Raw genomic sequence first — 326,311 nt, forward strand, 5'->3', positions numbered from 1 at the left:
CCCTTTGTTAAGAATACATCTATAAAGAAAGGAGAGAAGAAAAATGTATCCTGAAAATCTTAAATATTCAAAAGAACATGAATGGGTAAAATTAGAAGGAAATATTGCAATTGTTGGTATCTCTTTTTATGCTCAAGAAGAACTTGGTGATATTGTTTACGTAGATCTACCAGAAATAGGTAAAACTGTAAAACAAAATGATGTATTAGCTGTAATTGAATCTGTAAAATCTGCTTCCGATGTATATTCACCCATATCAGGTAAGGTAATAGAAGTAAATGAAAAACTTAAAGAAAAACCAGAAATAATAAATGAAGATCCCTACAATGACGGCTGGATCGCAAAATTGGAAATTAGTGATCCTAAGGAATTAGACACACTAATGAATGCAGAGGAGTATAAAAAATTTATAGGAGCTTAAATATGGCTTATATCCCCCATACTTCAAAAGAAATTTTAGAGATGCTAAAAGCCATAGGAGTAAGTAGTACTGAGGAGTTATTCAACGATATACCAGATGATATTAAGAAAAAAGCGAAAGAGAATTTTATTTTGCCTCCCCCAATATCAGAAATAGATCTTATCAACGAGATACAAAATTTAGCTCAAAAAAATAAAGGCGAAAAATTTATATCCTTCTTAGGGGGTGGTGCTTATAAACACTATATACCCCCCTTTGTTAAAATAGTAGCTCAATTTCCCAACTTCTATACTTCCTATACTCCATATCAGCCTGAAATTAGTCAGGGAGTTTTACAATCCATATTTGAATATCAAAGTCTTATATGCGATCTTACTCAGATGGATGTAGCTAATGCTTCCCTTTATGAAGCAGGCTCAGGTATTTGTGAAGCAGTTCTCATGGGAGTAAGGATAAATGGTAAAAAGGAAGTTTTAGTATCCGAAGGGTTACATCCAGAATATTTAGAGACACTTTATACATATTTAGGGGCTCAAGAAATTAACATTGTAAAGATTCCACTTAATAAAAATGGTGAAACAGATATTGATTTTCTAAAAGAAAAAGTATCCAATAATACTTCCTCTGTAATTATTCAAAACCCTAATTTTTTTGGAGTTATAGAAAAGGAATTAGAAGAAATAGAAAAAATAACCCACCAACATGATTCTTTACTAATACTTTCCATATATCCTATATCCTTAGGAATTTTAAAAGCTCCAGGAGAGTACAATGTGGATATTGTAGTCGGAGAAGGCCAATCCTTAGGTATACCATTAGGCTTTGGTGGGCCATATTTAGGTATCTTGGCTACAAAAAGAGAATATATAAGGCAAATGCCTGGGAGAATTGTAGGAGAGACAAGGGATATAAATAATAAGAGAGGATTTGTAAATACTCTTCAAACCCGTGAACAACATATAAGAAGAGCAAAAGCCACATCTAATATATGCACAAACGAAGCTCTCACAGCAATAATGGCTGCAGTATATATGTCTCTTTTAGGCAAGAAGGGTATTAGAAAAATTGCCGAAATTTGTTTCTCTAGAACTCATTATTTAAAGGATTTTTTAACTAAAGAAGGTTTTGAATTAACCTATCCTAATTCCTATAATTTTAACGAATTTGTTTTAAAAACTCCAATAGATAGTAATATAGTTATAGATGCACTCAAGAAAAAAAATATTATAGCAGGAATTCCTCTTAAAAGGTTCTATCCTGAAAGAGAAAAAGAAATCCTCATTGCAGTTACTGAGATGAATTCATTAGATGATATTAGCTTTTTAGTAACTTCTTTAAAGGAGGTCATATATAAAAATTGAATAAAGAAATACCTCTCCTAAAAGATTTACATGATAATAACAGACCTACAATCAATCTTCCAGATCCTTTAGAAGATTATCTTCCAGAGAGGATCTTACCTGAAAAATTAATAAGAAAAGACATACCTATTCCTCAAATAAGTGAGCCAGAAGTAGTGAGACATTTTACCAATCTTTCTCAAAGAGGTTATGGGGTTGATACAGGTTTCTACCCTTTAGGTTCATGTACCATGAAATATAATCCCAAAATAAATGAAGAAATAGCAAGCTTTCCATTATTTGCTAATTTACATCCCTATACTCCAGAAGATTTATCCCAGGGAAGTTTAGAAATTATCTATAAACTTGGAGAATATCTATCTAATATAACAGGCATGGATAAATTTACTTTTCAACCTTCTGCAGGAGCTCATGGAGAACTTACAGCATTGTTAATTATTAAAGCATATTTTAAAGACAAAGGAGAGAAAAGAAAAATTGTATTAGCTCCAGATTCAGCCCATGGAACAAATCCTGCAAGTGCAACAATGGCAGGATTTGAAACTATAGAAATACCATCTGATGAAAGAGGACTTGTAAATCCTAATATATTAGCAAAATATCTAAATAAAGATGTGGCTGTTTTAATGCTAACTAATCCAAACACTCTTGGTCTTTTTGAAAAAGATATATTGAAGATTTCCCAAATGGTACATGAGACAGGAGCTCTTTTATATTATGATGGAGCAAATTTAAATGGTATCATGGGATATGCAAGACCTGGTGATATGGGATTTGATGCTGTCCATATAAACCTTCATAAAACTTTTTCCACTCCCCATGGAGGTGGAGGCCCAGGAGCAGGTCCTGTAGGTGTAAAATCATTTTTAAAAGATTATTTACCAAAACCAACAGTAGAATTTGATGGAGAAAGGTATTATCTTAATTATGATATCAAAAAAAGTATAGGAAGAGTAAGAACGTTTTATGGAAATTTTTTAGTACTTCTAAAAGCTTATTGCTATATTAGACTTCTTGGATCTGAAGGTTTGAAGAATGTTACCGAAATAGCTGTATTAAATGCCAATTATTTAAAAGAAAAATTAAAAGATCTTTTCCATCTACCTTACCCTGATCTCTGTAAGCATGAATTTGTTCTCTCTGGTAAAAAACAAAAAGAAAAAGGAATTAAAGTACTTGATATAGCTAAAAGACTACTTGATTATGGAGTACATTCTCCTACAATATATTTCCCTCTTATAGTAGAAGAAGCTTTAATGATTGAGCCTACAGAAACTGAAACCAAATATACCTTAGATCAATTTGTAGAAATTTTAAAAACTATTATTAAAGAGAGTGAGGAAAATCCTGATATATTAAAATCAGCCCCTCATAATACACCTGTAGGTAGATTAGATGAAGTATATGCAGCTAAAATGCTAAAGGTAAACTGGAGATGATATCAGTAAAACCTATTAGAACCCTTCCACTAAGTATCACAGGGGAATGGTGTGCTTTGCAATGTGATCATTGTAAGGCTCACTTTTTAAAAAATATGACAAATATAGATCATCTTTCAAAAAAGCTTGAGTTAAATTATTTTAAAAGTATTTTGGTTAGTGGCGGATATAATAAAAAAGGCTATCTTCCCCTCTCAAAATCCTCTATAAATCTTATGAAAAAATTAAAAGAATCAGGATATAAACTAAACTTTCATATGGGTCTTATAGATGAAAAAACAATTAAACATTTAATATCACTACCAGATATGGTTTCATATGATTTGATGTTAGATGACTTTGTTATTAAAAATATTTTTCATCTTAAGGATAAGAATAGTAACGATTTTAAAGAAGAATACTTTATGATAAAAGAATATTTTCCAATAAGTCCTCATATCTTAATGGGAGCTAATTATGGAAAGATAGAAAAAGAATATGAAGAAATAGATTTTTTATCTAAAGATCCTACTCCTGAGAAAATTATATTCATTGTGATTACTCCCATTCAAAACACGTCTTTCCAAGAAATATCTTTACCTTCTATAAAAGAAGTTGAAGAACTTTGGAATTATGCTAAGAAAAAATTACCTAATACTAAGTTTTATCTTGGATGTGTACGCCCAAATGGTAATTATAGATATGAATTAGACTCTCTAGCCATAGACCTTAACTTTCATGCTATTGTTAATCCTCACCCTGAAGCTATAAAATCCCAGAATAATATAAAAATCTTTGAAGAATGCTGTGCCCTATTATGAGATTTGGAATTTCTTCGGGTAGTTTGGAAGTACTTAAAAGAAAATATATAAAAGAAGATTCACCAACAACTTTATATCTTATGACACTACAAAAATGTCTCAATAATTGTGCCTTCTGCACTCAAGCAAGAGGAAGTCACGTTAATGTTTTTATGCTTTCAAGAATTACATGGCCTTTCATAGAAATAGAAGATTTAATAAACCTATTAGAGGAATATAATCCTTTTAAAAGATTATGTTTTCAAGTGACAAATCATCTAAGTTGGGAAAAAGAATTAGTTGAAACAATAAAACTATTTAAAATCTTCAATTTACCTATTTCTATTTCTGCCCCCTTCAATAACATATCTCATATAGAAAAATTCTTCGAATTAGAAATTGATAGAATAAACATATCTATTGATGCGGTAGGAAAAGATCTTTTTAGAAAAATAAAATATGGAGAATTTGAAGAAAGATTAGAGTTTATTAAAGAAGCAAGTATAAAGTTTCCTTCCCAAATCACATCTCATATAATTGTAGGATTAGGAGAAGAGGAAAAGGAGTTAGTTTACATTATAGATAAGTTATCAAAATGGAAGGTAACAGTAGCTTTATTTGCATTTACACCTTTAAGTGGAACTCGTCTTGAAAACATGAACCCTCCTAATTATTACAAATACAGAAAAATACAACTTATCACTTTTCTTTTACAGAGAAATTTAATCTCTTTTGATGAATTGTCATTTGATAAAAATGACAATTTATTAATTACGGAGGATATTTTATCATTAGCAGAGCCTTTTTTTGAAATAATTTTTAAAACGACCGGATGCCCTAATTGCAATAGACCTTATTATAATGAAAGCCCAAGAATAGTACCTTATAACTTCCCAAGAAATTTAAAAGATATAGAGATTGAAGAGATAAAATATCTACTAAGAAATGGAAGGGCAAGAATTAATTTATAAAACGTTAAAAATAGTACGTGATTATGCCAAAGCTAATCATTTAAAAATCTATATAGTAGGTGGTTTTGTAAGGGATTACCTTATTGGAAAAGAATTAAAGGACGTAGACTTTTTAGTTTACCCTTTAAATTATAATTTTTTATTTGATCTAACTAACCTTTTTAACGGTAAACTTATCAAATTAGATGAGGAGCGAGAGTATTACAGAATAATTATAAATAATAATGATGGAGACATCATTTTAGATTTTACCCCCATATATGAAAACAATTTACTATTAGAACTTCTAAGGCGTGATTTTACTATAAATTCTATTGCATTAAATCTTTTCAGCTTTAAAATAATTGATCCTTTAAATGGCTTAAAAGATTTAGAAAGAGGAATACTAAGAATATCTTCACCTAACTCCTTTAAGGAAGATCCTTTAAGGATTCTAAGAGCTTTTAGATTTTTAGGATATGGTTTTAAAATAGAAAAAAATACTTATAAGAAGATTATAGAAGATAGAGAAAAATTAAAATCAGTGAAAGCAGAAAGGATACACGACGAAATTTACAAAATACTAATTTCGTCATTCTCAAGTTATCTATGGATTAAAATGGTAGAAACAAAAGTTTTAGAGGTTATTTTACCAGAGCTTTTTGTATTAAAAGATATTCCATGGAGTAATCCCCACCATGAAGATCCATTGAGGCATTCTATAACTTCTTTATCTGTTCTTGAAGATTTAATATACAATATAGAATCTATTTTTCCAGACTCATATCAACAAATCTTAGCATACTTAAATGAAAAATTCTTTTCAAACTATACAAAGCTTGAAACTCTAAAATTAGCAGTATTACTTCATGATATAGGTAAATCTGAAACTTTTTCTATCGATGAAGCCTCTTTAGTTCATTACTATGGACATTCACAAAAAGGAGTTGAACTTTTAGATAATATAGGAGAAAGATTGAAGTTAAGTAAAAAAGAAATAATTTTTTTAAAAAAACTTATTGGGACTCATATGTACCCTTTAAGCTTCATACAAAATCCAGTATCAGACCCTATTTATAAACTCATTTTAAGAGTAAAAGATGATGTGCCTGCTTTGATACTACTCTTTATGGCTGATCAAATATCTATTAAAGGTAAAATAGAAAACTTGAATTGGTATAGGAAAATATTAAATGAATTTTTCAAAATAAAAAATATTCCTAAACCCTTATTAACAGGTAATGAAATCATGGAAATATTTAATCTAACCCCGTCTCCCCTAATAGGTAAATTAAAAGAAAAGCTTATAGAAGCACAGATGAATAATAAAATATCTACAAGAGATGAAGCCATAAGATACCTTAAAGAAATATTGAAAAATGAAACCAATAGCTAAAAAAATAATTGAATATACTATGAAAGATCTTTTTTATAAATTAAATTTTCCTTTTGAGTGGGGAAGAGAAAGTTTATATCAATTATATTTTTATGAAAAAGGAGAAGAACGAATAATAGAAGAAAGTTTCAAAAATTATAAAATCTTTCAGAAATGGATGAATTCACATAACATTATTCTCTCTGATTTTATAGAAAAACTAAAAAGCATTAGAGATATAAGGAGTGATTTTTTAAGCTTTAAACGTTCTTCTCTTAAAGATTTAATTAGAGATTTATACAATATTATAGACGATATCAGAATATTTATTGAAAAAAATAGCATACCTTTACCTCAAGATATCTATATACCAGATATTAACATATTAGGTCCTGAAAATTTTACATGGGAAGTTCTCTCTTTTTATATCAAGTCTATAAGGTTTATTACATTCTCTATCAATTTTTTTAATTATCCCCAAATATCTGAAGAAATAATTCTTTATAACAACAGAAGATATTTTCCCGAACATTCTTACAAGTTAATAGATGAAAAAGTATATCTTCAAGACTTAATTCTATCTTGGTCGGGAATACCTTCTCAAAACTATATAAAAGAATTTTATCTTCCAAAAGATATAAAGTTAGAAGATGGACTTGAATATTTTACAATAAAAAACAAAATATTTATCTTTCATAAATAATCAATTCCAATTTCTTTAACCAAAATTCCCCACTTGCATCCTTCTCAAGAATTATCTCTATAATATTTGTTTGACCTACTATCCAGTACTTTGTAACATCAAAAGAAGGAGTAATATAATATTCACTGCCAAAATCAAAACCTGAAATCACATTTTTTGAGTTTACATATATGGAAATAGGAGCCCATGTTTCTTCAGTCATAAAAGAAGAACTCATACCTGTAATCTTTAAAACTACTCTTTTGGGATTAAAAAGAGGAGTTACTGGAGTATATAACTTCAACTGTCCTTCTGCCCTTAACATAGCCAAATGATATTCCCCATTACTTCTTTCTAATACTACTCCTTTTCCCATCTCAAAAACTAAATTTCCCTTGGGAGGATTTTTAGAGAAATCAATGGTAAAACTTTGTTTTGCAAGTCCTATATTTAGTAAAAATAAAAGCATTATAAAAAGAGACATATATCTTTTCATGCTTAAACCTCCTTTTATTCTTCTTTTTTAGCTCTTGGATGAGCCTTTGTGTAAATATTTCTTATCTGTTCTGAAGTAAGATGAGTATAAATCTGAGTTGTAGAAATTCTTACATGACCCAGAAGCTCTTGTACATACCTAAGATCAGCTCCTCCTTCTAAAAGGTGTGTGGCAAAGGTATGTCTTAAAATATGAGGAGAAACCTTTTTTTCTAAAAATTTAGTATATCTTTTCAAAATTAACCTTACTCCACGATCTGTAATTCTTTCTCCTTTAGCATTTAGAAAAAATGCCTTTTCAGGTTTCTTCAATAGTTTAGACCTTACATGATCATTATAAAGCTGTAATATCTTTAAAGTATTTTCTTCAATTATCACTACTCTTTCTTTAGCCCTTTTTCCAAAAACTCTTATCTCTCCATAATTCCAATTAATATCTTCCTCATTTATACCTACAAGCTCACTTACTCTTATCCCTGTAGCATATAGAGTCTCTAAAATAGCTCTATCTCTTATACCCAAAAGATTATCTAAGGATGGAGCATCGAGAAGTTTATATACCTCATCAATAGATAAAAACTGAGGCAATCTTTTCTCTATTTTAGGTATAGGAATGAAAACAGTAAGATCTTCTTTAATTTTATCATAGGTAAGAAGATATTCAAAAAAACTTCTTAAAGAAGTTAATTTTCTTGCAATAGTACTCTTCTTATAGTTTTTTTGAGCAATATTTTGTATGTAAGACCTGATCACTCTTTTATTCGTAAAATCCAAATCTCTCTCTTTACAATAATTATAGAAATCCAAAAGATCAATATTATAACCTCTCAAAGTATTTGGAGAATAATTACGTTCAAATCTCAAATAATTAAGATATCCTTCTATTTCTTTTTTTAAATCCAATTTTGTCATTTCTATATATTGATCGCAAACCTCCTTATCATATCCTCAAGATCCCTTAATGCTCTCTCGGCATATAATCTATTTCTCATCTTCCTATCTTTAACAGGCATATCTAAGGGAGTCAAAATTCCAAAATTAGCATTCATAGGCTGAAAATTCTTTACAGGTACTTTAGTAGTCACATAACCAATAAGAGCCCCTATCATTGTAGTATGAGGTAATATTATAAGTGGTTTTCCTTTATATAAACGAGCTGCATTTATTCCAGCTATTATTCCCATACTCGCAGATTCCATATATCCTTCTACACCAATAACCTGACCAGCAAAAAATATTCTCTCGTCTTTAGCAAATTGTAAGGTTGGTTTTAAAAATTTAGGGGCATAGAAATAGGTATTTCTATGCATTACCCCATATCTTGCAAATTCAGCATTTTCAAGTCCAGGAATTAATCTAAAAACCCTCCTTTGCTCTTGAAATTTAAGTCTTGTCTGAAAACCCACCATGCTATAAAGGGTTTTTTGTATATTTTCTGGTCTCAATTGAACCACAGCATAAGGCTCTTTGCCTGTTTTTGGATCTGGAAGACCAACAGGTTTCATAGGACCATAACGTAATGTATCTATACCTCTTCTTGCCAAAATTTCTATAGGAAGACATCCCTCAAAATATTTTTCTTCACCAGGGAAATGTGATTCCACTACATCGGCATTTATCAATTCATTCACAAACCTTTTATATTCTTCCTCATTCATAGGACAGTTTAAATATGCCTCTTCCCCTTTACCATATCTTGAAGCACTATAAACCTTCTCAAAATTTATACTATCAGCATAAATAATAGGTGATACTGCATCATAAAAATACAGAGAATCCGTATCTAATATTTCAGTTAAATATTGAGCAAAATCAGAAGAAGTTAGAGGTCCCGTAGCCACAATAACAACTCCATCAGAAGGAATTTTTTTGACTTCCTCTCTTATTATAGTTACATAAGGATTTTCCATTAATATCTGTTGCACCTTTTTAGCAAAGAGTTCTCGATCAACGGCCAAAGCAACACCGGCTGGAACCTTCGTTTCTTCAGCAACTTTAAGAACTAAGGAATCAAGCCTCCTCATTTCCTCTTTTAAAAGTCCTGAGGCATTTGTAATCTCTGTAGATTTAAAGGAATTACTACAGACAAGTTCAGCTAAATATTCCGTTTTATGAACAGGAGTCATAACTTGTGGTCTCATTTCGTATATCTCTACAGGAATTTTTCTTTTAGCAAGTTGCCAAGCAGCCTCAGCTCCTGCAAGTCCTCCACCTATGATTTTGACTTTTTCCATTTTCTATTCCTCCCTTTCTTCCATAATATGTAGTTACAATCATTATTACTACATTTTTTAAATCTGTTGCTCTCTAAAAGAGTACTACCACATATTGGACACTTTTCGTGAGTAGGCTCATAGGGCGATGCAAAAGTACATTTAGGATAATTTAAGCATCCCCAAAAAGTCTTTCCTTTTTTAGATCTTTTTTTAACAACAGTACCTCCACAGAGAGGACATTTGCCTTTTGCTTCATCATATATTGGTTTCGTATACTTGCAGTCTGGATATCGTGAACAAGCATAATATTTACCATTTTTATTTTCTCTAAGTTGCAAATCACTTTCACAAATGGGACATTTTTCATCAGTTTTTTCAGCAATTTGTACCCTATCTGAATTTTTATAAACTTCCTCTAACTCTTCTTTAAATTTTGGATAAAACCTCTTCAAAACATCTATGGCTTCGACTTTTCCTGTCTCAATTTTATCTAGATCTTCTTCCATCTTTGCTGTAAATTTCACATCAATTAGATTAGGGAATTTCTCGACTAAAAACTCATTAACAACTTTTCCTAAGGTAGTAGGTACTAAAAATCTGTCCTTAACAACCACATATTCTCTTTCTTTTAACGTTTCTATGATAGTAGCATAGGTGCTTGGCCTTCCTACTCCAAATCTTTCTAAGGTTCTCACCAAAGTAGCCTCAGAATATCGAGATGGAGGTTTTGTAAAATGCTGTTCCGGATATAGATTAAGAAGATTTAAAAGATTACCTTTTTCTGGAATATATTCTACTTGTTTATCAGTTTCAGATTCTTCCTCCTCTTCATGATAAACTGACATAAAACCAGGAAATTTAAGTTTCCTTCCTTTTGACAAAAATAGATACTTATTTCCTTCCACATATATTTCTACCACATCATAGATAGCTGGAGCCATTTGACTTGCGATAAATCTTTCCCATATAAGTTTATAAAGCTTAAATTGATCTTCTGAAAGATAAGGCCTCACCATTTCTGGTAATCTAAAGACTGAAGTTGGCCTTATAGCCTCATGAGCATCTTGAACACCAAGTTTCTTCTTCGTCTTTTTCTCCCCTCCGATAAATTCTTTTCCAAAATTCTCTTCTATATATTTAATAGCCTCCATTCTTGCTTCAGGAGCTATTCTTGTAGAATCGGTTCGCATATAAGTTATAAGTCCTATTCTCTCTTCTCCAATATCTATACCCTCATAAAGAGTTTGAGCAATTTTCATAGTCTTTCCAACAGGAAAGGCATATCTTCTTGAGGCCTCTTGTTGTAAAGTACTTGTTATAAAAGGTTGAGGCGAGGACTTTTTCTCTTCCTTTTTAATTACATCTTTTACTATATAATTTATTCCTTTTAACTCTTCTAATATCTTATTCACTTCTTCTTCATTTTTTAAATTGACTTCTTTACCTTCATATGATATGAGTCTTCCATATATTTTCTTATTTGTTTTATCTGAAAACTCTCCCCATATATACCAATATTCTTGGGGTATAAATTGCTCAATCTCCTTTTCTCTTTCACAAATAAGCCTCAGAGCTACTGATTGTACTCTCCCGGCAGAAAGTCCTCTTTTAACCTTTTTCCATAAAAGAGGACTAAGTTCATACCCAACTAATCTATCCAAAATTCTTCTTGCTTGTTGGGCTTCTACTTTACTGATATCAAGATCCCTTGGATTATTTATTGCTTCTTGTACTACCCTTGGAGTTATCTCATGAAATTCTACTCTTGAGAATTTATCTTTTGGAATATTTAATACATTAACAAGGTGCCATGCAATAGCTTCTCCTTCTCTATCAGGGTCTGTAGCTAAGTAAAAATGATCTGCTTCTTTTAATAGTTCCTTTAGATTCTTAACAACTTCTTTTCTTGAAGGGATGATTACATATTTAGGCTTAAAATTATCCTTTATGTCTACCCCAAGTTCCTTCTCGGGTAGATCTCTTACATGACCATAAGAAGCAACTACTTTGAATTCTTTACCAAGTATTTTTTCAATTGTTTTTGCTTTAGCTGGAGATTCAACTATTACAATCTTTTTGTTTTTCACTATAAATTATCACTCCTTCTCCCATATCTATTCCCTGGAAATTCTTCTACAAGGCCTTTGGCTTGTAAAGAAACTATTATAAACATTAATCTTGATATATCCATGTTTAATTTGATCATTAAATCCTCAATAAATATAGGATTAAAATTTAAAAATTGCAATACCTTTTTTTCATCTTCTGTTAAAATAACATCTCTTTTAGGTTTATAAATAAAAGGTATGTGAAATTCTTCTAATATATCTATTATATCTAACACCATTTTTGCTCCTTCTTGAATTAACTTATTTGTTCCTTTACTTCTTTCATCTATTATTCTCCCTGGAACAGCAAAAACCTCTCTCCCTTCATTCAATGCAAAACTTGCTGTTATTAGAGCCCCACTTTTCTCTCCTGCTTCTATTACAAATACCCCCTCAGATATTCCGCTAATAATCCTATTTCTTTGTGGAAAGGTATATCTTGTAGGTCTTGTACCTAAAGGATACTCACTTATTAAGGCTCCATTTTCTATTATTCTTTCTGCTAAAATTCTATTTCCAGAAGGATATATAAAATCTAAAGAACTACCAAGAATCCCATATGTTCTTCCTCCACCCTCTAAAGCTCCTTTATGAGCATATGTATCTATCCCATAAGCAAGACCACTTACTATTATAAATCCATATTTTACTAATTCTCTTGAGAAATACTCAGAGATTTTAATTCCATATTGGGTGGGTCTTCTTGTTCCTACAATAGCTATATATCTTTTACCAATAATATTTCCTCTATATGTGAGAAATAACGGAGGATTTTTTATCTCTTTGAGTAAAGGTGGATATTCTTCGTCCCATAAAGTTGTAAGTTTATAGTCTTTTTTAACAAGTTTTTCCCACAAGTCTTCCCAAGAAATCTTTCTTTTAAAAATTATAAATTCTTGGATCAAGGAAGAATACGAGAATCTTTCAAGAATTTCCTTATCTGATAAAAGGAAAAGTTCTGGTGGCGAAATAAAATCTATCCATTCCCTCCATCTTCTATATAAAGGAGGAAAATAACTTAAAGAATATATAAATGGTTTATCCTTGGGATTATAATTATACATTAATTATCAAAATATTAGGGGGACTAAATAATCCCCCCTAATATTTCTTTTAAAGAATAAAGTAAAGAATAAATAATACAGCCAATATTATTAACACTGGATTTAATTTTTTAATTTTCCCTGTAAGAAGGTTTAATATTACATAAGAAAGAATACCAAATATTAACCCATTCGCTACCGAATAGGTAAAAGGCATAGCCACTATAGTAATAAAAGCAGGAAGAGCTTCCCCTATTTCCTTTAAATTGACTTTTAATATAGGTTCCATCATAAGGAAACCGACAATAACTAAGGCAGGAGCAGTAGCGGAAGATGGTATAATCCCAGCAAGAGGCCAAAAAATTACAGATAAGAGGAAAAGCAATCCTACTACTAATGAAACAGCTCCTGTTTTACCTCCTTCTGCTATTCCTGCTGCAGATTCAATATATGTAGTTATAGTTGAGGTTCCACACAATGCTCCAGCTACAGTTCCTACCGCATCAGAAACTAAAGCTCTATCAGAACCCTCAAAACTTCCATCCTCCCTAAGCATATTAAGCTTAGCTGCAAGTCCCGAAATAGTACCTACAGTATCAAACATATCTACAAAAGTAAATGTAAAGATTATAGAAAATAATCCCCATTTTAGAGCCCCTAAAATATCTAATGCTAAAAAGGTTTTAGAAAACTCTTCCCAATTAGGAAGGGCTATTATATTTCCTGTAAAATAGGTGATAGGTTGACCATTGGAACCTTTTACAAAAATGCCTATAAATGTAGTAATTAATATCCCTAATAATATATTTCCTTTAACGTTCAATGCCATAAGTAAAGCAATAATAATAATCCCAAAAATAGAAAGCAAGGTTTCTGGAGATCCTAAATTGCCTAAGGATATTAAAGTAGCATCATTCTTTACTACAATCCCTGCAGATTTTAATCCTATAAGAGCTATAAAAAGTCCTATACCTACTGAGGTTGCCATCTTAATATTAAGTGGTATAGCTTGTACAATCCATCTTCTTACTGGAAGAATCGATAAAATTAAAAAAATGATCCCATCTATAAATACTGCTCCTAATGCAACTTGCCAAGGAAGACCTATTCCTTTACATACAGAATAAGCAAAATATGCATTAAGTCCCATACCAGGAGCCAAAGCAAAAGGAAGTTTTGCATACAATCCCATAGTCAAAGTAGCAATTCCAGCCCCAATAGCGGTTGCCATCAAAACAGCACCTTTTGGCATTCCTGCATCTCCTAATATGTTGGGGTTTACAAACAAAATATAAGCCATGGTAATAAAAGTAGTAAGCCCTGCAATGATCTCGTTAGACCAATTAGTCTTAAATTTCTCAAAGCCAAAATATCTCTCCAAAGCTTTAATCAATACAAAAACCCCCTTTCATTAATTTTAAAGATTGGAAACAAAATCCTCTAAACCTCGAAAGGTTAGAGCCTCAATCAAATGACTTTCTTTAATCTCTTCACTACTTTCTAAATCTGCTATAGTTCTTGAAACCTTTATAATTCTATCAATAGATCTCATAGATAATTTCATTCTTTCAGCTGTATTTAATAATAAATCCCTAATTCTTGGATTTAGGCTAACATATTTTTTGATAAGTTTTGGAGTTAATTGGGAATTTAAATATATTTTCTCGGATTTATATCTTTCATATTGAATCTCTCTTGCTTTTTTTACTCTTTCTCTAATCCTTTCTGATGATTCCTCAAGATTATCATTAAAGATCTTTTCTTTCTCTACTCTATTCACATAAACCCTTATATCAATTCTGTCTAAAAGTGGACCTGATACCTTACTCCAATATTTTTTTACATCATAAGGAGTACAAGTACATTCTTTCTCTTTATCACCAAAATATCCACATTTACAAGGATTCATACCAGCCACTAAAACAAATTGAGCTGGATATGTAACAGTATACTTAGATCTTGAAATTACAATCTTCCCCTCTTCTAATGGCTGTCTTAATCCCTCCAAAACATCTCTTCTAAATTCTGGTAGTTCATCTAAAAATAAGATTCCTTTATGGGCAAGAGTAATTTCCCCGATTTGAGGAGAGACCCCTCCCCCTAAAAGTCCAGCATAAGATATAGTATGATGAGGATTCCTAAAAGGCCGTTTTTGTATTAAAGAATCTTCTACTAATAAACCTGCAGCACTATATATTTGAGTAACTTCAAAAGCCTCTTCATAAGTCAATGGGGGAAAAATGGAAGAAAAGGCCTTTGCCAAAAGAGTCTTACCTGTACCCGGTGGACCTACTAAAAGAACATTATGTCCACCAGATGCCGCTACTTCTAATGCTCTTTTAGGTAAATAATGCCCTTTTATAAAAGAGAAATCTTCTTCATAAACTGGATTATATTCAGGATATTGAAATTTAACAGGAGATAAATTTATTTCCCCTAAAAGAAATCTCACAATTTGGGAAAGATGAGAAACATGATAAATTTCAATCCCATCTATTAAACTACATTCAAATTCATTTTCCTTTGGTACAAATACTTTATTGTATCCATTATTTTTCAAACCATATACAATAGATAAAATCCCTTTTCCTTTTCTTATCCTTCCATCAAAAGCAAGTTCACCTAAGAAAGCAGTCTTTTCATTATCAAAGTGAAAATTCATAAATGTGGAAAGGATTCCTATAGCAATTGGTAAATCAAATAAGGGTGTATCTTTTTTTAAATCCGCAGGGGCTAAATTTATAGTCACTCTTTTTAAAGGAAATTCAAAACCAGAATTTTTTAATGCAGATCTTACCCTCTCCTTAGATTCTTGCACTTCTTGTTCAGCCAATCCTACTATGTTAAAGCTTGGAACTCCAGAAGTAATATCTACCTCAATTTCAATATCATAACATTTCAATCCCCATAAAGTAGCAGATTTAACCTTAGAAAGCATTTGTTATATGCTCCCATTTATCTACTTTCCCTAAAGGAGAAATATAAATACTTATAACATCAAACCTTACACCTTTCATTTTCTGAAATCTATTCTTAAATTTTGCCATAAAAACTTCAGCTATCATCCTTATCCTCTCTTGTTTTTTCAAATCTACTGCTTCAATAGGTAAACCATACTTATTTGATCTTCTTGTTTTAACCTCCACAAAAACTAAAATTCCATTTCTTTCAGCTACAATATCTATCTCTCCTAAAGACATTCTTAAATTTCTATATAATATAGAATATCCTTCCTTCTCTAAAAGATTTACAGCAAAATCTTCTCCTAATTTTCCAATATCTTGATTACTCACAAAAGTCTAAATCTCCTTCTGTGGATATCAAGCACTCCTAACGATTTTATCTTTTCTCTATGTTCCTTAGTTGCATAACCTTTATGTTTTCCAAATCCATAATCAGGATATTTTTCATCAAGAGTCCTCATATATCTATCTCTCAAGACCTTAGCCACGATAGAAGCAGAAGCCACATTCAAACAATACCTATCTCCTTTAATCACCGTTTCTTGTGGTATATCTAAATCTGGAATACTAATATTACCATCTACTAAGATATACTCAGGCTTTACCCTAAGGCTGTCTATAGCTCTTTTCATTGCAAGAAGAGTGGCTTTCAAAATGCCAAACCTTTCTATCTCTTCCACATTAGCAAAACCGTAACTCCAACAAACAGCCTCTTCTTTAATCTTTTCAAAAAGAATTTCCCTTTCTTCTGGCTTTAACATTTTGGAATCTTTAACGGTAATATTAGAAAAAGGAGGTAAGATTACAGCTCCAGCATATACAGGACCTGCTAGGGCTCCCCTACCTGCCTCATCTACTCCCGCTATATATTTGAAATAACTCCAAAGTCTTCTCTCTATGTCTCCTATTTCACCAACCCTATTCTTTGGGGTGGCCATAAAAGTAACACCGCTTTTCCCACTAAATTTTTCTTAGGTACAAATCCCCAATATCTACTATCCACACTCACAGGCCTGTTATCCCCTAATACAAAATAACTATCCTTTGGTACTTGTATTGGTCCATAATTATCACTACTTTTATTTTTTACATAATATTCATCTAAAGCTCTACCATTCACATATACTATTCCATTTTTTATCTCTATGGTATCCCCAGGAAGACCTATTAACCTTTTTACATACTCCTTAGTAGGATCTTGGGGGTATTTAAAAACTATAACCTCTCCCCTTCTTGGCTCTCTAAAATAATAAGGGATTCTTATAACCAAAACTGCTTCTTTTTCATTTAAAGTAGGTATCATAGAACCAGTAGGAATATAAGATATCTGCAATATAAATGTCTTTATTAAAAAGGCTAATATAAAAGCAAATATAATAGTTTCAAGAAGATCGTACCATTCATGCTTCTTCAATTCTTGTCTCTTACTAAGTATAAGATTCCAAAATTCCAGTAATTTATCCTTCATTTTCTACCCTCTCAGCAATCTTGGCACTCTTACCTTTTCTTTCTCTTAAGTAATAAAGCTTAGCTCTTCTAACCTTTCCTCTCTTTACTACTTCAATCTTTTCCACAAAAGGTGAATGAATTGGAAAAATTCTTTCCACACCTATTCCTTGTACAACCTTTCTTACAGTAATAGTTTCTCTAATACCACCATGCTTTTTAGCAATAACAACCCCTTCATACACCTGAATTCTTTCTTTATCTCCTTCTACAATACGATAATGAACCCTAACAGTATCACCAGGCCATATTTGTGGTAAATCCTTTTTCATAAATTCTTTTTCAAGATTTTGAATTATAAGATCCATTTTTTACCTCCTCTCTTAGTTCTCTTTTAATTTCTTCTAACAATGAAAAATCTTCTTCAGAAAGTCTTGTTTTCTGGAGTAAATCAGGCCTTCTAAGTAGTGTTCTTCTTAAGGCTTCTTTTCTTCTCCATCTCCTAATCTTTTCATGATCCCCAGATAACAATACTTCTGGTACTTTTAAGCCTTCAAAGTCTCTGGGATGAGTATAATGAGGATATTCCAAAATTCCCCATTGAAATGATTCTTCTCTTAAAGAATTAGGATCTCCTATAGCCCCAGGAATAAGTCTTACTACTGCATCAACTATAACCATAGCAGGAATTTCTCCACCACTTAAAACATAGTCTCCTATGGAAACTTCCCTGGTTATTATAGTTTTTACTCTTTCATCTATGCCTTCATATCTTCCACATATGATTATTAGATGACTTTTTTGTGCAAATTCTTCTGCCAATTTTTGATTAAAAAGATCTCCTGATGGCGAAAGAAGTATTACTTCTGAATCCTCTTTCTTTAAGGCTCTCACAGCTCTAAATATAGGCTCTGGTTTCATTACCATTCCAGAGCCACCACCATAAGGGTAATCATCAACTGATCTATGCTTATCAGTAGTATAATCCCTTAAATTGTGGATAGAAATATCCACCAACCCTTTTTCCTTGGCTCTTTTTATTATGCTTACATTAAAAGGGCCTTCAAACATCTCTGGAAATATGGTAATAATATCGATCTTTATCATAACTAATACTCTTGCATTTTTTTAATAATAATTTTTCCTTCCTTTAGATCTACTTTTACTACTACATCCTTAATAGCAGGAATACAAATCTCTTCTTCTCCCTCCACCACGAAAACATCATTGCTTCCTGTTTCTAAAATCTCCCTCACAGTTCCCAAATATTTTCCTTCCAATTCATATACAGGAAGCCCCATTATTTGGTAAGAATAAAAATAACCTTCTGGAAGAACCGGTAAATCTTCTTCTTCTAATAGAAGCCAGTTTCCTTTTAGTTTTTCTGCATCTGTTCTATTTGTTATTTCAGTAAAATAAACAACAAACCCTTTGTTATGTTTTCTTATATATTCCAATGATAGTTCCTTCTTTACAATAAGGGTATCTCCCCAAGACAAATATATCCTTTGTCCCTTCTTTAAATCTAAAAGATAGTCGTAGAAGGGCCATATCTTTAATCCACCTTTTATTCCAAAAGGCTCTCCTATCTTAGCTATTCTTACCAAACGAGAAGCCATCCCTCATTGTAGTACTTCTATGACCACCTTTTTACCCTTCTTAAGACCCGCTACTCTTATTATCGTCTGTAAAGCCTTAACAGTTTGTCCCTGCTTTCCAATAACTCTACCCCTATCCTCTGGGGCTACTTTTACTTCAAGTATTACTGACTTAGTTCCTTCTACTTCTCTGACCTCAACCTCTTCAGGTTTCTGAACAATAGCTTTAACAATATACTCTAATAACTCTTTCATTAACAAAAGCCCCCTTTATGCAGAACTTTTAACAGTTCTCTTTAAGGCAAGGAACTTATCCCAAACACCATACTTCTTGAGCAAACTAAGAACAGTATCGGTAGGTTGAGCTCCTTGACTTAGCCAATATAATATTCTTTCTTCTTTTAACTGTACAGTGGCTGGATCAGTCTTAGGATCATAATATCCTAAGATCTCTAAATGTTTACCATCTCTTGGTTCTCTACTATCCATAGCCACTATTCGATATGCTGGACTATTTTTTGCTCCAATCCTTGTTAAACGAATCTTTACCAAAATTCTTCACCTCCTTCTTAGATTTATTTTATCTTAAAAATGGAAAGAAAGATTTTTTACCTTTATTTAATTGTTTTATCAAATCTAAAGTTTGAAAATACTGTTTTAATAATCTATTTACATCTTGTACTGTAGTACCACTACCTTTGGCAATTCTTAATCTTCTACTTCCATTTATTATGGAAGGATTTCTTCTCTCTTCTGGAGTCATCGATTCTATTATAGCAAGAAATTTTTTAATTTCCTTTTCTCCTACTTCTGGTTTAATTTTATCTTTTGGTACATAAGGTAACATATCTAAAATCTGATCAAATGATCCTACTTTTTTGAGTTCTTTAAGTTGTATATAGAAATCTTCAAGATCAAATTTTGACTTTTTAAGCTTTTCTTCTAATTTTGCCATTTTTTCCATTTCAATATTTTTTTCTATACGCTCAACTAAGGATGTGAGGTCGCCCATTCCAAGGATTCTTGACGCAAATCTATCAGGATAGAAATATTCTAAATCTTCAACCTTTTCTCCTACTCCAATAAACTTTATAGGTTTACCTGTTACAGCTTTTATAGATAAAGCTGCACCACCTCTTGCATCACCATCTAATTTAGTAAGAATTACACCTGTAATTGGTAAAAGTTCATTAAATTTTTCTGCTATATTCACAGCATCCTGCCCTGTCATCCCATCTACTACTAAGAGAATCTCTGAGGGTTCAAAGTTTTTATTTAAATCCCCTAATTCCTTCATCATCTCCTCATCAATATGTAGCCTACCAGTAGTATCTACAATCATCACGTCTGCCAATCTTTCTTGTGAAAATTTTATCGCTCCTTCAATTACTTCTTGTGGGGTTTTACCATCTATATAAACCGGTACCTTTATTTTTTCCCCTAAAACCTGTAGCTGTTTTCCAGCTGCTGGTCTAAAAGTATCTGCGCCTACAAGTACCACTCTTCTTTGTTCCTGCAAAAGCCTATATGCAAGCTTTGCAGCTGTAGTAGTCTTACCAGATCCTTGAAGTCCTACTAAGAAAATAATCCCTGGTTTTCTACCCCCAAGATTAATATTAGCCCTATCTCCTCCAAGAATGTTTATTAATTCATAATAAAGAATTTTGATAATTTGCTCAGCAGGTGTAACACTTCTAAAAACTTCTTCCTGTAATGCTTTAGCCTTTACATTATTAAGAAGCTCTTTAACTACTTTGTAATGAGCATCTGCCTCTAAGAGAGCTTGTCTTATCTCTCTTAGAGCCTCTTCAATATCTTTCTCTGAGAGCCTTCCTTTTCCTCTCAGTCTTCTAAAAATATCCTGCAATCTACCTGTTAAATTCTCAAACATCTTTATCTTTCTTCCCCATAAATTTAAATTTTCACACTTAGCATACTATAGACAATATAGAATTTATTGTCAATAATCTCTATTTTTCCCAAAAATCTGGAATCTTTTTCCATCTTTCTTTCACGAAATGAGCTGCCATTTTAGGTTGTCTTTGCCTAGTAAATATTCCTTTCCTATTACCAAGAACCCTTCTTACTTCTTGTTTTGTCATAAAATCAGCAAAATTCCAAATATGCTCACCTATTACAAAGTCTAATCTATCTAAGGTTTCCATAAAGCGCCTTAACATCTCCCATTGGTATTCTTCAGTAAACATTAAAGGAGGATCACTATGAAATCCAGTAATAGTATCAGCACCAAATTCTGAAAGTATAATAGGTTTTCCAAATTTATCATACCAATTTTTCAATTCTTTTTCTAATTGATATTCTATAATATCTAAATTTCCAGAATCAGTATACCAGGAATAATAGCGATTAACACAAATAATATCCACATATTTACTTACTTTTGTATCTTTATAAGAAGTACTTTCCACAATTGTTACCGGTCTTGTTGGATCAAGCTTTTTTATCTCCTCTATAACCTTTCTAAAATATTCCTCAGATTCTTCCTCAAAAGTTGCAGCTTCGTTTGCCACACTCCACATAACAACAGAAGGATGATTTTTATCCCTATCTATCATTTCTTTTATGACTTGCAGATGGTGTTCTAAAGTCCTTTCATCAATTCGCCCTTTCCTAAAAACCTTATTCTCTGGATTCCATAAATTCATACCAACTGCAGGTGCTTCCTCTATAACCGCTATACCATACTTATCAGCTAAAAAAAGCACTTCGTCGCTGTAGGGATAATGTGATGTTCTAAAAGAATTAGCACCTATCCATTTCAATAAATTGAAATCTTTTATATTTATTACGTGGTCTAACCCTTTTCCTCTTATATCAGAATCCTCATGTTTACCAAAACCCTTAAAATAAAAAGGTTTATTATTAATTAGAAATCTTTTGCCATCAATCCTTATAGTTCTTATTCCTATATCTAATCTATAGCAATCTATAAGTTTCTTATCTAAAAAAATTTTCACTTCAAGTGTATATAAATAAGGATTTCCTGGTTCCCATAAATTAGCATTTCTAACCTCTAACATACCATTAAAAGAATTAGATGAAGCTACTAAATTTCCATTTACATCCCTTAAATTTATTATGATATTATCTATTTCTCCCTCTAAACTTACTTTGTATTTTACCAATCCGTCCTTTCCTTTAATATCTGTTTCTAACTTTATATCTTTTATATAAGTCATCGGGGTTGTATATAACAAAACAGGCCTATGAATCCCCGAATAATTAAAGAAATCAAAATAGTATTCCAATACTTTACATTCTTTTGGATGCATCTCATCATTTATTATTTTCAACTCTCCAGGTGGAAGAATATCCCAGCTTAAAGTATTATCAACAGATATTAGTATCTCATTTTCTCCTCCATATTTTAGTAGAGATGAAATTTCACCCTCAAAAGGCAAAAATCCACCTTTGTGCTCCATAACTTTTACATTATTTACATACACTTCTGAAAAATGGGTTGCAGATCCTATTCTTAGGAAGACCCTATTTTCTCTCCAACTAATCGGTATAAAAGTCCTCTTTCTATACCAAACCTTCCCAACATAATCTCTAAGAGTTATATCTTGAGTTACATCATTGTAACTTGCAGGAACAGGCATGAGAATAAAACTATCTTCCCCATCACGCTTAAAATCCCAAATCCCTGAAAGGTCCTTTACTTCTCTTGTCTCCGTTTCTATAGGATAAAGCATTAAATCTCCCTCCATAAATATTAAAATCTATTTTAAAATTATACCAAAAATTTAAAAGTTTTAAGTTTTTTATGTTAAAATATCATTAACATTTTTCAAGAAAGGAGGGTATAAAATATGGAAAACAAAGAAATTTATTCTTATGAAACATTACAAAATATGAGCGACCTTCTAAAAATATTAGCTCATCCTATAAGAATCAAATTATTACTTCTGCTTTCTAAAGAACCTAATACTGTCTCTGAACTACTTAAGATTTTAGATTTAAGACAACCTAATCTTTCTCAACATCTTACTTTATTAAAAAGGATCAAAATATTGAAGACAAAGAGAGAAGGTAAGTCTGTATATTACTATATAGCTCATCCAGAAATCCAGGATATTATAAGGAAAGTAAAAGAGTTATCAGAAAAAATAGCAAAATAAGGAGGAAAAGATGGGAACAATCTTCAATGCTATTGCTGTAATAATTGGGGGAACCATAGGAACAATTTTTAAAGAGAGAATTCCTTCAAGTTTACAGAAGTTACTTATGGATGTATTAGGATTAATATGTTTACCTTTAGGTATGGAGATGGCTATAAAAGGAGAAAAATTTTTAGCATTGGTTTTTAGTATAGTAATAGGAGGTATAATAGGTGAATTAATAGGAATTCATGAGGGTTTAGAAAAATTTTCAAATATGATAGAAAGAAGGTTTACAAAAGAGAAAAATACATTTGCAAAGGGATTTCTGACTGCAACACTTCTCTATTGTATAGGACCCATGACCATAATGGGATCATTACAAGATGGATTAGGACAATCTCCTCAAATTCTCTATACTAAGTCCCTACTAGATGGAACTGCTTCCATAGCTTTAGCTTCAGCCTTAGGTCTAGGTGTTATATTTTCAGCCATATCTGTATTAGTAGTCCAAGGGAGTATCACTTTATTCGCAAAATTCATCAGTACATTTTTCACAGACATAATAGTACAAGAAATGACAGCAGTAGGTGGAGTATTAATATTAGGTATTGCATTAAATCTGTTAAATATTAAGCAAATTAAAGTTGCTAATTTATTACCTGCCCTATTTCTTATTCCAATTTTTATACATATTTTTCCTTAAAATCCTAATTCTTCATTTACTAATACAATTGAAAAAGGTGTTTTAGCTGGAGGAGCTTCGATAATAGTAGTAATTCTACATATTTTTTTAGGGTGATTACAATCAATGCAATAACCCTCTTCTGCACAAGGAAGTTCAAGTTTTAATCTTTTTGCATTAAGGGGTGTTACTACGTTCTTAATTCTCCATATAGCGGTTTCCAGATTAATAACTAACTTATTCTTACCTACTACTACAATTACTTTTTTAGGACCAAAAATTTGTGCTGCTATCCTATTTCCAATTGCTTCCATATTTACAATCTCCCCTGAAAAAGTCAAAGCATTAACACTGGAAAGGAAAATATCAGATAACAACTCTTGTCTTCTTATTTCTAAATCCTCCTCAGGAGATAATCCTTCCTTCCAATGATGAATAACCTTGTTACCTCTTCTCTCTAACTCTTCAATAACCCCTATTTCTCTAATAGTAACACTCCCACCTACTCCTACTTTAGCATTTTCAGGTATCATTTTAAGAACTAAATCTCTTGCTTCATGTCTATCATTTACTAAAAAAACTTCAAAACCCCTTTCTTTTAAAAGATTTGCTGTTCTTTTAAGTTGTTTCTCTTCTAACCATCCCTTAAGATCCCCCATAGATAAACCTCCTTACTCCCATTCTATAGTTGCTGGCGGTTTATCCGTTAAATCATAAACCACCCTATTAATACCTTTCACCTCATTAGTAATTCTTCTTGATATCTTACCAAGTATATCATAAGGTACTTCTACAAAATTAGCTGTCATCCCATCTTCACTCTCTACAATCCTTAAAGCTATAACATACTCATAAGATCTAAAATCTCCTTTAACTCCCACTGTTCTAATAGGTAGAAGTACAGCAAATGATTGCCAAATTTTTTCATATTCACTCCACTTTTGTAACTCTTCCTGTAATATATTTTCAGCCATTCTAAGAATCTCTAATTTATCCTTTGTTACCTCTCCTAAGATTCTTACAGCAAGCCCTGGGCCTGGAAATGGTTGTCGCTTAATAATAAAATCAGGGATATTTAAAATCTCAGCAATTTTTCGTACCTCATCTTTAAAAAGATATCTAAAGGGTTCTATTAATTCAAATTTTAAATTTTCAGGAAGGCCCCCCACATTATGATGTGTCTTTATCTTAGCAGCCATACCTGTAGATGAAGCAGCACTTTCTATAACATCAGGATATAGAGTTCCCTGAGCCAGATATTTAAAAGGACCTCTTTTCTTTGCTTCCTCAAGAAAGACTTCTATAAACTCATGTCCAATAATTTTTCTCTTCTCTTCAGGATCTGTTACTCCTTTTAATCTATTTAAAAATCTATCTTCCGCATTAACGACTATTAAATTCACTCCTAAGGATCTCAACGCATTACTTACCTCTTCTTTTTCACCTTTCCTCAATAAACCATGATCCACAAAAATAGCAGTTAACTTATCTCCTATAGCTTTCTGTAATAATACCGCCAAAGTTGAAGAATCTACTCCTCCACTGACAGCGAGCAAAACTCTATCTTCTCCCACTCTCTCTTTTATCTCCTTGATCTTTTCTTCAACAAACCTTCCTAAATCCCAATTTTTCTTAGCCTTGCAAATTTCAAAAGCAAAATTCTCCAATACCTTTTTCCCATTTTCTGTATGGGTAACTTCTGGATGAAACTGCACCGCAAATAGAGGATTTGTTTGGGACTGAGCTGCAGCAATATAATTATTTTCAGAATAAGCCAAAACCTCAAAAGAAGGTGGTAATTCTTTCACCACATCATAATGACTCATCCATACCTTTTCCTCTTCAGCTAACCCTTTAAATAATAATGAGTTTTTAACAATTCTTATTTTAGTTAAACCAAATTCACCTTTTTCGCCTTTTTCTACCTTCCCACCAAGAATTTGAGCCATTAATTGAAAGCCAAAACATATGCCCAATACAGGAATCTTTTCAGAAAAAATATCCATATCAAAATTTAAGTTAAAATCGTATACACTGTTAGGTCCTCCTGAAAGTACTATACCTTCTACATCTTTGTTTTTTAGTTCTGAAAATTTCACTGTTGGCGGAAAGATCTCTGAATATACTCCCATTTCTCTAAATCTACGGGCTATAAGCTGAGTATATTGAGAGCCAAAATCTATAACACCGATCATAGATTACCAAACTCCCTTTCTAAAATTTTTTCAATCTCTGAAATAACAACTCTCAATGGTATACCCTCTTTTTCGGCGATTTTTCGGCAATCCTCATACTCAGGATATGTTTTTTCAATATCTCCATATTTAGAAAATTTAACCCTAACTTTACCCCAAGGTGTAACTATCTCTTTAATCTCCCTTATCATAAATCTCTTATCTACATAATATTTTCTTATTCCTAAAGTGGTTGTCTCTCTAAAAATAATTTCAGATAATTTTCCTTCATATATAGGATTTGCTATGACTGTAAGTAGAACTCCAGGCCTACCCTTTTTCATATATACAGGAGTTAAGAAAACATCAAGAGCCCCTTCATTAAACAACTTTTCAGTTAAATATCCATAAATCTGTGGATTCATATCATCAATATTAGTCTCCAAAACTATATTTTTTTCATCCAATACCATATTTTCGTCCTTTTCTCCTAAAACTACTCTAAGAAGATTAGGAAACTGAAAATCCTTTTTTCCGCATCCGTATCCTATTTTCTCAATTTTCATCTCAGGCATATTATCAAAAGATTTTGCAACAGTAGTTATAATAGCAGCTCCTGTTGGTGTCACTAATTCCCCTTCTCTCCCATCAGTATAAACAGGAACACCTTTAAGGATCTCCAAGGTTGCAGGGGCTGGAACAGGAATTTTTCCATGCTCTGTATCAACAAAACCTCCGCCTAAGGGAAGAGAAGAAGAATAAATTTCATCCACATTTAAAATTTCTATAGCAATCAAAGATCCTAAAACATCTATAATAGTATCTAAAGCTCCCACTTCATGAAAATGTACTTCTTCTATGGATTTATTATGAATTTTTGATTCTGCCTCAGCAATTTTATAGAAAATTTTTTTAGCTTTCTCTTTGATATCCGAGGATAGACTACTTTTTTTCACAATATCAATTAAATCCCGAAGATGTCTATGGGTTTTAGTATCTTTTATCCTTATGTTTACATCTGTACCATAAAGTGCTCCTTTTTTCTTCTTTGTTACTTCAATTTCATAATCTTCAATAGGAATCTTTTTAAGCTCACTTTTCCATAATTCTTCATCTAATCCCAAATCCAAAAGGGCTCCTAAAATCATATCTCCACTTATTCCTGAAAAACAATCAAAATATAATATCTTCATTTTTTCTCCTCCACCATCAAATTTATCATATTTGCTAAATATCCTGCACCAAATCCGTTATCAATATTAACCACCGCTATCCCAGGAACACAACTATTTAACATAGTAAGCAAAGCTGAAAGGCCATTAAAATTAGCGCCATATCCTACACTGGTAGGTACAGCTATTATAGGTCTTGCTACTAATCCTCCTACCACAGAAGGGAGTGCTCCTTCCATTCCTGCCACTACAACAATAACATTTGCTTTATGAAATTCAGCTAGTCTATCAAATAATCTATGAATTCCAGCTACCCCTACATCATAAATTCTCTCAACATTACTTCCCATTATCTCACATGTTACTGCTGCTTCCTCAGCCACAGGAAGATCAGCAGTTCCTGCACAAGAAACAATAACTTTGCCTTTCCTCTCTATTTCTTCCCTCAATACTGCAACAATCCTTGCTTTTTCAAAATAAATAGCATCTTCAATCTTGCTCTTTACCTTATCAAAAATCTCTTTACTTGCCCTTGTAGCGATAACCCTATTATTCACTTTTACTAATCTTTCCATTATTTCCATGACTTGCTCAGGAGTCTTTCTTTCTGCGAATACAACTTCAGGAAATCCTCTAATAAGAGCTCTTAAGTGATCGATTTTAGCAAACTGTACATCTTCGTAAGGTAGAATTTTTAATCTATCCATAGCATCCTCAACAGATAATTCTCCTCTCTTTACCTTGTCTAATATTTCTCTAACTTTCTCTTTCATTCTCTGTCTCCTTAGATAAGAATTTTTAAGTAATATTTATACATTAATTTCTTCTTTTTTAAAAGGGTTTAGTGATAAAATAATAATTAATAAAAAAAGATGGGGGTGTTGAGTATGGCAGAGGATCGTAAATGCAAAAATTGTAAATTCTATCAACCCAATCCTAATGATCCATCTCGTGGCACTTGCTTTGGTATACCTGTAAAAGCTGAAAACTGCTGTCCTCAATTTATAGCTAAGTCTTAAATTCCACTCTTTCTAAATATAATTCTGAATTCCTTATCAGATGTTTAATAAACTCTGGGGAAATTAGATACAAGATAATTGAATAAGGTCTATAGTTAAGGTAATGTAATGATTTTTTAAAAATTAGGAGGCTCCTTATAAGAACACCAAAAAGAAATAGGATTTTATACTCAATAAAATCCCTTAACTCAAAAAGCTCACGAGGAGCCTCCAACTTCTTTTCTTTTATTCTTTTAATAACTTCTTTTCGTTCATTTGAAAGATTGTAGAGCATCAATAAGAAACTTTCAGGAAATGTGAAATTTTTAAATATTCCATCATATCCTTTGGACTCTAACTTTTTAACTAATTTAATACTTCTTCCTAAATCAACCGAATACCCCTTCTCATATAATATAAAACTGGCAAGATGAAAATACTCTCCTAATTCTAAACCTTTTATAATCTCCAAAAATTTTGAAACTTGTTCAACCTTATTTCTCCAAATCTTAGAAAATTCTTTAGAATTAATAACTTTCTTGCCTAAATATATCTCTATAAATTTAGGAACTTGTATATCTAAATCCATTTTATCTAAATTATCTAAAAGATTAAGCCTTACCCTAATAAGATGACTATCAGGAATACTTTTTAGATAAGAATTCAATTCTCCTAAAAAATAATCTACCATTGGAGCATATTTTGATCCCTCCTCAGGAACCGCTAACACTCTGGGATGCTTTCTCATTTCTGCCATAAATGGACCTGCCTTACCAATAAGAGCAAATCCATAAGGAAACTTACCAGAATCATATAAAGTTTTGAGAAAAGTTTCTGCACTATCAAGATTTTCCTTAGACACCAGAACAAAAGATTTACAATGAGGAGAAGATAATCTAATATAAGGCTTGTCTTGATTAATTATTTCTAAATTACATCTTATTAATACCTTCCTATTACCCTGGAAATTAAAGATCTCTAAAAAATATGGCAGTTGTAAAGTATTTTCTCTCATTACTACTCTTTTCAGAGGTAACCTTGCCTTATTTAGAGCTGAATTGTAGGCGTTAGAAAATATAATAGGATATTTCAATAATAAATCAAAGAAATAATAGAAGCTTTTATTTTTTAAATCTTCATACGATGCAATTTTAAGTATATCTGATGTTCTCTGAAAATTAAAATTATAATCTTCTGATATATCCTTAATTATCTTTTCTGCAAGCCTTATTTGAAAATCAGCTATTGATACGTTTTGCTCCTCTAAGATCTCCTTGGCCCAGTTATATATTTTTCTTGCTCTCTTTAAAATTCCTTTCCTTTCTTCCCTATTTTTTACTTGTTTTAAAGTTCCTCTTAATCCTAAGATAAAAAGAGTTTTCAAATATCTTAATAGCTCATCATCAAAATATATACTTGAAAGACTTATTTCTTCAGGATAACGAGGTACAATTCCATACCATCCTATGGATTTTGAAAACAAATAATATATTTCTGCCTTAGGATTCCTTTGGAAATATGAAGTTAATGTCTCTTTATTTGCCATTATTCCAGATCCTGTAAAAACAGAATAATTTTCATAGTCTAAAGAAAAACCAAAGTCAGCCAAGCTTTTTGAAAAATTGTCATCTCGCTTTATTATATCCCTAAATTTCCCCCAATCCTTTGCCAACCACAATAGTTTGAAATTTAAATCATTATATTCAGAAGGCTCAATTGGAACCCCATACAAAAGGCCATAAGATATATCTTGATTTATATATACCGCTCCCGTCAATTTTCCTGCATAATCCTCAGTAAGAGTATATCTTCCTGGATCTTTATAAAAAGGAATCAGTCTATAATCCCCTGTACCAAGTTTCTCATCATGTATAAAAGGAACAAAAGGTAAATTCTCTTTTAAATTATTATAAATTACTAAATCAGTAATAAGAGCATCCCATAATAAATTTTGATCACCCTTATAAACCCACTTTATTCCTAAATCAATAAGCTTTTTAGATAAATCTGATGTACAGTTAATCCTAAGAATATAGAAATTTTCATCTTCTCTTATTATTTCTCTACAAACCACTCCCATCTTAAATCCCTATATGTCTAAATTTCTCACAAATTTTGCTTTCTGCTCAATGAAATTTCTTCTCTCCTCTACATTATTTCCCATTAGGATAGAAAAAAGTCTTTCTGCTTCTAATGCATCCTCTATGGTAACCTGCAAAAGAATTCTTTTTTGAGGATCCATAGTGGTTTCTCTTAATTGATCTGGGTCCATTTCCCCCAAACCTTTGTATCTCTGTATATATACATTATCAGGATAGTCCCATTTCTTCAAAATCTCCTCCTTTTCCTCTTCGGAATAAGCATATCTTTCTTCTTTACCTTTTCTTAAAAGGTATAATGGTGGTTGAGCTATATAAACATATCCTCCCTCAATCAGAGGCCTAAAATGCCTATAAAAGAATGTAAGTAAAAGAGTTCTTATATGAGCCCCATCCACATCAGCATCAGTCATAATAATAATTTTATGATATCTAAGTTTAGATAAATCGAAATCTTGACCTATACCTGTTCCTAAGGATGCAATTATAGTCTTTATCTCTTCACTAGACAGAATTTTGGTAAGATGCTGAGCTTTCTCCACATTTAGTATTTTACCCCTTAGAGGCAAAATAGCTTGATATCTTCTATCTCTTGCTTGTTTTGCAGAACCTCCTGCTGATTCTCCCTCAACTATAAAGAGTTCACACTTCGTGGGATCTTTTTCAGAACAATCTGCTAATTTTCCAGGGAGTAAGGTAGACTCCAGTAGACTCTTTCTTCTAACAAGCTCTCTTGCCTTTCTTGCTGCCTGTCTTGCCCTATAAGCCTCAATAATCTTACCAATTATTAATTTTCCAATATCCGAATTTTTACTAAAGTACTCTGTTAACTCTTCCTCTACAACCTTTTCTACAAATTTTTTAACCTCTGAATTACCAAGTTTTGTCTTAGTTTGCCCTTCAAATTGAGGATTAGGAACCTTAGTACTTATAATAGCAGTTAATCCTTCCCTTACATCTTCACCAGATAATGATTCAGCCTCCTTCCAAAGTCCCCAACTTCTAGCAAAACTGTTTACTACTTTTGTCAGAGCTGAACGAAACCCTGTTACATGAGTTCCACCCTCAATAGTATGTATATTGTTCACGTAAGACAATATTAATTCGTCATATCCAGTATTGTATTGGAGAACTACTTCTATAACTAAATTCTCCTCTTCTCTCTTAAAATAAAAGGGTTCATGTAATACTTCTTTACCCTTTGAGAGATATTCCATAAATTGTATTAAACCGCCCTCATATTTATATACGTTACTCTTACTGGTGTTTTCATCTTTTAATTCGATAGTAACACCAGGATTTAGAAAGGCTAACTCTCTCAATCTATTTGCAATAATTTCATAATCAAATTTCGTAGTCTCAAAAATCTCAGGATCTGGATAAAAAAGTATCTTTGTTCCTGTTTTATCAGTGCTACCTTTTTCTATCACAGGGGTAACAGGCTTTCCTTTCTCATAAGCCTGATAATATAATTTACCATCTCTCATTACCTCTACTTCTAATCTCCTTGAAAGAGCATTAACAACAGAAAGTCCAACCCCATGTAGTCCACCACTTATCTTATAAATAGAATTAGAGAACTTCCCCCCTGCATGAAGTGTAGTTAAAACAATCTCTAAAGCAGGTTTTTTTGCTTGAGGATGTAAGTCTACTGGAATACCTCTTCCATTATCCAACACTACAACCCCACCATCTTTACGCAATTCTACATATATATAATCACAATATCCTGCCATAACTTCATCAATACTGTTATCTACTAATTCAAAAACAAGATGATGGAGTCCTCTTACTCCCACATCTCCTATATACATACCTGGTCTTTTCCTTACTGCCTCTGTACCTTCCAATATTTGAATACTGTCTGCAGTGTATTTATCCTTTTTTGTTACGGTCATCTTTTATACCTCCTTTTTGCATAATGGCTAAGCTTCTATAATAATTTCTAAGAATTTCTCTTAACTCCTCATCTTTTACTTCCTCAACTATTTTAGCAATTCTTTCTTCTTCACGCAAAGAAAGTATAGGTTTTTGACTAATAGTAGTTTTTCTCTTTGCTTTAAAATTCCTACCTTTATCAATGAAGACGATATCTTTTATAATATTTGGAATAACAAGTTTATTATTTATTTTTTCTATTAATTTGTTCTTAAAAAGCATAAGTTCTTGTACCCATACACTGCTATCTACATATACATAGAGAATCCCATTTTTCACATATGCTGGTCTAGTATGAGATGATAAGGTCTCACCTACCACTTCTTCCCATTTCTCCATGGCTAAATATTCACATAATTTCTTTTCTAAATTGAGTCTTATAAAGACTTCCCAAAGCTTTGAATATAAAGAATCACTCATTATAGAATACTTCTCCGTTTTTCACTAAAAAATGTGGATAATCCTTTAAAAAATCTATTCTCATTGGCAAACTCATAAAAATCTGAAACATACTTATACCGTTCCAAACAAGTTTCTGTTTTTCTTCATCTAAATCTCCAAAAAGATCATCTATAATAAGAATTGGCTTTTCTCTTCTGAATTCGGAAAGAAGTTTTATAGTAGCTAATTTAAAGATTATAAAGGCAAGTTTTCTTTCACCAGCAGATGCATATTTTCTCATATCATATCTAAGAGAATCTTTCTTTATGTAAAATCTAAGATCATCTCTGTGAGGTCCCACCAATGTGTAACCTTTTTTATTCTCATCCTCAAATGATTCCTTTAGCTTTAGTTCAAAATTTTCCATTAAACTTTCTTCATTCATATTTTCTAAATTAACAATTGAGTAGTATTCTATTTCCAAAAAGTCTCTTCCCAAAAAATCAAGAGAAATATTATGAATAAGTTGTCTTAATTTATTAATTATCTTCAATCTTTCTACCAGTATATAAGTTCCACTTTTTACTAAGGAACCGTTCCATATCTCTACATTACCACCACTTTTTAACGTAAGATTTCTCTGATATAAAACCTTATAATACTCAGAAAGTGATTTATGATATTTGTAAGAAAGAGTCGAAATAAATCTATCCAAAATATATCTTCTTTCAGATGGGCCTTCTTTGAAACCTTCAATCTCTTCTTGTGAAAAAACAACCGCAGGAAATAGAAATATCATATCTTTTTGCTTCTTTAATAATTTTTGGTTTATCTTAATTTTTTTATCTGCCTTAGATAAGGCTGTTTCTAAAATCAATTTTTGATTTTGCCATAATACATTACCCTTTATATAAAAGCTTTCCTCATTCCAATTTATTAATTCCTTTTCATATGGTGTTCTAAAGGATTTTCCTGTAAAAAGAAAATAAATACTCTCCAGGAGATTAGTCTTTCCCTGAGCATTCTCCCCATAAAATATGTTTTTATCGAAAAATCTTAATTGTACATTTTTAAGATTTCTAAAGTTTACTACCCTCAAATCCTCTAAAAACACTAATCATCCCCTATTAATAAATATTTTTCTCCCCCTACTTCTACTACGTCCCCTTTCTTAAGTTTTCTTCCTCTATGAAGTTCTATCTCACCATTTACCTTTACTACACCAGAAAGGATTAGATTTTTAGCCTGTCCACCTGTATCCACAATCTTAGCCCACTTCAAAAATTGACCTAAGGTGATAGTATCTGTGTAAATTTTTATCTCTTTCATAATCTTACTGGCATTAATATATACATATAATTTTCATCTTCTGGAGAAGTTATCAATGCTGGTCCTAAATCAGTTGTAAATTTCATTATTATCTCATCCACACTCATATTATCTAAGGGATCCATCAAATATTCCACATTAAAACCAATCTCCAAACTTCCATTTATATCAATCTCTGCAGGAAGTACTTCTTTAGCAAACCCTCTTTCAGAAGGTAAAGTAGATACAACTACCTCATTGGAATTAATAGTAATTTTCACAGTATTTGTCTGATCAATTTCAGCAAAAACTTCCATTCTTTCTAAAAGATCAAGAAAATCTTTTCTATTTGCCTTAAAGGATGCTGTAAAATCAGTGGGAATTATTTTATCATAAGCAGGAAATTGTCCTTGTAGCAGTCTGGAAATAAAATATATCTCCCCACAATTAAAAACCACTTGACTATCAAGGCTTGCCATGTTTACCCTATCATCCTTAGCCTTTGTTAGAATCTTATGCCATTCTTTTAAACTTTTAGCTGGAATTATGGTAGGTGGAAAATCATTATCTACGTATAATGTTTTTAATGCTAATCTATGCCCATCTACTGCTACCACATTAAGTTTTCCATCTTTCCCCTCAAAAAGAACACCTGTAAGAACCTGTTTAATCTCATCTTCAGCTGCAGCAAAAATAGTTTCTTTAATAGCTCTTCCAAGCTCTATTCTATCTAAGGATATGTTATATTTATCTCCTATATCGCCTATTTCTACTTTTGGAAATTCTTCAGTACTTTCACCCTGTATCTCTATATCTGAATAACCCGCATGAATTATTGCTCTATTTCTCTCATTTACATGAATTTCTAAGGTAACATCGGGAAGTTTTCCCACAACTTCAATAAAAATACTAGCTGGAAGACATACTTCTCCGGGCTCCTCAACTATTACAGGCATACTTAGAGCAAGACCTATCTCAAGATTATTTCCTTGAAGATATAAAGTATCATTTTCAGCCTTCATATAAACATAAGTTAATATAGGGACAGTAGTTTTTGTGGCTACAGCACTTTTAACAAACAGTAAAGATTGATATAAATCTTCTCTTTGAGTTATAAATTTCATCCTTCCTTCCTCCTTTTCATGAATTATTCTATATAAAACAATTATACCTTGAGGCCTAAAAAATAAAAAGTTACATTTGACAAAATTATAATTCCGACTTAAAATGTATATGTTGAGTGAATCACTAAACATTTATGGAGAGGAGAAATGATGTTTAAAGTATCAGCAAAAATTGAATATGGGTTAAGAGCTATGATTCTTCTTGGCCTAAATTACAATATTGGAAGACTTTCTTTATCTGAGATAGCAAATAGCGAAAAAATTTCCAAAGAATTTTTAGCCCAGTTGATGTTAGATTTAAGAAAAGCAAATTTAGTAGAAAGTTACAAAGGTATAACAGGAGGATATTCGTTAACAAGACATCCCAGAGAAATAACATTAAAAGAAATATTAGAAGCTTTAGTAGGACCAATTCAAATTATAGAGTGTATACATGAAAACAACTTATGTGATAAACAAAATCTTTGTGTGACAAAAAATATTTGGGAATTCATAGAGATTAAAATTTTAGATTTATTCAACAATATTACCTTACAAGATTTAATTACAGGAAATATAAGAAAGGAGGCAAATATTTCATTATGACAGAAATGTTAAGAGTGGAGAATTTAAGGGTAGAAATCAAAGAGGAAACAATTCTAGAGAGATTAAATTTTTCCTTAGAGGAAGGTGTACATGTTCTCTTAGGACCTAATGGTACTGGTAAATCAACCCTTCTCGGTGCCATTATGGGCCTTCATAAGTATAAGTTATCAGGAAAGATTTACTTTTATGGTGAAGATATTACTGATTTAACTCCCGATCAAAGATTTAATAAAGGAATTTTTCTTGCATATCAACTTCCACCCGCTGTAAGAGGAGTAAGATTAAAGGATATATTAAAGAAAATCTTAGATATAGATCCCAAAAAAGACTTACCAGTTGAGATTTATAACTATCTAAAATCTTTAGATTTAGATGAGAGTTTCTTGGAAAGAGAAATCAATTATGGCTTCTCAGGAGGAGAAAGGAAAAAAAGTGAAATACTTCAACTACTTCTGGCAAAACCAAAACTAGCCTTATTAGATGAGCCTGATTCTGGAGTAGATATAGATTCCTTAAAGCTTATTGGTGAAGCTCTAAGAAAAATAGCTAAAGAAAGTAATTTACTGATAGTAACCCATAATCTAAAGATCTTAGATTATGTAGTGCCTGATTCTGTAATTGTCTTATTAGATGGTAAATTTGTGTATAAAGATGGTTTAGAAATAATCCATCAAATTGAAGAAAGAGGATATGATTATGTAAGGAGGTTGGTCTATGCTCAAAACTTATCTTAAAGAAATTAGAGAAAAAGCTTTTAAAGCTAAAGATAAGCCTGCTATTTTAGGACCAGATATAGATTTAGAACCCTATATGAGAACAATAGAAGAAACTCCAATAAGTGATCTGGAAAAACTACCGGATGAAATAAAAGAGAACATCTTATATTCTGGCATAACCCCCTCAGAAAATGATAGAGCGGGTACCTACTTTCAAATTAACCATAGTGTGGTTTATGAGAAATTACAAGAAATATATAAAGGAAAACTTGAAATAATGTCTATCCAAGAAGCTCTTGAGAAATATGATTGGTTGGAAAATTATTATAGTAGATTAATTCCGCCAGACACAGATAAGTACACTGCTTGGGCAGAAATAAAACCTACAGGAGGCTACTTTATCAGAGTATTTAAAGGTCAAAAAGTAGAACATCCTGTTCAATCCTGTCTATATATAAAGGAAGGGAATATAAGTCAAAATGTCCATAATATAATTATTGTAGAAGAAGGTGCAGAAATATTTGTAACTACAGGTTGTCTTACACATCTTAAGGATCAACCAGGAATCCATATAGGTATCTCAGAATTTTATGTAAAAAAAGGTGGAAAACTTTACTTTACAATGATACATAACTGGTCAGAAGAATTTCATGTAAGACCAAGAACTGCTGTATTAGTTGAAGAGGGAGGTGTCTTTATAAATAATTACGTAACCTTAAAACCTGTTAAATCAATCCAAAGCTACCCAACTGTATATGTGAGAAAAGGAGCTATTGCTCGTCTCTATAGTATCATCTATGGGAGAAAAGATTCTTACATAGATCTCGGAGGAAGATTGGTTTTTGAAGAGGAAGATGCCAAGGGAGAAATTGTCTCAAGAATCATAGCAAATGACTCATCCAAGATATATAGTAGAAGTGAAATTATTGGCAAGGCAAAAGGGACAAAAGGATTCTTAGATTGTAGAGGAATACTACTTAGTAAGTCCTCTCAAATAGTAGCTGTACCTATCTTAGACGCTCAACATCCAGAAAGTGAATTGTCTCATGAAGCAGCCATAGGTCCAATTAATGAAGAAGAAATAGAATACCTTACAACAAGAGGTTTTGATAAAGATGAGGCCATGTCAACTATAACAAGAGGATTTTTAAGTTTAGAAATACCAGGGCTTCCAAAGGTAGCCAAAGAACAAATTAATTATGCTGTAGCCCAATTAGAAAAAGCTGGGTTATAATATGTTTAAATGGAAGAAAGTTTTAAAGAAATCCTTAGAGAAAAGGTAAAGAATATAGGTATTGAGCTTTCTCCCTCTCAAGAGGAGAATTTTTTTCTGTACTATAAAGTGTTAAAGGATTGGAATAGAAAGATAAACTTAACTTCTCTTGAGGGGGAGGAAGAGATTATCTTAAAACATTTTGTAGATTCCCTTACATGTATTATACCAATAAAAGATGAAAAAATAGAAAGGATTATTGATATAGGAACTGGGGCAGGATTTCCCGGCATTCCAATCAAAATTATTATCCCTACCCTTTATATCACCCTTCTCGAATCCCAAAAAAAGAAAGTTTCTTTTTTGGAAGAACTTATTAAGATATTAAATCTTGATAAAGTTGAAATTATATGGGACCGAGCAGAAAAATTAGGAAAGAATCCTCAATACAGAGAAACTTATGATTTGGCATTAGCAAGAGGAGTAGCAAAACCCAATATTGTTTTGGAATATGCTTTACCTTTTGTAAAAATCTCTGGATTATTTCTCGGTCAAGCCACCGAAAAAAATATAAATGAATGGTATATGGCTAAGAATGTAATATCAATCCTTGGTGGAAACCTGGAAAAGGAAATCTCAATTTCTATAGATTCCACCATTTCTCGAAAGCTATTAATTATTAGAAAAATCTCTCCAACTCCTGATAAATTTCCACGAAGGCCTGGAATCCCTGAAAAAAAACCACTAATTTAGAAAATGGGAGGAACAAAAATGACCATTGAGATTAAAGAGGTAAAAAGTAAAAAGGATAAAAAAGACTTTATAATGTTTCCATTTAAACTTTATAAGAATGATCCTCTTTGGGTGCCACCTTTAATCTATGAGATGAAAAGAATTATAGAAAGCCCTGGAAGCTTGTTATTTCAAAGTGGGCCTCATACTTTTTTTAATGCATATAAATCTGGGGAAATAGTTGGAAGAATTGCGGTAGGTATCGATGAAAAAATGAATAAGTGGAGAAATAAAAAGGAGGGTTATGTTACCCTTTTTGAATGTATAAATGATAAAGAAGTAGCCTTTTCTCTATTAAATAAAGCAGAAGAATGGTTAAAAGAAAGAGAAATGGAAGATATGGTTGGTCCTGTATCTCCTACAAATGGAGATGATTATAGAGGAATGTTAGTTGAAAATTTTGAGGATCCACCAGTTATATACACAACTTATAATCCCCCATATTATGTAGACTTCTTTGAAAGCTATGGTTTTAAAAGAGAACATACATTTGTAGCTTATAAATATGATTTAAATAAATTACCCTTAGACGACCATATAAAGGTAATTGAATATGCTAAGAAAAAATATAACTTTTACACTAGGCCTGCAGATTATTCAAGAATTCCTGAAGAAGCAAAAACTTTACAAAAAATAATAGAAAGATCGCTTACACCCTTAGAATATGATTATCTTATACCTCCTTCTGAAGAAGAGATGTTAATTCTGGCAAAAGATTTAGTAAAATTTATTCCATCAGAATTCGTACAATTAGCATTTTCTAATGAAAACCCAGTTGGTTTTGCTGTTGCGATACCAGATTATAATCAAATATTAAAGAAGCTTAATGGTAGGCTTTTTCCGATTGGGTGGTTAAAATTCCTTATGTATAAAAATAAAATAAATAAAGCAAGAGTATTCTTACTTTTTGTAATTCCTGAGTACCAATCAAAAGGTGTTCCCGCAGCTCTTTTTATTGAGCTCCTCAGACATGCAAGAAAAAGAAGTTATACTTTTGCAGAGGGTTCTACCATAAATACTAATAACACTAAAATGTGCAGAGAGGCAGAAGGTGTTGGTGGAATTTTATATAAAAAGTTTGTAATATTTAAAAAGAAAATACAGTAAAAGGAGGTGAAAAAGAAAAGCTTTTTGATAAGAATATTGACATTATTAAGATTTTTCTTATACTTATATAGAACTTATAAAATTTAAGAAAGGGAGTAATAGAAATGGAAAACAAAAAGAATCTTACTATAGAAGAATGTGAAGCCTTGGCAGATGTATTTAAATCTTTATCAAGCCATGTAAGAATTCATATCTTATGTGCGTTAAAAGATGGAGAAAAAAGTGCAGGAGAAATAGCAAAAATTATAAATGCATCCTTCGCTAATACATCACAAAATCTTAAAGATCTCTATAACTTAGGTCTTTTAAAGAAAAGACGCGTAGGTCAATTCGTTTATTATTCTTTAGCAGATGACTCAGTATTGGAACTTTTAAATTTAGTTTATAAACTCAGATTTCGTGCAGTAAAAAGCTAAAAAAGGAGGGGAGAATTTCTCTCCCCTCCTTAAAAATTCATCTCTTAGAACTTTATAGATCCAGATAAACTAAGGGCTTGTGGCATTGTAAGATCCTGAGGATCAAAGGCAACTCCTAAATCCGCTTGAAGAAGAAGCAAATTCAAACCGAAACCTGCTGTATAAAGTTGTGGATTAAATTGAGTATCTAAAATAGCTCCTCCTCTTAATATAGCAACCATCATTATAGGCTGTTCAAAACCAATCCTGTATAATGTAGGAGAAAGATTGCTATCAAGATCTGCTCCAACCGCAATTCTTGTGCTAAGAACTGGTACTTTTACAAATACACCCGCCTTAAGAGACATAGGTGGAAGGGCTACCTCAATAGGATTAGTAGTTTCAGAATATGGTGTGTATTCGTTATAATTGCCATTACTATCATAATATCCTTCCTCATATCCATTAGTTTCTTTACCTTCAAGAGGCACACTATATACATCCTTTGCAAAAATTCCAGCCGCTAAGAATGGAGAAAACCTCATATAAGCACCAAGGTCAATAGAAATATATTTTTCATCTATAGAATTATATACTTTTTTATGAAAATCATTCTCATTGGGCTGATTTGAACCTTCAGCTAATAATACTCCACTCTGAGTTATTTTTACACTTTCATTGTAATGGTAATACATAGTATTATTTAATCTTATATTAGTACCGAGATTTAGTTTCAAGCCTAATAAATCTATGGCAGGTATAGCAATGGTTAAGGCACCATTAAGATTTGGAGTGGCAGTTACATCAACATTTACATAAGCTTGTAGATCTTGAGAAGGATCATCTGAGGTATATTTGTAGAAATTAAAGTTCACATCACTATCTCCAAATAGTGTGATTCCTATTTTACTTATACCAAGATGTAGATATCCTGCAAAAGAAAGATAGGTATTAATATCACCATTTGGAGGTTCTGTATTACTATTTAATGTGTTGTAAAGATCTATAAAAGATTGCACATTAGAAATAGGTGCTAATCCAAGACCTGCTTTAAGAGTTAGCCTTGAATATTCACCTATTAGAGCTGGATTATATATGGCAGAGGTTGGCGAATCAGCAAGAGCTGTCATAGCACCTGCCACACCCATAGCCCTTGGATCATAAAGTAGATCCTTAAGATTATAACTTGTAGTCACTCCGTAAGATACTGTAAAAAGAAAGATTAGAATCAAAAAGGAGCTCAAAATTAACTTACTTTTCATGTTCCTCTCACCTCTCTTAAAGATTTCTTTCAACTACATTGTATCACTTAAATAATAACTAATAAAGTGATTAAAATCACACTTTTATATATGGTATAATGGAAATAAAGATAAATAAAAAAATGTCTATATCTCTGGAGGATAAAAACCATGGAGAGAAAAAGAATATTTACACAAAGAGATGATCCTTTTGGTGGGGAAATATTTAGAATTGTTGACTGTTTCTATAGAGAAAGTTCTCGATTCTCTATGCAATGGGGAGCATGGGTGCCAAGAGTAGACGTATATGAAACCAATGATAAAGTAGTAGTCCTAGTAGAGATTGCAGGAGTGAAAATTCAAGACATTGATATTACCTTTCATGAAGGTAAATTAATCCTAAGAGGCACAAGACAGGAAAACTATATATCAGAGCCTGAGATATACCACAGAATGGAGATAAACTTCGGACCTTTTGAAAGGGTAATACCTTTACCCGTAGAAGTTGATGCTCAAAATGCTGAGGCATCATATAATGATGGGTTTTTGGAGATTGTTCTTCCCAAAAAGTAAAGAAAGGAGGGATGTAAAAATGGAAGAAAAAGAAATGAACCAAATGCCAGATATCCCAGAAGAACTACCAATTCTTCCACTAAGAGAAACAGTAGTATATCCTCAAATGCTTATTCCACTTGTTGTGGGAAGAGAAAAGAGCATTAAATTAGTAGAAGATGCCCTTGCTGGTAATAAAATAATTGGAATGTGCATGCAGAAAACTCCTGTGGAAGAACCAACACCGGATGATATTCATAGGATTGGTACTGTAGGAATAATAGTAAGAAGCTTAAGATTTCCTGACAATACTCTTAGACTATTTGTACAGGGATTACAAAGAATAAGAATAATAGAATTTACACAGACAGAACCATATTTTAAAGCTAAGGTAGAGGTAATAGAAGAAAAGGTAGAAAAAACTGTTGAAATAGAAGGATTAATGAGAAATCTTTTAAATCTATTCCAAAAGATGGCGTCTTTAATACCACAATTTCCAGAAGAACTAATAATTAATGCAATGAATATACAGGAACCAGGTAAATTAGCAGATTTTATAGCCTTTAATACTAATCTAAATATTAACGAGAAGCAAGAAATATTAGAAACTATTGATATAAAGGAAAGATTACAAAAAGTAACCTATTATCTTACAAGGGAGTTAGAGATCCTTGAGATTGCAAATAAAATCCAAAACGAAGTCAAAAATGAAATAGAAAAAAGCCAAAAAGAATATTTCTTAAGACAACAAATGAAAGCAATACAAAAAGAGCTTGGTGAGATTGATCCTAGAGAGATGGAAATAAATGAATTAAGACAAAAACTTCAAGAAGCAAAACTCCCTCCCGAAGCAATGAAAGAAGCAGAAAGAGAGTTAGAAAGACTTGCTTTAATGCCACCCGGCTCTGCCGAATATACTGTTACAAGGACCTATTTAGATTGGCTAATTAGCTTGCCATGGGCAAAGTCTACAGAAGATAACCTTGATATAAAAAGAGCTGAAGAAATTTTAAACGAAGACCATTATGACTTAGAGAAGGTTAAAGAAAGAATCTTAGAATACTTAGCTGTTAGGAAGTTAAAAAGTGACATGAAAGGTCCAATATTATGTTTTGTAGGACCCCCAGGTGTTGGTAAGACATCCCTTGGAAAATCCATAGCAAGAGCTCTTGGAAGAAAGTTTGTAAGAATATCATTGGGTGGTATAAGGGATGAAGCTGAAATAAGAGGACACAGAAGAACCTATGTAGGAGCATTGCCGGGAAGAATTATTCAAGGAATGAGAAAGGCTGAGTCTAATAACCCTATATTTATGCTTGATGAGATAGACAAATTAGGGGCAGATTTTAGAGGTGATCCAGCAGCAGCATTATTAGAGGTTCTTGACCCAGAACAAAATAACTCTTTTGTAGACAATTACTTAGGAGTACCTTTTGACCTTTCTAAGGTTATGTTTATAGCAACGGCAAACGTACTATACACTATACCTCCAGCTTTACTTGATAGAATGGAAGTACTAGAAATTCCTGGATATACAGAATACCAAAAACTTGGAATAGCAAAAGGTTTCTTAATTCCAAGACAATTAAAGGAACATGGGTTAGAAAATTACCAAATTGAATTTACTGATGAAGCCATAAAAAAAATTATAAGAGAATATACACGAGAGGCAGGGGTAAGAAATTTAGAAAGAGAAATTGCTTCTATTATTAGAAAGATTGCAAAAGGTATTGCAGAAGGAAGTATTACTGATAAGGTAATTGTTGATAAGGAAGATATACCTAAATACTTAGGTCCAGAGAAATATACCTTTGGTATGAAAGGAGAAAAGGATGAGGTAGGAGTAGCTACTGGTCTTGCATGGACAGAAGCAGGTGGTGATATTCTTTTTGTTGAAGCTTTAGTAGTTGAAGGGAAAGGAAATCTTATACTTACTGGTAAACTTGGAGAAGTAATGCAGGAGTCAGCAAAAACAGCCCTTTCTTATGTGAGATCAAAGTTAAAAGATCTAAATGTAAGTTACGAAATTCTTGAAAAATCAGATATCCATGTACATGTACCATCAGGTGCTATTCCTAAGGATGGCCCATCAGCGGGTGTAACAATAGCAACAGCTATAGCTTCAGCTCTTACCAAGAGACCTGTCAAAAAAGATATTGGAATGACAGGAGAAATCACTTTGCGTGGCAAAGTTCTTCCGGTAGGTGGAATACGAGAAAAGGTTCTTGCAGCTCACAGGGCAGGTCTTACAGCAGTAATAATGCCTAAGGAAAATCAAAAAGACTTGGAAGAAATACCAGAAGAAGTTAAAAATGAGCTAACTTTTTACTTTGTGGAACATGCTGATGAGGTCTTAAATCTTGCTCTTTTGGGGGTGAAGGAATATGCTGAGCAAAGAGATCCTGAAAGAACTGGGTAATCTTAATTTTTATCCGTATTTGATAACAACTCTTTACATAAATGTATCCCCCTTGATAAACCCCAAGGGGGAATATAAGATAATATGGAAAGATTTAAAAAAATCAGTTTTAGATAATCTAAATAATCAAAATTTAGAGGTAGAGATCAAAAAGTCAGTATTTTCAGATTTAGAAAAAATAGAGACTATCTTAGATCAGGGCTCTTTTGGTTCTGCCAATACCATTATATTAATGAGCTGTAGTGCCAAAGATTGGGAATATTATATACCTCTTTATCCTCCCCTTAAGAATAAATTAGTAGTAGATAAAGACCCCTATACAAAACCCCTATCCCATCTTATAGTTGCCAATAGACCTTATTATTTAGTAATTTTGTCAAAAGGAGATGCCAGAGTTTTCAAATATTTTTTGGGAGAAATTCATGAGGAAGGAGAGATAAGAGAAGAAATACCAAAAAAACATAAACAAGGAGGATGGGAAGCATCTGATTGGCAAAGATGGCATGAAACACATGTTATATGGTATTTTAAAGAAGTAGCTGAGTTTTTAGACAAAATAATAAATACAAATGAAAAGATAATAATAGGAAGTACTTCTCCTAAAAATATCTCTGAATTTCTAGAACTTCTTCCTAAAAGGCTCCATAATTCAATAATTGGAGAAATATCTTTAGAATTGGACTCTCCAATAAAGGATATTCTTGAGAAGACACATGGACTTATTAAGGACTATGAAGAAAAAGAGGCTAAAGACTTAGTAGAAAGTCTAATTGTGGCCAATGCAAAAGGAAAGGAAGCAGTCATGGGATTAGAAAATGTTGCCCACGAGGTATATCAGAAGAGAGTACAGAAAATATTAGTAGAAGAAAATTATGAACAAGAAGGATATGAATGCCCATCATGTTATTTTAGAAGTACTTATTTAGAAACTTGTCCTTATTGTAATATAAAGATGATCAAAAGATCAGATATAGTAGATGAAATTGTAGAAGATGCAATTATAGAAGGGGCAGAATTAAAATATATTGAAAATAAAGAACTTGCAAAAAAGATAAATAACATAGGTGCTTTCTTGAGATATTAAAAAAGAGGGGAGAAAGATTCTCCCCTCTTTATATTATCTTCTTGATTCTTAAATTTTATAGCCTCTCTGCTACATATCCTGTTAAGTCTGCTAGTCTGCAAGCATAACCCCACTCATTATCATACCAAGCAAAAACCTTTACCATATTCTTACCAATTACAATTGTAGATGGTAGATCTACTACTGTAGAATAAGTGGTTCCTTTGAAATCCATTGAAACAAGCTCCTCATCAGTGACTCCAAGAATTCCCTTCATCCTTCCTTCCGCTGCCTTTCTAAATGCATCATTCACTTCTTCTACTGTCACATCTTTTTGTAATACACATACCAAATCAGTTACAGATACAGTTGGAGTTGGCACTCTCAATGCTACCCCATGCATCTTTCCATCAAGTTCAGGGATGACTCTACCAATAGCTTTTGCTGCACCTGTAGATGTAGGAATAATATTTAATGCTGCAGCTCTTGCTCTCCTAAGATCTTTATGAGGAAGGTCTAAAATTCTTTGATCATTTGTATAGGAATGTACAGTAGTCATAAGACCTTTCTCAATACCAAAGTTATCTAATAAAACTTTTGCAACTGGAGCTAAACTGTTGGTGGTACAAGAAGCATTAGAAATAATATGATGCTTTGAAGGATCATATTTTTCCTCATTAACACCCATAACTATTGTTATATCTTCGCCTTTTGCAGGGGCAGAGATAATTACTTTCTTTGCTCCACCAGAGGTAATATGTACTTTTGCCTTATCAGCATCAGTAAAAAGTCCTGTTGATTCTATAACCACATCAACTCCTAAATCTTTCCAAGGAAGATTTGCTGGATCCTTTTCAGCAAAAACCCTTATCTCTTTTCCATCTATAATTATGGACTTATCTGTATATTTTACATCACCCTTATAGGTTCCATAGTTGGAATCATATTTAAATAGATGAGCTAAAGTTTTTGTATCAGTAATATCATTAACAGCCACCACTTCAACCTTATCAGGATACCTTTCTAAAAGTGCTTTAAGTACTTGTCTCCCAATTCTCCCAAAACCATTAATACCTACTTTAACAGCCATAAAAACACCTCCTAAATCGTTAAATTTTTCTTTATTTCATCCTCTTCATTATACCATTTACTTTTTACAAAAATTGTTAAAATGTTTTTAAAACTAAATATTGAAACTTAATATTTTACCAGGAATATAAACTACTTTCTTAATCTCTTTATTATCCAAATACTTTTTAACATTTTCTCTTTGTAATGCTAAATTCATAACTTCTTCTTGAGTTGCATCAGCACTTACATCTATTCGGTCTCTTACCTTTCCATTAATTTGAATAACTACGGTTACAATTTCCTCCTTTATTAACTCTGGATCATAAGAAGGCCAGGGTTGCATATGAATACTATATTCATTTCCTAACTCTTTCCACAGCTCTTCAGTGATATGGGGAACAAAGGGTGAAAGAAGTAACAATGAAGTCCTTACTGCTTCTTCAAAGGCAGGAGTCCTTCCATAAACCCTCTTGTGCTCTGTGAGAAGATTAGTTAATTCCATAATAGATGCAATAGCAGTATTAAATTTAAAATTCTCTATATCCTCCGTAACCTTCTTAATAGTCTTATGTAACTTTCTTCTTACAAGCTTTTCTTCCTCATCATCAATTTTTTGTTCATTTGCACTTTCTAAAACTAATCTCCAAAACCTATTCAAGAACCTATTTGCTCCTTCTACTCCTTCATCGCTCCACTCAATATCCACTTCAGGAGGAGCAACAAACAATATAAATAAACGGGCTGTATCAGCACCATAATTCTCCACCATATAATCTACAGAAACAATATTCCCTAAGGATTTAGACATTATCTGTCCATCTTTATAAACCATTCCTTGAGTAAAAAGTCTCTTAAATGGTTCTTTTACTGGGCTATATCCTGCATCATAAAGAACCTTCGTTATAAATCGAGAATAAAGTAAATGTAATACAGCATGTTCTATACCACCTGTATATTGATCAACAGGCATCCAATACTCTGCCTTTTCTCTTGAGAATGGCTCTTTATCATTGAGTGGGTCAGTATAACGAAAATAATACCATGAAGAATCAACAAATGTGGCAAGAGTATCGGTTTCCCTCTTTGCATGACTTCCACATTTTGGACACTTTGTATTTACAAATTCAGGAACTTTCGCTAAAGGACTTTCACCCGTTCCTGTGGGCTCAAAATCAGAAAGATCAGGAAGCTCTACTGGCAAATCCTCGTAAGGCACAGGTACTATTCCACAATTGGGGCAATAAATAATGGGAATAGGGGCTCCCCAGTATCTTTGACGAGATATTAACCAATCTCTTAATCTATATTGTACTTTTTTCTTTCCAATCCCTAAATTTTCAAACTTCTCAACAATAATTTTCCAAAATTCTGAACTTTTTAAACCATTGTATTCCTCTGAATTAATCATTATTCCTTCTTCTTCATAGGGAAGCGGAGGTTCTTTGCCAATTTCCGGAGTAATTACAGGGATTATTGGAAGATTATATTTTACTGCAAATTCATAATCTCGGGAGTCATGGGCAGGTACAGCCATTATTGCCCCTGTTCCGTAGGTTGCAAGTACATAATCAGCCACATATATCGGTACAGGTTTTTTATTAAGAGGATGTATTGCATAACTTCCTGTGAATACTCCAGTTTTATCCTTTTCTGAAACAATCCTTTCTAACTCACTTTTATTTTTAGCAATTTTTACATATTCTCTCACTTCATCTAAATATTCCTTTTTAGTTATTTTTTCTACCAATGGATGCTCTGGAGCTAGTACTACAAAAGTTACTCCATAGATAGTGTCAGGTCTTGTAGTATAAACATATATCTTCTCATCAGAATCCTGAATATCAAAGTAGAATTCAAGTCCTTCAGATTTACCTATCCAGTTCTTTTGCATTAGTTTAACTTTCTCTGGCCAATACTCCAGAGTATCTAAATCATTCAATAAATCTTCAGCATAAGCAGTAATTTTAAAGAACCATTGTTCAAATTCTCTCTTCTCAACCTCTGATTTACATCTCCAACATTTACCATCAATTACTTCCTCATTAGCAAGTACTGTCTTACAAGTAGGGCACCAGTTAGCAGGAGCTTTTTTTCTATATGCAAGTCCTCTTTCATAAAGTTTTAAAAAGATCCACTGAGTCCACTTATAATAGTCTGGAGCACAAGCTGTAACCTCCCTATCCCAATCATAAACCACACCCATTTTGAAAAGCTGTTCTTTCATCCTTGCTATATTTCTATAAGTCCATTCCTTTGGATGTACCTTATGCTTTATAGCTGCATTCTCTGCAGGCTGACCAAAAGCATCCCAACCCATAGGATTTAAAACATTGTAACCACGCATAGTATAGTATCTTGCTACCACATCACCAATAGTATAATTTCTCATATGTCCCATATGTAGATCTCCAGATGGATACGGGAACATAACCAAAGTATAGTACTTTGGTTTATCCTTTCTTTCAGTTACATGATACAATTTGTCCTCTTGCCATTTTCTCTGCCATTTAGGTTCTATTTCCTGTGGATTATACCTCTTCATTTTTTAAATCCCTCTCTCCTTTTACAAATTTTTCTTTATCTCCAATTATATAAAAGTAAATCTTTGAGGACAATAATTAAACTAATAAAATTAGGAAGACTTCCTTCTTAGAAATCCTATCTTCATTGTTAAAATTCTATCAGTAGAAAATATTTTTGCTGCAATTACTATAAGGGCTATAAAAACAACTACCATATATAATATCCCAAAAAATACAATATTATAATTTCCAAGTAAAATTTCCCTTGATGCAATAAAAGGATGACTAAAAGGTATAGCCATTATAATAAGCCTTACTGGCAAAGAAAGATTATTGATATCAGAAAAGAGAGAAACAAAATAAGGTACAATAACCAAAAAAACTAAAGGTAAAGACATACTTTGAGCACTTTTTAAATCTTCAGCTAAAACCCCTAAAATGGTAGACAAGGCTAAGCCACAAAGAATTGCTAAAAACAATGAAATTCCAAACAAGGTATAACCGTAAGGTGTAAAGCTCACACCTAATTTTTGAATAATATCAGATGTACTACTTACATCCACATTTCCACTTATTCCACCCATAAAAGATCTATATCCATACATATAAATTAAAGATGAAATTATTCCAACTATACCAGCTCCCATCATTTTAGCAATCACTATATGTTTTCTACCTATAGGTACTGTAAGGAGAGTCTCAAGGGTTTTATCCTGCTTCTCCATAGCTATAGCAGAAAGAACCATCTGGGATGTATACATGATTACTATCATTAGAATAATAGGAATAAATATTGATTGAGAATAAACTGAGTTAAGAACTTCTGATGTAGTACCTTCTGCAATCCTGTCTTTAACAATAACAAACTCTTTTTTCTTTATAGGGTTTTTCAAATTATCAGGATCTATCCCTGGAAATTTAGCTCTAATAAATTGGTCAGACATATACCTATTCATTGCGTTAATAACCTGATCCAAAACGGCAGATCCCACATTACTGCCCAATGAGAAACTCCTTATGAAAGAATATATCTCAATCTCTACTGGTTTAAATCTGGACACTAATGATCCAAAATTCTCAGGAATCAAAATAAAAAAATTTATTTTTTCTCTTCTTGCAAAATCAAAAGCTAAATCTTTATCTTCCTTTGAAAGAACTTCATTTAATAACTTAACCTTGAAATTTGCCAAAGAAAGATTACTCAAAAGTTCCCTTGATATTTCTGATTTATCAAGATCCAATACATAAATGTTTCTTGTCTCAACAGCCTTCTTAATTTCACTTTTTGTAATACTACCCATAAAATTAAAAAGTAATATTGTAAATATAAGAGATATTATTAATTGAAAAGTTACAAGTTCCTTTATTTCCTTTCTCAAAAGATTTAAAAATTTATTCATTGTACCACCCTCCTAAATACTTCCTCTAAATTTTTAGCATTGTATTTTTCCTTCAACTCTTCTGATCCACCTATCTCTAATATTTTTCCCTTGTCAATAAGAGCAACTCTATCAGAAAGAAACTCTATCTCCAACATATTATGAGAAGAAAGCAAAACAGATGTCCCTTCTTTAACATATTCTCTTATAATCTCTCTTATTTCTAAAGCATTAATAACATCTAAACCAGATGTAGGCTCATCCAAGATCGCTAGAGTAGGCTTCGTCATGAGAGCTCTTGCAAGCAAAAGTTTTCTAGTCATTCCTTTACTGTATGTTCCAACTTTATCATTTAATCTATCTCCAAGTCCACTTATTTCTTTTGCTCTATTTAAAAATTCTTCTAATTCTCTTTGATCCTTAGCATAAAAAGTTGCCATAAATTTTAAATAATCAATACCTTTCATATTCTTGTAAGCTCCCGCCTCCTCTGGTAGATAACTAATATTTTCCCTTACAAAATCAGGATTTTTTCTTAAATCTTTACCCATAAATGTGACTTTTCCATCTGATGGAGTAAGAAGAGTTGCGATTATTCTTAGAGTAGTTGTTTTACCAGCACCATTTGGTCCTATCAAAGCAAAAATCTCACCCTTTTTAACCTCAAAACTAATACCTTTAAGGGCTTCTAACTTACCATAAACCTTTCTAAGATTCTCTACTTGGAGAATATTGTCCAAAAATATCACCCCCAAACTAAATTTGTTTACTATGGGAATTATATCAATCAAATTTTAAAAAATCTATTAAAAATACGTTAATACACATCTCACTTGCAAAAATTTTTCATTTAGAATACAATTTTTACTAGAACTAAGCTGTTAGCATAAGGAGAGACTTCAAATGAATTTTAAAGAAAATTTGAAAAATAAAGGCATAAGATTGAGCAAACCAAGACTTATGGTCCTTGAGTTTTTTGAACAAAACAAAAAAGGACATTTTTCTATTTATGAAATTTATGAAGAATTAAAAAACCAAAATAAAAAAATATCTTTCACCTCTGTCTATAGGAGTTGTAAACTTTTAGAGCGTTTAGGATATATAAGGCCTATAAGCTTTGAAGAAAGACATATTCATTATGAAAGTAATTTAAATCCTCATATACATTTCCAATGTGTATCATGTGGGAAAGTAGAGGAAAAGGAATTAACAAATCCCTCGGAGATATCTAAGATAATAAAAACAGAAGATGATAATTTTATAGTTACATCAATAAAGATTCAAGCATTAGGAGTATGTGAAGAGTGCCAAAAGAAACAAAGGAGGGAATTATGATCAAAAAACTTATAGAATTAGAAAAGGGAGAAAAAGGAAAAGTAGTTAGTATTATAGGTGGCAAAGGAAAAATTTTAAGACTTGCAGAATTGGGAGTAATCCCAGGAGAAGAAATTGTTCTTTTTCAAAAATCTCTAGGACCTGTGATAGTAAAAGTCAAGGATACTAATTTAGCTTTAGGTAGAGGTTTAGCAGAAAGTATTCTTGTAGAGGTAGAGAACCATGAAAAAGAAAATTAAAGTAGGTTTAACTGGTAATCCCAATGTAGGAAAAAGTACTGTATTTAATCAACTTACAGGATTAAATCAACATACAGGTAACTGGCCAGGGAAAACAGTAGAGAAAAAGATCGGATATATAGAAAAAGAAGATTATCTAATAGAGGTGGTAGATCTTCCAGGAACTTATAGTCTTACTGCTCAATCCCTAGAAGAACTTATAGCAAGGGAATTTATAGTAGAAGAAAAGCCTGATATCTTAGTACTGGTTTTAGATGCTTCCCTTTTGGAAAGGAATTTATATTTGTTGTCTCAAATTTTAGAATTACACAATAATGTAATTATTGCTCTTAATATGATGGATATTTTAGAAAGCAAAAAATATAAATTAGATGTAAAAAAGTTTGAAGAAAAGTTAGGACTACCTGTGATTCCCATGGTAGCAAGTAAGGGTAAAGGCTTAAATGAACTTATAGAAAAGGTTATTGAGATTTATGAGAAAGATAATATTCAACCTACAAAAGTAAAATATTCAAAATTAGAAGAGACTATCAAAAGAATAGAAGATCTGTTACCTGACAAAATTCAAGAATACCCAAAAAGATGGGTAGCAGTAAAATTATTAGAAAATGATCCAATTATGATAGATTTATGTAAAAAGAATTTAAAAGATTGGGAAAAAATTCAAAAAATCATAGAAGAAAGAGAAGATAACCCTATAAGAGTTGCAACTGCAAGATATGAATGGATTAAAGAAATGTTAAAGGAAGTTATAGAAAAACCCAAAAAACAAGCAATTCTCTGGACTGATAAAATAGATGAATATGTTACTCATCCCATTTGGGGATTTGTTATAGCCCTTTTTATAGTAGTAACAATTTTCTATCTTACTTTCTCCATAAATAATATAATATCTATTCCTTTGGAAAATCTACTTGACATTATAGGAGAAAAGATATCAATCCTTTTGACTTTTTTACCAGAATTTCTAAGAAACTTGATAACTAAAGGCATTTGGCAAGGTATTGCAACTATTCTTTCTTTTACCCCTTTAATTACTATATTCTTCTTGTTTTTAGCTCTTTTAGAAGATACAGGCTATCTTGCAAGACTTGCTTTCATAACTGATAGAATAATGCATAGTTTAGGACTTCATGGTAAATCTTTCCTTCCATTAGTGATAAGCTTTGGTTGTAATGTACCTGGAGTAATGGCCACAAGAACCCTTGAAGATGAAAAAGACCGGATACTTTTAATAATTATTGATTCCTTTATCCCTTGTGTACCAAGAATATTAGTTGCCTCATTCTTCCTTGGAATATTCTTTCCCCAATATGCCTTTTTACTTCTATTAACGCTTTATATTATTAGTTTCACTTCCATATATATAAGTGGCAAATTACTAAGGAAAAAGGTACTTAAAACTTCCATGAATCCTCTTCTTATGGAACTACCAATATATAAAATTCCAAGCCCTAAAATAGTATTTTTATATATATGGGATAAACTAAAATCTTTTTTCATAAGAGCAGGAACTGTTATGGCTTTACTTTCAGGACTAACTTGGATTCTTACCAACATTCCCTCTGGAAATATAGAGAACTCATTATTCTCTCAAATAGGCAAATTATTTTTACCTTTAGTCTATCCCTTAGGTTTCAATTGGCAACTTACTACAGCCCTTCTTTCAGGATTTGTAGCTAAAGAAGCTTCACTTTCCACTTTAAGTGCTATCTATGGTCAAAGTGGAAATGAACTTGGTAATATATTGTTAAGAGAATTAAATCCCATAACAGCTTATAGTTTTGTAGTATTTCAACTCTTATATATACCATGTGCAGCCACAGCTGCTACAATCTATAAAGAAACAAATTCCATAAAATGGACAGTATTTGCTGTTTTTTACTCTTTTATCTATGCCTATATCTTCACTTTTATTCTCCATCATATATTAGTATTCTTATCAAGCATTTTATGATAGAAAAAGTGCTCGAATACATTAAAGACAAAAGAATTATAAATATTGACAAGCTGAAGAAGGATCTTCATTTATCTGATGAAGAATGGGAATTGATCCTTCTTCAGCTTAAAGATCTTGGTTATATAAAAAAGGAATCTTTATCAGAGAGTATAAAATGTTCCTCCTGTCCCTTTGCTAAATCTTGCTCTCAAGGATGTCTTCAATCTGGGATCTTATATTTTGTAAAACCTCATAAGGATTAGGACTCTGAGTAATAGGACGTCCAATAACCAAATAATCAGCTCCTTTCTCTATTGCTTCTCTTGGAGTCATTATTCTTTGCTGATCATCAGTTTTCTCCTTTGTAAGCCTTATTCCTGGTGTAACAATAAGCATAGGACGCCTAAAGTTTTTCCTAAGTAATTCTATCTCCCAAGGGGAAGCTATAACGCCATCAAGACCTGTCTCTTGTGCAAGTTGAGCTAAAAATAATACCTGTTCTGGTAAAGATCTGGATATTCCCCAACTTCTCCTAAGGGTTTCTTCATTGAAACTGGTTAATACAGTTACACCAAGAAGATAAGGATATTGTGTTTTATTACTCTCCTTAAATTGAGATACAACTTTAACTGATTCTTTTAACATATTTTCTCCACCAAGAATATGAAGAGTTATCATAAAAGGATCCAATGTAAGAAGTCTTTCAATAGTTCTTACGACCGTGTTAGGAATATCAAATAACTTTAAATCAATAAAAACATTAGTACCCATCTCTTTCAAGGCCTTTACCACATGAGGACCCGCTACGGAAAAAAGTTCAAGCCCAACCTTAAAATTTCTTACATGTGGTACCAAATTTTCAGCTATTTCTAAGGCTTTTTTCTCTTCAGGAAAATCAAGAGCTACAATAATAGGATCAAATTTCTTAATCATTTAATCAACCTCCCTATTAAAATGATGAGCTATTCCTATAACATCCTGAATTCTCTCATACTTAAAATAATCTTTAGCCTCTTTAACCAGCTTACTCCCAATCCATGGGTCTCTAAAATTAGCACTCCCTATCTCAACCAAAGAAGCTCCTGAAAAAAGATACTCTAAAACATCCGAGAAATTTACTATTCCTCCACATCCTACTATAGGAAGCAATTTTAACTCGTAGATTTCCCAAATATGCCTCAAAACCAATGGTTTAACAGCAGGTCCAGAATATCCAGCAAAAACACGTTTAAAAACAGGACTTCTTTTTTTTGTATCTATCGCAAGCCCTAAGAAAGTATTAAAAGCTACAACAGCTTCGCCACCTGAGTCTTTTACTACCCTTACTATATCCAAAATATTTGGAGCCTGAGGGGTTAATTTAACCCAAACAGGCTTGTTAATTATCTCCACAACCTTTTTTGTTATAACCTTTACCATATCTATATCAATTCCGAAGAGCATACCACCACCATCTACATTAGGGCAAGAAAGATTTAATTCCAAAACTGAGAAATTATAATCTCTAAGTTCTTTAGCAATCTGATAATATTCTTGTTCCCTTTCCCCTGCTATACTTATGATTACATGAGTATCCAATCTTTCTAAGTAGGGCATTTCTTCTTCGATAAATTTTTCTAATCCAGGATTTTCAAGTCCTATAGAATTTAATATTCCGGCATAACATTCCCATATCCTCGGTGTAGGATTTCCTTCTCTTGGTTTTAATGTAATACTTTTTGTTACAATACCACCTAAAATATTTACATCATAAAACTTTGCTATTTCTCTTCCAAAACCACATGTACCTGATGCAAGTAGAATTGGATTCTTAAAAATTATGCTACCAACTTTAATTTTTAAATTATCCACCGAATTCAACCTCCGATCCTACAATGATAGGTCCATCCCTACATACATGAAAATTGCGACTTCTTCCTTTCAAAAAACAAGATAAACATATTCCTACTCCACATCCCATTCTTTCTTCAAAAGAAATATAAAGCTTATCCTTTTGATCTACTAAATGATATAAACTTTCGAGCATTGGATAGGGACCACAAGCAATTATCTTGTCAAATTCTAATAAGGAGGGTAAAAATTCTAATATCTTTCCTTTATTACCTACACTTCCATCCTCGGTAGAAATCACAAAATTATAGCTATATTTTTGGATATCTCTATAAATTTTCTCTTCCACATACGAAGAAAAACCAATGTAGGAATAGAAAATCACATTTTCCTTAAAAAAATTAACAAGAAAATTCAATGGTGCTATGCCTACCCCTCCTCCAACAATAAGAACCTTCTCTCCTTGATTTAAAGAAGGAAAAGAATTTCCAAGAGGTAAAAGCATAGAAATTTTTTCACCAATCTTCTTTTTTGATAAAATCTCTGTTCCTCTTCCTATTTTCTGATAAAGAAAATATATAAAATTATCTTCCACATTATAAAAACTCATAGGTCTTCTTAAAAAAGGATCATAACTTTCCTCAACTTGCAACATTGCAAATTGGCCAGGTAAAATTTCAAAGGTATCTTTTGGAAGTCTTACTTTCAAAAGATAAATCCTTTCCGCTACTTTCTCATTTTCTACTATTTCTCCTACTATCTCTTTCATCTAAATATCTTCCCTTCCCTATATACTAACCTTCCCTCTACAAAGGTCATAATAGGCCATCCTTTCAATCTCCATCCATGAAAAGGAGTATTCTTGCCTTTAGAAAAAAACTTATCTTTATCAACTTCTTTCTCTGCTTCTATATCAATTATTGTAAGATTAGCTGGCACTCCTTCTTCTAAAGGAATAAATGGTAGATTAAGAATTTTTGCTGGATTATATGACATCTTCTTAAAGATTTTTAATAATGGAATTTTTCTTTGATGAAATCCATAGGTAACCATAAGAGGAATAGCTGTTTCAATACCACTGATTCCAAACTCTGCCAAATTGTACTCTATCATTTTCTCATCTATATGATGTGGGGCATGATCTGTAGCAATAACATCTATAATATCTGACTCTAATGCTTCCCAAAGCACTTCCTGATCTTTCTCTGTTCTTAAAGGAGGATTCATTTTAGTATTTGTATCATATCCACTTTCTTTAACATAATCCTCGGTAAGAACTAAATGATGAGGAGTAACCTCACATGTTACATTTATACCTTTTTCCTTTCCCCATCTGATCATTTCAACACTTTGCCAACAAGATATGTGGGCCAAATGTAATTTTCCCTCTGTCAATGATGCAAGAAAAATATCTCTTGCTACTATACTAGCCTCTGCTACCCATGGCATCCCTTTTAATCCAAGGACTATAGCAGTTTTTCCCCAATTCATACTGCCTTCGGAGGTTAAGTTAGTATCTTCCGCATGTTCTATGATAGGAACATCAAAGGCCTTTGCATATTCTAAAGCACATCTTAATACTTCACTATTCAATACACATTTTCCATCATCTGAAAAAGCTTTAGCACCTGCTAAAAACATATCTCCTATCTCTGAAATCTCTATACCTTCTCTCCCTTTAGTTATAGTTCCAATTGGATATATTCTTGCTAAACCTATAATATTAGATTTTTCATATATATACCTCACAATCATTCTGTTATCTATAGGGGGATTTGTATTAGGCATACAAGCCACAGCAGTAAATCCACCAGCTACAGCTGCCATTGAACCTGTCTCCAGTGTTTCTTTCCATTCATAACCTGGTTCTCTAAAATGTACATGCATATCTATTAAAGTAGGCACAACAACTTTATTCTTACCATCCACAATTTCCACATTTTGGCCCAAATTTAACTCTTTTCCAATACCTCTAATATAACCGTCTTCTATGTATAGATCTCCAATCTCCTCTTTATTTTTATCTGTATGTAACAAAATAGCATTCTTAATTAATATTTTCATCTGATCTACCTCCCAACATAAGGTAAAGAAGCGCCATTCTTACAGCTACACCATTCGTTACCTGTTCATTAATCAAAGATAACGTACTATCAGCAACTTCTGAAGATATCTCTACACCCCTATTCATAGGACCAGGATGCATAATTAAAACATCTTTTTTAGCCTTTTTTAAACGCTCTTCTGTAACTCCAAATAAAGCATGATATTCCCTTAAGCTTGGGAAAAGCCCTTTCTTTTGCCTTTCTAACTGAAGTCTTAAAATATATACAATATCGGCATCTTCAATAGCCTCATCTAAATTATATGTGACTTTAGCATTTAAATAATGAATATCCTTAGGAATTAAAGTAGGAGGGCCACATACTATAACAGAGCTTCCCAGCTTACTCCAAGCATATATATTAGATCTTGCAACTCTACTATGGAATATATCCCCAACTATAGCTATCTTTAATCCATCAACTCTATTCTTTTTTTCATAAACGGTAAAAACATCCAAGAGAGCCTGGGTGGGATGTTCATGCATTCCATCACCTGCATTTATAACTTTTGACTTTATGTTTTTAGCAATAAAAAGGGGTACCCCAGAAGAACTATGTCTAATAACAAATAATTCTACCCCCATAGCCTCTATAGTCTTAACAGTATCAAGAAGAGTTTCACCTTTCTGTATACTACTTGTAGATGTTGCAATACTTATAGTATCAGCACTTAAATATTTTGCAGCAAGTTCAAAAGAGGAACGAGTTCTTGTACTTGGTTCATAAAAAAGAGTACATATGGTTCTTCCTCTCAAAGTTGGTACTTTTTTAATCCTTCTATTCAATATATCTTTCATAGACTTTGCTGTTTCAATAATTAGTTCAATCTCCTCCTTTTTAAGTTCTTCAATACCTATTAAATCTTTTCTATCCCACATTATTATTCCTCCTTCCATTCTCCAATTACAACTTCATCTACCCCATCTATCTCTTCCAATCTAACCTCAATTTGTTCTTTTCGAGAGGTAGGTACGTTTTTTCCAACATAATCAGCTCTAATAGGAAGTTCTCTATGACCTCTATCAACTAAAACAGAAAGTTGTACTGTTCTTGGTCTACCTATATCCATAAGAGCATCTAAAGCAGATCTTACCGTCCTTCCTGTGTAAAGTACATCATCCACTAAAATCACATCTTTACCTTCAATGGAAAAATTAATTTCCGTTTTACCCACCTTTGGTTGATCCAATCTTAAATTCAGATCATCTCTATATAAGGTAATATCTAAACTACCAACAGGAACTTCTTTTCTCTCTATCTCAGCAAGAAATTTTTGTAACCTTTTAGCTAATGGTACACCTCTTCTTCTTATTCCGATAAGTACTACGTTATCTACGCCTTTATTCCTTTCTACAATTTCATGAGCGATTCTTTTAAGAGCTCGCTGTATAGCTTCCTTATCCATTATTCGTGCCTTTTCCTGAAAATACATATATGTTTGAACCCCCTTTCTTTTATATGAGATAAAAAAACGGACATACCCACATTTTTATTATGGATATGTCCGCTTTATAATCATTTATTTTTAATATTTTTTTTCAATTTTCCTCCCTTTTTAGCCTCACTGGGCTAAATTAAAGGACCAATGTATTATAAAAAATAAAAGACTAAGTGTCAATTAAAACTAATGATTTATAAATTCCTCAACAATCTCTTTTTTACATGTATTTTGTAAGATTTTCAGTTCATTAAATCTCTTATACAAACAAGAAAAAATAATAGCTATTGACTCATGTACACCATAAGTAGGATCTGGATCTGTTGCTTCATGTATTGATATCTTTAATTTATGGTCATTAAGATAAAGAGAGATAAAAAACCTTTGTTTTAGGGAACCTTCTACTACGACAGTATCAATCAATATTTCATTTTTCCTTGAATAGAAACTTATATAATTAATTATCTTGTTATCCTTTTCATATATACCTTTAGGAAGAATGTTTATAACTTCTTCTATTTTAAGATCTTTTTTTAATTCCATAATTATATAAGGCATAATAATCTCCTCCTTCTTTAACTTCAAAAGAGGATAAAAATCCTTAATCCATAACGGCATCTCTATTGTTTCCAATTTTTTATAGCCTATATAATAGATGGGAAGCCCAATAGATATCCATTTTCTTGCATATTTCGTTTTATAATATTCAGGAAAATCGCTTATTATGCTTTTTTCCCATAAAGGTTTAAAAATTCCTATTTTTTCAAAAATATCTACAGTATAATTAGCATAATCTAAACTATCTGTCGCCATAATAAAATGCCCTTCTATTTCTAACCTATCTCCTAAGAGATAAATAAAAGCATCGTTTATAATTCTTCTTTCTTTATGGGATTTTTTTGGCCAAGGATCAGGAAAATTCATATAGACAGCCTTTAAAGATTGGGAGTTAAATAGTTTGCAGAGAGCTTTAGCTCCTTCTATTCTTACAATTCTCAGATTTTCTAAATTGGCTTTATTTACTTTCCTTTCAGCTTTTTTAAGAATTTCTTTGGATACATCTATACCAATAACGTTAATATGTGGATTATTTTGAGCAAGCCATATAGAAAACTCCCCATTCCCCATTCCAATTTCCAAGTAGAGAGGAGCTCTCTTTCCAAATATACTTTCCCAATCTGGAAAAAATCCTAAATCTTTCTCTTTTAATAATAAACTCTCCATATTAAATGTTATGATATACTAATTTATAATTTGTGAAAAGGAGGTTAAAATGAAAGAAAAAAGAGAGCCGATAGTATTAGAGAATTTCGGACAAAAAATTTTTGGAGTCCTTCATATACCCGAAAAAACACCTGCTCCTTTTGTGCTCTTTTGTCATGGTTTTACAGGTACAAAAGTAGAACCTCATAGAATTTTTGTAAATACAGCAGAAGCTCTTTCAAAAGAGGGAATTGGTGTATTGAGAATTGATTTTCGTGGTTCTGGAGACAGTGAGGGTTCTTTCAAAGATATGACTGTGGAAGGTGAAGTCTCAGATGCTCTCATAGCTCTTGATTTTCTTAGACAAAATAATTTAGTAGACAAGGAAAGAATAGGTATATTAGGTCTATCTATGGGTGGAGCAGTGGCCAGTATCGCTTCTGGAAGAAGTTCTATTGTAAAATCCTGTGTTTTGTGGTCCGCTGTATGTCATTTTGATATATTCTTTAACAGATCCCCAGAAGAAATGCAAAAAATTAAAGATTACGGGGATTTTATCGATCTTGGAGGAAATTCTGTAGGTAAAAAATTTTTAGCTGAAATAGTAGGAATAAAACCATTAGAAGAATTAAAAAAAAGAATATTGCCTGTATTAATTATTCATGGAAGTAGTGATCCTGTAGTACCAGTACAACATGCCTATGATTATTACGAAGGAATTAAGAAAACTCATAAAGCCAAACTAGAAATAATAGAAGGGGCAGATCATACTTTTAACTCCATTGAATGGGAAAGAAAAGTCATAGACAGTACCTTAAAATGGTTTAAAGAGACATTATAAAAAGGTAGATATAATTTCTTCTTTTATTTCCTTAAAAACCAGATCTCTAGTTTCAGGAGTAAGATAATATGTTTTACCATATTTCTTAAATGCAGTTATAAAGTCCCTATGTAAAGATGCAATTATATTTTGATCACTATTTAAGATTTCAAAAATCTTATCTCTAAATTTACGAGATAAAAACTCCATTTTCCCTATTTCATCTATAATAAATATATCTCCTTTTTGACTAAATATATCCTCTATTATTTTCTCAAAACAATCTATATCTACAAAGTATTTCCCAAACCTATAAAGAGTAACATTATATACAGATGCAAAATTGACTCTCTCATTTGTTTTCAGTAAAATCATATCAAATCCAATTCTAAATTTTCCATCTCTAACCTCTTCCGTAACAAAACCACAAGTACTTATATTCCTTTCCCTACAAAAGGCATCAACCCTCTTAAGTAAAGTAGTCTTTCCAACTCCAGGCTGTCCTGTCACAAAAATTTTCATCCTTGATTCACCATTGAATCTCATAAGTTTTTGTATTATAACATAAAAGAGTTAAATGTATATTACAATAGATCTTGGAACCACAAATTTAAAAATAATTTTGTGGAACCATAAAGGAAAAATAGAAAAAAAGACAATTTTTCCTACTCCAATCTCATCTGACTATACAATTGATCCCTTAAAGATCATCCATCACCTCAATGATTTCTTCTCTAATTTAGAAAGAAAATACAAAAAGGATATACAGGGTATAGCTGTTGGAGGAATGGGCGAAGCAGGTTTACTTATAGATAAATATGGAAATCCATTAACTCCAATCTTTTCATGGTTAAATGATAAGGGAAAAGAAGAAATAAAAATCCTCGAAAGTATTGGCAAAAAAGATGTATTTTATATCACTGGACTTAAAGTTCATCATAAATATTCATTGGCAAAGATTTTATGGCTTCAAAAAAAGGAAAAAGATATTTGGATGAAAGCATACAAATGGATAAATGCTGTGGACTTTATTAACTTTTATTTAAGTAAAAAATTAGTTACAGATTATTCTCTTGCTAGCAGAATGCTTCTCTTTGACATAAATAAAAAAACTTGGTCTGAAGAAATTTTAGGATTATGTAACATATCACCTGAAAAATTACCTGATATTAAACCTACAGGATCTATAATTGGTGAAATTGATATCTTTATTAAAAATAAATTCTCATTAAATACATTTCCCATTATATTAGGCGGGCATGATCATCCCATAGGAAGCCTTATTTATAATCTTCAAAACTCAATATTTGATTCCTGGGGAACAGCTGAGGCCTTTATACTACACACTGAAAAACCTTTACTAAAAGAAGCAGTAAGAGAATTAGGGTTCTCGGTGGGATGCATAAAAAACTTCTATTATTTAATAGCAGGAATACACTTTTCGGGAGGAATATTAAAATGGTTAAAAGATAATATGAAATGGAAATTAATCATTGAAGAATACACTCCAACTAATGTCCTATTTTTTCCATTCTTGTTAGGTAAAGATTCAAGAAAATATAAGGAAAACATTAAGGCAATTTTTTATGGGATAGATTTAAATACTCAGATAAAAGACCTTATCAAGGCAGTATGGGAAGGAGTTTTTTATGAAAGTAGATATATATTAGAAAACATTGAAAATTTGGAAATACCAATAGAGAGAATCTATTTAAGTGGAGGTATGAGTAGATTTAAAAAAATCATTAAATTAAAAGCAAATATATTAAACAAACCTATATATATTTCAAAAGAAAAGGAATCTACCTCAAAAGGTTTAGCACTTCTTATTGCTGAAAATTCAAATGTGGAAAATACAAAAAATTTTAAGGATTCTCCCTTTGATATTATATCACCAACATCTTCAAAGATTTTTGAGGATAATTATATAAGATACAAAAAAATCAGGGGGCTCCTGGGAGTATAGCCAGAAGCCCCTCTCTTTAGATTATTTCAAACCTTCAAGAATTGCATTAATTGTTGCTTCAAACTTAGGTTTTAATGATTTTATAGACTTGGCAGGATTTGCTGGGTCAATCTGATCCATAAGCTCATTGAATCCAGGAATACCGGCAGCAGGATTAATAACTGTTCTTGTAGATGCGTCTATAAGTAAGTCATAAATCTCTTTTCCACCAACTCTCTCTATTTGATCTTTTACTATTAATTCCTTCTCTTTGTCTGTTGGCATTAGCATCCATATTAAGTATAATGCTGCAAGTTCTGGATCCTTAGAAGAAGAAGCAATAGCCCATGCTGCATCATCACCTTCATCAGCACTTTTCTTCTTACTATCAGGCCCCTTTGGGAATGGAACTATTCCAAGCTTCTTACCAAGGGCATTCCTCATATTAGTTAAATCCCATGGACCCCAATAATCCATACAGGTTATCCCTTTTTGAAATCTTCCTTGTGGATCTGTCCACCAGTCAGCAGGTCTCATCTTATATTTTGCATCCATATCATACAAGGCTTGGAATGCTCTATATGCCTTAGGATCATCTAAATTAAATACAGGCCTACCACCTATATACTTTATAGGTAAAACATCGTTAGTCCATAAGAAAGGATGATAAGTTCTCCAACTTGCATAGGCATACTGATCTATTTTTCCATCACCATTGGTATCTTGTGTAAGTTGCTTCCCTAATTCAAAGAAGGTATCCCATGTCCATTTACCCTGCTTATACAACTCTAATGGATCTGGTAACCCTGCCATCTCAAATTTCTCTTTATTATAGTAAAGAATATATGGAAATACATTATCATTATATATATTTGTTACTGCATAAATTTGTCCTCTCCATGTGAAATAATCTAAAATATTTTTCCTAAAACCTACAGCGTTCCAAAGATTTTTATCCTTAAAATTAATATACCTATCAAGAGGAAGAAGCATCTTCTTCATCATCCAAGTAGGTTTCTGTCTACTATCTATGTATACAATATCGGCTCCAGATCCAGACAAAATAGCAGCAGTTTGTTTTTCCACCTTGGTTTCCCATGTTACATATACAATTTTCACCTTTGCTCCAGTTATTTTTTCAAACTCTTCCCTTGATTGTTTAGGAGATCTTACACCAGGGATGTCACTTTTTTCCACCTCAGGCCAATGTTGCCAAACATAAATAGTTTTACCTCTATACTTTTGTGTATCAATATTCAATGTATAATTCCCAACTTTTACTGTATATACTCTTTGCCCAAAGCCCGGGACAAAAGTCACAAAAGAAAAGAAAACTATAAAGAACAAAATAAACAGAGATTTTTTACTCATTCTTTAACCTCCCCTTTAATAAATTTAAATTAAAAGATATTTAAGTTTAAAAAGTTTTAATTCTTTCCGTATACCCCCTTTCTTTTGTAAATAGTTTCCATCGTGTTTGTTTACATAGTACATCATTTTGAAAATAATAACTAACATTATATTGACCTGAAATAGCAAAAATTTGCTCTCATAATACTGGTACAGTAGTATCCAATATCACACCTTCTGGGAAAAATTCAAAAATTATTTTTAGATTTGTTCCACTCTGAAGATTTTCAAAAACTTGCTTTCTTATAACCACTTGTGATTCAACAACATTAAAGTCATCCCAACCTCTAAGATAAGGAGTCCATGAATCTCTAATAGGTCTACCAGTTTTGGCATCAAAAATCTTTATCGCACATAATTTTGTACCATTAAAATTAATAAGAAATTTTGCATCCATTGGCACTCCACTAATAATATTAAATGGTTTATCTAATAAAACTGGGTCTTTGTATTGAATAATCTCTAAAGGATAGTCTACTCCTTTTGTGAATTTAAACATGAGAATTCCATTTCTTCCATATACACCAGGTTTAATTATTGTTTTTATTAAACTGGATTTCAGTAAAACTTGATCATTCTTAAGCAAAATATAATCTTTATTTAAATCTAATTTCCTTTCCCCTAAATATATACCTTCCAATTTATTCTCATTCAATTCTAAAGAGATTACTATATCTTTAATCTCTTGTTTCTCTTTTAAATAAAGTATCCCAGGATTTAAAAAGGCATTAGGATTCCCCATTGAAGCATTAATAATGATTTTCACAAGTACTTCATCCCTCCACATCCTATTTCTCCTATCATAATTATCAAAACCATTATCCCAATAAAAGGTTGCCATCTTATATTTTTTAGCTGTTCTTATAAGGTTATCAATAAAATACCACTCTGCTGGTTTATTCCCATTAGATACTCCAAACTCACCAATTATAAAAGCATGATTTGGAAATTTTTCTCTAACAATACGAATATCATTATCCATCTGTGCTTTATCTTTATTGCTTCCCCATGTTTTCCTTCCCCACCAATTAGCCACAAAATCCCATGGCGAATAATAATGGATACCAATGATTATATTTTCATCCTTTGGAGGTATTAGGTATTTCTCAGCCTTATATGTATCTGTCAAGAGTGGAGGTATTACTAATAATCTTTTATCATTAAATCCTCCTGAATTTCTTATAAGTTTTAGAATTCTTTCATTTACTTCATTTTGAATTTTTCCAGCCTCTTCTTCGGAGAACCCCTCATAAGTAGGTTCATTTATTATCTCAAAAATCAGTTTCTCTGAATAATCCTTAAATCTTTTAGCTATCTGCTCCCACAATTTCTCTAATTTTCTCATTGTTTCTTCCTTATCCTGCTTCATTTCCTTACTTAACCATCTCCAAGAATCATGATGAACATTTATTATTACAAAAAGATCCCTTTCAAGAGCCATATTCACAACCTCTTCTACCCTGTTCATCCAAGCCTCATCCACATTATAATCAGGAGCAGGCCCCATATGATCAACCCATGTAACAGGAATTCTCACACTTTTAAATCCTGTTTTCTTAATATCATCAAAGATGTATCCTTCAGTTTTAGGATTTCCCCAAGAAGTTTCATCAGGTATGGCATCCAGAGAATTTCCAAGATTCCATCCAGGATCCATTTCTTCTACTGCTTTATGAGGATCAATATAACTAAAACTTCCCTTATATGAACTTGAATATCCTTGATTACAAAAGATTATTAAGAAGAATAGTAAATTTAGCAAAACTATTACCCCAGTAATTTTCATAATACATCACCTTATTTTACAAATTTGATGTCATCCACATACAAAATAGTCTTTCCAGACGGAACCCCAGAAACCTCTATGCTCATCCCCCATATTCTTTTTAGATCTACAGTAACGAAAGACTTTAAAGGAATTGAAATTTTTGTCCAAGAAGTAGGCACTCCACCTGAAATGGTATATTTTTCAGAATAAACCTCTTTTCCTCCTTTTTCACTTGGTGCTTCTGCAAGAGTTATTAAAAGATTGTAATTCTCAGTTTTCTCAGATTTAATATAAAACTCTAAAGTTTTATATTGAGATAGATCAAATATTTTATCTTTATTATCAAAATTCCACTTTGCAAAATTAATTCCCATCCCAGCCCACCAGCTTTCCCAAACAAAGCTGATTTTAATACTTCTCTTACCAGAATATGCAATACCCTCTAATTCTTCAGCCTTACAACCTTCAGGAGCAACCCAAAAACCCAACGAAGACAAATTAGAATTGTCACTCTCTCCATCGTAGATTAATAATACATTACCTATTTGAGAAAAAATCAATGTTACGACCATTAAAAAAAGAATAGAAATCTTTAAGAATCTCTTCATATAAATACCCCCTTTTAATTTTTTTTAACCAATTATTCCTGTTCTTTCCACACTCTCAACAAAAAACCTTTGGGTAAATATATAGAATATTAGCATAGGTAACATAACTAATACAGCTCCAGCATACTGCGGTGGCAATATTAGTAAAGGATCAAATATTTGTGTACCACCAGTAATAATGGATCTTATATTTGCTAAGTTTAAAGAAAGAGTATACTTATCAAAATCACCAATAAAAACAGATGGCTCAAAAACATCATTCCAATGCCAAACCACCGAAAATAAGAAAACAGTCACTATTGCTGGTATAGAATTAGGAATAAAAATTCTAAGATAGGTTTGAAAAGGAGAAGCACCATCCACATAAGCTGCCTCTTCTAACTCCTTAGACATACCTCTGAAAAACTGTCTAAAAATATATATAAATAGACCACTTCTTAAACCACCACCTAAGATGGTAGGAAGAATAATAGGATAATAGGAATTTAATAGATTTAGAGGTTCACCCCTTATTAATCCGATAATATTTAAGATGTCAAACCTTTGATAAAACACATATAAAGGAATAAGCAAAACCTGGGGTGGAACTATAAGGGTAAATATAATAAGTGCAAATATAATTTCCCTTTCTTTAAATTTAAATCTGGCAAGTCCGTATCCTATCATGGAACAAGCAATAACGTTAAAAATAGCAGGAATAATAGAAATAATAAGACTATTTTTAAAAGCATTAAAATAATTTAAAGATTTAAATGCCAATATAAAATTTTCAAGAGTTGGATGCTTTGGAATCCATACTACAGTAGGATCAATAAGATCTTCTCTACTTTTAAGTGCTGTACTAAACATAAAAAGAACCGGTCTTAATAATACGTAAGAAAGACCTATAAAAAGTAAGATTTTTAAAATATTATATGTCCAGACACTTATTTTATGCTTCCATATAAGAATTAATTCTTCTTTTTTATATTGTTTAAACATATATTTTCCTCCTTACTCATTCATGTAAAATACCCGTTTAGATATAATCCAAATTAAAATAAGTAAAATAGCACCTACAATCAAGAAATAGAGCCATGCAATAGCTGCACTATAACCGTGATTTAATTGTCTAAAGGCCACTTCAAGAATATATCTAAGCACATCATTACTATAATCAGTGAAAGAATCTATAACCGTATATATGACATTCACAAGAATAATAGGAGAAATCATAGGTAATGTAATCTTCCAAAATACTTCCCAAGAAGTTGCTCCTTCTACTTGGGCTACCTCATATAACGATGAAGGAATAGATTGTAATCCAGCTAAAAATATAAGTATCTGCACACCTGATTTCCAAATAATTTCATATATCCTATCAATGGCATTAATAACGGGCATTAAAAATGGAATATTACCTGTTATCCTTACTAAAAACATTCTAAAATCTATACCTCTCAAAAAGGGTGAGTTAGACATAGCCATTCCTGCTTGGGCACCAATATTAAATTGCTCCAAAGAATTAGATTCAAAAACATAAAGTAATGCTCCCGACATAACGACAACAGGTAAGAAAAAAATAGCTCTTACTATAGTTCTTCCTTTAAATCTTTGGTTCAAAAGTATAGCAATAAATAAAGAAAACATTATTATTAAAGGAATATTTACCACAATATTTCCAATTTCAGTGGTCAGATATCTTATAAAATTAGGATCTTCCCTTAAAGCCTTTATAAAATTACTCAATCCCACAAAAGTCAATTTATATCCTTCTGGAGAAACATCTAATTGACTAAAGGCAAAAATTATAGATTGAATAAAAGGCCATGCAAAAAAGATCACAAATCCAACAAGCCATGGGTAAACAAATAATCTACCTATTCTTGCTTGTCTTTGAGCCAAAGTTTTAAATCTTTTTTGTTTTTTCATAGATTATTTCCCCCTTATTTCTTTCCTAAGGAGAATAAAAAGTCTTCTCCTCTAACCATTTTACCTTTATATAGATAAGATGCTTTATTATAATTAACTACTATTTCAGCCCCATTCTCATACTCAACTCGATAAACCCCATCTGTAAGCTTATTATGGGACTTTATAGGAACATCATATATATTCAGATACAAATCCTTAACTTTATTGTATTCTTCTACTGCCTGTTCAATCCAATCCTTATAATTGGAACTTAACATTTCGTTATAAAAACTCTTTTTAAAATATGATGAATCTTTATAAATGAACATATAATATGGTATAGCACCATACTCTACCATTCTTAAAAATTCTTTCTTTTGACTCTCTCTTAAATTTCCTGGTCTTCCACTAAAAGGAATATATCCATGAATAATCATTGGATAAAAAGGAATAGCTTCTGATTCTATTGAAAAATTACTACAATCAAGAGAAACATCAAGAAGCATAGAAGTATAAGGAAGAATATAAAGATTACCAGAGGTAAATATAAAGTTATATTTATCTATATTACTAGATAAAGCCTCTCTCCACAATGAAATTACCTCTTCTCTGGAGAGCAATCTTGGAAATTTATTTTGAGAATAGACATACTCTCCCATCTTCTCGATTAAAGCATTATTTATTCCATATTTAGATATACCCTTCAAGAAATTATTTAGATAACTTGGAACCTTACTTGGAAGCACAATAAACCATGGATCATAATCTCTATTCTTCTTCTTAATAACAGGATCCCATTTATATAGAAAAGCAAGACCATTATTTAAATATCTATTTCCATCTCTTGAAGGTGAAAAACCATTACCAGATTCGTGTATTTCTATAATTTCTGCAGTTAAATATAAAGGTATATTGTTCTTCTTACAATAATCTAAAAGCCTTCTTAATCCATTGTCTCCTCCAATTCTTGCTTCTACTTTTACTCCATTTGTGATTTTACTCATATATCCCCCTGATTGATACCCTTTCAAAATAAGGTTTATATTATCAATACCTTTAGATTTTAATTCCTGTAATATCTTAATAGTCTCATCAAAAGTGGTAAGTGGAAAAAGATCAACAACAGGAATTCCAGCCTTAGTAGTTTTTATTTTTATGCTATTAATAATTGTCAAATTAAAAGGTACTTTATCTACTTTTACAGATTTTTTATAAAGATATCCATTATTGAGAAGATAATTCCTATACGTTCTTGCCATTAAAGAATAATCAACATCTTTACCGGTAAAAAGATAATAATTTATAACAATATCACTCTTAAGAGTATAAGGAGAAAACTTACTTACCAATACATCTACCACTTCTCCTGGCTGTCCTGTTGATGCCTCCCTTTCATAAAGTAAGAACTTATGAATCCTACGATAATTAAAGATTGGATAAACCCTATAATATGAAGTAGCATTACCCGCCATATAACAAGCCAAACTTGCATCAGCATCCCCACTCTCAATAATTCCCAAGATTCCTAAATCGTTTCTTTTCACTCCATATATAGGTAAATTTATATTCTCTGTTTTTGGAGGCATATTATATAAAGGGAGTCCATAATCTAAACCATATATTGGAATTTCAAATCCTCTCTCATTTCCAGCCTTATGATCAAATCTTACTAAAGCTCCAGAACCATCAGGCAGAACAAAATAACCATTATCTCTTTTTTCACCATATATAAAATAAGGTAAAACCCAAATTCTATTTAACTTTAAATCTCCTTCTTCCTTTACAGAATCCATAGGTACTCTAACTTTTAATCCATACGAGGTCAAATAAAACTCTATAGAAATAGATAAGCCCTGAGTAGAAAATTCATAATCAAATCTTATTCCATCCTTAATATTCTTCACTTTATAGTTTCCTCTCATAACTCCTAAAGCATAGGTATTATAAACAGTAATTTTCCCTTCTTGATCTGCCATCTCTACCACTAAATGAGACGGAATACTAAACTTAGTAACCCCCATAGAAGGATCGTTTTCCCAATTTTCTGGAAATTGTCTAAAAATTTTTCCTGTTTTATTCTCCTTAATCATAACTTCAGCTGTTTGTCTATTAAGCAACATAGAGAATTTCTCATTTTGAGCTACAACTTTTAAACCATTATCTTGGCTATATAGAGGGATAATTAATAAAAGGATTATTATAACTACAAAAAAATTACTGTATTTCAAGAAGTATCTTTTCATCTTTTCACCTCTTAACCAATCATATATTTAATTTCTAAATAAACTGTATAGACAAATCTAATAAATTGTTGAAAAGTAGCAAAGAAAACCATACCTATAAACATAGCAAATATTATTCCACCTAAGGTTACTAAAGACGTTCCTATAGCTTTACTTAGGGTATATTCTTGGAGTTCCATCATGCCAGAAAGAATGATCCATATTGACCAAAGAGTTCCTATAGTACCTATGAAATAGTAAAATGCTGCCTCATCTAAGGTAAAAACATGACTCAATAAAGTTTGAGGCAAAATCAAAAGAGCCAGTGGGAAAATACCATATACTGTCATAATAAAAATCTCTCTCATTTTTGCCTTTCCTTCCATTATGGTGGTAACCGCCCAATTTATAATCACCCATACTAAAATAGGAATTAACACTCTGCCTATCTCCCAGAGAATATTCAATTCTTCAGGTCGATATGGATTAAAATGAAAAGCAGTCATTAACCTTTGTATTATAAAAGAGAGAATTATAAAAATTAATAAGATAAGAGCTCCTCTAAAAGCTTTAGGTTTCCTTCTTAACTCGTAGAATCCATCAAAAGGATGCCTAATCACATAAAAAACATACATTACAGTATAAAAAAGTTCATGATTTCTGAGAAAATTATGATAATGACTTCTAATAGTATTTCCCAAAAATCTGTTTATCAAATATAAAGCTAAGATCAACAAAAGTATAGTGTTCATTATTAATGTAAAATTCCTTCTCATATACTCTATTCTGTATCCTCTTAAGGCTTTTGAATATCCTGTAGGATAAAAACCAAGTCTAAAACTTTCCATTGCTTCTTTATATTTTTCTTCATGGAGATAGTTTTTGCCTATACCAATATAAGCAAGATCATAATTGGCATCCATCTTAACAACTTTGTCCCATATATTAGCAGCTTTTCCATAATAACCTTGAACATAATAAGAATTCGCTTTTAATACTAAATCTCCAAAAGTGGTAGGTTTAAAAGTAGTTATTGTACCCTTATTCTCATCTAAAACAAAAACTTTTCCTTTATCTATATCTATAGCGGTTGGATATTGGAAGGTCCCCTTTTGATTTCCAATATCACCAAAAACAAAAAGATAATCACCAAGATTGTTATAAACAAAAACCCTACCTACTCTACCATCCAAAACATAAAGATTCTCAGAATCATCTACAGCAATATCCACAATTTCTCCTCTAACAGTAAAACCAAAATATAGATCACCATACATACCGCCCGTGCGACCTTCCTGTTTAATAATATTGTCTCCTAAGGCATTTAATCTTTTAATTTGGTCATACCAAGCCCTTACACATCCATATATAAATCCATCTTTATCAGCTGTTACATTTCTATACTCAATCGGAATAAAAAGTACAAGTTGAGATCTTTGTTCTCTTGTAAGTACTCTTCTCCAGAAAAGTTCTACTGGATTTACCTCAACCCTATTACTTCCAAAAAATCTTTCAAAATTTCCATTTGGACTAAACTGTATTAAACCTTCAACCACATTCTCTGCTACCACATATATTCTTCCCAATTTATCCACAGCCACTTTTTTAGGAATATATACAAAATCCTTATGTATAACCTCTCCCACAGGTTTGCCTACAATTTTAAAAAGAGAACCATCTGGATTTAAAATCACAATTCTCGCATTCTGAGAGTCTGCTATATATAGTTTGCCCTCATCGGTTAAAAATAAACCTGTCGGTGCTTTAAATCCTTCTCTTTTACCATTATTGATAAAACCATCAATAATTTTCTTAAGTTTAAAATCTTTATCTATAACAACAATTCTATTATTTCCTGTATCTGCCACATATATATCTCCATTCCTTTTATCTACGAAAAGATCTTCTGGTGAAGAAAAATCTTTGTCTAATCCTATAGTTTCACCCGTATAGATCTTTTCCGGCTCATAAGCAGGTAAAGAAGGAACTGGCCTACGTCGCTCATTATAAATATAAGTGTGATAAGGTATACCTGCGTAAGTTACAGAAATAATCAGAAAAAGAAAAACTATTAATCTAATGAAAAATCTTCTTTCTTTTCTCATAAACAATTACTCCTTAATACCTGCAGATTTCATAGTTTCTACTACATTGCTTTGGGTCACTATAAAAATAATTAAAGAAGGTAACATCATAAGAATAGCAGCAGCTGCTGCCGCTCCGGCTCTTACAAAGCCTCCTTGTTGAATATAGGTAAGTGCTAAGGAAAAAGGCTTCATAGCCTCATTATGTATATATAATGAAGGAGTGTATGTATCATTCCATGTATCTCTAAAAGCAAATAATATAAGAGTAAGCCATGCAGGCTTCACATTAGGCATAACCACATACCACCATATCTTAAACTCATTTGCCCCATCAATCCTAGCAGATTCAATATAGGAATCTGGAATCTGTTCCATAAACTGTTTCATCAAGAACAAACCTAAGGTAGCCCCTATATAGGGGAGAATAAGAGAAAAATATGTATCTAAAAGTCGCAATTTAGCCATTATAATAAACCTTGGAATATTGGTAACATAACCTGAAAACATTAAAGAAAATATCACAAGATTGAACAAAAACTTACTTCCTGGAAATTTATGTTTAGCCAAAGGGTAGGCAGCCATAGAAGCAATAAGCACATGTCCTAATGTGCTCATAAAACTGATAAAAATACTATTAAAAAGATATCTTGAAAAAGGCACAAAAGAATTACTCATGAGATAAAAGAGATCAGAAAAATTCTTTAAGGTTGGTCTTCTAACAAATAATCTGGGTGGAAAAAGAAATAATTCATCTAATGGTTTAAAAGCATTCATTATAGAATATACAAGGGGTAGAGCCATAAATACTGCCACAATTCCAAGTACAATTATTAGTATCAAATTTCCCCACCAAGATCTATTAATTCTTGATTTCATTTTAAAAGTAAAACCTCCTTATGAATATTAATCAGGCCTAATTAATTTTCTAACTCCTTGGTTAATACTCACTGTTATTAAGAATAAAATTACTGCTATTGCTGATGCATATCCCATTTCATATCTAATACTTCCATAATCCCACATATGAAGAACTATAGTATGAGCCGAATATAAAGGACTTGGAAAGCCAATCAATTGAGCAGATATGTCAGCCACAGCAAAGGACGCAGTAACTTGCATTATAGCCCCGAAAATAAGTTGAGGTTTCATAGAAGGTAAAGTTATATACCACAATTCTTGCCATCTATTTCTGATCCCATCTACTGCTCCTGCCTCATACAGACTTCTGTCTATAGTTTGAAATCCTGCAATAAAGGCTAAAAAGCTTGTCCCCAAACTCATCCAAAGTTGAATCACCATAAGCACGTATAGATTAATACGAGAATCCTGTAACCAATATATTGGTTCCTTTATTATGCCTAAATTCATTAGAATACCATTTAGCAATCCATATACATCACCAGAAAAGATGTAAGTCCATATGAAGAAAATTGCAGAAGATAGAGCAGGAGCATAAAAAAGTAAAGTTAAAAAAGCTCTAATTTTTGGGGGTAGTTCATTTATAAGCCAAGCAAAAAATAAGCAAGCAAGATAACTCAATGGTCCAGTAATTAAAGCAAACTTAAAGGTATTTTGTAAAGCAATTAGAAAAACGTCATCCTCTAAAAAGAGTCTTTTGTAGTTATTCCATCCAACGAATCTAGGCATCTGTATTACATTATAATTGGTAAAACTAAGGATAGCTCCTACAATAACAGGAATTACAGTGAAAGTAAAAAATAATATAAAATAAGGAAGAACTAAATAATAAGATTCTTTATTCTTTTTAATTTCCTTCCATAAATCTTTAAATTTTCCTCTCATTTTAAATTCTCCTTCTAATTATTCTTTTGCTAATTCAAGTCCAAACTCTTCTCGTTTTCTATCAATTTCCTTATTAATCTCTTTAGTATATTTCTCTATGGCTTCTCTTGGTATCTCTCCAAGCATAACTACTTCCCTAAAAGCATTATCTAAATGTCTATATGTATAGTAGCTACCAGGAACATTAGGAATCTCCTTAAGATATTTCCATTGCTCAGAAAGGACCTTATAGTCTGAAGAAGGCCATGGTAAATAACTCATAGCTTCTACATTAGCAGTGTTATATCTTGCACCTGCCCCTAAAACAGCTTCTAATTCCCTACCAAACCTTGCTTGTACATCAGATGATAACCACCACTTAACAAATTCCCATGCCTCAAGGATTTTTTTGGATTGAGCAAATATTAATACTGCGTTACCACCACCAGCAACACTTCTATCTATACTACCATCTGATTTTCTTCTTCCTGGAACAGGTGCTATTCCCCATAATCCACTTATTTCCGGAGCTGCTACTTTAAATTGATTATACATAGTATAAGGACCAATACCTAAGGGCATCTCTCCTGTTCTAAATCTGTTAAAGAAATCATAATAAAGCGGTATTCCATAGAGAACATATAAATTTGTCCACTCTCTAAATGCATCTACACCTTCCTCATTATTTAGTACACACCTTTTACCATCTTCTGTATAATATTTTCCTCCCCTTTGTAGAAGCAACATGTTGAAAATATCAAAACTTGTACCACCTGTTCCTGCAGCAAATTGTAAATTATAACTCTGAAGCTTTGCGATAGTTTTGTAAAGCTCATCCCATGTATCTGGAATCTCAATGTTTAGACGACCAAGGATATCTGCCCTATAAAACATTATTGGAAAATCTTGAGTCATTGGCAAACCGTATACTTTTCCTCCGAAACCATATGGAACAAGAGCATACTTAGCAAATCTACTTTTTACTTCTTCAAAACCGGGTAATTTTGAAACATCTACCAATGCCCCACGTATTCCATAATCTACAGCAAGACCTCGAGATACATTAAGAGCCACATCTGGAGGATTCTCTTTTGATGCAACCGAGAAAAGTAGTGCAGCCTCAGTAGTTATAATATTAATGTTTACACCTATTCCTGTTTTTGGAGTAAACTCAGTATCTATTAACATCTTCAAGGTTTCAGCTTGATCTCTACCCATTTGTACCCACACATTAATAGCCTTATCCTTTTCATATACAGTACCAATTAAGTTATAATCTTCAATAAAAGATATGAAAAACTTTTTAGTTGCATCAATAACCCTTTCAAATATATTGGGATTTATCCTTGGTACTTGTGCATCTTGTGAGGCTATTACAATATAATCAATATCTAATGGCTGTTCTCTAATTGTAAGAACCCACGCAGATAATGAAGATAAGTTATCTCTATATCTTTGCAATCTTTGAGCAATTGTTTCTGGCTCTCTTGCCATTCCTTCCAATTGAATTGCCACAGTTTCCAAGGTAGCTGCTTCACTTGCCTTTTCACCACCAATTTTCCTTATCTTTTCTGCATTTTCTCTCAATAATTTTGCATTTTTAAGGAGAGTATCTATAAGATCAGGAATATTTTGCTCTAACAGATAATCCCTGTAAGGGTCTGGATTAGGAGAAGTAATCATAACAATTTTTGTATATAATTGAGATAAATCAATAGAACATTGAAGTACATTTCTTATTATATCTGCAATGCTTTCATAAGTAACTTTAAGACGCAGGGTATGTTCACCCTTTTTTAAATAAAATAAATACGGATCTTTATCATTTCCCAAATATGAAAATTGCCAGTGAGTATTATATTTAAACTTAATATTTTTAACCTCTTCAAAAGGAATTTTTCCATCTATATAAAGAGTTCTTTCTGATGGTATTCCTGGATTAGCATTCTGTCTATATTTAATTCCTATTTTATATAAACCATCTTCAGGTACATTAAACTTCCACTCAATCCACTGACCTGCAGATCTCCAATTATATCCCCCTATGATATTTAATACTTTTCTTCTAGAATCATAAGGTTCGTTAAGGGGATTAGACCTATCAGAGATTGGATAAAGAGTAGGCTCCGATTTTAAGGTAGCATTTTCACCTTGTACCTTTATAAAAATACCGCTTAGTTTCTTATCTTCCCTATTTTTTTGTGAAACTTCTTCATATTTTAGTTTTTTTTCTTCGTTAAAAATCTTTATATAATCAATAACCATAGGTTCTTTCACTGATACAAATCTTATAGTATGTTTTCCTGGTGAAAAATAAAAAAGGAAAGGATCAGCATATAAACCATCAGGATCCTCTAAAATCTTTTCTACCCAAATAGGATTTTCCACCTGTATAGGTCTAAGTTCATTACCCCTGTTGTCTTTTAAAGCAGGTCCTCCATCTTTCCATATTCTTTCAAATCTCAAAATCCTGGCTTCATTAAAAGGTCTTTTTCTATCAATAAGAAGTTCTCTTTCAATACTTGAATTTTTACCTTTTATAGGGAAATATTTAACTGCTATGTTATATAAACCTTCCTCTTTTATATTAAAAGTCCACTCTATATATCCATTCTCTCCAGTAAGTATAACTGGATGTTTGTCAGAGGTTAGATCAGTTAAGACTTTTAAATTTAAATCTTTAGAAAAACTAGAATATTTCACACCAGGAATAATAATAACTGATTTAGGTCTTGGTTTATCTACATATTTCGATATGTAAGTTTCATAAGAATTTTCTCTACTTATAAGTTCAAAAATAACATTTAATTTATAATTCTGATTTTGAGCAAAAGAAAATGAAAGCAAGAAATTAACAATAAATATGAAGGTAACCACTTTCAGAAAAGTTTTCATCACCTTTTCCAATTTACATTCCTCCACTTTTTTGTAAACAATTTTATATCTTTTTGGGAGAGAAGACAAGTATTTTATTGTCTTCTCTCCCTAAGACTAAACTACTTCAACCCTTCTAAAATAGCATCAATAGCAGCTTGGAATTTAGGTTTCAAGGCCTTTATAGATTTAGCAGGATTAGCCACATCAATTTGATTAATTAGATCCCAAAAACCAGGAATTCCAGATATAGGATCAATAACTGCTCTCGTAGAAGCATCTAAAAGCAAATCATAAATCTCCTTTCCGCCAACCCTTTCTATCTGATCTTTCACTATTAATTCCTTCTCTCTGTCTGTTGGCATTAGCATCCATATTAAGTATAGGGCTGCAAGCTCTGGATATTTAGAAGAAGAAGCAATAGCCCATGCGCCACCATCTGCCATATCTGCACTCTTTTTCTTACTATTAGGTCCCTTTGGGAATGGAACTATTCCAAGCTTTTTACCAAGAGCATTTCTCATTCCACTAAGTTCCCATGGACCCCAATAATCCATACAAGTTATCCCCTTTTGAAATCTTCCCTGTGGATCTGTCCACCAGTCAGCAGGTCTCATCTTATATTTTGCATCCATTTCATATATAGCTTGAAATGCCCTATATGCCTTTTGATCATCCATTGCAAAAACAGGCCTTCCTCCAATATATTTCACAACTTCCACATCATTAGTAAAAAGGAATGGTTGTATAACTGCCCATGTAGCATAAGCATACTGATCTATTTTTCCATCACCATTGGTGTCTTGTGTAAGTTGCTTCCCTGCATTAAAAAAAGCCTCCCATGTCCATTTACCCTGCTTATATAACTCTAATGGATCTGGTAACCCTGCCATCTCAAATTTCTCTTTGTTATAATAAAGAATAAAAGGGAATACGTTGTCACTATATATATTTGCTACTGCATAAACTTGCCCTCTCCATGTGAAGAAGTCTACAGTACTTTTCCTAAAACCTACAGCATTCCAAAGATTTTTGTCTTTAAAGTCAATATATCTATTAAGAGGAAGGAGCATCTTCTTCATCATCCAAGTAGGTTTTTCACCTGCACCAATATACACTACATCTGCTCCTGCTCCCGACAATATGGCTGCACTTAATTTAGGTGTGTAGTTTTCCCATGTCGTATATACGATCTGTACTTTAGCACCAGTTATTTTTTCAAATTCTTCTCTTACTTGCTTTGCTGATCGAATACCTGGAATACTACTTTTTTCTTCTTCTGGCCAAAATTGCCAGACATAAATAGTCTTACCCCTGTACTTTTGCGTATCAATATTTAATGTATAATTCCCAACCTTTACTGTATATACCTTTTGACCAAAAGACGGAACTATAGCAGTTACAGATAAAAACATAAAAATTAAACAAAAGAGAAAAAATTTTTTCATGGCTTAAACCTCCCACCTAAAAAAATCATACCTTTCAAGTTAATTTTATCTTTAATAAAATTTTACCTTCTACTACAATTTTGGTAAAAAATAAAAATATTTTGCTTTATATTAAAATTCCATTAAAAACATGAATGGATTAATTATAGATTGAAAATTAAATGTTTATAATGATTTTGAGTATTTATAAATACCTTTATAAATTTAATAATTTTGCTTTCTAAATTTGAGGGGCGTTATCTGCATATATCTCTTGAATACCTTAATAAAATAACTTATGTTATTAAAACCACATTCTAAAGCTATTTCAGATACGCTCAAATCAGTGTTTCTAAGTAATTCTATAGCTTTCTCTACTCTTACTTTATTTATATATTCCACCGGACTCATTTTAAGATTATCTTTAAATAATCTACAAAGATAAAATTTACTCATATCTACTTCTTTACTTAACTCTTCCAATGTAAGATCTTTGTTATAATTTTTGTTTATATAATTTAATACATCTTTTATCCTCTCTAATTTATAACCTAATCTACCATCAGTTTTAATAGGTTGTACATAATATCTAAAAAGTCTTCCAAAAATATTAAAAAGCAAGCCTTTAATAAAAAGTTCATAGCCATAGGGTTTTTCTATAAAAACTTCAATAATATCTTCCACATCTCTTCTTATTTTGTCATCGTTTATCAAATTTGGTATATATATTTTTTTATTAACAAGAGGCATAAAGTACTCATATTTACAATAATCTGGTTCCTCCGAATAAAGAATTCCAAGATCAAATACAATTGCATATCCTATTGTTCTTCTTATAAGTTCCTCTCCAGAATGAATTGCACCACCATTGACAAAGAGATACTCTCCTTCCTTTATTTTATACTCATAGCTATCAATATAAAATCTACCTATACCTTTTTTTATATAAAGTATTTCAAATTCATTATGCCAATGAGGATCTATCTTACCATTTTTATAGACAAATATATCCTCATGTACAAAAAGATGAAAATCTGGTGTTCCATGGTCAATGTCTTCTATTAAATCTGCTTTCCTATGACCCATATCTACCTCATTACATTTAATTAAAATTCTTATTATTTATTATAGACTATAAGCACAAATTCGGTTAAAATTTCATTTTAGTATGGGAGAAATATATCTGATAAGACACGGAGAAACAGATTGGAATAGGGATGGAAGATTTCAGGGAAGAACAGATGTTCCCTTAAATGAAAAGGGCAAAAAACAAGCCCAAATATTGTCTGAATATTTAATTAGGGAAAATATTGATTTTATTTATTCAAGTCCCTTAAAAAGAGCTTATGAAACAGCTCTTCCTCTATCGCAAAAGTTAAATAAGGAGATTATCATAAGAAAAAATTGGATAGAGTTTGATTTTGGTGAATGGGAAGGACTTACTGTAAAAGAAGTACATGAAAAATATCCTATAGAGAGAGATTTATGGTTATATCATACTGAGAGAGGAAGAATTCCTAAAGGTGAAAGTTTTAAAAATGCCTATGAAAGATTAAAATTAGAAAAAGAATTTATCTTAGAAGAGCATCAAGAACATAAAATAGCAATATTTACTCATGGAGCAATAATAAGAGCAGCTTTATATGTTTTTTTAGAAATTCCTTACTTAGGTTTTGGAAGAGTTACTGTTAGCTCTTGCTCAGTCACTCATTTTAAAATAAATAAAGGCAAATTTATTCTTACTAGGTTAAACTATTTATTCCCACACGAAATCTTTGAGATTTAGGTTCTAAAGATTTTTAAATGGCGGAGAGGGAGGGATTCGAACCCTCGGTACGGGTTTTTGCCCGTACAACCGCTTAGCAGGCGGCTGCCTTAAACCGACTCGGCCACCTCTCCAAGCATTGAAGATTATACCATAGGGTATTAACAAAAAGCAATATTAATGAAAAGCCCTTAATTTGAGTTAACTATCTTTGAAGTTCCTTAATTATTTTATCTAAATTTACTCCTTGTGAACTAAGAATTTTACTAGCAAAAGATGTATTTTCTTTTAATATTCCTAAAAGTAAATGCTCAGAATCTATAGCATCATCACCAAATTTTTTTGCAAAATCCTGAGCATAATCTAAAATTTTTGACAATCTTGGGCTTATCGGATACATTTCATACTTTTCAGTTTTGAGATTCTTAATTTCTTTTTCTAGTTCTGTTTTTATTCTCTTTAAATCTACTCCTACCCTTTTAAGAATTCCACCAACGATGCTATTTTCTTCTTTTATTAATCCTAAAAGTAAATGCTCTACATCAACACAAGGAGAACTATAAGCTAATGCAATCTCTTGAGCATAAATCAAAAATTTATCAGCCCTAATTTTAAAAGTCTTCATAAAATTTCCCTCCCTCTACCCATCACCATTTTAGATATTTTACAATATCTAAAAACTACTTACAAGATATAAAGTATCAAAAAGAAAATACTTAAATCTTATTTAACAAATTTGAGTATCCTATACAAAAACTATTAATGATATAATAAGAATATGAAGAACAGAGATGTAGCTCAAATATTAGATGAGATAGCCACCCTTTTAGAGATAAAGGGAGAAAATAGATATAAAGTTGCAGCTTATCAAGAGGCTGCAAGAAGAATAGAGAATTTACCAGAAGACATAGAAAAATTATTTAAAGAAGGGAAATTGTATCAAATAAAGGGGATTGGAGAAAGTATTGGGCAAAAGATAAAAGAATATTTAACTACAGGAAAAGTAACTTATTTAGAAGAATTACGAAAAGAAATACCTCCAGAAATCCTTGAACTTCTAAAAATACCAGGAATCGGTCCCAAACTCGCTTATAGACTTTACACAGAACTTGGAATAAAAGATTTAGAATCCTTAGAGAAGGCAGCAAAAGAAGGTAAAATAAGGCTGTTACCAAGACTTGGACCAAAAGTTGAGCAAAATATATTAGAAGCCATAAAAGAATACAAAGAGAAACAGCAAGTATCAGAAAGAATACCTTTAGGAGTAGCCTTACCCTTAGTGGAAGAAATCGTAAATTACCTATCTCAATATCCCTTTGTAACAGACATAGTACCAGCAGGAAGTATAAGAAGAAGAAAAGAAACCATAGGAGACATTGATATTCTTATAACCACTAATGATATGGAAAAAGTAAACCAAGTTTTAAAAAGTTTACCTATATTAAGAAACATACTTGCAGCCGGAACAACTAAAACAAGTATCATTGTAGAACCCGGAATCCAAGTAGATTTTAGAGTTGTAGACAAAGGCTCCTTTGGATCTGCCCTCCAATATTTCACAGGATCTAAAGCTCATAATATAAAACTAAGAGAAATAGCTATAAAGAAGGGATTAAAAATCAATGAATATGGAGTTTTTAGAATTAGCGATAACAAAAAGTTATGTGGAGAAAAAGAAGAGGAAATTTACGAGTTATTAGGTCTACAGTTTATACCCCCTGAACTCAGAGAAGATCAAGGCGAGATAGAATCAGCAATGGAAGGTAAACTACCAGAGTTAATTGAGGAAAAAGATATTTTAGGAGATATGCATGTACATACAGACTGGAGTGATGGAGCAAATACCTTGGAAGAAATGGTAGAGACAGCATATAGATTAGGATACAAATATGTAGTAATATCAGATCATAGTCAAGCACTTGGAGTTGCAGGTGGCTTAACTCCAGAACAAATTGAAAAGCAGAGACAAAGAATCAATGAATTAAATAGAAAATATAAGGATTTTAAAATTTTACATAGTATCGAAGCTAACATATTAAGCGATGGTAGCATAGATTTACCAGAGGAAGTTTTAAAGAACTTTGATCTTGTCATTGCAGGATTACATTCTGGCTTTAAACAGCCAAAAGAGAAAATAACTGAGAGATTGATTTCTGCTATCAAAAATCCATGGGTAGATATAATAAGCCATCCTACAGGAAGATTAATAAATAAGAGACCAGCCTATGAAGTGGATTTTCCTGCTATTCTTTATTGGGCTAAAGAAACAGGTACCGTACTAGAAATAAATGCTCAACCCGATAGACTTGATTTATGCGATATAGATGCTAGGATAGCTCGTGAGAAATATGGCATTTATTTATCTATAGGAACAGATAGTCATGATATTCGTAGTTATTCACTTATAAATTATGGAATCTATGTAGCAAGAAGGGCTTGGCTTAAAAAAGAAGATGTTATAAATACATATCCTTGGGAAGAAGCAAAACTTAAACTTAAAAGATATAAAGAGAAAAGATGAAAATAAGAAGAAAAGGAAAACTCTCCGAAGGCGAATGGGTTATCCTTTGGGAAAGTAAAAGACGGTATCTTATTCAATTAGAAAAAGACAAGACCTTCCATTACCACAAGGGTTATGTACGACATAATGACATAATAGGACTCGAAGAAGGAAGTATCATAAAATCATCCCATGGTGGAAATCTATTAGTTTTAAGACCAACCTATGCAGACTATATCCTTGAAATGCCAAGAGGTGCCCAAATTATATATCCTAAGGATATAGGCACTATATTAGTATGGGGAGACATCTATCCTGGAGCAAGAGTATTAGAGGCTGGTATAGGATCTGGAGCTCTTACCATAGCACTTTTACAAGCAGTAGGAGAAACAGGAGTAGTTATATCCTACGAGATAAGAGAGGATTTTGCAAAGAGAGCACTTATAAATATAGAAAATTTCTTAGGAAGAAGAGATAATCATATATTAAGATTAAAGGATATATATCAAGAAATAGACGAAGAAGATAAAGATATAGATAGAGTTATTCTTGATCTCCCAGAACCATGGAGAGCTATTAAACATATTGATAAAGTTTTAAGACCAGGTGGAATACTTGTAATTTATACACCTACCATATTACAAGTTCAAAAAACAGTAGAATGCTTAGAAAGCTTTAAATCTTTCACCCTTATTGAAACAATAGAAACCCTTCTTAGACCATGGCAGATAGAGAGTCTATCTGTAAGACCTTATCATAGAATGGTAGCACATACTGCTTTTCTAACTATAGCAAGGAAAGTACTTATAAAAGAAGAGAATATATTTCAGAAGGCTTTGCCTTCTGTAGAAACTGAAGAAAATTTTGAACCAAATTGGTAAATATTTCCCTTTCTTCTTTTTCTAAATATGGTAATTTTTCTTGCATCCTCTTATAACCTTCAATAAACTCATCTTTTCCGAAAAGCAAAATAATATGTCGACCAAACCTTGACCACTTGATAAACTCTAAGTCTGTGAGAGGAGGTTTTAGAAATACCAAATATTTATATATTTTGTTTGGTATCTTGTTAGGATAAAAATATACATCTCTTCCTTCAAAAGATCTAATATCTTTATCTCTTGTTTTAGAAAACCTTGCATCGGTAAAAGAAGGCGTATATACCTTATTAGGTAAACGAAGATTTTTTATTCCTAAAAGATCTGAAAGCATTAATCTTTTTTCCTCATTTTTAAGGTAAGAAATAAAAATAATAGGATTTTTTAAATTCTTAACAGTTTCTAAAAATTTTTGAAAAACTTGTTCCTTCAAAAATAACTCTGAATCATCCCATAATAAAATAGTATCTTTGTTAATTTGAATTGATTCTAAACTCCATGGAGAACACAAATTTAATTCCCCAAAATTTTCATTCCAATTAGGAGATACTATGATATAATCTCTTTCTCTTTTCTTTATCTCATCTATAAGATTTAACACTTCAAATATATTATCAACAAAATATAATATATACTTAATTTTGTCTCTTTTAATACTCTTTAAGGATTCTTCAGATTCTTTCCACTCCTCAAGATAGAAATTAAAATATTCTCTCCCTTGATACCCTTCTTTCTCTATTTTTAAAACAATATCTACTGTCTTAGGAATATCCTTAAAAGTCTCTTCTCCTATACTGAGGGAAAAGATGGGAGTCGAAAAAACTCTTCCTGTTATATCTCCTATCTTTATTTTATATCTTGCACCATTACCCATCTTTTCAAAATTTGTAAAAGTTGTAGAATTTATCTTAAATCTTGGCTCCTCATTACCAGGACCAAAAGGCGGTAATAAATCAAGCTCAGAAAGAAATTTGGATAAAAATTCTTTGCTGACTTTATCTAAAGATATTTCAGCATCTATTTTTACTTTAGGTGTAAAATCCAAGTCTTTCCAAAGATTGTTTGCAGTATTTATTGCCTCTGATTTAAAATCCACATAATCTTTATTTAGAATAGAAAAACCAACTGCACCTTTATGCCCACCATAATTTATTAAGTATGAAGATAGCTTAGATATATAATCAAACAAATCTACCTCTTCCACTCCTCTACCTGAGAAGACAATCATTTCACCCTCTTTTCTTCCAAGAAAGAATGGAAGGTTATATTCCTCACTTAACATTGAGGCAACAACCCCTATAACTCCTCCTACCTCTTTTCCCCAATTTTCACTATACAAAAAAACTACACGATTTTTCTCTAAATCCTCATACTTTACTAATTCTTTTGCCATCTCATAGACTCTTTCTACTTCCTCTTTTCGTTTCCTATTAAATTCATCAAGCTTATCTGCCAAAGACTCTGCTTCATCTGCATCTTCGGTTAGAAAAAGTCTTACTGCTTCCTCTACTTCCTTAAATCTTCCTACTGCATTTATTCTGGGAGTAATGCTAAAGATTATATCTTTAGTACTTATCAGGGTATTGCGATCCAAGCCAGCCTTCCTAATTAGAGCTCTCAAACCTAAAATATCCGAATTTAAGATCTTTTCTAATCCATATTTCACAAGTATTCTGTTTTCATCCTTTAATTCCATCATATCTCCCAGGGTGCCTAAGGTTACAAGTTCTAATACACCTTTTTCATTATAAATATTTTTACCTATAGCATCCCCTAAAACCTTTAAAAACTTAAATGCTACTCCTACACCCGCCATATATGGGTATGGATAATTATTTAAATAAGGATCAAAAACCAATAAAGCATCTGGAATACATGTTTCATCTGGAATATGGTGATCCGTCACAATTACCTCAATACCATTCTTTCTTAAATAATCTATTTCTTTTTTATTCTTAATACCACAATCTGCAGTCAATATAAGCCTTACAAATTCATTTTGAGTTAAAGCTCTCTTAATACTTTTTTCTTTAAGTCCATATCCCTCTTCTAATCTATGAGGAATATAATAAGAAACATTAAAACCCCAATTGGATAATACACTATAAAGAATAGTTGTAGCTGTAATACCATCAACATCATAATCTCCAAAGATAAGAATTTTGCCATTTATTTCCCGAAGCTTTAATAAATATTTAATAGCCTTTTCAAAATCTGAAAAAAAGAAAGAAGGATCATATAAGTCTTCCATTTTGGGGTAAAGAAACTTTTTTGCTTTGTTTACCTCATTAATTCCTCTATTTATAAGAAGACGGGCAAGAAGAGATGAAACTCCAAGTTTTCTTGCAAGATCCTCTTCCTGCCCTTTATTTTCTTCAAAAAGAAGAATCCATTTTCTCATCATCTATGAACTATGTATATCTTTCCACTCACAAAGTAAAGATGTAGCTATGTATATAGTACTATAAGTACCTATTATTATTCCAAAATACAAAGCAATTATAAAAGATCTTAAAACTGATCCACCCCATATAAGAAAAGGTGTTATTGCTAATAAAGTAGTTAAAACTGTATATATAGTCCTTGCAAGGGTTTGATTAACACTTCTGTTAGCAAGAGATGTAAAACTTTCTTTTGGATTTTGCTTCATATTTTCCCTTATCCTATCGAATATTATTATATTATCATTAATAGCATAACCTAAAAGAGTTAATATAGCTGCTATAAAGGATGGACTAACTTCCCATTGGAAAATAGAAAATAGAGAGATAGTAGCCAAAAGAACAAAAGCTTCACTTATAATAGCAGAAATTGCAAAATCAAATCTAAATCTTATAGTTATATACACAAGCATTATGATTATTGCTAAAATAGATGCAAGAATAGCCTTTTCTCTGAGTTCTTTGCTTATAGTTGGCTCAATAGTAGTTAGTTCTCTACCCTCATATTTCCCCAAAACTTTCTCAATCTCTGAAGAAAGTTTTTTAACATCTTCTTCATTTAAAAATTTCGTTCTTATCCAAATCTCTTTACCCTCCGATCCTGTCTGTACTGTGGCTTTGTCATAAAGGCTTTTCGCTATATTTCTTATCTTTGAAATCTGATCAGAAGATAGAGGAGAAGACAATTTATAATAAATAACACTTCCGCTTTGAAAATCAATACTATAATTCAACCCCTTTGTAAAAAAGAACACCATTCCAACTATTATAAAAATGAGAGACATGATAAGAAAAAATCTTCTCACTTTTTTCCCCAAAAAATTTATTTCCCTTTTCACGATTTTTCCTCCCTTCCCTAAAATCCAAGTAACTTTGATGCTTTTTTAAATATAGGAAGCGATAACAAATTCTCAAGAAGAGTTCTTGTCACTACAATAGATGTAAACATACTAAGAGCCACACCTAATGACAATGTTACTGCAAATCCTCTTATAGGTCCTGTCCCAAAATAGAAAAGTATTAATGCTGCAAGGATAGTGGTAACATTACTATCAATAATAGCCCTTAAGGCATTCCTAAAGCCAGAATCTAAAGCTGCTATAGGAGTTTTACCCTTTGCATATTCTTCTCTCATTCTTGCAAAAATTAAACAATTAGCATCTACAGCCATACCTATAGAGAGAATAATACCTGCAATACCTGGTAAAGTTAAAGTGGCATTTAAAAGCTTAAGAGCAGCAAGATCTAATACTATATAGACTAAAAGAGCAATATCTGCTACAAGTCCCATCATTCTAAAAACAAGAATCATAAACAAGATAACAAGGATTCCACCTATAATTCCATTCCTATAAGCAGACTCCATAGTATCCTTTCCTAAGGTTGGATCGATAGTTCTATTTTCAATAACCTTTACAGGTACAGGTAAAGCTCCAGCCCTAAGAAGTATTGCAAGTTTTTGTGCCTCATCAAAAGTAAATCTTCCTGTTATCACTCCCACTCCTTCAGTTATAGGCTCTTTTATTACAGGATTGGATATTACCTTACCATCAAGTACAATAAAAACCTGCTTTCCTACATTTTTAGCAGTAAAATCTGCGAATATCTTAGCACCCTCAGGGTTCATCTCTACCCTGACCATAGGTTGTCCAACTTGATCAAATTCCACTTTTGCACTCTTTAACGCAGAACCAGTCAGTATAGTATTTCCTTTTTCATCTTTGAATTCAAGTAAAGCAGTCTGACCAATAATTTCCAGTGCTCTTTCTGGATCTTTTATACCAGGAAGCTCTACTACAATCTTATCTGTACCCTCTTTATAGATAGAAGGTTCTGTAACTCCTAATTGATCTATACGATTTCTAATGACCTCGATAGTTCTTCTCACAGCATCATCTGTAATCTCAACTCCTTCTGCCTTTTGACATTGTAATGTAACCCTAATACCGCCCCTAATATCTAATCCAAATCTAAATGGAAAAGTAAGGAGAATCCAGATGGCTACACCCAAAAGAAGTACAATAAAAGCTGTTTTATATTCTGTCCTTATATTCATTATTTCATATCTCCCCTTTCTCTGCTAATCTTTTAAAGGATAAGCAACTCCATCAAGCAGCATCTCAAAAACTATACCTTTTGCAAAAGAAACTTGTATTGTCCTTTTCTGTTTGTTTATAGCTACTATCTGCCCTATCAATCCCCCTTTTGTTACTATTTTATCCCCTACTTTTAGAGAATTTAACATTTCTTCTCTCTTTTTAGCTTCTTTTTTTTGGGGAATTACAAGGATAAAGTAAAAAATAGCTAAGAAAACTCCCCAAACAACTATTAAACCTAATAAATTAACAGCTTGTTCCATATATCCTCCTTCTCCAATCTATTTTCTTTATCAGAGATCAAATACTTATAAAGAAATTCTCTTTTGAACTCACCAAACCTCCCTTCCTGTATACTTTTTCTTATTTCTTCCATAAGTCTAAATAGAAATCTTAAATTATGAATTGTGAGAAGTCTATAAGAAAGGGTCTCATGCTGTAAAAATAAATGTCTTATATAAGCCTTGGTAAATTTTTTACATGAATAACAATCACAATCTTCCTCCAAAGGTGTAAAATCCTCTTTATATTTTGCATTTTTAACATTTTTTCTTCCCTCTTTTGTATAAAAAACACCATGTCTTGCAAGCCTCGTAGGTAAAACACAATCAAACATATCTACTCCCATGGAAACTCCAATTATCAAATCCTCTGGAGCCCCAACTCCCATAAGGTATCTTGGTTTATCTTTGGGAAGTAAATCTAAGGTATACCCCATTATCTCATACATGGCTTCCTTAGGCTCACCTACACTTATACCCCCGATAGCTATACCTTTTAAATCAAATTCTAAAAGCTTTTCAACAGCCTCTTTTCTAAGTTCTTTGTAAAAACCACCTTGTACAATACCAAAAAGAATCTGATTAGAATTCCCTATCTTTTCTTTATAGTCTATAGTTCTTTTTAGCCAGGAAATAGTAGTTTTTAATGCATCTTTAGTTTCCCAGTATGAAGCACCATATCCTAAACATATATCAAGAGGCATTATAATATCTGAACCTAAAGCTTCCTGTATATCCATAACAAGTTCTGGAGTAAAAAAATATTGAGTACCATCAATATGAGAATTAAAGTAAACACCTTCTTCGTCTATTTTCCTTAATCTGGCAAGGCTAAAAACTTGATAACCCCCACTATCAGTTAATATTGGCCTATCCCATCCCATAAAAACATGAAGCCCCCCAGCTTTTTCTATCAATTCGTGACCAGGTCTCAAAAACAAATGATAAGTATTAGAAAGAATTATTTCAGCTCCTAACTCTTTTACTTCTTCTGGAGTAACAGTTTTTATAGCACCTTGCGTACCAACAGGCATAAAAACAGGAGTATTAATCTCTCCATGGTAGGTTCTTAATTTTCCTAATCTTGCTTTTGTTATGTTATCATCTAATATTTTCTCAAAAATCATATTTATATCTCCTAATATATAAACATGGCATCCCCAAAACTATAAAATCTTAATCTTTCATCTATAGCTTTCTGATATGCCTTTTTCATAAGATCATACCCCATAAATGCTGCAACAAGCATAAGAAGAGTAGATTTTGGAAGATGAAAATTGGTTATAAGGCCCTCAAGAATTCTAAATTCAAAACCAGGATATATAAACAAGGAAACCAAACCCTTTCCAGATTCTACTCTCCCAGATCTTCCTTGAGCTTCAAGAACCCTCGTTACTGTAGTACCAACAGCGATAACTCTTCTTCCTTCTTCCTTTGCTTTGTTTATCCTATAGGCTACATCCTCTGATAACTCAAAATATTCAGGTTCTAATTTATGTTGGGTAATATCTTCAACCACTACGGGTTTAAAGGTACCAAGCCCTACATGAAGAGTGACATATAATATCTCTACTCCCATGTTTTTCAAATTTTCCAAAAGTTCAGGTGTAAAATGTAATCCAGCTGTTGGAGCAGCAACAGCACCCTCTTTTTCAGCATAAACAGTCTGATAACGATTTGGATCTTTTATTGGCTTTTTAATGTATGGAGGTAAAGGTACTTCTCCGATCTCTGGAAGAATGCTTTCTATATTATCCTGTGAAAAGCGTAAAACAAAGATTCCTTCCATATTTCTTTCAATTACCTCAGCATAAATATCCTTTTCAAAAAATATCTTTGAACCAATTTTGGCTCTTTTTCCAGGCTTTATTAATGCCTCATATTCCTTATCAGCTGTTTTCTTTAAAAGGAGTATTTCAATCTTAGCACCAGTTTCCTTTTTTCCATATATCCTTGCAGGAACGACTTTTGTATTATTAAGTACTAATACATCTCCTTTTTTTAAAAAATTCTTTATATCTCTAAAAATATGGATAGAGATATCTCCTGTACTCCTATCTACCACCATAAGTTTAGAAGAATCCCTTGGTTCAGCCGGCTCTTGAGCAATAAGTTCTTCAGGAAGATAATAATCATAATCTGACAATTTCAATACCATTTAACAACATCCACTCCTTGATAATAGTATTTTAAAATCTCTCTATAATTATAACCTTTTTCTGCCAAAAATTTTGCGCCTTTCTGAGAAAGACCTACCCCATGTCCATTCCCTCTACCCACAATTAAGATTTGACCGCAACTATTCAAGGAAAAATTAAATAAAGTACTTGGTAGATTAAATAAATATCTAAAAGTCGTACCTTTAACATAATATACTCCGTAGTCATCCTTAAAAATTATATTATATACTCTATTTGATGGCGTTTTCTCTACTTCTATAGAAAATTCATTACTCAAAGAAATTCCTAAAGATCTTATTTTGACCAAAAGATCTCCTAAAGTTACCTCTCTTGTCCATGCGTCTAATAAAAGTTCATCCACGTCTTTAACACTTTGCAAATATGGTAAATCTTGTCCCCAAACATATTTACAAGCTTCGGTACAACCACCTGAAGATGAATGGAAAAAAGCTTTTATAGGAGTACCATTATATACAATTACCTCTCCCTTGGTGTCCATTACTGCTTTTGTAGATTTCTCATTCTCTTTTTTCATCCCTTTATAGACTTGACAATGAGTAGTATTGCAAAGATCAAATTCTCCATGTCTACCTATATTAGCTAAAGCATAAGTTCGTGAAGCAACTGCTTGTGCTTTTAAAGCTTCCAAGGGATAGTAAGCAGGCATCTCTGATGGTACTACTGACAACAAATAATCTTCCGTATTTATCACATTTATTAACCATCCACTTTTTGATATCTCCATATATCCACGATAAAAATCGTTATTATAATTTAAATAATACCCATCCGGGTAGATTTTAATTGGCAAAGTAGCTGTAAGTATACCATTTTCTGCTTCTATAATAGCACTACCATCCTTAACTATAATCTTTATAATCCCCTTACCTTCAACCTTAATGTTAAGATAATCTGTAATAATCTCACCTATATTTGAGAAGAAAACCTCACCATCAATCTTTTCAATACCAATTCTTAAAGTTGGAACCTCTTGAGAATAGGATAAACTAAAAAGGGATAAAGAAAAAAGAATAAACAATAGTAAAAGTATCCTCATTTTAACATAACTTTACTTTTTGAGTCTCAATATGATATTTATGATTATGGTAAGGAAAAGACTCAAAAGAATAGAGGTAGTCAATGGAAAATAAAAAACAAAATTCTTCCTCTCTATTCTAATATCTCCAGGAAGTTTACCTAATAAAGGAATTTTATCTACAAAGAGAAAAACTAATCCTAAAATTATAAGTAAAATTCCCAAAAAAATAAGTACTTTACCCATAAAGTCCACAGTTACATACCCCCTATAATCTTTTGAAATTTATGCATTGTTTTAAAGGTAATCTCGTTTCTTGTTATAAGCTCACCATCATAACTAATTATAAGTTCACTATCTGATTTTATTGTTACTTCTTTACTCCTATAAAATTTTACATGAGGATTAATGGTATGTTTTCCTATATATACAAGAGGAAAAGTAGCAATCAACTCCGCAGTATGAATCTTTTGAGCAATAGCTATATCAAGAAAACCATCATCCACCTTAGAATTAGGAAGTAATTTCATACCACCACCATAATACATCGTATTTCCCAAAGCCACCAACGTAATTCTACCTTTCCAAGTTATAGAGTCAAAAAAAATCTCGCACTCTGGATATTTGAACCCCTTTAATGTGGTAAAAACAGAAATAACATACCCTTTAAATCCTGTCAAATTCAGCTTATTCGAATTATAATTTACATCTCCTACAAAACCAGTTCCTACTATACCCACAAAATATCTTCCATCTAATACTCCAATATCCACTTCTCTTATATTCTGGGATTTTAAAAGTTTTATAGATTTTTCTATATTTCTTGGGATACCATAGGATATAGCTATATCATTACCTCTTCCAAGAGGGATTATTCCTAAAATTCCTCTACCCTTAAGCCCATTAACCACCTCATTTATAGTACCATCACCCCCAGCTGCAACTACCACATCTACTCCTTTATCCAATGCCTTCTCCACCTGTTCAAAAGTTTTTTTACCACCAATAGTATATTCTATTGAATAATCTAATCCCTCTCTATCTAAAATATCTATAAGTCTTGGATATATTTTTTCAGCCTTTCCTCTATTAGAAGTAGGATTAAACAAAATATGATATTTCATTTTTTTCCTTCCCTCCAATATCTGTCTTTTTCACTATATATACATCCGCAATATTTCTGTCTATAAAGACCATACTCCTTAGAAAGCTTGACTCCCTCACTATATCCCACTCTAAAATCTTTATAATAAAATTCTAAACCAAATTCCTTTGCTAAAAGATAGCCTATATCTTTTATTAAATCATGTTTTTGATAAGGGCTTACCAATAAAGTGGTAGAAAAGAGCTTATATCCAAGTTCTTTTGCTTTTTGGGCTGTCCTTTTAAGCCTCATGTAATAACAAACAGGGCATCTATTATCTTCTCTATAAACTACTTGTCTTATAAATTCCTCTAAAGCGTAATCATCCTCATACACTACTTGTAAATTCTGACTTTCTGCAAAGGATCTAAGAGTAGAAAGTCTGAGAGAATATTCGGTATAAGGATGAATATTGGGATTATACCAAAAACCAGTAATTTCATAACCTTCCTCTCTAAGAACTTTCAAAGGATAAGTAAGACAAGGAGCACAACATATATGAAGAAATATTCTTTTATCCTCCATCAGAGCACCTCATTAAATGAGAAAGTCCAAGGGGAGTTATTATTCTTCCTCTTGGTGTCCTTTGAATAAAACCTATTCTTAAAAGATATGGCTCATAAACTACCTCAATAGTTTCAGGAGACTCATTAAGAACAGCAGCTAAGGTTTTTATACCTACAGGTCCACCAGAAAACTTATCTCTAAGGGTAAAAAGGATCTTTCTATCTAAATCATCTAAACCCTTATCATCTATCCCCATAAGGTCAAGAATTTTTTTCACTTCTTCTTTATCTATAATTCCCATTTCCTCCACTTCTATATAATCTCTTATTCTTTTTAAAAGACGATTTGCAATTCTTGGTACTCCTCTTGATCTTTTAGCAACCTCATGTACGCCTTCCTCAGAAAGCTCTATACCAAGTAATTTTTGAGACCTCTTAATAATTTCTACCATCTCATCATGAGAATAATAATCAAGAGAGGCAATAAAACCAAAGCGATCCCTCAAAGGATTACTAAGAAGCGCAGGTCTTGTAGTAGCACCTACTAAGGTAAAAGGAGGAAGCTTAAAATTAAGTACTCTTGCTCCAGGTCCCTTGCCAGCAATAAAACTTATACTTCTATCTTCCATGGCAGAATACAATATCTCTTCCAAAGATGAAGATAATCTATGGATTTCATCTATAAAAACAATTCCATTTTCTGGAGCATTTGTCAAAAGAGCTACAAGATCCCCTATTTTTTGTAAAGAAGGAGCCGAAATAGCTTTTATTGAAACCTTTTGCTCTTCTGCTAAAATAAAAGCAAGAGTAGTTTTACCAACACCAGGAGGACCTACAAATAGTATATGATCTATAGGTTCTTTTCTTTTTTTAGCACCGTTTATTATCAAACTAAGTCTTTCTTTTATCTTTTTTTGTCCAATAAACTCAGAAAGATTTTTAGGTCTTAAAATATTATCTAAGAGAGGTTCCCTCTGAGTTAAAGAAGAGGCTGGAATCTTTCTCATTTTCATAATTCCTTAGATAATCTTTGTAGAGCAAATTTAATAATCTCTTCTATATTCTCAAAATCTTTAAATTTTTTTCTAATCTCTTTCATAACCTCATTAACCTCTTCTTTATTATAACCTAAGTTATATAAAGCTTTCCTTATAGTACTTTCCTCCTTTTTCTCCTTGGGCAATAACCCATTCTTTTCCAAGAATATTTTTTGAGCCACTTTTTTGCCAATTCCCGGAACTCTTAGTAGAGAATTTATATCTTCATTTTCTAAGATTTCATTAAATTCCTCTGGAGAGAAATAATTTACAATCCTTAATGCTATTTTCTCCCCTACCCCTTTTATACGTTTAAGATCTTCAAAAAGATCTCTTTTATTCTCATCCAAAAAACCAAAGATCTTAATCTCTTCCTTATCGATACTTTCAGAGATATAAATCTTTACTTTTTGACCTATATTATTACCCAAAAGGATCAGGTCCTTTTCTCCCAAAATAATCCTAAAACTAAAAAAATCCAAACTCACTACCACAAAATTATCATATATCTTATCTAATTTCCCTTCTATTGAATGAAAAAATGACAATTAAATATTCTCCCCTCTGCTATAAATATATGCTAATGCAATAGCTAAAGCATCAGCAGTATCATCTGGTTTAGGAATATCTTTCAAATTTAAGACTTCTTTGACCATATATTGGATTTGGCTTTTGGATGCCCTTCCATATCCAACTATTGATAATTTAACCTCTAAAGGACTAAACATAAATATCTCTTTTTGGTGTTGGTAAACAGCAAGCAAAATTATACCTTGGGATTGCCCAATACTTATAGCAGTTTTTACATTTTTATTAAAAAATATATTCTCCATCACAACAATGTCAGGATCATAACTCTCTAATAGAGCTGAGATTTGATCATATAAATAATTTAATCTCCTTCCTAAACTCCAATTAGAAGGAGTTATTAGAGCCCCATAATCTATAACATTAATATAGTCTTCTTCCTTATTTAAAATGCCAAAACCAGTTATAGCTGTTCCAGGATCAAGTCCTAAAACTTTCATCTAAGATAGAGCTTGTAAGATCTCGTCAGGTATATCAAAATTAGCATAAGTCTTTTGTACATCATCATGATCCTCAAGCTCTTCCATAAGCTTAAGAAGTTTTTCTGCATCTGGACCTTCTACTGGAACTAAATTCTTCGGAACTTTTGTTACTTCAGCTTGAGTTATTACATATCCTTTTTCTTGTAATTTAGCTTTAACTTCAGAAAAGTTTTGGGGGTCTGTTATTATTTCAACACTATCACTACTTATTTGAACATCTTCTGCGCCAGCTTCTAAAGCATCACTAATTAATTGATCCTCATCCTTAACACATTCCTTATCAATAAAAATGCTACCTTTATCTTCAAATATCCATGCCACACATCCTGCCTCTCCTAAACTTCCACCGTGTTTCGTAAATATTCTTCTTATTTCCGAAGCAGTTCTATTTTTATTGTCTGTAACTACTTCTACCATTATAGCTACACCGCCTGGTCCATATCCTTCATAGGTAACCTCTTCATATGTTACACCAGGAATCTCTCCTGTACCTCTCTTTATAGCCCTTTCAATATTCTCCTTTGGCATATTAGCTTCTCTTGCTCTCTCAATTGCAGCTCTTAAACGGGGGTTAGTTTCTGGATTTCCTCCGCCTTGTTTAGCTGCAATAATAATCTCCTTACTTAAAGCTGAAAAAAGTTTTCCTTTTTTAGCATCTGCTGCAGCTTTTCTGTGTTTAATATTTGCCCACTTAGAATGTCCTGACATAATCTTCGCCTCCTTAGTTTAAAGACTTGAATATTAGTGTTTTCAATGGCATTCTACAATATTTTATAAAGTTTGACAAGAATCATAATTTTCGATAAACTTTCATACCATGGATATAAAATTGATATTAACAGATATAGAAGGATGTATAACCAAAGATAAAGGATATCCCTTAGACTTAGATGGGCTAAAATGGATTAGAGACCATCTTAAACTTCTTCCTCCTATATCTTTAAACACAGGAAGATCAAAACCATATATAGAAGCAATGCTTCAAGCAATAGGCCAATTTGAGGATTCTATAGGAGAAAATGGATGCATTATATATCTAATTGATAAAGATGATATAATTTTGCATCCCAAAATAAAAGAAGAATTTTTAAGACAGAGAGAAGAACTCAAAAAATTTTTAAAAGAGAAATTAAAAGGCTATGGACATATAGAGCCAGGTAAAGAAGTTTGTGTATCCATATTTCCAGAAAAAGATATTCCTGTACCAGAATTAGCAAAAATGTCTCAAGAATTAATCGAAACAAATTTTCCAAACTTTCAATTAGTTTATTCCTCTGTTGCAGTAGATATTACTCCTAAAGGAATAGATAAAGGAGCAGGAATGGATCTCCTTTTGGAAATAAAAGGATTAGACTATGATGAGGTATTAGGTATAGGAGATAGTTTAGGAGATCTCCCCTTTTTAAGTAAATTAAAATATAAAGCAACACCATATAATGGACATCCACAATTAAAAGAAATAGCAAATTATGTGGCAAAAGAAGAAGATATTTTAGGTCTAATAGAGATTTTTAAATACTTTTTCCTTTAAAGATTTCCATAAAAATATCTGGAAGAAAATCTATAATATCTGACGAAATCATACCGTAATTTCCTCTATTTCTCTTCCAAAAATTAACAGAAAATCCATGAATATAGTTCCCTAAAATACATGCATTATTCTCACTAAGGCCTTGGGCTAAAAGACTTGCTAAAATACCAGTAAGAACATCACCAGATCCTGCAGTAGCAAGTAAAGAATCTGCAAAAGGATTTACATAAATTTGTCCTTCTTTGGTAAAGGTTAAAGAATAAGGACCTTTAAGTATTAAGTTTATTTTGTGTTTTCTTACAAAGTCTTCACCAATCAAGAATCTATTTTTCTGTATATAACCAACGGGAAGATTTAAAATTTTTGACATCTCTCCATAATGAGGTGTAATAATTATCTTTTTTCCTTTTATCTCTTCCAAAATATCCTTGATATATACTAAAGCATCAGCATCTACCACTATAGGAATATCTACTTTCGTAATAAGTCCTTTAACAAAAAGACTAGTGTCTGAATATAATCCGATACCAGGTCCTAAACCTATAGCATCAATTTCATAGCTATTTATAAACTCAATAATATAATCTAAATTTTCCGAAGAAATATAACCATCAATTTCTTTAAGAGGAATATATATTATTTCGGGATATAAAGCCCTGTAAATCATATGAATACTTTCTGGTACAGAAAGATAGACCATACCTGCCCCACTTCTTAAAGCGGATAAAGCAGAAAGAATCGGTGCTCCTGTATATTTCAAAGATCCCCCAATAATTAATACTTTTCCTTTTTTTCCTTTATAAACCATCTTAGTATGAACAGGAATTAACTTTTGTACCATATTTTCATCCACAAGCTCCATATTACTTTTTACTATAGAATCCAAAAACATATCCCCAAAGTTAAGTCTACCTACTACTAAATTTCCAATATACTCTATAGCAGGATATTCAAAAAATCCCTTTTTAGGATAAAACATAGTTAAAGTATATGAGGACTTTATAGCAGAACCCCTAATTTCACCAGTATCAGAGTCAATTCCAGAAGGGACATCTATAGAAATTACAAATTTTTTTAATTCATTTATATATTCGAAAATATTTTTAAGATTATCTTCGATATCTCTTTTTAACCCAATTCCAAATATTCCATCTACAATAATATCAAACAAGCTTAGATCTTTATAATTAGCCTTTAAATCTAATATAAGAACATCATTTATAAGACTCAGTTGAATTTTTAAAAGATCTGATATTTTTTTATCCCAAAAATAAGAAAACACGTATACATTTTTCACACCATAATTTAGAAGGTGCCTAACTAAAGCAACACCATCTCCCCCATTATTCCCAGGACCACAAAGAATAGCCATATTCTTGCTTTTTAAATCTGGGATATTATCTTTTAAGAAATTAAAAAGAAAGATCGAGGCATTCTCCATCAACATAAGAGTTGGAATCTTATATTGCTCTTCTAAAATTTTCTCCAAATTTCTTATATCTTCAGAATTTACAATTTTCATATTCTACCTCTCAAGAGTTATTATAACTCTATTAGGTAAGCAAACAATGCTTTCTCCCGTTTTATTTATAAATCCTTGTTTTATGCATATTTTATCAGGGCAAGGGGATGAGATCATATGTACTCCTTTTCCTTCTATATATTCAAAAATACTATCTCCTAAGGGGCCTTTTACTTTATATTTATCACCACTTTTAAGTTTTGTTAGGGGTATTCTTAATACTTCTCTATTTTCTACTTGTATAACTAAAAATTTGGTTTCGCCTTTCGGTAGAAATAAATATATAATACTTATAATAGAAGAAATTAAAAGAATAAAAATTAACAAATTTGCTTTTTTCATATTCATCATAAAAATTATACCACATCATCATATCACAAAGAGCACTTCAGAAATTTTATTTCTTTGATATAATTTATAATCATGGTAAAGCTAAATAATTTTCAGAATAAAAATATCAAGCTACCAACACCTATTTGTAAAGGTCATTTATCCATAGAAGAAGCATTACTTTTAAGAAGGTCGGTAAGAACATATAAAGAGAACCCCATTAATTTACAAGATTTATCTCAAATATTATGGTCTGCCCAAGGAATAACAGAAAAGAATTACAAATTTAGGACATGTCCTTCTGCAGGTGCTACTTTTCCATTAGAAATATATGTCTTTGCTTATAAAGTTCATGATTTAGATATAGGAATTTACAAGTATATTCCTGAGAGCCATGAATTAAATCTCCATTTAAAAGGTGATAAGAGAGAAGATCTTTTTATCGCATGTTTAAGACAAGAATGGATTAGGAGAGCCCCAGTTATTATCATAATATCAGCTAATTACTATAAAACCACTGCAAGATATGGGGAAAGAGGAATAAGATATGTATTTATGGAAGCAGGACATTGTGCCCAAAATATTTATTTACAATGTGTATCTCTGAACTTGGGAACTGTAGCAGTAGGAGCCTTTAATGATGAAGATGTAAAAAGAATAATACATCTTCCTAAAAATGAGTTTCCTCTATATTTACTGCCTATTGGAAAGATTTAGTAAACATAGTTGATAAAATAAGCTAAGATGTGTTAGACTTATCCAAAAAGAGTATTAGGAGGGTGAATAATAATGAATAAATTTATGATTAAAGAGATTAGAGAAAGTTTTCAAATTATTAAGGGATACAAGGAAAGGGTAGAAGAATTTAAAAATATATCCGACGAACTCAAGAAGTATAATTTTAATCATGTGGTCTTCGTAGCAAGAGGTTCATCTGATAACGCTGCTATATGGGGAAAATATTATATAGAGTCTCATATAGGAATACCTGTTTCATTATGTGCCCCTTCCCTCTTCACCATCTACAAAAGACCCCCAAACCTAAAAAATTCCTTAGTTATAGCCATATCTCAATCGGGAGAAAGTGATGATATATGTGAAGTAATAAGAACCGCTAATGAACAAGGTACATTAACTATTGGAATAACAAATAATCCAGAAGGCAAATTAGCAAAACTTGCCAAAATCAATATATTTACCAATGCTGGACAAGAAAAAAGTGTGGCAGCCACAAAAACATATCTATCTCAACTTGTTTCTCTGTATTTTCTTATAAATTCTATAAAGGGTAGAATTTATATGGATGAATTTGATAAAATATTAAAGGCTATGGATACAATTTTGGGTATGGAAGAGAAAATAAAAGAAGAGGTAAAACCCTTTAAATATATGGAACATTGCGCTGTGTTAGGAAGAGGTTTTAACCTTTCCACAGCATTAGAAACAGCATTAAAATTCAAGGAGACTTCCTATATTATAGCCCAACCATATTCTTCCGCTGATTTTATGCACGGCCCCTTAGCTCTCGCCACTGAAGGTTTTCCTGTATTCTTCTTTGCCCCAAAGGGGGAGAGCTTAAACCATTCCTTAGAAATACTATCTATATTAAAAGAAAAGGGTACCGACATATATTTATTCAGTAACGAACCTAATCTTCATAAAGATTACCAAGGCTTCTTTATTGACTGTGATATTCCTGAAGATGTGTCTCCTATATTGTTAATATATCCAGCTCAATTCTTTGCTTATTATTTAGCTGAATTAAAAGGTAGAGATCCGGATAATCCAAGAAATATAAGAAAGGTGACCATAACACGGTAGATATGATAAAAATAGTTATTGATCTAATTAACAATCCAATTTTCATTATTCCTTTCCTCGTAGTAATAATTACTCAAGGGCTGAAGGGTATTATAAAAATTATTCAAGAAAAAAAGTTTTTATGGATAGCCTTCTTTGAGTGGGGAGGAATGCCAAGTTCTCACTCAGCCCTTGTTGTATCTTTATCATTAATAATAGGTATAAAGGAAGGTTTTAATTCTACCATTTTTATATTATCTATGTTCTTAGCTGGAATAGTAATTGCAGATGCAATCGGAGTAAGACTTGCTACAGAAGAGCAAGCAAAAGTAATAAATAAGATAATTCAAAGGGAGTTAAAAGATCCAGAATTAAAAGAGATAAATCTGAAAGAATCTATTGGACATACCCCTATAGAAGCTATAGTCGGAGGAATAATTGGTTTAATCTTAGGACATCTTCTATATTACGGGATATTTCATAGATGAAAATAGGATTCTTTAGTGATACCTATAAACCTCAAAAGAACGGTGTAGCTACCGCCCTATTTTTTCAGAAGAAAACCTTAGAAGAAGAAGGTCATGAAGTACATCTATTTATTCCTTATATACCTAAAATCTTACCAGAAAAACATGTCTATCAGCTTTTTTCTATTACTTTTCCATTTCAAAAAGAACATAGAATAGCAACTCCTTTTTCTGCAAATTATGATCTATATCTTAACAATCTTAAATTGGATGTAATTCATACCCATACTCCTTTTTCCTTAGGAATTTTTGGAGCTTATGAAGCTAAAAAAAGAAAAATCCCCCTTATACATACCTACCACACCTTGCTTACTGAATACGCCTACTACATATGGGATCATTTTCCAGATATGGTCAAAAAACATATAATAACTGAGGAAAGAGCAAAAGATATAGCAATATGGATTAGTAGATCTTATTGCAACCTCTGTGATACTGTAATCGCCCCTTCCACAAAGATTAAAAAACTACTTATTGATTTTGGAGTTAAGAAACCTATAGAAATAATTCCTAATGGTTTAGATTTGAGGAATTTTCATCCCATTGATAAAAAAGTAGCAAGAGATAGATTACATCTTCCTACTGATGCATATATTTTACTATTTGTGGGAAGGTTAGGAAAAGAAAAGAACATAGAATTTTTATTGAAAGTTATGAATAAATTAAAAAATTATCCCAAAATCTACCTTCTCATTGTAGGAGATAACCCTGACAAGAGAGTAATAAATAATCTAAAAGAAGAAGCTAAAAACCTTAATATTGAAGATAGGGTAATATTTACTGGCTATCTTGATTACGATAAAGTAATAGAGGCCTACTATTCTTCAGATATATTTGTCTTCTCGTCTTTGTCCGAGACCCAAGGTTTAGTAGTGTTAGAAGCTCTTACAGCTGGGCTTCCTGTAATTGCTTTAGAAGATGAGGCTATTGCAGATTTTGTAAAAGATGAAACAAATGGTTTTCTAATACCCTTCAAAACTTCTAACATAGAGGAAAGTATTATCTTATTTTCAAATAAAGTTATAGAATTATTAGAAAACTATAACTTATATAAAAAATTATCAGAAAATGCCATAAGTAGTGCCCAAAATTTCAGTGTTCAAAAGATTAATAAAAAACTCCTTGACTTGTATAACAACCTTATCAAAGAATATAATATTTAAAAATGCCTGAATTTATTTCTCTTTTTATAGAAGAGTTAAACAGAAAAAAAGAAAAAATAAATAATCTTTTTTTCAAAAAAGATATAAAAGATAGGTCTTTTTTTGTAAACTTTGTAGAAACTCTATGGCATAAAATACCAGAAAATTTACAAAGTAATGGTCATAAAATCTTTGCTATTGATGCCTCACAAAGAACCCTATCCTTTTCTCTTGGTCCGTATCTTCTTTTAACTCAAGGTTTAGCTATAGGTACTGAAGGTTATGAGAAAGCTACCATCTCATTAGATCCAATACCCGCATCAATTTCTGAAAATCAATTGGCATGGATACGGGATTTAATAATGCAAAAAATAGAAACTGAACTTGCCCTTAAAATTATAGAAGAAATTAAACCCCCCTTCATCTTATTTATTGATGGCTCTATCATCTCACGACTTTCATATCTATTAAGATATATAAATCTTATAGAGGAAGAGCCTTACAAAGACTTGGCTCTTAATGTTTTAAATACCACCATAGAACTCATTCTAAAATCCAAAAATAAAAATATAGAATTAATATCTATATCAAAATCAAGTAGAAACACCTTTTTCTTTCAAATTTTATCAATAGACCATCCTGAATTAAAAGAAGAACTTCCCTACACCCCTATTGACGCAGAATTTTTAAATATCCTTTCCTGGGAGCCAGGATATAGTACTCCCCTACTAATAGGAGCAGAAATGGGACTTGGTCATAATCAAATAGAGCTCATAGAGAAAGATCCTAATCTTCAAACCTTGCTAAAAGATATACCAGCTTTTATTACTTTCTATGTAAGACTCATTCCAAGAGACCAAATTTTAAGAATTGATATACCAAACTACTTAATAGAGGATTCAACCACACTTTTAGAAGTAAACTTTCATTGGGAAAAAGATGTAAATATAGATAATATCCTTGCTATACTTAGAGAAAATTGTATAAACTCTCAAATATATCAAACTCCTTTGTATTTAGTAGATAACATTGTCAGAATTAAAAAAACCCCCGATTTAGAAAGGTATATAATGATTCTTAAAAAAGAATTTCCTGACATCTTAGAATTAGATACATCTCAAAGGAGGTTTTTCTAAATAATCATGGACTTAAAATGTGTAGGATACTTGGTGGGTGAAAGTTTTTGCGATAGTTTTCAATTTATTACTAATGAAGAATTAGCCCCTAAAAGATTGGAATATGTCATAATTAAAGGAACTGCTGCATCGGATGAAGAGGTAGACGTATTAGCTCAAGTAGAAAGTCTAAAGGCTTTTTCAGATATATTAACAGAAGATCAGGAATATGATGCAACCACAAGACTTTTAGAATTAAATTACAAAATACCACTAAAGCTCATTGCTACAGCCAGAGTTTTAGGCTATTTAGATATTGATGATAATATTCAGCTTCCAAGATCAGTTTCCTTACCAGGTTCTCCGGTTTTTTTAGCTCCTGATGATCTTCTTAGAAGATTCTTCACTCATAAAAAGGCCACCGCTATAGAAATTGGAACCTTACTTTATAGGCCTAATGTCAAAGTAACTCTTGATCCCAATGGACTTAGGAGACATCTGGCCATAATTGCTCAAACAGGAGCAGGTAAATCTTATCTTACAGGATTACTTTTAGAGAAACTTGTAAAACTTGGTGCTACTATTTTAGTATTTGATCCTAATAGTGACTATGTCTTACTAAGAAGGAAAAGAAATAATTTAAAAGAATTTTCATCTATTGCCCAACAAGTTAACATTTATAGAATACCTCAAGTAAAAGGGAGATTTACGGATGATATCATTGGGGGTGTAATACCCTATTCAATCAGATTTAGTGAGTTAGAAAACGAACAAATAGCAGAAATATTAGGAATCTCAGAATATAGTAACATAAGAGATGCAGTTGAAACAGCTATAGAGGAACTTAGAAAAGAAGGTGTTGATTTTACCCCAAAGGAACTTTATGAAAAATTACAATCTATGGCAGGTATAGACGAGGAAGAGGAAAAAGAAGAAATATTAGATTTTGACGACTATGAAAAAAAATATGTAAAAAAAATAGAGAAAAAGAATAAAAAATACTCTGAAGAAACAATGATTGGAGCAAGAAAAGCATTAAAATATGTAAAATGGATAAAAGATTATCCAATATGGGGATTTAAAGATATAAAGATTGAGGAAATTCTAAAACCTGCTCAGATATCTGTCATAGATTTGGCAGGTATAGAGAAGAACCTACAAGATTTAGTAGTAAGTAAATTGTTAAATGATATATGGACTAAAGCAAAATCAGAAGGACTTACATATCCCTTATTTATTGTATTAGAAGAAGCCCATAATTTAGTGCCAAAAGAGAAAGCAGAGAAATTAAGAAGTGCTAAGATAATAAATTCAATTGCAGCGGAAGGACGAAAATTTAAAGTATTTCTTATTGTGGTCACACAAAGGCCCTATAAAATAAGCAGTAATACTTTATCCCAATGTGGAAGCCAGATAATAATGAGATTAACCAATCCTACAGATCAAAACGCAGTAAAAGAAGCATCAGAAGCTCTTTCAGAAAACTTATTTAATGATCTTCCTGGATTAAACATTGGAGAAGCTATTATCTTAGGAAGATTAACCCGTATTCCTGTAATGGTAAAGATTGGGGAAAGAGAAACTGCAGAAGGAGGTTTTGATATAGACATAGATGAAGAATTTGAAAAAGCTCTAAAAGATGCTCAAAATAGAGATATATTCGAAGATATTATAACCGATCTCCCTGATATTGGGAGTGAAATCTAAACATGATAAAAATTCTTATAACTGCTGATAACCATTTAGGTAAATACTACAAAAAGTTAGTACCAGAAAGACTAAACGAAAGAAGAAGAAAGATAAGAGAAGCATTTAAAAAAACAGTAGATTATGCCATTGAAGAAAAGGTAGATATATTTATACAAGCTGGAGATTTATTTGATTCTACAAATCCCAGGAATCAAGATTTGGCCTTTGTTGCTCGAGAGTTTTCAAGATTAAAAAGAAACTATATTCAAATTTATACTATTGGTGGAAACCACGATGCTCCAAATATGATAGATAGTGATGCCTTTCCCATGAAAATTTATGAAGAAGTAGGTTTAATAAAATCTTTTTTATCTCAATCTAATATTAACGTAGATATATTTGAGAAGGATCAGAAATTAATTATATCTGGTTTATCCCATGATCCAAGAAAAAAGGGAAGAATTGATCCCTTAGAAAATATAAAATTATCAGATTCTATACCTCAAGATAATAATATATGGAAAATCCTAATTCTCCATTACTCCTTTGAAAAATATGCTCATCCAAAATCTTCTGAGCCTCAAGTATCACTACATACTTTATATAGCCTCCCCTTTAATATTTATATATTGGGACACCTCCATGAGAAGAATATTTATAAATTTGGAGATAAAATACTAATAATACCAGGAAGTACTGAAAGATTTGATTTTGGAGAAATAGATCTTACTCCAGGTTTTTACCTATTAAAAATAGAAGGAAAAAAGATTGACATAATTCACGAAAAAATAGAACCACAACCTATGAAAATCATGGAAATAAAACTTTCAGAAATTACAGAAAAAGATTATACCAATGCTATTATTGAAAAAATATTAAGAGAATCTCAAAAAGATCTTATGTTAAAATGCAAAATTGTAGGAGAAATTCCTATATCTATATATAGTTCCATAAATTTTAGCAAGATACTAGACGAAGGACTTAAAGCTAATTTCTTATTTGACTTAGATACGCAAAATTTGAGAATAAAAGGGAAAGAGATATCAATAATACCATCAGAAGATTTCAGTTTTGAAAAGAATCTGTCTAAAATAACAGAAAAATACTTGGAAGAAAACAAAGAAGATCAAGAAGCTATAATAGAAGCAGTTAAATGGATAAGAGAAGAGTTAAAAATTAGAGGAGAGTTCTTATGATAAAACTTGTGAGCTTAAAACTTAGAAATTTTAAACAATATGAAATAGCATCTCTAAATTTTCCAGATCAGGGAAGAATACTTATAAAAGGGAGGAATGAGGCAGGAAAAAGTAGTATATTTGAGGCAATTTATTTTGCACTTTTTGGGGAAGGACTCGAGCACAATAATAGTGATCTTATAAGATTTGGAACTAACGAAACAACAGTAGAGCTTACTGTAAAAACTAATGATAAATTAATAACCATAAGAAGAGTCCTTCCTCTTAATAAAAACCAAGACGCCTCTTTGGTTATAAAAAATATAAATGAGCAAACTACAAAACAAGAAATAGTAAAAGGACCAAGAATTGTAAACAGTAGAATAGTTAAAGAAATAGGTCTTGATGGAGATATATTATTAAACACATGTCTTGTAGCACAAAAAAAATTAGATGCCTTAGAAACTTTAAAGGCTGGAGACAGAAGAGAAATAATATCCAAATTATTTAACTTGGATTATCTTTTGAATATTTCTGAGAAGGCAAAACAGATCAAAAATGAACTTGAGAAACAAAAACCCCAATATGAACTTTTGAAGAAAGCAGCTGAGGCTAAAAGAGTTTTACCAGAAATTGAAGAGGAATTAGATAAAATCCATATAGAAATAGGAAGGATTGAAAAAATCGAAAAATCTAAAAATATATACAATTTGGAATTAACTTTAAATAATCTTAAAGAAGAAATTAGAGACTTGGAACAAAATCTTGAAAACCTAAAAAATAAAGTAGAAACCTTAGAATTCTTAAGAGAAGAAAAAAGAAAAATAGAAGAAATAACAAGCATTAAAGAAAAACTTCAAATATTAGAAAATCAGAGAGAAAAGCTTCAAAAAGAAATAACTAATTTAGAAGAAAGAATAACTAAAGAAAAGGAACTTTCAACTCAACTTGAAGGGCTTAATAATGTTATTAAGATAAAGCAAGAAATTGAAAAATTAGAAAAAGTATTAAGTGATGGAAATAATTTAATATCAAACCTTCAAGAAAAATTCACAAAATATAAGGAATTAGAAAACAAAACATCAAAAGAAAAAGAATTACAGGAGGAGAAAGATAAGCTCCAAAAAGAAGAGAGAAACTCACTTCTTAAGAAAAATCTGTTAGAATTAAGAATTAAGAAACTAAGAGATATATTAGGAAAAATACAAGAAATACCTCAAATAGAAGATACATATAAAAGGGCTTTAGAATATCATCAACAAAAGAATAAGGTTTATGAATTAATTTATAAAGTACAAAAAACTAAAAAATACTTTGTTACCTCATCATTCATTACACTACTATCTTTAACATTAGCTATCCTTTTATCAAAAATATTTTTTATCACTACAGGAATATTAACCATTTTATCCATCTACTTTTATCAGAATTATGCAAAGATCAATAAAGAGTTTACCAAAGAAAAAAATCTTCAAGAATATATTGAGAAAGACATTCCTCTCGAACTCAAAGAAAAGAATCAAGAAGAGTTAGCCTTAATATTAAATAAAATTAAAGAGAAAAAAACATATAAAAAGGAACAAATAGAAAGATTAGAAGAAAAACTTAAAATGAAACTTAATCAAACCAATAATTTAATTACAGAAATAGTACAAAAGAAAGCTCACATAGAAAGTGAACTTAAAAATATTGATTCTTACAAAAATGAAATCCATAAATTATCCTTAGAATTCCAAGAAAAATTAAAAGAAAGTAACTTGGACAAAATAGAAGAGAAGTTAAAAAAGTTATCAGACACCCTTAAAAAGAAGGAAGAAGAATTAATCTCCTTAAGAGAAAAGGATACTATGCCTGAAAAGGAACTATCTTATCTCATTTCTCAAAAAGGCTCTATAGAAAACGAGCTTGAAAATATAAGGAGATTAAAAGAGGAATTAGAAAGGAAAAAAAGAGACCACAAAAATATTGAAAACGAAATATCAAAAGAACAGGCAAATTTAGAAGCAAAGATAAACGAATTAAGAAGAAGTGATGATAAGTATATGTCAGAAATAGAAGAATTAATAAGACAGCTGGAAAATGATAGAGTAAAAGAAGAATATGAAAAAATTGCTCAAGAACTAAACAAGAAAAAGGGCGAAAAAAACTCTATAGAGAAAAATTATCAGGATCTAATAACTGAATTTTCCAAAAGATTTGTAGAGGATTGGAGAAACTACATAAATGAAGTATTTGATGAAAATTTAAAAGAGAAATTAATAATAAAAGAAAAAGAACTCCTTCAACAAAAAGGTGAAAAAGAAGGAATACTAAAAGAATATGAGCTAAAAACAGGAAGTAAAAGAGAAGATTTAGACCCAGAAAGGATAAATCAAGAATATATTAAATTAGAAAAAGAAATTATTAAAATGAACTATGCAATGAAGATTGCAGATACCACAAGAGAAACTATATTAAAAGCAATTAGACCAAGAACAGAATCCTTCATGCAAAAAATATTACCCATTTTAACCTCAGATAGATATCATTATGTAGAGATTGGGGACGATTACAAATTAAAAGTTTACACAAGTTTCAAAAAGGAACCCTTAGAAAAAAACATTTTTAGCGGAGGAACACAAGATCAACTTTCCTTAGCTTTAAGACTTGCTTTTGCTATGGCCACGTTACCTCAAGATAAGGGTATACAGCCCAAATTTATATTCTTAGATGAACCTCTTGGATCTTTTGATGAGGACAGAGCAAAAGGCTTATTATACCTTCTCACTGAAGGAGAAGTAGCAGAGCATTTTGATCAAATCTTTCTTATAACACATGTTCCTATCGATGAATCTATTTTTGATGAAATCTACTATGTAGAAAATGGTAAAATAACAAAAGTACAGGAAAACATTACTCAATCTTTAGATTACGAAGATAATTCTTAAATTGTTCTCCTAAATCTTCTCTCTGAAGAGCAAGTTCTACTGAAGCCTTTAAAAAACCAAGTTTACTTCCAGTATCATATCTCTTTCCCTTAAATTCATAAGCATATATAGCTTCCTTCTCTAATAATAATTTAAGTCCATCAGTAAGTTGTATCTCTCCCCCCCTTCCTGGCCTTACCTTCTCAAGCATATTAAAGATTTCAGGAGTTAATATGTATCTCCCAACAATAGCTAAATTAGAAGGAGCTTCTTCCACGGAGGGTTTCTCTACCAGATCTGTTACTTGATAAATCCCTTCTTCAATCTCTCTTCCAGAAATAATACCATAGTTTTTAACCTCATTCCTTGGCACCCTTTCCACTGCAACAATAGAACACTTATATCTCTCGTAAATCTCTATCATTTGCTTTATACATGGAATATTACTGACTATTAAATCATCACTCAAAATAACAGCAAAAGGTTCATCTTTCACTAATGCCTTTGTTACAAGCACAGCATGACCAAGACCCAAAGGTTCCTTCTGTCTTATATAATAAACTGTACCAAGCTCTGATATTTCCCTAACTTGTCTTAAAAGATCTAAATCACCTTTCTTTTGAAGAAAATATTCCAACTCAAAAGATATATCAAAATGATCCTCAATAGCCCTTTTATTCCTACCAGTTACTATTATGATTTCTTCAATTCCTGAATTTACAGCCTCTTCTACAGCATATTGTATTATAGGTTTATCAACTACTGGAAGCATCTCTTTAGGCTGAGCCTTTGTAGCAGGTAAAAATCTGGTACCAAGACCAGCAGCAGGAAAAACAGCTTTCTTAATACTCATCTTTGAGTTCCTCCTCTAATTTTCAGGAATTTTAACTATAACTAAAGTTAAACTCTCATTTTCTACTCTAAGCTGATGACAAATCCCAGCAGGAATTATTAAGACATCACCATCTTTTATATTTATCTCCTCTGGTTCTATAATTTCACATTTTCTTATTTCTCCTTCCTCAATCTCTGTACCCCCACTATATTTATCACTTAATAATACTTTCCCTCTCCCTTTAAATACGATATACATATCATTGACTCTTTTATGAACCTCTGTATCACTTATAAAAGTTGGAGAAAAGTTTAAAAACCTAACCATAAAATTACCTTTTTTATAATCTTCCAAATTCCCTTCAGAAAGTGAAAATTTTCTAAACATATCATTCCTCCCCAAAAAGTTTAACAAACCTCTAATTATTCTATACATTAAAGATTATTTAAGCAACTTTTTTTAATTACAATTTTGTGCTAAAATTAAATGGAAAAGCTGATAAAAATCGCAAAGGTGCTTTGGACGAAAGGGGCCAAAGCACCTTTTTTAGTTTTTAGTGAAAGATAAATATTTAAACAAGGAGGCGTATAAAATATGAAGGATACAGAAATAAAGATAGTAGATACAACATTGAGAGATGGAGAACAAACAGCTGGAGTAGTATTCTCAAAAGCTGAAAAACTCCAAATAGCAAGAATGCTTGACGAAATAGGAGTACATCAGATCGAGGCTGGTATCCCTGTCATGGGAGGAGATGAGGAGGAAGCAATAAAGGCTATAGTAAAGGCTGGCCTCAAAGCCAGTATTATGGGATGGAATAGAGCTGTTATAAGTGATATTGAGGCATCATTGAGATGTGGTGTGGATGCAGTAGCTATTTCTATTTCTACTTCCGATATCCATATAAAATATAAACTTAAAAAGACAAGAGAATGGGTTTTGGAAAATATGGTTAAAGCTACAGAATTTGCCAAGAAACATGGAGTATATATATCGGTAAACGCAGAAGATGCCTCAAGAACAGACTTAGAATTCCTACTCCAGTTTGCAAAAGCAGCCAAAGAAGCAGGCGCAGACAGATTGCGATTTTGTGATACTGTTGGAATAATGGAACCTTTCACAATATACGAGATTGTTAAGACCATTATAGAAAAGGTAGGAATTCCTGTAGAAATGCATACCCATAATGATTTTGGTATGGCTACTGCCAATGCTTTAGCAGGAGTAAGAGCTGGGGCAACCTATGTAGGCGTAACTGTAAATGGACTTGGTGAAAGAGCTGGAAATGCAGCATTGGAAGAAGTGGTCATGGCCTTGAAGTATATTTATAACATAGATGTAGGAATTAAAACTTATAAATTGAAAGAATTATGTGAGTATGTAGCAAAAGCTTCTGCAAGAGAATTACCTGTAAATAAAGCTATAGTAGGTAAAAATATATTTGCTCATGAATCTGGCATACATGCAGATGGTGTAATTAAATATCCTAAAACATATGAAGTATTCTCTCCAGAAGAGGTAGGAGGAGAAAGACAGATAGTAATTGGTAAACATTCAGGTACTCATGCTCTTATAAGAAAATTCCAAGAATATGGAATCACTTTATCTGAAGAGGATGCCCAAGAATTACTTAAAAAGGTAAGAGCTCTTGCTGTAGAACTTAAAAGACCTTTATTTGATAAAGAATTAATGTATCTTTATAATGACTATCTAAAAGAAAAATTAGAAAAAGAAGGAGTGTAAAGATGGGAAAAACCATAGTAGAAAAAATTTTTTCTAAGCATGCTGGTAAAGATGTTAGAGCAGGAGATATTGTTATTGCTAAATTAGATGCTTTAATGGGACAAGATGGCACATCCCCATTAGCAATAAAAGTCTTTGAGGAATTAGGAGGAACAAGAGTTGTAAATGCAGAAAAAGTACTTATTGTTATGGACCACTCTGTTCCTCCCCCTAACGAAGGAGTGGCTAACCTTCACAAGTTAATGAGAGAATTTGCAGAAAAATATGGAACTCAGATTACGGAATTTGGAGAAGGGGTATGTCACCAAGTTTTTATGGAAAGAGGTTTAGCTATTCCAGGAAGTCTGGTAATTGGGGCGGACTCCCATACATGCACTTATGGGGCATTAAACTGCTTTTCCACTGGGGTAGGATCCAGTGAGCTTGCAGCAGCAATGTATACGGGTAAATTGTGGTTTAAAGTTCCAAATACTGTTAAAATCAATCTCAATGGCAAACTTCCTAAGTGGGTTGTTTCAAAGGATATCATATTATACTTAGTAGGATACTTTAAAGCTGATGGATTAACATACAAAGCAATTGAATTTGATGGAGAAACTATTAGAGACCTTTCTATAGATGGAAGAGCTACAATAACTAATATGGTCGTAGAAATGGGTGCAAAAGCTGGTATTATGCCATTTGATGAAAAAACAAGGGAATTTTTTAAAAACATAGGAATGGATATAAATAGTGGTATTGAAGCAGACAAAGACGCAGAATATGAGGCTGTTTATAATTTTGATATTTCTAATTTAGAGCCACAAGTAGCCTTACCCCATACTGTGGACAATGTATATCCCATATCTCAAATAGAGAAAATAAAAATTCATGAAGCTTTTATAGGAACATGTACTAATGGTAGATTGGAAGATTTAAGATATGCAGCTCAGATATTAAAGGGGAAAAAGGTAGATAAAAATGTTAAACTTATAATCACTCCAGCATCTAAGCGAATATATACGCAAGCCTTAAAAGAAGGACTTATTGAAATATTTTTAAATGCAGGAGCTATAGTTACAAATCCTGGTTGTGGTCCATGTGTAGGAACACATCAAGGAGTACCAGCTGATGGAGAGAATGTTATATCTACTGCAAATAGAAATTTTAAAGGAAGAATGGGAAACAATAAAGCCTTAATTTACCTTGCATCTCCTTTAACAGTAGCTGCCTCAGCGATAAAGGGAGAAATTACTGATCCTCGTGAATTTTTAAATTAGGAGGAAAGAATAAAAATGATATTAAAAGGTAAAGCTCATAAATTCGGAGACGATATAAATACTGATTATATTATATCTGGAAAATACAAATTTAAATCCTTAGACTTTAATGAGATGTCAAAACATCTCTTTGAAGATTTAGATCCAGAATTTTATAAAAAGATAAACCCAGGGGATATAATAGTGGCTGGAAAGAATTTCGGATGTGGCTCCTCAAGAGAACAAGCCCCTTTAGTTATAAAATATGCAGGAATAAGTTTAGTAATTGCCAAAAGTTTTGCAAGAATATTTTACAGGAATTCAATTAATATTGGTCTTCCCCTCATAGAAGCTAATACTGATGAAATAGATAATGGAGATGAACTAGAGGTAGATTTATTTCAGGGAAAAATTTATAATAAGACTAAAAACATAACCATATTATCTAAGAGTACATTTCCAGATATCATGGTAAAAATATTACAAGCAGGAGGATTAGTAGAGTACCTTAAAAAAGAGGGAGATTTTAAAATATAAATGCAGAATTTTTCTTTTTATCTACCTGTAAAGATTAAATTCGGTATAGGACTCTGGGAAAGAATTCCCGAAGAGTCCTATGCTTTGGGAGCCAAAAAGATACTCTTAGTAACTGGTAGAAAGCATCTAAAAAATACAGGAATTTTAGATAAATTACTTCATCTTTTTAATAATTATCAAGTAGAAGTAATCGTTTTTGATGATGTACCTCCAGAACCACCATATTATGTAGTAGATAATGGTGCTGAGATTGCAAAATCAAAAGAAGTAGATTTAATTGTAGGAATAGGAGGTGGAAGTGTCTTAGATGTTGCAAAAGCTATAGCTTTAAAGATAAATCTTCCAGGTTCTATATGGGACTATATAGGTGAAAAAAGTGAAAAAATCTCTACACAAAGTATACCATGTATATTAGTCCCTACTACAGCGGGTACAGCAAGCGAAGTAACTAAGGTATCAGTACTTATTAACCCAGACACTAAAGAAAAACTAAGTATAAGGCATGATAGTTTATATGGAAAAATTGCTATTGTGGATCCTTTACTTACTTTATCCATGCCAAGAGAAAATACTATCTATAGTGGCTTAGATGCCTTTATTCATTCATTAGAATCTTTTTTATCACTAAATAGCAACATTTTAACTGATCCCATTTCCATTAATTCTCTTAAAATTGTTTATAAATATTTGCCAAGAGTAATTGAAAATTTAGAAAGAATAGACTTAAGGGAAAAATTACTTTATGCAAGCACTATTAGTGGAGTGGCTTTCTCTCAAACAGGACTTGGAGGCATTCATGCCTTAGCCCATCCTATAGGAGTATATGCTAATATACCTCATGGTCTTGCATGTGCTCTCGTTACCCTTCCAATGCTAGAATATAATTTGGATATTTTACCAAGAGAGAAAATCTCAACCCTTGGCAGAGCTGTAGGGGTCTATTCTTTGAGATCTGCAAAGGAGAAAATTTTGAAAAAAATAGAAGAATTTTTAAAAACTTTAGATATAAAATTAGGGCTCAGAAATTACGGAATATCAAAGGAACAGCTATCAATTATTGCTAAAGAAGCTCCAAAGACAGGCTCTTACAAAACGAATCCTCGAGCCCTAAACTATGAAGTAATCTTAGAAATTCTCAAAAAAGCTTGGTAAATCCTATTTTAAGCTAACTATATCTAAATCAGGTTTAAATTTTACTATTGAATTAGAAGGGAAATACCCTCTTACAGAAGCATTAGGATAAACTAGTACTTTTTTACCTAATATGGTGCCAGGATTTAAAACAGAATTACAACCTGTCTCACTCTCATCTCCTACAATTGCTCCCAATTTCCTTAATCCGGTATCATAAACTTCACCATTTACACTTATTCTTACTGTAGAGGAAGGTCCCATCTTTAAATTAGATATTTTTGTCCCAGCCCCTAAATTAACCTTATGACCTAAAATACTATCACCAACATAATTGAAATGAGGGGCTTTTGCACCATTTAGTAATATGCTATTTTTAACCTCTGTACAATGCCCCACTACACAATTATCCCCTATATAAACATTTCCTCGTATATATGCACCTTGTCTTATCTCACAATTTTTTCCTATATAGGCAGGACCCTTTATATATACAAATGGTTCTACGACTGTACCTTCACCTATATATACTGGACCCTCTATGAAAACTCCTCCCTGAATAATACCCTCTATATCTGGCTTTATATACTTTTCAAGAAAAGTTTTTAGATTTTTTAAGGCTTCCCAAACATATTCAACATTTTTAAAGAGATCTTCCTCTATTCCATCAATTTCAAAAAAATCTTCTGGTGCCCACATAGACATATCCTCCTTTACCATCTTAATATATTCATAACTTCTATAATATCTGATGGCTTAGATGCAAGAAAATGAACACCATTAACCAACTTACTTTCTTTAATTTTACTACATAAATCTACACAAAGTTCAATACCAATATTTTTTATGTTATCTTTTCTCTCAAATTTTTCTAAAATATACCTTGGTATTTTTATGCCTGGCACATTATTTATCATATAGTCAATCATCTCCAAGGATTTAAAAATAGTAACTCCAACGATTATCTTTACCCCACTACCTACCTTTTCTCTTACCCTTTCCATTATTGATAGATCAAATACCAATTGGGTTTGAAAAAACTCAGCTCCTGCTAAAATTTTCTTTTTCATCTTTAAAATCTCAATATCTAAAGGAGTAAGATTAGGATTAAAGACTGCTCCCAAGAAAAAATTAGGACTTTTATTTAATTTTTTTCCTGCAAAATCTTCCCCTGATTCTAACATCTTTGCTATCTTTAATATATTTACTGCGTCTAAATCAAACACAGGTTTAGCACTTTTAGATATACCAGTGGTTGTATAATCCCCCGTTAAAACTAAAACATTTTTTATACCAAGGGTATACGCACTTAATAGCTCACCCGAAATGGCAACCCTATTCCTATCCCTGGCTGTAATTTGAAAGATAGGCTCTATTCCCTCTTTTAACAACAAATAGCTTCCTACTAAAGAGGTGATTCTAACACCTACATTTTGGAAATCAGTAACATTTACTGCATCTACTCTATCTTTTAACATTAAAGTCTTGCTAACAAAAGAAGAAACATCCACTCCTCTCGGAGGACTGACTTCTGCTGTAATTATGAATTTTCCCGATTTTAATTTTTCCTCAAAATTCATTCTTGTAAAAGTATTTTACTAAAATCTTTTGGTGGAACAATCTTGAGGAAATCTTCTTCAGATATTCTATTTGTTCTAAACAAAATTACCCAAGGACATAATCTCTCGTAAACCTCACATATCCCATCTTCTGCTCCACCACAAGGTCCATTTCTCATCTTTTTAGGACATAACTTTTCCATACAAAGATTCCCTGTATAATAAATCCAACATTCTCCACAAGCAGAACATAATCTTGCAAAACTACCCAATGATCTACCAGGTTCGATCTTCAGGGTATTAGTAGCTGGGATAACAGGTTTCTTAATATAATTTGGTAATATTTGAGGTAATCCCCCACAAGTAAATGTCAAAATATTATCAGCTCTACTTATATCAATCCCAATCTCATCTATTATCCTCTTTAAACTACCCACATTACACTTATCCTTAGTAAGATCATAAACTCTCACTATATCTATTTCTAACTCAGACAAATAAGAAAATATCTCTTTATTCTTTTTCTCAATACTTTCAAAACCACAATTATCACAAGAGAAAATAAATATTTTTTCTCCTGATATTAAATTTTTTATTTCTTCTATCTTTTTAATTTCGATCTTCATTCTTTTCTATAGCCTTTAATAAATTTAACGCCAATATTCTCGTGGTTATTACCCCTACTCCACCTGGAACAGGAGTTATAGCTTCAACCTTATTCTTTACGCTCTCAAAATCAACATCACCTACTAATTTTCCATCTAACACATTAGTTCCTATATCAATTACAATCCCATTCTCTTTTACCATATCATCTGTAATTATACCAGGTTTACCTACAGCTACCATCAAGATATCTGCCATCTTAGTATAAAACTTTAGATCTATTGTTTTTGAGTGACATATTGTTACAGTTGCATTTCTTTGCAAAAGAAGAAGGGATAAAGGTCTTCCCACAGAAATACTTCTACCTACAACTACTACATTTTTACCCTCTATAGGAATATTATAAAAGTCAAGAAGTTCGATAACCGCCTGTGGTGTACAAGGAAAAAATGTATCTTCACCAGCCATCAATTTACCTAAGTTCTCATAAGTTATTCCTTCCACATCTTTTGAAGGCGGAATATACTGGAAAGCCTTCAATTTTTCTAAATTTTGAGAAAGAGGTCTGAGAAGCAAAATCCCATGAATATCTTTATTTATACCAAGCAAATTTATTTCGTTAATAAAATTATCTATAGAGATATTTTCATCAAGATTTATATTATTTATTTTTATTCCAAATTTTTTAAAGATCTTTTCTATACTATTTGCATAAGCCTCTGCTTCAGGATTATTACCCACTCTAACTACACAAAGAGTTGGAGTAATTCCCTTTTCTATATATTTTCTTACCTTTTCTATAATTTTTCCTTCCAAATTTTCTGCCACACTCTTTCCATATAAAATCTTCGCCATTTTACCCTCCTAAATCACTCCCTTAATATCCCCATTATCATCAATATCCATTTTACAAGCTGATGGTATCTTAGGTAATCCTGGCATTGTCATTATATTTCCAGTATATACAACTATAAATCCTGCCCCTCCAGAAATCTTTATTCTTTGCACATTTATTACAAAATTCTCTGGCTTTCCAATAAGCTTAGGATTATCTGAGAGAGAAAATTGGGTTTTTGCCATACAAACAGGTAATCTTTTAAATCCCCATTTTTCTATTTTTTTAAGATCTTCTTTTGCCTCGTCTAAAAACACAACATCTTTTGCTCCATAGACATTTACTGCAATCTTACGGATTTTATCCTCATAAGGTTCATCAAGATCATAAAGAAAAGCAAAGTTATTTGGATCATTTTCAATAGCAAAAAGAACTTCTTTTGCTAATTCTAATCCACCTTTTCCACCCTTTTCATATACTTCAGAAACAGCAACCCTTATACCTTTTTCCTTTAACATCTTCATTACAAAATTTATCTCTTTTTCTGTATCTGTAGGAAACCTGTTTATCGCTACAACAACTGGCAAACCAAATACTTCCTTGACAATATAAACATGGTGGAGAAGATTAGGAAGTCCTTTTTCTAAAGCATCTATATTTTCCTTATCCCAATCTTTTTTTAATCCACCATGATACTTCAAAGCTCTTATTGTTGCAACTAAAACTACCACATTGGGTTTTATATCACCTATTCTACATTTTATATTAAAAAACTTTTCAGCTCCCAGATCCGCCCCAAAACCAGCCTCAGTAACCACAAAATCAGCAAGCCTCAAGGCCATCTCCGTAGATATAAGAGAATTACAACCATGAGCAATATTAGCAAAAGGACCCCCATGTACAAAGGCAGGAGATCCTTCTAAGGTTTGTACCAAATTGGGAGATAAGGCATCTTTTAAAAGTACTGCCATAGATTTATGAGCTTCTAAATCCCTACTAAAAACAGGATCTCCTTTTTTGTTTATACCAACAACAATATTGCTAAGTCTCTCCTTTAGTTCCTGAATATCTCTTGAAAGAGAAAGAATAGCCATAACCTCAGAAGCAGCAGTTATATCAAATCCATCTTCCCTTGGTATGCCATTGCCTTTTCCTCCAAGTCCACTTACTATAAATCTTAGTTGGCGATCATTCATATCTAAACATCTTTTCCAGAAAATTTGATTAATGTCTATTCCAAGTCCATTTCCTTGATATATGTGATTATCTAACATAGCAGACAACAAATTATTAGCAGAAGTTACTGCATGAATATCACCTGTGAAATGTAAATTTATATTTTCCTCTGGAATAACCTTGGCCTTACCACCCCCAACAGCTCCCCCCTTAACTCCAAAAATAGGACCCATAGAAGGCTCTCTTATACATATAATGGTTTTATAAGATAAAAAATTTAAAGCATCACCAAGTCCTATAGTTGTTGTGGTTTTTCCCTCACCTAAAGGGGTAGGATTCATAGCACTTACAAGAATCAATTTCCCCTTTTCTTTATCTTTAAGTCTACTTAAAACCCTCCAATTAACTTTTCCTATATACCATCCATAAGGCAAGATATCTTTTTCGGAAAGTCCCAATTCTGATACAAGATCAAAAATCTTCTTCACTCTATACCTCCAAGATTCAGGTCTATAGTAATTATTTCTCCCCAGACCTTATCTCCATCTATATAAAGATAACCTATAGTATTTTTATCAGTAAAAAATCTATCTGTTGGAGATCCTGGATTGAAAAAGAAAATTTTATCATCCCATTCCATAAGAGCATGATGAGTATGCCCAAAGACAATAACATTAATATTCTCTAAATCTTCTTCAAAAACCTTCTTGACCCTGTCTTTAATTCCCCATGGAGCACCGCTACCATGAGTGATTCCAACCTTTACTCTTTCAAGAGTAATAATCCTTTTAGAAGGTAAAACTTTTTTCACTTCCCATGAATCCATATTTCCATGTACACCAATAACATCAGCTATTTTTTTAAGTTCAGGAAGAAAGAAAAGCTCTTCCCAATCACCAGCATGCAATATAAGATCAACTCCTACTAATTTTTCTAAAATAATTTTAGGAAGATACGGAAAACGAGAAGGAAGATGTGTATCAGAAATTACTCCAATTTTTAACATTCGTTCCTCCAACGTTAGAGAAACATTTTTAAAATATATAATAAAAAATTGGCGGGGAGGGTGGGACTCGAACCCACATGGCCGCGAAGGCCTTACCGGTTTTCAAGACCGGCCCCTTAGCCAATTCGGACACCTCCCCGATGTCCAAGAAAATTATACCATAAAAATTTTTAATTTTGTTTAAAATCTTGTGATATAATCTAAGAAAAAGGAAGGAAATTTTATAAAATGGATGTTAAAAAAGCAATTCAAGAAAGAAGATCTTTAAGATCATTAGAACCTTTTGAAGTTACCGAAGAATTAATTTTAGATCTTGCTGAATCTGCATCCCTTGCACCTTCATGTTTTAATAATCAACCATGGAGATTTATATTTACATATGACAAAGAACTCTTAAAAGAACTATATACTGCTCTAACACCAAGAAATAATTGGGCTTTTGTATCATCATTAATAGTAACTGTATTTACAAAATATGAATTAGATTGCCAAATAAAAGGGAGAGATTATGCTCTATTTGATACTGGAATAGCAGTAGGCTTTATGTTATTAAGGGCAACTGAGCTCGAAATGATAGCTCATCCAATAGCAGGTTATGATGAAGAAAAGGTTAAAAAGATTTTAAACATACCTGAGGATATGCAAGTAATAGCCCTTATTATATTTGGGAAAAAAGCTGAAAAGCCAAGTACTTTATTATCTGATGAACAAAAAGAAAGAGAATTAAAAAGACCAGAAAGGCTTCCTATAGAAAAATTTGTATTTATAAATAAATATACAGAAAAATGAAAATATCGTGTTCTACAGCAGCTTTTATTGATCCATCCTCATCTACAGAACAAAAATTAAAAGATTCTATAGAAGCTATCAACAATATAGTTAAACATGGCTATGATGGTATAGAACTTTTTATACCAAATGTATTCTCTGATGAACAAAAAGAAATCCTATTCCAAGAAGCTTCAAAAATAAAAGGAAAAATACTTACGATTCATGCCCCTAAAAATACTCTTCATCGACCCTTAAAAGAAATTTTTACTCCTTTAACTAAATTAATCAAAAAGGCATCAGATTTAGAGGTAAATTATATAGTTTTACATCCACCATTCCAAAAAAACTTCAAATCCTTAATAAGAACAATATTCTACATTTTGGACAATATTTTACTTTTTGCTAAAAGAAACAATGTTACACTTACAATAGAAAATGTACCATACCTTTTAGATCCTCCAGAGTTTTTTAAAAACATTTGTGAAAAATATAAGGATGGTTTTGGAATAACCATTGATATAGAATATCTTTATTCCACTCCCTATTCCTTAGACAAATACCCTAAAGACCTTCTCTACAAATATCTGAAGAATATTCATATAAGAGATTATGATGGAAAAAGTTTTGACGAAGAAGGAAATAGAAGATACCTAAAACTTGGTGAAGGCTTTATAAACTTCAAAGAACTCTTCGAAAAACTTTTTGAGATAAACTATGACAGTATCCTAACAGTAGAGACTGTATTTAACGATAAGATAGAAGATCTAATCTATAGTAAAGAATTTATAATTAAACATCTACCTCAGAAATCATTAGCTTCTGGATAAGAACCAAGTATTTTAAAATCTAAACATTCTTCCTTTATCTTATCCAATGCTCCCTTTACTTTATCATCTTCAACATGTCCCTGAAAATCAACAAAAAATCTATACTCAAAAGGTTTAGAAGGTACTGGTCTTGATTGAATTAAAGTCATATTTAATCCAAAATCATGAAGAGGCCGTAAAGCCCTATAAAGAGCTCCCGCTTGATGTTTCACTGAAAAAATTATGGAGGTTTTATCCTTACCTGTCGGTTTTGGAATATTTTTACCAAGCACTAAGAATCTCGTCTTATTATTCCATGCATCTTGTATATTTTCAGCCATTATATTTAAGCCAAAAATTTCAGCTGCAAAATTACTTGCTATTGCTGCACTATTTTTTTCTTTTAACACTAACATGGCAGCATAACTAGTACTAGAAGTTGGTATTTCTTCTACATCAGGTAAATTTTGCCTCATCCATCTCCTACATTGGGCTAATGCTTGAGGATGAGAATAAACTCTTTTAATCTTTTTAATATCCTTCTCTGTGGATAATAAGGAATGTCTAATGTCCAAATATACCTCACCTATTACCTTATTTGTAGTAATTGCTAAAAAATCCATAGTAACCCCTACTGTTCCTTCTAAAGAATTCTCAATAGGTACTACTCCAAAATCTGATCCTTCCTCTAAAACCTTAAAAATATCTTCCACAGAAGGTAAAGGAACAAATCTAACTCCTTCCCCAAAAAATTTAACAGCAGCCTGATGTGTAAAACTTCCTTCAGGGCCAAGATAGACTACAGTTAAATCTTTTTCAAGACTCCTCAAATAACTCATTATACTTTTAAAAATTCCATAAACCGCCTCTGGAGGTAGAGGCCCCTCATTTTCCTTTATAAGTCTTTCCAATATTTCCTTTTCCCTTTTAGGGTCAAAAACAGGATAGTCTTTTTCTTTTTTCCAGTTTTTAATTTCTAACACTATCTTTGCTCTCTCATTTAAAAGATTCAAAATCTTTTTGTCAATCTCATCTATCAATCCCCTTAATTCATTTAATTTTTCCATAACTAACCTCTTTTAAATCTATAAATTTTTATAAATTCTATAAGATAAAATCTTATTAGGTCAATATCTATTGTAATCTTGAGAAAAGTTTTGATTAAAAATTTTTTAATGATATAATAAAAACGTTAACGTAATCTTTTTAAAAAGGGGTGATAAAGCATTAAACCAGAAAAACAAAGAAAAAGAGGATTCTTCAAGGAATTTAACATTCTTATTGCCCTTATTGTACTTTGTGTATTTATAACCATTCTCAACCCAAAATTTATAACTCCCTTTAACTTACAAGTAATAGCAAGACAAGTAGCAATATATGGTCTTTTAGCTATAGGTGAAACTCTTATTATTATTGGAGGAGGTATTGATCTTTCTGTAGGGTCTTTGGTAGCTTTAACTGGAGTTTTAGTAGCTCTTTTCATGAAAAATGGAATTGATATGTACATTTCCATATTATTAGTTCTTCTATTTTCCTCTACAATAGGTTTATGGCATGGATTTTTTGTTACTAAGCTTAATGTACCACCTTTCATAATAACTCTGGGAACATTAACAGCTGCAAGAGGACTTGCTTCAGTAATAACAAAGGGTTGGCCTATAATAGGCCTTCCAGAAAAGTTCTTTTTTATAGGTCAAGGTGAAATTTTAGGAATACCCTTTCCATTAATAATTCTTATTTTTTTCACTCTTCTTTCCTTTTTCATCACTAAATATACTGTTCTCGGAAGAAATTTATATGCCATTGGCGGAAATATTGAAGCGGCAAGACTTTCTGGAATAGATGTGGATAAAATTAGAATATATACTTACATCTTTGGATCCTTTCTTGCAGGAGTAACAGGAATAATAATTGCATCAAGACTAAGTCAGGGACAGGCAGGAGTAGGTGGAGGATATGAACTAAGTGCTATTGCTGCAGCTGTTATAGGTGGAACATCCTTATCAGGCGGTGAAGGTACTATTCTTGGTACGATTATAGGTGCCACCATAATGTCAGTTATTTACAATGGACTAATTCTATTGGAGATATCTTCTTATTGGCATGATGTGGTAATGGGACTTGTCATTGTTACAGCAGTAACCTTAGATATCTGGAGGAAAAAGAAAAAGCCATAAGTTGGAAAGGAGGTGAAAATTTTTCTTAATTTGTTAATCTAAACAAAATTTCTGAACCTTAAATTAAAAAAATTAACAGGGGGGAATAAAAAAATGCGTAAATTACTTGTTATCTTATTGATTTTAGTATTTCCTTTCATATTCTCTACTGGATTTTCAAAAGATATACATGTAGCGGTTATAGGAAAATCTGTACATCCCTATTGGGCAGAAGTAGAATTAGGGGTAAAGAAAGCTGCCCAAGATTTAGGAGTTAAAGCCACATTCTTTGTACCTCAAAAAGAAGATATTCCAGCACAGATTTCTCAAATGGAATCTTTCATTGCTATGGGAGTAAGTGGTATAGCTATAGCACCATCCGATCCTACAGCCATTGCCCCTACTATTGAAAAGGCTATGGCAAAAGGTATTCCAGTAATAACCTTAGATACTGATGCTCCTCAAAGCAAGAGACTAATATACATTGGAACTGATAACTACTCAGCTGGAAAAATTGCTGGTTTGGTAATGTCTGATCTTTTAGGAGTACGTGGCGGAAAAGTAGCAATAGGTACAGGATCACTTACTGCTATGAATTCCTTAGAAAGAATGAGAGGATTCATGGATGGTATAGCTAATAACAAAAGAATTACAGTAGTTACAAAACCTGCACTCTGTGACTTTGAGGATACAGGAAGAGCAGTAACTCTTGCTGAACAAGCCTTACTTACCTACCCAGATCTGAGAGGTTTCTTCGGGGTATATGCATTTAATGGGCCAGCTGCAGCAAAAGCTGTAAAATCAGCTGGAAAAGTAGGCCAAGTAATCATAGTATGTTTTGATACCACAGCTGAGCATATGCAACTTATAAAAGAAGGAGTTATTGCTGCAACCGTAGGACAGAGACCATATATGATGGGTTATAAGAGTGTAGAGGTACTTACTAAGATGGCTCAAAAGGGTGTAGATGCAACCCTTAAAGAATTACCTGCTAATAGAATTATTGACACTGGAGTTGATGTGGTAGCAGGAGATAAATATGTAAAGAGCATAAAGAGCGTACAAGCTCTTACAGTAGAACAATATAGAAAGAAGCTCCAAGAGTTAGGAATTCCTGTACAAGGCTGGTAAATTTATTAAAGGAGAGGGGTTTTATTACCCCTCTCCTTTAAAATAAAATGGAGGTGTAGATTATAAAATGAACCAAGAGATATTGATAGAGATGAGAAATATATATAAAAGTTTTCCAGGAGTTCAAGCCCTGTCAGATGTCAACATAACAGTATATAAAGGAGAAATTTTAGCAATTGTAGGTGAAAATGGAGCAGGAAAGTCTACCCTAATGAAGATTCTTGCTGGTATATATCAAAAGGATAGTGGTAAAATAATATTTAAAGGTAAAGAAATTAATCCTCAAACACCTCACGAAGCCCAAAGTCTTGGAATATCTATGATACATCAAGAATTTAATTTAGCACCCAATTTAGATATTGCAACCAACATCTTTTTGGGAAAAGAACCCAAAAAGGGGAAATTAATAAAAATTTTTGATTATAAAAAAGCATTCTATGAATCCCAAAAATTATTAGAAATAATAGGTTTAGATTTACCTTCTGATACATTAGTAAGGAATCTTACAGTTGCCCAACAACAAATTGTAGAAATCGCTAAAGCTCTTGCATCAAAATCAGAGATAATAATTATGGATGAACCTACATCAGCATTAGCAGGAAAAGAAGTAGAAAAACTATTTGAAATTGCAAGGAATCTTAAGAATCAAGGAGTTTCCATCATATTTATAACCCATCGTTTAGAAGAAGTCTTCCAAATTGCTGAAAGAATAATTGTTTTAAGAGATGGGAAAAAGGTAGGAGAATTGCCTGCAGACAAAGAAAGATATAATGAAGTTATAAGATTAATGGTAGGAAGAGACCTAAGAGTTATTCCAAAACCTGAAACTGAAAAAGGAGATATAGTATTAGAGGTAAAGAACCTTTCATCAAATAAAATCCACAATATATCTTTTTATTTAAAAAAGGGTGAAGTTTTAGGTATTGCTGGACTTGTAGGAGCAGGAAGAACAGAGATTGTCAGAGCAATTTTTGGAGCAGATCCAAAAACCAAAGGGGAGATATATTTAGAAGGTAAAAAAGTAGATATTAGGACTCCTAAAGATGCGGTAAAATTGGGTATAGGATTAGTGCCAGAGGATAGAAAGTTACAAGGACTTATTTTAAATATGGCTATATATGAGAATATATCTCTTGCTTCCTTACCCTTTTTATTCCCAAACTATATTATAAAGGCAGAAAAAGAATATAAATTAGCAAATCACTTTGTAGAAAAGTTAAAGATTAGAACCCCAAGTATTTTTCAAAAGGTATTAAATCTATCAGGAGGAAACCAACAAAAGGTTGTTTTATCAAAGTGGCTTGCCTTAAATCCTAAGGTCTTAATATTGGACGAACCAACAAGAGGTATAGATGTAGGAGCAAAAGCAGAAATACACTCTTTAATTGGTGAATTAGCAAAACAAGGTATTGGAATTATACTTATTTCTTCAGAACTTCCAGAGATCTTAGCTTTATCTGATAGAGTATTGATAATTTCAAAGGGGAGAATAACAGCAGAATTACCTAAGGAAAATATATCTCAAGAAACTATAATGCAATATGCAGTAATTTAACATCTCTAAAAAATAGGATAAAATAATTGCAAAATATATACTTAAAGGAGGAAATTGTATGTCCTATATTGTATTAATAACAGGAGCGTCAAAAGGTTTAGGTTATTCGTTATCTGAGCTTTATCTTTCAAAGGGTGATTATGTAATTGCTACCTATCGAAAGAATTTAGAAAACTTAGAGAAGATCAAAGATAACCCTAATCTCCTATTATACAAAATGGATGTAGCAGATGAAAATTCTGTAAAAGATGCTTTTGAATTTATAAAAGGCAAAGTTCCCCATATTGATATATTAATTAACAATGCAGCAGTCTATTTGGAAGACAAAACAAAAACAATCGAAAATGTAGATATAGAAAAAGCCATACAAACACTGAATATAAATTCTATAGGCCCCTTAAGAGTATTAAAATACTTCTTCTCTTTAGTTGAAAGAGGGAACAAGAAATTAATAATTAATGTATCTTCTGAAGCGGGTAGCATATCAAATTGTTGGAGAGATAGAGAATATGCCTATTGTATGTCAAAATCAGCCTTAAATATGCTTTCTGCTATATTACAAAATTATAGCAGAAACAAAGGTATAAAAGTGCTTGCAATTCATCCTGGATGGATGAGAACCGATATGGGTGGTCCTAATGCTGATATTCCCCCAGAAGAAGCAGCAGAAGGAATTTATAATTTATCTATGAAAGAATGGGACATTAATGATAAAAACATCTATATGGATTATAATGGAAATCTTATGACGTGGTAGATTTATGAATTATACTTTGTGGGAGGGACTTAAATTAGTCCCTCCCTTTTTTTACAATATTTGAAATGTTTTTAAGCTATTTTCAAAAAGAGGCAAGTATTTATCAAAAGTATCCTTAAGAGCAGAGAAGGTAAAAACATAGAATTTATGATCTTTAATAAAGTAAACTTGCTTTTGTTTTATAGCTATATCTCCTACCACCTTAATTAGATAAACTAATTCATATCCTTCAAATCCCGCCACATCCCTTTTACCCTCACTTTGGAATTCTATTTCCCCTAATTCCTCTGAAACATAGCTTAATTCTTTTTTGATTGATGATATTAACTCATCGTTTATAACAGCTTCCTCATCTTCTGGAATATTTAGTATGTTAATATTAAAGTTAACTCTAAAACCCAAATCAGCAGGACCAACAAAAATAGCAGCCAAATTATAAGGAGCACCATCCTTAAATTCCCAATCTATAGGTGGAATTATTGAAAATCCATATTTTTCATTTATATACCTTTCTGTATCTGCTAAAATAAGATTGATGTTAATAGTAAGCAAAACTAAAGAGACTATTAAAAATCTAAAAATTCTTTTATAAAACATTAGCTTAAATTCCCCCCATTTTTAAAAATTTACAATTTCCCAAAAAGCCTTCTTAGGATTGTGATTCTTATCAAAAAGAAGTGGATAATCTTCTCTCCCTCTTACAGGCCAAAAGAAAAGCCATGTATAATCATCAGCGACTCCCCAAAAAGTAACTCCTGTAACTTTTCCTTTGTATTTTCTTAATATTGCAAAAGCTTCTTTATAAAGTTGAGCTTGTCTTTCAAGTCTATCCTCAGGAGGAACTTTAAAGTTATTATTTTCATTTCTATCATAATAAATCGATATATCGAATTCTGTAATCTGCACTTCTACACCAAGCTCTAAAAATCTCTTTATTGAATCTTCAAGCATCTTAGGAGTCGGCCAACTCAAAGTCCAATGTCCTTGAATACCAATACCATGAATTGGTACCCCTTTTTCTTTCAATCTTTTCACCAATTGATATGCTTTCTCTCTCTTTACCGGATCCTCCAAATTGTAATCGTTATAGAACAACTTTGCATTCGGATCTACCTCATGTGCCCATATAAAAGCTTTTTCTATAACTTCTTCTCCACAAATATCGTACCATGGGGCTTTCCTTAAAAATTCATACGGATTATCTGATAATGCTTCATTTACCACATCCCAAGCATAAACCTTTCCCTTATAATGGCCTACTACTTCCCTTATATGTTCCTTTAATCTTTCTAATATTTCCTCTTTAGTACCTGTTCCTCCCTCTTTTCCAGCAAAAACCCATGGTGGAGTCTGATTGTGCCAAACCAAAGTATGTCCCCTTACTTTCATACCATTTTTCATGGCAAATTCTACAATTTCATCAGCAGGATCAAAATTATAAACATAAGGTCTAGGATGAATAACTTCCCATTTCATCTGGTTTTCAGGAGTCAAACTGTTGAAATGCTTTTTAAGAAGTTCTTCATAATTATAAATATTTAAATTACTTACAGCAGCACCAATTAAAAAATAATCTTTATAAACTTCCTTAAGCGATGGTATCTCCATAGCTTTCACCTCCCTTAAAGGGGTCATTATAGAAAGTACTAAAAGAAACAAAACAAAAATTTTTAAACTGAACCTCATAAGAATTAACCTCCTTTCTGTTTTTTCATTGAATTTTTTATATTTTCAAGCTTTAAATATAGATCTTTCAATTCTTTCTCAAAGAAGAATACCAAGAGAAAAAGCAAAATACCACATGGATACCAGAAAATAGAAGAAATTGATAAAGAAAAATCAAGTTTCGAAAATTTAATAAGATCTATAGCTCTTTCAGGAGGAACATTTATACTTACATTGGCTAAGACTCCTCCTATATATCTTCCAATTCCAGTACCTACCGAATCTGTCAGATTAAAAATGGAAAAAATTGAAGTTCTATTTTCTGGTACATTAACATTCATAAGCATCATCTTTACATTAGGTCCTGTTAAAGAAGAAAAGAAACTTGCCAAGGTCCCCAAAAGGGCAAAATTCAAAAAAGCTTTTGAGGGTATATAAGCAAAGACAATATATGCAAGAGTTGCTCCAAGGATAGTACTTACACTACAAAATAAAGGAGTATACTTAGGTCTCTTTTTATAAAGAGCTCCACCTATAAAACCTCCCAAAAGAATTCCTAAAAGATTTCCTAAACCAAATAAGAAGTATATAAAGGTAGCCTGCCCCTGCGATAAATCTCTTTTTCCTACGAGGAAAGCTATAAGAAAATAAGGAATAGCTCCCCATGGTATAGTACCTGCTATACCCTGCAAAAAAAGAAGAAGATTGGTTTTTATTTTAACAAGATTTGCGTAGTCTCTAATATTTATCGTCCTTGGATAAACATAACCTGCCTTAATTAAATCTTCTATACCCTTTTCAGAATATCCTCTTTCTACATTAGGAATGAAAAATAAATAAAGTAAAGCAAGAATCCAGTTTGGTACTGATACAACTATAAAAGGTAATCTGAAATTTCCTGTATATTCATATACAAGGCTTGAAAGAATTACCCCAATAAGAACTCCCAATGATAGCGAAGAAGCAACAATAGAGGTTGCTTTACCTCTTTCTTCCTCTTTATACAGATCGCTAACAATAGAGAAAGCAAGTGGAAAAACCACACCTACACCTATACCCGTGAGAACTCTTAATATAAAAAATTGAGTCCAATTTTGGGCAAAAGCAGTTAAAAAACATGGTATTTCTCCTATGAGAATCCCAGTCACAAAAAGTATCTTTCTATTTATTTTGTCTCCAAAATATCCCCAAAAAAGTGATATGAAAGCTCCAAAAATAGTAAAAACAAGACCTAATTCTCCAAGATGGTTAAAATTTACATTAAACTCTTTCATAATCTGATCCATAAAAGGAGACATCACCAACTGATCAGCATTTAGAAAAACCATCATTAAAACTATTAAGGATAAGGCAAATCCTCTAACCCCCTTTTTCACAATAAATTACCCCCTCTTATACTTTTTGATTAATTCTTAAATCAACCACCATAAATGGAATAACAATTCCATTATCATCAAACTTTTTCTTTATTCTAATACTTAATGAGTTTGCAGCGTTGAAATAATTATCTCTATCTACCCAAAAATATATTGTATATGTAACACCAGAACTACCATATTCTTTAAATGCAACAATATTTGTTACAGAAGGATCTTTTACTACTAATGGTTCCTCCTCTAAGGCTTCTTTTATTAACCCAATAACTTTATTAAGATCCGAAGAATAATCAACAGTTACATCAAAACTTATTCTGCGATAAGGGCCTGGCCAATATTTAGTAACCATTCCAGACCATACTTTTCTATTAGGTATGTAAACCATCTTTCCATCAAAGGTTTTTAATCTGGTATGATTCATCTCCACAATATCTACCATTCCACTTATTCCATCAATTTCTACCGCCTCTCCTTCAAATACTTTTCTTGTAACTAGAACAAGTATTCCAGAAAGGAAATTAGTAAGAGGTTCTTGAAAGGCGAGTCCTAAAACAACACCTGATATACCAAGACCGGCAAGATACGGAGTTAAATTAATATTCCATATAGACAAAACAATTGCTAACCCAAAACCATATAAAAGAAAACCAATAATCATGGAAACTGTTTTAGGGGCCTTTATCTCTTTTCCTGTCCTTGAAACAACCCTATCTATGCCTTTCATGATAAATCTATGTCCAAAGAATGTTATAAATAATATTAATATGGAAAAGAAAACGTTTAAATATATGTTACCTAAATTCATTTTCTATACTAACCTCCAGCTAAACGCAAAATCTTTAAATATTATATCATCAGAATAATTTTATCTCAATTAATGGAATTATGGAGTAAAAAATGAGTTTGATTAAAAAATAAAGAGGGGGAGGAAAAACTCCTCTCCCCATCATTTTTTTACACAGAAAACTCTTTATATGAGCTTTTAGGAGCCCCACAAACAGGACATTTCTCTGGTGGCTCACCTTCTACAGTATGTCCACAGACTGGGCATATATAAATTTTTTCTGCTGTATAATCTTCATTTTTCTCCACTAATTCCTTTGCCTTTTTATACATTTCAGCATGTATCTTTTCTGCTTCCCAAGCAAATCTAGTGCTTCTTTCTGCCCCTTTTTCGTTTTGGAACAAAGCTGTATTGTTATACACTGGGTACATTTCTTCTATTTCAAAAGTTTCCCCTTCTATACATTGCATAACATTTTCTGCCATCTGTCCACTTATAAGCCCAAGTTCTCTATAATGGTTTCTTGCATGGATATACTCTGCATAGGCTATTGCTTTAAAAAGATTTGCAAGCTTAACTAAACCCTTCTTCTCAGCCTCTTCAGCAAAAATCATATACTTCATATGAGCCATACTTTCTCCTGCAAAAGCCTCATGAAGAAATTTTTCGGTCATCTTTCTCATATTTTTAACCCCCTTTATCTATTTCTTTATTTATAATTATAACAATTTTTTTTCTAATTCTCAAAACTTACTTTAACTATTTTTTTCTTATTCTGATCTCAAAAGCTCTTTTTGGATTTTCTATTAGAAACTTGTTTATTATCTCCTGAGAAATATTTCTCTTGATTAACTCAGGTATCAGTTTGTAAAAAATATCAGTATAACCTCTTATTTTTTGTCTTCCCCCATTCTTTTCTCCTACAGCATACCAACCTGCATCATGAGAGAGAAGTATCCTATCTTCAAATCCTTCTTTTATAACCCTTTCTATCAGCCTAACATGGTAATCAATAGGTCTTGCCCCAATTGAATCGTACTCAAGCCATATTCCTCTTTTTAATAACATTAAATGTACATCAAAATCCTCTATATTATCAGCATGTACTATTATAAGAGAAGAGAGATCTATACCCACTTTCTTAATAATATCTGTAACTTCAATGGCACAAACAGCTTCTCCAGTATGACATGCTATAGTAAGTCCTGTTTCAAGATGTGTTATAGCAGTAGCTATTATAAGTTTTTTATCTAAATCGCTGAGAGGTCCAGGATTTACTGCAGTCTTAATAAATCCTGGTTTTATATCCGTATCTTCAATACCTTCTTTCCACTCTTTAATAAACATTTCTGCTATTTTTTCTGCAGTTTCCCCATAATATTTTTTTGGAACATGTTTTCCATTACCTGCCCCATAAAATCCCGTATTTGTAACAATATTTAAACCTGAAAGTTCAGAAAGAATTTTTAATGTTTTAACATCTCTTCCTACATATTTAGGGGTGCATTCAAAAAAAGTTTTAACACCCAAATTCTTTATTTCTAATAAATAAGGCAACATGGTATTGATAATATCGGACCTTATAGAATTTGTTATCTCTATCTGATCTTCTGCAGAAGAAAAATCTACAAGAAGGTGTTCATGTACTAAAGTGAGCCCTAAACTTTCCCCATCTATAGCACCCTTTACAGTCATAATCATAAAAATTTACCTCCTTAAAAGATTTACTCCCTTAGTTTAGTATAACAGAAGATTAGTTTTAGATCTTTATTTAAAAATTTTAAAAAGATATAATTTAAATATGAGAAAGTTCATTAAGCCTAAAATAGTTTTAAGTTCATGTCTAAATTTAGAACCCGTAAGGTATAATGGAGAAATCATTAAAGATCCCTTTGTTATAAAACTTAGAGAATATTGTGAGATAATTTCTGTATGTCCTGAAGTATCCATTGGCCTCGGAGTTCCAAGAGACAAGATCATAGTTTATAAAGAAAAAGACAATTACGGTATTTATCAACCCAGCAAAGATTTAGATTTAACTCAAGATATGTTAAGTTTTACATATAATCTTTTATCAAATCTTCCACAAGTTGATGGCTTTTTATTAAAAAGTAAATCACCTTCTTGTGGAGTTTCCAATACACTTGTATATGCAGATAAACATGGTAAGGAATTTTACTTCAAAGGGAAAGGAATATTTGCTCAACTAATATTAGAAAAATTACCAAATCTACCTATAGAAGATGAAGGAAGGTTAAGAAATAGAGAAATAAGAGAAAAATATTTGATAAGAATTTTTAGTCTATCTGAATTGAGAAATCTTGAAAATCAACTAAAAAATATATCCCAACTTATAGATTTTCATCAAAGATATAAATATCTATTAATGGCCTTTTCACAAAAACATTCGAAAATTATGGGAAACTTAATAGGAAATTTTAATAAAGAAAAACCGTTGGAAGATATTAAAAAAACGTATTCTAATCTATTTAAAGAGGCCTTATCCTCAGCATTAAAGAGGGGAAATCAAGCCAATGTCTTACTCCATATTTTTGGACATTTTTCTAAAAAATTAAAAGAAGGAGAAAAATCTCATTTTCTCTCTTTAATTGAAAAATACAGAATGGGAAAGATAGAAATAAAGGTACTTCGTGAAATAATCAAATCCTGGGCTTATAGATTTGACGATCAATATATTATGAATCAAACTTATTTAGAACCTTATCCTGAAGATCTTGAAGAATCTTAATAAATACTAAGGGGGACAGTCTTATGAAAAATCAAGGTTGGCTTCTTAAAGAAATAAAAAGGTTAGAACTCATTGAAACACCTTATCCGTCAATAAAGGATGATGAAGTATTATTAGAAGTAATCTATGCAGGAATTTGTGGATCTGATCTTCATGCCTACCTGGGAGAACATCCCTTTGTAAAACCAGGCATTGTTTTAGGCCACGAATTTGTTGGAAAAGTAATTGATAAAGGAGAAAAAGTTAAAAATATGAATTTAGGAGATTATGTTGTAATTGAACCAAGTCTAACATGTGGGAATTGTTACAATTGTGTTCATGGAAGATATAATATTTGTAAAAATTTGGATGTAATTGGATGTACAAAAACTAACGGTGGATTCCAAAGATACATATCAATTCCCTCTCACAAGGTATATTCAATAAACGATATTCCTTTAAAAAGGGCTGTCTTAACAGAACCTTTAGCAGTAGCTGTTCATGGGGTTAGAAGATCGAGTTTCAAACCAGGAGATGAAGTATTAGTTATAGGTAGTGGTCCTATCGGTCTTCTTACTACCATATTTCTATATCTATCATTGCCTAAAAAGATAGTAGTTGTAGATCCTATTGATAAAAGATTAAAACTTGTAAAAGATTTATGCCCCAACATTATACCTATAAAGCCAGATGAGTTAACAAATTCCCTCTTTACCCAAGAAGGCCCTGACGTGACCTTTGAATGTGTAGGTATAGATCAAACAATAAATATGGCTATTGAAAATGCAAAAAAAGGAACAGATATAATCCTTATTGGTGTTCCTAAGGAGATATCTTTAGCTAAGCTTATTTATATCCAAGACAGAGAACTAAACTTAAAAGGCTCTCTTATGTATACAAAAGACGATTACCTAATTGCTATAGATTTACTAAGGAAAAATCAAGTAGATTACGAAAGATTAATCTCCCATATCTACCCATTTGAGGAGGTAAATAAAGCTTTTGAAGATATCATTAATGAGAAAGAAAAATATCTAAAGGTAATAATTGAAATAGCAAAATAAAGTCAAAATTTTAAAAAAAATTGTAAATAATTTACTCAAGCATTATTCTAATATTTCACACGTTTTTCTCTTGCATTTGTTACAAAAAATATGTAATTATTTACAAATTTTTTACTATTTGATATACTTTTTAAAGAAAGTTAAAACGAAGGGGGTACATAAATATATGAAAAAACTAAAACTCCTAAACACATTACTTCTATTTTTAATCTTTATAAGTCTAATTTCTGGCTGTACTAAAACAACTGATATTTACAATAATACATTAACAGAAGATAATACCGTAATAATAACTAAAGAAAATATAAATAAGGCACCCAGTACATCTGGCATAAAGGGGGTTAATAATCCCCACATTTGGTTTGATTCACAAGCATATTCCGCCCTTGATACCATAAAAAGCTATGGTTTTAATACAGTTAGAATTGTTTGGCAAACAAATGGATCAGCCTCAAGATTGAAACAGATAATTGATAGATGTAAAAGCTTAGGTCTTAAACCCATTCCTGAATTGCATGATGTTACAGGTAGTACATCTACTAGTGACTTAGATAGAATGGTATCTTGGTGGATAAATAATAAATCATATATCGCCAGTGATGTCTGGATAAATATTGCAAATGAGTGGGGACCAAGAAACAGTACTATTTGGAGAGATGCTTACAAAAACGCTGTAAGTAGAATGAGAAATGCTGGAATAAATAATGTATTAGTAATCGACTCGGGTGGATGGGGACAAGATGACCAAGATATTTTAAACTATGCCTTAGAGGTACTAAATTCTGATCCATTAAAGAATATTGTCTTTAGCATACACATGTATGGAGAATGGAATGATAATAGCAAAATTTATAATTTTTTGTCTACTTGTAAGAACCGTGGTATTCCTATCATTGTAGGTGAATTTGGATATAACTACAATAACGGTAACAACAATCTTGGATGTAAAGTTGATGCTTTATACCTAATGCAAACCTGTAGAAATCTTGGAATAGGCTTTATTGCATGGTCATGGACAGGCAATAACAGTGAAAATGCATGGCTTGATATGACTTCCCCTTCAGATTGGAAGACTCTAACTTATTGGGGCAAAATGGTAGTGTACGAAAAAGACCCAAATGCTGGAAATTCGTCAGTATTATATAATTTTGAAGGTAGTACTCAAAATTGGACAGGTACAAATGTAGTTGGAGGACCATGGTCCGTAAATGAATGGGCCTACAATGGAAGTTATTCTTTAAAAGCTGATGTAGACTTAGGTACAGGTAAGCAATTTTACCTTTGTATAATTTCAAATCATAATTTTTCTGGAAAATCAAAACTTAAAGCAGTAGTAAGACATGCAGCCTGGGGTGATCAAGGAACAGGCATGCAAGCCAAATTATATATAAAGGTGGGAAGTAATTGGAAATGGTATGATGGAGGCACTGTTAATATTAGCTCAAATACATCAGGGACTGTATTAACTTTAAATCTATCGGGAATTTCAGGACTAAATGACGTAAGAGAATTAGGAGTTCAATTTTTATCTGGCAGTGGATCATCAGGAAGATCTGCTATTTACCTTGATTATTTAACTATCGAGTAAAATAACTTCATTTTGTGGTATAATTACTAAAAATTGAAGATAGGGTTTCCAGGGGAGCTGAGGGGAAAAGCTCGGCTGAGAGGAGGTCTATAATCCCGACCTCGACCCTTAGAACCTGACCCGGGTAATACCGGCGGAGGGAGTGAAAATTATTGGAATTTAAAGGACCGCTTGGTAATATCCGGGCGGTCCTTTAAGTTTTATATGGAGGTGAAATTTATATGTTAGTAAACGATATAGAAATAAAGTACAAGGGAAACATTAAAGGACTTCTTTTAAAACTTAAATACCCTTTAGAAAAAATAGCCGTTCTTGTTAACGGAGAAATTATTAAAAAAGAAGATTGGGAAAAATATTATCTTAAAGATGAAGATTATGTGGAAATAGTATCCTTAGTAGGAGGGGGTTAAGAAGAATATGCAGTTTGAAATTGGTGGAAAAATAATAAACAATAGGTTATTTGTGGGAACTGGAAAATTACCAGATTATAGCATTATCAAAAATATGTATGAAGAACTCAAAATAGAAGTATTTGTCGTAGCAGTGAGAAGAATAAATACAGATATAAATAAAGGCAACTCTATATTAGATTTTATCCCAAGAGATGCTACCATCATGATAAATACCTCTGGGGCAAGAAATCATAAAGAAGCTGTAAAAATAGCTCTTATCGGTAGAGAAATTACAGGATCAAACTGGATTAAGATCGAAATCACAGGAGAAATGAAATATCTTCTGCCCGATAATGAAGAGACAATTAAAGCATCAGAAATTTTAGTAAAAGAAGGCTTCAAAGTATTTCCATATATATCACCTGATCTTATAATTGCCAAAAAACTTGAAGAAAAGGGAGTTTCAGCAGTAATGCCTTTAGGATCTCCCATAGGTAGTAATAAGGGCATTGATTCAGAAATACTAATTAAAGCAATAATTAATGAAATTTCTATTCCTGTAATAATAGATGCAGGAATTGGTAAACCTTCTCACGCCGCAAAAGCTATGGAGTTAGGAGCTGATGCTGTACTTATAAATACAGCCATAGCTACTTCAAAAGATCCCTTAAATATGGCAAGGGCTTTTAATTACGCTGTAAAAGCTGGAAGATTGGCATATGAAATAGGACTTCCAGAAGAAAAAGATTACGCAAGTGCAAGCTCTCCACTTTATGATCTCATTAAAAGTTTGGATTAATAGGTGAGCCAATGTTAGAAAAAGTTCTAAATTGGGCTGATAATTTTTTAGAACAAATTAGAAAAGAAAAGAAAAAGTATGATATAAGGAAAATTTTAAAAAAGGAAGAAATAAACGAAGAAGAACTTTATATTCTACTATCTGATACAGACGACAATAATCTTGTACTTATGGCAGAAAAGTCAAAAAAACTTACAGAAAGATACTATGGAAAAGTTATCACTCTATTTACCCCTCTTTACCTTTCTAATTATTGTCTTTCATCATGTAAATATTGTGGTTTTTCTATAGAAAACAAAATAAAAAGAATAAAATTAAAAAAAGAAGAATTAATCGAAGAATATAAACACATAAAAAATTTTGGAATTGATAGTATTTTATTATTAACAGGATGTGATAGAATCAATACACCTTTTGAATATATACTCTCTGCTGTAGAAGAAGCAAAAAATTACTTTTCTGAAATCATAATAGAGGTATATCCAATGGATGAAGAAGAATATAAAATCCTTGTTAATAGAGGTCTAACAGGAGTAACACAATATCAAGAGACATATAACTTAAAAATATATGAAGAATTACATCCTTATGGCCCTAAAAAAGATTTCTGGTACCGAATAAAAACTCAAGAAAGAGCAATAAAAGCAGGAGTTTTTGAAGTTACCTTAGGTATTCTACTTGGGCTAAATAATCCCATTGAAGATACATTCAAAATGCTACTTCATGCTAAATATCTCATGCAAAAATATCCTAAGGCAGAAATAAATATCTCTTTTCCAAGATATCGCCCTGCTGGAACAAATTTTGTTCCCCAATATATTGTGAATTCAAAGACCCTATTACGTCTCATTTTTACCTCTCGAATTTATTTACCTCCAATCGGAATCACCATTTCAACTCGTGAATCTCCAAAACTTAGAGATCTTATTATAGGTTATGGCGTTACAAAAATGTCGGCAGGTTCTAAAACATCCGTCGGTGGATACGCAAAAGATAGAGAATCAGAAACACAATTTGAGGTAGAAGATAAAAGAAGCATAAAAGAAATAATTGAGATAATTAAAAGCAAAGGATATAGGCCAGAATTTACAAATTGGATTAAAGGAGGCATAGCATGAATGACTTTAGAGACATGCTTATAAATTATTTTACTCAAGAAGAATTAAATAAAATTCGTAAGACAAAAATAGTAATAGCAGGTTGTGGGGGATTAGGCTCAAATGCTGCTATAACTCTCACAAGAACAGGTTTTGAAAATTTTATTCTCATAGATCATGATAAAGTAGAAACATCAAATTTAAATAGGCAAGCCTATTTCTACAATCAAATAGGTAAACCAAAAGTTATTGCTCTTAAAGAAAATATTCTTTCTATAAATTCTCATTGTAACATTATCACTTTTGAGGTGAAGATCACATCTGAGAATGTAATAGATCTATTATCTCAAGGAGACATCATTTTAGAAGCAGTAGACACTGCAGAAACAAAAGCCCTATTAATTAACACTGCTGTTAGTTTAGGTAAAAAGATCGTCTCAGCTATAGGAGTTTGTGGATTTGGTGACATTGAGAAAATAAAGATTAAAAAATTTAAAAACATAACCCTTATTGGAGATTTTCAAAGTGATAATAAAAACTTTCAACCTTATGCTCCTAAAGTAATTGCTATTTCAAGTATGCAATGTGATGAAATTTTAAGGATGGTGCTATATGAAATCTAAGAAATTAGATCTACTAAAGAATTACAATCTTTACTGCATTACAGCCGAAAATTTATCTTTAGGTAGAAACAATATAGAAGTAGTAAAAGAAATGCTATCTTCAGGTGTAAAAATCATACAATACAGAGAAAAGAAAAAAACATTAAAAGAAAAATATAAGGAAGCATTAATTTTAAGAGAACTTACTCTACAATATAATGCCATTTTAATAGTTAATGATCACTTGGACCTTGCAAAAATTGTTGGGGCAGATGGGGTACATATTGGTCAAGACGATTATCCTATAGAAGTAGCAAGGGAATTATTAGGAGAAGAATTTATTATAGGAGTTACTACCCATAATAAAGAACAAGCCAAAAAAGCTGAAAAAGAGGGGGCTGATTATATTGGTCTTGGACCAATTTTTGAAAGTTTTACAAAAGAAAACCCCCATCCTCCAATTGGATTAGAGATTCTAAAATGGGCTACCGCAAATATAAAAATTCCAGTAGTAGCGATAGGAGGTATTAAAGAAAGTAATTTAAAACAAGTTTTTGAAAATGGAGGAAAATGTATAGCTATGGTAAGTGAGATTGTAGCTTCAGCTGATATTAAAGAAAAAATAAAAAATCTCATGAAGATAATGGAGGTTTACAAAAATGGAACAAACAATTCTTGAAAAACTAAGAATAAATCAAGTCCCTCAAGAAATAGAAATAGCATATAAAAATGAAGAATTTCCATCTATAGAAGAGTTTATTAGAAAAACAAAAGAAGGGAAAATTGTAGTTCCAGCTAATAAAAAAAGAAAAAGAAATAAATATTATGCTATAGGAGATGGCTGTAGCATAAAAATAAACGCTAATATTGGAGTAACATCGGACTTTTCAAGTTTTGATCTGGAATTAAAGAAGGCTGAAATTTGTGAAAAATATAATGTGGAATCGGTAATGGATCTTTCTTGTGGCAAATATGCAAAATCCTTTAGAGAAAAATTAGTAAGAGAATTCAGTTTTTTGGTAGGGAGTGTACCAGTTTATGATATAGCAGTCCGTGCAAAGAATTTTATTAAAACAAAGCCAAAAGATTTTCTTGAGGTTTTAGAAGAACATGCAGACTCAGGAGTAGATTTTGTAACTATACATGCAGGAATAAACTTAAGATTGGCAAAAGAATTAGAAAAATCACAAAGAATTTTAAATATAGTATCCCGCGGAGGTTCTATGATATATAAATGGATGATAGAAAATCAATCTGAAAATCCTTACTATGAATACTTTGATGAAGTACTAAAGATACTAAAAAAATACGATGTAACCATAAGCATAGGTGACGCATTTAGGCCAGGATGTATTTTTGATTCAGGTAATAATTTACAGTTTGAGGAAATATTAGAAGTAAGTAAATTAGCCAAAATAGCCCATGATTATGGTGTACAAGTAATCATTGAGGGTCCTGGTCATATGAAAGCAGATGAAATACCCTATACCATAAAGACCATAAAAAAGATATGTCATGATTTTCCTTTGTATGTCCTTGGACCTCTAACCACTGATATTGCAGCAGGATATGATCACATATCAGGAAGCATGGGAGCATTAATTGCAGGTTTAAATGGAGCTGATTTTATATGTTATGTAACACCAGCAGAGCATCTAAGATTACCAAATATAGAAGACGTGAAAGAAGGAATCATCGCCTTTAAAATAGCAGCTCATAGTGTTAACTTGGTGAAAGGATTTAAAAAGAGTATAGAAAGGGATTATACTATGGCTTTAGCAAGAAAAAATTTAGATTGGGAAAAAATCATAAATACATCTATAGATCCTGATAAAGCAAAAGAATATAGAAAGGATTTATCAATAACCACATGTACTATGTGTGGTGATCTTTGTGCAATCAAGAATAGCTCATAAAAAGAAGATTCTCATAATATCTGGGTATGATCCAACAGGTGGAGCAGGTATTTTATTGGATACAAAAACTATTCATCTTCTTAATGGTTATGCTTTAGGAGTACCCACATGCCTTACTATTCAAGATACTCAAAGAGTATATAAAGTTTACGAAATAGATTCCAAATATTTTATAAAATCTCTCGAGTACTTAATAAATGATGTGAAAGAGATTGATGCAGTAAAAATAGGAGCTTTGTACTCAGAGAAAATTATTAATACTGTGATAGATATTATAATAAAATATAGATTAACTAATATTGTTCTTGATCCAATAATTAAACCAACAAAAGGTACCAAACTACTAAAGAAAAATAGTTTACAAAAATTAGTTCAACTAATGTCCTTATGTACTATAATAACCCCAAATATTCCCGAAGCAGAGGCACTTTTAAACATCAAGATAGAGACTTTAGAAGATATTAAAACAACCATTTTCAATTTAAATAAACAATTTAATATAAAAAATATTGTATTGAAAGGCGGACATCTTCCCATAAATAACAAGGTATATGACATTCTTTATACAAAGGATAAATATATCTTTTACCCCAAAATTCTTAGACAAAACCTAAATGTACATGGTACAGGTTGTGTTTTCTCTTCAATCTTTGCTTATTATTTATCTAAAGAAAAAAATATAGAAGATGCCTTTTATAATACTGAATATACATTTGATAAGATCATAAACAATATAATACAAATAGGTCACGGACAAAAGGTATTTAATATATAGATTTTACCACTCCATCCTTATTACTTCTTCTCTAATTCCTGAATCCTTTACCTCCATTAAAATAAAGTGAGGTTATCTTCATATAAATTGCATGAAACGCAAGACCTTCCCGCACCTATTTCAGAAATTATATATATCATATGAAAAGGGAAGAAAATTACTGTATTCATATTCCTTATCGCTACTCTACCCAAGAATATCCTAACCCCAAATTATATAAAATCAAGCTTTATCTCCAATAATAGCAAAATTAAAGGGAAAAACTATACTAAAACCTTACTTTCCTAATTATTTAACCCTTAAACTACCATAGCAAATTTTTCCACATTTCTTGGATTTAATAGTTTAATTTCATCTAAGACTTTTTGCAATAATACTTTTAATTCAATTTCTCCAATTTTCTTTCTCATTTCATCAAAAATTAGGTCAATTCCGTCCTTAATGAATCCTACTATTTCTTCTTCTGAATATTTTTCCTTTTCTCTATTAAAATAAGCAAAGTTTGGTATATCCCCTTCAATTATATGGGAAAACATAAATCTGACATCCAAAAAAGAACTATCAATGTAGTTCCTATAAATTTTTATTAACTCATTATCTAAATCTTTCTCTTTCATTTCTCTTAAAAACCTTCTCCAGAATATATAAAAGGAATGAATTAAATCTAACTTTTTATCTTCTGATATGTCAATTATATGTTTATCTGTGATTAAGTCCACAATTATAGATTGCGTCTCTATTTTATCAAGTAAAGAATAATGAAATACTTGTTTTAAGGATCTCTCCCCATTAAAAAATAATGAAACTATCAACTCATTAGAATTTAGTTTTCTATTAGCAGGAACATATATATTATCACCTTTCTCACCCAATAAAATGGAAAATTGTTCCAATTTTTTCCTGTCAGATGGCATCTTTATCTGCTTGTTTAAAACTTCAAAAGCCTCCCTAAAAAATACCTCTATCTTACTCTCAGGAAACTTCACAATATTTCTATAAAAGTAATGCCAAGAAATCTTCTCTGAAGACGTTATATCTTCTACGATAAAAGCAAGCTCTTCTTGCATATCTGAAATAAAATCTTTAATAACCTTTCTAAGAGTCCTTTCATTTATCCCTATTTTGTTTCCTTCTTCTAAGAGATATCTCCAACGTCTCCAAAAAGTATACAGAAGGAAGACCCTACTATCCTCTTCAGGATATATTAACTTTTTCTCTTTTATAAGCTTTTTAATTATCTCTAAGCTCCTATACTCTCCTAAGGGAGAATTCAAAAGCACCTCTCTAACATTTAAGATACCATCAAAAGATGAAGCCACCACTTCTTCTTCTAAAGCTAAACCATCTACTCTTACTGGTAATAGCATAAAGTCACCAAGATAATTTACTAAGTCTATATAAACTGACACATTAATAAGCACTTCTAAAGGATCTAAATTTAAAAGCTTTTGGGAAATTTTTTCTTCAGGATGAAAAACAAAATCCCCCTTATCCCATAATACAATACCTAACAAGGCATCATATCCTTCAATAAACCCTGATCTTACATCTACAATCTTTCCATTTTCTATAAAGATTTCTGCTTTTTTAATTCCATTATCTATTTCCAATTTACCCGTTTTTTTCCCTATAGATATAGTCTGTAGAATCTCCCATAAAGGAATACTTTGTAAATTACCTTTAAGTCCCACAAATTTTCCCTCCTTCTAAAATTTTCTTTCTCCCTCTACCCCCCTCCCAGAGATTTTTATAACATTCTTATCTTATTATTCCCATTTTTTTCTTTCTATATTGATCAAATATAATAGCAGCAATTATAATTGCACCAATAGCTGATGGTTGCCAATAGGCTGGAAAACCTAAAAGTACCATTCCAGTTCTCAAAACTTGCATTATTGCTGCACCAATAATTACTCCTAAAACAGTACCCTCACCTCCAGTAAGAGAAGCTCCTCCTATAACAGCTGCAGCAATAACATCTAACTCATAACCACTAGCTGCAGTAGGTGCTGCCACACCTAACCTTGCAGTCATTAATATTCCACCAATTGCCGTTAGAATTCCACATAGAGTATAAACGAGTATTTTCACTCTTCCTGTATTAATACCAGAAAGCCTTGCTGCTTGCTCATTTCCACCCACTGCATAGATTCTGTATCCCCATGAGGTCCTATTAAGAAAAATTGAGGTTATTATACCTAAAATTATCATAAAAACAACAGGAAGAGGAATACCAACACCTAAAAAGGGTATATCATACTGACCTAAAATATTAAAACTCCTTGGTAAATCTCTAACAGGCCATCCTCCAGTAATCCCATAACAGAATCCCCTTGCTATATTCATGGTACCCAGGGTTGCTATAAATGGAGGCAAATTTGTTTTACTTATAAGGAGACCATTAATAAAACCAATAAATGCTCCTATCAATATACCTCCTATAATCGATAGAAATACACCAAAATTAGCCTTTAGCATCATTGCAGTTATTAAACCAGACATAGCCATAACCGATCCAACCGATAAATCGATACCACCAGTTATAATAACCATTAAAATTCCAAAACCACTTATCGCAATCCATGAAAAGGCACGCAATATATTAAAAATATTTGTTGAAGTTAAGAAGGTTTCAGTAGTTAAACTTAAAAAAAGACATAAAACAAAAAGAATGATTAATATGCCAATCTCTTGCATTCTTATCGTTTTTAATATCCCTCTTTTATCTTTAGAGGCTTCCTTCATTGTAATACCTCCCTCCGATATAGAAAATTAGTAACTACCAGATGCATAAGCCATTATTTTTTCCTGTGTTGCTTCACTTCTTGGTAGCTCTGCTACAATCTTTCCCTCACTCATAACAAGAATTCTATCACTCATAGCAAGAATCTCTGGAATCTCTGAAGATATCATAATAATTCCTATTCCAGTTTTAGCAAGCTGACTCATTATTGCGTGAATTTCAGCTTTTGCACCTACATCTATACCCCTTGTTGGTTCATCTAATATCAATACCTTAGGATTTGATGCGAGCCATTTTGCAAGAACAACTTTTTGTTGATTTCCACCTGACAGATATAAAACTTTTTCAAAAATACTTGGAGTTTTAATATTCAATCTCTTTACGAAATTTTCTGCTATCTCGGTAAGTTTATTCTTATCTATAAAACCCAAAAATTTCAAGATCTTCCTAATGATTGTAACTCCAATATTTTCTCTTACAGACATCTTTAATATCAAACCTTGATTTTGTCTATCTTCTGGAACTAAGCCAATACCATGTTTTACCGCGTCTTCCGGTGATTGAATCTCAACTTTTTCTCCATTTAAGTATATTTCACCTGAAATCTTAGGATCTGCACCAAAAATTAATCTTACGAGTTCCGTTCTACCAGAACCCACCAATCCTGCTATACCAAGAATTTCACCCTCATATAGAGTAAAACTTACATCCTTTATTATCTCACTTTTTAAGTTCTTAACGTCAAGAAGAGGTTTACCTTTAGAAACCTCTTCCTTTTTAAACATATCTCCAAGGGGCCTGTTTACCATAAGATATATGACTTTATCAAAAGTAGCCTCATCCCTACTCATTAATCCAACCATTTTTCCATCTCTGAGGATTGTTATTCTATCTGCTATTTTAAATATTTCTTCTAGCCTATGAGAGATAAATATAATAGCAATACCGTGCTCTTTCAGCTGTCTAATAATTTCAAATAGTTTTTCAACTTCCTCAGGACCTAAAGCAGAGGTTGGTTCGTCCATAATGATTATCTTTGCATCAAGAGATAGAGCCTTAGCTATTTCTACCATTTGTCTTTGAGCCACCGAAAGATTTTTTACCAATTCCTTAGGATCAATATTAGCTCCTACTCTATCAAGAATCTCTTTTGCTCTCTTTTCCATTTCCTTCTTATCTACAAAACCTAATTTCCCTAATATTCCTTTTCTTTTAATTTCTCTTCCCAAAAAGATATTCTGAGCTACAGTTTGATTCGGGGTGACATTTAATTCCTGATATATAGTACTGATACCCAAAAGTTGAGCATGATATGGATCCTGAATTTCTACCCTTTTTCCATCTACATAAATCCTTCCTGCATCCTTTCTATAAGCACCACTAAGGATTTTCATTAATGTAGATTTTCCGGCACCATTTTCCCCAACAAGAGCCATAACCTCACCACTATAAGCCTCAAAATCTACCCTATCTAATGCTTGAACTCCTGGAAATGTTTTAGATATTCCTTCCATTCTAAGTATTGGTTCCAAATTTTGTCACCTCCTCTAAACCAATAGGGGGTACAAAGAATATCTTTGTACCCCCACTCTTTATTAATCTAAAAAACTAACTCACTTTTTATTAAAATGCAGGTGGAAGTGGAGTTTTGAAATCTTTCAATAGCCATGCTCTTATCATCGCATCTACATTCTTTTTAGTAACAATATCAAAACCAGTATCTATCCATTCAGGGAATTTTTCGTTATTTACAACTTTTCTATAAAGGATATCTATAGCATCATAACCCCATCCCCAATATTTTTGACCAACAAGACCTACAAGATATCCCTCTTTCAAAAGTTGTAACTCTACTGGTAATGTGTCAAAAGCAACAGTAAATACTTTCTTTGCCTTTGCAGCTTTTTCCCAAAGTGGCATAGATCCTCTCTCTGCAAAGAGAGGCCAAAGTCCTACAAAGAACCATCCCTTTAACTTAGGATATTTCTGCATAGTCTCTTCTACTACTTGAACTCCCCTATTAATGTCATCATAACATGCTACAGTAGTTACTATCTTAATCTTAGGATATTTCTTTATTTCATCTCTAAATCCTCTCATTCTCTCTTCCAAATTAAGAGCACCAGGTACTCCAGTAAGCATCGCCACATCCCCACTTGTTCCCATAGCTTTAACTAATAATTTTGCTGCCCATTTTCCACCCTCATAATTGTTTACACCAAGGTAAGTAAATCTCTTACTCTCTGGCGAATCAGCATCAAAGGTCATAACAGGTATACCTGCTTCTACCGCTTTATTAATGACATCTATTAATGCTGTGGGATCATTACAAGAAATAGCTATTCCATCCACTTTCCTTGCTACAACATCTTCCACTACTCTTGCTTGTTCTGTAGCATCAGATGCTACAGAAGCCACATAAAGAATTTCTACCTTATATGGCCCCTTCTTTGAAAGTTCCTCTGCTCTCTTGAAAGCACCATCTCTTCCAAGTTCAAAAACCGGATTGTTTAATGCCTTTGGAATCCATGCAAAAACAAGTTTTTTAGGAGTTTGAGCCGTTGTAGCCATTAAAAGAAATACAAAAACAATAAACACAATCATCAACAACCTCTTCATATAAAGCACCCCCTATTAATAATATTTTGTGAACAAAATTTACAAAAGGAAAACGTTTACCCTACATTAGATTTTTATCTACCCTCTTATATCCTCTCTCATCCCCTTCCCATATAATTATTTTCAGAAAACATTATAACATCAGTCTAATAATTTTTCAATTTTAAATTAAAAATTATGCTATATTTCAGTCGATATAGTAAAGAATAGGCAATTTGATAAGACTTCATTTTGGTACTTCATTTTATAAACATCATGCGTTAATTTTTCCTGTTATACCTTTAGTAGATTTATTAAGAACTACAGTTTTTAAAATATACTCTCTTTTTCCATAAAAGAATTTACCTCCCCTACCATCAGGGATAATTCAACTAATGTTTTGTGTCATTTATATCCTTTTTATGCTATATTTATTAAAAAAATCGTGAGGTGATAATATGCCTATAATATACGATGAGAATAACAAAATCTTTCATCTAATTTCTGGAAATTCCAGTTATATAATGAAAAATTTTAAGAACAAATATTTAGTCCACTTATATTGGGGAAAAAAATTAAATCATTCAGACTTCTCTGAAGCTTTTATAACTTCTCCCTTTGGAGCAAATCCTGATCCTAATGATAAAACTTACACTTTAGATAGAATGCTATTAGAATATCCAGCCTATGGAAATTCAGATTTTAGACATCCTGCATATCAAATAGAACAAGAAGATGGATCAAGAATTACAAACCTTATATTTAAAGATTACAAGATTTATAAAGGAAAACCAAAGCTCCAAGGACTACCAGCAACTTATGTGGAAGACGAAAATGAAGCAGAAACCCTTGAAATAGAGCTCATAGATGATCTTATTAATCTAAGAGTTATTCTCCTATATACAGCATTTAGAGACTACAATGTTATTACAAGAAGTGCTAAGTTTATAAATGATGGGAATCAAAAATTAAAAATATTAAGAGCTTTAAGTACTTGTGTAGATTTTGATCACTGTAAGTTTGACCTTTTACATCTTTGGGGATCATGGGCAAGAGAAAGATATATAGAAAGAACTCCTTTAATGCAGGGTATAAAGACCATTGAAAGTTCACGAGGAGAAAGCTCTCACCAACATAATCCATTTATTGCTCTACTTTCTAAAGACGCAGATGAAAAACACGGAGACGTATATGGCTTTAGTCTAGTATATAGTGGAAACTTTTCAGCTAATATAGAAGTAGATCAATTTAATACTACAAGAGTAACCATGGGGATAAATCCATTTGAATTTACTTGGATATTAAAAAAAGGAGAGACCTTTCAAACACCAGAAGTAGTAATGGTCTATTCTTCTGAAGGTTTGGGAGAAATGTCAAGAACCTATCATAGGCTATATCGTAAAAGACTTTGTAGAGGTGAATATAGAGACAAAAGAAGACCTATTCTTGTGAATACATGGGAAGCAGTTTATTTCAATATTAATGAAGATAAACTCTTAGCTCTTGCTCAAAAGGCAAAAGAGTTAGGAATAGAACTTTTTGTCTTAGATGATGGATGGTTTGGCAAAAGGGATGATGACACTAGCTCTCTTGGGGATTGGTATGTGGATAGAAGAAAATTACCAAACGGGCTTGATGGTCTTAGTAAAAAATTAAATGAAATGGGGTTAAAATTTGGACTATGGTTTGAACCAGAAATGGTTTCACCAAACAGTGAGCTTTATAAAAAACATCCTGATTGGTGCATACAAGTCCAAGGAAGGACATTATCTCAATGTAGAAATCAGTATGTTCTCGACATAACACGAGAAGAAGTAAGAAAGGAAATTCTTAAAATGATGAAGGAAATTATAAGAAACACCCCTATTGAATATATAAAATGGGATATGAATAGACCTCTAACAGAAGTAGGCTCTCTTGCCCTTCCTCCAGAAAAACAAAAAGAAGTATTTCATAGATATGTTTTAGCATTATACGAAATGATGGAAGAGTTAACAGCAGAATTTCCACATATTCTTTTTGAAGGTTGTTCAGGTGGAGGAGGAAGATTTGATCCTGGAATCCTATATTATATGCCTCAAATATGGACTAGTGATAATACTGATGCTATAGAAAGATTAAAGATTCAGTGGGGAACAAGTATTGTGTATCCTGCATCCACTATGGGTGCCCACGTGTCTGCGGTACCTAATCACCAAGTTGGGAGAATTACACCTCTTAAGACAAGAGGATATGTAGCAATGTCAGGTGTTTTTGGATATGAAATGGACCTTACTAAATTAACAAAGGAAGAGGAAGAAATAATAAAAGATCAAATAGAATTCTATAAAAAGATATGGCATATAGTTTTTGAAGGAGATCTATATAGATTAATAAGCCCATTCGAAGAAAATGCTGCGTCTTGGATGTTTGTTACTCCGGATAAAAAAGAGGCCTTTGTAATATATGTAAATATCTTAGCTTTTCCTAATCCACCCTTTTTAAAGCTCAAATTGGACGGACTTGATCCTAACAAAATATATAAAATAGAGGGAACCAATAGAGAATTTTATGGTGATGAATTAATGAATATAGGAATTAATATACCCCCAATGAAAGATTTTGAATCTTTTGCATTCATACTAAAATCAAAAGAATAAAGGAGGATAAACCTAATATGAAAGTAATATTTAGAAGAGAAAATGAAATAAAAGAAATAAAAGGAAATTACAAAGTAAATGAAATACTTAAAATTTTAAATATAAATCCAGAAACCGTCATTGTAGTAAAGGGAGATGAAATTGTTACACCTGACAAATTAATAAAAGATGATGAAGAAATAGAAATCATACCCGTTATATCTGGAGGAAGTATATAATGAAATGCATAAAATGCAAAAATGAAGCAAACATATACATAAGGCGCCATAATAGTGCCTTCTGTAAAGATCATTTTATTGAATATGTATTTCATCAAACAGAAAAGGCAATAAAGCAATATAAAATGTTTACCCAAGAGGAAAAAATTTTAGTTGCCGTCTCAGGAGGAAAGGATAGTTTAGCTTTATGGGATATTCTTATATCCTTAGGATATAAAGCAGATGGCATGTATATAGATCTTGGTATCGGCGAATATTCTGAAAAATCTAAAGAAAAGGTTAAAAAATACGCCAATACCAAAGATCAAAAATTACATATAATTTCTCTAAAAGAGATTTATGGGATCGGAATTGAAGAAATAGCCAAAAGAAATAAAAAAGTCCCCTGCTCTACTTGTGGAGTAATTAAAAGATATATAATGAATTTAACTGCAAGAGAATTAGGTTATAGTGTAATAACCACTGGCCATAATTTAGATGATGAGGCTGCTACACTTCTTGGTAATATCCTACACTGGCAAATAGATTATTTAGAGGTCCAAGAACCTATTCATAAAGAGGAGAAATATTTTGTAAGAAAAGTAAAACCTCTATACAGACTAACAGAAATGGAAACATCTTCGTACTGCTTAATAAAAAAGATAGATTACATAATAGATGAATGCCCTATGTCTTATGATGCAAGATCTCTTATGTTTAAAGAAGTCCTTAATATATTAGAAAACAAATCTCCTGGGACAAAAGAACATTTTTATTATGGATTTTTAGAAAAGGGTATTAAATATATCAAAAGCCAAGAAAAAAAATTAGAATTAAAAAATTGTCAAATCTGTGGAGAACCTACAACTAAGGATATATGTGTATTCTGTAAGCAAATGGAAAAAGCCCACCTAAATTCCTTAGATATAAAAAATGCCATAAAAAGGATTAAATTACAACAATAGTTATTTCATTAAGTATACTATTATTCCTAATATAGCCTTTCATATCTAAGGATAAGTTATCCTTTAATTTAATAGCTAATATCAAATAAAAAATATCCTTCAACATATGATTAATATCATCCAGAGAGGGCTCTACCCCCTTCTCTGGATGGGAATGATAAACTCCTAACATTTTTAAGCCATTTTTCTCAATATCTCTAAATACATAAAGCTCATCTAAGGGATCTATTAAATAGCTATTATAAGGTGATAAAGAAGCATTCTTGACTTTATAAACCTTCTCAATGATAAATTTTTCCTCCTTTGTATTTCCCCCAAAAATACCACAAGCTTCTTTTGGATACTCATCAATAGCATGATTAATTACAAACTTTAACTGATCTTTTTTTAAGATTATTCTCATCTATTTACCCATTGCAGTCAAAACATTAGGACAATAAGGATCAGGCTTTCTCAAATCCCCATTAATTATCCAAGATCTCGCATAACAGCCACCCCCACAAAAATCCAATATCTCACAATTGTAACAATAATTAGTTCTCTCCTTAAGTTCTTTATATAAAGGATTCTTTAATATATCATTGATTGCCTCTTTCAATGATTTTGTCCTAATTTCTGCTATAGGAATATCAATAACATCACAAATTAATATATCTCCTGTAGGTGCAAGATCAATAAAATCAAAAGCATGACATTTATCCACATAAATATTTTGAGGAAGGTCTAAAAGTTTAAGAAAAGGGGCACACCAAATATTTATTTTATAGTTTTCTTCCATTGCTTTAACGGATAATTCCTTTATGCTCTCTAATATTCTTGAGGAATCAAGATAAATATGAGATTTCTTAGCCTCACCTGAAGGGATAACAGGAATAATACAGAGTTCCTTAGCAAGATTTTTCTTTGCAAAATCTACCATGTTAGGTAAATCTTTATAATTAAATGTGGAAACCGAAAAAATTATGGAATAAGGTATATCCAAATTGTTAAGTATTTCTAATTTTTTTAATAAAATATCAAAGGTTCCTTTTCCCCTCAATTTTTCATAAATTTCTTTATCACTTCCATCAACAGACACATAAAGATAGACATCATTTTCTTTTATAAATTTCGCTTTTTCATAGTCTAAAAGAAGGAGATTTGTATTTATGGAGACATTTAAATCTAAGTTCTTAGCCTCAACAATGTAATCAAATAATTCGGGGATTAAGAGAGTCTCTCCTCCTGTAAAATCAATATGAGTAAAATTTAATTTTTTTGCTTCTCCTATTAATTTTAATACTCTTTCTTTTGATATTTTTTTCTCCCAATTTCTAGCATGTACATAACAATGTGGACAATTCAAATTACATTTAATATCTAAAATCCAAATTATTTCAGTAAAGAAGATATCAACCTCCCTTTTTAAGATTTAAATTATTTTATTTTTTGAGTATTTAAAGTTTACAATCTTAAAAAAAATTTGTCAAAAAATTGGAATCAATTTTTAAAAAATGAATTTTTAAAAGAACTATAAATCTCAGCTTAAATAAATATTAAGAAAACAATAATGTAACTAATACCATGACCATTTGACATAGAAAATTAATTTGTGATAATCTTTATCCCAAGAAGCGTAGGGTAGGTAAAAAGCCCGGGCGAGTGTAAACAATACGCTCTCCGGGCTTCTAAAATTTATCTTTATTAACACATGTTAATGAGGAGGAAAACATGAATAAAAAATTGAAATTTATTATAATCTTTTTATTTGTTACCCTTTTATTTTTATTTTATGCCCATGGATATAATTTACCTTGGTACAAAAATGCAACTTTTTATGAGATTTTCGTTAGATCTTTTGCAGATAGTGATGGTGATAAAGTGGGAGATTTAAAAGGATTAACTAATAAATTAGATTATCTAAAAGAACTTAATATAGATGGCATATGGTTAATGCCCATATTTATGTCTGTAAGTTATCATGGATACGATGTAACTGACTTTTATGACATTCATCCAGCATATGGAAATATGGAAGATTTTGAAGAATTAATTAAAGAAGCCCATAGAAAAAAGATAAAAATAATTCTTGATTTAGTTGTAAATCACACCTCATCCCGACATCCTTGGTTCATAAGTGCATCAAACTCTTATACTTCCCTATACAGAGATTATTATATTTGGAACAATACAAAACCAACTCAGAACTCCAATTTTTGGTATTATAAAAATACGGGTTATTACTATGCCTTCTTTTGGTCTGAAATGCCTGATCTAAACTTTGATAATACAAAGGTTAGAGAAGAAATCAAAAAGATAGCTAAATATTGGCTCGAAAAAGGTGTAGATGGATTTAGACTTGACGCTGTAAAGCATATATATGATGACGATAATAAAAACATATTATGGTGGAAAGAGTTTTATGATTATTTAAAAAAAATCAAACCAGATGTATATCTTGTGGGAGAAGTCTGGGACAACGAATATGTAATAGCAGAATATTATAAGTCACTTCCTTCGCTTTTTAACTTTCCCCTTTCAGACAAAATTATGAGTTCAGTAGCAAATCAAAGAGATTTAGGAATATGCGATTTTTTAGATATGGAAAGAGAAATGTTTAAAGAAAATTATTCCGATTTTACTGATGCTACCTTCTTAAGAAATCATGATCAGGTTAGAGTAAGAACATCTTTTGGGGGGAGTATTGATAAAAGTCTACTTGCAGGTTCCATATACCTAACTCTTCCTGGAACTCCCTTTATATATTATGGTGAAGAAATAGGGATGGAAGGAGCAAAACCAGACGAATACATAAGAGAACCTTTTAAATGGACAGATCAAATGAATTCCAAAGAACAAACCTACTGGATAAAGCCTAAATATAATATTCCTAACAATGGCATATCCTATACTACAGAAAAAGAGGATAAGAATAGTATATTAAACCATTATAAACTACTCCTTAAACTAAGGAAAGAATATAAAGCTTTATCCTTGGGAGAAATGAAAAAAATTAATCTAAATGATAAAAGTTTATTGGCATACCTAAGAGAAATAGATAATGAAGAAATATTAGTAATACATAATCTTAATAGGGTAGAAAAGATGATAAGTCTAAACTTTACTTTTAAGAATATTCTCTATTCAAGAAACACTAACATAAAAGATAATAAAATAATATTAGGTCCCTTTAGCAGTATCATAATCGAAGTTCAATAATTTTTCCCAGATTTTACTATCTACCATATAACCTGCTTTTTCATAAGCAATTAAGGCAGCTCCTACCGCTGGAGGTATTCTAAGAGGTACAACCTTACTTTTTTCTGCGAACATTTTCATCTTGGAATGAATATACTCAGGAAGCCAACTTGCTCCCTTATATATACTTCCGGCTAAAACAACTGGTGTTTCATCTTCTAATAAATCTAATTTTTGCATCAAATTATAAGCAGAAATTACAGTTTCATCTACTATTTTCTCTACAATTCTCCTTGCCACTTTATCTCCCTTTCTCACACACTCAAAAAGTAAAGGAGCAAGTCCTAAAACCTTATGATATTCCTCAGAGTTATAATATAATCTTTTGGCAAGTTCATTATAGTCCTTTGCAGAAAAATACTTCAGTACTTCACTTTCAAGGAGGGTTTTCTCCCCTCTACCATCATAAGATCTAAAAGCGTAGAATAACATCTCTTGTACTACAGATGAAGCACCTCCCCAATCTCCAAAAACATAGCCTTCCCCAAAATATCTATATGATCTTCCATCCTTTGATCTTCCATATCCATTATTGCCAGTACCCATTATTATGATTACACCCCAGAACTCCATATTCCCAGCCCTTAAAGCAATGGGGGCATCATTTTCAATAACTAAATCCTTAGCTATGTTTAAGGATCTTGCATCTTTCTCCAACATCTCAAAATCCTCTGGGAAATCTGCACCTGCAAGCCCAAAACATGCAAAATCAAATATAATATCCCCTATTTTTTCTTTAGCCTTATCTATAGCTAACATCCAATTTTTCTTTGCCCTTTCAATACCTATACCCTCATAATTTCCAGGGCCAGATCTACCAAAGCCTACAATTTCTCCTTTTTCATTTAAAATAATAGCCTCTGTTTTTGTACCTCCAGCATCTAAACCAAGAAAGTATCTCATATATTACTCCTTAACTTAATTTTGGGAAATATTCTTTATTTTCCTCTATTAATCTATTAAGAACTTTTTCCGCAAGAGTAAATGAAGAGATTAATGGATGTTGTGCAAGAGCAAAAACAGCCTTTTTATACGAACCTTCCATAGCAGACTCTATTGTCAATCTCTCATATACTTTTACAGCCTGTATGATTCCTTTTACTTCGAGAGGTAAATTACCTATAATATACCTTTGAAACATATCATGTTTTACGTAAACCGGTATCTCCACCACTGAATCATCCGGAAGATCTCTTATAGCCCCATTATTCATAACGTTTATTATCTGAAACCCATCTTTCATACCTAAAAGATGCATAATCAGATTAACAGCAGATATTGAATAATATGCTCCCCCTCTTTTGGAAAGTTCCACTGGTTTATTATCTACCTTAGGGTCACTATATATTTTTAATAACTCTTCTTCTACTTTCATCACTTCTTCTGCTCTTTTTGGTTTATGTTTTAACTCTTCAACTTTTTCCTCTCTAAAAAAGTAATATCTGAGATAATAATTGGGGAATAAACCTAAAATGTCTATAATTCTTTTTTCCTCTTCCGACAATTTTTCTTTTGCCTTATCTAATAAATATTGAGTTTTATCTTCTCCCTTTATAAATATTCTTCTTACAAAACTCAAATGATTAAGACCAAAATAGTCTAAAAAGACCTCTTCTAAGCTTACACCTGATAAATCAGCAAAAAATTTTTGAAAATTTATAGGCACATTACATAAACCTATAGCCTTTACTTTAGTATATCTGAGAAGCATTTCTGTGATTATTCCGGAAGGATTAGTAAAATTAATAAACCAAGCATTAGGAGCATATCTTTCTACCTTTTTTGCTATATCATAAACCACTGGTATAGTTCTAAGAGCATTTGCAAATCCGCCTGCCCCAGTAGTCTCTTGTCCTAAAAGATTAAATTCTAAAGGAATAGTTTCATCTAAGAGTCGCGATTTATTACCTCCAACCCTTATTTGATTTATTATAAAATCAGCTCCCTCTAAATTTTCTTCCAAATTTGTACTTTTTAAAAATTCTATTTCAGCTCCAGCTTTTCTGGCCATCCTTAATAGAAAATCATATACAATATTTAATCTTTCGGTATTAATATCAATAAGAACAATTTTTAAAGGATGAACCTCTTGCCAAATATTTAAAAACCCTTCAATTAATTCTGGAGCATATGTACTACCTCCACCAATAACTACTACTTTCATTTTGGAATACCTCCAAGAATTATTTTGTTTCTTCTAATTATAACATACTTTATGGTTTTGTAAACCATGTTTACTATTTTATTACATTCTTTACATAAATTTTTTTACTATTTTATCAAACATATCATTAGGATCTCTCTTCTTTTTATATAGAGGTTCGCCTTGTAATTGAGGAATAACCTCTTCAAAGGTTGGTCTCTCTTTTTTATAAATAACTCCTATAGGTATCCTTTCACTCCATTCAAGAGATTTCTCAAAAGCCAAGTGTATATCTGAAGGATCATAATCTGGACCAAGTTTATATACTCTTTCTTTATACCATTGAAAAGTATTTACCTTATTAAAAGTTACACATGGTTGAAGAATATCTAATAGAGCAAACCCATTGTGAAGTATAGCAAGTTTCATCATTTCTGTAAGATGATCTGGATCTCCAGAAAAGGACCTTGCTGCAAAAGATGCACCACTTGCAATAGCTAAGGATATGGGATTCAAGGACGGATAAGGTACCCCCAACGGCTGAACCTTAGTCTTCATTCCCATATCGCTTGTGGGTGATGCCTGACCTTTTGTTAGACCGTATATTTGGTTATTATGTACAAAAACTTTTATATTTAAATTTCTTCTCATATTATGAATCAAATGATTACCTCCTTCTCCATAGGTATTTCCATCTCCTGATTCACATATCACAAGAAGCTCTTTATTAGCTATCTTAGCTCCACAGGCTACTGGTATATCTCTTCCATGAAGTCCATTAAAGAGGTTGCATTTAAAATAGTGAGGCGCTTTTGCAGCTTGACCAATACCAGAAACCATTAGTAATCTATAAGGTGGAATCCCAAGTTCTGCCAATGCTCTTTTTATACAATTCAAAATAGACCAGTTTCCACATCCTGGACACCATGCAGGTATTTGATTATTATCAAAGTCCTCTATTCTCATCCCATTATCTCCCTCACTCCCTCCATAATTTCTTCTACAAAAAATGGCATACCATTATATTTAACAATACCTCTATCTACTTTTATGCATAATTCTTTTCTTATTAAAGCAGCTAATTGTCCTTCATAATTTCCTTCTATGGTATATAGTTTTTTATCTTTAAAATCATTAAGAATTTTTGTTGGTAAAGGGTAGACATCAGAAAAATGTAAATGTCCTATCTCATATCCTTCCTTCAACAAATTAGAAATAGCTTCTCTTATTACCCCGTATGTTGATCCCCAACCGATAAAAACTACCTTGGACTTATCTACACCAAAATAAACAGGTTCTTCCACATCTCTCATAATAGCTAATTTCTTTCTCAACCTCTTTTCTACCATCTTTTTTCTTATATTTAAATCTTCTGTAATATGTCCCTCTTCATCATGTTCATCACTATCAGTAATCACAAAACCCTCAAATTCTCCTGGGATAGCCAAAGGAGAAATTCCATCCTCAGTAATCTTATGCCTTAAATAGTTTTTATCTCCCAATATCCTATAATTCTTAATCCCAGGAACATGAAGACCATCTATAACAGCCTTAGAATCAATAAGATACTGATCAGTAAGAATAATAGATGGCACCTGATATTTTTCAGCTATCTCAAAAGCCTTTATAGTTTTATAATAAGCATCCTTCTGATCTCTTGGTGCAGTGACATATTTGGGAAATTCTCCATGACCCGCATGAATAACAAAATTAAGATCAGCTTGTTCTGTTCTTGTAGGAAGACCTGTAGCTGGTCCAGGACGTTGAGCTACATGAATAACCACAGGAGTTTCTGTCATACCAGCCAAGCTCAAGCCCTCCACCATTAAAGCAAATCCTCCTCCAGAGGTGGTTACCATAGATCTTGCTCCTGCAAAAAAACCTCCAACTGCCATATTTATTGCAGCGATTTCATCTTCAGCTTGTTCTACTACAATATCAAAATCAATTTCATGTTCTGCTAAAAAATTCATTACTGCAGTACCTGGAGTCATAGGATAAGAAGCAAGGAATTTACAACCTGCTACAATAGCACCAAATCCTACAGCCTCTCCTCCATTTATTATTAATCTTCCTTCTCTTTCTCTTTTTGGAAATTCTCCACATCTTCTATTTATATTCAATGCATAAATATATCCTGCCTCTAATGCTTTAATGTTCATATCTATGTATTCATCTTTAAAGGATTCAGAAATCACTTTTTTCATCTCTTCTAAGTCACCAGATACTAATCCCAAAAGAACCCCACAAATAACAGTATTTTCTACTAACTTCGTCTTAGCCACCTCTTGGGCAATTTTTCTAACTGGGACTTTATACATCCCATCAAAACTAAAATCTCCTTTTATATTTTCATCACAAATAATATGTCCACCTTTTTTAACATGTCCCTTATGAAGCTCAATAGTTTCACTATTTAAGGCAACAAGAATATCTATTTTCTCACTATCTATAGCATAAATAGGATTATCCGAAATTCTTATTAAGCTATAATTATGGCCACCTCTTATGCGGGATTGATAACTTTCAATAGTAAAAATAAAATAGCCTATTCGGTAAAAAAATTTAGAAAGGATATTAGATATGGTTTGTATTCCTTGGCCAGCCTCTCCCCCTATTAATATTTTACAATCCATTTTTTCTCTACCCCTTTTTTGTAATTATTATAACTTATTTTAAACCTCTTTAAAATACCCTAAAAACCCTAATATACCAGCTCCTATTAACAGACTATCTCTACCTAATTTTGATGAATAAAAGAAAATCTTACCCCTCAAATTATTAAATATATGTTTTTCTACTTTTTCTTTTAAAATTTTTGTGATCATATCAAGAATATTTTGATTTATAAACATATTACCAGAAATACATACAGCTTCAGGAGCCAAAAGATGTATAGCATTTGCTAACGAAATCCCTAAATAATTAAAAGTTCTCTCCAGAATTTCATTTTCCCTTTTATACAAAAATTCCTTCAGAACGTTTTCAAAATCGTTCTCATAACCAAAATCCTTAACTATTTTAGAAAGGGAGGCATAAATTTCCAAACAACCAGAATTACCACACCAACACTTCTCACCATTTTCTTTAATAGTAGTATGACCAATTTCACCTTCGATACCCTGAAAACCTTCCAAGATCTCTCCTTTATAAAATATTCCAAGTCCAATACCTTTCTCTAATAATAGATAAAAAAATGTATTATATCTACCAGCATCCCCATACCAATTTTCAGCTATTAATCCCACATTAGTATCCTTTTCTATATATATAGGTTTCTTATAATATTTTTCTAAAAATGATATAATCTCGAAATTTTCCCAATTTAAACTTACAGAAAGAATAACCTTTCCATTTTCCCTATCAATTATTCCTGGTACTGAGAGAAAAATAGCAATTATTTTTTCACTGTATTTCCTATAAAGAGGATCTATAAGCTTTAATAAATCTTCTTTAGCATCTATCTTGTATGATATACTCTCCTCAATTTCTCCTTTTGCATTAAAAATAGCAGATCTTCCTTCCATACCACTAAGATCTACTGAAAGTACCTTCAAATCTGGATTAATAATTAACTTAGTAGGCCTTCTTCCTCTCTCTGTCTCCACTTTTCCTACTTCTATTATTATTTTCTTTTTAATAAGATCATCTACTATCTCTGAAATAGCAGTCTTTGTAAGATTAGATATTCGAGCAAGTTCAGCTCGTGATCTTGGTCCTGTTCTCATTAATATTTCAAGAATAAGATTTTTGTTATATGTTCCTATATATTCAGGAGTTCTCCCTTTCTTCATACTACTTCTCTCCTTTTTGTTAAACTTAATATTAAATTCATTAAAATTTTAACATAAAAAATTTTTTTTCCAATTGTGATATAATATCCTACTAAAAACCAAAAAGGTGGTGTCAATTAAAATGAAAAAGATAGTTATTTTTATCATACTATCAATAATAACTCTTTTAAACAGCATTTATGGAATTCAAACCATATCAGTATCCATTCCTCCCATAGGTAGCATCTTAAGATATATTGCAGGTGAAAAATGGAGGATAGAAGTACTTTTACCCCAAAATACAAATCCTCATCTTTTTGAGCCAACCCCAAACACCATGAAAGCCATAGAAAACTCTAAACTTATAATAATAAATGGGGGAGATGTAGATCTATGGGCAATGAAACTTATTAATACTAAACAAAAAGATCTTCTCATAATAGCGGATAGGATTAAAAACAAAGACGATAACCCCCATTATTGGCTTGATCCTCTCATGGTAAAAGAGATAGCACAAGCCATTTACGAAAAATTAAGAAGCATTGATCCCCAAAATCAAGCTTATTATCAAAATAATTTAAAAATTGTGGAGAAGAATATCCAAGAAATTGATAATTATATAAGGAGAAGTCTATCTCCCTATAAGAAAAGGGAGATCATAGCATATCATCCTTCTTGGTATTACTTTTATAAAAGATATGATATCAAAGTATTGAGCTATATAGAGGAAGGAGAGGGAAAAGAGCCATCCTTGAAGAAGATTCAAGAGATCATAAATATTATTAAAAAACATAAGATTAAATATATTGTAAAAGAACCTTTTATTAATCCACCAGTGATAAGAACAATACAAAAAGAAACAGGAGTAAAAGTAGTAGACATGGATCCTATAGGTTTCAATAAAGATTATTTTTCCTTAATAAAAGAAAATACTAATATTTTGAGAAGTATATTTTATGAACAAAATCATTGAAATAAAGAATCTAACTTTTTATTACAATAATGATAAGATATTAGACAACATAAATTTAGAGGTAGATGAAGGAGAATTTTTGGGTATTATAGGCCCTAATGGGGCTGGAAAATCTACCCTTTTAAAACTAATAGTTGGCATATTAAAACCTCAACAGGGTAAAATAATTTTATTTGGAAAAGAAATAGATAATATCACTTATGAAAAAAAATTTGTTGGATATGTACCTCAAAAACCTGATATAGAAAAGTATCTACCATTAAAAGTAAAAGATATTGTTGCCTTTGGAAGAAGAATCGTTAGAGATTGGAAAGCACTTAACAAAGAAGACCATGAAATAATTAATAAAATAATGGAAAAGTTAGAGATCAAAGAATATGCAGATAAAATATTTAGTGAACTTTCGGGTGGACAACAACAAAGAGTATTAATTGCAAGAGCCTTAGTTCAAAACCCCAAAATTCTCCTTTTAGATGAACCAACAGTAGGTGTGGATATAAAAACTCAATATAACTTTTATAGAATTCTTGAAGAGCTAAAAAATCAAAAGATCTCTATTATTTTAGTAACCCACGATATCGGAGCTATCACTAATAAGGTGGATAAACTTGCATGTCTAAATAGAAAGTTGTATATTCATGGATGCCCTGAAGAAATTAAAATACACGGGGCATTAAGAGAAATATATGGTGAAGAATTTATATATTTAACTCATAAGGAGGATTAATTTTGGATATTTTTCAATATTCTTTTATGCAAAAAAGTATTTTAGCTGGTATATTTATAAGTATAATTTCAAGTATTATAGGCATCTATATTCTCTTAAGAGGGATAACCTTCATGGGGGCAGGAATAAGTCATGCGGTATTTGGGGGGTTAGCTTTTGGTTATCTACTCAATATAAACATGACTTTAACATCTATAATATTTACTATAATAATATTATTAAGTATGCCATATATAACTAAAAAATCAAAATTAAAAGCAGACGTACCAATAGGTATTTACTTTTCCTCCTCTATGGCTTTAGGAGCATTGCTTTTAAGTTTTCATAAAGGTTACACAACTAATCTTTTTAGTTTCCTTTTTGGAAGTATTCTCTCTATAGGAGACCAGGATCTTTTTCTAACAATTACATTTACAATTTTTCTTTTGTTCTTTTCTTATAAAAATTATTGGAAGATTTTATTTATTATCTTCGATGAAGAATCTGCCAAAGCCTCTGGAATAAACACATCCCGTTTAGAAACCTATATATTAATCCTCACTGGTATAGCCATTGTACTTATAAGTAAACTTGTTGGCATCATCTTATCTTCAGCTTTAATTATTATTCCTGTAGCTACTTTAATACCTTTTATAAAAGACATAAAAAAATTAGCAATCTATACCATATTATTTACCTTTTTAAATATCTTATTGGGATTAATAATTTCCTACCACTTTGATACACCTTCTGGCTCCACTATCGTTATGCTTGGAACTCTTGTTTTCTTTATCTCCCTATTTTTTTCAAAAAAATAAAATTACCTATAAGTTTCTTCTTCCGCCTTCTCAAATATTTTTTTAAGCAAAGTCTCTTCTATTACCTCTGCTGCAGCTCCTATAGGTCCTGTTAAACCACCTAATTTAGTAGTAATAATCTCTGGTATAGGAGGAAAGGCATGAAGATTTACTACTCTCTTTACAGGATCCAAAAGAAGCTCCTCTGCTTTGGAAAGTCCTCCAGCAATAATAACAATTTCAGGATTTAGTATATTTATAAGATTAGCAATACCTATGCCTAAATAAGTTCCAAGCTCTTCAAAAATATTAAGAACAAATCTATCTCCAGATTTCCCAGCCTCAATAATCTCATCTAAAATCTCATCTCTACTCTTATTTTCCAAATTCACCTTCGTATATGCATTCTTGCGAATACCTTCTAATATTTTTTCATAGAGCACCTGCGTTGAAACATAACTCTCTAAACATCCATAACTTCCACATTTACATTTATTTCCATTTTTCTCTATAATTGTATGTCCAAACTCCCCAGCTCTATCATCAGGTCCCCTATAAATTTTACCATCAAGCACTAAGCCTGCACTCACACCACTTCCTACCCTTACACATATGAGATTATCCTTACCAATACCAGCACCATACCAAAGCTCTCCATAAGTGACAGCTTTTACTATATGTTCAATAAAAATAGGTACTCCCTCTATGTATTTAGAAAGATATTCCTTTATTTTTACATTTCTCCATCCAAGATTCGGCGAAAACAAACACACTCCTTCCTTTCTATTTATTGTACCAGGTACAGCTAACCCAACTCCAATAATATCCTCCTTATTTACTCCATCAATCAAAGAACGATATATATTAACTACTCCATTCAAAACCATATCTACATCATTGTTATATAAGACAATACTCTCTTTTCTCAAAACTCTCCCAGAAAGAGCCATTAATATGCCTGTAATCTTATCCTTCTCTATCTCTATTCCTATAGGATAATAACCTACCTCATTAAGAGTAAGTTCTATAGGACGCCTGCCAACTTTTGTTACCTGGGCAGGACTTTCCTTTATTATCCCCACACTTATTAGATTTTCCACAATACTAGATACTGCAGAAGGACTTAATTTTGTAATCTTAGAAATGTCATAACGAGATATAGGCCCCATTCTTCTTATGGTATCAAGTACCAAAGATATATTAGCAATTCTCATACTTTTTATATTTACAGGTTTCAACTTCTATTGACCTCCAATCAAAAATTTTTTTTACCATAAAAAATTATATTATTTTTTATAAATTAAAGTCAATAAAATAAATACAATTCAAGAATTATAAGAGGATAATAAAAGAATATCTTTTTACATCTGTATTATTTAACCTAAGCGTAAAAATTATCCATTGTGATAATATATAAGGAAGAAAGGAGGTAAAAAATGGAAGAAAAGATTTTATTGAAACTTCAGAGAAACGAAATAACCGAACACAATATATATAAAATTCTTTCAAAAGGGTTAAAAGATAAAAAAAATAGGGAAATACTTTTAAAAATTTCTCAAGATGAGTTTGCCCACTACAACGTACTAAGGAAAATAACCCAAAAAGATTTAAATCCTAATAAATTTAAGCTTTACTTGTATCTCTTTCTTACAAAGATTTTTGGTTTTACCTTTGTACTCAAACTTATGGAAAAAGGAGAGGATAAAGCAATAGAAAGCTATAGAAAAATTATTAATAAGTATCCACAAATTAATGAAATCCTTGATGATGAAAAAGAACATGAACAGAAATTATTAAATACCTTAGATGAAGAGAGATTAAACTATATTGGATCAATGGTTCTTGGATTGTCAGATGCCTTAGTGGAACTTACAGGTACCTTAGCAGGTTTAACCTTTGCCTTCCAAAATACAAAGCTTATATCCATATCTGGATTAATAACAGGAATCTCAGCTGCATTATCAATGGCAGGATCAGAGTATCTCTCTTCGAAAGCAGAATCTTCTGAAAGAAATCCTTTGAAATCTGCAATAACCACTGGAATAACATATATTATGACAGTTTTAATTCTAATCCTTCCCTACTTAATAACACAAAATTATATCCTTGCTTTAATTTTAACTCTTCTTTTTGCAGTCATTTTAGTTGTAATCTTCAATTTTTATATATCAGTTGCAAAGGACTATGAGTTTAATAAAAGATTTTTAGAAATGACAATTATTATCTTTTCTGTATCCTTTATAAGTTTCTTAATAGGGGTTTTTGTCAAAAAGGTTTTAGGAATCAATATAGATTAAGAAGGGGAAGCTATAAGCTTCCCCTTAAGATAAAACCCCTACTTTTCTCCCACATCTATTTGCCACACAATATTTTTCCTTAAAATGGTTTATAAATTCATCCTTAAAATATCTAATTGCAGAAACCACAGGAAGATGTACCGATTGTCCTAATGGACAGAAGGATGTATCCTTCATTACAAGACTAATATTTACCATTTCATCTATATCCTCTTTAGAACCCTCTAAATTAGCAAACCTATTTATTATTTCTACCAATCTCTTAGTACCAACTCTACAAGGAGTACACCTACCACAAGATTCATGCTCAAAAAATCTTAAAATACTCTTCAACATATCTACAATACATGCTGTTTCATTCATAACTAATATAGCCCCAGATCCAAGGACTGCTTTATATTCTTTTAAGTTTTCAAAATCCATCTTAACATCAAGCATTTCCTCTCCTAAAAAGGCACCAGCTGCTCCCCCTACTAATGCACACTTAAACTTTTTCCCATCCTTTATCCCGCCACCATATTGGAAAATTATCTCTCTCAAAGGAGTACCCATCTCTACTTCTATAAGGCCTGCATTTATCACATCTCCTAAAATGGTATAGACCTTAGTGCCTGGACATTTTTCTGTTCCAAATTGCCTAAACCATTCAGCTCCATTTCTTACAATATCAGGAATATTAGCCAATGTTTCCACATTGTTCACTACAGTTGGCTTATTTCTCAATCCCTGAGAAACAGGATAAGGAGGCTTTATTCTTGGTACTCCTCTTTTACCCTCCAAAGATTCTATTAAAGCTGTTTCTTCTCCACAGATATAAGCACCTGCTCCCTTCCTCACCTCTATATCAAAGGAAAAATTACTACCAAGAATATTATCTCCAAGAAGTCCATAATCTTTTGCTGTTTGGATAGCTTTCTGCATACGATCTATGGACAATTTATATTCCCCTCTAATATAAATATATCCCTTCTTAGCTCCTACCGCATAACCAGCAATAGTCATGGCTTCAACTATTCTATAAGGATCACCTTCTAAAATTAATCTATCTTTGAAGGTTCCCGGCTCTCCTTCATCAGCATTACATATAACATATTTTTCATCTGCAGGAATTTTATAAGTAAATTCCCATTTCAAACCTGTGGGAAAACCTGCTCCTCCTCTACCTCTAAGTCCTGAATCTTTAACCACTTTTATTACATCTTCAGGTTTCATTTCAAAAATAGCCTTAGTTAGGCCATCAAATCCATCAGAAGCTATATATTCTTCTATACTCTCGGGATTTATCACTCCACTATTTTTAAGTACAATCCTTACTTGTCTCTTGGTTAACCCAACCTCTTCCTTTACTACTACTGATGGGGTAGTAATTTCTTCTATCATAAGTCTTTTTAAAGGTCTTCCTTTTACAAAATGTTCCTCTACCAATTCTGGAATATCTTCCGGTTTTACATTGCCATAATAAACTCCTTCAGGATAAACCACCATTACTACACCTTTCCCAATAATTCCAAGAGGACCTGTTTCAATTACTCCTACTTCCTTATCAATACCCCTTTTTCTTAATTCATTTATCAAAGCTTCTTCTACAGCTTTTGCTCCTGCCAACAAAGTGTTTGCATCTATGGATATCAAAACATGACTTCTTACTATACTCATAAATTCCCCCTCTTTTCCTCCAAGATTTTATCAATCTTCTCAAAGGTAAGATTTCCATAAACATCATCATTAATCATCATAGCAGGAGCTACCGCACATACCCCAAGACAGCTTGTAAGTTCCAAAGTAAAAAGTCTATCAGGAGTAGTTTCTCCAACCTTTATCTTCAATTTTCTTTCTAAATATTCTAAAAGGGACTCAGATCCAACTAAATGACATGGGGGTGAATCGCACAATCTTATCACATATCTTCCCCTTGGTTTTAAACTAAACATGGAGTAAAAAGATGCCACACCTTCCACATAGCTCACAGGAAGATCTAAATATTCTGCACATAGTTTTATATCTTCTGGAGTTAAATAATTATAAGGGTTGCTATCTTGAAGGGCATGGAGAATCTCAATAATATAATCCGGATTTTTGGGAAAACTTTTAAGAATCTCCTCTTTTGTCTTCATATTTTACAACCCCCAAATTTTATGTTTCCTTTTAAATAGTGTAAAATATAACGATTTAATCTGTCAATAATTTTCCTCTATCATTTCCTCTTTTATAACCTCTATCATAATTTCGGCTATTTGAGGATCAAACTGTTTTCCCTTATTTTTCTCTATCTCTAAAATAGCCTCCTCAAAAGTCATCGCTCTTTTATAAGGTCTTTCACTGGTCATAGCATCAAAAGCATCAGATGTTGCAATAATTCTCGACTCCAATGGAATTTCATATGAGGATAATCCATCAGGATATCCTAACCCATCCCACCTCTCATGATGATATCTAACAATTTCTGCTAAATCTCTAAATTCATCTACCTGTTTTAATATCTCCTCACTTTTAATAGGATGGATTTTTACAATTTCAAATTCCTCCTGCGTTAATCTTCCATTTTTATTTAAAATACTTTGAGGACTATAAATTTTACCTATATCATGTAATAATGATGCCCAATATATCTTCTTAATTCTTTCCGGAGATAAAGCAAGCTTTTCTGCAACCTTTACAGCATATTTAGCAACCCTTTCAGAATGCCCCTGAGTATACTTATCATAGTATTCAAGAGTCTTAATAAGAAGAGTTACCATTTTGCTTAAATAAACTTCTCTTTCACTAATATGTACTCTTATACCATAAAATGCTGAAATAATATTTCCAAACTTTTCAAGTATTTCCACATCCTTTTCATCAAAGGAATATATACTTTCCTTTGGAATAACACAAGCCAAATAACCATATATTTTTTCTTGCCATTTAAGAGGGTATAAAAGCATCTCTTTCATATTTATATCCTTTAAAAAACTTGGCTCTCTTACTAATGTAATATTTTGTATATTCAAAATGTTATTACTTTCTTCTTTTGAAATTAATAATCCTTCCAAATTATTATCATATCCATTCATGGCTAAAATCCTTAAAGAATCCATATGTCTATAAAAAAATACACCATAAGTATCTTTACCCAAGATTTTAACAATAATCTGTAATACTCTCTTCACAAAGTCATAATCCTTCAAATCTATGCTTGAAATATAAGATACATTTCTTATAAAGAATTCAAATTTGTCAATTTGTTCTCTGAGTTTATCATGAACTCTTTTCAATTCTTTTGTAGCTTCTCTTACTCTAATAGAGAGAATTCTATTATACGAAAGAACAATGATTAATATGGAAAGTCCAATAATCACAATATATAGAACAATTTTAGGAAGAATTGAAGGAACTTCTTCTTTAAATGAATATTTTTCTAATAATCTATCCATATCTTCTTGCGGTATTTTAGACAATCCCTCATTAATAACAGATACAATATGGGCTTTATTTTTAAGAGAAGCCACATAAAGATAGTTTGTATATATTACAGGCCCTTTAAAAAATTCATAAATCAAATCATATTTGGTCAAATAATAGAAAGCAGGTGGATCATCCATGATAAATACTTTTATTTCATCCTTTTTAGCAGAAAGTATTATATCAGAATAATTACTATAAAACTTAAAATTAACCTGCGGATTCTGTAAGAGAAAAATCTCTATTAAAGCATCGCCTCTTTTTGCCCCCACAATAAAGGGTGTAACATCCTTTGGATAATTTATTTTTGGTATACTTTTATGATAATAAATACTTGATGTAACCTTAAAAATCGGTTTAGAAAAAATTAAATACTTTTCTCTTTCAGGCGTTTTAAATATGGTATCTATAGCATCAACTTTTCCTTCAAAAAGTATATTTTGGGCTTTACTCCATTCTTCTGGAATAAGCTCTATTTTTATTCCTGTCTTCTCACTCCATATCTTCCAAAATTCTACTGATATTCCTACTAGATTTCCTTTCTCATCGATGTATGTAAAGGGAGGATAATCTTTATCTGTAATAATTTTTATAGAATTATTAGAAGATATAGGGGGTGCAATAAGACAAAATATTAATAATGTAAGAAGACATCTAAAAAATTTTAACTTCATATTAATCTTAATTTTATCATGTTTTATGCTATAATTTTACCATAAAAATATGAATTTACTGCTAATATCTATAGCTCCAGGAATTGCCATCTCTTGGTATGTGTATCATAAAGATAGATGGAATAAAGAACCATCAAAAACTATAATTTATGCATTTATATTAGGAGCCCTCGTATCTTTTCCATCTGCATTTTTAGAAGTTGTTATAGATTTACTTAATTTATTTAAACCACACAGAGATTTAGCCTCCCTTTTTATATATACATTTTTCGGAATTGCACTTATAGAAGAAGGAGCAAAGTACTACGTCATTTATAAATTTATCTATCCCAAAGAAGAATTTGATGAACCCTTTGATGGTATTGTTTATTCGGTAATGGTTGGTATGGGATTTGCCACAGTAGAAAACATATTCTACGTCCTACCGGAAGGATATGTGGTAGGTTTTACAAGAGCTTTTTTGGCTGTACCTGCCCATTTTGTTATGGCTCTTTTTATGGGATATGCATTTGGACTTGCAAAGTTTGGTGTTAAGCCTGAAAAACATCTAACACAAGCATTATTCTACCCAGTTTTTTGGCACGCACTTTACGACTTTTTAATTTTGACAAATATATGGTATCTTTCCATCCTTATTCTACCAATTGTATATATAGTGGGAAGGTGGATATGGAAAAGAGGACAAACGCTGATTATAAATGAAAAAGGGGAGGAAAGTAAATATGATTAAAGCAATACTCTTTGATCTTGATGGCACCTTACTATATAGTGATTTAGAATTATTTACCAAACATTATTTCTCTATGTTAAGAGAAGAATTTAAGAAAATAGGAGATGCAGATTCTTTATTTAAAAGTTTAAATATTGCGGTAACGAAAATGATGCAAAATAGAGGACCTAAATCTAATAACGAGGTATTTTGGGAAGAATTCGAAAAATTAGTAAGCATAGATAGAAATATTATGGAAGATTTCTTTTATAACTTTTATATTGAAAAATTTCCAAAATTAAAAGATACGGTAAAAGCCAGACCAAATCCATACGCAAAAGAAGTTATTGAGAAAGCATTTGATTTAGGTCTCAAAGTAGTAATAGCCACTAATGCAGTTTTTCCACTCATAGCCATAAGGGAGAGATTAAGATGGGCAGAAATAGATAATTTTAATTATGACTTGATAACCTCTATGGAAATTATGCATGCTTGCAAACCATTTCCTGAATACTATAAGGAAATCTTGGAAAAAATAGGAGAAAAGCCAGAAAAAACCATAATGGTTGGAAATGATTTACAAGAAGATCTTTCTGCCAGCTCCTTAGGTATTATTACTTTTCTAACCAAGGATGGACAAATATTAAACGGAGATAAACCAACGTATACTCCTGACATTATAGGAAAAATGGAGGATCTTTTAGAGATTCTTCCTCTACTTTCTAAATAAGGCCTTTTGTTTTATAATATTTTTGTATTTGTTTTCTCACAAAATAAGGGAGGTGACAATTTTGTTAAGCAAGATATTAATCATTCTATTTGGTATTATCTGTATTGGATTAGGCCTATGGGGGCTCATAGTTTGGTGGTCCTATTTTCTGAAGGCTTTAATGGCTGGGGTACCAATATTTTTAATTTTCTTAGGAATAATTTTGCTTATCTTTGGATATACAGAATTAAAAACTATACTTTCGGAAAAAAGAGAGAAAAAAGAATAATATATTAAAAAGAGGGGGACTTAATGCCCCCTCTTTTTTTTACTAATAACCAGCTTCTTTATCTACCACATTGATCATCCTTTCTACATTAGGATACTCTTTCAGATTCTTCAAAAAAATCTCCACTACCCTTTCATCATAATAAGGAGTCATTCCTGCAATATGCGGTGTTATAATTACATTCTCCATATCCCATAATGGGCTATCATTAGGTAAAGGTTCATTATAAAATACATCAAGTAGTGCACATTGTATTTTATTTTCCTGTAAAGCCTTTATTAAAGCCTTTTCATCTACTGTTCTACCTCTTCCCACATTAACAAAAATAACATTATTTTTCATTTTATTAAATTCTTCTTCAGAAATAAAATTTTCTGTTTCCTTAGTAAGAGGCAGTACTATCACAATAATATCTGAATCGTTCAAAAGCTTATCTAAATCTTGAAAAGTCAATAACTCATCAGGTTGTATTTTTATATTCTCTTTTTTCTTTTTAAGCCCTATAACCCTTATATCAAAACATTTAGCAATTCTTCCTATCTCTTGTCCTATATTACCGTAACCTATTATACCCATAGTTTTTCCAGTAAGTTCATCACACCACTCTATCTCATCTTTATTCCACCTTTTCTCTATTTTTCCTTTTATTGCCACATTTATCCTACGAGTCCATGAAAGAATTAAACCAAAAACATGTTCAGCAATAGATTTCGGATGAACTCCACTAGCAGAAGTCAAGATTACATCAGAGTTAATAATATCATCATAAAGCATATGATCCACACCCGCAGATGTTAATTGTATCCACTTTAAACTTTTAGCTTTCTTGAACTCTTCTTTGTTTAATCCCCAACCCAAAAATATATCCGCCTCTTCAATATTATCAGTTATTTCAACATTTTGACTAAGAGCTAAGATTTTATTAATATACTCTTTTTTTAATGGATACCTAACATAAATTTTCATAGAAACCTCCTTTGAAAAAGAATATCATTTTATGATATAATCTTACCACTATGGACTTATACCTTTATAATACTTTAACAAAGAAAAAAGAAAAGTTTGAACCAATAAATCCACCCTATGTGGGAATGTATACTTGTGGCCCTACAGTTTATAACTACGCCCACATAGGAAACTTAAGAACCTATATTTTTGAGGACATTTTAAAAAGAGTATTAATTTATAATGGATATATAGTTACTCATGTAATGAATATAACTGATGTGGGACATCTTACTTCTGATGCTGATGAGGGAGAAGATAAGATTGAAAAGGAAGCAAAAAAGGAAAGAAGAAGTGCATGGGAAATTGCAGAGTTTTACACCGAGGCTTTCAAAAGAGATTTGAAAAAATTAAATATTTTGGAACCAACTATCTGGTGTAAGGCAACAGATCATATACCTGACTTTATAGAACTTATAAAAATCCTTGAACAAAAAGGCTACACCTACAGGACATCTGATGGAATATATTTTGATACCTCAAAGGTGCCTGACTATGGTAAATTAGCAGGACAAGATTTAGAAGAGCTTCTACCAGGAGCAAGGGTGGAATTTAACCCTGAAAAAAGAAATCCTACTGATTTTGCTCTATGGAAATTCTCTCCTAAGGATGTAAAAAGGCAGATGGAATGGGATTCTCCATGGGGAGTAGGTTTTCCTGGATGGCATATTGAATGCTCAGTTATGTCTACAAAATATTTAGGACAACCCTTTGATATCCACTGTGGTGGTGTGGATCATATTCCTATTCATCATACAAATGAAATAGCCCAGTCTGAAGCTGCATATGAAAAGCCGATGGCTAAATATTGGTTGCACGGAGAATTCCTCATTATGGGAGAAAAGAAAATGGCAAAATCCGAAGGAAATTTTCTTACATTATCAGATCTGGAAGAAAAGAGTTATCATTCATTAGCATATAGATATTTTTGTCTTACCGCTCATTATAGAAGTCCATTAAGATTTACATGGTCAGCTATTGAAGGAGCACAAAGAGCTTTAAATAGACTTTATGAAAATATGAAAAGATATCCCAAGATAAAAGCTGATTTTGATAAAGAGTATGAAGAAAGATTTCATCAAGCCATAAATGATGATTTAGATATGCCAAAAGCACTTGCCATTTTATGGGAACTTGTGAAAGATGATAAAATAGCACCCGAGGTTAAGAGAGCTACAATTATTCAATTTGATAAAGTATTCGGATTATCCTTAGATAACCCTCCAGAAGTTAAAATTGAAGTACCTGAAGAAATTTGGCAACTTTTAGAAGAAAGAGAAAAAGCGAGAAAGGAAAAAAATTGGGAAAAAGCTGACAAAATTAGGGAAGAAATAAAACAAAGAGGTTATATAATAGAGGATACACCCCAAGGACCAAGAATCAAAAAAGCCACAATCCTTAATAAATAATTTTTATTTCTTTTCTTTATCTTTATACATTCTTTCATCAGCAATCTTTATTAATTCATCTAAGGACTTGCTATCTTCAGGGTAAGAGGCTATACCAAAGCTAAACCCTAAACTAATGCCATCAATATTTGAAAATCTTTCTTTAAAATCACAAAGGGTTCTCTTCATTATTTTCTCTGCCATTTCTCTTGTTGTATTTATAAGAATAATACAAAACTCATCTCCTCCAAACCTTATAATTACATCCCCAGATCTAAAATTCTTTTTAAAAAATTCTACTACTTCTTTTAGTATTTGATCCCCTACATCATGACCAAATTTATCATTAACATCCTTAAAATTGTCTATATCAACAAAGACAAGAGAAAAATAAATATTTTTATCCACTAATTCTTTGAAAATAACATCTAAATATCTTCTGTTGTAGGTTTGAGTTAAAACATCCAAATAAGCTATCTCTTTCATAATATCTCTTTCTATTAACAACTTTTCTTCTCTTATCTTGATCTTATCTATCATATTTTTAAAAGCTCTCATAAAATCGCCAATTTCGTCTTTTCTATGAATATCAAAATCCACATCATAATTTCCTCTTTCTATTTCCCTTGCTATTAGTACTAACTTCTCAAAAGGTCTCATTATATAGGAAATTAGAAATTGGGAAATCAAAAGAGATGATATTAATATAAAAAGAGTAAATGATATAAGCATTATTAAAGATGATCTATATATTAAATATATAATCTTGCTCTCTTTTTCTATATGAACCAATATGTTTTCACTTAAAGGAATCTCAATATGATAGGATGGATACTCATAATAATTTCTTAACTTTTCTTCTCTAACATCTCCTATATTTAAAATCGTTATTTTAGCATCTAAAAAATTCTCCCATTCTCTAATTATCTCTTCATCTATAGGTTTTGCAAACAACAAATAGGCATCATAAAAATATCTTTTATCATCGCTCATTACTGGACCTACAGCACATAGAAATACCTTTTCTCTATAAGAATAGAAGAAAACTTCTACCTCTTTTATTTTCTCTTTTAGAAAATCTTTTGGGATATTACGGAATGAAGAAGTGATAATTTCTCCATCTTTTGTAAAAAGAATCACATCATATTTAAGGGTTTTCTTAACCCATGGATTAATATTTGCCTCTAAAAACTCCTTGTCTCTTCTCTTAACTCCTTTTTCTCCCAAATCCATCCAATAAATATAATCTGATAGATTAACAATTAAAATACTCTTTTCTTTTTCCAATAATTTACTAAATAAGCTTTGAGTATTTCTAACTTCTTTGTTTATATTTTCTCTGAAAACGTTTTTTACAAGGAGTATACCCCCGAGAATAAAAACAAAGGAAATAAAAATATTAGTAATCACTAAAATCAAAGTTATTTTGGTTCTTAGACTTATCTTTTCTTGACCTCCTTTTCCATATTGAATAGATTATATCATAAGTTTTTGCTAAAATATTCATGAAGGAGAGGTGGCCGAGTGGACGAAGGCGCTCGCCTCGAAAGCGAGTAGGCTGACAAAGCCTCGTGGGTTCGAATCCCACCCTCTCCGCCATATTTTTTTAATTACCATTAAAACGATTGCCTAAATAGATCTCTTATTGTAAAATATTTTAAAAACTAATAATAAGGAGGTATAAATTATGCCCTTTGTAGATCATCGTTCTCAAAAGATTAGGAGGAATAAAGAGGAACTTCTTAAACATCTTCAAACCTTCAAATTAGATCTTAAATTTTCAGTGGGTATCTGGTACTTCACTCCTGGAGGTGGCAGATTCCATGAACCTTACGTAGAACAAAAAAGTATTCCAGAAAGAATAGAAATGGCTGCTGAAATGGCTAAATATGGAGTGAAGGGAATAGAAGCTCACTATCCTGCAGAAGTCAATGAAGAGAATCTTCATCTTTATAAAAAACTCGAAAAAGAAGCTGGAATAAGACTTGTTGCTGTTCCTTTAAGCCTTTTTTACGATAAAATATTTGAATTTGGCTCTCTTTCTAATCCTTATGAAAAATATCGTAAGGTAGCCTATGAAAGATTAGTAAACGGTTTAAAATTGGTAAAAGAAGCTAACGCAGATATTTGTATAATATGGCCTGGAATTGATGGATATACTTATTCTTATGGACACCTTTACTATCATATGTGGGATACCTTTGAAGAATTAGTAGCCCAAGCTATGGACGAAGTACCAGGAGTACAAGTTGCTATTGAACCAAAACCTTATGAACCAGCACCAAACAATATATACAGAACTACTGCTGATGGAATATTAGCTGCGAGAGACATAGAGTCAAGACTCAAAAACCCCGAAAATCTCAAACTAATAAATGAAGGACATGCATTAGTAGGCTTAAATCCAGAGGTGGGTCATGTCAGAATGGGATTTGAGGATCTTCCTTATGCTTATGCCAGAGTTGCAAGAGAAGGTAGACTATTCCACACTCACTGGAACAGCCAACCTCTCGGAAACTATGACCAAGACCTAAATGTGGGAGTAGTTGACTGGGATTCTACAGAAGCATTACTTTATACACTAAAGATGATAGGTTATCAAGGATATTTTGGAATTGATATAAATCCTGAAAGAATGTCTGTACAAAAAGCAATAGAAATCAATACAAAAGTCCTCAACATTATGAATGAGAGAATTGAAAGACTACCTCACGAAAGAATCATTGAGTGCTATTTTGATCCAGAAAATCACAGAGGAGAATTAGAGTTAATCTTAGCAGAAAACCACAAATAAGAAGATCTTCATTAAGAGGGGGAGAAATATATCTCCCTCTCTTTTTTAACCTTTTTTAACTTATGGTCAAAAAATTATAAAATAACTCATAATTTAAAATTTTTTGGTAAAAAAATCCTCATATCTCAGTTTTTTCCCCTTTGAACTATATATTGAGTTGTGATATAAATATAACCACAATATTTAGTGGGGGTATAGAAATGAGATGTCCATTTTGTAATTATGAAAATACTTCTGTTATTGATACCAGAGAAATAGAAGATCAAAGAGTAATAAGAAGAAGAAGAGTATGTCCAAGATGTAAGGGAAGATTCACCACCTACGAAAGAATAGAAGAAAAACCTATTATGGTAATCAAAAAAGATGGTAGAAGAGAACCTTTCGATAGAAATAAGCTTTTAGCAGGTTTACAAAGAGCAGTAGTTAAAAGAAATATTGATAGCGAAAAATTAGAAGCTATTATTGATGAAATTATAGGGGATATAAAGAAACAAGGAGTAAGTGAAATTTCCTCAAAGGAAATAGGAAAAATGGTATTAGAAAAATTAAAAGATTTAGATGCAGTTGCATATGTAAGATTTGCTTCTGTATATCAAGAGTTTAGTTCCTTAGAAGAATTTGCAAAACTTCTTTCTCAGATGAAAAAAGCATAAACTAAGCAAGGAGGTATGAAAAATGATTAGTAATCTGAATGATCTTATAAAAGAATACTTAAACAGAGAAGACTGGAGAGTAAACGAAAATTCAAATATGGGATATTCTCTCCAAGGCTTAAACTATTATCTTTATTCTTCTCTTATAGCAAGATATTGGTTAGAAGAAATCTATCCTCAAGAGATAGCAAGGGCTCATCAAAATGGAGATTTTCATATACATGACCTTGGATCTCTTTCAGTATATTGTGTGGGTTGGGATTTAGAAGATCTACTTTTAAAAGGATTTGGAGGGGTAGAAGGAAAAGTTGCCAGTAAACCAGCCAAACATTTCAGAACCGCTTTAGGACAAATTGTAAATTTCATGTTTACACTACAAGGTGAAGCAGCAGGAGCTATTGCCTTTTCAAATTTCGATACACTGCTGGCTCCATTTATAGCTTACGATAATCTTACTTATAAAGAAGTAAAACAAGCTATGCAAGAATTTGTTTTCAATCTTAATATTCCTACTCGAACGGGATTTCAAACTCCGTTTACTAATTTAAGTTTTGATTTAGTAGTACCAGATGATTTAAAAGATAAAAAAGTAATAATAGGAGGAGAAAGAAAAGAAGCCACATATGGAGAATTTCAAAGAGAAATGGACCTTTTAAATGAAGCTTTTGCAGAAGTAATGATAGAGGGTGACGCAAATGGAAGAATCTTTACCTTCCCTATACCAACTTATAGCATAACAAAAGATTTTCCATGGGAAAAGTCAAACTTAACTAAAATTTGGGAAATGACAGCTAAATATGGTACTCCTTACTTCTCAAACTTTGTTAACTCAGAAATGGATCCTTCAGATGTAAGATCTATGTGCTGTAGATTAAGATTAGACAATTCTCTGGTAAGACAAAGAGCTTTAAGTTTTTCTTTAAATGTAAATAATAAAAATGTGGATGAGTTGAAACATAGAGGCGGCGGATTATTTGGAGCAAATCCTCTTACAGGAAGTATTGGTGTGGTAACAATAAATATGCCCAGACTTGGTTATTTATCTAAGAATGAAGAAGAATTTTTTGAAAGACTATATTATCTAATGGATCTTGCAAAAGAAAGCCTTGAAATAAAAAGGAATGTAATAGAAGATCTCACACATAAAAATTTATATCCTTATTCCAAATATTATCTTTCTGGAGTTTATGAGTTAACAGGACAATATTGGGGAAATCATTTTGCCACCATCGGACTTATAGGTATGCATGAGGCATGTGTAAATTTACTTGGAGAAGGTATAGATACATCAGCTGGAAGGGAATTTGCCATAAAAGTTCTTAAATTTATGAGAGAGAAACTTTTAGAATATCAAAAAGAAACTAATAATCTTTACAACTTAGAAGCTACTCCTGGAGAAGGTACATCCTACAGATTAGCAAGAATAGATAAGTCAAAATATCCAGACATTTATACCTCGGGAGATAAAGAACCCTTCTATACCAATTCTACTCAACTTCCTGTTGATTATTCAGCAGATCCTTTTGAAGTGTTGGAACATCAAGATGAGCTCCAAAGTCTCTATACAGGTGGTACTGTATTGCATATATTCTTAGGTGAAGCATTGGAAGATATAGAAATGGTAAAAGAGGCAGTAAAACTTATCACAAATAACTATAGATTGCCATATTTCACATTAACTCCCACCTTTAGCATATGTCCTGAACATGGTTATCTTAGAGGAAATTACGAAAAATGCCCTACTTGTGGAAAAGAAACAGAAATTTATTCAAGAGTAGTAGGATATTACAGACCTGTTAAAAGTTGGAATAAAGGAAAACAAGAAGAGTTTAAATTAAGAAAAACCTTCACGTTGACATTAAAGGAGAGGAGAAAACATGAAAATCTCAGGTTACCTGGGATTTAGTCTCGTAGATTATCCTGGTAAACCAAGCTTTGTTATATTTACTCAGGGTTGTAACTTTCGTTGCCCCTTCTGTCACAATCCTGAGCTTATATCTACAAGGAAAAAAGGTATTTATTCTGAAGATTTTATAATAGAGGAAATTGATAGGAGAAAAAAAATAATAAAGGGGATTGTAATAACAGGAGGGGAGCCTACACTAAATGAGGATCTTCCCTCCTTTTTATTTAAATTAAAAAGAAAAAGATATTCCATAAAATTAGATACAAATGGATCAAATCCTAAAATGCTTATAGAACTAATCAAAGGCAAATTAGTTGATTATGTGGCTATGGACTTTAAAACATCACCCTCAAAATATGCTATGGCAATAGGACTTTCAGAAGAATTAGTTCAAAAATATTTAAATAAGATAAAAGAATCTTTAAGAATATTAAAAGAAAGTAACATTAACTTCGAGATTAGAACCACTGTAGTACCAAACATTGTAGAAAAAGAAGATATTATAGAGATAAAAAATATTATTGAAGATGTGCCTTACTATTTACAAACCTTCAAACCTGAAAAAACTTTAGATCATAATTACAGAAAACTATCTCCTTACTCCAAAGAATATTTAAAGGAGCTCAGTATATTGTCAAAAGGAAATTTAAGATAAATTTTTTAATCTACTATTTTTAATCTCTTTTAGAATTAAAAGCCCAAGAATAGAAGAAATTAATCCCTGCAAGAAATTAATCCTATATCCACCCAGATCAATAGTCATTCCAGAAGTAAAATATGCCAAAACCTGTGCCATAGAAATCATAAGAGTATTAACACCCACAAAACTTCCTGCTTTTCCCTTAGGTATATATTCAAGAACAAGACTATAAGGAATAACCATTAAAGACCCTAAACTAATGCCATAAATTATAGATGCAATAAAAGCATGAAAAATCCTGTAGGTTTGAGAAAATATAAAACTGCTCAATCCAAAAAGAAATAAAGAAAAAACAGAAAGTTTTTCTTTAGAATACTTATCAGCAAGGAAACCAGATACAAACGTAGAAATGGCAGTTAAAATTCCAAAAATAGCAAGTACTACCATATAATCATTAATAGAAGCTGAAAGAGCATCTTGAAAGAATAAAAGAATAAATGAACTAACCGACGAAACACCATACCAAATTGAAAATTGAAGAAAAAATAATAAAAACCATAATCTTCCTTTAAAGAATTCTAAATCTAATTTTAGATTTTCTTTTTTACTATCACCTGGTTTTTCAGGTAAAAATAATAGAAAAAATGCAGAAACTAACGTCCCATATTTAAGGAGTTTAAATACTAAATTAGATGCATGGGCAATTACCACGATGAATATATATAAACCTTGAAAAAATTGAGATGTAAAATTTATTATACCTGTTGCACGAGCATATGTATCTTTAGCTATCAGATCAGGAATTAGAGCTTGATAAATGGAAAAACCAGAATAAAAAAACATAAAAGAGAAAGTTATATAAAGATACAAACTGGATATGTCTTTTACTTTTTCAAGGCCACAAACAGAAAAAAGAAATAAAATTAGAAAAAATATTATTAAAATTTTTCTTCCTTTAAGAAAATTCCTAAGTTTATCTGATAAATATCCAATTAATGGGGGTACAACTATCCCTATAAAGCTTCCAAGAGAAAGCAAAATACCAATCTCTGTCTTTGATGAAACAAATTTATTTACAAAAAATACTAATGAAAAACTCCTAAAAGCTTGGAAAAAAGAAAAACTAATACCTCCCAAGCTAATAAGAGCAATAATCCTTATAAATAAACCTACATTTATTATTTTCACAATAATGTAATTTTACCATTTCTTGCTGTTAAAAAAAATTATTTTATATATGTCTCATTTAATAAATTAGCAACAGCAAGTTTTACCTGTTGAGAAGAAAATCTCTCAACGTTCTTAAGCACGTTATTAATTACCTCCTCTATTTCTTCCCTAGAAAGTACTTTAATTGCAAAATCATACACTACCTTAAGAGCTTCTCTTAAAAACGCTCTTAATTCATCTTCTTGCGATTTGGCTACATTTTTATAAAAATAGGGGAAATTAGGCTTAGCTTCAAAAGTTAGATGAGAGAAAAGATGCTTTACATCTGAAAGACTTTCATATATGAACTTATCCCAATCTTTTTTAAATTCCTCAGCCTTTCCCTTCTTTTCTAAATTTATAAGTATATCTTGCCAGAAATTAAAGAAATAATTCAAAAAATCAAGTTTTAAATTATCTCCTAAAGGTAGAACTAATTTTTTATCAATTACTGATTTTACAAGTTGTAATTTTCTTAGTTCACCAAAAGGTAAAATATCAAGCATTTCTCTTAAAACTCTCTTACCATCAAAAGACCAAAGAACAATATTTTCTTCAATAATTTCACTATGTTTTATAGGTACATACACCTTCTCCATATAAGGTTCTAATTCTTGGCTAAGAAACAAGATTTTTCCCGTATCAATAACATTGTTAATCTCAAGCTTTCTATAACTTTCTATAAAATGGAAAACATCCTTTATTACTGAAAAAAATTCAGAATTTGGAATATCCCTAATTAAAGGAAATATATTAAACCATTCTACTTTTCTATCACGAGTTAGAATTTCAAAAGTAAGTTTATAGGCAGATGGCATTCTATTTAATGTATCTGTCCATTTTTTACGAAAATCTCTTTCATTTTCCTTTTCAAGAGTATAAATAAAATATCTCCAGAAAGTATAAACCCAAAACAGATTTAAGTTTTCGTCTATTCTTAAAAGATTTCTATTTTTTCTAAGCTTTTCAATAATTCTTAAAGTCCTTGCTTCACCATAAGGAGAGTTCAAAATAATTTCCTTTGCAGGTCTAAGTCCATCAAATAACATTCCTACATACTTTTCTTCTTCATTGAGGTTAGTAATATTAATAAGTAGAAAGATAAGATCACCTAAATATTCAATAAGATCAATATCCTTGGACACATCTACAAGTATATGGAGAGGATCTAAACTTAAGTTTGCTTTAGGAGCTTTTTCATCTTGAAAGAAAGTAAAATTTCCTTCTTTCCATAAAGCAAGTCCTAATATAGCATCATTATCTTCACAGTTATCTGCTTTAATATGCTTAATTCTACCTTCTTCAAAATAGACATCAGTCTTTTTAGTACCATGCGTTAACTGTAGTCTTCCTGTTTTTCTACTAAAGGATAAAATCTCAAGAACTTCCCATAATGAAACGCTTTTCAAATCTCCATTTAAACTCATATTCCTCTCCTCTTCCCTTATTTTTTTAAAGGGGAAAGCATTCTCAGCTTTCCCCTATATATTATAACATAGTTTTAAGATAAATTTAAAATTTCCCTTTTTATAAATTATTTAATAACCTTTGCTACCAATTCGAATAATTTAGGAGTAATTCTAAAGGCACTCTTCCCTTCTACAATCACAAGGTCATCAATATAAAAATCGAGAGAAGTATTTGATGGAGCCTCCACATATAAGCTAAGATCAAGAATAGAAACATTAGCAGGAATCTCGTAAGTACCAGAAAGCTCTACCCATTTTCCATTAGGTACGTTATTTTCATGCTTTATCCAATCATATTGAGTGTTAGAATCGGTATCATATTTTCTCTGCATAGTAAGGCCTAAATACTGACTTGATCCAGATTTTTGCATTACCCATACAGATATGCTATAAACCTTACCTGGCTTTAATATATCCTTCAACTGAATCTGAGCGCCATGCCATCCTGCACTTCTTCCAGAGACATATAAACTATACTTACCTGTATGTGCCTCTTTATCGGTTACTAAGATCTTCACATTATCCCCTCTTGCTGTCCATCCTTCTTCTTTGGAACTTTCAAAAGTTGTGATAATTAAAGCGTTAGGAATATTTGGTACTGAAGCAACCTCTTTCTTAATCTCTTCTAAAATTTGATTTTGTTCTGTGTTAGACATAGGAGCCTTAGCACAGCCAGCAATAAAAAACAATACTATCAATAAAGAACAGATACTAAAGACCCTTTTCATACTCGGTACCTCCCTTGTTTATAAATTTTTAGAAATGGTGGAAATTGTTTTTCCTCTCTCCTACTTTACCATTAAACCATCTATGTAATAGGACAAAGATTGATCTGGCGATTCAACATAAAGTAAAAGTTCTATTGCATCAGTAGGTACATTATAAGAACCTGAAAGCTCTACCCATGTCTCATTAGGTACATTCTTTTGCCAGACAATAGTATCATAGTTTGTACTTCCATCATTATTCGTTCTTTGCATAGTCAAAGTTATTTTTTGCTCTGATCCAGAATTTTGATAAACCCATACCTTTATACTATAAGTATTACCAGGTTGCAAATACTGTACTCCATCTTGAGAAAGTAAAGGTATTTGAGCTCCATGCCAATTACTGCTTCTACCAGATACGAATAAAGAATAATTTCCATATTTTGCCACATCAGAATTTATATTTATAGATACCCCTGATCCCCTTGGTTGCCAAGATTGAATGGTTTCGTCCTCAAAACTTGTGCTAACAATTGGAACTTCAATTTGAAACTCATTCGATATCCTATTACCCTTATCATTATAAGCTTTTATTCTATAAGAATATACACTATTACGGGAAACACTATCATCAATATAAGAGGTCGTGTTAGGTTCTAATTGCGCTATTGATTCATATTGACCACTACTTGTTTTTCTTTCTACTATAAACCCATCTTCATTATTAGAATTATCCTTCCATACAAGTTTAACTCTTACCTCAGTTAATATGGGATCTACTAATTCAGCAATTAAATTAGAAGGTGCTTCAGGTAGTCCCTCTAATGATGTCTTTGGAGTACAGCCCCCAATTAGAATAAAGATACAGAATAATAAACAAAGGACCAATAACTTTTTAAACATTACTTTGCACCTCCCCTTTATTTAAAAAAGTTTGTATAAACGTTTTAGAAAAATATAAAAAGGGGGAGAAGGGATATAATTCCCTTCTCCCTCAAAATTCTATTGTTTAAAGAAAAATTGTTCTGGGAATGAGTTAAGTTCAGATCTATAAGGATCATCCCATAGTATTCCAGATGGGACATTTCTTAAATTGTTCTTTACTATTACAAGCTGAGGCAATCCTCCCACTGTTCCAATAATCCAAATATTCTTTCTATGTAAAGCTATGATTTGCTTTATTATTGTATCTCTCTTTCTTGCATCCACAGTTCTATTAAATTCATCCCATAGATCATATATTTTTCTAATATCTCCAGAAGGTTCTTCTCCTTCTTGTCCTTTAGTCCAATACCATCTGGCATAAAGAGGTGCCCAAGGACCATCTGTCCATGTTCCAAGTAATCTTCCTGCATTTATAGCCACATTACTCATACGATCCATAACCCAAACACCAATTTCTATATCACCTGAATTACAATTTGTGGTATATAAACTTCTATCAACCTGTTTAACTATAGTTTTTATACCTATAGCCTCCCAATAGCTCTTAATAAGCTCCATTGTGCTCATATTAGCACTTCCTGGATATGTAGTAAAACTTACTATTAGCTCAATTGGTTTTCCATCTGGACCTAATCTAAATCCATCTTTCCCAACTTTTAAGCCCATTGCATCTAACAATATTTTAGCTCTCCCAGGATCATATTGAGCATAAGCTTTTGCCCAAGTCTCATCATAATATGCAGCTCCAGGTGGAATAGCTGCTTGCATTGGTACTCCTAAACCAAAGTAAAGAATCTTATTAATTTCTTCTCTGTTAATAGCAAGAGATAAAGCTTGTCTAAATCTTACATCTTGGAATAGTTTTCTCTTTACAGGATCTTTTATATTTTGATTTAGATATATAGCAGGATCTGCCCCTGTACCAGTCCTCCAAACAAGTACCCTGTAATTTCCTTTATCTTTATTTTGCATGAATAAAGTATAATTGGGAAGCCTCATATGTCTTGCTTGAAAGTCTATCTCTCCAGCTATAGCCTTCATATTTATCATTTCTGCATCACTAACAAGGTAGTGTACTACTCTATCAATATATGGTAATTGGTTCCCTTCGGTATCTACTACTGGATAATAAGGGTTTCTTTCCATAACGAATACTGGCTCATTAGGACTCTTGCTCACAATCTTCCAAGGTGACATGGTAGGTAAATCTGGATTCTGTATATAATCAATCATAAATTGGAATAGCTCATACCATTTATTAAAACCTTTTTGTTTGGCCATAGCCTCCAACTTGTCTTTTGGTGTATATTTAGGATGAAATTGAGAGAGATAATGCTTTGGTGCATAAAAGCTAAAAGATCCTTTTGAATTATCAATAAACCATCCTTGGGTTGGGAAGGTATAAATAAACATCGGATTTGGATTTTTAAATTCTATTCTAAAAGTATAATCATCAACCTTAACAAATTTTGCTCTAACCCCATCCTGTACAAAAGCAGATGGGAATGTAGGAGTAAGCTCCTCATTACCTATTACATCTTCATACCAGAAAATTACATCATCAGTTGTAAGTGGATGGCCATCTGACCATTTTAATCCTTCTCTTAACTTAAAAGTAAATATCCTACCATCCTTAGAAATAGTATATTTCTCTACAAGCCATGGAAGAATCGTCTTACTATCAGAAGCCCATCTCATTAAATTGTTAGCATCATAGCATATTTTAGCAATACCCCATCTATCACCAGGTCCTGTCCAAGCTCTTCTTAGAGTACCTCCATATCTACCAACTTCTTCAAGAGGTTTTACAACAATTGGATTTTTTGGTAATCTTTGCTCTACTGGTGGAAGTTTTCCTTCTTTTACAAGAGCCGAAAGCATAGGTGATTCATTGTATTTCTTTTGTCCTACAATAGTATTTCCGAAGATTAACAAGAATATTAACAAGAGAGATAATATTTTTATGGATCTCATCTTTTAACCCCCTCTCATCTATACAATTGGAATACCCTTCAAGTCAAGTTCTTTAGCAAAATGACAAGCCACGTAATGTTCATTACCTATATCAATTAAATCTGGCATCACCTCCTTACATATTTCCTTAGCATAATTACACCTTGGATGAAAATAACATCCAGAAGGAGGGTTTGAAGCATCAGGTACTTCTCCCTTTAATAAAATTCTACGAGTTCGCATCTTCGGATCAGGTTTCGGAACAGCAGAAAGTAAAGCTTCTGTATATGGATGTCTTGGTTTTTCAAAGATTTCCTCTGTCCTTGCCAATTCTACAATCTTACCTACATACATAACAGCCACCCTATCACAAATATGTTCTACTACTCCTAAATCATGAGATATAAAAAGATAGGTTAAATGAAATTCTTCTTGTAAATCTTTAAGAAGATTCAACACTTGGGCCTGAATTGAAACATCAAGAGCAGAAACTGGTTCATCACAAACCACTAATTTAGGATTAAGAGCCAAAGCCCTTGCAATACTTATTCTTTGTCTCTGTCCACCAGAAAAAGCATGAGGATATCTTCTCATATATTCAGGTCTTAATCCAACTTTCCTCATTAAATCTGCTACCCGTTCCTCTAACTCCTTACCCTTTGCAATCCCATTTACAAGAAGCGGCTCTCCAATAATCTCTTTAACAGTCATTCTTGGGTTCAAAGATCTAAAAGGATCCTGAAAGACCATCTGCATATATTTTCTAACTTTATTTAATTCATTATTGGGTAGCTTAGCCACATTAATAGATATTCCATCAACATGAAGAATAACATCTCCTCCTGTTGGGTCATATGCCCTCAATATTACTTTACCAGTCGTAGTTTTTCCACAACCAGACTCACCAACAAGCCCTAAGGTTTCTCCCTCCCTTACAAAAAAGCTAATATCATCTACAGCTTTAACCGTTGCAATCTGTTTTTTAAAGAAGCCTTTTGTCACAGGAAAATATTTCTTCAAATTTTTTACTTCCAAAAGGATACCATTCATGACTTTTCTACCTCTCCATAAAGTAAACAGCTCACTTTATGTCCTGGTTTTACTTCTTTTAATTCTGGAACTCTTACATTACATAAACCATTTACAAATTGTGGACATCTTGGATGAAATGTACAACCAGTTGGCATATTGTAAGGATCAGGAACAATTCCTTTTATAGCTTTTAATCTTCCCCTAACTTTCTTTCCTATTTTAGGAATAGATTCCAATAAGGCTTTCGTGTAAGGATGTAAGGGGTCATAGAATATATCTTCCACCGAACCACTCTCCACTATCTTTCCAAGATACATTACTATAACCTCTTCTGCCATTTCTGCTATAACTCCTAAGTTATGGGTTATCATCATAACTGCCATGCCAAATTGTTTCTGTAATTCCTTCATAAGCTCTAATATTTGAGCTTGAATTGTCACATCTAAGTTAGTTGTAGGTTCATCCGCTATCAATAATCTTGGTCTACAAGATAAAGCCATAGCAATCATTGCCCTTTGTAACATTCCACCACTGAATTGATGAGGATATTCATCTATTCTCAATTCTGGTCTTGGAATTCCTGCAATCCTCATTAACTCAATTGCTGCTTCTCTCGCAGACTTTTTGTCAAGCTTTTGATGTAACATAATAGCCTCTATAATCTGTTCCCCCACAGTATGTACAGGAGAAAAAGAGGCTCCAGGTTCTTGGAATATCATAGCAATCTCTTTCCCTCTTATACTTCTAATTTCGTTTCCCTTAGGATCTAACTTTACCAGATCAATAATTTCTCCATCTCTATATAAAAAGATTTCTCCTTGAATTTTACTTCTTGGACCAGTTAACTTTAATATGGAAAGGGCGGTAACGCTTTTACCACAACCCGATTCTCCAACAATCCCAAGAGTTTTTCCTTGCTTAATATCAAAGCTAATTCCATCAACTGCCTTTACCACTCCCTCTTCTAACACAAAATACGTTCTTAAATCTTTTACTTCCAATAATTTATCCATCATTTATTCCTCCTTATCTCGCATAAGGATCTGCCGCATCCCTCAAACCATCTCCTACAAAATTAAAAGAAAGAACAACTAATATTACAAACAAAACAGGAAGGAGTAACCAAGGAGCCAATGCCACAGTTCTAAAGTTTTGAGCATCCTGTATTAAAACCCCCCAACTAAGAGCAGGTGGTCTTATACCTAAGCCCAAGAAACTAAGAGATGTCTCTCCAATAATCATGCTAGGTATTGACAGGGTTAAAGAAGCTATAATATGGCTTAAGAAAGATGGTAATAAGTGTCTAAATATAACTCTTCTTTCACTGGCTCCAGCTAATTTTGCAGCTGTAACAAAATCTTCCTCTCTTAAAGACAAAAACTTACTTCTTACCTCACGAGCAAGACCCGTCCAACCAATAAAAGAAAGTATTATGGATATTGCAAAATAAACCTTTACAGGAGACCAATTAGCAGGTACAGCTGCGGAAAGTGCCATCCATAGAGGTAATGTTGGTATACTTCTTAAAATTTCTATAACTCTTTGAATAAGCAAGTCAAAAGGACCACCAAAATATCCTGAAATACCCCCAATCACTATTCCAAAAATAAAACTTAAAAAAATACCTACAAGACCCACAGTGGTAGAAATTCTCGTACCATATATTACCCTAGAAAATACATCTCTGCCTAAGCTATCAGTACCAAATAAAAATATGTGTCCATCTCCCTCTACTCCAAATAGATGAATATTACTTTTAAATAAACCTAATACTTTATACTCATGGCCCCTAACAAAAAATTTAATAGGATACTTTTTGGATTTATCTTCTGTATAGATCCTTTTTAAGGTATTAGGATCAACCTCCATTTTATATGCATATACAAAAGGCCTCAAATGAAAGCCAGTTTCATCAATAAAATGAATTTTTTGAGGTGGTGCAAGTACATAACGAACATCGTATTTGTAGGGATCACTTGGAGCAAAAAATTCACAAAAGACTGCAATTATATAAAAGATTATTAATATTATACCTCCTAAAATAGCCAATTTGTTTCTTTTGAATCTCCACCACATAAGTTTCCATTGAGAAGCCACATAAATTTTTTCCTCCTTCTCTATATAACTTTCTTCTATTATTTCTTCTCTCTTTTCCATCTTTGACATATTATCCCTCCTATTCATACCTTACCCTTGGATCTACCCATGCAAGAAGAATATCTGAGATCAATGTACCCAATAAGGTTAAACAACTTAACATAAGGAGGAATGCACCAGCTAAATACATATCCTGATTTCTTAAAGATTCTAAGAGCAAAGGTCCTGATGTAGGTAAATTTAATACGATAGCTGTAATCTCAGCTCCTGAAACCAAAAACGGAAGTGACCAACCAACAGTACTTATAAAAGGAATTAAAGCTATTCTAAGAGGATATTTAAATACTACTTTCCATTCTTGAAGTCCTTTTGCTCTTGCTGTTAATACATATGGCTTATTCAATTCATCTAAAAGATTAGCTCTTAGAGTTCTTATCATTCCTGCTGTGTTTGCAAGTCCAATAATCACTACTGGAACCCATATATGTTTCAACATATCTAAAAATTTTGCTAAACTCCAAGGAGCTTCTAAATATTCAGGAGAAAAAAGTCCTGTAAGATTTTGTCCAAAATAAGCATAAGCTACCCATAGCAATATTAAAGCAACCATAAAAGCAGGTACAGAAAGACCAATATATCCTAAAAAGGTAAATAAATAATCTCCAAAAGAGTATTGGTGAGTGGCAGAGTAGGTACCAATTAAAAATCCTACAACCCATATAAAGATAAGTGTAAATAAAGAAATAACGAAGGTTATTGCAAGCCTTTCTCCTATGAGTTCACTTACTGGTCTATTATATAAAAGAGATCTACCAAAATCCCCATGTAACACATTCCATATCCATAATAAATATTGCTCCCATATGGGTTTATCAAGACCATATTGTTTTTTTAAAGCTTCAATTGTTTCAAGATTTACAGACTCACCACTTGTAGCAAGTTGAGCTATATAAGAAGTAAGAAAATCCCCTGGAGGAAGTTGTATCACTATAAAAACAATTATAGATATAAAGAACAAAGTTAATATCATATATAGAAGTCTTTTGATGATATATTCTTTCACTTCTTTTCCCCCTTTAATCTATTCCAAGGATAATTTTTTGGTCCCCTAAAAATTATTATCTACTTTATAAGAAAACGCTTTGCAATCGTTTGCTTATAATATAAATTAAATTTTATTTTATGTCAATATTAAAGAAAGGTTTCATAAAAAAACTAATAAATGGTTCCAGTTTTATATTTCTTCTTGAAAGAATTCTTAAAAAAATTTAGAATAAAACAAACTGATTACAAAAAAATAAAAAATTTAAAGGAGAGAAGGAAGCATATGAGAAGACAAGAAAAAAAATCTCCAACAATGAAAGATGTGGCTAAATTAGCGGGAGTTTCCATTAGTACTGTTTCTCATGTGATAAATAAAACAAGATATGTAGAAAAAGAAACAAGAGAAAGAGTATATGAAGCTATAAAAACCTTAGGATATAGACCTAACATTTTAGCTAGTAGTTTACGAAAAAAAATAACTAATACCATAGGATTAATAATATCTAATATTACAAACCTATTCTATCCAGAGGTTGTTAGGGGCGTAGAGGATTATCTCACAAAATTTAACTATAATCTAATATTATGTAACTCTGATGAAGATGTAGAAAAGGAAAAAAACTATATAGAAGTGCTATTTAGTAGAAGAGTAGATGGATTAATAATTACTCCAAGTAAAAGTAGTGAAACAAGAGAAAATCTGGATTTATTTAGGGAAAAAAATATACCAATTGTTTTAGTAGATAGGAAAATAGAAGGATTAGATGAAGATGTGGTTTTAGTAGATAATGTGAAAGGTACTTATGATGCTATAAATTATTTAATAAGTTTAGGACATAAGAGAATTGGTATAATTACAGGACCATTAGACACTACAACAGGGTATGAAAGATTGGAGGGATATCTTAAAGCTTTAGAAGATAATAATATTAAAAAAGATAACAATTTAATTTATGAAGGAGACTTTAAAGAAAAGGGAGGTTATGAAGGAACAAGCTATCTTTTAAACTTAAAAAATCCACCAACAGCTATTTTCTCAAGTAATAACTTAATGGTGTTAGGATCACTAAAAAGGATTACTGAAATAGGAGTAAAAATTCCTTCTGATCTATCATTAATATCTTTTGATGATATGGAATGGTTCCCATATTTTTCACCCCCCTTAACAGCTGTATATCAACCAGCATATGAACTTGGTGAAACAGCTGTAAAACTTTTATTTGAAAGGCTTAAAAGAGGCAGAAAAAAGAAAAAAGAGGTTATACTACCCACCAAATTAGTAATAAGAGAATCATGTGCTCCCCCTAAAAAAATATGATTAAAATATATAATGCTTATTTAGATATTGAAACCACAGGGCTAAATCCTGCATCATCTTATATTACAGTTGTAGGTATACTTTTGGAAAACGATTATGAAGAATATTTTCACCAACTAATAGGTCCTGAAATAACAGCTTATAATATCATAATTTTATTGGAAAAAGCTCATACATTGTATACTTATAATGGATCTCGTTTTGATTTACCTTTCATAAAGGAAAAATTAGGTCTTGATCTTGAAGAACATATATACCATCAGGATTTAATGTATTCATGCTGGAAAAGGGGTTTATACGGAGGCTTAAAAAGAATTGAGGAAAAATTAGGTATCACAAGAAAATTAAAAAATATAGATAGTAAGATGGCTGTAATCTTATGGAATCATTATATAGAATATGGAGACATCTACGCTTTAAGATTATTATTAGAATACAATCGTGAAGATGTGATAAACCTTAAAATATTGAAGGAAAAATTACTACCATTAAATTTGTAATTTCCAACACTGGAAATCCTCAGCATATATATCATCAAAAAAGGAATAAGTCAAGGCCCTACAACCTATACAATCAGCCTTAGAACATAAACGGCACTTTCCCTTTAATTTATTTCTACTAAAATTATCCCTAAATTTTACAATCTTTTCATAAATTATACTGAAATCATCATATAAAGCATTTCCCAAAATCAAAGGTAATCTCCTACAAGGGTAAATGTCTCCATTCGGCATAATAGCACATGACTCTCCTAAATTGCACAAGGCTCCCCAGATAGTATTTTTCTCAAAATCAACATAAAAAGCTTTATAGGGTAAGAGATCTTCAACTTCACCATCACTCCAAAATGAAATTCTTTCTACTACATCATACCATTCCTTATAAGAAAGAACCATTTCTTTAATCTTATTTCCTTCGCCTAACGGAATAAATCTTTCAAGTATAAAGCCCTTTGCTCCTACTTTTTCTGCAAGCCTGTACATCAGATCCAATTCTTTGTAATTATATTTTGCTAGAGTGAACATTAACAGAAAAGGATATGAGATATTTTCAAGATTACTTATAACTCTTTTAAAAACCCCTTCTCCTCTTATAAGGTCATTAGTTTTTTCTGTCGCTCCTTCCAAAGAAACTTTTAAGTATTTTAATCTTTTAAACTTTTTAAGATGATTTTCATCCTTAAAATTTACACCATTAGTTATTATATTAACATCCTTAATTACCTGAATCTTTTCAATTTCTTCTAAAAGAGGAATTAAATGGGGGAATAAAAAAGGTTCACCACCCGTTAAATTGATGCTAACAGTCTCAAAGTTTTGCTTCTCAAAGTAATTCACCAAATTATAAAGGATCTTTTTAATATCATCAAAAGACTTATCTTTTCTATTATCATAACTATCTTGATAACAATGCTTACATCTAAGATTACAAAGATCTGTTAAATGCCATTGGAAAGAAAATTCTTTACCCATAAATAAATCTCTATATTTTGATATAATATGTATAAAAGGAGGTGATTTCTGATGGCTGAATGTAAAATACAGAATAATTTAAATAAATGTAATTGTACTTACGAGCCTTGCCCAAGAAAAGGTATTTGTTGTGAGTGTTTAGCATATCACAGAAGTCATGGAGAGCTTCCAGCATGTTATTTTCCTCCCGAAGTAGAAAGAACTTATGACAGATCTATAAGAAGATTCATTTCTTTGTATAAATAGGGAGGATTTAATCCTCCCTTTCTCCTTTTGGGTCAATATGAACCACAACATCTGAATTTTCAATATTTTTCTTTATAGAATCTTGAACCCTCAAAGCAATTTCATGAGCTTCTTTTGCGGTAAGATTATTTTCTACCTCGATATGTATAGTTATTACCTTTTGATTTTTATAATCATGCACTAATATATCGTGATAGTTTAAAACACCTGGTATAGAACATACAATACTTTCTATTTTCTTTATAAACTCCAATTTAGGGGCTTCTCCTATAAGAAAATTAGTAGAAGATTTAATCAAATCAAAACCAACTAAAAAAATTAATAACGAAACAATCAATCCTAAAATACCATCTAAGATATACCATTCAAACATTGCAAAGACAAGACTAAGAGCCACAAGAATAGTAGCAATAGCATCACTTCGGTGATGCCATGCATCAGCAATTAGGGTTGATGAATCAATCTTTTCTCCAAGAAAAATAGAAAATCTAGCCATCCATTCTTTAAAAATTGCAAAAATTATGAGTAATAGAAAAACCATAAGATTAAAACTAACTTTTTGAGAATGTAAAATTCTTTCAAAAGATTCTTTAGCAAGCTCAATTGCTACTATGATAAGAAGAATAGCTATTACAAGAGTGGCTATCTCTTCTATCCTACCATGGCCAAAAGGATGTTCCTTATCAGCAGGTTTATTCCCTAATCTAAAGCCAAGGATAACGATGATAGAAGTTAAAACATCAGAAAGAGAATGAAAAGCATCAGCTATAAGAGCAATACTTCTTAAATATACACCAGAAAAGTATTTAAAGAGAAAAAAAATCAAATTACCTACCACACTTATCCAACCTTCTAAATATCCTACATACCTTCTATCAACTTCTTTTTTAGAAAATATTTTTTCAAAAAGCCAGGCATTGAATTTCTTCATTGTTTATCCTCCTAAAAACAAAAATTCCTGCATTTCGCAGGAAGTCCCGCAAGCATATTAACAAAGCTTGCTGCCTTTAGATTACAAGGCCCGGCTTTATGGCCTGATCTTCCTTAAAAGGATTATATAAGATAAATTTTTAAAAGTCAAAAAACAATTAAAATTTGAATTTCTTAACTGCTTCTATTAAGGCTCTAATATTTTCTCCTGGTGTCCCTGGAGACACACCTCCTCCAGCTGATAATATAATACCCTTTTTTTGACCATAATCTTTTAATATATTTTCAACACTTCTTTTTACATCTTCTTCTTTTCCTTTAACAAGGATATCAAGAGGTGGAACATTTCCCATAAGACATATTTTCCCTTGAGTCATTTCATAAACATCTTTTATATTTTGAAGATGAGTAAAATTAAAAATATTAATTCCTAAATCTGGTAAATACTTGTAAAAAACATTATTATTTGTATCATTATGATAAATCTTAACTGGGAAATCAAAAGTAGAGAATATCTTTTTCAAAGATGGATGTACAAATTCTAAATAATCACGTTCAGAGAAGAAACCCACTATATCATCTAACACCAATATCCCCTCTACCTCATGCAATATTTCTATCTGAGCAGTAAGAAAATCAATTACAAGTTCTGTTGTAATATCAATTAGCTTTTTAGCCTCTTCTGGATATAATTTTATAGATACTAAGAACTCAGTAACCCCCATTAAATGAGACGCTACTGCAAAAGGTCCTCTTGCAGCTACAATTTTTATTGATTCACCCATACTATTTATTTTAGGTTCTACATATTTATATAATTCAAGTACAAGAGGCATTAGACCATCAGTTTTAGGATTTGGTTTTTTTACTCTCTTTAAAAATTCTGGAAGATCATCTGCAGAATATATAATTGGTTCTATACTTGGTGTAGAATTTTCATAGAAAATTATTTTTGATCCAAATCCTGAAGGCTCTTGTGCCATACCATATTCAACCCAAAAATCGGGTATAAAAATAACTTCGGAAAACTGTTTTTTTATCTCCTTATAAGCCTCAATCCAAATCTCAGGAACAACATAAAACTGTAGATGAGAAATTCCCAAATATCCAGGAATCCATGGACTATCCACAATCAGTGCTATAGGAATATCATCTTGTTCCTTAAACTGAACCGCTTTTAATAAAATATCCCAATCTTTTTCTTTCATCTCATTCTCCCCCTTATGGATATATTTTCCTTCCCTTATCGTCGGGAATTCCAGTCTTTCTAAAGAAATAAGTATTTATAACATCTCTCCATTCCTTCGCATGTTCCAACTGCATTTCCAATCTTTTAGAAACTCTTTCAAATATTTTATCATCAATTCTTTCTTTCAATTCATACCATTTTTCCTTAAGAACTTCTACTTCTTCTACCCCCTCAAAATGGAGGTCATATATTTGCTGTATAAGAGTTTTTCCAGATTTCAAAATAAATTTATATGGAACCCTGTGGAAGAAAAGAAGTAAGTCTTCTGGACATTTATTTATATCATCATAAATCTCTCTCCAAGGAGAATGATATTGAAGAGTATAACCTGTTCCTTTTGAAGTTCTATCAATTCCTATAGCCTCATAATTTGCCCTATGATATGTACCCCAACGAGAATACTCATAACCTTCAGGATTGGGTCCATAATGATACCCAGGATTCACCATCCAACCAAGTCCAAAAGGGGTTGTATACTTTTCATAAATTCTATGAGAATTTAACAACATATAAGAAATATTTTCTCTTACTTTGCTATCATCCCCAAATGTCAATTTTATCCAATCATCTACCACCTTAGCTATATCTCTATCTGGATTCCATGCTAATACTCCAAAAGTATAAAGATTCGCCTGAGCAAGATCATGTCCAGTCCAATTTGAACTATCTCCCACATTTGATACTCCTGCAAAACCATTATATTTAGTCTCAAAAATTTTTCCTTTCAAAATCTCTTTAACTTTTGAGCCTTCACCTTTGGCATAAGTATCAAATTCTAAAATTTCCTTCCACAATGTACCTAAATAACATAGATGAATTTGTTGCCCAGTATACTCTTGTGTTATTTGCAATTCTAAGATTTGATTAGTTTTTTCCATCCCCCCAAAAAGCGGTGATACAGGTTCCCTAACTTGAAAATCCATAGGTCCATATTTTATCTGAAGTACCACATTTTCATAAAAATTTCCATCTAAGGGCTTAAAGTTATCATAAGCTGCTCTAGCTCTATCTGTTTTATAATCTCTCCAGTCTTGCATACAATTATATACAAAGGTTCTCCATATCACATATCCCCCATATGGTTCTAAGGCTTCTGCAAGCATATTCGCCCCATCTGCATGAGTTCTCCCATACATGTGGGGACCAGGGTTAAATTCAGAATCAGCTTTCACCAAAAAGCCTCCAAAATAAGGTATATAATCATAAATTTCTTCTACTTTTGTCTTCCACCAAATGGAAACTCTTTTGTCTAAAGGATCAGCAGTAGAAAGACCGCCAAGATAAATAGGAGAAGCAAAATTAATTGAAAGATAAATTTTTATTCCGTAATCCCAGAATATATTGGCAAGTCTTGAAAGAATCTTCAAATATTTATGGGTTATAAGCTCTACTTCTTTTTTCTTCACATTTACATTATTTATTACAACACCATTTATACCAATGGAGGATAAAAGTCTAGCATAGTCCCTTGTCCTCTCATTTATAATGATTTTGTTATCTTTAAAAAAAATGGAATTTCCTGCATACCCTCTTTCTACTGTTCCATCCAAATTATCCCAATGATTAATTATCCTAAAATAAGATGCAGGATTATCTACATGATTTAAATCATCTAATTTCTCACCTATTCTGAGATTTTCTATTAATTTAAAAACTGCATAAACCAAAGCCCTTTCATTTTTAGCAGTTATAATTAATATGTCTTTATCATTTTCCTTTATCCTCTTAAGTATAAAACCCTCATTATTTAATTTTCTTTCCCACATTTTAGCTTCTTTTATAATATCTTTCATTTGATCGATTTTGCCAATCAAAATATACTTAGAAAAATCAAAGCTTCCTTTTATTACTCTCGGATTAATTTTAAAGGAATATTTTATAAAGTGTTTAAGTTCCTTGATAGGGACCTCAAGAGATTTGTCATTATCTACAATACAAATAGTTCTAAATAAATCAAAATCTTTTATTTTTAAAGTTCTGTAATCCAACCAACACATATCATATGGCTTAACACTACTCATTATTTAACTCCCCTATCTTTTTTAAAAATTATACCATAAAAAATGTTTGCACAATGGTTTTCTAGATAAGAGATTTTATTAGTTTATTTTACTAAAAATTAGATCCTATACATATTTTTAAAAAAGTAGTAAAATAAATGTAAAATTTAAATGTAAGAGGTGAGTTTATATATGCCATTAAAAGTCACAAAGATAAATGATAATATTACTGTGATACAGACACCGGAACAGCCCTTTTTATCTAATTCATATCTTGTTTCTTTAAATGGAAAAGAAAGAGTGTACCTTCTAGTTGACCCAACACCCCAAGAATATTTTAAAGACTTAATCTTTACATTAAACGATCTTATAGGAGGAGTAGAAAATTTAGATTTAATCTACGTAAATCATCAGGATCCAGATGTTACATCATCCTTAGCACCTATAATGGATATGAATAAAAATGCTCTTCTTATTACATCTGAAGATACATGGAGATTAATAAGATTTTATGGTATTCCTAGAGAAAGATTTCAAGCCATAGAATATTTCCCAAATAGAAAAGTAGTACTTAAAACCAATGACACCTTAGAATTTATACATACACCCTTCTGCCACTTTAGAGGGGCTTGGATGCTATTTATTCCAGAGAAAAAAGCCCTCTTTTCAGGTGACCTTTTAGGAGGTCTATCTTCCAGAGAAGTTAATGGGGTATTTGCTACTGAAGATTCCTGGGAGGGAATCAAACTTTTTCATGAAATATATATGCCATCAAAAGAAGCCTTGAGACTTGCAATAGATAAAATAGGTAGGTTAACTCCTCTTCCCGATATTATACTTCCACAACATGGTGACATAATAAGAAAAAATTTAATTGTTGATTTTTTAGCTAAACTCAACGATTTAGAAGTAGGTTTAGATTATATTAAGAAATATGAATCCCAACAACAATTTTACCTCTATGCCTTTAATGAGATTTTACAAAATTTAAAGAATAACTATTCAGATAAAGAAAAATTAATGCAAAAACTGAAGGAGATTAACTCTTCTCCATTTTTCCCAGAATTAATACATTTTGAAAATGGAGTAGCAACAGAATTTAGAATCCAACCAGAAACAGCCATTGAATTGCTTTATGATAAATTTAGCGAGGATGCCCAACGAGAAGAAAGAGAAAGCTTAAGAATTGATATAATTAAAACTCTTAGAAAATATAATCTTGACATCCCTGAAGGTATATTATATGAAAGACAAAGAGTTTCTGAAAATCCATTTAGAAGAATCTTTAAAATATTCCAGAGGTGATATCAATGCCTATATTTGAGTTTAAATGTGAAGAATGTGGAGAAAAATTTGAAAAACTTGTATATTCTAATGAAGAGATACGATGTCCTAAGTGTGGAAGTAAAAATCTAAAAAAACTTATATCTTTGTTTGCCACATCTGGAATTGAACAAGGATCATCAGGTTGTTCTTCCTGTTCAGGAGGAAATTGTAGCTCTTGCCATTAAGAAAGGGAGAGGCTGTTACCTCTCCCTTTTTACATTCTAATTAATTCATAATCTCTACTTCCAAGTCCTATTTCTTCTGCATATTTTATTTGCAAACTCCAATCTATATTAGGATGTATAGCTTTAATTTTATCTTCTCCAGGATTAAAATTATCTGTTAAAGCTGTATCTTTTAGACCAATCTGTGAATTGATTAGGTCACAAGATGCCTGATCTATTGCAACTATATCCCAACTACCTAAAATTCCCACATCAGGAACAATATTAGCATCATGCCAACTTGCACAATCACAATCTGGAGATACATCCATTACAAAATTTATAAAGGCATATTTTGGTTCTTTTTGTTTCAGCATTCCATAAGTAAATTCTGCCATTTTCTCTTGTAATCCTATAGCAGATTCATTCCATAAAATTTTTATAGCGGATGTAGGACAAACAACTGCACATTCGCCACAACCTATACACAAATCAGGCCTTGTTAGCTTAGATTTCTTATTAACAAGTTCTAAGGCTCCAGTAGGACAGTGATTTACACATCTCTTACAGCCAATACAAAGGTTGGGGTTAGGATCAGGTTTAAATTGGGCATGTTGCATTTGTTTTCCTGATCTTGGTGCACACCCCATACCTACATTTTTTATTGCTCCACCCAATCCAGCACTCATATGACCCTTAACATGAGTTAAAACTAAGAGAAAATCTGCATCATGTATAGCTCCTGCCACTTTTATCTTCTTAAAATGTTTTAAATTTACCTCTACTTCCTTATAATAATCCCCATAAATTCCATCAGCTATTATTATGGGGGCTCCTACAGAGGAATATCCAAAACCATTGTAAATGGCTGATTCTAAATGATCCACAGCATTAGCTCTACCACCTTTATATAAAGTATTAGCATCAGTAAGAAAAGGTTTTCCTCCAAGCTCTCTTACAGCTTCCACCACCTGTCTAACAAATATAGGTCTTAAAAAGGCATGATTTCCTGGCTCTCCAAAATGAAGTTTTATAGCTACTATATCTCCCTTTGACATTCTTTCTTCTAAAAGCTTTTTAGCAAGTCTTTTTAATCTTCTCAGAACAGATTGATTTTCATTCTTTGCTCTTAGTGATAAAAAATATACAGGTGACTTCATAAATTTTCCTCCTTTAATGCCTTAATAAAAAGATTTGGAATTTCATTATCTATACCAATGAAATGAATCTCATCGAAAACATTTGGATTATGCTTTATAAAATCAAGAACAGTATTTACAATAATTTTGGTGCCAAGCTCTGGTGGAAAACCAAAAATTCCGCAACTTATTGCAGGGATACTTATAGATTTAATACCCCTTTCTTTTGCAATCTCTAAGACACTTCTTACTGCTTTTCGAAGCTTTTCTTGTTCATTTCCTTCTCCCCATCGAGGACCTACAGTATGGATAACATATTTTGTCTTCAAACTTCCACCAGATGTAACCATAGCTGATCCTACTGGAAGAGGTCCATATTTGGAAACATACTCATCGCTTTCCCTTTGTATTGTTTCACCACCTGCTTTAACTATAGCTCCTGCTACCCCACCTCCATGTTTTAAATAGGAGTTCGCTGGATTAACTATAGCATCTAAATTTTCTTGAGTTATATCTCCTTTAACAACCTTTAACTTAACATCATTTATATCTTTTTCAAATAAAATTTCCATGCCCTTTCACCTCCCTCTCAGTTTATTTCTTGTTATTATAAACCGAAAAGAGAAGCAAAAGGGCATGAAAAAATTATTATCTAAATATTAGGTATAAAGACAACATTTAACAATTCTTCCATCTACCCCCACATCTGGTACTGGATTTTTACATTTATCCATTCTATATGGACATCTACTTATAAATTTACAACCTTTCATTTGATATTCTTCTTCCTCTAAAGTAAGAATCTTAATATCCTTAGTCCATTTTTTCTTTGGATCTGGTTCTGGAATAGATTCTTTAAGTAACATTGTATATGGATGCTTAGGATCTGTTAGTACTTTATCAACAGATCCCATTTCCACTATTTCACCTCTAAACATTATGGCGATCCTATCACTAACATAATATGCTGTGGCAAGATCATGAGTAATATATAAAACACTTAACCCTATTTCTTTTTTAAGTTTTGCAAAGAGATTTACAATGGACATTCTCAAAGAAGCATCAACCATTGATACAGGCTCATCAGCCACAAGAAGAGTAGGATTAGTAAGTAAAGACCTGGCAATAGATATTCTTTGAAGCTGTCCTCCAGAAAACTCACTTGGATATTTATTTACCACGTCATTCCAAGTAAGTCCTACCAAATTTAATGCATTTTCTATCACTTCCTGATAATTACTATTTGCACCAAGATTTTTAGCAGTTTCTACAAGATAATTATGGACCATTCTTAATGGATTAAAAGTTTCAAATGGATTCTGAAAAACCGCTTGTACTTCTTTTCTAATAGACTTCTTATCTTCCTTTTGAGATTCTATTATATTTTTTCCTTTGTATATTATCTTTCCAGATGTAGGTTCAAGAAATCCCAAAATAATCTTGGCAACTGTAGTCTTACCACTACCACTTTCTCCAGCAAGCGTAAAAATTTCAGATTCTTTAATATTAAAGGAGACATTATTAACAGCACTTATCTTCACTCGAGAAAACATAGAACCCAATGTAAAAATTTTTGTTAAATTCTCAACCCTTAATAGTATCTCTTTATTCATAGCTCTCTCTCCTTTGAATATAAAAAGCATGCTACTCTATGTTCTGAATTTACACTTACAAATTCAGGTACATTAACTTTACATTCTTCCATAGCTTGACCACACCTTGGGTGAAATCTACAACCAGATGGTGGGTTTAAAAGGGATGGTGGTGCACCTGGAGCACTTACCCTATATGATTTATCTCCAATCTTGGGCAAAGCTCCTATAAGATATTTAGTATAAGGATGTAGTGGGCTCTCAAAAATCTCGGATGTAGGAGCCTCCTCTACAATCTTTCCAGCATACATTATAGCAATCCTATCAGATATACTTGCATGTACACCCATATCATGAGTAACAAGAATAACAGTGTTCTTCAAATTCTTTTGTATTTCTTTTAATAATTGAATCACTGCTCTTTGAGCCACTACATCCAAAGCAGTAGAAGGTTCATCAGCTACTATGATCTTCGGACTAAGAATAGTAGCAAGAGCTATTGTAACCCTTTGTCGCATACCCCCAGACAATTGGTGAGGATAAGCATCCAAAACCTTCGTGGGCAATCCTAGTAAAGCAAAATGCTCTTCTATATTTTTTCTCCAAGCACTTTTATCAGAAATATCAACATGAGAGCCAATAAAATCCCAAAAAGATTCAATTATTTTTACCACTGGATTTAATACACTCATTGATCCTTGAGGAATATATGAAATATAATTCCACCTTATACTCTCTAAGGACCCATTCGTAGAAAAAATATTTTTATATTCATTATCTATTCTATAATAGACTTTTCCACCTACTACATTTAGTGGTGGCTCTACCATACCATAAAGAGTTTTAATAAGAGTACTCTTTCCACACCCTGATTCGCCAGCAATGCCATAAATTTCATTCTCTTTAATAGATATATTTATATTATCAACTGCTCTTACAGAATGAAGCTTACCCCCTATATCTAATAGATAATAAGCCTTTAAATTTTCTGCCTTTAAGATCTCCATTTCATCACTCCCTTATAACTCTAATTCTTTGTATTCTTGTTCGAGGATCTAAATACTCACTTATACTCACAGAAAGTAGATATAAACTTACAAAAAGCAATACTGATGTTACGACAGGAGTTAACAACCACCACCACAAACCTAAAAGCATTGCTTGATAACTTATAGCCCACTGTAAAACTGTACCTAAGGTTGGAATTTCAAGATTAGTCAAACCTAAAATAGCAAGAGTTATCTCCATTCCAATAGCCCATGACATATTGTTTATCAATGTCGAAAAAACAATTGGAATAACGAAGGGAAAATATTCTTTGAATACTAATTGAATAGTATTTGTGCCAGATAATAGAGCAGTATATGTAAAATCTCTTTCTCTTAAACTTAATATCTGGGATCTAATTACTCGAGCATCCCAACTCCATCCAAAAACACTCAAAATAAGACCTAAGCCTACAAAGCTTAGCCTCCCTTTTATAAGAGATGAAATTAATATCAAAATTGGCAATAGTGGCAAAACCAAGAAGCTATCATTTATTCCCATTAAAAATCTATCCAGCCTTCCTCCTCTATATCCAGCTACGAGCCCAACAATAATAGCTATTATTCTAGAGAAAAACGCAGCTATTATAGCTATAGTTAAAGAGTTCCTTATGGCAAAGGTAAGTTGCCAAAATACATCTTGCCCTTGAGAATTAGTACCCAAAATATGTTGCAATGATGGAGGTAAATCTCTTGGAGCTACATTCCATCTTGTAGGATCATAGGGAGATACAAAAGAAAGCAAAGCTAAAAAGAGAATCAAACATATAATTATAAATCCTACCCTGAATTTTCCATCTCTCAATAAATCTTTAAAGATACCCACCATATTATTACCTCATTCCCTTCAAAAATTTTTATCTATATCTAACACGAGGGTCAAATAATGGATACAATAGATCTATAAGCAAGATAAAGGTTGAAATACCAAAAATAGATATAGTGGCAATTCCCATAATTAAGTTAAAATCTCCCGTAGCAATTGCGTTATATAGTAAAGTTCCCATTCCTGGATAAGAAAACACAATTTCGGTAATAAGAGCCCCACTAAATATTTGCCCCATAGATAAAGCCAAATTAGTAACCTGAGGAAGCATAGCATTTCTAATCACATATTTAAAAGCGATTATTCTTCTTTTTACTCCTCCAGCCCTTGCATAAGTTACAAAATCCTCTTTTACAATATTAGAAACTATAAGCCTCATAGTTTGTAATGTTACTGCAATCCCTAATACCATCATTGAAATTAAAGGTAAGAAAGCATACCTAAACAATTCAAATATAAATTTAATACTAAAACTTGGTACAACACCAACAGGCATACCACCACCCAAAGGAAACCATTTAAGAAGGTACGAAAAAACGATGAGAATTATAAGAGCAAATATATAATAGGGAATTGGCCTTATAACCATAGCTATACTTTCCATAACCCTTGCCCACCTTTTATCATAATAAAAACCTACAATTCCACCTAATATGTTTCCTATAAACCAAGATAAAAAAGTACTTATCGTAAGAAGTCCCAAGGTCCATGGCAAAGAATCCCCTATAAGTTTTATAACTGGAATAGGAAATCTAAAAAGTGATGGCCCAAAATCTCCATTTAAAAGTCTTCCCCAAAAAGCAAAATATTGCTCAAATAAATTTCCTTTCAATCCATATAACTCTTTCAAGGTCTCTGTCATTTTTTCTACTGCCTTTGGATCAAGATAGGTTCCCATTCTTGTAATTGTATTGATCATCTGTTGTACAGGATCCACGGGAGTAAGGCGGGGAACAAAAAAAACAATGGTTACACCAACAAAAATTACTAACAGATATTGTATTAACCTTGGTATCAGATATCTTTTAAACATTCCATACCTCCTTCCATTTTTTAGCCCCCCTTTCGGGGGGCTTATTTTTCATTTTCTTCCTGTTGGCTTCAAGAATGGTAACATGTACTTGAAATTGGGCCAATGATGATATGGTATACAATATGGATTTTCTACTGTTGGATAATTGGTCCAGTAATATTCATCATAGCTTGCTATACCTGGATAAGCACAAGTTGGAATTCCAGCCATTTCTTCAAATGCAATTTTTAATCCTTGCAATCCCAAAGTTTTAACTTTTACACTGTTCCAATCAGTATTTGCCAACTCTTCTATCACTTTATCCATCCTTGGATCAGACCATCTACTAGCATGACCAAATGTACGTTCACCTATTGGTCTTACATATTCGGATCTCCATGCATTAAAACTTCTATACATATCAGGATGTCCACCCCATGGTTCTGTAGCTGGCCAATCAGAAGAAGCCTCAAAATCTCCTACTTGTAGCATCGTGGCTCTTTGCTCTGTTGTCACTACCTCTACATCTATTCCAAATTTTTTCCATTGCTGGGATGCTGCAAAACTATTTCTAAAATCAGGATGGGCAGGATTAGTGTGAGCTAGAATTGTTATTTTCCACGGTTTACCATCTGGTGTTAGCCATTTTCCATCTTTATCTCTCTTAAATCCATTCTTTATCAATAATTTTTCAGCTATATCAGGTGCATACTTGAACCATCCATAACCAAATATTGCCCTAATTTCTTTCGGATCATTTGGAACTGTATATCCTCTTCTCTTAGCATATTCAGCCAGTCTCATAGGTGCATCTGGATCATAAATTTTAACTTTTTGACCATCCACCGTAATAGTAAAGTTTTTCATCCAATTTTCCAAAGGTTCATAATACCATTTCAAATATGCAGGTGTAGGAGGTACAAGAAGTGCTCCCATAGTAGCTGCACCATCAAAAGCAGTTGCTAAGTATTCAACTATATCAATTGATAAAGCTAATGCCCATCTAACTTCCTTATTATTATATGGAGCTTTTGAAGTATTAAAATATATTCCTGTAATACATGGGTCTACATTAACGATGTATGGGAAGTTCTTCATATATGCCCTTGCATATTTATTTGTAGATAATACTGATCTCAACCCTTCCATAGTTAGATCTGCCATGTCTAATTGATGGTTGTTTTGGGCAAGGACTTGTTTCTCAGTTGGTCCATAGTAGTAGAAGAGTACATATTTAGGTTGTGGCATTCCAAAGAGTTTTCCTGTTGGTGTTCTTTGCCAATCTTCTCTCCTCTGCCAGAGTACCCAGTATCCACCTGGATCATAGCTATGTAATACATATGGCCCTGAGCTTATTGGTGGTTTGAAATCAAAAGATACTGGATCTTTTACTTTTTCAAAAACATGTTTTGGTAATGGCCTACAAGCTCCCCATCTATCTAAGAAATAAGCATGAAATCTTGCATTAGGCTCTTTCAGGTCAATCCTAACAGTGTATTTATCAATCTTAGTTAATTTAACAACTTCCTGGAAAGAAGCATAATAACTCATTCCTGAATTACTTTTAGCAAGCTCTATTGTATAGATTAGATCATCCGCAGTAATTTCGACACCATCACTCCAATAACAAGCAGGTCTTAGTTTTACAGTTAGGGTTTTGAAATCCTTACTATACAGAGGAGAAGCAGCAGCTAATGCGTTAATTGCTTTGCCTGTGGCAGGATCTACAATCCATAGCGGTTCTAACATAAGCTGCTGAATACCTCTATCTGGAGTACGCCAAGTGGCAGCCCAAACATTAAAATTATCCGGAGTAACCACTCTACCTGTAAGAATATTAGCAATCAAAGTTTCATTTCTTGGTACATTTGGTCCTAACTGTGAAAAGGCTGTTTGAGATAATGTGATTACCATTAATAATACTAAACTCATGAAAACTAATTTCTTCATAAAATCACCTACCCCAAAAACTTTATTCTATAAAGGATAAAAACAAAATAAAACTTTTTCACCTCCTTTTATTTATAGGAAACCATTAAAGCAATCGTTTTGTTTTATATTATAAACCTCATCATAGTTTTGTCAATAAACATTTAAGAAGGACATATTAAAAACAACAAAGTTACATTATTGACCTTTAGAAAATTGAGATCTATAATTATATAAAATTTTGGTTATTTTGGATTTTTTGGAGGTGAGAGGATGAATACAGGATTAAAAATTAAAATGTACATAGGTGACATACTCTTTGAAAACCTATTTAAATATGTTTCAAAGAATCATGAAAAAAGAATCCCTAAACTTATAAATTTGGCAAGAAAATTTAGCCCTGATGAAGGTACCGACAAAATACTTGATACTGTAGAGGAATATTTATGTAATGAACCTGCAGTGAAGCGCTTAATTCACAGGGCATTTACCGATTACGATCCTAATTATGCAAGTAGAATTTTCACAAATGTAATACTAAACGTAGGGTTTTTCTGGGTATATTTTGACAAAAATAACCAAAAAAAGAACATACCTACCCCCTATACTATCCTTATCAGTCCTACTATGAGATGTAATCTCAGATGTATAGGATGCTATGCAGGAAATTACAGAAAAGAAGATGATCTTCCTCCCGAGGTTCTTGAAAGAATAATAAAAGAGGGAGAAGATATTGGTACATATTTTTATACCATATTAGGAGGAGAGCCTTTTGTTTATCCAGAATTATTGGATATTGTTAATAGACATAAAAGATCTGTATTTCAAATTTTTACAAATGCAACTCTTTTAGATGAAGATAAAATAGAAAGATTTTGGAAAAGTAAAAATGTAGTTCCAGTTCTCTCAATTGAAGGTGGTCAAGAAGAAACAGATAAAAGAAGAGGTAATGGTGTATATGAAAAAGTTATAAAGGCTATGGATCTTTTAAAAGAAGCAGGTATTCCTTTTGGTTATTCTATAACTCTTACAAGATACAACTATGATGCAGTAACTAAACCAGAATTTTATCAATGGTTAGCTGATAAAGGTGCTTTCTTTGGTTGGACTTTCCTCTATATGCCTGTTGGAAAGGATGACGATCCGTCATTAATGCCTACTCCTGAACAAAGGGCAGAATATGGAAAGTTTATAAGAAAAATTAGAGGTCATTTACCCATATTCCCAATGGACTTTTGGAATGATGCACCCTATGTGGGTGGCTGTATAGCAGGTGGCAGAAAATATCTCCATATAAACAATAAAGGAGAAGTAGAACCTTGCATATTTACCCATTTTGCAGTAGACAATATTAAGGAAAAATCTCTTATAGAAGTATTAAATTCAGATTTCTTCAAAGAAATAAGAAAAAGACAACCATTCCATGAAAATCTTTTGCTACCTTGTATGATTATTGATTCTCCTTGGATTCTTAGGGAAATTGTTGCTAAAACAGGAGCACATCCTACTCATGAGGGTGCAGATGATGTGATAACTAAATTCTCCAATATCCTGGATGAATATGCCAAGAATTTGAGAAGAGTACTTAATCCTATATGGAAAGAGGAATTCTATGGAAATATACAAGAAGAAAATACTGAAGAAAAGATAGGAGTGAAATAAAAGGTGAGCCTTACAAAAAGGAGAATACAATTTTTAGAGACATTAAGAAGTTTATATAAAACATACAATAGGCCAATTCACTATGAAGAAGTAGCTCAGAGACTATCAGTAAGTCCAGCTACAGCGTACGATATTCTCCAAACTTTATCTAAAGATGGTTATATAGATATGGTATATCTAAAAGATTTCCAAAATAGTAAAAAGGGTAGAGGCAAAGTATTCTTTCTACCAAAAGAGATAAAAGATGGGATTCAACAAAACATAAATAAAGAGAATAATAATTTAGAAAAGTATTCTAAACCATTGCTTATAGTAATATCCTTTATAACGTTACTACTTAGTGAAATAAAGCTTTCTAAGGAATTAAAATCTTTCTTAGCTTTTCTATTATCAAATTATCAATCTAATTGGGAATTGATTCTCCTTGTAATACCTTTCTTACTAATGAGTTATACAAAGAATCTATATAAATTAATTCCAGAAAGTAGTGTTAAAAAAAGTATTGATGATTATATAACATCCATAAATCAGTTGGCTTCAGAAGAAAAGAAATTATTAGTAAATTTTATCTTCGGTCTTCTTCAAGATTGATCTCCTACGTAGGGAGGAATGGGAAATATCTTTATATTTTACATTACGAAATATTTTCCTCCATTCCTCCCTAAAAGGTTCTAAGGTAATGTAATCTCTACGCATTCTTGGAGGATTTTTTAAAACTTCTCTGTAAACATCCATCATCATTTGGGCTACATTATCTGTACTATATTCATGAGCAAGCATTAAAGCTTTCTTCTTATATTCTTCTCTAAAGCTATTATCTTCAAATAATTTTACAATATAATTTCTAAACTCTTCATCATTTTTGGCTGGAATATACTTATCTTTATACGGTTCTTTATATTCCACATTGTCCCTAAGAAGTAAGGGTAAACCACAAGATGCAGCTTCCAAGACAGCCATTGGAAAATTCTCTTGAAAAGATGGGAAAAAGAATATATCAGCTGCATTCAAATACAAAGGCATATCTTCATAGGGTACAAGTCCAGTAAAGATAACATTAGAAGGAGCAGTCTTTATCTTTTCATTCATCTCCATGTAACCAGCTGTTAAAACTGAGAAGGGCTGTCCTCCTACCCATACAAATTTTATATATGGCAAACTTTTGGCCACCTCAATAAAAGTATCTACACCTTTTCGAGGTTGTAACTGACCAGAACAAATAGCCATAAAATCTTTGTTATTAATACCTAATCTTTTTCTACCCTCTTCTCTTAATTTTAAATCTGGATAAAATCTTTCTAAATTTACAGGATTTGGTACAAAAACAATAGGAGCCTTTACTCCTATCTCCTCTAAATCCCTTTTTACTCTTGGAGCTACTGCTACAACCACATCAGCTAAATTATAGTAATTTTTAAGGTAGAGGGTAAAAAAGGGAAGCCAAACATTAGCTAAAACTAAACTTCCTAAAACTGATTCAGGAACTACATGAGCTGATATTACAAGCCTTTTACCAGTAAGAAGTCCCTTACTTACTGCATATGGGCCCGGAGTATGTAAATGAGCTATATCATATAATCCACTTCCATTTAAATATACTTCCACATCATTTCTTTTTTTCAAAGCTTCCATAAGAACAAGAGTAGCTGTATAAACCCCTTGACCTTCTACCTTCCAAGCTTGAGCTTCTGAAACTATATTAACTTTAATTTTTTCCTTCATTACCATTCACCCTCGAAACTCTAATAAAACCTGCACAATTTAAAATCTCAATACCATTTCTCTCTAAGTAATCCATAAGAATATTCATACCTAATGAATCAGAAGCCATATGCCCTGCAATAACCACATTTATATGATATTTTTCAGCCTCTTTCCTATGTTCATCACTCATATGCATCCCTACTATCGTTCCTACTCCTACCTCTGATAGTTTAGAAATTATATCTACAGGACCTTCCGTTCCTCCAGTCATATCCACAAAAATCTTTCCTGCTCTATTTTTAGGATTACCAACAAGGATTTTAGGAGGATTATTTCTTCTTCCTGCCTCTCGATATTCTGGTATTTCCTCAAGTATATCTAAAACTTCTTGTAAATCATACGGAGTTCTCAAATCAAATATTTTCTGAAGATAAGTAGCTACACAATTATCTGCAGGAGTATGACAACACATGAAAGGGATATTTAGCAATCTTGCTGCATCTACACTTTTATTATGGTTAGCTGGCATAACTTTTCTTTCTACTTCTAATATTCTGGGATACATGACACCTTCTGCATAGTTAATAGGTACTCCAATTTTAGAGAGTAAATCCTCTTGTAAATGCATAACCTCATAAAAATTTGCATAAGCTGGACCAGCAGGATGATGAGAAATCACTAAATCTATCTTAATACCATTTCTTTCAAGCTCTTTTGCTAAAAGAATTTCTGAAGTATCAATATCAATTCCTACAAGGACTCTCTTTACTTCCCTTTCAATATTCCCATTTAAGATTCTTGTATCTGCATAAGGGTTAAATAACTTTTCTTTGTCAAATTTATTTTTACTTTTTTCATCCATTTTCTCATAGTCTTTTTTTGCTCTCTCTAAAATCTCTTGAACCTTATCCCATCCTCTCGGATCATTCTCCATACCAAGTTTAACAAAAAGCTCGTATATTTCTTTTAGTTTCATATCTCTAAAATCCTCCTAATTTTCCTTATTTATTCACCCAATTTACTTATATTATAACAATAAAAATCTTTTTAAACAAAAAAGGGACTATCCTTATTCATAAATTAAAAATAAAGGATAGTCCCTTAGATAGTTTATTTCAAAAAGCTATTTAATCTTTTTTCCCCAAATTGCTATACCTTTTCCACTTAAACCAGTAAAAACAAGAGTAGGTTTCCAATTTTCAAAATCCCATGCTGGTAAAATTTTTACAGTCTCTGATTCATATTTTTGTTGCCTTTCATCTACTACCCATTTAATTTTTAAAGTATTAGGAGACAAAAATTCCCAAATTCCTCTTTTATTATCACCTTCTACATATCCATTATTTAAAAGATTTATCTCTTGTGATTCTGCTTGTATTTTTACATAAGGATCCAATACAATTCTCTCCCAGACACCTATTATTAAACTTTGAGGAATTTCTTGAATTTTCTCTCCTGCATACCTTTCAGGTAATACTACCGGCCATCCATCATCTGTCCATATAATTCTCCTAATATGCAAATACATCCAATTCTTATTTAAAGCCGGCCTGGCATGATGTACTATATACCAGTCATCACCATCCACAAGTACTGAATTATGACCTGGTGCTATCCAACCATCATCATTCTTAAATTTATAACCACCAAGTATCTTAGTACCCACCTCATTAGGAGGAAGTGTTAAATCGGTCATAACATTACCATTATAATCCACATAAGGTCCTGTAATTCTATCAGATCTTGCAACCCTCACATTATAATCTAAAGATAAAGAATCGTAAGACACAAATAGATAATATTTCTTGAATTTAGGATTATAAATTATATAAGAACCTTCAATTGCACCAGAAACTGTTCCTTTTCTCCTTGCTATATTTACACCAAAGCCCTTTTCTGCTGGTTTTCCATTTCTTTTATCAATTTTAATCAAATATATACCTGTCCAAAAAGATCCATAAGAAAGCCATGTATCTCCATTTTCATCAAAAATTAGACATGGGTCAATAGCATTAACAGGATCACCTTGCTTAGATTTTATAACTAAGCCTTCATCCTTCCATGGTCCTTCTGGATTAGGAGATGTTGCTAATCCAATATATGATTGATTCTTTCCAAAAGTAGATGCAGAATAATAAAGATAGTACTTATTATTAAAGAATTTTACATCAGGAGCCCATAAAGTAGAAGCTCTGCTCCATTCAAAGGCTTCTTGAGGAATACCTTTAAAAACATATTTATCATTGTCAAAAACATATCCTACAAACTGCCAATTTATAAGATCTTTTGATTTTCTTATCTGAATTCCAGGTCTTGGAATTCCATAAGCTTTTACATCAGTAGAGTAAATATAGTACCAACCATTATGAGCCTTAATTATGGAAGGGTCATGAACATTATTAATAGACCATTTCTTTTCATCATTTACAATAGAAGCATCAAATAACTCTATTTTTGGTGGTTCAGGAGGATATAAAATACTCTGAGTATAAACATTTTTACAGGATATAATTAATAACAAAATAGCTATCAATATTATCTTCTTTATCATATCATTTCTCACCTGCACTTAAAGAGATTCCTTGCATTAGATACTTATGGAAAACAATAAATATAATTAAAGTTGGAGCTACTGATACAAAAGCTCCTGCCATTAAAGGTCCAATTCCTCTAAAAGGATCTCCCCAACCCGCACTAAACCTTACCAATGCTATGGGAAGAGTTAATTTTTCAGGAGAGTTCAATACAAGTAAAGGCCATAAGAAACTATTCCAAGATCCTAAAAAGGACATTAAGGCTAAAGTAGTTAAAGCTGGCTTAACATAAGGCAAAACAACAGTAACTAAAAATCTTAATCTGGAACAACCATCAATCCAAGCTGCATCCTCCAATTCTCTTGGAATACCTAACATATACTGTCTTAACAAAAATACTCCAAAAGTACTTCCAAGACCAGGCAATATCAATGCCAAATAATTATCCATAAGCCCTAATCTATGAATAATAAAATATTGAGGCACCAAAAATAATACCCCAGGAAAAGCAAGAATAGCTACATAGCTCCAAAAAATTACATTTTTTCCTCTAAATCTTAATCTTGATAAAGCATAAGCAGCTGGAGTAGCTATAACAAGACCCAAAAAGGTTGAAATAATTGCCACAAAGAAGCTGTTTATTATCCCCCTCATTACACTTATACCACTGGCAGGTGAAAATACGATCTTATAATTTTCAAGGGTAGGTTCTTGAGGGATCCATCTTGGAGGATTCTCAGTTATAGCAACTTGCGAAGATTTCAAGGATGTAGATAACATCCAAAAAATAGGAATATACCAAATAGCAGCAATTATCCAAAGTATAATTGATAATACTATTCTTTGTAGTTCTTTATTACTCTTTAAGAGTTTCAGCCAGTTTTTTTCTTGCATAATTTCACTCCTCTGCACTTCTAATTGTCTTAGTAAGCATAAAAAGTTGAATCAAAGCAAAAATTAACACAATTGCAAATATATACCATGAAATAGCAGCAGCCTGTCCTAATTCTTGACGAGTAAAACCAATTAAATAGAGATAATAAACCATTGTCCTTGTACTTCCTGCAGGTCCTCCTCCAGTAAAGAAATAAACCTGGTCAAATAATCCGAACGCTAAAAGTACTTGTCTTACAACATCAAAAAAGAGTACATTTCTCATCCAAGGAAGAGTTACATTCCAGAAAATTCTCCAAGGACCAGCCCCGTCAATTTTTGCAGCCTCATATTGCTCAGGAGGTATTCTTTGTAAAGCACCAAGATATAGTAAAACACTGAATCCAACAATCCACCATACAGTGGTTATAATTATACAAAGCCATGCTCTGGCAGGAGTCTCAAACCAAGAAATAGCTTCACTAAGAATACCAAATTTTGTAAGATAATAATTTAGAAGACCTGTTGGATAAGATGCATATATCCATTTCCAAGTTGTAAGGATACCAACAGAACCAAAGAATGTGGGAGAAACAAAAGCTATTAATAACCATAATTTACCATAAATCTTTTGGTTAAGTATTAAGGCAATAATCATAGCAACTATAATTACTAACGGTATACTAACAACTGCAAAAATTACTGTATTTTTTACTGCAAGCCAAAATCTATCATCTGTCCAAATACGCACAAAATTCTGAAACCCCACAAAAGTTTTTTGTCCTAAAAGATTCCAATTATAAAAACTTATCTGTATATTTGAGATAAGTGGAATAATAATAAACAAAACAAAAAAGAAAAAGTGGGGGAGCAGGAACCCCCAGTTCCCAAGCTCCCACCACACTTTATTAGAAAAAATTTTCAGTTTCATAGTAGCCATTTCATATCTCTCCCTTATATATTTACCTTGCTGTTGACCAATAATCATCAAGAATTCTCTGCACAGCTTTTTCAGCTCTTTCCATTGCTTGCTCAGGAGTTAATTTTCTTGTTATAAGAACATCCTCTAAATAGACTGCTATTTCATCTAATACTTCAGAAATGTAAGGGAAGAATTGAAATGTTTTTACATATGGTAATTGCTGTGCAACCACATATATATGGGGTAGTTTCTTCTTTAATTCATCAGAAGTAGCTATAGACCTTCTTGAAGGAGTTTGCCCTGCTGCATACCAATCAAGAGCATGATCCCATAAATATTTTACCCATCTCATTGAAGCTTGATATATCTTAGAATCTTGAACCATAACTTCAGGCAAAGCTATAATATGGGAACCACCAAATACTGCTTTTTTAGTACCCACTTGTGGACATGGGGCATACCCAAAATCCTTTCCAAGAGCCTGCAACCATGGGTTTATAGTCCATATTCCAGTAATTAAGACAGAAGTTTGACCTGATTGGAATGGTGGACCAGGATCTACAGCAGCTTTTGGGAAAATACCTCTTTCTTGGAGATCCATAAGGAATTTAAGGGTTTGAACAGCTGCATCTTTAAATGCTGGCTTCTTAAAATCAGGAGTCAAAAGATCTCCACCAAATTGCCAGAGAAAATGAACAAATATCCAAGCCCATGTAGGATTTTCATAGTAAGGTGTTAATCCTTTTGGTGTTATTTTCTTTAAAGCCTCCATTGCCTTAATAAACTCATCCCTTGTTCTTGGAGGCCTCTCAGGGTCAAGCCCTGCTTTTTTGAAATTTGCTTTGTTGTATGCCATGTAAAAAATCCATACATCAAGTGGTATTCCATAATACTTGTTATCTTTAACTAAACCTTCCAATAAATTAGGGTATACATCTTTTATATTCACTCCGTATTTTGCTAATTCTCCTAATGTGAATCCCTTCATTTGATTAAGATACATTGGTAAATCAAACTTTCTAATAAGAAGAACCTGTGGGGCAGACTTTGTAGCTAAACCAGTCGATAACTTTTGCTTATATTCAACTGAACTACCTACAACCATGTGGACCACATTTACATCAGGATTTTCCTTGTTGAAATTCTGTATTATTTGGTCCATATATGCTCCATCAGCACCACTTAATGGGGTCATAAAAGTAATTTGAACTTTGGTTTGCGATGAAGAAATATTGAGAATAAACAGAAGAAGAATCAAAAGGATACTTAGTGGAAGAATCTTTTTCACAGAGGTCACCTCCCCTACTTTAATAAAATTTTCATTAAAAATTTTATCAACCAAAAACATAAATGTCAAGTATAAATTTTAAAATCCTTTATTTATCTAAATTTCTTTCTTATATTTAACACATTAATCCTACCCGAAAAGGTTTTCATATAACTCATCAAAAAGGGGAGCACATATTGATGCTCCCCTTTAGAACCTTATCTCACTCTATTTTAAAAAAGGATTTTCATGAGGATATCTTTCATTGGGTCCCAAATTATAATAAATTTCCTCTATACCAAGTAGTTTCAGCACCTCATAAATATATCTTGCAACATGCTTAAAACCAACTGCAGTGTGATGAGGAAATTTCTTTTCTAACATCACATATCTATAGAATCTCCCCATCTCTCTAATTGCAAAAACACCTATGCTACCAAAAGATCTTGGATCCATATCAAGAATTTCTCCTTCAGCAACATATGAGATTAATCTTGCATCAGGAGTTGCATGTAACCTAAATAGGAGCATTTCACCAGGTCTTAATCTTCCCTCTAAAGTACCTCTGGTAATATTAGGCTCCTTATCTGGCTCCATTAATCTATGCATAATCAATTGATATCTCATAGAATAATCAATAAGACAACAAGAAGGAGTGTTTCCACAATGAAATCCCATGAATAGATCTGTAGGTTTATAATCTTTCATTTTATCTTTTTGCTCTTCCATAAGATCATAAGGTACAGTATTATTTACATCTAAAAGAGTAGCTGGCATCTCACTGGTAGTATAAATAATATATTCACTAAGTGCACCATAAACATCAACCTCGCAAGCAACAGGGATTCCTCTTGTTGCAAGTCTTGAATTTATATAACAAGGAACAAAACCAAAATATTTCTCAAAGGCCGGCCAACACTTATTTGCAAATATACCAAATTCAGAAGCACCTAAGTTTTTCTCCATAAAATCAATTAATGCAATTTCATATTGAGCTAATTTTCTTAGCAATTCTGGATATTTATTTCCAGTTCCAAGTTCTTTAGCCATATCTTCCATCACTTCAGGAATTCTTGGATCATTTTCAGCTCGCTTATATACATCGTAGAGATCTAATTCACTATTCTCCATTATAGATATACCTATATCATATAGGGGTTTTATAGGTGTGTGCATTGTAACAAAATCTTGAGGTCTTGGACCAAAAGAGAAAATCTTTAATTTCTTTAAAGCAAGAATAGTTCTTGCTATTGGTATAAAATCCTTTATCATTTCTGCAATTTCTGAAGGTAAACCCACAGGATAATGTGGTATATAAGCTTTTACATTTCTTAGACCAAGGTTATAACATAAACTTAGAAAACCACAGTAAGCATCTCCTCTACCATTGAATAAATCTTTACCCGTTTCCTCTCCAGCTGCACATACCATAACAGGCCCATCAAAATTTTGAGCAAGCAGAGATGTAGGACCTTCAGGACCAAAATTTCCAAGATAAATTACCAAAGCATTTATCCCTTTTTCTTTAATTTCATTTAATACTTTAACAGTATCATTTTCGTTTTCTATTATTGTTTCCACATTTATTATCGGTATTTCTTTTTTATTACATTCCTCAATTACTTTATTTTTTCTATTACGAGAAAGCTCAATAGGAAAACAATCTCTACTTACAGCTACTATACCAAGTTTCACTTCAGGAACATTTTTCAAAAAAATCACCTCCTTATTTTATTTTTGTCCATAAACCTCATGAAACCTTTTAAACCATTTTTCAATCTCTTCCTTAGGAAGAAGATCAAGTTTACCTATTGTTAAAGCCAAATAACAAGTCTTAGCAATTTCTTCCACCATCACAGCATATTTCAGGGCTTCCGATGGTGTCCTTCCAAAAGTAAAAACACCATGACTTTTTAAAAGCACTACTGGTACAAAAGGTAAGTGCTTCTTTACCCATTCTGGTCTATCCTCTTTATTTATTACTTCTAATAACGCATTACCTACATCTTCTAATGGTAATGGAGAAGCATATCTCGCAACAGGTATTTCTTCACCAAAATAATCTGCATGAGAAGTAAGATAAACAGGAATAGGTTTACCTAATAATGCAAAGCTTGTAGCATAGGGTGAATGAGTATGAACAATACCACCTATATCTTTACGGCCTTTATAAACCACAAGATGTGAAAGAGTATCTACTGAAGGTTTTAAATCTCCTTCCACAATATTTCCTTCAATATCTAACACTACCATCTTTTCTGGTGTTAAATCTTCATATTTTACTCCGCTTGGTTTTATGACTATATATCCTGTCTCAAAATCTCTTCCACTTACATTTCCACTTGTCATAACAACAAGACCATTCTTAGGAAGTTCCATATTCATCTCATATACTTCTTTTCTTAACTTGGGTAACAGCATATTAACTACCCCTTTTCATCAATTTATCTTTTTCAATCTAATAACGTTCCAAGACAATCTTGGAAGTAAAACCTCAAGAATATTATTGTTAACCTTGGCATTATCTGCTAAATGAGGTACAACCTTATCAGGATTTTCAGGGGTATTTCCTTCAAAAGGATCATTGTTTTCATATACTATATTCTCAAGTACTATAAATTTTTCAAACCCCTTCAAGTTATACTCTACCAACAAATCTTCCTTTGCATCTCTATTAACTGCAAATATATTTATCGTATCTTCTTCTTCATCGTATGTTGCAATAGTTTCTATAACAGGCACATCTGTGTAAAGCCTTGAATCATACTTAGGAGAATCTATCTTGGGATTTAGAACTATTCCATGTCCATAATTTGAAGCATGCAAGAAAGGATAATAAATAGTCTGTCTATATGCTATACCACCTTTAACTGTCATTATAGGAGCCAACACATTAACCAATTGAGCTAAACATGCAATTTTAACTCTATCAGCATGTCTTAAAAGTGTTATGATCATACATCCCACAAGTATAGCATCAGCAAAATTATAATCTTCCTCAAGAAGAGGCGGTGCTATCTGCCATGGTTCAATTTTTCTATCTTTATTAAATGAATGATACCACACATTCCATTCATCAAAAGATATATAAATATCTTTCTTAGCTCTTTTAACAGCCTTTACATAATCTATTGTGGATACTACAGTCTTAATAAATCTATCCATATCTAAATTCTTTGCCATAAAACTTGCTAAATCTGGATTATTAGGTAACTCAATAAACTCAGGACCACTTGGAAAATTAGCATAGTAATGTAAAGATACATAATCCACCACATCATATGTATGTTCAAGGACGAGTCTCTCCCATTCTGGGAAAGTAGGCATACCAGGACCAGAACTTCCACATACAACAAGTTCTATGTTTGGATCAACCTGCCTCATAACTTTTGCTACTTCTCTTGCCAATCTTCCATATTCATGAGGTAATTTGTGTCCTATCTGCCATTCCCCATCCATTTCATTCCCAAGATTCCAAACTTTTATTTTATGAGGTTCTGGATAACCATGCTTCTTCCTTAAATCACTATAAAATGTACCTCCAGGAAAATTACAATATTCTACTAAATTTCGTGCTTCATCAATACCACGAGTCCCTAAATTTACCGCCATCATTACTTCAGAGCCAACCTTCTTAGTCCAATCTACAAATTCATTTATCCCAACCTCATTTGGTTCTATACTTCTCCAAGCAAGCTCAAGTCTTTTAGGTCTTCGCTCTTTTGGTCCCACACCATCTTCCCAATTGTATCCTGAAACAAAGTTGCCTCCAGGATATCTTATAATTGGAGTTTTAAGGACCTTTACTAACTCAATAACATCTTTTCTAAATCCTTGTTCATCGGCCTGAGGATGACCAGGCTCATAAATCCCTGTATATATAGCTCTTCCTAAATGTTCAATAAAAGACCCATAAATCCTTTTATCTACTTCTGAAATCGTAAAATCTTTATCCAGTATAACCTTAGCTTTTTTCATAACATTACAACCTCCTTATATTTTAAGTAGATTCTCTTACCACCAACTTAGGTGTAAAAACCTTTTGAAATAAATGTTTCTCAGCATTTTCAGTATTTAAGATCTCTAAAAGAGCTTCTGCTGCTTTTACACCCATATCATACTTTGATATATCAATAGTTGTAAGAGACGGATTTAATAACTCCGTATAATCTAAATTATCACATCCCACTATAGCAACATCATCAGGTATTCTAAGTTTCATATTTTTTAAAATTTTCATAACTTCTACAGCTATAGAATCACAAAAGCAGAAAATAGCAGTTGGTCTTGTTTTCATAGAAAAAATATTCTCTATAATAGCTTTTAAATCTGAATTTGGATGTAAAGAATAAATAAGTTTCGGATTAATCAATAAACCTGCCTCTCTTAAAGCAGTTTTATATCCTTCTAACCTTAATTTTGCACTCGAGTTTCTCCATGAGTTAAGAAAAAAAATCTTTCTATACCCTCTTTCTATCAAATGTTCTGTGGCCATTTTTCCCACTAAGAAATCATCACAAACTACATAGTTTGTATTTTCATCAGCTGTTCTTCTTGCCACTAATACAAAGGGTATCTGATTCTCACAAAGATATTTTACATTTTGAGATTCATATTCAATAGGAGCTAATATAATGCCATCTACTCTCTGTCCTATTAATGAAAAAATTGCTTCTTTCTCTTTTTTGGGATCCTCGTTGGAGTTATATAAAATTAAATTATACCCTCTTGATACCAGAATGCTTTCTATACCACTTACTAAATTAGCATAAAATGGATTTAATATAGTAGTAATAATTACTCCAATTTTTTTTGTTTTTCCAGATAAAAGACCTCTTGCAAGAGAATTAGGTACATACCCTAATTTTTGTGCAGCCTCCAGAACCCTTTTTCTTGTAGCTGGACTAACCTCCCCTCTATTATTAAGGGCCCTGGAAGCTGTAGCAATTCCAACACCAGCTAATTTTGCAACATCTCTTATTGTAACATGTCTCACTTTAATCTCCCTCTTTTTTTAGTAAAATTTATACTATATTTTTAAAAATTTTTCAATATAAAAATGAGGTAGGAGAAGCTTAGTAACCCCTCCTACCTCATGTAAAAAACATATTTATTGTTTTGTGGCAAGAGACAAAACCTCAGAATCAGTCAGAACACCATTGTAAACTCTTAAATCGTCAATTACTCCTTTAAAAGGTGAATCCCAGTAGTTTACTCCTAAAGCAAAAAGAGCATCTTTTCCTGTGAAAAGATCTGGAAAACCACCATTATCAAATTTCTTTTCACCATTTATATATATCTTAATATTACCATTGTTTACTGTTACTGCAATATGGTACCATCTACCTGTTTCTAATGTGTATCCTGTCTTACCATCATACCATCCCTGTCCATTATTATAATTTGACCATACCGCAAGTTGACTTGGAGGATCATATAAATCATGTCCACCTGGAATTATACTTAACCACTCATTTGGTACATCTTTCTTAACTGCACCAAAAAAGACTGGGGTAAAATAGGAAAGGGTCTCTGCATTTAACCAAAGCGATATACTATATTGATAAGTAGATATTAAATTATTAGGCAATAGTATTCCAGAAGCCCCATCTAAATAAACCGCTTTTCCATCAATTCCTACAGTGTAAGTAATATTACCTCCAGGTTCACCTATTTTACCTCCACAAACTTGTCCTTCACCATAGTTTCCTACAGAGTCACTTAAATCTTCCTCAAATTTATAATGGGCCAACAATACTGCAGAAGATGTTGTTATGGGTTTACTACAACCTGATAAAAAAACTATTAATAAAGTTATAATTATTAAGCTAACTATCTTTCTCATACACTTAATTCCCCCTTCATCTACAAAAATCTACTTTCCTAAACTTGCAAGCTCTCTTACCTCTTCATCAGTTAGAACCTTATTATAAATTCTTAGTTCATCAATTTTACCTTTAAAGGGTAGATCCCACCAATTTACTCCTAAGGTTATTACAACTTTATCTCCTCTAAATAAATCTTGTACCTTCTTACCTTCAAATCTTTTTTCTCCATTTATATATACTCTAACTAATCCATTATCTACTGTAACGACAAAGTGATACCATTTCCCAACCTCAAATTTAACATCTGTCCAACCATCAAACCATGCACTTCCAGACCAAAAACCAGCTCTACCTTCAAATAATGAATGACCTCCGGGGACAATACTTATCCAAGTATCAGGATTTACAGCTGCAAAAAAAGCGGTAGTGTAATAGTTTAATTCCTCAGGGTAAATCCAAAGAGCTATAGAATATTCATATGTTTCTATAGACCCTTCATAAAGTAAAACTCCAGAATTTCCATCTAAAACTAATGCCTTACCAACAACTCCATCTCCAAAACTTACTTGTCCACCTGTTTGATCAACTTTAGGACCAATAACTTTACCCTCTCCTAACAAACCATTAGCGTCTCTTAAATCTCCATCAAAAGGATAATAAGCCACTAATCCTTTGGGAAGTTCAAGCCTTTGTGGTATCTGTTGAATTTGTTGTAAAGATGTTTCTCCTGTTTTATTACATCCTGCAATCAGCAACAATATAACTAAAACTCCTAATACACTTATTGCTTTTTTCATCTTTTAAACCCCCTTTAAATTAATATTTAATTTTAAAACTATATCTTTTATAAACACCATAGAATTGAAAAATCTTTCAAATATCACCTCCCCCTGTTATTCAATTTCTGGAAAGGTTTCCATATACATATAAAAATAAAATTTTCAATAAAAACTATATCATTTTATAATCTTAGTTAATAAAATTTTTATTTAAATTTTAACCCCATACTTTTAAATAGTCAATAGGAAGATAAGGGGGATTACAACATCCCCCTCAATATGAATTAACAAACTTATTTTTTCTTTATCCTAATAATAGTCAAAGAATACTTAGGAAATTCGTAAACAAAATTATCTCCAACTCCACTAAAGCTCATAATTTGAGGGAAAATCTTTTTAGGATTATCCATAGAATTTTCATCTTTTAAATCATTAGAAGTTAAAACAATTACCTCTGCAACAGGTAATATAGCCTTTTTAGAAATTCCTTTTAAAGAAATATTAAGCTTTTTATTTTCTTCTGAAATATTAACCACCTTTAATACTACATCTCCATTTGTATCCTCCACAGCACTAGCATAAATTTCTTTCTTTTCCATTTTGTCCTCTACATCGTGAACCAATACTCCGTCAAGGTAACAACGAATTCTATTCCCATTTACTTCGATCTTGATATCATACCATTTATCTTCTATCACTCTAATATTAGCTGAATTTCCTACTATACTTTTTATACCATTTACAGATTTTTCTATTGCAGTATAAGAATTTCCCAAACCTCCTATATTCCACCAGTAGAAATTATCAAAATCTTTTACACCAAACATTATAAGGAATCCTTCTCTCCCAGAATTTTTCTTTGCCTTTACATGAATAGTATAATTTTTCCATTCTTTATTTCCTGTTATAGTGAAACAATTCTCAGAAAGAGTAGATTGAGAGAATACACCATTCCTTTGTGTCCATATACCTCTAAAAACAATCCAATTTTTCATAGTATCTTTAAAATTATCCTCATGAAGTACGCTTCGAGTAATATTATCTATTATTGTTAAATCTTTATATTCAACTGCTGTTTGCCAAGATCCTAATCCTATCATTCCTGTAATATTCATTTTAGAAGGATCTGCTTGAATATTTAAATTCATAGGTAAGATATATTTCCCTCTATTCTCATTTAGCATCTTAATTACATAATAATTAGGTGTAGCATACGAAGATTTATTATCAAACCATATAAGATTCGGTTGCCATTGACTTGCTCCTTCTTTTCCAAATAGAGGTGCATAAGAAATCATTTTTACTACATCCGAATATTTCTCAATATTTATAAGATATGCGGCTTCTGATAATGCAGACTCTAAATTATTTCTTCTTCCTATCCCATGGGCAGCATATTCTCCTACAAACACTTTATAATTTTTATCATAGTTGGCATATCTATCAGTATTAGATAAGAACCAATCAGGTGCCATATAATAATGCTCATCCACTAAATCTGCTTTTCCTTTACTCTTAACCCAATTCCACCCATCATCAAAAATTTTACCACTTGGAGAAGGACCTACCCCAAAAATTACATTTATATTGGGGTATTTTCTCTTTATAGCATCATAAAACTTCTCATATCTCACATAATAATCGTATCCCCACTGCTCATTTCCTATCTCTATAAATTTCATATTAAAAGGTTCAGGATGCCCAAGTTGAGCTCTTATAGCTCCCCATTTTGTATTTACCGAACCATTGACAAATTCTATTAAATCCAAAGCATCTTGTATATACTCATCAAGTTTATCCAAAGGAACCATATCATTTGGGCCACTTCCTTGAAAAGCCATACCACAATTTATAACAGGCACAGGTTCCGCTCCTATATCTTCACAAAATAAAAAATATTCATAAAATCCTAAACCTAAACTCTGGTAATATCCCCAAAAGTTTGGTATTGTAGGTCTCTCAGATGGATCACCAATAGTCTTCTTCCAACGATAAGCATCAGCCATTGTTCTTCCTTGTACTAAACATCCACCTGGAAATCTAACAAAGGAAGGCTTCAGATCTGCAACTAACTTTGCTAAATCATATCTAAGACCGTTTTTTCTACCTTTCCATGTGTTTTGAGGGAATAAAGATATAAAATCCAAATCTAATATTCCTTTGTGATTAACAGTAATTACAAACCTTCCATCTTCTATCTCATTCTCACAAGTTACTGTTTTTTCATATTTTTGCCAATTTTTTCCGATTCCTTCTATAATTCCTCTAAATCCAATATTACCTTTCCTATCCGATACTTCAAATAAAATATTTTTTATACTATCATCTGGACTTCTGGCATAAAGAGCAACTCTATAATTTTCTCCCTTTTTTACAGTAATACCATGATATCCTTGGTTAGAAATAAGTACTCCTTTATCAATACTACTTATAACAATTCGTAAATATGTGGGGTTTTTAGAACTTATAGGATTATTCTTTTCAATAATATATCCAGCTTTATCTTTACCCAACGAATTTATAGACCAACTATGTAAAGGGGTAGGAAATTCAAATGATCTATTTTGAATTAGCTCCGCATATAATCCTCCGTCACCAGCGTAATTAATGTCTTCAAAAAAAACTCCATATAATATAGGACTAATTTCTATTCCTCTTTTTGAAGCATCAACTTCTAATGTATCGATATTTTCAGACCCTAATTCTATACTCAACATTAAAAGCATACATATAGAAAGTAACAATAGTGTTCTTTTAAGTCTCATTTTTTACCCCCTTTTATACTAATTTATGGAAACCTTTCCGGAATAAAGTATATTAATAATTTTACATTGTCTATATATGCTATTACTGTAATTTAAACATCCATACTCTTATAAAATTAAACTTGAACAAAGAAACCACCAAAATTTTAAAAATATCTATATTCATATTAACGTTAATTGCATCAAAATCTTACCCTTAAAAAATTTTAACTTTACATTCATCTTACTATACATCTTTATTTTTCACTAAAACTTTTACTAAATAATATAAACTTAAAATTTCTTAAAGTCAAGAGTAAATGTTGACTAAAAAGAAAAAAAATAGTATAGTTTAAAATAAAATTTTATTAATTCAACAAAAGGGATTACCATGAAACAAGAGGAGATAAAAAAGAAAGTAAAACTTAAAGATATAGCTAAAGCAGCTGGAGTGTCTATTTCAGCTGTGTCTTTTGCCCTTAATAATAAGGGTTCATTAAATCCAGAAACCAAAATGAAGATATTAAAAATAGCACAAGAATTAGGTTATGCTCCAGAAAGAGAATGTAAAAAAACATATACAATAGGTTTAGTTATAAGTGATGTAACAAATCCTTTTTATCCTGCTGTAGTGATTGGAGTAGAAAATGTACTCTTAAAGCATGGATACAGCTTATTTTTATGTAATACAGACTATGATCCAGACCTTGGATGTACTTCTATAAAAAGATTTATTGATAGAAATGTTGATGGTGTAATTATAATGACAAATAGATTAGATGATTCAGTTATAGAACTTCTCAAGCTTAATAGAATTCCGGTAGTAGTTTTTGATAGAAATATTGAGGGATTAGATGTAAGCGGACTTTTAGTAGATTTTCAGTCAGGAATATCTGAAGCAGTAACACACTTAGTTAATCTAGGTCATACAGATATTGCTATAATTACAGGACCATTAGATTTAGAAACTGCTCAAGCGAGGCTTAGGGCTTTTAAAATGGCTCTTAAAAGATACCATATTGATTTACCAGAGGATAGAATATTTGAGGGAGATTTTAAAATGAGAAGTGGAGAAGAAGCTATGAGGAAAATACTAAAGCTTGATCCAAGACCAACAGCAGTCTTTGCTTCCAACGATATGATGGCAATAGGAGCTTTAAGAGAAGCTCAAAATCAAGGTTTAAAAATACCAGATGATATATCCATTGTAGGATTAGATGATATTATGATGGCTTCCTATGTAAACCCTCCTCTTACTACTGTGGTTTTTCCTCAACAAGAAGTAGGCTCTAAAGCAGCTGAACTAATATTGAGACTCATTGAAAAGGGAGAAAAAGTAGTATCTTATATTCACACATACCTTGTAGTGAGAAAATCTACTGGACCAGCCCCTATAAGATAAAGGAAATTACATTTCTCTGGCAAAAAGTGCAGCTCCTAATGCTCCCATTATTTGTGGTTCTTCAGGAACATACACATTTAACCCAAGTAAATTTTCAAGAGTTTGAACTACACCCTTGTTTTTAGCTACACCACCACTCATAACTATATCTTTATCTATACCTACTCTTTTTGCTAATGATAATGCCCTTTTGGCCACTGAATAATTTAAGCCTTTTATTATTTTTTCTTTTTCAATACCTTCTGTAATCAGTGTTATTACTTCCGACTCAGCAAAAACAGTACATATATTAGTTATCTCAACATAATCAGGAACCATATTGTGAATATGTCCAAAATTTTTTAGATCTTCCTGAAGAACTTCTGCCATAATCTCTAAAAATCTCCCAGTTCCTGCAGCACATTTATCATTCATAACAAAATCAACAACTGCCCCATTTTTTCCTACTTTTATAACTTTAGAATCTTGTCCTCCAATATCTATTATTGTTCTTGCATTTGGGAAAATAAAACTTACTCCTTTAGCATGACAAGATATCTCTGTCTTAGTCTTATCCGTAAAATTAACCTTTACCCTTCCATATCCTGTTGCCACAATACTTTTTATCTCTTCCATTCTTATACCATGCTTATCCAATATATCATTTATAAGCCCCAATGCCGTTTTATTTCCATCTGGACCAGTCTCCTGTATACCATAATCAATAATCTCAGTTTTATCAAAACCCCTATCAGATATTAAAACAATCTTAGTAGTTGTAGATCCAATATCAACACCTAAGTAGTAATTCATGATATCACCTCAAAAAAAGCCTCCAAACGTGTTTTTATTTGCTCTTTCGGAAAATTAGTTTCATCAATTAGATCTCCGTCTATAACTATTGTAGGAATACCCTCTTCCATAAATTTTCTTCTTAATAAATAAGAGGGTACTGATCCTTGTCTACAACCCCATTGATTAAAAATTATTATGCCATCAGCCTTATATTTATTTACATTCTCTGTACCCAATTTAAATCTCTCCTCTAAAGTAGAAAAAGCCTTAAGATTAAGCATTTTTTTGGCTAACGATTCAAAGGGATTATTTTCATCTAAAATCTCCCAAGATATAGATGTGGATTCTTCAAATACAATATAAGCTCCTTTTTCTCTCATCCACAAAAAGAAATCGGTTTTAAAATAAGGGCCAAGATGCATCCAATATAATCTAATTTTAGGTTTTAATTCTTTACCTTCTTTTATTCTCCTCTTTATCTCGTCTCTTAAAGTTTTAAAAAATAGAACCCCATGCTTAGAACCAAAGGATGAAAAAATCATAGCTGCAAAATCAAGAAAATCTTTGCCATCCATAACAGTATGATCTCTCCTTAGTTCTTTAACCTCTTCAAAATATTTATATGCTTCATTAGAAAGGTGTATAGTCTTTTTTAATTTATCATTTGCATCTTTTATATTCAACCTTTTAGACATGTAATAATATAATTCCTCAAGATTTTCAGCTAAATGATCTACTTTATCGTAAGAATCTAAGACAAAGTACTCTCCTCCTTTTAATCTGCTAATAATATTAAAAGAATATATAGGAGAATGACATGGTTTAGTATAAGTTACAAGATAATCAGGATTAGGGAAAATATTAAGTTTTGCCAAACCTATAATTCCCCTGTGCACACTACATACATCTGCTGCACTCACAACTTCTTCGCTCTCTTGAAGGGGCCTCCTTATTAAACCCATAGCCCCTAGAAAACCAGATGCTACCTCAGGAAGTAATGGATACAAATCTAAAGCATAGAAAATTTCTGTTGGTGTGAAAATATTTACCATTACTACTTTTTTCTTATTACTATAGATAGAACGTACCAAATCTATAGCATAAAGATAAGAAACCTTTGTAACATGCTCGTTTTTATATCTTTTAAGTACAAATGCTTTTGCTCCCCAAAATACTGGACTAAAATTTAATAGCTTTTTTAATAGGTCATTTTTTTCATATATTATTTTCTCTATGTTCATATAACATCTCCATAAAAGCTTCTATGCGTGTCCTAATTTGTTCTTTGGAAGAAAGGGTATAATCATCGTCAATGATAAGAGTCGGTATATTATTCTCTTTTAGTAATTTCTTCAATAAACCTCCATGATATATGATAGGATCACAATATTTTAGAGTGTAAATTATTACACCATCTATTTTATCCTTTATAACAAAAATTTTTTCTAACCTTTTATTTAAACTCAGATCTCTTATACAAGACATTTTATTAAGATAATGAAAAGAAATATTATAATAAGGATCATCTTTATAAGATTCTATCCTTTCCAGATTTTTATTACCAAAACATGAGTCAATATATTCCACCTTAATCCCAAATTGTTCTAAGTAATCGATAAAACTAACTGGAATCATAGAAGCTAATAGGTAAACTTTTATTCTATATTCATAATCTTTTTCCTTTTCTATATAAGCCTCTCCAGAAGAAATATAGAAGTAAGATAAGAATGAATAACTATTTGAGTGGCAAATTATTTTTTCTCTTAAATTATTAAAATAAGAAACACTTTCTAATATTTTATCTTCAGATTTTCCATTTAAAAAATTCTTATAAAGATCTCTCAATTCTTGAGAGAAATATAATACATCTTCTTCTCTCCTATCAAAGGGAATTTTTAAAAAATATGCATCTTTAACTATTCCCAATTCTTTCCAACATTCATAAATTCTCTTTGAAGAATCACAGCTATCTGTAACAACTACTTTTTCAAGGGTTATATCTTCCCTTAAAAGAAATTCACTTATATTTTTAAGATATGGACAAAAGTATTTAGGAAAATAAGAATCTACTCTCTCTGGATACAAAGAATCATAAGTTAATAATAATGGTTTGAAACCTGAAGCGTGAATAATCTCAGGGGGGATATATGAGCACATATACCCCACATATCCCTCTCTTTTAATCTCATTTTTCAAAAATTCATTATATCCATATATATCTCCCATTAAATGGTATTATATCATAAAGTATTACTTTACTCCTTTAACTTTATCTCTTATTTCAATAAGATCTTTCATAACATGATATAGGTTATAGGATGCTTCTTTTGTACCAAATATGTCATGTAATTCTTTATAAAGATTATATAATCTATTATATATCTCTCTATCTTCTTTCCTTGGATTATAAACTACGTCCTTCACTCTACAAATGGCTTTCTGGGCTTCTTCCACATTTCTATAGCCACTTCTCTCATACCCCGCTGCAACTGTCCCAAATATGGCAGCCCCAAGAGCCGGAGTCTGAGAAGAGTAAGATATTTTTATAGTTTTACCTAAAACATCAGCATAAATCTGCATTATAAAAGGATTCTTTTCAGGAATTCCCCCACAAGCTATAACTTCATTTACTTTTACTCCATATTCTTCAAATCTTTCCATAATCACTCTCGCCCCAAAAGCTGTAGCTTCAATCAATGCTCTATATATTTCTTCAGGACGGGTATGTAAAGTCTGTCCTATAAGAAGCCCTGTTAGTTTTGCATCCACAAGAACAGTCCTATTACCATTATTCCAATCAAGGGCTAAAAGCCCACTTTCTCCAGTCTTTAATCTTTGAGCACGCTCAGTCAACAATTGATGAAGATCCTTATTTCGGGCTTCCTCTCCAAAATATTCTCTTGGAGTTAAGTATTTAACAAACCAGTTAAATATATCACCTACTGCCGATTGTCCAGCCTCCAATCCATAATATCCAGGAAGTATAGATCCATCTACAATACCACATAGACCTGGTATATCAAGAATTTTCTCAGTGTTAGGAACAACCATCATATCACATGTAGAAGTACCTATAACCTTTACAAGAATACCTGGCTTTATACCTGCTCCAACTCCTCCCATGTGTGCATCAAAAGCACCAACTGCTACTACCACATCTCCCCTTAGTCTAAATTTTTCTGCATAATAGGGAGAAATAGTACCAAATGGTATATCAGAAGTATAAGCTTTATCATAAAGTCTGTCTCTTAAATCAGCAAGCTTTGGGTGTAATTTTCCTAAAAACTCTTTGCTTGGAAGTCCACCCCATTCAGGATTATACATAGCCTTATGACCTGCTGCACATACGCTCCTCTTTATTTCCTCTGGTTTCTGTTTACCTGTAAGCACTCCTGGGATAAAATCACATATCTCTACCCATGTATAAGCAGAATCAAAAACCTTAGGGTCTACCCGTAAACAGTGAAGAATCTTTGAAAAGAACCATTCCGATGAATATACTCCTCCATACTTTCTCAGGTAAGGATATCCTCCCTCGTTAGCTAATCTCGTGATTTCCTCAGCCTCTTCATAACTGGAATGGTCCTTCCAAAGCCATGCTAAAGCGTTAATATTATCTTTAAACTCATCGTAAAAAGCTAATGGTATTCCCTCTCTATCTACTGGAAGTGGTGTACTACCAGTGGTATCAATTCCTATTCCTATAACATCTTCTCTTTTGAATTCTTTATTATTTTTTTCAGCCTCTATGAGAGCCCCCTCTATAGAAACCTCCAAGCCCTTTATATAATCCGCTGGGTGCTGTCTTGCCACATTGGGATTTTTAGGATCGAGAATAATTCCTGCCTCTCCATGTTCATAATTAAAAACGTAAGACCCTAATTCTTCTCCTGTATTGATATCAACCACTAAAGCTCTAACAGAGTTAGTACCATAATCAAGCCCTATAGCATATTTTCCCATAAAACACACCTCCTTCTATATTTTTACTAATAATTTTACTAAAAAAAATTAATAAACAAAATACCTCAATAGTTTAAATATTCTTTTAATTCATAATTAAAAGATTGATCCAATATTTCATTTAAAACCTCTTTTACCTGCTCATAAGATTTTGTTCTTGGATCTCTCACTAATATCTCCTCAAGAACTTTAATATCTCTTGATAAAAAACCTTCAAGGACCCATTCCATTCGTAGAATTCTTGGTAATAAATAAAATATTTTTATTCTTTGAGTCAAATCCGGATCTATTTTTTCATAGTGTATTCCCTCTTTATCCACCCATACAGGCACCTCTACTATCACATCATCAGGTATTCCTGAGATAGTCCCATTATTTGGAACATTTAAAATTAACCTCTTTTTATCTCCAAAAGTTATACCATTCATAAAGTGAATATGTTGTTCACCACTTAATTTATCTTTATTAAATATTTCAGGCCAAAGTTTAAGAAGTTTAATATCTCTACTTTTCTCAACTTCATTGGCCAATTCAATCATTCTTCTTCTCCCAAATCTCAATTGTTCATGAAATTTAGGCCTTTCAACCTCATTATCTATGCCTCCAAATTTACCATACCATCTTTTTTTAGTTTCAAGATTATAATTGTATTTCCAAGTACCATTTCTACATGTATCACCAATGGGCAGCATCCCATAAAACTTATACATATCAAGAGACGCTGGACTCATCTGTAAATCCCAAGGATTCTTAGGTTCCCATTTCGATAATTTTTCTTCCATCCATTTATCAAGAAGATGATAAGCATTCTCTCCCTTATATAAAAATCTATTCAAAAATATACCATGATTCACACCAGCAACCTGCCATTCTACATCCTTAGTATCAAGACCAAGAGTATTGAATACTTCAAAAACTCCATTAAAACCGTGACATATACCTACAACCTTTATATCTGTAACGCGTGTTAAAAGCTGTGTTATTTCAAATACTGGATTTGCTGTCTGCAAAAGCCAAGCAGATGGTGCATATTTCTTTATATTATTAGCTATGTCAAGGGCCAATTTCATATCGTAATAAGAAATTAAAACATAAGTGTAAGTAGATACCATATTCAATTCCTGACTATCAATACCCCTATAATAACCATGCTTCTCGCCAATCTTTGTAACAATATCGTACTTTACAAAACCATCATCATGTTCTTTTGGAAAAGGATTTGCTGTATTTATAACAAAATCTGCTCCTTCTATACCCTCTTCAAGCTTTGCTGTCTTCTCAAAATTTAAATCCACTCCAAGCTCTTCTACATATTTCTTTGCTAAAATATAAGAGGCTTTTAATCTTTCCTCGTGAATATCAACCAATGATATGGTAGAACCATGAAAATTTGGGGTCTTTGCAATATCACCTATAATCTGCATTGAAAATCTTATACTTCCTGAACCTATAATTGTAAATTTCATATAGACATCCCCCTTTGAGCTATTTTTTTATTTAAAAATTATAAGGAAGAAAGTTCCAATTAATATGGTTAAAGAAACATATAAAGAGGCAAATCTTGAATTTAATCCCATTTCATTTGAATAAATTACAACTACTAAAGGTGCTGGTAATAAAACTCCCAAGGAAATAATCCTAATAAATAGAGAATCCTCTAAAAATCTCCTCAAAAAAATAGCAAATAATATTCCAGGTATAAATCTTATAACAAGGCCATAAAATAAAGCCTCTATCTCTTTCTTATCCAATTTAAAATCAAGAAAATAAACGATTGTAAAAAGAGCAAGCGTAAAATTAGATAAAGATAAATAATTTAATATGGAAATAAAAATTGAAGGAAAATTTACTTTCAATAGATTTAAAATGAGAGATACAAAATATACATCCAATGGAAAAAATAATAACACCTTCTTAATCACATTTTTAACTTCAGAAAGAGACCAATTTCCCTCTGAGAGAATAGACAAAGCATATGATAATCCAAAAACTATAAAAGAGTTTCCTATATCAAACATGGCCATATATAAAAGTCCCTCATCTCCGTAAAAACTTCTTATAAAAGGATAAGAAAAAAGCCCCACATTATACCCACAGATACCAATAAGCAAAGTCCATCTCAGATTATTATCTAATTTCTTATTTCTTAAAAAAATAAAACCAATTATAAATACGACTATTCCAAAAGAAAATGAAATAAAAGGCAAAAAAAAGATATCATGGCTTATATAAGATGTTAAAAATACTTTAAGAATAGTAGCGGGAAGTGTAATATATATTACGAATCTACTTAAAGTTGATCCTGCCTCGGAAGGAAGTATTTTTATTTTCTTTATAAAATATCCCAGAAATATGATAAATATGTTTGTTATTATATTTTCTGTCATATCTTAATACTATTTTGACTAAATATTAAAAGAATTATACCATTTATAATAAAAGGAGGTAAGGAGAAAATGCTTATATGGGACAATGATTTTTCCAATCTCTTAGATTATATGAAAAAACAAAAGGAAATCCCATTAATTCTTTGTGACGAAAATACTTATGAAGTATGCGGGAAAGACATCTATAGAAATCTTGGTGACAACTCAAAACTGCTTGTTTTACCATATAATACTCATGCAGACGAAAAACATATTTGTAAATTAATCATAAACACCAATGACGACAATGTAATCATCTCAGTAGGTTCGGGAAGTATAACAGATATAGCAAGATTCGTAAGTTATAAACAACATCTAAAATTTATATCTGTACCAACAGCCCCATCTATGGATGGATATGCATCTTCAGTTGCCGCACTAACCATAGATGGAATCAAAACCACTTTACCAGCAAAACCCCCTGAGCTTATATTTGCAAATTTAGAAATACTTAAAAATGCCCCCCATTTACTTATAAAAGCAGGTTTTGGAGACTTAATGGGGAAATATACAGCTCTTTCAGATTGGAAGCTTGCTCACATTCTTTTAGATGAACCTTTAGATACAAATGTAGCAGAAGAAATGTTAAAAGCTTGTGAAGATACGCTAAAAAGTATAGACAAAAATGATTTTATTAAACCATTGTTTGAGGGTCTTGTAAAATCAGGAGAATTAATGACAAAGGTAGGAAACTCTCGTCCAGCTTCAGGAGCAGAGCATCATATTGCCCATTATTTAGAGTTTTTAGGATATGATCTATTTCATGGAATAAAAGTAGGAATAGCTACCTTTTACGTGATTAAATTATATGAATTCATATTAGAATTTGACTTTGAAAAAATGGATCAATATGTAGATTATGAAATAGATATAAAGGAATGGAGAAAAGAGATAGAAGAAAATTTTCCCAAAATACATAATAGAATAATAGAAGAAAATATAGAAAGAATAGAAATGTTTAATAACATTGAGTTCAGAAAAAGCCTCATTGAAAAAATAAAACTCCATCAAGATGATATTAAATCTCTTGCTGAAAACCTTTCTAAAAAGAAACGAGAAATAATAGATGGATTTAAAAAAATCAGATTCTCATTGGATATAGAAGATTGGAACATAAAAAAAGAAGATTTAAAAAAAGCTATTCTTTATTCCCTATTTATCAGAGATAGATTTACTATTCTTACATTATATTATTTTTTAGGTCTTTTAAAAGATTTTATAAAAGTAGTATAATAAATTGTTAACAATATTAACTATAGGAGAAGCTAATGCGAAAAAAGATAGGGGTAATTGTAAACTATTTATATGAAGGCTATCAGATGAAAATTCTATCAGGAATTTTCTCTGAAGCAGAAAAACTTAATACTGATATTTATGTCTTTGTAGGGGGAGATCTAAATCCAAACAATATTGAAAGCCAAAGAAGAAATAGGATTTATGATTTAATATCTAAGAAGAATATGGATGGACTAATAATATTAGGACTTGTAGTTGGATTCAATTTACCAAAAGAAGAAATAATTAAATTTTACAAAAGATTTTATCCTCAATTACCCGTCGTAAGTTTAGGATTAGAAACAGAAGAAATACCATGTGTAATAAGCGACAACAGAAAAGGTTTCCAAGAACTTCTCATTCATTTGATAGAAGATCACCGATATAGAAGTATTGCATATGTGGCTGGACCTATAAATAACGAAGAAGCTCAAATCAGAAACAACACTTTCTACGAAACACTTAGAGAATACGATATAGAAATAAAGCAAGAATATGTCTATGAAAGTGATTTCACCACCCCTCAAGGTATATATGCTATAAGAACCTTCTTAGATGAAAGGAAAATAAAACCTGATGTCATTGTTTTTTCCAATGATAACATGGCAATAGCAGGTCTTGAAGAACTTAAAAGAAGAAAGATAAAAGTACCAAATGAAATTGCCATTACAGGATTTGATAATATATTGGAGTCCACTTTTGTAGAACCATCTTTATCTACGGTGGAACAAAATTTATCAGAATTAGGAAAAAAAGCTTTAGAAATGTGTCATTCTCTTATTTTAGGAAAAGAAATTCCTAAAAAGATAGAAATACCCACAAAAATGATAATCCGTGAGTCTTGTGGTTGTACAAGATTTTATATTAGACTATTAAAAAAAGAAGAAAAAGTTTGGTCGAAAATTTTTGATCTCAAAAAGGATAAAGAGGATTTTTATTCTCTATTAAATGAATATTTGATTTCAAATATAGAAACAAAAAGCCCTCGAAATATTAAATGGATAAAAAATATAATAAAAAAATTTTATAATAGTGTCATCGGAACTGAAGAAAACTTTATTACCGAAATAGAAAGTTTATTGTTAAATAATAATGTAGATATTGAGTTATTGGAAGAAACTTTTAATAATATTAATTCTTTTATTGATATGCATTTTGAAAATTCTCTTTATCAAAAAGCCAAAAACCTCATTTTACAATCAATTAATGTTTTAAAAGATTATAAAGAAAAAAAATTAAAATATGAGATTTTCAAAACCAATGATTTAATTGACCATTTAGGATATATTGGAGCTGATCTTCTATCTACTTTTCAAATGGATGAAATTTTAAATAGGGTAAGCTATAGATTACCAGAAATAGATTTAAATACTTTCTATATATTTATGTATCAAAAAGATTCAAACTGTAAAAAAGTCAAAAATATTCTATCGGTAGTAGATGGAAATATAAAAACAAAAGAAAAAGACATATTTGATATAGAAGAAATTATACCAGAATCTTTACTACCTAAAAGGAGATTAAATCTTGTCCTCGAACCTCTCTTTGTTGAAAATGACCATTTGGGATATATAGTATTTGAATATGGGCCTAAAAAGGGAGTAATCTATGAGATACTCAGAGCAGAAATAAGTGGCGGTATTAAAGGTGCTTTAATAATTGAAGAATTAAAAAAATTAGCTATTACTGACCCATTAACTAGCCTACCTAATAGGAGAGCATTAGATGAGATCCTACAAAGAGAAATTGAAAGATCTAAAAGATATAATCGTCCTTTATCTGTTATGGTTATAGATTTGGACAATTTCAAAATGGTAAATGATACCTTTGGACATAGCTTTGGAGATGAAGTATTAAAAACAGTGGGCAAAATATTAAGAGAATCTTGTAGAAAAGTGGATATTGTGGGAAGATATGGTGGGGATGAATTTATCATTATTCTTCCTGAGACAAATTTAAAAAATACAATTAAAGTGGCAAATAAACTAATCAAAAATGTGGATAAAATAGAGCTTTTTTCTCCCAATAAGGCTAGAATTTATCTTAGTATAAGTATAGGCATTGCGGTATATCCAGATACTACAATAGAGCTTGAAAAACTTATAAATTTTGCAGATTTGGCTATGTATGAGGCAAAAAGTTTAGGGGGTAAGCAATATTCTATAATTAGTTTTAAGGGGGAACTTTGATGAGCAGAATGAAAATAGGAGTAATAGTAGATAATCTCTATAATTATCAATGGGGCATTTTAGAAGGAGTATTTTCAGCTGGAGAAAACTACAATTTAGATATCTTATGTTTTGCTGGAAAACATTTAAATACACCCAACGAAAAAGAGAGAATGGGAAATATTATTTACAAAATTATAAACAAGAACAACGTTGATGGTTTAGTAATATTAACTTCAGTTCTTAGTGGATATGTTTCCAAATATATATTAGAAGAGTTTTGCTATAGATATTCTCAAATTATACCAACAATCAGCATAGGTACTGAAATAAAAAGCATTCCAAGCATAATTATAGACAATGTATTAGGGTTTGAAGAACTTTTAGTACACCTTATTGAGGATCATGGATACAGGAAATTTGGATTTATTACAGGTCCTTTAAATAATGATGATGCTAAAATAAGATATGAAACCTTTATCAACACTCTAAATAGATATAAAATTCCCATTAATTATAATTACATTTTTTATGGAGAATTTTCTTACAATTCTGGCAGAGAGGCTATTAAACAATTCTCTAAACATAAAATAGATTTAGATGTCATCGTGTGTTCTGATGATGATATAGCCATAGGAGCAATAGAAGAGTTGAAAGAAAGAGGATATCATCTACCAGAAGATATAAAAATTACAGGATTTGATGATATAGAAGGAGCAAAATTTATTACCCCACCACTAACAACAGTATCTCAACCCCTATATGAAATGGGATGGAAAAGCATAGAGTATCTTCTTAAACTCTTATCGGGTGAAAAGGTACCTGAAAAGATTTGCTTTCCCACAAAATTTGTTATAAGAGACTCATGTGGATGTACATATTCTGCTATAGAAAAGGCAAAAGTTGATATAGATAAAGAATTTACAAAATTAGATTATATAAACCTTGAAAATTTAAAAGATAAATTTACAGAATACTTATTAAGAAACTTATCCCAATTAGATTCAAAAACATTAGAAAGATTAGAAAAAATATACTATGCTTTTATTGAAAATCTAAAAGAAAGAAGTTTTAAAATATTTATATCAACTTTAAACTGGATTTTAAAAGAGGAAGAACAAGAAGGAAGAAATACAGGTATATTTCAAGATTACATATCTTTATTAAGAAAGTTTTTGTTCTACTATTTAGATGATGAAACTCTTCACTATGCAGAAAATCTCTTGCATCAAGCAAGAGTGTTAATAAGTGATTTTTCCGAAAGATTCCAAGGTTACAGAAGTTATAAAACGGAAGAAAGGATGAATTACCTTACTCAAATAGGAATAAGCTTAACATCAAGTTTTGAAAAGAGAGAAATATTAGAGCAAGCAAAAAATAGTATCATCAACTTAGGAATAAGAAGTTTTTATATTGTTGAGTATAAGGATTCAAAAACTCCTTTAAAAGAGGGAATTTTAGCCTTAGGATATAAGGATGGAAAAGAAATCATAACTAATGAATCTTTTGATATATATCAAATTATTCCTGATAAATTTTTACCTTCTTACAGAGCAAATTATATTGTATCTCCTCTATTTTACAAAGAGAACTCTATAGGTTATGCCCTTTTTGAAATAGGGCCCTCAGAAGGTATAGTTTATGAACTTTTAAGAGCACAGCTTAGTGCAGCATTACAAGGTGCAATCATATTTAAAGAAAGAGAAGAGTATGAAAAAAGATTAGAAAGTCACATAAAAGAACTTTCAATACTTAACGACATTGGTAAAAAAATAACATCTGCCCTTGAAGTTGAACTCCTTTGGGATCTAATCATAAAAGAAATATCGAAACTTACTGATTTTGACGCTCTTTATATAGTAAACTGCAAACAAGAAGATTCTAACTGCAATTTTGAGATTGTAGCAAAAAAAATAAACACAAAAGAAGGAGATCAGATAACAGCTAATGATAGAAAGAGAATTTTAAAAATTATAGAAACCAAAAAGTATCTTTTAAAGAAAAGCAAAACCAAAAAGAATAAAGTTTTCTTAGGAATACCTATAACCATAGGAGATAGAGTAATAGGAGTCGTTATTTTAAAACATCACCAAATAGATGCATATAACGAACATACTATTAGACTACTTTCTACATTGTCAAGTTTTATTGCAATAGCCTTAGAAAATGCTAAACTATTTGAGGAAACTAAAAAACTTGCAACCACAGATCCTCTAACAGGTATATTAAACAGAAGAGCTTTAGAAGAAACATTCCAGAAAGAATTAACAAGGGCTCGAAGATATAATCGTCCTCTTTCTGTGATGATATTAGACATTGATAACTTTAAACTCTTTAATGACACATATGGACATACCTTTGGAGATGAAGTACTAAAAACGGTAGCGAGTATATTGAAAAAATCCTGTAGAAAAGTAGATATTTTAGGGAGATATGGAGGAGACGAATTCGCTATTATTCTACCCGAAACCCCCATAGAAGGTGCAAAAAGGTTGGCAGAAAGAATACTAAATAATCTTAAAAATATACCACTATTAACTCCACAAAATAATAAAATACCATTAAATATAAGTATTGGTATAGCATCATACCCCTTTGATACATTGGAACCCGAAAAACTCCTTACATTAGCAGATACTGCCATGTATAAGGCTAAAACTTCCGGAGGTGGAAGATTTGCTCTACTTTCTTCCTCTGATATTACTCCTCTAAAAGAAGAAATACCTAAATTTGATATTTTCTTAGGTCTTGTAAATGCAATTGATAATAAAGATAACTATACTTTTACGCATTCTATAGATGTTTCAAAATATGCTAAAAAAATTGGTGAAAAATTAGGGCTTTCTAAAGAAGATCTTGAAATTCTTGAAATTGCAGGTAAATTACATGATATAGGCAAAATAGGTATACCCTCTGAGATACTCAAAAAGCCTGGACCGTTAACAGAGGAAGAATGGAAAATTATAAAAGAACATCCAAGACTTGGTTATCTAATACTCAATCAATTACCAAAAATGGAGAAACTTCTACAAGCAATTCTTTATCATCATGAAAGATATGATGGTAAAGGATATCCCCAAAGTCTTCAAGGAAAAGATATTCCCCTCTTAGCAAGGATTTTAGCAGTTGTTGATGCTTATTCCGCTATGAAATCAGATAGACCATATAGAAAGGCTCTTTCTAAAAAAGAAATTATAAAAGAGATTAAAAAGAATGCTGGAAGACAATTTGATCCCGAGATTGCAGAGATCTTTGTTGATCTTCTTGAAAAAGGCGAAATAGATTAAATATTTGAAAATTATTTTAGATTGTAAATTTTATCTTTAAGCAATATAATTTTCTAAAATCTTAAACCGAAAGGAGGACTAAAAATGAGAAATTTTGTTTTTCATAATCCTACAAAAATTATATTTGGAGTAGATACCACTGAGGATGTAGGAAAAGAAGCAAAAAATTATGGAAAAAGAATTCTTCTTGTAATAGGACAAGGAAGTGTAAAAAAAATAGGACTTTATGATAGAGTTGTCAAACGCCTAAAGGAAGAGGGCTTAGAAATTTTTGAGTTGGAGGGAGTTAAACCAAATCCAAGAGTAGACTTAGTAAGAAAAGGAATAAATATGGTAAGAGAGAATAATATTGATCTACTCTTAGCTGTTGGTGGTGGTAGTGTTATCGACACTGCTAAAGCTATAGCTGCAGGTTTAACCTATGAAGGAGATGTTTGGGATCTATTTAAGTATAGGAAGCCTATAAAACCTACAATACCTATTGGTGTAGTACTTACCCTTGCAGCTACAGGATCAGAAATGAATGGAAATGCAGTAATATCCAATTTAGAAACTCAAGAAAAATTAGCTATTTCAAGCCCTTATATTTATCCCAAATTCTCTATATTAGATCCTAAAAATACTGCTTCCGTTCCTCTTAACCATACCCTTTATGGTATTGTAGATATCCTCTCTCATGTATTTGAACAATATTTTGATAGGGTTGATGATGCTATTTTACAAGATAGATTTGCAGAAGCAATAATGAAAACTGTAATAGAAACAACCCCCAAAATTATTGAAAATCCAGAAGATCTCAACGCAAGGGCAACCATACTATGGTGCGGTACAAATGCCCTAAATGGAATAATCGGTGCTGGAAAGGAACAAGACTGGGCAACCCATGCTATTGAACATGCTATATCTGCCATATATGATATACCCCATGGCTTAGGTCTTGCTATTGTCTTTCCTCATTGGATGAAATATGTATTAGATGTGATACCTCACAAATTCGCTAATTTTGCAAGAAATGTTTGGGGTATAACAGGAGATGATGATTTTGAAGTAGGGTTAAAAGGGATTGAAAGATTAATTGATTTCTACGAAAGTATAGGTGTACCCACAAAACTTTCAAAAGTAGGAATAAATGATGAAAAACTTGAAGAAATGGCAGAAAAAGCAACTCAATTTGGACCTATTGGTAATACAAAAAAATTAACAAAAGAAGATGTTTATAAAATTTTACAAATGTGTCTATAAACTATTGACAATCTTAACTTTCTATTGTTAGCATTATCAAAAGGTTACTTTAGGAGGTAGAAAAAATGAGAAGTGATGCAGTAAAGAAAGGTATAGAAAGAGCTCCTCATAGATCTCTTTTCTACGCAATGGGATATACTAAGGATGAATTAGAAAAACCTCTTATTGGAGTTGTTAACTCAGGAAATGAAATGATACCAGGACATATCCATTTAGATATGATTACCCAAGCAGTAAAATATGGAATTTTAGAAGCTGGCGGAACCCCAATGGAATTCAGAGTCATTGGTATATGCGATGGTATTGCAATGGGACATAAAGGAATGAAATATTCTCTCGCTAGCAGAGAATTAATAGCAGATTCAATAGAAGCTATGGTAGAAGCCTACCAGTTAGATGGAATTATACTTATAACCAACTGTGACAAGATTGTACCCGGAATGCTTATGGCTGCAGCAAGATTAAACCTACCTTCTATTATTTTAAGTGGTGGACCTATGCTTGCTGGAAGATGGCAAGGTAAAGATGTAGATTTAATTAGTATTTTTGAAGGTATAGGACAAGTAAAGGCAGGAAACTTAAAAGAAGAAGACTTGCTTGATTTAGAACAATATGCCTGTCCAGGATGTGGTTCCTGCTCTGGAATGTTTACTGCAAACACTATGAATTGTCTATCTGAAGCTCTTGGCATAGCTTTACCTTTTAATGGTACTTTACCTGCTGCTTTTGATGGATTAAGAAAAAGATTATCAAAAGAAGCTGGGAAGAGAATAGTGGAATTAGTAAAAGCAGGAATAAAAGCAAGAGATATATTAACAAAAGAAGCCTTTGAAAATGCTATTGCTGTAGATATGGCTTTGGGAGGTTCCACCAATACAGTTTTACATCTATTAGCAATTGCAAAAGAGGCAAAAATAGATTTACCTCTTGATACTTTCCAAAAAATTAGTGAAAAAACACCCAATATATGTAAGTTAAGTCCTGCATCCTCTCAACATATTCAAGATTTACATGAGGCAGGAGGAATACCAGCAGTAATGAAAGAACTTTTGAAGGGTAATCTATTACATCCCAATGCCATAACAGTTTCAGGTAAAACCATTGGAGAAATTGCAGAATCTGCAGTTATTAGAGATAGAAATGTGATAAGATCCTTAGAAAATCCATATGCCTCTGATGGTGGACTTTCTATACTATATGGAAATTTAGCCCCAGAAGGTGCAGTAGTTAAAAAATCTGCGGTAAGCCCTAAGATGTTAAAACATACAGGGCCTACAAGGGTATTTAATAGTGAGGAAGAAGCCATAAAAGAGATTTACGCGGGCAAAATCAATAAAGGAGATGTGGTAATTATAAGATATGAGGGCCCAAAAGGAGGGCCTGGAATGAGAGAAATGTTAAGTCCCACTTCTGCATTAGCAGGAATGGGACTTGATGAAGATGTGGCATTAATAACCGACGGTAGATTCTCAGGAGGAAGCAGAGGAGCAGCCATAGGACATGTATCCCCTGAAGCTGCTGAGGGTGGACCTATAGCTCTCCTTAAAGATGGAGATATTATTGAAATAGATATACCGAATAGAAAAATAAATGTGAAATTATCTCAAGAAGAATTAGAAGAAAGAAAGAAAGAATGGAAACCTATTAAAAGAGAGATTGAGTTTAGCTACTTAAGACGTTATGCTGCTTTAGTAACATCTGCAAGCCAAGGAGCAGTATTAAAAGATATATATGGAGACAATTAATAGTAAGGAGGTTTAAAGATGATAATTACGGTTGTAGATCATTATCCTAAAATACCAAATCCCCCAAGAGAACCAAAATTAAGGAAAGCAATTCATGCTTATGATCAAGGAAAGATTACAAAGGAAGAATTAGAGAAAATTTTTGATGAAGTAACAAAAGAAGTAATTGAAGAACAAATAAGTGCAGGAGTAGAGCTTATTACAGATGGTCAGATAAGATGGGAGGATGGTCAAAGTTATATAGCCAAAAAACTTGATGGTATCGAAATAGGAGGATTATTTAGATATTTTGATAATAATACCTACTATAGACAACCAATCATAAAAGACGAAATAAAATGGAGAGAACCTATCATACTTAATGATTGGAAAAAAGCTCAAGAGTGGGCAGGTAATATTCCTGTTAAGGCAGTTCTAACAGGCCCATATACTATTGCAAGATTAAGTAGAGATGAGTATTATAAGGATTTAGAGAAATTAACAAAAGCATATGTAAAAGCATTAATTGAAGAAGTAAAGTTATTAGAAGAAAATAAGGTTAAATATCTCCAGTTTAACGAACCTTCTATTCAATACTATCCAGAAGATTTTGATCTTCTCCTAGAAATATACAAGGAAATTAGAAAATATTTTTCAGGAAAATTAGCTATATATACATACTTTCATACAGTCTTATCTTTAAAAGACAGAATAAAAGATTTACCAATTGATATATTTGGAATAGATTTTGTATCAAGAAAAGAGAATTTTGAGATACTAAAAGATTTTCCCAAAAATATTGGCTTAGGCTATGGCATAGTTGATGCAAGAAATACAAAATTAGAAACACCTGATCAAATCGCCCAATTAATAAAACAAGCTCTAAACTACGTAGAAGATAAAAATCTCTATATTAGCCCAAGCGCTGGGCTTGAATATTTACCAAGAGAAAGAGCATATGAAAAATTGGTAAATTTAGCTAAAGGAGTAAACTTAGTAAGAGGTGAGAAAAAATGAAAGAAATAAAACTTCCCATACTTCCCACAACAAGTGTTGGTAGTTTTCCCAAACCAGACTATCTCGTCAAAGCAAGAAATCAATACTCAAAAGGTCAAATTCCCTACTCTACTCTTCATGAGTTAGAGCTCAAGGCTACAGAAGAGGTTATTAAAATGCAAGAAGAAATAGGCGTAGACATATTAGTACATGGAGAAATGGAAAGAGGAGATATGGCCACGTATTTTGCAGAAAATTTAGAAGGCTTTACTATAAGTGGTCTTGTCAGATCATACGGAAACAGATACTATAAAAAACCAATTGTAATAGGTAAAATTAAAAGAACAAAACCCATAACAGTAGATATGTTTAAGTTTGCCCAAAGTCTAACTAAAAAGCCTGTAAAAGGAATGTTAACAGGTCCATATACAATAGCAGATTGGTCCTTTAATGAATATTATGAAAATAAGAGAGATTTAGTTTTAGACCTTGCAGAAGTAATAAATCAAGAAGCATTAGATTTAGAGAAGGCTGGAGCATTATTTGTACAGATTGATGAACCTGCTGTCCCTACCCATCCTGAAGAAATCCATATAGCAAAAGAAGCCTTTCAAGTTTCTACCAGAGGTTTAAGAAGCTTTATAATTACTCACATATGTTATGGAGATTTCAGACCAATATGGAAAGAAATAATAAATTTCCCTGTACACCAATTTGACTTAGAATTTACAAATAATGCAGACAAACTTTATCCGCTAATAGAAAATGCAGGATTTCCACCCGATAAATATATTGCAGTAGGAGTTATAGATGTCCATACCCATAAAATAGAGAGTGTAGATGAGATAAAGCAAAGAATAAGGGAAGCTCTTAAGCATTTTCACCCTGAACAAGTATTCATAGATCCTGATTGTGGATTAAAGACAAGAACCTGGGAAGAAGCAAGAGCAAAAATGGAAAATATGGTAAAAGCAGTCAATGAGATAAGAGAAGAACTTATAAAACAAGGCTATCCATCAGAAATTACTATTAAATTAGAACTATGAGAAAATACCTCTTAGAGCAATGGAATTTTTGGCTTGATGAAATATATGCCTATTCAATAATTAACAAGTTCATACTTGATGAATGGTATTTTACTGATTCTAAAGAAAAACTAAATGATAAAGATTTAGAGATTATTAAATTAGGGGAGAGATGGAAAAAAATATCTCTCCCTGTTTATTTCAGAAAGAAGATAAGTCTTCCAAAAGATTTTGAAAAATCCTCCCTTTACATCTTCTTAGATGTAGGTGGAGAAGCCTTTCTATTTATAAATGGTACACCATATGCTGGTATAAACCAATATCATAAGGAACATAAAATACCCTATTTCGAGGAGTTGGATATTATTATTGAAGCTGTACCTAAGGGATTATTTGGCCAACACCAATATAATCCAGTACTCAATGAAGCCTTCATATTTCAAAAAGATGAAGAAATCTATAAAGCATGGCTTATCTTCAGTATTATAAGAGAATTTGCCCTTTATTTAGAGAATATAAACCAAGATCTACAACAAAAAATAGAGATTATACTTGAAGAAACCCTTGGAAAGATAAAACTGATAAGTAGTAATGAAAAATTCTTGGAAAAAATTCAAAACACAAAATTTACCATGGATATTTTGAAAAATTTATGGAGTATGCCAGAATTTCCAAAGACAGAAACACCTATACCTTATAAACTAAAAGAAGAAATAATATCACAAGCTTACGAAGCTCTCAAAAAAGTCAGAAACCTAAAAAAGAAATATCCAAATATAGGAGAATATTATGCTGTAGGACATTCTCATATAGATTATGCTTGGCTCTGGCCAAGAGAAGAAACTATAAGAAAAGCCCAAAGAACTTTTTCCACTATCCTTCAACTTATGGATCTTTATCCAGATTTCAAATTCTTACAGAGTAGTGCCCAAATCTATAAAGATATAAAAGAAAATAACATTTTCCTTTTCCAAAAAATAAAAGAAAAAGTTATGAAAGAACAATGGATAGTAGAAGGAGGAATGTGGGTAGAATGCGACTCTCAACTCCCATCAGGAGAAGCCTTAGTAAGACAGTTTTTATATGCCCAAAAATTCTTTGAAAAAGAATTTCAAAAAACATGTAAAATAGCATGGCTTCCAGATACCTTTGGTTTCAATCCTAATTTACCTCAAATTCTTAAAAAATCAGATATTGAATATTTTGTAACCACAAAACTTTCATGGAACGAAACTAATCTATTTCCTTATGATTTATTCCTTTGGAAAGGGATTGATGGAACTAGAATAATTGCTCATATATATGCCAGATATGGTGGCTATAATGGATCAACAGAAATAAAAGAAATTATAGAAAATTATAGAAATTATCAACAGAGAAATTTATCAGAAAGAATGATCTATACTTTTGGATATGGTGATGGTGGTGGTGGACCTACTTATGAAATGATAGAAAGATTAAATATAATGAAAGATTTACCATTTATTCCAGATATAAAATTTGAAAATCCTATAAAATTTCTTGAAGAGATATCTAAAGAAAAACTTCCTGTATATTATGGAGATCTATATCTTGAACTCCACAGGGGGACCTTTACAACCCAAGGAAGAACCAAAAAACTTCACAGATTAGCAGAAAATTACCTTTTCACCCTCGAAAGTCTATCTGTTATCTTAAACATTGTGAAAGATCTACCATACCCTTATGAAAAGCTCACTCAACTCTGGGAAAAGCTATTAAGAAATGAATTTCATGATATACTACCCGGATCTTCAATAAAAGAAGTTTATGAGGATACTGAAAAAGAGTTAAAAGAAATATTAGATGCTAAATTAGATATTAAAGAAGATAGTTCTCAAAAGAAAATTATTATCTATAATCCTACCTCTTTCCCTCAAGAATTAAAAACAGAATTAGAAATGAAAGATATGGAAGGATTTCATTATAAAGATACAGAGATACCAATTCAAAAAACAGATAAAGGAGTATTCCTTTATTCAAAAAATATAACCATACCACCCTTAAGTTTAATTACTTTAAATATTAAAAAAGAAAATAATAATTTACCATATAATACTGATCTTCAAGCTTATAATAATGTCTTAGAAAACTCATTAATAAGACTGAAAGTAAATGAAGATGGCTCTTTCCAGGTACTATATAAAGAGAAAAATAAAAATCTCTTTGTTGATAAAGGTAATATAATTATTGCCTACTCTGATAGACCAAGAAATTGGGAAGCCTGGGATATCCCATTAGAGTATGAGAAATATGGCGAGGAGCTCAGGGCTGAAAAAATTGAATTAACTGAAAGAGGCCCATTAAGAGGAAAAATTAAAGTAATAAGAAAGTATAGAAATTCGGAAATAATTCAATACTATACCCTCCATTCATTCTCACAAAGAATAGACATAGAAACAGAAATAAAATGGAATGAAAAAAGAGTAATGTTAAGAGCATATTTCCCATTTGATCTACTATCACCATTTGTAACCTATGAAGTTCCCTATGGGACATATACAAAACCTACTCATAAAAATACTTCATGGGAAAAAGCCCAATTTGAAATACCAGTACACAGATTTATAGATTTATCGCAAGGAGATTTTGGTGTAAGTATTTTAAACAATGGAAAATATGGACATAGCGTTAATGAAAATATTATAGGAATAACCTTATTGCGATCGCCCTTTTCTCCTGACTATACAGCTGATCTTGGAAACCATAACTTTACTTATTCCATTCTACCCCACAAAGGAACCCTGGGAGAAAAGACTTTAAAAGAAGCTGAAGAATTGAATAAAACCCTTATCCCTATAATAGGTAATTTTTCAATTGAAGATGTGTCTATTTTAAGCTGGGATAAAAATAACATAATTATTGGTGCTTTAAAACAATCAGAAGATCACAAAGGATTGATATTAAGATTTGCAGAATATTTAGGCAAAGAAGAAATCATTAATTTCAAATTTAATTTTCCAGTAAAAAAGATATATGAAACAAATCTTTTAGAGAAAGAATATAGTGAATTAAACTTGAAAAATCAGATCTTAGAAATAAAAGTTAAACCTTTTGAAATAAAAACCTTGAAAATAATTTATTGAAAAATACATAATACTTATGATATAAACTAGTATTGAAAATTATATTTTTGAAATTAAAGCGTGACAATTAAAGGGAAGGGGATATTTTAAAGAGGGAATGAAATTAAAAAATAAAATCTTTTTATTCTACGCGGGAATATCTCTCATATTTTTTATTCTTATAGAGATAATATTTATAAGCATTATAAAACACGAATATTTATTGATTTTTAATAAAGAGATAGAAAACTATGTAACTACATATATGGATAGAATTGAAAAGGATCCAAAAGATATTCTTAATGGAAGAGTTTTTGAAAAAAGTTTTTACCTTGGCAAAATTGAGGGAATTTTAATTCAAGAAAACCCTAATAGTATTAAACTTAGACTAAACACTGACTTTGAAAGATTACCTGAAGAGATATTAATTAAAGATAAAGGTTCGATTCTTGATTTGAAAAACCATAAGTATTACTATATATATTCAAGTAAGAGCAAAAATTTAAAGCTAATTCTCAGCTTTAATACTCATCCCTTTGAAGAAAGATTTTTAAAATCTACTATTTCCTTCTCAATTCCCCTTATAGCACTACAAATTTTTTTCCTCTTGTTATTTTATTACTCCATGAAACATACATATGTAAAACCATTAGAAGAATTAGCCCAAAGCCTTTCTCAAGATAATCTCTTAAACCTAAATAGGGACAAATTTTTTAATAAAAATGATGAAATAGGTGATCTCTCAAGAAAAATCTTTGATTTTGAAAGCTCTTTAAGGAATATCATAATTACTCAAGAGGAAACAATTAAAAATCAAGAGAAATATCTAAATTTACTACTTAAATTTATCTCTGAATTTAATCTCTCTAAAAAATCTATAGATGTGATTAACGTCATACTTAAATTTTATAATCCTGAGTTTCCAGTAAAAATTTATGATATATATCTTGAAAACTCCTTAACAAGAGAAGATCTATATCAAAATTTGCAAATCTTGAATAAGGATGAGGCAAAAGAAATATTTGATATGCTAATATTCCTAAAAGACAACAAATTATTTACATATCATGACCTTAAATTCTTTTGTAAAAATATACCTGAAGACTATGTATTAATTCCATTAAGAACAAGTGAAAGACTTTATGGTTTTATAAGTATCTCTATGATAACTTTTGAAGATTTACAAGATACCTTCATTTCCATCTTATACCATCTTACAATAGCTTTAGAAAATACCCTTTTATATGAATACACTGAAAAATTATCAACAATTGATCCTTTAACAGGTGTCTTCAATAAAAGAAAATTTGACGAAATCCTTGAAAATGAAATAAAAAGAGCTCAAAGATTTAAACATCCTTTAAGTATACTTTTTATTGATATAGACCATTTTAAAAACATAAATGACCTATATGGTCATATAGTGGGAGATTCATTTTTAAAAGAAGTTGCCCTTTTTCTCCTAAGAAATACTCGTTCTATTGATAGCATAGGAAGATTAGGAGGAGAAGAATTTGCCTGTATATTACCTGAAACTGATTTAGCATCAGCCTATAACGTAGGAGAAAAAATGAGAGTAAAATGGAATACTGAAAAACACATAATCCCAATAGATATAGAAAAAAGAATAGGAACATTAAGTATAGGTATAGCAAATTTCCCTGTACACACAGAAAATCCCAAAGAATTATTGATACTTGCAGATGACGCACTATATATGGCCAAAGAAGAAAGAGATAAAGTATTTATTTATAGTAAAGATTACAATAAAGATTTAATATAATTAATTGCTTTTTCTGGATCTTCAACCTTTCCTTGCAAAAAGTATTCTCCTTTACTTCCTTTCCATCCTATTTCTGTTAACTTTTCCAAAATTTTATTAAAAAGCCCTGTTGACACATCATAGCTTCTAAAGATTATCGCTTGTCCTTGTGAATTTAAAATTATACCCAAAATACCATTTTCTTTCATTATCTCCTGAACAACAAACTTGATTGTATTTATATCTTCTTCTAAAATATTTAAGACTATTCTTATATTCTCTTTATTTACAGCTAAACCTATAAGTTCTTTTGCTACATACTTGTTTATCCTTTCCCTCAATCTTTTATTATCTTTTTCTAAGGTTTCCAATTTTGTAAACAACTTACTAATACCATCATAAATATCAGGATTTCCTAATTTTTCTTTAATGTACTTATATTCTTCTTCCCTCATACTTAATCTTTTCAAGATCCTTGAACCAGCCACAAATTCCACCCTCCATAAATCATTATTCTTTTTGTAAAAATCTACTATTTTAAACAATCCTATTTCTCCTAATCTATTCACATGGAGTCCTCCACAAGGATTCACATCAAGGCCTACTATTTCTACTATGCGAATATCTTCATCCTTCCAATATACCTTCACAGAAATATCTTCTTTTATGTACCTATTCACTGTACTCTCTATCTCATTCACAAAACCCTTAGGATCAAAGCCTCTATATGGTATCTCTATTTTTGTGTGGTCTTCTAAAATTTGAAAACCAGTAGTCTCCAATGAATAATTCTTTTCTATTAAAGCAGAAAGAAGATGTTGAGCTGTATGTTGCTCCATGTATTCTCTACGAAGATCAATATCTACATATAACTCAACCTTTTCATCAATTAAAGGTTCTCTACAACCATTTAAAATGCCTTTGTGCCAAATTTTACCATCTTCTTCCCATACGTGGGAAACTAAAAGAATCCAATTATCTGATCTAATTTCTCCCTTATCATAAGGTTGTCCTCCACCTTCTGGATAAAAAATGGTTTCAGAGAGGGAAAGAATAAAAAAGTTGTTTTCCTTTTTAATATCAATAACTTTGCTTTCCCAATTTACAATATTTGGATCATTATAAAAGATTTTCTTAGTATTCATAATGTTAATTATACTATAAAACAAAAACCCCTGCCATAAATAGCAGGGGTTTTGTTCTTTTTTAAATTATCAGCTAATAATTTAAAATCTACGATTGTGAGACCTATTGGAAGTTCTACGATCTTCTCTTGGCTTTGCTTCACTTACAATGATCTTTCTTCCATCAAACTCAAGACCATTGTAAGATTCAATTAACTTTTGAGCCACATCTTCTGATGTTTCTACAAAAGCAAATCCTTTGGATCTTCCAGTATTACGGTCAGTTATCAACCTAATACTTTGTATATCCCCTTCTTTTGCAAAAAGTCCTCGCAGATCATCCTCTGTGGTCTGCCATGATAGGTTTCCTACATACAGTGTCTTAACCAATTTCACGTACCTCCTAAAAAATTTTATCCTTTAATTATACTCCTTTAAAATTATTTGTCAAATCTTATTTCTGAGATTAGTCGAAAGTCTCCCTTATAGTGCACCTCCAAGATTAGGATTTGTAAAACAAGGTCCTCAATTAATTACCGCCTTTATAGATGAAGCCCAAAATATGGTTGTTGGAACCTATGCTCCCAAACAAATGGTAGACAGGTTAATTGAAAGATTTAATGAGATTATGAAGTAAAGATGCTAAAATAAGGAGGGTAGCCAGTGAAAATCTTTCGTTGGCAATATAATCTTTTTATTCTTCCTGCTCTCTTAGTTATGGTTATATTTTTTGTATATCCTATACTTTTAACTTTATATTTTAGTTTTCTTGACTATTCCATTATAAGACATACCAATAAATTTATTGGGCTTGCAATCTATATAAAAATTTTAAAAGTAATATTTTTATTCAAACTGCTTATAATACTTTTATATGGGTTATAATATCTACTTTTATCCCTCTATTTTTAGCAAAACTGGCGGCCCTCCTTACCTATAAAAGTTTTTTAGGATATAAAGTTTTCAGAAGTCCTTTCAGTTTACCCATGATTTTTATCCCCTCTTCGACTGCAATTCTCTGGGCTTTAATGTATAGTGAACCTTTTGGTTTAATTAATCATATAATGGAATTTCTACGTTTACCAAGAGAAATTTGGCTTGCTAATCCTAAAACTGTTCTTCCTGCAGTATCTATCGCAAATGCATGGTATGGAACCCCTATGTCTTATTTGATGATATTAGCAGGATTGGAAAGTTTAGATACAGAACCATTGGAAGCATCAGAGGTAGACGGAGCTACCTATTGGCAAAAAGTAAGGCATATTATTTTTCATATGGTCTATCCTATAATATTATTAGTAGCACTTTTAAGACTTATTGATGTTATCAGAAGTTTTTCTTTAATTTGGATAATGACTCAAGGAGGACCTGGAACTTCTTCTACTACTCTTCCAGTTGCTACTTTTAAAGTTTCTTTCTTACAATATGATTATGGTATGGGATCCGCATGGGGAGTTATTAATGTTATAGTAACATTTGTAATTACTCTCCTCATATTAAGGAGACAAAAAGGATGAGTCCTTTTAGAACATTTTTTATTTTTCTTATTGTTCTTTTTCTCTTAGGATGGGCATTATTTCCTATATTTTACTCCTTAAATATCTCTCTTTCTGGTTTTTGAACTTCCTACTAAGTTTGGATTTCCCAAAGAAATAACTTTAAACAACCATATAGATGCCTTAAAGGACAAAGAGATCTGGAATGCTACTTTAAATTCTCTTATCATTGCATTTTTTGCAACTTTTCTCTCTATTTTTACATCTATTCCTTCTGCTTATGCTTTTTCCAGATCACAAAATAAACTTTCTAAATTTTTATATTATTTATTCTTATTATTTAGATTATTTCCTTGGTTTGCGCTTGCCTTCCCTATATTTTATTTAATGGCAAAATCAAAATTAGTGGATACCTATTTGGGAGTAGGAATTAGTCATTCTGTGGGGATAATCCCTACAAGTATCTGGTATTTAAAAGGTTTTTTTGATATGGTTCCTTTAGAAATATAAGAATCAGCCCTTGTTGATGGAGCTTCTCCTTTTCAGATCTTCCTAAAAGTTGTTCTTCCTAATGTATTGCCAGGACTTATTGCTGTTTCAATATTAGCCTTTATGTCAAGCTATACTGAATATTTATACTCATTAATTCTAACTCGAACTCATACTACTACTCTTCCTGTGCTTATGGCAGGCTACCTTTCTTAGTTTAAAGTAGAATGGAGAAAAATCTCTGCTATATATATGCTATCTACTATTCCTATGATAATTTTCTACTCTTACACTCTCAATTTTATGAAAAGAGGAACTCTTTCAGGGGTAATAAAAGGATAGTTCGTAAGAAAATACTACTATATCCTCTTGTAACAGCATCTTTATTTTTCTGATCATCTAAAGATAGAAAATAACTAATATTACAAAATGTGATATAAGTCATTTGAATTCATATTTAATTGTTTTATAATTATTTAAGTTAAAAATTAGAAAGATAGAAAAGGAGGATAAATATGAGACTTAAATTATTATTTATTCTTCTATTATTCTATCTTGTAATATTCTCTTTATCATGGGGACAGTTTGAAAATCCTCAACCTAATTTTACAAAAATACCTTCATGAGTAAAGCCTGGAGTTACCTTTGTGTATCAAACAAATATGGGTTCAGGTACCAGAATAGGAGATGATTTTTCTGGAGGAGCAGCTCAAGGATACTATATCTATGTTGTCACTAATATTGATAAGTTAAATGTCTACAGCATAAGCCTTCTAATTACTCAAAGCATATCTTCTGGATACCCATCTTTAAATTTATCAACAGAACTTCTTAATGGTAAAATTTTTATTGATCCACAAGAAGCGGAAGATTATGTTAAAAAAGTAAAAGTAGCTGGTCTTCCTCCTGGTCTAAAATACGAATTTGGACCTTATGGAAATAATCTATACTATTTCCTTATAGAGGCTTCTGATTATCAATCTATGGAAAGAATTTTATTTATTCTTGATAACAAAGGAATAGTACAAAAAATATCTATATTAGAAAAGCAAAGATTAAGCTCATCTACAGCTGTAGAGCTCCAGTTAGTAGGAGTATATAATACTAACATTCCACAAATTACCAGTCCTCCCCCAGCTGTTAAATTCTCCCCTACTTATCAATTTTATTCATCTGTAAGTTTGTTCCAAGGTTATCACGGTATGAGTACTCCCCTTGGAATGGGTAGATTTGCAGCATTATCTTCTTCAGGTACTTTATTTTTGATTGATGTTCAAGGACAAGTAAGAAAGCAAGCAATAGGAAATTACTACTTAGGACCATATTATATAAACCCTCAACTTCTTAGACAAAATTCAATTATTAGCATATCCCAAATTGGATTATCTTGGGATATAGTAGGAAGAGGGCAATATGGAGGAATATTAACTCAGGTCAACATGAGAGAATATCCAATTGCTCAATACGAATATGAACCTAACACAGGACTTTTATTAAATGCTACTATACCACAAGGAGAAGGGCTCTATGTAAGTATGTTTTTAGTAAGTAAATAAAATATGTTAAAATAAAATAAAATTAAGTAGAGAGAAAAATGGGTGTTAAGGAGAAGTATAAAAATTTTCCCACTTTGTCAAAGGATATAAAAGAAAAAATAAATAATCTAAAAGAAGTATTTATTAAGAATAAAGTAAAGATTGCATATCTTTTTGGATCTATTTTGAAAGAAGAAAATCCTGAAGATATAGATATAGCAGTAATTCTTGAGGGAGATTATTTTAGATTACTTGAAGATATAAAGGAATTCCTTAACACCCAAAGAATAGATCTTATAGACTTATCCCAAGTCTCTCCATTTATTGCTCTACACATTATAAAGAATGGAGAAATCATTTTTAAAGAAAATACAAAAATAGAAAACGAATACGAAATGAATATTCTCAAAAAATGCCAAGATCTCGAAGCTTTTAGAAGAAAACAGTTAGAATTTATTAAAAAAGCATATGACATTTGATAAAAACCTGATAAAAGAAAACTTAATAGAGCTAAATAATATTTATGGAGAACTTCTTAAATACAAAGATATTGAAGAAGAAGAGTTCATAAATAATCTATCAATTAGATGGACCCTTGAAAGAGGACTTTTAGCAGGGATAAACATAATATTAGACATTGGTAATCATATTTTAGCTTCACAATATAAAATATACCCTAATACCTATGAAGGATATATTAAAGGAAATTTTTGGGAAAGGTATAATATCTCAAGAAGTTTATTCAAAAATTAAAGGTATGGGAAGCTTTAGAAATATTCTTGTCCATGAATATATAAAGATTGACCCAAAGAAAGTCTATAAAAATTACAAAAGTTTCTTAGAAATAATTCCAGAAATCTCTAAAGAGACTCTTAAATTGATTTAAATAGAATTTAGTGATTATAAACATCTAAAAAATTTCTTGGGCAAATCATCCTATTGAAATAATAAAAGAAAGACTCTTTTAATTTAGCTTTTTAGGATTTCCTTTCTAAAATTAACATATCTCCTTATTAATTATATTTTACGTCTAAGATAATCTGAATAATCAATTACTAATCTTTTATATTCTCTATCCCTAAGAGGAGATGAAATCAAAAAATCAGCTGTGGATCTGTTAGATGCTATAGGAATATTCCATACTACAGCTATTCTTAAAAGAGCTTTAACATCTGGATCATGAGGTAAAGGTTCTAAAGGGTCCCAGAAAAATATGAGGAAATCTATTTCCCCTTCTGCAATCTTTGCTCCTATTTGTTGATCTCCCCCTAATGGTCCACTAAAAAATCTAATTATTTTTAACCCCAATTCCTTTTCTAAAATTTCACCTGTTGTTCCCGTTGCATATAGTATGTGTCTGGATAATGTACCTTAATTAAATCTTACCCATTCTAAAAGCTCATTTTTCTTATTATCATGGGCAATAAGAGCAATTCCTTTTTGAATACCCATAGGAATCTCTTTATAATTCATATTAGATCTCCTCCTTATATTATAAGTTCTGAAATTAATTATAACTCCCAATGTATCTCCAAAAAAATTAAAAAAAACATGAACTAATTACTTTTTGGGTTTTTACTGTATTACTCTCCCCTACCCAATAAAAATTATCTTATTTTATGGATAGGGGAGAATAAACTTAGAAAAACCAATTATTATAAGCCTTTTAATATATCTTTACAAATGAACTAAGAAAATTTGTAAAATAAGCTATAATCTTTACAAAAATGGGAATTAAAGTATATGCAACAATAATTAAAACAATAAATTGAATAAGAAATAATATTGGATGCTTCTTTAAGCTCATAGAACCAAAAATATTTTTAAAAATTTTAATTACTCTTTCCATATATTTTTTGTATATTAACCTCTATTAATATGACTTTCCAATTTCATTTCTATGAATTTCCAGATGAAACTAAAATTATTTTGTTCATCTCATCCTTTATGGCACTTTTTAATAGAAAGAAAATTTTTCCATATCTTACCAAAAATGTTTTAATACTCTTTGAACTTTTTTCAAAAAGTTGGAAAAACTTCTTCTCAGAATTTAAAAATAAATGGGAAATTAAAAAGTTTATCTCTTTTATGGGAAAGGACATTCATCCATTCTTTTTAGCAAGAAGATATCTTGCTGAAAATTTTATTAATAACCTTTCTCCAAAAAATAGAAGTAAATTTATTAATTTCTACTTATCCCTCCCTGAGAAAGATAGAGAAATTATTGATATCTTTGTAAGAAATTATGTTAGATACAATAGAAAATGGGAATTTGATATTCCACTAATATCAAATGGTTTGAATAACTTCATCGAAACTTATAAACTACCGAAAATTCCTTCCTATCTCTCTTTCTTTTCTTTTGATAAAAAGGAAAGAAAAAATTTCAAAAAATAATTATTAGGATGAACAAAATTAGCAATTTTTGTTGATTAACTCCACTTTAATTATTCTCCCCTTCTCAAGATAAACCACTTTATCAATTATTTCCCAAGGAATCTCTCTATGGGATATGATTATGCATGTCTTATCTCTCATAAACTTCTCTATATATTCATAAATCTTTCTCTCAACTGTCATATCAACTTCCGATGTGGCTTCATCAAGTATTAAAACATTTGGCTTCTTTAGTACAGCCCTTAAAAAGGCTATTATTTTCTTTTGTCCACCTGATATCTTTGCTCCTCTCTCTCCTATTATCGTGTTAAGTCCATCTTTAAATCCTTCCATAAAAATATCATAAAGCTCTGCTGTCTTTAAAAGATTAATGATTTCTTCATCCTTCACTTGTGGTATCACATAGGCTACATTGTTTCTCACAGTATCGTTAAATAAAAATACATTTTGAGAAACAATACCAATTTTTTCTCTAAGAGATGACAGTTTTATGTCCTTTATATCTATTCCGTCTATTACAATTTCTCCCTCTAAAGGGTCATACATCCCTAAAAGTAACTTTATTAAGGTACTTTTTCCAGATCCATTAGGCCCTAAAATCACTACCTTCTCCCCTGGTTTTATGTGTAAATCTATCCCTTCTAAAACTTTCTTCTCTCCATCGTAAGAAAAAGAAATATTCTTAAATTGTATGTCTCCTATTAAATTTTTAAGCTCTATATTCCCTTCCTTCTCTTTCTCTGCTTCTAATATCTCTGATACTCTTTGAAGAGAAACAAAAGCTGGATACAAAGATAAACTAAATGTAGCCATACTTTGAATTGGACCATAAAGCTTTTGCAGGTATCCTACAAAAGCTAAATAGCTTCCAATCGTAAAAGAACCCTTTATTATATCCATCCCTCCTACCCATAAAATTAAAAGACCACCTAAAGCGATAATAACAAAATTTAACTCTCCAAAAATGGTAAAAAATATACTTTGTAATAAATTCTTCCTGGCAAGACCTTTAAATTCCTTTTTTACCTCTTCAGCTTCCCTTTCCTCAGTCCCAAATAGCCTCACAACCTCTACTCCTGAAACTTTCTCTTGTATCTTTCCCATAATATTTGCTGATCCCTCAAGAACATCCTTTGTCGCTGATACTAATCCTAAGGAAAATGCCCTTATAACTACATAATAAGCTGGAAGTATGGAAATAGCATAAAAAGTCAATTTTAAATTAAGATACATTAGCATTAAAAGGGCAAATACAAACTCAAAAAATCTTATCATCTGATTTATCACTGTAGATGAAAAGAAAAGACCAAGACCTTCCACTTCTCCTATTCTTGCTAATATATATCCTGTCTGAGCCTCATCATAAAATCTAAAAGGTAGCTTTAAAATCTTTCTAAATAAATCACTCTTTAGACTTGATAATACTTCCTGGCTTACCTTTGCAAAATAATAACTTGATATCCCTGAAAAAATGGTCCTTCCTATGTGTAATATCGCAGAAATTACTACAAGATAACCAAAAAATCTAATATCTTTATTTCCTAAGAATACATTGTCAAAAATAATTTTAGAAATATAAGGAATGGGAGTCGCAATTAAAGATGTAATTAAAAGAAACAAACTTGCAATAATAAAAGTTCTTATATACTCCTTAATATAAGGAAAAAGGATCTTAAGCTTTGAGTAATTTATCTTTTCCTGAGATAAAAAAGGAATATCTGAATCCTTTTTATTCATAATAAGTTCTTTTCACAATTATTCAAGAAATTATCTGAAGGAGGAGCCAAATGCTCCTCCTTTTAATCAATTTCAATTATAAATACATGTTCCTGTCCATCAAAGATTATATTTTTTACAATTCCCTCTTCTTCAGAAATTATCTCCTTCAACTCTGAAGATAGTCCTAATTTATCTCCTTTTTTCACTCTCTCCCCTATCTTTACTAATACACCAAAGGTTGCATCAACCTTATATATCATATTTTATTTTAAAAGGATGTATCCTGCAAGATCTGCAATCTTCTTTGCTATATCGGTATTATCATAAACTCCTGTAAAGACCTCTGCTCCCTCTCCAAAGGCATATACAGGGACACTTCCACCGGAATGAGATGTTGTAGTCCATCCAATTTGAGCTCTTGCAGAAATTACATCTCCAATTAGAGTTGCATTTGCTTTCTTAATCTTTTCTATCTCATCAGGTTTAAGATCAGAAATTCCTACATACTCCTCAAAAATCTTCTTTATCTCTTCATCACTCTTCCCTTTCACGAGTTCTGCAAGTACATTTGTAGAGACTTTCTGCTTCTTTAGAACATCAGGAGAAATTTCATATTTTCCAGTGGAAAGTTCAATCCCTCCTGTCTCATGATCTGCAGTGATGACTATTAAAGTATCTGGATTTTCTTCTAAGAATTCTAAGGCTACTTTTATTGCTTCATTAAATTCATAGACTTCCCAAATCGCATTTGCAGGATCATGTCCATGATTTGCCCAATCTATTTTTTCACCTTCAATCATTATAAAGAATCCATTTTCATTTCTATTTAATATTTCTAAAGCTTTTCTTGTCATGTCAGCAAGAGATGGAACTTTTGCTTTTAAGAATTCTCTATCCATATAATATGGTAGATATTCATAATCAAAGAGACCTAAAAGTTTCCCATTTTTTACAACTGCTCTTTCAAGTTCTTCAGGGGTAGATACAAATTCATATCCTGCTTTTTTAAATTCCTCTATTAAATTTCTATCATCTTTTCTTTTACTTTTTGGATCAGATTTAGGAAGGAAGTAAGAAAGTCCACCACCCATTTATATATCTGCAGTTTTGAATTCTGCATATTGATCTGCTACTGGAAGCTCATCTCTTGAGGTGGTATGAGCAGAAAAAGCAGCAGGAGTTGCATGGGTTATAGTTACATTAGTTATTAACCCTGTAGATTTTCCAAGTTCTTTTGCTGCTTCTAAAAGGGTTTTTACAACCTTTCCATCTGGAGTTATACTTAACCATGCATTGTTTGTCTTAAATCCTGTTGCTAAAGCAGTTCCTGCTGCTGCAGAATCTGTAACTAATGTGTTTGCTGCATATGTTTTTGCAATTCCTACATAGGGTGCTTTTTCAAAATCTAAATATCCTTCCTTCCCTACAAGAACTATTCTTGCAATATCAACACATTCAAGTCCCATGCCATCTCCTATAAAAAATATAACATTGCGAACTCTTGCTTCTTGAGCAGGAACAAAAGAAAAGACTAAAAACAATAAAAGAGATAAAATGATTAAATATCTTTTCATTTTAGTCTCCTTCTTTATTAAATAATTTAGGGATATATCCCATAATAGATTTTATAATAATAAATTTAAAAAGTTATTAGATCTAATTTAAATCTTATTAATAAAATCTCATTTTAGGAGTTTTTATTTTGTAAGTGTAGATATGAATGAAAGATATAAAATGGAGGAAGTTAGAGTTTATCAGGAGGGTAAGAGAAGACAAAGAAGATGTAGAATTCATAGCCAGCATTTTAGCCCTCAATACCCTTTCTACTATCGTATTATTTGTATTTGTTAACTACTTTCTAACATAACCTCAAAATCTTTGATTAATTTCTTTATTTCTCCTATCTCATCTTTCATATATTTTTCAATTAACTCCCATCTAATTTCAAGATATTGATGAGCCAATATATTTCTCATTCTCGCAATTTCAGAAATTTAATCATAATTTATATTTTTAAAAAATTTTTTCTTTTAGAGAAAGAATTATCTCTCTATATGTATCTGGAATAGGAATATCAAATTCAGAAAGAGTTATTTTAATTATATCTATTAAGGCATTAGCAATATTTTCTATGATTCTTTCTATTATCCTTTGAGTATTTCTATCACTTTTGTAATCCTCATAAGTTATATTCTCATATCTTTTTAAATCTTGCATTTCCGTATTAATAAAATCTATTCTCTTAATTATTTTAATCTTATTTATATCTTTCATTCTCTCTTCTCATTTTGTATAGATCTAAAATAAAGTCCTTTAAGTCTATAGCTTCAGAGGATACCTCTAACATATAATCAGTATAAAAATCGTAATTTCTTATTATTATTTTTTCTCCTCTGATAGCCTCAAAAGCAACAAGAGGTTTCGCATTATTTAATACAATAAGGTCTATATCTTTTTTTTAATAAATCCTCAAGTTCATCCCATATTTTTTCTACTTCTTTTATGTCATATTCCTTTAGATAAATAGCAATATCTATATCAGAATGTCTATGAACCTTTCCCTTGGATAAAGATCCAAAAAGAAAAGCCATTATCACATTTTCTTTTTTATTAAAATAATCTTTTAGTTTTTCTAAAATTTCTTCTTTCATAATTTAAGGTAAGAAAAATTGCTCTTTCTCTTCTTTATTCTCTATAAAAAATTCCTTTATCCATTCTAATATTTCATCTCTAACTTTTCTAAAGGCTGAAAGCTTCTCTTCATATGTACCTTCTACACTTGCTGGATCCATAAAACCTCTGTGAACATATTTTTTTCCACCAGGAAAATAGGGACAATTTTCCTTTGCATTATCACAAACTGTAACTACATAATCAAAGTTTTCTCCTTTAAATTCATCTATACTTTTGCTTTTATGATGAGAAATATCTACTCCTATCTCCTTTAGTACTTCTATAGCCAGAGGATTTACCTTAGAGGGATTAGTTCCTGCAGAAAAAGCTTGAAACCTATCTCCATACAAAGCATTCATAATACCTTCTGCCATCTGTGATCTTGCGGAGTTATGGGTACATATAAAAAGAACACGCTTTTTATCCATTGAATCACCTCTTGTTCAAGATTTTTATAGCCTCCTCTCCCGTACAATGATATGGGATTATATTCTCAATGTCAAATTTTTGAAGGCTATTTATTACTTTTTCTATTTTAGGAAAGGTAGATTTATAAAGGTGAAAACCTCCCATAAGAATCTTTATTCTCTTATTAAATTTCTTTATTGCATATTCTACTATATTAACAATTCCTCTATGAGCACATCCCGTAACTAATATTATACCATCACCCTCATTTATAACTAAGTTCAATTCTTCTTCAAAAAAATCTCTTTCTTTCTTATCTCCTCTCGTTACATAAAAATAAGGATCTGGTTCTTCAAAATCATTTTTAAAAGGTGCAGGACCAAAAACATAAATAGAGTCAGAAATCTTAAGCACTTCATCTTTAATAACCACAAAATCTAAAAATCCTCTTAAACTTTCCCATTCTATCCCTGTAAAACGTTCATTACTATATTTAGGCAGAAAAGCTTCCTCTTTAAGAATGACTTTATATTTTTTATTAAAGGGCAAAAGATATTTCAGTCCTCCTGCATGATCATAATGACTATGGCTTATGATTATATTTTCAACTTTTGACAAGTCTTTTCCCAAAATCTTAGCATTTTTTATAAACACATCAGTACTTCCTGTATCAAAAAGGAGAAATCTTCCCTCTTTTTCAATGAGCACAGAAAAGCCATGCTCTGCTAATAGAGGAAAGGAGAGTCTATCGTCACACAAAACTGTTATTTTAGTCAAGAAGTTCTGAGACATTAGTAAGTTCACCCTTTAAATAGAGCTCTATAGCTTTATCCACATCCGTTTCATCAGTCACATAAACTTCTATTCCAGCAGAAGTCAAATCATCATAAAGTCTTCTTCCCATCCCATGAGAAATTACAGCTTTGCAATCTTTTAAGTTTTCAATAATAACCGCATGAGTATCATATTGATGATGAAGTCCCTTTTCATATAATCCCCTGGCATGTCCAGTAAAGGTATTTGGAATATATTCTCTACTTTTTATCTCTCCATTTTCTATATCAAAAATTAAAAAACCCTTTGTCCTTCCAAAATGGGCAGAAATTATTTTTCCATCATCAGAAGCAACTGCAATCTTCATGATATCCACCTCCTATCTTTCCTTTATATCCTTTCATAGCAAGAGCCACAGAAAGATTTGCAGAGAATGTACTTTTTCCAACTCCTCCTTTTCCACTCATTACTACGATTTTATGCTTAATTTTATTCATTCTTCTTTCTCCTTTCCTCTATCAATCTGTGATGATAAGATCCTTCCCTTATAAGAGCTGATCCACAATTAGGACAACGCTCATTTCTACAGGGAATTCCTGGAGTATGTACCTTTTTATAACCACATTTAGAGCATATGCAAAAACCCTCAGGACCTAAACCACTATGATGATTATGATGTACATGTTCTTCATTCATAAAATTACCCTCCATTAATAAAATTTTAGGGCGGGATAAACCCCGCCCCTTTTTACTTAAGTTCTTCCAAGCGTCTCTTTATATCCTCAAGATCAGCCTCAAGATCTTTTTTCCAAGCTTCCAAAAGTTCCTTTTCTTCCTCCTTGGTAAGCCCAGGGTAAGGATAATATCCAGCACCTCTCCACCACCATCTACGACCCCAAAAAGACCATGGGCACCAAGGAGCTCCATAACCTCCGAAACCCCATCCATGGCCTCTCCACCATCTCCACATATTTTACACCTCCTTTCCTTCAACAAATTCCAAAAATTTATCAATTCTATCTCTCATTTCCTTTATGTAATTTATTAACTCTTTTTTTACCATCAACCCTTCAGGTGTAATTGAGTAAACTCTTTTTGCAGGACCTTCTCCAGTTTCCCAACGAGATCTTATAAGGCCTTCCATCTCTAAGATTCTAAGAATTCTATAACCTGTACCCATCCCAGAAGGTCCTCTACAAAAACAAAACTCTGGAAAATATTCATCAAGCATGTTTAAAAGCTCATACCCATGAAGATCCTTCTTAGATAGAGCAGAAAGGACAAAGACTCTGAGCCAAAATCCTGGGGCAAAACCCACATCTCTTTTTCCCATTCCTTGTCTAAATCCTTTCAAATATATTCACCTCCATATATATGCTACATACATATATAAACCTAAAAAATATAAATGTCAATAGTTAAAAATTAAAATTGAAAATATAGATAGTGGGGGTAGATTTAATTACCTTTTAATGAGGCTAAATCAAAATTAATCTTTTAAAAAAAGAAATATTTCTTCTATATCAGGAAGCTCTTTAAGAGGATATATTTTAAAAAAGATAATCTCTCCATCCTCATCTACAACTACATTCGCTCTTTCCGAAAATCCATATTCTTCTATGAATATGTTATATTTTTTGGCTACTTCCCCGTGCGGCCAAAAATCCGATAATATTCTCAACTTTTTTATTCCCAAACTGTCAGCCCAAGCCTTTTTAGATGGTACAGGATCCACGCTTATACCTACTGGTATTACATTAAGTTCAAGAAATCTTGCATAATTCTCTTCAAGAGATTGCATTTGTTTTGCACATACAGAAGTCCATGCCAGAGAATGAAAAGAAAGAAGTATCTTTTTACCTTTAAAATCAGAAAGTTTAAATTCCTTTCCATCTTGATCCCTTAAGGAAAAATCAGGAGCTAAGTCTCCAATCCTAAGTCCCTTATTCTGAGTCATTTTATTACCTCCAATATTTTATAATAGAAGATTGTAGGATATTTTCCAGAATGGAAGGTAAAAGATGAATATCTAAATTACTCTGTAGAAGATATATCATGGAATCTACTCACTCATATAAATTATGCCTTTATGAAAAATTGTAGATGGAAAGGTAGCCCCATTAGAGGAAAATCTTTTTCAAAAGAATACGGAAAAGATAAAATATTTGAAAAATGAATATAAAGATGTAAAAATCTTAATCTCTATAGGAGGTTGGACAGATTCTGGAGAATTTTCTGATATAGCATTTAGCCATAAAAATAGACTTATCTTTGCTAATAGCGCATTAGAGATTATAAGAGAATTTAATCTTGATGGTATAGATATATCCAGTAAGTGGGGGATTACCTACTAATAAGGTAAGACCAGAAGATAAGGAAAATTTTACTTTACTTTTAAAAGACATAAGAGAAGTTTTAGATGATGCTGAAGGTAGAGATAAAAAGTCCTATTTGTTAACAATTGCAGGACCTGCAGGATACAGAGAAATTCATAATACAGAACCTGATAAATATCACATATATATAGATTTTTTAAATCTTATGACCTATGATTTTCATGGTAGATGGGATAAATATACAAATCATCACTCTCCTCTATTTTCTAATCCTAAGGATCCTGATCCTATAAGTAGAGAAAGATCAAATTGTGATTTTGCAATAAAAGAATATTTAAAATTTGGATTACCTTCTGAAAAAATAGTTCTTGGTGTTCCATTTTACGGGAAGGGATAGATATGCCAAGATGATGGTGAAAATAGCTTATTTGCAAAAGTTATTGGTATACCTGCAGGTATGTACGATACTGAGGACCATCCTTCAGGAAGTAATCCCTTCTTCTTCATAAAAGGAGTTTTAGAAAATAATCAAGATTTTCATAAATTTAGAGATGAGCATGCAAGGGCACCTTGGCTTTGGAACCCCAAAGAAAGAATCTTCTATACCTATGATGATGAGATCTCAATAGAGGAAAAATGTGAATATGTTATAAGAAACAATCTGGGTGGAATTATGATATGGGAGATAACAGATGATTATCCTTTTAAAGGAAATACTTTACTTTCTCTAATTCATAAATCCCTTAGGGGGGAAATTAGTGGAAATTAATATATTAAATCCATCCCATATGGATGAACTTATAGAACTATTGAGTCAATCATTTCTTCTTCCTTATAAACAAGTAACATGGGTTAATGAAAAAAGTATTAGAAATTGTATAGGAATTTTTGAAAAAAATAAACTTGTATCCGCTTTAGTTATAAATCCTTTTGAAGTCTATATTAGAGGTAAATTATTTACTCTATCAGGTATAGGAGGAGTTGCTACGCTTCCAGAACATAGAGGAAAAAATTATATCCATATTCTTTTAAAAGAAGCCATTAAGATATCAAAAGATAGAGGTCTCATTTTCTCTTCTTTATATCCCTTCTCCTACGAGTTTTACAGATTATTTGGATGGGAACTTTGTGGTTTCCAAAAGAGATATAGGGTTAAATTAAGATTAATTCCAAAATTTAAAGAAACTGAAAAAGTTAAGAAAATTCCTTTAACTGACTGGAATTACATTAAACCTGTATATGAGAAATATGCTAAAAATTTTTCTGGTATGATAAAAAGAAGTGATGAAAGATGGGAAAATAATATATTTTGGACAAAAGACCTTACTTATCTATATGTATATGAAGATATTGATCTTGAAGGCTATGTTCTATATCAAGTAGTTAAAGGGAGTATTAATAAAATAAATGTAAGAGAGATAATTGCATTGAACACCTCAGCATATAAAGGACTTCTTAGGATCTTTTCCAGACAATCAATAAATATAGAGGAAGCAGAATGGATAGCAGAAATAAATGATTCTCTTCATCTAATTCTTCCAAATCCTTATATATATTGCAATATTGAACCTACTTTCATGTTAAGAATAATTGAACTTAAGAAAGCTATTGAGGGAATGTCATTTGTAGAAGACATAAAAGAAAATATATTTGTAGAGATAAAAGATAATTATGCGGAATGGAATAATGGGGTATTTAAATTAATTGTAGAAGATGGAAAAGGATTTTTAGAAAAAGAAAATACCAGTTATTGGGATATATCTTTAAGTATAAATACATTATTTCAGATAATTTCAGGTTTTATATCTATAACTCAAGCTTTTGACTTAGGATTAATAGAAGTTAATAAAAAAATTATACTTAGGCTAAACAAAATTTTTACAACTTATCCTACATTCTCTTGTGATTATTTTTAAAAATTTTTTGATATATAAAAATTAATTCTTTATATCTTTCTACAACTTTGTCTACAACCTTTTCCCAAGGTCTATATAAAGTTTTTTGAGCATTCTTACCTACTTCCCTAAGAAGAGATTTATTTTTTATTAAATTTTCAATCATATTCGCATAGTAAAAAGCATTGTTCTCAGATAGAAAACCGTTATATCCATCAATTATTCCCTCGGATGCATTTGAACCTTTAATTAACAGGGAGGGACAAGAAAGAGCAAAAGTTTCCTGAAGAACTAAAGGGGATGCATCATATAAAGATGGAAAAAGGAAAAGATCAGCCCTCGCATAATATCCTTTTAAAAGTTCTCTATCAATAATCTTTCCTACAAAAATTACTTCATTTTCTAGTTTCAATTTTCTTACTAAATCTTTAAGATATTTTTCATCTTTTCCTGTTCCTACAATAAAAGCTTTAAAAAATAATCCTTTCTTTTTTAAATAATAAAGAGATTCTATAAGCATCTTTGTATTCTTATGCAATATTAATTACCCAACATATAGGAAAACATTATCATCTTGAGAAAGATTATAAATTTTACTTATCTTCTCCCTATACCCTTCCAAATTTTCTGGAGGAATAATGTCGGTTCCATTGGGAATAATTTCTATTTCTTTTTTAAATCAATATTCCTTAAGAGTTTTTGCAGTAGAAGAATTAACAGTCCAGACCTAATCAACCTTTTCATAAAATTTTACAATAATATTTACCCCTATACGTGCTAAAAAGTCTGATTTTGTTGCGGATTTAAAATCATCATAATATTTTGTATGAAATGTAGCAACAATTGGAATTTTCTTTTTTCTTGCAGTCTCCAAAGCAAAAAGTCCTGCTGAAAAGGTTGAATGGGCATGAACTATATGAAAAGGAATTTTTTCAACTCTCTTTATAGCTTTAAGATCTAAATAATGAATTCCCATTCTATATGGAGGTCGTAATGGCATAGGAATAGAAAAAAATCTTATAATATCAAAATCATCCTCATCTACAAATTTGGGAAAAGATGGGCAAATTACAATGCATTTACCATATTTTTTCTCAATCCAATGGGCATAGTTTTTTACTGTTAAAACAACTCCGTCAGTTATAGGAAGATATGCATCTGTAAATTGTCCAATTATTAAATTATTATTCATACTTTAAAGCTCTTCTCTCAAATATAATATAAAATTATATAGTAGAGGAAGAAAAATATGAATAATAAAGATATAAAAATAAGAGGACATCATTTGCTCTGTCTATTACATTTTGAAGGTAAAGGATATTCTGAAGAATTCATAGAAAACATGAAATTAATAAAAGAAAAATTAGACGAGGGATATAAATTTTTATTAGTTGTTGAAAAAGATAGTATTTGTAATATATGTCCATATTTAAAAGATGATAGATGTTTAAGGGAAAGATATCCGAAGGAAATAGAAAATAAAGATAAGGAAATAATAAATCATCTTAATTTGATTATAAATAAAAAATATAATTATTCTGATATAAAAAAGATAATTTTTAAGATGATAACAAGATCAAACTTTGAAAATTTCTGTAAAGATTGTTCTTGGTTTCTTTTTTGCTCACAAAAGAATTTATTCTGATAATTAATATATATGAAAAATCTATTTTTTTTACATTAATATTTCATTTTGATGATACTTATTTCTTTCAAGAAAATTTAAGAAGTATAGGAATTGAGATAGATCTAAGAGATATCTCTGGAACAAAATATATGTGTTCCTTTGAAAATTTAGAAAAGATAGAAAAAAGAATACCAAAAATAGAAAGGAAAATAAATTTTCTAGGAAAAGGAGATTACCATTACCTAACTTATCTTTCTTTAAGAAAGATAGATATACTTTTTGCTCTCTTAGTTGTTGACCATCATATAGACATAAAGAAAACTTTTGAGGGTTATATAAGTTGTGGTTCTTGGCTATTGGAGGCAATAAAAATTAAAACTTTAAAAAAGATAATTCTTATAAGTTCTTATGAAAAATTAGAAGGTAAAATATGTATAATTAAATTTGATTATAATAAGATAGAAAATCTTATAAAGGATTTACCTGTTTACATATCTATAGATAAAGATATTTTAGACAATTCTTATATAAATACAAGTTGGGATCAAGGTAATTTATCTTTAGATCAACTTCTATCATTATTTTTATTATTCCAAAGGGGAAAAATCTTGGGAATTGATGTATGTGGTGAACCAGCTTTTAACATATATGAATATAAAAAGAGTGAAAAAATAAATTTAGAAATCTGGAAAACTATAAATAACATAACTCCAATGAAAATTTCAGCATAAAGACATTTGGTAGAAAATATAGCTACCCCATCTACTTTTGCAATTGATACAATGAAAAAAAATACCTATCTGTAATCAGTATTTAAAAAAGGATGCCTCCTTGTGGTAGAATTTATAGACGATTTTCTATGTATATTTTACCAGATTTACCTCTATCAAAAAAGAGTAAAGAAGAAGTAAGCTTTAGTTAATAGAATTAGAAGATTTCTTCATAACCATAAATGGAATTTTATTGATGTCCAAATAAGTTTAGCTCATTTAATCATAAATAGAGTAAAATCTCCCTACTCTTTTGTTTTCTTCCTATAGGAGGTAGAGCTTTACCTATCCTTCTTGTTCCAGTTAGATTTGATTCTTTTTCTAAGCTAAAATGGAAAGGCGAAGTAGATTTAATCATAAAAGCCATATCTTTGCTCCTTCCTGTTCTTCTCAAGGGAACAGTCTTTGTATTTGATAGAGAGTTTACATATCCAGAGTTGACGTATTTTATCATAAGGTTAAATAGGAATGTATATGTAAATGGAAAACCTTTACGGAAATTAGGAGCTGGAGTTTATGAAAATGTTTTAGTACACAAAGTAATAGCTAATGTTTTTGTGAGAGGATATATTTCAGATGAAGAGGAAGAAGATTTCTATGCTTATGTTTCAAACCTGCCAGCGAATATGCTGAGCTAGGAACTCTACAGAAAAAGTATGAAGATGGAAGAGACAAAGTGTATCTTTTAACGAAGATGGAGGAGAAAAGAAGAAAAGCAAGAGGGCTTCTGGAAGAATTAGAGAAAAGGATAATCAGTTTAATAAATTTTGGATTGTTGTTAGTATCAAATTTTTATAGATTGAGGATAAAGAAACGTTTTGGGAAAGTCTTTACTTTCTCCCAATTTTTATGAGGAGCGTTATCGTGTCTATATATAGATTTATCAATAAATCTTCTCTCCCAATGGTATGAATATTTACCTAATTTTGAAAAAAAATATCTAAAAAACTTCCATCATAAAAGTACAGACGCAATTTCCATGGCTCTTGACTCTGAGTATATATTATCTCTCCATATTCAATGATTGAACCACACTCATTTAATGCGATATTTAACAAGTTAAGGTATGCTCTTGAGGTCTTCTTCAATTATTTTAAGAGTCTCCTCAAGATTTTCTAAAAGAATTAAGCCTTCCCATGTAGGATGTTCTGAAACTTACCCTTTAGAGATCTTTTTCTTAAGTTCTATTGAAGAGGATACTTTATACCTATCAAGAATCTCTAATATATCTATCTTTATCTTCCTTCTTTTTTCTCTTAAGAAAGCTCTTATACTTTCCTTAGTAACATCTTCAGAATTAATACCTAAATTATTGGCTATCTTTTTTATGAAATCCTCAGTGATGCTCATATTTATCACCTCAATTAAATTATAGCATAACATCTAAATTCAAATAAAAACTGGGATGTTCGAAAATTATAAAATTCAATAAATTTTCATAAGAAAATTGTTTAAGTCTTTATCAATTATTTTAAAAAAAGGCAATATAACAAATTGAAAAAAAATAAGGTTAAGGGCATAAAGGGCAAATACCGCTAAAGCTCTCTTCAAGGCTAAATCTTCTCTTATAAGTGCAAACTTTGACCCTAGTTTAAGTTTTATGTTACCAAAAACCCCCTCTATTAAATATCTCATTTCCTTTCCCTATCTCTCCCCCCAACCTTGGATTCTTTCCTCAATGGATGTTTTATCCCAACCCTCCAAGTCTCTTTCATCTTAACTGCCAACTAACACCCAAGCCCCCTCACCCTCTCCAATATGTCTACAGCATTAAATCCCTTGTTTCCAATAAAAGGTAACCCCAAAAGTTTATCAACCCTACCAAGAAGTCTACGCAACATCTCAACCTCAGAAGCATATGCAAAAACTACCTCACAACACAAAAGAATTATCCTTTTCTTCTCATCTATCCCAACTAATAAAACAGCCCTAACATGTGAGGCAACTTCCTTTGCAACTATCCCACGAAGCCATCCTAAAACATATTTCTCTCGATAACCAAATCCAGTGTCCCATCTACTACTAAACCTTTCCATCTTCTTCCATCTCTCCGAAAAAACATCTCCCCAACCTTCTCAATTAACTCTTGTAAAACCTCCTTCGGAAGTTTTTGAACCCTATAATGATAGGTACCTAAAGCTGGAACAGAATACCCTTCAAGAGAGACATATTCTAAAATCTCTCTATAGGAAAACTTATGCAAAGTTTGAAATAGCCAGAGAGAAATGATAAACACATCATCATAAGACTTAGGTCTGCCTATCTTTTTTGAAGTTAAAATTGTGTTTTCCCTCAAAAGTTCTTTTACTAATTGAAGCATTTTACAAGAAGAATACTTTGACCTTATCATTTCTCTTCATCTATTCTTAATTTTTGATTTTATCATAATTTGGGACTAATGTGTTTTAGAACACCCCAATCTTATTCTTAATCTTTTTTACAATATGGTTTTTAAGCTCTTCTACAGGCTTAGACCTTTCCTCATGTATCCTTGGTAAAAATATTCTTGAAAACATAAATCTTAAAACTCCTGACAATATAAATATTAAATGATATTCCACAAGGTATAATCCCGTAACATTATTAATAAAGGCTACTATTGGTGGAGCCACATATTCTATAATATATCCTCCCAAAATAAAAGATAAGGCATTAACTATTCCTACAAAAAAGTTTAAAACAGCAATATAAAAAGACCTATTTTCATTAGGAGAAAGATAAAGAGCCAGATTATTAAAAGTTAAATCAATTCCTGGCCAAAAAGTACCTGCAAATATTTGAACTAATATTACAAAAAAGAGCCAATTATTCGGTGTTGTAAAACACCATATATAGGGCAAGAAGCTTACAATTAATGTGCTTATAATAAGAACCGGTTTATTTCCAAACCTATCAATTAATCTTCCCAACATTCTGACTGAAAGAATAGTTATTACATTACTTACAATCTGAACATAAAGAGCTATTTCAAAATAACTCATCTTGAGATATTTAATCATGTATATGTTAAAATATGGAGCAGAGATATTTAATGCTATATTCCAAAAAACGGCAAATAAGAGAAAATTGGAAAACCTTGAATCTTTAATAACACTTTTCATCATCTTTCTAAAATTGACTTGAGAAAAATCAGATTTTTTCATAGGGGGATCATATACCCAGAAAAAGCAACAAATATCCAAAAGCCCTAAAATAGTAGCAAAAATAAAAACTATGGCAAAACCTATCAATCCATGGACCCTATCTAAAAACCATCCAATACTAAGCCCACTAATAAAAGAAACAAAGGTTGCAAGCATACTCCTATGACTAAAGAATCTTCCCCTTATCTCAATAGGAACCAAGTCTCCCATCCAGGACATAAAACTTACGTTAATAAATGCCCCTCCAACAGCAGTAATTGCTAAAAGAAAAACAATTAAAGAAAACAAAAGATTTTTGTCAGATATAAAGAAGGGTAATATAGGAATAAAAAGCCAAGGTATTCTCTGAATAAAGCCGCCTAAAAAAAAGATTATCTTTCTCTTTTTTGTTCTTTCTAAAACATAAGATGCAAAGAGTTGTATAGCCCCACCTAAAACTGGCATAGCCAACATAAAACCATAAAGTAGATCTCCAAAACCAAGTTCCTTTGCAAAACCAGCAATAGGAGCTCCTGTTGTTACGTTAAAAAATACTATACCAAAGCATACTCCAAGAATTACTAAATTTAAGCTTCTTTTAAGCTCTACATCCTCTACAAAATAAGTTGTAAAGAAATCTTTTATTTTCATAGAAAAAAATTATATCACAATTATGTTTTTATAAAATAGGATCTATATCAAATTAGCAAATCTAAGAAAATCCTCATCTAAAAAGATATCCTCATAATTTCCCACTCTTAATATATTTTTCTCCTCTCCCATCACATAAAACTTATCTGCAATTTTAATGGCAGTATTTAAATCATGAGTAGCAGTAATAACAGTTTTACCATTATGTTGAAGTTCCTCAATTATTTCTATAAATTCTCTTACACTTCTTGGATCAAGTCCATTCGTAGGCTCATCTAATAAAATAATCTCTGGATCAATGATCAAAAGAGACGCTAAAGCAACCTTCTTCTTTTCTCCTTCACTTAATTGAAAGGGAGAACGTTCTAAAAGATGGGATATACGAAACAAATCCGAAATTTGTGATATTTTCCTTTCTATCTCTGCTTCCTGAAATCCCAGTTGTATAAGTCCAAAGGAAAGTTCCTCCCTCACAGTGGGTAAAAATAATTGGGCATCTATGTTTTGAAAAAGAAGTACTACTGATTTTCTAAATTTATAGTTAAACTCTGGATCCTCAAAACGATCTTCATCTACCTCTTCTCCACAAAAATAAAATTTACCTTCCTGAGGAAATAAAAGAGCATCCAATACTTTCAAAAGGGTAGTTTTTCCAGCACCATTAGGTCCTAAAATTGCTACTTTTTCTTGTTTTTTTATTTCTAAACTTATAGAATTTAAGGCTTTTTTTTCTTTTGTATAGTAATAACTTACATTTTCTAACTTAAAAATTGGTCCATGCATAACAAAACTCCCCAAAATAAAATCAATATACTCACAAAAATATAATCCTCCTTTTTTAATCCATTATTCATAGGGATTTTAAATCTCTTACTTATACCTCTTGAGGTCATTCCTTGAGAAACTTCTTTCATAAGTTCCTGAGATTTTAGAAATAAAAGAGACATACTACCACCAATCCAAGCGTATTCTCTTCTTAATTCATAATTTATCATTCTACTTTTCTTAGCCAAAAACATTTCTAAAGCCAAAGTAACCAGCAAAAAGATATATCGATAAGTCATGGCAATAATATATATTATAAGTGATGGTACAAAAAGACTCCTTAAACCTTTTATAATCTCAACCCAAGAACTAGTAAATAATAAGAATTGTATCAGAGAAATAGATGCTAATATTCTTAGAAAGAATCTTAAAGCTACTTCCAATCCTTCCTTATAGAAACCTAAAGAAAAAGTTATAGGATTAAAGAAAATATATGGAAGAATAATTATAAAAGAAAATAATAATCCAAAGGATAGCACCCTTTTACAAAAATTCCTCAGATCTATCCGGACAAAAAGAATTAAGATTAATATCAAAATATTAGAGAATAAAAGCAAATACAGACTTTTAAAAAGGGTAATAAATATAATGGACATTATGACAGAAAAAAATCTTACTTTCTCTGAAATTTTCTTACAAAAATAAGGACACTCTAACTTTTTAAAAATTAGAGTGTCCTCTAAGAATCTACTTAGTTCTAATATAGTTTTATCAACATAATTACTCATTTATTTCTGTATTTTCTTATTAACTATGATTATAAGATATGTTACAATAATTACAATAGCAGTACCTATCAACCCAGTAATTAAATATCCTAAGATCTCATAAAAAAGTCCCTTTTCAATCCAACTTTTAAGATTATAATCCGGAAAGACAGGATTCCAAAAAGAAGAAAGTCTTTCAAGATCCTTTGGAACATACCCAATCATTTCCTTAAGTTCATCAGGTCCCCACTCCCCCCAAGCAGATCCAGCTCTAAAAAAGTAAGGTAATAAAATACCTAAAGGAGAAAGAAGAACAAGTATGAAAATACCAATAAATAGCTTTTTCGTTTTATACATGATAACTTTCCTCCTTTATAGTACCAGTCTTAACAAGATAATATAGTACTAAAACAGTAACTACAGCTTCTACTATTCCAAACAATAATAAATGCTCTATCATCATAGCAGGAATTGTAACTTTTAAAGGATAAGGACAGTATAAAGGTAATCCTTGAGAATCCTTAGATATAATTGGCTGAATTCCAAGTTCTAAAGCTGTTAATAATGCAGCTATATTTAGACCTATATAAGATCCTACTCCTGCACCTATAAGAGATCTTTTAGAAGATATAGGAGTTTTACCTCTTATCAACCTATAAATAAAGTATCCAACAAAAGGCATAGCAAAAGCCATATTAAAACAGTTAGCTCCAATTGCTGTGATACCCCCATCTCCAAAGATTAAAGCCTGTATTATAAGCACAATAGAGGTAAGTATAAGAGCTGTCCAAGGTCCAAAAAGTACTGAAAGGAGAACACTTCCTACAGCATGTCCTGTAGTACCACCAGGAATAGGAATATTAAACATCATTATAACGAAAGAAAAAGATGCCCCTATAGCAATTAAGGGAATAGTTTCTTCCTTTACTTTTTTCTTCATAGAAGAATAAGCCTTTGCCCATAAAGATACCATAACAGCAAACATACTACCATATGTTTGAGGTCCCAAATATCCATCAGGTATATGCATTATTTAGTCACCTCCGTAACATTAATTTTAAAAAAAATGTTACCATAAAAACAAAAAAATTTAAATAATATCAGTTATTGAAATATTGGTATGTCTTACCCACTTTAATGAAGAAAGCTCATCATATAGCTTTTTAATCTTCTCTACTCTTCCTCTTACTAATATCACTTCTAAACAATTTTTCTCATCAAAATGTACGTGCAACGTAGAAATTATCACATCATGATAATGATGTTGGATATCAGTAAGTTTATCTGCCAAACCATATACATCGTGCTCATATACCAAGCTTATGCTTCCTACTACCTTCTCTTTCTTTACATTCCATTTCTCTCTTACTATATAATCCCTTATAATATCTCTTATTGCCTCTGATCTGCTATTATAGCCCTTTTCCTCAATAATCTTGTCAAAGGCTTTTAATAAATCTTTTTCAATAGAAACACCAAAACGCTTTATCATGCTTGCCTTTTTAACAACTATATATTTTTTAAATTATATCATATATTTCAAGTTTTTATTTTTAATATTTTATTCCACAATTTGTACCTTTTTAGTATACTGTTTAAGGAAAAACACCTAAGGAGGATACAATATGGAAGAAAAATTAGAAAAATTAAGGTCTCTGTTAAAAGAATTAGGTGAAGTTACAGTTGCATATTCTGGTGGAGTAGATAGCACCTTTCTTCTAAAGGTATCAAAAGAGGTATTAAAAGATAATGTATTAGCAGTAACCTTAGTTTCTCCATTATTTCCTAAAAAGGAGATAGAAGAGGCTAAAAAATTAGCAGAAACATTAGGAGTTAAACACATAATTGTAGAAGATGAAAGTATTCTTCAAAATCCAGAGTTCATAAATAATTCTCCAGAAAGATGTTATATATGTAAAAAAATAAACTTCAAAAAAATATTAGAAATATCCAAAGAAAACAATATAGAGCATATAATAGAAGGAAGTAATGCAGATGATCTTAAGGATTATAGACCTGGAAGATTGGCTATAAAAGAACTGGGAATTAGAAGTCCTCTCTTAGAAGTAGGGTTAACAAAAGATGAAATAAGAAAACTTTCCCAAATGTTTGGCTTACCAACCTATGATAAACCATCTCTTGCTTGTCTTGCTACCCGAATACCATATGGAGAGAAGATAGAAAAAGAAAGACTGAAAAGGATTGAATTATCAGAAGAATTTATAAGAAATTTAGGAATCAAACAAATAAGAGTAAGAGATCATAATAATGTGGCAAGAATAGAAATTGAAGAAAAAGACTTTGATTTAATATTAAGTTTAAAGGATAAAATTATAAAAGAATTGAAAAGCCTTGGTTACAAATATATAACCTTAGATTTAGAAGGATATAGGACAGGAAGTATGAATGAGGAGATAATTAAAAGAGAGGGAGAGAAATAGTCCTCTCCCTTTCTATAATACTCCTATTTCTTTATGTTTGTTATAAATCTTTTGAGCAAGCTCATCAAGTAATCTAAAATCTTCTAATTTAAGAAATCCTTTTACTAAAACTGGATCTATTAATTCTACACTAAGATTTGTTAAGTTACTCTTTATGATGTCAAGAGTCCTACCACCCCATCCGTAAGAACCAATCACGGTGGCAAACTTTACCTTTGGCTTTAAAATATTAGCAAGATAGGTTACATACAATACCTTAGGATGAGGTCCAGCAAGCACTGTAGGAGTACCTATAACTAAAGTAGCTGTATCAACTAAAGACATAGCGATCTTTCCAATATCTGCTACAGTAAGGTCAAAAATTTGTACTTTTATTCCTTTTTCAATTAATCTATCTACAAAATAATCTACCATAATCTTTGTACTATCATGCATAGAAATATATGGAACCACAACCAAATTCTTTGGGTTATCGCTTATCCAATCTTTATAAGCATCTATTATAAAGGATGGGTTTTTATAAACTGGACCGTGACTTGGAGCTATAATATCTATATTAAGATCTTTAATCTTTTCTAAATTTTTCTGAATTATATTTCTAAAAGGCATCATAATCTCTGCATAATATCTTTTTGCAGCCTCATACACTAAACCTTCATCCTCCACAAAAAGATCTGATGTGGCCAAATGAGAACCAAATAAATCACATGTAAAAAGAATTTTATCTTCTAAAAGGTAAGATACAAAAGTTTCTGGCCAATGAACCCAAGGAGCATAAATAAATTTTAATGTCTTATTTCCTAAGGATAATGTTTCACCGTCATTTACAGTAATAAATTTGTCTTCAGGTATATGTAAATGACTCATAAGTAGCTCTTTACCTTTTGGATTTGTTACTACTTTTGCTGATGGATATCTTTCCAATACAAAAGGAATACTTCCAGAATGGTCTTGCTCAGCATGTTGAGATATAACATAATCTATATGATCTACATCCTTTAAATATTCAAAAAGGACATCTTTTTTTGTTGGATCTACAGTATCAATTAACGCTATCTTTTCACCTCCTATGATCAAATAAGCATTATAACTTGTACCATCTGGTAATGGGATCAGGGCATCAAATAGGGTTCTATTCCAATCCTGAGCCCCCACATAGTATATCCCATCTCTAATTTCCCTTTTATCCATCAATATTACCTCCTTTATTCCTATCATTTTAGTATGGTTTTCAGGAAATGATTATAACTCATTTTAAACAAAAATGCAAAAAATTTTCAATACTATGGATGTATCTTTATGATTTCAAAAGAGTGAAAAATTAAGAGATCTATTTCAAAAAATCTTTAAAAATTAAGGAGGAGATCCTAGGATCTCCCCCTTTAAGCAGTAAAACCACCATCAATAGAAATTATACTTCCAGTCATATACCCTGCTTCCTCACAAGCAGCAAAAAGTATTGCAAAAGCAATCTCTTCCTCCTTTCCAAGTCTTCCTATCGGTCTTCTTTCAGACATTTGTTTAAGAACCTCATCAGCATTTGGCAATTTCTGTAATCTTTCGGCAAGTCCTTGAGTAAAAGTTGTTCCAGGACATACCGCATTTACCCTAATATTATCTCTTGCATAATCAATCGCAAGTGATTTTGTAAGAGCAAGAATTGCACTTTTAGAAACACTGTAGGCACACCTTTCTGGAATTGCCCTTAGAGCAACCTCTGAAGAAATATTGACAATAACTCCTCCACCTTGTTTTTTCATTTCCATCACAGCATATTTGGATAAGAAAAATGGTCCTTTAACGTTTACAAGCATAGTTTTATCAAAATCTTCTTCTGAGGTATCTTCCACCTTTCCATAAACTACTATTCCAGCATTGTTAACTAAAATATCAATTTTCCCGAATGTATTTACTACCTCTTTAATAATCCTTTGGGCATCCTTTGGCGATGATACATCCCCTAAAATAAAAATAGCTTCTCCCCCTTGATCTTTAATAATTTTTACTGTTTCCTCTCCTCTATCCTCAGATATATCATTTACAGCGACTTTTGCCCCTCTTTCAGCAAACATAATGGCAGTCTTTCTTCCAATACCAGAACCTGCACCTGTAATAAGAACAACCTTATCTTTAAAATTCATAATATATCCCTCCTATTTTCCAAATATTAAGTTAGGAATAAACAGTACTAAATCTGGATATAAAATTATAGTAATAATCGCAATAACAATAGCTACAAGAAATGGCCACGATTCTTTTAAATATTCTTCTAAGGAGACATCTAATATGGTACATACAGCATACATAGCTGCTCCTACTGGGGGTGTAAAATTACCAACAGCACAAGCAATTACAAATATAAGACCAAAATGTATTGGATCAATTCCAAGCTTTATTGCTATTGGGAAAAATATGGAAGTTAACATCAAGATGAGAACTGTAGCATCAATAAAAGATCCAGCTATAAGAAGAATTACAATTAAAATAAGAAGGAACACAAAAGGATTATTAGTTATCCCTAAAATAAAGTTTGATATTAATTCTGGGATTCTTTCCCATACTATACCATAAGAAAAAATACTTGAAAAAGCAATTAAGGACATGGTAGCTCCTATATCAGTAACAGAACTTTTCAAGGCTTCTACGAAATTATTAAAATTAAGTTCTCTATAAGCCAAAAGTCCAACCAATACCGCATATACTACACAAAGAGCTCCTATCTCAGAAGGAGTAAAAAATCCCCCTCTAAGTCCAACAAGTAATATGATAGGGAAAAGAATTGCCCATATACTCTTTAGAAAACCTGTGGCTACTTCCTTAGCAGAAGGTCTCTTTTCCCTTAAAGGAGCAAAATTTCTAATTTTAGCTGTAATTGCGACTGTTATCATAAGATATACCATTATTAAAAGACCTGGTACTATTCCCCCTGCAAAAAGTCTACCTATTGAAACCTGAGCAATAGTTCCAAAAAGTACTAATCCAATACTGGGCGGAATTGTTGGCACTTCTAATGAAGAATAAACTAATACTCCTGCTGCATATCCCTTAGGAAGGCCCCTTCTTATCATCTCAGGACCAAGCATGCGAGCTTCCATAGCAGCATCAGCTATGGCAGAACCGGATACACCACCCATTAAAGCAGAAAGGACACAAGTTACCTGGGCAAGACCACCTCTCAGGTGTCCTACTAAAATCACGGATAGATCTATTAATCTCTTAGTTATGCCTGTTTTATTCATCATATTTCCTGCTGTTATGAATAAGGGAATCGCAAGAAGTGCAAAATTTATAGTTTGAGAAAGAGGTTGTTGAATTGGAGTAGTAATTGGAATTTCAGGATGTTGTAGAAAAAATAAAAATCCTGAAATAGCTATGGCAAAAACTACCGGCATACCAAGAAGCATAAATAGAAAGAAAAATATGATAACTAATAGCATGTTTAATTCCTCCTATTTTGTAAACCTTTTATTTCATCAATAATCTTTACTAAAGTGGTTATTAAAAGGAAAATAGCCCCACAAGGAATACTTAAAGTAGCCCACATATAACTAAAACCATACATCCCTTCAAAAGTCCTATATCTCTGTATAAAAGACAGTCTAACACCAAATATAATTAGGTATATTAAAAAACCAGAAATCACTAAATAGTTAAATATTCTTATATAACCTTGAACTCTCTTTGAAAATCTTTTCACCAAAAAATCTACATTCATAAGTTTATCCTGTCTATAAGCAGTATCCATTGCTAATATAGCAGCCCACGCAAATAGAAAACTTGCAAGAGGATTTGCCCAATAAATAGGATTATGAAGAAACCTTGCCACTCCACCAATAAATACCAGTGTAACTATAGCTACTAAAAAAACTCCTGAAATAAATTCTTCTACTTTTCCAAAAATTTCATATACCTTCCTCATTTAATCTTCCCCCTTTATTAAACAAACTTATGGGGAGCCTATAAAGGCTCCCCATATATTAACTTTGATTTATACTATTACTTCTTTCTCAACTCTTTCCAGATTCTTTCTTTTACTTCCTTAACTTTCAATACTTCATATGCCTTTTCTCCAGCCTTTTTAAAGGCATCAAGATCAATATCTTTCATAGGAACTACAATCATTCCTTTTTCTTGAATTAATCTCTTTACGTCCTCTTCCTTCTGGAATACCACTTTTGTAGTTTCCAATCCTGCTTTATCGCATTCTTCTTCAAGAATCTTTTGATACGTAGGAGGTAAACTTCTAAACCATTTTGCGCTTACTACCTCAAAATTTATAAGGAGAATATGTCTTGTTTCATTAACATACTTCAAAACCTCATAAAGTCTCATTCCAGGTATATTATTATAAACCAATTCTACTCCATCGATAGCCTTCTGTTGAAGAGCAGGATATACATCACCAAAAGCAAGTGCAACAGGAGTTGCTCCAAGAGCACGAATAGATTCTTGCCAAACAGGAGTACCAGGAGTCCTAATTCTTAAGCCTTTGAGATCTTCAGGCTTCCTAATAGGCTTATTTGTCATAAAATGCCTGAAGCCTTGTACCCAAGTAAAAGATAGTACCTTAAAGCCATACTTTTCTTCCAGAGTCTTCAACCAATTATGTACTGTTGGCATTTTCTTGAGTTTTGCTACCTCATCCACAGAATCTACAAAATATGGACAATTCATAACTCCAATTTCTGGTAAATACATAGCCATTCTTGCAGCATCAGTATTTTGACCTACATTAGCTCCTTGTCTAATCTGCTCTAATATATCCTCTTCTACTCCAAGTTGAGCACTATGATATACTTCTATCTTTAAACCACCCTTTGTTCTCTCTTCTACTGCCTTTGCCCATTTTAAGAATCCTTCATGATATGGATCAAGAGGAGAAAGCACATGATTAAACTTTAAAACATATTTGGGGGCTTGAGCAAAAAGTGGTACCACTAAAATCAATAAAACTAAAGTAAATAACGTTAGAAACTTTTTCATTTTTTACCTACCTCCCTGTAACATTTCTTACTTAAAAACTGAGATCTTTAAAAATCTTAAGCATCCCAACAGTTTTATACTTCCATTCCCACCCCCAATTCTCATAATTTAGCAAACCCTAAATTTAGGTTCTTTACCCTTCAGAACTGAAATAAGGTTATCAACTGCTATAAATGCCATGTTTTCTATTGACTCCTGTGTATGAGCTCCAATATGAGATGTAATTACTAAATTGTTAAGTTCAATAAGAGGTGAGTTTTTAGGGGGTTCATCTTCAAGTACATCTAATCCAGCTCCATATATTTTCTCTTCTTTTAGAAATTTGTAGAGATCTTCTTCGTTTATTATTCCACCTCTCGATGTGTTTATTATTATTGCTGTTTTCTTCATCAATGATAGTTCTCTCTCAGAAATTAAATGTCTTGTTTCTTCTGTTAATGGAATGTGAATAGTTATAATATCTGACCTCTTTAATAACTCGTTGAAATCTACATATTTAACATTTTCTTTCTCTGCCCATTCATAGTCTGGAAACTTATCGTAACAAAGGATATTTAAATCAAAGCCTCTTAATAACTTTATAACCCTTTTTCCTATACTTCCTGTACCTATTACTCCAAGGGTTTTTCCATATAATTCATAACCTATGAATCTATCCCATTTCTTTTCCCTTACCCTCCTATCAGAAAGGGGAATGTTTCTTAATACAGAGATAATTAAACCTACAGTTAACTCTGCCACTGCATTACTATTAGCATTGGGAGTATTTGTAACAACAATATTTCTCTCTTTTGCTGCCTCTAAATCTATATTATCAACACCAACCCCATATTTTGAAATGACCTTTAATTTTCTTGCATTATCAATTACTTTTTTTGTTATTGGATCTATACCAACAATAATTCCATCCATATCTCTAACAAGTTCTACCATTTCATCTTCTTTAATAACCCTACCATAGGGATTCATGACAACTTCTATCTCTGCATCTTTTAACAACCCCCAAAACTTATCTTTTATATGTTCAAAGCTTCTCGGAGTAATAAGTACTTTAAATCCCAAACGCCTCGCTCCCTTCTTTTAAAATCTCTTAGGAACTATTGCCTCTCGAGTAAGCCTCAAGTTTTCTATAGTCTTATCTAATCTTTTTAGAGCAACACCAATATAAAGAGTATCTATTATTGAAAGTTGAGCAATCCTAGCTGAAGTACTTTCAGTTCTATAGAAAGTCTCTTCAGAGGATACAGATAGTTTAATATCTAAAACTCTATCCATAGGGGTTTTAGCATAGTGTGTAATCCCTATAGTTGTGGCACCTCTTTCTTTTGCTAATGCCAGTGCTTCCACTATATCTTTACTACTACCAGATGCTGATATTCCAATAGCAACATCCTGAGGTTCTAAAATACTAGCAGACATAGCCATCATATGACTATCTATATAGGCTACTGTAGGAATACCTGTTTTCATGAACTTGTGCTGAGCATCAAGGGCAACAGGACCAGAGCCACCAACCCCATATATTTGAATTTGCCTTGCATTACAAAGAGCATCAATAGCCCTTTCAAGTTCATTCACAGATAATACATTCAAAGTAGCTTCCATGGCTCTTATATTTGCTGAAAAAATCTTCTTTAAAATTGTTTCCAAATCATCCCCTTCCTGAACAGCCTGATGTACTGTTTTTATAGGTTGAATCTTATCCATAGCCAACGCTATTTTTAATTCCTGGAAACCTCTAAAACCCATTTTTTTACACATTCTTACTATAGTAGCCTCGCTAACCCCAATTCTTTCAGCTAATTCTGTAATTGGAAGGTGCAAAACTTCTTGCCAACGAGTCAATATATAATTAGCAACTTTTTCCTCTGACTCTCTAAATAAATGTTTTTTCTCCTTTATTTTTTCCAAAACATTATTTTCCATTTTTAACACCTCAGAAGAAATTTTTCTTCATAAACAAAAATTATCGTTAAATACTACATTACAAATAATAACATAGAAAAAGATATTTAGTCAATAGATTGTATGGAGAAAATTTTTTACATAAAAATTAAATATTACTCAATATGTTTTTAGACTTTTCAAATAAAATATTCACAAAATCTTTTGGTTGCATTTTATCATATTCAGGTCTTCTTATCTCTGGTACCACATATCCATCAAAACCCCCTTCCCTTAGATAACTAAAAATCTGAGTAATAGGGATAACCCCATCTCCAGGAAAGAGTTGTTGATGCTCTCTTAAATAATATCTCGGAACATTCTCTGCATCTTTCAATACAACAAACTTGATTAAAGATAGATCTTTATCCATAAAAACATCAAGCTCTTCACCAGACAAATAATAATGAAATATATCAAAATACAAGAAAACATTATCTAAGCTTCTTGCCAATTTATATGCTTTTCCAAATGTGTTTACAATTCCATAAAAGTTATTTTTAATCACTAATGGAATATCAACTATCTCCTCAATCTTTCCAAATTCCTTTTAAAAACTTCCATGGCAACAATAAAACTAAGATTTTCAGGTTTTATATCTGAATTAATAAAAAAATAAGGTATGTTTAAACGATGAGACAAAACTAAAATCTCTTTAATCTTTTCCTCATCAAATTTCTCTCCCACCTTTTCATCATGAATAATCATAAGTGTTTTTAAATCATATTCATGAAACAAATTTTTCAAATTATCAATGCTCTTTTCTTTCAAAAAACCTCTAATTTTTCCCATATCTAATATTACATATTTTGAAAAATCTTTTCCTAATAACAAAACCTCTTCTAAGGATAAATTCCAAATATTACTTGTTGACCATACTAATTCCATAAAATCTTTCCCCCTTTCTTTTTTTACTACTCAAATTCTAACATAACTTGCTTAATACATTAATCTATGCTAAACTATCCGAGAAATACTAAAAGAAATATTGTATAGGAGGTTGAAAAGATTATGAGAAAGCCAGAAGAAATAAAACAGCTAATTCAAGAACTAAGTAACTACAAGCACTCTAAATTATTAGATAACTTTGGGCCTGAATATATAAGAAGAGAAACAGCTCAAAAGATGATTGTTTTACTAAGATGGGTATTAGAAGATCCCTCTGTACAGATAAATCTTAAAAAAGACTAATTTTAGGGAGGATTAATATTGAATAAGAATCCTAAAAAAAACTTTGATTGGGAAGAAAAATTGATAACTTTTTACTATACAGCCTTAGAGAGTTATGTAGATCGTTTAGAACTCTCTGAAAGATTGAAAGATGAGCTTGATGGGAATATAGATGATGATTATTTTCTACTTGCTCAATTTCTTGCTTTAGCCACAAAAAAGTTTCTTATGCAAGAAGGTTGGCTAAATCAAGATGAAGATTGGGATTTACTCTTTCCTCCCTCACCATATATCCATTAAAGATAAGAGATGAATAAAGATATAGAAAGAAAATTAGTTGCAATTCTTGAAATATTAAATAACTATACAGAACCTGTAGGAGCTAACACTATATCAAAAAAATTGGTAGAAAAAGGTATAGAACTATCCGAAAGAGCAGTTAGGTATCACCTAAAGATAATGGACGAAAGGGGCTTAACCAAAGTAGATGGTAAAAAAGGAAGAATCATAACAGATAAAGGTAGAGAAGAAATCAAAAAAGCTTTAGTTGCAGATAAGTTAGGATTTATTATTAGTAAAATTCTAAATTTAGCTTATCAAGTAACCTTAGATAAAAGTGGAAAAGGCAATGTAATTTTAAACTTATCTATAATCAATAAAAAAGACCTCAAAAAATCCCTTCAAATAATAAAAGAGATCCTTAAAAAAGGATATGGAGTAAGCGACAAAACAATCATCTTTGACAAAGAGGAAGAAGAAATTACCCCTGGTATAATTGTTCCAGAAAAAAAGGTAATTGTTGGTACAGTATGCAGTGTAACAATACATGGAATTTTATTAAAAAGAGGCATTCCTTTAGATGCTAAATTTGGTGGAGTATTAGAAGTTAAAAATCATGAGCCAGTTAGATTTTTAGAAGCCATAAATTATAATGGTTCTACTTTAGATCCTTTAGAAGTATTTATTAAAAGTAGAATGACATCTATATTATCCGTGGTTAAAAATGGAGAAGGTAAAGTACTCGCAACATTTAGAGAACTCCCAAACACAGCAAGGGATGAGACTGAGAAAGTTATAGAAGAAATAAGAGACCTTGGAATAAAAGGTAAAATCTATTTGGGAAAACCTAACCAAGAGCTATTTGGTATTCCAGTAACTCAAGGATCTACAGGTTTAGTAATTATAGGAGGTTTAAACCCATTAGCAGGAGTCATTGAATCAAATATTGATGCTATGAACGAAGCCATGAGTATACTTTATAAATATGAAGATCTTGTACCTATTAAGGATCTTACAAAATAATTCTTTCGATAATCTTGTCTATAGTTGGCAGTTTATCTTTTATAAGCTCCCATTTTAATTTTTGATCTTCTATAGACTGTCTTTTCTTTTTTATTACCTCTCTATTTAATGATGGATTAGGACTTCCCCATGTTTTCTTAGATTTGATACTTTCTTCTGGATTTAATAATTTAAAAATTTCTTCGTCAAAAAGGGGAGAAAAATTTTTCCATTCATCTATACTAAGTTCCTTAAAACTCTTCGAATTATCTTCACAATACTTTACTACTTCTCCCACCGTTTTATGAGCATCCCTAAAGGGCATCCCTTTTAAGACTAAATATTCTGCTATATCAGTTGCATAGAGAAAATCATTTCTTAAAATCTTTTCTATTCTATCCATATTAAATTCTAAATTCAGTATAAAATTACTCCATACTTTTAATGCCAATTTTAATTCGTCTATCACTAAAAAAACTGCAGGTTTATCTTCCTGGAGATCTCTATTATAACTTAAGGGTAAAGCCTTCAAAATAGTTAGAATATTCACAAGGTTACCTATAACCTTCCCTGTTTTTCCACGGGTAAGTTCAGCTACATCAGGATTTCTTTTGTGAGGCATCATACTACTACCTGTGGAGTATTCTTCTGGAAGTCTAATAAAAGAAAATTCTTGTGTAGACCATATAACAATCTCTTCAGAAAGCTTAGATAGGTGAGTAAAAACAAGAGATGAAAAATATATAAAATCGGCTACAAAATCCCTATCAGCCACCGAATCCATACTATTATCTGATACTTCTGAGAACCCTAAAATTTCTGCTACATAATATCTATCAAGTGGTAGATTACTTCCTGCTAAAGCTCCAGAACCAAGAGGCATTACATCCAATCTTTTATAAAGTTCACCCAATCTTTCTAAGTCTCTTGCAAACATTGAATCATAAGCCAAAAAATAGTGCCCTATAGAGACTGGCTGTGCTTCTTGTAGATGAGTATAACCAGGTATAGGAAAATCTATATATTTCTCCGCTATATATAAAAGATTTTCTCTAATTTTCAAGATCAACTGAGAAAGTTCATATGCTTCTTCTCTTAAGTAAAGCCTCAAATCTAACGCAACTTGATCATTTCTACTCCTTCCAGAGTGTATCTTCTTGGCTATATCACCGATTTTTTGAGTTAGATTTTCTTCTACATACGTATGAATATCTTCACTATCCTTTATATTATCAATATCATCTTTTAACAATTCATAAAGATTTTTAATTTCCTCTACTAAAACTTTTATCTCCCAATTTGTTATTAGACCAATTTTATTAAGCATTAATACATGGGCTAAAGTACCAATTAAATCAACTTTAAATAGCCTTTTGTCAAAATCCAAAGAATAAGTAAATTCTTCCACAGCTTTATCTAATGATTTTCTCCAACGGCTTCCCCAGAGAGCCATACTTCCTCCTTATAAAAATCTTGAACAGCTCTATAATCTACATCCAAATCTCCAAATTCATCAAGCATTTTTATAACTGCATTAAACATATCCTCTGTAACAATACATGGCAACCCAATATCATAACAAGCTCTTCTCCAACCTTTATCCTTATCGTCTATAGCAATAACAAGGTCGAATTCGTAAGATGCAAGGGTAGACATTTCATCATCCTTGAAATTCACTTTTATAAATCCTTCTTTATCTTCAAGAGAATAAAGTTTATAACCCTTTAAAATTAGTTTTTCCCATGGGGCTGAGAAAACAGAGGTTACAAATATTTTCCCTCCATTTATTGGAATTCTAATACCACTGGCATAAAGAGCCTTATAAAGAGCTTTAGCCCATTCATAATCTATTCCCATAACTTCACCTGTAGATCTCATTTCGGGGCCAAGTTCTACTTCAGCACCCTTAATCTTGGTAAAGGAAAATACAGGAGCCTTAATAGCATAATAATTTGGTTTCGGATAAAGGCCAGGTTTTAAGCCAAGCTCTCTTATGGTGTATCCTAAAGCAATTTTAGTTGCATATTTAACTAAAGGAAGTTTTAATGCTTTACTTAAATAGGGTACAGTCCTTGATGCTCTTGGATTTGCTTCTAAAACATATACTTCGTTTGTCTTATCAGAGATCACATATTGAATATTTAAAAGTCCTTTAACTTCAAGTCCTAAAGCTATTTTAGTAGAGTAATCCACTATAGTATCTATGATTTCATTTGATAGAGAATAAGGTGGAAAAACAGCGGTACTATCTCCAGAATGAATTCCTGCCCTCTCAATATGCTCCATAACTCCCGGAATAAAAACCTCCTTGCCATCACAGAGTATGTCAACCTCTGCTTCCTTACCAACAATAAACTGATCCATCCATAAGGGAAGAATTATATCCCTTCTTTTAAAATAACTTTCCAAAGTTTCCATATCTTTTACAATTATCATTGCCCTACCCCCCAAAACATATGAAGGCCTCAATAATACAGGAAAACCAATCTCTTTTATTACCTCTTTTGCCTCTTCTAAGCTTCTTATATAAAATCCTTTAGGTCGTGGTATTTTATTCATCCTTAAAAATCTATCAAATTTTTCTCTATCTTCTGCCAAATCAATACTCTTTTGAGAAGTACCAAGTAGATAAAACCCTCTTTTTTCCAGATTCTTAGATAAGTTTATAGCTGTCTGTCCTCCAAATTGGGAGATAAATCCGAGAGGTTCTTCCTGTTCCATAATATTAGTCACATCTTCACTTGTAAGAGGTTCAAAATAAAGTCTATCAGACATATCAAAATCTGTACTTAACGTCTCAGGATTATTGTTAATCATTATAGAAACAAGTCCCTCTTCTTTTATTGCCTTAACTGCATGGACTGTACAATAGTCAAATTCTATTCCCTGTCCTATCCTTATAGGTCCACTACCTATGACCACTACTGACCTTTGTGGATTTTTCTGAGCTTCGTTCTCATCTTCATATGTGGAGTAGTAATAGGGAGTATTAGCAGAAAATTCGGCAGCACAGGTATCTACGATCTTATATACTGGAAAGATTTTATGAAGTCTTCTATAGGCGAAAATATCTTCTTTTGTAGACTTAAGGAAACATGACAAATCATAATCTCCAAATCCAATCTTTTTCAGACTCTTTAACTCTTCAGGTGAAATTTCATTAAGAGATTTATCTTTATATATTTTGGATATTTCTATAAGGTTATAAATTTTTGTTAAGAAAAATTTATCAATTTTAGTTAGATCATAAACTTCTTCTATGGAATAACCTCTCATAAATCCTTCAGCTATAAGGAATAATCTTCTATCATCCGCATTTTTCAATCCATTTCTTATCTCTTCATCTGACATATAAGAAAATCTTCTATCAAATAATCCCGCTTCAACTTCTAAGGACCTCAAAGCTTTAAGTAAAGCCTCTTCAAAAGTTCTACCAAGAGCCATGACCTCACCAGTAGCTTGCATTTGTGTTCCAAGTTTCCTATTCTTAACTTTAAATTTTTCAAATCCCCATTTTGGAATCTTAACTACCACATAATCTAATGTAGGTTCAAAAGCTGCGTAAGTCTCTCCAGTTACCGGATTTTTTATTTCATCCAAGGTTTTTCCAATAGCAATCTTAGCTGTAATTCTGGCTATTGGAAAACCTGTAGCTTTTGAAGCCAATGCTGATGATCTGCTTACTCTTGGGTTAACCTCAATCACAAAGTATTCCCTTTTATATGGATTTAAAGCAAATTGAATATTGCATCCACCTTCAATCTTCAAAGCTGTTATAATTTTCAAAGAAGCACTCCTAAGCATTTGATATTCTATATCATTAAGAGTCTGAGTAGGTGCTACAACAATACTATCACCAGTATGAATTCCCATAGGATCAACATTTTCCATACTACATACTGTTATTACATTTCCTTTTCTATCTCTCATTACTTCAAATTCTATTTCTTTCCAACCTACCACACTTTTTTCAAGAAGGGCTTGACTTACAGGGCTCAACTTTAAACTTCTCAATAACGCTTTTTCAAATTCTTCCTCTGTTTCTACTATTCCCCCACCAGTACCTCCTAAGGTATAAGCTGGCCTTATCACTAAAGGAAGGCCAATAAGCTCTAAAGTTTTTCTTCCTTCATCCATAGATCTTACAACAATACTTGGTAAAACAGGTTCACCAATCTCTTCCATCCTCTTTCTAAAAAGTTCTCTATCCTCTGCCATACTTATAGATTCTAACGAGCACCCTAAAAGAGGAATTCCATATTTCTCAATAATCCCTTTAGATGCAAGTTCCATTGCTAAATTCAAGCCTGTTTGTCCACCAAGAGTAGCAATTATACCATCTGGTCTTTCTTTTTCAATAATTCTTTCTACCACTTCAGCAGTAATAGGTTCTATATAGATCCTATCTGCCATTTCCCAATCTGTCATGATTGTTGCGGGATTAGAATTTATAAGTACTACTTCGATCCCTTCTTCTTTTAAAGCTCTACAAGCTTGAGTACCTGAATAATCAAATTCTGCAGCTTGACCAATAACTATTGGTCCTGAACCAATCACAAGTACTTTTTTATACTTTTTAGACAATCTCTTTCACCTCTCTATGAAATTAGATTGTAAAAATCATCAAAAATATATTTTGTATCCCATGGACCAGGAGATGCCTCAGGATGGAACTGTACAGCTATTAAAGGATAGGAATCATGCTTTATTCCTTCCACCGTATTATCATTAAGATTATAGTAATTTACTTCAAAACCTGGTGGTAGAGTTCTATCATCAACAGCATAACTATGATTCTGAGAAGTTATAAAAGTCCTTCCAGAGTCCACATGATAAACAGGATGATTAGCTCCTCTATGTCCAAATTTTAATTTATAGGTTCGAGCCCCCACACTTAATGAAAGAAGTTGAATTCCAAGGCATATACCAAGAATCGGTCTTTCCAGTTTTAATATTCTCCTTATAGTCTCTTGTACATATGGAACATTGGAAGGATCTCCAGGGCCATTTGAAAGAACTATTCCATCTGGATTATAGCTTTTAATATCTTCAAAGGATGCCCATGCTGGAAAAACTTTTATTCTTAAATTATACTTTAGAAGCTCTCTTATTATTCCTCTTTTTACTCCAAAATCTATCAGGGCAATTTTCTTATTCCCGTCCTCATTTATTTCGTAAGGAATTGTAGTAGTAACCCTTCTTACAAGATCTAAATAATTAAAATCATAAACTCCAAGCTTTTTAACTAACACAAAGGGGTCTTTCTCTTCGGTGGAAATAATAGCTTTCATAGTGCCAAATTTCCTTATTTCACGAACTATAGCCCTTGTATCTATTTTGTGGATACCAATTATCCTATTTTCTATCAAAAATTCCTCTAAGGATTTATCACTATTCCAATGAAATTTATAATCATTAAATTCTCTTGCAACAACACCTACACAATGAATCTTATTACTTTCTAATCTTTCAGAATCTATCCCATAATTTCCTATTAAAGGATAGGAAAAGACTATTATTTGATTGGCATATGATGGATCAGTAAGTACTTGGGGATATCCTACCATGCTGGTGTTAAAAACTATCTCACCTATTGTTTCTCCTTTATGTCCAAAACTTTCTCCAATAAAACTATGGCCTGTTTCTAAAACAAGAATCGCCTCTTTGCTCATAAGTTTTCACTCCTCTTTAATAAAACTTCTCTTATTTTTGAAATGCCATAATCTATTTCTTCTTTTTCTATGATAAGAGGAGGCAGTAGTCTTAGTACATTTTCACCTGCGGATAAGGCTACCACACCTTTCTCAATTAATTCCTCTAAAATATCTCTTACTTTAATCTTTAACTCTATTCCCCACATTAATCCCCTACCTCTTATATCTACTATCAATGGAGTTTCATTTCTTAACTCCAGAAGTTTTCCTTGAAGATAGGAACCCTTCTCCCTAACCCCCCTTAAAAATTTCTCATTGCCAATAGTATCCAGTACTGCAATTCCAGCAGAACAAGCAACTAAATTTCCTCCCATAGTAGTTCCATGACTGCCAGAAGTCATAGCACTTGCTATATCTTTAGTGGTACAAACAGCCCCTAATGGAAGTCCTCCCCCTAAAGCTTTTGCAAGAAGAATTATATCCGCTTGTATCTCATAAAACTCCTCAGCTAGAAAATATCCTGTCCTTCCAATTCCAGTCTGAATCTCATCAAGGATAAGAAGAATTCCTTTTTCCTTAGTTATCTCTCTTATCCTTTTAAGATATTCCTTGTCAGCTGGATAAACACCGCCCTCACCTTGTATAGGTTCCAATATAATAGCACATGTTTCTTCATCTATAGTTTCCTCTAATACCTCTATATTATTAAAAGGGACATAAGTAAATCCAGGTACTAAAGGTTCAAAACCCTCATGATATTTCTTTTGTCCAGTAGCGGATAAAGCACCATATGTTCTACCATGAAAAGAATTTTGCGTACTTATAATCTTCCACTTTTTACCCTGAAAAAACTTACGAGCCAATTTAATACTTGCCTCAACAGCCTCAGCACCACTATTAGATAAAAAAAATGCCTCCCTTTTTGTAAGGGAGGCAAGTCTTTCTAAAAGTTCAAACTGCGGTAAATTATAAAATAGATTTGATACATGAGCTAATTTTTCTATCTGATTTTTGACCTTTTCAACTATATGAGGATGGGCATGTCCTAAAGCATTAACTCCAATACCACTACTTAAATCCAGATACTTATTTCCGTTGCTATCAAAAAGCCAAACACCTTCACCCCTTACAAAGACGGGCTTAAACCTTTTATAAACAGGAAAAAATCTATCTTCCATTTTTTCCACCTCATGTCCTATAATATGCATTTATTTTTACATATTCCTCCGTCAAATCTGATCCCCATGAAACTGCATTATATCTACCTTCATTTAATACTATACGCACCATAACTTCCCTATTTTTTAAATAATTTTTGACTTCCTGAGAATTATACCTTAAAGGTTCATTTTTTGCAAAAACTAAATATTCACCAATATAAAGCTCTATCTTGTCTAAATCGATGTTGTATCCTGTTTGACCAATACTTGCTAATATTCTACCCCAATTATCATCCCCACCTGCAAAAGCAGCTTTTACTAAATTAGAAGTAATAACAGCTCTTCCTAAAACCCTTGCTTTTTTCAAACTTTCCGCCTTTTCAATTCTAACCTCAATCAATTTAGTGGCCCCTTCTCCATCTTTTGCTATCATCTTTGCCAAATCTTCAGTTAACATGTCAAATCCTTTTTGAAAAATATTCTCTTTAATTTCCTTTTCTGAAGTAGCAAAAAAAAGAACCGTATCATTTGTGCTGGTACATCCATCTACACTTATCTGATGAAATGATTTACCCACACCTCTTCTAAGAACTTTCTTCATAGCATCTTTTCCCAATTTAGCATTTGTGCCTATAAAAACCAACATGGTTGCCATATCAGGATGAATCATACCTGCTCCTTTTGCTATTCCAGATATTATTACATCACCATATTTAACAGATGACATTTTGGGAAAAGTGTCAGTAGTCATAATTGCTTCGGCTACTTCTCTTCCTGAATTCTTAGATAAAACCTTACATGCCAAATCAATTCCACTAACTATCTTATCCATTTCCAGATATGCTCCTATTTTACCTGTAGATGCCACAAAAACTAATTCCTTATCAATACCTAAATTTTGAGCAACTCTTTCTGCCATCATCTCTGCATCCTTTATTCCTTTTTCTCCAGTACATGCATTTGCTTGCCCACTATTTATAACAATTGCTTGGATCATGCCACACTTTTCTAAATGCCTCTTAGAAACAATAATAGGAGCAGCCTTAACAGTATTTTTAGTAAACATAGCTTCAGCAAAAACTGGTTTATCAAGCACAATTAGAGCAAGATCCAATTTATTATCTTCTTTTAAGCCACAGGATACACCCGCTGCTTTTACACCATTTATATCAGTTAAATAAATTTCATCAAATTTCCATACCATATTTATCTCTCCTTAATCTATGGATATAAAGGTAAAAAATCAAGTCCTTCTTCCTCTGAAAAACCAAACATAATATTCATGTTTTGTACTGCTTGTCCCGCAGCTCCCTTTATCAAATTATCTATAGCCACAAATATTAATGCATTTTTAGTATTCTTATCTACTTGAGCACTTATAAATACCCAATTCGTCCCTCTTACTTTCTTAATTTCTGGGGAAGTAAAAGGAGGAAGAACTTTAACAAAAGGTTCATTTTTATATATATTCGTGTAAATTTCAAAAAGATCTTCAGAAGATATCTCTTCATTTAAAGGTACATATATGGAAGCAAATATACCTCTAAAGGTTGGTAAAAGTTGAGGTACAAATAAAACTTTTATATAACTAAATTCTTTAATCACATTCTCTATTTCAGGCTGATGCCTATGATTTAGAATAGAATAAGCCTGGAAATTTTCTGCAATGTTTCCATATATATTTTTATCAGAAGGTTTTCTACCTGCACCTGAAATCCCAGATTTTGCATCTATAATTGCAGATCCAAAAGTCTTTCCTTCCTTAATCAATGGATATATCCCTAAAATAGAAGCAGTAGGATAACACCCAGGATTTGCAATATATTTTGCCTTTTTTATTTCTTTTCTAAAAATCTCTGGAAGTCCATATACAACTTCCTCTAATACATTAGGTAATGTATGTTTTATACCATAAATTCTCTCATACTCATAAGGATTTTTAAATCTAAAATCTGCACTTAAATCTATGAATCTTTCTGGAACTCTACTTTCTGATAAAATTTTTAAAAGCTCCCCATTTCCAAGGGCAAAAAAGAATAAATCTAAATCATCCACATATTCTTGGTAATCTTTTCTTTCCCTTATTATTAACTTGTCACCTCTAAATATATCAGCACCTTCAAAATGGTCAGTAAAAAGATATATTTTTTCTACTTTTCCATGTTTCAACAAGATCCGAGTAAGTTCTTGTCCTACATATCCAGAAGCACCTACAATACCTACTCTAATCATTTTAGTTTCCCCTTAATGCATATAGATAATTTTGAAGTCCAAAAAGTTTTATAAAACCTACTGCTGACTCAGTAGAAAAGGTGCTTCCTTTATCATAAGTAGCAAGCCCATGATCATACAAAGAGTAGGGAGACATTCTTCCTACTACAGAAAAATTCCAAGGCATAAGCTTTATCCTTACTTTTCCTGTGATTCTTTCTTGAGTTTTATCCATAAAGGCTTGAATAGCTTCTCTAAAAGGATCAAACCAAAGGCCATAATATACAAGTTCAGCATATTTCCCCTCAAGAATCTTCTTAAAATGTGCAAGTTCTCTTGGTAATACCATATCTTCTAAAGCTTCATGAGCCTTTATTATTACCACCGCAGAGGGTGTCTCATAAATTTCTCTAGATTTGATTCCCACAAGTCTATTTTCAATATGATCTATTCTTCCTATCCCATATGAACCAACGATCTCATTCAAGTTTTCTATTATTTGTAATAGATTTTTTCTTTCACCATTTAATTCTACAGGGATTCCTTCTTCAAAAGTAATTTCAATATAAGATGGTTCTTCCTTCTCTAATTTTGTCCATTGATAAATTTCCTCTGGAGGCTCCTGCCATGGATCTTCTAAAATTCCACCCTCTATACTTCTTCCCCACAAATTCTCATCAATACTAAAAGGACTTTTTCTTGAAACAGGTATAGGTATATTATTCTCTATTGCATAATCAATCTCTTCTTCTCTCGAAAAATTCCACTCCCTAACTGGAGCAATAATTTCTAAATCTGGTGCTAAGGCCTTCACCCCAAGATCTATTCTAACCTGATCATTTCCTTTTCCAGTACACCCATGAGCTACATACTTTGCTCCATTTTCCTTTGCCACTTTAACTAAATATTTAGCAATAAGAGGTCTTGATAGAGCTGTGGCAAGAGGATAAACTCCTTCGTACATTGCATTAGCTTTTATAGCAGGAATTATATAATCATTTACAAATTCTTCTTTTAAATCAAGAACATAAGCCTTCTTTACCCCTAAATTTTCAGCCTTTTTCTTTATTTCTTCCAAATCTATTCCCTGCCCAATATCTACTGTCAAAGTTATTACATCTAATGAATATTTTTGCATAAGCCATTTTATCGCTACAGAGGTATCTAATCCTCCAGAATATGCAAGCACTACTTTGTCTTTACTCATAACCATATACCTCCCAATCAATTTCGAAAAATTATACCATAAAAATGCAATTTTATGCATTATTTTAATAAACTTTAACAATCATTGCCAAATTTCGATTTTTCTTATATAATCATCAATAAAGATCTAAATGAAAGGGGGAAGGAAATTGAATATTTTTTTAGTTATTTTATTAGTAATCTTTATCGCCCTATTAATATATGATATTTATTTGAGAAGAAAGGAAAAAGGGAAAATCAATATCCAAAAGATGGGTAAAAATGATATAATAACTGGCACTTCTAATACTATGAAAATGGATGCTACACTTCTTCCTATAAACTGGGCATACTTAATCATAAAACATGGAGAAGATAGAGGTAAAGACTTTAAAATTATTAAAGACGAAACAACTATTGGAAGAGAAAGGGAAAATGACATTGTAATAGTTAATCCCACAGTATCAAGATTTCATGCAAAAATAATAAGAAGTGAGGATAAATATTTTATAGAGGATTTGGGAAGTGCTAATGGAACAATGGTAAATGGATTAAAAGTTAATAAGGAACTTTTACATGATGGAGACATCATACAATTAGGAGATGTGGTTTTAGTATTTAAATGCCTCTAATTATCTTTTTTATCTTTATCCCTTCTTATAATTGTATCTGAAGATGAAATATTTTTCTCTTCATAAGGATGTAAAGGATAACCTCTATTGAGGTCATCAATTAATTCTTCTGGAGTTTGATATCTAAATTCTGGAAAACGGGCAGTCATTTTTTTAATAATCATAGATATTCCCTCAGGTATATTGGGATTGATACTCCTTACATCTGGTAATTCTTCTTGATATCTTTTTAACATAAGAGAAATAGTTGTTTCTTCAGCATAAGGTAATAATCCAGTTAACATTTCATAAAAAACTATTCCTAAGGAAAAAATATCAGATCTAATATCTACTTTTTTACCTTCTAACTGTTCTGGAGATGCATACTGAGGAGTACCCATAAAAATACCTGTCTGAGTTAATGTGGTAAGTCCCCCTATTCGGGCAATTCCAAAATCCATGAGTTTTACTTTACCATCATTAGTTATCATAATATTTTGAGGTTTTATATCTCTATGTACAATATTTTTTGAATTTGCATAGGAAAGAGCACAAGCAACTTTTTTTATAATTTCCACTGCTAAATCCACAGATATAGGACCTTTCTCCTCCATAATTTTCTTCAAATCTTTCCCTGACACATATTCCATTACCATAAATACATGATCATCCTCTTTTCCATGATCAAGCACCTTAACGATACTAGGATGATCAAGATCTTTACATACTTGTATTTCTCTATAAAATCTTTCTAAGACCTCTTTATCTTCTGCATATTGGGGATGAAGTATTTTTATGGCAACATCTTTCTTAGTAACTAAATCTTTTGCCAAATAAACTGAAGCCATACCCCCAGATCCTAGTTTTTTCAATATTTTATATCTTTTCTTAATAGTAATTCCTTCTAATCTTTCCTTAGGCAGTATACTCTGATATACCAAATTTCCTAAAAAACCCAATACCATCCCAAGAGAAGGAGAAACCACAGGAGCTATAATATGTTTCAAGAACAAATAATAAGAAAGTCCAAAATATAACAAGATAAGAAAGATAGTTATAAAAACATTCAAAACCATCTTTTTACCTAAAAAAATACCTGTAAAAAATACAGAAAGAAAATTAATTATTAGAATTAAAGGGAAAATTATGGTTTTAAAATAATCATTATTTAACAAATTATCAAGAATATTAGCATGGATTTCTACACCCGGCATATATGAATATGATTTTCCAGAAGGAGATAAATATCCTGAAAAAGGATGGAGAAAAGTATCTTTTAACATAGGAGAAACAGCTCCCACAAAAATAATCTTATTCTTAAAAGTATTAGGAGTGAATCTCCCATTTAAAACATCTATATAGGAAAAATATCTAAATGATCCTTCTCCACCCCTAAAATTTATATAAAAGAACTCAGGTAATTTATAAATATATTTATATGGAAATTCATTTCTAACTATCCCATAAACCACAAGCGGTAATGAATAGTATTTAATACCTGTTTCATTCACTTCATAAGGTCTTGCCCTTCTGACCTTATTATCGTCATCTATTAATACATTACTATAACCCGTAGCAAGAGAAGCTTCCTTTATTATATCTACCGGTTCTTTTAGAGAAAGTAGACTTATATTAAGCCTTTTATCAAAATAAGTATATAAATAATTAGATATAAGTATATAAATAATTAGATAAAACAACTTTCTTAAAGGATTTCAAGCTTTTAGCAAATATGGTATCCTTAGCTGTTTTGGTATCAAACAAAATATCAAAAACTACAAGTTTAGGATTTTCTTTTCTTAGAACTTCAAGAAATCTACCATGAATAGATCTTTCCCAAGGCCAATTTCCAATACCTTCAATTGAGTTATCGTCTATACCAACAATAACAATATCTTCTGAGGGTTTTGTCTCTCCCCTAATATGAAATCTTAGATCTATAGTTTGTTTCTCCCATACCTTAAAAAAGGTTAAAGAGGACAAACCTAAGAGTAATACAAAGAATACTAAAAGTATACCTATCTTAATGAAAACACTTCTCATAGAAATATTTTACATTAAAAATGAATTTTAAAAAAGCATCAAATAAACAAAGCCAAGATAGCTTTTTGTACGTGTAGTCTGTTTTCTGCTTGATCAAAAACCACCGAATGTTCCCCATCCATAACATCATCTGTAATCTCTTCACCTCTATGGGCAGGAAGACAATGCATTACTATAACATCATCTTTTGCCAAACTAACAAGATCTTTGTTTAACTGATATGGAGGAAAAACCCTTCTCCTTAACTCTTTCTCTTCCTCTTGTCCCATACTTACCCATACATCTGTATATAAAACATCAGCATTTTTTACTGCTTCTTTTGGATCTTCTATAATTTGCACACTTCCACCTGTTTTATTAGCTAAATCCTCAGCTTTTCTTATAATCTCTAGAGGAGGATAATATTCTTTTGGAGATGAGCATACTATCTCCATACCTAAAAGAGCTCCGGCCAAAATTAACGAATTAGCCACATTATTTCCATCACCAAGATAAACTATCTTTAATCTTTTATATCCCTTTTTTTCAAAAATAGTATAGTAATCAGAAATAACTTGACATGGATGTTCCAAATCAGAAAGTCCATTTATCACCGGTATATTAGCCCATTTTGCTAACTCTTCTAAAGTTGAATGTTGATAAACCCTTGCCATTATACCATCCACATATCTTTCAAGTACCCTCGCTGTATCAGAAATTGTTTCTCCTCTCTTTAGTTGCATATCTTGAACATTAAGATAAAGAGGATATCCTCCCAATTGATATACTCCTACCTCAAAAGATATTCTTGTCCTGGTAGATAGTTTTTCAAAAAATAAGGCTACTGTTTTTCCTTTCAGATAATCATGCTGTTTTTTTCCAGAAAGAAAATCACTTTTCAAACTTTTAGCAAGAGAAAATATATACTCCATTTCTTCTTTTGAAAGATCCAAAATAGAAAGTAGATCTCTTCCCTTCATATATCCCATAAAAGTAATCCTCCCAACAAATAATTATTTTCTTGATTTTAAATTATACATTAAATTTTTCATTTAATATTAGTCTTATCTGAAGATTAAAAATTTGATATTATAAAAGCTATGAGTCTAAGAGAAAAGGATTATAGCTGGAACTTTATAGTCAATGCCATAGATAATGCATTCTTTAATTTGGGAATGACCTTTGGTTCTATTCAGACCCTCTTACCCTTATTTGCCAAGAATTTAGGTGCTGGAAATCTTGAGATTGGATTAATTCCTGCAATTGCAAACTTAGGATGGGCAATTCCAGCCATATTAGGTGCAAGAGCTTCAGAAAGATATAAAAGAAAAATAGAATTAGTATTAAAAGTAACCATGGGAGAAAGACTTCCATATCTTTTTATGTCTTTTATAGCCTTCTTTTTAGCATCTCCTTTTCCAAAACTTTCTTTATATCTGTCATTATTTTTACTTGCCATTGCAACATTTTCAATGGGATTTTTAGGACCTCCTTGGATGAGCATGATAAGTAAGGTAATACATCCAAGTAAAAGAGGAACCTTTTTCGCAATGGGAAATGGTTTGGGAGCTATAATGGGGATTGGAGGTGCTTTTTTAGCGAGATATTTCCTTTCCACCTATCAATTTCCAATAAACTTTGGCTATTCTTTCCTTTGTGCTGGAATAGCTCTATTAATATCCTTTGTTTTCCTATCTTTGACCAGAGAGGAACCTGACGAAAATGAAGTTCAAGATACATCCCTCACTGAGTATATCAAAAGTATAAAGATAGTCTTTAAAGATAAAAATTTTAGAAATTATACAATCTCAAGAATTCTAAACACCTTTTCATTATCCTTTATCAGTTTTGTATCAGTTTTCTCTGTAAAACAATTTAAAATTCCAGATAAGATAGTTGCAGACTTTACAGGCATCCTTTTAATTTCCCAAGCTCTTTCATCCTTTATCATAGGCCCCATAGGAGATAAATTTGGTCACAAGATAACCCTCCTTTTGGGAAGAATTTCAACATTAATATCTCTTATTCTTCTCTTAACTGCAAATAATATAATTTCTTTCTATACGGTTTATATTTTTATCGGAATTATAAATAGTGCTTTCTATGTTGGAGATTTAGCCTTTATACTTGATCTTTCCCCTTCCCAAAGAAGAGAACTTTATTTAGGATCTATCAATCTTATTTTTGCACCTTTTTCCTTTATAGCTCCTATTTTGGCAGGAAAAATTGCAGATACAAAAGGATATTACTTTCTTTTTCATTGCTTACTCATTTTAGGAATAATAAATATTCTATATTTCGTATATAAAGTGGAGGATCCAAAGAAAAATGTCAAAAACATTAATAACTCTGATTTTAATTAGTTTATTAGGATTTATCTCTAAATATAAGATATTTAGAGAAGAAGATAGAGAAATATTTTCAAAATTCGTATACAACTTTTCTTTACCTGCTTTAGTATTTTATTCTATTTACACTAACCCCCCACAAATTTCATTATATAAAGTAGTAATTGTAGAATGGATAGTTAGTATCATAACTGGTATTCTTGCTCTACTTATAGGTTTTGGACTAAATCTAAACAAAAAAACCATTGGAAGTCTTTTTCTTGTAAGTGTGGGTGGTAATGTAACCTTTCTAGGATATCCTATTATGGAGAAACTTTATGGAAATCAAGGTTTAACTGTTGCTATCATTTATGATCAATTAGGTATGATTATTTTTATATACACAATAGGTATTATCTTGATAAGTTTGCTAAGTGCTCAGAAAGTAAATCTTAACTTTACAATAAAAAAAGTAGTAAATAATCCCCCTTTATGGGGATTAATTTTAGGATTTATAATTTCACCCTATAAACTTCCTGATTTTTTAATCGATAGTCTTTCCATATTAGGAAAAGCCACAACACCACTCATGATGTTTCTTTTAGGTTTATCCTTTTCAAAACCACAAAAAAACAATAAATCCACATTAGGTATTATCTCAGGTATTACCTTAAAACTTCTCTTATTTCCCTTTCTTGCTTTAATCTTTTCAAGAGTATTAGGAATAACCGATGTACCCTATAAAGTCACTGTATTAGAATCTGCTATGCCATCCATGCTAACAGCCTTAGTGCTTGCTTTACAATTTGATTTGGACTCTGTTTTTGCCTCCCATGTAATAATTTATTCCACATTAATTTCTCTTATCACATTAAACTTATGGATAGGGGTGATATAAGATGATAGCTCTCTTAAAGGTAACCATTATTTTTGGTATTATTGTAGTATTAATATCCAAAAAATTCCCTCTTCATTGGGCACTTTTAGGTGGAAGCATAATTATGGGTATAAGCTTTGGCCTATCCATAAATACTATTTTAAAATCCTTTTTTGAAGCAGTTAAAGACTGGAATACTATTAGTCTTCTTTTAATCCTATATCTCATAGCAGTATTTGAATCCATATTAAAAGAAAAAGAAGTATTAAAAAAAATGGTTAATTCGCTAAAAACTTTGATTAAAGACGATAAAATTCGTTTGATATCTATGCCAATCATAATGGGCCTTCTTCCATCTGTAGGCGGAGCTCTTTTTTCTGCACCTTTCATAGAAGAATCAACAGACAATGATAATTTAGAACCTGAAAGAAAAAGCTATATAAATTATTGGCTTAGGCATATATGGGAACCATTTCTACCTATATATCCAGGAATTATATTGGTTTCAGCTCTAACCCAAACTCCTATAAACATTCTTGTAAAAGAAGCATTACCATATGGATTATTCGTACTTGCTATAGGTTTACTTTTTTCCTTTTATAAAATGCCTTCTAAAGAGATCGATTCCTTAGAACAAGCTCAAGATCAAAATTTAGAAAACCAAGGTATATCAATTTCTCAAAATCCCATTAAAGATTTTATAATCTCCTTCCTACCTATTTTGATATTAATCTTTGCTGTAATCTTTCTTCATTTTGATCTTTTATATGTTCTTTTAGGAATTGTTATTTTGCTTTTTGTCATATTTCGTTTTGATACACACCAAATTTTTAATACATTAAAGACTTCAATAAAACCACAGAATCTAATCTTGATATTAGGGGTAATGATCTTCAAAAAAATGTTAGAAGTTACAGGAGCAGTATCAGATATTGCCTATTTACTTAACTTTTCTTTCATTCCAACCCCTCTTATTTTCTTTTTGATACCCTTTATAGTTGGCATATTAACTGGAGTTACCTCTGCTTCTATTGGAATTAGCTTTCCAATATTAGTGGGAATGCTTCCATATGTTAATCCATTAAAATACATCTTATTGGCATTCTTAAGCGGATATCTAGGAGTAATGGTATCTCCTATGCATCTTTGTTTAGTTCTTACAAGGGAATATTTTAATGCTGATTGGAATAAAGTTTACAAGTATATAATGAAAAGTGGAATTTCATTCGGAATTTTTATATTTATAAGATTCTTGTTATAATTAAAACATAATCTTTCCAAAGGAGGATTAAAAAACAATGAGGTATTTAAAAAAAACTCTCCTTCTCCTGTTGATTTTATTTCTTCTTATTAGCCTCTCTTTCTCTCAAACTTCCAATTTAATAGATATAAAGATACTCCACATCAATGATTTTCATGGAAGACTTCTACCATACATTGTGAAAAGCATTAGTGAGAAAATTCCAGTAGGTGGCGGAGCCTATTTAGCCTATATGATAAACGAAGAAAGAGCTAAGAATCCAGAAGGCACCATACTTCTTTCTGCTGGAGATATGTTCCAAGGTACTCCTATATCAAATATATTTAAAGGCGAACCCGTTATTAAAATAATGAATTATCTTAAGTTTGATGCCATGACCATTGGAAATCATGAATTTGATTGGGGACAAGATACTCTGCAACAATGGATAAAATCCTCCAATTTTCCCTTTTTAGCGGGAAATATATTAAAAGATGAAACATATCTTCCAAATGTTAAACCCTATATCATTATTGAGAGAAAAGGTCTTAAAATTGCAATAATAGGACTTACAACTACTGAAACTGCTTATATAGTAAAACCTGATTATGTTAAAGATTTAACTTTTATAGAACCTGAAAAAGTACTCCCTAACTTAATTAGGGAAGTAAAAAACCAAGGAGCCAATTTAATAATAGTATTATCCCACTTAGGTTATGCTGCAGATAAAGCCCTTGCAGAAAAGGTTCCTGGAATTGATGTAATAGTAGGAGGACATAGCCATACAGTAGTTACAGATCCTTTAATAGTTAGAGGAACAATTATTGTACAAGCAGGATACAATGGTATATATTTAGGGGTTTTAGATTTAAAAGTACAACCTGAAACTGGTTTAATTTTAGGTTTTACAAAAGAAAAAGAACTAAAAACTGTTTTTGCAGGACCCGAGGATAAATATGACCCTAATGTAGCTGAAATAATTGACAAATATAATGCTCAACTTAAAGAAGAATTTTCGAAAATTGTAGGGGAAACTCTTGTGGATCTTGTAAGAAATTATAATGAAGAATCAAACGTAGGTAATGTAATATGTGATGCAATGTTAGAAGCAAGTAATGCCCAAATTGCATTCCAAAATAGCGGTGGCATAAGAACAGATATCCCTAAGGGTAAAATAACAATGGAACAAGTATATACTCTACTTCCCTTTGATAATGTATTGGTAATAATGGATCTAACAGGAAAAGACATATTAGATCTTTTAGAACAAAGCGCTACCTTAGAAAAGGGTATTTTACAAACTTCAGGAATTAGAGTAAAATATAATATGACAAGACCTATAGGATCAAGGGTGATAGAGGTCTTTGTTGGGAATGAACCCTTAGATTTAAACAAGGTTTATAGAGTAGTAACCAATGATTTTCTTGCTGCGGGTGGAGACAAATTTACAGCTTTCACAAGAGGCAAAAATATTATCTACGGAGATATGTTAAGAGATGTTTTTGTAGAATACTTGAAAAAACATTCTCCTATAAATCCAAAGGTGGAAGGAAGGAGTATAATTATAAAGTAATTTGAAAGAAAAGATTAAGGTTTTTGTAAATAATAAATTGTTAGAAGTATTTCAGGGCATGCAAGTAAAGCATGCCCTGATTTCTTATGACATGGATATCTATAAAAAATGCATAGATGGGGAGTATATTGTTGTTAATGAAGATGGTTTTGAGATTGGATTAGAAGGAGCGCTCTCAGATAATACTAAAATATATATTAAACAAAGGAGGGAAAAAAGTTGTTTAGAAAGACCAAAATAGTATGTACAATAGGTCCTGCCAGTGAAAAAGAAGAAGTATTAAAGGAACTTATTAGAGCAGGAATGGATGTGGCAAGATTAAACTTCTCCCATGGAGATTATAATGTCCATGGAGAAAGAATAAGACTTATAAGAAAATTTTCAGAAGAATTAGACAAACCAATTCCTATTATTCAAGACCTTCAAGGACCTAAAATAAGGATAGGAGAATTAGAAAAGGACAAAATATTTATCAAAGATGGAGAAGAAATCTATCTTACTCCTAAGGAAACTATAGGCAACGAGAAAATTCTTTATGTTAACTACCCCTATCTATTAGAGGATGTAAATATTGGAGATAGAATACTTATAGATGATGGACTTATAGAATTGAAAGTCATGGATAAAAAAGAAGACAAATTAGTATGTGGAATTATTCATGGGGGTTATCTTTCAGAAAGAAAAGGAGTTAATTTCCCAGACTCTAAATTAAGAGTTTCACCTCTTACAGAGAAGGATAAAAAAGATACCATATTTGGCATAGAAAACAAGGTAGACTACATTGCATTGTCCTTTGTGCAAAGAGCTTCAGATATAATAGAGTTAAAAGAATTCCTTGAATTACATGATGCCAAAATTCCTGTAATAGCCAAAATTGAAAAAAGAGAAGCAGTAAATAATTTTAAAGAAATATTAGAAGTAGCAGATGCTATAATGGTAGCAAGAGGAGATTTAGCAATAGAGATTTCAAATGAGGAAGTTCCCTTAATTCAAAAAAGAATAATAAAGGAAACAAGATTAGCAGGAAAACCTGTAATTACAGCCACCCAGATGTTAATATCTATGGTAAGTAATCCTACTCCCACAAGGGCAGAAGTAAGTGATGTGGCAAATGCCATATTAGACGGTACAGATGCTATTATGTTATCAAACGAAACTGCAATGGGTAAATATCCCATAGAAAGCGTAAAAATGATGGATAAAATTGCAAAGAAAGTTGAAGAAAGCTTTCCATATGACGATTTTTTAAAAGAAACAGATTGTAATACTACTATAACTAAAGCTATAACCTTCTCCACATGCCAAATAGCCAAAGAAATAAAAGCTTCAGCAATTGTAACAGCTACTCATAGTGGTTTTACAGCAAGACAAATATCAAAATATAGACCCAATGCTCCCATATTTGCCATTACCCACTTTTCTGAAGTAAGAAGAAGACTCAACCTATCTTGGGGTGTAATTCCACTTTTAACTGAGATTTTTTACACTACTGATGAAATGTTTGAAAAATCTACCAAGTTACTTCTTCAAAAAGAATATGTTAAAAGAGGAGACACAGTTGTAATCACTGCTGGTATACCCATGGGAATCTCTGGTATGACAAATCTTATAAAGGTACATGTAATAAGTGATATCATAGGACAAGGACATGGACTTGGTGGAGATTCCAAAACCGCCAAGGTTATATTAGCTCAAAACCCTAAGGAAGCTCTTAGTAAAGAGATAGATGGAGCTATATTACTGATAAAGTCTTATGATCTTGAGATAGAACCTCTCTTTGACAAATTAGTCGGTCTTGTTATTGAAGATGAAAAAATTCCACCATCATTAATCCCATGGAGAAGTAAGGGATTAGGTATAATAGTTGGAGCCAAAAATCTCTTTGAAAAATTAAGAGATAATGAGATTATAACTATAGACCCTGAAAGAGGAGTAATATATCGTGGGGTGGCAAGAATATCTTAAAAAGGACAGAAAGAAAAGAAATCCTATAAGCAAAATACTTTTAGTTCTTTTTTTTCTATATCTAAGCCCATCTATATATATGGGGATTAGAGATTATATAACTTATTCCCAAAAACTAAAGGAACTTTATCAAAGAAAATCAGTCCTTGAAAAAAAAGTTAAAGAATTAAGAGAGATAGCTTACAATACAGATGATCCATATATAATAGAGAAAATTGCAAGAGAAAAACTTTTTATGGCAAAACCTAATGAAGAGCCAATCCTAATAATTGAGAAAAAAGAAGAAGAGAAAAATCTTTGGGATAAAATAATAGATCTTTTTAAAAAGTAGTATTTTGATATAATATCATTTGATAAAACTAAACTTATAGCAGGGGTGAAAGAAATGGGAAAACAATGGAGGGTAATACTTAAGAGGAAAAGAAGAAAGGCAAGAGAAAAAAGGAAAAAGGAAAGGCTAAAGCTACTTTTAAAAGAACTTAAAAAGGCTTAATTGATATTTTTTTATTTTAAAAAAGGACCCTCATAGATGACAAAATGCATATAAGCGATAAAATCGAAATATTAGCAGAATCAGCAAAGTTCGATCTATGTGGGTCCTTTTTATGTTCTCAAGAAGCCATAAAAAGAAAGCCATCCATAAGCGGTTGGATCTATCCTACAGTCCTTCCTGATGGAAAGACAGTAAGACTTTTAAAAATTTTACTCTCAAATGATTGTATTCATAACTGCTATTATTGTGCTAACAGAGCTAATAGACCATTTCAAAGAGTAACTCTTACAGCAGATGAGCTTGTTAGATTATTCTTAGAACTTCATAGAAAGAATTTGGTAGATGGATTATTTTTAAGTTCCGCAATAACTAAATCACCTAAATATACTATGGAACAAATGCTAAAATCGGTAGAAATACTTAGAGAAGTTCACAATTTTAAAGGATATATTCATTTAAAAATACTCCCAGAATCTTCTTTAGATTATATAGAGACCGCTATAAAATATGCAGATCGAATTTCTATAAATTTGGAAGCCCCATCAGAAAAATATCTAAAAGAAATTGCGCCTGAAAAGAATTTTAATTTCCTTCTTCAAAAATTGGAAACTTTAAAAGAATTATATAAAAAGGGGTTAAGGACAAAAGCAGGTATAACAACTCAATTTGTAGTTGGTGCATCACAAGAAAGGGATAAAGAAATTCTTAACCTTACCTTCAATCTCTATAAAAATTATCATTTATCAAGAGCCTATTTTAGCGCTTTTCAGCCTATTCCCCTTACTCCTTTATCCGACCTTCCACCTACTTCTACTTGGAGAGAAGTAAGATTATATGAAGCTGATTTTCTAATAAGAAAATATGGTTTTGATATAGAAGAACTTGTGTTTAATGAGAATGGAAATTTACCTCCGGATGAAGATCCTAAAACAGTATGGGCTAAAAATCATCCTGAATTTTTCCCTATAGAGATAAACTCTGCACCATATGATAAACTCATAAGAATTCCTGGAATAGGTCCAGCCTTTGCCTCAAGAATAATCAAAGCGAGAAGAGAAAATAAGATAAAAGATTTAAAAGAATTAAAGAAAATAGGAATTCCAATAGAAAAGTGCAAAAATTTCATTCTTATAAATGGAAAAAGCCCTTCCTCTTCTAAAAATCAACTTACTCTTTTCTGAGGAAGGGCTTTTAACTTGCTAATCTTCTAATCCATTTCGCTCAATTATCCCTTTATAAAAATAAGCACTTTCTTTTAATATTCTTTCCTGATTTTCATAATTAACATATATAATTCCAAACCTCTTACTAAATCCATGCCCCCATTCAAAATTATCCATTAAAGACCATACAAAATATCCCCTTAAATCTACACCATCTCTGATAGCAAAATAAGCTCTCTTAATATGTTCTCTCAAATAATTAACTCTCTTAATATCATTAACTTTACCATTCTGCAAGATATCATCAAAGGCTGCCCCATTTTCAGTAATGTAAATTGGAATTTTATAACTACTATATAGCTGAACTAAAATGTCATAAAGCCCATCAGGATATATTTCCCAGTTCATAGCAGTAACTTCACCATCACCTTGAACCCTACTTATTCCTGTATAAGGATCTTCAGAATTTGCTTTTACAATACTTCTGGTATAATAATTAATTCCAATAAAATCTATAGGTTGAGATATAATATCGAAATCTCTTTCTTCAACTTTAAAAACCCAAGGTGTTTTCTCTAAAACCTTCCAAGCACTTTCAGGATAAGACTTTTTAAAAATAGGATCTAAAAACCATCTATTTGAAAAAGCATCATGCCTTTCTACAGCTATTAAATTCTCCTCTGTATCTTTCTCAGGGTATACAGGAGCAACATTAATAGTTATACCGATACTTCCTTTATATCCTTCTTCTTTATAAATCTGGACAGCATAACCATGAGCTAAAAGAAAGTTATGGCTTGCAATAAATGCCCCTTTCATATCTCTTTTCCCTGGAGCATGTATACCCCAACCATAACCCAAGAATGCATTTACCCAAGGCTCATTTAATGTAATCCATAAATCAACCCTATCACCAAATTTATAGAACAGAAAAGAAGCATACTCAGAAAAATATTTTGCAACATCTCTATTTAACCAACCACCAATATCCTCAAGAGTTTGAGGCAAATCCCAATGATATAAAGTTATTGCAGGTTTTATTCCTTTCTCGAGAAGTCTATCAATAAGCTTATCATAAAAGGCTAAACCCTTTGGATTCACCTTCCCTTTTCCTTCTGGAAAAATTCTTGGCCACGAAATAGAGAATCTATAAGCCTTAAGCCCAATATAACTCATTAAATCCACATCTTTCTCCCACAAATGATAATGATCACACGCCACATCTCCATTCTGATTCTGATAAATAGTACCTGGAGTATGAGAAAACCTATCCCAAGTACTTTCTCCTTTCCCATCCTCATTCCAAGCTCCCTCTATCTGATAAGACGCTGTTGCAGCTCCCCATAAAAAGCCTTTAGGAAATATCAGTTCTTGCATCTTTTATCCTCCTTTATCAAAGTTTTATACATAACCTTTGATATATTACTAAAGCAAAAAGTTTTTGGGAAGAGGGTAATAATTAAAAAAATATATAGTACTTGATTTTCCAAAAAGTTTTTTATATAATTTTTTACAACAATAACTTATTCGCTCCTCGGTAGCTCAACGGTAGAGCGGCCGGCTGTTAACCGGCGGGTTGCAGGTTCGAATCCTGCCCGAGGAGCCAATTTATTTATTATTATCCCCATAAATTAAATCCAATTTATTATTAATTTCAATTATCAAAACCCCACTTTTATGTTACTATTTTCACTGATATTTATTGACTTAACAGAACATCTAAGTTAACATAAATAGAAAAAAAGGAGGCTTTAAATTATGGGTAAAGTCCAAATTATTGGAGAAAAGATTCCAAATTTACCCTGGGAAGAACGCCCAAAAGGTTGTAATGATGTAGTATGGAGATATTCTAAGAATCCCATCATCAAAAGGAACCATATTAAAAGAGCAAACAGCATATTTAACAGTGCAGTAGTTACATTCAATGGAAAATTTGCAGGGGTTTTTAGAGTTGACGACAAAGCAAGATCAATGAACTTGCACGCCGGATTTAGTGATGACGGAATTAATTGGACTATTGAAGAGGAACCTATTAACTTCATACAAGAAACTAAGGATCCATTGGTAAGTGAATACAAATATGATCCAAGAGTTACTTTTATTGAAGATCGATATTATATTACATGGTGTAACGGTTACCATGGACCAACCATAGGAGTAGGATATACCTTTGATTTTAAGGAATTTTATCAATTAGAAAATGCCTTCTTACCTTACAATAGAAATGGAGTACTTTTTCCAAGAAAAATAAATGGCAAATATGCTATGTTAAGCAGACCTTCTGACAGAGGTCATACACCTTTTGGGGATATATTCTATAGCGAGAGTCCAGACATGATCCATTGGGGTTGTCATAGATTTGTTATGTCAGCAGGACTTACTGGATGGCAATCCCTTAAAATAGGAGCAGGTCCTACTCCTATAGAAACTAGTGAGGGTTGGCTCTTAATCTATCATGGAGTATTACTTTCTTGTAATGGTTATGTATATAGCTTTAGTGCTGCCCTTTTAGATTTAGAAAAACCATGGAAAGTAAAATATAGAGCTCGTTCTTATCTACTTTCCCCTCAAGAATATTATGAATGTGTAGGAGATGTACCTAATGTAGCATTTCCTTGTGCATCCTTATGTGATGCTGAGACAGGTAGGCTTGCCATCTATTATGGCGGTGCGGATACAGTAGTTGCTCTTGCTTTTGCGTATGTGGATGAGATAATTGATTTTCTAAAAGAAGATGGAATAAAATATGAATAAAAATAAAAAGAGGGAGAGTAATTCCTCTCCCTCTTTATAAAAAAATGGAAAAATTTATATATTTGGTTCCTTTTGATAATATAGATAAAGATATTTTAGACTTTCTTTCAGCAAATCTTCCTAAGATTATTCCTTTTCCTGTAAAAACATACTTTAACTTACCTATACCTAGCAATACTTACAATCCTGAAAGAAATCAATACCTTTCTTTACCTTTTCTTGACATACTTACCAAATTAAAAATACCCGATAGTTTTAAGGTCCTTGGAATAACGAATGTGGATTTATATACCCATGGACTTAATTTTATATTTGGGCAAGCAAAACTTAATGGAAAAGAAGCCTTAGTAAGTATAGCACGATTAGATAATAGTTTCTACAGATTACCGAAAAATCATGAAATTTTATATATCCGCACCTTAAAAGAATCGGTCCATGAACTTGGACACACTCTGGGTCTCTCCCATTGTCCAAACCCAGAGTGTGTCATGCATTTTTCTAATTCTATATCAGACACCGATAGAAAAAGCTATAATTTCTGTCCTATTTGTAAATTAAGCCTTTCTTACCTTTTTTAAATTCAATCCTTTAATTTTTAAATTTTCTTCTATCTCTTTAAGAGTATAGGGAGCTCTAAAAATTACCTCATATTTATCTTTTGGATAAATAGTAAAATAATTATCTTCCCATTCCGCATTTGGAAGTTCCAATGCTACAAATAAAGCAATGAAATCACTTTCCAAAAGTACTCTATATATTTCTTTGTCAAGCTCCTCTACAGTATAAATAACTTCTGCCTTAGGGAGTTCTAAATGTTTAAATGGAACAAAGAAATATTCGTTCTGATCAACTAAATTACCCTTTTCATCAAAAAGTTGTACATAGAAAAATTCTCCATATTTATCTACTTCTTCCAAAGGAACTGTTATAGCATTTAGAGATGTATTAGGAGAAAGATCAAGAGCAGTTTCCTTCTTACCTCTCCTTTTTCCTTTAAAAGTACTAAATGCATATTCTATTTTACCCTCAAAATATTGCAGGGTATCATTAACTACAAAGATTAAAAGTTTACCGTCTCTTGGTTCTATATTTACTTTCAGATTCTTAAAAGACCTTTTTACAAAATAGTAAGAAGGTTTCAAGTTTTTATAATAATCAATTATGCTCCAACTCACTACCGGCCAACAATCGTTAAGTTGCCATATCAGTGCTCCTGCAGTATGGAACTTATTATTTCTCCAGTGTTCTATTCCTGTTTTTAACGCTAACCCTTGGATGATTTGAGAAAGATATATGTAATCATCCATATCAGATGTAATTTTAAAATAACCAGAAATATACCTTAATATTCTTTCTGTACCCTCATAAGCCTTGTTATGAAATTCAATTTCCCTACTTTGAGGATGATATTCTTTCTCAGAAGTAATAAACTTTCTGATAGTCTCTGAAACAGGAGGAGCCTGCATTCCAAACTCACTTACAAATCTAGAATTATCTTTAAGATACTCTTTAAAGTCTTTCCATCCATGCCATATATCCCAGTTATGTCTATCTCCCGCCTCCTCACTATTTGGATACCTTCCACCGTAAGGGCTACTTGGCCAATATGGCCTTGTTAAATCAAGTCTGGCACATACATCTGGCAAAACTTTACTATATATCTCCTCTCCCCAGAACTTATCTCTTTCACCCCACCATTTTGCTACATAGCCCCAATTATTCTCATTATTACCACACCATAAAACAATAGAAGGATGATTTCTTAATCTCTTAACAACAAATTCTGCTTCCCTCTGTACTTCTTCTAAAAATTTCTCATCATCTGGATATTCCGCACATGCAAACATAAAATCTTGCCAAACCATTATGCCAAGTTCATCACACAAGTCGTAAAATATATCATTTTCATATATTCCACCACCCCAAACTCTAAGCATATTAGTTCCCATTTCTTTAGCTTTTGTTAGAAGAAATCTATAATCTTCTTCTCTTAATCTTGGAAGAAAACTATCCGCTGGTATCCAATTTGCCCCCTTAGCAAAGATGGGTACATCATTTACTTTGAAAATAAAAGATTCACCTTTCTCGTCTTCTTTTGTATATAGCTCTACTTTTCTTATTCCAAAAGTTTCCTCTATTTTATCTAAAACCTCACCTTTCTCATCCAAAAGAATCAGTTGTATTTTATACAAGTTCTGTTCACCATATCCTTGCGGATACCAAAGTTTAGGATCTTTTATAGTTAATGGTATCTTTAAAAATACTCTTCCTTCTGGGAGGGTAAATCTTAATCTTTGTTCCAAAACAGGCTTTTTATGTGAGATCCTAAACGCCACATCTACACTCATAGCTTGTTGAATCTCTATATCAAGCTCCAGATTTATATGGGCAGGATTACCTAAATTCCTTAAAGGAACCCATACATCTAAAATTCTCGCTTTATCCCAACCCTTTACTTTCACTGACTTCCACAAACCTGAAGTAGCAAGTCTTGGTCCCCAGTCCCATCCAAAGGAATATTGAGCCTTTCTACCAAAAACTCGGGGAGAAAAATCTCCTCCATGAAGTTTATATGGATAATTATCTGCTCTTTCTTTAAGCGTTTTTGTAGGTGACAAAAGCTTCACTTCAAGAAGATTTTCCCCCTCTACTAATATATTTTTTACATCAAAACACCAAGGAATAAACATATTATCTGTTTCTCCTATTTTCTTCCCATTGAGATAAACTTCAGAAAAAGTATCAATTCCTTCAAATTCCAATTCTATAGCAGAATGCTTTAAGAAATCCTTATCTATATTAAATTTTTTCCTATATATCCAATCTTCTTCCTCTACCCATTGAACCTTTAGTTCATTTTCCCCCACAAAAGGATCTGGTATTAAATTATTATCCATTAAATCTAAGTGAACACAACCTGGTACTTTAGCTTTAAGCCATTTTCTCTCTTTTGTATTTCTAAACTCCCATTCACCATCTAATTTAATGACATCCATAACTAAAAATCCTCCCCTAAGGTATAAAAATTTTGTTTAGTATAACTTATTAACTTGTAAAAATCAAAATCTCCTTAGGGGAGTATTAGGATAATAAATTCATTTAATATTTATATTACCCATTGAACATCTTATAATAATCTCTGATTTCTCACCATTCCCATATATATATGTATCACCTTTCACAATCATATCTGGCCTTCTTTCGACAGATGCTTCACCCATCGTAACTTTTACTACTAATTTTCCATCAAAATCATCAGGAAGTACTATGGACATATCTCCAGTATTACAAATTAATTCTCCTTGAGAGGGAGCTTTAGCAAAGACAATATCCAAATCTCCCATATTTACCTCAGCCCTAAATTTCTCACTCTCTATATATAAATCACCATCACCCATTTTTATGAGAATCTCACTTTCCTTCGCAACTAATTTTCCCTTTACATCCCCTGCGGAAACTTTCATCTTAACCGTGTTTAATTTCGGTAAATTCAAATTAAAATCTCCTGCAGAAAATTTAATCAAATTATCTTCTAAAATGAATACACCTTCTCCCTTTATCCTTATCTTTTCTTCTTGCCAAACATCTATACCTAAATCACCTGCTGTAATCTCTAAAAATATTGGCTTATCCTCTGACCATTCATATTCCTCATCTACATGCTTTATTCCCTTCATAGTATTTACTATAACACCCGGTATGATGGAAAAAGCAGAAGTTAAAGCGTCGGTTACAATCTCTCCTATATTAACAAACCCAAATTTATCCTTCCTTTTTGATTCTTTCCTTTCCTCAAGAGCCTCAATAAGTTTCTCAGCTTCATCAGCCTTTATTTTTCCTTCTTCTAAAAGTTTTAAAATTCTTTTTAATTCATCATCCATATTCCTTATACCTCCATTTATTAATATAGATTTTTAATAATTATAAAATAAAATTTTATATTTTTCAATATTAAGATCTATAAATTTTATCATATTTTACTAAAAGTAAAATATTTTATATATAACTAACATGTGTTAAGAATTAATAAAAACCTGTTATCTTCTAATATTCGTTTAATTTTACCTATTTGAAGTCGCATGATTTTTGTTATATTATTAAGAAGAATTTAAAACAAAAAAAGGGAGGTATGAGAGATTGAATACAGCCATATTTGACCGTTTAAAAAAAGAAGAGGTTATTGCCTACTTCTCTATGGAAATAGCTTTAACTTCTGATATACCAACATATAGTGGAGGCTTAGGTGTTCTAGCAGGTGATACAGTAAGAACAGCTGCTGATTTAAACATTCCATTTATTGGAATTACTCAGATAAGTAGAAAAGGATATTTTAAACAAGTAATAAAAGAAGATGGTACTCAAATAGAACAACCAGCTACCTGGGATCCAGAAAAATATATGTCTCCTCTTCCAATTAAAACCTTTGTTGAAATTGAAGGTAGAAAAGTATATATTCAACCTTGGGTATACTATTGGAAGTCTATTCACGGACATGTTGTACCTGTCATATTCTTAGATACCAATCTACCAGAAAATTCTGAAGAAGATAAAACTATTACTGATATCCTATATGGTGGCGATCTATCTTACCGTCTAAAGCAAGAAATAGTATTGGGAATAGGAGGAGCAAAAGTATTAAAAGAGTTAGGACTTAGAATTAGAAAATATCATTTAAATGAAGGACATTCTGCTCTTCTCACCTTAGAACTTTTAAAAGATGAATTAAATAATGGTAAATCCTTAGAAGAAGTAGTAGAGAATGTCAAGGAGAAATGTATTTTTACAACCCATACTCCTGTAGAGGCTGGACATGATAAATTTACATACGACCTTGTTTCAAGAATTTTGGGAAATTATATCTCTATAGATTTAATTAAAAAATTCGCAGGAGAAAATGTTCTTAATATGACTCTTCTTGCTTTAAATCTTTCCGGATATATAAATGGTGTTGCAAAAAGGCATCAAGAAATATCTCTTTCCATGTTCCCTGGCCATAGAATATATGCCATAACTAATGGAGTTCATTCCTTTACTTGGACTTCTACCCCATTTCGAGAACTTTTTGACAAATATATTCCAGGATGGGCAACTGAACCCGAACTTCTTACAAGAGCCCAATTTATTCCAAGCGAGGAAATTTGGCTTGCCCATAAACGAGCTAAAAGGGATCTTATAGATTATATATATGCCCAAACAGGAGTAAAATTTGAAGAAAATGTGTTAACAATAGGTTTTGCAAGAAGAGCTACAGCATATAAAAGACCCCACCTTTTATTTTCTGACATTAATAGACTTAAAAAGGTAAAAAGAAAAGGACCTATTCAGATTGTTTATGCTGGTAAAGCTCATCCCAAAGACATAGAAGGTAAAAAACTAATTAAAGAAATATATGAATACATCAAAGAATTAGAAAAAGATATCAAAATTGTATATTTACAAGATTATAATATGGATATGGCTAAAAAGATTGTAGCAGGTGTAGATGTATGGTTAAACACCCCCCAAAGACCATTAGAAGCTTCTGGTACCAGTGGCATGAAGGCCGCTCATAATGGTGTAATTAACTTTAGTGTACTAGATGGTTGGTGGATAGAAGGCCATGTAGAAGGATATACTGGTTGGTCCATTGGTCCCTCACCATTGGAGGAAAAAAGCTTAGAAAATCATGTTCAAGAAGAAATTGATGATTTATATAATAAGCTTGAATATATAATTTTACCAACCTATTATCATCATTGCGATGATTGGATTAAAATCATGAAAAACTCTATCTCTAATTTAGCCTCATACTTCAATACGCATAGGATGATGAAGAGATATATTACAGAAGCATATTTTAAAAATAGATAAATAAAAAGGGGGGAGCTTTTATATTAAAAGGCTCCCCTTTCTTATTAAATACCTGACAAAGAACCTGATAGCAAGCCTCGCATAAAATATCTACCAAGAAATATATATACTAAAAGAGGAGGCAAAGCTGTTATTAAAGCACCTGCCATCTGAATATTCCATTGTACAAAATAACTTCCTGCAAGATTATTCAAAGCTACTGTAATAGGCTGAACAGAAGGATTAGGGGCAACTACAAGTCCAAATAAGAAATCATTCCATATAGAAGTAAATTGCCATATCATAACCACAGCAAATGCAGGCATAGACACTGGAAGAACAATTCTCCTATAAATACCAACAAAATCTGCCCCGTCTATTTTAGCAGCTTCTATCAGTTCTGAAGGAATAGTAGAGTAATAATTTCTAAAAATAAGGGTAGTTATTGGAATACCATATACTATATGCACAAATATAAGACCTGAAATAGTACTATAAAGTTTTATCTTCTGTAATACCTGCACTAAAGGTATAAGAATACTTTGATAAGGTATGAACATACCAAATAAAAGCATAGGAAAAAGTATATCTGCTCCTTTAAATCTCCATTTTGTAAGTACATAACCATTCATAGAACCCAAGAAGGCAGAAAGAATAGTAGCAGGAATAACCAAATACACACTATTCATAAAATTCTGAGAAAGCCCCCTAAGTCCTCTCTTTGGATCTCCTTTCCATGCCTGTATAAAACTTTCAAAACTAATAGTTTTGGGAAGTCTCCACATGGTCTTAAGATCAACTTCTGCAAAACTTTTTAGACTTGTAACCACAAGCACATATACGGGTGTCAAGTAAAAGATTGCAAAAAGTATCAGGAAAAAATATATTAATAATCTTCCTAATCTCATTATCTCTTAACCTCCGATTTGAGGCTATATTTTAGATAAGGAATAATTAAAACCCCCACCATTAAAAGAAGAATTATTGCTATACTTGCTCCTTGTGCAAAATGATTCCCTCTAAAGGTAGTATCATACATGAATAAGGCAGGAACATCACAAGAAAAACCTGCTCCAGAACCTGTCATTGCAACAACCAGATCAAAAATTTTTAAAGATATATGGCCTAAAACTATTATGGCACCCAAGGTTATTGGCCTTAAGAGAGGTAAAACAATATATCGATAAACTTGCCACATATTAGCTCCATCTACCTGAGCTGCCTCAAATAATTCATTTGGAATTCCCCTTATTCCAGCTAAATACATAGCCATTACATATCCTGACATTTGCCATACTGCAGCTATAACTACAGCTTTTATTCCTATTTTTGGATCTGTGTACCAGCCACTTTTCAAGAAAGAAAGCCCAATTTTATCCAAGATTTGGTTTAGCCCAATAGGATTATTTATAGTACCAGGATTTAATATCCATCTCCATATAACACCTGTTACTACAAAAGATATAGCCATAGGGAACAGATAAATATTTCTAAATATGTTTTCTCCTTTTATCTTTTGATCTAAAAGGATGGCAAGAAGAAAACCTAAAATTAAAGATGATATAAGAAATAGAGCTGTAAAAACTAATGTATTTTTCATAGATATTTGAAAGCGAAGATTCTGAAAAAGTTCTATGTAATTTTTTAATCCAACGATACTAAAACTTGGAAATATATCATTCCAATCAGTAAGAGAAATAAATCCAGTCCAAAAAATAAAAAAATACACAAAAATAGCTATCAATATGATTGATGGAAGAATAAAAAGAAAAGAATACAATTTATCCTTTTGCAATATCTTCACCACCCTTAAAAGTTATCAGGGGGAGAGTAAAACCCTCCCCCCTTAAAAATTCTCTTATTGTTTTACTCCATTTTTAATAGCCACATTAACAAGGGCTCTCTGGGTAGTCTTTACATCTGGTCTTACCACAAAGAGGGAAATCACATCCTTAAATTCTGTTACCCATCCTTCAGAAGCGGCTGCACCATGCATTACGCTTGGAACTATCTTATGCTTTAACCAATCATCCATACAAGATCTCTGATAAGCTGGGAATTTAGACTTATCAACATCTGTCCTTGCTGGAATTGATCCTTTCTTAAGATTAAAAGCTTCTTGTCCTTCCTTTGATCCAAGAACTTTCAAGAAGGCTATAACATTATTTCTATTTTTAGCTCCTTTTGGAAGTCCAAAACTATCAGATAAAGCATCAAAAACTCCAGCATTACCAGGAGCAAGAACCCATCCAAAATCTTCAAATCCCTTAGCATAGAAATAACCGACAGCCCAGTCTCCCATGATAGTCATAGCTGCAGAACCATCTACAATTAATGCACAAGCTTCATCCCATGTCCTTGCTGAGTGATCAGAATTTACATAACTTAACATTTTCTTAAAGGTTTCTAAAGCATCAGTCACCTTAGGATCGGACCACTTTGTTTTTCCATTCCATAATCCCTTATATCCCTCAGCACCAAGTTTTCCAATCAATACAGTCTCAAATACATGAGCAGCTTCCCATCCATCTTTTGTTCCAAGAGCAAAAGGTGTAATTCCTTTAGCTTTCAATACTTCAGCTACCTTAAAGAACTCGTCAAAAGTCTTAGGTGGAGTTAAATTGTTCTCTGCAAAAATCTTTTTGTTATACCATAATACATTAGCTCTATGAATATTTACTGGTACAGACCAGTACTGTCCATTATAAGACACAATGTCAAGTATACCTTTTGGCATTACTTTCTCCCAACCTTCTTGCTTATAGAGGAAAGTTATAGGCTCCATAAACCCTGTTTTTACCCATGTATCTATTAACTCATGACCTGCATGAACTTGGAATGTGTCTGGTGGATCTCCACCCAACATTCTTGTCTTAAGAACTGCCTTTGCATTTGCACCAGCTCCTCCTGCCACTGTAGCATTAATAACTTCTACACCAGGATATTTTTTCTGGAAAATTTCAATCAAAGCCTGAAGTCCCTCAGCCTCTCCTCCTGCAGTCCACCAACTAAAAATTTCTAATTTACCTTTTGATTGAGCAATGGATGTAAAAGTCAATAGTACTAAAAAGATTAACAAAAGACTTAAAATTTTACGATACATAATAAAACCTCCCCCCAAATAGAATTTTAGAATCTAAGGATAAAGGATATTAGGATAGACACCTCCTTTTTTGTGGGGTTTAAATATACATTATCTTACATAGTTGAAAGTACTGGCCCTTCAAATATATCCCAGAAAGCCCAAATACCTGCTCCAATAAGCTCTGCAGGATATTCCAGGAAAGAAGTAAGCTCTATCTTAACTTTGCCAGCATCTTCAGTTATACTTTTCCGCCTTACTATATCAACCAGTTTCTGTCTTATATTTTCCCAAATCTCCTTTGTATCGTTCTTTATAAGTGGACCACCAAGGATAATTACATCAGGATTAAGACCATTTATTATATTTATTATTCCAATACTTATATCCTCAATATAAGAATCTAAAACTTTCTCATCTTGAATCTCTGCAAATTCTTTTTCAAGATCAAATCCAGCCTTTTTCGCATTATCACTTCCCAAAGATGCATATCTTTCCCAACATCCCAAATTTCCGCATTTACACTTTATTCCATCCCTACTTACTGTCATATGCCCAAATTCACCTGCTGTATTTGCCTTCCCACGATAGAGTTTCCCCTCTAATATTAGTCCTGTTCCCACACCTTCTCCTATAAATATGTACACAATATTTGCATCAGATAATTCTATTCTTTCCCCCAACATTCCTTCTGCAACCACTGCCATATTTGCCTCATTATCCATTTTCACAGGAATATCAACAGAAAATTCCCTTCTGAATCTTTCTGTTATCATATCTCCAAGGGGTAAATTCCTCCAATTAATATTGGGAGCTACTACTACATTCTTAAAAGTATTATCCACTATTCCAGGAATTCCTATACCCATAGCGTGAGTCTTACCAAGACCATCAGGGAACAGCTCCTTTGTATATTGAACTACTTTATCTATAAACTCATTAGGATTTTTGGGCGTTACAAAACTTTTTACAGACCTTATTTTCATAGAGAAATCAACCCTTGCAATGGTAGAATGAGTAACACCTACTTTTATAGCTATAACATTCCGATAATCAGGATTTAACCCTAACATTATAGCCCTTCTACCAATCCTCTTGGTTACATAAGGTTGAATCTCTACAATCATTCCTTCAGAAATAAGACTGTTTATAAGCCTTGTAATTGTACTTTTACTAAGACTAAACCTTCTGGCAAGTTCTGTACGAGAGATATTTCTACATCTCAAAAAAGCATTTAAAACTATAGTTTTATTAACTTCCCTTTGCTGATTCGCTCTACTACCTCTTCCTGTTCTTATAAATACCATAAATACTAATTTCCTTTCTATTAGTTCCTCATTGAAAATAATTCTACTATAATTTAACAACAATCTGTTTAATTTGTCAATAATATCTTTGTTAATGTTAAAATAGAAATATGAAAAATCTGAATAAAAATGGAGGTCTTTGAGAAATGTTTAATTGGCTTAAAAAACTTTTCTCTTCCACAACCACTCTATCTCAAAGTTTCATTGTATCAGTAAAATGTAAAAGATGTGGAGAAATCATAGATGTAAGAATAAGACCTAAGGAAGAAGCAAATCCTGAATTTGGGGAAACGGATCAGATTATAAAATATGATCTATACAAAGATGTATTAGGAACAAAATGTCCCAACTTAATGAGACTACATATTGAGTTTTCACCAAACTGGAGTATACTTTCAAAAGAAACCGAAAATGGAGAAATTTTAGAAATAAAAAATTTATAAAAGGAGGTTTCCAAAATGCAATATAGAAAATTAGGTAGAGCAGGAATAAAGTTAAGCGTAATTGGACTTGGAGCATGGCTTACCTTTGGAGAGAAGGTAGATTATGACCGTACAAGGGAATGTATATTTACAGCAATAGATAATGGTGTAAATTTTATAGATCTTGCAGATGTATACGCAAAAGGAGAAGCAGAAAGGGTAGTCGGTAAAATATTAAAGGACTTTAGAAGACAAGATCTTGTTATCTCCAGTAAAGTATACTGGCCTATGAGTGATAATATTAATGATCGGGGACTATCAAGAAAGCACATTATGGAATCTATAGATGGATCTCTAAAAAGACTTGGAGTAGACTATTTAGACCTATATTTCTGTCACCGATTTGACCCTGAAACTCCCATCGATGAAGTTGTAAGAGCTATGGATGATCTTGTTCATCAAGGTAAAATATTATATTGGGGAACCAGTGTATGGACAGCTGCCCAAATTGAAAGTGCAGTAGGTACTGCCATTAAATACAATGCTTACTTACCTCAAGTAGAACAACCTCGCTACAATATGCTGGATAGACATATAGAGCCAGAAATCATACCCACATGTGCAAAACATGGAATAGGTATTACAGTATTTTCTCCTCTTGCCCAAGGAATATTAACTGGAAAATATAATAATGGAATCCCTGCAGGAAGCAGAGCAGAATGGAGCGATTGGCTTAAGAATGAACTAAATGAAGAAAATATAGAAAAAGTTAGAAAATTAACAAAATTAGCCCAAGAAATAGGAATAACTATGTCCCAGCTTGCTTTAGCTTGGATATTAAGAAGACCTGAAATAACTTCCGCTATAGTAGGTGCCACAAGACCTGAACAACTTAAAGAAACATTAAAAGCAGGTGACATTACTTTATCTCCTGATGTTTTAGACGAAATAGAAAAGATTCTTGCTAATGCACCTAAATAAAAAATGAATTTAAAAGTAAGCTTTGATCTACTAACATTAGAAGTTTTTTATGAGGAGACAAAAGATATAATAATTGATTCTATCATTGAAAAAATATATCAGATAGGAAGCACTGACATATTTTGGGAAATTTATTCTCCTCATAATGGAAGATATAATTTAGTTCTCTCTGTTCATCCCCAATTATATAGAATACAGTTAACCAGAAAAAATTTCCCATACCCATCAAAACCCCCCTCCTTTTCTATGCTTTTAAGAAAACATTTGGAGGGGGGAAGAATCTTAGATTATTACCTAATACCCCAAGAAAGAATTATAGAATTTAAGATTAAAACCTTTCCTGAAGAAAGTAAAAAGGTAATATTAGAACTTATGGGAAAATATAGTAATCTCATACTGGTAAATGAGAATAATATAATAATAGATGCCATAAAACATGTTCCAAGTGAGATAAACAGATTTCGAGAAGTCATACCTGGAGCAAACTATATTTATCCCCCTAAAAGCATAAAGATACCTATCTCAGAATTAACGGAAGACAAACTTGAGAGTCTTCTAAATAAGGACATCCCAATAAGAGATCTCATACTAAAAGAAATATCCCATATGAATCCTCATATAGTAAATGAAATTATAGAAGATATAGGAAATAAGATGGCAAATATACTTACTCTAACAGAGAAGAATATATTAAAAGAAAGACTTTTAAATATCAAAGAAAAAATAATAAGAAGAGAATTCAAACCTATCGCCTATCTAATAAATGGTGAACCTATTACTTTCTCCCTTTTTCCCCTCAAAGAGTATGAAGATTTAGAGAAAAAAGAGTTTGAAAAGGTCTATAAATTGGTAGACTATATATATTCTTATGCCTTTGAAAAAGCATTATTCACTCAGAAAAAAAATAGATTGTTGGAAATTATAAAAACCAATATAGAAAAGGTTGAGGAAAAAATAAAAGAGTTAGATTCTCAAATAAAAGAAGGCGAAGATTCGGAAATCTTTAAAATAAAAGGAGAAATTCTTATTCTTAACCAAAGCTCAATAAGAAAGGGGCTTGAAAAAGTAACCTTTCTTAATCCCTATAATCCTAATGAATATATAGAAATAGAATTAGATCCAAGTCTATCTGCTATTGAAAACGCCCAAAAATATTTTAAAAAATATAAAAAACTTAAAAGAGGAATCTCTATTTTGAAAGATTATAAAAGTAAATTAGAGGAAGAATTGTTTTATCTAAATTCTATTGAATTTTCTATTGAAAATGCAAATTCCCTCTCAGAACTAATGGAAATAGAAGAGGAACTTGAAAAGGAAGGATATATAAAAGAAAAGAAAGAGAAAAGCCAAAAGAAAATCAAAAAATCGGAACCTTACAAATTTATAAGCTCCGATGGTTTTGAAATTTATGTCGGTAAGAACAATAAACAAAATGATCATATAACTTTTAATTTAGCAAAGCCTGAAGATATATGGTTACATGCCAGAGGAATTCCAGGTGCTCATGTGATAATCAAGGCTCAAGATAAGGAAGTTCCAGATAGCACTTTATATGAAGCAGGAGCTTTAGCTGCCTACTTTAGTAAAGGAAGAAATTCCACCTATGTACCTGTTGATTATACCTTCAGAAGATATTTGCAAAAACCTAAAGGAGCTAAGCCAGGTTTTGTAATATATAAAAATGAAAAAACCATTTTTGCCAAACCTGAAGAAGCCTTAATATTTTTGTCTCAAGAGTTTAAGGACTCTTTCAAAGTCAGATGGTAAAGGGACAGAAAAACTCATTCTTTCATACGTTCGCGGGTGTATGAAAGAAATCTCCTTTGCATGAAGAAGCTGACCTTTCACACCAAATCTCTTATCAATCCTACCATAAATCTCATCACCTACAATTGGAAAGCCCAAATGGGATAAGTGTAATCTAACTTGATGAGTTCTTCCTGTCTCTAAACTTGCAGATACCAAAGTATATCCCTTAAACCTTTCTAAAACTTTAAAATTAGTAATAGATATCTTACCATTATAAACTATAGCCATTTTCTTTCTGTAAACTGGATGCCTTGCCATTGGAAGTTCTACCCTTTTTTCATCCCAAGGAATCTCCCCCTCACATAAAGCCCAATATACCCTTTTTAGAGTTCTATTCTTTAATTGCTCAGATAATTTCTGATGAGAAAAATCATTCTTAGCTACCACTAAAAGTCCTGTTGTATCTTTATCTAATCTATGCACTATTCCAGGTCTTAGTTCTCCTCCTATTCCTGAAAGATCTTTTACTTTATACAAAAGAGCATTTACAAGGGTATCTTGATAATGACCATGGGCAGGATGCACAACCATTCCTCGTGGCTTATTTATAACCAAAAGATCATTATCCTCGTAAATTATCTGAATGGGTATATCCTTAGGTATAATTTCAGTATTTTCAGGAGGAGGAATTATCACATTAATAATATCTCCAGGCTTAACCTTATAACTGCTTTTAACTATAAATCCATTAACCTTTACATAACCTTCATCTATAAGAATTTGAATCTGAGAACGGGAAAGATGAACTTTTTTAACTAAATACTTATCTATTCTATCAATTTCATCCTTATTTTCCACTATGAGTTGATACTCTACCATTCCTGATTAATATATTTTTTCTCTAAGCTTAGAGATATCTTTTATAAGAATATGATTTTTCTTTATATCAATTATACCCTCATCTTCAAAAGATTTAAGCACCCTAATTGCTGTTTCTCGAGAAATACCCACAATATTTCCAAGTTCTTGTCTTGTAAAATCTAAATCAATAAGTATTCCATCCTTTATAGGATGACCTCTCTCCATTGCTATATCAATTATCACTCTGGCTATTCTGCCTGGAGCATCAAGAAACATTAGAGTTTCAATCTGCCTATTAGCCTTTCTTAATCTTAAAGAGAGAGTTCTTAATATCTTAAGGGCTATTTGAGGATGATTATAAAGTAGATTTAAGAAATCTTCGTGATTTATTATCATTACCGATGTATCTTCTAAAGCCACTACAGTAGCAGACCTTGGCTCACCATCAAGAAGAGACATCTCTCCAAAAAACTCAGTGGGATAAAGAATGGAAAGAATTCCTTCTTTACCTTCCTCCGTCTCTAAAATAACTTTTATCTTTCCAGAACATATCAAAAAGAAGAAATTACCCGTTTCGTCCTTTTGGAAGATGACAGTGTCTTTTTTAAAATCTTTTTTCTTAGCTATCTCTAATAGCTTATTTAATTCTTCTTCAGAAAAATCTGAAAATATAGGGACCCCTTTAAGAAATTCCTTCAAATCCATAATTCAATTATATAATAATAAAGGATTAAAAACCACATTATTTTTAACTCTTACCCTTTAAATTGCCATTTTTCAGATTAAGATAAAAACTAATTGTTAGATATCAAAGAAAAAATTTTTTCAATTTGTATATTAAGGGTATATTTGCTAAAATTACATTTGTATCTTAAAAAAGAATTACAAGGAGAAACTCTCTC

Annotated in this window: 320 protein-coding genes, 4 tRNA genes, 5 pseudogenes and 1 riboswitch (1 of these 330 only partly in view); of the genes and pseudogenes, 126 read left to right on the forward strand and 203 right to left on the reverse strand. The window is 31.7% G+C overall.

The window, feature by feature from the left end; genetic code table 11:
* The 8 genes in view from gcvT to ACY3JM_RS08050 are tightly spaced (at most 2 nt apart) and all read left to right on the forward strand, a layout consistent with a single transcriptional unit that may run on beyond the window.
* Nucleotides 1-54, forward strand: partial view of a glycine cleavage system aminomethyltransferase GcvT gene (gene gcvT / locus ACY3JM_RS08015; RefSeq protein ID WP_463083526.1) — the final stretch only. The gene continues 1,044 nt to the left of window position 1, outside the view; only the last 54 of its 1,098 coding nucleotides appear in the window; its start codon lies beyond the left edge, outside the window; it ends in the stop codon at nucleotides 52-54.
* Nucleotides 44-421: a glycine cleavage system protein GcvH gene (gene gcvH, locus ACY3JM_RS08020; protein ID WP_463083525.1), complete on the forward strand. Its 378-nt coding sequence runs from the start codon at nucleotides 44-46 to the stop codon at nucleotides 419-421. Before gcvT ends, gcvH begins: the two co-directional genes overlap by 11 nt.
* 2 nt (nucleotides 422-423) lie before the next feature.
* A complete protein-coding gene (gene gcvPA / locus ACY3JM_RS08025; protein WP_463083524.1) occupies nucleotides 424-1,782 on the forward strand; it encodes an aminomethyl-transferring glycine dehydrogenase subunit GcvPA in 1,359 nt (452 codons plus the stop codon).
* Complete coding sequence (gene gcvPB / locus ACY3JM_RS08030; protein ID WP_463083523.1) at nucleotides 1,779-3,221, forward strand: aminomethyl-transferring glycine dehydrogenase subunit GcvPB; 1,443 nt, start codon at nucleotides 1,779-1,781, stop codon at nucleotides 3,219-3,221. The genes gcvPA and gcvPB overlap by 4 nt, the downstream gene beginning before the upstream one ends.
* A complete protein-coding gene (locus tag ACY3JM_RS08035; RefSeq protein WP_463083522.1) occupies nucleotides 3,218-4,021 on the forward strand; it encodes a radical SAM protein in 804 nt (267 codons plus the stop codon). The genes gcvPB and ACY3JM_RS08035 overlap by 4 nt, the downstream gene beginning before the upstream one ends.
* Nucleotides 4,018-4,971, forward strand: a complete 954-nt coding sequence (locus ACY3JM_RS08040) for a radical SAM protein (protein WP_463111250.1) — start codon at nucleotides 4,018-4,020, stop codon at nucleotides 4,969-4,971. Before ACY3JM_RS08035 ends, ACY3JM_RS08040 begins: the two co-directional genes overlap by 4 nt.
* Nucleotides 4,946-6,346, forward strand: coding sequence for a CCA tRNA nucleotidyltransferase (locus tag ACY3JM_RS08045; protein WP_463083520.1), 1,401 nt, complete (start codon nucleotides 4,946-4,948; stop codon nucleotides 6,344-6,346). Before ACY3JM_RS08040 ends, ACY3JM_RS08045 begins: the two co-directional genes overlap by 26 nt.
* Complete coding sequence (locus tag ACY3JM_RS08050; protein WP_463083519.1) at nucleotides 6,330-7,028, forward strand: DNA repair protein Rad50; 699 nt, start codon at nucleotides 6,330-6,332, stop codon at nucleotides 7,026-7,028. The genes ACY3JM_RS08045 and ACY3JM_RS08050 overlap by 17 nt, the downstream gene beginning before the upstream one ends.
* Here ACY3JM_RS08050 and ACY3JM_RS08055 read toward each other — a convergent pair.
* The 17 genes from ACY3JM_RS08055 to uidA all read right to left on the reverse strand — a co-directional run bounded on the left by ACY3JM_RS08055 (nucleotide 7,012) and on the right by uidA (nucleotide 22,592).
* A complete protein-coding gene (locus tag ACY3JM_RS08055) occupies nucleotides 7,012-7,503 on the reverse strand; it encodes a hypothetical protein (protein WP_463083518.1) in 492 nt (163 codons plus the stop codon). The genes ACY3JM_RS08050 and ACY3JM_RS08055 overlap by 17 nt on opposite strands.
* 14 nt (nucleotides 7,504-7,517) lie before the next feature.
* Nucleotides 7,518-8,414, reverse strand: coding sequence for a site-specific tyrosine recombinase/integron integrase (xerA, locus tag ACY3JM_RS08060; RefSeq protein ID WP_463083517.1), 897 nt, complete (start codon nucleotides 8,412-8,414; stop codon nucleotides 7,518-7,520).
* 2 nt (nucleotides 8,415-8,416) lie between these two features.
* A complete protein-coding gene (gene trmFO, locus ACY3JM_RS08065; protein ID WP_463111251.1) occupies nucleotides 8,417-9,736 on the reverse strand; it encodes a methylenetetrahydrofolate--tRNA-(uracil(54)-C(5))-methyltransferase (FADH(2)-oxidizing) TrmFO in 1,320 nt (439 codons plus the stop codon).
* Nucleotides 9,715-11,805, reverse strand: coding sequence for a type I DNA topoisomerase (gene topA, locus ACY3JM_RS08070; protein ID WP_463111252.1), 2,091 nt, complete (start codon nucleotides 11,803-11,805; stop codon nucleotides 9,715-9,717). Before topA ends, trmFO begins: the two co-directional genes overlap by 22 nt.
* On the reverse strand, nucleotides 11,805-12,890 hold the full coding sequence (dprA, locus tag ACY3JM_RS08075; RefSeq protein WP_463111253.1) for a DNA-processing protein DprA: 1,086 nt from the start codon (nucleotides 12,888-12,890) through the stop codon (nucleotides 11,805-11,807). Before dprA ends, topA begins: the two co-directional genes overlap by 1 nt.
* Nucleotides 12,891-12,939: 49 nt before the next feature.
* The gene (locus tag ACY3JM_RS08080; RefSeq protein ID WP_463083513.1) at nucleotides 12,940-14,262 is read right to left on the reverse strand and encodes an NCS2 family permease; all 1,323 of its coding nucleotides are present in this window, start codon (nucleotides 14,260-14,262) and stop codon (nucleotides 12,940-12,942) included.
* Nucleotides 14,263-14,286: 24 nt separating this feature from the next.
* Nucleotides 14,287-15,807, reverse strand: coding sequence for a YifB family Mg chelatase-like AAA ATPase (locus ACY3JM_RS08085; protein ID WP_463083512.1), 1,521 nt, complete (start codon nucleotides 15,805-15,807; stop codon nucleotides 14,287-14,289).
* Entirely contained in the window at nucleotides 15,797-16,162 is a 366-nt protein-coding gene (locus ACY3JM_RS08090) for a YraN family protein (protein WP_463083511.1), read from the reverse strand. Before ACY3JM_RS08090 ends, ACY3JM_RS08085 begins: the two co-directional genes overlap by 11 nt.
* The gene (locus ACY3JM_RS08095; protein WP_463083510.1) at nucleotides 16,159-16,770 is read right to left on the reverse strand and encodes a ribonuclease HII; all 612 of its coding nucleotides are present in this window, start codon (nucleotides 16,768-16,770) and stop codon (nucleotides 16,159-16,161) included. The genes ACY3JM_RS08090 and ACY3JM_RS08095 overlap by 4 nt, the downstream gene beginning before the upstream one ends.
* Nucleotides 16,737-17,300, reverse strand: a complete 564-nt coding sequence (gene lepB, locus ACY3JM_RS08100; RefSeq protein WP_463083509.1) for a signal peptidase I — start codon at nucleotides 17,298-17,300, stop codon at nucleotides 16,737-16,739. The genes ACY3JM_RS08095 and lepB overlap by 34 nt, the downstream gene beginning before the upstream one ends.
* Complete coding sequence (gene rplS / locus ACY3JM_RS08105; protein WP_463083508.1) at nucleotides 17,290-17,646, reverse strand: 50S ribosomal protein L19; 357 nt, start codon at nucleotides 17,644-17,646, stop codon at nucleotides 17,290-17,292. The genes lepB and rplS overlap by 11 nt, the downstream gene beginning before the upstream one ends.
* The gene (trmD, locus tag ACY3JM_RS08110) at nucleotides 17,621-18,385 is read right to left on the reverse strand and encodes a tRNA (guanosine(37)-N1)-methyltransferase TrmD (protein WP_463083507.1); all 765 of its coding nucleotides are present in this window, start codon (nucleotides 18,383-18,385) and stop codon (nucleotides 17,621-17,623) included. The genes rplS and trmD overlap by 26 nt, the downstream gene beginning before the upstream one ends.
* Before the next feature lie 2 nt (nucleotides 18,386-18,387).
* Nucleotides 18,388-18,897 carry a ribosome maturation factor RimM gene (rimM, locus tag ACY3JM_RS08115; RefSeq protein WP_463083506.1) on the reverse strand — a complete coding sequence of 170 codons (510 nt, stop codon included), beginning with the start codon at nucleotides 18,895-18,897 and terminating at the stop codon, nucleotides 18,388-18,390.
* A gap of 3 nt (nucleotides 18,898-18,900) precedes the next feature.
* Nucleotides 18,901-19,131, reverse strand: coding sequence for a KH domain-containing protein (locus tag ACY3JM_RS08120; RefSeq protein ID WP_148806647.1), 231 nt, complete (start codon nucleotides 19,129-19,131; stop codon nucleotides 18,901-18,903).
* 15 nt (nucleotides 19,132-19,146) lie between these two features.
* Nucleotides 19,147-19,428: a 30S ribosomal protein S16 gene (gene rpsP, locus ACY3JM_RS08125; RefSeq protein ID WP_463083505.1), complete on the reverse strand. Its 282-nt coding sequence runs from the start codon at nucleotides 19,426-19,428 to the stop codon at nucleotides 19,147-19,149.
* 28 nt (nucleotides 19,429-19,456) lie between these two features.
* On the reverse strand, nucleotides 19,457-20,767 hold the full coding sequence (gene ffh, locus ACY3JM_RS08130) for a signal recognition particle protein (RefSeq protein ID WP_463083504.1): 1,311 nt from the start codon (nucleotides 20,765-20,767) through the stop codon (nucleotides 19,457-19,459).
* Between the two features lie 79 nt (nucleotides 20,768-20,846).
* The gene (gene uidA / locus ACY3JM_RS08135) at nucleotides 20,847-22,592 is read right to left on the reverse strand and encodes a beta-glucuronidase (protein ID WP_463083622.1); all 1,746 of its coding nucleotides are present in this window, start codon (nucleotides 22,590-22,592) and stop codon (nucleotides 20,847-20,849) included.
* 117 nt (nucleotides 22,593-22,709) lie between these two features.
* On the opposite strand from uidA, the gene ACY3JM_RS08140 reads away from it, so the two are divergent.
* Together ACY3JM_RS08140 and ACY3JM_RS08145 are read left to right on the forward strand one after the other, a co-directional pair.
* Nucleotides 22,710-23,018 (forward strand): ArsR/SmtB family transcription factor, encoded by a 309-nt coding sequence (locus ACY3JM_RS08140; protein ID WP_463083503.1) that lies wholly within the window; start codon nucleotides 22,710-22,712, stop codon nucleotides 23,016-23,018.
* A 10-nt stretch (nucleotides 23,019-23,028) separates the two neighbouring features.
* A complete protein-coding gene (locus ACY3JM_RS08145; RefSeq protein WP_463083502.1) occupies nucleotides 23,029-23,703 on the forward strand; it encodes a DUF554 domain-containing protein in 675 nt (224 codons plus the stop codon).
* On the opposite strand, the gene ACY3JM_RS08150 is transcribed toward ACY3JM_RS08145, so the two are convergent.
* The 4 genes from ACY3JM_RS08150 to larB are packed head-to-tail and all read right to left on the reverse strand — an operon-like array spanning nucleotide 23,700 to nucleotide 27,801.
* Entirely contained in the window at nucleotides 23,700-24,341 is a 642-nt protein-coding gene (locus tag ACY3JM_RS08150; RefSeq protein WP_463083501.1) for a lactate utilization protein, read from the reverse strand. The genes ACY3JM_RS08145 and ACY3JM_RS08150 overlap by 4 nt on opposite strands.
* 12 nt (nucleotides 24,342-24,353) lie before the next feature.
* On the reverse strand, nucleotides 24,354-25,877 hold the full coding sequence (gene guaA, locus ACY3JM_RS08155; protein ID WP_463083500.1) for a glutamine-hydrolyzing GMP synthase: 1,524 nt from the start codon (nucleotides 25,875-25,877) through the stop codon (nucleotides 24,354-24,356).
* Entirely contained in the window at nucleotides 25,874-27,049 is a 1,176-nt protein-coding gene (gene larC, locus ACY3JM_RS08160; protein ID WP_463083499.1) for a nickel pincer cofactor biosynthesis protein LarC, read from the reverse strand. Before larC ends, guaA begins: the two co-directional genes overlap by 4 nt.
* Nucleotides 27,046-27,801 (reverse strand): nickel pincer cofactor biosynthesis protein LarB, encoded by a 756-nt coding sequence (larB, locus tag ACY3JM_RS08165; protein WP_463083498.1) that lies wholly within the window; start codon nucleotides 27,799-27,801, stop codon nucleotides 27,046-27,048. Before larB ends, larC begins: the two co-directional genes overlap by 4 nt.
* A 114-nt stretch (nucleotides 27,802-27,915) precedes the next feature.
* Between larB and ACY3JM_RS08170 the strand changes: the two genes are divergently transcribed.
* A complete protein-coding gene (locus ACY3JM_RS08170; RefSeq protein ID WP_463083497.1) occupies nucleotides 27,916-28,047 on the forward strand; it encodes a hypothetical protein in 132 nt (43 codons plus the stop codon).
* On the opposite strand, the gene ACY3JM_RS08175 is transcribed toward ACY3JM_RS08170, so the two are convergent.
* The 6 genes from ACY3JM_RS08175 to dnaN are packed head-to-tail and all read right to left on the reverse strand — an operon-like array spanning nucleotide 28,037 to nucleotide 34,876.
* Nucleotides 28,037-30,106 carry a hypothetical protein gene (locus ACY3JM_RS08175; RefSeq protein WP_463111254.1) on the reverse strand — a complete coding sequence of 690 codons (2,070 nt, stop codon included), beginning with the start codon at nucleotides 30,104-30,106 and terminating at the stop codon, nucleotides 28,037-28,039. The two genes, ACY3JM_RS08170 and ACY3JM_RS08175, sit on opposite strands and share 11 nt — an antisense overlap.
* A gap of 9 nt (nucleotides 30,107-30,115) precedes the next feature.
* A complete protein-coding gene (gene gyrB / locus ACY3JM_RS08180) occupies nucleotides 30,116-32,023 on the reverse strand; it encodes a DNA topoisomerase (ATP-hydrolyzing) subunit B (RefSeq protein ID WP_463083495.1) in 1,908 nt (635 codons plus the stop codon).
* Nucleotides 32,001-32,483: a DciA family protein gene (locus ACY3JM_RS08185; protein ID WP_463111255.1), complete on the reverse strand. Its 483-nt coding sequence runs from the start codon at nucleotides 32,481-32,483 to the stop codon at nucleotides 32,001-32,003. The genes gyrB and ACY3JM_RS08185 overlap by 23 nt, the downstream gene beginning before the upstream one ends.
* Nucleotides 32,476-33,558, reverse strand: a complete 1,083-nt coding sequence (gene recF, locus ACY3JM_RS08190; RefSeq protein WP_463083493.1) for a DNA replication/repair protein RecF — start codon at nucleotides 33,556-33,558, stop codon at nucleotides 32,476-32,478. Before recF ends, ACY3JM_RS08185 begins: the two co-directional genes overlap by 8 nt.
* Entirely contained in the window at nucleotides 33,558-33,773 is a 216-nt protein-coding gene (gene yaaA, locus ACY3JM_RS08195) for a S4 domain-containing protein YaaA (protein WP_463083492.1), read from the reverse strand. Before yaaA ends, recF begins: the two co-directional genes overlap by 1 nt.
* On the reverse strand, nucleotides 33,770-34,876 hold the full coding sequence (gene dnaN / locus ACY3JM_RS08200) for a DNA polymerase III subunit beta (RefSeq protein WP_463083491.1): 1,107 nt from the start codon (nucleotides 34,874-34,876) through the stop codon (nucleotides 33,770-33,772). The genes yaaA and dnaN overlap by 4 nt, the downstream gene beginning before the upstream one ends.
* Before the next feature lie 147 nt (nucleotides 34,877-35,023).
* Here dnaN and ACY3JM_RS08205 point away from each other — a divergent pair, with 147 nt between their 5' ends.
* From ACY3JM_RS08205 to ACY3JM_RS08230, 6 genes are all read left to right on the forward strand, one after another.
* Nucleotides 35,024-35,461 carry an RrF2 family transcriptional regulator gene (locus ACY3JM_RS08205; protein ID WP_463083490.1) on the forward strand — a complete coding sequence of 146 codons (438 nt, stop codon included), beginning with the start codon at nucleotides 35,024-35,026 and terminating at the stop codon, nucleotides 35,459-35,461.
* Nucleotides 35,458-36,195, forward strand: coding sequence for a Fe-S cluster assembly ATPase SufC (gene sufC, locus ACY3JM_RS08210; RefSeq protein ID WP_463083489.1), 738 nt, complete (start codon nucleotides 35,458-35,460; stop codon nucleotides 36,193-36,195). The genes ACY3JM_RS08205 and sufC overlap by 4 nt, the downstream gene beginning before the upstream one ends.
* Nucleotides 36,176-37,411, forward strand: coding sequence for a SufB/SufD family protein (locus ACY3JM_RS08215; RefSeq protein WP_463111256.1), 1,236 nt, complete (start codon nucleotides 36,176-36,178; stop codon nucleotides 37,409-37,411). The genes sufC and ACY3JM_RS08215 overlap by 20 nt, the downstream gene beginning before the upstream one ends.
* A 9-nt stretch (nucleotides 37,412-37,420) precedes the next feature.
* On the forward strand, nucleotides 37,421-38,143 hold the full coding sequence (gene rsmG, locus ACY3JM_RS08220) for a 16S rRNA (guanine(527)-N(7))-methyltransferase RsmG (protein ID WP_463083487.1): 723 nt from the start codon (nucleotides 37,421-37,423) through the stop codon (nucleotides 38,141-38,143).
* Nucleotides 38,144-38,161: 18 nt separating this feature from the next.
* Complete coding sequence (locus ACY3JM_RS08225; RefSeq protein ID WP_463111257.1) at nucleotides 38,162-39,289, forward strand: GNAT family N-acetyltransferase; 1,128 nt, start codon at nucleotides 38,162-38,164, stop codon at nucleotides 39,287-39,289.
* 104 nt (nucleotides 39,290-39,393) lie between these two features.
* Nucleotides 39,394-39,705, forward strand: coding sequence for an ArsR/SmtB family transcription factor (locus ACY3JM_RS08230; protein ID WP_463083485.1), 312 nt, complete (start codon nucleotides 39,394-39,396; stop codon nucleotides 39,703-39,705).
* Nucleotides 39,706-39,749: 44 nt separating this feature from the next.
* Here ACY3JM_RS08230 and ACY3JM_RS08235 read toward each other — a convergent pair whose 3' ends face one another.
* Nucleotides 39,750-40,946 carry a hypothetical protein gene (locus tag ACY3JM_RS08235; RefSeq protein WP_463083484.1) on the reverse strand — a complete coding sequence of 399 codons (1,197 nt, stop codon included), beginning with the start codon at nucleotides 40,944-40,946 and terminating at the stop codon, nucleotides 39,750-39,752.
* Between the two features lie 150 nt (nucleotides 40,947-41,096).
* Here ACY3JM_RS08235 and ACY3JM_RS08240 point away from each other — a divergent pair, with 150 nt between their 5' ends.
* The 3 genes from ACY3JM_RS08240 to ACY3JM_RS08250 are packed head-to-tail and all read left to right on the forward strand — an operon-like array spanning nucleotide 41,097 to nucleotide 44,980.
* On the forward strand, nucleotides 41,097-41,498 hold the full coding sequence (locus tag ACY3JM_RS08240; protein ID WP_463083483.1) for an Hsp20/alpha crystallin family protein: 402 nt from the start codon (nucleotides 41,097-41,099) through the stop codon (nucleotides 41,496-41,498).
* A 19-nt stretch (nucleotides 41,499-41,517) separates the two neighbouring features.
* Nucleotides 41,518-43,896: an endopeptidase La gene (lon, locus tag ACY3JM_RS08245; RefSeq protein WP_463083482.1), complete on the forward strand. Its 2,379-nt coding sequence runs from the start codon at nucleotides 41,518-41,520 to the stop codon at nucleotides 43,894-43,896.
* Complete coding sequence (locus ACY3JM_RS08250) at nucleotides 43,862-44,980, forward strand: baeRF10 domain-containing protein (protein ID WP_463083481.1); 1,119 nt, start codon at nucleotides 43,862-43,864, stop codon at nucleotides 44,978-44,980. The genes lon and ACY3JM_RS08250 overlap by 35 nt, the downstream gene beginning before the upstream one ends.
* Before the next feature lie 55 nt (nucleotides 44,981-45,035).
* On the opposite strand, the gene gap is transcribed toward ACY3JM_RS08250, so the two are convergent.
* From gap to ACY3JM_RS08270, 4 genes are all read right to left on the reverse strand, one after another.
* On the reverse strand, nucleotides 45,036-46,049 hold the full coding sequence (gap, locus tag ACY3JM_RS08255; protein WP_148806479.1) for a type I glyceraldehyde-3-phosphate dehydrogenase: 1,014 nt from the start codon (nucleotides 46,047-46,049) through the stop codon (nucleotides 45,036-45,038).
* 93 nt (nucleotides 46,050-46,142) lie between these two features.
* Nucleotides 46,143-48,572 (reverse strand): leucine--tRNA ligase, encoded by a 2,430-nt coding sequence (leuS, locus tag ACY3JM_RS08260; RefSeq protein ID WP_463111258.1) that lies wholly within the window; start codon nucleotides 48,570-48,572, stop codon nucleotides 46,143-46,145.
* Between the two features lie 90 nt (nucleotides 48,573-48,662).
* A complete protein-coding gene (locus tag ACY3JM_RS08265) occupies nucleotides 48,663-49,952 on the reverse strand; it encodes an ABC transporter permease (protein WP_463083479.1) in 1,290 nt (429 codons plus the stop codon).
* Nucleotides 49,949-50,671 carry an ABC transporter ATP-binding protein gene (locus ACY3JM_RS08270; protein WP_463111259.1) on the reverse strand — a complete coding sequence of 241 codons (723 nt, stop codon included), beginning with the start codon at nucleotides 50,669-50,671 and terminating at the stop codon, nucleotides 49,949-49,951. Before ACY3JM_RS08270 ends, ACY3JM_RS08265 begins: the two co-directional genes overlap by 4 nt.
* A 163-nt stretch (nucleotides 50,672-50,834) precedes the next feature.
* On the opposite strand from ACY3JM_RS08270, the gene ACY3JM_RS08275 reads away from it, so the two are divergent.
* The 3 genes from ACY3JM_RS08275 to feoB are packed head-to-tail and all read left to right on the forward strand — an operon-like array spanning nucleotide 50,835 to nucleotide 53,462.
* Nucleotides 50,835-51,266, forward strand: a complete 432-nt coding sequence (locus ACY3JM_RS08275; protein ID WP_463083478.1) for a Fur family transcriptional regulator — start codon at nucleotides 50,835-50,837, stop codon at nucleotides 51,264-51,266.
* Nucleotides 51,263-51,505, forward strand: a complete 243-nt coding sequence (locus ACY3JM_RS08280; RefSeq protein ID WP_463083477.1) for a FeoA family protein — start codon at nucleotides 51,263-51,265, stop codon at nucleotides 51,503-51,505. The genes ACY3JM_RS08275 and ACY3JM_RS08280 overlap by 4 nt, the downstream gene beginning before the upstream one ends.
* The gene (gene feoB, locus ACY3JM_RS08285; protein WP_463083476.1) at nucleotides 51,489-53,462 is read left to right on the forward strand and encodes a ferrous iron transport protein B; all 1,974 of its coding nucleotides are present in this window, start codon (nucleotides 51,489-51,491) and stop codon (nucleotides 53,460-53,462) included. The genes ACY3JM_RS08280 and feoB overlap by 17 nt, the downstream gene beginning before the upstream one ends.
* A gap of 177 nt (nucleotides 53,463-53,639) precedes the next feature.
* Here the strand turns inward: feoB and pyrF are convergent, their stop codons facing one another.
* The 7 genes from pyrF to trmB form a co-directional block, all read right to left on the reverse strand.
* Entirely contained in the window at nucleotides 53,640-54,374 is a 735-nt protein-coding gene (pyrF, locus tag ACY3JM_RS08290) for an orotidine-5'-phosphate decarboxylase (protein ID WP_463083621.1), read from the reverse strand.
* A gap of 3 nt (nucleotides 54,375-54,377) precedes the next feature.
* Complete coding sequence (locus tag ACY3JM_RS08295) at nucleotides 54,378-55,295, reverse strand: dihydroorotate dehydrogenase (RefSeq protein ID WP_463083475.1); 918 nt, start codon at nucleotides 55,293-55,295, stop codon at nucleotides 54,378-54,380.
* Entirely contained in the window at nucleotides 55,288-56,043 is a 756-nt protein-coding gene (locus ACY3JM_RS08300) for a dihydroorotate dehydrogenase electron transfer subunit (protein WP_463083474.1), read from the reverse strand. The genes ACY3JM_RS08295 and ACY3JM_RS08300 overlap by 8 nt, the downstream gene beginning before the upstream one ends.
* Nucleotides 56,040-57,338, reverse strand: coding sequence for a dihydroorotase (locus tag ACY3JM_RS08305; RefSeq protein WP_463111260.1), 1,299 nt, complete (start codon nucleotides 57,336-57,338; stop codon nucleotides 56,040-56,042). The genes ACY3JM_RS08300 and ACY3JM_RS08305 overlap by 4 nt, the downstream gene beginning before the upstream one ends.
* A complete protein-coding gene (locus ACY3JM_RS08310) occupies nucleotides 57,322-58,257 on the reverse strand; it encodes an aspartate carbamoyltransferase catalytic subunit (RefSeq protein WP_463083472.1) in 936 nt (311 codons plus the stop codon). The genes ACY3JM_RS08305 and ACY3JM_RS08310 overlap by 17 nt, the downstream gene beginning before the upstream one ends.
* Before the next feature lie 2 nt (nucleotides 58,258-58,259).
* Entirely contained in the window at nucleotides 58,260-58,811 is a 552-nt protein-coding gene (gene pyrR, locus ACY3JM_RS08315) for a bifunctional pyr operon transcriptional regulator/uracil phosphoribosyltransferase PyrR (RefSeq protein WP_463083471.1), read from the reverse strand.
* 192 nt (nucleotides 58,812-59,003) lie between these two features.
* Nucleotides 59,004-60,041 (reverse strand): tRNA (guanosine(46)-N7)-methyltransferase TrmB, encoded by a 1,038-nt coding sequence (gene trmB / locus ACY3JM_RS08320; protein WP_463111261.1) that lies wholly within the window; start codon nucleotides 60,039-60,041, stop codon nucleotides 59,004-59,006.
* Nucleotides 60,042-60,090: 49 nt separating this feature from the next.
* Here trmB and ACY3JM_RS08325 point away from each other — a divergent pair, with 49 nt between their 5' ends.
* A complete protein-coding gene (locus ACY3JM_RS08325; RefSeq protein ID WP_463083469.1) occupies nucleotides 60,091-60,861 on the forward strand; it encodes an alpha/beta hydrolase family protein in 771 nt (256 codons plus the stop codon).
* Here the strand turns inward: ACY3JM_RS08325 and ACY3JM_RS08330 are convergent.
* Nucleotides 60,856-61,386, reverse strand: a complete 531-nt coding sequence (locus tag ACY3JM_RS08330) for an NTPase (protein ID WP_463111262.1) — start codon at nucleotides 61,384-61,386, stop codon at nucleotides 60,856-60,858. The two genes, ACY3JM_RS08325 and ACY3JM_RS08330, sit on opposite strands and share 6 nt — an antisense overlap.
* Before the next feature lie 31 nt (nucleotides 61,387-61,417).
* Here ACY3JM_RS08330 and ACY3JM_RS08335 point away from each other — a divergent pair, with 31 nt between their 5' ends.
* Nucleotides 61,418-62,806 (forward strand): FGGY-family carbohydrate kinase, encoded by a 1,389-nt coding sequence (locus ACY3JM_RS08335; protein ID WP_463083467.1) that lies wholly within the window; start codon nucleotides 61,418-61,420, stop codon nucleotides 62,804-62,806.
* A 21-nt stretch (nucleotides 62,807-62,827) separates the two neighbouring features.
* Here the strand turns inward: ACY3JM_RS08335 and ACY3JM_RS08340 are convergent, their stop codons facing one another.
* From ACY3JM_RS08340 to ACY3JM_RS08395, 12 genes are all read right to left on the reverse strand, one after another.
* Nucleotides 62,828-64,156, reverse strand: coding sequence for an extracellular solute-binding protein (locus ACY3JM_RS08340; protein ID WP_463083466.1), 1,329 nt, complete (start codon nucleotides 64,154-64,156; stop codon nucleotides 62,828-62,830).
* Nucleotides 64,157-64,334: 178 nt separating this feature from the next.
* Nucleotides 64,335-65,981, reverse strand: coding sequence for a glycoside hydrolase family 5 protein (locus tag ACY3JM_RS08345; protein ID WP_463111263.1), 1,647 nt, complete (start codon nucleotides 65,979-65,981; stop codon nucleotides 64,335-64,337).
* A gap of 11 nt (nucleotides 65,982-65,992) precedes the next feature.
* Nucleotides 65,993-66,571, reverse strand: a complete 579-nt coding sequence (locus tag ACY3JM_RS08350; protein WP_463111264.1) for a CIA30 family protein — start codon at nucleotides 66,569-66,571, stop codon at nucleotides 65,993-65,995.
* A 24-nt stretch (nucleotides 66,572-66,595) separates the two neighbouring features.
* Nucleotides 66,596-67,552 (reverse strand): carbohydrate ABC transporter permease, encoded by a 957-nt coding sequence (locus ACY3JM_RS08355; RefSeq protein ID WP_463111265.1) that lies wholly within the window; start codon nucleotides 67,550-67,552, stop codon nucleotides 66,596-66,598.
* A gap of 12 nt (nucleotides 67,553-67,564) precedes the next feature.
* Entirely contained in the window at nucleotides 67,565-68,482 is a 918-nt protein-coding gene (locus ACY3JM_RS08360; protein WP_463083462.1) for a carbohydrate ABC transporter permease, read from the reverse strand.
* A gap of 14 nt (nucleotides 68,483-68,496) precedes the next feature.
* Complete coding sequence (locus ACY3JM_RS08365; protein ID WP_463111266.1) at nucleotides 68,497-70,707, reverse strand: DUF5696 domain-containing protein; 2,211 nt, start codon at nucleotides 70,705-70,707, stop codon at nucleotides 68,497-68,499.
* An 11-nt stretch (nucleotides 70,708-70,718) separates the two neighbouring features.
* Entirely contained in the window at nucleotides 70,719-72,791 is a 2,073-nt protein-coding gene (locus ACY3JM_RS08370; RefSeq protein ID WP_463111267.1) for a YIP1 family protein, read from the reverse strand.
* A gap of 6 nt (nucleotides 72,792-72,797) precedes the next feature.
* Nucleotides 72,798-73,649 (reverse strand): carbohydrate ABC transporter permease, encoded by an 852-nt coding sequence (locus tag ACY3JM_RS08375; RefSeq protein ID WP_463083459.1) that lies wholly within the window; start codon nucleotides 73,647-73,649, stop codon nucleotides 72,798-72,800.
* Between the two features lie 27 nt (nucleotides 73,650-73,676).
* Entirely contained in the window at nucleotides 73,677-74,576 is a 900-nt protein-coding gene (locus tag ACY3JM_RS08380; protein ID WP_463083458.1) for a carbohydrate ABC transporter permease, read from the reverse strand.
* 18 nt (nucleotides 74,577-74,594) lie between these two features.
* On the reverse strand, nucleotides 74,595-77,453 hold the full coding sequence (locus ACY3JM_RS08385; RefSeq protein WP_463111808.1) for an extracellular solute-binding protein: 2,859 nt from the start codon (nucleotides 77,451-77,453) through the stop codon (nucleotides 74,595-74,597).
* Nucleotides 77,454-77,551: 98 nt separating this feature from the next.
* Nucleotides 77,552-78,877, reverse strand: a complete 1,326-nt coding sequence (locus ACY3JM_RS08390) for an ABC transporter substrate-binding protein (protein WP_463111268.1) — start codon at nucleotides 78,875-78,877, stop codon at nucleotides 77,552-77,554.
* Nucleotides 78,878-79,081: 204 nt separating this feature from the next.
* Nucleotides 79,082-79,942: an AraC family transcriptional regulator gene (locus ACY3JM_RS08395; protein ID WP_463083455.1), complete on the reverse strand. Its 861-nt coding sequence runs from the start codon at nucleotides 79,940-79,942 to the stop codon at nucleotides 79,082-79,084.
* A gap of 82 nt (nucleotides 79,943-80,024) precedes the next feature.
* Here ACY3JM_RS08395 and ACY3JM_RS08400 point away from each other — a divergent pair, with 82 nt between their 5' ends.
* Entirely contained in the window at nucleotides 80,025-80,642 is a 618-nt protein-coding gene (locus ACY3JM_RS08400) for a histidine phosphatase family protein (RefSeq protein ID WP_463083454.1), read from the forward strand.
* Between the two features lie 18 nt (nucleotides 80,643-80,660).
* Here ACY3JM_RS08400 and ACY3JM_RS08405 read toward each other — a convergent pair.
* Together ACY3JM_RS08405 and ACY3JM_RS08410 are read right to left on the reverse strand one after the other, a co-directional pair.
* Nucleotides 80,661-80,755: transfer RNA gene (locus ACY3JM_RS08405), tRNA-Ser, on the reverse strand.
* A gap of 71 nt (nucleotides 80,756-80,826) precedes the next feature.
* The gene (locus ACY3JM_RS08410) at nucleotides 80,827-81,246 is read right to left on the reverse strand and encodes a Clp protease N-terminal domain-containing protein (RefSeq protein ID WP_463083453.1); all 420 of its coding nucleotides are present in this window, start codon (nucleotides 81,244-81,246) and stop codon (nucleotides 80,827-80,829) included.
* A gap of 153 nt (nucleotides 81,247-81,399) precedes the next feature.
* Between ACY3JM_RS08410 and polX the strand changes: the two genes are divergently transcribed.
* Both polX and ACY3JM_RS08420 read left to right on the forward strand, forming a co-directional pair.
* Complete coding sequence (gene polX, locus ACY3JM_RS08415; RefSeq protein ID WP_463083452.1) at nucleotides 81,400-83,142, forward strand: DNA polymerase/3'-5' exonuclease PolX; 1,743 nt, start codon at nucleotides 81,400-81,402, stop codon at nucleotides 83,140-83,142.
* Nucleotides 83,139-84,002, forward strand: a complete 864-nt coding sequence (locus ACY3JM_RS08420) for a tRNA (adenine-N1)-methyltransferase (RefSeq protein WP_463083451.1) — start codon at nucleotides 83,139-83,141, stop codon at nucleotides 84,000-84,002. Before polX ends, ACY3JM_RS08420 begins: the two co-directional genes overlap by 4 nt.
* On the opposite strand, the gene recJ is transcribed toward ACY3JM_RS08420, so the two are convergent.
* From recJ to ACY3JM_RS08490, 14 genes are read right to left on the reverse strand one after another with little or no spacing between them, the layout of a single operon-like run.
* Nucleotides 83,926-86,403: a single-stranded-DNA-specific exonuclease RecJ gene (gene recJ / locus ACY3JM_RS08425; protein ID WP_463111269.1), complete on the reverse strand. Its 2,478-nt coding sequence runs from the start codon at nucleotides 86,401-86,403 to the stop codon at nucleotides 83,926-83,928. The genes ACY3JM_RS08420 and recJ overlap by 77 nt on opposite strands.
* Nucleotides 86,404-87,279, reverse strand: coding sequence for a protein translocase subunit SecF (secF, locus tag ACY3JM_RS08430; protein ID WP_463111270.1), 876 nt, complete (start codon nucleotides 87,277-87,279; stop codon nucleotides 86,404-86,406).
* 17 nt (nucleotides 87,280-87,296) lie between these two features.
* On the reverse strand, nucleotides 87,297-88,496 hold the full coding sequence (gene secD / locus ACY3JM_RS08435; RefSeq protein ID WP_463083448.1) for a protein translocase subunit SecD: 1,200 nt from the start codon (nucleotides 88,494-88,496) through the stop codon (nucleotides 87,297-87,299).
* Between the two features lie 24 nt (nucleotides 88,497-88,520).
* The gene (gene yajC, locus ACY3JM_RS08440; protein ID WP_463083447.1) at nucleotides 88,521-88,799 is read right to left on the reverse strand and encodes a preprotein translocase subunit YajC; all 279 of its coding nucleotides are present in this window, start codon (nucleotides 88,797-88,799) and stop codon (nucleotides 88,521-88,523) included.
* Entirely contained in the window at nucleotides 88,775-89,944 is a 1,170-nt protein-coding gene (tgt, locus tag ACY3JM_RS08445) for a tRNA guanosine(34) transglycosylase Tgt (RefSeq protein ID WP_463111271.1), read from the reverse strand. Before tgt ends, yajC begins: the two co-directional genes overlap by 25 nt.
* Nucleotides 89,945-89,955: 11 nt before the next feature.
* Nucleotides 89,956-90,975: a tRNA preQ1(34) S-adenosylmethionine ribosyltransferase-isomerase QueA gene (queA, locus tag ACY3JM_RS08450; protein WP_463083445.1), complete on the reverse strand. Its 1,020-nt coding sequence runs from the start codon at nucleotides 90,973-90,975 to the stop codon at nucleotides 89,956-89,958.
* Nucleotides 90,966-92,036 carry a SpoIID/LytB domain-containing protein gene (locus ACY3JM_RS08455; RefSeq protein WP_463111272.1) on the reverse strand — a complete coding sequence of 357 codons (1,071 nt, stop codon included), beginning with the start codon at nucleotides 92,034-92,036 and terminating at the stop codon, nucleotides 90,966-90,968. Before ACY3JM_RS08455 ends, queA begins: the two co-directional genes overlap by 10 nt.
* Before the next feature lie 30 nt (nucleotides 92,037-92,066).
* The gene (locus tag ACY3JM_RS08460; protein WP_463083443.1) at nucleotides 92,067-92,288 is read right to left on the reverse strand and encodes a DUF2905 domain-containing protein; all 222 of its coding nucleotides are present in this window, start codon (nucleotides 92,286-92,288) and stop codon (nucleotides 92,067-92,069) included.
* Nucleotides 92,289-92,290: 2 nt separating this feature from the next.
* On the reverse strand, nucleotides 92,291-93,157 hold the full coding sequence (locus ACY3JM_RS08465) for a diacylglycerol/lipid kinase family protein (protein WP_463111273.1): 867 nt from the start codon (nucleotides 93,155-93,157) through the stop codon (nucleotides 92,291-92,293).
* A complete protein-coding gene (locus tag ACY3JM_RS08470) occupies nucleotides 93,154-93,702 on the reverse strand; it encodes an epoxyqueuosine reductase QueH (RefSeq protein ID WP_463111274.1) in 549 nt (182 codons plus the stop codon). The genes ACY3JM_RS08465 and ACY3JM_RS08470 overlap by 4 nt, the downstream gene beginning before the upstream one ends.
* Nucleotides 93,692-94,690 (reverse strand): Holliday junction branch migration DNA helicase RuvB, encoded by a 999-nt coding sequence (gene ruvB / locus ACY3JM_RS08475; RefSeq protein WP_463083440.1) that lies wholly within the window; start codon nucleotides 94,688-94,690, stop codon nucleotides 93,692-93,694. Before ruvB ends, ACY3JM_RS08470 begins: the two co-directional genes overlap by 11 nt.
* Nucleotides 94,691-94,692: 2 nt before the next feature.
* Complete coding sequence (gene ruvA, locus ACY3JM_RS08480; protein ID WP_463111275.1) at nucleotides 94,693-95,268, reverse strand: Holliday junction branch migration protein RuvA; 576 nt, start codon at nucleotides 95,266-95,268, stop codon at nucleotides 94,693-94,695.
* The gene (ruvC, locus tag ACY3JM_RS08485) at nucleotides 95,269-95,748 is read right to left on the reverse strand and encodes a crossover junction endodeoxyribonuclease RuvC (protein WP_463111276.1); all 480 of its coding nucleotides are present in this window, start codon (nucleotides 95,746-95,748) and stop codon (nucleotides 95,269-95,271) included.
* On the reverse strand, nucleotides 95,749-96,498 hold the full coding sequence (locus tag ACY3JM_RS08490) for a YebC/PmpR family DNA-binding transcriptional regulator (protein WP_463091592.1): 750 nt from the start codon (nucleotides 96,496-96,498) through the stop codon (nucleotides 95,749-95,751).
* Between the two features lie 109 nt (nucleotides 96,499-96,607).
* Here ACY3JM_RS08490 and ACY3JM_RS08495 point away from each other — a divergent pair, with 109 nt between their 5' ends.
* Nucleotides 96,608-97,321: an HAD-IIB family hydrolase gene (locus ACY3JM_RS08495; RefSeq protein WP_463091593.1), complete on the forward strand. Its 714-nt coding sequence runs from the start codon at nucleotides 96,608-96,610 to the stop codon at nucleotides 97,319-97,321.
* On the opposite strand, the gene ACY3JM_RS08500 is transcribed toward ACY3JM_RS08495, so the two are convergent.
* Together ACY3JM_RS08500 and ACY3JM_RS08505 are read right to left on the reverse strand one after the other, a co-directional pair.
* Nucleotides 97,302-98,843, reverse strand: coding sequence for an NAD(P)H-hydrate dehydratase (locus ACY3JM_RS08500; RefSeq protein WP_463111277.1), 1,542 nt, complete (start codon nucleotides 98,841-98,843; stop codon nucleotides 97,302-97,304). The genes ACY3JM_RS08495 and ACY3JM_RS08500 overlap by 20 nt on opposite strands.
* A 3-nt stretch (nucleotides 98,844-98,846) precedes the next feature.
* On the reverse strand, nucleotides 98,847-99,185 hold the full coding sequence (locus ACY3JM_RS08505) for a NusG domain II-containing protein (protein WP_463083434.1): 339 nt from the start codon (nucleotides 99,183-99,185) through the stop codon (nucleotides 98,847-98,849).
* A gap of 81 nt (nucleotides 99,186-99,266) precedes the next feature.
* Here ACY3JM_RS08505 and ACY3JM_RS08510 point away from each other — a divergent pair, with 81 nt between their 5' ends.
* The 8 genes from ACY3JM_RS08510 (at nucleotide 99,267) to ACY3JM_RS08545 (ending at nucleotide 109,548) form a co-directional block, all read left to right on the forward strand.
* Nucleotides 99,267-99,890 carry a SagB/ThcOx family dehydrogenase gene (locus tag ACY3JM_RS08510; RefSeq protein ID WP_463083433.1) on the forward strand — a complete coding sequence of 208 codons (624 nt, stop codon included), beginning with the start codon at nucleotides 99,267-99,269 and terminating at the stop codon, nucleotides 99,888-99,890.
* A gap of 72 nt (nucleotides 99,891-99,962) precedes the next feature.
* Entirely contained in the window at nucleotides 99,963-100,994 is a 1,032-nt protein-coding gene (locus ACY3JM_RS08515) for an SIS domain-containing protein (protein ID WP_463111278.1), read from the forward strand.
* Between the two features lie 2 nt (nucleotides 100,995-100,996).
* Nucleotides 100,997-101,461 (forward strand): divergent PAP2 family protein, encoded by a 465-nt coding sequence (locus ACY3JM_RS08520; RefSeq protein WP_463083431.1) that lies wholly within the window; start codon nucleotides 100,997-100,999, stop codon nucleotides 101,459-101,461.
* On the forward strand, nucleotides 101,458-102,663 hold the full coding sequence (locus tag ACY3JM_RS08525) for a glycosyltransferase family 4 protein (RefSeq protein ID WP_463083430.1): 1,206 nt from the start codon (nucleotides 101,458-101,460) through the stop codon (nucleotides 102,661-102,663). Before ACY3JM_RS08520 ends, ACY3JM_RS08525 begins: the two co-directional genes overlap by 4 nt.
* A gap of 2 nt (nucleotides 102,664-102,665) precedes the next feature.
* The gene (locus ACY3JM_RS08530) at nucleotides 102,666-103,778 is read left to right on the forward strand and encodes a DNA double-strand break repair nuclease NurA (protein WP_463111279.1); all 1,113 of its coding nucleotides are present in this window, start codon (nucleotides 102,666-102,668) and stop codon (nucleotides 103,776-103,778) included.
* Between the two features lie 6 nt (nucleotides 103,779-103,784).
* Nucleotides 103,785-105,464, forward strand: a complete 1,680-nt coding sequence (locus ACY3JM_RS08535) for a helicase HerA domain-containing protein (protein ID WP_463083428.1) — start codon at nucleotides 103,785-103,787, stop codon at nucleotides 105,462-105,464.
* Nucleotides 105,465-105,466: 2 nt separating this feature from the next.
* The gene (locus ACY3JM_RS08540) at nucleotides 105,467-106,642 is read left to right on the forward strand and encodes a metallophosphoesterase family protein (RefSeq protein ID WP_463083427.1); all 1,176 of its coding nucleotides are present in this window, start codon (nucleotides 105,467-105,469) and stop codon (nucleotides 106,640-106,642) included.
* Nucleotides 106,639-109,548: an AAA family ATPase gene (locus ACY3JM_RS08545; RefSeq protein ID WP_463111280.1), complete on the forward strand. Its 2,910-nt coding sequence runs from the start codon at nucleotides 106,639-106,641 to the stop codon at nucleotides 109,546-109,548. Before ACY3JM_RS08540 ends, ACY3JM_RS08545 begins: the two co-directional genes overlap by 4 nt.
* On the opposite strand, the gene galU is transcribed toward ACY3JM_RS08545, so the two are convergent.
* A complete protein-coding gene (gene galU, locus ACY3JM_RS08550) occupies nucleotides 109,514-110,380 on the reverse strand; it encodes a UTP--glucose-1-phosphate uridylyltransferase GalU (RefSeq protein WP_463083425.1) in 867 nt (288 codons plus the stop codon). The two genes, ACY3JM_RS08545 and galU, sit on opposite strands and share 35 nt — an antisense overlap.
* A 15-nt stretch (nucleotides 110,381-110,395) precedes the next feature.
* Nucleotides 110,396-110,749 (reverse strand): hypothetical protein, encoded by a 354-nt coding sequence (locus tag ACY3JM_RS08555; protein WP_463111281.1) that lies wholly within the window; start codon nucleotides 110,747-110,749, stop codon nucleotides 110,396-110,398.
* Between the two features lie 207 nt (nucleotides 110,750-110,956).
* Here ACY3JM_RS08555 and nifV point away from each other — a divergent pair, with 207 nt between their 5' ends.
* Genes nifV through ACY3JM_RS08575 form a run of 4 tightly spaced genes read left to right on the forward strand, consistent with a single transcriptional unit; the run spans nucleotide 110,957 to nucleotide 115,032 of the window.
* The gene (gene nifV, locus ACY3JM_RS08560) at nucleotides 110,957-112,105 is read left to right on the forward strand and encodes a homocitrate synthase (protein WP_463083423.1); all 1,149 of its coding nucleotides are present in this window, start codon (nucleotides 110,957-110,959) and stop codon (nucleotides 112,103-112,105) included.
* A 2-nt stretch (nucleotides 112,106-112,107) separates the two neighbouring features.
* Entirely contained in the window at nucleotides 112,108-113,364 is a 1,257-nt protein-coding gene (locus ACY3JM_RS08565; protein ID WP_463083422.1) for a 3-isopropylmalate dehydratase large subunit, read from the forward strand.
* A 15-nt stretch (nucleotides 113,365-113,379) separates the two neighbouring features.
* On the forward strand, nucleotides 113,380-113,880 hold the full coding sequence (locus ACY3JM_RS08570; RefSeq protein ID WP_463083421.1) for a 3-isopropylmalate dehydratase small subunit: 501 nt from the start codon (nucleotides 113,380-113,382) through the stop codon (nucleotides 113,878-113,880).
* Complete coding sequence (locus ACY3JM_RS08575; protein WP_463111282.1) at nucleotides 113,881-115,032, forward strand: iron-containing alcohol dehydrogenase family protein; 1,152 nt, start codon at nucleotides 113,881-113,883, stop codon at nucleotides 115,030-115,032. It begins immediately after the preceding gene.
* 3 nt (nucleotides 115,033-115,035) lie between these two features.
* On the opposite strand, the gene ACY3JM_RS08580 is transcribed toward ACY3JM_RS08575, so the two are convergent.
* From ACY3JM_RS08580 to ACY3JM_RS08610, 7 genes are all read right to left on the reverse strand, one after another.
* Nucleotides 115,036-115,710: an acyltransferase gene (locus ACY3JM_RS08580; protein ID WP_463111283.1), complete on the reverse strand. Its 675-nt coding sequence runs from the start codon at nucleotides 115,708-115,710 to the stop codon at nucleotides 115,036-115,038.
* A 14-nt stretch (nucleotides 115,711-115,724) separates the two neighbouring features.
* A complete protein-coding gene (locus ACY3JM_RS08585) occupies nucleotides 115,725-116,591 on the reverse strand; it encodes a methylenetetrahydrofolate reductase (RefSeq protein ID WP_463083418.1) in 867 nt (288 codons plus the stop codon).
* Entirely contained in the window at nucleotides 116,588-117,196 is a 609-nt protein-coding gene (locus ACY3JM_RS08590; RefSeq protein WP_463091608.1) for a methylenetetrahydrofolate reductase C-terminal domain-containing protein, read from the reverse strand. The genes ACY3JM_RS08585 and ACY3JM_RS08590 overlap by 4 nt, the downstream gene beginning before the upstream one ends.
* Nucleotides 117,180-118,031 carry a bifunctional 5,10-methylenetetrahydrofolate dehydrogenase/5,10-methenyltetrahydrofolate cyclohydrolase gene (locus ACY3JM_RS08595; protein ID WP_463111284.1) on the reverse strand — a complete coding sequence of 284 codons (852 nt, stop codon included), beginning with the start codon at nucleotides 118,029-118,031 and terminating at the stop codon, nucleotides 117,180-117,182. Before ACY3JM_RS08595 ends, ACY3JM_RS08590 begins: the two co-directional genes overlap by 17 nt.
* Before the next feature lie 9 nt (nucleotides 118,032-118,040).
* Nucleotides 118,041-119,675, reverse strand: a complete 1,635-nt coding sequence (locus ACY3JM_RS08600) for a formate--tetrahydrofolate ligase (RefSeq protein WP_463083415.1) — start codon at nucleotides 119,673-119,675, stop codon at nucleotides 118,041-118,043.
* A complete protein-coding gene (locus ACY3JM_RS08605; RefSeq protein ID WP_463083414.1) occupies nucleotides 119,672-120,193 on the reverse strand; it encodes a metallophosphoesterase family protein in 522 nt (173 codons plus the stop codon). Before ACY3JM_RS08605 ends, ACY3JM_RS08600 begins: the two co-directional genes overlap by 4 nt.
* 49 nt (nucleotides 120,194-120,242) lie before the next feature.
* Nucleotides 120,243-120,332: transfer RNA gene (locus tag ACY3JM_RS08610), tRNA-Ser, on the reverse strand.
* A gap of 89 nt (nucleotides 120,333-120,421) precedes the next feature.
* Between ACY3JM_RS08610 and ACY3JM_RS08615 the strand changes: the two genes are divergently transcribed.
* Both ACY3JM_RS08615 and ACY3JM_RS08620 read left to right on the forward strand, forming a co-directional pair.
* Nucleotides 120,422-120,982 carry a nitroreductase family protein gene (locus ACY3JM_RS08615; RefSeq protein WP_463111285.1) on the forward strand — a complete coding sequence of 187 codons (561 nt, stop codon included), beginning with the start codon at nucleotides 120,422-120,424 and terminating at the stop codon, nucleotides 120,980-120,982.
* Nucleotides 120,979-121,791: a sugar phosphate isomerase/epimerase family protein gene (locus ACY3JM_RS08620; RefSeq protein WP_463111286.1), complete on the forward strand. Its 813-nt coding sequence runs from the start codon at nucleotides 120,979-120,981 to the stop codon at nucleotides 121,789-121,791. The genes ACY3JM_RS08615 and ACY3JM_RS08620 overlap by 4 nt, the downstream gene beginning before the upstream one ends.
* Here ACY3JM_RS08620 and pheA read toward each other — a convergent pair.
* A complete protein-coding gene (pheA, locus tag ACY3JM_RS08625) occupies nucleotides 121,767-122,837 on the reverse strand; it encodes a prephenate dehydratase (RefSeq protein ID WP_463111287.1) in 1,071 nt (356 codons plus the stop codon). The two genes, ACY3JM_RS08620 and pheA, sit on opposite strands and share 25 nt — an antisense overlap.
* A 125-nt stretch (nucleotides 122,838-122,962) precedes the next feature.
* The gene (locus ACY3JM_RS08630; RefSeq protein ID WP_463091613.1) at nucleotides 122,963-123,253 is read right to left on the reverse strand and encodes a hypothetical protein; all 291 of its coding nucleotides are present in this window, start codon (nucleotides 123,251-123,253) and stop codon (nucleotides 122,963-122,965) included.
* On the opposite strand from ACY3JM_RS08630, the gene ACY3JM_RS08635 reads away from it, so the two are divergent.
* The 4 genes from ACY3JM_RS08635 to ACY3JM_RS08650 all read left to right on the forward strand — a co-directional run bounded on the left by ACY3JM_RS08635 (nucleotide 123,183) and on the right by ACY3JM_RS08650 (nucleotide 127,369).
* Nucleotides 123,183-123,947 carry an ABC transporter permease gene (locus tag ACY3JM_RS08635; RefSeq protein ID WP_463092602.1) on the forward strand — a complete coding sequence of 255 codons (765 nt, stop codon included), beginning with the start codon at nucleotides 123,183-123,185 and terminating at the stop codon, nucleotides 123,945-123,947. The two genes, ACY3JM_RS08630 and ACY3JM_RS08635, sit on opposite strands and share 71 nt — an antisense overlap.
* 93 nt (nucleotides 123,948-124,040) lie before the next feature.
* The gene (locus ACY3JM_RS08640; RefSeq protein WP_463083409.1) at nucleotides 124,041-125,057 is read left to right on the forward strand and encodes a sugar-binding protein; all 1,017 of its coding nucleotides are present in this window, start codon (nucleotides 124,041-124,043) and stop codon (nucleotides 125,055-125,057) included.
* Nucleotides 125,058-125,124: 67 nt separating this feature from the next.
* Nucleotides 125,125-126,612, forward strand: a complete 1,488-nt coding sequence (locus tag ACY3JM_RS08645) for a sugar ABC transporter ATP-binding protein (RefSeq protein ID WP_463111288.1) — start codon at nucleotides 125,125-125,127, stop codon at nucleotides 126,610-126,612.
* 58 nt (nucleotides 126,613-126,670) lie between these two features.
* The gene (locus ACY3JM_RS08650; RefSeq protein ID WP_463083407.1) at nucleotides 126,671-127,369 is read left to right on the forward strand and encodes an SDR family oxidoreductase; all 699 of its coding nucleotides are present in this window, start codon (nucleotides 126,671-126,673) and stop codon (nucleotides 127,367-127,369) included.
* Between the two features lie 51 nt (nucleotides 127,370-127,420).
* Here the strand turns inward: ACY3JM_RS08650 and ACY3JM_RS08655 are convergent, their stop codons facing one another.
* The 6 genes from ACY3JM_RS08655 to ACY3JM_RS08680 all read right to left on the reverse strand — a co-directional run bounded on the left by ACY3JM_RS08655 (nucleotide 127,421) and on the right by ACY3JM_RS08680 (nucleotide 132,895).
* A complete protein-coding gene (locus tag ACY3JM_RS08655; protein WP_463083406.1) occupies nucleotides 127,421-127,966 on the reverse strand; it encodes a PsbP-related protein in 546 nt (181 codons plus the stop codon).
* Nucleotides 127,967-127,987: 21 nt separating this feature from the next.
* A complete protein-coding gene (locus tag ACY3JM_RS08660; protein ID WP_463111289.1) occupies nucleotides 127,988-129,055 on the reverse strand; it encodes an endo-1,4-beta-xylanase in 1,068 nt (355 codons plus the stop codon).
* 5 nt (nucleotides 129,056-129,060) lie between these two features.
* The gene (locus ACY3JM_RS08665) at nucleotides 129,061-130,410 is read right to left on the reverse strand and encodes an MFS transporter (RefSeq protein ID WP_463083404.1); all 1,350 of its coding nucleotides are present in this window, start codon (nucleotides 130,408-130,410) and stop codon (nucleotides 129,061-129,063) included.
* A gap of 16 nt (nucleotides 130,411-130,426) precedes the next feature.
* Nucleotides 130,427-131,215 carry a mechanosensitive ion channel family protein gene (locus ACY3JM_RS08670; protein ID WP_463111290.1) on the reverse strand — a complete coding sequence of 263 codons (789 nt, stop codon included), beginning with the start codon at nucleotides 131,213-131,215 and terminating at the stop codon, nucleotides 130,427-130,429.
* 149 nt (nucleotides 131,216-131,364) lie between these two features.
* The gene (locus ACY3JM_RS08675; protein ID WP_148805828.1) at nucleotides 131,365-131,877 is read right to left on the reverse strand and encodes a rubrerythrin family protein; all 513 of its coding nucleotides are present in this window, start codon (nucleotides 131,875-131,877) and stop codon (nucleotides 131,365-131,367) included.
* A gap of 76 nt (nucleotides 131,878-131,953) precedes the next feature.
* Nucleotides 131,954-132,895 (reverse strand): phosphotriesterase family protein, encoded by a 942-nt coding sequence (locus ACY3JM_RS08680; RefSeq protein ID WP_463111291.1) that lies wholly within the window; start codon nucleotides 132,893-132,895, stop codon nucleotides 131,954-131,956.
* A gap of 100 nt (nucleotides 132,896-132,995) precedes the next feature.
* Here ACY3JM_RS08680 and ACY3JM_RS08685 point away from each other — a divergent pair, with 100 nt between their 5' ends.
* The 10 genes from ACY3JM_RS08685 (at nucleotide 132,996) to thiD (ending at nucleotide 142,155) form a co-directional block, all read left to right on the forward strand.
* Nucleotides 132,996-133,943 carry a YbgA family protein gene (locus ACY3JM_RS08685; protein WP_463111292.1) on the forward strand — a complete coding sequence of 316 codons (948 nt, stop codon included), beginning with the start codon at nucleotides 132,996-132,998 and terminating at the stop codon, nucleotides 133,941-133,943.
* A 23-nt stretch (nucleotides 133,944-133,966) separates the two neighbouring features.
* On the forward strand, nucleotides 133,967-134,986 hold the full coding sequence (locus ACY3JM_RS08690; RefSeq protein WP_463083399.1) for a zinc-dependent alcohol dehydrogenase: 1,020 nt from the start codon (nucleotides 133,967-133,969) through the stop codon (nucleotides 134,984-134,986).
* Between the two features lie 166 nt (nucleotides 134,987-135,152).
* Nucleotides 135,153-136,574 (forward strand): cellulase family glycosylhydrolase, encoded by a 1,422-nt coding sequence (locus ACY3JM_RS08695; RefSeq protein WP_463111293.1) that lies wholly within the window; start codon nucleotides 135,153-135,155, stop codon nucleotides 136,572-136,574.
* 40 nt (nucleotides 136,575-136,614) lie between these two features.
* Nucleotides 136,615-136,734, forward strand: a riboswitch (TPP riboswitch).
* Nucleotides 136,735-136,789: 55 nt separating this feature from the next.
* Nucleotides 136,790-136,984: a sulfur carrier protein ThiS gene (gene thiS / locus ACY3JM_RS08700; RefSeq protein WP_463083618.1), complete on the forward strand. Its 195-nt coding sequence runs from the start codon at nucleotides 136,790-136,792 to the stop codon at nucleotides 136,982-136,984.
* Between the two features lie 7 nt (nucleotides 136,985-136,991).
* Nucleotides 136,992-137,765, forward strand: a complete 774-nt coding sequence (locus ACY3JM_RS08705; protein WP_463111294.1) for a HisA/HisF-related TIM barrel protein — start codon at nucleotides 136,992-136,994, stop codon at nucleotides 137,763-137,765.
* 11 nt (nucleotides 137,766-137,776) lie between these two features.
* Nucleotides 137,777-138,883 (forward strand): 2-iminoacetate synthase ThiH, encoded by a 1,107-nt coding sequence (gene thiH / locus ACY3JM_RS08710; protein WP_463083397.1) that lies wholly within the window; start codon nucleotides 137,777-137,779, stop codon nucleotides 138,881-138,883.
* Nucleotides 138,880-139,485 (forward strand): sulfur carrier protein ThiS adenylyltransferase ThiF, encoded by a 606-nt coding sequence (gene thiF / locus ACY3JM_RS08715; RefSeq protein WP_463083396.1) that lies wholly within the window; start codon nucleotides 138,880-138,882, stop codon nucleotides 139,483-139,485. Before thiH ends, thiF begins: the two co-directional genes overlap by 4 nt.
* Nucleotides 139,475-140,143, forward strand: coding sequence for a thiamine phosphate synthase (gene thiE / locus ACY3JM_RS08720; protein WP_463111295.1), 669 nt, complete (start codon nucleotides 139,475-139,477; stop codon nucleotides 140,141-140,143). The genes thiF and thiE overlap by 11 nt, the downstream gene beginning before the upstream one ends.
* A complete protein-coding gene (gene thiC, locus ACY3JM_RS08725; RefSeq protein ID WP_463083394.1) occupies nucleotides 140,124-141,380 on the forward strand; it encodes a phosphomethylpyrimidine synthase ThiC in 1,257 nt (418 codons plus the stop codon). Before thiE ends, thiC begins: the two co-directional genes overlap by 20 nt.
* A complete protein-coding gene (gene thiD / locus ACY3JM_RS08730; protein ID WP_463083393.1) occupies nucleotides 141,358-142,155 on the forward strand; it encodes a bifunctional hydroxymethylpyrimidine kinase/phosphomethylpyrimidine kinase in 798 nt (265 codons plus the stop codon). The genes thiC and thiD overlap by 23 nt, the downstream gene beginning before the upstream one ends.
* 299 nt (nucleotides 142,156-142,454) lie before the next feature.
* Here thiD and ACY3JM_RS08735 read toward each other — a convergent pair whose 3' ends face one another.
* From ACY3JM_RS08735 to ACY3JM_RS08750, 4 genes are all read right to left on the reverse strand, one after another.
* Nucleotides 142,455-143,846 carry a DUF4388 domain-containing protein gene (locus ACY3JM_RS08735; protein WP_463111296.1) on the reverse strand — a complete coding sequence of 464 codons (1,392 nt, stop codon included), beginning with the start codon at nucleotides 143,844-143,846 and terminating at the stop codon, nucleotides 142,455-142,457.
* Nucleotides 143,847-143,913: 67 nt separating this feature from the next.
* Entirely contained in the window at nucleotides 143,914-144,900 is a 987-nt protein-coding gene (locus ACY3JM_RS08740) for an ABC transporter permease (RefSeq protein WP_463083391.1), read from the reverse strand.
* A gap of 27 nt (nucleotides 144,901-144,927) precedes the next feature.
* A complete protein-coding gene (locus ACY3JM_RS08745) occupies nucleotides 144,928-146,412 on the reverse strand; it encodes a sugar ABC transporter ATP-binding protein (RefSeq protein WP_463083617.1) in 1,485 nt (494 codons plus the stop codon).
* A 109-nt stretch (nucleotides 146,413-146,521) separates the two neighbouring features.
* Nucleotides 146,522-147,517, reverse strand: a complete 996-nt coding sequence (locus tag ACY3JM_RS08750) for a sugar-binding protein (RefSeq protein ID WP_463083390.1) — start codon at nucleotides 147,515-147,517, stop codon at nucleotides 146,522-146,524.
* Between the two features lie 437 nt (nucleotides 147,518-147,954).
* Between ACY3JM_RS08750 and ACY3JM_RS08755 the strand changes: the two genes are divergently transcribed.
* The 3 genes from ACY3JM_RS08755 to ACY3JM_RS08765 are packed head-to-tail and all read left to right on the forward strand — an operon-like array spanning nucleotide 147,955 to nucleotide 151,297.
* A complete protein-coding gene (locus ACY3JM_RS08755; protein ID WP_463083389.1) occupies nucleotides 147,955-150,135 on the forward strand; it encodes an alpha-galactosidase in 2,181 nt (726 codons plus the stop codon).
* A 17-nt stretch (nucleotides 150,136-150,152) separates the two neighbouring features.
* Nucleotides 150,153-150,353 carry a MoaD/ThiS family protein gene (locus ACY3JM_RS08760; protein WP_463083388.1) on the forward strand — a complete coding sequence of 67 codons (201 nt, stop codon included), beginning with the start codon at nucleotides 150,153-150,155 and terminating at the stop codon, nucleotides 150,351-150,353.
* Nucleotides 150,353-151,297 (forward strand): PP-loop family protein, encoded by a 945-nt coding sequence (locus tag ACY3JM_RS08765; protein ID WP_463083387.1) that lies wholly within the window; start codon nucleotides 150,353-150,355, stop codon nucleotides 151,295-151,297. The genes ACY3JM_RS08760 and ACY3JM_RS08765 overlap by 1 nt, the downstream gene beginning before the upstream one ends.
* Here ACY3JM_RS08765 and ACY3JM_RS08770 read toward each other — a convergent pair.
* Nucleotides 151,281-151,700, reverse strand: coding sequence for a M67 family metallopeptidase (locus ACY3JM_RS08770; RefSeq protein WP_463111297.1), 420 nt, complete (start codon nucleotides 151,698-151,700; stop codon nucleotides 151,281-151,283). The two genes, ACY3JM_RS08765 and ACY3JM_RS08770, sit on opposite strands and share 17 nt — an antisense overlap.
* On the reverse strand, nucleotides 151,701-152,642 hold the full coding sequence (locus tag ACY3JM_RS08775) for a radical SAM protein (protein WP_463111298.1): 942 nt from the start codon (nucleotides 152,640-152,642) through the stop codon (nucleotides 151,701-151,703).
* Nucleotides 152,643-153,007: 365 nt separating this feature from the next.
* Here ACY3JM_RS08775 and ACY3JM_RS08780 point away from each other — a divergent pair, with 365 nt between their 5' ends.
* Nucleotides 153,008-154,495, forward strand: a complete 1,488-nt coding sequence (locus tag ACY3JM_RS08780; protein WP_463111299.1) for an alpha-amylase family glycosyl hydrolase — start codon at nucleotides 153,008-153,010, stop codon at nucleotides 154,493-154,495.
* Here the strand turns inward: ACY3JM_RS08780 and ACY3JM_RS08785 are convergent.
* The 5 genes from ACY3JM_RS08785 to ACY3JM_RS08805 form a co-directional block, all read right to left on the reverse strand.
* Complete coding sequence (locus ACY3JM_RS08785) at nucleotides 154,457-155,437, reverse strand: N-acetylglucosamine kinase (protein WP_463083383.1); 981 nt, start codon at nucleotides 155,435-155,437, stop codon at nucleotides 154,457-154,459. The two genes, ACY3JM_RS08780 and ACY3JM_RS08785, sit on opposite strands and share 39 nt — an antisense overlap.
* A gap of 10 nt (nucleotides 155,438-155,447) precedes the next feature.
* Nucleotides 155,448-156,698, reverse strand: coding sequence for a 6-phospho-beta-glucosidase (locus tag ACY3JM_RS08790; RefSeq protein ID WP_463083382.1), 1,251 nt, complete (start codon nucleotides 156,696-156,698; stop codon nucleotides 155,448-155,450).
* Nucleotides 156,699-156,788: 90 nt separating this feature from the next.
* Nucleotides 156,789-157,643 carry a 2-oxoacid:ferredoxin oxidoreductase subunit beta gene (locus tag ACY3JM_RS08795; RefSeq protein ID WP_463111300.1) on the reverse strand — a complete coding sequence of 285 codons (855 nt, stop codon included), beginning with the start codon at nucleotides 157,641-157,643 and terminating at the stop codon, nucleotides 156,789-156,791.
* Nucleotides 157,640-159,313, reverse strand: coding sequence for a 2-oxoacid:acceptor oxidoreductase subunit alpha (locus ACY3JM_RS08800; RefSeq protein ID WP_463083380.1), 1,674 nt, complete (start codon nucleotides 159,311-159,313; stop codon nucleotides 157,640-157,642). Before ACY3JM_RS08800 ends, ACY3JM_RS08795 begins: the two co-directional genes overlap by 4 nt.
* Nucleotides 159,314-159,352: 39 nt before the next feature.
* A complete protein-coding gene (locus tag ACY3JM_RS08805) occupies nucleotides 159,353-160,471 on the reverse strand; it encodes an ROK family protein (protein WP_463083379.1) in 1,119 nt (372 codons plus the stop codon).
* 121 nt (nucleotides 160,472-160,592) lie between these two features.
* Between ACY3JM_RS08805 and ACY3JM_RS08810 the strand changes: the two genes are divergently transcribed.
* The 3 genes from ACY3JM_RS08810 to ACY3JM_RS08820 are packed head-to-tail and all read left to right on the forward strand — an operon-like array spanning nucleotide 160,593 to nucleotide 162,947.
* The gene (locus ACY3JM_RS08810; protein WP_463083378.1) at nucleotides 160,593-161,423 is read left to right on the forward strand and encodes a metal ABC transporter substrate-binding protein; all 831 of its coding nucleotides are present in this window, start codon (nucleotides 160,593-160,595) and stop codon (nucleotides 161,421-161,423) included.
* Entirely contained in the window at nucleotides 161,407-162,150 is a 744-nt protein-coding gene (locus ACY3JM_RS08815; protein WP_463111301.1) for a metal ABC transporter ATP-binding protein, read from the forward strand. Before ACY3JM_RS08810 ends, ACY3JM_RS08815 begins: the two co-directional genes overlap by 17 nt.
* A 2-nt stretch (nucleotides 162,151-162,152) precedes the next feature.
* Nucleotides 162,153-162,947 carry a metal ABC transporter permease gene (locus ACY3JM_RS08820; RefSeq protein ID WP_463083376.1) on the forward strand — a complete coding sequence of 265 codons (795 nt, stop codon included), beginning with the start codon at nucleotides 162,153-162,155 and terminating at the stop codon, nucleotides 162,945-162,947.
* Nucleotides 162,948-162,949: 2 nt separating this feature from the next.
* Here the strand turns inward: ACY3JM_RS08820 and ACY3JM_RS08825 are convergent, their stop codons facing one another.
* Nucleotides 162,950-164,164, reverse strand: coding sequence for an ROK family protein (locus ACY3JM_RS08825; protein WP_463083375.1), 1,215 nt, complete (start codon nucleotides 164,162-164,164; stop codon nucleotides 162,950-162,952).
* Between the two features lie 198 nt (nucleotides 164,165-164,362).
* Here ACY3JM_RS08825 and ACY3JM_RS08830 point away from each other — a divergent pair, with 198 nt between their 5' ends.
* Entirely contained in the window at nucleotides 164,363-165,223 is an 861-nt protein-coding gene (locus ACY3JM_RS08830; protein WP_463083374.1) for a VIT1/CCC1 transporter family protein, read from the forward strand.
* Between the two features lie 24 nt (nucleotides 165,224-165,247).
* On the opposite strand, the gene nuoF is transcribed toward ACY3JM_RS08830, so the two are convergent.
* The 3 genes from nuoF to ACY3JM_RS08845 form a co-directional block, all read right to left on the reverse strand.
* Complete coding sequence (gene nuoF, locus ACY3JM_RS08835) at nucleotides 165,248-166,879, reverse strand: NADH-quinone oxidoreductase subunit NuoF (protein ID WP_463111302.1); 1,632 nt, start codon at nucleotides 166,877-166,879, stop codon at nucleotides 165,248-165,250.
* Nucleotides 166,876-167,337: an NADH-quinone oxidoreductase subunit NuoE gene (gene nuoE, locus ACY3JM_RS08840; RefSeq protein ID WP_463083372.1), complete on the reverse strand. Its 462-nt coding sequence runs from the start codon at nucleotides 167,335-167,337 to the stop codon at nucleotides 166,876-166,878. The genes nuoF and nuoE overlap by 4 nt, the downstream gene beginning before the upstream one ends.
* A gap of 63 nt (nucleotides 167,338-167,400) precedes the next feature.
* On the reverse strand, nucleotides 167,401-169,338 hold the full coding sequence (locus tag ACY3JM_RS08845; protein ID WP_463111303.1) for an HD domain-containing phosphohydrolase: 1,938 nt from the start codon (nucleotides 169,336-169,338) through the stop codon (nucleotides 167,401-167,403).
* Between the two features lie 49 nt (nucleotides 169,339-169,387).
* On the opposite strand from ACY3JM_RS08845, the gene ACY3JM_RS08850 reads away from it, so the two are divergent.
* From ACY3JM_RS08850 to ACY3JM_RS08860, 3 genes are all read left to right on the forward strand, one after another.
* Nucleotides 169,388-170,068, forward strand: coding sequence for a PrsW family glutamic-type intramembrane protease (locus tag ACY3JM_RS08850; protein WP_463083370.1), 681 nt, complete (start codon nucleotides 169,388-169,390; stop codon nucleotides 170,066-170,068).
* Entirely contained in the window at nucleotides 170,061-170,777 is a 717-nt protein-coding gene (locus ACY3JM_RS08855; RefSeq protein WP_463111304.1) for an HAD family hydrolase, read from the forward strand. Before ACY3JM_RS08850 ends, ACY3JM_RS08855 begins: the two co-directional genes overlap by 8 nt.
* Before the next feature lie 61 nt (nucleotides 170,778-170,838).
* Entirely contained in the window at nucleotides 170,839-171,045 is a 207-nt protein-coding gene (locus tag ACY3JM_RS08860; protein WP_463083368.1) for a hypothetical protein, read from the forward strand.
* 42 nt (nucleotides 171,046-171,087) lie between these two features.
* On the opposite strand, the gene ACY3JM_RS08865 is transcribed toward ACY3JM_RS08860, so the two are convergent.
* Entirely contained in the window at nucleotides 171,088-172,011 is a 924-nt protein-coding gene (locus ACY3JM_RS08865; protein ID WP_463083367.1) for a D-2-hydroxyacid dehydrogenase, read from the reverse strand.
* A 50-nt stretch (nucleotides 172,012-172,061) separates the two neighbouring features.
* Here ACY3JM_RS08865 and cysS point away from each other — a divergent pair, with 50 nt between their 5' ends.
* Nucleotides 172,062-173,459 (forward strand): cysteine--tRNA ligase, encoded by a 1,398-nt coding sequence (gene cysS, locus ACY3JM_RS08870; RefSeq protein ID WP_463111305.1) that lies wholly within the window; start codon nucleotides 172,062-172,064, stop codon nucleotides 173,457-173,459.
* 3 nt (nucleotides 173,460-173,462) lie between these two features.
* Here the strand turns inward: cysS and ACY3JM_RS08875 are convergent, their stop codons facing one another.
* The gene (locus ACY3JM_RS08875; protein ID WP_463111306.1) at nucleotides 173,463-174,725 is read right to left on the reverse strand and encodes a diguanylate cyclase; all 1,263 of its coding nucleotides are present in this window, start codon (nucleotides 174,723-174,725) and stop codon (nucleotides 173,463-173,465) included.
* Between the two features lie 223 nt (nucleotides 174,726-174,948).
* Here ACY3JM_RS08875 and ACY3JM_RS08880 point away from each other — a divergent pair.
* The 5 genes from ACY3JM_RS08880 (at nucleotide 174,949) to ACY3JM_RS08900 (ending at nucleotide 179,446) form a co-directional block, all read left to right on the forward strand.
* Nucleotides 174,949-175,037, forward strand: a tRNA-Ser gene (locus ACY3JM_RS08880).
* An 88-nt stretch (nucleotides 175,038-175,125) separates the two neighbouring features.
* On the forward strand, nucleotides 175,126-176,232 hold the full coding sequence (locus ACY3JM_RS08885; RefSeq protein WP_463083365.1) for a TIM barrel protein: 1,107 nt from the start codon (nucleotides 175,126-175,128) through the stop codon (nucleotides 176,230-176,232).
* Between the two features lie 200 nt (nucleotides 176,233-176,432).
* Nucleotides 176,433-176,885, forward strand: a complete 453-nt coding sequence (gene nrdR, locus ACY3JM_RS08890) for a transcriptional regulator NrdR (protein ID WP_463083615.1) — start codon at nucleotides 176,433-176,435, stop codon at nucleotides 176,883-176,885.
* A gap of 22 nt (nucleotides 176,886-176,907) precedes the next feature.
* On the forward strand, nucleotides 176,908-178,791 hold the full coding sequence (locus tag ACY3JM_RS08895; protein ID WP_463083364.1) for a ribonucleoside triphosphate reductase: 1,884 nt from the start codon (nucleotides 176,908-176,910) through the stop codon (nucleotides 178,789-178,791).
* A complete protein-coding gene (locus tag ACY3JM_RS08900; protein WP_463083363.1) occupies nucleotides 178,763-179,446 on the forward strand; it encodes an anaerobic ribonucleoside-triphosphate reductase activating protein in 684 nt (227 codons plus the stop codon). Before ACY3JM_RS08895 ends, ACY3JM_RS08900 begins: the two co-directional genes overlap by 29 nt.
* Here ACY3JM_RS08900 and ACY3JM_RS08905 read toward each other — a convergent pair.
* From ACY3JM_RS08905 to ACY3JM_RS08945, 9 genes are all read right to left on the reverse strand, one after another.
* Nucleotides 179,438-180,619 (reverse strand): MFS transporter, encoded by a 1,182-nt coding sequence (locus tag ACY3JM_RS08905; RefSeq protein WP_463083362.1) that lies wholly within the window; start codon nucleotides 180,617-180,619, stop codon nucleotides 179,438-179,440. The two genes, ACY3JM_RS08900 and ACY3JM_RS08905, sit on opposite strands and share 9 nt — an antisense overlap.
* Before the next feature lie 38 nt (nucleotides 180,620-180,657).
* Nucleotides 180,658-182,067 carry a DUF4388 domain-containing protein gene (locus ACY3JM_RS08910; protein ID WP_463083361.1) on the reverse strand — a complete coding sequence of 470 codons (1,410 nt, stop codon included), beginning with the start codon at nucleotides 182,065-182,067 and terminating at the stop codon, nucleotides 180,658-180,660.
* 107 nt (nucleotides 182,068-182,174) lie between these two features.
* Entirely contained in the window at nucleotides 182,175-182,837 is a 663-nt protein-coding gene (locus ACY3JM_RS08915; protein ID WP_463083360.1) for a carbohydrate binding domain-containing protein, read from the reverse strand.
* 60 nt (nucleotides 182,838-182,897) lie between these two features.
* Complete coding sequence (locus ACY3JM_RS08920; RefSeq protein ID WP_463111307.1) at nucleotides 182,898-183,719, reverse strand: carbohydrate binding domain-containing protein; 822 nt, start codon at nucleotides 183,717-183,719, stop codon at nucleotides 182,898-182,900.
* A 99-nt stretch (nucleotides 183,720-183,818) separates the two neighbouring features.
* Nucleotides 183,819-185,735 (reverse strand): ABC transporter substrate-binding protein, encoded by a 1,917-nt coding sequence (locus tag ACY3JM_RS08925; protein WP_463083358.1) that lies wholly within the window; start codon nucleotides 185,733-185,735, stop codon nucleotides 183,819-183,821.
* Between the two features lie 18 nt (nucleotides 185,736-185,753).
* On the reverse strand, nucleotides 185,754-186,764 hold the full coding sequence (locus tag ACY3JM_RS08930; protein ID WP_463083357.1) for an ABC transporter ATP-binding protein: 1,011 nt from the start codon (nucleotides 186,762-186,764) through the stop codon (nucleotides 185,754-185,756).
* Nucleotides 186,761-187,759, reverse strand: a complete 999-nt coding sequence (locus ACY3JM_RS08935) for an ABC transporter ATP-binding protein (protein ID WP_463083614.1) — start codon at nucleotides 187,757-187,759, stop codon at nucleotides 186,761-186,763. Before ACY3JM_RS08935 ends, ACY3JM_RS08930 begins: the two co-directional genes overlap by 4 nt.
* A 13-nt stretch (nucleotides 187,760-187,772) precedes the next feature.
* Nucleotides 187,773-188,912, reverse strand: a complete 1,140-nt coding sequence (locus ACY3JM_RS08940) for an ABC transporter permease (RefSeq protein WP_463083356.1) — start codon at nucleotides 188,910-188,912, stop codon at nucleotides 187,773-187,775.
* A 10-nt stretch (nucleotides 188,913-188,922) separates the two neighbouring features.
* On the reverse strand, nucleotides 188,923-189,906 hold the full coding sequence (locus tag ACY3JM_RS08945) for an ABC transporter permease (RefSeq protein WP_463083355.1): 984 nt from the start codon (nucleotides 189,904-189,906) through the stop codon (nucleotides 188,923-188,925).
* Nucleotides 189,907-190,170: 264 nt separating this feature from the next.
* Between ACY3JM_RS08945 and ACY3JM_RS08950 the strand changes: the two genes are divergently transcribed.
* Both ACY3JM_RS08950 and ACY3JM_RS08955 read left to right on the forward strand, forming a co-directional pair.
* Entirely contained in the window at nucleotides 190,171-191,205 is a 1,035-nt protein-coding gene (locus ACY3JM_RS08950; RefSeq protein ID WP_463083354.1) for a LacI family DNA-binding transcriptional regulator, read from the forward strand.
* Entirely contained in the window at nucleotides 191,202-191,705 is a 504-nt protein-coding gene (locus ACY3JM_RS08955) for a ribonuclease H-like domain-containing protein (protein WP_463083353.1), read from the forward strand. The genes ACY3JM_RS08950 and ACY3JM_RS08955 overlap by 4 nt, the downstream gene beginning before the upstream one ends.
* Here ACY3JM_RS08955 and ACY3JM_RS08960 read toward each other — a convergent pair.
* On the reverse strand, nucleotides 191,694-192,677 hold the full coding sequence (locus tag ACY3JM_RS08960; protein ID WP_463111308.1) for a radical SAM protein: 984 nt from the start codon (nucleotides 192,675-192,677) through the stop codon (nucleotides 191,694-191,696). The genes ACY3JM_RS08955 and ACY3JM_RS08960 overlap by 12 nt on opposite strands.
* 51 nt (nucleotides 192,678-192,728) lie before the next feature.
* Here ACY3JM_RS08960 and ACY3JM_RS08965 point away from each other — a divergent pair, with 51 nt between their 5' ends.
* On the forward strand, nucleotides 192,729-192,923 hold the full coding sequence (locus tag ACY3JM_RS08965) for a DUF6485 family protein (RefSeq protein WP_463083351.1): 195 nt from the start codon (nucleotides 192,729-192,731) through the stop codon (nucleotides 192,921-192,923).
* A gap of 7 nt (nucleotides 192,924-192,930) precedes the next feature.
* On the opposite strand, the gene ACY3JM_RS08970 is transcribed toward ACY3JM_RS08965, so the two are convergent.
* From ACY3JM_RS08970 to ACY3JM_RS08980, 3 genes are all read right to left on the reverse strand, one after another.
* On the reverse strand, nucleotides 192,931-193,854 hold the full coding sequence (locus ACY3JM_RS08970) for a cation diffusion facilitator family transporter (RefSeq protein WP_463083350.1): 924 nt from the start codon (nucleotides 193,852-193,854) through the stop codon (nucleotides 192,931-192,933).
* Between the two features lie 157 nt (nucleotides 193,855-194,011).
* Nucleotides 194,012-195,061 (reverse strand): uroporphyrinogen decarboxylase family protein, encoded by a 1,050-nt coding sequence (locus ACY3JM_RS08975; protein ID WP_463083349.1) that lies wholly within the window; start codon nucleotides 195,059-195,061, stop codon nucleotides 194,012-194,014.
* Nucleotides 195,062-195,074: 13 nt separating this feature from the next.
* Complete coding sequence (locus ACY3JM_RS08980; protein WP_463111309.1) at nucleotides 195,075-197,123, reverse strand: alpha-glucuronidase family glycosyl hydrolase; 2,049 nt, start codon at nucleotides 197,121-197,123, stop codon at nucleotides 195,075-195,077.
* Nucleotides 197,124-197,294: 171 nt separating this feature from the next.
* On the opposite strand from ACY3JM_RS08980, the gene ACY3JM_RS08985 reads away from it, so the two are divergent.
* A complete protein-coding gene (locus ACY3JM_RS08985; protein WP_463083347.1) occupies nucleotides 197,295-198,407 on the forward strand; it encodes an oxygen-binding di-iron domain-containing protein in 1,113 nt (370 codons plus the stop codon).
* A 5-nt stretch (nucleotides 198,408-198,412) separates the two neighbouring features.
* Complete coding sequence (locus ACY3JM_RS08990) at nucleotides 198,413-198,613, forward strand: FmdB family zinc ribbon protein (protein WP_463083346.1); 201 nt, start codon at nucleotides 198,413-198,415, stop codon at nucleotides 198,611-198,613.
* Between the two features lie 29 nt (nucleotides 198,614-198,642).
* On the opposite strand, the gene ACY3JM_RS08995 is transcribed toward ACY3JM_RS08990, so the two are convergent.
* From ACY3JM_RS08995 to ACY3JM_RS09025, 7 genes are all read right to left on the reverse strand, one after another.
* Nucleotides 198,643-199,752, reverse strand: coding sequence for a DUF362 domain-containing protein (locus tag ACY3JM_RS08995; protein WP_463083345.1), 1,110 nt, complete (start codon nucleotides 199,750-199,752; stop codon nucleotides 198,643-198,645).
* Entirely contained in the window at nucleotides 199,749-200,303 is a 555-nt protein-coding gene (locus ACY3JM_RS09000; RefSeq protein WP_463083344.1) for a macro domain-containing protein, read from the reverse strand. Before ACY3JM_RS09000 ends, ACY3JM_RS08995 begins: the two co-directional genes overlap by 4 nt.
* An 87-nt stretch (nucleotides 200,304-200,390) precedes the next feature.
* A complete protein-coding gene (locus tag ACY3JM_RS09005; protein WP_463111310.1) occupies nucleotides 200,391-201,344 on the reverse strand; it encodes an ABC transporter ATP-binding protein in 954 nt (317 codons plus the stop codon).
* Nucleotides 201,341-202,330: an ABC transporter ATP-binding protein gene (locus ACY3JM_RS09010; RefSeq protein WP_463083342.1), complete on the reverse strand. Its 990-nt coding sequence runs from the start codon at nucleotides 202,328-202,330 to the stop codon at nucleotides 201,341-201,343. The genes ACY3JM_RS09005 and ACY3JM_RS09010 overlap by 4 nt, the downstream gene beginning before the upstream one ends.
* Nucleotides 202,331-202,334: 4 nt before the next feature.
* Nucleotides 202,335-203,195 (reverse strand): ABC transporter permease, encoded by an 861-nt coding sequence (locus ACY3JM_RS09015; protein WP_463083613.1) that lies wholly within the window; start codon nucleotides 203,193-203,195, stop codon nucleotides 202,335-202,337.
* Nucleotides 203,196-203,226: 31 nt separating this feature from the next.
* Nucleotides 203,227-204,228: an ABC transporter permease gene (locus ACY3JM_RS09020; protein WP_463083341.1), complete on the reverse strand. Its 1,002-nt coding sequence runs from the start codon at nucleotides 204,226-204,228 to the stop codon at nucleotides 203,227-203,229.
* A 48-nt stretch (nucleotides 204,229-204,276) separates the two neighbouring features.
* Nucleotides 204,277-206,157: an ABC transporter substrate-binding protein gene (locus tag ACY3JM_RS09025; protein WP_463111311.1), complete on the reverse strand. Its 1,881-nt coding sequence runs from the start codon at nucleotides 206,155-206,157 to the stop codon at nucleotides 204,277-204,279.
* A gap of 252 nt (nucleotides 206,158-206,409) precedes the next feature.
* Here ACY3JM_RS09025 and ACY3JM_RS09030 point away from each other — a divergent pair, with 252 nt between their 5' ends.
* Together ACY3JM_RS09030 and ACY3JM_RS09035 are read left to right on the forward strand one after the other, a co-directional pair.
* Nucleotides 206,410-207,798 (forward strand): radical SAM protein, encoded by a 1,389-nt coding sequence (locus ACY3JM_RS09030; RefSeq protein ID WP_463083339.1) that lies wholly within the window; start codon nucleotides 206,410-206,412, stop codon nucleotides 207,796-207,798.
* A 3-nt stretch (nucleotides 207,799-207,801) separates the two neighbouring features.
* Nucleotides 207,802-208,389, forward strand: coding sequence for a helix-turn-helix domain-containing protein (locus tag ACY3JM_RS09035; RefSeq protein WP_463083338.1), 588 nt, complete (start codon nucleotides 207,802-207,804; stop codon nucleotides 208,387-208,389).
* On the opposite strand, the gene ACY3JM_RS09040 is transcribed toward ACY3JM_RS09035, so the two are convergent.
* From ACY3JM_RS09040 to ACY3JM_RS09100, 13 genes are all read right to left on the reverse strand, one after another.
* Nucleotides 208,354-209,520 carry a glycosyltransferase family 4 protein gene (locus ACY3JM_RS09040; RefSeq protein ID WP_463083337.1) on the reverse strand — a complete coding sequence of 389 codons (1,167 nt, stop codon included), beginning with the start codon at nucleotides 209,518-209,520 and terminating at the stop codon, nucleotides 208,354-208,356. The genes ACY3JM_RS09035 and ACY3JM_RS09040 overlap by 36 nt on opposite strands.
* Entirely contained in the window at nucleotides 209,504-210,478 is a 975-nt protein-coding gene (locus ACY3JM_RS09045; RefSeq protein ID WP_463083336.1) for an NGG1p interacting factor NIF3, read from the reverse strand. Before ACY3JM_RS09045 ends, ACY3JM_RS09040 begins: the two co-directional genes overlap by 17 nt.
* A 147-nt stretch (nucleotides 210,479-210,625) precedes the next feature.
* Complete coding sequence (locus ACY3JM_RS09050; RefSeq protein WP_463083335.1) at nucleotides 210,626-212,053, reverse strand: family 43 glycosylhydrolase; 1,428 nt, start codon at nucleotides 212,051-212,053, stop codon at nucleotides 210,626-210,628.
* A 1-nt stretch (nucleotide 212,054) separates the two neighbouring features.
* Entirely contained in the window at nucleotides 212,055-212,930 is an 876-nt protein-coding gene (locus tag ACY3JM_RS09055; RefSeq protein WP_463083334.1) for a carbohydrate ABC transporter permease, read from the reverse strand.
* A 4-nt stretch (nucleotides 212,931-212,934) separates the two neighbouring features.
* Nucleotides 212,935-213,840 (reverse strand): carbohydrate ABC transporter permease, encoded by a 906-nt coding sequence (locus tag ACY3JM_RS09060; RefSeq protein ID WP_463083612.1) that lies wholly within the window; start codon nucleotides 213,838-213,840, stop codon nucleotides 212,935-212,937.
* A gap of 31 nt (nucleotides 213,841-213,871) precedes the next feature.
* The gene (locus tag ACY3JM_RS09065; RefSeq protein WP_463083333.1) at nucleotides 213,872-215,119 is read right to left on the reverse strand and encodes an extracellular solute-binding protein; all 1,248 of its coding nucleotides are present in this window, start codon (nucleotides 215,117-215,119) and stop codon (nucleotides 213,872-213,874) included.
* Nucleotides 215,120-215,326: 207 nt separating this feature from the next.
* On the reverse strand, nucleotides 215,327-216,811 hold the full coding sequence (locus ACY3JM_RS09070) for an L-fucose/L-arabinose isomerase family protein (RefSeq protein WP_463083332.1): 1,485 nt from the start codon (nucleotides 216,809-216,811) through the stop codon (nucleotides 215,327-215,329).
* A gap of 18 nt (nucleotides 216,812-216,829) precedes the next feature.
* A complete protein-coding gene (locus ACY3JM_RS09075; protein ID WP_463083331.1) occupies nucleotides 216,830-217,519 on the reverse strand; it encodes an L-ribulose-5-phosphate 4-epimerase in 690 nt (229 codons plus the stop codon).
* 18 nt (nucleotides 217,520-217,537) lie between these two features.
* The gene (gene arfA / locus ACY3JM_RS09080; RefSeq protein WP_463083330.1) at nucleotides 217,538-219,076 is read right to left on the reverse strand and encodes an arabinosylfuranosidase ArfA; all 1,539 of its coding nucleotides are present in this window, start codon (nucleotides 219,074-219,076) and stop codon (nucleotides 217,538-217,540) included.
* Nucleotides 219,077-219,098: 22 nt separating this feature from the next.
* A complete protein-coding gene (locus ACY3JM_RS09085) occupies nucleotides 219,099-220,094 on the reverse strand; it encodes a LacI family DNA-binding transcriptional regulator (RefSeq protein ID WP_463111312.1) in 996 nt (331 codons plus the stop codon).
* A 114-nt stretch (nucleotides 220,095-220,208) separates the two neighbouring features.
* Nucleotides 220,209-220,943: a LamG domain-containing protein gene (locus ACY3JM_RS09090; protein ID WP_463111313.1), complete on the reverse strand. Its 735-nt coding sequence runs from the start codon at nucleotides 220,941-220,943 to the stop codon at nucleotides 220,209-220,211.
* A 30-nt stretch (nucleotides 220,944-220,973) separates the two neighbouring features.
* Nucleotides 220,974-221,723 carry a LamG domain-containing protein gene (locus ACY3JM_RS09095; protein WP_463111314.1) on the reverse strand — a complete coding sequence of 250 codons (750 nt, stop codon included), beginning with the start codon at nucleotides 221,721-221,723 and terminating at the stop codon, nucleotides 220,974-220,976.
* A 275-nt stretch (nucleotides 221,724-221,998) separates the two neighbouring features.
* Nucleotides 221,999-224,470, reverse strand: coding sequence for an alpha-L-arabinofuranosidase C-terminal domain-containing protein (locus ACY3JM_RS09100; RefSeq protein WP_463111315.1), 2,472 nt, complete (start codon nucleotides 224,468-224,470; stop codon nucleotides 221,999-222,001).
* A 370-nt stretch (nucleotides 224,471-224,840) separates the two neighbouring features.
* Between ACY3JM_RS09100 and ACY3JM_RS09105 the strand changes: the two genes are divergently transcribed.
* Complete coding sequence (locus ACY3JM_RS09105) at nucleotides 224,841-225,851, forward strand: LacI family DNA-binding transcriptional regulator (RefSeq protein WP_463091699.1); 1,011 nt, start codon at nucleotides 224,841-224,843, stop codon at nucleotides 225,849-225,851.
* Between the two features lie 6 nt (nucleotides 225,852-225,857).
* Here ACY3JM_RS09105 and ACY3JM_RS09110 read toward each other — a convergent pair whose 3' ends face one another.
* The 6 genes from ACY3JM_RS09110 to ACY3JM_RS09135 all read right to left on the reverse strand — a co-directional run bounded on the left by ACY3JM_RS09110 (nucleotide 225,858) and on the right by ACY3JM_RS09135 (nucleotide 232,975).
* Nucleotides 225,858-226,643, reverse strand: coding sequence for an acyl-CoA dehydratase activase (locus ACY3JM_RS09110; protein WP_463083324.1), 786 nt, complete (start codon nucleotides 226,641-226,643; stop codon nucleotides 225,858-225,860).
* Nucleotides 226,640-227,866, reverse strand: coding sequence for a 2-hydroxyacyl-CoA dehydratase subunit D (locus ACY3JM_RS09115; protein ID WP_463083323.1), 1,227 nt, complete (start codon nucleotides 227,864-227,866; stop codon nucleotides 226,640-226,642). The genes ACY3JM_RS09110 and ACY3JM_RS09115 overlap by 4 nt, the downstream gene beginning before the upstream one ends.
* Nucleotides 227,841-228,851: a 2-hydroxyacyl-CoA dehydratase family protein gene (locus ACY3JM_RS09120; protein WP_463111316.1), complete on the reverse strand. Its 1,011-nt coding sequence runs from the start codon at nucleotides 228,849-228,851 to the stop codon at nucleotides 227,841-227,843. Before ACY3JM_RS09120 ends, ACY3JM_RS09115 begins: the two co-directional genes overlap by 26 nt.
* Before the next feature lie 24 nt (nucleotides 228,852-228,875).
* The gene (locus tag ACY3JM_RS09125) at nucleotides 228,876-230,588 is read right to left on the reverse strand and encodes a ribulokinase (protein ID WP_463111317.1); all 1,713 of its coding nucleotides are present in this window, start codon (nucleotides 230,586-230,588) and stop codon (nucleotides 228,876-228,878) included.
* Between the two features lie 65 nt (nucleotides 230,589-230,653).
* Nucleotides 230,654-232,054 (reverse strand): alpha-glucosidase AglA, encoded by a 1,401-nt coding sequence (gene aglA, locus ACY3JM_RS09130; RefSeq protein WP_463111318.1) that lies wholly within the window; start codon nucleotides 232,052-232,054, stop codon nucleotides 230,654-230,656.
* A gap of 27 nt (nucleotides 232,055-232,081) precedes the next feature.
* On the reverse strand, nucleotides 232,082-232,975 hold the full coding sequence (locus ACY3JM_RS09135; protein WP_463111319.1) for an AEC family transporter: 894 nt from the start codon (nucleotides 232,973-232,975) through the stop codon (nucleotides 232,082-232,084).
* Nucleotides 232,976-233,044: 69 nt separating this feature from the next.
* Here ACY3JM_RS09135 and ACY3JM_RS09140 point away from each other — a divergent pair, with 69 nt between their 5' ends.
* From ACY3JM_RS09140 to ACY3JM_RS09180, 9 genes are all read left to right on the forward strand, one after another.
* Entirely contained in the window at nucleotides 233,045-234,247 is a 1,203-nt protein-coding gene (locus ACY3JM_RS09140) for an iron-containing alcohol dehydrogenase (RefSeq protein ID WP_463111320.1), read from the forward strand.
* Nucleotides 234,248-234,282: 35 nt separating this feature from the next.
* Nucleotides 234,283-236,478 carry a diguanylate cyclase gene (locus tag ACY3JM_RS09145; RefSeq protein WP_463111321.1) on the forward strand — a complete coding sequence of 732 codons (2,196 nt, stop codon included), beginning with the start codon at nucleotides 234,283-234,285 and terminating at the stop codon, nucleotides 236,476-236,478.
* Entirely contained in the window at nucleotides 236,478-239,744 is a 3,267-nt protein-coding gene (locus tag ACY3JM_RS09150; RefSeq protein WP_463111322.1) for a diguanylate cyclase, read from the forward strand. The genes ACY3JM_RS09145 and ACY3JM_RS09150 overlap by 1 nt, the downstream gene beginning before the upstream one ends.
* Nucleotides 239,745-239,828: 84 nt before the next feature.
* The gene (locus ACY3JM_RS09155; RefSeq protein ID WP_463083315.1) at nucleotides 239,829-240,986 is read left to right on the forward strand and encodes an iron-containing alcohol dehydrogenase; all 1,158 of its coding nucleotides are present in this window, start codon (nucleotides 239,829-239,831) and stop codon (nucleotides 240,984-240,986) included.
* Between the two features lie 65 nt (nucleotides 240,987-241,051).
* Complete coding sequence (gene ilvD, locus ACY3JM_RS09160; protein ID WP_463111323.1) at nucleotides 241,052-242,731, forward strand: dihydroxy-acid dehydratase; 1,680 nt, start codon at nucleotides 241,052-241,054, stop codon at nucleotides 242,729-242,731.
* 18 nt (nucleotides 242,732-242,749) lie between these two features.
* A complete protein-coding gene (locus ACY3JM_RS09165) occupies nucleotides 242,750-243,727 on the forward strand; it encodes a methylcobamide--CoM methyltransferase (RefSeq protein ID WP_463083313.1) in 978 nt (325 codons plus the stop codon).
* On the forward strand, nucleotides 243,724-244,752 hold the full coding sequence (locus ACY3JM_RS09170) for a methionine synthase (RefSeq protein WP_463111324.1): 1,029 nt from the start codon (nucleotides 243,724-243,726) through the stop codon (nucleotides 244,750-244,752). Before ACY3JM_RS09165 ends, ACY3JM_RS09170 begins: the two co-directional genes overlap by 4 nt.
* The gene (locus ACY3JM_RS09175; protein ID WP_463111325.1) at nucleotides 244,749-247,835 is read left to right on the forward strand and encodes an alpha-mannosidase; all 3,087 of its coding nucleotides are present in this window, start codon (nucleotides 244,749-244,751) and stop codon (nucleotides 247,833-247,835) included. The genes ACY3JM_RS09170 and ACY3JM_RS09175 overlap by 4 nt, the downstream gene beginning before the upstream one ends.
* A 97-nt stretch (nucleotides 247,836-247,932) precedes the next feature.
* Nucleotides 247,933-249,597 (forward strand): GGDEF domain-containing protein, encoded by a 1,665-nt coding sequence (locus ACY3JM_RS09180; protein WP_463083310.1) that lies wholly within the window; start codon nucleotides 247,933-247,935, stop codon nucleotides 249,595-249,597.
* Here the strand turns inward: ACY3JM_RS09180 and ACY3JM_RS09185 are convergent.
* Together ACY3JM_RS09185 and ACY3JM_RS09190 are read right to left on the reverse strand one after the other, a co-directional pair.
* Nucleotides 249,576-250,721, reverse strand: coding sequence for an alanyl-tRNA editing protein (locus ACY3JM_RS09185; protein ID WP_463111326.1), 1,146 nt, complete (start codon nucleotides 250,719-250,721; stop codon nucleotides 249,576-249,578). The two genes, ACY3JM_RS09180 and ACY3JM_RS09185, sit on opposite strands and share 22 nt — an antisense overlap.
* A gap of 81 nt (nucleotides 250,722-250,802) precedes the next feature.
* A complete protein-coding gene (locus ACY3JM_RS09190) occupies nucleotides 250,803-251,090 on the reverse strand; it encodes an RNA recognition motif domain-containing protein (RefSeq protein WP_463083308.1) in 288 nt (95 codons plus the stop codon).
* Between the two features lie 273 nt (nucleotides 251,091-251,363).
* On the opposite strand from ACY3JM_RS09190, the gene ACY3JM_RS09195 reads away from it, so the two are divergent.
* Both ACY3JM_RS09195 and ACY3JM_RS09200 read left to right on the forward strand, forming a co-directional pair.
* Nucleotides 251,364-251,585 carry a hypothetical protein gene (locus ACY3JM_RS09195; RefSeq protein WP_463083307.1) on the forward strand — a complete coding sequence of 74 codons (222 nt, stop codon included), beginning with the start codon at nucleotides 251,364-251,366 and terminating at the stop codon, nucleotides 251,583-251,585.
* A 32-nt stretch (nucleotides 251,586-251,617) separates the two neighbouring features.
* Nucleotides 251,618-252,217: a carbohydrate ABC transporter permease gene (locus ACY3JM_RS09200; RefSeq protein ID WP_463111809.1), complete on the forward strand. Its 600-nt coding sequence runs from the start codon at nucleotides 251,618-251,620 to the stop codon at nucleotides 252,215-252,217.
* Between the two features lie 77 nt (nucleotides 252,218-252,294).
* Here ACY3JM_RS09200 and ACY3JM_RS09205 read toward each other — a convergent pair whose 3' ends face one another.
* A complete protein-coding gene (locus ACY3JM_RS09205) occupies nucleotides 252,295-252,426 on the reverse strand; it encodes a hypothetical protein (RefSeq protein WP_463083306.1) in 132 nt (43 codons plus the stop codon).
* Nucleotides 252,427-252,718: 292 nt separating this feature from the next.
* Here ACY3JM_RS09205 and ACY3JM_RS09210 point away from each other — a divergent pair.
* The 5 genes and pseudogenes from ACY3JM_RS09210 to ACY3JM_RS09230 form a co-directional block, all read left to right on the forward strand.
* Nucleotides 252,719-252,901, forward strand: a pseudogene (locus tag ACY3JM_RS09210) (ABC transporter permease subunit); the annotation flags it as partial.
* Nucleotides 252,902-253,332: 431 nt separating this feature from the next.
* A complete protein-coding gene (locus tag ACY3JM_RS09215) occupies nucleotides 253,333-254,241 on the forward strand; it encodes a hypothetical protein (protein WP_463111327.1) in 909 nt (302 codons plus the stop codon).
* Nucleotides 254,242-254,279: 38 nt separating this feature from the next.
* The gene (mntA, locus tag ACY3JM_RS09220) at nucleotides 254,280-254,699 is read left to right on the forward strand and encodes a type VII toxin-antitoxin system MntA family adenylyltransferase antitoxin (RefSeq protein WP_463083304.1); all 420 of its coding nucleotides are present in this window, start codon (nucleotides 254,280-254,282) and stop codon (nucleotides 254,697-254,699) included.
* Nucleotides 254,689-254,973, forward strand: a complete 285-nt coding sequence (locus ACY3JM_RS09225; RefSeq protein ID WP_463083660.1) for a hypothetical protein — start codon at nucleotides 254,689-254,691, stop codon at nucleotides 254,971-254,973. The genes mntA and ACY3JM_RS09225 overlap by 11 nt, the downstream gene beginning before the upstream one ends.
* Nucleotides 254,906-255,106: a HepT-like ribonuclease domain-containing protein gene (locus ACY3JM_RS09230; protein ID WP_463083303.1), complete on the forward strand. Its 201-nt coding sequence runs from the start codon at nucleotides 254,906-254,908 to the stop codon at nucleotides 255,104-255,106. The genes ACY3JM_RS09225 and ACY3JM_RS09230 overlap by 68 nt, the downstream gene beginning before the upstream one ends.
* 131 nt (nucleotides 255,107-255,237) lie before the next feature.
* Here ACY3JM_RS09230 and ACY3JM_RS09235 read toward each other — a convergent pair.
* Together ACY3JM_RS09235 and ACY3JM_RS09240 are read right to left on the reverse strand one after the other, a co-directional pair.
* Nucleotides 255,238-255,693, reverse strand: a pseudogene (locus ACY3JM_RS09235) (methylglyoxal synthase).
* Nucleotides 255,694-255,886: 193 nt separating this feature from the next.
* Entirely contained in the window at nucleotides 255,887-256,069 is a 183-nt protein-coding gene (locus ACY3JM_RS09240; RefSeq protein ID WP_463111328.1) for a hypothetical protein, read from the reverse strand.
* A 29-nt stretch (nucleotides 256,070-256,098) separates the two neighbouring features.
* On the opposite strand from ACY3JM_RS09240, the gene ACY3JM_RS09245 reads away from it, so the two are divergent.
* A complete protein-coding gene (locus tag ACY3JM_RS09245) occupies nucleotides 256,099-256,617 on the forward strand; it encodes a hypothetical protein (RefSeq protein WP_463111329.1) in 519 nt (172 codons plus the stop codon).
* 18 nt (nucleotides 256,618-256,635) lie between these two features.
* Here ACY3JM_RS09245 and ACY3JM_RS09250 read toward each other — a convergent pair whose 3' ends face one another.
* The 14 genes and pseudogenes from ACY3JM_RS09250 to ACY3JM_RS09315 all read right to left on the reverse strand — a co-directional run bounded on the left by ACY3JM_RS09250 (nucleotide 256,636) and on the right by ACY3JM_RS09315 (nucleotide 264,148).
* Entirely contained in the window at nucleotides 256,636-258,354 is a 1,719-nt protein-coding gene (locus ACY3JM_RS09250) for an ABC transporter ATP-binding protein (RefSeq protein WP_463111330.1), read from the reverse strand.
* A gap of 62 nt (nucleotides 258,355-258,416) precedes the next feature.
* Nucleotides 258,417-258,596 (reverse strand): hypothetical protein, encoded by a 180-nt coding sequence (locus ACY3JM_RS09255; RefSeq protein ID WP_463082669.1) that lies wholly within the window; start codon nucleotides 258,594-258,596, stop codon nucleotides 258,417-258,419.
* Between the two features lie 3 nt (nucleotides 258,597-258,599).
* Nucleotides 258,600-259,910, reverse strand: a pseudogene (locus ACY3JM_RS09260) (alkaline phosphatase).
* A 273-nt stretch (nucleotides 259,911-260,183) separates the two neighbouring features.
* Nucleotides 260,184-260,330: a HepT-like ribonuclease domain-containing protein gene (locus tag ACY3JM_RS09265; protein ID WP_463111810.1), complete on the reverse strand. Its 147-nt coding sequence runs from the start codon at nucleotides 260,328-260,330 to the stop codon at nucleotides 260,184-260,186.
* A gap of 19 nt (nucleotides 260,331-260,349) precedes the next feature.
* Nucleotides 260,350-260,610: a HepT-like ribonuclease domain-containing protein gene (locus ACY3JM_RS09270; RefSeq protein ID WP_463111331.1), complete on the reverse strand. Its 261-nt coding sequence runs from the start codon at nucleotides 260,608-260,610 to the stop codon at nucleotides 260,350-260,352.
* Nucleotides 260,611-260,762: 152 nt separating this feature from the next.
* A complete protein-coding gene (locus tag ACY3JM_RS09275) occupies nucleotides 260,763-260,987 on the reverse strand; it encodes a nucleotidyltransferase domain-containing protein (protein WP_463111332.1) in 225 nt (74 codons plus the stop codon).
* Nucleotides 260,988-260,990: 3 nt separating this feature from the next.
* Nucleotides 260,991-261,437, reverse strand: a complete 447-nt coding sequence (locus ACY3JM_RS09280) for an arsenate reductase ArsC (RefSeq protein WP_463082673.1) — start codon at nucleotides 261,435-261,437, stop codon at nucleotides 260,991-260,993.
* A 4-nt stretch (nucleotides 261,438-261,441) separates the two neighbouring features.
* Nucleotides 261,442-262,209, reverse strand: a complete 768-nt coding sequence (locus ACY3JM_RS09285; protein WP_463111333.1) for an MBL fold metallo-hydrolase — start codon at nucleotides 262,207-262,209, stop codon at nucleotides 261,442-261,444.
* Nucleotides 262,187-262,558, reverse strand: a complete 372-nt coding sequence (locus tag ACY3JM_RS09290; protein ID WP_463082675.1) for a NifB/NifX family molybdenum-iron cluster-binding protein — start codon at nucleotides 262,556-262,558, stop codon at nucleotides 262,187-262,189. The genes ACY3JM_RS09285 and ACY3JM_RS09290 overlap by 23 nt, the downstream gene beginning before the upstream one ends.
* Nucleotides 262,559-262,580: 22 nt before the next feature.
* A pseudogene (locus ACY3JM_RS09295) lies at nucleotides 262,581-262,688 on the reverse strand (P-loop NTPase); the annotation flags it as partial.
* The gene (locus ACY3JM_RS09300) at nucleotides 262,681-262,887 is read right to left on the reverse strand and encodes a ferredoxin (protein WP_463111334.1); all 207 of its coding nucleotides are present in this window, start codon (nucleotides 262,885-262,887) and stop codon (nucleotides 262,681-262,683) included. The gene ACY3JM_RS09300 and the pseudogene ACY3JM_RS09295, both read right to left, overlap by 8 nt.
* 52 nt (nucleotides 262,888-262,939) lie before the next feature.
* Nucleotides 262,940-263,161 carry a DUF5320 domain-containing protein gene (locus tag ACY3JM_RS09305; protein ID WP_463111335.1) on the reverse strand — a complete coding sequence of 74 codons (222 nt, stop codon included), beginning with the start codon at nucleotides 263,159-263,161 and terminating at the stop codon, nucleotides 262,940-262,942.
* Nucleotides 263,162-263,164: 3 nt separating this feature from the next.
* Nucleotides 263,165-263,545 (reverse strand): PadR family transcriptional regulator, encoded by a 381-nt coding sequence (locus ACY3JM_RS09310; RefSeq protein ID WP_463082678.1) that lies wholly within the window; start codon nucleotides 263,543-263,545, stop codon nucleotides 263,165-263,167.
* A gap of 135 nt (nucleotides 263,546-263,680) precedes the next feature.
* Entirely contained in the window at nucleotides 263,681-264,148 is a 468-nt protein-coding gene (locus ACY3JM_RS09315) for a peroxiredoxin (protein ID WP_463111336.1), read from the reverse strand.
* Between the two features lie 208 nt (nucleotides 264,149-264,356).
* Between ACY3JM_RS09315 and ACY3JM_RS09320 the strand changes: the two genes are divergently transcribed.
* The 3 genes and pseudogenes from ACY3JM_RS09320 to ACY3JM_RS09330 all read left to right on the forward strand — a co-directional run bounded on the left by ACY3JM_RS09320 (nucleotide 264,357) and on the right by ACY3JM_RS09330 (nucleotide 266,443).
* On the forward strand, nucleotides 264,357-264,545 hold the full coding sequence (locus tag ACY3JM_RS09320; protein ID WP_463082680.1) for a glycosyl hydrolase family 18 protein: 189 nt from the start codon (nucleotides 264,357-264,359) through the stop codon (nucleotides 264,543-264,545).
* Nucleotides 264,546-264,594: 49 nt separating this feature from the next.
* Nucleotides 264,595-265,296, forward strand: a pseudogene (locus ACY3JM_RS09325) (glycoside hydrolase family 18 protein).
* Complete coding sequence (locus ACY3JM_RS09330) at nucleotides 265,286-266,443, forward strand: GNAT family N-acetyltransferase (RefSeq protein WP_463111337.1); 1,158 nt, start codon at nucleotides 265,286-265,288, stop codon at nucleotides 266,441-266,443. Before ACY3JM_RS09325 ends, ACY3JM_RS09330 begins: the two are co-directional and overlap by 11 nt.
* Here the strand turns inward: ACY3JM_RS09330 and ACY3JM_RS09335 are convergent.
* A complete protein-coding gene (locus tag ACY3JM_RS09335) occupies nucleotides 266,418-266,960 on the reverse strand; it encodes a glycosyltransferase (RefSeq protein ID WP_463111338.1) in 543 nt (180 codons plus the stop codon). The genes ACY3JM_RS09330 and ACY3JM_RS09335 overlap by 26 nt on opposite strands.
* Nucleotides 266,961-267,149: 189 nt before the next feature.
* The gene (locus ACY3JM_RS09340) at nucleotides 267,150-267,614 is read right to left on the reverse strand and encodes a glycosyltransferase (RefSeq protein ID WP_463111339.1); all 465 of its coding nucleotides are present in this window, start codon (nucleotides 267,612-267,614) and stop codon (nucleotides 267,150-267,152) included.
* A gap of 57 nt (nucleotides 267,615-267,671) precedes the next feature.
* On the opposite strand from ACY3JM_RS09340, the gene ACY3JM_RS09345 reads away from it, so the two are divergent.
* Nucleotides 267,672-268,067: a DUF1284 domain-containing protein gene (locus ACY3JM_RS09345; protein ID WP_463082684.1), complete on the forward strand. Its 396-nt coding sequence runs from the start codon at nucleotides 267,672-267,674 to the stop codon at nucleotides 268,065-268,067.
* Nucleotides 268,043-268,780, forward strand: a complete 738-nt coding sequence (locus ACY3JM_RS09350; RefSeq protein ID WP_463111340.1) for a hypothetical protein — start codon at nucleotides 268,043-268,045, stop codon at nucleotides 268,778-268,780. Before ACY3JM_RS09345 ends, ACY3JM_RS09350 begins: the two co-directional genes overlap by 25 nt.
* 262 nt (nucleotides 268,781-269,042) lie before the next feature.
* Here the strand turns inward: ACY3JM_RS09350 and ACY3JM_RS09355 are convergent, their stop codons facing one another.
* Entirely contained in the window at nucleotides 269,043-269,186 is a 144-nt protein-coding gene (locus ACY3JM_RS09355; RefSeq protein ID WP_463082686.1) for a hypothetical protein, read from the reverse strand.
* Nucleotides 269,187-269,190: 4 nt separating this feature from the next.
* Here ACY3JM_RS09355 and ACY3JM_RS09360 point away from each other — a divergent pair, with 4 nt between their 5' ends.
* Together ACY3JM_RS09360 and ACY3JM_RS09365 are read left to right on the forward strand one after the other, a co-directional pair.
* Nucleotides 269,191-269,457, forward strand: a complete 267-nt coding sequence (locus tag ACY3JM_RS09360; RefSeq protein ID WP_463111341.1) for a hypothetical protein — start codon at nucleotides 269,191-269,193, stop codon at nucleotides 269,455-269,457.
* Between the two features lie 56 nt (nucleotides 269,458-269,513).
* Nucleotides 269,514-269,672, forward strand: coding sequence for a hypothetical protein (locus ACY3JM_RS09365; RefSeq protein ID WP_463111342.1), 159 nt, complete (start codon nucleotides 269,514-269,516; stop codon nucleotides 269,670-269,672).
* Between the two features lie 67 nt (nucleotides 269,673-269,739).
* On the opposite strand, the gene ACY3JM_RS09370 is transcribed toward ACY3JM_RS09365, so the two are convergent.
* The 10 genes from ACY3JM_RS09370 to nikR all read right to left on the reverse strand — a co-directional run bounded on the left by ACY3JM_RS09370 (nucleotide 269,740) and on the right by nikR (nucleotide 275,616).
* Nucleotides 269,740-269,907: a hypothetical protein gene (locus ACY3JM_RS09370; RefSeq protein ID WP_463111343.1), complete on the reverse strand. Its 168-nt coding sequence runs from the start codon at nucleotides 269,905-269,907 to the stop codon at nucleotides 269,740-269,742.
* A 67-nt stretch (nucleotides 269,908-269,974) separates the two neighbouring features.
* Complete coding sequence (locus ACY3JM_RS09375; protein ID WP_463082688.1) at nucleotides 269,975-270,169, reverse strand: hypothetical protein; 195 nt, start codon at nucleotides 270,167-270,169, stop codon at nucleotides 269,975-269,977.
* Nucleotides 270,170-270,546: 377 nt separating this feature from the next.
* Nucleotides 270,547-270,855 carry a hypothetical protein gene (locus tag ACY3JM_RS09380; protein WP_463082689.1) on the reverse strand — a complete coding sequence of 103 codons (309 nt, stop codon included), beginning with the start codon at nucleotides 270,853-270,855 and terminating at the stop codon, nucleotides 270,547-270,549.
* The gene (locus ACY3JM_RS09385; protein ID WP_463111344.1) at nucleotides 270,795-271,169 is read right to left on the reverse strand and encodes a hypothetical protein; all 375 of its coding nucleotides are present in this window, start codon (nucleotides 271,167-271,169) and stop codon (nucleotides 270,795-270,797) included. The genes ACY3JM_RS09380 and ACY3JM_RS09385 overlap by 61 nt, the downstream gene beginning before the upstream one ends.
* A gap of 55 nt (nucleotides 271,170-271,224) precedes the next feature.
* Nucleotides 271,225-272,592, reverse strand: coding sequence for an MFS transporter (locus ACY3JM_RS09390; protein ID WP_463082691.1), 1,368 nt, complete (start codon nucleotides 272,590-272,592; stop codon nucleotides 271,225-271,227).
* A gap of 42 nt (nucleotides 272,593-272,634) precedes the next feature.
* Nucleotides 272,635-273,375 (reverse strand): energy-coupling factor ABC transporter ATP-binding protein, encoded by a 741-nt coding sequence (locus tag ACY3JM_RS09395; RefSeq protein ID WP_463111345.1) that lies wholly within the window; start codon nucleotides 273,373-273,375, stop codon nucleotides 272,635-272,637.
* The gene (gene cbiQ / locus ACY3JM_RS09400; RefSeq protein ID WP_463111346.1) at nucleotides 273,351-274,145 is read right to left on the reverse strand and encodes a cobalt ECF transporter T component CbiQ; all 795 of its coding nucleotides are present in this window, start codon (nucleotides 274,143-274,145) and stop codon (nucleotides 273,351-273,353) included. The genes ACY3JM_RS09395 and cbiQ overlap by 25 nt, the downstream gene beginning before the upstream one ends.
* The gene (locus ACY3JM_RS09405) at nucleotides 274,146-274,481 is read right to left on the reverse strand and encodes a PDGLE domain-containing protein (protein WP_463082694.1); all 336 of its coding nucleotides are present in this window, start codon (nucleotides 274,479-274,481) and stop codon (nucleotides 274,146-274,148) included. It lies immediately after the preceding gene.
* Nucleotides 274,474-275,154, reverse strand: a complete 681-nt coding sequence (gene cbiM, locus ACY3JM_RS09410; RefSeq protein WP_463111347.1) for a cobalt transporter CbiM — start codon at nucleotides 275,152-275,154, stop codon at nucleotides 274,474-274,476. Before cbiM ends, ACY3JM_RS09405 begins: the two co-directional genes overlap by 8 nt.
* 60 nt (nucleotides 275,155-275,214) lie before the next feature.
* A complete protein-coding gene (gene nikR / locus ACY3JM_RS09415; RefSeq protein ID WP_463082696.1) occupies nucleotides 275,215-275,616 on the reverse strand; it encodes a nickel-responsive transcriptional regulator NikR in 402 nt (133 codons plus the stop codon).
* Between the two features lie 133 nt (nucleotides 275,617-275,749).
* On the opposite strand from nikR, the gene larE reads away from it, so the two are divergent.
* Complete coding sequence (gene larE / locus ACY3JM_RS09420; protein ID WP_463082697.1) at nucleotides 275,750-276,565, forward strand: ATP-dependent sacrificial sulfur transferase LarE; 816 nt, start codon at nucleotides 275,750-275,752, stop codon at nucleotides 276,563-276,565.
* Between the two features lie 12 nt (nucleotides 276,566-276,577).
* Here the strand turns inward: larE and ACY3JM_RS09425 are convergent, their stop codons facing one another.
* The 9 genes from ACY3JM_RS09425 to ACY3JM_RS09465 form a co-directional block, all read right to left on the reverse strand.
* A complete protein-coding gene (locus ACY3JM_RS09425) occupies nucleotides 276,578-277,756 on the reverse strand; it encodes an FprA family A-type flavoprotein (RefSeq protein ID WP_463111348.1) in 1,179 nt (392 codons plus the stop codon).
* Between the two features lie 191 nt (nucleotides 277,757-277,947).
* Nucleotides 277,948-278,706, reverse strand: coding sequence for an SDR family NAD(P)-dependent oxidoreductase (locus tag ACY3JM_RS09430; protein WP_463082699.1), 759 nt, complete (start codon nucleotides 278,704-278,706; stop codon nucleotides 277,948-277,950).
* Nucleotides 278,707-278,718: 12 nt separating this feature from the next.
* Entirely contained in the window at nucleotides 278,719-280,002 is a 1,284-nt protein-coding gene (locus tag ACY3JM_RS09435) for a TRAP transporter large permease (protein ID WP_463082700.1), read from the reverse strand.
* 2 nt (nucleotides 280,003-280,004) lie between these two features.
* Entirely contained in the window at nucleotides 280,005-280,484 is a 480-nt protein-coding gene (locus ACY3JM_RS09440; RefSeq protein WP_463111349.1) for a TRAP transporter small permease, read from the reverse strand.
* A 77-nt stretch (nucleotides 280,485-280,561) separates the two neighbouring features.
* Nucleotides 280,562-281,548, reverse strand: coding sequence for a C4-dicarboxylate TRAP transporter substrate-binding protein (locus ACY3JM_RS09445; RefSeq protein WP_463082702.1), 987 nt, complete (start codon nucleotides 281,546-281,548; stop codon nucleotides 280,562-280,564).
* Between the two features lie 108 nt (nucleotides 281,549-281,656).
* Nucleotides 281,657-282,610 (reverse strand): phosphoglycerate dehydrogenase, encoded by a 954-nt coding sequence (locus ACY3JM_RS09450; protein ID WP_463111350.1) that lies wholly within the window; start codon nucleotides 282,608-282,610, stop codon nucleotides 281,657-281,659.
* Nucleotides 282,611-282,628: 18 nt separating this feature from the next.
* Nucleotides 282,629-283,474: a MurR/RpiR family transcriptional regulator gene (locus ACY3JM_RS09455; protein WP_463082704.1), complete on the reverse strand. Its 846-nt coding sequence runs from the start codon at nucleotides 283,472-283,474 to the stop codon at nucleotides 282,629-282,631.
* A gap of 127 nt (nucleotides 283,475-283,601) precedes the next feature.
* A complete protein-coding gene (locus tag ACY3JM_RS09460) occupies nucleotides 283,602-284,000 on the reverse strand; it encodes a sugar phosphate isomerase/epimerase family protein (RefSeq protein ID WP_463111351.1) in 399 nt (132 codons plus the stop codon).
* Nucleotides 284,001-284,014: 14 nt separating this feature from the next.
* The gene (locus ACY3JM_RS09465; protein WP_463111352.1) at nucleotides 284,015-284,380 is read right to left on the reverse strand and encodes a hypothetical protein; all 366 of its coding nucleotides are present in this window, start codon (nucleotides 284,378-284,380) and stop codon (nucleotides 284,015-284,017) included.
* A 123-nt stretch (nucleotides 284,381-284,503) separates the two neighbouring features.
* Between ACY3JM_RS09465 and ACY3JM_RS09470 the strand changes: the two genes are divergently transcribed.
* Genes ACY3JM_RS09470 through ACY3JM_RS09480 form a run of 3 tightly spaced genes read left to right on the forward strand, consistent with a single transcriptional unit; the run spans nucleotide 284,504 to nucleotide 285,964 of the window.
* Nucleotides 284,504-284,683 (forward strand): hypothetical protein, encoded by a 180-nt coding sequence (locus ACY3JM_RS09470; protein WP_463082706.1) that lies wholly within the window; start codon nucleotides 284,504-284,506, stop codon nucleotides 284,681-284,683.
* A gap of 18 nt (nucleotides 284,684-284,701) precedes the next feature.
* A complete protein-coding gene (locus ACY3JM_RS09475) occupies nucleotides 284,702-284,962 on the forward strand; it encodes a hypothetical protein (protein ID WP_463082707.1) in 261 nt (86 codons plus the stop codon).
* A gap of 9 nt (nucleotides 284,963-284,971) precedes the next feature.
* Complete coding sequence (locus ACY3JM_RS09480) at nucleotides 284,972-285,964, forward strand: DUF128 domain-containing protein (RefSeq protein ID WP_463082708.1); 993 nt, start codon at nucleotides 284,972-284,974, stop codon at nucleotides 285,962-285,964.
* Here the strand turns inward: ACY3JM_RS09480 and argH are convergent.
* Genes argH through ACY3JM_RS09515 form a run of 7 tightly spaced genes read right to left on the reverse strand, consistent with a single transcriptional unit; the run spans nucleotide 285,954 to nucleotide 296,175 of the window.
* Nucleotides 285,954-287,396: an argininosuccinate lyase gene (argH, locus tag ACY3JM_RS09485; RefSeq protein ID WP_463111353.1), complete on the reverse strand. Its 1,443-nt coding sequence runs from the start codon at nucleotides 287,394-287,396 to the stop codon at nucleotides 285,954-285,956. The genes ACY3JM_RS09480 and argH overlap by 11 nt on opposite strands.
* Nucleotides 287,360-290,527 carry a carbamoyl-phosphate synthase (glutamine-hydrolyzing) large subunit gene (gene carB, locus ACY3JM_RS09490; protein ID WP_463111354.1) on the reverse strand — a complete coding sequence of 1,056 codons (3,168 nt, stop codon included), beginning with the start codon at nucleotides 290,525-290,527 and terminating at the stop codon, nucleotides 287,360-287,362. The genes argH and carB overlap by 37 nt, the downstream gene beginning before the upstream one ends.
* 14 nt (nucleotides 290,528-290,541) lie before the next feature.
* On the reverse strand, nucleotides 290,542-291,615 hold the full coding sequence (carA, locus tag ACY3JM_RS09495; protein ID WP_463082711.1) for a glutamine-hydrolyzing carbamoyl-phosphate synthase small subunit: 1,074 nt from the start codon (nucleotides 291,613-291,615) through the stop codon (nucleotides 290,542-290,544).
* The gene (locus ACY3JM_RS09500) at nucleotides 291,612-292,775 is read right to left on the reverse strand and encodes an aspartate aminotransferase family protein (protein ID WP_463082712.1); all 1,164 of its coding nucleotides are present in this window, start codon (nucleotides 292,773-292,775) and stop codon (nucleotides 291,612-291,614) included. Before ACY3JM_RS09500 ends, carA begins: the two co-directional genes overlap by 4 nt.
* 10 nt (nucleotides 292,776-292,785) lie before the next feature.
* A complete protein-coding gene (gene argJ, locus ACY3JM_RS09505) occupies nucleotides 292,786-293,961 on the reverse strand; it encodes a bifunctional glutamate N-acetyltransferase/amino-acid acetyltransferase ArgJ (protein WP_463111355.1) in 1,176 nt (391 codons plus the stop codon).
* Nucleotides 293,962-293,978: 17 nt separating this feature from the next.
* Nucleotides 293,979-294,989 carry an N-acetyl-gamma-glutamyl-phosphate reductase gene (gene argC, locus ACY3JM_RS09510; protein WP_463111356.1) on the reverse strand — a complete coding sequence of 337 codons (1,011 nt, stop codon included), beginning with the start codon at nucleotides 294,987-294,989 and terminating at the stop codon, nucleotides 293,979-293,981.
* 1 nt (nucleotide 294,990) lies between these two features.
* Nucleotides 294,991-296,175: an argininosuccinate synthase gene (locus tag ACY3JM_RS09515; protein ID WP_463111357.1), complete on the reverse strand. Its 1,185-nt coding sequence runs from the start codon at nucleotides 296,173-296,175 to the stop codon at nucleotides 294,991-294,993.
* Nucleotides 296,176-296,323: 148 nt separating this feature from the next.
* Here ACY3JM_RS09515 and ACY3JM_RS09520 point away from each other — a divergent pair, with 148 nt between their 5' ends.
* On the forward strand, nucleotides 296,324-296,785 hold the full coding sequence (locus tag ACY3JM_RS09520) for an FHA domain-containing protein (protein WP_463111358.1): 462 nt from the start codon (nucleotides 296,324-296,326) through the stop codon (nucleotides 296,783-296,785).
* On the opposite strand, the gene ACY3JM_RS09525 is transcribed toward ACY3JM_RS09520, so the two are convergent.
* Genes ACY3JM_RS09525 through argF form a run of 3 tightly spaced genes read right to left on the reverse strand, consistent with a single transcriptional unit; the run spans nucleotide 296,782 to nucleotide 299,775 of the window.
* Nucleotides 296,782-298,464 carry a protein kinase domain-containing protein gene (locus ACY3JM_RS09525; RefSeq protein WP_463111359.1) on the reverse strand — a complete coding sequence of 561 codons (1,683 nt, stop codon included), beginning with the start codon at nucleotides 298,462-298,464 and terminating at the stop codon, nucleotides 296,782-296,784. The genes ACY3JM_RS09520 and ACY3JM_RS09525 overlap by 4 nt on opposite strands.
* Nucleotides 298,430-298,807: a CHASE2 domain-containing protein gene (locus tag ACY3JM_RS09530; RefSeq protein ID WP_463111360.1), complete on the reverse strand. Its 378-nt coding sequence runs from the start codon at nucleotides 298,805-298,807 to the stop codon at nucleotides 298,430-298,432. The genes ACY3JM_RS09525 and ACY3JM_RS09530 overlap by 35 nt, the downstream gene beginning before the upstream one ends.
* A gap of 38 nt (nucleotides 298,808-298,845) precedes the next feature.
* Nucleotides 298,846-299,775 carry an ornithine carbamoyltransferase gene (gene argF / locus ACY3JM_RS09535; RefSeq protein ID WP_463082718.1) on the reverse strand — a complete coding sequence of 310 codons (930 nt, stop codon included), beginning with the start codon at nucleotides 299,773-299,775 and terminating at the stop codon, nucleotides 298,846-298,848.
* Nucleotides 299,776-299,886: 111 nt separating this feature from the next.
* Here argF and ACY3JM_RS09540 point away from each other — a divergent pair, with 111 nt between their 5' ends.
* The 8 genes from ACY3JM_RS09540 to ACY3JM_RS09575 all read left to right on the forward strand — a co-directional run bounded on the left by ACY3JM_RS09540 (nucleotide 299,887) and on the right by ACY3JM_RS09575 (nucleotide 308,442).
* Nucleotides 299,887-301,149, forward strand: a complete 1,263-nt coding sequence (locus ACY3JM_RS09540; RefSeq protein ID WP_463082719.1) for an MFS transporter — start codon at nucleotides 299,887-299,889, stop codon at nucleotides 301,147-301,149.
* On the forward strand, nucleotides 301,115-302,011 hold the full coding sequence (locus ACY3JM_RS09545) for an AEC family transporter (RefSeq protein WP_463082720.1): 897 nt from the start codon (nucleotides 301,115-301,117) through the stop codon (nucleotides 302,009-302,011). The genes ACY3JM_RS09540 and ACY3JM_RS09545 overlap by 35 nt, the downstream gene beginning before the upstream one ends.
* A gap of 1 nt (nucleotide 302,012) precedes the next feature.
* Nucleotides 302,013-303,251 (forward strand): DUF401 family protein, encoded by a 1,239-nt coding sequence (locus ACY3JM_RS09550; protein WP_463082721.1) that lies wholly within the window; start codon nucleotides 302,013-302,015, stop codon nucleotides 303,249-303,251.
* 37 nt (nucleotides 303,252-303,288) lie between these two features.
* The gene (locus ACY3JM_RS09555; protein WP_463082722.1) at nucleotides 303,289-304,803 is read left to right on the forward strand and encodes a bifunctional metallophosphatase/5'-nucleotidase; all 1,515 of its coding nucleotides are present in this window, start codon (nucleotides 303,289-303,291) and stop codon (nucleotides 304,801-304,803) included.
* Nucleotide 304,804: 1 nt separating this feature from the next.
* Complete coding sequence (locus ACY3JM_RS09560; protein WP_463082723.1) at nucleotides 304,805-305,044, forward strand: hypothetical protein; 240 nt, start codon at nucleotides 304,805-304,807, stop codon at nucleotides 305,042-305,044.
* Nucleotides 305,023-306,768, forward strand: a complete 1,746-nt coding sequence (gene pyk, locus ACY3JM_RS09565; protein ID WP_463082724.1) for a pyruvate kinase — start codon at nucleotides 305,023-305,025, stop codon at nucleotides 306,766-306,768. The genes ACY3JM_RS09560 and pyk overlap by 22 nt, the downstream gene beginning before the upstream one ends.
* A complete protein-coding gene (locus ACY3JM_RS09570; protein ID WP_463082725.1) occupies nucleotides 306,746-307,099 on the forward strand; it encodes an FtsB family cell division protein in 354 nt (117 codons plus the stop codon). The genes pyk and ACY3JM_RS09570 overlap by 23 nt, the downstream gene beginning before the upstream one ends.
* Before the next feature lie 206 nt (nucleotides 307,100-307,305).
* Complete coding sequence (locus ACY3JM_RS09575) at nucleotides 307,306-308,442, forward strand: putative DNA modification/repair radical SAM protein (RefSeq protein WP_463111361.1); 1,137 nt, start codon at nucleotides 307,306-307,308, stop codon at nucleotides 308,440-308,442.
* Nucleotides 308,443-308,460: 18 nt separating this feature from the next.
* Here the strand turns inward: ACY3JM_RS09575 and ACY3JM_RS09580 are convergent, their stop codons facing one another.
* Nucleotides 308,461-309,801, reverse strand: a complete 1,341-nt coding sequence (locus tag ACY3JM_RS09580; RefSeq protein ID WP_463082727.1) for a GH1 family beta-glucosidase — start codon at nucleotides 309,799-309,801, stop codon at nucleotides 308,461-308,463.
* Between the two features lie 154 nt (nucleotides 309,802-309,955).
* On the opposite strand from ACY3JM_RS09580, the gene ACY3JM_RS09585 reads away from it, so the two are divergent.
* The 3 genes from ACY3JM_RS09585 (at nucleotide 309,956) to ACY3JM_RS09595 (ending at nucleotide 311,756) form a co-directional block, all read left to right on the forward strand.
* Nucleotides 309,956-310,030 (forward strand) — tRNA-Asn (locus ACY3JM_RS09585).
* A 152-nt stretch (nucleotides 310,031-310,182) separates the two neighbouring features.
* Nucleotides 310,183-311,178: a glycoside hydrolase family 130 protein gene (locus tag ACY3JM_RS09590; RefSeq protein ID WP_463082728.1), complete on the forward strand. Its 996-nt coding sequence runs from the start codon at nucleotides 310,183-310,185 to the stop codon at nucleotides 311,176-311,178.
* Nucleotides 311,179-311,222: 44 nt separating this feature from the next.
* Complete coding sequence (locus ACY3JM_RS09595; protein WP_463082729.1) at nucleotides 311,223-311,756, forward strand: archaemetzincin family Zn-dependent metalloprotease; 534 nt, start codon at nucleotides 311,223-311,225, stop codon at nucleotides 311,754-311,756.
* Here the strand turns inward: ACY3JM_RS09595 and ACY3JM_RS09600 are convergent.
* On the reverse strand, nucleotides 311,733-314,174 hold the full coding sequence (locus ACY3JM_RS09600; protein ID WP_463082730.1) for a beta-mannosidase: 2,442 nt from the start codon (nucleotides 314,172-314,174) through the stop codon (nucleotides 311,733-311,735). The two genes, ACY3JM_RS09595 and ACY3JM_RS09600, sit on opposite strands and share 24 nt — an antisense overlap.
* A gap of 99 nt (nucleotides 314,175-314,273) precedes the next feature.
* A complete protein-coding gene (locus ACY3JM_RS09605) occupies nucleotides 314,274-315,059 on the reverse strand; it encodes an SHOCT-like domain-containing protein (RefSeq protein WP_463111362.1) in 786 nt (261 codons plus the stop codon).
* A 256-nt stretch (nucleotides 315,060-315,315) separates the two neighbouring features.
* On the opposite strand from ACY3JM_RS09605, the gene glgP reads away from it, so the two are divergent.
* Complete coding sequence (gene glgP, locus ACY3JM_RS09610) at nucleotides 315,316-317,028, forward strand: alpha-glucan family phosphorylase (protein ID WP_463082732.1); 1,713 nt, start codon at nucleotides 315,316-315,318, stop codon at nucleotides 317,026-317,028.
* Nucleotides 317,029-317,072: 44 nt separating this feature from the next.
* On the opposite strand, the gene ACY3JM_RS09615 is transcribed toward glgP, so the two are convergent.
* The 4 genes from ACY3JM_RS09615 to ACY3JM_RS09630 all read right to left on the reverse strand — a co-directional run bounded on the left by ACY3JM_RS09615 (nucleotide 317,073) and on the right by ACY3JM_RS09630 (nucleotide 321,396).
* Nucleotides 317,073-317,915: a carbohydrate ABC transporter permease gene (locus ACY3JM_RS09615; RefSeq protein ID WP_463111363.1), complete on the reverse strand. Its 843-nt coding sequence runs from the start codon at nucleotides 317,913-317,915 to the stop codon at nucleotides 317,073-317,075.
* A complete protein-coding gene (locus ACY3JM_RS09620; RefSeq protein WP_463082734.1) occupies nucleotides 317,915-318,802 on the reverse strand; it encodes a carbohydrate ABC transporter permease in 888 nt (295 codons plus the stop codon). The genes ACY3JM_RS09615 and ACY3JM_RS09620 overlap by 1 nt, the downstream gene beginning before the upstream one ends.
* A gap of 63 nt (nucleotides 318,803-318,865) precedes the next feature.
* Nucleotides 318,866-320,110, reverse strand: coding sequence for an ABC transporter substrate-binding protein (locus ACY3JM_RS09625; RefSeq protein WP_463111364.1), 1,245 nt, complete (start codon nucleotides 320,108-320,110; stop codon nucleotides 318,866-318,868).
* 95 nt (nucleotides 320,111-320,205) lie between these two features.
* Nucleotides 320,206-321,396 (reverse strand): ROK family transcriptional regulator, encoded by a 1,191-nt coding sequence (locus tag ACY3JM_RS09630; protein ID WP_463111365.1) that lies wholly within the window; start codon nucleotides 321,394-321,396, stop codon nucleotides 320,206-320,208.
* Between the two features lie 146 nt (nucleotides 321,397-321,542).
* Here ACY3JM_RS09630 and ACY3JM_RS09635 point away from each other — a divergent pair, with 146 nt between their 5' ends.
* The 3 genes from ACY3JM_RS09635 to ACY3JM_RS09645 are packed head-to-tail and all read left to right on the forward strand — an operon-like array spanning nucleotide 321,543 to nucleotide 324,566.
* A complete protein-coding gene (locus ACY3JM_RS09635; RefSeq protein WP_463082737.1) occupies nucleotides 321,543-321,839 on the forward strand; it encodes a hypothetical protein in 297 nt (98 codons plus the stop codon).
* A 15-nt stretch (nucleotides 321,840-321,854) separates the two neighbouring features.
* Complete coding sequence (locus tag ACY3JM_RS09640; RefSeq protein ID WP_463082738.1) at nucleotides 321,855-322,799, forward strand: aldo/keto reductase family protein; 945 nt, start codon at nucleotides 321,855-321,857, stop codon at nucleotides 322,797-322,799.
* 3 nt (nucleotides 322,800-322,802) lie between these two features.
* A complete protein-coding gene (locus tag ACY3JM_RS09645; RefSeq protein ID WP_463111366.1) occupies nucleotides 322,803-324,566 on the forward strand; it encodes an Rqc2 family fibronectin-binding protein in 1,764 nt (587 codons plus the stop codon).
* On the opposite strand, the gene ACY3JM_RS09650 is transcribed toward ACY3JM_RS09645, so the two are convergent.
* Nucleotides 324,516-325,427, reverse strand: coding sequence for an RluA family pseudouridine synthase (locus tag ACY3JM_RS09650; RefSeq protein WP_463111367.1), 912 nt, complete (start codon nucleotides 325,425-325,427; stop codon nucleotides 324,516-324,518). The two genes, ACY3JM_RS09645 and ACY3JM_RS09650, sit on opposite strands and share 51 nt — an antisense overlap.
* Nucleotides 325,428-325,433: 6 nt before the next feature.
* A complete protein-coding gene (locus tag ACY3JM_RS09655; RefSeq protein ID WP_463111368.1) occupies nucleotides 325,434-326,114 on the reverse strand; it encodes a Crp/Fnr family transcriptional regulator in 681 nt (226 codons plus the stop codon).
* Nucleotides 326,115-326,311 lie beyond the last annotated feature (197 nt).

This window comes from Dictyoglomus sp. SSW (assembly GCF_055181335.1).

Bases quoted from the DNA above. Each gene is read 5' to 3' on its own strand.
- pyrR (WP_463083471.1), bottom strand. From the start codon at position 58,811: ATGTATTTTCAGGAAAAGGCACGAATAATGGATAAGGAAGCTATACAG.
- ACY3JM_RS08790 (WP_463083382.1), bottom strand. From the start codon at position 156,698: ATGAAAGTAGTAGTTATTGGTGGAGGTAGTACATATGCTCCAGAATTA.
- lepB (WP_463083509.1), bottom strand. From the start codon at position 17,300: ATGAAGGATAAATTACTGGAATTTTGGAATCTTATACTTAGTAAGAGA.
- ACY3JM_RS09230 (WP_463083303.1), top strand. From the start codon at position 254,906: ATGAAGGATATATTAAAGGAAATTTTTGGGAAAGGTATAATATCTCAA.
- ACY3JM_RS08040 (WP_463111250.1), top strand. From the start codon at position 4,018: ATGAGATTTGGAATTTCTTCGGGTAGTTTGGAAGTACTTAAAAGAAAA.
- thiE (WP_463111295.1), top strand. From the start codon at position 139,475: ATGAAATCTAAGAAATTAGATCTACTAAAGAATTACAATCTTTACTGC.
- xerA (WP_463083517.1), bottom strand. From the start codon at position 8,414: ATGACAAAATTGGATTTAAAAAAAGAAATAGAAGGATATCTTAATTAT.
- thiF (WP_463083396.1), top strand. From the start codon at position 138,880: ATGAATGACTTTAGAGACATGCTTATAAATTATTTTACTCAAGAAGAA.
- pheA (WP_463111287.1), bottom strand. From the start codon at position 122,837: ATGGAAAAATTAAATGAATTAAGGGGATTGATAGATGAGATTGACAAA.
- larB (WP_463083498.1), bottom strand. From the start codon at position 27,801: ATGAAAGAGAAAGTTAGAGAAATATTAGACAAGGTAAAGAGAGGAGAA.
- ACY3JM_RS08225 (WP_463111257.1), top strand. From the start codon at position 38,162: ATGACCATTGAGATTAAAGAGGTAAAAAGTAAAAAGGATAAAAAAGAC.
- ACY3JM_RS09185 (WP_463111326.1), bottom strand. From the start codon at position 250,721: ATGAATACTAAGAAAATCTTTTATAATGATCCAAATATTGTAAATTGG.
- ACY3JM_RS08885 (WP_463083365.1), top strand. From the start codon at position 175,126: ATGCCCTTTGTAGATCATCGTTCTCAAAAGATTAGGAGGAATAAAGAG.
- ACY3JM_RS08145 (WP_463083502.1), top strand. From the start codon at position 23,029: ATGGGAACAATCTTCAATGCTATTGCTGTAATAATTGGGGGAACCATA.
- ACY3JM_RS08570 (WP_463083421.1), top strand. From the start codon at position 113,380: ATGATATTAAAAGGTAAAGCTCATAAATTCGGAGACGATATAAATACT.
- ACY3JM_RS09375 (WP_463082688.1), bottom strand. From the start codon at position 270,169: ATGAGCATCACTGAGGATTTCATAAAAAAGATAGCCAATAATTTAGGT.
- ACY3JM_RS08955 (WP_463083353.1), top strand. From the start codon at position 191,202: ATGATTAAAATATATAATGCTTATTTAGATATTGAAACCACAGGGCTA.
- ACY3JM_RS09155 (WP_463083315.1), top strand. From the start codon at position 239,829: ATGAGAAATTTTGTTTTTCATAATCCTACAAAAATTATATTTGGAGTA.
- ACY3JM_RS08055 (WP_463083518.1), bottom strand. From the start codon at position 7,503: ATGAAAAGATATATGTCTCTTTTTATAATGCTTTTATTTTTACTAAAT.
- ACY3JM_RS09280 (WP_463082673.1), bottom strand. From the start codon at position 261,437: ATGGATAAAAAGCGTGTTCTTTTTATATGTACCCATAACTCCGCAAGA.
- gyrB (WP_463083495.1), bottom strand. From the start codon at position 32,023: ATGACCGTAACAAAAAAGGATAAATACACTGCAGACAGTATTCAAATA.
- ACY3JM_RS08805 (WP_463083379.1), bottom strand. From the start codon at position 160,471: ATGAAGAAAGGGAGAACTCCTGAATATATAGGAACATATAACAAAAAT.
- dprA (WP_463111253.1), bottom strand. From the start codon at position 12,890: ATGTATAATTATAATCCCAAGGATAAACCATTTATATATTCTTTAAGT.
- ACY3JM_RS09105 (WP_463091699.1), top strand. From the start codon at position 224,841: ATGAAACAAGAGGAGATAAAAAAGAAAGTAAAACTTAAAGATATAGCT.
- ACY3JM_RS09100 (WP_463111315.1), bottom strand. From the start codon at position 224,470: ATGAGACTTAAAAGAACACTATTGTTACTTTCTATATGTATGCTTTTA.
- trmB (WP_463111261.1), bottom strand. From the start codon at position 60,041: ATGGAGAGTTTATTATTAAAAGAGAAAGATTTAGGATTTTTTCCAGAT.
- ACY3JM_RS08980 (WP_463111309.1), bottom strand. From the start codon at position 197,123: ATGAGTAGTGTTAAGCCATATGATATGTGTTGGTTGGATTACAGAACT.
- argJ (WP_463111355.1), bottom strand. From the start codon at position 293,961: ATGGTATGGAAATTTGATGAAATTTATTTAACTGATATAAATGGTGTA.
- ACY3JM_RS08045 (WP_463083520.1), top strand. From the start codon at position 4,946: ATGGAAGGGCAAGAATTAATTTATAAAACGTTAAAAATAGTACGTGAT.
- ACY3JM_RS08240 (WP_463083483.1), top strand. From the start codon at position 41,097: ATGGAGAGAAAAAGAATATTTACACAAAGAGATGATCCTTTTGGTGGG.
- ACY3JM_RS09515 (WP_463111357.1), bottom strand. From the start codon at position 296,175: ATGAGTAAAGACAAAGTAGTGCTTGCATATTCTGGAGGATTAGATACC.
- ACY3JM_RS08995 (WP_463083345.1), bottom strand. From the start codon at position 199,752: ATGAAGTCACCTGTATATTTTTTATCACTAAGAGCAAAGAATGAAAAT.
- queA (WP_463083445.1), bottom strand. From the start codon at position 90,975: ATGGTATTGAAATTGTCAGATTATGATTATTATCTTCCTGAAGAACTT.
- ACY3JM_RS09640 (WP_463082738.1), top strand. From the start codon at position 321,855: ATGCAATATAGAAAATTAGGTAGAGCAGGAATAAAGTTAAGCGTAATT.
- ACY3JM_RS08390 (WP_463111268.1), bottom strand. From the start codon at position 78,877: ATGAAAAAATTTTTTCTCTTTTGTTTAATTTTTATGTTTTTATCTGTA.
- ACY3JM_RS08525 (WP_463083430.1), top strand. From the start codon at position 101,458: ATGAAAATAGGATTCTTTAGTGATACCTATAAACCTCAAAAGAACGGT.
- tgt (WP_463111271.1), bottom strand. From the start codon at position 89,944: ATGATTTTTGAGAAAATATTAGATGATAACATAACAAAAGCAAGATTA.
- gcvPA (WP_463083524.1), top strand. From the start codon at position 424: ATGGCTTATATCCCCCATACTTCAAAAGAAATTTTAGAGATGCTAAAA.
- ACY3JM_RS08265 (WP_463083479.1), bottom strand. From the start codon at position 49,952: ATGAATAAATTTTTAAATCTTTTGAGAAAGGAAATAAAGGAACTTGTA.
- ACY3JM_RS08490 (WP_463091592.1), bottom strand. From the start codon at position 96,498: ATGTCAGGACATTCTAAGTGGGCAAATATTAAACACAGAAAAGCTGCA.
- ACY3JM_RS08935 (WP_463083614.1), bottom strand. From the start codon at position 187,759: ATGGATAAATTATTGGAAGTAAAAGATTTAAGAACGTATTTTGTGTTA.
- mntA (WP_463083304.1), top strand. From the start codon at position 254,280: ATGGGTGTTAAGGAGAAGTATAAAAATTTTCCCACTTTGTCAAAGGAT.
- larE (WP_463082697.1), top strand. From the start codon at position 275,750: ATGGAAGAAAAATTAGAAAAATTAAGGTCTCTGTTAAAAGAATTAGGT.
- ACY3JM_RS08930 (WP_463083357.1), bottom strand. From the start codon at position 186,764: ATGAATGGTATCCTTTTGGAAGTAAAAAATTTGAAGAAATATTTTCCT.
- ACY3JM_RS08420 (WP_463083451.1), top strand. From the start codon at position 83,139: ATGAAAATAAGAAGAAAAGGAAAACTCTCCGAAGGCGAATGGGTTATC.
- rimM (WP_463083506.1), bottom strand. From the start codon at position 18,897: ATGGCTTCTCGTTTGGTAAGAATAGCTAAGATAGGAGAGCCTTTTGGA.
- ACY3JM_RS08915 (WP_463083360.1), bottom strand. From the start codon at position 182,837: ATGAAAAGGGTCTTTAGTATCTGTTCTTTATTGATAGTATTGTTTTTT.
- ACY3JM_RS08785 (WP_463083383.1), bottom strand. From the start codon at position 155,437: ATGAGATACTTTCTTGGTTTAGATGCTGGAGGTACAAAAACAGAGGCT.
- ACY3JM_RS08900 (WP_463083363.1), top strand. From the start codon at position 178,763: ATGAAAATCTCAGGTTACCTGGGATTTAGTCTCGTAGATTATCCTGGT.
- ACY3JM_RS08850 (WP_463083370.1), top strand. From the start codon at position 169,388: ATGAATTTACTGCTAATATCTATAGCTCCAGGAATTGCCATCTCTTGG.
- ACY3JM_RS08275 (WP_463083478.1), top strand. From the start codon at position 50,835: ATGAATTTTAAAGAAAATTTGAAAAATAAAGGCATAAGATTGAGCAAA.
- polX (WP_463083452.1), top strand. From the start codon at position 81,400: ATGAAGAACAGAGATGTAGCTCAAATATTAGATGAGATAGCCACCCTT.
- ACY3JM_RS09545 (WP_463082720.1), top strand. From the start codon at position 301,115: ATGTCAAAAACATTAATAACTCTGATTTTAATTAGTTTATTAGGATTT.
- ACY3JM_RS09255 (WP_463082669.1), bottom strand. From the start codon at position 258,596: ATGATATATAAGGTTGATGCAACCTTTGGTGTATTAGTAAAGATAGGG.
- ACY3JM_RS08645 (WP_463111288.1), top strand. From the start codon at position 125,125: ATGAACCAAGAGATATTGATAGAGATGAGAAATATATATAAAAGTTTT.
- ACY3JM_RS08985 (WP_463083347.1), top strand. From the start codon at position 197,295: ATGCCATTAAAAGTCACAAAGATAAATGATAATATTACTGTGATACAG.
- thiH (WP_463083397.1), top strand. From the start codon at position 137,777: ATGTTAGAAAAAGTTCTAAATTGGGCTGATAATTTTTTAGAACAAATT.
- nuoF (WP_463111302.1), bottom strand. From the start codon at position 166,879: ATGAGTATAGTAAGAAGTCATGTTTTGATATCCATAGATGCAAACACT.
- ACY3JM_RS08400 (WP_463083454.1), top strand. From the start codon at position 80,025: ATGGGAGAAATATATCTGATAAGACACGGAGAAACAGATTGGAATAGG.
- ACY3JM_RS08690 (WP_463083399.1), top strand. From the start codon at position 133,967: ATGAAAAATCAAGGTTGGCTTCTTAAAGAAATAAAAAGGTTAGAACTC.
- gap (WP_148806479.1), bottom strand. From the start codon at position 46,049: ATGGCTGTTAAAGTAGGTATTAATGGTTTTGGGAGAATTGGGAGACAA.
- ACY3JM_RS08650 (WP_463083407.1), top strand. From the start codon at position 126,671: ATGTCCTATATTGTATTAATAACAGGAGCGTCAAAAGGTTTAGGTTAT.
- ACY3JM_RS08830 (WP_463083374.1), top strand. From the start codon at position 164,363: ATGGAAGAAAAGATTTTATTGAAACTTCAGAGAAACGAAATAACCGAA.
- cbiQ (WP_463111346.1), bottom strand. From the start codon at position 274,145: ATGAGTAATTATGTTGATAAAACTATATTAGAACTAAGTAGATTCTTA.
- ruvB (WP_463083440.1), bottom strand. From the start codon at position 94,690: ATGAGAAAGATTCCAGCCTCTTCTTTAACTCAGAGGGAACCTCTCTTA.
- ACY3JM_RS08675 (WP_148805828.1), bottom strand. From the start codon at position 131,877: ATGAGAAAGATGACCGAAAAATTTCTTCATGAGGCTTTTGCAGGAGAA.
- ACY3JM_RS08580 (WP_463111283.1), bottom strand. From the start codon at position 115,710: ATGTGGGCACCAGAAGATTTTTTTGAAATTGATGGAATAGAGGAAGAT.
- ACY3JM_RS09435 (WP_463082700.1), bottom strand. From the start codon at position 280,002: ATGCTATTAGTTATCATATTTTTCTTTCTATTTATGCTTCTTGGTATG.
- ACY3JM_RS08175 (WP_463111254.1), bottom strand. From the start codon at position 30,106: ATGGGAGTGGTTTGTAGAGAAATAATAAGAGAAGATGAAAATTTCTAT.
- ACY3JM_RS09140 (WP_463111320.1), top strand. From the start codon at position 233,045: ATGCTTATATGGGACAATGATTTTTCCAATCTCTTAGATTATATGAAA.
- ACY3JM_RS09575 (WP_463111361.1), top strand. From the start codon at position 307,306: ATGCATATAAGCGATAAAATCGAAATATTAGCAGAATCAGCAAAGTTC.
- ACY3JM_RS08360 (WP_463083462.1), bottom strand. From the start codon at position 68,482: ATGAAAAAACAAAAAAGATTTAAAACTTTGGCTCAAAGACAAGCAAGA.
- ACY3JM_RS09270 (WP_463111331.1), bottom strand. From the start codon at position 260,610: ATGAAAGATATAAATAAGATTAAAATAATTAAGAGAATAGATTTTATT.
- ACY3JM_RS09240 (WP_463111328.1), bottom strand. From the start codon at position 256,069: ATGGAAAGAGTAATTAAAATTTTTAAAAATATTTTTGGTTCTATGAGC.
- ACY3JM_RS09115 (WP_463083323.1), bottom strand. From the start codon at position 227,866: ATGAACATAGAGAAAATAATATATGAAAAAAATGACCTATTAAAAAAG.
- ilvD (WP_463111323.1), top strand. From the start codon at position 241,052: ATGAGAAGTGATGCAGTAAAGAAAGGTATAGAAAGAGCTCCTCATAGA.
- ACY3JM_RS08660 (WP_463111289.1), bottom strand. From the start codon at position 129,055: ATGAGGTTCAGTTTAAAAATTTTTGTTTTGTTTCTTTTAGTACTTTCT.
- ACY3JM_RS08250 (WP_463083481.1), top strand. From the start codon at position 43,862: ATGCTGAGCAAAGAGATCCTGAAAGAACTGGGTAATCTTAATTTTTAT.
- arfA (WP_463083330.1), bottom strand. From the start codon at position 219,076: ATGAAAAAAGCTAAGGTTATACTGGATAAAGATTTTACGATTTCAGAA.
- ACY3JM_RS09290 (WP_463082675.1), bottom strand. From the start codon at position 262,558: ATGAAGATTGCAGTTGCTTCTGATGATGGAAAAATAATTTCTGCCCAT.
- ACY3JM_RS08750 (WP_463083390.1), bottom strand. From the start codon at position 147,517: ATGAAGAGGTTGTTGATGATTGTGTTTATTGTTTTTGTATTTCTTTTA.
- ACY3JM_RS09530 (WP_463111360.1), bottom strand. From the start codon at position 298,807: ATGAGAAGTGTTTTCATTAAGATAGGTATACTTTTAGTATTCTTTGTA.
- ACY3JM_RS09005 (WP_463111310.1), bottom strand. From the start codon at position 201,344: ATGAATAAAGAGATACTATTAAGGGTTGAGAATTTAACAAAAATTTTT.
- ACY3JM_RS08920 (WP_463111307.1), bottom strand. From the start codon at position 183,719: ATGTTTAAAAAGTTATTGGTCCTTTGTTTATTATTCTGTATCTTTATT.
- ACY3JM_RS08205 (WP_463083490.1), top strand. From the start codon at position 35,024: ATGATGTTTAAAGTATCAGCAAAAATTGAATATGGGTTAAGAGCTATG.
- trmFO (WP_463111251.1), bottom strand. From the start codon at position 9,736: ATGGAAAAAGTCAAAATCATAGGTGGAGGACTTGCAGGAGCTGAGGCT.
- ACY3JM_RS08520 (WP_463083431.1), top strand. From the start codon at position 100,997: ATGATAAAAATAGTTATTGATCTAATTAACAATCCAATTTTCATTATT.
- ffh (WP_463083504.1), bottom strand. From the start codon at position 20,767: ATGTTTGAGAATTTAACAGGTAGATTGCAGGATATTTTTAGAAGACTG.
- ACY3JM_RS09315 (WP_463111336.1), bottom strand. From the start codon at position 264,148: ATGACTCAGAATAAGGGACTTAGGATTGGAGACTTAGCTCCTGATTTT.
- ACY3JM_RS09285 (WP_463111333.1), bottom strand. From the start codon at position 262,209: ATGTCTCAGAACTTCTTGACTAAAATAACAGTTTTGTGTGACGATAGA.
- carA (WP_463082711.1), bottom strand. From the start codon at position 291,615: ATGAGCAAAGAGGCGATTCTTGTTTTAGAAACAGGCCATAGTTTTATT.
- ACY3JM_RS08365 (WP_463111266.1), bottom strand. From the start codon at position 70,707: ATGAAAAGATACTTCTTGAAATACAGTAATTTTTTTGTAGTTATAATA.
- ACY3JM_RS08865 (WP_463083367.1), bottom strand. From the start codon at position 172,011: ATGAAAATTTATGTTAGGTATCCATTAAAAAAAGAGTATATTAATAAA.
- ACY3JM_RS09305 (WP_463111335.1), bottom strand. From the start codon at position 263,161: ATGTGGAGATGGTGGAGAGGCCATGGATGGGGTTTCGGAGGTTATGGA.
- ACY3JM_RS09165 (WP_463083313.1), top strand. From the start codon at position 242,750: ATGATAATTACGGTTGTAGATCATTATCCTAAAATACCAAATCCCCCA.
- leuS (WP_463111258.1), bottom strand. From the start codon at position 48,572: ATGAAGAGGTATAATCCACAGGAAATAGAACCTAAATGGCAGAGAAAA.
- ACY3JM_RS09540 (WP_463082719.1), top strand. From the start codon at position 299,887: ATGAGTCTAAGAGAAAAGGATTATAGCTGGAACTTTATAGTCAATGCC.
- ACY3JM_RS09470 (WP_463082706.1), top strand. From the start codon at position 284,504: ATGAGAAAGCCAGAAGAAATAAAACAGCTAATTCAAGAACTAAGTAAC.
- ACY3JM_RS09175 (WP_463111325.1), top strand. From the start codon at position 244,749: ATGAGAAAATACCTCTTAGAGCAATGGAATTTTTGGCTTGATGAAATA.
- ACY3JM_RS09625 (WP_463111364.1), bottom strand. From the start codon at position 320,110: ATGTATCGTAAAATTTTAAGTCTTTTGTTAATCTTTTTAGTACTATTG.
- ACY3JM_RS08355 (WP_463111265.1), bottom strand. From the start codon at position 67,552: ATGTTTAAACAATATAAAAAAGAAGAATTAATTCTTATATGGAAGCAT.
- ACY3JM_RS09430 (WP_463082699.1), bottom strand. From the start codon at position 278,706: ATGAATTTTAAAGATAAGGTTGTTCTTATTACAGGTGCAGGTTCTGGT.
- ACY3JM_RS09355 (WP_463082686.1), bottom strand. From the start codon at position 269,186: ATGGCTTTTATGATTAAATCTACTTCGCCTTTCCATTTTAGCTTAGAA.
- ACY3JM_RS08770 (WP_463111297.1), bottom strand. From the start codon at position 151,700: ATGAGAATAATCTTAAAAAAAGATCAGTTAAAGTTTGTAATTAATCAT.
- ACY3JM_RS08035 (WP_463083522.1), top strand. From the start codon at position 3,218: ATGATATCAGTAAAACCTATTAGAACCCTTCCACTAAGTATCACAGGG.
- ACY3JM_RS08515 (WP_463111278.1), top strand. From the start codon at position 99,963: ATGAATAAATTTATGATTAAAGAGATTAGAGAAAGTTTTCAAATTATT.
- larC (WP_463083499.1), bottom strand. From the start codon at position 27,049: ATGAAGATATTATATTTTGATTGTTTTTCAGGAATAAGTGGAGATATG.
- ACY3JM_RS08310 (WP_463083472.1), bottom strand. From the start codon at position 58,257: ATGTGGGATAGAAAAGATTTAATAGGTATTGAAGAACTTAAAAAGGAG.
- ACY3JM_RS09090 (WP_463111313.1), bottom strand. From the start codon at position 220,943: ATGAGAAAGATAGTTAGCTTAATAATTATAACTTTATTAATAGTTTTT.
- ACY3JM_RS09365 (WP_463111342.1), top strand. From the start codon at position 269,514: ATGGAGGAGAAAAGAAGAAAAGCAAGAGGGCTTCTGGAAGAATTAGAG.
- ACY3JM_RS09170 (WP_463111324.1), top strand. From the start codon at position 243,724: ATGAAAGAAATAAAACTTCCCATACTTCCCACAACAAGTGTTGGTAGT.
- ACY3JM_RS09405 (WP_463082694.1), bottom strand. From the start codon at position 274,481: ATGTATAAAACGAAAAAGCTATTTATTGGTATTTTCATACTTGTTCTT.
- ACY3JM_RS08300 (WP_463083474.1), bottom strand. From the start codon at position 56,043: ATGAAAGAGATAGTAGGAGAAATAGTAGAAAATGAGAAAGTAGCGGAA.
- ACY3JM_RS08095 (WP_463083510.1), bottom strand. From the start codon at position 16,770: ATGGCCACCCCAAAGAATAGGGTTGGTGAAATAGGAGACATAGAGAGA.
- argH (WP_463111353.1), bottom strand. From the start codon at position 287,396: ATGGCTCTCTGGGGAAGCCGTTGGAGAAAATCATTAGATAAAGCTGTG.
- guaA (WP_463083500.1), bottom strand. From the start codon at position 25,877: ATGATCGGTGTTATAGATTTTGGCTCTCAATATACTCAGCTTATAGCC.
- nuoE (WP_463083372.1), bottom strand. From the start codon at position 167,337: ATGAAGACAAAAGAGGAGATTCTTAAAAGTTTTCCCAAAAATCCGGAT.
- ACY3JM_RS08540 (WP_463083427.1), top strand. From the start codon at position 105,467: ATGATAAAAATTCTTATAACTGCTGATAACCATTTAGGTAAATACTAC.
- ACY3JM_RS08340 (WP_463083466.1), bottom strand. From the start codon at position 64,156: ATGAGTAAAAAATCTCTGTTTATTTTGTTCTTTATAGTTTTCTTTTCT.
- ACY3JM_RS08630 (WP_463091613.1), bottom strand. From the start codon at position 123,253: ATGAAAAGAGCTACTAAAACTCCAGTTAAAGCTACCAAAGACCCTACA.
- ACY3JM_RS08370 (WP_463111267.1), bottom strand. From the start codon at position 72,791: ATGAGAAAAGAAAGAAGATTTTTCATTAGATTAATAGTTTTTCTTTTT.
- ACY3JM_RS09650 (WP_463111367.1), bottom strand. From the start codon at position 325,427: ATGGTAGAGTATCAACTCATAGTGGAAAATAAGGATGAAATTGATAGA.
- ACY3JM_RS09440 (WP_463111349.1), bottom strand. From the start codon at position 280,484: ATGAGGAAGGTATATGAAATTTTTGGAAAAGTAGAAGAATTTATTTCA.
- ACY3JM_RS09465 (WP_463111352.1), bottom strand. From the start codon at position 284,380: ATGGAATTAGTATGGTCAACAAGTAATATTTGGAATTTATCCTTAGAA.
- ACY3JM_RS08615 (WP_463111285.1), top strand. From the start codon at position 120,422: ATGGATGTTAAAAAAGCAATTCAAGAAAGAAGATCTTTAAGATCATTA.
- ACY3JM_RS08655 (WP_463083406.1), bottom strand. From the start codon at position 127,966: ATGTTTTATAAAAGAATTTTTAGATTTTTAATAGTCTCTTTAGTTTTG.
- ACY3JM_RS08640 (WP_463083409.1), top strand. From the start codon at position 124,041: ATGCGTAAATTACTTGTTATCTTATTGATTTTAGTATTTCCTTTCATA.
- ACY3JM_RS08230 (WP_463083485.1), top strand. From the start codon at position 39,394: ATGGAAAACAAAAAGAATCTTACTATAGAAGAATGTGAAGCCTTGGCA.
- ACY3JM_RS08950 (WP_463083354.1), top strand. From the start codon at position 190,171: ATGAGAAGACAAGAAAAAAAATCTCCAACAATGAAAGATGTGGCTAAA.
- ACY3JM_RS09145 (WP_463111321.1), top strand. From the start codon at position 234,283: ATGCGAAAAAAGATAGGGGTAATTGTAAACTATTTATATGAAGGCTAT.
- ACY3JM_RS08940 (WP_463083356.1), bottom strand. From the start codon at position 188,912: ATGTCAAAGATGGAAAAGAGAGAAGAAATAATAGAAGAAAGTTATATA.
- ACY3JM_RS09030 (WP_463083339.1), top strand. From the start codon at position 206,410: ATGAATACAGGATTAAAAATTAAAATGTACATAGGTGACATACTCTTT.
- ACY3JM_RS09425 (WP_463111348.1), bottom strand. From the start codon at position 277,756: ATGGATAAAAGGGAAATTAGAGATGGGATATACTATGTGGGGGCTCAG.
- ACY3JM_RS08345 (WP_463111263.1), bottom strand. From the start codon at position 65,981: ATGAAAATTACTGGGGTAATAGTTTTGCTAAATTTACTATTCTTCTTA.
- ACY3JM_RS08895 (WP_463083364.1), top strand. From the start codon at position 176,908: ATGATTAGTAATCTGAATGATCTTATAAAAGAATACTTAAACAGAGAA.
- ACY3JM_RS09150 (WP_463111322.1), top strand. From the start codon at position 236,478: ATGAGCAGAATGAAAATAGGAGTAATAGTAGATAATCTCTATAATTAT.
- ACY3JM_RS09045 (WP_463083336.1), bottom strand. From the start codon at position 210,478: ATGAAACTAAAAGAAATATACGAGCTTTTTGTTAAACTTGGTATGGAG.
- ACY3JM_RS08970 (WP_463083350.1), bottom strand. From the start codon at position 193,854: ATGAAGAAATTCAATGCCTGGCTTTTTGAAAAAATATTTTCTAAAAAA.
- ACY3JM_RS09125 (WP_463111317.1), bottom strand. From the start codon at position 230,588: ATGGGAAAATATGCTATAGGGCTTGATTATGGTACTAACTCTGTTAGA.
- ACY3JM_RS08395 (WP_463083455.1), bottom strand. From the start codon at position 79,942: ATGGGTCATAGGAAAGCAGATTTAATAGAAGACATTGACCATGGAACA.
- ACY3JM_RS09300 (WP_463111334.1), bottom strand. From the start codon at position 262,887: ATGAATGAAGAACATGTACATCATAATCATCATAGTGGTTTAGGTCCT.
- ACY3JM_RS08755 (WP_463083389.1), top strand. From the start codon at position 147,955: ATGCCTATAATATACGATGAGAATAACAAAATCTTTCATCTAATTTCT.
- ACY3JM_RS08530 (WP_463111279.1), top strand. From the start codon at position 102,666: ATGCCTGAATTTATTTCTCTTTTTATAGAAGAGTTAAACAGAAAAAAA.
- ACY3JM_RS08325 (WP_463083469.1), top strand. From the start codon at position 60,091: ATGAAAGAAAAAAGAGAGCCGATAGTATTAGAGAATTTCGGACAAAAA.
- ACY3JM_RS08975 (WP_463083349.1), bottom strand. From the start codon at position 195,061: ATGAAAGAAAAAGATTGGGATATTTTATTAAAAGCGGTTCAGTTTAAG.
- ACY3JM_RS08150 (WP_463083501.1), bottom strand. From the start codon at position 24,341: ATGGGGGATCTTAAGGGATGGTTAGAAGAGAAACAACTTAAAAGAACA.
- ACY3JM_RS08050 (WP_463083519.1), top strand. From the start codon at position 6,330: ATGAAACCAATAGCTAAAAAAATAATTGAATATACTATGAAAGATCTT.
- ACY3JM_RS09055 (WP_463083334.1), bottom strand. From the start codon at position 212,930: ATGCAAGAAAAAAACTGGCTGAAACTCTTAAAGAGTAATAAAGAACTA.
- uidA (WP_463083622.1), bottom strand. From the start codon at position 22,592: ATGCTTTATCCTATAGAAACGGAGACAAGAGAAGTAAAGGACCTTTCA.
- ACY3JM_RS09600 (WP_463082730.1), bottom strand. From the start codon at position 314,174: ATGGATGTCATTAAATTAGATGGTGAATGGGAGTTTAGAAATACAAAA.
- ACY3JM_RS09025 (WP_463111311.1), bottom strand. From the start codon at position 206,157: ATGAAGAAATTAGTTTTCATGAGTTTAGTATTATTAATGGTAATCACA.
- ACY3JM_RS09000 (WP_463083344.1), bottom strand. From the start codon at position 200,303: ATGGAAATTTTATTTGAAAAAGATATAAATGATGTTAAGTTAAAGGTT.
- ACY3JM_RS08815 (WP_463111301.1), top strand. From the start codon at position 161,407: ATGAACAAAATCATTGAAATAAAGAATCTAACTTTTTATTACAATAAT.
- ACY3JM_RS08670 (WP_463111290.1), bottom strand. From the start codon at position 131,215: ATGAATTTAGGTAACATATATTTAAACGTTTTCTTTTCCATATTAATA.
- cbiM (WP_463111347.1), bottom strand. From the start codon at position 275,154: ATGCATATACCTGATGGATATTTGGGACCTCAAACATATGGTAGTATG.
- ACY3JM_RS09455 (WP_463082704.1), bottom strand. From the start codon at position 283,474: ATGGAAAATAATGTTTTGGAAAAAATAAAGGAGAAAAAACATTTATTT.
- ACY3JM_RS08685 (WP_463111292.1), top strand. From the start codon at position 132,996: ATGAGAAAGTTCATTAAGCCTAAAATAGTTTTAAGTTCATGTCTAAAT.
- ACY3JM_RS09010 (WP_463083342.1), bottom strand. From the start codon at position 202,330: ATGGAGATCTTAAAGGCAGAAAATTTAAAGGCTTATTATCTATTAGAT.
- ACY3JM_RS09245 (WP_463111329.1), top strand. From the start codon at position 256,099: ATGACTTTCCAATTTCATTTCTATGAATTTCCAGATGAAACTAAAATT.
- ACY3JM_RS08845 (WP_463111303.1), bottom strand. From the start codon at position 169,338: ATGAAGTTAAAATTTTTTAGATGTCTTCTTACATTATTAATATTTTGT.
- ACY3JM_RS09615 (WP_463111363.1), bottom strand. From the start codon at position 317,915: ATGAGATTAGGAAGATTATTAATATATTTTTTCCTGATACTTTTTGCA.
- cysS (WP_463111305.1), top strand. From the start codon at position 172,062: ATGGACTTATACCTTTATAATACTTTAACAAAGAAAAAAGAAAAGTTT.
- ACY3JM_RS08335 (WP_463083467.1), top strand. From the start codon at position 61,418: ATGTATATTACAATAGATCTTGGAACCACAAATTTAAAAATAATTTTG.
- rplS (WP_463083508.1), bottom strand. From the start codon at position 17,646: ATGGATCTTATAATTCAAAATCTTGAAAAAGAATTTATGAAAAAGGAT.
- ACY3JM_RS08510 (WP_463083433.1), top strand. From the start codon at position 99,267: ATGGTAAAGCTAAATAATTTTCAGAATAAAAATATCAAGCTACCAACA.
- ACY3JM_RS08085 (WP_463083512.1), bottom strand. From the start codon at position 15,807: ATGCTTTCTAAGGTTAAATCTGCTACTTTATGGGGATTGAAATGTTAT.
- ACY3JM_RS08780 (WP_463111299.1), top strand. From the start codon at position 153,008: ATGAATAAAAAATTGAAATTTATTATAATCTTTTTATTTGTTACCCTT.
- ACY3JM_RS08800 (WP_463083380.1), bottom strand. From the start codon at position 159,313: ATGGATTGTAAAATATTAATAGGGGGAGAGGCTGGCCAAGGAATACAA.
- ACY3JM_RS08960 (WP_463111308.1), bottom strand. From the start codon at position 192,677: ATGGGTAAAGAATTTTCTTTCCAATGGCATTTAACAGATCTTTGTAAT.
- ACY3JM_RS08760 (WP_463083388.1), top strand. From the start codon at position 150,153: ATGAAAGTAATATTTAGAAGAGAAAATGAAATAAAAGAAATAAAAGGA.
- trmD (WP_463083507.1), bottom strand. From the start codon at position 18,385: ATGATAAAGATCGATATTATTACCATATTTCCAGAGATGTTTGAAGGC.
- dnaN (WP_463083491.1), bottom strand. From the start codon at position 34,876: ATGAAATTTATAACTCAAAGAGAAGATTTATATCAATCTTTACTGTTT.
- ACY3JM_RS08605 (WP_463083414.1), bottom strand. From the start codon at position 120,193: ATGTTAAAAATTGGAGTAATTTCTGATACACATCTTCCTTCTCGTTTT.
- nikR (WP_463082696.1), bottom strand. From the start codon at position 275,616: ATGATAAAGCGTTTTGGTGTTTCTATTGAAAAAGATTTATTAAAAGCC.
- ACY3JM_RS09040 (WP_463083337.1), bottom strand. From the start codon at position 209,520: ATGAAGGAAAAAATTAAAGTTAATATAGTTTCAGAAGCTCAAGCTTGG.
- secD (WP_463083448.1), bottom strand. From the start codon at position 88,496: ATGAATATAAGGACAGAATATAAAACAGCTTTTATTGTACTTCTTTTG.
- ACY3JM_RS09645 (WP_463111366.1), top strand. From the start codon at position 322,803: ATGAATTTAAAAGTAAGCTTTGATCTACTAACATTAGAAGTTTTTTAT.
- ACY3JM_RS08705 (WP_463111294.1), top strand. From the start codon at position 136,992: ATGCAGTTTGAAATTGGTGGAAAAATAATAAACAATAGGTTATTTGTG.
- argF (WP_463082718.1), bottom strand. From the start codon at position 299,775: ATGGGATATATGAAGGGAAGAGATCTACTTTCTATTTTGGATCTTTCA.
- gcvH (WP_463083525.1), top strand. From the start codon at position 44: ATGTATCCTGAAAATCTTAAATATTCAAAAGAACATGAATGGGTAAAA.
- ACY3JM_RS08410 (WP_463083453.1), bottom strand. From the start codon at position 81,246: ATGAAGACTTTTAAAATTAGGGCTGATAAATTTTTGATTTATGCTCAA.
- ACY3JM_RS08500 (WP_463111277.1), bottom strand. From the start codon at position 98,843: ATGAAAATTGTAAATTCTGAAGATATAAGAAATTTGGAGAAAATTTTA.
- ACY3JM_RS09250 (WP_463111330.1), bottom strand. From the start codon at position 258,354: ATGAATAAAAAGGATTCAGATATTCCTTTTTTATCTCAGGAAAAGATA.
- ACY3JM_RS08305 (WP_463111260.1), bottom strand. From the start codon at position 57,338: ATGAAAATATTAATTAAGAATGCTATTTTGTTACATACAGATAAAAAT.
- ACY3JM_RS09390 (WP_463082691.1), bottom strand. From the start codon at position 272,592: ATGAAAATAAAAGATTTCTTTACAACTTATTTTGTAGAGGATGTAGAG.
- ACY3JM_RS08990 (WP_463083346.1), top strand. From the start codon at position 198,413: ATGCCTATATTTGAGTTTAAATGTGAAGAATGTGGAGAAAAATTTGAA.
- yajC (WP_463083447.1), bottom strand. From the start codon at position 88,799: ATGGAACAAGCTGTTAATTTATTAGGTTTAATAGTTGTTTGGGGAGTT.
- ACY3JM_RS09050 (WP_463083335.1), bottom strand. From the start codon at position 212,053: ATGATAAAGAAGATAATATTGATAGCTATTTTGTTATTAATTATATCC.
- yaaA (WP_463083492.1), bottom strand. From the start codon at position 33,773: ATGAAAGAGATAAAAATTTACACAGATACTATCACCTTAGGTCAATTT.
- ACY3JM_RS08555 (WP_463111281.1), bottom strand. From the start codon at position 110,749: ATGTTTAGAAAATTTTCACTTTCTGAAGGGAATTTGGAAGATTATAAA.
- ACY3JM_RS08925 (WP_463083358.1), bottom strand. From the start codon at position 185,735: ATGAGATCCATAAAAATATTATCTCTCTTGTTAATATTCTTGTTAATC.
- ACY3JM_RS08745 (WP_463083617.1), bottom strand. From the start codon at position 146,412: ATGGAAGGAATATCTAAAACATTTCCAGGAGTTCAAGCATTAGATAGG.
- nifV (WP_463083423.1), top strand. From the start codon at position 110,957: ATGAAGGATACAGAAATAAAGATAGTAGATACAACATTGAGAGATGGA.
- ACY3JM_RS09605 (WP_463111362.1), bottom strand. From the start codon at position 315,059: ATGGATGATGAATTAAAAAGAATTTTAAAACTTTTAGAAGAAGGAAAA.
- ACY3JM_RS08565 (WP_463083422.1), top strand. From the start codon at position 112,108: ATGGGAAAAACCATAGTAGAAAAAATTTTTTCTAAGCATGCTGGTAAA.
- argC (WP_463111356.1), bottom strand. From the start codon at position 294,989: ATGATTAGAGTAGGTATTGTAGGTGCTTCTGGATATGTAGGACAAGAA.
- ACY3JM_RS09445 (WP_463082702.1), bottom strand. From the start codon at position 281,548: ATGAAAAAGTTTCTAACGTTATTTACTTTAGTTTTATTGATTTTAGTG.
- ACY3JM_RS09655 (WP_463111368.1), bottom strand. From the start codon at position 326,114: ATGGATTTGAAGGAATTTCTTAAAGGGGTCCCTATATTTTCAGATTTT.
- ACY3JM_RS08375 (WP_463083459.1), bottom strand. From the start codon at position 73,649: ATGAAATCAAGAATTAATAGATCTTGGTGGGGAAATTTGATACTAATA.
- ACY3JM_RS08350 (WP_463111264.1), bottom strand. From the start codon at position 66,571: ATGAAGAGATTCTTAAAGATTTCTATTCTTTTTTTAATGGTCGTAACA.
- ACY3JM_RS09395 (WP_463111345.1), bottom strand. From the start codon at position 273,375: ATGCATGGACCAATTTTTAAGTTAGAAAATGTAAGTTATTACTATACA.
- ACY3JM_RS09385 (WP_463111344.1), bottom strand. From the start codon at position 271,169: ATGATAAGGTCAAAGTATTCTTCTTGTAAAATGCTTCAATTAGTAAAA.
- ACY3JM_RS08120 (WP_148806647.1), bottom strand. From the start codon at position 19,131: ATGAAAGAGTTATTAGAGTATATTGTTAAAGCTATTGTTCAGAAACCT.
- ACY3JM_RS08620 (WP_463111286.1), top strand. From the start codon at position 120,979: ATGAAAATATCGTGTTCTACAGCAGCTTTTATTGATCCATCCTCATCT.
- ACY3JM_RS08595 (WP_463111284.1), bottom strand. From the start codon at position 118,031: ATGGCGAAGATTTTATATGGAAAGAGTGTGGCAGAAAATTTGGAAGGA.
- ACY3JM_RS09075 (WP_463083331.1), bottom strand. From the start codon at position 217,519: ATGCTGTTACCCAAGTTAAGAAAAGAAGTATATGAGATGAATATGGAA.
- ACY3JM_RS08535 (WP_463083428.1), top strand. From the start codon at position 103,785: ATGGACTTAAAATGTGTAGGATACTTGGTGGGTGAAAGTTTTTGCGAT.
- ACY3JM_RS09480 (WP_463082708.1), top strand. From the start codon at position 284,972: ATGAATAAAGATATAGAAAGAAAATTAGTTGCAATTCTTGAAATATTA.
- ACY3JM_RS09110 (WP_463083324.1), bottom strand. From the start codon at position 226,643: ATGAATTACTACTTAGGTGTTGATATTGGATCTACAACTACTAAGATT.
- ACY3JM_RS08465 (WP_463111273.1), bottom strand. From the start codon at position 93,157: ATGAAATATCATATTTTGTTTAATCCTACTTCTAATAGAGGAAAGGCT.
- ACY3JM_RS09120 (WP_463111316.1), bottom strand. From the start codon at position 228,851: ATGGGAGATATATATGGATATAATGAATTTTTGAAAAATGAGATTAAA.
- ACY3JM_RS08495 (WP_463091593.1), top strand. From the start codon at position 96,608: ATGGATATAAAATTGATATTAACAGATATAGAAGGATGTATAACCAAA.
- galU (WP_463083425.1), bottom strand. From the start codon at position 110,380: ATGAGTATTAAGAAAGCTGTTTTTCCTGCTGCTGGTCTTGGTACCAGA.
- rsmG (WP_463083487.1), top strand. From the start codon at position 37,421: ATGGAAGAAAGTTTTAAAGAAATCCTTAGAGAAAAGGTAAAGAATATA.
- ACY3JM_RS08965 (WP_463083351.1), top strand. From the start codon at position 192,729: ATGGCTGAATGTAAAATACAGAATAATTTAAATAAATGTAATTGTACT.
- ACY3JM_RS09595 (WP_463082729.1), top strand. From the start codon at position 311,223: ATGGAAAAATTTATATATTTGGTTCCTTTTGATAATATAGATAAAGAT.
- lon (WP_463083482.1), top strand. From the start codon at position 41,518: ATGGAAGAAAAAGAAATGAACCAAATGCCAGATATCCCAGAAGAACTA.
- ACY3JM_RS09095 (WP_463111314.1), bottom strand. From the start codon at position 221,723: ATGAAAAAAGCAATAAGTGTATTAGGAGTTTTAGTTATATTGTTGCTG.
- ACY3JM_RS09380 (WP_463082689.1), bottom strand. From the start codon at position 270,855: ATGGAAAGGTTTAGTAGTAGATGGGACACTGGATTTGGTTATCGAGAG.
- nrdR (WP_463083615.1), top strand. From the start codon at position 176,433: ATGAGATGTCCATTTTGTAATTATGAAAATACTTCTGTTATTGATACC.
- ruvC (WP_463111276.1), bottom strand. From the start codon at position 95,748: ATGAAAGTTTTAGGACTTGATCCTGGAACAGCTATAACTGGTTTTGGC.
- ACY3JM_RS09550 (WP_463082721.1), top strand. From the start codon at position 302,013: ATGATAGCTCTCTTAAAGGTAACCATTATTTTTGGTATTATTGTAGTA.
- ACY3JM_RS09345 (WP_463082684.1), top strand. From the start codon at position 267,672: ATGAATAATAAAGATATAAAAATAAGAGGACATCATTTGCTCTGTCTA.
- ACY3JM_RS09225 (WP_463083660.1), top strand. From the start codon at position 254,689: ATGACATTTGATAAAAACCTGATAAAAGAAAACTTAATAGAGCTAAAT.
- aglA (WP_463111318.1), bottom strand. From the start codon at position 232,054: ATGAAATTTACAATTATAGGTTCAGGAAGTATAAGATTTTCAATGCAG.
- ACY3JM_RS09590 (WP_463082728.1), top strand. From the start codon at position 310,183: ATGGGTAAAGTCCAAATTATTGGAGAAAAGATTCCAAATTTACCCTGG.
- ACY3JM_RS08215 (WP_463111256.1), top strand. From the start codon at position 36,176: ATGCTCAAAACTTATCTTAAAGAAATTAGAGAAAAAGCTTTTAAAGCT.
- ACY3JM_RS08765 (WP_463083387.1), top strand. From the start codon at position 150,353: ATGAAATGCATAAAATGCAAAAATGAAGCAAACATATACATAAGGCGC.
- ACY3JM_RS08170 (WP_463083497.1), top strand. From the start codon at position 27,916: ATGGCAGAGGATCGTAAATGCAAAAATTGTAAATTCTATCAACCCAAT.
- sufC (WP_463083489.1), top strand. From the start codon at position 35,458: ATGACAGAAATGTTAAGAGTGGAGAATTTAAGGGTAGAAATCAAAGAG.
- ACY3JM_RS09555 (WP_463082722.1), top strand. From the start codon at position 303,289: ATGAGGTATTTAAAAAAAACTCTCCTTCTCCTGTTGATTTTATTTCTT.
- ACY3JM_RS08140 (WP_463083503.1), top strand. From the start codon at position 22,710: ATGGAAAACAAAGAAATTTATTCTTATGAAACATTACAAAATATGAGC.
- ACY3JM_RS08585 (WP_463083418.1), bottom strand. From the start codon at position 116,591: ATGAATTTTGAGGAAAAATTAAAATCGGGAAAATTCATAATTACAGCA.
- ACY3JM_RS09635 (WP_463082737.1), top strand. From the start codon at position 321,543: ATGTTTAATTGGCTTAAAAAACTTTTCTCTTCCACAACCACTCTATCT.
- ACY3JM_RS08545 (WP_463111280.1), top strand. From the start codon at position 106,639: ATGATAAAACTTGTGAGCTTAAAACTTAGAAATTTTAAACAATATGAA.
- ACY3JM_RS09135 (WP_463111319.1), bottom strand. From the start codon at position 232,975: ATGACAGAAAATATAATAACAAACATATTTATCATATTTCTGGGATAT.
- ACY3JM_RS08380 (WP_463083458.1), bottom strand. From the start codon at position 74,576: ATGAGAGGAAAATTTAAAGATTTATGGAAGGAAATTAAAAAGAATAAA.
- ACY3JM_RS08855 (WP_463111304.1), top strand. From the start codon at position 170,061: ATGATTAAAGCAATACTCTTTGATCTTGATGGCACCTTACTATATAGT.
- ACY3JM_RS09275 (WP_463111332.1), bottom strand. From the start codon at position 260,987: ATGAAAGAAGAAATTTTAGAAAAACTAAAAGATTATTTTAATAAAAAA.
- ACY3JM_RS08330 (WP_463111262.1), bottom strand. From the start codon at position 61,386: ATGAGATTCAATGGTGAATCAAGGATGAAAATTTTTGTGACAGGACAG.
- ACY3JM_RS09630 (WP_463111365.1), bottom strand. From the start codon at position 321,396: ATGGTATTTATAAGAACAGGAAGAGGTAGTAGAGCGAATCAGCAAAGG.
- ACY3JM_RS08795 (WP_463111300.1), bottom strand. From the start codon at position 157,643: ATGAGAATAGAGGACTTTGATAATAATCAAATACCTGCATGGTGTCCA.
- ACY3JM_RS08680 (WP_463111291.1), bottom strand. From the start codon at position 132,895: ATGATTATGACTGTAAAGGGTGCTATAGATGGGGAAAGTTTAGGGCTC.
- feoB (WP_463083476.1), top strand. From the start codon at position 51,489: ATGAAAAAGAAAATTAAAGTAGGTTTAACTGGTAATCCCAATGTAGGA.
- ACY3JM_RS09500 (WP_463082712.1), bottom strand. From the start codon at position 292,775: ATGGAAGATAGATTTTTTCCTGTTTATAAAAGGTTTAAGCCCGTCTTT.
- ACY3JM_RS08185 (WP_463111255.1), bottom strand. From the start codon at position 32,483: ATGAGTGATTCTTTATATTCAAAGCTTTGGGAAGTCTTTATAAGACTC.
- ACY3JM_RS09060 (WP_463083612.1), bottom strand. From the start codon at position 213,840: ATGAAACTGAAAATTTTTTCTAATAAAGTGTGGTGGGAGCTTGGGAAC.
- ACY3JM_RS08740 (WP_463083391.1), bottom strand. From the start codon at position 144,900: ATGAAGGAAGCCTCTAAAGATAAAAGAGGGATATTAAAAACGATAAGA.
- ACY3JM_RS09180 (WP_463083310.1), top strand. From the start codon at position 247,933: ATGAAATTAAAAAATAAAATCTTTTTATTCTACGCGGGAATATCTCTC.
- ACY3JM_RS09020 (WP_463083341.1), bottom strand. From the start codon at position 204,228: ATGTTTAAAAGATATCTGATACCAAGGTTAATACAATATCTGTTAGTA.
- ACY3JM_RS08695 (WP_463111293.1), top strand. From the start codon at position 135,153: ATGAAAAAACTAAAACTCCTAAACACATTACTTCTATTTTTAATCTTT.
- recJ (WP_463111269.1), bottom strand. From the start codon at position 86,403: ATGATGAGAAAATGGATTCTTCTTTTTGAAGAAAATAAAGGGCAGGAA.
- ACY3JM_RS09205 (WP_463083306.1), bottom strand. From the start codon at position 252,426: ATGATAAGAGAATTTAAAGTAGCATTCCAGATCTCTTTGTCCTTTAAG.
- ACY3JM_RS08575 (WP_463111282.1), top strand. From the start codon at position 113,881: ATGCAGAATTTTTCTTTTTATCTACCTGTAAAGATTAAATTCGGTATA.
- ACY3JM_RS09340 (WP_463111339.1), bottom strand. From the start codon at position 267,614: ATGAATAATAATTTAATAATTGGACAATTTACAGATGCATATCTTCCT.
- ACY3JM_RS08590 (WP_463091608.1), bottom strand. From the start codon at position 117,196: ATGAAGATCGAAATTAAAAAGATAGAAGAAATAAAAAATTTAATATCA.
- ACY3JM_RS08810 (WP_463083378.1), top strand. From the start codon at position 160,593: ATGAAAAAGATAGTTATTTTTATCATACTATCAATAATAACTCTTTTA.
- thiC (WP_463083394.1), top strand. From the start codon at position 140,124: ATGGAACAAACAATTCTTGAAAAACTAAGAATAAATCAAGTCCCTCAA.
- ACY3JM_RS08505 (WP_463083434.1), bottom strand. From the start codon at position 99,185: ATGAAAAAAGCAAATTTGTTAATTTTTATTCTTTTAATTTCTTCTATT.
- ACY3JM_RS08470 (WP_463111274.1), bottom strand. From the start codon at position 93,702: ATGGAGGATAAAAGAATATTTCTTCATATATGTTGTGCTCCTTGTCTT.
- ACY3JM_RS08280 (WP_463083477.1), top strand. From the start codon at position 51,263: ATGATCAAAAAACTTATAGAATTAGAAAAGGGAGAAAAAGGAAAAGTA.
- ACY3JM_RS08910 (WP_463083361.1), bottom strand. From the start codon at position 182,067: ATGAGTTTAAATGGAGATTTGAAAAGCGTTTCATTATGGGAAGTTCTT.
- ACY3JM_RS09580 (WP_463082727.1), bottom strand. From the start codon at position 309,801: ATGCAAGAACTGATATTTCCTAAAGGCTTTTTATGGGGAGCTGCAACA.
- ACY3JM_RS08235 (WP_463083484.1), bottom strand. From the start codon at position 40,946: ATGAAAAGTAAGTTAATTTTGAGCTCCTTTTTGATTCTAATCTTTCTT.